Source organism: Psychromarinibacter halotolerans (assembly GCF_029168315.1).
Lineage (GTDB): Bacteria > Pseudomonadota > Alphaproteobacteria > Rhodobacterales > Rhodobacteraceae > Psychromarinibacter > Psychromarinibacter halotolerans.
Genome location: NZ_JARGYD010000002.1, coordinates 279,715 through 727,235, shown reverse-complemented (window position 1 = coordinate 727,235; position 447,521 = coordinate 279,715). Strand labels below are relative to the sequence as shown.

General features: G+C 65.0%; 437 protein-coding genes, 2 tRNA genes, 1 pseudogene and 2 riboswitches (1 of these 442 running past the window's edge). Of the genes and pseudogenes, 227 read left to right on the top strand and 213 right to left on the bottom strand.

Going from position 1 to position 447,521, the window contains the following annotated elements; all coding sequences use genetic code 11:
* Positions 1-1,312, bottom strand: partial view of a TldD/PmbA family protein gene (locus P1K30_RS08475; RefSeq protein ID WP_275632259.1) — the 5' portion only. It extends 35 nt beyond the left edge of the window; the window shows 1,312 of its 1,347 coding nt (coding positions 1-1,312); the start codon lies at positions 1,310-1,312; its stop codon lies beyond the left edge, outside the window.
* 133 nt (positions 1,313-1,445) lie between these two features.
* Here P1K30_RS08475 and P1K30_RS08470 point away from each other — a divergent pair, with 133 nt between their 5' ends.
* Positions 1,446-2,126: a hypothetical protein gene (locus tag P1K30_RS08470; protein WP_275632258.1), complete on the top strand. Its 681-nt coding sequence runs from the start codon at positions 1,446-1,448 to the stop codon at positions 2,124-2,126.
* A 4-nt stretch (positions 2,127-2,130) separates the two neighbouring features.
* Here P1K30_RS08470 and pyrF read toward each other — a convergent pair whose 3' ends face one another.
* The 3 genes from pyrF to P1K30_RS08455 are packed head-to-tail and all read right to left on the bottom strand — an operon-like array spanning position 2,131 to position 3,330.
* A complete protein-coding gene (gene pyrF / locus P1K30_RS08465; protein ID WP_275632257.1) occupies positions 2,131-2,856 on the bottom strand; it encodes an orotidine-5'-phosphate decarboxylase in 726 nt (241 codons plus the stop codon).
* A 53-nt stretch (positions 2,857-2,909) separates the two neighbouring features.
* Entirely contained in the window at positions 2,910-3,149 is a 240-nt protein-coding gene (locus P1K30_RS08460; protein WP_275632256.1) for a hypothetical protein, read from the bottom strand.
* Positions 3,136-3,330, bottom strand: coding sequence for a hypothetical protein (locus tag P1K30_RS08455; RefSeq protein ID WP_275632255.1), 195 nt, complete (start codon positions 3,328-3,330; stop codon positions 3,136-3,138). The genes P1K30_RS08460 and P1K30_RS08455 overlap by 14 nt, the downstream gene beginning before the upstream one ends.
* 225 nt (positions 3,331-3,555) lie before the next feature.
* Here P1K30_RS08455 and clpB point away from each other — a divergent pair, with 225 nt between their 5' ends.
* The 4 genes from clpB (at position 3,556) to lpxK (ending at position 8,860) form a co-directional block, all read left to right on the top strand.
* Positions 3,556-6,171 carry an ATP-dependent chaperone ClpB gene (gene clpB, locus P1K30_RS08450; protein WP_275632254.1) on the top strand — a complete coding sequence of 872 codons (2,616 nt, stop codon included), beginning with the start codon at positions 3,556-3,558 and terminating at the stop codon, positions 6,169-6,171.
* Positions 6,172-6,315: 144 nt separating this feature from the next.
* Positions 6,316-6,561, top strand: a complete 246-nt coding sequence (locus P1K30_RS08445) for a DUF4170 domain-containing protein (protein WP_275632253.1) — start codon at positions 6,316-6,318, stop codon at positions 6,559-6,561.
* 11 nt (positions 6,562-6,572) lie between these two features.
* The gene (locus P1K30_RS08440) at positions 6,573-7,862 is read left to right on the top strand and encodes a 3-deoxy-D-manno-octulosonic acid transferase (protein ID WP_275632252.1); all 1,290 of its coding nucleotides are present in this window, start codon (positions 6,573-6,575) and stop codon (positions 7,860-7,862) included.
* The gene (lpxK, locus tag P1K30_RS08435; RefSeq protein ID WP_275632251.1) at positions 7,862-8,860 is read left to right on the top strand and encodes a tetraacyldisaccharide 4'-kinase; all 999 of its coding nucleotides are present in this window, start codon (positions 7,862-7,864) and stop codon (positions 8,858-8,860) included. Before P1K30_RS08440 ends, lpxK begins: the two co-directional genes overlap by 1 nt.
* Here lpxK and P1K30_RS08430 read toward each other — a convergent pair.
* Positions 8,835-10,913 carry a lytic transglycosylase domain-containing protein gene (locus P1K30_RS08430; RefSeq protein ID WP_275632250.1) on the bottom strand — a complete coding sequence of 693 codons (2,079 nt, stop codon included), beginning with the start codon at positions 10,911-10,913 and terminating at the stop codon, positions 8,835-8,837. The two genes, lpxK and P1K30_RS08430, sit on opposite strands and share 26 nt — an antisense overlap.
* 273 nt (positions 10,914-11,186) lie before the next feature.
* Between P1K30_RS08430 and dapA the strand changes: the two genes are divergently transcribed.
* Positions 11,187-12,065 (top strand): 4-hydroxy-tetrahydrodipicolinate synthase, encoded by an 879-nt coding sequence (gene dapA / locus P1K30_RS08425; RefSeq protein ID WP_275632249.1) that lies wholly within the window; start codon positions 11,187-11,189, stop codon positions 12,063-12,065.
* Positions 12,066-12,082: 17 nt separating this feature from the next.
* On the opposite strand, the gene P1K30_RS08420 is transcribed toward dapA, so the two are convergent.
* Positions 12,083-12,580 carry a potassium channel family protein gene (locus P1K30_RS08420; protein ID WP_275632248.1) on the bottom strand — a complete coding sequence of 166 codons (498 nt, stop codon included), beginning with the start codon at positions 12,578-12,580 and terminating at the stop codon, positions 12,083-12,085.
* An 84-nt stretch (positions 12,581-12,664) separates the two neighbouring features.
* On the opposite strand from P1K30_RS08420, the gene smpB reads away from it, so the two are divergent.
* The 5 genes from smpB to P1K30_RS08395 all read left to right on the top strand — a co-directional run bounded on the left by smpB (position 12,665) and on the right by P1K30_RS08395 (position 16,691).
* Positions 12,665-13,141 carry an SsrA-binding protein SmpB gene (smpB, locus tag P1K30_RS08415; RefSeq protein ID WP_275632247.1) on the top strand — a complete coding sequence of 159 codons (477 nt, stop codon included), beginning with the start codon at positions 12,665-12,667 and terminating at the stop codon, positions 13,139-13,141.
* Positions 13,142-13,206: 65 nt separating this feature from the next.
* Positions 13,207-14,061, top strand: coding sequence for a 3-mercaptopyruvate sulfurtransferase (sseA, locus tag P1K30_RS08410; RefSeq protein WP_275632246.1), 855 nt, complete (start codon positions 13,207-13,209; stop codon positions 14,059-14,061).
* 4 nt (positions 14,062-14,065) lie between these two features.
* The gene (locus P1K30_RS08405; protein ID WP_275632245.1) at positions 14,066-15,253 is read left to right on the top strand and encodes an amino acid aminotransferase; all 1,188 of its coding nucleotides are present in this window, start codon (positions 14,066-14,068) and stop codon (positions 15,251-15,253) included.
* Between the two features lie 130 nt (positions 15,254-15,383).
* Positions 15,384-16,280, top strand: coding sequence for an MBL fold metallo-hydrolase (locus P1K30_RS08400; RefSeq protein ID WP_275632244.1), 897 nt, complete (start codon positions 15,384-15,386; stop codon positions 16,278-16,280).
* Between the two features lie 24 nt (positions 16,281-16,304).
* Positions 16,305-16,691 (top strand): rhodanese-like domain-containing protein, encoded by a 387-nt coding sequence (locus tag P1K30_RS08395; protein WP_275632243.1) that lies wholly within the window; start codon positions 16,305-16,307, stop codon positions 16,689-16,691.
* 100 nt (positions 16,692-16,791) lie between these two features.
* Here P1K30_RS08395 and P1K30_RS08390 read toward each other — a convergent pair whose 3' ends face one another.
* Positions 16,792-18,135 carry an ammonium transporter gene (locus P1K30_RS08390; protein WP_275632242.1) on the bottom strand — a complete coding sequence of 448 codons (1,344 nt, stop codon included), beginning with the start codon at positions 18,133-18,135 and terminating at the stop codon, positions 16,792-16,794.
* Positions 18,136-18,161: 26 nt separating this feature from the next.
* Positions 18,162-18,500, bottom strand: a complete 339-nt coding sequence (locus P1K30_RS08385) for a P-II family nitrogen regulator (RefSeq protein ID WP_275632241.1) — start codon at positions 18,498-18,500, stop codon at positions 18,162-18,164.
* A 270-nt stretch (positions 18,501-18,770) separates the two neighbouring features.
* Here P1K30_RS08385 and P1K30_RS08380 point away from each other — a divergent pair, with 270 nt between their 5' ends.
* On the top strand, positions 18,771-20,993 hold the full coding sequence (locus tag P1K30_RS08380; RefSeq protein WP_275632240.1) for a transglycosylase domain-containing protein: 2,223 nt from the start codon (positions 18,771-18,773) through the stop codon (positions 20,991-20,993).
* Positions 20,994-21,056: 63 nt separating this feature from the next.
* Here P1K30_RS08380 and P1K30_RS08375 read toward each other — a convergent pair whose 3' ends face one another.
* Positions 21,057-21,650 carry an MlaC/ttg2D family ABC transporter substrate-binding protein gene (locus tag P1K30_RS08375; protein WP_275632239.1) on the bottom strand — a complete coding sequence of 198 codons (594 nt, stop codon included), beginning with the start codon at positions 21,648-21,650 and terminating at the stop codon, positions 21,057-21,059.
* 1 nt (position 21,651) lies between these two features.
* Positions 21,652-22,578, bottom strand: a complete 927-nt coding sequence (locus tag P1K30_RS08370; RefSeq protein WP_275632238.1) for an MlaA family lipoprotein — start codon at positions 22,576-22,578, stop codon at positions 21,652-21,654.
* Between P1K30_RS08370 and P1K30_RS08365 the strand changes: the two genes are divergently transcribed.
* The 8 genes from P1K30_RS08365 (at position 22,555) to P1K30_RS08330 (ending at position 30,711) form a co-directional block, all read left to right on the top strand.
* Positions 22,555-24,291, top strand: coding sequence for a type I secretion system permease/ATPase (locus P1K30_RS08365; protein WP_275632237.1), 1,737 nt, complete (start codon positions 22,555-22,557; stop codon positions 24,289-24,291). The two genes, P1K30_RS08370 and P1K30_RS08365, sit on opposite strands and share 24 nt — an antisense overlap.
* Positions 24,288-25,649, top strand: coding sequence for an HlyD family type I secretion periplasmic adaptor subunit (locus tag P1K30_RS08360; RefSeq protein WP_275632236.1), 1,362 nt, complete (start codon positions 24,288-24,290; stop codon positions 25,647-25,649). The genes P1K30_RS08365 and P1K30_RS08360 overlap by 4 nt, the downstream gene beginning before the upstream one ends.
* Before the next feature lie 151 nt (positions 25,650-25,800).
* On the top strand, positions 25,801-26,265 hold the full coding sequence (locus tag P1K30_RS08355; RefSeq protein WP_275632235.1) for a RidA family protein: 465 nt from the start codon (positions 25,801-25,803) through the stop codon (positions 26,263-26,265).
* Positions 26,262-27,041, top strand: coding sequence for a glycerophosphodiester phosphodiesterase family protein (locus tag P1K30_RS08350; RefSeq protein ID WP_275632234.1), 780 nt, complete (start codon positions 26,262-26,264; stop codon positions 27,039-27,041). The genes P1K30_RS08355 and P1K30_RS08350 overlap by 4 nt, the downstream gene beginning before the upstream one ends.
* 59 nt (positions 27,042-27,100) lie before the next feature.
* Positions 27,101-28,288 (top strand): GNAT family N-acetyltransferase, encoded by a 1,188-nt coding sequence (locus P1K30_RS08345; RefSeq protein ID WP_275632233.1) that lies wholly within the window; start codon positions 27,101-27,103, stop codon positions 28,286-28,288.
* Entirely contained in the window at positions 28,285-28,578 is a 294-nt protein-coding gene (locus tag P1K30_RS08340; RefSeq protein WP_275632232.1) for a 4a-hydroxytetrahydrobiopterin dehydratase, read from the top strand. The genes P1K30_RS08345 and P1K30_RS08340 overlap by 4 nt, the downstream gene beginning before the upstream one ends.
* On the top strand, positions 28,575-29,462 hold the full coding sequence (locus P1K30_RS08335) for a mechanosensitive ion channel family protein (RefSeq protein WP_275632231.1): 888 nt from the start codon (positions 28,575-28,577) through the stop codon (positions 29,460-29,462). Before P1K30_RS08340 ends, P1K30_RS08335 begins: the two co-directional genes overlap by 4 nt.
* 82 nt (positions 29,463-29,544) lie before the next feature.
* Complete coding sequence (locus tag P1K30_RS08330; RefSeq protein ID WP_275632230.1) at positions 29,545-30,711, top strand: benzoate/H(+) symporter BenE family transporter; 1,167 nt, start codon at positions 29,545-29,547, stop codon at positions 30,709-30,711.
* Between the two features lie 86 nt (positions 30,712-30,797).
* Here P1K30_RS08330 and P1K30_RS08325 read toward each other — a convergent pair whose 3' ends face one another.
* From P1K30_RS08325 to P1K30_RS08315, 3 genes are all read right to left on the bottom strand, one after another.
* Positions 30,798-32,069, bottom strand: coding sequence for a bifunctional folylpolyglutamate synthase/dihydrofolate synthase (locus P1K30_RS08325; protein WP_275632229.1), 1,272 nt, complete (start codon positions 32,067-32,069; stop codon positions 30,798-30,800).
* Complete coding sequence (gene accD, locus P1K30_RS08320; protein WP_275632228.1) at positions 32,066-33,031, bottom strand: acetyl-CoA carboxylase, carboxyltransferase subunit beta; 966 nt, start codon at positions 33,029-33,031, stop codon at positions 32,066-32,068. Before accD ends, P1K30_RS08325 begins: the two co-directional genes overlap by 4 nt.
* A gap of 75 nt (positions 33,032-33,106) precedes the next feature.
* A complete protein-coding gene (locus P1K30_RS08315; protein WP_275632227.1) occupies positions 33,107-33,985 on the bottom strand; it encodes a CPBP family intramembrane glutamic endopeptidase in 879 nt (292 codons plus the stop codon).
* Between the two features lie 95 nt (positions 33,986-34,080).
* Between P1K30_RS08315 and P1K30_RS08310 the strand changes: the two genes are divergently transcribed.
* From P1K30_RS08310 to P1K30_RS08300, 3 genes are all read left to right on the top strand, one after another.
* Positions 34,081-34,749: a hypothetical protein gene (locus P1K30_RS08310; RefSeq protein ID WP_275632226.1), complete on the top strand. Its 669-nt coding sequence runs from the start codon at positions 34,081-34,083 to the stop codon at positions 34,747-34,749.
* A gap of 126 nt (positions 34,750-34,875) precedes the next feature.
* Positions 34,876-35,646, top strand: a complete 771-nt coding sequence (locus P1K30_RS08305; RefSeq protein ID WP_275632225.1) for a DUF6478 family protein — start codon at positions 34,876-34,878, stop codon at positions 35,644-35,646.
* A gap of 13 nt (positions 35,647-35,659) precedes the next feature.
* Complete coding sequence (locus tag P1K30_RS08300; protein WP_275632224.1) at positions 35,660-36,040, top strand: hypothetical protein; 381 nt, start codon at positions 35,660-35,662, stop codon at positions 36,038-36,040.
* 25 nt (positions 36,041-36,065) lie between these two features.
* Here P1K30_RS08300 and P1K30_RS08295 read toward each other — a convergent pair whose 3' ends face one another.
* Positions 36,066-36,458 (bottom strand): VanZ family protein, encoded by a 393-nt coding sequence (locus P1K30_RS08295; protein WP_275632223.1) that lies wholly within the window; start codon positions 36,456-36,458, stop codon positions 36,066-36,068.
* Positions 36,459-36,769: 311 nt separating this feature from the next.
* Between P1K30_RS08295 and P1K30_RS08290 the strand changes: the two genes are divergently transcribed.
* Positions 36,770-37,675 (top strand): LysR family transcriptional regulator, encoded by a 906-nt coding sequence (locus P1K30_RS08290; protein ID WP_275632222.1) that lies wholly within the window; start codon positions 36,770-36,772, stop codon positions 37,673-37,675.
* Between the two features lie 30 nt (positions 37,676-37,705).
* On the opposite strand, the gene P1K30_RS08285 is transcribed toward P1K30_RS08290, so the two are convergent.
* The 4 genes from P1K30_RS08285 to P1K30_RS08270 all read right to left on the bottom strand — a co-directional run bounded on the left by P1K30_RS08285 (position 37,706) and on the right by P1K30_RS08270 (position 40,691).
* Positions 37,706-38,644, bottom strand: coding sequence for an OmpA family protein (locus tag P1K30_RS08285; protein WP_275632221.1), 939 nt, complete (start codon positions 38,642-38,644; stop codon positions 37,706-37,708).
* Positions 38,641-39,174, bottom strand: a complete 534-nt coding sequence (locus tag P1K30_RS08280; protein WP_275632220.1) for a peroxidase-related enzyme — start codon at positions 39,172-39,174, stop codon at positions 38,641-38,643. Before P1K30_RS08280 ends, P1K30_RS08285 begins: the two co-directional genes overlap by 4 nt.
* Positions 39,175-39,243: 69 nt before the next feature.
* Positions 39,244-39,963: a GNAT family N-acetyltransferase gene (locus tag P1K30_RS08275; protein ID WP_275632219.1), complete on the bottom strand. Its 720-nt coding sequence runs from the start codon at positions 39,961-39,963 to the stop codon at positions 39,244-39,246.
* The gene (locus P1K30_RS08270; protein ID WP_275632218.1) at positions 39,960-40,691 is read right to left on the bottom strand and encodes a competence/damage-inducible protein A; all 732 of its coding nucleotides are present in this window, start codon (positions 40,689-40,691) and stop codon (positions 39,960-39,962) included. The genes P1K30_RS08275 and P1K30_RS08270 overlap by 4 nt, the downstream gene beginning before the upstream one ends.
* A gap of 57 nt (positions 40,692-40,748) precedes the next feature.
* Here P1K30_RS08270 and sfsA point away from each other — a divergent pair, with 57 nt between their 5' ends.
* Positions 40,749-41,462, top strand: a complete 714-nt coding sequence (sfsA, locus tag P1K30_RS08265) for a DNA/RNA nuclease SfsA (RefSeq protein ID WP_275632217.1) — start codon at positions 40,749-40,751, stop codon at positions 41,460-41,462.
* Here sfsA and P1K30_RS08260 read toward each other — a convergent pair.
* On the bottom strand, positions 41,446-42,072 hold the full coding sequence (locus P1K30_RS08260) for a hypothetical protein (protein ID WP_275632216.1): 627 nt from the start codon (positions 42,070-42,072) through the stop codon (positions 41,446-41,448). The two genes, sfsA and P1K30_RS08260, sit on opposite strands and share 17 nt — an antisense overlap.
* A 160-nt stretch (positions 42,073-42,232) precedes the next feature.
* On the opposite strand from P1K30_RS08260, the gene map reads away from it, so the two are divergent.
* Positions 42,233-43,024, top strand: a complete 792-nt coding sequence (map, locus tag P1K30_RS08255; protein WP_379561993.1) for a type I methionyl aminopeptidase — start codon at positions 42,233-42,235, stop codon at positions 43,022-43,024.
* Here map and P1K30_RS24040 read toward each other — a convergent pair.
* Positions 42,978-43,802: an SDR family NAD(P)-dependent oxidoreductase gene (locus P1K30_RS24040; protein WP_449314315.1), complete on the bottom strand. Its 825-nt coding sequence runs from the start codon at positions 43,800-43,802 to the stop codon at positions 42,978-42,980. The genes map and P1K30_RS24040 overlap by 47 nt on opposite strands.
* 105 nt (positions 43,803-43,907) lie before the next feature.
* On the opposite strand from P1K30_RS24040, the gene P1K30_RS08240 reads away from it, so the two are divergent.
* Positions 43,908-44,798 carry a LysR family transcriptional regulator gene (locus P1K30_RS08240; RefSeq protein ID WP_275632214.1) on the top strand — a complete coding sequence of 297 codons (891 nt, stop codon included), beginning with the start codon at positions 43,908-43,910 and terminating at the stop codon, positions 44,796-44,798.
* 11 nt (positions 44,799-44,809) lie between these two features.
* Here the strand turns inward: P1K30_RS08240 and P1K30_RS08235 are convergent, their stop codons facing one another.
* The 4 genes from P1K30_RS08235 to P1K30_RS08220 all read right to left on the bottom strand — a co-directional run bounded on the left by P1K30_RS08235 (position 44,810) and on the right by P1K30_RS08220 (position 47,615).
* The gene (locus P1K30_RS08235; RefSeq protein ID WP_275632213.1) at positions 44,810-45,019 is read right to left on the bottom strand and encodes a hypothetical protein; all 210 of its coding nucleotides are present in this window, start codon (positions 45,017-45,019) and stop codon (positions 44,810-44,812) included.
* Positions 45,020-45,159: 140 nt separating this feature from the next.
* The gene (locus P1K30_RS08230) at positions 45,160-45,807 is read right to left on the bottom strand and encodes an HAD family hydrolase (protein WP_275632212.1); all 648 of its coding nucleotides are present in this window, start codon (positions 45,805-45,807) and stop codon (positions 45,160-45,162) included.
* A gap of 34 nt (positions 45,808-45,841) precedes the next feature.
* The gene (gene rsmD, locus P1K30_RS08225) at positions 45,842-46,408 is read right to left on the bottom strand and encodes a 16S rRNA (guanine(966)-N(2))-methyltransferase RsmD (RefSeq protein WP_275632211.1); all 567 of its coding nucleotides are present in this window, start codon (positions 46,406-46,408) and stop codon (positions 45,842-45,844) included.
* 1 nt (position 46,409) lies between these two features.
* The gene (locus P1K30_RS08220) at positions 46,410-47,615 is read right to left on the bottom strand and encodes an NAD(P)/FAD-dependent oxidoreductase (protein WP_275632210.1); all 1,206 of its coding nucleotides are present in this window, start codon (positions 47,613-47,615) and stop codon (positions 46,410-46,412) included.
* A gap of 83 nt (positions 47,616-47,698) precedes the next feature.
* Between P1K30_RS08220 and P1K30_RS08215 the strand changes: the two genes are divergently transcribed.
* Positions 47,699-48,190 (top strand): peroxiredoxin, encoded by a 492-nt coding sequence (locus P1K30_RS08215; protein ID WP_275632209.1) that lies wholly within the window; start codon positions 47,699-47,701, stop codon positions 48,188-48,190.
* Between the two features lie 130 nt (positions 48,191-48,320).
* Positions 48,321-49,031: an NYN domain-containing protein gene (locus P1K30_RS08210; RefSeq protein ID WP_275632208.1), complete on the top strand. Its 711-nt coding sequence runs from the start codon at positions 48,321-48,323 to the stop codon at positions 49,029-49,031.
* Here P1K30_RS08210 and P1K30_RS08205 read toward each other — a convergent pair.
* On the bottom strand, positions 49,028-49,648 hold the full coding sequence (locus P1K30_RS08205; protein WP_275632207.1) for a TetR/AcrR family transcriptional regulator: 621 nt from the start codon (positions 49,646-49,648) through the stop codon (positions 49,028-49,030). The genes P1K30_RS08210 and P1K30_RS08205 overlap by 4 nt on opposite strands.
* Positions 49,649-49,793: 145 nt before the next feature.
* On the opposite strand from P1K30_RS08205, the gene mbfA reads away from it, so the two are divergent.
* From mbfA to P1K30_RS08170, 7 genes are all read left to right on the top strand, one after another.
* On the top strand, positions 49,794-50,768 hold the full coding sequence (mbfA, locus tag P1K30_RS08200) for an iron exporter MbfA (protein WP_275632292.1): 975 nt from the start codon (positions 49,794-49,796) through the stop codon (positions 50,766-50,768).
* Positions 50,769-50,842: 74 nt separating this feature from the next.
* A complete protein-coding gene (locus P1K30_RS08195) occupies positions 50,843-51,781 on the top strand; it encodes an AEC family transporter (protein WP_275632206.1) in 939 nt (312 codons plus the stop codon).
* A gap of 42 nt (positions 51,782-51,823) precedes the next feature.
* Entirely contained in the window at positions 51,824-52,654 is an 831-nt protein-coding gene (fghA, locus tag P1K30_RS08190) for an S-formylglutathione hydrolase (RefSeq protein WP_275632205.1), read from the top strand.
* Positions 52,655-53,554, top strand: coding sequence for a glycosyltransferase family 2 protein (locus tag P1K30_RS08185; RefSeq protein WP_275632204.1), 900 nt, complete (start codon positions 52,655-52,657; stop codon positions 53,552-53,554).
* The gene (locus P1K30_RS08180; protein ID WP_275632203.1) at positions 53,554-53,991 is read left to right on the top strand and encodes a YaiI/YqxD family protein; all 438 of its coding nucleotides are present in this window, start codon (positions 53,554-53,556) and stop codon (positions 53,989-53,991) included. Before P1K30_RS08185 ends, P1K30_RS08180 begins: the two co-directional genes overlap by 1 nt.
* 57 nt (positions 53,992-54,048) lie before the next feature.
* Positions 54,049-54,675, top strand: coding sequence for an HAD family hydrolase (locus P1K30_RS08175; protein WP_275632202.1), 627 nt, complete (start codon positions 54,049-54,051; stop codon positions 54,673-54,675).
* Positions 54,672-55,589, top strand: coding sequence for an ornithine cyclodeaminase family protein (locus P1K30_RS08170; RefSeq protein WP_275632201.1), 918 nt, complete (start codon positions 54,672-54,674; stop codon positions 55,587-55,589). Before P1K30_RS08175 ends, P1K30_RS08170 begins: the two co-directional genes overlap by 4 nt.
* Here the strand turns inward: P1K30_RS08170 and P1K30_RS08165 are convergent, their stop codons facing one another.
* On the bottom strand, positions 55,590-56,846 hold the full coding sequence (locus tag P1K30_RS08165; protein WP_275632200.1) for an MFS transporter: 1,257 nt from the start codon (positions 56,844-56,846) through the stop codon (positions 55,590-55,592). It abuts the gene before it with no gap.
* Positions 56,847-56,964: 118 nt separating this feature from the next.
* Here P1K30_RS08165 and zapE point away from each other — a divergent pair, with 118 nt between their 5' ends.
* Together zapE and thpR are read left to right on the top strand one after the other, a co-directional pair.
* Positions 56,965-58,050, top strand: coding sequence for a cell division protein ZapE (gene zapE, locus P1K30_RS08160; RefSeq protein WP_275632199.1), 1,086 nt, complete (start codon positions 56,965-56,967; stop codon positions 58,048-58,050).
* Positions 58,050-58,589, top strand: coding sequence for an RNA 2',3'-cyclic phosphodiesterase (thpR, locus tag P1K30_RS08155; protein ID WP_275632198.1), 540 nt, complete (start codon positions 58,050-58,052; stop codon positions 58,587-58,589). The genes zapE and thpR overlap by 1 nt, the downstream gene beginning before the upstream one ends.
* Before the next feature lie 152 nt (positions 58,590-58,741).
* On the opposite strand, the gene P1K30_RS08150 is transcribed toward thpR, so the two are convergent.
* Both P1K30_RS08150 and P1K30_RS08145 read right to left on the bottom strand, forming a co-directional pair.
* Positions 58,742-59,236, bottom strand: a complete 495-nt coding sequence (locus P1K30_RS08150) for a GNAT family N-acetyltransferase (protein WP_275632197.1) — start codon at positions 59,234-59,236, stop codon at positions 58,742-58,744.
* A 37-nt stretch (positions 59,237-59,273) separates the two neighbouring features.
* Entirely contained in the window at positions 59,274-60,404 is a 1,131-nt protein-coding gene (locus P1K30_RS08145) for an S-(hydroxymethyl)glutathione dehydrogenase/class III alcohol dehydrogenase (RefSeq protein WP_275632196.1), read from the bottom strand.
* An 81-nt stretch (positions 60,405-60,485) separates the two neighbouring features.
* Here P1K30_RS08145 and P1K30_RS08140 point away from each other — a divergent pair, with 81 nt between their 5' ends.
* A complete protein-coding gene (locus P1K30_RS08140) occupies positions 60,486-60,776 on the top strand; it encodes an I78 family peptidase inhibitor (protein WP_275632195.1) in 291 nt (96 codons plus the stop codon).
* A 49-nt stretch (positions 60,777-60,825) separates the two neighbouring features.
* Here the strand turns inward: P1K30_RS08140 and P1K30_RS08135 are convergent, their stop codons facing one another.
* The gene (locus P1K30_RS08135) at positions 60,826-61,266 is read right to left on the bottom strand and encodes a c-type cytochrome (protein ID WP_275632194.1); all 441 of its coding nucleotides are present in this window, start codon (positions 61,264-61,266) and stop codon (positions 60,826-60,828) included.
* A 183-nt stretch (positions 61,267-61,449) separates the two neighbouring features.
* Here P1K30_RS08135 and P1K30_RS08130 point away from each other — a divergent pair, with 183 nt between their 5' ends.
* On the top strand, positions 61,450-63,105 hold the full coding sequence (locus tag P1K30_RS08130) for a Y-family DNA polymerase (protein ID WP_275632193.1): 1,656 nt from the start codon (positions 61,450-61,452) through the stop codon (positions 63,103-63,105).
* A gap of 12 nt (positions 63,106-63,117) precedes the next feature.
* On the opposite strand, the gene P1K30_RS08125 is transcribed toward P1K30_RS08130, so the two are convergent.
* From P1K30_RS08125 to P1K30_RS08110, 4 genes are all read right to left on the bottom strand, one after another.
* Complete coding sequence (locus P1K30_RS08125) at positions 63,118-63,465, bottom strand: DUF2794 domain-containing protein (RefSeq protein WP_275632192.1); 348 nt, start codon at positions 63,463-63,465, stop codon at positions 63,118-63,120.
* A gap of 357 nt (positions 63,466-63,822) precedes the next feature.
* Positions 63,823-64,653: a C40 family peptidase gene (locus tag P1K30_RS08120; RefSeq protein WP_275632191.1), complete on the bottom strand. Its 831-nt coding sequence runs from the start codon at positions 64,651-64,653 to the stop codon at positions 63,823-63,825.
* Positions 64,650-66,035: a leucyl aminopeptidase family protein gene (locus P1K30_RS08115; RefSeq protein WP_275632190.1), complete on the bottom strand. Its 1,386-nt coding sequence runs from the start codon at positions 66,033-66,035 to the stop codon at positions 64,650-64,652. The genes P1K30_RS08120 and P1K30_RS08115 overlap by 4 nt, the downstream gene beginning before the upstream one ends.
* Before the next feature lie 67 nt (positions 66,036-66,102).
* On the bottom strand, positions 66,103-66,366 hold the full coding sequence (locus tag P1K30_RS08110) for a hypothetical protein (RefSeq protein ID WP_275632189.1): 264 nt from the start codon (positions 66,364-66,366) through the stop codon (positions 66,103-66,105).
* A 262-nt stretch (positions 66,367-66,628) separates the two neighbouring features.
* On the opposite strand from P1K30_RS08110, the gene P1K30_RS08105 reads away from it, so the two are divergent.
* From P1K30_RS08105 to ubiB, 3 genes are all read left to right on the top strand, one after another.
* The gene (locus P1K30_RS08105) at positions 66,629-67,279 is read left to right on the top strand and encodes a carbonic anhydrase (RefSeq protein ID WP_275632188.1); all 651 of its coding nucleotides are present in this window, start codon (positions 66,629-66,631) and stop codon (positions 67,277-67,279) included.
* Positions 67,280-67,366: 87 nt separating this feature from the next.
* Positions 67,367-68,110: a bifunctional demethylmenaquinone methyltransferase/2-methoxy-6-polyprenyl-1,4-benzoquinol methylase UbiE gene (ubiE, locus tag P1K30_RS08100; RefSeq protein WP_275632187.1), complete on the top strand. Its 744-nt coding sequence runs from the start codon at positions 67,367-67,369 to the stop codon at positions 68,108-68,110.
* A gap of 3 nt (positions 68,111-68,113) precedes the next feature.
* Positions 68,114-69,643, top strand: coding sequence for a 2-polyprenylphenol 6-hydroxylase (gene ubiB, locus P1K30_RS08095; RefSeq protein WP_275632186.1), 1,530 nt, complete (start codon positions 68,114-68,116; stop codon positions 69,641-69,643).
* An 8-nt stretch (positions 69,644-69,651) separates the two neighbouring features.
* On the opposite strand, the gene P1K30_RS08090 is transcribed toward ubiB, so the two are convergent.
* Entirely contained in the window at positions 69,652-70,326 is a 675-nt protein-coding gene (locus P1K30_RS08090) for a flagellar hook capping FlgD N-terminal domain-containing protein (RefSeq protein WP_275632185.1), read from the bottom strand.
* Positions 70,327-70,339: 13 nt separating this feature from the next.
* The gene (locus P1K30_RS08085) at positions 70,340-72,133 is read right to left on the bottom strand and encodes a flagellar hook-length control protein FliK (RefSeq protein ID WP_275632184.1); all 1,794 of its coding nucleotides are present in this window, start codon (positions 72,131-72,133) and stop codon (positions 70,340-70,342) included.
* Positions 72,134-72,268: 135 nt separating this feature from the next.
* Here P1K30_RS08085 and P1K30_RS08080 point away from each other — a divergent pair, with 135 nt between their 5' ends.
* On the top strand, positions 72,269-72,565 hold the full coding sequence (locus P1K30_RS08080; RefSeq protein WP_275632183.1) for a rod-binding protein: 297 nt from the start codon (positions 72,269-72,271) through the stop codon (positions 72,563-72,565).
* The gene (locus tag P1K30_RS08075) at positions 72,552-72,902 is read left to right on the top strand and encodes a hypothetical protein (RefSeq protein ID WP_275632182.1); all 351 of its coding nucleotides are present in this window, start codon (positions 72,552-72,554) and stop codon (positions 72,900-72,902) included. The genes P1K30_RS08080 and P1K30_RS08075 overlap by 14 nt, the downstream gene beginning before the upstream one ends.
* 224 nt (positions 72,903-73,126) lie before the next feature.
* Here the strand turns inward: P1K30_RS08075 and P1K30_RS08070 are convergent.
* Both P1K30_RS08070 and P1K30_RS08065 read right to left on the bottom strand, forming a co-directional pair.
* Positions 73,127-73,252 (bottom strand): annotated as a pseudogene (locus tag P1K30_RS08070) (chemotaxis protein MotB); the annotation flags it as partial.
* Positions 73,253-73,378: 126 nt separating this feature from the next.
* Positions 73,379-74,956: a GMC family oxidoreductase gene (locus P1K30_RS08065; RefSeq protein WP_275632291.1), complete on the bottom strand. Its 1,578-nt coding sequence runs from the start codon at positions 74,954-74,956 to the stop codon at positions 73,379-73,381.
* A gap of 179 nt (positions 74,957-75,135) precedes the next feature.
* Between P1K30_RS08065 and P1K30_RS08060 the strand changes: the two genes are divergently transcribed.
* The 3 genes from P1K30_RS08060 to P1K30_RS08050 all read left to right on the top strand — a co-directional run bounded on the left by P1K30_RS08060 (position 75,136) and on the right by P1K30_RS08050 (position 77,871).
* Positions 75,136-76,068: a VOC family protein gene (locus tag P1K30_RS08060; protein WP_275632181.1), complete on the top strand. Its 933-nt coding sequence runs from the start codon at positions 75,136-75,138 to the stop codon at positions 76,066-76,068.
* Positions 76,069-76,071: 3 nt separating this feature from the next.
* Positions 76,072-76,695 carry an alpha/beta hydrolase gene (locus tag P1K30_RS08055; protein WP_275632180.1) on the top strand — a complete coding sequence of 208 codons (624 nt, stop codon included), beginning with the start codon at positions 76,072-76,074 and terminating at the stop codon, positions 76,693-76,695.
* Positions 76,696-76,815: 120 nt separating this feature from the next.
* The gene (locus P1K30_RS08050) at positions 76,816-77,871 is read left to right on the top strand and encodes a LacI family DNA-binding transcriptional regulator (protein ID WP_275632179.1); all 1,056 of its coding nucleotides are present in this window, start codon (positions 76,816-76,818) and stop codon (positions 77,869-77,871) included.
* 310 nt (positions 77,872-78,181) lie between these two features.
* Here P1K30_RS08050 and P1K30_RS08045 read toward each other — a convergent pair whose 3' ends face one another.
* A complete protein-coding gene (locus P1K30_RS08045; RefSeq protein ID WP_275632178.1) occupies positions 78,182-78,667 on the bottom strand; it encodes a hypothetical protein in 486 nt (161 codons plus the stop codon).
* Here P1K30_RS08045 and P1K30_RS08040 point away from each other — a divergent pair.
* From P1K30_RS08040 to P1K30_RS07990, 11 genes are all read left to right on the top strand, one after another.
* Positions 78,660-78,845: a hypothetical protein gene (locus P1K30_RS08040; RefSeq protein WP_275632177.1), complete on the top strand. Its 186-nt coding sequence runs from the start codon at positions 78,660-78,662 to the stop codon at positions 78,843-78,845. The genes P1K30_RS08045 and P1K30_RS08040 overlap by 8 nt on opposite strands.
* Before the next feature lie 72 nt (positions 78,846-78,917).
* Positions 78,918-79,121, top strand: coding sequence for a hypothetical protein (locus P1K30_RS08035; RefSeq protein WP_275632176.1), 204 nt, complete (start codon positions 78,918-78,920; stop codon positions 79,119-79,121).
* 279 nt (positions 79,122-79,400) lie between these two features.
* Positions 79,401-80,252 carry a bifunctional DNA-formamidopyrimidine glycosylase/DNA-(apurinic or apyrimidinic site) lyase gene (mutM, locus tag P1K30_RS08030; protein WP_275632175.1) on the top strand — a complete coding sequence of 284 codons (852 nt, stop codon included), beginning with the start codon at positions 79,401-79,403 and terminating at the stop codon, positions 80,250-80,252.
* A 62-nt stretch (positions 80,253-80,314) separates the two neighbouring features.
* Complete coding sequence (locus P1K30_RS08025; protein ID WP_275632174.1) at positions 80,315-81,091, top strand: enoyl-CoA hydratase; 777 nt, start codon at positions 80,315-80,317, stop codon at positions 81,089-81,091.
* 11 nt (positions 81,092-81,102) lie between these two features.
* Positions 81,103-81,390, top strand: a complete 288-nt coding sequence (locus P1K30_RS08020; RefSeq protein ID WP_275632173.1) for a putative quinol monooxygenase — start codon at positions 81,103-81,105, stop codon at positions 81,388-81,390.
* A 257-nt stretch (positions 81,391-81,647) separates the two neighbouring features.
* Positions 81,648-81,911, top strand: coding sequence for a 30S ribosomal protein S20 (gene rpsT / locus P1K30_RS08015; protein WP_275632172.1), 264 nt, complete (start codon positions 81,648-81,650; stop codon positions 81,909-81,911).
* A 674-nt stretch (positions 81,912-82,585) separates the two neighbouring features.
* Entirely contained in the window at positions 82,586-83,953 is a 1,368-nt protein-coding gene (gene dnaA / locus P1K30_RS08010; RefSeq protein WP_275632171.1) for a chromosomal replication initiator protein DnaA, read from the top strand.
* 117 nt (positions 83,954-84,070) lie between these two features.
* Positions 84,071-85,189, top strand: coding sequence for a DNA polymerase III subunit beta (dnaN, locus tag P1K30_RS08005; protein ID WP_275632170.1), 1,119 nt, complete (start codon positions 84,071-84,073; stop codon positions 85,187-85,189).
* A gap of 57 nt (positions 85,190-85,246) precedes the next feature.
* A complete protein-coding gene (recF, locus tag P1K30_RS08000; protein WP_275632169.1) occupies positions 85,247-86,350 on the top strand; it encodes a DNA replication/repair protein RecF in 1,104 nt (367 codons plus the stop codon).
* On the top strand, positions 86,347-86,877 hold the full coding sequence (locus tag P1K30_RS07995) for a DUF1697 domain-containing protein (RefSeq protein ID WP_275632168.1): 531 nt from the start codon (positions 86,347-86,349) through the stop codon (positions 86,875-86,877). Before recF ends, P1K30_RS07995 begins: the two co-directional genes overlap by 4 nt.
* Positions 86,874-87,494, top strand: coding sequence for a LysE family translocator (locus P1K30_RS07990; RefSeq protein ID WP_275632167.1), 621 nt, complete (start codon positions 86,874-86,876; stop codon positions 87,492-87,494). The genes P1K30_RS07995 and P1K30_RS07990 overlap by 4 nt, the downstream gene beginning before the upstream one ends.
* Positions 87,495-87,500: 6 nt before the next feature.
* Here the strand turns inward: P1K30_RS07990 and P1K30_RS07985 are convergent, their stop codons facing one another.
* On the bottom strand, positions 87,501-87,824 hold the full coding sequence (locus tag P1K30_RS07985; RefSeq protein ID WP_275632166.1) for a hypothetical protein: 324 nt from the start codon (positions 87,822-87,824) through the stop codon (positions 87,501-87,503).
* A gap of 175 nt (positions 87,825-87,999) precedes the next feature.
* Here P1K30_RS07985 and gyrB point away from each other — a divergent pair, with 175 nt between their 5' ends.
* Positions 88,000-90,417: a DNA topoisomerase (ATP-hydrolyzing) subunit B gene (gene gyrB, locus P1K30_RS07980; protein WP_275632165.1), complete on the top strand. Its 2,418-nt coding sequence runs from the start codon at positions 88,000-88,002 to the stop codon at positions 90,415-90,417.
* Positions 90,418-90,472: 55 nt separating this feature from the next.
* Here the strand turns inward: gyrB and P1K30_RS07975 are convergent, their stop codons facing one another.
* The 9 genes from P1K30_RS07975 to P1K30_RS07935 form a co-directional block, all read right to left on the bottom strand.
* Positions 90,473-90,976 (bottom strand): anthrone oxygenase family protein, encoded by a 504-nt coding sequence (locus P1K30_RS07975; protein ID WP_275632164.1) that lies wholly within the window; start codon positions 90,974-90,976, stop codon positions 90,473-90,475.
* A 60-nt stretch (positions 90,977-91,036) separates the two neighbouring features.
* Positions 91,037-91,465: a DUF4345 domain-containing protein gene (locus tag P1K30_RS07970; protein ID WP_275632163.1), complete on the bottom strand. Its 429-nt coding sequence runs from the start codon at positions 91,463-91,465 to the stop codon at positions 91,037-91,039.
* A 25-nt stretch (positions 91,466-91,490) separates the two neighbouring features.
* Positions 91,491-92,318, bottom strand: coding sequence for an NAD(P)H-binding protein (locus P1K30_RS07965; protein WP_275632162.1), 828 nt, complete (start codon positions 92,316-92,318; stop codon positions 91,491-91,493).
* Between the two features lie 108 nt (positions 92,319-92,426).
* Entirely contained in the window at positions 92,427-93,431 is a 1,005-nt protein-coding gene (locus tag P1K30_RS07960; protein WP_275632161.1) for an AraC family transcriptional regulator, read from the bottom strand.
* A gap of 60 nt (positions 93,432-93,491) precedes the next feature.
* The gene (locus tag P1K30_RS07955; protein ID WP_275632160.1) at positions 93,492-94,337 is read right to left on the bottom strand and encodes an SDR family oxidoreductase; all 846 of its coding nucleotides are present in this window, start codon (positions 94,335-94,337) and stop codon (positions 93,492-93,494) included.
* Positions 94,338-94,353: 16 nt separating this feature from the next.
* Positions 94,354-94,722 (bottom strand): hypothetical protein, encoded by a 369-nt coding sequence (locus P1K30_RS07950; protein ID WP_275632159.1) that lies wholly within the window; start codon positions 94,720-94,722, stop codon positions 94,354-94,356.
* A gap of 197 nt (positions 94,723-94,919) precedes the next feature.
* Entirely contained in the window at positions 94,920-95,285 is a 366-nt protein-coding gene (locus P1K30_RS07945) for a glycine zipper family protein (protein WP_275632158.1), read from the bottom strand.
* Between the two features lie 98 nt (positions 95,286-95,383).
* Positions 95,384-96,400, bottom strand: a complete 1,017-nt coding sequence (locus P1K30_RS07940; protein ID WP_275632157.1) for an AraC family transcriptional regulator — start codon at positions 96,398-96,400, stop codon at positions 95,384-95,386.
* A gap of 220 nt (positions 96,401-96,620) precedes the next feature.
* Positions 96,621-97,709, bottom strand: coding sequence for an alpha/beta hydrolase (locus P1K30_RS07935; protein WP_275632156.1), 1,089 nt, complete (start codon positions 97,707-97,709; stop codon positions 96,621-96,623).
* Positions 97,710-97,939: 230 nt separating this feature from the next.
* Here P1K30_RS07935 and P1K30_RS07930 point away from each other — a divergent pair, with 230 nt between their 5' ends.
* Both P1K30_RS07930 and P1K30_RS07925 read left to right on the top strand, forming a co-directional pair.
* Positions 97,940-99,136: an MFS transporter gene (locus P1K30_RS07930; protein WP_275632155.1), complete on the top strand. Its 1,197-nt coding sequence runs from the start codon at positions 97,940-97,942 to the stop codon at positions 99,134-99,136.
* Between the two features lie 3 nt (positions 99,137-99,139).
* Positions 99,140-99,589 carry a cyclophilin-like fold protein gene (locus tag P1K30_RS07925; protein ID WP_275632154.1) on the top strand — a complete coding sequence of 150 codons (450 nt, stop codon included), beginning with the start codon at positions 99,140-99,142 and terminating at the stop codon, positions 99,587-99,589.
* 74 nt (positions 99,590-99,663) lie between these two features.
* On the opposite strand, the gene P1K30_RS07920 is transcribed toward P1K30_RS07925, so the two are convergent.
* Genes P1K30_RS07920 through P1K30_RS07885 form a run of 8 tightly spaced genes read right to left on the bottom strand, consistent with a single transcriptional unit; the run spans position 99,664 to position 108,040 of the window.
* On the bottom strand, positions 99,664-100,959 hold the full coding sequence (locus P1K30_RS07920) for a TRAP transporter large permease (protein WP_275632153.1): 1,296 nt from the start codon (positions 100,957-100,959) through the stop codon (positions 99,664-99,666).
* Positions 100,956-101,444 (bottom strand): TRAP transporter small permease, encoded by a 489-nt coding sequence (locus P1K30_RS07915; RefSeq protein WP_275632152.1) that lies wholly within the window; start codon positions 101,442-101,444, stop codon positions 100,956-100,958. Before P1K30_RS07915 ends, P1K30_RS07920 begins: the two co-directional genes overlap by 4 nt.
* Before the next feature lie 49 nt (positions 101,445-101,493).
* Positions 101,494-102,489 carry a TRAP transporter substrate-binding protein gene (locus P1K30_RS07910; protein WP_275632151.1) on the bottom strand — a complete coding sequence of 332 codons (996 nt, stop codon included), beginning with the start codon at positions 102,487-102,489 and terminating at the stop codon, positions 101,494-101,496.
* A gap of 20 nt (positions 102,490-102,509) precedes the next feature.
* Positions 102,510-103,694, bottom strand: coding sequence for a CaiB/BaiF CoA transferase family protein (locus tag P1K30_RS07905; protein WP_275632150.1), 1,185 nt, complete (start codon positions 103,692-103,694; stop codon positions 102,510-102,512).
* Complete coding sequence (locus tag P1K30_RS07900) at positions 103,691-104,677, bottom strand: CoA transferase (RefSeq protein ID WP_275632149.1); 987 nt, start codon at positions 104,675-104,677, stop codon at positions 103,691-103,693. The genes P1K30_RS07905 and P1K30_RS07900 overlap by 4 nt, the downstream gene beginning before the upstream one ends.
* Positions 104,674-105,777 (bottom strand): CaiB/BaiF CoA transferase family protein, encoded by a 1,104-nt coding sequence (locus tag P1K30_RS07895; protein WP_275632148.1) that lies wholly within the window; start codon positions 105,775-105,777, stop codon positions 104,674-104,676. Before P1K30_RS07895 ends, P1K30_RS07900 begins: the two co-directional genes overlap by 4 nt.
* Complete coding sequence (locus tag P1K30_RS07890; protein WP_275632147.1) at positions 105,777-107,021, bottom strand: 2-hydroxyacyl-CoA dehydratase family protein; 1,245 nt, start codon at positions 107,019-107,021, stop codon at positions 105,777-105,779. The genes P1K30_RS07895 and P1K30_RS07890 overlap by 1 nt, the downstream gene beginning before the upstream one ends.
* Complete coding sequence (locus P1K30_RS07885; protein ID WP_275632146.1) at positions 107,018-108,040, bottom strand: 2-hydroxyacyl-CoA dehydratase family protein; 1,023 nt, start codon at positions 108,038-108,040, stop codon at positions 107,018-107,020. Before P1K30_RS07885 ends, P1K30_RS07890 begins: the two co-directional genes overlap by 4 nt.
* A gap of 193 nt (positions 108,041-108,233) precedes the next feature.
* On the opposite strand from P1K30_RS07885, the gene P1K30_RS07880 reads away from it, so the two are divergent.
* Positions 108,234-108,704 carry a MarR family winged helix-turn-helix transcriptional regulator gene (locus tag P1K30_RS07880; RefSeq protein ID WP_275632145.1) on the top strand — a complete coding sequence of 157 codons (471 nt, stop codon included), beginning with the start codon at positions 108,234-108,236 and terminating at the stop codon, positions 108,702-108,704.
* 105 nt (positions 108,705-108,809) lie between these two features.
* Entirely contained in the window at positions 108,810-109,967 is a 1,158-nt protein-coding gene (locus P1K30_RS07875) for a CaiB/BaiF CoA transferase family protein (protein ID WP_275632144.1), read from the top strand.
* On the opposite strand, the gene P1K30_RS07870 is transcribed toward P1K30_RS07875, so the two are convergent.
* Complete coding sequence (locus tag P1K30_RS07870; RefSeq protein WP_275632143.1) at positions 109,964-110,635, bottom strand: GntR family transcriptional regulator; 672 nt, start codon at positions 110,633-110,635, stop codon at positions 109,964-109,966. The genes P1K30_RS07875 and P1K30_RS07870 overlap by 4 nt on opposite strands.
* Before the next feature lie 196 nt (positions 110,636-110,831).
* Between P1K30_RS07870 and P1K30_RS07865 the strand changes: the two genes are divergently transcribed.
* The 9 genes from P1K30_RS07865 to P1K30_RS07825 all read left to right on the top strand — a co-directional run bounded on the left by P1K30_RS07865 (position 110,832) and on the right by P1K30_RS07825 (position 121,239).
* Positions 110,832-112,337 carry an ABC transporter substrate-binding protein gene (locus P1K30_RS07865; protein WP_275632142.1) on the top strand — a complete coding sequence of 502 codons (1,506 nt, stop codon included), beginning with the start codon at positions 110,832-110,834 and terminating at the stop codon, positions 112,335-112,337.
* Between the two features lie 76 nt (positions 112,338-112,413).
* Positions 112,414-113,337 (top strand): ABC transporter permease, encoded by a 924-nt coding sequence (locus P1K30_RS07860; protein WP_275632141.1) that lies wholly within the window; start codon positions 112,414-112,416, stop codon positions 113,335-113,337.
* Entirely contained in the window at positions 113,337-114,155 is an 819-nt protein-coding gene (locus P1K30_RS07855) for an ABC transporter permease (protein WP_275632140.1), read from the top strand. The genes P1K30_RS07860 and P1K30_RS07855 overlap by 1 nt, the downstream gene beginning before the upstream one ends.
* Complete coding sequence (locus P1K30_RS07850; protein WP_275632139.1) at positions 114,152-115,117, top strand: ABC transporter ATP-binding protein; 966 nt, start codon at positions 114,152-114,154, stop codon at positions 115,115-115,117. The genes P1K30_RS07855 and P1K30_RS07850 overlap by 4 nt, the downstream gene beginning before the upstream one ends.
* Complete coding sequence (locus P1K30_RS07845; RefSeq protein WP_275632138.1) at positions 115,114-116,058, top strand: oligopeptide/dipeptide ABC transporter ATP-binding protein; 945 nt, start codon at positions 115,114-115,116, stop codon at positions 116,056-116,058. Before P1K30_RS07850 ends, P1K30_RS07845 begins: the two co-directional genes overlap by 4 nt.
* Positions 116,055-117,170 (top strand): CapA family protein, encoded by a 1,116-nt coding sequence (locus tag P1K30_RS07840; RefSeq protein WP_275632137.1) that lies wholly within the window; start codon positions 116,055-116,057, stop codon positions 117,168-117,170. The genes P1K30_RS07845 and P1K30_RS07840 overlap by 4 nt, the downstream gene beginning before the upstream one ends.
* Positions 117,167-118,495, top strand: a complete 1,329-nt coding sequence (locus P1K30_RS07835; protein WP_275632136.1) for an MmgE/PrpD family protein — start codon at positions 117,167-117,169, stop codon at positions 118,493-118,495. The genes P1K30_RS07840 and P1K30_RS07835 overlap by 4 nt, the downstream gene beginning before the upstream one ends.
* Positions 118,496-118,512: 17 nt before the next feature.
* On the top strand, positions 118,513-119,736 hold the full coding sequence (locus tag P1K30_RS07830) for a cytochrome P450 (protein ID WP_275632135.1): 1,224 nt from the start codon (positions 118,513-118,515) through the stop codon (positions 119,734-119,736).
* A gap of 105 nt (positions 119,737-119,841) precedes the next feature.
* On the top strand, positions 119,842-121,239 hold the full coding sequence (locus tag P1K30_RS07825; protein ID WP_275632134.1) for a methyl-accepting chemotaxis protein: 1,398 nt from the start codon (positions 119,842-119,844) through the stop codon (positions 121,237-121,239).
* Between the two features lie 9 nt (positions 121,240-121,248).
* Here the strand turns inward: P1K30_RS07825 and P1K30_RS07820 are convergent, their stop codons facing one another.
* The gene (locus tag P1K30_RS07820; protein WP_275632133.1) at positions 121,249-121,971 is read right to left on the bottom strand and encodes a GntR family transcriptional regulator; all 723 of its coding nucleotides are present in this window, start codon (positions 121,969-121,971) and stop codon (positions 121,249-121,251) included.
* 173 nt (positions 121,972-122,144) lie between these two features.
* On the opposite strand from P1K30_RS07820, the gene P1K30_RS07815 reads away from it, so the two are divergent.
* The 12 genes from P1K30_RS07815 to P1K30_RS07755 all read left to right on the top strand — a co-directional run bounded on the left by P1K30_RS07815 (position 122,145) and on the right by P1K30_RS07755 (position 136,358).
* Positions 122,145-123,176 carry a TRAP transporter substrate-binding protein gene (locus tag P1K30_RS07815; protein ID WP_275632132.1) on the top strand — a complete coding sequence of 344 codons (1,032 nt, stop codon included), beginning with the start codon at positions 122,145-122,147 and terminating at the stop codon, positions 123,174-123,176.
* A gap of 162 nt (positions 123,177-123,338) precedes the next feature.
* Positions 123,339-125,417: a TRAP transporter large permease subunit gene (locus P1K30_RS23930; protein ID WP_338052351.1), complete on the top strand. Its 2,079-nt coding sequence runs from the start codon at positions 123,339-123,341 to the stop codon at positions 125,415-125,417.
* Between the two features lie 10 nt (positions 125,418-125,427).
* The gene (locus P1K30_RS07800; protein ID WP_275632131.1) at positions 125,428-125,550 is read left to right on the top strand and encodes a dihydroxy-acid dehydratase; all 123 of its coding nucleotides are present in this window, start codon (positions 125,428-125,430) and stop codon (positions 125,548-125,550) included.
* Positions 125,551-125,559: 9 nt separating this feature from the next.
* On the top strand, positions 125,560-127,305 hold the full coding sequence (gene araD, locus P1K30_RS07795) for an L-arabinonate dehydratase (RefSeq protein WP_275632130.1): 1,746 nt from the start codon (positions 125,560-125,562) through the stop codon (positions 127,303-127,305).
* Positions 127,305-128,510, top strand: coding sequence for an L-talarate/galactarate dehydratase (locus P1K30_RS07790; RefSeq protein WP_275632129.1), 1,206 nt, complete (start codon positions 127,305-127,307; stop codon positions 128,508-128,510). The genes araD and P1K30_RS07790 overlap by 1 nt, the downstream gene beginning before the upstream one ends.
* Entirely contained in the window at positions 128,507-129,394 is an 888-nt protein-coding gene (locus P1K30_RS07785) for a phytanoyl-CoA dioxygenase family protein (protein WP_275632128.1), read from the top strand. The genes P1K30_RS07790 and P1K30_RS07785 overlap by 4 nt, the downstream gene beginning before the upstream one ends.
* On the top strand, positions 129,391-130,302 hold the full coding sequence (locus P1K30_RS07780; protein ID WP_275632127.1) for a dihydrodipicolinate synthase family protein: 912 nt from the start codon (positions 129,391-129,393) through the stop codon (positions 130,300-130,302). The genes P1K30_RS07785 and P1K30_RS07780 overlap by 4 nt, the downstream gene beginning before the upstream one ends.
* Positions 130,303-130,310: 8 nt before the next feature.
* Positions 130,311-131,030, top strand: coding sequence for a ribonuclease activity regulator RraA (locus tag P1K30_RS07775; RefSeq protein WP_275632126.1), 720 nt, complete (start codon positions 130,311-130,313; stop codon positions 131,028-131,030).
* Positions 131,031-131,135: 105 nt separating this feature from the next.
* Positions 131,136-132,674 carry a UxaA family hydrolase gene (locus tag P1K30_RS07770; protein WP_275632125.1) on the top strand — a complete coding sequence of 513 codons (1,539 nt, stop codon included), beginning with the start codon at positions 131,136-131,138 and terminating at the stop codon, positions 132,672-132,674.
* A 73-nt stretch (positions 132,675-132,747) separates the two neighbouring features.
* The gene (locus tag P1K30_RS07765) at positions 132,748-133,854 is read left to right on the top strand and encodes a fumarylacetoacetate hydrolase family protein (RefSeq protein WP_275632124.1); all 1,107 of its coding nucleotides are present in this window, start codon (positions 132,748-132,750) and stop codon (positions 133,852-133,854) included.
* Positions 133,855-133,857: 3 nt separating this feature from the next.
* Positions 133,858-135,372: an aldehyde dehydrogenase (NADP(+)) gene (locus tag P1K30_RS07760; RefSeq protein WP_275632123.1), complete on the top strand. Its 1,515-nt coding sequence runs from the start codon at positions 133,858-133,860 to the stop codon at positions 135,370-135,372.
* Positions 135,373-135,452: 80 nt separating this feature from the next.
* The gene (locus tag P1K30_RS07755) at positions 135,453-136,358 is read left to right on the top strand and encodes a 5-dehydro-4-deoxyglucarate dehydratase (RefSeq protein WP_275632122.1); all 906 of its coding nucleotides are present in this window, start codon (positions 135,453-135,455) and stop codon (positions 136,356-136,358) included.
* Positions 136,359-136,465: 107 nt separating this feature from the next.
* On the opposite strand, the gene P1K30_RS07750 is transcribed toward P1K30_RS07755, so the two are convergent.
* On the bottom strand, positions 136,466-138,652 hold the full coding sequence (locus P1K30_RS07750) for an ATP-binding protein (RefSeq protein ID WP_275632121.1): 2,187 nt from the start codon (positions 138,650-138,652) through the stop codon (positions 136,466-136,468).
* Positions 138,653-138,811: 159 nt separating this feature from the next.
* On the opposite strand from P1K30_RS07750, the gene P1K30_RS07745 reads away from it, so the two are divergent.
* Positions 138,812-144,247, top strand: coding sequence for an alpha-2-macroglobulin family protein (locus P1K30_RS07745; RefSeq protein ID WP_275632120.1), 5,436 nt, complete (start codon positions 138,812-138,814; stop codon positions 144,245-144,247).
* Complete coding sequence (pbpC, locus tag P1K30_RS07740; RefSeq protein ID WP_275632119.1) at positions 144,244-146,286, top strand: penicillin-binding protein 1C; 2,043 nt, start codon at positions 144,244-144,246, stop codon at positions 146,284-146,286. Before P1K30_RS07745 ends, pbpC begins: the two co-directional genes overlap by 4 nt.
* A gap of 158 nt (positions 146,287-146,444) precedes the next feature.
* Here the strand turns inward: pbpC and P1K30_RS07735 are convergent, their stop codons facing one another.
* Together P1K30_RS07735 and P1K30_RS07730 are read right to left on the bottom strand one after the other, a co-directional pair.
* A complete protein-coding gene (locus tag P1K30_RS07735; protein WP_275632118.1) occupies positions 146,445-147,620 on the bottom strand; it encodes an acetyl-CoA C-acyltransferase family protein in 1,176 nt (391 codons plus the stop codon).
* 40 nt (positions 147,621-147,660) lie between these two features.
* A complete protein-coding gene (locus tag P1K30_RS07730; protein ID WP_275632117.1) occupies positions 147,661-148,104 on the bottom strand; it encodes a MarR family winged helix-turn-helix transcriptional regulator in 444 nt (147 codons plus the stop codon).
* A 143-nt stretch (positions 148,105-148,247) separates the two neighbouring features.
* Here P1K30_RS07730 and hmgA point away from each other — a divergent pair, with 143 nt between their 5' ends.
* Positions 148,248-149,609 (top strand): homogentisate 1,2-dioxygenase, encoded by a 1,362-nt coding sequence (hmgA, locus tag P1K30_RS07725; RefSeq protein ID WP_379560042.1) that lies wholly within the window; start codon positions 148,248-148,250, stop codon positions 149,607-149,609.
* A 134-nt stretch (positions 149,610-149,743) separates the two neighbouring features.
* Positions 149,744-151,012 carry a fumarylacetoacetase gene (fahA, locus tag P1K30_RS07720; protein WP_275632116.1) on the top strand — a complete coding sequence of 423 codons (1,269 nt, stop codon included), beginning with the start codon at positions 149,744-149,746 and terminating at the stop codon, positions 151,010-151,012.
* Positions 151,013-151,107: 95 nt separating this feature from the next.
* Here the strand turns inward: fahA and P1K30_RS07715 are convergent, their stop codons facing one another.
* The gene (locus P1K30_RS07715; protein WP_275632115.1) at positions 151,108-151,668 is read right to left on the bottom strand and encodes a DUF2585 family protein; all 561 of its coding nucleotides are present in this window, start codon (positions 151,666-151,668) and stop codon (positions 151,108-151,110) included.
* A 55-nt stretch (positions 151,669-151,723) separates the two neighbouring features.
* On the opposite strand from P1K30_RS07715, the gene P1K30_RS07710 reads away from it, so the two are divergent.
* The 5 genes from P1K30_RS07710 to P1K30_RS07690 are packed head-to-tail and all read left to right on the top strand — an operon-like array spanning position 151,724 to position 155,078.
* On the top strand, positions 151,724-152,674 hold the full coding sequence (locus P1K30_RS07710) for an MBL fold metallo-hydrolase (RefSeq protein WP_275632114.1): 951 nt from the start codon (positions 151,724-151,726) through the stop codon (positions 152,672-152,674).
* Between the two features lie 6 nt (positions 152,675-152,680).
* Positions 152,681-153,196, top strand: coding sequence for a DinB family protein (locus tag P1K30_RS07705; protein ID WP_275632113.1), 516 nt, complete (start codon positions 152,681-152,683; stop codon positions 153,194-153,196).
* A gap of 4 nt (positions 153,197-153,200) precedes the next feature.
* The gene (locus P1K30_RS07700) at positions 153,201-153,353 is read left to right on the top strand and encodes a hypothetical protein (protein WP_275632112.1); all 153 of its coding nucleotides are present in this window, start codon (positions 153,201-153,203) and stop codon (positions 153,351-153,353) included.
* The gene (locus P1K30_RS07695) at positions 153,343-154,893 is read left to right on the top strand and encodes an FAD-dependent oxidoreductase (protein ID WP_275632111.1); all 1,551 of its coding nucleotides are present in this window, start codon (positions 153,343-153,345) and stop codon (positions 154,891-154,893) included. The genes P1K30_RS07700 and P1K30_RS07695 overlap by 11 nt, the downstream gene beginning before the upstream one ends.
* On the top strand, positions 154,890-155,078 hold the full coding sequence (locus tag P1K30_RS07690) for a DUF2783 domain-containing protein (RefSeq protein ID WP_275632110.1): 189 nt from the start codon (positions 154,890-154,892) through the stop codon (positions 155,076-155,078). Before P1K30_RS07695 ends, P1K30_RS07690 begins: the two co-directional genes overlap by 4 nt.
* 79 nt (positions 155,079-155,157) lie before the next feature.
* Here P1K30_RS07690 and P1K30_RS07685 read toward each other — a convergent pair whose 3' ends face one another.
* The 5 genes from P1K30_RS07685 to pip form a co-directional block, all read right to left on the bottom strand.
* The gene (locus tag P1K30_RS07685) at positions 155,158-156,702 is read right to left on the bottom strand and encodes an ABC transporter substrate-binding protein (protein WP_275632109.1); all 1,545 of its coding nucleotides are present in this window, start codon (positions 156,700-156,702) and stop codon (positions 155,158-155,160) included.
* A 72-nt stretch (positions 156,703-156,774) separates the two neighbouring features.
* Positions 156,775-158,430, bottom strand: a complete 1,656-nt coding sequence (locus P1K30_RS07680; RefSeq protein ID WP_275632108.1) for an ABC transporter ATP-binding protein — start codon at positions 158,428-158,430, stop codon at positions 156,775-156,777.
* Positions 158,427-159,611, bottom strand: a complete 1,185-nt coding sequence (locus P1K30_RS07675; RefSeq protein WP_275632107.1) for an ABC transporter permease — start codon at positions 159,609-159,611, stop codon at positions 158,427-158,429. The genes P1K30_RS07680 and P1K30_RS07675 overlap by 4 nt, the downstream gene beginning before the upstream one ends.
* On the bottom strand, positions 159,608-160,612 hold the full coding sequence (locus tag P1K30_RS07670) for an ABC transporter permease (RefSeq protein WP_275632106.1): 1,005 nt from the start codon (positions 160,610-160,612) through the stop codon (positions 159,608-159,610). The genes P1K30_RS07675 and P1K30_RS07670 overlap by 4 nt, the downstream gene beginning before the upstream one ends.
* An 85-nt stretch (positions 160,613-160,697) precedes the next feature.
* A complete protein-coding gene (pip, locus tag P1K30_RS07665) occupies positions 160,698-161,693 on the bottom strand; it encodes a prolyl aminopeptidase (protein ID WP_275632105.1) in 996 nt (331 codons plus the stop codon).
* A gap of 68 nt (positions 161,694-161,761) precedes the next feature.
* Here pip and ubiG point away from each other — a divergent pair, with 68 nt between their 5' ends.
* Positions 161,762-162,514 (top strand): bifunctional 2-polyprenyl-6-hydroxyphenol methylase/3-demethylubiquinol 3-O-methyltransferase UbiG, encoded by a 753-nt coding sequence (gene ubiG, locus P1K30_RS07660; RefSeq protein WP_275632104.1) that lies wholly within the window; start codon positions 161,762-161,764, stop codon positions 162,512-162,514.
* A gap of 6 nt (positions 162,515-162,520) precedes the next feature.
* Here ubiG and P1K30_RS07655 read toward each other — a convergent pair whose 3' ends face one another.
* The 4 genes from P1K30_RS07655 to P1K30_RS07640 are packed head-to-tail and all read right to left on the bottom strand — an operon-like array spanning position 162,521 to position 164,813.
* Positions 162,521-162,967 carry a MarR family winged helix-turn-helix transcriptional regulator gene (locus P1K30_RS07655; protein ID WP_275632103.1) on the bottom strand — a complete coding sequence of 149 codons (447 nt, stop codon included), beginning with the start codon at positions 162,965-162,967 and terminating at the stop codon, positions 162,521-162,523.
* On the bottom strand, positions 162,964-163,797 hold the full coding sequence (locus P1K30_RS07650; RefSeq protein ID WP_275632102.1) for a carbon-nitrogen hydrolase family protein: 834 nt from the start codon (positions 163,795-163,797) through the stop codon (positions 162,964-162,966). The genes P1K30_RS07655 and P1K30_RS07650 overlap by 4 nt, the downstream gene beginning before the upstream one ends.
* On the bottom strand, positions 163,797-164,054 hold the full coding sequence (grxC, locus tag P1K30_RS07645) for a glutaredoxin 3 (protein WP_275632101.1): 258 nt from the start codon (positions 164,052-164,054) through the stop codon (positions 163,797-163,799). The genes P1K30_RS07650 and grxC overlap by 1 nt, the downstream gene beginning before the upstream one ends.
* 36 nt (positions 164,055-164,090) lie before the next feature.
* The gene (locus P1K30_RS07640; RefSeq protein WP_275632100.1) at positions 164,091-164,813 is read right to left on the bottom strand and encodes a ComF family protein; all 723 of its coding nucleotides are present in this window, start codon (positions 164,811-164,813) and stop codon (positions 164,091-164,093) included.
* Between the two features lie 40 nt (positions 164,814-164,853).
* Between P1K30_RS07640 and P1K30_RS07635 the strand changes: the two genes are divergently transcribed.
* On the top strand, positions 164,854-165,693 hold the full coding sequence (locus P1K30_RS07635; protein ID WP_275632099.1) for a methyltransferase domain-containing protein: 840 nt from the start codon (positions 164,854-164,856) through the stop codon (positions 165,691-165,693).
* Positions 165,694-165,746: 53 nt separating this feature from the next.
* On the top strand, positions 165,747-166,811 hold the full coding sequence (gene hemH / locus P1K30_RS07630) for a ferrochelatase (protein ID WP_275632098.1): 1,065 nt from the start codon (positions 165,747-165,749) through the stop codon (positions 166,809-166,811).
* 63 nt (positions 166,812-166,874) lie between these two features.
* On the opposite strand, the gene P1K30_RS07625 is transcribed toward hemH, so the two are convergent.
* Both P1K30_RS07625 and P1K30_RS07620 read right to left on the bottom strand, forming a co-directional pair.
* Positions 166,875-167,060, bottom strand: coding sequence for a hypothetical protein (locus tag P1K30_RS07625; protein WP_275632097.1), 186 nt, complete (start codon positions 167,058-167,060; stop codon positions 166,875-166,877).
* Between the two features lie 145 nt (positions 167,061-167,205).
* Positions 167,206-167,805, bottom strand: coding sequence for a L,D-transpeptidase (locus P1K30_RS07620; RefSeq protein WP_275632096.1), 600 nt, complete (start codon positions 167,803-167,805; stop codon positions 167,206-167,208).
* 164 nt (positions 167,806-167,969) lie between these two features.
* Between P1K30_RS07620 and dalA the strand changes: the two genes are divergently transcribed.
* Entirely contained in the window at positions 167,970-168,572 is a 603-nt protein-coding gene (gene dalA, locus P1K30_RS07615; protein ID WP_275632095.1) for a divisome-associated lipoprotein DalA, read from the top strand.
* Between the two features lie 61 nt (positions 168,573-168,633).
* On the opposite strand, the gene P1K30_RS07610 is transcribed toward dalA, so the two are convergent.
* The 8 genes from P1K30_RS07610 to hslO form a co-directional block, all read right to left on the bottom strand.
* Entirely contained in the window at positions 168,634-169,125 is a 492-nt protein-coding gene (locus P1K30_RS07610; protein WP_275632094.1) for a L,D-transpeptidase family protein, read from the bottom strand.
* A gap of 66 nt (positions 169,126-169,191) precedes the next feature.
* Positions 169,192-169,968, bottom strand: coding sequence for an ion transporter (locus tag P1K30_RS07605; protein ID WP_275632093.1), 777 nt, complete (start codon positions 169,966-169,968; stop codon positions 169,192-169,194).
* 48 nt (positions 169,969-170,016) lie between these two features.
* Positions 170,017-171,240 (bottom strand): class I SAM-dependent RNA methyltransferase, encoded by a 1,224-nt coding sequence (locus P1K30_RS07600; RefSeq protein ID WP_275632092.1) that lies wholly within the window; start codon positions 171,238-171,240, stop codon positions 170,017-170,019.
* Positions 171,237-173,087, bottom strand: a complete 1,851-nt coding sequence (locus P1K30_RS07595) for an ABC transporter ATP-binding protein (protein WP_275632091.1) — start codon at positions 173,085-173,087, stop codon at positions 171,237-171,239. The genes P1K30_RS07600 and P1K30_RS07595 overlap by 4 nt, the downstream gene beginning before the upstream one ends.
* Entirely contained in the window at positions 173,084-174,928 is a 1,845-nt protein-coding gene (locus tag P1K30_RS07590; protein ID WP_275632090.1) for an ABC transporter ATP-binding protein, read from the bottom strand. The genes P1K30_RS07595 and P1K30_RS07590 overlap by 4 nt, the downstream gene beginning before the upstream one ends.
* Before the next feature lie 88 nt (positions 174,929-175,016).
* Positions 175,017-176,168 carry a CCA tRNA nucleotidyltransferase gene (locus P1K30_RS07585; RefSeq protein WP_275632288.1) on the bottom strand — a complete coding sequence of 384 codons (1,152 nt, stop codon included), beginning with the start codon at positions 176,166-176,168 and terminating at the stop codon, positions 175,017-175,019.
* On the bottom strand, positions 176,168-176,776 hold the full coding sequence (locus P1K30_RS07580) for a CoA pyrophosphatase (RefSeq protein WP_379560055.1): 609 nt from the start codon (positions 176,774-176,776) through the stop codon (positions 176,168-176,170). Before P1K30_RS07580 ends, P1K30_RS07585 begins: the two co-directional genes overlap by 1 nt.
* Entirely contained in the window at positions 176,763-177,761 is a 999-nt protein-coding gene (hslO, locus tag P1K30_RS07575) for an Hsp33 family molecular chaperone HslO (protein ID WP_275632089.1), read from the bottom strand. The genes P1K30_RS07580 and hslO overlap by 14 nt, the downstream gene beginning before the upstream one ends.
* A 76-nt stretch (positions 177,762-177,837) precedes the next feature.
* On the opposite strand from hslO, the gene P1K30_RS07570 reads away from it, so the two are divergent.
* Positions 177,838-178,272: an NUDIX hydrolase gene (locus P1K30_RS07570; RefSeq protein ID WP_275632088.1), complete on the top strand. Its 435-nt coding sequence runs from the start codon at positions 177,838-177,840 to the stop codon at positions 178,270-178,272.
* On the opposite strand, the gene P1K30_RS07565 is transcribed toward P1K30_RS07570, so the two are convergent.
* Positions 178,269-179,510, bottom strand: a complete 1,242-nt coding sequence (locus P1K30_RS07565) for a PP2C family protein-serine/threonine phosphatase (RefSeq protein ID WP_275632087.1) — start codon at positions 179,508-179,510, stop codon at positions 178,269-178,271. The two genes, P1K30_RS07570 and P1K30_RS07565, sit on opposite strands and share 4 nt — an antisense overlap.
* A 171-nt stretch (positions 179,511-179,681) precedes the next feature.
* Here P1K30_RS07565 and P1K30_RS07560 point away from each other — a divergent pair, with 171 nt between their 5' ends.
* Entirely contained in the window at positions 179,682-180,002 is a 321-nt protein-coding gene (locus P1K30_RS07560; protein ID WP_275632086.1) for an Hpt domain-containing protein, read from the top strand.
* Between the two features lie 6 nt (positions 180,003-180,008).
* Here P1K30_RS07560 and P1K30_RS07555 read toward each other — a convergent pair whose 3' ends face one another.
* Entirely contained in the window at positions 180,009-180,434 is a 426-nt protein-coding gene (locus P1K30_RS07555) for an acyl-CoA thioesterase (RefSeq protein ID WP_275632085.1), read from the bottom strand.
* A 123-nt stretch (positions 180,435-180,557) separates the two neighbouring features.
* On the opposite strand from P1K30_RS07555, the gene P1K30_RS07550 reads away from it, so the two are divergent.
* Positions 180,558-181,784 (top strand): argininosuccinate synthase, encoded by a 1,227-nt coding sequence (locus tag P1K30_RS07550; RefSeq protein WP_275632084.1) that lies wholly within the window; start codon positions 180,558-180,560, stop codon positions 181,782-181,784.
* Positions 181,785-181,794: 10 nt separating this feature from the next.
* Positions 181,795-182,568 (top strand): sulfotransferase family protein, encoded by a 774-nt coding sequence (locus tag P1K30_RS07545; RefSeq protein ID WP_275632083.1) that lies wholly within the window; start codon positions 181,795-181,797, stop codon positions 182,566-182,568.
* A 51-nt stretch (positions 182,569-182,619) separates the two neighbouring features.
* On the opposite strand, the gene P1K30_RS07540 is transcribed toward P1K30_RS07545, so the two are convergent.
* The 4 genes from P1K30_RS07540 to P1K30_RS07525 form a co-directional block, all read right to left on the bottom strand.
* Positions 182,620-183,033 carry a DUF7282 domain-containing protein gene (locus tag P1K30_RS07540; RefSeq protein WP_275632082.1) on the bottom strand — a complete coding sequence of 138 codons (414 nt, stop codon included), beginning with the start codon at positions 183,031-183,033 and terminating at the stop codon, positions 182,620-182,622.
* Positions 183,034-183,110: 77 nt separating this feature from the next.
* On the bottom strand, positions 183,111-183,839 hold the full coding sequence (locus P1K30_RS07535; RefSeq protein ID WP_275632081.1) for a sulfotransferase-like domain-containing protein: 729 nt from the start codon (positions 183,837-183,839) through the stop codon (positions 183,111-183,113).
* Entirely contained in the window at positions 183,839-184,747 is a 909-nt protein-coding gene (locus tag P1K30_RS07530; RefSeq protein ID WP_275632080.1) for a D-amino acid aminotransferase, read from the bottom strand. The genes P1K30_RS07535 and P1K30_RS07530 overlap by 1 nt, the downstream gene beginning before the upstream one ends.
* A gap of 51 nt (positions 184,748-184,798) precedes the next feature.
* Positions 184,799-187,054, bottom strand: a complete 2,256-nt coding sequence (locus P1K30_RS07525) for an NADP-dependent malic enzyme (protein ID WP_275632079.1) — start codon at positions 187,052-187,054, stop codon at positions 184,799-184,801.
* Positions 187,055-187,210: 156 nt separating this feature from the next.
* Between P1K30_RS07525 and mutS the strand changes: the two genes are divergently transcribed.
* Positions 187,211-189,835: a DNA mismatch repair protein MutS gene (gene mutS / locus P1K30_RS07520; protein WP_275632286.1), complete on the top strand. Its 2,625-nt coding sequence runs from the start codon at positions 187,211-187,213 to the stop codon at positions 189,833-189,835.
* 84 nt (positions 189,836-189,919) lie between these two features.
* On the opposite strand, the gene P1K30_RS07515 is transcribed toward mutS, so the two are convergent.
* Both P1K30_RS07515 and hrcA read right to left on the bottom strand, forming a co-directional pair.
* The gene (locus tag P1K30_RS07515) at positions 189,920-190,486 is read right to left on the bottom strand and encodes a nucleotide exchange factor GrpE (RefSeq protein ID WP_275632078.1); all 567 of its coding nucleotides are present in this window, start codon (positions 190,484-190,486) and stop codon (positions 189,920-189,922) included.
* 10 nt (positions 190,487-190,496) lie between these two features.
* Positions 190,497-191,561: a heat-inducible transcriptional repressor HrcA gene (gene hrcA, locus P1K30_RS07510; protein WP_275632285.1), complete on the bottom strand. Its 1,065-nt coding sequence runs from the start codon at positions 191,559-191,561 to the stop codon at positions 190,497-190,499.
* Between the two features lie 118 nt (positions 191,562-191,679).
* Between hrcA and rph the strand changes: the two genes are divergently transcribed.
* The 3 genes from rph to hemW are packed head-to-tail and all read left to right on the top strand — an operon-like array spanning position 191,680 to position 194,139.
* Entirely contained in the window at positions 191,680-192,390 is a 711-nt protein-coding gene (gene rph, locus P1K30_RS07505; RefSeq protein WP_275632077.1) for a ribonuclease PH, read from the top strand.
* Positions 192,390-192,998 carry an RdgB/HAM1 family non-canonical purine NTP pyrophosphatase gene (rdgB, locus tag P1K30_RS07500; protein ID WP_275632076.1) on the top strand — a complete coding sequence of 203 codons (609 nt, stop codon included), beginning with the start codon at positions 192,390-192,392 and terminating at the stop codon, positions 192,996-192,998. The genes rph and rdgB overlap by 1 nt, the downstream gene beginning before the upstream one ends.
* Positions 192,991-194,139, top strand: coding sequence for a radical SAM family heme chaperone HemW (hemW, locus tag P1K30_RS07495; RefSeq protein ID WP_275632075.1), 1,149 nt, complete (start codon positions 192,991-192,993; stop codon positions 194,137-194,139). The genes rdgB and hemW overlap by 8 nt, the downstream gene beginning before the upstream one ends.
* A gap of 66 nt (positions 194,140-194,205) precedes the next feature.
* On the opposite strand, the gene P1K30_RS07490 is transcribed toward hemW, so the two are convergent.
* The 7 genes from P1K30_RS07490 to hemJ all read right to left on the bottom strand — a co-directional run bounded on the left by P1K30_RS07490 (position 194,206) and on the right by hemJ (position 201,612).
* A complete protein-coding gene (locus P1K30_RS07490; protein WP_275632074.1) occupies positions 194,206-195,099 on the bottom strand; it encodes a ParB/RepB/Spo0J family partition protein in 894 nt (297 codons plus the stop codon).
* An 11-nt stretch (positions 195,100-195,110) separates the two neighbouring features.
* Positions 195,111-195,920 carry a ParA family protein gene (locus tag P1K30_RS07485; RefSeq protein WP_275632073.1) on the bottom strand — a complete coding sequence of 270 codons (810 nt, stop codon included), beginning with the start codon at positions 195,918-195,920 and terminating at the stop codon, positions 195,111-195,113.
* Positions 195,913-196,539 carry a 16S rRNA (guanine(527)-N(7))-methyltransferase RsmG gene (gene rsmG, locus P1K30_RS07480; RefSeq protein WP_275632072.1) on the bottom strand — a complete coding sequence of 209 codons (627 nt, stop codon included), beginning with the start codon at positions 196,537-196,539 and terminating at the stop codon, positions 195,913-195,915. Before rsmG ends, P1K30_RS07485 begins: the two co-directional genes overlap by 8 nt.
* Complete coding sequence (mnmG, locus tag P1K30_RS07475) at positions 196,536-198,404, bottom strand: tRNA uridine-5-carboxymethylaminomethyl(34) synthesis enzyme MnmG (RefSeq protein WP_275632071.1); 1,869 nt, start codon at positions 198,402-198,404, stop codon at positions 196,536-196,538. The genes rsmG and mnmG overlap by 4 nt, the downstream gene beginning before the upstream one ends.
* A 12-nt stretch (positions 198,405-198,416) precedes the next feature.
* On the bottom strand, positions 198,417-199,694 hold the full coding sequence (gene mnmE / locus P1K30_RS07470) for a tRNA uridine-5-carboxymethylaminomethyl(34) synthesis GTPase MnmE (RefSeq protein WP_275632070.1): 1,278 nt from the start codon (positions 199,692-199,694) through the stop codon (positions 198,417-198,419).
* A gap of 31 nt (positions 199,695-199,725) precedes the next feature.
* On the bottom strand, positions 199,726-200,997 hold the full coding sequence (rho, locus tag P1K30_RS07465; RefSeq protein ID WP_275632069.1) for a transcription termination factor Rho: 1,272 nt from the start codon (positions 200,995-200,997) through the stop codon (positions 199,726-199,728).
* A gap of 162 nt (positions 200,998-201,159) precedes the next feature.
* On the bottom strand, positions 201,160-201,612 hold the full coding sequence (gene hemJ / locus P1K30_RS07460) for a protoporphyrinogen oxidase HemJ (RefSeq protein WP_275632068.1): 453 nt from the start codon (positions 201,610-201,612) through the stop codon (positions 201,160-201,162).
* A gap of 409 nt (positions 201,613-202,021) precedes the next feature.
* Here hemJ and P1K30_RS07455 point away from each other — a divergent pair, with 409 nt between their 5' ends.
* From P1K30_RS07455 to dnaQ, 4 genes are read left to right on the top strand one after another with little or no spacing between them, the layout of a single operon-like run.
* The gene (locus P1K30_RS07455; protein WP_275632067.1) at positions 202,022-202,621 is read left to right on the top strand and encodes a Maf family protein; all 600 of its coding nucleotides are present in this window, start codon (positions 202,022-202,024) and stop codon (positions 202,619-202,621) included.
* The gene (locus tag P1K30_RS07450) at positions 202,618-203,454 is read left to right on the top strand and encodes a shikimate dehydrogenase (protein ID WP_275632066.1); all 837 of its coding nucleotides are present in this window, start codon (positions 202,618-202,620) and stop codon (positions 203,452-203,454) included. The genes P1K30_RS07455 and P1K30_RS07450 overlap by 4 nt, the downstream gene beginning before the upstream one ends.
* Positions 203,451-204,044, top strand: a complete 594-nt coding sequence (coaE, locus tag P1K30_RS07445; RefSeq protein WP_275632065.1) for a dephospho-CoA kinase — start codon at positions 203,451-203,453, stop codon at positions 204,042-204,044. The genes P1K30_RS07450 and coaE overlap by 4 nt, the downstream gene beginning before the upstream one ends.
* Entirely contained in the window at positions 204,037-204,732 is a 696-nt protein-coding gene (gene dnaQ / locus P1K30_RS07440; RefSeq protein ID WP_275632064.1) for a DNA polymerase III subunit epsilon, read from the top strand. The genes coaE and dnaQ overlap by 8 nt, the downstream gene beginning before the upstream one ends.
* 66 nt (positions 204,733-204,798) lie before the next feature.
* On the opposite strand, the gene secB is transcribed toward dnaQ, so the two are convergent.
* The gene (secB, locus tag P1K30_RS07435) at positions 204,799-205,332 is read right to left on the bottom strand and encodes a protein-export chaperone SecB (RefSeq protein ID WP_275632063.1); all 534 of its coding nucleotides are present in this window, start codon (positions 205,330-205,332) and stop codon (positions 204,799-204,801) included.
* Positions 205,333-205,394: 62 nt separating this feature from the next.
* A complete protein-coding gene (locus tag P1K30_RS07430) occupies positions 205,395-205,898 on the bottom strand; it encodes an FxsA family protein (protein ID WP_275632062.1) in 504 nt (167 codons plus the stop codon).
* 134 nt (positions 205,899-206,032) lie between these two features.
* Here P1K30_RS07430 and P1K30_RS07425 point away from each other — a divergent pair, with 134 nt between their 5' ends.
* From P1K30_RS07425 to P1K30_RS07415, 3 genes are read left to right on the top strand one after another with little or no spacing between them, the layout of a single operon-like run.
* Complete coding sequence (locus P1K30_RS07425) at positions 206,033-206,692, top strand: Tim44/TimA family putative adaptor protein (protein WP_275632061.1); 660 nt, start codon at positions 206,033-206,035, stop codon at positions 206,690-206,692.
* On the top strand, positions 206,689-207,729 hold the full coding sequence (gene mltA / locus P1K30_RS07420) for a murein transglycosylase A (protein ID WP_275632060.1): 1,041 nt from the start codon (positions 206,689-206,691) through the stop codon (positions 207,727-207,729). The genes P1K30_RS07425 and mltA overlap by 4 nt, the downstream gene beginning before the upstream one ends.
* Positions 207,726-208,334, top strand: coding sequence for a Smr/MutS family protein (locus P1K30_RS07415; RefSeq protein ID WP_275632059.1), 609 nt, complete (start codon positions 207,726-207,728; stop codon positions 208,332-208,334). Before mltA ends, P1K30_RS07415 begins: the two co-directional genes overlap by 4 nt.
* Here P1K30_RS07415 and P1K30_RS07410 read toward each other — a convergent pair.
* The 3 genes from P1K30_RS07410 to hslU all read right to left on the bottom strand — a co-directional run bounded on the left by P1K30_RS07410 (position 208,317) and on the right by hslU (position 212,088).
* Complete coding sequence (locus P1K30_RS07410) at positions 208,317-209,540, bottom strand: MFS transporter (RefSeq protein ID WP_275632058.1); 1,224 nt, start codon at positions 209,538-209,540, stop codon at positions 208,317-208,319. The two genes, P1K30_RS07415 and P1K30_RS07410, sit on opposite strands and share 18 nt — an antisense overlap.
* A 43-nt stretch (positions 209,541-209,583) precedes the next feature.
* Positions 209,584-210,678: an alpha/beta hydrolase gene (locus P1K30_RS07405; RefSeq protein WP_275632057.1), complete on the bottom strand. Its 1,095-nt coding sequence runs from the start codon at positions 210,676-210,678 to the stop codon at positions 209,584-209,586.
* Between the two features lie 102 nt (positions 210,679-210,780).
* Positions 210,781-212,088, bottom strand: coding sequence for an ATP-dependent protease ATPase subunit HslU (gene hslU, locus P1K30_RS07400; RefSeq protein ID WP_275632056.1), 1,308 nt, complete (start codon positions 212,086-212,088; stop codon positions 210,781-210,783).
* A 189-nt stretch (positions 212,089-212,277) separates the two neighbouring features.
* Between hslU and P1K30_RS07395 the strand changes: the two genes are divergently transcribed.
* Positions 212,278-214,752 carry an NAD-dependent epimerase/dehydratase family protein gene (locus P1K30_RS07395; protein WP_275632055.1) on the top strand — a complete coding sequence of 825 codons (2,475 nt, stop codon included), beginning with the start codon at positions 212,278-212,280 and terminating at the stop codon, positions 214,750-214,752.
* Between the two features lie 101 nt (positions 214,753-214,853).
* Here P1K30_RS07395 and hslV read toward each other — a convergent pair whose 3' ends face one another.
* From hslV to P1K30_RS07355, 8 genes are all read right to left on the bottom strand, one after another.
* Positions 214,854-215,411 carry an ATP-dependent protease subunit HslV gene (gene hslV, locus P1K30_RS07390; protein ID WP_275632054.1) on the bottom strand — a complete coding sequence of 186 codons (558 nt, stop codon included), beginning with the start codon at positions 215,409-215,411 and terminating at the stop codon, positions 214,854-214,856.
* Positions 215,412-215,522: 111 nt separating this feature from the next.
* Positions 215,523-215,843, bottom strand: a complete 321-nt coding sequence (gene trxA, locus P1K30_RS07385; protein WP_275632053.1) for a thioredoxin — start codon at positions 215,841-215,843, stop codon at positions 215,523-215,525.
* Positions 215,844-215,904: 61 nt separating this feature from the next.
* The gene (addA, locus tag P1K30_RS07380) at positions 215,905-219,279 is read right to left on the bottom strand and encodes a double-strand break repair helicase AddA (protein WP_275632052.1); all 3,375 of its coding nucleotides are present in this window, start codon (positions 219,277-219,279) and stop codon (positions 215,905-215,907) included.
* Positions 219,276-222,230, bottom strand: coding sequence for a double-strand break repair protein AddB (addB, locus tag P1K30_RS07375; protein WP_275632051.1), 2,955 nt, complete (start codon positions 222,228-222,230; stop codon positions 219,276-219,278). The genes addA and addB overlap by 4 nt, the downstream gene beginning before the upstream one ends.
* Positions 222,223-222,909 carry a nucleotidyltransferase family protein gene (locus P1K30_RS07370; protein WP_275632050.1) on the bottom strand — a complete coding sequence of 229 codons (687 nt, stop codon included), beginning with the start codon at positions 222,907-222,909 and terminating at the stop codon, positions 222,223-222,225. Before P1K30_RS07370 ends, addB begins: the two co-directional genes overlap by 8 nt.
* Entirely contained in the window at positions 222,896-223,900 is a 1,005-nt protein-coding gene (locus tag P1K30_RS07365) for an aminoglycoside phosphotransferase family protein (protein ID WP_275632049.1), read from the bottom strand. The genes P1K30_RS07370 and P1K30_RS07365 overlap by 14 nt, the downstream gene beginning before the upstream one ends.
* On the bottom strand, positions 223,893-224,378 hold the full coding sequence (gene tsaE, locus P1K30_RS07360; protein ID WP_275632048.1) for a tRNA (adenosine(37)-N6)-threonylcarbamoyltransferase complex ATPase subunit type 1 TsaE: 486 nt from the start codon (positions 224,376-224,378) through the stop codon (positions 223,893-223,895). The genes P1K30_RS07365 and tsaE overlap by 8 nt, the downstream gene beginning before the upstream one ends.
* 46 nt (positions 224,379-224,424) lie before the next feature.
* Positions 224,425-224,952, bottom strand: coding sequence for an invasion associated locus B family protein (locus tag P1K30_RS07355; RefSeq protein WP_275632047.1), 528 nt, complete (start codon positions 224,950-224,952; stop codon positions 224,425-224,427).
* 176 nt (positions 224,953-225,128) lie between these two features.
* Here P1K30_RS07355 and P1K30_RS07350 point away from each other — a divergent pair, with 176 nt between their 5' ends.
* A complete protein-coding gene (locus tag P1K30_RS07350; protein WP_275632284.1) occupies positions 225,129-226,124 on the top strand; it encodes an asparaginase in 996 nt (331 codons plus the stop codon).
* Positions 226,125-226,126: 2 nt separating this feature from the next.
* Here P1K30_RS07350 and serB read toward each other — a convergent pair whose 3' ends face one another.
* The gene (serB, locus tag P1K30_RS07345; RefSeq protein ID WP_275632046.1) at positions 226,127-226,999 is read right to left on the bottom strand and encodes a phosphoserine phosphatase SerB; all 873 of its coding nucleotides are present in this window, start codon (positions 226,997-226,999) and stop codon (positions 226,127-226,129) included.
* Positions 227,000-227,063: 64 nt separating this feature from the next.
* Positions 227,064-227,531: a GrpB family protein gene (locus P1K30_RS07340; protein ID WP_275632045.1), complete on the bottom strand. Its 468-nt coding sequence runs from the start codon at positions 227,529-227,531 to the stop codon at positions 227,064-227,066.
* A 240-nt stretch (positions 227,532-227,771) separates the two neighbouring features.
* Here P1K30_RS07340 and P1K30_RS07335 point away from each other — a divergent pair, with 240 nt between their 5' ends.
* The 7 genes from P1K30_RS07335 (at position 227,772) to infB (ending at position 236,943) form a co-directional block, all read left to right on the top strand.
* The gene (locus P1K30_RS07335; protein ID WP_275632044.1) at positions 227,772-228,917 is read left to right on the top strand and encodes a phosphoserine transaminase; all 1,146 of its coding nucleotides are present in this window, start codon (positions 227,772-227,774) and stop codon (positions 228,915-228,917) included.
* Positions 228,918-229,050: 133 nt separating this feature from the next.
* Entirely contained in the window at positions 229,051-230,646 is a 1,596-nt protein-coding gene (serA, locus tag P1K30_RS07330; RefSeq protein ID WP_275632043.1) for a phosphoglycerate dehydrogenase, read from the top strand.
* Positions 230,646-231,383, top strand: coding sequence for a metallophosphoesterase family protein (locus P1K30_RS07325; RefSeq protein ID WP_275632042.1), 738 nt, complete (start codon positions 230,646-230,648; stop codon positions 231,381-231,383). The genes serA and P1K30_RS07325 overlap by 1 nt, the downstream gene beginning before the upstream one ends.
* A gap of 142 nt (positions 231,384-231,525) precedes the next feature.
* Positions 231,526-232,110, top strand: coding sequence for a ribosome maturation factor RimP (gene rimP / locus P1K30_RS07320; RefSeq protein ID WP_275632041.1), 585 nt, complete (start codon positions 231,526-231,528; stop codon positions 232,108-232,110).
* Positions 232,111-232,116: 6 nt separating this feature from the next.
* Positions 232,117-233,766, top strand: coding sequence for a transcription termination factor NusA (nusA, locus tag P1K30_RS07315; RefSeq protein ID WP_275632040.1), 1,650 nt, complete (start codon positions 232,117-232,119; stop codon positions 233,764-233,766).
* A gap of 22 nt (positions 233,767-233,788) precedes the next feature.
* Complete coding sequence (locus P1K30_RS07310) at positions 233,789-234,427, top strand: RNA-binding protein (RefSeq protein ID WP_275632039.1); 639 nt, start codon at positions 233,789-233,791, stop codon at positions 234,425-234,427.
* Positions 234,424-236,943, top strand: coding sequence for a translation initiation factor IF-2 (gene infB, locus P1K30_RS07305; protein ID WP_275632038.1), 2,520 nt, complete (start codon positions 234,424-234,426; stop codon positions 236,941-236,943). Before P1K30_RS07310 ends, infB begins: the two co-directional genes overlap by 4 nt.
* Before the next feature lie 130 nt (positions 236,944-237,073).
* Here the strand turns inward: infB and P1K30_RS07300 are convergent, their stop codons facing one another.
* The gene (locus P1K30_RS07300; RefSeq protein ID WP_275632037.1) at positions 237,074-238,900 is read right to left on the bottom strand and encodes a hypothetical protein; all 1,827 of its coding nucleotides are present in this window, start codon (positions 238,898-238,900) and stop codon (positions 237,074-237,076) included.
* A gap of 597 nt (positions 238,901-239,497) precedes the next feature.
* Between P1K30_RS07300 and P1K30_RS07295 the strand changes: the two genes are divergently transcribed.
* Positions 239,498-240,193: a hypothetical protein gene (locus P1K30_RS07295; protein ID WP_275632036.1), complete on the top strand. Its 696-nt coding sequence runs from the start codon at positions 239,498-239,500 to the stop codon at positions 240,191-240,193.
* Between the two features lie 8 nt (positions 240,194-240,201).
* On the opposite strand, the gene P1K30_RS07290 is transcribed toward P1K30_RS07295, so the two are convergent.
* The 5 genes from P1K30_RS07290 to P1K30_RS07270 are packed head-to-tail and all read right to left on the bottom strand — an operon-like array spanning position 240,202 to position 243,673.
* A complete protein-coding gene (locus tag P1K30_RS07290; protein WP_275632035.1) occupies positions 240,202-240,804 on the bottom strand; it encodes a YcbK family protein in 603 nt (200 codons plus the stop codon).
* Between the two features lie 33 nt (positions 240,805-240,837).
* Positions 240,838-241,494 (bottom strand): flagellar hook assembly protein FlgD, encoded by a 657-nt coding sequence (locus P1K30_RS07285; RefSeq protein WP_275632034.1) that lies wholly within the window; start codon positions 241,492-241,494, stop codon positions 240,838-240,840.
* A 10-nt stretch (positions 241,495-241,504) separates the two neighbouring features.
* Positions 241,505-242,833: a hypothetical protein gene (locus P1K30_RS07280; RefSeq protein WP_275632033.1), complete on the bottom strand. Its 1,329-nt coding sequence runs from the start codon at positions 242,831-242,833 to the stop codon at positions 241,505-241,507.
* Positions 242,833-243,528 carry a sigma factor gene (locus tag P1K30_RS07275; RefSeq protein WP_275632032.1) on the bottom strand — a complete coding sequence of 232 codons (696 nt, stop codon included), beginning with the start codon at positions 243,526-243,528 and terminating at the stop codon, positions 242,833-242,835. The genes P1K30_RS07280 and P1K30_RS07275 overlap by 1 nt, the downstream gene beginning before the upstream one ends.
* The gene (locus tag P1K30_RS07270; protein ID WP_275632031.1) at positions 243,521-243,673 is read right to left on the bottom strand and encodes a hypothetical protein; all 153 of its coding nucleotides are present in this window, start codon (positions 243,671-243,673) and stop codon (positions 243,521-243,523) included. The genes P1K30_RS07275 and P1K30_RS07270 overlap by 8 nt, the downstream gene beginning before the upstream one ends.
* 113 nt (positions 243,674-243,786) lie before the next feature.
* Between P1K30_RS07270 and P1K30_RS07265 the strand changes: the two genes are divergently transcribed.
* Positions 243,787-244,704, top strand: a complete 918-nt coding sequence (locus P1K30_RS07265; protein ID WP_275632030.1) for a flagellar motor protein MotB — start codon at positions 243,787-243,789, stop codon at positions 244,702-244,704.
* Positions 244,705-244,849: 145 nt separating this feature from the next.
* On the opposite strand, the gene P1K30_RS07260 is transcribed toward P1K30_RS07265, so the two are convergent.
* The 5 genes from P1K30_RS07260 to P1K30_RS07240 form a co-directional block, all read right to left on the bottom strand.
* On the bottom strand, positions 244,850-245,299 hold the full coding sequence (locus P1K30_RS07260; RefSeq protein WP_275632029.1) for a hypothetical protein: 450 nt from the start codon (positions 245,297-245,299) through the stop codon (positions 244,850-244,852).
* A gap of 6 nt (positions 245,300-245,305) precedes the next feature.
* Positions 245,306-246,073, bottom strand: coding sequence for a flagellar basal body L-ring protein FlgH (gene flgH / locus P1K30_RS07255; RefSeq protein WP_275632028.1), 768 nt, complete (start codon positions 246,071-246,073; stop codon positions 245,306-245,308).
* 71 nt (positions 246,074-246,144) lie between these two features.
* The gene (gene flgA, locus P1K30_RS07250; RefSeq protein ID WP_275632027.1) at positions 246,145-246,834 is read right to left on the bottom strand and encodes a flagellar basal body P-ring formation chaperone FlgA; all 690 of its coding nucleotides are present in this window, start codon (positions 246,832-246,834) and stop codon (positions 246,145-246,147) included.
* Positions 246,835-246,839: 5 nt separating this feature from the next.
* Positions 246,840-247,622 carry a flagellar basal-body rod protein FlgG gene (gene flgG / locus P1K30_RS07245; protein WP_275632026.1) on the bottom strand — a complete coding sequence of 261 codons (783 nt, stop codon included), beginning with the start codon at positions 247,620-247,622 and terminating at the stop codon, positions 246,840-246,842.
* Positions 247,623-247,667: 45 nt separating this feature from the next.
* Positions 247,668-248,408, bottom strand: a complete 741-nt coding sequence (locus P1K30_RS07240; protein ID WP_275632025.1) for a flagellar hook-basal body complex protein — start codon at positions 248,406-248,408, stop codon at positions 247,668-247,670.
* Positions 248,409-248,687: 279 nt separating this feature from the next.
* Between P1K30_RS07240 and P1K30_RS07235 the strand changes: the two genes are divergently transcribed.
* From P1K30_RS07235 to P1K30_RS07220, 4 genes are read left to right on the top strand one after another with little or no spacing between them, the layout of a single operon-like run.
* A complete protein-coding gene (locus P1K30_RS07235; RefSeq protein WP_275632024.1) occupies positions 248,688-250,331 on the top strand; it encodes a hypothetical protein in 1,644 nt (547 codons plus the stop codon).
* Positions 250,332-250,382: 51 nt separating this feature from the next.
* Entirely contained in the window at positions 250,383-251,672 is a 1,290-nt protein-coding gene (locus tag P1K30_RS07230) for a flagellar hook protein FlgE (RefSeq protein ID WP_275632023.1), read from the top strand.
* 12 nt (positions 251,673-251,684) lie between these two features.
* Positions 251,685-253,085 carry a flagellar hook-associated protein FlgK gene (gene flgK, locus P1K30_RS07225; RefSeq protein ID WP_275632022.1) on the top strand — a complete coding sequence of 467 codons (1,401 nt, stop codon included), beginning with the start codon at positions 251,685-251,687 and terminating at the stop codon, positions 253,083-253,085.
* A gap of 14 nt (positions 253,086-253,099) precedes the next feature.
* Positions 253,100-254,002 (top strand): flagellin, encoded by a 903-nt coding sequence (locus P1K30_RS07220; protein WP_275632021.1) that lies wholly within the window; start codon positions 253,100-253,102, stop codon positions 254,000-254,002.
* A 92-nt stretch (positions 254,003-254,094) separates the two neighbouring features.
* Here the strand turns inward: P1K30_RS07220 and P1K30_RS07215 are convergent, their stop codons facing one another.
* Positions 254,095-255,114, bottom strand: a complete 1,020-nt coding sequence (locus P1K30_RS07215; RefSeq protein WP_275632020.1) for a hypothetical protein — start codon at positions 255,112-255,114, stop codon at positions 254,095-254,097.
* Between the two features lie 131 nt (positions 255,115-255,245).
* Between P1K30_RS07215 and motA the strand changes: the two genes are divergently transcribed.
* Both motA and P1K30_RS07205 read left to right on the top strand, forming a co-directional pair.
* Complete coding sequence (motA, locus tag P1K30_RS07210) at positions 255,246-256,118, top strand: flagellar motor stator protein MotA (protein WP_275632019.1); 873 nt, start codon at positions 255,246-255,248, stop codon at positions 256,116-256,118.
* Positions 256,115-256,537: a flagellar FliJ family protein gene (locus tag P1K30_RS07205; RefSeq protein ID WP_275632018.1), complete on the top strand. Its 423-nt coding sequence runs from the start codon at positions 256,115-256,117 to the stop codon at positions 256,535-256,537. The genes motA and P1K30_RS07205 overlap by 4 nt, the downstream gene beginning before the upstream one ends.
* A 13-nt stretch (positions 256,538-256,550) precedes the next feature.
* Here the strand turns inward: P1K30_RS07205 and P1K30_RS07200 are convergent, their stop codons facing one another.
* On the bottom strand, positions 256,551-257,918 hold the full coding sequence (locus tag P1K30_RS07200) for a FliI/YscN family ATPase (RefSeq protein WP_275632017.1): 1,368 nt from the start codon (positions 257,916-257,918) through the stop codon (positions 256,551-256,553).
* A 71-nt stretch (positions 257,919-257,989) separates the two neighbouring features.
* On the opposite strand from P1K30_RS07200, the gene P1K30_RS07195 reads away from it, so the two are divergent.
* From P1K30_RS07195 to P1K30_RS07160, 8 genes are read left to right on the top strand one after another with little or no spacing between them, the layout of a single operon-like run.
* Positions 257,990-258,328: a flagellar basal body rod protein FlgB gene (locus P1K30_RS07195; RefSeq protein ID WP_275632016.1), complete on the top strand. Its 339-nt coding sequence runs from the start codon at positions 257,990-257,992 to the stop codon at positions 258,326-258,328.
* A gap of 10 nt (positions 258,329-258,338) precedes the next feature.
* Complete coding sequence (gene flgC / locus P1K30_RS07190) at positions 258,339-258,746, top strand: flagellar basal body rod protein FlgC (RefSeq protein ID WP_275632015.1); 408 nt, start codon at positions 258,339-258,341, stop codon at positions 258,744-258,746.
* Positions 258,747-258,762: 16 nt separating this feature from the next.
* Positions 258,763-259,074, top strand: coding sequence for a flagellar hook-basal body complex protein FliE (fliE, locus tag P1K30_RS07185; protein WP_275632014.1), 312 nt, complete (start codon positions 258,763-258,765; stop codon positions 259,072-259,074).
* A gap of 1 nt (position 259,075) precedes the next feature.
* Positions 259,076-259,345 carry a flagellar biosynthetic protein FliQ gene (locus P1K30_RS07180; RefSeq protein WP_275632013.1) on the top strand — a complete coding sequence of 90 codons (270 nt, stop codon included), beginning with the start codon at positions 259,076-259,078 and terminating at the stop codon, positions 259,343-259,345.
* A gap of 14 nt (positions 259,346-259,359) precedes the next feature.
* Complete coding sequence (locus P1K30_RS07175; RefSeq protein ID WP_275632012.1) at positions 259,360-259,962, top strand: hypothetical protein; 603 nt, start codon at positions 259,360-259,362, stop codon at positions 259,960-259,962.
* Between the two features lie 3 nt (positions 259,963-259,965).
* Positions 259,966-262,065: a flagellar biosynthesis protein FlhA gene (gene flhA / locus P1K30_RS07170; protein WP_275632011.1), complete on the top strand. Its 2,100-nt coding sequence runs from the start codon at positions 259,966-259,968 to the stop codon at positions 262,063-262,065.
* A gap of 3 nt (positions 262,066-262,068) precedes the next feature.
* Positions 262,069-262,830 (top strand): flagellar biosynthetic protein FliR, encoded by a 762-nt coding sequence (locus tag P1K30_RS07165; protein WP_275632010.1) that lies wholly within the window; start codon positions 262,069-262,071, stop codon positions 262,828-262,830.
* 3 nt (positions 262,831-262,833) lie between these two features.
* Positions 262,834-263,970, top strand: a complete 1,137-nt coding sequence (locus tag P1K30_RS07160; protein ID WP_275632009.1) for an EscU/YscU/HrcU family type III secretion system export apparatus switch protein — start codon at positions 262,834-262,836, stop codon at positions 263,968-263,970.
* A gap of 88 nt (positions 263,971-264,058) precedes the next feature.
* Here the strand turns inward: P1K30_RS07160 and P1K30_RS07155 are convergent, their stop codons facing one another.
* From P1K30_RS07155 to P1K30_RS07140, 4 genes are all read right to left on the bottom strand, one after another.
* Positions 264,059-264,697, bottom strand: a complete 639-nt coding sequence (locus P1K30_RS07155; protein WP_275632008.1) for a MotE family protein — start codon at positions 264,695-264,697, stop codon at positions 264,059-264,061.
* On the bottom strand, positions 264,697-265,104 hold the full coding sequence (locus P1K30_RS07150) for a hypothetical protein (protein ID WP_275632007.1): 408 nt from the start codon (positions 265,102-265,104) through the stop codon (positions 264,697-264,699). The genes P1K30_RS07155 and P1K30_RS07150 overlap by 1 nt, the downstream gene beginning before the upstream one ends.
* A complete protein-coding gene (locus tag P1K30_RS07145) occupies positions 265,101-266,066 on the bottom strand; it encodes a flagellar motor switch protein FliM (protein WP_275632006.1) in 966 nt (321 codons plus the stop codon). Before P1K30_RS07145 ends, P1K30_RS07150 begins: the two co-directional genes overlap by 4 nt.
* Positions 266,067-266,129: 63 nt before the next feature.
* Positions 266,130-266,642 carry a flagellar basal body-associated FliL family protein gene (locus P1K30_RS07140; protein WP_275632005.1) on the bottom strand — a complete coding sequence of 171 codons (513 nt, stop codon included), beginning with the start codon at positions 266,640-266,642 and terminating at the stop codon, positions 266,130-266,132.
* Positions 266,643-266,812: 170 nt separating this feature from the next.
* Here P1K30_RS07140 and fliF point away from each other — a divergent pair, with 170 nt between their 5' ends.
* From fliF to P1K30_RS07115, 5 genes are read left to right on the top strand one after another with little or no spacing between them, the layout of a single operon-like run.
* Positions 266,813-268,465 carry a flagellar basal-body MS-ring/collar protein FliF gene (gene fliF / locus P1K30_RS07135; RefSeq protein ID WP_275632004.1) on the top strand — a complete coding sequence of 551 codons (1,653 nt, stop codon included), beginning with the start codon at positions 266,813-266,815 and terminating at the stop codon, positions 268,463-268,465.
* Positions 268,466-268,468: 3 nt separating this feature from the next.
* On the top strand, positions 268,469-269,122 hold the full coding sequence (locus P1K30_RS07130) for a FliH/SctL family protein (RefSeq protein ID WP_275632003.1): 654 nt from the start codon (positions 268,469-268,471) through the stop codon (positions 269,120-269,122).
* The gene (locus P1K30_RS07125; RefSeq protein WP_275632002.1) at positions 269,119-269,451 is read left to right on the top strand and encodes a FliM/FliN family flagellar motor switch protein; all 333 of its coding nucleotides are present in this window, start codon (positions 269,119-269,121) and stop codon (positions 269,449-269,451) included. Before P1K30_RS07130 ends, P1K30_RS07125 begins: the two co-directional genes overlap by 4 nt.
* Positions 269,451-270,314 carry a flagellar type III secretion system pore protein FliP gene (gene fliP, locus P1K30_RS07120; protein WP_275632001.1) on the top strand — a complete coding sequence of 288 codons (864 nt, stop codon included), beginning with the start codon at positions 269,451-269,453 and terminating at the stop codon, positions 270,312-270,314. Before P1K30_RS07125 ends, fliP begins: the two co-directional genes overlap by 1 nt.
* A 4-nt stretch (positions 270,315-270,318) precedes the next feature.
* The gene (locus tag P1K30_RS07115) at positions 270,319-271,365 is read left to right on the top strand and encodes a flagellar motor switch protein FliG (protein ID WP_275632000.1); all 1,047 of its coding nucleotides are present in this window, start codon (positions 270,319-270,321) and stop codon (positions 271,363-271,365) included.
* A 68-nt stretch (positions 271,366-271,433) separates the two neighbouring features.
* Here P1K30_RS07115 and P1K30_RS07110 read toward each other — a convergent pair whose 3' ends face one another.
* The 7 genes from P1K30_RS07110 to P1K30_RS07080 all read right to left on the bottom strand — a co-directional run bounded on the left by P1K30_RS07110 (position 271,434) and on the right by P1K30_RS07080 (position 276,141).
* Positions 271,434-272,240, bottom strand: coding sequence for a DUF1217 domain-containing protein (locus P1K30_RS07110; RefSeq protein ID WP_275631999.1), 807 nt, complete (start codon positions 272,238-272,240; stop codon positions 271,434-271,436).
* On the bottom strand, positions 272,237-272,665 hold the full coding sequence (locus P1K30_RS07105) for a flagellar biosynthesis repressor FlbT (RefSeq protein ID WP_275631998.1): 429 nt from the start codon (positions 272,663-272,665) through the stop codon (positions 272,237-272,239). The genes P1K30_RS07110 and P1K30_RS07105 overlap by 4 nt, the downstream gene beginning before the upstream one ends.
* Positions 272,665-273,060, bottom strand: coding sequence for a flagellar biosynthesis regulator FlaF (locus tag P1K30_RS07100; RefSeq protein WP_275631997.1), 396 nt, complete (start codon positions 273,058-273,060; stop codon positions 272,665-272,667). Before P1K30_RS07100 ends, P1K30_RS07105 begins: the two co-directional genes overlap by 1 nt.
* 121 nt (positions 273,061-273,181) lie before the next feature.
* The gene (locus P1K30_RS07095) at positions 273,182-274,123 is read right to left on the bottom strand and encodes a flagellin (protein ID WP_275631996.1); all 942 of its coding nucleotides are present in this window, start codon (positions 274,121-274,123) and stop codon (positions 273,182-273,184) included.
* Positions 274,124-274,247: 124 nt separating this feature from the next.
* Positions 274,248-274,763: a hypothetical protein gene (locus P1K30_RS07090; RefSeq protein WP_275631995.1), complete on the bottom strand. Its 516-nt coding sequence runs from the start codon at positions 274,761-274,763 to the stop codon at positions 274,248-274,250.
* The gene (locus P1K30_RS07085; protein ID WP_275631994.1) at positions 274,760-275,041 is read right to left on the bottom strand and encodes a rod-binding protein; all 282 of its coding nucleotides are present in this window, start codon (positions 275,039-275,041) and stop codon (positions 274,760-274,762) included. Before P1K30_RS07085 ends, P1K30_RS07090 begins: the two co-directional genes overlap by 4 nt.
* Entirely contained in the window at positions 275,041-276,141 is a 1,101-nt protein-coding gene (locus P1K30_RS07080) for a flagellar basal body P-ring protein FlgI (protein ID WP_275631993.1), read from the bottom strand. Before P1K30_RS07080 ends, P1K30_RS07085 begins: the two co-directional genes overlap by 1 nt.
* Positions 276,142-276,333: 192 nt before the next feature.
* On the opposite strand from P1K30_RS07080, the gene P1K30_RS07075 reads away from it, so the two are divergent.
* Positions 276,334-277,038 carry a winged helix-turn-helix domain-containing protein gene (locus tag P1K30_RS07075; RefSeq protein WP_275631992.1) on the top strand — a complete coding sequence of 235 codons (705 nt, stop codon included), beginning with the start codon at positions 276,334-276,336 and terminating at the stop codon, positions 277,036-277,038.
* 9 nt (positions 277,039-277,047) lie between these two features.
* Here P1K30_RS07075 and P1K30_RS07070 read toward each other — a convergent pair whose 3' ends face one another.
* From P1K30_RS07070 to P1K30_RS07050, 5 genes are all read right to left on the bottom strand, one after another.
* A complete protein-coding gene (locus P1K30_RS07070; protein ID WP_275631991.1) occupies positions 277,048-277,572 on the bottom strand; it encodes a PAS domain-containing protein in 525 nt (174 codons plus the stop codon).
* Positions 277,573-277,812: 240 nt separating this feature from the next.
* Positions 277,813-278,460 carry an autoinducer binding domain-containing protein gene (locus tag P1K30_RS07065; RefSeq protein WP_275631990.1) on the bottom strand — a complete coding sequence of 216 codons (648 nt, stop codon included), beginning with the start codon at positions 278,458-278,460 and terminating at the stop codon, positions 277,813-277,815.
* 680 nt (positions 278,461-279,140) lie between these two features.
* Positions 279,141-279,548, bottom strand: a complete 408-nt coding sequence (gene mutT, locus P1K30_RS07060; protein WP_275631989.1) for an 8-oxo-dGTP diphosphatase MutT — start codon at positions 279,546-279,548, stop codon at positions 279,141-279,143.
* Positions 279,545-280,882: a bifunctional glutamate N-acetyltransferase/amino-acid acetyltransferase ArgJ gene (argJ, locus tag P1K30_RS07055; protein ID WP_275631988.1), complete on the bottom strand. Its 1,338-nt coding sequence runs from the start codon at positions 280,880-280,882 to the stop codon at positions 279,545-279,547. The genes mutT and argJ overlap by 4 nt, the downstream gene beginning before the upstream one ends.
* Positions 280,883-280,897: 15 nt before the next feature.
* Positions 280,898-281,764, bottom strand: a complete 867-nt coding sequence (locus P1K30_RS07050; RefSeq protein WP_275631987.1) for a peptidylprolyl isomerase — start codon at positions 281,762-281,764, stop codon at positions 280,898-280,900.
* A 184-nt stretch (positions 281,765-281,948) separates the two neighbouring features.
* Here P1K30_RS07050 and secA point away from each other — a divergent pair, with 184 nt between their 5' ends.
* The 3 genes from secA to P1K30_RS07035 all read left to right on the top strand — a co-directional run bounded on the left by secA (position 281,949) and on the right by P1K30_RS07035 (position 287,763).
* Positions 281,949-284,711 carry a preprotein translocase subunit SecA gene (gene secA, locus P1K30_RS07045; RefSeq protein WP_275631986.1) on the top strand — a complete coding sequence of 921 codons (2,763 nt, stop codon included), beginning with the start codon at positions 281,949-281,951 and terminating at the stop codon, positions 284,709-284,711.
* Between the two features lie 173 nt (positions 284,712-284,884).
* Positions 284,885-286,177, top strand: coding sequence for a hypothetical protein (locus tag P1K30_RS07040; RefSeq protein ID WP_275631985.1), 1,293 nt, complete (start codon positions 284,885-284,887; stop codon positions 286,175-286,177).
* Between the two features lie 20 nt (positions 286,178-286,197).
* Positions 286,198-287,763, top strand: coding sequence for a phosphate ABC transporter substrate-binding/OmpA family protein (locus tag P1K30_RS07035; RefSeq protein WP_275631984.1), 1,566 nt, complete (start codon positions 286,198-286,200; stop codon positions 287,761-287,763).
* Here P1K30_RS07035 and radC read toward each other — a convergent pair.
* The gene (gene radC / locus P1K30_RS07030) at positions 287,754-288,503 is read right to left on the bottom strand and encodes a RadC family protein (protein ID WP_379560107.1); all 750 of its coding nucleotides are present in this window, start codon (positions 288,501-288,503) and stop codon (positions 287,754-287,756) included. The genes P1K30_RS07035 and radC overlap by 10 nt on opposite strands.
* A gap of 167 nt (positions 288,504-288,670) precedes the next feature.
* Between radC and P1K30_RS07025 the strand changes: the two genes are divergently transcribed.
* On the top strand, positions 288,671-289,423 hold the full coding sequence (locus P1K30_RS07025; protein ID WP_275631982.1) for an SDR family oxidoreductase: 753 nt from the start codon (positions 288,671-288,673) through the stop codon (positions 289,421-289,423).
* Here P1K30_RS07025 and P1K30_RS07020 read toward each other — a convergent pair.
* The 3 genes from P1K30_RS07020 to dnaK form a co-directional block, all read right to left on the bottom strand.
* Positions 289,420-290,031 (bottom strand): DedA family protein, encoded by a 612-nt coding sequence (locus P1K30_RS07020; protein WP_275631981.1) that lies wholly within the window; start codon positions 290,029-290,031, stop codon positions 289,420-289,422. The genes P1K30_RS07025 and P1K30_RS07020 overlap by 4 nt on opposite strands.
* Positions 290,032-290,105: 74 nt before the next feature.
* Positions 290,106-291,257, bottom strand: a complete 1,152-nt coding sequence (gene dnaJ, locus P1K30_RS07015; RefSeq protein ID WP_275631980.1) for a molecular chaperone DnaJ — start codon at positions 291,255-291,257, stop codon at positions 290,106-290,108.
* 72 nt (positions 291,258-291,329) lie between these two features.
* Positions 291,330-293,252: a molecular chaperone DnaK gene (dnaK, locus tag P1K30_RS07010; protein ID WP_275631979.1), complete on the bottom strand. Its 1,923-nt coding sequence runs from the start codon at positions 293,250-293,252 to the stop codon at positions 291,330-291,332.
* A gap of 189 nt (positions 293,253-293,441) precedes the next feature.
* Here dnaK and P1K30_RS07005 point away from each other — a divergent pair, with 189 nt between their 5' ends.
* Entirely contained in the window at positions 293,442-294,050 is a 609-nt protein-coding gene (locus tag P1K30_RS07005) for an alpha-ketoglutarate-dependent dioxygenase AlkB family protein (RefSeq protein ID WP_275631978.1), read from the top strand.
* 24 nt (positions 294,051-294,074) lie between these two features.
* Here P1K30_RS07005 and P1K30_RS07000 read toward each other — a convergent pair whose 3' ends face one another.
* Positions 294,075-294,632, bottom strand: coding sequence for a hypothetical protein (locus tag P1K30_RS07000; protein ID WP_275631977.1), 558 nt, complete (start codon positions 294,630-294,632; stop codon positions 294,075-294,077).
* A 97-nt stretch (positions 294,633-294,729) separates the two neighbouring features.
* On the bottom strand, positions 294,730-295,551 hold the full coding sequence (locus P1K30_RS06995; RefSeq protein ID WP_275631976.1) for an ABC transporter permease: 822 nt from the start codon (positions 295,549-295,551) through the stop codon (positions 294,730-294,732).
* A 143-nt stretch (positions 295,552-295,694) separates the two neighbouring features.
* Here P1K30_RS06995 and cysQ point away from each other — a divergent pair, with 143 nt between their 5' ends.
* The 9 genes from cysQ to P1K30_RS06950 all read left to right on the top strand — a co-directional run bounded on the left by cysQ (position 295,695) and on the right by P1K30_RS06950 (position 306,026).
* A complete protein-coding gene (gene cysQ, locus P1K30_RS06990) occupies positions 295,695-296,495 on the top strand; it encodes a 3'(2'),5'-bisphosphate nucleotidase CysQ (protein ID WP_275631975.1) in 801 nt (266 codons plus the stop codon).
* Positions 296,492-297,292, top strand: coding sequence for a 3-deoxy-manno-octulosonate cytidylyltransferase (locus tag P1K30_RS06985; protein ID WP_275631974.1), 801 nt, complete (start codon positions 296,492-296,494; stop codon positions 297,290-297,292). Before cysQ ends, P1K30_RS06985 begins: the two co-directional genes overlap by 4 nt.
* On the top strand, positions 297,289-298,521 hold the full coding sequence (locus tag P1K30_RS06980) for a glycosyltransferase (RefSeq protein ID WP_275631973.1): 1,233 nt from the start codon (positions 297,289-297,291) through the stop codon (positions 298,519-298,521). Before P1K30_RS06985 ends, P1K30_RS06980 begins: the two co-directional genes overlap by 4 nt.
* Before the next feature lie 134 nt (positions 298,522-298,655).
* Positions 298,656-299,552: a UTP--glucose-1-phosphate uridylyltransferase gene (locus P1K30_RS06975; protein ID WP_275631972.1), complete on the top strand. Its 897-nt coding sequence runs from the start codon at positions 298,656-298,658 to the stop codon at positions 299,550-299,552.
* Between the two features lie 21 nt (positions 299,553-299,573).
* The gene (galE, locus tag P1K30_RS06970) at positions 299,574-300,557 is read left to right on the top strand and encodes a UDP-glucose 4-epimerase GalE (protein WP_275631971.1); all 984 of its coding nucleotides are present in this window, start codon (positions 299,574-299,576) and stop codon (positions 300,555-300,557) included.
* A 67-nt stretch (positions 300,558-300,624) separates the two neighbouring features.
* Positions 300,625-301,839 (top strand): glycosyltransferase family 4 protein, encoded by a 1,215-nt coding sequence (locus P1K30_RS06965; protein WP_275631970.1) that lies wholly within the window; start codon positions 300,625-300,627, stop codon positions 301,837-301,839.
* A 56-nt stretch (positions 301,840-301,895) separates the two neighbouring features.
* On the top strand, positions 301,896-302,894 hold the full coding sequence (locus P1K30_RS06960) for a glycosyltransferase family 2 protein (protein WP_275631969.1): 999 nt from the start codon (positions 301,896-301,898) through the stop codon (positions 302,892-302,894).
* The gene (locus tag P1K30_RS06955; RefSeq protein ID WP_275631968.1) at positions 302,891-304,591 is read left to right on the top strand and encodes a DUF5927 domain-containing protein; all 1,701 of its coding nucleotides are present in this window, start codon (positions 302,891-302,893) and stop codon (positions 304,589-304,591) included. Before P1K30_RS06960 ends, P1K30_RS06955 begins: the two co-directional genes overlap by 4 nt.
* Before the next feature lie 4 nt (positions 304,592-304,595).
* Positions 304,596-306,026, top strand: a complete 1,431-nt coding sequence (locus P1K30_RS06950) for a sulfotransferase domain-containing protein (RefSeq protein ID WP_275631967.1) — start codon at positions 304,596-304,598, stop codon at positions 306,024-306,026.
* A gap of 16 nt (positions 306,027-306,042) precedes the next feature.
* On the opposite strand, the gene P1K30_RS06945 is transcribed toward P1K30_RS06950, so the two are convergent.
* From P1K30_RS06945 to P1K30_RS06865, 17 genes are all read right to left on the bottom strand, one after another.
* Complete coding sequence (locus tag P1K30_RS06945; protein WP_275631966.1) at positions 306,043-306,507, bottom strand: PTS sugar transporter subunit IIA; 465 nt, start codon at positions 306,505-306,507, stop codon at positions 306,043-306,045.
* A 44-nt stretch (positions 306,508-306,551) separates the two neighbouring features.
* Positions 306,552-307,127, bottom strand: coding sequence for a ribosome hibernation-promoting factor, HPF/YfiA family (hpf, locus tag P1K30_RS06940; RefSeq protein WP_275631965.1), 576 nt, complete (start codon positions 307,125-307,127; stop codon positions 306,552-306,554).
* 267 nt (positions 307,128-307,394) lie between these two features.
* Positions 307,395-308,156: an LPS export ABC transporter ATP-binding protein gene (gene lptB, locus P1K30_RS06935; protein ID WP_275631964.1), complete on the bottom strand. Its 762-nt coding sequence runs from the start codon at positions 308,154-308,156 to the stop codon at positions 307,395-307,397.
* Positions 308,156-308,659 (bottom strand): lipopolysaccharide transport periplasmic protein LptA, encoded by a 504-nt coding sequence (gene lptA / locus P1K30_RS06930; protein ID WP_275631963.1) that lies wholly within the window; start codon positions 308,657-308,659, stop codon positions 308,156-308,158. The genes lptB and lptA overlap by 1 nt, the downstream gene beginning before the upstream one ends.
* Before the next feature lie 7 nt (positions 308,660-308,666).
* A complete protein-coding gene (gene lptC / locus P1K30_RS06925; protein WP_275631962.1) occupies positions 308,667-309,275 on the bottom strand; it encodes an LPS export ABC transporter periplasmic protein LptC in 609 nt (202 codons plus the stop codon).
* Positions 309,276-309,278: 3 nt separating this feature from the next.
* Positions 309,279-310,238 (bottom strand): KpsF/GutQ family sugar-phosphate isomerase, encoded by a 960-nt coding sequence (locus P1K30_RS06920; RefSeq protein WP_275631961.1) that lies wholly within the window; start codon positions 310,236-310,238, stop codon positions 309,279-309,281.
* Between the two features lie 21 nt (positions 310,239-310,259).
* The gene (locus tag P1K30_RS06915; protein WP_275631960.1) at positions 310,260-310,871 is read right to left on the bottom strand and encodes a ribonuclease D; all 612 of its coding nucleotides are present in this window, start codon (positions 310,869-310,871) and stop codon (positions 310,260-310,262) included.
* Positions 310,872-311,089: 218 nt separating this feature from the next.
* Positions 311,090-311,863, bottom strand: a complete 774-nt coding sequence (locus tag P1K30_RS06910) for an SDR family oxidoreductase (protein WP_275631959.1) — start codon at positions 311,861-311,863, stop codon at positions 311,090-311,092.
* 66 nt (positions 311,864-311,929) lie between these two features.
* Positions 311,930-312,325, bottom strand: coding sequence for a Cu(I)-responsive transcriptional regulator (gene cueR / locus P1K30_RS06905; protein ID WP_275631958.1), 396 nt, complete (start codon positions 312,323-312,325; stop codon positions 311,930-311,932).
* On the bottom strand, positions 312,322-314,760 hold the full coding sequence (locus P1K30_RS06900) for a heavy metal translocating P-type ATPase (RefSeq protein ID WP_275631957.1): 2,439 nt from the start codon (positions 314,758-314,760) through the stop codon (positions 312,322-312,324). The genes cueR and P1K30_RS06900 overlap by 4 nt, the downstream gene beginning before the upstream one ends.
* 86 nt (positions 314,761-314,846) lie before the next feature.
* The gene (locus tag P1K30_RS06895) at positions 314,847-315,311 is read right to left on the bottom strand and encodes a c-type cytochrome (RefSeq protein ID WP_275631956.1); all 465 of its coding nucleotides are present in this window, start codon (positions 315,309-315,311) and stop codon (positions 314,847-314,849) included.
* Between the two features lie 120 nt (positions 315,312-315,431).
* Positions 315,432-316,547, bottom strand: coding sequence for a 5-methyltetrahydropteroyltriglutamate--homocysteine S-methyltransferase (locus tag P1K30_RS06890; protein ID WP_275631955.1), 1,116 nt, complete (start codon positions 316,545-316,547; stop codon positions 315,432-315,434).
* A 113-nt stretch (positions 316,548-316,660) separates the two neighbouring features.
* On the bottom strand, positions 316,661-318,019 hold the full coding sequence (locus P1K30_RS06885; RefSeq protein ID WP_275631954.1) for a TRAP transporter large permease: 1,359 nt from the start codon (positions 318,017-318,019) through the stop codon (positions 316,661-316,663).
* A gap of 6 nt (positions 318,020-318,025) precedes the next feature.
* Positions 318,026-318,535 (bottom strand): TRAP transporter small permease, encoded by a 510-nt coding sequence (locus P1K30_RS06880; RefSeq protein WP_275631953.1) that lies wholly within the window; start codon positions 318,533-318,535, stop codon positions 318,026-318,028.
* The gene (locus P1K30_RS06875; protein ID WP_275631952.1) at positions 318,535-319,575 is read right to left on the bottom strand and encodes a TRAP transporter substrate-binding protein; all 1,041 of its coding nucleotides are present in this window, start codon (positions 319,573-319,575) and stop codon (positions 318,535-318,537) included. The genes P1K30_RS06880 and P1K30_RS06875 overlap by 1 nt, the downstream gene beginning before the upstream one ends.
* Before the next feature lie 26 nt (positions 319,576-319,601).
* Positions 319,602-320,357 (bottom strand): GntR family transcriptional regulator, encoded by a 756-nt coding sequence (locus P1K30_RS06870; RefSeq protein WP_275631951.1) that lies wholly within the window; start codon positions 320,355-320,357, stop codon positions 319,602-319,604.
* A 180-nt stretch (positions 320,358-320,537) separates the two neighbouring features.
* Entirely contained in the window at positions 320,538-321,392 is an 855-nt protein-coding gene (locus tag P1K30_RS06865) for a formate/nitrite transporter family protein (RefSeq protein ID WP_275631950.1), read from the bottom strand.
* A 171-nt stretch (positions 321,393-321,563) separates the two neighbouring features.
* Here P1K30_RS06865 and P1K30_RS06860 point away from each other — a divergent pair, with 171 nt between their 5' ends.
* Positions 321,564-322,259, top strand: a complete 696-nt coding sequence (locus tag P1K30_RS06860; protein ID WP_275631949.1) for a fumarylacetoacetate hydrolase family protein — start codon at positions 321,564-321,566, stop codon at positions 322,257-322,259.
* Positions 322,260-322,278: 19 nt separating this feature from the next.
* Here the strand turns inward: P1K30_RS06860 and pncB are convergent, their stop codons facing one another.
* Both pncB and pncA read right to left on the bottom strand, forming a co-directional pair.
* Positions 322,279-323,571: a nicotinate phosphoribosyltransferase gene (pncB, locus tag P1K30_RS06855; protein WP_275631948.1), complete on the bottom strand. Its 1,293-nt coding sequence runs from the start codon at positions 323,569-323,571 to the stop codon at positions 322,279-322,281.
* Between the two features lie 106 nt (positions 323,572-323,677).
* On the bottom strand, positions 323,678-324,274 hold the full coding sequence (gene pncA / locus P1K30_RS06850) for a bifunctional nicotinamidase/pyrazinamidase (protein ID WP_275631947.1): 597 nt from the start codon (positions 324,272-324,274) through the stop codon (positions 323,678-323,680).
* A gap of 165 nt (positions 324,275-324,439) precedes the next feature.
* Between pncA and trhO the strand changes: the two genes are divergently transcribed.
* Positions 324,440-325,357: an oxygen-dependent tRNA uridine(34) hydroxylase TrhO gene (trhO, locus tag P1K30_RS06845; protein ID WP_275631946.1), complete on the top strand. Its 918-nt coding sequence runs from the start codon at positions 324,440-324,442 to the stop codon at positions 325,355-325,357.
* A 10-nt stretch (positions 325,358-325,367) separates the two neighbouring features.
* Here the strand turns inward: trhO and yaaA are convergent, their stop codons facing one another.
* The 3 genes from yaaA to P1K30_RS06830 all read right to left on the bottom strand — a co-directional run bounded on the left by yaaA (position 325,368) and on the right by P1K30_RS06830 (position 328,626).
* The gene (yaaA, locus tag P1K30_RS06840; RefSeq protein WP_275631945.1) at positions 325,368-326,159 is read right to left on the bottom strand and encodes a peroxide stress protein YaaA; all 792 of its coding nucleotides are present in this window, start codon (positions 326,157-326,159) and stop codon (positions 325,368-325,370) included.
* A gap of 59 nt (positions 326,160-326,218) precedes the next feature.
* Positions 326,219-328,258, bottom strand: coding sequence for a DNA helicase RecQ (recQ, locus tag P1K30_RS06835; RefSeq protein WP_275631944.1), 2,040 nt, complete (start codon positions 328,256-328,258; stop codon positions 326,219-326,221).
* A gap of 83 nt (positions 328,259-328,341) precedes the next feature.
* On the bottom strand, positions 328,342-328,626 hold the full coding sequence (locus P1K30_RS06830; RefSeq protein WP_275631943.1) for a YggT family protein: 285 nt from the start codon (positions 328,624-328,626) through the stop codon (positions 328,342-328,344).
* Between the two features lie 172 nt (positions 328,627-328,798).
* Between P1K30_RS06830 and P1K30_RS06825 the strand changes: the two genes are divergently transcribed.
* The 5 genes from P1K30_RS06825 to arfB all read left to right on the top strand — a co-directional run bounded on the left by P1K30_RS06825 (position 328,799) and on the right by arfB (position 333,503).
* On the top strand, positions 328,799-330,196 hold the full coding sequence (locus tag P1K30_RS06825) for an MFS transporter (protein ID WP_275631942.1): 1,398 nt from the start codon (positions 328,799-328,801) through the stop codon (positions 330,194-330,196).
* 65 nt (positions 330,197-330,261) lie between these two features.
* Positions 330,262-331,092: a penicillin-insensitive murein endopeptidase gene (gene mepA / locus P1K30_RS06820; RefSeq protein ID WP_379561998.1), complete on the top strand. Its 831-nt coding sequence runs from the start codon at positions 330,262-330,264 to the stop codon at positions 331,090-331,092.
* Positions 331,065-331,985 carry an esterase-like activity of phytase family protein gene (locus tag P1K30_RS06815; protein ID WP_275631940.1) on the top strand — a complete coding sequence of 307 codons (921 nt, stop codon included), beginning with the start codon at positions 331,065-331,067 and terminating at the stop codon, positions 331,983-331,985. The genes mepA and P1K30_RS06815 overlap by 28 nt, the downstream gene beginning before the upstream one ends.
* Positions 331,986-332,048: 63 nt before the next feature.
* Positions 332,049-332,684, top strand: coding sequence for a queuosine precursor transporter (locus P1K30_RS06810; RefSeq protein WP_275631939.1), 636 nt, complete (start codon positions 332,049-332,051; stop codon positions 332,682-332,684).
* A gap of 396 nt (positions 332,685-333,080) precedes the next feature.
* The gene (gene arfB / locus P1K30_RS06805) at positions 333,081-333,503 is read left to right on the top strand and encodes an alternative ribosome rescue aminoacyl-tRNA hydrolase ArfB (RefSeq protein ID WP_275631938.1); all 423 of its coding nucleotides are present in this window, start codon (positions 333,081-333,083) and stop codon (positions 333,501-333,503) included.
* Positions 333,504-333,516: 13 nt separating this feature from the next.
* On the opposite strand, the gene P1K30_RS06800 is transcribed toward arfB, so the two are convergent.
* Positions 333,517-333,945, bottom strand: coding sequence for a PEP-CTERM sorting domain-containing protein (locus P1K30_RS06800; protein WP_275631937.1), 429 nt, complete (start codon positions 333,943-333,945; stop codon positions 333,517-333,519).
* A 537-nt stretch (positions 333,946-334,482) separates the two neighbouring features.
* Positions 334,483-334,569 (bottom strand) — tRNA-Leu (locus tag P1K30_RS06795).
* Between the two features lie 139 nt (positions 334,570-334,708).
* Here P1K30_RS06795 and P1K30_RS06790 point away from each other — a divergent pair.
* Positions 334,709-335,689 (top strand): complex I NDUFA9 subunit family protein, encoded by a 981-nt coding sequence (locus P1K30_RS06790; RefSeq protein WP_275631936.1) that lies wholly within the window; start codon positions 334,709-334,711, stop codon positions 335,687-335,689.
* A gap of 9 nt (positions 335,690-335,698) precedes the next feature.
* On the opposite strand, the gene P1K30_RS06785 is transcribed toward P1K30_RS06790, so the two are convergent.
* Positions 335,699-336,502 (bottom strand): undecaprenyl-diphosphate phosphatase, encoded by an 804-nt coding sequence (locus P1K30_RS06785; RefSeq protein WP_275631935.1) that lies wholly within the window; start codon positions 336,500-336,502, stop codon positions 335,699-335,701.
* 220 nt (positions 336,503-336,722) lie between these two features.
* Here P1K30_RS06785 and P1K30_RS06780 point away from each other — a divergent pair, with 220 nt between their 5' ends.
* The 8 genes from P1K30_RS06780 to P1K30_RS06745 all read left to right on the top strand — a co-directional run bounded on the left by P1K30_RS06780 (position 336,723) and on the right by P1K30_RS06745 (position 347,336).
* A complete protein-coding gene (locus P1K30_RS06780) occupies positions 336,723-338,156 on the top strand; it encodes an NAD(P)-dependent oxidoreductase (RefSeq protein WP_275631934.1) in 1,434 nt (477 codons plus the stop codon).
* Positions 338,157-338,227: 71 nt separating this feature from the next.
* A complete protein-coding gene (locus P1K30_RS06775) occupies positions 338,228-338,680 on the top strand; it encodes a GFA family protein (protein WP_275631933.1) in 453 nt (150 codons plus the stop codon).
* A 116-nt stretch (positions 338,681-338,796) separates the two neighbouring features.
* Positions 338,797-343,335 carry a glutamate synthase large subunit gene (gene gltB, locus P1K30_RS06770; RefSeq protein ID WP_275631932.1) on the top strand — a complete coding sequence of 1,513 codons (4,539 nt, stop codon included), beginning with the start codon at positions 338,797-338,799 and terminating at the stop codon, positions 343,333-343,335.
* 147 nt (positions 343,336-343,482) lie between these two features.
* Entirely contained in the window at positions 343,483-344,199 is a 717-nt protein-coding gene (gene mtgA / locus P1K30_RS06765) for a monofunctional biosynthetic peptidoglycan transglycosylase (protein WP_275631931.1), read from the top strand.
* A gap of 56 nt (positions 344,200-344,255) precedes the next feature.
* On the top strand, positions 344,256-344,921 hold the full coding sequence (fzlA, locus tag P1K30_RS06760) for an FtsZ-binding protein FzlA (RefSeq protein WP_275631930.1): 666 nt from the start codon (positions 344,256-344,258) through the stop codon (positions 344,919-344,921).
* Between the two features lie 81 nt (positions 344,922-345,002).
* Positions 345,003-346,046, top strand: a complete 1,044-nt coding sequence (queG, locus tag P1K30_RS06755; RefSeq protein ID WP_275631929.1) for a tRNA epoxyqueuosine(34) reductase QueG — start codon at positions 345,003-345,005, stop codon at positions 346,044-346,046.
* A gap of 77 nt (positions 346,047-346,123) precedes the next feature.
* On the top strand, positions 346,124-346,321 hold the full coding sequence (locus P1K30_RS06750; RefSeq protein WP_275631928.1) for a hypothetical protein: 198 nt from the start codon (positions 346,124-346,126) through the stop codon (positions 346,319-346,321).
* A 100-nt stretch (positions 346,322-346,421) separates the two neighbouring features.
* The gene (locus tag P1K30_RS06745; RefSeq protein ID WP_275631927.1) at positions 346,422-347,336 is read left to right on the top strand and encodes a DMT family transporter; all 915 of its coding nucleotides are present in this window, start codon (positions 346,422-346,424) and stop codon (positions 347,334-347,336) included.
* Positions 347,337-347,345: 9 nt separating this feature from the next.
* On the opposite strand, the gene P1K30_RS06740 is transcribed toward P1K30_RS06745, so the two are convergent.
* The 3 genes from P1K30_RS06740 to P1K30_RS06730 form a co-directional block, all read right to left on the bottom strand.
* Positions 347,346-348,329: a hypothetical protein gene (locus P1K30_RS06740; RefSeq protein ID WP_275631926.1), complete on the bottom strand. Its 984-nt coding sequence runs from the start codon at positions 348,327-348,329 to the stop codon at positions 347,346-347,348.
* Positions 348,326-349,426: a hypothetical protein gene (locus P1K30_RS06735; protein WP_275631925.1), complete on the bottom strand. Its 1,101-nt coding sequence runs from the start codon at positions 349,424-349,426 to the stop codon at positions 348,326-348,328. Before P1K30_RS06735 ends, P1K30_RS06740 begins: the two co-directional genes overlap by 4 nt.
* A 216-nt stretch (positions 349,427-349,642) precedes the next feature.
* Complete coding sequence (locus P1K30_RS06730; RefSeq protein ID WP_275631924.1) at positions 349,643-350,512, bottom strand: branched-chain amino acid aminotransferase; 870 nt, start codon at positions 350,510-350,512, stop codon at positions 349,643-349,645.
* A gap of 170 nt (positions 350,513-350,682) precedes the next feature.
* Between P1K30_RS06730 and P1K30_RS06725 the strand changes: the two genes are divergently transcribed.
* The 3 genes from P1K30_RS06725 (at position 350,683) to P1K30_RS06715 (ending at position 353,063) form a co-directional block, all read left to right on the top strand.
* Positions 350,683-351,195 (top strand): MarR family winged helix-turn-helix transcriptional regulator, encoded by a 513-nt coding sequence (locus tag P1K30_RS06725; RefSeq protein ID WP_275631923.1) that lies wholly within the window; start codon positions 350,683-350,685, stop codon positions 351,193-351,195.
* Positions 351,192-351,896 (top strand): response regulator, encoded by a 705-nt coding sequence (locus P1K30_RS06720; protein ID WP_275631922.1) that lies wholly within the window; start codon positions 351,192-351,194, stop codon positions 351,894-351,896. The genes P1K30_RS06725 and P1K30_RS06720 overlap by 4 nt, the downstream gene beginning before the upstream one ends.
* Before the next feature lie 273 nt (positions 351,897-352,169).
* Positions 352,170-353,063 (top strand): Hint domain-containing protein, encoded by an 894-nt coding sequence (locus P1K30_RS06715; protein WP_275631921.1) that lies wholly within the window; start codon positions 352,170-352,172, stop codon positions 353,061-353,063.
* Positions 353,064-353,109: 46 nt separating this feature from the next.
* On the opposite strand, the gene sthA is transcribed toward P1K30_RS06715, so the two are convergent.
* Positions 353,110-354,513 carry a Si-specific NAD(P)(+) transhydrogenase gene (sthA, locus tag P1K30_RS06710; RefSeq protein ID WP_275631920.1) on the bottom strand — a complete coding sequence of 468 codons (1,404 nt, stop codon included), beginning with the start codon at positions 354,511-354,513 and terminating at the stop codon, positions 353,110-353,112.
* A 126-nt stretch (positions 354,514-354,639) separates the two neighbouring features.
* Positions 354,640-355,191, bottom strand: coding sequence for a hypothetical protein (locus P1K30_RS06705; protein ID WP_275631919.1), 552 nt, complete (start codon positions 355,189-355,191; stop codon positions 354,640-354,642).
* A 30-nt stretch (positions 355,192-355,221) separates the two neighbouring features.
* Between P1K30_RS06705 and P1K30_RS06700 the strand changes: the two genes are divergently transcribed.
* The 4 genes from P1K30_RS06700 to dxs are packed head-to-tail and all read left to right on the top strand — an operon-like array spanning position 355,222 to position 359,219.
* The gene (locus tag P1K30_RS06700; protein WP_275631918.1) at positions 355,222-356,157 is read left to right on the top strand and encodes a histone deacetylase family protein; all 936 of its coding nucleotides are present in this window, start codon (positions 355,222-355,224) and stop codon (positions 356,155-356,157) included.
* On the top strand, positions 356,154-356,396 hold the full coding sequence (locus P1K30_RS06695) for an exodeoxyribonuclease VII small subunit (protein WP_275631917.1): 243 nt from the start codon (positions 356,154-356,156) through the stop codon (positions 356,394-356,396). Before P1K30_RS06700 ends, P1K30_RS06695 begins: the two co-directional genes overlap by 4 nt.
* Positions 356,393-357,262, top strand: a complete 870-nt coding sequence (locus P1K30_RS06690) for a polyprenyl synthetase family protein (protein WP_338052347.1) — start codon at positions 356,393-356,395, stop codon at positions 357,260-357,262. Before P1K30_RS06695 ends, P1K30_RS06690 begins: the two co-directional genes overlap by 4 nt.
* 28 nt (positions 357,263-357,290) lie before the next feature.
* Complete coding sequence (dxs, locus tag P1K30_RS06685) at positions 357,291-359,219, top strand: 1-deoxy-D-xylulose-5-phosphate synthase (protein WP_275631916.1); 1,929 nt, start codon at positions 357,291-357,293, stop codon at positions 359,217-359,219.
* 142 nt (positions 359,220-359,361) lie between these two features.
* On the opposite strand, the gene P1K30_RS06680 is transcribed toward dxs, so the two are convergent.
* Positions 359,362-360,228 (bottom strand): SDR family oxidoreductase, encoded by an 867-nt coding sequence (locus P1K30_RS06680; protein ID WP_275631915.1) that lies wholly within the window; start codon positions 360,226-360,228, stop codon positions 359,362-359,364.
* Positions 360,225-360,977 carry a class II aldolase and adducin N-terminal domain-containing protein gene (locus tag P1K30_RS06675; RefSeq protein ID WP_275631914.1) on the bottom strand — a complete coding sequence of 251 codons (753 nt, stop codon included), beginning with the start codon at positions 360,975-360,977 and terminating at the stop codon, positions 360,225-360,227. The genes P1K30_RS06680 and P1K30_RS06675 overlap by 4 nt, the downstream gene beginning before the upstream one ends.
* Before the next feature lie 219 nt (positions 360,978-361,196).
* On the opposite strand from P1K30_RS06675, the gene P1K30_RS06670 reads away from it, so the two are divergent.
* Positions 361,197-362,768: an ABC-F family ATP-binding cassette domain-containing protein gene (locus P1K30_RS06670; RefSeq protein WP_275631913.1), complete on the top strand. Its 1,572-nt coding sequence runs from the start codon at positions 361,197-361,199 to the stop codon at positions 362,766-362,768.
* 91 nt (positions 362,769-362,859) lie between these two features.
* Here P1K30_RS06670 and P1K30_RS06665 read toward each other — a convergent pair whose 3' ends face one another.
* The 5 genes from P1K30_RS06665 to P1K30_RS06645 all read right to left on the bottom strand — a co-directional run bounded on the left by P1K30_RS06665 (position 362,860) and on the right by P1K30_RS06645 (position 368,820).
* Entirely contained in the window at positions 362,860-363,147 is a 288-nt protein-coding gene (locus tag P1K30_RS06665; protein WP_275631912.1) for an HU family DNA-binding protein, read from the bottom strand.
* Between the two features lie 135 nt (positions 363,148-363,282).
* On the bottom strand, positions 363,283-364,743 hold the full coding sequence (locus P1K30_RS06660; protein ID WP_275631911.1) for an AMP nucleosidase: 1,461 nt from the start codon (positions 364,741-364,743) through the stop codon (positions 363,283-363,285).
* A 17-nt stretch (positions 364,744-364,760) separates the two neighbouring features.
* A complete protein-coding gene (gene ade, locus P1K30_RS06655) occupies positions 364,761-366,578 on the bottom strand; it encodes an adenine deaminase (RefSeq protein WP_275631910.1) in 1,818 nt (605 codons plus the stop codon).
* A gap of 136 nt (positions 366,579-366,714) precedes the next feature.
* Entirely contained in the window at positions 366,715-368,157 is a 1,443-nt protein-coding gene (gene cls, locus P1K30_RS06650) for a cardiolipin synthase (RefSeq protein ID WP_275631909.1), read from the bottom strand.
* Between the two features lie 42 nt (positions 368,158-368,199).
* Positions 368,200-368,820, bottom strand: a complete 621-nt coding sequence (locus tag P1K30_RS06645) for a glutathione S-transferase family protein (protein WP_275631908.1) — start codon at positions 368,818-368,820, stop codon at positions 368,200-368,202.
* Between the two features lie 73 nt (positions 368,821-368,893).
* On the opposite strand from P1K30_RS06645, the gene P1K30_RS06640 reads away from it, so the two are divergent.
* The 3 genes from P1K30_RS06640 to P1K30_RS06630 all read left to right on the top strand — a co-directional run bounded on the left by P1K30_RS06640 (position 368,894) and on the right by P1K30_RS06630 (position 372,502).
* Positions 368,894-369,583, top strand: a complete 690-nt coding sequence (locus P1K30_RS06640) for a helix-turn-helix transcriptional regulator (RefSeq protein WP_275631907.1) — start codon at positions 368,894-368,896, stop codon at positions 369,581-369,583.
* Positions 369,580-370,452, top strand: a complete 873-nt coding sequence (locus P1K30_RS06635; RefSeq protein WP_275631906.1) for a DMT family transporter — start codon at positions 369,580-369,582, stop codon at positions 370,450-370,452. The genes P1K30_RS06640 and P1K30_RS06635 overlap by 4 nt, the downstream gene beginning before the upstream one ends.
* Before the next feature lie 112 nt (positions 370,453-370,564).
* Positions 370,565-372,502 (top strand): PBP1A family penicillin-binding protein, encoded by a 1,938-nt coding sequence (locus P1K30_RS06630; protein ID WP_275631905.1) that lies wholly within the window; start codon positions 370,565-370,567, stop codon positions 372,500-372,502.
* Here P1K30_RS06630 and P1K30_RS06625 read toward each other — a convergent pair whose 3' ends face one another.
* From P1K30_RS06625 to P1K30_RS06615, 3 genes are all read right to left on the bottom strand, one after another.
* Positions 372,503-373,447, bottom strand: a complete 945-nt coding sequence (locus tag P1K30_RS06625) for an AEC family transporter (RefSeq protein WP_275631904.1) — start codon at positions 373,445-373,447, stop codon at positions 372,503-372,505. It lies immediately after the preceding gene.
* Positions 373,448-374,551, bottom strand: coding sequence for a chorismate synthase (gene aroC, locus P1K30_RS06620; RefSeq protein ID WP_275631903.1), 1,104 nt, complete (start codon positions 374,549-374,551; stop codon positions 373,448-373,450).
* A 136-nt stretch (positions 374,552-374,687) separates the two neighbouring features.
* Positions 374,688-375,869 carry an MFS transporter gene (locus P1K30_RS06615; protein ID WP_275631902.1) on the bottom strand — a complete coding sequence of 394 codons (1,182 nt, stop codon included), beginning with the start codon at positions 375,867-375,869 and terminating at the stop codon, positions 374,688-374,690.
* A 214-nt stretch (positions 375,870-376,083) separates the two neighbouring features.
* Positions 376,084-376,182, top strand: a riboswitch (TPP riboswitch).
* 37 nt (positions 376,183-376,219) lie between these two features.
* Between P1K30_RS06615 and thiB the strand changes: the two genes are divergently transcribed.
* Genes thiB through P1K30_RS06600 form a run of 3 tightly spaced genes read left to right on the top strand, consistent with a single transcriptional unit; the run spans position 376,220 to position 379,447 of the window.
* A complete protein-coding gene (thiB, locus tag P1K30_RS06610; RefSeq protein WP_275631901.1) occupies positions 376,220-377,209 on the top strand; it encodes a thiamine ABC transporter substrate binding subunit in 990 nt (329 codons plus the stop codon).
* Complete coding sequence (locus P1K30_RS06605) at positions 377,185-378,762, top strand: thiamine/thiamine pyrophosphate ABC transporter permease ThiP (RefSeq protein WP_275631900.1); 1,578 nt, start codon at positions 377,185-377,187, stop codon at positions 378,760-378,762. The genes thiB and P1K30_RS06605 overlap by 25 nt, the downstream gene beginning before the upstream one ends.
* On the top strand, positions 378,749-379,447 hold the full coding sequence (locus tag P1K30_RS06600; protein WP_275631899.1) for a thiamine ABC transporter ATP-binding protein: 699 nt from the start codon (positions 378,749-378,751) through the stop codon (positions 379,445-379,447). Before P1K30_RS06605 ends, P1K30_RS06600 begins: the two co-directional genes overlap by 14 nt.
* Before the next feature lie 255 nt (positions 379,448-379,702).
* On the opposite strand, the gene P1K30_RS06595 is transcribed toward P1K30_RS06600, so the two are convergent.
* Genes P1K30_RS06595 through petA form a run of 3 tightly spaced genes read right to left on the bottom strand, consistent with a single transcriptional unit; the run spans position 379,703 to position 382,497 of the window.
* Entirely contained in the window at positions 379,703-380,575 is an 873-nt protein-coding gene (locus P1K30_RS06595; RefSeq protein ID WP_275631898.1) for a cytochrome c1, read from the bottom strand.
* An 8-nt stretch (positions 380,576-380,583) separates the two neighbouring features.
* Positions 380,584-381,921 (bottom strand): cytochrome b, encoded by a 1,338-nt coding sequence (gene petB, locus P1K30_RS06590; RefSeq protein ID WP_275631897.1) that lies wholly within the window; start codon positions 381,919-381,921, stop codon positions 380,584-380,586.
* Between the two features lie 12 nt (positions 381,922-381,933).
* Positions 381,934-382,497: a ubiquinol-cytochrome c reductase iron-sulfur subunit gene (gene petA / locus P1K30_RS06585; RefSeq protein ID WP_275631896.1), complete on the bottom strand. Its 564-nt coding sequence runs from the start codon at positions 382,495-382,497 to the stop codon at positions 381,934-381,936.
* 320 nt (positions 382,498-382,817) lie between these two features.
* On the opposite strand from petA, the gene P1K30_RS06580 reads away from it, so the two are divergent.
* Positions 382,818-383,501, top strand: coding sequence for an outer membrane protein (locus P1K30_RS06580; protein ID WP_275631895.1), 684 nt, complete (start codon positions 382,818-382,820; stop codon positions 383,499-383,501).
* A 137-nt stretch (positions 383,502-383,638) separates the two neighbouring features.
* Here P1K30_RS06580 and P1K30_RS06575 read toward each other — a convergent pair whose 3' ends face one another.
* The 5 genes from P1K30_RS06575 to dapF form a co-directional block, all read right to left on the bottom strand.
* Positions 383,639-384,244, bottom strand: a complete 606-nt coding sequence (locus P1K30_RS06575) for a glutathione S-transferase (protein ID WP_338052346.1) — start codon at positions 384,242-384,244, stop codon at positions 383,639-383,641.
* A 112-nt stretch (positions 384,245-384,356) separates the two neighbouring features.
* Positions 384,357-384,761 carry a c-type cytochrome gene (locus tag P1K30_RS06570; RefSeq protein ID WP_275631894.1) on the bottom strand — a complete coding sequence of 135 codons (405 nt, stop codon included), beginning with the start codon at positions 384,759-384,761 and terminating at the stop codon, positions 384,357-384,359.
* 110 nt (positions 384,762-384,871) lie between these two features.
* The gene (locus tag P1K30_RS06565; RefSeq protein ID WP_275631893.1) at positions 384,872-385,495 is read right to left on the bottom strand and encodes an FMN-binding negative transcriptional regulator; all 624 of its coding nucleotides are present in this window, start codon (positions 385,493-385,495) and stop codon (positions 384,872-384,874) included.
* Positions 385,495-386,757 (bottom strand): tRNA (N(6)-L-threonylcarbamoyladenosine(37)-C(2))-methylthiotransferase MtaB, encoded by a 1,263-nt coding sequence (mtaB, locus tag P1K30_RS06560; RefSeq protein WP_275631892.1) that lies wholly within the window; start codon positions 386,755-386,757, stop codon positions 385,495-385,497. The genes P1K30_RS06565 and mtaB overlap by 1 nt, the downstream gene beginning before the upstream one ends.
* Positions 386,758-387,594, bottom strand: coding sequence for a diaminopimelate epimerase (gene dapF, locus P1K30_RS06555; RefSeq protein ID WP_275631891.1), 837 nt, complete (start codon positions 387,592-387,594; stop codon positions 386,758-386,760).
* A 108-nt stretch (positions 387,595-387,702) separates the two neighbouring features.
* Between dapF and P1K30_RS06550 the strand changes: the two genes are divergently transcribed.
* A tRNA-Lys gene (locus P1K30_RS06550) sits at positions 387,703-387,778 on the top strand.
* Positions 387,779-388,246: 468 nt separating this feature from the next.
* On the opposite strand, the gene P1K30_RS06545 is transcribed toward P1K30_RS06550, so the two are convergent.
* Together P1K30_RS06545 and P1K30_RS06540 are read right to left on the bottom strand one after the other, a co-directional pair.
* Positions 388,247-389,191, bottom strand: a complete 945-nt coding sequence (locus P1K30_RS06545; protein WP_275631890.1) for a sensor histidine kinase — start codon at positions 389,189-389,191, stop codon at positions 388,247-388,249.
* 111 nt (positions 389,192-389,302) lie between these two features.
* Positions 389,303-390,043, bottom strand: a complete 741-nt coding sequence (locus tag P1K30_RS06540) for a Crp/Fnr family transcriptional regulator (RefSeq protein ID WP_275631889.1) — start codon at positions 390,041-390,043, stop codon at positions 389,303-389,305.
* A gap of 267 nt (positions 390,044-390,310) precedes the next feature.
* Between P1K30_RS06540 and P1K30_RS06535 the strand changes: the two genes are divergently transcribed.
* From P1K30_RS06535 to P1K30_RS06525, 3 genes are all read left to right on the top strand, one after another.
* Positions 390,311-391,936: an FAD/NAD(P)-binding protein gene (locus P1K30_RS06535; protein ID WP_275631888.1), complete on the top strand. Its 1,626-nt coding sequence runs from the start codon at positions 390,311-390,313 to the stop codon at positions 391,934-391,936.
* Positions 391,937-392,233: 297 nt separating this feature from the next.
* Complete coding sequence (locus tag P1K30_RS06530; RefSeq protein WP_275631887.1) at positions 392,234-393,157, top strand: TAXI family TRAP transporter solute-binding subunit; 924 nt, start codon at positions 392,234-392,236, stop codon at positions 393,155-393,157.
* Positions 393,158-393,248: 91 nt separating this feature from the next.
* The gene (locus P1K30_RS06525; RefSeq protein ID WP_275631886.1) at positions 393,249-395,168 is read left to right on the top strand and encodes a TRAP transporter permease; all 1,920 of its coding nucleotides are present in this window, start codon (positions 393,249-393,251) and stop codon (positions 395,166-395,168) included.
* 10 nt (positions 395,169-395,178) lie between these two features.
* Here the strand turns inward: P1K30_RS06525 and P1K30_RS06520 are convergent, their stop codons facing one another.
* Entirely contained in the window at positions 395,179-395,976 is a 798-nt protein-coding gene (locus P1K30_RS06520) for an IclR family transcriptional regulator (RefSeq protein ID WP_275631885.1), read from the bottom strand.
* 276 nt (positions 395,977-396,252) lie between these two features.
* Between P1K30_RS06520 and P1K30_RS06515 the strand changes: the two genes are divergently transcribed.
* From P1K30_RS06515 to nrdF, 24 genes are all read left to right on the top strand, one after another.
* Complete coding sequence (locus tag P1K30_RS06515) at positions 396,253-397,158, top strand: dihydrodipicolinate synthase family protein (RefSeq protein ID WP_275631884.1); 906 nt, start codon at positions 396,253-396,255, stop codon at positions 397,156-397,158.
* A 90-nt stretch (positions 397,159-397,248) separates the two neighbouring features.
* Entirely contained in the window at positions 397,249-398,220 is a 972-nt protein-coding gene (locus P1K30_RS06510) for a dihydroxyacetone kinase subunit DhaK (protein WP_275631883.1), read from the top strand.
* Between the two features lie 4 nt (positions 398,221-398,224).
* The gene (locus tag P1K30_RS06505; protein WP_275631882.1) at positions 398,225-398,845 is read left to right on the top strand and encodes a DAK2 domain-containing protein; all 621 of its coding nucleotides are present in this window, start codon (positions 398,225-398,227) and stop codon (positions 398,843-398,845) included.
* Positions 398,838-400,253: an FAD-binding oxidoreductase gene (locus P1K30_RS06500; protein WP_275631881.1), complete on the top strand. Its 1,416-nt coding sequence runs from the start codon at positions 398,838-398,840 to the stop codon at positions 400,251-400,253. The genes P1K30_RS06505 and P1K30_RS06500 overlap by 8 nt, the downstream gene beginning before the upstream one ends.
* Before the next feature lie 90 nt (positions 400,254-400,343).
* A complete protein-coding gene (locus tag P1K30_RS06495) occupies positions 400,344-401,366 on the top strand; it encodes a TRAP transporter substrate-binding protein (RefSeq protein WP_275631880.1) in 1,023 nt (340 codons plus the stop codon).
* 115 nt (positions 401,367-401,481) lie between these two features.
* Entirely contained in the window at positions 401,482-401,952 is a 471-nt protein-coding gene (locus P1K30_RS06490; protein ID WP_275631879.1) for a TRAP transporter small permease, read from the top strand.
* Positions 401,949-403,238, top strand: coding sequence for a TRAP transporter large permease (locus tag P1K30_RS06485; protein ID WP_275631878.1), 1,290 nt, complete (start codon positions 401,949-401,951; stop codon positions 403,236-403,238). The genes P1K30_RS06490 and P1K30_RS06485 overlap by 4 nt, the downstream gene beginning before the upstream one ends.
* Before the next feature lie 337 nt (positions 403,239-403,575).
* Complete coding sequence (locus P1K30_RS06480; protein WP_275631877.1) at positions 403,576-405,768, top strand: TonB-dependent hemoglobin/transferrin/lactoferrin family receptor; 2,193 nt, start codon at positions 403,576-403,578, stop codon at positions 405,766-405,768.
* Between the two features lie 106 nt (positions 405,769-405,874).
* Positions 405,875-407,596, top strand: coding sequence for an ABC transporter ATP-binding protein/permease (locus tag P1K30_RS06475; RefSeq protein WP_275631876.1), 1,722 nt, complete (start codon positions 405,875-405,877; stop codon positions 407,594-407,596).
* Positions 407,593-408,294 carry a ChuX/HutX family heme-like substrate-binding protein gene (locus P1K30_RS06470; protein WP_275631875.1) on the top strand — a complete coding sequence of 234 codons (702 nt, stop codon included), beginning with the start codon at positions 407,593-407,595 and terminating at the stop codon, positions 408,292-408,294. Before P1K30_RS06475 ends, P1K30_RS06470 begins: the two co-directional genes overlap by 4 nt.
* Positions 408,291-409,076: a ChaN family lipoprotein gene (locus P1K30_RS06465; protein WP_275631874.1), complete on the top strand. Its 786-nt coding sequence runs from the start codon at positions 408,291-408,293 to the stop codon at positions 409,074-409,076. Before P1K30_RS06470 ends, P1K30_RS06465 begins: the two co-directional genes overlap by 4 nt.
* A gap of 146 nt (positions 409,077-409,222) precedes the next feature.
* Complete coding sequence (locus P1K30_RS06460; RefSeq protein WP_275631873.1) at positions 409,223-409,861, top strand: paraquat-inducible protein A; 639 nt, start codon at positions 409,223-409,225, stop codon at positions 409,859-409,861.
* Positions 409,831-410,463: a paraquat-inducible protein A gene (locus P1K30_RS06455; protein ID WP_275632281.1), complete on the top strand. Its 633-nt coding sequence runs from the start codon at positions 409,831-409,833 to the stop codon at positions 410,461-410,463. The genes P1K30_RS06460 and P1K30_RS06455 overlap by 31 nt, the downstream gene beginning before the upstream one ends.
* Positions 410,460-412,325 (top strand): PqiB family protein, encoded by a 1,866-nt coding sequence (locus tag P1K30_RS06450; protein WP_275631872.1) that lies wholly within the window; start codon positions 410,460-410,462, stop codon positions 412,323-412,325. Before P1K30_RS06455 ends, P1K30_RS06450 begins: the two co-directional genes overlap by 4 nt.
* A 1-nt stretch (position 412,326) precedes the next feature.
* Positions 412,327-412,944, top strand: coding sequence for a PqiC family protein (locus P1K30_RS06445; RefSeq protein WP_275631871.1), 618 nt, complete (start codon positions 412,327-412,329; stop codon positions 412,942-412,944).
* Positions 412,945-413,089: 145 nt separating this feature from the next.
* Positions 413,090-413,992, top strand: coding sequence for a metal ABC transporter substrate-binding protein (locus P1K30_RS06440; protein ID WP_275631870.1), 903 nt, complete (start codon positions 413,090-413,092; stop codon positions 413,990-413,992).
* Between the two features lie 98 nt (positions 413,993-414,090).
* Positions 414,091-414,996: a manganese/iron ABC transporter ATP-binding protein gene (locus tag P1K30_RS06435; RefSeq protein ID WP_275631869.1), complete on the top strand. Its 906-nt coding sequence runs from the start codon at positions 414,091-414,093 to the stop codon at positions 414,994-414,996.
* On the top strand, positions 414,996-415,886 hold the full coding sequence (locus P1K30_RS06430; RefSeq protein ID WP_275631868.1) for a metal ABC transporter permease: 891 nt from the start codon (positions 414,996-414,998) through the stop codon (positions 415,884-415,886). The genes P1K30_RS06435 and P1K30_RS06430 overlap by 1 nt, the downstream gene beginning before the upstream one ends.
* Positions 415,883-416,734, top strand: coding sequence for a metal ABC transporter permease (locus P1K30_RS06425; RefSeq protein WP_275631867.1), 852 nt, complete (start codon positions 415,883-415,885; stop codon positions 416,732-416,734). The genes P1K30_RS06430 and P1K30_RS06425 overlap by 4 nt, the downstream gene beginning before the upstream one ends.
* Positions 416,735-416,848: 114 nt before the next feature.
* Positions 416,849-417,042: riboswitch (cobalamin riboswitch) on the top strand.
* A gap of 98 nt (positions 417,043-417,140) precedes the next feature.
* Positions 417,141-417,362 carry a glutaredoxin-like protein NrdH gene (nrdH, locus tag P1K30_RS06420; RefSeq protein ID WP_275631866.1) on the top strand — a complete coding sequence of 74 codons (222 nt, stop codon included), beginning with the start codon at positions 417,141-417,143 and terminating at the stop codon, positions 417,360-417,362.
* Between the two features lie 4 nt (positions 417,363-417,366).
* Entirely contained in the window at positions 417,367-417,780 is a 414-nt protein-coding gene (nrdI, locus tag P1K30_RS06415; RefSeq protein ID WP_275631865.1) for a class Ib ribonucleoside-diphosphate reductase assembly flavoprotein NrdI, read from the top strand.
* Between the two features lie 53 nt (positions 417,781-417,833).
* Positions 417,834-418,934 carry a 5-methyltetrahydropteroyltriglutamate--homocysteine S-methyltransferase gene (locus P1K30_RS06410; RefSeq protein ID WP_275631864.1) on the top strand — a complete coding sequence of 367 codons (1,101 nt, stop codon included), beginning with the start codon at positions 417,834-417,836 and terminating at the stop codon, positions 418,932-418,934.
* Between the two features lie 56 nt (positions 418,935-418,990).
* The gene (gene nrdE, locus P1K30_RS06405) at positions 418,991-421,123 is read left to right on the top strand and encodes a class 1b ribonucleoside-diphosphate reductase subunit alpha (RefSeq protein WP_275631863.1); all 2,133 of its coding nucleotides are present in this window, start codon (positions 418,991-418,993) and stop codon (positions 421,121-421,123) included.
* 101 nt (positions 421,124-421,224) lie between these two features.
* The gene (gene nrdF / locus P1K30_RS06400; RefSeq protein ID WP_275631862.1) at positions 421,225-422,202 is read left to right on the top strand and encodes a class 1b ribonucleoside-diphosphate reductase subunit beta; all 978 of its coding nucleotides are present in this window, start codon (positions 421,225-421,227) and stop codon (positions 422,200-422,202) included.
* 117 nt (positions 422,203-422,319) lie between these two features.
* On the opposite strand, the gene P1K30_RS06395 is transcribed toward nrdF, so the two are convergent.
* The 3 genes from P1K30_RS06395 to P1K30_RS06385 form a co-directional block, all read right to left on the bottom strand.
* Positions 422,320-423,024, bottom strand: coding sequence for a sugar transferase (locus P1K30_RS06395; protein ID WP_275631861.1), 705 nt, complete (start codon positions 423,022-423,024; stop codon positions 422,320-422,322).
* Positions 423,025-423,837: 813 nt separating this feature from the next.
* Positions 423,838-424,467: a UPF0149 family protein gene (locus P1K30_RS06390; RefSeq protein ID WP_275631860.1), complete on the bottom strand. Its 630-nt coding sequence runs from the start codon at positions 424,465-424,467 to the stop codon at positions 423,838-423,840.
* Between the two features lie 145 nt (positions 424,468-424,612).
* A complete protein-coding gene (locus tag P1K30_RS06385; protein WP_275631859.1) occupies positions 424,613-425,044 on the bottom strand; it encodes an Lrp/AsnC family transcriptional regulator in 432 nt (143 codons plus the stop codon).
* 117 nt (positions 425,045-425,161) lie between these two features.
* Between P1K30_RS06385 and rocF the strand changes: the two genes are divergently transcribed.
* Positions 425,162-426,085 carry an arginase gene (gene rocF / locus P1K30_RS06380; protein WP_275631858.1) on the top strand — a complete coding sequence of 308 codons (924 nt, stop codon included), beginning with the start codon at positions 425,162-425,164 and terminating at the stop codon, positions 426,083-426,085.
* A 1-nt stretch (position 426,086) separates the two neighbouring features.
* On the top strand, positions 426,087-427,139 hold the full coding sequence (locus tag P1K30_RS06375; protein ID WP_275631857.1) for an ornithine cyclodeaminase: 1,053 nt from the start codon (positions 426,087-426,089) through the stop codon (positions 427,137-427,139).
* Here the strand turns inward: P1K30_RS06375 and P1K30_RS06370 are convergent.
* Positions 427,136-429,754, bottom strand: a complete 2,619-nt coding sequence (locus P1K30_RS06370; RefSeq protein ID WP_379560166.1) for a CheR family methyltransferase — start codon at positions 429,752-429,754, stop codon at positions 427,136-427,138. The genes P1K30_RS06375 and P1K30_RS06370 overlap by 4 nt on opposite strands.
* Positions 429,755-429,787: 33 nt before the next feature.
* Here P1K30_RS06370 and P1K30_RS06365 point away from each other — a divergent pair, with 33 nt between their 5' ends.
* Together P1K30_RS06365 and P1K30_RS06360 are read left to right on the top strand one after the other, a co-directional pair.
* The gene (locus tag P1K30_RS06365) at positions 429,788-430,150 is read left to right on the top strand and encodes a response regulator (protein WP_275631855.1); all 363 of its coding nucleotides are present in this window, start codon (positions 429,788-429,790) and stop codon (positions 430,148-430,150) included.
* Between the two features lie 42 nt (positions 430,151-430,192).
* Positions 430,193-432,484: an ATP-binding response regulator gene (locus tag P1K30_RS06360; protein WP_275631854.1), complete on the top strand. Its 2,292-nt coding sequence runs from the start codon at positions 430,193-430,195 to the stop codon at positions 432,482-432,484.
* Here the strand turns inward: P1K30_RS06360 and P1K30_RS06355 are convergent.
* From P1K30_RS06355 to P1K30_RS06335, 5 genes are all read right to left on the bottom strand, one after another.
* On the bottom strand, positions 432,478-434,247 hold the full coding sequence (locus tag P1K30_RS06355; RefSeq protein ID WP_275631853.1) for a putative bifunctional diguanylate cyclase/phosphodiesterase: 1,770 nt from the start codon (positions 434,245-434,247) through the stop codon (positions 432,478-432,480). The two genes, P1K30_RS06360 and P1K30_RS06355, sit on opposite strands and share 7 nt — an antisense overlap.
* A 230-nt stretch (positions 434,248-434,477) precedes the next feature.
* Positions 434,478-435,581, bottom strand: a complete 1,104-nt coding sequence (gene modC, locus P1K30_RS06350; protein ID WP_275631852.1) for a molybdenum ABC transporter ATP-binding protein — start codon at positions 435,579-435,581, stop codon at positions 434,478-434,480.
* Complete coding sequence (gene modB, locus P1K30_RS06345; RefSeq protein ID WP_275631851.1) at positions 435,578-436,270, bottom strand: molybdate ABC transporter permease subunit; 693 nt, start codon at positions 436,268-436,270, stop codon at positions 435,578-435,580. The genes modC and modB overlap by 4 nt, the downstream gene beginning before the upstream one ends.
* A gap of 7 nt (positions 436,271-436,277) precedes the next feature.
* Complete coding sequence (modA, locus tag P1K30_RS06340; RefSeq protein ID WP_275631850.1) at positions 436,278-437,036, bottom strand: molybdate ABC transporter substrate-binding protein; 759 nt, start codon at positions 437,034-437,036, stop codon at positions 436,278-436,280.
* Between the two features lie 65 nt (positions 437,037-437,101).
* Entirely contained in the window at positions 437,102-437,473 is a 372-nt protein-coding gene (locus P1K30_RS06335) for a winged helix-turn-helix domain-containing protein (RefSeq protein WP_275631849.1), read from the bottom strand.
* A 163-nt stretch (positions 437,474-437,636) separates the two neighbouring features.
* Between P1K30_RS06335 and P1K30_RS06330 the strand changes: the two genes are divergently transcribed.
* A complete protein-coding gene (locus P1K30_RS06330; protein WP_275631848.1) occupies positions 437,637-438,800 on the top strand; it encodes a PRC-barrel domain-containing protein in 1,164 nt (387 codons plus the stop codon).
* A gap of 172 nt (positions 438,801-438,972) precedes the next feature.
* On the opposite strand, the gene P1K30_RS06325 is transcribed toward P1K30_RS06330, so the two are convergent.
* Genes P1K30_RS06325 through P1K30_RS06310 form a run of 4 tightly spaced genes read right to left on the bottom strand, consistent with a single transcriptional unit; the run spans position 438,973 to position 443,023 of the window.
* Positions 438,973-440,529, bottom strand: coding sequence for a phospholipase D family protein (locus P1K30_RS06325; RefSeq protein ID WP_275631847.1), 1,557 nt, complete (start codon positions 440,527-440,529; stop codon positions 438,973-438,975).
* Positions 440,530-440,557: 28 nt separating this feature from the next.
* Positions 440,558-442,306, bottom strand: coding sequence for a sensor histidine kinase (locus tag P1K30_RS06320; RefSeq protein WP_275631846.1), 1,749 nt, complete (start codon positions 442,304-442,306; stop codon positions 440,558-440,560).
* On the bottom strand, positions 442,303-442,881 hold the full coding sequence (locus P1K30_RS06315; RefSeq protein WP_275631845.1) for an RNA polymerase sigma factor: 579 nt from the start codon (positions 442,879-442,881) through the stop codon (positions 442,303-442,305). Before P1K30_RS06315 ends, P1K30_RS06320 begins: the two co-directional genes overlap by 4 nt.
* Positions 442,871-443,023, bottom strand: coding sequence for a NepR family anti-sigma factor (locus P1K30_RS06310; protein ID WP_275631844.1), 153 nt, complete (start codon positions 443,021-443,023; stop codon positions 442,871-442,873). The genes P1K30_RS06315 and P1K30_RS06310 overlap by 11 nt, the downstream gene beginning before the upstream one ends.
* A gap of 123 nt (positions 443,024-443,146) precedes the next feature.
* Between P1K30_RS06310 and P1K30_RS06305 the strand changes: the two genes are divergently transcribed.
* Entirely contained in the window at positions 443,147-443,956 is an 810-nt protein-coding gene (locus P1K30_RS06305) for a response regulator (protein WP_275631843.1), read from the top strand.
* A gap of 112 nt (positions 443,957-444,068) precedes the next feature.
* Here the strand turns inward: P1K30_RS06305 and P1K30_RS06300 are convergent, their stop codons facing one another.
* Positions 444,069-444,242: a DUF1328 domain-containing protein gene (locus P1K30_RS06300; protein WP_275631842.1), complete on the bottom strand. Its 174-nt coding sequence runs from the start codon at positions 444,240-444,242 to the stop codon at positions 444,069-444,071.
* A 171-nt stretch (positions 444,243-444,413) separates the two neighbouring features.
* Here P1K30_RS06300 and P1K30_RS06295 point away from each other — a divergent pair, with 171 nt between their 5' ends.
* The 3 genes from P1K30_RS06295 (at position 444,414) to P1K30_RS06285 (ending at position 445,712) form a co-directional block, all read left to right on the top strand.
* Positions 444,414-444,779 carry an ElaB/YgaM/YqjD family protein gene (locus P1K30_RS06295; protein ID WP_275631841.1) on the top strand — a complete coding sequence of 122 codons (366 nt, stop codon included), beginning with the start codon at positions 444,414-444,416 and terminating at the stop codon, positions 444,777-444,779.
* A 35-nt stretch (positions 444,780-444,814) separates the two neighbouring features.
* Positions 444,815-445,126 (top strand): hypothetical protein, encoded by a 312-nt coding sequence (locus P1K30_RS06290; RefSeq protein WP_275631840.1) that lies wholly within the window; start codon positions 444,815-444,817, stop codon positions 445,124-445,126.
* Between the two features lie 139 nt (positions 445,127-445,265).
* Positions 445,266-445,712: a PRC-barrel domain-containing protein gene (locus P1K30_RS06285; RefSeq protein ID WP_275631839.1), complete on the top strand. Its 447-nt coding sequence runs from the start codon at positions 445,266-445,268 to the stop codon at positions 445,710-445,712.
* On the opposite strand, the gene P1K30_RS06280 is transcribed toward P1K30_RS06285, so the two are convergent.
* Complete coding sequence (locus P1K30_RS06280; RefSeq protein WP_275631838.1) at positions 445,713-446,879, bottom strand: AI-2E family transporter; 1,167 nt, start codon at positions 446,877-446,879, stop codon at positions 445,713-445,715.
* Positions 446,872-447,063: a PLD nuclease N-terminal domain-containing protein gene (locus P1K30_RS06275; RefSeq protein WP_275631837.1), complete on the bottom strand. Its 192-nt coding sequence runs from the start codon at positions 447,061-447,063 to the stop codon at positions 446,872-446,874. Before P1K30_RS06275 ends, P1K30_RS06280 begins: the two co-directional genes overlap by 8 nt.
* A gap of 192 nt (positions 447,064-447,255) precedes the next feature.
* On the opposite strand from P1K30_RS06275, the gene P1K30_RS06270 reads away from it, so the two are divergent.
* Positions 447,256-447,459 (top strand): hypothetical protein, encoded by a 204-nt coding sequence (locus tag P1K30_RS06270; RefSeq protein ID WP_275631836.1) that lies wholly within the window; start codon positions 447,256-447,258, stop codon positions 447,457-447,459.
* Positions 447,460-447,521 lie beyond the last annotated feature (62 nt).

Genomic DNA, 447,521 nt, shown 5'->3' with positions numbered 1-447,521 from the left:
GCGAGGGCACACGATAGCTGCGATGCGCCCGGGCGTCGTTCGCCGGGGTGATCCGCATCAGCATGTCCCGAAGGTTGCCGGCCAGCGTGCATTCGTTCACGGGATAGGCAATCTCGCCGTTCTCGATCCAGAAGCCGGACGCGCCACGGGAATAGTCGCCCGTCGTCGGATTGATCGAACTGCCAAGCAGCGACGTCACCATCAGCCCGGTGCCCATCTCGGCCATCAGCTCGGCGCGGCTTTTCGGCCCCGCGGTCAACTCGATGTTGAACACACCGGGCGACGGCGGGCTGCTGGTGCCCCGTGTCGCGTTGGCGGTGCTGGGCAGGCCAAGCTTGCGACCTGTCGCCAGATCAAGCGCCCAGCCGTGCAGATGGCCCGCATCGACGATTTTGCGCTGCGCCGTCGCCAGCCCTTCGGCATCGAACGGGCGCGACGCGGCCGCGCGCGGGCGATGCGGATCCTCGGTGATCGACAGCCAGTCGGGCAGAACCTGCTGGCCCATCGCATCGCGCAGCCAGCTTGCACCGCGCGCGACGGCGGTCCCGTTGATCGCGGACAGCAGGTGGCCGATCAGCCCGGACGAAATGCGTTCATCGTACAGCACCGGAAACGCGCCGGTCTTCGGGCGCCGCATCCCCGCCAACGCAGCCGCGCGCTCACCGGCAAGGCGACCGATCTCTTCCGGGGCGGGCATGTCGGCGGCGTGCAGGCGGCCCTCGAACGCGTGGTCGCGCTCCATCCCGGTGCCGGTGCCGGTGATCGCGGTGCAGGACACACCGTGGCTGGTGCGGGCATAGCCGCCCGCGAACCCGTTGGTCGCTGCCAGATGATGCGCCCGGCGGCCATAGCCCGCGCTGGCGCCATCGCTTTGGCTGACGCCGGACACGGCGACAGCGGCGGCTTCGGCGGCGCGGGCGCGGTCCTCAAGCGTCTGCGGATCGGGTTCATCGGACGGATCGTCAAGGTCCAGCGCGGCAACGTCCCAGTCGCGGGCAAGCTGCTCGGGGTCGGCAAGGCCGGCGGTCGGGTCTTCGGGCGCTTCCTTTGCCATCGCCACGGCGCGTTCGGCCATCTGCGCGATGGTCTGGTCCGACGTGTCAGAGGCCGAAACGCTGGCCTGCCGCCGCCCGATCAGGACGCGCAGCCCGATGTCGGTGCCCTCGGACCGCTCTGCCTGTTCCAGCTTTCCGCCCCGGACGTCGATGTTGATCGAGGTGCCCTCAACCGCGATGGCATCGGCAGTCTCGGCCCCGGCCTTGCGGGCGGCGTCAAGCAGGCGTTCGGTCAGGGAAGCGAGACGGTCGGACATGCGCAGGGACTTTCGTGAATTGAAACCTCACCCCACCTAGTCCCGCCCGCGCGCGCCTGCAAGGCGGGCGACCCCTTGCACCAACCCATCCGCTGTGCCCTTCTTCCGGCATTCGGCGAAAGGGAAAGCGGCAATGGTGCGTCTGGTCGGTGTGATCCTTGCAGTGTTCTGGGCCGTCGCGGTGGCGGCGCAGCCAATGCGGGTGCCCCCCGTGGACGAGGCACCGAACGACCCGGAGTTCGCCGCGTTCCGGCGGGCGTTCCTTGATGCGGTCATCGCGCGGGACATCGACGCAATCCTGTCGATGACCGACGAGACCGTACAGCTAAGCTTCGGCCTCGACAGCGGACACGATACCTTCGTGCAGATGATGACCGTACCAGAGGAAACGCTGGCCGAAGAGTACCGCCACGAGGCACCGGCCCTGCGCGAGGCTTATTGGGCCGCGCTAGAGACCACATTGCGGCTGGGCGGCGCATTCGAGCAGGGCGGCACCGAGTTCATCGCGCCCTACCTGTTCACCTTGGAGCTTCCCGGCGTCGACGATCCGTTTGCCGTCTATTGGATCCTTGGCGAAAGCGTCCCACTGCGAAACCGCCCGATCCGCTGGGCCGCAGAACTTGCGCGGCTGAACTGGGACGTCGTCACGCGTGTCGAAGGCGGAGAAGGCAGTGGCTTTTACGCGGTCGAGACCAGCGACGGCATGCGCGGCTTCGTGGATGCCGACGACGCGCGGGCGCTGGTGGATTACCGGGCGATCTTCTCGAAGCAGTCCGGCGCGTGGAAACTGCTCTTCTTCCTCGCCGGAGACTGACGCCTTAGGGCAGTTCTGCCACGATCGCCTGCGCGGCGGCACGGGGATCCTGCGCGGTCCAGATCGGGCGCCCGACCACGATATGATCCGCCCCGTCGCCAATGGCGCTGGCCGGCGTCGCGATGCGTTTCTGGTCGCCCGAGTCGGCGCCCGCAGGCCGCACGCCGGGGGTCACGATCAGTTTGCCGGTGGAATTGCCCAGCGCACGGATGGCCGCAGCCTCGTGCGGCGAGGCGATGACCCCGTCCGCCCCGGCATCGAACGCCCGACCTGCACGGTCCAGCACGATGTCCGCAATGTCGCCCGCGCGGTACTGCGCGTCATCAAGATCGCCCCGGTCGTAAGAAGTCAGAACCGTAACGGCGAGGATCTTCATGTCCGATCCCGAAGCCCCCTGCTTGGCCGCCGCGACCACCGCCGGGTCGCCCTGCACCGTCAGGAAATCCAGATCGAACTGCGCCAGTCCGCGCACTGCGGCTTCCACGGTCGCCGAAATGTCGAACAGCTTCATGTCGAGAAAGATGCGCTTGCCGTGCTCTCGCTTCAGCTCGTTGGCCAGCGCCAGCCCGCCGCCGGTCAGCATCCCAAGCCCGATCTTGTAGAACGACACCGCGTCGCCGATGCGGCCTGTCAGTTGCAGCCCCTCCAGCGCGTTCGGCACGTCTAGGGCCGCGATCAGGCGGTCGTCGGCGGCCGGGTGCAGGTCGTCCTTGGGCATGGGCAGGGACATGGCGGTCTCCATTTCGTGGGGTCGCGCCTATGTCCCCGTTTGAAGTCCTTGCGTCAAGCGTGGTTTGGCCCGGGCCGCCGCGGCGCATCCATCCGCATCGCAAGCCGCTGAGCGTCGGCGGCAAGGCGTTCCTCAACCGGGGTCGTGCCCTTCAACGGCTGGCTCGTGCGCAGCCGGATGCGGCGCGCCGGATGTCCGGCCTGTGTCTTGACGATCAGCGCGACGGCGGCCTCGACCCTGTCGAAGTCCGCGTCGTAATGCATGTCGGTCACGCGGGTCTCAAAGATCTGCATCGGGCCGCTCCTGTTTCTGCTGCACTTTGGCCGCAGCGATCAACGCGCGGCTGATGCGCCGGTGGCCCCACGCGGGGTGTCCGGGCGCGGAAATGCGCAGCGGTCGGTGTCCGGTCTTGGGGAAAAGATGAACCTGACCGATGAAACGGCGGGTTGTCGGGTCGAAGATTACGTCGTCCACGCCTGCGATGGCTGTCATGGGACTGCTCCTTCTGGTGGCCCGTGTGGGCCGTGCTACTAAATATACGCTTCAGCCCCGTCCGAAGTTCCGACAGCCTTGCACAAATCGCACATCCTCCTGTCTTGAAACCGTATTCGGCAACGCCCAAATCCTTATCGAGGCCCGAGGGGGGACGCGCCGATGACGGGCGTTTCCGACAATGGGTGCTTTAAGAAGGAGAGTGCGATGAACTTGGAGAAGTTCACGGAGCGGTCGCGCGGCTTCCTACAAGCTGCACAGACGATCGCCATGCGGGAAAACCATCAGGCGCTGGTTCCCGAACATCTGTTGAAGGCGCTGATGGATGACGATCAGGGGCTTGCCGCCAACCTGATCAAACGTGCGGGCGGTTCGCCCGAGCGCGTGGTCGAGGCGCTGGAAGGCGCAATCGCCAAGCTGCCGCAAGTCAGCGGCTCGGGCGGCCAGACCTACATGGATCGCCAGACCGCCAAGGTTCTGGACGAAGCCGAGAAGATCGCCACCAAGGCGGGTGACAGTTTCGTTCCGGTGGAACGGCTGCTGACCGCGCTTGCGGTGGTGAAATCCAAAGCCAAGGACGCGCTGGACGCCGGCGCTGTCAATGCAATGGCGCTGAACAGCGCGATCAACGACCTGCGGAAGGGACGGACTGCCGACTCGGCAAGCGCCGAGGAAGGCTATGACGCCCTGAAGAAATACGCCCGCGACCTGACGGAGGCCGCGCGCGAGGGCAAGATCGACCCGATCATCGGCCGCGACGAGGAAATCCGCCGTGCCATGCAGGTGCTGTCGCGCCGGACCAAGAACAACCCGGTGCTGATCGGTGACCCGGGCGTCGGTAAAACCGCCATCGCCGAAGGGCTTGCCCTGCGGATCGTGAACGGCGACGTGCCGGAATCCCTGCGCAACAAAAAGCTGATGGCGCTGGACATGGGCGCGTTGATCGCCGGTGCGAAGTACCGGGGCGAGTTCGAAGAGCGTCTGAAAGCGATCCTGAAAGAGATCGAGGCCGCTGCGGGCGAGATCATCCTGTTCATCGACGAAATGCACACGCTGGTCGGCGCGGGCAAGACGGATGGCGCGATGGACGCGGCCAACCTGATCAAGCCGGCTTTGGCGCGGGGTGAACTGCACTGCGTCGGCGCGACCACGCTGGACGAGTATCGCAAGTACGTCGAAAAAGACGCGGCCTTGGCACGCCGGTTCCAGCCAGTGATGGTCGACGAGCCGACGGTCGAGGACACGGTGTCGATCCTGCGGGGCATCAAGGAAAAGTACGAACTGCACCACGGCGTGCGGATCTCGGACTCGGCCCTTGTCGCCGCCGCGACGCTGTCGCACCGCTATATCACCGACCGGTTCCTGCCGGACAAAGCCATCGACCTTGTCGACGAGGCCGCCAGCCGCCTACGGATGGAGGTCGACTCGAAACCCGAAGAGCTTGACCAACTGGACCGTCAGATCCTGCAAATGCAGATCGAAGCGGAAGCCCTGAAGAAAGAGGACGACAAGGGATCGAAGGACCGGCTTGAAAAGCTGGAACTGGAACTTGCCGGGCTTCAGGAGAAATCCGCCGAGCTGACGGCCAAATGGCAGTCCGAGCGGGACAAGCTGGAATCGGCACGCGACCTCAAAGAACAGCTGGACCGCGCGCGGATCGAGCTGGAAACGGCCAAGCGGCAGGGCAACCTGCAGCGCGCGGGCGAACTGTCCTATGGCGTGATCCCGCAGCTCGAAAAGCAGTTGGACGCCGCCGAGGACGCCGAAGACGAGGTCATGGTCGAAGAGGCCGTGCGCCCCGAGCAGATCGCGCAGGTCGTCGAGCGTTGGACGGGGATTCCCACGTCCAAGATGCTGGAAGGCGAGCGCGAAAAGCTGCTGCACATGGAGGACGAGCTTGGCAAACGGGTGATCGGCCAAAGAGCCGCCGTGACTGCCGTGTCCAACGCCGTGCGGCGCGCTCGTGCCGGTCTGCAGGACGAGAACCGCCCGCTGGGGTCGTTCCTGTTCCTCGGCCCGACCGGCGTCGGTAAGACGGAACTGACCAAGGCGCTGGCCGAGTATCTGTTCGACGACGACAAGGCGATGGTCCGCATCGACATGTCCGAGTTCATGGAGAAACACTCGGTCTCTCGTCTGATCGGCGCGCCTCCGGGCTATGTCGGCTATGACGAGGGCGGTGTCCTGACCGAAGCCGTGCGGCGCCGGCCTTATCAGGTCGTGCTGTTCGACGAGGTCGAAAAGGCGCACCCCGAAGTGTTCAACGTGCTGCTTCAGGTTTTGGACGACGGTGTCCTGACCGACGGGCAGGGTCACACGGTGGACTTCAAGCAGACGCTGATCGTGCTGACCTCGAACCTTGGGTCGCAGGCGCTGTCGCAACTGCCCGAAGGGTCCGACGCGGTGCAGGCGAAGCGGGACGTGATGGATGCCGTGCGGACGCACTTCCGGCCCGAGTTCCTGAACCGTCTCGACGACATGGTCGTGTTCGACCGCCTGACGCGGGCCGACATGGACGGCATCGTCGACATCCAGCTTGCCCGCCTGAAAAAGCGGCTGGCCCAGCGCAATATCGCGCTGGAACTGGACGACGCGGCGGTGACGTGGCTGGCCGACGAAGGCTATGACCCGGTCTATGGCGCGCGCCCGCTGAAGCGGGTGATCCAGCGCAGCCTGCAAGACAGGCTGGCCGAGATGCTGCTGGCCGGCGACGTGAAGGACGGCGACACGATCGCCGTCAGCTCCGGCGCGGACGGGCTGATCGTGGGCGACCGCGTGGCCCGTTCGAACCGGCAGACGCCGGACGACGCGGTCATCCACTGATCGCCCAACGCGACGCACAAGGGGGCCCCGCTGGCAACGGCGGGGCCCTTTCCGTTTGCACGACGGCCCTGTTCCGGACCAATCGCCCTTTCCCCCCGCCCACAGCTTGACTAGGTTGCCGCTGCAATCGGGAAGGAAAACAGCATGACCCAACGCCTGCACCTCGTCTTCGGCGGCGAACTCGTCGATCCGTCCAAGACCGTCTTTTCCAATGTCGACGAAATCGACATCGTCGGGATCTTCCCGAACTACGCCACCGCCTACGACGCGTGGAAATCGGCGGCCCAGCGCACCGTGGACAACGCCCACATGCGCTATTTCATCGCCCACCTGCACCGCCTGCGCGACGAGGAAGCCGAGGCCTCCTCGACCGAGGAACTCGACAGCTAGGGCGCTGCCGCATGGCCAATTCGCTTTCCCTCAAGCTGTATCTGGCCACCCGAGCGCGGTCCCGCCGGGCCGCGCGCAAGCCCGCCGCGACGCGGAACGGCGCAGATGCCGCCCGCGTCATGGCCGGCGAACGCAACGGCGAGGCGTCGGCGCCTCGTCCCGACGGCCCGCTGCTGTGGATTCACACCGGGCAGGACAGTCACGCGCTGGCCGCCCGTGAACTTGCCCACCGGCTTCGGACCGAACGGGCCGAGTTGAACATCTTGTTCACCACGACAGCCGAAAAGCGGCTCGACAGCACGCCGGACGCCCTGTCGCAGCTTGCCCCCACCGACGCCCTTTCCCCCGTCCGCCGGTTCCTCGATCACTGGCAACCGTCTCTGACGCTTTGGACCGAACCGGACGTGCGTCCGGCGCTGGTGACCCAGACCGCCAAGCGCGACATCCCCATGTTCTTCGTCGACGCACACACCGCCCCGTCGGAACCGCACGGCTGGCGGTTCTGGCCGTCCTTGTCCGGCTCGCTTCTAGCGGACTTCCGCAATGTGATCACGGGCGACCGGGTCAAGGCCGGCTCTTTGCGCCGTCTGGGCGCCGACCCGGCGAAAACCGAGGTCATCGGCTATCTCGAGGAAGGCACCGCCGCCCTGCCCTGCAATCAGGCGGAACGCGATGCGCTGGCCGAGGAACTGCAAGGCCGGCCCGTCTGGCTGGCGGTGCGCGCCGCCGACGATGAACTGGAACCTGTGCTAGACGCCCACCGTCAGGCGCTGCGCAGAACGCACCGTCTGTTATTGATCCTTGTCCCGGAAGAAAATGGCCATCACGACGGCCCCGACGCAGGGGCCGAATTGCAGGCCGCGTTGCAGGACCAGGGATTCGTGACCGCCCTTCGGTCCGCCGGTGACGAACCCGAGGCAGAGACGCAGATCTACATCGCCGACAGCATCGAGGAACTGGGCCTTTGGTATCGATTGGCCGCGGTGTCGTTCCTTGGCCAGTCGCTTGAGGCATCGGGCGGCGTGAACCCGTTCGAGCCCGCCGCGCTGGGCTCTGCGATCATCCACGGCCCGAACGTCCGCAGCTTCCGGCGCGCCTATGGTCGGCTTGCCTCGGCGGGCGCGACCCGGATGGTGCGGAACCCCGCCCAGCTGTACGAGGCGCTGGAAGAACTGCTGCAGCCCGACGTCGCCGCGATGATGGCGCACGAAGCGTGGAAGGTCTGCACCTCGGGGGCCGAGGTGACCGACCGGGCGATGGACCTTGTCCTTGCCGAGCTCGACGCGATCGAGGACCGCTGATGCGACCGCCGCGTTTCTGGTCGGCGCCGCCAACGCGCCCCGGCTGGCAGGCCCGTGCGCTGGCCCCGCTTGCCGCGCTGTACGCAAACGCCACCGCCCGCCGGGTCGCCGCCGAGGGGCATCGCGCCCGAGTTCCGGTAATCTGCGTCGGCAACATCAACGCGGGCGGCACCGGAAAGACGCCCACGGTGATCGCGCTGCTGTCCCGACTGCAGGCGCAGGGCGTCGAAACGCATGTCGTCAGCCGCGGCTACGGCGGGACGGAACAGGGCCCGCTCAGGGTGGACGAACGTCGGCACACGGCAGCCGTCACCGGGGACGAGCCGCTGCTGATCTCGGCCTTCGGTCCGGTCTGGGTCGCCAAGGACCGTGCCGCCGGGGTCCGCGCCGCCGAGGACGCGGGCGCGCAAGCGATCCTGCTGGACGATGGGTTCCAGTCGCCGGCCGTGCAGCGGGACCTGTCGCTGGTGGTGGTCGACGCGCGTGCCGGCTTCGGCAACGGCCGCGTCATCCCCGCAGGCCCGCTGCGCGAACCGGTGGGCACCGGACTTGCCCGCGCGGACGCCCTGCTGTCGATCGGGGACGACCGCGCGCAAGCCCGTTTCGCCGCGACTTGGGGCGACCGCATCCGTCTGCCGCATCTGACTGGCGCGCTGCACCCGCTGCAGACCGGCATGGACTGGCAGGATCTCGACGTGCTCGCCTTCGCGGGCATCGGTCACCCCGAGAAGTTCTTCGCCACCCTGCGCGGCCTTGGCGCCAACCTGCGCCGGGCGGAACCGCTGGGCGACCACCAGCCGCTGACAGAGCCGTTGATGACCCGGCTAGAGAATGAGGCCGCCCTGCTGGGCGCGCAGCTTGTGACGACGGAAAAGGACGCCGTGCGCCTGCCGAAAAGCTTCCGGCAGAAGGTGCTGACCGTTCCCGTGCGGCTGGAACTGAACGACTGGGCGCCTCTCGACGCCCTTGTCGCTAACGTGCTTTCAAAATCTCGGTAAGCCCGATGGGGCCGCCCGACTCGCCCGTCAGCCGCGCGCGGTAGACGGGCACGCTTTCGGTGACCCGCATCACGTAGTCGCGCGTCTCGCGGAACGGGATGTGCTCCACCCAATCCACCGGATCCATGCCCGGATCGCGCGGATCGCCGTACTGCTGCACCCACCGCCGGGGCCGACCCGGTCCGGCGTTGTAACCTGCGGCGACCAGCGCGTAGTTCGGCCCGAACTCTTCGATCAGCGTCGCCAGATAGGCGCTGCCCAGCGTGGCGTTGTAGACCCCGTCCGTGGTCAGCCGCGACAGGACGTAAGGCATGTCCAGCTGTCCCGACACCAGCTTCGCGGTGCCCGGCATAAGCTGCATCAGGCCACGCGCGCCGGCGGGGCTGACCGCGGCCACGTTGAACTCGCTTTCGCGACGCGCGATCGACAGCGCCAGCGCCTCTTCCACCGGAAGATCGATGCCCAACCCGGCCAGCGGGAAATAGGCACGCGGCGCGACGACGCCCTCGCTTGCGGCCTGCTTTGCGACCCGCACCGTCACGAAGGTGTCGCCCAGCGACATCGTGGCGTCCGTCAGCGCGACAAGGTCCGCCGCCGGAACGATCTCGGCCAGATGCGCCAGAAAGCGGATGGCTTCCCACTGTTCGCCAGCGTCGTTCCACAATCCCGCCGCCCGCCACACCGACGAGGTCGCGAACTCGGCCTGCCGCCAGTCGGGTTCGGGGCCGTCGGCGACCAGCGCGGGGTCGATGCCCATGCCGGCCTTCTCGGCAGCCAGCAGCCCGTAGAACGTCGTCTGGTGCACGCCGCCCTTGCGGTATTCCACCTGCGCCGCCTCGGCATCGCCCATCGCGTCCAGCGCACGGCCTTCCCAGTAGTTGCCCCGGCTTAGCGAGATCGGGGTCTCGACCGATGCGGTGAACCGCCGGAAATGGGTCAGCGCCGTCGCGGGATCGTCGAGATAGCGAAGCGCGATATAGCCGGACAGCCACTCGAGGTCGGAATAGGAATACTCGCCGCTGTCGGCGGGGATGTAGTGATGGCTGGCCAGCGTGTAAGCCCGCGCGGCGTCGCCGTCGCGCATCGCCTGCCGTGCAAGGATGCGGCGCCAGTTGCCCCACGCAGCCGGACGGCCAAGCGCCTCGGCCGAGGTGCTGACCTCGATCATCAGGTCGGCGGCATCGTCGCGCCGGCCCTTTTCCAGTCGCCAGGTGAACCTGTCATAGGCCAGCCCGCCATTGCCCTGCAGCGCGGACGGCACCTTGCCGATCAGCGTGTCGACCCCGGCGGCCTCGCGTTGCAGCGCCTCGCGCGCATCGGCCAGCGCATCCCATGCCGCACCGACGCGGCCCTTTGCCCTTGCGACGCCGTCACGGTCCTGTTCCCACAGCAGAAAGTCGATCCGATCCTCGTGCGCGTCGCTCAGCGTATCGGCATAGAACCGCAGAAAGTCTTCCTCGTCCCGCGCGCTCATCTCCAGCCCGCGCCATGCCCGCAGCGCCTCGGCCCGTGCGTCACCGCCCCGGCCCAGCGCGTCCAGTGCCCGCACAAGGCGGAACGCACCCCGCCCGGTCTGCGGCGGCTGCGGCCCGAAGAACGCGACCACCTGCTCGGGGTCCGCACCTTCGGGGATCTCCGATTCGCCACGACGGCGCAGCAGCGCGAGGCCCGGCCAGTCGGGGTTCCGCTCAAGGAACGACAGATAGTCCGCGAACGTCCCCTCGCCCGACCGCAGCCGCTGCCATTCGATCAGGTCGACCGCCACCGGATCAGCCGCTGCGGCGGCCAGCTTCAGCGCAAGGTCCCAGTCCCGACGCGCGGCAGCCGCCTGCGCGACACGGAACTCGTGCCCGGTCATCAGGTCGTCGGGACGCAGCGGCGGCAGCCGGTCGGTCAGCGCCACGGCAAGGTCCGACACGTCCTCGGCGGCCACCGTTTCCTCGGGGACGGTGTCATCCGACGGCTCTTCCATCTGTTCCGCTTCGGTGACTTCCGTGGCGTTTTCCTCTGCGGTGGGCACGTCCGCCCCGGTGCCCGGGACATCGGCTGACACTCCTTCGGCCGTCGGACGCGGCGCTGGCCGCATGTCCGTCTGTGCCGCAACCGGCACCCCCGAAAGGCAGAACGCCGCCAAGCTGGCGGCCCACAGTCGACGTTGCATGATTTCGTACCCTTGACGCTTTCGCGGCCAGAAGGTAGCGGGCCGCGGGCTGTAGTGAAACACACAAACTTGGCAACGCGACGCCAAGGCACTAGGGTCCGCGCAATTTTGCGGCCGGTCCGACCATCGGACCGCACCCGAGGAACACAGGAAAGGATGCGCATCATGATCAAGGGATCTCTCCCCGCACTGGTGACGCCGTTCGCAAAGGACGGCTCGGTGGATCTCGATGCGCTCAAACGGCTTGTCGAGTGGCAGATCGAGCAGGGCAGCCACGGGCTGGTGCCGGTCGGGACCACGGGCGAAAGCCCCACCCTCACCCACTCGGAACACGAGATGGTGGTGGAAGAGGTCGTCAAAGCCGCCGCTGGCCGCGTGCCGGTCGTTGCCGGTGCCGGGTCGAACAACACCGAGGAAGCGATCCGTTTCATGCGGCACGCGGAATCGGTCGGCGCGGATGCCGCTCTGGTGGTGACGCCGTACTACAACAAGCCGACTCAGCGCGGCCTGTACGAACACTTCCGCGCGGTGCACGACTGCTGCGACCTGCCGATCATCATCTACAACATTCCCGGCCGCTCGGCGGTGGACATGTCGCCCGACACGATGGGTGAACTGTCGAAGCTGCCGCGCATCGTCGGCGTGAAGGACGCGACCGGCGACCTTGCGCGCGTGTCGTGGCAGCGGATCACCTGCGGCCCCGATTTCGTGCAGGTCTCGGGCGAGGACGCCACCGCCCACGGCTTCAACGCCCAAGGCGGCATCGGCTGCATTTCGGTCACGGCGAACGTGGCACCGAAGCTGTGCGCCGAACTGCAGGAAGCCTGCCTTGCCGGCGACTATGCGACCGCGCTGACGATTCAGGACCGGCTGATGCCGCTGCACAAGGCGATCTTCACCGAACCGGGCCTGTGCGGCGCCAAGTTCGGCCTGTCGGTTCTGGGCATGTGCAACGACAGCGTGCGGTCGCCGCTGGTCGACCTGACCGACGGCACCAAGCAGATGATGCGCGACGCGATGGTCCACGCGGGCCTTATCAACTGATCAGACCGACCTGACGGTCAGTCCTCGGGCCGGTCCTTGTGGGCCGGCCTTGCGCTTTCTGCGGCCATCCTGTCGTGCCGACGGCGGGCCATCAACGTCTGGGCCGACCGCACCTTCCGCACCAGATCCACGAAAGCGCCGGTCAGCAGCGCCGCCATGAACAGGCCGTTGATCGCCAGCATTCCCGACAGGATCGCCCATTCCGGCGGCAGCACCACGTCGCCGAACCCCACCGTGGTGAAGGCGACCAGCGCGAAATACATCGCCTCGTCCAGCGTCGCGAACAGGTCGAGGTGCAGCAGCAAAAGCGACCAGACCCAGCACGACATCAGGATCAGCGTCAGCAGCCAGATCACCGACAGGCCGACCTGAAGCAACAGCCAGCCGGGGCCATGCCGTGCCGCCTCGTCCGGCGTCGCGCGGGCGGCCAGCCAATCCAGCAGCGGAAGCGCCGCCAGACCCAGCAGGGTCGTGACAAGGATAAGTACGGTTCCGTACAGGATCTCCAGCAACATGGCCCCTATTCCTTTGTCGGTAAGCCCTTGGTCGGGTGCCTACCACTGGACTTGACCGCAACAACACCCTATCTCCTGTCCGCTATGGCAAAGCCGAAGGAAAATACCAACTACAAGGTCGTCGCCGAGAACCGGCGCGCGCGGTTCGACTATGCGATCGAGGACGATCTCGAGGTCGGCCTCGTGCTGGAAGGGTCCGAGGTGAAATCGCTGCGCGAGGGGTCCGCCAACATCGCGGAAAGCTACGCCGAGGTCAGCGATGGGGAGCTGTGGCTGGTGAACAGCTACATCGCGCCCTACGCCCAGGCGAAGACCTTCGGGCACGACGAACGCCGCCGCCGCAAGCTGCTGGCGTCGAAGAAGGAACTGTCCCGGCTCTGGAACGAGACCCAGCGCAAGGGCATGACCGTCGTCCCGCTGGTGCTGTACTTCAACCACCGCGGCATCGCGAAGATGAAGGTGGGCATCGCCAAGGGTAAGAAGGTCGCCGACAAGCGCGAAACCGCGGCCAAGCGCGACTGGAACCGCCAGAAGCAGCGTCTCCTGAAGGAACACAACTAGGCCCGCCCTTGCCAGTGCCGCGTCGCGGGGCTAGGCAAGCGGGGTCCGTGTCCAGGGAGCGAGAAATGGCGACCGACGATCCGAAAACGCTGGTGTCCACCGACTGGCTGGCGGCTCACCTCAACGATCCAGACCTGCGTGTGCTGGACGCGTCGTGGTATCTGCCGGACATGGGCCGCGACGGGAAGGCCGAATATGCCAAGGCGCATATTCCCGGCGCCCGCTACTTCGACATCGACGAGATTTCCGACCATCGGTCCTCGCTGCCGCACATGGTGCCGCCGACCGAGAAGTTCATCAGCCGGATGCGCGCTATGGGCGTCGGCGACGGTCATCAGGTCGTGGTCTACGACGGCGCAGGCCTGTTTTCGGCCCCGCGCGTGTGGTGGCTGCTGCGGCTGATGGGCAAGACCGACGTGGCCGTTCTGGACGGCGGCCTGCCCAAGTGGGTCGCCGACGGCCACCCGACCGAGGATCTGCCCCCCGTCATGCGCGACCGTCACATCACGGTCACGTTCCAGAACCATCTGGTGCGCGACGTGACGCAGGTGGCCGCGGCCTCGAAGCTGATGGATCACGAGATCCTCGATGCCCGCGGCCCGGCCCGGTTCCGGGGCGAAGTGCCGGAACCCCGCGCGGGCCTGCGGTCGGGTCATATCCCGAACGCGAAAAACGTCCACTATGCCACCTTGATGAACGAGGATGGCACGATGAGGGATCCCGACGCGCTGCGCGACGTGTTCGCTGCCGCCGGCGTGGATCTTGCGAAACCTGTCATCAGCTCCTGCGGATCGGGCGTGACCGCCGCCATCATCGACCTGGCGCTGGAACGCATCGGACACGACCGCCACGCCGTCTACGATGGCTCGTGGTCCGAATGGGGCATGTATGGCGACCTGAAGGTCGAAACCGGAGAATGATTCCATGCTGAAAGAGCTTCAACCGCAGCCCAAGGACAAGATCCTGATGCTGATGGAGATGTTCAAGGCGGACCCGCGCGAGCAGAAGGTCGACCTTGGCGTCGGCGTCTACAAGGACGCGAATGGCGTGACGCCCGTGATGCGCGCCATCAAGGCCGCCGAGAAACAGCTTTGGGAAACCGAGACCACCAAGTCCTACACCGGCCTTGCCGGTGATCCGGCCTTCGCCGCTGGAATGCGCGAACTGGTGCTGGGCGATGCGGTCCCCGCCGACCGTGTGGCCGCGGCGGCAACCCCCGGCGGCACCGGTGCCGTCCGGCAGGCGTTCGACCTTGTGCGGATGGCCAACCCCGACGTGACCGTCTGGGTGTCGGCCCCGACGTGGCCGAACCACGTCTCGATCCTGAAGCACATGGGCATCCCGACGCGCGAATACCGTTACTTCGACGACGAGACCTGCGCCGTCGACTTTGACGGCATGGTCGCGGACCTCGACGGGCTGAAGGCGGGCGATGTCGTGCTGCTGCACGGCTGCTGCCACAACCCGACCGGCGCCAACCTGACCCTGCCCGAGTTCAAGAAGGTCGCCGAGATCCTGAACGCCAAGGGCGCGATCCCGATGATCGACATCGCCTACCAAGGCTTTGGCGACGGGCTGGAGGCGGACGCCGCCGGTGTGCGCCACGTCGTGTCCGCCTGCCCCGAGTCGCTGGTGGCCGCGAGCTGTTCCAAGAACTTCGGCATCTACCGCGAACGCGCGGGCGTTCTGATGGCGATTCAGGAAGACGCCGCGAAGACCGCCGTTGCGCAGGGCACGCTGAACCACCTGAACCGCCAGAACTTCTCGTTCCCGCCGGACCACGGCGCGCGGCTGGTGGGCATGATCCTTGCCGACGACGCGCTGAAGGCCGACTGGATGGCCGAGCTGGAAGAGATGCGCCTTGGGATGCTGAAGCTGCGCGAGCAGCTGGCCGAGGAACTGCGCAAGCTGACCGGGTCCGACCGCTTCGGCTTCATCGCGCAGCACCGCGGCATGTTCAGCCGCCTTGGCCTGACGCCCGAGCAGGTCGAGAAGATGCGCGAAGATCACGGCATCTACATGGTCGGCGACAGCCGCTTCAACGTGGCTGGCCTGAACGAAAAGACCGTGCCGCTGCTGGCCAAGGCCATCGCTGCCGTCGACAAGGTCTGAAGACAGGCGGCCCGATCTTCCAGCAGATCGTGCGCGGCAGGAATTTCTGATGGTTCCTGCCGCACCCTGCCCTTTACATATTCTATTTGAAGAATACGTACTCCTCCAACACTGATACGGAGGACTACCGATGTTCACACGAGAAAGCCCGTCGACGGGGCCGAACTCGCCCCGCGTGGTCGGTTTCTACGAAAAGGCCTCTGGCAGCGTGCAGTACGTTGCCATCGACGATGCCACCAAAAAGGCCGCGCTGATCGACGTCGTGCTCGATTTCGACCCCGCGCATGGCCGCACCCGCACCGACAGCGCCGCAGAGATCCTGGACTTCGTGAAGGCCGAAGGGCTGACCGTCGAGTGGATTCTCGACACGCACCCCCACGCCGATCACATGATGGCGTCCGCGTGGCTCAAAGAGCAGACAGGCGCCCCCGCCGCCATCGGCGAAAAGGTCCGCGACATCGCGAAGCTGTGGGAAGGTATTTATCATACCCCCGGCGCGTTCGATCCGGACCGCGACTTTGACCGCCTGTTCGCCGATGGCGACAGTTTCACGCTGGGAAACCTGTCCGTGAAGGTGATGCTGTCCCCCGGACACACGCTGGGCTCGATCACCTATGTGATCGGCGATGCGGCCTTCGTCCACGACACCTTTATGCACGTCGACAGCGGCACCTCGCGTGCCGACTTCCCCGGCGGCTCGTCGGCCGAACTGTACGATTCGCTGATAGCGATCCTGTCGCTGCCCGACGAGACCCGCCTGTTCATCGGCCACGATTATCCGCCGGTCGGTGACCGCGAGGACCCGGCATGGGAAGCGACCGTGGCCGACCACCGGGCGAACAACACCCATGTCGGCGGCGGCACGTCGAAGGCCGAGTATTGCAAGCTGCGCGACGACCGCGACGCGACGCTGGACCTGCCAGATCGGATGCTGTTCGCGCTTCAGGTCAACCTGCGTGGCGGGCGGCTTCCGCCGGCCGAGGCGGACGGTAATTCGTACTTCAAGATCCCCGCGAACTCGTTCTGATCCAACTTTCGAAAGGACCCAAAGATGAAAACCGAAACCGTTGACGGCGGCACCATCGAGACTTGGACGCCGCAAGAGGTCTGGGACGCATACTCGCGGGGCAAGATCGCCCTGATCGACGTGCGGACGCCTCAGGAATACATGCTGGAACACGTCGAAGGCGCGCTGCTTCTGCCGATGCCCTTCTTCGATTCGGAAAAGCTGCCGTCGCAGGAAGGCAAACGACTGGTGCTGTACTGTGGATCCAGCGCGCGGTCTGGCCGAATTGCATCGGCCTGTGCGGCGAAGGGCCTTGCGCCGGTCACCCACATGGAAGGCGGATTCGCCGCGTGGAAACAGGCGGGTTTGCCTTACATGGGCACCGACATGGCCTCCGGCGCACCGAAGCGGGTTCCCGGCAAACAGGACTGACGACCAGCCTTGGTCCGGCCCGCGCGGTTTGGCTCCGCCGCAAAGAAAAAGCCCGGGCGCGAACGCCCGGGCAGTCGTCTCAGACTGACAGGAAGGGAAGTCAGCCTTTCGAGAACTCGGGGTATGCTTCCATACCCAGCTCAGCCATATCGAGACCGTTGATCTCGTCTTCCTCGCTCACCCGGATGCCGACGATGGCTTTCAGGATGAACCAGACGACCAGGCTGACCACGAAGGTGAACACACCGTAGGCGATGATGCCGGTCAGCTGCGTGCCGAGGCTGGCTTCGCCGTAGAAGATCACCGCGATGGTGCCCCAGATACCGGCGCACAGGTGAACCGGGATGGCGCCGACGACATCGTCGATCTTCAGCTTGTCCAGCATCGGGACGGCGAAGACCACGATGATACCGCCGACAGCACCGATCCACAGCGAGCCGAACAGGGTCGGGGCCAGCGGTTCGGCCGTGATGGACACCAGACCGGCCAGAGCGCCGTTCAGGACCATCGTCAGGTCGACCTTCTTGTACATCACCTGCGTCAGGATCAGCGCCGCGACGGCACCGGCTGCAGCAGCCATGTTGGTGTTCGCGAAGATCCGCGACACGTCGGACACGTCACCGACGGTGCCCATTGCCAGCTGCGAACCGCCGTTGAAGCCGAACCAGCCGAGCCACAGGATGAACGTGCCGAGCGTGGCCAGAGCCAGGTTCGAACCGGGCATCGGGTGGACTTGGCCGCTGCTGGTGTATTTGCCGATACGCGGGCCAAGGACGATGGCGCCTGCCAGAGCCGCCCAGCCGCCGACCGAGTGCACGACCGTCGAGCCGGCGAAGTCGGAGAAGCCCATTTCAGACAGCCAGCCGCCGCCCCACTGCCACGAGCCCGAGATCGGGTACATGACGCCGGTCAGGATGATGACGAAGAACAGGAAGGGCCACAGCTTGATACGTTCGGCCAGAGCGCCCGACACGATCGAGGCGGTGGCGGCAACGAACACCAGCTGGAAGAAGAAGTCCGAACCGATCGACGCATAGTCCAGCGCCGCATCGGCGGCATCGACGCCAACCGGATCCAGCACGGTGGTGCTGAAGAACGGACCGACCCAGCCAGCCATGATCCAGCCGTCGCCCGGGTACATCAGGTTGAAGCCGATCAGCCAGTACATGATAGCCGCGAACGAGTAGAGAGCGATGTTCTTGGTCATCTGCATCGCGACGTTCTTCGAGCGGACAAGGCCGCCTTCGAGCATCGCAAAGCCAGCGGCCATGAAGAACACCAGGAAGCCGCCCATCATGAACAGCAGGGTGGTCATGATGTAGGGGCCGATTTCGTCGAAGCCCGGCGCGACCGCCTCTACGGCTTCTTCGGCCTCTTGGGCGAAGCCCAGCACCGGCAGCGCGATCAGCGCAGCGGCGATGGGAAGAGTCTTGTTAAGTTGCATGTTCGTAATTCCCCTCTGTGCGGCGCTCAGAGCGCGTCCTCGTTGGTTTCGCCCGTGCGCACGCGGATCGCGCTGGCCACGTCGAGAACAAAGATCTTGCCGTCGCCGATTTTGTCGGTCTTGGCGGTGGACTGGATCGTTTCAACGACCTGGTCGGCCATCGAGGCCGGGACCACGATCTCTAGCTTCACCTTCGGCACGAAGTTCACGGCGTATTCGGCGCCGCGGTAGATTTCGGTATGACCCGACTGCGAGCCGAAGCCCTTGATTTCAGTTACCATCATGCCGCGCACGCCGATGGCGGTGAGCGCTTCGCGCACCTCCTCCAGCTTGAACGGCTTGATTGCTGCAATGATGAGTTTCACTGTCTTCACCCTTCCGATTGGCAGGTTGACCCTGCAAGGATTCCACGCCGCTCACAAAGCGGTGCACGGGCTGGTGATACAATCCGAAGCGCCAGAATTAACGACGTCTAAACAGGCGTGTTGCACATTTTTTGCACGTTTTTCAGAAATTGCCCTAAAAATGTGCGCTTAAAAAACACGTTCCTTTGACGCCGCGGCGTCTCCACATCTGCCGCTATCGCAGCTATTCTGCGCAAAACAACGACAATCGAGTAGCAGTAGACCAATCTGATGAGCGGGAACGGACGCAAGACGCCGCCCCTCGTGGCCGACAAGCGGACACGGGCGGCCGCGAAGCCGACGAAGGGCCGGACTCCGACCCGAGGGAAGGTTTCCAAGCGCGGCAAGGCAAAGCCCACCAAGCGAACCGGACGGCGCGGTGGCGGCGGCGGTCGCGGCGGAATCCTCGGGTTCTTCCGGTCGATCTTTCGCTGGATATTTCGTCTTCTGTTCAAGGCCTTCGCGGCTGGGGCGACGGTGGTCGTGCTGATCGTCGGGATCGCGACCTACTACTTCTATTCCACGCTACCGCCGCTCGAAGACCTGCTGGACGGGCGCACCCGTGGTTCGGTCACGATGCTGGATCGCTACGGCGAGGTTTTCGCGTGGCGCGGCGACCAGTTCGGCGGCCAAGTCACCGCCGAAACGGTGGCTCCGGTGCTGAAGAACGCCGTCGTCGCGACAGAGGACAAGCGGTTCTACCGCCACCTCGGCGTCAGCCCACGCGGCATCGCCAGCGCCATCGCGATCAACCTGCGCGAAGGCCGCAGCCCGCTTTCCGGTCACGGCGGCAGCACGATCACCCAGCAGGTCGCGAAACTGCTGTGCCTTGGCGTGCCCTTCGACAGAGACACGTGGGAGACCGAGGCCGAGTACGAGACCGACTGTCGGCGCGGCACGCTGTGGCGCAAGATCAAGGAAATGCCATACGCCTTCGCGCTGGAGGCAAAGTACTCGAAAGACGAGATTCTGACCGTCTACCTGAACCGCACCTATATGGGTGGCGGCGCTTACGGCTTCGAAGCCGCATCGCAGCGGTACTTCGGCAAGGGCGCCGCACAGGTGAACGCGTCCGAGGCGGCGATGCTCGCGGGGCTTCTGACGGCCCCCAGCCGCTATGCGCCGACCTCGAACCTCGAACGCTCGCAGGAACGGGCCAGCGTGGTTCTGCGCCTGATGCATGAACAGGGCTACCTGACGGATGCCGAGTTTGCGCATTCCTCCGGCGCGCCCGCGATGCTGTCGGCAGCGGCCGAGGCGCGTGCGGGCGGATACTTCGCCGACTGGGTGATGGATTCGGGCCCGGGCTTCCTGACCCGCGAGACCACCGAAGACGTTGTGATCCGCACCACCTTCGACCAGCGCATCCAGACCGCTGCCGAAACCGGCCTGAGCGCGGTCTTCGACGCGAAGGTGAAGGAAGGGTCAGAAGCGCAGGCGGCCATCGTGATCATGTCGGCGGACGGCGCCGTTCGCGCCGTGGTGGGCGGCCGCAAATTCACGGGCATCTCGGGCCAGTTCAACCGCGCCATCATGGCCAAGCGACAGTCCGGGTCCGCGTTCAAACCCTTCGTCTACGCCACCGCGCTGGATCTGGGCTACCGGTTCGACGATTACGTGCTGGACGCTCCTCTGACGATCAACGTGCCCGGATCGGGCCCTTGGTCGCCGCGCAACTACACCCGCGAGTTCTATGGCGAGGTCACCCTGACCGAGGCGCTGGCCCGGTCCCTGAACACCGCAGCGGTGCGGCTGTCCGAGGCGGTCGGTCGCGACAACGTGCGCCACGTCGCCGAGGACTTCGGCATTGTCTCCGACCTTGCCGTGGGCCCGGCGCTGGCGCTTGGCACGTCCGAGGTCAGCCTGCTGGAGATCACCGGCGCCTATGCCGGCATCCTGAACGGCGGCAGCTCGGTGAAACCCTACGGCCTGATCGACCTGCGGCTGGTCGGCGACGACGCCCCGCTGATGGACCAGTCCGGCGGGCTGGGCGAACGCGTGATTTCGGAACAGGCGGCGCGGCAGCTGATCTACATGATGACCAAGGTCATCGAATTCGGGTCCGGCGGTCGCGCACAGCTTCCGGGGCGCGAGGTTGCGGGCAAGACAGGCACGACGCAGGCCAACCGCGACGCATGGTTCATCGGGTTCACCGCGGATTATGTCGCGGGCGTCTGGATGGGCTACGACGACAACACGCCGCTGTCGGGCGTCACCGGCGGCGGACTGCCCGCAGAGATCTGGGGCGAGGTTATGGGACGCGTCCACGAAGGACTGCCCGCACAGCCGCTTCCGATGATCGACCCGACGACGCTTCCGCCGCGCACGCCGCCGCCGGGGCAGGTTCAGAACCCGCCGCCGGGGCAGCCCAACAACGGCAACGGCGGCGACACGATGGCCGACAGAATCATCAACGACGTCCTCGACTCGATCTTCGGCACACCGAACCGCTAACGAAAAAGGCCCGCCAAACGGCGGGCCTTTCTGTATCCAATGTCCGGCAGATCTGCTTAGCCGTCAGCCGCCGGCTTGAAGCGCCGCTGTCACCTGCCCCACGTCGCCGCGATAGCGGTCCAGCAGTGCGCCGATCTCTTCCCGCTCGGTCAGCAGCATCGAAATGCCCTCGACGTCGAGGTTGAAGAACAGCGGCCGACCGGTGCGGTCCGACACGTAAAAGGTCACGTTGAACGGCGCCTGACCGGGCAGGTCGGCGGTGGCGCGAACCTCGACCCAGTTCTTCACGGCGTTGGCGCTGCGCACATTCACCGTGCCGCCCTGAAACTCGCGGAACCGGCGTCCGTATTTGGCCGTCAGATAGCGGCTGAACGCACTGGAGAACGCCGAACGTTCCGCAGCGGACGCGCCGCGTGCCGCCGGGCCCAACGCGTAGGCCGCGATATAGGACTGGTCGGCGTAGCGGTTGAAGATGTTCTGAAACTGCGAAATCAGCTGCGCCTCTGACCCGCCTCCGGCGATCGCGCGGTTGATGTCGGCAACGGCTTGGTCAACCAGCCCCTGCGCCGCGCCGGTCGAAAGGGCGAAAGCCCGACCGGAGAAGAGCGGCAGTGCGGCCAGCCCAGCAACGATGGAACGTCGTGTGATCTGAACCATACTAGAATCCTTCGGTATCAAGCGCGAAGGGATCAATTTCCTCCGCCTCTACGGTCTGACCTAGCTGGAATCTGCGATTTTGCAAATAAAGCAAACGTGTCGCGGCATAGCTGTCGGCGCTGGTTTGCAGCAGTTCGTTGATCTCGTCGCCATATTCCGCCAGCTCGGTGAAGCCCTGAACGATGCCGGCGGACGACACGACGTATTTCTCGGGCGCGGCGACCGCATAGCCCACCGGGTTCAGGAAGAAATCGACCACAGTCCCCGCCGTATCGCGCGAGGTCGACGGGCCAAGCAGCGGCAATTCGACATAAGCGCCTTCCGCAGCCCCCCAGGTGTGCAAAGTTTCGCCGAAGTCGGTCGGCCGTTCCGGCAGGCCCCAAGCGGTGGCGGGATCGAACAGCCCGGCGATGCCGAATGTCGTGTTGATCAGGAACCGCATCCCGTTGTGCGCCGCATCTTCGGCATTCGCCTGCAGGATGTCGTTCACCACCAGACGAGGGCTGTCGAGGTTGCCCGCGAAATTGCCCAAGGTCTTGAGGAAAAAGCCCTTCTTGCGGGGAGGCGCCCCCTCGGGACGGGGCTTTGTAAAGATGCCGGCAACGCCCTTGTTGAACTCGTGAACCGCGCGGTTCTGCGTTTCATAGGGATCGTTGATCGTCTCGGTGATCTCGGGCGCAGCACATGCCTGAACAAGGACCGTGGCGGCAAGAACCGTGGCTAAACGCAGGGAAAGCATGGTTTTCATGGCGAATTCCGGTACAACATGAACTCGTTTTGCAGGTCGTTTACACATAGTACAAGACGACAACCGGGACAGATGATAAAGACCCGCTGCATTGTGATGTGACCAATTGGCGACAACGCCATATGGCGACGAAAAAAACATAGGTAAGATCAGAAAATGCGGCAAGGCGATCCCGATCAAGGCCTGAAGGAACTGCGCGCGGCTCGGGCGGAAAACCGCCCGCTTTTCATATTCGTGGGCGTCTTCAGCTTTTTCGTCAACCTGCTGATGCTGACCGGCCCCCTGTTCATGCTTCAGGTCTATGACCGAGTGCTTGGCAGCCGGTCCGAGGCAACGCTGCTGGCGCTGTTCCTTGTGATGGCGTTCCTGTTCCTGATGATGGGCCTGCTGGACTTTGTCCGCGGTCGCGTGCTGGCCCGGATCGGCGCCCGCTTCCAAGCCAAGCTGGACCGCCGGGTGTTCGAAGCCGTCGTGCGCAAGGCGTCCCTGACCCACGGCCCGAACCAATCCGCCGGCGCCCTGCGCGACCTAGAAGCGGTGCAGCGCCTGCTAGCATCGCCCGTCTTCGCGGCCCTGTTCGACATTCCGTGGGCGCCGGTGTTCCTTGCCGGGATCGCCCTGTTCCACCCGTGGCTGGGCGCGCTGGCGGTCGGCGGCGGCGCGATCTTGATCTTCATCACGATCCTCAACCAGGTCCGCACGAAAGAACCGGTCCAAAGCAGCAACATGGCAACCGCGCAGGCCGAGCATATGGCCGAACAGATCCGGTCCGAGGCGGAATTGATCCGCGCGCTGGGGATGCAAAGCAGCGCATTCAGCCGCTGGAACATCGCGCGTGAGAAATCGCTGAACGAAGGTCTGCTTTCCAGCGACCGCACCGGCGGGTATTCGGTGCTGTCCAAGACGTTCCGCCTGTTCCTACAATCCGCCATGCTGGGCCTTGGCGCCTATCTGGTCCTGACCGAAGGTCTGACGCCCGGCGCGATGATCGCCTCGTCGATCCTGATGGGCCGGGCGCTTGCCCCTCTCGATCTGGCAATCGGCCAATGGCCGTCGATCCAGCGCGCGATGAAGGGCTGGCGCACGCTCAGCGAGCTTCTGAACGAGATCCCGCAAGAGCGTCCGCGCACCCCCCTGCCCGCCCCGGCCGCGAAACTGACGGCGGACCAGCTGACCGTGGTACCGCCGGGCGAACAGCTGGCAACGCTGCGCCTTGTGAATTTCACGCTGGAACCCGGTCAGGCGATGGGTGTTATCGGCCCGTCCGGGTCCGGCAAGTCCACCTTGGCGCGCGCGATCACCGGCGTGTGGCGTCCCGCTGGCGGCAAGATCCGTCTGGATGGCGCGTCGCTGGACAACTACGACCCGGACGTTCTGGGCAGCTACATCGGTTACCTGCCCCAGCGCGTTCAGCTGTTCGACGGCACCATCACCGACAACATCGCCCGCCTCAGCCTGTCCCCGGACCCTGAGGCGGTCGTCGTCGCGGCGAAACGGGCAGCGGCGCACGAGATGATCCTGAAGCTGCCCGACGGCTATGACACCCGCGTCAGCGCCGGTGGCGGTCGCCTGTCGGGCGGGCAGATCCAGCGTATCGGCCTTGCACGTGCGATGTACGGCGAACCCAAGGTGCTGGTGCTGGACGAGCCGAACTCGAACCTCGACAACGAGGGGTCCGTCGCGCTGAACCAAGCGATCCGCGCGATCAAGGCGGACAAGCGGTCGGTGATCATCATGGCCCACCGCCCCGCCGCTATCGAGGAATGCGATACGCTTCTGGTGCTGGACGGCGGCACTCGCCGCGCCTTTGGGCCGCGCGATTCGGTGATGAAGGAAGTCCTGCAGAACTACAGGCAGGTCGTGCAGAACGCAGGACCGGGAGGCACGGTATGAGCCAGACAAAAATCCAGATCGGCGGCGCGCCGTCCGGCGGCGGAAGCGGCGGCGGCAACAAGGGCGGGCCGATCTCGGCCAAGCGGTATCTATGGCTGGGCGCCTTGATCCTGCTTGTTCTGGTCGGCGGGTTCGGCGGCTGGGCCGTGTTCTCGCAACTGGCGGGCGCCGTGGTCGTGGGCGGTCAGGTCGAGGTCGATCAGAACCGGCAGGTGGTCCAGCACCCCGACGGCGGCGTCGTCGCCGAGATTGCGGTGGACGAAGGCGATTTCGTCGAAGCGGGCGACATCCTTCTGCAACTTGACCCGACACTTCTGCGGTCGGAACTGGCCATCGTCGAAAGCCAGCTTTTCGAACTGATGGCGCGTCGCGGGCGGCTGGATGCCGAACGGGACGAGGCGGAAGAGATCGTGTTCGACGAGGAACTTGTCGCGATCGCCGAGAACCGCCCCGAGGTTCAGGAACTGATCGACGGTCAGAGAAACCTGTTCGAAGCGCGCCGCGAGACGATGGCCCGCGAGATCGAGACCCTCGAGAAACGCCGCCGTCAGATCGAAACCCAGATCACCGGGATCGAATCGCAGCAGACTTCGATGGAACGGCAACTGGGCCTGATCACGGTCGAGCTTGATAACCAGCGCGGCCTGCTTGAAAGCGGCCTGACGCAGACGGCCACGGTGCTGAACCTTGAACGCGAACACGCCGACCTGACGGGCCGTCAGGGCGAGATGGTCGCGGAACAGGGCCTTGCGCAGGAACGCATCACCGAGATCGAGCTGGAAATCCTCAAGCTGGGCACGGGTCGCCGCGAAGAGGCGATCACCCAGCTGCGCGACCTGCAGTTTCGCGAACTGGAACTGGCGGAACAGCGGCGGTCGCTGCTGGAACGTCTGTCGCGGCTGGACATCCGCGCGCCGGTGTCGGGCATCGTCTATGGCAAGACCGTGTACACGCCCCGGTCGGTGATCCGCCCGGCCGACCCGGTCATGTACCTGATCCCGCAGGACCGGCCGCTGATCATCGCGGTGCGCGTCTCTCCGACCGACATCGACAAGGTGTACCCGGGTCAGGACGTGCGGATCCGGTTCTCGGCCTTCGACAGCCGCACCACCCCCGAACTGACCGGCGTGGTGACGCTTTTGTCCGCCGACTCCTTCGTCGATGAGAACGCAGGCGTCGCCTATTACCGGGCCGAGATTCAGCTGCCCGAGGACGAACTGGGCAAACTGCCCGAGACGCTGCAACTGATCCCCGGCATGCCGGTCGAGGCGTTCCTTCGGACCGAGGATCGCAGCCCGATGAACTATTTCGTGCAGCCGCTGGCGACCTACTTCGCCCGCGCCTTCCGCGAAAGCTGACAGCCCGGCGGGGCCCGGCAAGACCCGCGCGGCGCCCTGCCGCGCGGTCAGCCGATCTTACTGAACGAATTCGACCCGGGCGGCGCGTCGGGCGTTTCCATCGGCGCCGCGCATGGACTAGGTTGCGCGTGAATCCAGACAGGAGCGCCCGATGACCGGAAAGATCGAAACCCGCCTTGCAGAGCTTGGGGTCACGCTGCCCGACGCCCCCGCCCCCGCCGCCAACTACGTGCCGTGGGCGGTCGATGGCGACACGGTCTGGGTCTCTGGCCAGATCTCTGCCGGGCCGGACGGCATGATCACCGGCAAGCTTGGCGAAGATCTTGACGTCACCGCAGGCGCCGCCGCGGCGCGCGCTTGTGCGATCAGCCTGCTGGCGCAGGTCAAGGTCGCGCTCGGCGGCGATCTCGACCGGCTGGACCGCGTGCTGAAGCTGACCGGCTTCGTGAACTCGACGCCGGACTTCATCGACCAACCCAAGGTCATCAACGGCGCGTCTGACTTCCTTGTCGAGGTGCTGGGCGACAGCGGCCGTCACACCCGCTCGGCGGTGTCCGCCGCCTCGCTGCCGCTGGGTGTCGCGGTCGAGATCGAAGGCATCTTCAAGATCCGATGACCCGGTCCCCGTCCCTTCCGCCGGCCTTCCTGCGCGCGCCCATCGCCCACCGTGGCCTGCACGACGCGGACCAAGGTGTCCCCGAGAATTCGCGCGCGGCCTTCACGGCCGCCATCGCGGGCGGCTACGGGATCGAACTGGACCTGCAGATGTCGTCGGACGGCACGGCGATGGTGTTCCACGATTACGACCTGTCCCGCCTGACCGGCGCCGATGGCAAACTGCGCGACCGCACCGCCGCGGAGCTGTCGCGCATCCAACTGCTGACCAATGGCGAAGGCATCCCTACGCTGGCAGAGGTTCTGACCCTTGTCGCAGGGCGCGCGCCCCTGCTGATCGAAATCAAGGATCAGGACGGCGCGATGGGTCCCGACACCGGCCAGCTAGAGGCCGCGACGGCGCGTGACCTTCAGGGCTATCAGGGTCCGGTCGCACTGATGTCGTTCAACCCGCACGCGGTCGCGGCGGTTGCCACGGCGGCGCCGGACATTCCGCGCGGCCTGACGACCTGCGCTTACGATCCCGCCGACTGGCCCGAACTGACGGTCGAGACCTGCGAACACCTTCGGGCCATCCCGGACTATGATCGCACCGGATCAAGCTTCATCAGTCATCAGGGCAACGACCTTCGCAACCCCCGCGTGGCCGAGCTGAAGGCGGGCGGTGCGGCCATCCTGTGCTGGACGATCCGCAGCCCCGAACAAGAGGCCACCGCCCGCACCGTCGCCGACAACGTGACCTTCGAAGGCTATGCCGCAAAATCGTCAGGGGCCTGACCGCCCTTGACGCTGCGCCGCGGCGGCCCAATTCTAGGGACAATCGCGGACAGGACTTTATGCGCGAAACCCGCATCGACATCGACTTGCACGGAAGCCTCGCCGAGATCCCGGCAGAGGACTGGGACGCCTGTGCCTGCCCCGAGGCGGCGGACGGCGGACGCCCCGACGACCCGTTCACCACCCACCGCTTCCTGCTGGCGCTGGAAAGATCCGGCTCGGTCGGGCCCGGCACCGGCTGGCAGCCGCGCCACGTCACCGCGAAGATGGACGGCGAAACCATCGCCTGCGCGCCGATGTACGCCAAGGGCCACAGCCAGGGCGAATACATCTTCGACCATTCGTGGGCGCATGCCTATGAAAACGCGGGCGGCCGGTACTATCCCAAGCTGCAGATCGCGGTTCCCTTCACCCCCGCCACCGGCCGCCGCCTGCTGACCCGGCCGGGGCTGGAAGAGATGGGCCAGTCCGCCCTGATCCAAGGCGCGGTGCAGCTTGCGTCCGAGAACCGGCTGTCGTCGGTCCACGTCACCTTCTGCACCGAGGCCGAGGCCAAGGCCGGCGACGAGATGGGGCTGATGCACCGCCTGTCGGACCAGTTTCACTGGCTGAACCACGACTACGCGGATTTCGACGCCTTCCTTGCCGACCTGTCCTCGCGCAAGCGCAAAAACATCCGCAAGGAACGGCAACAGGCGCAGAACTTCGGCGGCGAGATCATCGCGCTGACGGGCGACGCCATCGAGCCCGAGCATTGGGATGCCTTCTGGCGGTTCTATCAGGACACCGGCAGCCGCAAGTGGGGCTCGCCCTATCTGACGCGCGATTTCTTCCACGAGGCGCAAGAGACGCTGCGGGACGACATCCTGCTGGTCTTGGCTGTGCGCGAGGGCCGCTATGTCGCCGGGGCGCTGAACTTCATAGGGCGCAAGACCCTGTACGGACGGTACTGGGGCTGCACCGAGCATCACCCCTGCCTGCACTTCGAACTGTGCTACTATCAGGCCATCGACTACGCCATCGCCAACGGGCTTTCCCGGGTCGAGGCGGGCGCGCAGGGCGAACACAAATTGGCCCGAGGTTACCTGCCCACACAGTGTCATTCTTTGCATTGGATCGCGGATGAGGGTTTCCGTCGCGCCGTTGCGGAATATCTCGACGCTGAACGGGCCGCCGTCGACAACGAGATCGAGGTGCTGACAAGCTACGGCCCGTTCCGACAAGAGAACCGCGAGGAACAGGAATGACCGACAAACTGACCGAAACCGAGCGCGCGGAACAGCTTGCGCCCCTGCTGGCCGCGGGATGGACCGAGGCCGAGGACCGCGATGCCATTTCCAAGACCTTCGAGTTCAAGAATTTCGTCGAGGCGTTCGGCTTCATGACGCGCGCCGCGCTGTGGGCCGAGAAGCTGAACCACCACCCCGAGTGGTTCAACGTCTACAAGACGGTCGAGGTGACGCTGTCCACCCATGACGCGGGTGGCCTGTCGGCACTGGATATCAAGATGGCAAGCAAAATGGACGAACTGGCATGAACCTCGACAGCTTCCTAAGCCTTCAGATCTCTGAAGGCGTGACCGTTGGCGACGTTCTGACCGTCGACTTCCTTGCATCCGTGCTGGGCAACGTGGTGTCGGCTGTCGTCATCCTGCTGCTGGGCTTCGTGATCGGCGGCTGGGCCGCGCGACGGATTCGCAAGCTGGGCGAGCGGCACGAGAAACTGGACGGCATGCTGTTCAACTTCCTCGGTTCGATCGCGCGCTACGCGATTCTCGGGATCACGGTGATCTTCGTCTTGAACCGGTTCGGGCTTGAAACCACGTCGCTGGTGGCCGCCCTTGGTGCCGCCGGTCTGGCCATCGGCCTTGCGCTGCAAGGCACCCTGTCGAACGTCGCGGCGGGCGTGATGATCATCCTGTTCCGCCCGATCAAGGTCGGCGATTTCGTCGAGATCGCGGACGAGATGGGCACCGTGAAGGACGTGTCGCTGAACTATACAGAGCTTGCGTCGCTGTCGAACACACAGGTCATCATCCCGAACGCGCAAGTCTGGGGCAACACGATTGAGAACTACTCGGTCTATCCCACCCGGCGGGCGGAATGGACGTTCGGTGTGTCTTACGACGCGGACCTGAAGCTGACGGAAAAGACCATCCTCGACACGATCATGGCCGATCCGCGCGCCAAGTCCGACCCCGAGCCGTTCATTCAGGTGAACAACCTCGGCGACAGCTCGGTCGATTTCCTTGTGCGGGTGTGGGTCGATGCGGGCGATAACTTCGCCTTCCAGACCGACATGAAGCGCAAGGTCAAAGAAGCACTGGACGACGCCGGTATCGAGATCCCGTATCCCTACCGCACCGTGGTCATGGCGGGTGGCGAAGCCCCGGCGGATGCGCAGGGGTCAAGCGCCGCATAGCAGCTGCCACGGCGGCCGCCTTTCCTCTGTCCGACTGTCGGTCTAGGAAGCCGGGGCAATACACTCCGGACAGGTTCCTTCCTTGCCCCGCACGCTTCCGCCGTTCCAAACCGTCACCACAGGCTTCGTCGTCGCCGTCGTCGGCTTCTTCAGCTCATTCCCGATCCTGTTGCAGGGCATCCGTGCGATGGGCGCAGACGATGCGCAGGCCGCGTCGGGCTTGATGTTCGCCGCATTGGCGATGGGGCTGGCGGGGCTGGTCCTTAGCTTCGTCAGCCGCATCCCGGCCAGCGTCGCATGGTCGACGCCCGGCGCGGCGCTGCTGGCATCCACCGTGGTGCCCGAGGGGGGCTTCGCGGTGGCGGTCGGCGCATTCCTGTTCGCGGGAGTCCTGACGTTGGTGGCGGGGCTGTATCGCCCACTGGGGCGGCTGACCACGTCGATCCCGGCGCCGCTGGCGCAGGCGATGCTGGCGGGCGTGTTGCTGGGCCTGTGCCTTGCGCCGTTCCGTGCGCTGGCCGAGGTTCCGCTGACCGCGCTGCCGATCCTTGTCACATGGTTCGTCGTCAGCCGGTGCAACCGCACCTTCGCGGTCCCCGCAGCGGTGCTGGTGGCCTTCGCGCTGACCGTGATCGAACAGGGCTACACCGTGCCATTGCCGGACAGCCTGCTGACCGTTCCGCAGTTCGTTATGCCGCAGTTCGAGCTATCCGCCCTACTAAGCATCGGCGTTCCGCTGTTCATCGTGACGATGGCCGCGCAGAACATTCCCGGCATCGCGGTGCTGCGCAGCTTCGGCTACGACCCTTCGGCCCCGCGCCTTTTGTCCGGCACCGCTATTGCCAGCATCCTGTCGGCCCCCTTCGGCGCGCCGCAGACCTGCGTGGCGGCGATCACGGCGGCGATGTGCAGCGATGCGGATTCGCACCCGGACCCGGCCCAACGCTGGTGGTCGGCGGTGATGGCCGGGCTGTTCTATTGCCTGTTCGGCCTGTTCGCCGCGGCGATCACCACGCTGGCCGCCGCCGCCCCACATCTGGCGGTCGAAACGCTGGCAGGCGTCGCGCTGCTGGGCGTCTTCGCCCACTCTGCCGGGGGCGCGCTGGAAAAACCCGAGACCCGCGAAGCCGCCGCGGTGACGTTCCTTGTCACCGCGTCCGGCATCACGATCATCGGGCTAAGCGCCGCGGTCTGGGGCCTGCTGCTGGGCGGCCTTGTGCACGTGGCCACGCGGCTAAAGCGCCGCTGATCACGCCCGCGTCGCCCGCGCGGCGAAACATCCCTGCTGGGTCGGATCTCTCCGGGCGATCCGCTTCCTGCGCAAAAGGCAGCGCCTCAGCCGTTTTCGGCCAGCACGGTCCCGGCAAGGTACAGCGACCCGCAGATCAGGATGCGCGCGCCGGGCTCTAGCCGGGCGACCTCTTGCACCGCGTCCAGCACCGAATGCGCCTGCTCTGCCTCAAGCCCGGCCCGGCGCGCGGCCACGGCAGTTTCGGCGGCGGTCAGCGTGGCGCTGACACCATCGATGCTGACGGCGCGCAGCCCCTGCGCCAGATGCGCCATCGGGTGCAGATACCCCACCGGGTCCTTGGTGTTCAGCATCCCGCAGATCAGCCACAGCGGCTTTGGCGGCAGCTCTGCCAGCGTGCGCGCAAGCGTCTCGCCCGCCGCCGGGTTGTGACCGCCATCCAGCCAAAGCTCGGCCCCGGGCGCCGCTTCAACCAGGGGACCGCGCCGCAAACGCTGCATCCGGGCAGGCCACTCTGCATTCAGCAGCGCCGGTTCATACGCGCCTTCGCCCAGCCCAAGGTGGCGCAGCGCCATCAGGACCATGCCCGCGTTATCGACCTGATGGTGCCCCAGCAGCTTCGGCAGCGGCAGATCCAGCAGACCGTCCTCGTCCTGGAACACCAGCCGCCCGTGCTCGGTGGTGACGTGCCAGTGCTGACCGTGGATCAAAAGCGGAGCACCGACCTTCGCCGCCTGCCGCTCGATCACTTCCAGCGCCTCGTCCGCCTGCCGCCCCACCACGCAGGGCACGCCGGGCTTCAGGATGCCCGCCTTTTCGAAAGCGATCTCGGCCAGCGTTTCGCCAAGGTAGCTTTGGTGATCCATCGAGATCGGCGTGATCACGCACAGCGCGGGATCGACCACGTTGGTCGCGTCCAGCCGACCGCCAAGCCCAACCTCCATCAGCGTGAACTCCGCCGGGGTTCGCGCGAAGGCCAGCAGCGCCGCGCAGGTGGTGATCTCGAAATAGGTGATCGACTCGCCGCCGTTCGCCGCCTCGCACTCGTCCAGCACGTCGGTCAGCGCCGCTTCCGAAATCAGCTCTCCGGCCAGCCGGATGCGTTCGTGGAAGCGCACGAGATGCGGCGAGGTATAGGCATGGGCGCGCAGCCCGACGCCCTCGATCCCGGCGCGCAGCATGGCTTGGGTCGACCCCTTGCCATTCGTTCCGGCGACGTGGATCACGGGCGGCAGGCTGTCCTGCGGATCGCCAAGCGCGTGCAGCAGCCGCCACACCCGATCCAGCGTTAGGTCGATGATCTTCGGGTGCAGCGACATCATCCGTTCAAGGATGACGTCCGATGTCTGGGTGGTCACTCGGTCTTGGCCTCCGCGGCCGCCTCCGCTGCGGGCGCGACCGTCTCCTCCGGCTTCGGTTCTGCAAGCCCTGCCGTTCCATCCGGCGCGGGCAAGTCGCCGCGGACCGCGGGGCCAAGCCCCATCAGCATCCGGACGATGGTGATCAGCTCGTCGCGCATGTCCTTGCGGTGCGTCACGCGGTCAAGCATCCCGTGGTCCAGCAGGTATTCCGCACGCTGGAAGCCCTCGGGCAATTTCTCGCGGATGGTCTGCTCGATCACGCGGGGGCCCGCGAAGCAGATCAGCGCGTTCGGCTCGGCGATGTGCACGTCGCCCAGCATGGCATAGGACGCGGTGACGCCGCCGGTCGTCGGGTGCGTCAGCACCACGATATACGGCAGCCCGGCCTCTTTCAGCATCTCGACCGCGACCGTGGTGCGCGGCATCTGCATCAGCGACAGGATGCCTTCCTGCATCCGCGCGCCCCCGGCGGCCGAAAACAGGATCAGCGGCTGCTTCGCCTCGACCGCCCGTTCGGCGGCGGCGATGATGGCGTTGCCGACATACATCCCCATCGACCCGGCCATGAAGCTGAAGTCCTGCGCGGCACAGACCACGGGCGTGCGCCCGATCTCGCCCTGCGCGACAAGCATCGCCTCTTTCTCGCCGGTCTCGCGCTGCGCGGCGCGCATCCGTTCGGGATACCGTTTCTGGTCGCGGAATTGCAGCGGGTCGGTCAGCGGCTCCGGCACCGAAACCTCGGTGAACACACCGCCGTCGAACAGCGCCTCGAAGCGGGCGCGCGGCGTGATGTTCATGTGGTGGTCGCAGTTGGTGCAGACGTTCAGGTTGTCCGTCACCTCGCGGTGGAACAGCATCGTTCCGCACTCGGGGCACTTCGTCCAAAGGTTCTCGGGCGTCTCGCGGCGCGAGAACAGCGAGTTGATCTTGGGGCGGACGTAGTTCGAGATCCAGTTCATCGGGTGCCCTTGAGTGGCTATCGGGTCATCATTCCGGTCATGGCGTCAGATAGTCGGCGTCGCGACGAAATGCAATCAACGCGCAAGGAACCGCCGGGCAAGCCGCCACGCGACAAGCAGCGCGACGCAGTCGAACACCACCTGCCAGCCGCTGGTCCCCGGCAGAAAGGGCGTGCCGAACAGCGACAACCCGCTGATGTTGCCCTCGGTCGACAGGATCAGGATGGCGCCGGCGTTGTTGGTGAAATGCATCCCCCACGCGGCGCCCAGCGTGCCGGTGCGCGCGGTCAGGTCGGTGGCGATCAGCCCGAAGATGGTCGTCGCAAGCACAAGGTGCCATGTCTCTGTGCCCATCGCCGGATCGCTGTGCAGCAGGCCAAAGCCCACGGCGGGCACCACGCCCCAGATCAACGGGCTGCGGAACCGGGCCGCAAGCTGCTGCACGATATAGCCCCGGAACACGAGCTCTTCGGCGCCGGTCTGCAGCAGGACACCGGCCAGCCCCAGCGGCAGCAGCACCGCCCACTGGCCGAAAGCCACGTTGGGCGTCACGTCGTAAGCCAGCGCCCAGAAGACCAGCGCGCCCGCCTGCACCGCCGCCGTCGCAAGGGCAACCCGGCCAAAGTCGCGCGCGGCTTGGCGCAGCGGCCCGATCAGCGTTGCGATCCGACGCTGGTGCAGCACGGGCGCCAACAGCATCGGCGCCGCCGCCATCGCGATGAAGCTGCCCAGCAAAACCAGCGTTCCGAACGGTCGTTCCGAGCGGGTCGCGACATCGACCAGCCAAGAGGTCGACGCAACGCCCATCGCCGATCCAAGCAGGCTGAAATACAGCACCAGCCCGCCCGCATAGACGCCAAGCCCCAGGACAAGCCCGAGGATCAGCCGCCAAAGCTCGGGCCGCGCCCGCGCAGGTGCGACGTAGTCTTCGAAGGCTGTGCTGTCTGCTGGCATGGTCCCCCCGCGCCCGGGGACCGCGCGGGCCGCTTGTTTCGGGCGTTCCGATTTCCTATCCCGGTCGGTACCGCATTTGCAACGGGAGCCGGCACATGCCCACGACCTCGACACGGCTGCACCGCCTGATCGCCGGGCTGGCGCTTGTTTCGCTTACCGCCTGCGGTGGCGGAGCGGGACTGGCGAACCTTACGGACGGTCTGGGCGCAGGCCTGTCGCGTACCCCGCCAAAGTCGGTCGACGTGGCGCGCGGCGCGGTCACCGTCAGCGGGCCGCAAGGATATTGCGTCGACCGCGCCGGAAGCCGGTTGCGGGCGGAAACCCCGTTCGTGCTGCTGGGCGCCTGCGCCTCGATCGCGCGGGACCGCAGCGCCGGACGGCCGTTGCAGCAGGGTCTTTTGACGGTCGCGGTGTCGCCACCGGACGGCGGGCCCGGTTTCGCCGCGACGCTGCCGCAGCTTGAAACCTTTCTGTCGTCGCCCGCCGGGCGCGCGGCGCTGGCCCGCGACGGGCTTGATACCTCGGTCGAGGTGCTGGAGACCCGGCGCGAGGGCGAGGCCTTGCTGATCCGTCTGCGCGACACCAGCGCCACCGCGCTGCCCGGCACCGAAGCGACCTATTGGCGCGGCCTGTTCGAGGTGAACGGACACCTTGTGACCGCGTCGGTCATGAGTTTCGCGAACCAGCCGATGGCGCCGGACCTTGCGGTCGCGACGCTGCGCGGGGTGATCGCAGAGACCCGGCGCGCCTCTGTCGCGGGCTGAAATGCAGCAATCCCGATCGTTTCCCGCGCTTTGCGGGTCGTCGGCCTTTTTCTTGGCCGGATTATCTGTTTCTAAACAGGGAACAACCAAGACTTCCGCTCTGCGGCTGAGACGAAGGCGAACGGTTTGGGCAGGATCACCGACACCATACGGCACCAGGCCGCGCTGCGGCGGTGGACCCGCGCGGCGCGTCGGGCCGAGTCGGTGGATCTTGGCACCTTGCGTGACATGCGGGCCCGTGCGCGGGAACTGCGGCGGCGGCTGAACAAGGTGCTGTACATCGCCGAGGAACGGCTGACGCTGCCGCTGATCGGGTCTGACGCGATCCAGAAACCGCTTCATTGCGACTGGTGGTATCGCCCCGAACTGTGGCGCGGGCAGGTGCAGCCGCCGGGCCTTGTCGCGGTCGACAGCAAGACCGAGTACGGCGAAGAGGTTAAGGTGTTCCACGACTGCCGCGTCAGCGAACTGACCCTTCGGCAGGTCCGCAACACCCGCGAAAGCGACCTTGCCCCGTTCGGCCTGCGGATGGACGTGTTCCGGTTCGACGGATCGTTCCTGTCTTTGGTCGTGGAATTGCCCGAAGACTCGGTGCAGGGGCTGGAACGGCGGCACATCGTGCGGATGACCACCGTGGTCGAGGCAGAGAAACCGCTGGAGATCTTCGCGCGGCTGAACATCAAGAACGGCCCGAACGTCGAACAGATCGTCCGCGAACTGCCGATCACCGCGACCGAAGCGGACGAGGTGAACGTCGAGTTCGACCTTGCCTACACCAAGATGAACGAAAAGCGGGTCGAGCGTATGTGGCTGGACCTGATCTTCGAGGGCGCGCAGATGAACCAGATCCTTTTGCGCGATCTTGCCCTGACCCGTCGGCCGCGGGCCGAGATATGAAGGGATCCGCTCGATGACAGAGCTTTCGCTGATCAAGACGCGCATTCAGGCGGGCATCTGGGAAGGCATCCTGACCGGTGCCGCGCCGGATGGCGGCGTGCCAGATCTTCGAGTCACCCATCTGGGCAAATTGTTGAACACCGTTGCGGTCTCGCCCGACCCCGGCACGCAGGGGCAGTGGGCGGTCAAGATCGCCATTCCGCCGGAACTTCTGTCCGACGGGGTGCAGACATTCCTGATTCAGGATGGCGCGACCGGAGAAACGCTGAACAGCTTCAACGTGGTCACCGGCGAACCGCTGGGCGACGACATCCGCGGAGAGCTGGACCTGCTGAGGGCCGAGTTGGACATGCTGAAACGGGCGTTTCGGCGTCACTGCAACGAAACGATGTGATCCCGGCGTCCGCTTGGGCGTGTGTTCAGGCGGGCAGGTCGGCCTTGGACTGCCGCTCCAGAAGGGCACGGGCAGAACAGACCAGCGTCGCCGCGACGATCACGCCGGCCAGACCGGCGACGAAGTCGATCGTCGAGGCCTCTCGGCCCGGCACCAGCAACTGCGCGTATTCGATCAGGTTCGCGCTGGACACCAGCGCCAGCACCACGCTTGCCACCCCAAGGATGTCAATCAGCGCCACGGTCAGCCCCGCGAACACAAGCCCATAGATCAGCGGCATCGTGTCGGCTGGCATGTGCATGTCCGCAGCGAAGCTGCCCAGCGCGATCAGCCCCCAGACGCCGACCAGCACGACCGGGTAGATCGCAAGGCTGACAAGCAGGGATTTCAGGATCTCGATCAGGCGACTGCGGAACATGGCAACCTCTTGCAAAACCGTGACCTACTATATGCCGTGTTAATTGGGCTTTAGTTTGACGGCCCCCTGCATCCTGCCCAATTTTCGCCACAGGAAACGCTGTGTGCTAAATTCTGCAATAAACGTAATCCCTTGTTCATCAATCCACGCTTAACCATACAGGCCGTTTCGCGCGGTTGGTGAATGTGTTTCCCCGCCTCGGACGATCCGCGGCATCACCAAGATATTGTCCGGCCCGGTTCCTAATCTCGCCTGAATTGACCCGGATAACCGATGTCAGAGGGGCCCGATGGGAAAACACGAGTGAGTTTATGGACAGATTGACGGAAATGGAGGCCTTCGCGACGGTCGTGGACCAGGGTGGGTTCACAGATGCCGCCAAGAAGATGGGGATCTCTAAGTCTGCAGTGTCGAAACACGTTTCGTCCCTGGAGGCGCGCCTTGGGGCGCGGCTTCTGAACCGGACGACCCGACGCGTCAGCCCGACCGAGATCGGCCTTGCCTATTACGACCGCGCCCGCCGGGTGCTGAACGACGCCGGAGAAGCGGACGCGCTGGTGACGTCGATGCAGTCGGCCCCGTCCGGCCTGCTTCGGATCAGCGTCGCCACCGATTTCGGCGTGAATCACCTGTCGCCGGTGCTGGGAGAGTTCCTGTCGGACTTCCCGGACGTGACGGTGAACATGGTTCTCAACAACCGTTTCGTGGAACTGATCTCGGAAGGCTTCGACATGGCCGTGCGCATCGGCGAGCTGGAAGACAGCACGCTGCGCGCCCGCAAGCTGACCGAGACGACGAAACGCATGATCGGCGCGCCGTCGTATTTCCAGAAATACGGGCGTCCGATGAAGATCGACGACCTGAACGAACACAAGCTGCTGCACTATTCCAGCCAGTCCTCGGGCAACGTCTGGCGCCTGACCGCGCCGTCGGGCGAGAAACGTCAGGTCCGGACCGCCGGGTGGCTGTCGGTGAACGACGGGCAGTCGCTGCTGAACGCGGCCATCTCGGGGCTTGGCATCGCCTATCTGCCCAGCTTCCTCTATGCCGACGCGCTGCGTCAGGGCCTGGTGGAAGAGGCCATTCCGGAACTTCCGGTGGAAACGCAGGGCATCTACGCGGTGTACCCGCCGGGCCGCTTCACGCAGCCCAAAGTGCGCGCGTTCATTGATTTCCTTGTCCATCATTTTGCGGACAAGGGACCGGAAAACTGGTAAACCAATAACAACCCTTCAGGTGCACACTTCTTACTGGGTCGAGGTCATTACGACTTCGACCCTTCTGTTTTGCGTGCGCCCCTCGGGCGTCAGGTTGCTGGAGCGCGGCGCAAGAAAGCCCACGCCATCGGCAGCCAACTGGGCGGCATCGACGCCGTAGACCGACACAAGGTGTTCCATCACTGCGGTCGCGCGGCGGCGCGAGACGTTGATGTTCACCTGCAGCGACCCTTCCGCATCCGTGTGCCCAACCAGCGTGACCCGGCGTTCCGGGTTGGCCTTGAGATAGGCGGCAAGGCTGTCAAGCGATGCGAACTCACCCGCGCCTAACTCCGTCGAGCCGGGGCGGAACGCCAGATCCAGCAGGGTCGCATGACCGTTGGTTTCCAACTGCTCCACCAGCGGCCCCGACGTGTCGGACACGACCGGCGAGGTCGGTGCCGGGGTCTTGGTGGATGCGGTGAAGCCCGGCGTGCGGTCCGGCGGCCCGATACGGGTGATCTGGACGAAACCGGTGTTGCTGCTGCGGCTAACGACAACGCTGACATAGCCGTCCCCCTCGGGGCCCTCGGCCGCGAGATAGCGGAAATCGCCAAGGTTCACGTGCATATCCGGCTCTGGCAGCAGGTCGATCTCGTACCGGAAATCGAAACCGCCGCAGTCGCGGGTGTCGCATTCGTAGATCGGGGAAAAACCCGCGTCGATCAGCTGGTCGCGCAGCGACGCGAGGATCTGCATCGTGGTCAGCGAACCGTCGCCCACCACCCATGCCGTCTGTTCCAGCGCACCCTCGGCGGTGATGCCGTCGATATCGCCCGCGGCATAGGGACCGTTCGGCAGGAACAGGCTGTCCTCTGCCGCGGTCCGCCGCGCCTGAAGCTCGGCCTCGCCCGGGAACCGAAGCGTTTCGGCAAGCGCGGGGCCTGCGGCGCTGATCGCCAGCGCGGATATGGCGGCGGTCCACGTCACCGGAACGACCCGTGATAATCTTCGTTCGGGACCATCCCGATACCCGAGGCGACGCGGTTCGTCATGTTGTAGAAGGCGGCGACACTGGCGATGTCGAAGATGTCCCGATCCGTGAATCCCACGTCGCGCAGGGTCTGCCGGTCAGAGTCTTCGGTCTTGTGGCTTTCCGTCGTCAGCTTTTCCGCGAACAGCAGCATCGCACGTTGCCGGTCGTCCAGCTTCGCCGTGCGCCAGTTGAACGCCATCCGCTCGCCCAGCACCGGATCGCCAGATACACGACGAACCTCGGCACCGTGGACGACAAGGCAATACCAGCACTTGTTGATCGAGCTGACGACTACCGCGATCATCTCGCGTTCCAGCTTGGACAGGCCGCTGTCGCCAAGCATCAGGTCGTTGTACATCGCGGTAAACGCGTTGAGCTTGTCGATGTCGAAGGCGTAGGCCTTCAGGACATTCGGCACCATGCCAAGCTTGTCCTGACAGACGTCGAAATACTTTCGCGTCGCGTCGGGAAGCGGATCGACCATAGGAAGGTCAAGCGCATGAATTTGCTCGTCGGACTGTGCCACTTCTGCTCCGTAACCCGTGTCCCGGGCTTATTTTATTCGGTAGTGGTAGTATCCGACAACCGTCATGCCGAGTGAAGAATACAGAGCATTTGCCGAGACATTTGAGCGGGTTACCGCTAGTGCAAGTGTGGTCGCACCATGATTTTGTGCCCAGATCGCGGCAGCCCTCATCATGTTGCGCGCGACGCCCAGTCGCCGAAGCGCCGGAACCACCTCTAGCGCGTGGATCATCGCGACTTTCCCGTCACAGGCAACAAAGGCAGAGGCCGCCGGTTGATCCTGGATTCGGCCCAAAAGCCCGGTTTTTGGGCAATTCACACGTTCCATAACCGCCAGCCGCTCCGGTCCGATCCCGCCGGATTTCCAGATTTCGGCCATGATCGCCAGCGGCGGCCACGCCGGCATGGCCGACACCGGGGGCAGCGGTTCGTCTGTCAGCCGAGCCACGTCGACCGCGTACAGCGCCACCGGGTCCTTCACCGCATAGCCCTGCGCCTCCAGCATCTCGTCCAGCGCATCATCGCAGTCGCGGATCATGAACAGGGACTGCTGGCCAAGGTCTTCCATCGCCGCCTCGGCCACCGCGAGATCCGCAAGCGAGACCGCATCGACGGCCGTCGCGGCGGACACCCGGCTGCCGCCGCCCTGCCCGTCGCGGATCATCCACGGCCCGACGCGGAACGCCCGCACCGGGGACCACGTCGCCTCGACGACGGGGTACAGATCGGCGCCGGACGGAAGCGTCACAGCGCGGTGCCGCCGAACGCCGCCACCAATTGGGCCGCCGCCGCCTCGACGGCGTCGGCATCCTGCCCGCGCACGACAAGATTGGTGCCGTACTTGCCATCGCGGCTGAACGGATAGGATCCGAACGACAACTCGGGGTTGGCCTTGGCCAGCGCGGACAGTTCGGCAGCGACGTCGCCTTCGCCCCGGTCCACCCGCACACTGCGCGACACCACTGGTGCGCCGCCGGTCAGGGTCGGCAGAATGGTCTCTACCATCGCGTTAAAGATCGTCGGCACACCCGCCATCACATGCACGTTGCCCAGCGTGAACCCCGGCGCGGCGGACACGGGGTTATCGATCAGTGTCGCGCCGTCGGGAATCCGCGCCATCCGCAGGCGGGCCTCGTTCATCTCGGTCCCGCTGCGGTCGTAATGCGCCTGCAGGATCGCCCGCGCGTCGTCCCGCACGTCGATGGATGCCCCGAAAGCATCCGCGATCGCGTCGGCGGTGATGTCGTCATGCGTCGGCCCGATTCCGCCCGAAGTGAACACCGTGTCATAGGCCTTGGACAGCGCCTGTACCGCGGCGACGATGGCCGCGTGATCGTCCGACACGAACCGGACCTCGCGCAGGTCGATCCCGGCTTCGGTCAGCTGGATCGCAAGGTGGTTCGAGTTCGCGTCGCGGGTGCGGCCCGACAGGATCTCGTCCCCGATGACAAGCATGGCGGCGGTGGGATTGGGCATGGCGGGTTCTCTCGGATTCGTGTGGCGGAATTCGTTTTACCGTGTAAGTCGGTTCCCATGCAGTTCGCCACCCCTCTCGTCCCCGCCCGCCTGATCCGCCGCTACAAACGGTTCCTCGCCGACGTGCGGCTGGAGGACGAAACAGAGGTGACCGCGCACTGCCCCAACCCCGGAAGTATGATGGGGCTGGCGGACCCCGGGATGCGGATCTGGCTAGAGCCGAACGACGACCCGAAGAAGAAGCTGAAGTACGGCTGGCGTCTGGTGGAGCACGAAACCGGCGATTTCACCGGAATAGACACTGCAGTGCCGAACCGGATGCTGAAGGACGCGCTGATCGCCCGCGCGGTGCCGGGGCTTGCCGCCTATGATCAGGTGCGCCCCGAAGTGAAGTACGGCGAGAAAAGCCGCGTCGATTTCCTGTTGTCCGCCAACGGGCTGCCCGACGCCTATGTCGAGGTGAAGTCGGTGACCCTGCTGCGCCAGCCCGGCGTCGCAGAGTTTCCCGACGCAAAGACCACGCGCGGCGCGCGGCACATGGCGGAACTGGCGGCGATGGTGGCCGAGGGGCACCGCGCCTACGTGCTGTTCCTTGTCCAACGGACCGATGCGCAAGAGGTCCGCATCGCCCACGACATCGACCCGGCCTATGGGCAGGCCCTGCGCGATGCCGAAACGGCGGGTGTCGGCATCCTCGCCCATGCCTGCGGCATCACCCCAAAGGGCGTCACGCTGGGGCCGGAACTGCCGGTGTCTACTCTGGTGCCGTGACCGAAATCGACGGGTCGTATTCGAACCGGACTTCGTGCCGCGCCATGTCCGTGCCCTCGGTCCACGAGTTCACGAACTCGGTCATCTCCATCCGCATCATCAACCCGGTGTCCGGGTCGACCCACGCATCGGTAAGCCCGCCATAGAACATGCCGGTCGCGTCCTTGTCGGTCTGCGTCCGCCAGGTGTAGTGCAGCAGGCCGTCTTCCGTGCCGTGGCAGGCGGTGTCGGTCAGGTTGGCCCGGTTCTGCGCCAACGCCGCGCGCATCTGCTCTTCGCGGCCTTCGGGGAACTGGTAATCGACGCCGGTCCACGGACCGTCCAGCGACGGGCCGTTCCACAGGTCCCGGTCGATCGCCATCGTAAAGTGGTTCTCTGCCGCGACCCCGGCGATCGTCTTCAGCGGCCCGTCGAACAGCGCCTCGTTCAGGCGGGTCGGATTGCCGTCGGTGTCGTATTCCTGCGTGAACTGGTGCAGCGGCGGGCGGGCGAACGGGTCCATCGCACCGCCGTCGTCGAACAGTGCGGCAATCTCTTCAAGGCAGGGATCGGCAACGGCGGGCGCGGCCAGAAGCAGGGCGGCAAGACAGGCTGAAACGGCTTTGATCATGAACGGATTCCGGAATGCAGATGAACAATAGACCATGCCTAGCACGGGTCGCCGGACACGCAAACGCGGCCCGCCTCTGGTTTTGCGGGCCCGGCTGGATTATGTAGCGGGACAGTATCAAGGAATGAGGCACGGCGTGGACGACAACAGCCGCGGCAGGATGACCAAGGACGGCATCCGCATTTACGAACCCGGTGACTTCGCCGGAATGCACGCGGCCGGCAAGGTCGCGGCGCAGATTCTGGACGACATCGCCCCGATGATCGAAGTCGGACGCACCACCGCCGAGATCGACGCAGAGATCACGCGTCTGGTCGGCGTGTACGAGTCGACCTCGGCCACGATCGGCTACAAAGGGTACGAGCACGCCAGCTGCATCAGCGTGAACCACGTCGTCTGCCACGGGATTCCCAGCGACAAGAAGCTGAAGGATGGCGACATCCTGAACATCGACGTCACCGTGATCGTTGACGGCTGGTACGGCGACACCAGCCGCATGTACGTCGCGGGCAAGCTGCCCCGGAAGGCGGAACGCCTGATCGAGGTCACGCACGACTCGCTGATGATCGGCATCGAAGCGGTGAAGCCCGGCAACACCTTCGGCGACATCGGCCACGCCATCCAGACCTACGTGGAATCGAACCGCATGTCGGTGGTCCGCGATTTCTGCGGCCACGGCCTTGGCCGCGTTTTCCACGCGCCGCCGAACGTCCTGCACTATGGCCGCCCCGGCACCGGCCCGGTGCTGGAGGAAGGCATGTTCTTCACCATCGAACCGATGGTGAACCTTGGCCGCCCCGAGACCAAGGTGCTGGGCGATGACTGGACGGCGGTGACACGCGACAAAAGCCTGTCGGCGCAGTTCGAACATTCGGTGGGCGTCACGGCGGACGGGGTCGAGATCTTCACGCTGTCGCCGGGTGGCCTGTTCCACCCGACCTACCAGCAATAGCCAAGGCCCGCCGCGTTTCAGCGCCGGCCATGCCCCGCACGGTCAGACAACGCCGCCATTGGCGCGCAGCGTCTGGCCGTTGATCCACCCACCGTCTTCGCTGATCAAAAACCGGACCACCCTTGCGATGTCTGCCGGTTCTCCCAGTCGGCCAAGCGGGATCATGCTGCGGATCCGGTCCACGGTCTCTTCGCTTTTGCCGTCCATGAACAGGTCGGTGGCAACCGGGCCGGGCGCCACGGCATTCACGGTGATGCCACGCGGCCCCAATTTCCTTCGACAGGATCTTCGTCACAGCCTCGATCCCCGCCTTGGTTGCGGCATAGGCGGCATAGCCGGGCTGGTACAGGCCGACGACGCTGGACGACAGGTTCACGATCCGGCCTCCGTCCGGCATCCGCCGCGCCGCTTCCCGCATCAGCCGGAACGGCCCAGCAAGGTTGGTGGCGATATGCGCGTCCAGCGACGCGTCATCTGTCTCTAAAATGCGATTCAGAGACATAACACCCGCGTTGTTCACAAGCGCGCCCGCCGGTCCCAGCGCCGCCTCGGCGTCATCGAACAACGCCGTCGCACCGGCCGCTTGTGACAAGTCCGCTTGCACCGCAACGGCGCGTCCGCCAGCGGCGTTGATGTCTGACACAACCGCCTCGGCGGCCGTGGCGTTCCGGGCAAAGTTCACCGCGACGGCCCATCCGTCTGCGGCAAGGGTACGGGCGATCTCCGCGCCGATCCCCCGAGAGGCGCCTGTCACGATTGCTGTGCGGGTAGTGGTCATTGTCTGCATCCTTCTTGGCATGATGCAGCCGATGTAAACGGCGTCGACCGGCAAACAATCGCACGCGATTTGACATGACAATTCGCGGTCAGCTAATAATCTTCGATGGACCGGATCGACAGGATGCAACTCTTTGCCCGGATCGTCGAAGGCGGAAGCTTCGTCAAAGCCGCGGCCGAGCTTGGGATGGCGCGGTCCACCGCCACGCAGGCGATCAAGGCACTGGAACAGGAACTGGGCGTCCGCCTGCTGGCCCGGACCACCCGCCACGTCAGCCCCACACCGGACGGCGAGGAATATCACGCCCGTGTCCGTGCCATCCTGTCCGAGATCGAGGCCGCCCACAGCGCGTTCAGCGCGGACAGTCCGTCCGGCCATCTTCGGATCGACGCGCCGGGCCTGCTGACACGCACGTTCATCGTCCCGCGCCTGCCCGCCTTCCTGACCCGCCATCCGCGGATCACGGTCCAGTTCGGTCAAGGCGAGCGGCTGGTCGATCTGGTGCGCGAAGGCGTCGACTGCGCCCTGCGCGCGGGCGAGCCCGAGGACAGCAGCCTGATGATGCGGCGCCTTGGCGAACTGCCAGAGATCACTTGCGCCAGCCCCGCCTATATTCAAACCCACGGAATGCCGAAAAGCATCGACGCGCTGGACGGGCACCGGATGGTCGGGTTCGTGTCGTCGCGCACCGGCAAGGTGATGCCGCTGGAGTTCGTCCAGAACGGCCGGGTCCAGACCCGTACCCTGCCCGTCGCGGTGTCGTCGGACAGCGCCGACACCACCGCCGATCTGGCGCGCATGGGCTTCGGCCTGATTCAGGCACCGCGCTATCGCTTTGCGCAGGAACTGGCGCAGGGCGACCTTGTCGAGGTGCTGCCCGACGTGCCCCCAGCGCCAATGCCGCTGAACGTGCTGCACCCGCAGGACAGGCAGGTGTCCCGGCGGCTGGCGGTGTTCCTTGACTGGCTGAAAGAGGTCTTTGCGGACCTGCCCTGACGACACCGCAGCTATCGCTTTCGGGGCGGCATCGGGTCTGCGCGGGTCAGGTTCCAATAGCCGTCGGGCCAATGCTCTTCACTGTGCGCGGGCTCGACCACGACACCGCCGAACCGTGCCTCGTGCACCAGCACCGGGCGACCCAGCAAAAGACAGACCGCACCCCGGCATTCCGTCCGCGCGTCTTCTCCGACCCGCCACCACGCAAAGCCGCCCGACATGGCGGTATTGCCGAAACCCAGCGCGCGCCCAGCCCCGTCTGTGACACGCTCACGGCAGTCGTTGCAGACATGCCAAGGATAACGAAGAAACGCGCGCTGCGGGGCGCCACAGGCCGGGCAGAAATGCTCGGCCTGCCCGGTCACAGTCCCAGCAGCCCGGGAAGATCGGCCATCCGGTGAAACGGCTCTGCCCCCACCGCCTTCAGCCGCGCCCCGTCGTTGTGTTCAGCGAAGCCCATCGTCCGCATCCCGGCGCGCACCCCCGCGGTGCATCCCGTGGCGCTGTCGTCGACGACGGCACAGGCTTCGGGCGCGATACCGGCGTCGCGGGCGGGTTTCAGGTACAACTCGGGATCGGGCTTGGCCACGCCCAGCGCATGGGCCGAGTACAGCGCATCCTTCAGCCGCGCATGAAGCGCCGGGTGGCTGCCCAGCGTGATCGACATCTTGCGAAGCGACCCGTTCGATCCGACGGCATAAGGAATCCCCGCCGCGTCCAGTTGGTCCAACACCTCTTCGATGCCCTCGATCAGCGGCGTGCCCTTGGCGAGTTCGGCGTACATCTGTTCATAGAACCAATCGACCCAGTCATCGGGCAGGTCGGCCCCCAGCGCGCGCGCGTTCTCGAACACGGTCGCCATCGTGCCGCCGACGAAGATCTCTTCGATGCGCTCCAGCGTCAGGTCGAGCCCCCGGGCGGCGAGATCCTCGCGCAGCAGGCGGTTGGTGATCGGCTCGCTGTCCACCAGAACACCGTCGCAGTCGAAGATTACCAGGGAAGGGCGCATGAGATGCCTGTCGGTTGGGAATTGAATGAAAGCGTCAGTCTTTCGACCGTTCCAGAAACGTCACGTGTGTATCACCGTACCGCCGGGTGTCGAGCAGGTCGAAACCCTCCGGCGCCGCCTGTGGCGCGCTTTCCTCCCAGACTATCAGGGCGCCGGGCGCGATCCAGCCGCCTGCCACAGCGGCGGCCAGCGCCCGTGCGCCAAGATCCTTGCCATAGGGCGGGTCAAGAAACACCAGCGTCGCCGCGTCGCCCGCGACCGGACCAAGGCGTGTCGCGTCGCGCTTGATCTGGGTGGTGCGGTCAGAGCTTCGGGTCAGCCCGATGTTTTCGCGGATCAGCGACCGAGCCTTGCCGCCATCGTCGACAAAGGTGACATGCGCCGCGCCGCGCGACAGGGCTTCCAGCCCAAGCGCGCCGGTTCCGGCGAACAGGTCCAGCACGACGGCGTCCTCGATCGGGTCACCGAAATGCCCGCCCGACAGCACGTTGAACAAGGATTCGCGGACGCGGTCGGTGGTGGGACGCAAGTGCGCGCCCGCGTCCCCCTTGCCGACAGAGGCCAGACGCAGGCCGCGCATGGTCCCCGCGATGATCCGCATGTCAGGCCTTCAACAGAGTCTTCAGCTCGGTTTCGGGGTTGGCGATCGCCTCGGGGTCGGGGTTCTTGCCCATCTCCAGCAGGCGCTTGCCCACCATGTAGCTGCGCGCGTCGTTCATCGAGTCAACGGCAAGGAACTGGTCGCCCTTGAAGTACCAGAACGACGTCGCCCAGCCCGAACCGCGCGTGACGATCCGGTCGTACCCGGTCGACAGGCCCGCGATCTGCAGCTTGCAATCGTACTGGTCGGACCAGAACCACGGATAGGGCACGTATTCCTTGCCCGCGCCCAGCATGTTTTCGGCCACGCATTCCGCCTGGTCGATGGCGTTCTGCACCGATTCCAGCCGGATGCGCCCGCCCTTGTAGGGGAACGACGCGCAATCGCCGGCGGACCAGATATCCTCGTCCGAGGTGCGGCCCTGCGCGTCGGTGCGGATGCCGTTCTCGATCACCAGTTCGCAGGCTTCGGCCAGCGCGATGGCCGGTGCGATGCCGATCCCCACGATCACCACGTCCACCGGCAGTTCCTCGCCATGGCTGAGAACTGCGCCAGTGACGTGATCGCCGCCGACCAGCTTCTGCAGGCCGGTGCCTTCGCGGATGTCGACGCCCTTCTCGGTGTGCAGCGCACGGAAATAGTCCGACGTCTCGGGCGAGGCGACGCGCTGCAGGATGCGGTCGGCCATCTCGACCACGGTGACCTCCATGCCCGACTTGCGGGCAACGGCGGCCGCCTCGAGCCCGATGTACCCACCGCCCACGACCAGCGCGCGTTTGCCTTCGCGGAACAGCGGTTCCATCGCGTCGACGTCGGCAAGGGTGCGGACGGTGAACACGCCCGGTAGGTCGCCGCCAATCGCGGCGGGCAGCTTGCGCGGGATCGATCCGGTGGTCAGGGCCAGCTTGTCATAGGGAATGCGACGGTCGCCAAGGATCACTTCCTTGCCGCCCCGGTCGATCATGTCGACAGGCTGGCCGGTGATCACTTCGATGTTGTTTTCCTGATAGAAACTGGCAGGCCGCAGGTACAACCGTTCCTGCCCCACATCGCCCATCAGATAGGCCTTCGACAGCGGCGGGCGTTCGTAAGGAAGCGCGGGTTCCTCGCCGATCAGGGTGATCTTACCCTCGAACCCCAGCTTGCGCAGCTTCGCCACCAGCGACGCACCGGCCTGCCCGGCCCCGATCACAACGATATCGTCCATCCATCTTCTCCCGGAACTGTCGCTTGCCGGCACATTCCTATATCTTCGGCCAGACGAATGGCAATCAGGGAAGGATGCCGAGAATGGCACTCGAAGTGGGCGACACGTTTCCGGGCGGAACGGTCCTGACATTGGACGCAGACGGGCGACCGACCCCAGTCGAACTGGGAGAGAAGCTTGAAGGCCGCAAGGTGGTGATCTTCGCGCTGCCCGGTGCGTTTACCGGCGTGTGCTCGACCGCGCACATGCCAAGCTTCGTGCGCACCGCCGACGACATTCGCGGCAAGGGCGTGGACGAGGTGATCTGCCTGTCGGTGAACGACCCGTTCACCCTGTCGGCGTGGGGCACCCAGCTGGGCGCCGACGATGCCGAGATCTCCATGCTGGCCGACGCCGGCGGCGAGGTGACAAAGGCGCTGGGGCAGGATTTCACCGCCCCCCCCGCCGGGCTGTACGGCCGGTCCAAGCGGTATGTCTGCGTCGTCGAGAACGGCAAGATCACCCACGTCGGCGCCGAGCCGAACCCGGGCGAATGCCAGATCTCGTCCGGTGAAGCGGTGCTCGAGGCACTGTAATCCCGACATCCCACCGAAGGTGTGCGGCGCGCCGCGTCGCGCACCTTTCCCACCGACCGCGCCGCCCTTCCCATCGGGCCGGTGCTGTGTCATGGGTCCGCCGATGGTGCAGACCCAAAAGGAGGCCCAAATGGCCGACCGCGACCGCCCGCTCTATGCCGTCCTGATCGACGCCGACAACATCCCCGCGAAGTTCGCTGCGCCGATCCTGAAGGAAATCACCACCTTCGGCGAACCCGCGCTGCGCCGGGTGTATGGCGACTGGTCGTCGGGCCGCCTGTCGGCTTGGGCCAAGGAAGTTCGCACGCTGGGCATGGTCGCGCATCAGGAAACCGCCAACACCGTGGGCAAGAACGCCAGCGACATCGGTCTGGTGATCGACGCGATGGACATCCTGCACACGGGACGGTTCGACGGGTTCGTTCTGGTGTCGTCGGACAGTGACTTTACCGCGCTGGCAAACCGGATTCGCGAACAGGGTCTGGACGTGATCGGCATCGGCGAGGGCAAGGCCCCTGAAAGCCTGCGCAACGTCTGCAACCGCTTCGTGCTGATCGAGAACATCATGGACGAGCCGGAGCCCGAGAAGGGCGCGCCGCCCGCCCCGGGCAAGCAGCAGCCGACACAGGCGATCCCGCTGATCCTGCGCGCCATGGACAAGATCCAGCAGGACGACGAATGGTATGCGCTGGGGCAGATCGGCCAGTACATCACCGCCGACAACCCGGACTTCGACACCCGGACCTATGGCAAGCGCAAGCTGTCGGACCTTGTCGAGGGGCTGAAACGCTTCGAGACCCGGAAGACCGGCAACCAGCTTCAGGTGCGGCGGCTCGACTAGCGGCGACCGTAACGGGCCAGAAACATCTCGACCGCGCCGCGGATCACCCGGCTGACCTCGTCTTGGGTGAACTCTTCGCGGATACCCATCACCCATTCGATGTGCAGCCCGGCCTTGCACAGTTCGATGAACTGCTCGGCTGCGAAGGCGACGTCGTCGATCTCAAGCTCGCCAGCGTCGATGCGGTCGCCAAGATAACTGACCAGCGCATTGCGCGCCTGCGTCGGACCCGAGGCGAAGAACGCGCGTCCCAGCTCAGGGAAGCGTTCGGCCTCGGACACGGCGATGCGGTAAGTCTGGCGCCCGAACTCGGACAGGAAAAAGCCGGTCATCTCGGTGGCCGCTTCGTACAGAACGTCGCTGGCCGGTCCCGCCATCTGGATGCGCGCGATCGCGGCCTCGGCCTGTCGCTGGCATTCGCGCTGCGCCACTTCCATGAACAGGCGCCGCTTGTCGGGAAAGTAGCTGTACAGCGTCGCCTTCGACACTTGTGCGGCGCGCGCGATGTCGTCGACGCTCGCCCCTTCGAAGCCTGCGCTCAGGAAGATTTCGCGGGCGCCCTCGACCACTTGGTCGAACTTGCGTCCCTGCTTGATGGCACCCGTCCCGGCGGTCATGTCTTCCCCGTACAGTGGCTTTCCCGAACATAAACCGGACGGTTCAGTTCGGGCAACAACGACCGCGGGGAACGGCGGCCTGCTGCCTCTTGCATATGGCGCGGAAGTGCCTACCTTAGAATCATTCTAATTCATGGGTGCAGTCATGTTTCCAGCCTTTGGTCGCCGCCGGTTCCGCGATCTGTCCGAGCAAGAGATCCTTGCGCTTGCGATTTCGTCGGAAGAGGACGACGCGCGCATCTACCGCCAGTACGCCGAACGGCTGCGGGCCGAGTTCCCGGCAAGCGCCGCCGTGTTCGACGGCATGGCGGACGAGGAAGATGGCCACCGCCGTAGGCTGATCGACCTGCATCGCACGCGCTTCGGCGACGTGATCCCGCTGATCCGGCGCGAGCATGTCGCGGGCTATTACGCCCGGCGGCCCGTCTGGCTGGTCGAAAACCTGCCGATCGAACGCATCCGTGACGAGGCCGAGGCGATGGAACGGCAGGCCGAACAGTTCTATCGCACCGCAGCCGCCCGCGTGCAGGACGCCGAGACACGCAGCCTGCTTGGCGATCTTGCCGCCGCCGAGGCGCAGCACGAGAAACGCGCCGACGAACTCGTCGCCGAGCATCTGGACGGCGACACCCGCGACGAGGAAAGCCGCGCCTCGCACCGGCAATTCGTGCTGACTTGGGTGCAGCCGGGGCTGGCCGGGTTGATGGACGGGTCGGTCTCGACCCTTGCGCCGATCTTCGCGACGGCCTTCGCAACACAGGATACGTGGACGACATTCCTTGTCGGTCTTGCCGCCTCTGTTGGCGCGGGCATCTCGATGGGCTTCACCGAAGCGGCGTCCGACGACGGCGAACTGTCGGGCCGAGGCTCGCCGCTGAAGCGCGGGATCGCCGCCGGTGTGATGACCACGCTGGGCGGTCTGGGCCACGCGTTGCCCTACCTGATTCCGCATTTCTGGACCGCCACCATCGTCGCCACCATCGTCGTCTTCGTCGAATTGTGGGCCATCGCATGGATTCAGAAACGGTACATGCAGACACCGTTTCTGCGCGCGGCGTTTCAGGTGGTGCTGGGCGGCGCGCTGGTCTTCGCGGCAGGGGTGCTGATCGGCAGCGGCTAGGCGGCGAAGGGCTGGGTTCGCAAAAACGGTCCAGCCCCATTCCGGCCGAACGGACAAGCTGCTAATGCGGGTTCATGGTCGAGATTTTCCTGAAGACGTTACCCTTCTTCCTGCTGATCGGCGTCGGATACGCCGCAGCGGCTTCGAAGTTCTTTTCCGAGGCCGCGGCGAACGCGCTGACCCGGTTCGTCTTCTTTTTCGCCCTGTCCGCGATGCTGTTCCGCTTCTCCGCCAACCTCAGCTTCGGCGAGGTTTTCGACGGGCGGTTCATGCTGGTCTACCTTGCCGCGACCGGGGCCGCCTATGCGGTGTTCACCGCGGTGGCGATGTGGCGCAAGGTGCCTGTCGCGGAAGCGGCAGTCGAGGCGCAGTGCGCCGCGATCGGCAACATCGGCTTTCTTGGCATCCCGATGCTGGCGCTGCTGATGGGAGACGCGGCGGTCGGCTACATCATGATGATGCTGGCTGTGGACCTTGGCGTGTTCGGATCCCTGATCGTGATCCTGATCACCGGCAGCCGGGAACGGTTGTCGCCCCGCGTGTTCCGGACGGTGGCCGTTGGGCTTGTCAGCAACCCGATGCTGGTGTCGATCTTCGCGGGCTTCAGCGTCTCGGCGCTGGAAATCTCGATACCGACCCCGGCGAATGAATTCCTGACGCTGTTGGGCAACGCCGCGACGCCCGGCGCTCTGTTCGCCATTGGCGCCTCGCTGGCCAGCAAGTCGGCCGAACGCCTTTCGGTCGCCGCGTGGTTGTCCTTTGGCAAACTGGTGATCCACCCGGCCTTCGTGGCGCTGGCCGCCATCGTGATCTGGCCGGTCGAGCCCTATGCCGCCGCCGTCATGATCGCCTCGGCCGCGCTGCCGACGGCGGGCAATATCTACATGGTCGCGCAGTATTACGGGGTCGCGCCGCACCGCGTGTCGGCGACGATCCTGATCTCGACCGCCGCGTCCATCGTCACCGTTTCGCTTGTCCTTGCGTGGCTTGCCCAATTCACCGCCTTCCAGTAGCCAGACCGCAACCAAAAAGGCAGCAGCCAAGCGGAGAGTCCTATGGAAACGAAATCTGAAAACGCCTGCTTCGGAGGCGTGCAGGGTGTCTATACCCACACTGCCACCAGCACCTCCTGCGACATGACCTTCGGGCTGTTCCTGCCGCCGCAGGCGAAGGACGGCGACGTTCCGGTGTTGTGGTATCTGTCGGGCCTGACCTGCACCCACGAGAACGCGATGACCAAAGCGGGCGCGCAGGCGTGGGCCGCCGAGGCCGGCATCGCGCTGGTGTTCCCCGACACCTCGCCGCGCGGCGAAGGCGTGGCGGATGACGACGCATACGACCTTGGTCAGGGCGCGGGGTTCTACGTGAACGCCACGCAGGCGCCGTGGGACCCGCATTTCCGCATGTGGGACTACATCACCGACGAACTGCCGCAGCTTCTGTTCGGGGAATTCCCGCTGGACCCCGACCGTCAGGGCATCACCGGCCACTCGATGGGCGGCCACGGCGCGCTGACGATGGCGATGCGGCTGAAGGGCCGGTTCCGCTCGGTGTCCGCCTTCTCGCCAATCTGCAACCCGACGCAAAGCGACTGGGGCCAGAAGCAGCTGACGGCGTATCTTGGCGAAGACAGCGGCCAGTGGGCGGCGCATGACGCCAGCCTGCTGATGGCCGAAACCGGTTTTGACGGTCCGATGCTGATCGACACCGGCACCAAGGACCAGTTCCTTGACCTGCTGAAACCCGAAGCGCTGGCCTCCGCCATTGCAACCAAGCGGCAGCAGGCGGTGTTCCGGATGCAACCGGGCTATGACCACAGCTATTTCTTCGTATCGACCTTCATGGCCGACCACGTCGCGTTCCACGCCGAAGAACTGCTGGGCTGAATGGGGATCCGGGCGGACATCCACGCCGCCTGGGCCCGCTTTGCCGACGCGCGCGAACGGCATCCGCGCCACACGCTGTTCAAGCACCCGCTGCCCGCCTTTCCCCTGCCGGAACGGCGGGCGGTAACCGACCACCCGCAGGTCGCCATCGTCACCCCCTGCAAGGATGCCGAGGCCAGCCTGCCCGCCTATGCCGCGCTCGTCGATGCGCTGGAGTATCCGAAGGACCGGCTGCACTGGATCGTGCTGGAAAGCGACTCGACCGACGGGACCGAGGCCGCCGCCCGCGCCATGCTGGCTGCCGCGCGGGGCTATGCCTCGACCCAGTTCATCAAGCACGATATCGGCGCCAGCCATGCCCGCGCGACACGTACAGAAAAGAGTGTGCAACGCGCCCGTCGCGCCGCCATCGCCGCCTGCCGCAACCGCCTGCTGGCCGCAGCGATGGACACGCCCGCCGCCTTCGTCCTGTGCATCGACGCCGACATGGCGGTGATCCCGCCCGACGCCCTGCGCCGCGCGCTGGACTGGAATGCGCCGATCCTTGCGGCGAACTGTCTGCGGCACGGCGACGACACGGTGTTCGACCGCAACTCGTTCCGCTACACCCGCGCGCCCAGCGACCGGTCGGTCCGGCGTTTCCTGCGCGACGGGCTGTACCAGCCGCCCACCGGCTTCTTTCGCTACTCGCCCGCGCCCGGCTGCGGGATCCAGCCGCTGTCCTGCGTCGGCGGCACCTTCCTGCTGATCCGCCGCGACGTGATCGCCGGCGGTGCGGATTTCCCCGAAACCCCCTATCAGCTGCATATCGAGACCGAGGCGCTGGCCCTGAAAGCCGCCGACCTTGGCTTTGGCTGTTTCATGGACGCGGACCTGATCGTCCGCCACGGACCCCACTGATGATTTATGTCGACGCGGATGCCTGCCCGGTAAAGCAGGAGATCGAGAAGGTGGCGACCCGCCACCGCGAACCCGTCGTCCAGGTGGCGAATGGCGGGCTTCGCCCGTCTCAAAACCCCTTGATAGAGACGGTATTCGTCCCCGAAGGCCCCGACGTCGCCGACATGTGGATCGCCGACCGCGCCACCGCTGGCGACATCGTGGTGACGTCGGATATCCCGTTGGCCGCCCGCTGCGTCGCGGCTGGGGCGATGGTGTTGAAGCCCAATGGCGAACAGCTGACCGCGACCAACATCGGCAACGCGCTGGCCATGCGCGACCTGATGACCGACCTGCGCGCCGCGGACCCGTTCCGTCAGGGATCCGGCAAGGGATTCAGAAAGGCCGACCGGTCCCGCTTTCTTCAGGCACTGGAAGACGCGCTGCGGCGCCGCTGACCTTTCCAACCCGTTCGCCGCCCGCTACCACTTGGACGCGTGAACACGGAGGGCGTCATGGCAGGCATCGAAGCGGTCGTTTTCGATTTCGGAAACGTGCTGATCAAGTGGAATCCCGAGGCATGGTACGATGCCCGGATCGGCCGCGAGGCGCGCGAAAAGCTGTTCGCCGAGGTTCCGCTGGAAGAGATGAACCTGCGGTCCGACCGGGGCGAGCATCTGGCCGACCTTGTCGCCGAGACCGCCGCGCAATACCCGGCGCACGCCGACAACATCCGCGCGTGGTACGACAACTGGATCGAGATGGCGCAGCCCGATATCCCGCACAGCGCCGTGCTGCTGCGCGCGCTGCGGGCCAAGGGCATCCCGACCTTCGCCTTATCGAACTTCGGCATCCCGACGCTGGCGCTGGCCGATGCCGCCTATCCCGTGCTGACCGAATTCGACCGCCGCTTCATCTCGGGTGAATTGCGCACCATCAAGCCCGAGCCCGAGATCTACGCCCATGTCGAGGCCGGCACCGGCCTCGCGCCCGAGGCACTGTTGTTCGCCGACGACCGGCCCGAGAACATCGACGCCGCCCGCGCCCGGGGCTGGCAGGTCCACCTGTTCGAGGAACCGCAGGGTTTCGCCGACCGGCTGGTGGCCGAAGGCCTTCTGACCCCGGAAGAAGCGGCGGCATGACGGTTCCCGTCATCCCCTTCGCCGAGGCAGAGGCCCGCATGAGCTGGCACGCCCTGACCGAGGCCCTTGTCGCCGGTCACGCCCTGCCGAAGGCCACGCTGGACGACACGTTCCTTTATCGCGGCGATGACACCCTGCTAAGCCGCAGCGCGTGGATCAGCGGGCTGGGGATCGCGGTGAAATCCGCCACGATCTTTCCGGGCAACAAGGCGGCGGGGCTGGGCACGGTAAACGGTGGCGTGTCGCTGTACGCGGACACCGACGGCCTGCTGCAGGCGATTATCGACTTCCACCTTGTGACCAAGTGGAAGACGGCGGGCGACAGCCTGCTGGGCGCGCTGAAACTCGCCCGTCCGGACAGCCGGACGATCCTGATCGTCGGCGCGGGCACGGTGGGCCGCAGCCTGCGCGAGGCCTATGGCGCAGGCTTCCCCGACGCGCGCTTTATCGTCTGGAACCGAAGCCCTGCGGGGGCCGAAGCCCTCGCGGCGGACTACCCCGACACGCAGGCGGTCACGGACCTTCCCGCCGCCGTTGCCCAGGCCGACATCGTGACTTGCGCCACGATGTCCACCGAACCGCTTCTGAAGGGCGACTGGCTGCGCCCCGGCCAGCACATCGACCTGATCGGCGCCTATCGCCCCGACATGCGCGAGGCCGACGACGCGGTGATGCAGCGCGGGCGGATCTTCGTCGACAGCCGCGACACCACGCTGGGCCATATTGGCGAACTAAAGGCCCCATTGGCCGACGGGGTGATCACCCCGGAAGACATCGTCGCGGATTACTACGACCTCGGCTCGGGCCGTTTCGCGCGGGGGGCCGACGACGAGATCACCGTGTTCAAGAACGGCGGGGGCGCGCACCTGGACCTTATGACCAGCCGCTACATCCTCGACGCCTGGACCGCCTGATCAGGCGGCCAGCGCCGGTTTGCGCAGGGCAAGAGGCTCTTCCTTCACGGGCAGGTGCACGATGGCGCTGAACGCCCCGATGCCGACACCGATCCACCAGACGGCGGTATAGTCGCCATAGGCGTCGTACATCCGCCCCCCCAGCCAAACGCCAAGGAACGACCCGATCTGGTGGCTGAGAAACACGATCCCGTACAGGGTGCCCATGTAGCGCAGCCCATAGATCTGCGCGACCAAACCGCTGGTCAGCGGCACCGTCGCCAGCCAAAGCGCGCCCATCACCACAGAGAAAACGATCACCGTAACCGGGGTGATCGGCAGCAGGATGAACAGGCCCGCCGCAACGGTGCGGCCCGCGTAGACCATCGCCAGCAGGTACTTCTTGGGGAACCGGTTGCCCAGCCACCCCGCAGTCAGCGTGCCCACGATATTCGCCAGACCGATGACCGAGATCGCGACCGCGCCCAGCGCCGAGGTCGACGCGACCCCGACCGAGGCCAGAACGCCGGACGGGTCGATCGCGGCGCACATCTCGGTGATCATCGCGGGGAAATGCGCCGTGATGAAGCCAAGCTGATAGCCGCAGGAGAAGAAGCCAAGGAAGATCAGGACATAGCTTGGATCGCGCAGGGCCCGGCCCAGGATCTGACCCAGCGTTTCGTCCGTTGTCGATGCTCCGGTCGATGCCACCGGGGCACGCATCATCGGCAGGCACACCATGACGGCGATGATCGCGGCGGCGAAAACGACGAAGACCGATTGCCACGGCATGAAGGTCATCAGCCACTCTGCCACCGGCGCGCCCACCACCTGCCCGGCGGAGCCCGCCGCGGTAACGATCGCCAGCGACATGGACCGGTTCTCGGGACTGGCGGCGCGCCCCACCACGGCCAGCAGCACGCCAAAGCCCGTACCGGCGATCCCGAAGCCCACAAGAACCTCCAGCCCCCAATGCTGCGCCGGGGTGACGGCCAGCGACGACAGCACAAGCCCCGCCGCGTACATCACAGCCCCCAGCAGCAGCGCGCGCCTGTCGCCGAACCGTTCGGCGAAGGCGGCGAACAGCGGCTGACCAAAGCCCCATGCAAGGTTCTGGATCGCGATCGCCATCGAGAAATCCGCCCGCATCCAGCCGAACTCTTCGGCCACGGGGATCTGGAACACCCCGAAACTCGCCCGGATCGCGAAGTTGACGATGATGATGATACAGCCGCCGATTAGGATCGGGGTCAAAAGCGGGGTGCGGGTGGTACTCATGGGGCAGGCCTTTGTCGGGTCGCGCGAAACTCCGCCCATTTCACGGGGGCGTCAAATCGTAATTCGTGCTCCGGCGCATCATCTTTCCTTATGCTTCACCGCGGTCTATGGGTGCGCAATGGGCGAGAACCTGATCGACATATACGACGCCCGTGTGCAGGCGGGTGACATCAAGGCAGATCCGGCGCAACACGCCGTTCTGCCCGTGCTTGAACGTATCCGCGCGCATTTCGCCACGGCACCAGCGCCCCGGAAAGGGCTGCGCGGCCTGTTCTCGAAGCCGCCCGAACCGCCGAAGGGCCTGTACCTGTGGGGCGGCGTCGGACGCGGCAAATCGATGGTGATGGACCTGTTCTTCAACTCGGTCCCGATCCAGGCGAAACGGCGGGTCCACTTCCACGCTTTCATGCAGGAAATCCAGTCGGGCATTCACGAAGCCCGCAGCACCGGGGTCGAGGACGCGCTGCGCCCGGTGGCCGAGAAGGTCGCGGACGAGGCGCGGCTTTTGTGCTTCGACGAGATGCAGATCACCGACATCGCCGACGCGATGATCGTGGGGCGGCTGTTCGAGATCCTGTTCGCCCGTGGCACCGTCGTCGTGACGACGTCGAACCGCGTGCCGGACGACCTGTACAAGGACGGCCTGAACCGGGCACTGTTCCTGCCTTTCATCGACCTGATCAAACAGCGGATGGAAGTCCACCACCTTCAGTCGCCGAACGACTATCGGCAGGATCGCCTGTCGGGATCGCCGGTCTACTTCCACCCCGCGAACGCCAAGGCACGCGCCGAGATCGACCGCCTGTGGCAGGATCTCACCGGCGGCGAATGGGAACCGCTGACGCTGACGGTCAAAGGGCGGCAGGTCGTGCTGCCCGGCTATGCCAACGGCGTCGCGCGGGCCGAGTTCTGGGAACTTTGCGGCCGGATGCTCGGACCCGCGGACTATCTCGCGGTGGCCGAAGCGGTGCGCGTGCTGATCCTGGAAGACATCCCGCGCCTTGGCCGCTCGAATTTCAACGAGGCAAAGCGGTTCGTTACGCTGATCGACGCGCTCTACGAAGCGAAGGTGCGCCTGATCGCCAGCGCCGCCGATACGCCGGAACAGCTTTACATCGAGGGCGAAGGCGTCTTCGAATTCGAACGGACCGCCAGCCGCCTGCGCGAGATGCAGTCGGCCGACTGGGCGGCAGGAGAGGACTGATGCGGGCCTTCGTCGCCATCGACCTTCCAGAGATCGTTCGCGACGTCCTCGAGGACCTTCAGGAACGCATCCCCACCGGGCGCCTGCTGGACCCGGACACGCTGCACCTGACGCTGGCCTTCCTGGACGAACAGCCGCAGGACCTGCTGGAACAGCTGCACGACGACCTGTCCTCGATCCGCGCGCTTCCGTTCGAGGTCCAGCTGCGCGGCCTCGGCACCTTCGGAAGCCGCGCGCCCCGGGTGGTCTGGGCAGGAATCGAGACGCAACCGGCGCTGACCGCGCTGCACGAAAAGGTCCGTGGCGCCGCCCGGCTTGCCGGGATCGAACTGCGCCGCGAACGCTATCGCCCCCACGTGACGCTCGCGCGCCTGCCCGACCGGCTGGAACCGGGCGAACTGGAAAAGCTGCGCAATTTCCTCGAACGCTGGCAGAACTTCCCCTGCCCGCCATTCGAGGTTTCGACCTTCACCCTGTTCCAGTCGATCCTGACTCCGGACGGCGCGATCCACGACCCTTTGGCGGAATACCCGCTTTAGGCCCCGCCTGCGGCGCCTGTCGAAGCGAGGGGCCAGCCCCTCGCGCTCCCCGGGATATTTCTGGACAGAAGAAGCAGAAGGGATCCCGCCTCTTCTTCTCTTTCGAAATACCTCGGGGGGAAGCGCGCGCAGCGCGCGGGGGGCAGCGCCCCCTAGCCGGTCAAATCCCTGAACATGACCAGAGCGTCGACATAGCCCTGTTCGGGATGCAGGAACGCCTTTGGCAGGCGACCGACCACGTCGAAGCCCGCGCGCTGCCAAGTGTCGACGGCGCGGGTGTTGCTGGCGAGGACGAAGTTGAACTGCATCGCGCGATAGCCAAGCGCGACCGCCCGGTCCAACGAATGGGTCAGCATCGCCCGGGCGATGCCCCGTCCGCGCGCGGACGGAGACGTGGCGAAGCCGCAGTTGCAGACATGCGCACCGCCGCCCGGCTGGTTGGTTTTCAGGTAATAGGTCCCAAGGACCTCACCCCCAGCCTCGGCCACGAAGCAGTGGTTCGCGGTCCAGTACGCCAGCGCGTCAGGCTCGGATATGTCGGGGTCCACCGCGTAGGTGTCCCCCGCCCGAAAGATCGGGCGGAGGATGTTCCAGACCGCGGCCGCGTCGGCGGCCGCGAAAGGGCGTATTTCGACAACGTCGCTCATCGCCGTAGGGTGCGGTTTCAACCGCACCGCCCCGGACTTAATAAAGCACGACCGACCGGATCGATTCCCCGGCGTGCATCAGGTCGAACCCCTTGTTGATGTCATCCAGCGGCATAGTGTGGGTGATCATCGGGTCGATCTCGATCTTGCCGTCCATGTACCAGTCGACGATTTTCGGCACATCGGTGCGGCCTTTGGCGCCGCCGAACGCGGTGCCCTTCCAGACGCGGCCAGTCACCAGCTGGAACGGGCGGGTCGAGATTTCGGCCCCGGCCGCCGCCACGCCGATGACGATCGATTCACCCCAGCCGCGGTGCGCGCATTCCAGCGCCTGCCGCATCACGGTGGTGTTGCCGGTGCAGTCGAAGGTGTAGTCGGCGCCGCCGATCAGGTCGCCCCGGCGTTTCGTGAGGTTCACGATGTAGGGAACGATATCCTCGCCGATCTCCTTCGGGTTCACGAAGTGGGTCATGCCGAACCGTTCGGCCATTTCCTTCTTCGCCGGGTTCAGGTCGACGCCGATGATCATGTCTGCGCCTGCCAGACGCAGACCCTGGATCACGTTCAGGCCGATGCCGCCAAGGCCGAAGACCACTGCGGTGGACCCGATTTCGACCTTCGCCGTGTTGATCACCGCGCCGATGCCGGTGGTCACGCCGCAGCCGATGTAGCAGATCTTTTCGAACGGCGCGTCCTCGCGCACCTTCGCCACAGCGATCTCGGGCAGGACGGTGTGGTTCGAGAAGGTCGAGCAGCCCATGTAGTGCAGGATCGGGTCGCCATCGAGCGTGGTGAAACGCGAGGTTCCGTCCGGCATCAGGCCTTGCCCTTGGGTCGAGCGGATCGAGGTGCAAAGGTTGGTCTTGCCCGACGTGCAGGAATAGCACTCGCGGCATTCCGGCGTGTACAGCGGGATCACGTGGTCGCCCGGCTTCAGCGAGGTGACGCCCGGGCCGACCTCGACAACGACGCCGGCGCCTTCGTGGCCGAGGATCGCAGGGAACAGGCCCTCGGGGTCGGCCCCCGACAGGGTGAATTCGTCGGTGTGACAGATGCCCGTGGCCTTGATTTCGATGAGAACCTCACCGGCCTTCGGACCATCAAGGTTGACGTCCATGATTTCGAGCGGTTTGCCTGCGGCGACGGCGACAGCTGCGCGGGTTTTCATCGGCGGTCTCCAAGAGTTAAACTTGGCCGAAACCCTTAGCGAATGTCGCGTGGTTTGCAACCTTTGCCGCGAGGTGACGAGATGATGAGACTGGTAATGATTTGCGCGTGCTGCACGGCCATCGCCGGCTGCGATCGGGTGTTCGAACCGCCGGCGCCCCGGCCGCCCGCGCCAGTGGAACCCGATGCCTGCGGAACCGGGCAGTATCGGTCCTATATCGGCGAACCGGCCTCGGTGTTGCAGGACATCGTGTTCGTCACGCCGATGCGGGTGGTGCCGTACAACGGCATGGTAACGATGGATCACAACCCGGCACGGATCAACTTTAACCTCGACCCCGAGGGACGGATCCTGACGGTCACCTGCGGCTAAACGCAGGGATCACCGGCGGCAGGCATGTGCCCGCCGCCGGGACACAAGATTACTCGCGATATTCGCGGTGGCACGCCATGCAGGTCGGGCCGATCGCCTGCATCGCGGCGCCGATGTCCTCGACCGAGGCGATCGAGCCAGAGGCATTGGTCGCCGCGGTTTCCAGATCGCCGGCCTTGGCGGTGAAATCGTCCCAGTTTTCCCAGATCGCCGGAAGGGCTTCGGACTCCGGGTCGGTTTCCTGCGGTTCGAACAGGGTGGGGATCGTCGCGGCCTCTGCGGCAACCGCATCGATGGCGGCGTTGGCGGCAGCGGCATCGAAGTCGGTCGTGCCTTTTGCCATGTCGCCCAGCGTCTTCAGGCTCATGCCGATGGTCGACATCGAGTCCATGCGCGCCTTGACGGCCTCGTTTTCGACGGCGGAATGGGCAATTGCCGCGGTCAGGGAAAGGACGGCGGCGGCGCCGACGATGCGAATTGAGGTCTTCATGATGACTGGCTCTCCAATGGCTTGCTGCAATGCAGCCTAAAGGGCTTTCGTGACGCCGCAATCAATCTTGTCATAAAATACCCGTGAACAGCCGTGCGGTCCCCGCCTGTTCGCGGCGGCTCGACTCTGCGGGGCGACTCGGCGTATGGTGAGAACATATCAAGAACATATGCGCTGCCCGCCATGCCGATCCGCCGTATCCTGTCGCTGTGGTTTCCCCGGCTTGCCGCCGAGCGTTTTCTGCGCGCGGGGGCAAGTTATCTTGACGCGCCCTTCGCCGTGGTGGGCGACCGCAACAACGCGCAGGTGCTGGTGTCGCTGTCGGCGCGCGCCTCGGCCGAGGGGCTGCGCGCGGGTCAGCCGCTGCGCGACGCGCAGGCGATGTGCCCCGGCCTGATCACCCGGCTGGCGAACACCCATGCCGACGCCGCCTTCCTGTCGGCGTTGCGGCGGTGGGCTGGCAAGTTCTCTCCGTGGGTGGCCGAAGAGCCGCCCGAGGGGCTGATCATCGACCTGACCGGCTGCGCCCATCTGTTCGGGGGTGAGGCCGAACTGGTCAGTCAGGCAGAGCTGGACTGTTCCGACCTTGGGCTGACGGTGCAGTCCGGTATCGCCGACACGGTGGGCGCGGCCTGGGCGCTGGCGCGCTATGCCGGGCGGGCGCCGGGCGCGGTGCGGTCGGGCGACGCCATCGACCAAGAGGCTCCGGCCACCCGCGCCCGCGCGGCCAAGCGGCGCAACTGGGAACGCGGCGGCCCGCCTCCGCCCCGCCACGGGGTCGAGGCGCGCGGCGGCCGCATCGCGGCAGAGGGCCAGACCCGCACCGCGCTGGCAACGCTGCCGGTTGCCGCGCTGCGGGTCGACCCGGACACCGCAGCAAGCCTGTCGAAGCTGGGCCTGCGCACCATCGGCGACCTGATCGGCGTGCCCCGCGCCTCGCTGGCGCGGCGGTTCGGGCAGCCGCTGGTGCTGCGGCTGGATCAGGCGATGGGGCACACCCCCGAATCCGTGTCCCCCGCCCGCCCCATGTTCAGCTTTGCCGTCCGGCTGACCCTGCCCGACCCGATCGGGCTGGACGAGGACGTGATGGCCGCGATCGACCGCCTGCTGCCAGAGCTGGAAAAACGGCTGGTCGAGAAGGGACGCGGCGCGCGGCGGCTGCGGCTGCAGCTGTTTCGCGCCGACAACACGATGCAGACCATCGAGATCGGCATGGCGCGGCCCTCGGCCAGCCCCGACCGCATCCGCCCGCTGCTCATCCTGAAGCTGGACGAGATCGACGCGGGCTACGGCATCGACTGCATCCGGATCGAGGCGCATGTGACCGAGCCCGTCCACGCCCGCCAGCACCGCGGCCACATGGACGCGGCCGCCGAGGCGGTCGCGCGGCTGAACTCTGACATGCGGCTGGACGACCTGATCGGGCGGCTTGGTGCGCGGATCGGATTGGAACGGATCAGCCGCGCGCACCCCGCCGACAGCCATATTCCCGAAAAGACTTCGCACCGGGTTGCCGCCGCGTGGTCCGAACCGGCGAAGAACTGGCCACTGCCGCCGACGCCGCGTCCGCTGGTCATGTGGCGGCCCGAGCCCGTCAGCGCGCCGGACACGCCGCGCCCCCCTGCCGACTTCCGCTGGCGCGGGCGAAGCCTGCAGGCCACCGCGGTTTCAGGGCCAGAGCGGATCGCACCGGAATGGTGGCTGGACGAACCGGAATGGCGGACCGGGGTCCGCGACTACTGGCAGGTTACGGCGGACACGGGGGAACGGCTGTGGATGTACTATGCCCACGGCGGCGCTCTGTCGGCGGGATGGTTCTGTCAGGGGCGGTTCGCATGACCGCCCGCCGGATCATTCCACCACACGGATCAGCTTGCGCTCTAGCACGCGCAGGACCGTCTTCAGGTCATGCCCGCGCTTGAGAATCTGCCCGTCCATCCCGATCACCGAATACTGCCCCTGTTTCAGGCGCAGGCGCGGATGCTTTTCGATACGGTACATGGGGCGTTCCGCTGTGCGTCGGAAAACCGAGAACACGGCACAGTCACGAAGGGCGGAGATCCCGTAGTCCCGCCATTCACCGGCGGCGACCATCCGGCCATACAGCCCGAGGATCATGCCAAGCTCTTTGCGGTCGAACGAAACCTGTTCCGGAATCCGGCGTGACGCGGGAAACGGGGTCGGCGTCTGGATCGTCATACAGAACAGATTGAGGGCACGGCCCGCTTAAATCAAGCGTTTCGATGCCCTTCCCCGAAGTCCGTTTACAACCTGCGGGTACGGGCGCCCACTTCCCGCCGCAAAAAGACCCTGCGACGGGCACCCTCGCACCATTCCGCTGCCGACATGCCACGCGATAACAAAGTTGTCGCGAGCGGGAACGATCGCGGGGCAGGTTCATAGCCCCCACACCACCGGCTCCGGGAACGTCCCGCTCGCTTCGACCCCCCAAAAAAGTTTGGTTATCAGACGCATCCCGCCCCGGATGCGTCGCGTCCGGTCGGCGGCGTTCAGAAGATCAAGGTCCGTGCAAAGCCGCCCGCGGGCGTTTGCGCGCTATCCCAGACGCCTGCGATGGGTCACCGGCCCGTCGCCCTGCGCCTCGATCCGGCGGATTGCCTTGTCCAGCGGTTCATAGGCCACGGCCATGTGATGCGCGTTCGCGTGCAGCATGACATCCGCGTCGACCATGATCGCGACGTGCCCTTTCCAGAACAGCAGATCGCCCCTTTGCAGCGGCGCACCTTCCGGGATCTCATTGCCAAGAGCTTCCTGCTGGTCGCTGTCGGCGGGCGCGGCGATCCCCGCGGCCAGCAACGCCCCCTGCACAAGGCCCGAACAGTCGATCCCGCGCGCCGTGTTGCCGCCCCACAGGTAGGGCGCGCCGAACATCAGCTGCGCCGCCGTCACCGGGTCGGCAAAGCGTTTGTCGATCGGCCAGAGATGCGGCTTGGGGATATAGTGACCGTCCGCCGTCTCGAAGAACTTCGGCTGGTGGGTGACGACGCAGACCTGCGCCCCGAACGGCAGGTCCATCACCTGCGGCACCTTCATGTCCGGCTCGGGGTAGGCCTGCGAACCGGGCACCGCGACCCAGTGCGTCGGCGCCGCGCCCGCCGGTCCAAGGTCGCCCTCGGCCACATAGCCGACATAGCCATCCTTGCCGGCCTGCACGAAGGCGAAGCCCTGATACCGCTCGTAGACCGTCACCGCGTCGCCTAGCAGAAGCTGCCGGTCGCGCCGCCCGCCGGGGCTGCGCCACAGGTCGGACGTGGCCACCGCGATGCGCGCGGGCGTGCCCTCGACGAAAGCGTCGGCCTCGACCTGCCCTTGCAGATGCGCCGCAGCGACGCGGCCGTTGGACGCAAGCAGGCGGCGGTCGGTCACAGGCCCAGCACCCCGGGCAGCGCCTGAAGGATCGCGCGCGCGCCCTGCCCGACGCCGCCCTTCGGCCGAGCGGGGGCAGGCGACGGCTGCCAGCCGTAGATGTCGAAATGCGCGTATCGCGGTGTTTCGGTGACGAACCGGCGCAGGAATAGCGCGGCGGTGATCGACCCGGCAAAGCCACCCTTCGGCGCGTTGTCCAGATCGGCGATGCCCGGCTCGATCATCTCTTCGTAAGGCTGGTGATACGGCATCTCCCACACCGGGTCCGCGATGGCGTTGCCCGCCGCCCGGATCGCCGCGGCCAGCGCGGGGTCCGTGGCGTAGAACGGCGCGATGTCGGGGCCGACCGCCACGCGCGCCGCGCCGGTCAGGGTCGCCATCGAGATCAGCAGATCCGACGGCGTCTCGTCCGCCAGCGCCAGCGCATCGGCCAGCACCAGCCGTCCTTCGGCGTCGGTGTTGTTGATCTCGACCGTCAGACCCTTGCGCGAGGTCAGGATGTCCTGCGGACGGAAGGCGTTGCCGGCGATGTTGTTCTCGACCGCCGGAACAAGCACCCGCAACTGCACCGGCAGTTTCAGAGTGGCGATCATACTGGCCAGACCCAGCACCGTCGCCGCGCCGCCCATGTCCTTTTTCATCAGCCCCATCGACGCGCCGGGCTTGATGTTCAACCCGCCGGTGTCGAAACAGACACCCTTGCCCACCAGCGTCACCGTCGGCCCCTCGGTCCCCCAGCGCATGTCGATCAGGCGCGGCGCAGAGGCGGCGGCGCGGCCGACCGCGTGGATCATCGGGAAATTGTCGTCCAGCAGCGCGCCGCCCGTGGTCACCTGAATTTCCGCACCGATGTCCGACGCAAGGTCGCGCGCCGCTTCTTCCAGCGCATCGGGCCCCATGTCGGCGGCGGGCGTGTTGATCAGGTCGCGCGTCAGGGCCTCGCCGCCGGCGATGGCCTCTAGCCGATCCGCATCGACGCCGTCCGGCGCAACCAGCGCCGCGCCTTCCGGGGCAGTCGCCCGATAGCGGCCGAAGCGATAGCGCGACAGCAGCCAGCCCAGCGCGTTCTCGTCCCGGTGGCCCGGTTCCAGTTCGGTCACCAGACGATAGGTGGCGTCCGGCAAAACCGCCTGCGCCCGCGCCAGGGCGAACCGGCCCCGCGCACGGTCAGCCGCCGTTCCGAAGCCCACCGCAGCGGCGTCGATCCCGCCATCCTCTGCCGGGATCACCAGAACCTTGCCCAGCGACCCGTCGAAGCCATTCGCCTGCGCCCACTGGCGCACCCGTTCGGGCTGCGCCGCGGTCCAGCCCTCGACGTCGTCCTTGGGGACGACGTGCAGGGGGATGGCGTCGGGGCTGTCGGAAGCGAAGCGGAGAGACATAGGGGCGGACCTTCATTTCATGGATCGCCCAGACCCTAGCCGTTCCGCCTGTGGCGACAAGCCCCCTTCAGACCACCGGCACCTGCGCATCCCAAACCGCGCAAAGCGAGCCTTCGCCAAGCCGCTGAAGCCGCTCGACGATCGCGGCAAGCGCGGCCTCGTCCCCGGCAGAGCACAGCGCGATCACGTCGCCCGCGACGGTCCGGACCTGCGGCATGCCAAGCCGATCCGCCGTGCCCTGCAACGCCAGTGCGCGCATCCGCAACGCGCGCCGATCACCCATCTCCCACGCCACGCGGGCCTCTTGCAGCAGCAGGGCAAGATCCTCCATCGCGATGCCCAGCGCGATTTCTCCATGCTCTGGCCCAAGCCTGCGCCAGAACCGTTAAAGCCTCTCGAATTCCAGCCCCACGACCTCGGCCGGTCGCAGTTTGCTTACCCGCATTGCCTTCTACCCCGGTGGAATGCCCGCTCACCCACCGGCTTTCTGCATGATGCGACTCAAGATTTCGTTGATCCGGTTTTGAATTCCCGCTCGAATTTCGTGAAAATGCAGCCTAGGACGACAGTGAACGCCAGCTGCGGAGAATGCGATGAAAGAGGCAAAGCCCCTGCCAGCCTATCTGGCCACCCGCTATCAAGGGTGGAAGGCCACGACATATTCCGAAAACAAGGCGTGGTACCGCCGCCTTGCAGAGGAAGGTCAGCGGCCGCGCGCGATGATCATCTCGTGCTGCGACAGCCGCGTCCACGTCACCGCGATCTTCGAAGCGGATCAGGGCGAATTCTTCATTCACCGCAACATCGCCAACCTCGTGCCGCCGCACAAACCCGACGGCCAGCAGCACGGCACGTCTGCGGCGCTGGAATACGCGGTGACCGCGCTGAAGGTCGCGAACATCGTGATCATGGGCCATTCCAGCTGCGGTGGCGTCCAAGGCTGCCACGACATGTGCTCGGGCGAGGCGCCGGAACTGGAAAAGGAATCCTCCTTCGTCGGCCGCTGGATGGACATCCTGCGCCCGGGTTACGAGAAGGTGAAGGATATCGATGACCGCACCGAACGGCTGCGCGCATTGGAACAGCAGGCGATCCTGACCAGCCTTGAGAACCTGATGACCTTCCCCTTCGTGGTCGAGGCCGTCGAGTCCGAGAAGCTGTCGCTGCACGGCGTCTGGAACGACATCGCGAATGGCGAGTTGCTTTGCTACGACCCCAAGACCGAAACCTTCGTTCCCGTCTGATCCGAACCCACCTGCGACCTCATCGGCATTTGTGTCCCGCCGCGATGGGCTATATCGGAACGTGACAGGGCAAACCGAGCGGATGAGATGACGGAAAAGACGACGCATTTCGGCAACCAGACCATTCCCGAAGAGGAAAAGGCCGGGCGTGTGCACGGCGTGTTCACGTCGGTCGCGTCGAAGTACGACGTGATGAACGACGTCATGTCGGTCGGCATCCACCGCGCGTGGAAAGACGCGATGATGGACTGGCTGGCGCCGCGCGACGGCCAGCGCCTGCTGGACGTTGCGGGCGGCACCGGCGACATCGCGTTCCGGTTCCTTGGCCGCGCCCCTGGGGCAAGCGCCGTGGTCTGCGACCTGACCGAGGGGATGCTGACCGCCGGTCGCACCCGCGCCGAAGCCGAGAAGATGGCCGACCGTCTGGACTGGGTCGTCGGTGACGCGATGGCACTGCCGTTCGAGTCGAACAGCTTCGACGTCTATACGATCAGCTTCGGCATCCGGAACGTGACCCGGCCGCAGGATGCGCTGGCCGAGGCCTATCGCGTTTTGAAGCCCGGCGGACGGCTGATGGTTCTGGAATTCTCGCAGCTTCCCAACCCGGGCATGCAGAAACTGTACGACCTGTATTCGTTCAACGTGATCCCGCGCATGGGCCAGATCATCGCGAACGATCGCGACAGCTATCAGTATCTTGTCGAATCGATCCGCAAGTTCCCCGACCAGGAAACCTTTGCCGCCATGATCCGGGATGCGGGTTTCGGTCAGGTTAAATATCGCAACCTGACGATGGGCGTCGCCGCGCTGCATTCCGGCTGGAAGATCTAAGCCTTGCGCGGACCTCACAACATTTGGCGGCTGATCCGGACCGGCGCAACGATGGAGCGCACCGGCGCGATGGGCGTGGTGCTGGACGCGATGGATGCGCCGCCCATGCTGCGGGCCGCGGCGCGTATTCTTGGCTGGCCGTTCAAATGGCTTGGCTACAGCGGCGATCCGGCCATGCCGCCGGTCACCCGCGCGCTGACCGCGCTGGGTCCCGCCTACATCAAGTTCGGTCAGATCCTGTCGACCCGGCCCGACGTGGTCGGCGCCGATCTCGCGAAGCAGCTGCAGGTGCTGCAGGACAAGCTGCCGCCCTTTCCCGTGGCCATCGCCAAAAGGACGATCGAGGCAGAGCTTCAGCATCCCATCGAAGAGATCTTTTCCGAGTTTTCCCAGCCTGTCGCCGCTGCATCGATCGCACAGGTGCACCGCGCCCGGCTGGCCGATGACGGGCGCGAAGTCGCGGTGAAGGTGCTGCGGCCCGGGATCGAACGCGCGTTCCGCAAGGATGTCGACGCCTTCTATTTCGCCGCCGACATGATCGAGCTTCTGTCGCCGGCGTCGCGTCGGCTGCGCCCGCGCGACGTGATCGAGCATTTCGAAGGCGTCGTTCTGGGCGAGCTTGACCTGCGCATGGAGACCTCGGCCGCGGCCGAATACGCCGCGAACACCGCCGGCGACGAAGGTTTCCGGGTGCCGCAGGTGGAATGGTTCCTGTCCGGCCGCCGCGCGATGGCGCTGGGCTGGGCCGAGGGCATCGCGCTGAACGACCTCGACGCGATCGATGCCGCAGGACACGACCGCCGCGCACTGGCCGAGCGGGTGCTGCAGCTGTTCCTGCGCCACGCGCTGCGGGACGGCTATTTTCACGGCGACATGCATCAGGGCAACCTGAAGGTCGCGCCGAACGGCGATCTCATCGCGCTCGATTTCGGGATCATGGGCTCGATCGACGAGTACACCCGCCGGGTCTACGCCGAGATTTTGTTCGGGTTCATCCGCAAGGATTACCGGCGGGTCGCAGAGGTCCATTTCGAAGCGGGCTACGTGCCCGCCGACCAAGATGTCGACGCCTTCGCCCGCGCGCTGCGGTCCGTGGGGGAACCCATCTTCGACCTAGACGCGTCGCGCATGTCGATGGGGCGACTTCTGAACCACCTGTTCGAAGTGACCGAGCGGTTCGGCATGGAAACGCGGACCGAACTGATCCTGCTGCAGCGGACGATGGTCGTGGTCGAGGGCGTCGCGCGCTCGCTTGATCCGCACATGAACATCTGGCGCGTGGCGCAGCCGGTGGTCGAGGATTACATCAAGCAGAACGTCGGCCCCCGCGCGGTTCTGAACGACCTGTCCAAGACACTTGGCGTCCTGTCGCGTGTCGGGCCGCGCCTGCCAGAGATGGTCGAGGCCGCCCTGTCCGACCGAAAGACAGATCCGCATCGGCCGACCCGCCCGACCCGCTGGCAGGCTTTGCTTTACGCCGGTTTCGGAGGTTTTCTGGTGGCGCTTGGCGTCTGGATTGGCACCCTGATCTGACCGTCGGATCATGGCTGCCGCAGGCCAGTGACCTCATCAACCGGCACTTCGATTCCCCCTGCCGTCACCAGCACGGTCTTGTCGGCATCGCCGCGCGCTTCTAGGACACGGGTGTAGACCTGCGCGGTTTCGACCGCTTCCAGCCCGTCCTCCGACCAGCTTTCGACCGTGAAGCCATAGCGGCCCTCGGGGAACGGAAGCCCGCTGGCAGTGGTGCCGTCCCACTCGACCAACCGGGGGTCGGTCGGGATCGCGACGCGCTGCACCTCTATTCCGTTGCCATCGCGCACGACAAGAAACGCTTCTGTCGCTGTGGGATCAGGCTCGGTCGCGATGTTGATCGCGGAGCCATCGAAATACGCGTCAACCGGCGCCCGCGCGTCTTTCCCGATCCAGTCGGCGTAGGGGCCGATGCCGGAAAGCCCCATCTGCGACTGAAGCTGCCCCAGCAGTTTGTTGGTATATACCGCCTGCTCCACGCCGGAAAACGTTGCCAGCTGCACCGCGAAATCCTCGGCTTTCACTGGGTTCAGCGGATCCTGATTTTCCATCTGGACCGTGAGCATCTTAAGAAACGTCTCGAAGTCGGACGCGATGGTGGGTTCGTCCGATGTGCGTTCGGGCGTCGGGTCGCCGGACAGGGTCGCGGCAACCGGAGACGTCTGCGTCTGCGTGATCTCCATCTTCGGGTCCTTTCTAAAGCCGAATATCCATCCGGTCGCCAAGCAAAAGCCTTACCGGGCTGGGGCCGTCGGGCTCTGCGACCTCAAACAAACCGTCGCCGGCGGTGCCGCTCGCAAAGCCCTGACCACCATTCGATGACGCCCCCTCGCCGCTGAACCGGAAAGAGACATCGCGATACCCAAGCTGGCGGAACTCCTGTGCGAGCGTCTCGATATGACGGCGCAAAAGGTCGGCGGTTTCCATGCGTTCGATGGTCAGCGAGACCTGCATCGTCCCGTCACCGCCCGCCATCGACATGCGGACGCGGCCTAATTCCGCGGGTTCCAGCACCAGTTCCACCGGCCTGTCCGGGTTGCCGCGCATCGCATCCATCAGTTGCACGGCAATCTGACGGGGCAGCGCGGGATCGCTCACGATCGCGCGCGCTGGCGGCGTCGATCCGGCGCGATCCGCTGACGACGTGATACCGGACATTTCGGGCGATGGCCCTTCCCCGATGACAGAGGTGAACCCACGCTCCGCCTCGCGCGATACCGCGTTTGCCACGGGCGTACTTGCCGGTGGCGCGATGGGCATCGCCGTCATCAGGGCCGGGGCCGAAACTGCTGTTGCGGGTGCGGACTCGGTGCGCGGCGCGTCCGGGACGGCCGCAGCACGACCCGTGCGGCGCCCGGCAGTCGTATCGGCAGACTTCACCTGCGGTTGCGGCATCAGTTGGCCTGCCGGCAGACCCGACTCGGAAAACGGTGTGGAGGGGTTTGCCCTGCCATCCGACGGTCGCTCTGTATCCGCGAAGCCGGGGGCAGCAGCCGCCGGGGGGCGGTCGCCGGAAAGTCCGGGCGGCACTGCCACCGGCATTTCGACGGACCGCTCGGACTTACCTCGCGATTCACTGGCGACGCCCGGGCGTTCCGCCTGTCGGGCGGCACCTTGTGCATCCGGCAGCAGCATGCGGGTGTCGAGCCGCGCGCCGGCCGGAACTTCACGCTGCGACCGGTCTGCCCGGGCTTCTGCACGGCCGACGGACCAAGGCATATCCTGTCTTGTCCCGCCAACAGGGGACGTCTTGCGACTGTCCAATCGCGCCGCCGTCGCACCCGCAATCGACAGACCCGGCGGGCCCTCTGCCGGTGTGTTCGCTGGGCCAGAAACCACCGACCCGTCTGCTGCGCGCACCCCTCTGGTACCCGTATCACCATCCGCCGCCGCGTTCTGGTGTGCCACTGCGAGCATTGATTGCGTCTGCGGTGCGCCCTCAGGGCTGGAAACATTGGCTTCGATTAGACCTCTGACGGCCTTGAGGTCAGCAACCGGGTCCATGCCCGAGCCGGTGGCAGGATCAGTCAGACCCGGACCAGATGCCCGAAGAGCACCAGCCGTGGAATCTACCCCGCTTTCCCGTTTGGCCGCCGCCGACACTCGCGGCTTAGATTCTTCGATGGCAGAGATGGCGTCAGGGTCCGGAATTGGGTCGGTCGACGCCTGTCCAACAGGTAACGTGGCGACCAGCACCTGTGCAGCCGAGTCTTCCTCGACAATAGGGCCCGCCTCTTCCGCGTTCACTTTCAAGCCATCGCGTGCGGCCTTGGGCGCGGCTTTCCGCGTCGGTTCGGATGACGGCGTCTCTTCCGGGTTTTGACCGCTGCCATTGCTCCCACGGTCCGCGACCGCCGAACCCGAATGGCTGTCCGAATCTCCGGAAAGGAATGCCGAGAATGGTCGCTCTGACGACGCTTTCGCGGATTTTTCGCCGACCATTGGCGCACTGCCGCCCCTTGCCGGCGCGGAGTTCGTGATATCGGTCATTGGTATCGGCTGCATCATCTGCCCCGGGTGTTCTGCCTCGGCCCACTGGGCGCTTATCCCGCATATTGATTACCGGATGTTTACCGGTGGCAGGGCATACACGCCGAAACTAGCTCGAATTGAAGGAACCACGGGATGCAAGGCATCGAAGGCCCTCCAGTCCAACCCGTCATACGGCCCGCTTCTCAGAATGAGTCAGACATTCGCCTGCGCGACGCCGCGCGCGCGTTAGAGGCGACGTTCCTTGCGGAAATGCTCAAGGCCGCGCGGTTCGGCGAGGCCCGCGATGCCTTCGGCGGCGGCGTGGGAGAGGACCAATTCAGCTCGTTCCTGGTCCAAGCGCAGGCACAGGAAATGGTGGCCGCCGGCGGCATCGGGCTGGCCGAATCCTTATTCGAGTCGCTCAAGGAACAGCGTGATGGCCCTGTTTGATAGCGGCAGCTGCACCCGCACGATGAAACAGCTGCTTGCGCGGGAACGGGCGGCGGTTCTGCGCGGCGATTTCCGGGCCCTGGAAAAAATCGCCAATGAAAAGGAACGTCTGGTGGCGCGGCTGGGTCAGTCGAGGCCCGACCCCGAGGACATCGCGGATTTGCGCCGGATGTCGGATCGGAACGGCGCGCTGCTGGAGGCGGCCCGCCAAGGTCTATCCGACGCCCGCCGCAAGCTCGAGGCGCTGAACACACCGCTGGAACTGCATACCTACGACTCTGCCGGCCGGCGGACGACACTGTTCGCCCACCCCAAAGCACTGACAAGGCGAGAATAAACTCCATTGTCCGCGCCAACCAGCGCCGAGCCCGGAACGTGTTGTTAATAATAAGTTTTATCGAAAACGCCTGAAGCGGACGCAGGAAATTCACATTCTATTACCGATTTCATCCGAGAAACGGCGTCGCACCCGACGGGGTGGCGCGTGGCCCGAACACCATCACGCAACAGTCAGAACGACATCGGAACCGCCCCGACGGGGCGCAATCGAAGATCCGGCGCGAAAATCTGCGTCGTTCGAAGAAGGAACATCTCAATCGCGACCTTCCACGCCCCACCGTGGTGCCCGCCGCCGCCGACGACCTTCTTCCTTTTGATGATGACGGGCGCGTTTCCGTTCCCGCTCATCCATCCACCTCGTACACGCGCCCCCGCATCGGCTTAGCAAAGGGTCATGAACGTGGCCTTAACCGGGCCGGTTTCCGGACACCCAACGGCGAATACCGCGGTTTTCTTGGTAAATTCCGACCCGCGTCAGGACAGGATCATCGCGGCCGCTTTCTCGGCGATCATGATCGTGGGCGCATTGGTGTTTCCGCTTGTGATCGTCGGCATCACGCTGGCGTCCGCGACGCGAAGACCGTCGATGCCGCGCACCCGCAATTCGGCGTCCAGTGGCGCCGCATCGTCGGCCCCCATGCGCACGGTGCCGACGGGATGGAAGATCGTCGTGCCGATGTCGCCCGCCGCGCGGGCAAGATCCGCGTCGGTTTCGAAGTTGGTACCCGGCTTGAACTCGACCGGATCGTAGCCCGCGAAGGCTGGCTGCCCGACGATGCGCCGCGTCAGCCGGATCGAGGCGGCGGCGACCTGCCTGTCACGCTCGGCCGCAAGATAGTTCGGCCGGATCTCGGGCGCGGCGGTCGGATCGGGGGACACGATGCGCACATGACCCCGGCTTTCGGGCCGCAGGTTGCAGACGCTGGCCGTGATGGCATCGAAGGCATGCAGGGGTTCGCCGAACGCGTCCAGCGACAGGGGCTGAACGTGGTATTCAAGGTCGGCGGTGGCCACGTCGGGCCCAGACTTGGCAAAGGCCCCAAGCTGCGACGGGGCCATCGACATCGGGCCAGAGCGGAACAGGGCATATTCGGCGGCGATCTTGGCCTTGCCGAATAGCGTGGCCGACATGGTGTTCAGCGTCTTGGCGTTCGACACCTTGTAGGAACACCGCAGCTGCAGGTGATCCTGCAGGTTCTCTCCGACACTTGGCACCTCGTGCACCACGTCGATCCCGTGCTCTTGCAACAGCCCGCCGGGGCCGATGCCCGACAGCTGCAGGATCTGCGGCGACCCGATGGCCCCCGCGGCAAGCACGACCTCGCGCCGCGCGCGAACCTCTCGCAACTCGCCGTTCTGCCGAAACTCGACTCCCGCAGCGCGGCGTCCGTCGAACAGCACGCGGGTCACTTGGGCCCCGGTCTCGACACGCAGCCCGCCGCGCCCCTCGACCGGACGCAGGAACGCCTTGGCGGTGTTCCAACGCCACCCGCGCCGCTGGTTCACCTTGAAATAGCCGACACCCTCGTTGTCGCCGGTGTTGAAATCGTCGGTGCGCGGCAGGCCCGCCTGTTCGGCGGCGGCCATGAAATCGTCAAGGATCTTCCAGCTTAGCCGCTGTTCCTCGACCCGCCATTCGCCGCCGGCGCCGTGCAGATCGCTTTCGCCGTCGAAATAATCCTCGGACTTCCGGAACCACGGAAGCACGTCATCCCAGCCCCAGCCCGGCAGTCCAAGCTGGCGCCAATGATCATAGTCGGCGGCCTGCCCGCGCATGTAGATCATGCCATTGATCGACGAACAGCCACCAAGGATGCGCCCGCGCGGGTACAGAAGGGACCGCCCGTTCAGGCCCTTTTCCTCGGCGGTGCGAAAGCCCCAATCGGTGCGCGGATTGCCGATGCAATAAAGATAGCCAACGGGAATATGCACCCAGTGATAGCTATCGCGGCCCCCGGCTTCGAGCAGTGTGACGCTGCCCTTCTCGCTTAGCCGGTTCGCCAGAACGCATCCGGCAGACCCGGCCCCGACGACGACAAAGTCGGCCTCCATCCCCATTCGCACACCCTCCCCAAGGTTTTCTTCACATTTGTGCGACGGCGCACAGAGTCCCTGCCCGTACGCTTCTTTTCTCGCGATCATAAATGACGACATTCCAGATCGAAGCACAACGCACCGGCTGTCGGTGCGTCAAACCAAAGCACCGGACAGACGGTGCAAGGAGAGCGACCATGCTGACGCAAATCAACGGGCTGCACCACGTTACCTCGATTGCCAGTGGTGCTCAGGCCAACAACGACTTCTTCACGAAGGATCTCGGCCTGCGCCGGGTCAAGAAGACCGTCAACTTCGACGCACCCGAGGTGTATCACCTTTACTATGGGGACGAGGTCGGCACGCCCGGCTCGGTCATGACCTATTTCCCGTTCCCGCACGCCGCCCGGGGCCGTCCGGGGCTCGGCGAGGTCGGCACCACTGTCTTCGCGGTCCCGAAAGGCACGCTGGCCTACTGGCAGGACAGGTTCCAGACATTCGGCACGCCGGGTCTGGAGCGGTCGTCCAGCTTCGGCGAAGAGCGCCTGCACTTCACCGGACCGGACGGCGACGCCTTCGCGCTGGTCGAAACCGAGGACGGTCGCGCCCCGTGGTCCGGCAACGGCGTCCCGTCTGACGAGGCGATCCGGGGCTTCCACTCGGCGCACCTGCGCGTCAGCGACGGCGGTGCGACCGAAGAGCTGCTGCGGTTCATGGGATACGAGGAAGATGACCGCGACGGCGACACCGTCCGCCTGCGCATTCCGAACGGCAACGGCGCCGATGTCATCGACCTGCAAACCCTGAAGGGCGCGAACTATGCCAAACAGGGCGCGGGGTCGGTTCACCATCTGGCGTTCAGCGTCGACACCCGCGAGACGCAGCTTGAAGTCCGCAAGGCGCTGTCCGACACGGGCTATGGCGTCACGCCGGTCATCGACAGGGATTACTTCTGGGCGATCTACTTCCGGTCCCCCGGCGGCGTCCTGTTCGAGGTGGCCACTAACGAACCCGGTTTCGACCGGGACGAGGACACCGCCCATCTGGGCGAGGCCCTGCAACTGCCGAACCAGCACGCCCACCTGCGGAAGGTGCTGGAAGAGAAGTACCTTGAACCGATCGAGGATTGAGCCATGAGCTACGTATATAAGGAAACGAAGGGGGCCGACGGCGGCCCCCTGCTGTTCACCTTCCACGGCACCGGCGGTGACGAATCCCAGTTCCACGGGCTGGGCGAACAGATCCTGCCCGATGCCCATGTCGTGTCGCCGCGCGGGGACGTGTCCGAGAACGGCGCGAACCGTTATTTCCGGCGCACCGGGGAAGGCGTCTATGACATGCCCGACCTCGCCGCGCGGACGCAGGCGATGGCCGGGTTCGTGCGCGGCTTTCCGACCGGCGACCGTCCGGTGATCGGGCTGGGCTATTCGAACGGGGCGAATATCCTTGCCTCGGTCGCGATGGCGGAGCCCGGCCTGTTCACCGACATCGTCCTGATGCACCCGCTGATCCCGTGGGTGCCGGACCCGGTGCCCGCCCTGAAGGGGGTGAACGTGCTGATCACCGCCGGGCGGCGCGATCCGATCTGCTCGCCCGCCGGCACCGACTTTCTGGCGGACTGGTTCCGTGAACAGGGCGCCGACACGACGCTGTACTGGCACGAGAGCGGGCACGAGATTCCGCAGGCCGAGATCCAGACAGCGGCGGAATTCGTGCAGTCCGCCGAAAACAGATGGCGCCGACTGCATAGTCTCTGAGCGCGCCGCCCGCTGCCCGGGCAACCGGGCGGCGTTTTTGCCGCTGCGGACGCCGCGCCGCGGCGTAACCCTTACCTTCCGCGGCGTCCCGGTCTAAGCCTTCGGGCGGGGAGAAGGGTCATGAACCCGCGTGAGACTTCACGCGGGTCGCTTGCGCAGGACGTGTTGATGGGAAAACGCGCGACGATCCGCGATGTGGCGGAAAAGGCCGGAGTGTCGAAATCCACCGTTTCGCTGGTTCTTCATGACTCGCCGTTGGTGCGGGCCGAAACCAAGGCGGCCGTCGAAACCGCGATCCGCGAGCTTCACTACGTCCGCAACCGCGCCGCCGCCGCGCTGCGCAGTTCCAACACCGGACGCATTGGCATCGTCGTCAACGACCTGCGGGTTCCCTTCGTCACCGAATTCGTCGCCGCCGCCCAGCGCGCCCTGATGGATCGCGGCATGGCGGCCCTGATCGCGGATTCCTCTGAGGACCCGGATACCGAGGATCGCGCCGTGCGCCTTGCGCTGGAACAGGACATTGCCGGCCTGCTTATCGCGCCCTGCCGCAGTTCCGAGGCCCCGGTGTTCAGCACCATCCTCGCGACCGGCATCCCGACCATGCAGGTTCTGCGGCAAGGCGACAGCCGTGTCGCGCAGCTTCCGTTCCATTCCATCGACTACGCCATCGGCAGCCACCTAGCCGCACAGCACCTGCTGGACCAAGGCCTGACCGAGATTGCCTTCGTCGGTGGCTACGCCGGTCACCAGATCTCGCGCGAGCGGGCCTCGGGCTATCGCGACATCATGCAGGTCCACGGACGCAGGGCGCTGGTTCTGCAAGGCGGGTCGGACCGCACCTATGGCCGCGAGGCGATGGCGCTGATCGCGCGCGACCATCCGGACGTGCAGGCGGCGATCTGCATCAATGACAGCGTGGCGCTGGGCATGTCTTCTGCCGCGATGGCCGCAGGGCGGACCGTCGGGCGCGATTTCTGGATCGTCGGCTTCGACGACATCCCGGAATGCGCGCAGGCCGAACCGTCGATCACGTCGGTCCGCTGCGATGTCGACGCCGTCGCGCGGGCGTCGGTCACGGCGCTTCTGGACTGGATCGATAACGGGGTCCCCCCGGAAGAGCTGGTCCGGCATCCGGTGAAGCTGCAGGTGCGCGACTCAAGCAAGGTCGGCTGACCCTGTCCTGCACCGCGTCCGAGTCGGTTCGTGGCCGGACGCGGGCAGCATCCGCCGCAAACTCGGCGCAATTGAATTGTGGCACACACCCTCTGGTTGATCCCAGCTGACTCCGGCCCTGTCGAAATCGTTCAAACCTTAACGGTCGGATGATCCGGTTTTCCGGGGCCTCCGGGCCTCGCTTGTCCTGTTCAGGACCACCGCTTGGCCCAAACCGGGCAGACGATTCTTATTTCTGCCACCCGATTCTGTCGAAATGCCTCATTTGGACCTGTCTTTTTAGGTAGTGTTTTCAGCCCTTTGTCGCGCGTTAACCAATAATCGCCATGTTTGGCCCCAATTTTTTCAAAATACCGAACGGCTTCAAACACGGTTCGGACGCCAAAAAAGGCCAGAACCGCCTGTTATCAGGTATTTTTGGGGCTTTGCACATTCTCGCCTTATTTCCCGTCGATTTGCGCCACGATTCACAGGTGATTTCAATCTCGGGATGTACGAACTGAGGACAAGGAACAAGCCGATGACTGCCAAGATAGTCACTGCTCTGCAGACGGAAGCCGCAAGGATGCGCAAGCGCATCCTGGACGCCGACTGCGACTCCAAGGGCGGCGCTGCCGATCTTCCGCCCGTGTCCAACAATCTTATCGACACCCTGTTCGATGCCGAATGCGGGCACCGGCAGGAGAAACGGTACCCAAGCGCCGCCTAACGAACGACCAAGACCAAAAAACACTACCAAACAAACCAAAACAAAATCCGAACGAAAACCCGAACGAATGGAGGTCACAATGCACACGAACATCGTCTCCTACCCGAAGAACCTTACTTTCCACGCCGCGAACGACGACCGCCCCTCCGGCCCTGCCGGCAACGTGGTGTCGATCAAGCGGATGCGCCAAAGCGAGCGGGTGATCCGCACCGTCCGCGGCGTTTTCTACAAGACCGGAGCAACCGGCGCTGCCCGGGCGGCCTGACCCACCGCCCACACGACCCCTAAATACCCCCATCAAAAATAATCAAAACAGACTCACGAACGGAGAAACAAAATGGAAAAGTCCCTGCTTCAGAAAGCCCGTGAAGGCCGCATCGCAGCTCTGGCCACCCTGGCTTCCACCAAAGTGGACAACATCTTCCTGATCGAGGACAAGCGCGCCAGCCAGCCGCGCAAAGCCCCGGCCCTGACTTTCGCGTCGGCACGTTCCGCGGCCCCCGCCAACGTCGTCTTCGCACCGGAGCGTCGGGCGGCCTGACCAACCGCCTGCCCCAGCCTGAACGAACGGGTTTCTCTCTCACCCGAAGTCTCACCCCGTCCGTTCGGCGCAATACGCAAGCGCAAGTTTCCCTGCGCTTCCCCCAACAACCGCCCCGCACCCCCGCGGGGCGGTTCGTTTTTTTTGAACGCATAGGTCTATCCCTGATCACCGGACGTCCGGGATGGAAAGCAGGTCCGGGTTCTGCGATACGTGGCAGGCCGAAAAACGCTGGAGCGTCGGCTGAAGAAGCAGATCGAACTGAATCGAAGGCACTGAATGCCCGAACTCCCCGAAGTCGAGACTGTCCGCCGCGGTCTGTTGCCGGTGGTGGAAGGGTTCGTCATCGACAGCGCCGACGTCCGGCGCCCCGACCTGCGCTGGCCCTTCCCCGACCGGATGGCCGACCGGCTTGCCGGGCAGACCGTCACCGCGCTGCGCCGTCGGTCGAAATATATCCTTGCCGACCTGTCTTCGGGTGAAACGCTGATCGTCCACCTTGGCATGTCGGGGCGGATGCTGATCTCGGGGCGGATGCCAGGCGCCTTCGTCCACGACCACGCGCCGACCGAAAAGCACGATCACGTCGTGCTTGAAATGAGCTCTGGCGCACGGATCACCTTCAACGACGCGCGCCGCTTCGGCGCGATGGACCTTTGGCCCACCGCGACGCTTCAGGATCACTGGCTGCTAAAGCCGCTGGGTCCCGAACCGCTGGGCAACACCTTCCACGAAGATTACCTTGCCGAACGGCTTAAAGGACGGAACACGCCGATCAAATCGGCACTGCTGGACCAGAATGTCGTTGCGGGACTTGGCAACATTTATGTTTGCGAGGCGCTTTTTCGGGCACAGATCGCACCACGCCGCAAGGCGGGCCGCATCTCGGACAAGCGCATCCGCTCGCTGGTCCCGATCATCCGGGACGTGCTGACGGACGCCATCGCCGCGGGCGGCTCCAGCCTGCGCGATTACCGCCAAGCCAGCGGGGAACTTGGATATTTTCAGCACACCTTCCGCGTCTACGGCCGCGAGGGCCAGCCCTGCACGACACCCGGCTGTAACGGTACGGTTGCACGAATCACGCAGTCCGGCAGATCCACCTTCTTCTGCCCCAACTGCCAAACGTGACTTGAACCGCGCCCGTGGATGGGTATGGAGTCGGTCGGACGGTAACAGCCAAAGGCATCCAAATGGCCTTCAAGACGATCATCGTCGAAATTGACGACCACGTCGCAGTCATCAAGCTCAATCGACCGGACGCACTGAACGCTCTCAATTCGGAATTGATGGGCGAGCTTGCGACCGCGCTGCGCGAGGCAGAGGCCAACGAAAAGGTCCGCTGCACCATCATCACCGGGTCCGAGAAGGCGTTCGCCGCCGGCGCGGACATCAAGGAGATGTCCGAGAAGACCTTCGTCGAGGTCTATCTTGAGAACATGTTCGGGAACGAAGCGGAAAGCATCGCGCGCGCCCGCAAGCCGGTGATCGCCGCCGTGTCGGGCTATGCGCTGGGCGGCGGCTGCGAACTGGCGATGATGTGCGACTTCATCATCGCGGCGGACACCGCCAAGTTCGGCCAGCCCGAGATCAACCTTGGCGTCATCGCCGGGATCGGCGGCACGCAACGGATGACCCGCGCCATCGGCAAGGCCAAGGCGATGGACATGCACCTGACGGGGCGGTTCATGGATGCCGAAGAGGCCGAACGCTCAGGCCTTGTCAGCCGCATCGTCCCGGCCAAGAAGCTGATGGAAGAGGCTATGGCAGCGGCGCACAAGATTTCCGAGAAATCCGCGCTGTCGACGCGGGCGGCGAAAGAAGCCGTCAACCGCGCGTTCGAGACGACGCTGGCCGAGGGTCTGCTGTTCGAACGGCGTCTGTTCTTCTCGCTGTTCGCGACAGAGGACCAGAAGGAAGGCATGTCCGCCTTCCTTGATAAGCGCGAACCGCAGTTCCGCGACAAGTAGCCGGTGCGGCGGTGTTCGGACTGATCGGGAAGATCACCGCCGAGTCCGGGCGCCGCGCCGAACTGGCTGCGTACCTGCACGACGGCTCGCGCGATTTGCCCGGCTGCCTTTCCTACGTGGTTGCACTGGATTCGCAGGACCCGGACGTGATCTGGGTCACCGAGGTCTGGGAAGACGCCGAAGCGCACAAGGCGTCGCTGCGCCTGCCGTCGGTGCAGAAGGCAATCACGAAGGGCCGACCGCTGATCGCGGGGTTCGAGACGGTGGCCACCACCGATCCCCTTCCCGGACTTCGTTGAAGTAACCGGATTTTCCTCGGAATACTGGCAGGCACGGTATTATGGCGCATCGTGCCCTGCGGTGCCCGGGATCGTCAGCGCGTCCCACCGGCCCGGCGGCAGGACGATTTCGGCTTCACAAACCGCGACTCCTCGCTTATAGGCCACGGCTTACATGCGCGTGAGGCCCGCCTGGCCGGATTGAGTCGGTTCCTGAAACCCGACCCGGGTCTTGCTGCGCTATTGGTATGTACTGAACCCGAGGAAGGGAAACCGACATGGCGAATTCGCCCCAGTCCAAGAAGCGCGCCCGTCAGAACGAGCGCCGTTATGCCGTCAACAAGGCCCGTCGCTCGCGCATCCGCACCTACCTGCGCAAGGTCGAGGAAGCGATCGCGTCCGGCGACAAGGATGCCGCCGCCACCGCGCTGCAGGCTGCCCAGCCCGAGCTGATGCGGGGCGTCACCAAAGGCGTTCTCCACAAGAACACGGTTGCCCGCAAAATCTCGCGTTTGAACTCGCGCGTGAAATCGCTGGGCTAAGCCCTGCGTGAAGATGATTCTGTGGGGCCCTGTTTTTTAAGGGCTTTTCTGCAGCGCCGCACGACTCACAGACAAATCGAACAAAGGCCCGCGACCGTCGCGGGCCTTTGTTGTTTCCGACCTGTGATGATTCCGCACCGCTTGGCCAAAGGGGAAAAGGATTCTTCCGGACGCAACCCAATAAAGCGGGAAAACCGGCCCGACGACTCATTGCGCATGCCACATTTCGCGGGCTAGCTTGCCCGAGCGATTCACGCAAAAAACAACCTGGGGGGACATGGGGTCGAAGAGCCAAAGCGTCCGAACTCTGCAATTCGGATGCGCACCTGATGTGGGGCGACAACAGGACAAGGCTTGAAGGAAACCGATGCACGGCGCTGCCAAATGCCGTGACGGGGGCCTGACGGGAAACCGCCGCTGACGCGACGTTTCTCACGATCTCGATGTTCCAAGACAACTGGTGCCTTCGGGCAGACTGGCGGCGGGCATATGCCCGGCGGGCTGTCTGTTCTGTGGCGCCGCCGGATCGGACGGACCGAGCTGTGGCACGCAGGGCAATCGCCCTGCGCAGCCGGTCTGTTTTCCAAGGCGGTTTGCGGCGAAACGCAATCAAGGTTCCGGGGCCTCATAGGGGTTTCGGGTGGGACAGAACTGAGGTGCGGGTCAAAAATAAGATGAACGAAGAGTTGTGGACGAAGATCAGGAACGAACTGGCGGATGTCGTGGGCAAGGACAACTTCCGGAACTGGATCGAGCCGATTGAATTCGGGACATTGAATGAGGGCGAAGCCGTATTCTACGTGCCGACGAACTTCATCGGTGACTGGGTCACGCGGAACTTCAGCGACCTGATCATGATGCGGCTCAAGGCTGCCGGCGTGCCGGTATCCCGCATGAAATTCACGCTTGCGCCGGCCTCCCGCCCGCAAGCCCCCCGCGTTCCCGCAAAAGCCGCCGCCGCGACCCGCACCGCCGCCGTGGCCACCACGACCGAGGACGAGCTTCCCGGCGCGCCGCTGGATCCGCGGTTCACCTTCGACCGTTTTGTCGTCGGCAAGCCGAACGAGCTGGCCCACGCCGCCGCGCGCCGCGTGGCCGAGGGCAACGAGGTGTCGTTCAACCCGCTGTTCCTGTACGGCGGCGTCGGTCTGGGCAAAACGCACCTGATGCACGCCATCGCGCACGAGTTGCAGAACCGCGAAGACGGCCTGCGCGTCGTGTACCTGTCGGCGGAACAGTTCATGTACCGTTTCGTGCAGGCGCTGCGCGACAAGCAGATGATGGACTTCAAACAGCTGTTCCGCTCGGTCGACGTTCTGATGGTCGACGACGTCCAGTTCATCGCCGGCAAGGACAGCACGCAGGAAGAGTTCTTCCACACGTTCAACGCGCTGGTGGACCAGAACAAGCAGATCGTGATCTCGGCCGACCGTGCCCCGAACGAGATCAAGGACATGGAAGACCGCATCACCAGCCGCCTGCAGTGCGGTCTGGTCGTCGACCTGCACCCGACCGACTATGAACTGCGCCTTGGCATCCTTCAGCAGAAGGTCGAACAGCAGCGCATGCAGTATCCCGGTCTGGTCATCGCCGACGGCGTGCTGGAATTCCTTGCGCACCGCATCTCGAACAATGTCCGCGTGCTGGAAGGCGCGCTGATGCGCCTGTTCGCCTTCGCGACGCTGGTCGGCCGCGAGATCACGCTGGACCTGACGCAGGAATGTCTTGCAGATATCCTGCGCGCCTCGGACCGCAAGATCACCATCGAAGAGATCCAGCGCAAGGTCAGCGAGCATTACAACATCCGCCTGTCCGACCTGATCGGCCCCCGCCGCCTTCGCGCGCTGGCGCGGCCCCGTCAGGTGGCGATGTACCTGTCCAAGCAGCTGACCTCGCGGTCGCTGCCGGAAATCGGCCGCCGTTTCGGCAACCGCGATCACACCACGATCATGCACGGCGTGCGGAAGATCGAAGAGCTGATGATGAACGACAGTCAGCTGGCCGACGACATCGAACTGCTGCGGCGGGCTCTGGAAGCCTGAGACACGCCCCGGGTGGGGCTTGACGCTGCAGCCAAAGGGACTCACTGTCCGCAAAAAGCACTTGAGCCGGGGCGAGATCCGAGTAGGGTTCTCGCCCCGACAGCATGAGGGATGACGATGAAAGTCAGCATCGAACGCGGCACGCTTCTGAAGGCCGTAGGTCAGGCGCAGTCCGTCGTTGAACGGCGCAACACGATCCCGATCCTGGCGAACGTGCTGATTGAAGCCGAGGGCGACGGCGTCACCTTCCGCGCCACCGACCTGGACATCGAGGTGGTCGACAAGATCCCCGCGATGGTCGAACGCGCGGGCGCCACGACGGTCAGCGCCGTCACCCTGCACGAGATCGTCCGCAAGCTGCCGGACGGGGCGATGGTCCAGCTGGTGGACGATGGCGCCTCGGGGCGGCTGGAGGTGATCGCGGGCCGGTCGAACTTTAACCTCGCGACGCTGCCGAAAGAAGACTTCCCGGTGATGGCGTCGTCCGAGTACCAGTCGAACTTCTCGGCCCCGGCACCGGTGCTGCGGCGTCTTTTCGACAAGTCGAAATTCGCGATCTCGACCGAGGAAACGCGGTATTACCTGAACGGCGTCTACATGCACGTCGCCGAGGCCGAGGGCGGACAGGTCCTGCGCTGCGTCGCGACCGACGGCCACCGGCTGGCCCGGATCGATGCCGATCTTCCGGCAGGTGCCGAGGACATGCCTGGCGTCATCGTGCCTCGCAAGACGGTGGGCGAACTGCGCAAGCTGCTGGACGACGACGACATGAAGATCGCGGTGTCGGTGTCCGAGACGAAGATCCGCTTCGCCACGCCCGAGATCACCCTGACCTCGAAGGTCATCGACGGCACGTTCCCCGACTATTCGCGCGTCATCCCCGCGGGCAACACCCGTAAGCTGGAAGTCGACGCGCAGGAATTCGCGAAGGCCGTCGACCGGGTCGCGACCGTGTCGTCCGAGCGGTCGCGCGCCGTGAAGCTGCAGCTGGACGAGGACCGGCTGGTACTGTCGGTGAACGCACCCGACAGCGGCGCCGCCGAGGAAGAGCTGGCCGTGGCCTATGGCGACGAGAAGCTGGAGATCGGGTTCAACGCGAAGTACCTGCTGGAAATCGCCAGTCAGGTGGACCGCGAGAACGCCGTGTTCCTGTTCAATTCCGCCGGCGACCCGACCCTGATGCGCGAGGGCAACGACCTGAGCGCGGTCTATGTCGTCATGCCGATGCGCGTGTAAGCCCCCTGCGGGGGCTGCCGCTGGCAGAGGTATTTTTCAAGAGAAGAAGATGGGGTCATGCCCGGTCTCGCACTGACGGAGCTGACGCTGTCGCACTTCCGCTCGCACCGCCGGGCAGTGCTGGCGCTTGACGGGCGGCCTGTGGCGATTCACGGGCCGAACGGCGCGGGCAAGACCAACCTGTTAGAGGCCGTATCGCTGTTTTCGCCCGGACGCGGGCTGCGGCGGTCCAGCGCCGAAGAGATGTCGCGCCAGCCCGAAGGGTTGGGGTGGAAGGTCTCGGGCGTGCTGCAAAGCCTGTATCAAGTGCACGAGGTGGCGACCTCGTGGGAGCCGGCGGGCGCGCGCATGGTGCAGATCGACGGCAAGGGCGCGACGCAGGTGGCGCTGGGGCGGATCGCGCGGATGATCTGGCTGGTGCCGTCGATGGACCGGCTGTGGATCGAGGGCGCCGATGGACGACGGCGGTTCCTGGACCGGATCGCGATGAGCTTCGAGCCGTCCCACGCCGAGGCGACGCTGACCTATGAGAAAGCGATGCGCGAACGCAACCGGCTGCTGAAGGATCAGGTGCGGGACGCGCACTGGTATGCGGCGCTGGAGCGGCAGATGGCCGAGGCGGGCGCCGCGATCCAGACGAACCGGCGCGATGCGCTGGACCGGATCGCGGGCGCGCAGGCCGGGGCAGAGACGGCCTTTCCCACCGCGGACCTGACGCTGGGCGCCGCCGACGACAGCGAGACGCCGGGGGACGCCGAAAGCTTTGCCGCCGCGCTGGCCGCCGGGCGTTCGCGCGACCTGTATGCCGGACGCACGCTGATCGGGCCGCACCGGGCCGATCTGGACGCCGTCTATGCCGCCAAAGGGGTCCCCGCGCGCCAGTGTTCGACCGGCGAGCAGAAGGCGCTGCTGATCTCGCTGATCCTCGCCAATGCCCGCGCGCTGGCGCAGGATTTCGGCGCGCCGCCCATCGTTCTGCTGGACGAGGTCGCGGCGCATCTGGACGCGGGCCGCCGCGCCGCGCTTTATGACGAGATCTGTGCCCTTGGCGCGCAGGCGTGGATGACGGGGACCGGTCCGGAGTTGTTCGCGGAGCTGGGCGACCGGGCGCAGGTCGTGGGCGTCACCGAAACCGGCGGCGCATCGGAGGTCGGGACATGAGCGAGGTGTCGGTCGTGCTTCTGCGCGGGATCAATGTCGGCGGGCGGAACAGCCTGCCGATGGCCGAACTGCGTGCCATGCTGGAGGGTCTGGGGGCCGAGGATTGCCGGACCTACATCCAAAGCGGCAACGCCGTTGTGCGGGGCGGTGTCGAGGCTGAAACGCTGTCGGATGCCATCGCGGCCGCCAAGGGATTTCGCCCGCATGTGCTGGTCCTGCACCTGGACACCTATCGGGAGGTGCTGGACGCCTGCCCGTTCGCGGCGCAGGGACAGGCCGACGGCAAATCGGTGCACGTCTACTTCGCCGATGGCACGCCGCAGGAGCCTGATGCGCAGACCCGCGCCCTTGCCACCGGGACCGAGACGCTGGCGGTGAGGCAGGGGGCGGCGTACCTGCATGCGCCCGACGGCATCGGCCGGTCGAAGCTGGCCGCGAAACTGGACAAGGCGCTGACTGTCCCGGTCACCGCCCGCAACTGGACCACCGCGCAAGCCATCCGCGCGCTGGCCGAGGACATCGCATGACCATCACCGCTGTCGAACTGGGGCTGTACGCCCTTGGCCTTGCCGTCCTGTTCCTGACCCCCGGCCCCGTGTGGCTTGCGATGACGGCGCGGGCGCTGTCCGGTGGGTTTCACGCCGCGTGGCCGCTGGCGCTGGGCGTGGTGGTGGGCGACGTGGTCTGGCCGCTGCTGGCGGTGCTGGGCGTGACGTGGCTGGTGTCGGTCTTCTCGGGGTTCCTGCTGTTCCTGAAATGGGTGGCCACGGCGTTCTTTCTTGGCATGGGGTTCATGATCCTGAAGAACGCGGACAAATCGATTTCGGCCGACAGCCGCCTGACACGGCCCGGCGCATGGGCCGGGTTTGTGGCGGGCGTCGCCGTGATCCTTGGGAACCCGAAGGCGATCCTGTTCTACATGGGCATGTTGCCGGGGTTCTTCGACCTTCGGACGCTGACGGTGCCGGACATCGTGGCGATCTGCGCCCTCTCGGCGGCGATCCCGCTGCTGGGCAACCTTGTCGTGGCCGCCTCTGTCGGGCAGATCCGCAAGCTTTTGGCGTCGCCGCAGGCGGTGCGTCGGACGAACATCATCGCGGGCAGCCTGCTGATCGTCGTCGGCCTGATCATTCCCTTCACCTGAGCGGCATCAGGCCGGGGCCGCGAATTCTTCGGTCTTGCCGACCTCGTTGTCCGCGATCAGCGTCATCTGAAGCCGCTGCACCCGCGGTTCGCTGCCATAGGCGTCACGGACTGACTGCCGCCACGCCGCGTCGTGCCATCGGTCGGCGGCAGCCGGGTCGGACCATTGGTACACCGCGCCAGCCGTGTTGGCCTCGGGGTCGTAGAAGAAGCTCTTGCGCACCAGTTCCGGCACCGCCCGCCACTTGGGCGCGACCTTGCGGGCCCCCTCCATCACCTCGTCCCGGGTCATTCCCGGACGCAGGTCGAACGTCACGATTTCCATAAGCATGGGCCATCCTCCTTGCCGTCGCCGCACGCGGGAAGACTAGGCCGGTAGGCACAGGCGCGGCAACCGCGACCCGCCGGTGCAAACCCCGGTTGCGAATACCAAATATTGTGTATCCGGCGTGACATTTCCCCCATGAACGCGTATAAAATCGGCAACAAGAACAAGGGATCCACGCATGGCCGAAGCAGCCCGGCAGCCTGAAGAGTATGGCGCCGATTCGATCAAAGTTCTCAAAGGCTTGGAAGCCGTCCGCAAACGCCCCGGCATGTATATCGGGGATACGGACGACGGGTCCGGCCTGCACCACATGGTCTACGAGGTCGTCGACAACGGCATCGACGAGGCTTTGGCCGGTCATGCCGACCGCGTGACGGTCACGATCCACGAGGATTCCAGCGTCTCTGTCACCGACAACGGTCGTGGCATCCCTGTCGACATGCACCCCGAGGAAGGCGTGTCGGCGGCCGAGGTCATCATGACCCAGCTGCACGCCGGCGGTAAGTTCGACCAGAACTCGTACAAGGTGTCCGGCGGTCTGCACGGGGTCGGCGTCTCGGTCGTGAACGCGCTGTCCGACTGGCTGGAGCTGACGATCTGGCGCAACGGCAAGGAACACACCGCCCGGTTCGAAACGGGCGACACCGTGCGCCACCTTGAGGTCGTCGGCGACGCCGAGGGGCAGAAGGGCACGCGCGTCCGCTTTCTGGCGTCGACCGATACCTTCTCGAACCTCGAATACAGCTTCAAGACGCTGGAAAACCGCCTGCGGGAACTGGCGTTCCTGAACTCGGGCGTGCGGATCATCCTGCGCGACGAACGCCCGGCCGAGCCGCTGGAAACCGACCTTCACTATGAGGGCGGGGTGAAGGAATTCGTCCGCTATCTCGACCGCAGCAAGACGCCGCTGTTCGAAGAACCCATATTTGTCACGGGCGAGCGCGAAGGCATCACCGTCGAAGTCGCGATGTGGTGGAACGACAGCTACAACGAGATGGTGCTGCCCTTCACCAACAACATCCCGCAGCGCGACGGCGGCACCCACCTTGCCGGGTTCCGCGGTGCGCTGACCCGGACGATCAACCTGTACGCCGGGTCGTCGGGCATCGTGAAGAAAGAGAAGGTCAACCTGTCGGGTGACGACGCCCGCGAGGGGCTGACTTGCGTCCTGTCGGTGAAGGTGCCCGATCCCAAGTTCTCGTCGCAGACCAAGGACAAGCTGGTCAGCTCCGAGGTACGCCCGGCGGTCGAGGGCCTGATGAACGAGAAGCTGGCCGAGTGGTTCGAAGAGAACCCGCAGCAGGCCAAGATGATCGTCGGCAAGATCGTCGAAGCGGCTCTTGCGCGCGAAGCCGCCCGCAAGGCGCGCGAGATGACGCGCAAGAAGACCACGAACGACGTGTCTTACCTTGCCGGCAAGCTGAAGGAATGTTCCGACAAGGACCCGCGCAACCGCGAACTGTTCCTCGTCGAGGGTGACTCGGCCGGTGGTTCCGCGCAGACCGGTCGCGACCGGCGCACGCAAGCGATCCTGCCGCTGCGGGGCAAGATCCTGAACGTGGAGCGCGCGCGGTTCGACCGGATGCTGGGCAGCCAAGAGATCGGCAACCTTGTGATGGCGCTGGGCACCGGGATCGGGCGCGACGAGTTCGACATCGAGAAGCTGCGTTACCACAAGGTCGTCATCATGACCGACGCCGACGTCGACGGCGCACACATCCGCACGCTGCTGCTGACGTTCTTCTTCCGCCAGATGCCCGAATTGATCGAAGGCGGGTATCTCTATATCGCGCAGCCGCCGCTGTACAAAGTCAGCCGCGGCAAGTCCGAGGTGTACCTGAAAGACGTGCCCTCGCTGGAAGACTACCTGATCCAGCAGGGCCTTGAAGGCGCGGTGCTGCGGCTGAACACCGGCGAGGAAATCGCCGGCAACGACCTGTACCGCGTGGTCGAAGCGGCGCGCCAGTTCAAGCGCGTGCTCGATGCCTTCCCGACGCATTACCAGCGCTATGTGCTGGAACAGGCGGCGATCGCGGGCGCGTTCGATGCGGGCAAGGCGGATGCCGACCTGCAGTCGGTAGCCGACACCGTGGCCCAGCGGCTGGATCTTGTCGCAGAGGAATACGAACGCGGCTGGCAGGGCCGGATCACGCAGGACCACGGCATTCGCCTGTCGCGCATCGTGCGCGGTGTCGAAGAGATCCGCACCCTCGACGGCGCCATCCTGCGCTCGGGCGAGGCGCGGCGCCTGTCCGAAGTATCGGCCGAGTCGCGCACGGTTTACACCAACCCCTCGGATCTGGTCCGCGGCCCGCGCAGTCAGCGCATCTATGGCCCGGTCGACCTGCTGGACGCGATGCTGGAAGAAGGCGAACGCGGCCTGACACTGCAGCGCTACAAGGGTCTGGGCGAGATGAACCCCGATCAGCTTTGGGAAACCACGCTGGACCCCGAAGCACGCACCCTGCTGCAGGTGAAGATCGAGGACGTGGCAGAGGCCGACGACATCTTCACCAAGCTGATGGGCGACGTGGTGGAACCCCGCCGCGAGTTCATCCAGCAGAACGCGCTTAGCGTCGAAAACCTCGATTTCTGAGGCATCGCGAGGCGCCCGGATCACCGGGCGCCCGCTTCGCCATCGTCGCCGACCGCTACGCGGGCCAGGCCGGTGACAGCGACGTCAGCGCCACCAGCAGCAACGCCGCCGCCACACCGCAGGCGATTGTCCGGACCGTGTTCCAGAACGTCCAGCGCGGAACATAGGTGCCCGACCAATAGGTGCGGGTCGCCTCTTGCGACAAGTCCATGCCCGCCAATGCCTCGTTCATCGGGACGTTGAAGACCACGGTGACGCCGAAACAGCCGACAAGATAGACCAGCCCCGCAGCGGCGGCGAGCGTCGCGACCGGCCCGTTCATCCAGAAGCCGGAATAAACGGCCAGCGCCAGCGACACCGCGGCAAGGCCAAGGAACAGGGTCATGAACACCCAGCGGAATACCTCGCGGTTGATGGCTTGCATCGCCTCGGCGCCGCCGTGGCCGCTGGTCACCGACAAGGCGCGCATGATGAAGTCTGAAAAGGCAAGAAACACGCCGCCGACCAGCGCATAGGCAAGCACGGCGATATGGGCGAAATAGAACAGCAACGGGGACATGGTCGGAACTCCTTGGATGGGGGCGGCAGCAGGGGGCCGGCCCTCGCCGCCGCGACTGGGTCAGGTGGTGGTCCGCGCGGCCGAAAGGCCGGCCGCAGGGGTCCACAGGCGTTTCCGGAAGACCGCGAGGCACAGGGCGGCAATTGCCAATTCGACCGCAAGTGCGCCCAGCACGCTGCCCGACGGCATCCCGTCTGCGACAAGCCCGACCAACCGCCCGACCGGGAAAGCGATGAAGACGGTCAGCGCCGCCGCGATGGACACAGGCAAGATCGCCGGTCGGCGGAGGCCCAGCAGCATCAGCAGGCCGAACCCCGCAAGCCCGGCACCGGGCGCGCGCAGCTCGCTCAGCAGGTTGGCGTCCCGGCCCAGCAGGATGCCGTAGCTGGCGTAGAACGCATGCGGCGCAAACAGGATGAAGGCGCCGATGATCAGGGCGACAAGGCCCGCAAGACCCAACGCAATCGTCTCTAATACAGTGGCTTTCATGTCATGATCCTTTCAACTGCGGGTGTCAGGCAGCGCGCGACCACGCGCCGGAACGGGCCGCCGTTTGGGCAAATTCCGCAAAGTCGCGGGGCGCGCGGCCAAGTGCCCGCATCACGCCGTCCGTGGTCGAGGCATTGCGCCCGTCCAGCGTTTCCCGCGCGATGGCGGTGAAGACGTCAGCAACGAAGGGGCCGCCCGCTTCGGCGATGGTCGCGTGGAAATCGTCGAAGCTGATCGGGATATTCCGGATCTCGCGCCCCGTTGCCCGCGACAGGTCAGCCGCCATGTCGGCGAAGGTCATCAGCCGCGGGCCGGTCACCTCGTACAGCTCGCCGGCGTGGCCCGGTTCGGTCAGCGCGGCGACGGCAACATCGGCGATGTCGTCGATATCGATGATCGGCTCGGCCACGTCACCACCGGGCATCGGAAGAACGCCGGCCAGAACCGGATCGCGCAGATACCCTTCCGAGAAGTTCTGAGCGAACCATGCGGCCCGGACGATGGTGAAATCGACGCCCGAGTTGCGCACCACCTCTTCGCCCAGACGGGCGTGGTGTTCGCCGCGGCCCGACAGCAGCACAAGACGTTCCACATCCGCATCGCGGGCCGTCTCGCACAGGGACTCGAGCTTTTCCACCGCACCGGGGAAGGCAAGGTCGGGGAAATAGGTGACATAGGCCGCGCGGGCCCCACGCAGCGCCGGGGCCCACGTCTCGGGGGCCTCCCAGTCGAACGGCGTCGCGGAACTGCGCGAGCCACGGCGCACGGGGTGGCCAAGCGCCTCTAGGCGGGTGGCGACGCGGCGACCGGTCTTCCCGGTGGCGCCGATGACAAGGATCGGTCGGTCTTTCATGGGGTGTCTCCCTGGCTGAAGTAACGATGGCCGGGGAATAGGCGCTGGTTGGGCACGCGGTATTGACCGGCGACGCCAGCCTTTTGACAGTCGCCGCCAACGCGCCCGTCAGCGGTGGGACATGTCCTTGCGATAGGACGCAGGGGTCGTGCCGACCCACCTTTTGAAGGCGCGGGTGAAGGCGCTTTGTTCCGAAAACCCGGTTAGGAACGCGATTTCCGCCAGCGAATGGGTCTCGTCCCGCAGCAGGCCCTCGGCAAGATCGCGGCGGGTGTCTTCGGTCAGTCCTTGGAAGGTCAGCCCGTGCTCGGACAGGCGCCGGTGGAACGACCGCGCGCTTAGCCCAAGGCCACGGGCAATCTCGGCCATCTTCGGCGCCCCCTCGCTTAGCGCCTGCGCGATGGCGGCCTTGGCTTGCGTCACAAGCGCGGGCGCCCGGGTGATCTCGGACAGTTCCGCGTCCAGATGCGCGGCGAGATACTGCGAAATCCCCTCGTCCCCAAGGATGTTGGGCCGCGCCAACGTTTCGTCTGCGAACAGGATCGCATCCAGATCCGCGCCGAACCGCACCGGGCAGCCGAACCAGTCCTCGTGCGCGGCGACCGTGCGAGGGGCGGGGTGGCGGACCCGCACCTCCAGGGGCGACAAGGGCTCTGGGCAGACCTGCCGGGCCAGCGACACAGCGCTTGCAAGGGTCGCCTCGTTCGACAGCCGCATCCCCAGACGCCGATCTCCGGTGCGGTGCAAGATGAACAAGGTGCCCGCGCTGTCCGGGCGCAGTTCGTATTCGACCACACTGGTCCACAGCCGCGCATAGCGTTCCACCCGCGCGAACGAGGCCCCAAGCGTCGTCGCCGCCTTGAAGGCCAGCCCCAGCGCGCCGTATTCGTCAAGCCGCATCGAGGCGCCGGTGCGCACGGGCAGGTCGGTCGCGTCGATCTGATCCGCGATCCGTTCAAGCATGTCATAGTACCGCTCGGCGGGGATCATCTGCTTGGCGTCCCATGCGCCATCGGGATCGATCCCGACATCGGCCAGAATAGCCGCCGCGTCGATGCCGCCGCCCGCCGCAGAGACAACCTTCCGCGCGAAAAGCGACGTCACATACCCCATGCCCCGCAGTCTAGGGCACCTGCGCCAAGCCGCCAATGGCGGGATAAAGCCGTATGACCGTCAGGTTTCCGCCCCCCGGGCAAGGGCCGCGAAGTGATCGGCCAGCCGCCGGGTTCCGAACCGGGGCGCGACCATGTCCAGCCCAAGGGCTGTCAGGAAGAACCGGGCCGGACCGCTTAGCCGGCGCGGCAGGATCGGAAGCACGCCAAGCGCGGCGCGACGCAGGGCATCCGGCAGGTAGGTAATGCGCGGCTCGGTCCCAAGGGCAGCGAACGCCGCGCGGGCAATCTCGTCCTGCGTCATCACGTCAGGTCCACCGATCTCGGCCCAGCCGAGCCCCGCGTCGGTCGCGTCCGCGACAGCCGCCGCCAGATCCGCGCCGTGTATGGGGTTAAGCCGCTTCGACCCGTCGCCGAACAGCCAAACGCGCCCGCTGCGCGCCATCGCGAGGATGTCGCCCATGTCCGAGAAATAACCAGTCGGCGCGATGACCGTGGCCGGCAGGTCAGAGAACCGAAGCGTCTCTACAAAGGCGGACTTGGCATCGACCAGCGGGACGCCGGTCATCGCGTCGGCGTTCAGGACATGTACATAGGCGAACCGACCGACCCCCGCAGTCTCTGCTTCGCGCAGTAGGTTCAGGTTCGCCTGAAAGTCGACCTCGCGATAGCCAAGCCCGTCAGCCTGCCGCGTGATCCCAAGCGCCGAGACGACAAGGTCGACGCCGTCCATGACCCCGGTCAGCGTCCCGGGCCGGGTGGCCTCGGCCTCGATCAACAGGTCGGCCAGCCCTTCGGCGCGGGACGTGTCGCGCACCAGTGCGGTGACGTGATGCCCCCGCCTTGCGTATTCGGCGCAAAGATAGCGCCCCAGATAGCCGGTCGCGCCGGCAACGAGAACGTTCATGGATCGTCTCCAGTCTTCACAAGACACCGACGCCCAGCGCGGCAATGGCCATAAGCGCAAGAACCGGCGTCCAAAGCAGGCGCTCTGGGCGCGATGGGCTGGCGGCATCGGCGGCAAGCGACAGCAGCGTCACCGCAACCGCCGGCCAGAAGAACGGCGCCAATGGCACGGCACCGATGCCCGCCCGGGCAAGAACCGCCACGGCCATCACCGCCAGCAGCGCAGCCTGAACAAGGGCCAGCGCCCGCCACGCGGGCGGCAGGCGTCCGGGAAAGCGGCCCCCGACCGTCAGCCGGCCAAGCGGCGCGCCTGCGGCGACCGCCAGATGCATCATCACCGGCAAAGCGGCCAACCCGACATAGGCGAATGCAAAAAGCTTGGTCATCGGTCCCCCATTACCACGATTTCAGGCGCGCCGGACGCGACCGGCGCGGTCCCCGGGGCCGACCCTCGGGCAGACCAAGATCGCCCCACAGATGGCGGGGCGGGTACGGGTACGCGCATCGCCGTATCGGGCGGGCCCCTGTCAGCAGACGGTACAGCCCCGTCATGCGGGCACGAACATATTGCATGGCTGCCCCCTTAACCGACGATGGCATGGCCGCGCCCACGCAGGCAGTTCAACACGATTTCCGCGCGCTTTTCGCTTGCCCCGGTCACCCCCGTCGCCGCACCCGCAAGCGCGCCGATCACGGCCCCGCCCAGCGCGTCGCCATCCTCGTCGATCGCGCCTAGCACGCCGCCCGCCCCCGCGCCCAGCGCGGCGGCGGCCATCGTTTCGTGGTCAAGCTGCGACTGGCTTCGCGCAAGGGCGCGGCAGGCGGCAAGGTCGCTTTCGTACCGTGCGTTCGGCGGGCCATCCAGAATCGGCTCTACGTTCGCTCCGGAATTGGCGCAGGCCCCCAGCAAGGCGGTCAGGGCCAGCGGCGCGATCAGCATCGGTTTCATCGTGTTCTCCTTCGACTGTCATCAATGTCGAAGGGGCGTTTAGCCGTCCGCGCCGCACCGCGGCATGACCGCAGGGATCAACGGCATGACCTACGGTATCATTCGTTCTGTCCCAGCCAGACCGTCGGGCTGGATCCGGTCCAGCGCCGGAACGCCCGCACGAAGGCCGAAGCTTCCGAGAACCCCAGAAGATAGGCCGTTTCACCGACCGAGACCTTGCGCGTGCTGAGGTAATCCATCGCCATCCGGCGGCGCAGGTCGTCGTGGACTTGCGCGAAGGTGACGCCTTCGTCCTTCAGGCGCCGGTACAGCGTCTGCCGGCTCATGCCGAGATCACGCGCGATGCGGTCCATCGACAGCGACCCCTCGTGCAGATCCGCAAGCATCCGGGTCTCGACGTCCGACCGGACCGTGTCGTTGGTCGCGAGATCCTCAAGCAACGCGTCCGCGTGGCGGGTAAAGATCCCGAACACATAGTCCTTGCCGCCGTCGAACGCCTCATCAAGCCACACCGGATTGATGCGCAGCGCGTTGCGCTTGGCGCGGAACGTGACCGGGACGCGGAAGAGTTCAGGATAGCGGTTGGCGTGCGGCGGCGGCGCATAGGTGACTTCCAGCGCCTGCTCGAACGGATATTCAGGGGCAGAGCGCCGAAATTCCGAGATGAACCGTGCGAACCCCGACTCGGTTGCCATCCAGTTGCCGTCGCTCGGGCGGTGATCGACGACCCAGACCGCGTTACCTTCGCGCTGGATCTCGAACCGCCCGCGCCCGCCGGGGATCGGCACGTCGGCCATAAGCCGGGCGTATCGGTTCAACTGGTCAAGGCTGTGCGGAAAAGACGTCGAGGCATGGACGATCTGGCCGACGATCGACATCGTCTCTAGCCGAGTTTCCAGAACATGACGCAGAAGAAGCGAGGTATCGCCCGTCGCCTTGATCCCGGCGGCGATGAGGGTGTGGTAAGACGCGACGGGGACGCGCATGTCCTGATCCGCAAGGTCGTCTTCGGTCAGCCCCGCCGCCGCCAGCAGCCTGTCCCGAGGCGCCCCCTCGGCCTCCGCATAGTCCAGGAACGCGCTTGCGAAACCGGCGGCCATCGTCTGATCGGACATGCGGCGGTCTCCCTTCGCCAAGAACGTGCTGCGCCGGATCACACGGCCAAGACGCGCGCGCAGAATGTTCCGGGAGATGCAAAAAGGACAACCCTTTTGGCAGCTTGCGGGACAGGCGGGCTTTCGTTTGCGACTGGAAAGCACGCATCGCCCGACCGCTGACAGGCACGAAAAGGGGCGCCGCCCTGCAGGCCGCGCCCCTTCCCGTCTTGCGATCGTATCAGGCGAGATTCTGGTTGAAGAACGACTCGAGCCGGTCGAAGGGAATGATGTCGACCTGATCGTAAAGATCGACGTGATCGGCACCGTCGATGATCATCAGTTCCTTCGGCTCGGCGGCGGCGGCCACCGCGTCCTCGCTGAAGTAACGCGAATGCGCCTCGGACCCGGCGATCACCAGCATCGGGCGCGGGCTGATCTCGTCGATGTAGGTCAGAAGCGGCATGTTCATGAAGGACAGCGGGCTGGTGACCGTCCAGCCATCGTTCGAGTTCACCGACCGCGGGTGATAGCCGCGCTCCGGGTCCTTGTAATAGGCGTGGTACATCTGGATCACCGGGTCATCGATGCCATCAAGGCTGTCCGGCAGGCCACCGGCCAGCGCGGGGCTTTCGCTTGACGCGTCTTCCCAGCGTTGACGGCTCATCGCGGCAAGGTTCTCGGCGCGTTGCTCGTCGGTCAGGCTGTCGTAATAGCCTTTCGCCATCACACGGGACATGTCGTACATGCTGGTGGTCGCCACCGCTTTCACCCGCTTGTCAGCCGCCACCGCGTTCAGGGCCATGCCACCGAAACCGCAGATGCCGATGATCCCCAGCCGTTCGCGATCCACTGCGTCGTGCAGGCCGAGAAAGTCGATCGCGGCCATGAAATCTTCGGTGTTGATGTCCGGCGACGCGACCGAGCGCGGCTGACCGCCGCTTTCACCGACAAAGGACGGGTCGAAGGCAAGGGTCACAAAGCCGCGTTCCGCCATGATCTGCGCATAAAGCCCGGCGGCCTGTTCCTTGACCGCGCCGAAGGGTCCGGCCACCGCCAGCGCCGGCAAGGGACCGTCGGCCTGCCCTGCGGGCATGTAAAGATCGCCGACCAGCGTGATGCCATAGCGGTTGGTGAATTCGACCTTCGAATGGTCGACCGCATCGCTTTGCGGAAAGGTCTTGTCCCATTCGCTGCCTTGGGCCCGCAGCGGGTTGCCGAAAGACGCGGCCGCGACCGAGGCGGCGCCAACGCCCGCCATCTTAAGAAGGTTGCGGCGCCCCGTGTCGGTAACGCCGGTTTCGGGGGTGTCTTGCGAAGTGTCGCTCATCTTAGATCCCTGTGGTTGCAATATCCCTGTTGAAAATGGGGCCTGATAGCGGGCGGATAAGACCATGAAAGCCGGATGTAGCGATGAGCGGTTTTCATGAATGACAGTCACGCAAGGGCAGTGCTTTGATCCATTTGGCGCATAACTGCATCCCGGATTCCCGCATAATCAACGGCCCTTCGAAGCGGTAAACCGGCGGAAGACACCCAGTCAGACCGCCGGAGCCGACCGTGACAGATACCCCCTTTGACCAGACCGACGCAGCCGAGCACGGCGCATGGGGGGCGGTGCTGTCGATGTCGCTATGCGTGGCGATGCTGATCGCGGCTGAATTCATGCCGGTCAGCCTGCTGACCCCGATGGCCGTGGGGTTGGGCGCCAGCACCGGGCAGACCGGACAGGCGATCTCGATCAGCGGACTGTTCGCGGTGGCGACCAGCCTTGCGATTACCACGGTCGCGGGGCGCATCAACCGGAAGACGGTGCTGGTCGTGCTGACGGCGCTTATGCTGATTTCGCTGGTGGTGGTCGCACTGGCCCCGTCCTTTGCCGTGCTGATGGCGGGACGCGCCCTGTTGGGGATCTGCGTCGGCGGGTTCTGGTCGCTGGCCACTTCGATCCTGATGCGGCTGGTGCCGGACCGCGACGTGCCGCGCGCGCTTGGGCTGATGTATGGCGGGCAGGCCATCGCTGCAGCCTTCGCCGCGCCGCTGGGCAGCTATCTGGGCGACATCGTCGGCTGGCGCGGCGTGTTCTGGGCGCTGACGCCGGTGGTGGCGGTGAACCTTGTCTGGCATCTTGTGGCGCTGCCATCGCTGCCGGTCGAGACGCGGCAAAGCCTTGCCACCTTCGGCACTCTGCTGCGGCGGCGGTATTTCCGGCGCGGACTGGTGGCGATCACGTTCACATGGGGGTCCGCCTTCACCATGTTCACCTACCTGCGGCCATTCCTTGAACAGGTCACCGGCGTGGGCGTCGATGTGCTGTCCGTGCTGCTGCTGGTGCTGGGCGCCGCCGGGTTCGTCGGCTCTTCGCTGTCGGGCCGCATGGTCGGTGGCCGGGTCGAACGGATGCTCTGCCTGCCCGCGCTGGTGATGGGCGGCTGCACCGCCGCGCTGTTGATCGCCGGGGGATCGGTGCTTGCGGCAGGCGTGCTGCTGGCGATCTGGGGCGCGATGAACACCGCGATGTCGGTGATCTGGATGAGCTGGATGTCCCGCAACGTCGACGACCTGCCAGAAGCGGCGGGCGGGCTGATGGTTGCGGTGATTCAGGCGTCGATCCTGCTGGGCGGCGTCATCGGCGGCTTCCTTCTGGACCTTGTCTCGATCCGGGCCACCTTTGGCGGAAGCGTCCTTCTGGCCATCGTGGCGCTGGCGATCACCGGCACCGGCCGCCGCCTTCTGAAACCGAACCTGGAGAACTGACCAATGACACGCCCCCTTCGTCCGACCCGCCGCGCCGTATTGGCCGGTGCCGCGACCGCCCTTCTGGTGCCCGCTGCGGCGCGCGCGCAATCCAGCACGGGGGCCATGCGGATGCGGGTCGCCTTCGACGATCAGCAAGTGACGTACCAGCTGTTCGACAATCCGACGGTGCGCGACCTGATCTCGATGCTGCCCGCCGAGCTGGAGATTCAGGATTTCTCGAACAACGAAAAGATCGTGCACCTGCCGCGCCGTCTGGACGAGGGCGGCTTCGAAGCCTTCGACGACGAGACGCCGGGCGATCTGTGCTACTTCCTCGGCTGGGGCAACCTTGCGCTGTTCCACGACAATTACACCTTCCGCGACGACCTGATCCGGCTGGGCCATATCGAGGGCGAGGTGACGCCGCTGCTGCACAAGGGCACCTATCCCGTCCGGATCGAGATGGTCTAAGGTCCGGGCACGCGCCGTGCGAGCCTAATCCAGCCTCAGACGGCTCAGCCGCCGCTACAGCGAACTTGGGCAGGTCACAGCGACGGAAGCCACAGCACAAGGATCGGGAACGCCAGCAACAGTGCCACGTGCAGGACATCCGCCAGCACGAAAGGTCCCGTCCCGCGGAATATCGTGGTCAGGGGAATGTCGCGGGCCACGCCGCTAAGGACATAGACGTTCATGCCCACCGGCGGGGTGATCAGCGCGATCTCGGTCATGCGCACGACCAGCACCCCGAACAGCACCGCGTCATAGCCAAGCCCCGTCACCAGCGGAAAGAACAGCGGCACCGTCAGCGTCATCATCGCCGAGGCATCAAGGATCATCCCAAGGAACAGGTACAGGGCCAGGATGATCAGCAGCACCGCCAGCGGCGGCAGGTCCACCGCGCTGACCCAGCCGACAAGGTTCAGCGGGATCGTCGTGACGGTGACGAAGGCGTTGAACACCAGCGCCCCGAACAGGATGCCGAAGATCATCCCGGTGGTGCGCAGCGTGTCATAGACGGCGGTGCGCAGGGCGGGCAGGCTTAGCTTGCCGCGCCAGCCCGCGATCACAAGGGCACCGAACGCCCCCATCGCGCCCGCCTCGGTCGGGGTAAACCAGCCCCACAGGATGCCGCCCATGACGAAACAGAACAGGACGATCACGTCGCCGGTCTTGCGGAAGCCGCGCAGGCGGTCGCCCCAGCCATAGCGCGGGCCAGCCGGGCCGGCTTTCGGGTCAAGGCCGCAGCGGATCGCGATCACCGCCATGTAGAACAGCGCCAGCAGCACGCCGGGGATGATCCCGGCGGCGAACATGTCGCCGATCGAGGTCTCGGTCAGGATACCGTAGATGATGAACATACCCGAGGGCGGGATCAGGCTGCCGATGGTTCCGCCCGCCGCGACCGACCCGGACGCCAGCGACAGGGAATAGTTGTGGCGGCGCATCTCTGGCAGGGCCACCAGCCCCATCGTGGCCGTGGTCGCCAGCGAAGAGGCGTTGACCGACGCGAACCCAGCGGACGCCCCGACGGTCGCCATCGCCAGCCCGCCCTTACGGTGGCCCAGCATGCGCGCCGCGAAATCGTACAGGTCCTGCCCGATGCCGCTGGCGAACAGCACATGCGCCATGAACAGGAACAGCGGCACCGTGCCGATGGCATAGTTGGTGGCAAGATCGAAGGCGATGACGCCGACCTTGATGATCGCGGCGTGAAAGCTGATCAGAAGACCGAAGCCCACGACGCCCACCAGCCCCATCGCGAACCCGATAGGCATACCGAAGGCGATGAAAAGGAACATCGCGGCGATGCCGATGACGCCGGCCAGAACGGGGGTCATTTGCCCACCTTCCGGCCCGCGATGAACTGCGCGCCGCGCAGCACGCAGACCGCGATCATCAGGCAGATTGCCGCCACCATCAGCCAGCGGAACGGCGCGACGGGGATGTCCAGCAGCGGCGTCACCTCGCCCTGCCGACCGCGGCGCAGCGCCTCTTCGATGGCGGCATAGGCGACAAAGCCCCAGAACACCGTGCCCGCCAGCAGCATCAGTCCCTGCGACAGGCCCGAGATACGCGGGCGAAAGGTCTGCACCAGCAGGTCGACCTTGGTATGGGCACCGTCCCACGCGGCGAACGCCAGCGCGAGTGTCACCGTCGGGATCAGCAACAACTCGGCCAGAACGTAGGTGCCGGGAAAGGCGATGCCGATGGCGCGGAAGACCACCGTGACCACCGTCAGGCCCATCAGCGCCAACAGCGACAGAACGCCGAACGCCGCCGCGCCACGCACCACCCGGCCAAGCAGTGTTTCAATGCCCGTCATCGCTTCCTCCCGGTTGGTCGGGGGGCGCACCGTCGCGCCCCCCGGGGTCTTACTCGGCGTATGCCGCGCGGATGCGCTCCAGCACCTCGGTGCCGGGCTTGCCCATCGCGTCAAGCTCTTCGGCCACCGGCTTCAGCGCCGGTGCGAAGGCCTCGGAGTACTCGGCCACCACCTCGGGCGCGACGGCGTTGAACATCACCCCCTGCTCTTCGCCATAAGCGCGCCCGGCATCCTCGGCCTCTTGCGACAGTTCCAGCGTGCGCAGGCTCAGCCACTCGGTGTTGTCGTCGAAGATCTTCTGGATTTCCTCAGGCAGCGAGGCCCAGACATCGCCGTTGATCCCGCGCGACGGGTAGGCGCCGCGCGAATGCGGCAGTTCCGAGTAGTAGTTCACCACCTCGGCGAAGCTAAGCGATTTCAGCGCCTCGTAAGGGGCGATGACCCCGTCTACGACACCCTTTTCCAGCGACGGATAGGTTTCCGTCATCGGCATCGTGACACCCTCGGCGCCGAAGGCCGCAAGCGGTCCGATGAAGTCCACCGCCGCGCGGATGCGCAGACCTTTCAGATCGTCCAGCGTCTCGATCGGGGTTTCCCGGGTCAGGACGTGCATCGGCGTGCCGACGTTGTAGCCGACGACATGCACCCCATCGAGTTCCTCGTTGAAGACCGGATACGACTCGACAAGGTCCATGTAGACGTCCAGCACCTTCGCCGGGTCGGTGTAGCCGTAGAACATGCCCGGAACGAGCCGGTTCATGTCATAGCCCGACCGTGCGTAGATCGGCGCGATATAAGCCATGTCGGCGACGCCCGCCGACAGTTCGTCGACCCCCTCGCGCGAGGTGATCAGCGTGCGGCCCCAGTAAGGCGTGATGTCGACCCGGCCGCCGGACTGTTCCTCGATCCGGGCGATCCACTCGGCATCGGCGGCGCCGTAGGGGTGCGTCTCGGTGTAGGGCGAGGCATAGGTCAGGTTGAAATCCGCCGCCCATGCGGGCAGCGCGGTAAGGCAAAGCGTGATGATTGCCGTAGTTCTGAACATGGTTCTTCCTCCCTTTGATACTATGTGAACGCCGGGGTTGATGGCCCGGTCTGGTGCGCGCTCAGCGCGTTTATCTCGGGTTGCGTCAGGCCAAGGTCGCCAAGGACCTCGGCCGTGTGCGTTCCGGGCAGCACGGCGGGATGCGGGCTTTGGAACGCCCCCAGCCGCACAGGCGGACCGGCCTGTATCAGCGCGCCGCCCGGCGCATCCACCGCGATCACCATGCCGCGTTCGCGCAGGTGCGGTTCCTGCAGGGCCGCCGCCAGATCGTTGACGGGGGCGAACTGCGTGCCCGCCTGCTCTAGATGCGCCAGCCAATGCGCGCGCGGTTGCGTGGCAAAGATGGCGGCAAGGCCGTTCCGGATCTCATCGCGCTTGCCGGGGTCCATCTGCCAGTCGGCATAGTCTGGCCGGCCCATTGCGGTACAGAACGCCGCCCAATAGCGCGGCTCCATATCGGTCGTGACCAGCCATTCGCCATCGGCACAGCGCCACAGCCCCATGTCGGCGCGCCGGGTGCCGCGTGGCGGGATCTGTGCCGGATCTTCGTACCGGGCGATCAGGTTGGCCAGCAGAACCAGCGAACAGTCCGTCATAGAGACGTCGACATGTTGTCCCTGCCCCGTCGCGCGTGCCTGCATCACGGCGGCCAGCGTGGCAAACGCCGCATGTGCGCCGGTGGCGATGTCGGCGGCGGCAAATCCCGGCAGGCCGGGGGCGTCCGGGTCTTCGCCGGTGCGCGACAGCACGCCCGACAGCGCCAGCGCCACGGGATCATGCCCCGGCTTGTCGCGCAGCGGTCCGGTCTGACCGCACAGGGTCAGCGAACTGTAAACAAGCGCCGGATTCCCGTCAGACAGATGTCCGTATCCCAGTGACAGCTTGTCCAGCACGCCGGGGCGGTAATCCTCGACCACGACGTCTACCGTCGCGGCCAGACGGCGCAGCACGGCTTGAGCCTCCGGATCGCCAAGGTCGAGGCAGATCGACTTCTTCCCGCGCGCCAGCATATCGCGGGCGCGTTGCCGGGCGCGGCCAGCCTCGTCCAGCTTGTCCCAGCCGAAGACCTTCGCCTGCTTGGCCAGTTCGCGCGGGTGTTCTACCCGGATCACCTCGGCCCCCTGATCTGCCAGCAGCCACGTGCAGTAGGGCCCGGGCAACAGCCGCGAGAAATCCAGCACGCGAAGTCCGGCCAGCGCGCTCATGCGGCGTTCCCTTCATGCACGGCGAACAACGGCCCCGGAACGCCATCGGCGTCGAACATCCCGCGCGCCCGCATCTGCGGGCTGTCGGGTACCTCGGACAGCTTGATGATCGGCGACAGGCCCCAGCCATGTTCCAGCGACCAGTCGGCAAGGGTCTGGCGATCATGCCCGGCAAAGAACGCGGCGACCACCGCCTGCCAGCGTTCGATGATCTCTTGGTCCGTGTCCGCGACAAGGATGTCGTCCCAGTCAATGTCGGCCAGTTCCCCGGCAGCACCCTCGGCCTGCATCACGCGGACAAGGGCGCGCATCATGCCGGGGTTGTCGATCATGGACCACGTCACGAAGCCATCGGCACAGGGCCAGATCTGCCGCACGCCGGACTTGCCGCGCACCAGCATGTTGCCTTGCCGGGTGCCGATCCGGCCGGTGTGTTCGTACATCACCGCTTCGCGGTAATTGGCCAGCGCCGCGCATTGCAGGGTCGACATGGTGATGCGCTGTCCCTTGCCGGTCAGACGCCGCGCCCGCAGACCCATCAGGGCCGCCGTCGCCGCCTGAATGCCGGTCAGCGCATAGGCCTGTTCGCCCGGCAGCCGCAGCGGCGGGCGGTCGGGCTGGCCGATGACATGCATCAGCCCCGACTGCGCCATCAGCGTCAGGTCGGTCGCGGGGCGGTCGCTGTCAGGAAAGCCCGTCACGACAACGTGGATCAGCCGGTCATGCGCCGAAGCTAGCGCGTCGACCCCGTCGCGCGGGTCGGTGCGCCGGTCGTCCAGCAGGATGTCGGCCCCTTGCAGCAGGTCGGCCAGCGGCGCATCGCTGCGCACCATCCCCTTGTGCCATGCCTTTTCCCGCGCCCCGGTCAGGGTCGCGGCATCGGCAAGGATCACCTCTGCCCCCAGCCGCGCCAGCATCGAGCCGCCGAAATCCACCATGTGATCGGCCAGCACCACCGCCTTGATCCCATCGAGCAGCTTCATGCCAGCGCCCCCTCTGCCATTAGTTCGGAAACCTCGGCCTCGGTCAGCCCGATCTCGGCGAACACCGCCGCGTTGTCCGCCCCAAGGCACGGGGAGGGGCCGACATAGCCGGGCGTGTCGGACAGGGCGTAGGGCGGCGCGGGCATCCGGGCGGTGCCGATCACCGGGTGATCCACCGCCACGAAATGCCCTGCCTCGGCCAGCGCCGGGTGCTCGGACAGGCCCTTGCCGTCCAGCACCGCCGCCGCCGGAACACCACGCGCGACCAGTGCCTGTTCCAGCGCGAAGACATCCCAGCCGGAACTGTCATCGCCCATCACATCGGCCAGCGCGGCGCGGTGCGCGTCATTTTCGCAGGCGATCGCGATCCACTTGCCGTCCTTGCAGGGAAACACCCCGTGCGGGTGCATCACGGGATCGTCGTTCGCGGGTTTCTCGGTCGGCATCTCGGCAAAGAGATCGCCCGCGACCTGAACCATCGCCTCGATCTGGCTGACATCGACCCACGTGCCCTGCCCCGTCCGGTCGCGATGCTCCAGCGCCGACAGGACGGCCACGGTCAGCATCATCGGCGCGACCACGTCGCCGTAAGCGAAGGGCGGCATGTGGGGTTCCGTCCCCGGCCAGCCGGTCATGTCGCAATGGCCCGACCACGCGGCGGCAGAGTTGCCATAGCCGCGAAACCCGGCCATCGGCCCGGTCCGGCCCGCGACGGACACGCTGGCAAGGATAATGCCGGGGCGGATGTCCTGCAGCGTCTGCCAATCCAGCCCGATCCGGTCCATGTAGCCGGGGCCGAAATTCTCGACCACCACGTCGGCCCATGCCACCAGCTGCTTGGCCACCTCGACCCCACGCGGATCGCCGAGGTTGATCGTCACGCTTTGCTTCGACGTGTTGGTCTGCGCGAAGAAGACCGAGGCATCGTGGTTCCGCCGGTCGCCCCCGGCAAAGGGCGGCGAGCGGCGTCCAAGGTCCAGCCGCCGCGCGCTTTCGATCTTCACCACCCGCGCGCCGTTGTCGGCCAGATCCTTGGTGGCGCGCGGCCCGGCGCCCACCCACGAGAAATCCGCGATCTTCAGTCCGTCGAGCGCGCCCATCACCCTGCCTCCTGTTCCAGCGCCGCACGCACGCGCGCTTCCATCGTTTCGCGGTCCCAATCGCGCGGGTCGACCATGTCGGAATGGATCTCGACCACCCGCACGCCCGCGGCGCGCAGCGCCTCGCGCGCGAAATAGGACCCGTACCCGGAAAAGCGGTCGTGTTCCGGCACCAGCAGAACCGCGACGTCGATGCGCCAGCGCTTCGCTTCCTTGACCATCCACGCGTTGACCCAGGGCGGCTGGTGCAGCTGTTCGTTCATCGCCGCCACCCGTGCCGCCAGCGCCCGCAACGGGTCACCGTGGTCAGCGCGAATATAGCCGTCGGCGGCGAAGGGCAGGTACATCGACCAGCAGAACACCGCGCCATGCGACTCTTCGAAGGCGCGATAGAACGACGTGTCGAACCACAGCCCCGCGCCGATCCACATCATGCGGGTGCGTTCGTCCTCGCAGACCGCCTCGCCCCGCTCGATCCGTCCCGCGACCTCGTCGCGGAACGCCTTGACGTGCGACAGGGCCCAGTCGCTGCCCCGGTGCCACTGCGGGATCATCACGTTCGGCATCTGCTCGCCGATGCCCACGGGACACTTGTCTGCCCCTGCGATCATGTCCGCAACGTCGTCGAGAATGCGTTCCTGCTCGTCGATCCGGGCCATGTAGGCGGCGAATGCGGCATGGTCGAAATCGCGCCCGGTCAGCCGTTCCAGCGCCGCGATCAGCACCTGCATCTCGGCCACCATCAGGTCCAGTCGGGCGGTGCCGTACAGCCCTTCCCAGTCGCTGCGGGCACGCGTCCACCAGTCCGGCGCAGGGTCGGGCGTGGCCGGGGCGGACAGCAGGTGCAGTTCCGCCCCGGTCAGATCCGCCCAATGCTGGAACAGGCGCGGATGCTCGTCCGAACTGGCGCGGGCGCACAGGATCGCTGGCGCCGGCAGGCCGCCCCACGGCTGCCGGTCGAAATCTCCCTGCATCTGCGCGATCAGCGGCAGGCTGGAATAGCGCGGCAGGTGGGCGTGAAAGCCCAGATCCTCCATCCGGTCGAAGTAGTCGGGCGCCAACTGCTTGGCCGCGATGACAGCCGACCACCACTGGTTGGTGACCATCGGCACATCCATGAAATGAAACAGCTCGTGCGGCGTGTCGGCGTTGACGAAAGCGAAGGGCGCGCCGTCGGTGATCTGCCCGCGCAGACCCTTCAGCCAGTCACGCTGATAGCTGGTGGCGGCTTGGGCGCAGCTCATGACAGAGCCTCCGATATGCGGGCGCGGGCGCGGTCCTGCCATGCCGCGTCGGGGCGGAACGGGCGAAATCCAAGGTCGAGAAACCGCGCGCCCTGCGCCTTGGCCGCCGCGCGCAGGCCGGGCAGCTCCCAGCCGAAACTGTCGTCATTCGCGTCGACGCTGGCGATCACCAGATCCGCGCCTTGGATGCCCGCGTGCAGCGCCTGCGTATACCGCCCCGGCGGCGCCGCGCGGGGGGAAAGCGGGTCAAGCGCGATGTCACCCAGCCGGTCGCCGCTGTCCGGTTGCACGGCAACGCGGCCATAGTCCTGAAGATCGGCGATGACCTGCCCTTGCCCCGCGCACAGGTCGTGCAGCACGGGAATATCGCAGGCGGTGCCGACAAGGGCGATCTTCGGCCCCGGCTGTTGTGCAAGGTCGGACAGCAAGGCGACGTGCGCATCCGGCGCAATCCAGCGACCGGCGTTGCGCGCGACAAAGGCGTCGGGCCCGCCGACTGGCAACCCGCGCAGGGCATTGACGCGGCGCGTTTCGGCGGCGACCGCGTCCGACAGGCGGCCCGCATCAAGCGCCGTGCCAAGCGCTTCGGACAGGTGACGTGTCAGACGGTCAAGCTCGGTTGCGTTGAACGCGGCGGCCGGGGCGCTGTCGGTGTGCAGCAGGTTCCACAGGTACAGGCGCGGGCCACGGTCGGGCAGATGGCCCAGCCGGCGCAGTTCCAGCGCGTATTGATAGGCCGCCAGCGCGGCGACATCGTCACGCGCGAAGATCAGCGTGGCGAAATCATCGAACGCCCCCGCCGCGAAACGGTGCAGAAAGCGGGTCGCGAAGGGATCAAGGAAGGGTTCCGCCACCGTATCGACGATGGCAGAGCGCGGGCCGTCCACGCTGTCGGACAGCGGCGGCGCCTTGACGTCCAGCGGCATCCCGCCCAGCGCGAAGACCAGCGCACGCGGCACACCTTCGCCGAACAGGCCAACCGGACCGTCCGGCCCGGACCGCGCCCCATCGGCGCGCATGGCGAATGCCTGCTGCAAGTCTGAATGCACTGGCACCGCGCCCTCCCCTGCGACTATGCCCGTTGGCTGCCGCGTCCGTCAGACGGCGCAGCTTAGTTCATCTTGGAAACTTTATTGGGCGCCTGTCAATCCCCATGTTTGACAATCCACCGGGTGCCGCTTAGCGAAAGTGAGCCAGCATGGACAAAACCCGATGACCTCTGCCGACACCGACGACAGCACGCCCCACTTGGGTCACCTGAAAGAGGATCTCTCTTTCGTGTCGCGGATCTTGCGCGCGCGCATCGCGTCCAGCAACGAATCGTTCTTCGCCGACCATCAGGTCGCGGGGGGCGAGGTCGCGGTGCTGAACCTGATCGGCATCAACCCCGGGCTGGCGCAGAAAGAGCTTGCACAGTTGGTTGTATTGCGCAAATCCGCGCTGACGAAGCTTGTGAACGAGCTGGAGAAAAGCGGCCTGATCGAGCGCCGCAAGGAAGGCACGGACAAGCGGCTGAACGCGCTTTACCTGACGGACGAGGGACAGGCGCGACTGGCACGGCTGCGCCCCGACATGGCGCGGCTTCAGGCCGAGATCCTTGCCCCGCTGTCCGCCGCGGAACGGGCCATCCTGTTCGAACTGTTGTGGCGCCTGATCGACGAAACCGAGACGCCGATCCTGTAAAGGCCCCGGCGGCGGTCTTGACAGACCCCGATATTCAGTTTCATTTTGAAACCAGTTTATGTCCACCGTTCCAACGTCTGAGGGGTGGACCGGGGAGGAACACAGATGGCAAAACCGCTCGACGGCATCCGGATTGCCGACTTCAGTCACGTGATCGCCGGGCCGCTTGCGACGCAGTTCCTTAACCTGCTGGGGGCCCAGGTCATCAAGGTCGAGCCGCCCGCGGGCGACCCGATGCGCTATTACACGCAAGACCCGGATCGGCGCGGCATGGCCGAGCCCTTCGTCGGGGCCAACGCGGGCAAGCGGTCCATCGTGCTGGATCTGAAGACCGATGAAGGCCGCGCCGCCGCCCGCGATCTGGTCGCCACGGCGGACGTCTTCGTCGAGAATTTCCGCCCCGGTGTCGCCGACCGCCTTGGGCTGGGCGCGGACCGGCTGACCGCTGCGCATCCCGGCCTGATCTACTGCTCTGTCTCTGGCTTTGGCCAAGACGGGCCGTTGCGTGACTATCCCGCCATCGACCAAGTGATCCAAAGCATGTCCGGCCTGATGCTTTTGTCGGGACACGAAGGCGAACCGGCGGAACGCATCGGCTTTCCGCTGGTCGACACCTATTCGGCCCTGCTTGCGGCCTTCGCGATCCTGTCGGCGGTGCTACAGCGCGAACGCGATCCGGATCGTCGCGGGCAGGTCATCGACGTGTCGATGCTGGATGCGACGATGGTGATGATGAGCTCGGTCGTGGTGCCGATGATGCTGTCGCAACAGGCTCCGGTCCGGGCCGGAAACCGTGGGTTTTCCGGCGCGCCCACGGCGGACACGTTCCAGACTGCGGATGGAGAGATCACCATCGGCGCCGTGCAGCAGGTACAGGTGGCGCGGCTGTTCCGGACGCTGGGCTGTTCCGAGCTGCTGGAAGACGACCGCTTTGCGACGCCCGAAGCGCGGATGGCCCATGACACCAACCTGCGGGCGCTTTTGCTGGACCGCTTCGCGACGCGCGGGGCCGACGATTGGGAAAAGGCGCTGGCGGAAGCCGGAGTTCCGGCAGGCAAGGTGCGCCCGCTGGGCGAGGCGCTGACGATGGATCAGCTGCAGGACCGCGACCTGTTCCTTGATCTGCCGGACGGTCACCGCGTGCTGAACGCGGGTTTCCGGTTTCAGCGTGATGGGCCTGGCGTCGACCAGTGCGCCCCGAAGCTGGGCGCGGACACGGAAGACGTCTTAAGCCGCATTCGGCGGACGACCGGGGCGCACTAGTCGAAGATCTCGTCCGGAAGCGCGGCGGTGTGGGCGTTGCCCGACCGGATGTGGCTGCGCATCGCCGCTTCGGCGACATCCGGCGCGCCTGCAAGGATGGCGTAGGTGACGAACCTGTGCCCCTCGTTCGACTGGCGCAACTGTTCCAGCGCGAAAAGCTGTGGCAGCCGCAAGCCAAGGTACGGGACCCGCACGCGTTCGATCAGGTCGGCGACGTGGGCGTTGTCCGCCAGCGTTTCGATCAGCGTGTGATAGGTGCGGTTTTCGCGACTGTAGGTCTCAAGATCCTGCGCCGCTTCGGCGGCATCCATCCGGTCCTGTACCGCGCGCAACGCATCGCGCTGGTCCTCTGTCAGGGTGCGTTCTGCCGCAAGCCGCGCGGCAAGGCTTTCCAGTACCTCGCGGGCGCGCCCCATGTCCAGCAGCTCGGCGCGGCTGTACCGGCGCACCAACACGCCCCGGTTGGCGTGAGAGACAAGATGCCCTTCGCCCACCAGAATGCGAAAGGCCTCGCGAATGCGGCCGCGCCCGACGCCGTACTCTTCCGCCAGCTCGGTCTCGATCAGCCGCACACCGGGCCGCAATGCGCCGGAAAAGATGCGCGTCTTAAGCGCGGCAGTGATGACTTCGGTGCTGGGTGCGGCGCCCGGCGGATCGGCGGTTTGCATGGGTGTCCTTCTGCTTTGTCGACAAACTGGCCCGTTTTCAGCCTGCAACGCAAGAATCAGAAAAGAATTGTTGACAGAAATACGGTTTCCAATGGAAACTTTATTCGGAGGACCGTCATGCATCCAAAGGGAGGATACGATGCACCGACCCCGATTCAGCCGATTGGCGCGACCGATTTTATGCGCGGCGGTGGCCTTGGCGGCCCCTGTCGCGGCACAGGCGCAGGACGACACGCTGGTGATCGCCCTGCCGACCTTTTCCGAACAAACGATGACACCGTGGAGCGGGTCCGGTCAGCGCAAGACCTACCTCGACACCGTCTACGAATACCTTGTGTACCTCGACGCAGACGGCAACACACAGCCCGGTCTGGCCGAAAGCTGGACGATCGAGGATGACGGCACCAAGTGGACCTTCACCCTGCGCGAAGGCGTGCCGTTTTCCGATGAAAGCTGCGGCGATGTCACGGCAGCGGACGTAAAGTATTCCATCGAGCGGTTGATCGACGAAGACAGCCGGGCGGGGCCGTCCTCGACCATGCGGCGGGTGATCGACACGGTCGAGGCGCCGGACGACCGGACCGTGGTGGTGAACCTCAAGGCGCCGGATTTCCTGCTGGATTCCGGTTACTTCGGCGAAGCGCAGCAGTTGGGCATCGTCTGCAAAAGCTATATCGAGGCGCAAGGCGACGCCGCCGACACGGCACCGCCGGTTGGCACCGGGGCCTACGTGCTGGAAAGCAGCGTGGACGGGTCCGAGATCGTGATGACACGGCGCGCGGGCGACCATTGGCGTGTCTCGCCGGAATGGGGCACGATCAGCTTTCGCGCGGTGCCGGAAGAAGCCACCCGCGTGGCCATGCTGCGCGCCGGCGAAGCGGACATCGCGCCGGTCAGTTTCGACAGCATCGACGGGCTGAAGGACGCGGGCATCGGCATCGTGTCCGCCGAACGGACGTGGTCGCCGGTGATCCGTCTGGGCGGCGTCGTGCAGACGGACGAGGCGCGGTTCAACGCCGATCTGCCGTGGGCGGATCGGCGCGTGCGGCAGGCGATGAACTATGCCATCGACAAGCAGGCGATCATCGACGAGCTGTTCGCGGGCCAAGGCATCGTCGCCAACGGCGACACGCCGGTCGCGGCGTGGGACAGCGTGCCGCCCTACCCCTACGATCCCGAAAAGGCGCGCGAACTGCTGACCGAAGCCGGCTATCCCGACGGGTTCGACATGACGCTCAAGACCTTCACCACCACGCCGGGCGCGGAACTGCCGCTGATGGCCGAGGCCGCGGCGCTGTACCTTGCGGATGTGGGGATCAACGTCACCATCGAACCCGGCGACTGGCCGTCGATCCGGTCGGAATGGACAAGCGGCGGCAAGCTGGATTTCGCGATGACCCACCGGGGGTTCCCCTTCGCCAATCCCGAAAACGGGGTCGAGGCGGGATTCTCGACCCGGTCGCTGTTCGCATCCTTCACCTCGGACGAGTTGGAGGAAAAGCTGGCGTCGCTTGCCGCCGAGACCGACCGCGACACCCGCCGCGAGAAGCTGACCGACATCGGCCAGTACATCCGCGACGAGGCCGGGGCGATCTTCATGGTGCTGGCGAACGAGCCCTATGGCGTCGGCGCGGACGTCGGGGATTGGTCGATCGACACGTCCTACGTCTACAACTTCGATCAGGTCGGCAAGGCCGAGTGACCGCGACCCGGGCGGGGCGCCGCTGTGCGGCCCGCCCTTTATCGTTGGCCCCTACCGTTGAATTGAAAGATCCCGCATGACCAAGCTGATCCTGGGCCGTCTGGCAGAGGCGCTTGCCGCGCTTTTGCTGATGAGCCTTGTCATCTTCATCCTCAGCCGGGTGACCGGCGACCCGGTGGCTTTGCTGCTGGGCGACGGCGCGACGGCCGAGGATCGCGACCAGCTGATCGCGCAGCTCCAGCTGGATCGCCCGTTGTGGCGGCAGTACCTGTCGTTCCTTGGCAATGCGGTGTCGGGCGATTTCGGCCAGTCCGTCGCCGCCGGGCGGCGCGATGCGCTGGAACTGGTGCTGGACCGCCTGCCCGCCTCGCTGTCGCTGGCGGGTGTGGCGCTGGGATTTACCTTGGTCCTTGGCATCGTGATGGGCGTGCTGGCGGCGATCACGCGGGGCGGCGCCGTGGACGTGATCCTGCGCATGGTGGCCCTGCTTGGCCAGTCGGTCCCAGCGTTCTGGCTAGGGATCGTGCTGATCTACGTGGTGTCGGTGAACTGGGGCCTGCTGCCGACGTCGGGTTATGGCACGGCGGCCCATTACGTGCTGCCCGCGCTGACGCTGGGCATCTTCACGCTGGCCGCGGTGCTGCGGCTGGTGCGCGCCTCGATGCTGGACGCGCTGGCCTCGGAATACGTCAAGCTGGCCCGGATCAAGGGCCTGCCCGAGGCGACCGTGATCCTGAAACACGCGCTGTCCAACAGCCTGATCCCGGTGGTGACCTTCATGGGCGCGTTCTTCGCCACCATGATTACCGGCGCGGTGGTGGTCGAGACGGTATTCGCATGGCCGGGCATCGGGCGGCTGGCCTACGAAAGTATTGTGTCGCGTGATTTCCCGGTGATCCAGACCGTGGTGCTGGTGATCACCGCGTGCTTCATCCTCGCCAATTTCTGCGTCGATATGCTGTACCTCGCCATCGACCCGCGCATGAGGGACCGGGGCTGATGCAGCGTTTCACCTTCCGCGCCGCGCTAGTCCTGCTGGTCTTCTTCGTGCTGACCGCGCTGGTCGGGCCCTATCTGATCGAACACGATCCGCTGAAAGGCAGCCTGCGTGCGCGGCTTGATCCGCCGGGAACGCCCGGACATCCGCTGGGCACCGACCGGCTGGGCCGCGACATGCTGGCCCGCATCGTCGAAGGCGCACGGATTTCCCTGACCGTCTGCGCCGTCGTCATCGCCATCGCGGGCAGCATCGGCACCGCAGTGGGTACCCTGTCGGGCTATGTCGGCGGCTGGCTGGACCGGGTGCTGATGCGGCTGGTGGACCTTGCCCTGTCGCTGCCCGTGATCCTGCTGGCGCTGCTGATCGGCGCCGTGTCTGGCCCGTCCTTCGGGAACATCGTTCTGGTGATTTCGCTGGTGCTTTGGTCGCAATACGCCCGCATGGCGCGGGGCGAGACGTTGCGGGTCAAGACCGAGGACTATGTCGACCTCGCCCGGACGTCGGGCCTGACCCATGTGCAGATCATCGCGCGGCACATCCTGCCGAACATCGCCCCGGCGCTGATCGTGGTGGCGACGCTGCAGGTGGGCGTGGTGATCGTGCTGGAATCCTCGCTGTCCTTCCTTGGCGTGGGCGTGCCGCCGCCGAACCCCTCGTGGGGGTCGATGGTGGCCGAGGGGCGCAGCTATGTCGTCACCGCGTGGTGGGTGTCGCTGTTCCCGGGCATCGCGATCCTGCTGGTCGTCATGGCCGTCAACATCGTCGGCGACGCGCTGACCGACCGCATCAATCCCGGCCTGAGGGGGCGCACCGCATGAGCCTGCTGTCGATCCGCAACCTGTCGGTCCGCCTTGGCCCCGGCGGCAGCGCGCCCGCCATCCTGGACGACGTGTCACTGGACGTCCGCCCCGGCGAGACGCTGGGGCTGGTGGGCGAAAGCGGGTCCGGCAAGTCGACGCTGGGCATGTCGGTCCTGCGCCTGACGCCGCCGTTGCTGGCCGAAGGAACGACCGGCCGGATCCTGTGGGATGGCGATGACGTGCTGCGGATGCGCCCACGCCAGTTGCGCGGGCTGCGGGGCGGCGAAATCTCGATGATCCTGCAGGACCCGATGGCGTCTTTGAACCCCGTCTTTTCCATCGGTGCCCAGCTGAAAGAGGCGCTGCACCGCGCCGGGCGCGACGACTTGCAAGCCACCGCCGAGGCCGCGCTGGCCGAAGTCAACATCCCCTCGCCCGCTGACCGGCTGCGCAGCTATCCGCACCAAATGTCCGGTGGAATGCGCCAACGAGTCGTGTCCGCCATCGGTCTGGCGCAAGAACCGCGCCTGATCATCTGCGACGAACCGACGACCGCTTTGGATGCGACGATCCAGTTCCAGTTTCTTGAACTGCTGCGCGCGCTTCAGGCGGCGCATCACATGGCGATGCTGTTCATCACCCATGATTTCGGCGTGGTCGCCCGCATCTGCGACCGCGTGGCGGTCATGTACGCGGGCCGCATCGTTGAAACGGGCCCGGTGCGCGAGATCTTCGCGAACCCGCGCCACCCCTACACCCGCGCATTGCTGGCCGCGGTGCCGTCAACCGCCACGGCGCCCGACCGGCTTCCGGTGATCGAGGGCGCGCCGCCCTCGGTCGGCAATCGCCCCGGCGGCTGTGCCTTCCATCCGCGCTGCCCGCTGGCGACCACGGCCTGCCAAAAGACGCCCGCGACCGAAACCCTTGCCCCCGGACATGACGTCGCCTGCTGGCACGCCCGACAAGAGGCCGTAGCATGACCGCGATCCTGTCCACCCATGCGCTGGGCCGCACGTTCCGGACCAAAGGCGGCCCCCTGCACGCGCTGACAGAGGTCACGATAGACTGCTTGCCGGGCCGGTCGCTGGGCGTGGTCGGAGAGTCGGGCTGCGGCAAGACGACCCTGAACCGGCTGATCCTGATGCTCGACAGCCCGACAGCGGGAGAGGTCCGCTTCAAGGGCAAGCCCCTGTCCGCGCTAGGCCGCGCCGAACGCCGCGCCTTTCGCCGGGCCGTGCAGCCGGTGTTCCAGAACCCCTATTCCTCGCTCAACCCGCGTCTGCGGGTGCGTCGGATCATCCGCGAACCGCTGGCGGCGAACACCGACCTTGGCCGTGCGCAGATCGACGCCCGGGTCGACGAGGTGCTTGAAGCGGTCGGCCTTTCGGCGCGCGACGGCGACCGGCTGCCGGCCGAGTTCTCTGGCGGGCAAAGGCAGCGCATCGCCATAGCGCGGGCGCTGGCGTCGAAACCCGAACTGATGCTTTTGGACGAACCGGTGTCGTCGCAGGACATCTCGATCCGGGCGCAGATCCTGAACACGTTGAAGGACCTGCGCGACGAATACGGGCTGGGCACGCTGTTCGTCAGCCATGACCTCGCGACCGTCCGGTTCATGTGCGACGAGGTGGTTGTGATCTACCTTGGCCGCATCGTCGAACGCGGCCCGGCGGCACAGATCTGCACCGCGCCGCGACACCCCTACACGCAGGCTCTGCTGGCGGCGACGCTTCCCGCCGACCCGGATGCGCAGGGCGTGGCCGTGCCGCCGAAGGGGGAAATCCCCTCGCCGCTGTCGCCTCCGCCGGGTTGCGCCTATCACACGCGCTGCCCCTTCGCGCGCGACATCTGCAAGGCACAACGCCCCGAGGCGCGGGACGGCGTCGCCTGTCACATGGTCCACGACGGGGGCTGGTCATGACCTGTCGCTTCATCGCCGTGGGCGACGTCGCGCCCGACCGGGACGACCCGGCCAGCATCTTTGCCCATGTTAGGGACCGAATCCGCGCCGCCGATCTTGGCTATTGCCAGCTAGAGGTGAACCTGACGACCCGTGGTCAGCGCGTGCCGCAGGCTCGTCATACCGTGCGCGGAAAGCCCGAGATCGCCGATGCGCTGGTCGGGACCGGGCTGAGCATCGTGTCCTTCGCCGGAAACCACACGATGGACTGGGGCCCCGAGGGGATGTTCGACACGCTTGCCAATCTGGACCGCGCAGGCGCGCGCCATATGGGGGCCGGGGCGAACATCATGCAGGCCCGCGCCCCGGTGATCGAACAACACGGCGGCGTCACCGTGGGGTTTCTGGCGGTCAATTCGATCCTGCCCCAGAACTACTGGGCGGATGACGACAAGCCCGGCTGCGCACCGATGCGGGGCCACACCGTCTATGAGCAGATCGAACACGACCAGCCCGGCACGCCCGCGCGCGTCCACACCTTCCCGCATCGCGAAGACCTTGCCGCGCTGACAGGCTCGATCCGGGCGCTGAAGGATCGGGTCGACGTGGTGATCCTGTCGCATCACGCGGGCATCCACTTCGTTCCGGCGGTGATCCCCGACTATCAGCGCGACGTTGGCCGCGCCGCGATCGACGCGGGGGCCGACATGGTGCTGGGCTGTCACGCGCACATCCTCAAGGGGATGGAGTTCCACAACGGCAAGCCGATCGTTCATTCGCTGGCCAACTTCGCTCTGGATCTCTGGATGACGCCGGAACACGCGGCGGGGCGTGGATTTCGCGAGATTCAGTCTCTGTCACCGGGGTGGGAGCCGGATTTCACCTCTTCTTATAATTTCCCGCCGGACTCGCGCATGAGCATCGCCGTCGAGGCCACGCTGACGTCTGGTGGCGTGGCGGATCTGACGCTGCTTCCGGTCTGGATCGACCGGGACTCTGCCCCCCGCTTCGTGTCGGCCTCCGAACCAGAGTTCGACCGCATCCTGTCGTATCTGCGCGAGATCACCGAGACCGCGGGCCTGCCCATGCGCTATCGCGCGGATGGCGACACGATCCGGCCCGATCCAGCATGACCGTAACGCTGGATATCGCCGCACGGTCGCGGGCCGTGTCGTGGGACGCCCTTGCGCCCAGCGCACAGCACGCGGCGCGGCTGTGTCTGGCGGATGGGCTGGCCGTGATGCTTGGCGCCCTGCGGCTTGAACCTGCGGTCCAGCCGTTCCAGACGCAGGCGCGGCTGTACGGGCACGGCCCCGCGCCGCTGCTGGCGGGGGGAACCGCCCCGGCCCCGGCCGCCGCGCTGGCCAATGGCGCGCTGGCCCATGCGCTGGATTTCGAGGACACCTTCGACCGCGCCGGCCTCCATGTGAACGCGGCGGTGATCCCGACCGTTTTGGCGCTGGGGCCGGACAAGCCGCTGGCAGAGGTGCTTCGCGCCTTGATCCTTGGCGCCGATCTTGCCTGCCGCATCGGGTTGTCGCTGACGCGCGATCCGGCGACGCGCGGCTGGTATCACCCGCCGATGATCGGCGCCTTCGGTGCGGCGTTCGCCGGCACGCTGCTTCTGGGTCTGGATGACGAACGGACCGTTACTGCACTGTCTCTAACACAGGCGCAATTCGCCCTGAGCGATGCCTTGAAACGCAGCCCCGCAAGCGATCTGCGCGCCGTCCGCGACGGGTTCGCCGCGCGCGCCGCGACCGAGGCGGTGATGCTGGCGCAGGCCGGGGTCACCGGCACGACCGACCCGGTGGCGGAAGACGGTGGCCTTGTTCACATGATGACCGGTGCCGCGCCCGACCCCGCACCCTTCGCGGACGTTGGAAACCCGGTGCTGGCGACGGACGTAACGCTAAAGCCGTGGCCCTGCTGCCGGGGGACCCATCGCGCCATCGCGCTGGCGTTGGACCTGCGGGCGCAGGGCGTCGCCCCGGCGGACCTGCACGATGTGGCCTTCGACGTGGCCCCGCCGGACGACATGCTGTTCTCGCCACGGGCCGACCGCATCCGCCCCACGACGGCCATCGCGGCGAAGTTCTCGATCCCGTTCTGCTTTGCCTCGGCGATCTTGCACGGGGCGCCGGGGCTGCTGGCATTCGACGATGCCGCCCGGCAGGACCCCGACAGGCTGGCGCTGGCACAGCGGGCCTGCCTTGCAAGCTGCGCACCGGGCACGACCCCGACTGCGCGGCTGACATGGGCAAACGGCACGCAAGACGTCAGGCCGCTGCCCGACCCGCCCGAGATGCGCGCCGGGGATACGCCCTTTGCCCGGCTCACGCCGAAATTCACCGACTGCGTCGGGCGCTCTGGTGCGCTCGACATGCTGCTTTCCCTAGAAACCGCCGATCCCGCGCTGCCTGTCGCCACGTTGCTGGCCGGCCTCGCACCGGCCTGATTCCGAAAGGCACCGCCATGCGTCCGATGGACATCCGCCCCCAGCCCCGCAACACCGAATCCTTTTCCAAGGACCACGACTTCGACGCGGGGACCGACGATTTCGACGCGGTTCACGCGCTGTTCGGCGACCTGCGGTCGCGTTGCCCGGTCGCGCATTCCAACGACCTTGGCGGCTTCTGGCTGTTCACCCGGTACGAGGACGTGGAAAGCGCGATCTCTGATCCCACGCGCTATACCACCGCCGTGCAGAACGTGGTGCCGCGCGTCGCCACGACCGGGCGGCGGCCGCCGCTGCATCTGGACCCGCCGGATCACACGCCCTATCGCCGGGCCCTGACACCGCTGTTCCGGCGCGAACGGATGGCGTTTTGGGAAACCGCGATCCGCAAGATGGCCGAGGGGCTGTTCCAACCGCTGGCGGCGCAAGGCAGCTTCGACGTGTGTCGTGATTTCGGCTATCCGCTGCCTGCGATGGTGCTGGCCGAGTTCTTCGGCATTTCCGCCGAAACCGCCGACACGATCCGCCGGATCGGCAACGACTTTACCCTTGCGCTGGAAACGATGGATCTTGATCTGATCCAGCAGACCTCGCTGGTGCTGTACAAGGCCGCCGCCGAACTGATCGCCGACCGCAAGGACACCCCGCGCGATCCCGGCAGCGACCCGGTCAGCGCCATGCTGGAGATGCGGGTGAACGGCGAACCGCTGCCCGACGACGGCATCCTTGGCACGGTGCGGCAGCTTCTGGTGGTGGGAATCATCGCCCCGACGACCTTCATCGGGTCGATGGCGCTGCATTTCGAACGCCACCCCGAACACCTTGCCCTGCTGCGCGCGGAACCTGACAAGATCCCGGCCGCCGTGGACGAACTGCTGCGGCTGTATACGCCCTATCGCGGGTTCGCCCGCACCCCGGTCGACGATGTCACCGTCTGCGGGCGGACCATCCGGCGGGATGAACCGGTGGCATTGGCCTTCACCGCTGCGAACCGCGACCCCGAGGTGTTCCGCGATCCCGATACCTTCCGCCTGGACCGCAAGGACGAGCCGCCGCACCTTGCCTTTGGCCGTGGACCGCACATGTGCGCCGGGCGTGGCATCGCGCTGGTGATGATCACCGCGGCGCTGGAGCAGTTCGTGCAGAACGTCACCGCGTTCAAGATCACGGGCCCGGTCCCGATGACCACATGGCCGGAATACGGCCCCCTAAGCGTGCCCGTCACGATCTCTGGCACGTAGGGCCGTCGGGCACATTGCCCCGGCGGGCGCTCGTTTCGTTTCGGCTTTACCGAATCCTAATGCGCAACTGGCATCAGCATCCCGAAGCAACTGCCGGAGATGCTGATGTCCGTTTCGATCAGGGACGTTGTTAAGCCTTGGGGTGACGCCGACCGCCGGGTCGGCGAGCAGGTGCATGACCTTGTTTTGCCGCGGCTTAGGGACATTCTTTTAAGCGCCTATCGGCAAGTGGACGCGTCGATGCCCGCCGTGCCCGATGACCTGTACGCGGCTGAAAAGGCCAAGTTCGGGTTCATCGCGCGGGGCGATTTCTCGGACGACTATTTCGCGCTTCAGTCGCAACTGGCCGAAAACATCGCGTCGATGACCGACTATGCCACCTATCTGCGGGGCTATGCGGTCTATTGCGGCAAGATGGTCGCGGAACTGCTGGATGCCAGCCAGGACGAAACAGCGGAAAACCGGAACCGCATGGCCGAAAGCGCCATCGCCTCGGTCTTCGCCGATCTTACGGTGACGATGGGCGAATATTTCCGCAAGGAAGCGGAAGAGGACGCGCGCGCCCGTGCGGTCCTGGGAAAGGCGCTGAACGCGCTGGCCGACCGGGATCTGACCTATCGCGTGGGTGACGATGCGCCCGCCAAGATCGCCGACGCGCGCGCCGACTTCAACGCCGCGACCGAAAGCCTTGAAAGCACCATGACCGGAATCGCCGGCAGTACCGAGGAAGTGTCGGGCAGCGTGTCGGAGATTGCGCGCGCCATCTCGGAACTTGCCGACCGGACAGAGGAACAGGCCCGGATGCTGGAACAGACGGTGTCGTCCGTCGATCAGGTCAGCGACGCCATGCGGACCAACGCCGACACCGCCCGCCGCGCCAACGGCGCCGCCGCCGAGGCGACGACGCTGGTGGGCCGCTCGGGCGAGGTTATGGCGCAAGCGAACACGGCGATGGGGGCGATTTCCAACAGTTCGCGCGAGATCGAGAAGATCGTGTCGGTGATCGACGAGATTTCGATGCAGACCAACCTGCTTGCGCTGAACGCCGCGGTCGAAGCCGCGCGCGCCGGCGATGCCGGGTCCGGCTTTGCCGTCGTCGCGCAAGAGGTCCGGCAGCTTGCCCAGCGCACCGCCGAAAACGCGCGCAACATTCGCGACCTGATCGAGACAAGCTCGGATCACGTCGGCCGCGGCGAGAAGGTCCTGAAAGAGGTCGGCGTAACGCTCGACAGCACCTCTGAACGGGTGAAAGAGATCAACGGCCTGATGGCCGACATCGCCAACCGGACCGAAACGCAGGCCACGGCCTTCGGACGGATCAACGAATCCGTCACCAACATCGAGACGCTGACACAGCGCAACGCTGCAATGGCAGAGGAAACGCACGCCGCAGTCGTCGGGCTGGACGGAAGCTCTGCCCGGCTTGGCGAAATGGTGGGACAGTTCCGCCTGTCGGATGCCACGTGGCCCGATGAAGGCGACATGAAAGCGAAGGCCGGCTGACCAGCCGCCTTACGCGGTGCCGCTTTCGAAATAGTCGGGAAGCTCGTCGCGCAGGGTTTCGATCCGCCGGATCGTCGCCCCCAGATGGCCCCGCATCGCGGCGGCCGCCAGTTCGGGATTGCCGGACGCGATCCCTTCGACCACCGCCAGATGGCCGTGGATGATCTCTGACATCTTGCCCTTGCGCGGAAGTTCCAGCCGCTGGCACCGGCTTAGGTGCCCCAGCCGCCGCGCCAGCATCGCGTGAAGCGCGGGCACGCCGACCGTCTCGAACAATGTCAGGTGAAACGCCCGGTCGAGTTCGTTGAACAGCAGCATTTGCGACGGGTCGTCCTGAAGCGCCTCTTGCATCCGGACGAAACTGCGCGCGCGTTTCAACGCAGCCATGTCGCCCTTCTCGGCCATGCGGCGGGCGACTTCCGTTTCGATGGCGACCCGCAGGAAGTGAATCTCTTTCAGTTGCGCCTCGTCGATCCGGGCGACAACGGTCTTGGACTGCGGAAAGATCCGGACAAGGCCGTCTTCTTCCAGCCGCTGCAGCGCCTCACGCACCGGGGTCTGGCTGACGCCGTACTCTTGCGCCAGCTCGCTACGGCCAAGTGTGGCGTCGGGGACAAGCTGCATGTCGATGATCCGGGCGCGCAGGCTTTCATAGACCCTGTCAGCGGCAGTTCCCCCACCGTCGACCCGAGCCGCCCCGCCTCGCAACAATCCCTCGGCAGACAAGTCCATGCCGTCCCTCTTCGCACCTTGACCGCGACACGCATCCGCCCGTGCGGCTGCCCCATATCATAGGTGAGGAAGCCAGTTGCTTCAACTAGGTGACTAATATATTAGTTGGCCTGTTCGCCACCGGCAGAGGAGAGACCGGCGCCGAACACACCGAGCGTAACGGGAGGAACAGAATGAACATCAAGGCATTGGGATCGGCAGTCGCGGCTGTCGCCTTACTTGGAATCACCGGCTTTGCCGCCGACGCGGCGGACCGGACCCTGAAGATCCAGACCTCGTCTAACGCCAGCCACGCGTCGCTGGCCTATCTCAACGAGGAATGGGTCCCCAAGCTGGAGGAAATGACCGGCGGCACGCTCACGGTCGAGCTTCTTCCGGTGGATGCGGTCGTTCCGCGCCGCGAAACCGCCGAAGCGATCAGCGTCGGCATTCTGGACGGCGACCTGACGTCGATCAACTATTTCGCCGGTGTCGACCCGGCCTTCGCACTGATGGGCGACCTGATCGCGGGCTATGACAGCGCCGACCAGATCCAAGCCTTCTGTGCGCAGGGCGGCGGCAAGGAGATGCTGCAAAAACTGTTCGACGAGCATTTCGAGGGCGTTCACGTCGTGGGCTGCGGCGCCTACGCGCGCGAAGCTTTCGTCTCTAAGGTGCCGGTTCGCGGCGTCGGCGACCTTGCCGGGCTGAAGATCCGTTCGCCCGAAGGGCTGGCCGCCGACGTGTTCAAGCGGGCGGGCGCCGCACCGGTGTCGATGTCGGGTTCGGAAACCTACGGCGCGCTTGAGAAGGGCGTGATCGACGCCGCCGACAACTCGGCCTACGCCAACAACGACGCCAACGGGATGCACAAGATCGCCAAGTACCCGATCTTCCCGGGCATCCACTCGACCCCGATCCTGCAGTTCACCGTGTCGGAAATGGTCTGGGACGAACTGACCCCGGCCGAGCAGGTCGCTCTCGAGACGTGGTACCTTGCCGCCTACAACGGCCTGCGCCAGTACTTCGACCGCCTCGACCGCCAGCTGGTTGCCCGCGACAAGGCCGCCGGAGAGCTGGAAGTCATCGACTGGCCGCAGGAAGAGCGCGACGCGCTGCGCAAGATCGCGCAAGAAGCGTGGTCGGATTTCGCCGCCCAGTCCGATCTGGCGAAGGAAGTGTACGACGCGCACATCTCGTTCATGGAAGAGGCCGGCCTGCTGTAAGGCCGCCCACACCGCGCCCGGACCCACCGGGCGCGGCACCCACCGGCCAGGATGAGGCCGGGCAACAAGCACCGACCCGGACCACCGGGCAAGGGAAATCCAGAACAGACAGGAGGCGGCCGCAGGTTCCGAACCGCGCCGCTTGGGGGAGAAGGGCCAGCCATGAGCCGCGAATACGAAGAGCGCCTGCAGCACGCACCGTTGGAGGTGGCGGGTGACGATCCGACCCACGAGGAAGACAGTCTTTCCCGTGCCGATTACACGCCGGTCGATCACGTCAGCCACCTGATGGGGATCATGATCTCGGTCTTCTACATGGCCGCCGCGCTGGCCACGCTTTACGAGGTCTTTTCGCGCTATCTTCTGAACGCCCCGACCTACTGGGCCTTCGAAACCGTGATGATGCTGTGCGCCGCGGCTTGGATGCTGTCGTCGGGCTACATCACGATGAAACAGCGCCACATCGGCATCACCGTCTTCCACAACATCGCGTCGGACAACACCCGCTGGTGGCTGGACCTGTTCGCGATGGTCGTCGGCATCATCGCGCTTTACATGCTGCTGACCGACGCCGCGATCCGCGCCTATGTTTCCGTCGAACGGCTGGAAAAATCGGGTTCGGCGTTCAACTCGCCGCTGCCGATGATGCTGAAATCGCTGATGGTCACGGGGGCGTTCCTGTACCTTGCGCAGCTGATGGTGAACCTGCACCGCCACTTCACCTCGCCCATTGCGCGGCTGGCGGTGAAAGCGGTTGCCGTCTACTTCGTCGTCTACTTCGTCTCCGCCTTCCTGTCCGAAGCCTTCGATGTGTCTCTGGCACAGATGATTTCGGGCTTCTTTTCGGATATCGGCAAGGCGATGGATCCCTCCGCCGCGCTGAACATGCGCGAGATGGATCTGGGCACCGTGTCGATCATCATGGTGATCCTGCTGATCGCGCTGATGATGACCGGCATGCCGCTGGGCATCGTCACGCTGATCGTGTCGGTCATCATGGCGATCGGCTTTTTCGGGCCGCGCGGGCTGTTCCTTGTGTCGTCGAACGCGGCAGGCCTGCTGGAACACTACACGCTGGTCGCGGTGCCGTTCTTCGTGCTGATGGCCTCGATCCTTGAACGCGCCGGCATCGCCGAGGACCTGTTCGACGCGATGTCGATCTTCGCGGGCAACCTGCGCGGCGGCGTCGCGGTGCAGACCACGGTGGTCGCCGTGATCCTTGCCGCCATGTCGGGTGTCATGGGCGGCGAGATCGTGATGCTGGGCCTTGTCGCCCTGCCGCAGATGTTCCGCCTTGGGTACGACCGTAAACTGACCATCGGCCTGATCTGCGCCAGCGGCGCGCTGGCCACGCTGATCCCGCCGTCGATCATCATGATCGTCTACGGTCTGTCGGCCGAGGTCGGCATCGGCGACCTGTTCATGGCCGGCGCCACGCCGGGGATCATGCTGGCGGTCTTCTATGCCAGCTATGTGCTGATCCGGGTCAACCTGAACCACAGCCTTGCCCCCACCGCGGCCGAGGTGGCCCAGATGACGGGCAACAAGGAACAGAAGCTGTCCAAGGACCGTCTGACCGCCGTCATCCTGTGCATCATCCTGATCGGTGCGGTGATGGGGTCGATCTATGGCGGTGTCGCGTCTGTGACCGAAGCCGCAGCGGTGGGCTGTATCGGCAGCCTGTTCGTCGCCGCCGTCCGCAACCAGTTCAAGTGGGAGGTCCTGAGCGCCGCCCTGATCGGTTCGATGACCACGGTCGGCACGATCATCTGGCTGGTGCTGGGCGCGGTCAGCTTCATCGGGATCTTCAACCTTGTCGGCGGCGGCGACTTCATGCGGTCGCTGTTCCTTGACCTTGGCCTGTCCGCGATGGGGACGATCCTTGTGATGATGCTGATCCTGATGGTGCTGGGTACCTTCATGGAATGGATCGCCATCGTGTTCATCACCGTGCCGGTCTTCGCCCCCGTGGTGATGACCCTTGCACCGGAACTCGGCCTGACCGAGGATCAGGCAAAGATCTGGTTCGGCATTCTGTTCGTGATGAACATCCAGATCTACTTCCTGTCGCCGCCCTTCGGTCCCGCGTGTTTCTGGCTGAAGTCCGTGGCCCCCAAGGACGTGACGCTGCAAGAGATCTTCCTTGCCGTCCTGCCCTTCATCGCCCTGCAGATCACCGGCCTGATCCTGGTGATGCTGTTCCCGCAGATCGCCCTGTGGCTGCCTGAACTTTTGAATTGAGGAGACTGAGATGATCGGAAGAGACAGCCGCGACGACATCGACGGATACGGCAAATGGCCGTGGATTGCCGGCCTGATCCTGACTGCGGTCCTGATCTACACCATGCATCACTTCGCCACGCCGATTTCCTGAGGAAATACCATGAAAGACGACAAGACCGGCAAACGGTACGAAGACCTGCGGTCCGCCCGCTTCTTTGCCGCAAACGACTTCAGAAGTTTCGGGCATCGGTCGCGGGCCATGCAGATGGGGCTGGGCCACGAAGACTGGGAAGGCAAACCCGTCATCGGGATCATCAACACATGGTCCGAGGCACAGCCGTGCCACATGCACTTCAAGGATCGGGTCGAATGGGTAAAGCGCGGCATCCTGCAGGCAGGCGGCCTGCCGATGGAACTGCCGGTGCATTCGCATTCGGAACAGTTCCTGAAACCGACCTCGATGCTGTACCGCAACATGGGCGCGATGGAGGTCGAAGAGACCCTGCGCGCACACCCCTGCGACGGCGCCGTCCTGATGGGGGGCTGCGACAAGTCCACGCCCGCCCTGATCATGGGGGCGATCAGCTGGGGATTTCCGTTCCTTTTCCTGCCCGCCGGTCCGATGCTGCGCGGGAACTACGCGGGCAAGGTGCTTGGGTCCGGCTCTGACGCGTTCAAGTACTGGGACGAACTGCGCGCGGGCACGATCACCGACGAGGAATGGAAAGGCATCGAGGGCGGCATCGCGCGGTCCGACGGCCATTGCATGACGATGGGCACCGCGTCGACCATGACCGCGATCGCGGAAGGCTTCGGCCTTTGTCTGCCCGGCGCGTCGTCGATCCCGGCGAACGACGTCAACCACAAGCGCATGTCCGCCGCCTGTGGCCGCCGCGCGGTGGAAATGGTCTGGGAAGACCTGACGCCCGCCAAGATCGTCACAAAACAGGCCGCCGAGAACGCGACCACCGTCGCGATGGCGACTGGCTGTTCCACCAACGCCGTGATCCACCTGATCGCGATGGCGCGCCGTGCGGGGATCGACTGGGGCCTGCCCGACTTCGACCGGCTCAGTCGCGAGGTTCCGGTGATCGCCAACGTCCGTCCGTCCGGCAAGGAATACCTGATGGAGGATTTCTTCTATGCGGGCGGTCTGCGCGCGCTGATGAAGGAACTTGGCGACAAGCTGGACCTGTCCGCGATCACCGTCACCGGCAAGACGATGGGCGAAGGGCTGGAAGGCGCGGTGAACTACAACCCCGACGTCATCCGCCCGCTGTCGAACCCGGTCTATGCCGAGGGCTCGCTGGCGCTGCTGAAGGGCAACCTTGCCCCCGACGGCGCGGTGATCAAGCCCGCCGCCTGCGATCCGAAGTTCCACAAGCACAGCGGCCCCGCCATCGTCGCGGACTCGTACCCCGAGCTGAAGAAGATCATCGACGATCCCGATTACGACATGACCCCCGACCACGTCCTGATCCTGCGCAACGCGGGTCCGCAGGGCGGTCCGGGGATGCCGGAATGGGGCATGATCCCGATGCCCAAGGCGCTGCTGAAGCACGGGCACCGCGACATGGTCCGCCTGTCCGATGCGCGCATGTCCGGTACCAGCTTTGGCGCCTGCATCCTGCACGTCGCGCCCGAAGCCTATATCGGCGGCCCGCTTGCGTTGGTGAAGACCGGCGACATCATCGAACTGGACGTGCCGAACCGGTCTTTGAACGTGAAGATCAGCGACGAGGAAATGGCAGAGCGCCGCGCCGCTTGGGTGGCGCCGGAACCGCGCTATGAACGCGGCTATGGCTGGATGTTCAGCAAGCACGTCGAACAGGCCGACAAGGGCTGCGACTTCGACTTCCTGAAGACCGAGTTCGGCAAGCCCGTCGACGAACCGGTGATCTTCTGATGGCCCTTGATCTGTCCACACGCCGTATTGCGGCCCGGCAACCCTTTGGCGGCGTGCCGAAGGGCAAGGCCAGTCAGGACGCGATCAAGGGGATGACCCTGTCGCACATCGTTCTGCCGCTGGAAAACCCGCTGTCGGACGCCAAGGTTCTGACCGGACGCCAGTCTGCGCTGGCCGCGGTCGACATTATCTCGTGCGAGATGGTGTCCGAGAACGGCCATCGCGGGATGGGCTTCGCCTATACCCTTCGGGCTGGCGGGTCGGGCATGTTCGCGCTGGCCTGCGAGATCGCCGACCGGATCATGGGGCACGACCCCAACGACATCGGCCGTCTCTGGGAACTGCTGCGCTGGCAGACCAACTCGTTGGGTCAGGGCGGCATGTCGTACCAGACCATCGGCGCGTTCGACACGGCGCTGTGGGACATGAAGGCCAAGGTCGCGGGCCTGCCTCTGGCCAAGCTGCTGGGCGCGCACCGCGACACCCTGAGGATCTACAACAGTCAGGGCCAGTACCTTCAGGCGTCGATCGACGAGATGAAGGCCGCCGCCGACCGCTCGCTGACGCTGGGCATCGGCGGGATCAAGATGAAGGTCGGCCAGCCGGACGGGCAGGAGGACCTCAAGCGGATCATGGCGATGCGCGACCACCTGCCGGACGACATCGCTTTCATGATCGACGCTAACCAGCAATGGGACCGCGCCTATGCGCTGCAGTTCGGCAAGATCGTCGACGAGGTCGGGCTGGCGTTCATCGAGGAACCGCTGGACGCACTGGACATCGAAGGCCACGCCGAACTGGCCCGCAACCTTTCGACGCCCATCGCGACGGGCGAGATGCTGACCTCGCCGACCGAGGCGATCCAGCTGGTGCAGAAGGGCGGCTGCGACATCAGTCAGGTCGACGCGCTGCGGATCGGCGGCGTGACCCCGTTCCTCAAGGCAATGGCAATGGCCGAGGCGCACCGCGTCCAGATCGCGCCGCACTGGTTGATGGAACTGCACGTCCACCTTGCCGCCGCCTTCCCGGAAGAGGCGTGGATCGAGCATTTCCACTGGTTAGAGCCGCTTTTTGACGAACGTCTGGAGATCGCAGACGGCCGCGTGGCGGTGCCGGACCGGCCGGGGCTTGGCCTGACCCTGTCCGACAAGGCGCGCGACTGGACCGTCGCGACGCAGGACATCGGCGAACGGGGACGCGCATGACCGAGGTTCTGACCGGCGCACAGAAGGCATTCTACGAGGAACAGGGATACCTGATCCTCGAGAACCGTGTACCGGTCCCCATCCTTGATCGCATCCGGCAAGAGATCGCCCGGTTTACCGAGGTCGCGCGCGGCATGACCGCGTCGGACGACAAGATCGACCTTGAAGACAGCCACACCCCCGACGATCCGCGCATCCGGCGGGTAAAGCTACCGCACACGCAGTCCGAGGTGGTGAACGACCTGCTTCGGTCCGATCACATCCTTGCGCCGGTCCGCGACCTGATCGGCCCCGACGTGCGGATGCAGACCACGAAGCTGAACATGAAATCGGCGGGCTACGGCGCGGCGGTGGAATGGCATCAGGACTGGGCCTTCTACCCCTACACCAACGACGACGTTCTGGCCGTTGGCGTCATCATCGACGACATGACAGAGGCGAACGGCCCGCTGATGGTGCTTCCCGGCACCCATCGCGGCCCGGTGCTGGACCACCACCACAACGGCTACTTCGCCGGTGCGGTCGACCTTGAGGCGGAAGGCATCGACATGGCCGACGCGGTGCCGCTGATGGGCCCCGCCGGGTCGATCTCGATCCACCACGGGCGCATCCTGCACGGATCGGCCCTGAATACGTCGACGCAGGATCGCCGGATCATCTTCTACGAGATGATGGCCGCGGACGCCTTCCCGATCTTCGGGCAGAACACCTTCCCGGCGTCGCTGGAAGAGTTCGACGCGCGAATGCTGTGCGGCACATCCACACTTGAACCGCGCATGGCGGAGGTGCCGGTGCGCATCCCCAAGCCCCTGCCACCGACCAGCGGTTCGATCTACGAAATCCAGAAAGCCATGGGCAAACGATCCTTCGAGGTACTGAAATGACCGACCTGACAACCGCGCTGACCGGGATTTCCGGCATCCTTGCCACCCCGTACGACGCCGACGGCAACATCGCCCCCGCCAAGCAGGCGCCGATCGTCGAACGCGCGCTGAAGGCTGGCGTGCACATCCTGACCGCGAACGGCAACACCGGCGAGTTCTATTCGCTGACCACCGACGAGGCGATCGAGATGGTCACCGCCGCCGCCGGTCACATCGGCGGGCGTTGCCCGCTGGTGGCCGGGGTCGGCCGCGCGCTGCCCGACGCCTGCCGCCTGGCCAAGGCATCCGCCGCCGCTGGCGCCTCGGCGCTAATGATCCACCAGCCGCCCGACCCCTTCGTCGCCCCGCGCGGCGTGGTCGACTACGTCAAGGCGGTGTCCGAGGCGGGGAACAACCTGCCGATGGTGCTGTACCTACGCAACGACGGCATCGGCACCGACGCCATCGCCGCGCTGTGCTCGGTTCCCGGCGTTGTCGGCGTGAAATGGGCCACCCCCAACCCGATGAAGCTGAAGGCCGCGATGGAAGCCTCGCCCGATGACATCATCTGGGTCGGCGGCCTTGCCGAGGTCTGGGCGCCCACGTTCTACGCCGTCGGCGCGCGCGGCTTCACCTCTGGCCTGATCAACGTCTGGCCGGAACGGTCGGTCGCAATCAGCCAGGCGCTGGAAGGCGGCGACTATGCCAAGGCCCGCGACCTGATCGCCGGGATGCAGGTGTTCGAGGACATCCGCGCCGAGGAACAGGGCGGCGCCAACGTGCCCGGCGTCAAGGCGGCGCTGGCGATGATGGGCGAGGATTGCGGCGGCGTGCGCCCGCCGGCGGCATGGCCGCTGTCGGACGATCAGACGTCGCGGCTGAAGGCATTCATGGATGACGCGGGTCTGTTGTCCCGCAAGGCAAGCTGAGGAAGACAATGACCGACGTGAAACCCGAAACGCTGGACAAGCTGAAGACCGTCAGCGTGGCGACCCTGTGCACGGCGCTGTTCAAGCGGGGCCTGCGCAATCAGGTGGTTCAGGACGTGCGCCCGGTGAAGGCCAAGGGCGAGAACATGGTGGGCCCCGCGTTCACCCTGCGCTACATGCCCGCCCGCGAGGACCGCAACACGCTGGCAGAGTTCCGCAACCCCGAGCACCCGCAGCGCAAGGCGATCGAAGACTGCCCGCCGGGCCATGTGTTCGTGATGGACAGCCGCCAAGACGCCTACGCCGCGTCCGCCGGTGACATCCTGATCACCCGCCTGATGGTGCGCGGCGGCGCCGGAGTCGTCACTGATGGCGGGTTCAGGGACGCGATGCGCATCGGCGAGCTGGAAATGCCCGCCTATCACAACCGCCCCTCGAGCCCGACCAACCTGACCATCAACGAGGCGATCGACATCAACGTCCCGATCGGCTGCGGCGGCGCGCCGGTGTTCCCCGGCGACATCGTGGTGGGCGACGACGACAGCGTCGTCATCATCCCGGCGCACATGGCCGACGAGATTGCCGACGAAGCGGTAGAGATGACCGCCTACGAGGATTTCGTGGTCGAGCAGGTAAAGGGCGGCGCGACCATCATCGGCCTGTACCCGGCGACAAAGGACGAAAACCTTCAGAAGTTCGCGGAGTGGCGCAAGGCGAACGGACGCTAGGCCGCCCCCACCCCGGGGTCACCCGGGACACTCTCATGCCCATGCAGAAAGCCCCGGTTCACGCCGGGGCGCACTGCGACCGGACCGCCCCTGTTAGGACGAACCATGACGATCGACACGCAGATAAGAAACCCTGTCATCCGGCTTGATCCGGCGGACAATGTGGCCGTCGCGCGCGAGGACATCGCGGCCGGTACAGAGATCCCGTCCGAAGGGATCAAGACCAACCACGACATCCCGATGGGTCACAAGGTGGCCACCCACGCCATCGCCAAGGGCGACCCCGTTCGAAAGTACGACACCACCATCGGCTTCGCGGGCGAGGACATCGTGCCCGGCGACTGGCTGCATACCCACAACGTGCTGATGGACGACTTCCAGAAGGATTATCGCTACGCGCAGGACTACGTGGCCGCGGAACTGCTGCCACCCGAACAGCGCGCGACCTTCATGGGCTATCCCCGTGCCGATGGCCGGTACGGCACGCGCAACATGATCGGCATCTTCATCACCGTGAACTGCGCCGCCACGGTGGCCCGCAAGATCAGCCGCTATTTCGACGAGGAACGTCTGGCAGACTATCCCAACGTGGATGGCGTCGTCGCGTTCATCCATGAACAGGGCTGCGGCATGGAACAGACGGGCGAACCGCTGGACCTGCTGCGTCGTACCCTTGCCGGTTACATCCGTCATCCGAACACCGCCGGGGCGCTGGTGTGTTCGCTGGGCTGCGAACGCAACAACCTCAGCAAGTTCATGGAGGCCGAAAGCCTTGCCACCGGCAAGATGCTGCGGACCGTCACGATGCAGCAGATCGGCGGCACCATGAATGCCGTCGAAGAAGGCAAAGCCGTCATCCGCGAGATGCTGGAAGAGGCAAACAAGATCGAGCGGGAAACCGCCAGCGCCGAACACATCATGATCGGCCTGCAGTGCGGCGGGTCCGACGGCTTTTCCGGCATGTCGGCCAACCCGGCGCTGGGCAAGGCGGTCGACATCCTGGTGCGGAACGGCGGCACCGCGATCCTGTCCGAGACGTCCGAGCTGTACGGGATCGAGCACACCCTGACCTCGCGCGCGAAGTCCGAGACCGTGGGGCGGCAGTTCATCGACCGCATCAACTGGTGGCTGGAATACAACAAGGGCCGCGACACCCAGATCAACGGCACCGTTAGCCCCGGCAACCAGGCGGGCGGACTGGCGAACGTGATCGAGAAATCGCTGGGCGGCTCGAAGAAGGGCGGGTCGACCGGCATCAACGCGGTCTACGAATACGCCTATCCAGTGACTGAAAAAGGCCTTGTCCTGATGGACACCCCCGGTTTCGACCCGGTGTCCGCGACAGGACAGATCGCCGGCGGCGCCAACATGATCTGCTTCACCACCGGACGCGGGTCCTGCTTTGGCAGCTACCCGTCGCCGACCATCAAGCTGGCCTCGAACTCGACGATGTACACCCGGATGCACGGCGACATGGACATCAACTGCGGCAAGGTGATCGACGGCGAAAAGACGCTGGACGAGATGGGAGAAGAGATCTTCGAGAAGATCCTGGCCGTCGCCAGCGGGGAGCAGTCCAAATCCGAGCTGCTGGGCGTCGGCGAGGAAGAGTTCGCCCCGTGGCAGATCGGGGTGCTGTCGTGAAACGACTCTGTGACGTCGCCTTGCAGACACCACCGCTATTTGAAAGGGTCCGCGCGCAATGCGGAGGAACGCGATGGAACTGAATGAGAAAGAACGGCAGGGCCTTTGGCTTGGCCGGGCCCAGCTGGACGTCGGCCCCGCCGTCGTCACGCTGCGCGACGGGCGGCTGATCGACATCACGTCGAAGCAGGCGCCGACCGTGCGCGACATCATGGAGATGGACGACCCCGCCGCCTATGTGCGGGGCGCTTCGGGCACCGACGTCGGCGCGCTGGGCGAGGTCGCCATGCTGGCGCCCTGCGACCTGCAGGCGATCAAGGCCTGCGGCGTGACCTTCGCCCAGTCGATGGTCGAACGCGTGATCGAGGAACAGGCTGCAGGCGACCCGGACAAGGCCGCCGAGATCCGCACGCGCGTGTCCGAGATCATCGGCGACAGCCTTGACCAGATCGAAGCCGGATCGCCCAAGGCCGCCAAGGTCAAGCAAGAGCTGATCGAGCTTGGCATGTGGTCGCAATACCTCGAAGTCGGCATCGGCCCGGACGCCGAGGTGTTTTCCAAGGCGCAGACGCTGTCGTCGGTCGGCACCGGCGCGGACGTGGGCCTGCACCCGATGTCGAACTGGAACAACCCCGAGCCCGAGATCGTGCTTGCCGTGAACTCGCGCGGGAACATCCTTGGCGCGACGTTGGGCAACGACGTGAACCTGCGCGACGTGGAAGGCCGCTCGGCACTGCTGCTGTCGAAGGCGAAAGACAACAACGCGTCCTGCGCGATCGGGCCGATGATCCGGCTGTTCGACGACACCTTCAGCCTTGATGACGTCCGCAACGCCGAACTGGACCTGACGGTCGAGGGCGAGGACGGCTTCGTCCTGAACGGCCGCTCGCTGATGTCCAAGATCAGCCGCGACCCGACCGACCTTGTGAAACAGACGGTCGGACGCCACCATCAGTACCCTGACGGGTTCATGCTGTTCCTCGGCACGCTGTTCGCGCCGACCGAGGACCGCGACGAACCGGGACAGGGTTTCACCCACCATATCGGGGACCGTGTGACCATCGCCAGCGATGGGCTCGGCGCCCTTACCAACACCGTCCGGCTTTCCACGGAATGCCCGGAATGGACCTTCGGACTGGCCGCGCTGATGCGCAATCTGGCCGGCCGCAACCTGCTGTAGGAGATGACGATGACATTGACAGGAAAACACCTTATCGCCGGCGACTGGGTCATGGGCGACGCCACGTTCACAAGCGAACCCTCGTCGGGCGAAGCGAACACCTTCTCGGTCGGCACCCCCGCCCACGTCAACGCCGCCTGTGAAGCCGCCGAGGAAGCGTTCTGGGAATACGGCTATTCCACGCGTGAAACCCGCGCCAAGTTCCTGAACGCCATCGCGGACGAGATCGAGGCCCGCGCCGAAGCGATCACCAAGATCGGCGTCGAGGAATCGGGCCTGCCCGAAGGCCGCCTGAACGGGGAACGCGGCCGCACCACCGGCCAGCTGCGCCTGTTCGCGGACCACATCCTGAAGGGCGACTATCTGGACAAGCGCCATGACGAGGCGCTGCCCGACCGTCAGCCCCTGCCCCGCCCCGACCTGAAAATGGTGCAGCGCCCGATCGGCCCCGTCGCCGTGTTCGGCGCGTCGAACTTCCCGCTGGCCTTCTCGACCGCCGGTGGCGACACCGCCGCCGCGCTGGCCGCCGGTTGCCCCGTCGTGGTCAAAGGCCACTCGGCCCACCCCGGCACCGGCGAGATCGTCGCACAGGCCATCGACGCGGCGATCAAGTCCTGCGGCCTGCATCCGGGCGTGTTCAGCCTGATCCAGGGCGGCAAGCGCGACGTCGGCACCACGCTGGTACAGCACCCGCTGATCCGCGCCGTGGGTTTCACCGGCTCGCTGGGCGGTGGCCGCGCGCTGTTCGACCTGTGCGCCCAGCGCCCCGACCCGATCCCGTTCTTCGGCGAGCTTGGTTCGGTCAACCCGATGTTCATCCTGCCCGAGGCCGTCAAGGCGCGCGGCAAGGCCATCGGTGAAGGCTGGGCCGGGTCGCTGACGATGGGCGCTGGCCAATTCTGCACCAACCCCGGCATCGCCGTGGTTCAGGAAGGTCCCGAAGGCGACGCCTTCGTTTCGGCCGCTGCCGAGGCCCTGAAGGGTGTCGCCACCCAGTGCATGCTGACCGACGGCATCGCCGACGCCTATCGCAACGGCAAGTCGCGCTTTGACGGCCGCAACGCGGTGGAACCGGTGCTGGTCACCGACAGCGAGGGCCGCAACGCCAGCCCGAACCTGTACCAGACCCGCGTCGATGCCTACCTGCAAGACCACGCGCTGGGCGAAGAGGTCTTCGGCCCGCTTGGTCTTGTGGTCCGCGTGGACGGCCCCGACGACATGGAAAAGCTGGCGCGCGGCTTCGAAGGTCAGCTGACCGCGACCCTGCACATGGATGACGGCGACACCGCGCTGGGCGCGCGCCTGATGCCGGTGCTGGAACGCAAGGCGGGCCGCATTCTGGTCAACGGCTTCCCGACCGGCGTGGAAGTCTGCGACGCGATGGTTCACGGCGGACCCTACCCAGCGTCGACCAACTTTGGCGCGACCTCGGTCGGCACGCTGTCGATCCGGCGTTTCCTGCGTCCGGTCTGCTACCAGAACATGCCTGACGATCTGCTGCCCGGCGATCTGAAGTAACGACCAACAGGCCCGCCCCGACACCGGGGCGGGCTTTTCTTTGCCCAAATAGAAAACGTCTCTAACAAACGGAAAAACTCATGAAATCGCCCAACGAGCTGAAGGACATCATCCGCGCTGGCCTGCTGTCCTTCCCTGTCACGCCCTTCGATTCGAACGACGAGTTCAACCCGTCCGCTTTCCGCGCCCACATGGAATGGTTGTCGGAATACCCGGTGGCGGGCCTGATCGTGGCAGGCGGCACGGGCGAGATGTTCTCGCTGACCCCGTCCGAGATCGTTGACGTGGTGAAGACCGCGAAAGAATCCCAGCCGAACGCGCCGATCCTTGCCGGGTGCGGCTATGGCACCAAGCTGGCCTGCGATCTGGCCCAGTCGATCGAGGCCGCCGGCGGCGACGGTATTCTGCTGCTACCCCATTATCTGATCGGCGCGCCGCAGGACGGGATCGAGGCGCATATCCGCGCCGTCTGCAAATCGACGAACATGGGCGTCATCGTCTACAACCGCGGCGCGTCGGTCTGCTCGGCCGAAACGCTGAAGCGGCTGGTCGACGATTGCCCGAACCTTATCGGCTTCAAGGATGGCACCGGCGACATCGACACGGTGAAGCGGATCACCGTGGGGCTTGGCGACCGGCTGTCCTACATCGGCGGGATGCCGACGCACGAACTTTTCGCCCACGCCTTCCGCGGCGCCGGGGTGCACACCTATTCGTCGGCCGTGTTCAACTTCGTCCCCGAAACGGCGCTGAAGTTCCACAAGGCGTTTCAGTCGGGCGACGATGCGACCTGCGAACAGATGCTGCGCGACTTCTACTATCCCTTCGCCAAGATCCGCGACCGCAAGACCGGCTATGCGGTGTCGGCGATCAAGGCGGGCGTCAAGCTGCGCGGGTTCGACACCGGCCCGGTCCGCACACCGCTGATGTCGCTGACCGACGAAGAGATGGACATGATGAAAGACCTGATCGAAGGCCACGGCTGACCCCGGACCGGGCGCGCCCGGCATCCGGCCCCCAACGCCCCGCGGCACGCTGCGGGGCGTTCGCGTTTCTGGACATCATTGCGCGGCGTGCGGTTCCAAAACAGGCTCTAAACCGCGGATTTCAGGTCTTCACCAAGCGGCGGAAGACAGGTATCGGGGCAGAATTCGTCCAGATAGCCCAGCACGGTGTCCTTCTTCAAAGGCTTGGTCATGTACCTGTCCAGCCCGCAGGCAAGGATTTCCTCTTCGTCTCCGGCCATCGCGTGCGCCGTCATCGCCACCACGGGCGCGCGGTTCAGGCCCAGCGCAGCTTCATGCTCGCGGATCATGCGGGTGGCCTGCCGACCGTCGACCTCTGGCATGGAGATATCCATGAACACGACGTCGGGGGGATCCTCGATATACGCGTCGACCGCCTGCTGCCCGTTCTCGACAAAGCGCAGGTCGATGTCGGCGGATTGCACCAGCTTTGAAAACACCAGCCGGTTGGTTCGGTTGTCCTCTGCCGCCAGCACGCGCATCCGCCGCAGCGACAGCGGCGTAAAGGCACTGTCTGCAGCGCGCTGCGGACGGGGCGCGGGGCGCGCGGACAGGGCCCGCACCACATCCTGCCGCCGCAGCGGCTTGGGCAGCGCGCCATCGAAATCCGGTCCCGGCCCGGCGCCGGATTGTGTGGCCCCAGCGGACAGAAGATAGATCGGCCCGGTGAACCCGTCGCGCCGCAGATCGGCCGCGACCTTGCGCGCGTCGGACCCGCGCAGATCCTCGTCCAGCAGCACGACATCCCCTTGCCCGGGACCGGCGGCGACAAGGTCTGCGCCGGTTTCGCAGGGCACGGTGCGCACCCGCTGCGCCGCAAGCTGCCGCCGCAGGATGTCGCGTGCGTCGGGGTTCGGGTCGGCGAACAGCACCCGGTCCAGCCAGACCGGTGGGCCGGGCAGCGCACCGGGCGCGTCGTCGGCAAGGTCAAGTTGCAGATAGCACCCGAAACTGGACCCCTCGCCCACGACGGAATCGACCCAGATCTGGCCCCCCATCATCTCGACCAGCCGCTTGGTGATCGCCAATCCAAGCCCCGTGCCTTCGAACCGGCGGTTGCGGTCGTCATCGACCTGATTGAATTCGCCGAAGATATGCTCGGCCAGGTCGGGCGCGATGCCGATCCCGGTATCCTCGACCGTGACGTGCACCCGCTGCGCCCCTGTACCGCCATCCGGCAGGCACGACACGCGGATCATCACATGCCCGGCTTCGGTGAACTTGACCGCGTTGCCGACAAGGTTCGTCAGGATCTGGCGCACCCGCCCGGGATCGCCCATGAACCATGTCGGCATGAAGGTGTCGTAGTCGACCAGCAACGACAGCTGCTTGGTCCCGACCGACGGCCGCAGCAGCGTCACGACCTCGTAGACCGCGGCCTCTAGGTCGAAGGGTTCGGGGTGCAGGGTCAGGCGGTCTGCTTCGATCTTGGAATAGTCGAGAACGTCGTTGATCAGCACCAGCAGCGCCTCTCCGGAAGAGCGTATCGTCTCGACATAGAGACGCTGTTCCTCGTCCAACGGCGAGTCTGCCAACAGCTGGGCCATGCCGACGACGCCGTTCATCGGCGTCCGTATCTCGTGGCTCATGTTGGCAAGGAAGGCGGACTTGGCGCGGTTCGCGGCCTCTGCCTTGTGGCGGGCCTGCTTCAGCTTTGCCTCGTTCCGGATGGTCGAGGTGATGTTCAGCGCCAGCGACACGGTATCGCCGCCCTCGGTCCGCCGGTCGACCAGCCGGATGAAGACGTTGTTCCAGAACCGGACGACCCGCGGCGGGATCGTCGGAGACTGCCAGCGCCACAGCATATCCTCGATCCAGTCGTCGCGGCTGGCGTCGTCGGTATCGACAAGCCCTTCCTCTGCCGCGATGCGCAGAAGGTCGGGATAAGAGATCCCGGGCGCCACGCAATCCAGCCCATCGAACGGGGTCAGAAAAGCCGAGTTGGCGGCGACCATGATCCCGCCCCCGTCGAACACGGCAAACCCGTCCTGAATCGTCTCGATCGATTCCCACAGGCGCCGCTCTGCGATCATCATCGCGCCGCGCGCTGTCTCAAGCTCGGTCCGGACGGCGTCGGTTTCCTGCCGCAGGACCTTCGTTTCCTCGCGTTTTTCGACGACTTCCTCGGACAGCGTGCGGGCATGCGCCGACAGCTTGCGGTTCGCCTCGAACAGTTCGTCCTGCTTCACCTTCAGAAGACGTTCCGCCGCAAGCCGGGCCCGACGCTCGCGGACAAGGTCGTCTGAAGTCGTCATATTTCCAGCATCCGGTCCGCCCCGTGCCACAGTTCGGTCTGCCCTCATGATGACCAATTCTTGATGAAAAGGTTGTTAACGCCCCCGCGAATCCGTTGCCTGCGCCGTCACGCCCATGCGACGGTCGCGCCAAGGATTTTAGAAGGTGAGGAGCATGTTATGCGTTTCGGTCCTATTTTGGCCGTGGTCCCCCTGTTGCTTGCGACCATCGCCCACGCAGACAGCCCGATCCCCGAACGCCGGCTTAGCCTGATCCGCGACACCGACTTTCCGGGCGGTGACATCCGCACGATCTTCGACAGCACCCTGAACGCCTGCGAGACCGCCTGCCTGTCCGACGACAGCTGCGTCGCCTTCACCTACAACGGTCGATCGCGCGCCTGTTTCCCGAAATCCGAGGTCGGCGAGACATCGGTGTTCGAAGGCGCGTTCTCGGGCCGGGTGCTGGTCACGCCCGCCGCGACGCTGGCACTGGGCGAGACCCGCGCGGCAGAACTGGACGTCCTGACCGACAGTGACCTTTCCGACGCCCGCGATCTTGCGCTGGACCTGACGAACACGCATGTCCCGAACGACTGGACCGTCGAAGACCTGCTGCAATCGGCGGCCGAGGCGCGGGCCAACGGCAACATCGTTTCTGCCTACCGCTTCACCGGCGCGGCCACCGTTCTTAGCGACGCGCCCGACCACTGGACGGAATATGCGCTGCTGGCGCTGGCGATCGAAACCGAGAAGTCCAGCGAACGGCGTACCTATCGCAACCGTGCCCTGTCCGCCGCGATCAACGCCTACCTGCGCGCCGACACGCCGCCGGTGCAGCACAACGCGCTTCTGGTGCTGGCCGAGGCGCTGAAGGCCAAGGGCCGAGGGCGCGACATGATCCCGGTGCTGCGGCTGGCGCAGGATGTCACGCCCCGCACCGACACCGCCGAACTGCTGGACGACGCCATCGCCAGGTACGGCTTCCGTGTCGTCGAACATGACGTCGAAAGCGACAGCGCCCGTCCGCGCGTCTGTGCCGAGTTCTCCGAGGATCTCGTGCAGGCGGGCGTCGATTACTCGACATACGTGCAGCTTCCGTCCGCCGGGATGATCGTCGAACCCGACCAGCGCCGCCTGTGCATCGAGGGTGTCGAGCATGGCGAACGCTATCAGGTCACCTTCCGCGAAGGGCTGCCCGCCGCCACCGGCGAAGAGCTTGCGGCGAACGTCACGCTGAACCTGTACGTTCGCGACCGGTCGCCTGCCGTCCGCTTCCCGGGCCGCGCGTATATCCTGCCCGCGACCGGAGAGGTGAACATCCCGGTCGAAACGGTGAACCTGTCCGACCTTGAACTGACCCTGCGCCGGGTCAGCGAACGGTCCGTTCTGCGCGCGATCCAAGAGGGCTGGTTCGGTCGCCCGCTGTCGCCGTGGTCGGACGAGCAATTCGCGGACACCGTGGCCTCGACCGTCTGGACCGGCACCGGCGAGGTCGGGACCGAACTGAACACCGATGTCACCACCCGTCTGCCGCTGACCGAGGTCATCGGCGATCTCGATCCCGGCATCTACGCGCTGAAGGCCGCGATCCCCGGCGCCGATCCCTACGACGCGGCGGCGGCGACCCAGTGGTTCGTAGTCTCTGACCTTGGTCTTGCCACCATGCAGGGCGTCGACGGCTTGCACGTCTTCACCCGGTCCTTCGCCACCGCCGACGCCACTGAGGGGGTCGAACTGACGCTTCTGTCCCGTGCCAACGCCGAACTGGGCAGCGTCACCACCGACGCGCAGGGCTATGCGATGTTCGCGCCCGGCCTGATGAACGGCACCGGCGGCGCGACGCCCGCGATGGTGCTGGCACGCGCGGGCGACGACCTGACGTTTCTGTCGCTGACCGACCCCGAGTTCGACCTCAGCGACCGTGGCGTCGAAGGGCGCGAGCCCGCGGGCGCCGTCGATGCCTTTCTGACCACCGACCGCGGCGCCTATCGCGCGGGCGAGACGATCAACGCCACCGTTCTGGTGCGCGATGCGCAGGCACAGGCGATCGAGGGGCTGCCGCTGGTCGCCGTCCTGATGCGGCCCGACGGTGTCGAATACGCCCGCGCCCTGTCGTCCGACCCGGTCGCGGGCGGCCACGTCTTCAGCTTCTCCACCTCGGGCGAGGCGCCGCGCGGCGCGTGGCGGCTGGACATCCACGGCGACCCCGACCTGCCCGCCATCGCCTCGGCCCGCGTTCTGGTGGAAGACTTCCTGCCGGAACGCATCGACTTCGACCTGTCGCTGCCCGACGCACCGCTGGTGCCGGGCGAAGATGCGCCACTGACGGTGCAGGCCGATTACCTGTTCGGCGCTCCGGCAGGGGATCTGGCCATCGAAGGCGACCTGATGCTGCGCTCCACCCGGACGCTCGACACCTTCCCGGGCTATGAATTCGGTCGCTACGACACAGAGATCCCGACCGAGGCGTGGTATTTCCCCGCCGACCTGCGCACGGATGCGTCCGGCGCGGCAAGCGTCGCGCTGGAGCTGCCGGAGCTGGTCCCGAACTTCCGCCCGATGCAGGCCGACGTGACCGTGCGCATCGCCGAAGGCTCGGGCCGCCCGGTGGAACGCACCCTGTCGCACGCGGTGGTCCCGACCGGCCCGGTGATCGGCATCAAGCCCAACTTCGACGGCACCCTGTCCGAGAACACCGACGCCTCTTTCGCAGTGATCGCGCTGGACGAAAGCCAGACCCGCACCGCGGTGGACGTCCACTGGACCGTCAGCAAGGTCGAGACCCGGTATCAGTGGTACAGCTACGACGGCTACTGGGACTGGGAGCCCGTCACCCGCCGCTCGATCGTGGCCGAGGGCGACGTCACGCTGGGCGACGCCCCCGCCACCATCACCGCGCCGGTCGAATGGGGCCGGTACGAGATCCGGGTCGAGGCGACCGGCACCGACTATGTCGCCGCGTCGTCCGAGTTCTACGCGGGCTGGTACGGCGGCGCCGACGCATCCGCCACGCCGGACCTTCTGGAACTGTCGCTGGACGCCGAAAGCTATCGCCCCGGCGACACCGCCACGCTGCGGGTCGTGCCGCGTTCCCCGGGCAAGGGGGTGATCACCGTCGTCTCGAACCGGCTGATCGACATGCAGGCGGTCGACCTGTCCGAGGGCGAGAACACCTTCGATCTGCCCGTCACCGATGACTGGGGCGCGGGCGCCTACGTGACCGTCTCGGCGATCCGCCCGATGGATGTCGACGCTGGCCGCAACCCGGCCCGCGCGCTGGGTGTCGCCCATGCCGCCGTCGATCCCGGCCCGCACAAGCTGAACGTTGCCTTCGACATGCCGACCGAGGCCGATCCGCGCGGCACGATGGACGTCGCCGTCAAGGTCGACGGCGTGACCGAAGGCGAGGACGCCTATGTCACCATCGCCGCCGTCGACGTGGGCATCCTGAACCTGACGGGCTTCGACGCACCGGACGCAAGCGGTCACTATTTCGGGCAAAGAAAGCTGGGAATGGGCCTGCGCGATGTCTACGGACGCCTGATCGACGGTATGGCCGGCAGCATGGGCAACGTCCGCTCGGGCGGTGACTTCAACGCCGTGTCCGGCAGCACCGCGCCGCCCCCGACCGAGGATCTGGTCGCCTTCTTCACCGGCCCGCTTAAGGTCGATGCCGACGGCGTGGCCCGGACGGAATTCGAACTGCCATCCTTCAACGGTACCGTCCGGCTGATGGCCGTCGCCTGGTCGCCGGCCGGCGTGGGCGAGGCGCAGCAGGACGTGCTGGTCCGCGATCCCGTGGTGGTCACCGCCAGCTTGCCCCGCTTCATGGCGCCCGGAGACACGTCGCGCCTGCTGCTGGAAATCGTCCACGCCAGCGGCCCGGCTGGCCGCGTCGGACTGGACGTCGCGCCGCACGGTCTGCGCCTGAACCGCGCCGTGCCCTCGGGTTTTGACATCGAACAGGACGGCAAGGTCGTGCTGACCCTTCCGGTGACCGCCGACGCCACCGGGGTGCACAGCATCGACGTCACGCTGACCACGCCCGGCGGCAAGGTTCTGACCAGAACGCTGACCCTGCCAGTGCAGGTGAACGACCCCGAGATCACCCAGACCTCGCGGTTCGAACTGGCGGCAGGCGATACCTTCACCTTCGACAGGGACGTGTTCACCGGCTTCCGCGCTGGCACCGCATCGGCCACGCTGGCCGCCGGTCCGATCGCGCGGATGGACGCGCCGGGCCTGCTGGCCGCGCTGGACCGCTATCCCTACGGCTGCACCGAACAGACCACCAGCCGCGCGCTTCCGTTGCTGTATATGAACGCCGTGGCACAGGCGATGGGGCTGGACGAACGCCACGCGCTGGACGAACGCATCCGGCAGGCCATCGCCAGCGTCCTGACCCGGCAAGCCCCGAACGGCGCCTTCGGCCTGTGGCGCGCGGATTCGGGCGACTTCTGGCTGGACGCCTATGTCACCGACTTCCTGTCGCGCGCAAAGGCCGCCGGTCACACGGTGCCGGACATTGCCTTCCGCAACGCGCTCGACAACCTTCGCAACCGCGTGAACTACGCCCCCGATTTCGACGACGGCGGCGAAGACGTGGCCTATGCCCTGTACGTTCTGGCCCGCGAAGGTGCGGCGTCCATCGGGGACCTGCGCTATTACGCCGACGTGAAATCCGCCGCCTTCGGCTCGCCGCTGGCCGTGGCGCAGGTGGGGGCCGCGCTGGCTGCGTACGGCGACCCGACCCGCGCCGACCGCATGTTCGGCCTTGCGGCGCGGATGATCGCGGACGAAACGCCGGAACAACACGTCTGGCGCGCTGACTACGGCACCAACCTGCGGGATCGCGCCGCCGTCCTGACCCTTGCGGTCGAGGCGGGCAGCAGCGCGGTGGACGCCGACGCCATGCTGGACAGCATCGCCCCCGTCGCCACCGACCGACACCTGTCGACGCAGGAACAGGTCTGGTCGCTGCTGGCCACCCACGCGGTGCTGGACACCAACGCGCTTGGCAACCTGACCCTGAACGGCGCCGCGCTGGACGGCCCGCTGGTGCGCGTGATCGAGGACGACACCGCCCTTGCCCCGCTTGCGGTGAAGAACGAAGGCACCGACGCCACTACTATCACCCTGACCACCTTCGGCGTTCCCAACGTCCCCGCCCCGGCTTCGGGCAAAGGCTATTCCATCTCGCGCCGGTACTTCGACATGGACGGGGCGCCCGTGGACCCCGCCGAGGTCGCGCAGGGCACCCGGCTTGTCGCGGTGCTGACGGTCACCCCCCATGCCGAGGCAGAGGCGCGGCTGATCGTCGACGACCCGCTGCCCGCCGGGTTCGAGATCGATAACCCGAACCTGATGCGCGGCGGCGACGTGCAGGCGCTGAACTGGCTGGAACTGGAAGAGGACGTGCGCACCACCGAGTTCCGGCAGGACCGCTTCTTTGCCGCCATCGACTGGTTCACCGAAGAACCTTTCCGCCTTGGCTATATCGTGCGCGCGGTGTCGCCGGGCAGCTTCCACCACCCCGCCGCCTCGGTCGAGGACATGTACCGCCCCGAATACCGCGCCCACGGCGACGCGGGCCGCGTGACCGTCACCGAATGAGACGCGCCGCTCCCTTCGTCCTTGCGCTCGCGCTGTTCGCGGCGGCGCTGGGGCGGGACGGCTTTGACCGCTGGGTCGACACCACGGTGCTGCCGCCGCTGGTCGTGGAAACCTCGGTCGAGATGCTGGACCGCAACGGCACGCTGCTGCGCGCCTATACCGTGGCCGACGGGCGCTGGCGGCTGGATGTGTCGCTGGACGGGGTCGATCCCCGCTATCTCGACATGCTGATCGCCTACGAGGACAAGCGGTTCTACCGTCACCACGGCGTCGATCCAGTGGCGATGCTGCGCGCCGTCGGGCAGGCCCTGCGCAACGGGCGGATCATCTCGGGCGGGTCCACCCTGACGATGCAGGTCGCACGGCTGCTGGAAAACGGCCCCACCGGCGAATGGCACGGCAAGCTGCGCCAACTGCGCCTTGCACTGGCGCTGGAACGTCACCTGACCAAGCAGCAAATCCTTGCGCTGTACGTCAACCGCGCGCCCTTCGGCGGCAACCTCGAAGGCGTCCGCGCCGCCACCTTCGCCTATTTCGGCAAGGAACCCCGTCGTCTGACCCCGGCCGAGGCCGCGTTGATGGTGGCGTTGCCGCAATCGCCCGAACGTCGCCGCCCCGACCGCTATCACGGCGCGGCCCACGACGCCCGCGACCGTGTGCTGGCCCGTATGGTCGGCGACGGCGTCCTGACCGACGACACCCGCCGCGCCGCGATGACCGAACCGGTGCCCGACCGCCGCATCGACTTTCCCCGCCTTGCCGCGCACCTGACCGATCGGCTGCGGTCCGAAGATCCGTCGGCCCAGATCCACCGGCTGACGCTGGAGGCCGCGCTGCAGGCAAGGCTGGAAACGCTGGCCGAACGCGCCGCGCACGAGGCTGGCCGCCGCCAGTCTATCGCCATCATGGTCGCGGACCATACGACCGGGGAAATCCTCGCCTCGGTCGGGTCCGCCGGCTATGCCGACGACGACCGCGAGGGTTTCGTCGACATGACCCGCGCGATGCGCTCGCCCGGCTCGACGCTAAAGCCGCTGATCTACGGGCTGGCCTTCGATCGCGGGCTGGCGCACCCGGAAACGCTGATCGAGGATCGGCCAACCGCCTTCGCGGGGTACACGCCGCAGAATTTCGACGGCGCCTTCCGGGGCACCATCCGCATTCGCGACGCGCTGGCGTTGTCGCTGAACATCCCGGTGGTCAAGCTGCTGGACGCGCTTGGGCCCGCCCGCCTGCTGGTCCACCTGCGCCGCGCCGGAACCGCCACAGAATTTCCCGGCACCAACCCCGGCCTTGCCGTCGCGCTGGGCGGCATCGGGGTCAGCCTGGACGGCCTGATCCGCCTTTACGCCAGCCTCGCGCATGGCGGCGCCGCAGTGCCGATTCATGTCCGACAGGACGCCGACCTGCCGGCCAGGCCGCGCAAGGTCCTGTCACCCGAAAGCGCGTGGATGGTGGCCGACATCCTGTCCGACATCCCGCCACCCCCCGGCGCCGCCCGCAACGGGCTCGCCTACAAGACCGGCACCAGCTATGGCCACCGCGACGCGTGGGCGCTGGGCTTCGACGGCACCCATGTCGCGGGCGTCTGGATGGGCCGTCCCGACGGCACCCCGGTTCCCGGCGCCTTCGGCGGAGAGGTCGCGGCCCCCATCCTGTTCGAGACCTTCGCGCTTCTGAAATCCCGGCTCGACCGGCTTCCCGCACCGCCGCCGTCGACCCTGATCGTCGGGCACGCGGGTCTGCCCGATCCGCTGAAACACTTCCGCCCGCGCGACGCCGCCTTTGCCGACGATCCGGATGCACCGACCGTCGCCTTTCCGCCGGACGGCGCGATCCTCGAAACCTCCGACCACCTGCTGACGGTCAAGGTCCGCGACGGGGCCCCGCCATTCACATGGCTGGCCGACGGCCGCCCGGTGCTGACCCGCAGCCACGACCGCAACGCGGTGATCGAGCTTTCGGGCCCCGGGTTCGTCACCCTCTCGGTGATCGACGCCAAGGGCCGCGCGGCCAGAACCACGGTCCAACTCGACTGATCTCGCGCCTGCCTGCTTCTTCTCTTTAAAAATACCTTGGGGGGCCCCCCGGGGGGCAAAGCCCCCCGATCTGAATCACTTGGGGCAAAGCCCCCCGATCTTGAATCATTTGGGGCAAAGCCCCCCCATTTGAATCATTCGGGGCGACGCCCCCGGGGTCAAACCCGCTCCAGCGCCAGCGCGATGCCCTGACCGCCGCCGATGCACATGGTGACCAGCGCGCGCTTGCCGCCGATCCGCTCCAGCTCGTACAGCGCCTTTACCGTAATGATCGCGCCGGTCGCGCCGACCGGGTGGCCCAGCGCGATGGCACCGCCGTTCGGATTGACCTTCGCCGGGTCGAACCCCAGTTCCTTCGACACCGCCAAAGCCTGCGCCGCGAACGCCTCGTTCGATTCGATCACGTCGAAATCCGACGCCGACAGGCCCGTCTTCTCTAACAGCGCACGCACGGCGGGGACCGGACCGATGCCCATCACCTCGGGCCGGACGCCCGCGTGGGCATAGCCAGTGATCCGTGCCCGCGCCGTCAGCCCCACCGCCTGCGCGGCGTCGGCCCGCGCCAAGACCAGCGCCGCCGCACCGTCGTTGATGCCCGACGCATTGCCCGCCGTCACGGTGCCGTCCTTCTGGAACGCGGCCCGCAGCCCGGCCAGCTTCTCGGCGCTGGTGGCCTTCGGATGCTCGTCGGTGTCGAACGGCACCATGTCGCGCTTTACCTTCACCTCGATCGGAACGATCTGGTCCCTAAACAGGCCTTCCGAGATCGCTTTGGCCGCCCGCTCTTGGCTTTGCAGCGCGAAGGCGTCCTGTTGTTCGCGGGTGATCCCGTGCTCGGCCGCGACATTTTCGGCGGTGACGCCCATGTGGCCGGTGCCGAACGGACAGTTCAGCGCGCCCAGCATCATGTCCTGCGCGCCAAAGTCGCCCATCTTCTGACCCCAGCGCACCTGCGGCACGATATAGGGCGACCGGCTCATGCTTTCGGCGCCGCCCGCCAGCCCGAAATCGGCGTCGCCCAGCGCCAGCGCCTGCACCACCGACACGATGGCCTGCGCGCCAGATCCGCACAGCCGGTTCACGTTCATCGCGGGGGTGGTGTCAGGAATGCCCGCCTCGATCGCGGCGGCGCGGGACAGGTACATGTCGCGCGGTTCGGTGTTGATCACGTGGCCATAGGCGACGTGGCCGATCTGCCCCGGCTCGACCCCGGCGCGGGTCATCGCCTCGCGCGCGACGGTCGCGCCCAGCTGGATCGGCGGCGTCCCGGCCAGCGATCCGCCGAAGGTGCCGATAGCGGTCCGTGCGCCGCCCAGAATAACGATGTCGTCCATAGTGTCCTCCCCCGGCCCTTGGCTAAGTCGTCTGGGCCTGTCAGTCGTCCGGCGTTTCACCCGGATCGTGCAACAAGGCACGCATTCCGGCAAGAAAAGCCGCTGCGTCATCGCCAAGCTGCGCCATCGCCCGCTGCTGGAAGGCGTCCGCGATCGGGGTCATCTCGGCCATCAGCGCGCGTCCCTTGTCGGTCAGCGCCAGCGACACCAGCCGCCGGTCCTGCGCGTTGGCGGTCTTGGTCACGTATCCCGCCGCCTCCAACCGCGCGGCCGCTCGGCTGACCTTGGATTTCTCAAGCTCGGCCCGCAGGTGGATGTCCCGTACCGACACCTCGTTGGCTTGGCTCAGATGCGCGATCACCCGCCATTCGGCCCGGCTGATTCCGAACCGGCTGCGGTAATGCTGCGCAAAGTCGCGGCTGACCCGCTCGGACAGAACGGCCAACTGGTACGGCAGGAATTCTCCAAGGTCGAAATCGTTCATTTTCAACGTCCTCTGTCCGCCGCCCCGGTCCGGGCGCGGGCGTCACCGCATCTTGTCTTGACATCGTTGCAATTGCAACGATAGATCTTCGGGCAAGCTTCGGGTGGTGCCGGTCACCGCCCGCCATGCTGTCGGAGGAGCACATGAACAAGCAAGCGACCCCCCGCGAGATGCAGCGCGCCGCCACCACCGTCGGCACGCACGAGGGCTATATGCCCGGCTTTGGCAACGACTTCGAAACAGAGGCGCTGCCCGGCGCCTTGCCGCAGGGCATGAACAGCCCGCAGAAGTGCGAATACGGTCTCTACGGGGAACAATTGTCCGGCACGGCCTTTACCGCGCCCAGCCACCAGAACGAGCGTACATGGTGCTATCGCATCCGCCCGTCGGTGAAGCATTCGCACCGCTACGAACGGATCGACGTGCCGTACTGGAAGTCCGCGCCGCATGTGGTCGAGGACGTCACCTCGCTGGGCCAGTACCGCTGGGACCCGGTACCGACGACCGACGAACCGCTGACGTGGATCACCGGGATGCGGACGATGACCACCGCCGGCGATGTGAACACACAGGTCGGCATGGCGTCGCACATCTATCTGGTGACCGAGTCGATGGTCGACGACTATTTCTATTCCGCCGACAGCGAACTGCTGATCGTGCCGCAGGACGGCAAGCTTCGGTTCTACACCGAACTTGGAGTCATCGACCTTGAACCCAAGGAAATCGCCATCATCCCGCGCGGCCTGCTGTACCGGGTCGAGCTGCTGGACGGCCCAGCGCGGGGTTTCGTGTGCGAGAACTACGGCCAGAAGTTCGACCTGCCCGGCCGCGGTCCGATCGGCGCGAACTGCATGGCGAACCGCCGCGACTTCAAGACGCCGGTCGCCGCCTATGAAGACCGCGAGGAACCGTCGACCGTGACGGTGAAATGGTGCGGCCAGTTCCACGTCACGAAGATCGGTCATTCGCCGCTGGACGTGGTCGCATGGCACGGCAACTACGCCCCGGTGAAATACGACCTGCGCACCTATTGCCCGGTCGGCGCGGTGCTGTTCGATCATCCCGACCCGTCGATCTTTACCGTGCTGACCGCGCCGTCGGGCGTCGAGGGCACGGCGAACATCGACTTCGTCCTGTTCCGCGAACGCTGGATGGTGGCGGAAGATACCTTCCGCCCGCCGTGGTACCACAAGAACATCATGTCCGAGCTGATGGGCAACATCTATGGCCAGTACGATGCCAAGCCGCAGGGCTTCGTCCCCGGCGGCATGAGCCTGCACAACATGATGCTGCCGCACGGCCCCGACCGGAACGCCTTTGAAGGCGCGTCGAACGCGGACCTGCAGGCCGAGAAGCTGGACAACACGATGTCCTTCATGTTCGAGACCCGCTTCCCGCAGCACCTGACCGCTTTCGCGGGGAAAGAGGCGCCGCTGCAGGACGATTACATCGACTGCTGGACCTCGCTTGAGAAGAAGTTCGACGGAACGCCGGGCAGGAAATAGGCCTGTTCAGAGACTGAAATGACCTACCTGATCGTCCTTGGGGTCCTGATCGCCATCGCCGCCTTCGTCAGTCTTGGCGCACGGCAGGCGGCGGACCCTTGGGACGAACTGGACGACGAAGACTGAGGACCTGAATGCTCAAGACATCATGGGTCGCTTCGGCCAACAGCGCCGAAACCGACTTTCCGCTGAACAACCTGCCGTATGGCGTCTTCTCTGTCGGGGATGCCGACCTGCGCTGTGGCGTGGCGATCGGCGACCGGATCATTGACGCCACGGGTCTGGAAGCCGCCGGCATCCTGCGCGCCGATCCCGACGCCGACGTGCTGGACGCGCCGTACTGGAACGACTTCATGGCGCTGGGGCCGAAGGTCTGGGCCGCCTACCGCGCCAAGCTGCAAGACCTGCTGGCCGAGGGTGCCTCCGAAGAGGTGCAGGACCAGCTGACCACCTATTCCGTCCCGATGTCCGAGGCGACGCTGCATCTGCCGTTCAAGGTCGCCGAGTACACCGACTTTTATGCCGGCAAGCATCACGCCACCAACGTCGGCACCATGTTCCGCGGCGCCGAGAACGCGCTGCCGCCGAACTGGCTGTCGATCCCCATCGGCTACAACGGGCGCGCGTCGTCCGTGGTGGTCAGCGGCACCGACGTTCGCCGCCCGTGGGGCCAGCTAAAGGGCCCGGACATGGACCTGCCGGTCTTCGCCCCCTGCAAGCGGTTCGATATCGAGCTGGAAATGGGCGCCATCGTCGGGATGCCCTCGGACGGGCCGGTGACGGTGCAGGAAGCCGACGACATGATCTTCGGCTACGTGCTGCTGAACGACTGGTCGGCGCGCGACATTCAGGCATGGGAATACCAGCCGCTGGGCCCGTTTCAGGCCAAGGCGACGGCCACGTCCCTGTCGCCCTGGATCGTCACAAAGGCCGCGCTGGAACCCTTCCGCTGCTCTACGCCGCACCGCGAGCGCGTGCTGCTGCCGTACCTCGAAGAGCCGGGTCCGATGCTGTACGACATCCCGCTTTCGGTCTCTATCCTGCCGGAAAACGCCGAGAAGCCCGAGGTTCTGGCGCGCACCAACTACCGCGAGATGTACTATTCCGCCGCTCAGCAACTGGCGCACCACACCACGGCGGGATCGCCGATGAACGTGGGTGACCTGCTGGGGTCCGGCACGATCTCGGGTCCGTCGAAGGACGAACGCGGGTCGCTGCTGGAAATGAGCTGGGGCGGAAAGGAACCGCTGACGCTGGCGGACGGCAGCACCCGCAGCTTCATCGAGGACGGCGACACCCTGACCTTGTCGGGCGCGGCACAGGGCGACGGCTATCGCGTAGGCTTCGGCGATTGCGCTGGCACGGTCATCCCGGCGCTGGACGACCCCTACAAGAGGGGCTGATGCAGCGGGCGGCGATACACCCCGTCCCGGCGCCAAGCCGGGGCCCTTCGCCCACCGCGGCGCGTCCTCGGGTCAGACCCGGGGCGCACCGGGTGTCATCCGCCCTGCTGCCATTGCAGCACGCTGTCCAGCGGCCAGACCAGCATCAGCACGTTCAGCGCAAGACCGTCGCGGATCAGCGTCATGGTCAGCGCCTCGAACCCGATCACCACGGCCACGCTGGCCCAGACCGGCACACGGCGCGCCAACCAGAAGCCCAGCGCCATCGCCGCGATGTCGACCATCGCGTTGATCACCGCGTCGCCGTTGTAATCGAAGGACACCGTGTAGTCGCGATAGCGCGAAATCACCCACTCGGTGTTCTCGACCACCTCCCACGCGCACTCGACGGCCATCGCGATCAGGAACCGCCAGCCTACCGGCATCCACCGCGCCACCAGCCACAGCGCCGCGTAGAACAGCAGCCCGTGCAACAGGTGGCTGGGGGTGTACCAGTCGGTCAGGTGCTGGCTGCTTTGCTCGGTCGGGGTGTTGCCGCCCCAGATCAGCACGTCGCCACAAGGGCAGATCAGGTTCCGGCCCATCAGGATCATCACAAGGCCCGCGGCCACGGCAAGGCCAAGTGCCAACAGGTAAGGCGTGCGGCTGTACGTCATAGAACCCACTCAAGTTAAGGACGCTTCGGCGTCCATGAATACGAAAGGACAACGCATGGCAAAGGCCTTTGCATCACAGGGCGACATGGCGGAGAAAACCGTCAGCTTCACCGAGATCGGCGACGGGCTGTATGCCTTCACCGCCGAGGGCGACCCGAACTCGGGCGTCATCATCGGCGACGACTCGGTGATGATCGTCGAGGCGCAGGCCACCCCGCGCCTTGCCAACAAGGTGATCGAGTGCGTGCGCTCGGTGACCGACAAGCCGATTACCCATCTGGTGATGACGCACTACCATGCCGTCCGCGTGCTGGGGGCCTCGGCCTTCAATGCGCCGCAGGTCATCATGTCGGAAAAGGCCCGGTCGATGGTCGTCGAACGCGGGCAGGAAGACTGGGACAGCGAGTTCGCGCGCTTCCCCCGCCTGTTCCAAGGCCACGAAGAGATCCCCGGCCTGACGTGGCCCACCACCACCTTCAACGGGCGCATGAGCGTGTACCTCGGCAACCGCCGCGTCGACATCATGCAGTTGGGCCGCGCCCATACCGCGGGTGACGCGGTGGTCTACGTGCCGGACCAGAACGTCATGTTCACCGGCGATATCGTGGAATACAAATCCGCCTGCTATTGCGGCGACGGCCATTTCCACGACTGGCCCGACACCATCGAGAACATCCGCGCATGGGAACTGGACGCGATCGCACCGGGCCGGGGCGATGCGCTGATCGGCCCGGACATGGTCAACGCCGCGCTCGATTCCACCACCGATTTCGTCAAGTCGACCTACGCCCCGGTAGCCAAGGTCGCGCTGCGTGGCGGGTCGCTGAAAGAGGCATGGGACGCCGTGCGCGCCGAGTGCGATCCGAAGTTCAAGGACTACGCGATCTACGAACATTGCCTGCCCTTCAACGTCGCCCGCGCCTATGACGAGGCCCGCGACATCGACACGCCCCGCATCTGGACCGCCGAGCGCGACGCCGAGATGTGGGAAATGCTGCAGGGCTGAAGACAGATGGAACCCTTCCGCACGATGGCGCTGAACAACGCATGGGCCAACGCGACGCTTTACGCCGCGCTGCCCGCCCTGCCCAAGGGTGCGTTCACGGCGCCGCGGCCGGGGTTCTTTCCGTCCCTGTCGAAGACGCTGAACCACATCTACGAGGTGGATCTGTACTACATTGACGCGCTGGAAGAAGGCGGGCGGGGTCGGTCGGTCTATGACCGGACCGAGGTCACCGACCCGCACGACCTTGGCGCGCTTCAGGCCGATGCAGACCTGCGGCTGGCCCAGTACTGCGCCGCGTTGATGCCCGAGGATCTGGATCGCCGGGTGCGCACCGAACGCGGCCACGATCCCAACGTGACCGAGAAGATCGGCGCGCTGTTGCTGCACTTGTTTCAGCACCAGATCCACCACCGCGGGCAGGCGCATGTCCAGCTGCAAGAGGCCGGTATCTCACCGCCGCAGCTGGATGACTTTCATCTCGAAGACGGTCGCGTGCCCTCGGCACGGGCCTATTTCGAATGATCCGATGACTGGCCTTCGGATCCGAAAACCTACCCTTGGCGATCCGCGCGCCCAGGTTCTGCGCTTTCTGCGGCTTGTCGCCGTGTTCTACGCCGCCGGGCACGTCTTGCCCGGCATGCTGATCTGGCTGATCGGGAGGACAGCCCATGCCCTATGATTATCAACCGTTCGAATACACCGCACCGCCCGGCCTGACGGCCCCCGAACCGCGCCACAAGGTCGTTATCGTGGGCGCCGGCCCGATTGGCGTGGCGATGGCGCTGGAACTGGCCAACCACGGCATCCCCTCCGTCGTGCTGGATGACAACAACGTGGTGTCGGTGGGCAGCCGCGCGATCTGCTGGTCGAAGCGCAGCCTTGAAATCCTCGACCGGCTGGGTGTTGGGGAAAAGTCGGTGGAAAAGGGTGTCACATGGAAGGTCGGTCGGACCTTTCACCGCGACGCAGAGGTGTTCAACTTCGACCTGCTGCCCGAAGCGGGTCACAAGATGCCGGCATTCGTGAACCTTCAGCAATATTATGTCGAAGAGTATCTTGTGCAGGCCGCGCTGGCCAATCCGCTGGTCGATCTTCGGTTCAAGAACAAGGTCGTGACGGTCCATCAGGACGCCGACGAAGCCCGTGTGGATATCGAGACGCCGGACGGTCTGTATTCGCTGTCTTGCGCGTACCTGATCGCCTGCGACGGCGCCCGGTCCCCGGTGCGCCACATGATGGGGCTGGAATTCGACGGAGAGCTGTTCGAAGAACGGTTCCTGATCGCCGACATCGAAATGACGGCCGACACGCCGTCGGAACGCTGGTTCTGGTTCGAACCCACCTTCCATCCCGGCCAGTCCGCTCTGCTGCACAAGCAGCCCGACAACATCTATCGGATCGACCTTCAGCTTGGCTGGGACACCGACCCCGAGGAAGAGAAGACGCCGGAAAAGGTCATCCCCCGGATCGAAAAGGTCGTAGGCCATTCCGATTTCCGGCTGGACTGGGTCAGCGTCTACACCTTCCAGTGCCGCCGGCTTCAAAGCTTCGTCCATGACCGGGTGCTGTTCGTGGGCGACAGCGCGCATGTCGTGTCGCCCTTCGGCGCGCGGGGCGGAAATGGCGGGTTGCAGGACGTCGACAACCTTGGCTGGAAGCTGGCCGCCGTGCTGAACGGACAGGCGGAAACGTCCCTGTTAGAGACTTATGATGCCGAACGCACCTACGGGTCGGACGAGAACATCCGCAACTCGACCCGGTCCACCCGGTTCATGACGCCAGCCGACGGCGCCGAACGGCTGTTCCGCGATCAGGTTCTGGCGCTGGCGTCCAAAGCGCCGTTCGCGCGGGGCTGGGTGAACTCTGGCCGGTTGTCGGTGCCTTGCGTGTACCCCGATTGCGGGCCCGACGCGCCGGGGCTTCCAGCCGTGTCACGCCCGGGCGCGGTGGCGCCGGATGCGCCGCTAGACAACGGCTGGCTGCTAAGCGCGCTTGGCGGCAAGGTCACGGTGCTGGCGCTTGGCTGCAAGACAGCGGACGTGCCGGGGGCCGAGACGCTATCGGTGCCAGTGACCGACACGATCCGGGCGCGGTATCTTGGGGACGCCGCACAGGCCGTGTACCTTATCCGGCCCGACCAAGTGGTCGCCGCGCGTTGGAAAACGCCGGATGCAGGCACGATTTCTGCCGCAATAGAGACGATTTGGAGGGGGAAATGACAGCCTTGATCGACACGCCGAACCTGACGGATCACGACGGGTTCTACGAAGAGCTTCTTGCCGCGCACAAGGGTCTGGCCGAGGCGGACAGCCACGCGCTGAACGCGCAGTTGGTGCTGATCCTTGCCAATCATATCGGCGACCGGCGGGTTCTGAGCGAGGCGATCGCGCTGGCAAAGCGCTAGGGGACTTCGCGCGCCGTACAAAATGAAAGGGCCCGGCGCTTTCGCACCGGGCCCGTTTCGTTTCGGGGTCAGGCCGCTATCAGGCCATCCACCAGCGTTCCGCCACGCGGCCGTTGTCGACCTTGTAGACGTTGCCGATGGTGCCAGAGTTGGCGATCTTCGACGACTTGGCGCCCACGAAGTTGGCGAACATCGGGATCATCGCGCCGCCCTCGTCGTGCACGATCTGCTGCATCTCGTGGTAGATGTCGCGGCGCTTGTCGCTGTCGAACTCGACACGGCCCTGCAGCAGCAGTTCCATGAACCGTTCGTTTTCGAAGTGGGTGTCGTTCCACGGCACACCGGTCGCGTAGGCGGACGAGAACATCAGGTCCTCGGTCGCGCGACCGGCCCAATAGCAGGCGCACCACGGCTTTTTCAGCCAGACATTCGACCAGTAACCGTCCGCCGGTTCCTGCACGAGGTTGATGTTGATGCCCGCGGCCTGCGCCGACGCTTGCATCAGCTGGGCGGCGTCGGTCGCGCCGGTGAAGGCGGCGTTCGACACGCTCAGATCCACGGAAAGCCCGTCAAGGCCAGCTTCCTTGAGGTAGAACTTGGCCTTGTCCGGATCGTAGGAGTGCTGCTCCATATCCGCGAAGTAGTACTGGTTCGCCGGACCGATCGGGCTGTCGTTGCCGACGCTACCGTGACCAAGAAGGATCTTGTCGACCATTTCCTGACGGTTGACGATGTGCTTCAGCGCCATGCGGACGTTGTTATCGTCGAACGGGGCGACGTCGGTCAGCATCGGGAAGGTGAACTGCTGGTTGCCCGTGACCTCGAAGATGTCGGTCATCGGGTTCGCTTCAAGCAGCGTTTCCGTCTTGAAGTCGATGTCGGTGATCACGTCGACCTGACCGGTCAGCAGGGCGTTCATCCGTGCCGTGATGTCGTTGATCGCGATGATCTCGACCGAGTCGAACCAGCCTTCCTTGCCGTCCTTGTAGTGGCTGTCGACGCGGGTGCCGACAAAGCGCACGCCCGGATCGAAGCTTTCCACCTGGTACAGACCGGTGCCGATGCCCTTGGAGATGGCCTCGTCGATCTGGCCCGCCGGGTAGATCAGCAGGTGATAGTCGGCCAGCAGGTACGGGAAGTCGGCGTTGCCGTCCGACAGGATGAACTGCACCTGATGGTCGGTGACCTTCTTCATCTCGGCGATGGCTTCGACGATCGGCTTGGCGGCCGATTTCACGCCTTCGCCAAGGTGCATCTGCAGCGATTCGATCACGTCGTCCGCGCCGAAGGGCTTGCCGTTGTGGAAAGTCACGCCCTGACGCAGGTTGAAGGTCCAGGTCTTCGCATCGGACGAGGTTTCCCAGCTTTCAGCCAGTTCGCCCTCAAGCGAGCCATCCGCGGCGACCACGGTCAGCGAGTCGAAAACGGCGCCCTGTGCAGCCGAGATCATGAAGATGTCGGAATGCGTGCGGCTGTCCCAGCTGTCCGAGGTGTTGGCCCCGTTCAGGCCCATCCGCAAGCGTCCGCCTCGGCTGGCCTGTGCCTTCAGCGGCAGGCCGGTCGCGGCGAGGACACCGGCAGCAGCACCAGTCCGCAGCAGTCCGCGTCTCGTGAAACGTGTCATGTTGAAACTCCCTCTCTGTTTTTGCCTCGCGCCGCATGGCCGATTGATCGGCCCCTTGGTGGCGCGACTTTGTTACATCTTGTCGACAGCCGCATCGCCGATGTTCTCGACGCCGCGCTCTGCCAGCAGGTTCGTCAGCCAATCCGGGTCCATCTCGGGCACCGAGCTTAGCAGCAGATCGGTGTAGGGATGGTGCGGCGGCTTGAACATGTCGTCCTTGGGTCCGTGTTCTACCACGTAGCCGTCCTTCATCACCACCACTTCGTCCGCGATACCTTTCACGGTGGCGAGATCGTGGGTGATGAACATGTAGCTTAGTCCCAGTTCATCCTGCAGCCGCGCCAGCAGTTTCAGAATGCCCTCCGCGACCAACTGGTCCAGCGCGCTGGTGACCTCGTCGCAGATGATGAACTCGGGTTCCGCCGCCAGCGCGCGGGCGATGCCGATACGCTGTTTCTGGCCACCCGACAGTTCGGACGGCAGGCGGTGGATGTACTGATCGGGCTCTAGCTCGATCTCGTTCAGCAGCTCGCGCACGCGCTCGCGCTTCTTGCGGCCGTTGAGACCCATGTAGAACTCGACCGGGCGCCCGATGATCTCGCCGATAGGCTTGCGCGGGTTCAGCGCGGTATCCGCCATCTGGTAGATCATCTGCGCCTGCCGCAGCTGGTTGCGGTCGCGCTTGCGATAATCGGCGGGCAGCGGTTCGCCCCGGTATTCGATCACGCCGTCGGTCTGCGGCAGCAGGCCGGTGATCACCCGCGCGGTCGTCGACTTGCCGGACCCGGATTCCCCCACAACGGCCACCGTGCGGCCCGCGTGGATGTCGAAGCTGACGTCGTGTAGGACCGGCATCTTGCCATAGGCGGCGGTGATGTTCTGCACCGAGATCACAGGGGTCGCGTCCACTGCCGGCGCCGGCTTGGCGGGGCGCTGAAAGCTGCGCACGGCCCACAGGCTTTTGGTGTAATCCTCTTTCGGCGAACTGAGCATCTCGCGCGTTTCGGCTGTCTCGACCTCGTCGCCCTTCAGCAGAACCTTGATGCGATCCGCCATCTGCGCCACGACCGCAAGATCGTGGGTGATGTAGATCGCCGCCGTGTCGAACTGTTCCACGATGTCGCGGATCGAGGCCAGAACCTCGATCTGGGTGGTCACGTCCAGTGCGGTCGTCGGCTCGTCGAAGATGATCAGGTCGGGACGGCAGGACATCGCCATCGCCGTCATCGCGCGCTGCAACTGTCCGCCGGACACTTGGTGCGGGTAACGGAACCCGATCTCGTCCGGGTTCGGCAGGCGCAGGCGGCGATACAGCTCGATCCCGTCGGCGGTTGCCTCGGCCTTGGAGGACACGTTGTGCTGCACCGGCGCTTCGGTGTGCTGGTCGATCAGCTTGTGCGCCGGGTTGAAGCTGGCGGCGGCGGACTGCGCGACATAGGCGATGCGCTTGCCCAGAAGCGCGCGCTTCTTCGCGGCAGAGGCGGTGGTCAGCTCGACGCCGTCGAATTTGACCGAGCCCTTCGAAATGCGCACGCCGTCGCGGGTATAGCCCATGCTGGCAAGGCCCAGCGTCGACTTGCCCGCGCCGGATTCACCGATCAGGCCCAGCACCTCGCCCTTGCGCAGGGTCAGGTCCACGCCGTTGATGATCGGGTTCCACTCTTCGTCCGAGCGGCCCTCGATCCACAGGTCGCGGATCTCGACAAGGGTGTCTCTGGAGTCGTTCATTCCTTCAGCCCCGACGATCTTTGCAGCATCCAGTCGACAACGAAGTTCACCGCCACGGTCAGCAGGGCGATCGCACCCGCCGCCATAAGCGGCAGGGCGGCGGCCAGCGGCGAGAAGGCGGCAAAGTTGATGAACTGCGCAAGGTCACGCACCATTGTGCCCCAGTCGGCCAGCGGCGGCTGGATGCCCACGCCAAGGAACGACAGGGACGCGATCGTCAGGAACACGAAGCAGAACCGCAGCCCAAATTCGGCCAGCAGCGGCGCATAGGCGTTGGGCAGGATCTCGCGGAAGATCAGGTATCCCAGACCCTCGCCGCGCAGCTTCGCGGCCTCGATATAGTCCATGACAACGATGTTGATGCCCACCGCGCGGGCCAGACGGAACACGCGGGTGGAATCGATGACCGCGATGATGATGATCATGTAGAAGGTCAGCTGCCAGCTTTGCGTCCCGGCCCACGCACTGGCGATGGTCATCAGCAGCAGGGCGAAGATCAGCGACGGAATGGCCATCAGCACGTCGACGGCCCGCGACACAAGCTGGTCCAGCCAGCCGCCCAGCGTCGCGGCAAGAAAGCCCAGCGTCCCGCCAAGCAGGAACGCAAGACACGTCGTCGCGAAGGCGATGCCGACCGTGTTCTGCGCGCCGTAGATCAGGCGGGACAGCAGGTCGCGCCCGATCTGGTCGGTGCCCAGCGGATGCGCCGGGTCTGTGCCGGGAAGCGCATTGGCGGCGGCGAAGACCTGTTCCTGTCCGTAGGGCGCGATGAACTGCGCGAAGATCGCAAGAACGGCGTAGACGATGATCGTCAGGATACCGAAGCTGGCCGTCAGGGGCATGGACCGGAACAGCTTGCGCGTGCCCGAGGTCCCGACAAGGCGCCCCGCCGCGCGGAACAGCCACGCCACGATGGCGGCGACGATCAGGAACTCGACCGCGAAGACGAAGAAGAAGTACGGGGCAGCCGCGGTCTCGTCCATGATGAACCGCGCCATGACGAAGGTGTAGACCGCCCATGCCAGAAGGGCGGCGCCCAGCACGAAGCCGAAGGCCACGCCATAGCTCATATCCCTGAAATAGGGACGGTTTCCGGTCACGGTCTGCCCGGCAAGGCGGAACACGAACGCACCCGCCGCGATGGCAATCAGCGCGACGACAATCCAGATCCAGACGCTCATTTCGGATGCCTCAGGCGCGGGTTCGAGATGATCGAGAGCACATCCGCCAACAGGTTAAGAAGGATATAGGCCCCCGCGAAGATCAGGCAGCACGCCTGCACCACGGGAATGTCACGGATCTTCACGCTGTCCACGAACAGCTGGCCGATGCCCGGATAGACGAAGACGACCTCGACCACGACGACGCCGGTGATCAGGTAGGCAAGGTTCAAGGCGATCACGTTGATGATCGGCGCCAGCGCGTTCGGCAGCGCGTGCTTCACGATCACCCGCATCGGCGACAGACCTTTCAGCCGCGCCATCTCGATATAGGGCGACGCAAGCAGGTTGATGATCGCCGCGCGCGTCATCCGCATCATCTGCGCGGTCACCATCAGGGTCAGTGTCAGCGCGGGCAGCAGCGTCCGCGTCAACCGCTCGCTGAAGGCCATGTCGGCATAGATGTTCGACAGCGACGGCAGGACCGGGTTCAGCACCGCAAGGAACAGGATCAGCACGTAGGCCAGGAAGAACTCGGGGCTGGACACCGCGCTGAGCGCGCCGACGTTCGCGACCTTGTCGAAGGCCGAGTTGCGGAACAGCGCCGCAAGGATACCCAGTGTCAAAGACAGCGGCACCGCGATCACCGCGGTCACGCAGGCAAGAAACATGGTGTTCTGGAACCGGGGCGCGATCTGTTGAAGAACCGTCACCGGCCCGGACCCGCTTTCGGCGCTGGTGCCGACGAAGCTGGCGAAGTTGGCCTGCGCGAAGCTGATGCCGAGATTGCCGGTCACCATGTCGCCAAGCCACGTGAAGTATCGGGTGATGGCGGGCTGATCGAGACCAAGGTCCCTTCGGATGGCTTCGACCGCCTCGGGGGTGGCCGATTGGCCAAGGATGGCTTGCGCAAAGTCACCGGGCAGGGAATTGACCGCGACGAAGATCACGATCGAGACCACCAGAAGCGTAAGCAGACCCAGAAACAGCCGTTGAATTACAATCTTCAGAACGGGGTGCAAAACGCCCTGTGTCCTTATTCTGTTTTTGTTGACTGGCAGGTTAACAAAAAGGGGGCTTATGTAAACCCTTGCGTTACCGCGAACATCAGGCCGCGGTTTCGCGGATACCGGGTTCGCGCCGCAGGCGGTCCATGATCGACACAAGCTCGGCACTGATGCCCGGTTCGGACAGCGCGTGGCCCGCGTGACCGATCATCCGGATCTCGGACCCCGGCCACGCCTTGTGCAGCGCATAGGCAGAGTACGGCGGACAGATCATGTCGTATCGACCCTGCACGATGAATCCGGGGATACCGTCAAGCCGACCCACGTTGTTCAGGATCTGGCCATCCTGTTCAAGGAAGCCCGCGTTGGTGAAATAGTGGTTCTCCAGCCGGGCGAAGGCGCGGGCATAATCGGCGGGGCTGTCGCCGCCCATTCCGCCGCTGTCGATCGACGCCAGCGCGTTTTCCCACGATGTCCACGTCCGCGCGAACCGGGTTTCTTCGGCAAGGTCGCCGCCGAACAGACGCCGGTGATACGCCGCGATCAGGTCGTCACGCTCTTCCGGCGGCACAAGGCCCGCGAACCTGTCCCACAGTTCGGGGAAGAATTTGCCGGCGCCGCCGCCATAGAACCATGACAGTTCGGCTTGGGTCATCAGGAAGACCCCGCGCAGCACCAGCGCGCTGGCGCGTTCGGGATGGGTTTCCGAATAGATTAGCGACAGCGTCGCGCCCCACGAGCCGCCGAAGACAACCCAGCGTTCGATGCCCAGCGCCTCGCGGATCGCCTCGATGTCGCGGACAAGGTGCCATGTCGTGTTATCCTCGACCGAGGCATGAGGCCGCGACCGGCCACAGCCGCGCTGGTCGAACAGGATCACACGATAGGTTTCGGGATCGAAATAGCGCCGCATCGCCGGGCTGCACCCGCCGCCGGGCCCGCCGTGCAGCACGATCACCGGAACGCCGGACGGGTTGCCGCACTGTTCCACGTAGATCTTGTGCCCCTCACCGACTTCCATCATGCGCTGATCGAAGGGATCGAGGGGCGGGTACAAATGTTGGTTACCCTTTCGCTGGGTCGCGACCTTGTCCATACGTCTCCTATATAGTTTGGAAAACGGCCCTGCCATAAGGCAATTTCGTGAAATCCGAGGTTAAGACCATGAGTACCGCAACGTCGACAGTCGATCCGAGCGAAGTCGCCAAGTTCGAGGCGATGGCCGCCGAGTGGTGGGACACGCAGGGCAAGTTCAAGCCGCTGCACATGATGAACCCCTGCCGGCTGGGATATATCACCTCGCAGATCGCGGCCGAGTTCGGCCGGGACCTGTCCGCGAAGGCGCCGTTCGAGGGGCTGCGCATCCTTGATATCGGCTGCGGCGGCGGGCTGCTGTCGGAACCGATGGCGCGGCTGGGCGCGGACGTGGTCGGCGCCGACGCCGCCGAACGCAACATTCCCGTCGCCCGCATTCACGCGGAACAGTCGGGGCTGGATATCGACTATCGCCACACCACCGCCGAGGCTCTGGCCGACGCCGGAGAGCAATTCGACGCGGTGCTGAACATGGAAGTGGTGGAACATGTCGCCGACCCGCTGTCCTATCTGACGGCGTGCCGCACGCTGCTAAAGCCCGGCGGGCTGATGGTCTGTTCGACGATCAACCGGAACCCGAAAAGCTATATGATGGCGATCATCGGGGCGGAACACATCATGCGCTGGCTGCCGAAGGGCACTCATGACTGGAGCAAGTTCATCACCCCGGACGAGCTGTTCGACCTGCTGCGCGGTGCCGGGCTGGACCCGGTCGATCGCAAGGGGTTCGTGTTCAACCCGCTGGGCTGGTCTTGGTCGATCTCGGACAAGGACCTGTCGGTGAACTACGTCACCGCCAGCGTCAAACCCGCCGGGGAATAAGGCGCCTTAATCCTCTTCATCCAGCCGCAGCCGGATCGCCCGAAGGACGGGAAGCGCCGCGCGCACCTTGTCGGACCCGATATCCTCGACCATGCCCGACACGGCGTCGGCGATCACCTGAAACGCCTCGTCGCAGGCCCGGCGTCCGGCGGGGCTGATCGCGACGAACTTGCGCCGCGCATCGTCCCAGTCGGGACGGATGTGAACATAGCCCGCCCACGCCAGCTTGTTCACCGTGTTCGTCATCGCCCCGCGGGTGACGTGAAACACGCGGGCCAGCTGGCCGGGCGTCTTTTCCTCGCGGGATTTCGACAGGTGGTTCAGCACCGAAAAGTGGCTAAGCTCCATCCCCTTCGGCAGCACGCGCGCCAGTTTCACCCGTGCCATCTGGTCGGCCATGAAGATCTCGCTGAACAGCGCGACCGATAGGTTATCCTGTGCGTTGTCGTTCATGTCGGCGGCCCGAAGTCGCGGTCGTGCTGCAGCGACGGCACCTTGCCCCGCGCGTCATCGACCTGCGCAAGGTCGACATCGACATAGCCGATGCCCGGCGCGTCGCCGCCATCGTACAGAACTTCGCCCCACGGGGACACCGCCAGCGAATGGCCCCATGTCCGCCGCGCCTTGCCTTCGGTCGCCGGGTGGCTACCGCACTGCGCCGCCGCCAGAACGTAGGCGCCGCATTCGATGGCCCGCGCGCGCAGCAGGCCTTCCCAGTGCGCCGCGCCGGTCACCGGCGAAAACGCCGACGGCGCCAGCAGGATCTGCGCCCCGGCCTGCGAAAGCTGCCGGTACAGAGACGGAAATCGCATGTCGTAGCACACCGTCAGGCCGATTGCGCCGATGTCGGTCCGTGCCAGCACCGCCCGGTCGCCGGGGCGGTAGCCTGCGGATTCGCGATAGCTTTCGGTGTCAGAGATCACCACGTCGAACATGTGGATCTTGTCATACCACGCCGCGATGCGTCCGTCCGGTGCGATCAGGAAGGACCTGTTGGCAAACCGCCCGTCCGGGTCGTCTGTCTTCAGCGCAAGCGACCCGATGTTCAGCCAGACGCCAAGCTCTGCCGCAAGGTCGCGCAGCGCGGCCAGCGTCGCATCGTCGTCCTGCCGCTGCAGCACGTTCTGCTGCCGCGCGCGGCTGGCAGAGACGCAGTTGGTCACCTCGGGGGTCAGCACCAGCCCGGCGCCCTCGGACGCCGCCGTGCGCACATCCTTCAATGTCGAAACAAGATTGGCCCCGGGATCGTCCGAGGCCGTCATCTGGATCAGCGCGACACGCACTAGCCTTTCAGCAGCGGATCAAGCTTGCCCGCCCGGTCCAATGCCATCAGGTCATCGCAGCCGCCGACATGGATGTCGCCCACGAAAATCTGCGGCACGGTGTAACCGCCGTTCGCACGCTTCATCATCTGCTGCCGCTTGTCGGAATCGCCGGAAACGTCGATCTCGGTGAAATCGACGCCCTTCGTGCTGAGAAGACGCTTGGCCATCATGCAGAAACCGCATGTGGGTGTGGTGTAAATCTCGACAGTCTGCATGGATCCCGTTTCCTGCTTTGGGGCGACTATAGGGATCTAGGCATCCTTCGCAACGCGTGCCGGTGCCAAGACACAGACCGATTGTGCACCTGCGGCAAATGACGCCTTTGTTGCTGCGGAAAGCGTCGCGCCAGAGGTCAGAACGTCGTCGATGAGCAGGACAGGGCGGCCCGCCAGCCGGTGTTCAGCGGTCGGCGCGGGCTGGATCGCGCCGGACAGGTTGCTGAACCGGGCCTCCACGCTCATCCCGTCCTGAATCCGTGTGCCGCGCACCCGGCGCAGCAGACCGGGCAGATAGGCGTGGCGCGTCCGCGAGGCGACCGCCTGCGCCAGCATGGCGGCTTGATTATAGCGCCGTTTCACCAGCCGGGTGTAATGCGCGGGCACCGGGACGATGACCGCGTCCGGCAACAGGCAAGGGCTTGCGACCGCCTCAAGCCACCGGCTTGCCGGACGGACAAGGTCCAGCCGGTCACCATGCTTCAACGCCAGAACCAACCGGCGCCCGTTGTCGCGATACACCAATGCCGACCGCCCCCGCAGCCACGGGCGTTCGATCCGCATGCAGTCGTCGCACGTCACCACCGACCCGTCGGACTCTCCCGGTAGCGGCACGCCGCACAGGTCGCAGACCAGACCGGTGATGAACGGCGTTTCCCGCCAGCAGGCGCCGCACAGGTTGAACGCATCCTCGACCAGCGCCCCGCAGCTGACACACTGCGGCGGATAGGCAAGACGAAGAAGGCTTTGCATTCCCACGGCACACTCCTAGATAAGCGGCCTGATCCGGGGGACCCGCATGACCACCGACCTGACCGACCGATCCGCACTGATCCGTTCCCGCGAAAGGGCCGCCGCCGGCGATCCCGCCCTGTTCCTGCAGCAGGACGCGGCCGACGACATTCAGGAAAGGCTGGAACTGGTTAACAGGACGTTTACGTCACCTGCCGTCGTCACCCCCTGGCCCGACCTTTGGCGCGCGCGCCTGCCCGGGGCGAAGGTGATCGCGGACGAAGAGGTGCTGGCGCTGGACGAAGGCGCGCACGACCTCGTGATCCATTCCTTGTCGCTGCATTGGGCGAACGACCCGGTGGGCCAACTGGTTCAGGCCCGCCGCGCTCTGAAACCCGACGGCCTGTTCCTTGGCGCCCTGTTCGGTGGCCGCACCCTGCACGAGTTGCGCGCCGCGCTGGCCGAGGCAGAAGCATCCGTCAGCGGCGGGCTGTCGCCGCGCGTCCTTCCGATGGGAGAGATCCGCGACGTCGGTGCCCTGATGCAGCGCGCGGGTTTCGCGCTTCCGGTGGCGGACAACCTTGCCCGCAGCGTCACCTATGCCGATCCGCTGCGCCTGATGCTGGACCTGCGCGCGATGGGCGAAGCGAACGTGATGCAGGCCCGAGCAAAAGGCTTTACCCGGCGCGCGGTGCTGTTGGACGCCGCCCGGCGCTATGCCGAGGCCTATGCGACGCCGGACGGCCGCGTTTCCGCAACGTTCGAGACGATATTTCTGACCGGCTGGGCCCCCGACGCAAGCCAGCCGCAGCCGCTGCGCCCCGGCTCTGCCGCGCACCGGTTGGCCGACGCGCTGGACACGGCCGAGGTTCCGCTGGACGATCCTGCGACGCCTCGGCGCAATTGACCTCACGGCTCCCGTCTCTATCTGCCGGGGGAAAGAACAAGGGAAACGGGACGATGAAAGACGACACCTTCGGCGCGGTGCGCCCCGAACACGCGCCCACGGACCACCCCGCGATTGTGCCCGAGAAGGTGGGTGTCCTGCTGGCGAACCTCGGCACGCCGGATGGCTACGACTATTGGTCGATGCGGCGCTACCTGAACGAGTTCCTCTCGGACCAGCGCGTCATCGACTATCCCAAGTGGAAATGGCAGCCGATCCTGCAAACGGTCGTGCTGGGCAAGCGGCCTTTCACCTCGGGCGCGGCGTACAAGACGATCTGGAACGAGGACGCGGGCGAAAGCCCCCTGATGACGATCACCAAGCAGCAGGCCGCCGGGATCACCGCCGAGATGAAGGCGCGGTTCGGCGACAACGTCGTGGTCGATTACTGCATGCGCTACGGCAACCCGTCGACGGAATCGCGTCTGCAGGCGCTGCTGGACCAAGGCTGCCGCCGCATCCTGTTCTTCCCGCTGTACCCGCAATACGCGGGCGCCACGACGGCCACCGCGAACGACCAGTTCTTTCGCGCGCTGATGAAGCAGAAATGGCAGCCCGCCTCGCGGACGGTGCCGCCCTATTTCGACCGCCCCGACTATATCGAGGCGCTGGCCGGCTCTGTCACGCGTGCCTATGCCGCGCTGGATCATGAACCCGACGTGCTGGTGGCGTCCTATCACGGTCTGCCGAAGCGCTATCTGACCGAGGAAGGCGACCCCTACCATTGCCAGTGCCAGAAGACGACGCGGCTGCTGCGTGAGAGACTTGGCTGGGACAAGGCCAAGGCGATCACCACGTTCCAGTCGCGGTTCGGGCCCGAGGAATGGCTTCAGCCCTACACTGTGGGAGAGGTCGCGCGGCTGGCAGAATCCGGCAAGAAGCGCATCGCGGTGATTGCGCCCGCGTTTTCGGCCGATTGCATCGAGACGCTGGAAGAGATCAACGAAGAGATCAGGGAAAGCTTCGAACACGCCGGTGGCGAAAGCTTTACCTACATTCCCTGTCTGAACGACGACGCGGCGCATATCGCGGCGCTGTCGAACGTCATCGCCGAGAACCTTGGCGGTTGGGTCGGCTGAGAAACGTAAAAAGGCGGTGGAGAACCACCGCCTTTTACTTAAACCGTTCGGTTTGAACCGAAATCAGTTCGAAGCCGCGGCAGCGATGACAAGCAGAGCCATCAGCGGAACCAGCAGGCCGGCGTTCGAGGACGAAGCAGCTTCCTCGACGACGATTTCGGGCTCGACAACAACGACTTCGCCGTAGGAACCGGCGGAAGCGGTCGACGCAGCGGCTGCGAAGGCAGCGGCGAGTGCGACTTTTTTCATTTCACAATCCTCCAGGATTTTGGATCTGGCTACGATATGGATACACGTGGAACGTATACTGTACCCCGCATTTCCGTCTAAGCACCAATGGTTAAGCAAGGCAAACCCATAGCGCCGCGCCGTCATCCGAAGCCGTGTCGTATCGTCAAATAAGCAACACTTGGGAGCCGACTTTGGCCAAGCCGAACAGCTCTTCGATGTGCTCGTTGTAAAGGCCGATGCAGCCGTTGGAGGATTTCCGACCGATCTTGCGCGTGTCGTGGGTGCCATGAATTCGGTAATATGTCCACGACAGATACAGCGCGAACGGACCCAGCGGATTGTCCGGGGCGCCGCCTTCCACAACCGCGGGCCATTCCGGGTTGCGCTTGCGCATGTTGGGCGTCGGGCGCCACGTCGGTTTAACCACCTTCTGCACCACGCTGGTGCGGCCAAGGCGGGTCAGCTCGTCGCTCAGCGGGACCGAGGTCGGGTACAGCTTGTAGATCGACTGGTCCTCGGACCAGTAGTGCAGTGCGCGCGACTTGGTGTCGACCAGGATCGCCCCGTTGCGGGTGTTGCTGAAGTAGGGACGCCAATCCAGCGACCGGAAAACGGAAATGTTCCGGCTGCTGGCGGTGCTGACGGCCGTCTCGTACTGGGTGGTGCTTTGCGCGATGGCCGGTGCGGCAAGCCCCGTAAGCGCGGCGGCGCCGGTGCCCAGAAACAGGCGACGATCGAGATTACGTTTCGAATTTGATGCCATGACGCATCTCCAATTCATCTATGTTGCTGCGGCCGCATCATATGGCTACAAAGCCGCAATCGCAATTCTAACGAGCGTAAGCACGCCCTTATGCGGAGGTTCGATTTGATCACTCCGCACCGGCGAGCTAGTTGGTTCGTGTGCCAATTCTAGGGGTGCTCACAATGATCCGTCCAATTCTTTCGCTGCTGACCTGCGTGGTGCTGCTGGCTGCCTGTGGCGGCCCGGCCATACAAACAAACGCCAATGGCGAGAGAATCTACAGTCTGTCGAACGGCAACCAGGGGCCTGTGCAGCTTCGGATGCTCGATTCGGTCAACGCCCTCCGCAGCGCGAACGGCCTGCGTCCGCTGCAGCTGGATTCGTCGCTGAACGCCGCTGCGCTTACACATTCGCGTGATATGTCGCGCCAAGGTCGGCCGTGGCACTTCGGCGCCGACGGCTCTTCCCCGGTCGAGCGCGTGGTCGACGCCGGCTATACCAAGCGGATGCTGGGCGAGAACATCTCGGAGACCTACGAGACCGAGACAGAGACGCTGGCCGCATGGATGCAAGATCCGCTGACCCGCGGCACCGTCATGGCCCCCGAGGGCGAGGACATGGGCTTTGCCTTCCAGCAGGATGCCAACGGCAAGATCTGGTACACGCTCGTCGTCGGTGGCGGGCCCGTTCTGTCGGTCCTGTCCCCGGCCCCGCGCGCCAACACGGCACCGCCTGCGCCAGCACCCACGGTGCCGGTGCCGACGACAGAGACACCCGGCGTCTAAGAAAAACGAAACCCGGCCGCATCCGCAGCCGGGTTTTTTCGTGCCGGATTTCGTCCCTGTTTCAGGGATAAATGTCGATCACCGTTCCATCGCCGACCATCGCGTAGATCTTTTCCATCTCGCGCTTCTTCACGGCGATACAACCCGCGGTCCAGTCAAGGTTCTTGCGCTGGTCGCGGTTCACCTCGCCATGAATGAAGATGTCACCGCCGGGACTGCGCCCGTTCTTGGCGGCAAAGGCGATGTCATCGGGGTTCGGATACGAGATCCCCAAAGACAGGTGGAACTTGCTGTTGGGGTTGCGGCGGTCGATGTAATACCGCCCCTCGGGCGTCTTGCCGTCGCCCTCGAACTGCTTGTGGCCGGCGGGCGCGAAGCCAAGGTCGATGTCATGCGTTGCCAGCACAGAGTCGTGGTGCAGCAGGTACATCTTCCGCTCGCCCTTGTAGACGACGATTCGCGTAACCTCCGGCCCGTTATAGGTCCGGAACTTTGAACAGGCGCCCAGCGCCAACAGGATGCAAAGCGCCAGAACGACGCGGGTGTTTCTCATGAGACTGCCTCTTGGTGTTTTTTGGTTAAGATACCAAGAATCGCACACACCGAGAATAGCGAAGTCTCAGCCCTCGCGGTCGTCCAATTTCTTTTCGATCGCCGCCAGCCGCGCCAAAACCTCGTCGCGGTAGGTCCCGGTGGCCGCTTGGTCTTCCTCGTGGTGGGCGTCCTGCATCGAGTTCACGATCAGACCGACGATCAGGTTCGCGACCGTGAAGGTGGTCACGATGATGAACGGCACGAAGAAGATCCACGCCTGCGGATAGATATCCATCACCGGGCGCACGATCCCCATCGACCAGCTTTCCAGCGTCATGATCTGGAACAGCGAATAGCCCGACCGCCCCAGCGTGCCGAACCATTCGGGAAAGGCGTCACCGAACAGCTTCGTCGACATCACCGCGCCGATGTAGAAGATCAGGCCCATCAGGAAGAACACCGAGGCCATGCCCGGAAGCGCGGTCAGAAAGCCTTCGATCACGCGACGCAGGCGCGGCACGCCGGACACCACGCGCAGAACCCGAAGGATCCGCAGCGCCCGCAGCACCGACAACGTCTGCGCGCCCGGCACCAAAGAGATCCCGACAATCACGAAATCGAACAGGTTCCAGCCATTGCGGAAGAAGCGCGGGCCATGGGCGAAGATCTTCAGCACCAACTCGACCACGAAGATCGCAAGGCAGGCCCGGTCCAGCGCCACGACCAGCCCGCCAACACGGGACATGACCGGATCATAGGTCTCTAGCCCAAGGATGATGGCGTTGAACACGATCACGCCGGTGATGAAGTTGCGCACGTCATCCCGCGCGAGCCAACCCGCAAGCCGTTGCCGAACCGTCATGTAATCCTCTTGCCCTGTCCCTGCGTGCCCTGCCCCGTGCGCGATATGCTATCTGGCGAAGCGCGCGGCAAGCTCGACATGGGTAGACCAGCGGAACTGGTCAACGACCCGCAGCCAGTCCAGACGGTAACCGCCCGCGATCAGAACCGCCGCATCGCGCGCGAAGGTGACCGGATTGCATGACACGGCACCGATCACCGGCACGGAACTGGCGGCAATCTCTTCGGTCTGCGCCTCGGCGCCCGCGCGGGGCGGGTCGATCACGATCGCGTCATAGGTGGCCAGCTCGCTGCGCAGCAGCGGCCGACGGTACAGGTCGCGGGTTTCCGTCGTGACGCGTTTCAGGCCGGAACTGTGCCGCCACGCGGTGTCCAGCGCCTTCAGCATCTCTGCCCCACTTTCGACGGCATGAACCTCGGCCCCTTTCGCAAGCGGCAGGGAAAAGGTGCCGCAGCCCGCGAACAGGTCGACGACCCGTTTTGCCCCGCCCACCGCGTCGCGCACGGCGGCCAGCAGCGCGGCCTCGCCGTGCCGGGTGGCCTGAAGAAAGGCGCCGGGGGGCGGAACAGTCTCTATTCCATCGAAACTTTGCGCGGGGGGACGCCGTTGCACGACGGTTTCGCTGTCCCAGCCAAGCCGGGCAAGATCGTGCTGCTCTGCGAAAGCGGCAAGCTCGATCCGGAACGGACCGTCCAGTTCGCGCCCGCCCGTCACGGACACGTCCGCCCCGGCGGCGGACCATGTCACGGTCATCGACAACTCGCCCCGACGCGATACGCCGGTCTTCGTCAGCTCTTCCAGCATCGGCAACTGCGCCGCGATCTCGGGCAGGACCAGTTGGCAGTCCGGCACCTCGACGACGGTATCGGACGCCCGCGCATGGAAGCCGACAAGCGCGCCCTTCTTGGTGCGCCGCCCGGACAGAACCGCGCGCCGCCGCGACTGCGCCGGAGAGGTCGCGACACCCAGCACCGGCGCCTCGATCCCATGCGCGGCAAGCGCCGAGGTCACAAGCCCGGCCTTCCACTGTTCGACGAACCCGTCGGCGGCATGTTGCAGCGCGCAGCCGCCGCAGGACCGGAAATGACGGCACGGCGCCTTCACCCGGTCGGCAGAGGGCGTGACGATACGCGGCGCGGCCATGCGGTCGCCCGTTACCTCGCCCTCGACGACTTCACCCGGCAGGGTCAGCGGGACGAACACCGCGGTTCCATCACTGCCCCGCGCGATGCCATCGCCACGGTGCCCCAGTCGTTCGATCGTCAGTGTCACTCGGCCGCCTCGGAGAATCCCATGAAGCCGCCAGATTGCCGCTTCCAGTACCGCGCGTACAGACCATCCCGCTCCAGCAATTCGCGGTGCGTGCCGATCTCGGCGATCTCGCCCGCATCCAGCACCACGATCCGGTCCATCTGGGCGATGGTGGACAGCCGGTGCGCAATAGCCAGCACGGTCTTGCCCTTCATCACCTCGTCCAGCGCCTCTTGAATCTCGGCCTCGACCTCGCTGTCCAGCGCGCTGGTCGCTTCGTCCAGCACAAGGATCGGCGCGTCCTTCAGGATGGCGCGGGCCAGCGCGATACGCTGCCGCTGCCCGCCCGACAGCTTCACCCCGCGCTCGCCAAGATGCGCGTCATAGCCGGTGCGTCCCTTGAAATCCGCGAGTTCGAGAATGAAATCATGCGCCCGCGCCCGTTTGGCGGCGGCGATCATCTGGTCCTCTGTCGCGTCGGGACGGCCGTACATGATGTTGTCTCGGGCCGAGCGGTTGAACATCGCGGTTTCTTGCGTGACCATCCCGATCTGTTGCCGCAGGCTTTCCTGCGTCACCTCGCGCACATCGGTGCCACCCACCCGAACCGCGCCACCTTCGGCGTCGTACAGCCGCATCAACAACGCGACCAGCGTCGATTTCCCGGCCCCCGACGCACCGACGATGGCCAACTTTTCGCCCTGATGGATGGTCAGGTCGATGTTTTGCACGCCACCGCTGCGCTGACCGTAAGCGAAGTTCACGTTATCGAACGAGATCACCGGCGGCCCTTCGATCGCGGCGGCGTCCGGCGCATCGGCCAGTTCGTGCGGCGGCGTGAGGGTGTTCATCCCATCCTCGATCTCGCCGACATGGGCGTACATCATCAGCATCGCGTTGCTGATCCACCCGGTCATTTGCGCCAGCCGGATCGACACCGCGCCCGTCGCGGTGATGTCGCCTGCCGTCGCCGCGCCGTTCGACCACAAGACCAGCGTCACCCCGACCAGCAGCACAGGCAGACAGCCCGACAACGTCATCAGCATCAGCCGGAAGCTGGCCGTGACGGTGCCAAAGCCGAAGGCGGCCAGCCGGAACCGCCGCATCTCTTCCAGCGCGGCGCGATCCTCGTGCGACTGGTGGGCGAACAGCTTCACCGTCTTTATGTTGGTGATCGTATCCACAACCTGACCGGACACCATCGCACGGGCAGCGGCGCGCGCCCGCGACCGTTCGCGAATGCGCGGCAGAAAATAGCGGATAAGCCCGGCATAGGCACACATCCAAACCGCCAGAAGCAGCGCCAGTTCCCAGCCGATGAACAGCATCAGCACGATGGACCCCACGACCGAGGCAAGGCCGAAAACGACCGCGCCCAGCATGTCGGTCACCACGTCGGTCACCGCACGCGCGGTCTGCATCTGCTTCTGCGCGATCCGCCCGGCAAAGTCGTTGTCGAAGAACGTCACCGACTGACCCAGCGTGTAGCGGTGCAGCCGCGACAGCACGAGGTTGTTGATGTTGGGCCCGATGGACAGGGACGCCAGCGCCGAGTTCGCGCCGAACACCAGCGGGCGCAGCACGACGAAGAAACAGGCCGCGCCGATCAGCATCCACAGGTTGGTGCCGAAGAAACCATCCGGCGATCCGCCGACGGCCGCGTCCACCACCGCGCCAAGGATGACAGCGGTCATGACCTCAAGCGTGCCCGAGGTGACAGACACAAGCGCGGCCAGCCCGATGGCTTTCCACGCGCCGTCCAGCAGCCAGCCCATGAACGCCATCAGCGTGCGTGGCGGCGCGCCGCGGGCGTCACGCTCGGCGTCGATCAGCCCCGCAAACCACCCAAGTATCGCCTGCCTGTTCATTCGGCCGCCTGTTCCGTTCCGATGAACCCGCCCGATTGCCGGTCCCAGAAGTTGGCATATAGGCCCTTCGCCGCCAAAAGCTCGGCATGGGTGCCGTCCTCGACGATGCGCCCGTCGTCCAGAACAAGGATGCGATCCAATTGGGCGATAGTGGACAGACGGTGGGCGATCGCGATCACGGTCTTGCCCTCCATCATCCCGTACAACGTCTGCTGAATCGCGGCTTCGACCTCGCTGTCCAGCGCCGATGTGGCTTCGTCCAGCACAAGGATCGGCGCGTCCTTCAGGATCACACGCGCAAGCGCGATACGCTGGCGCTGGCCACCCGACAGCTTCACGCCCCGTTCGCCGACGTGCACGTCATAGCCCTGCCGCCCATCCGGATCGACAAGGTCACCGATGAAACCGTCCGCCTCGGCGCGCTGCGCCGCCTCGATCATCTGGGCTTCGGTGGCATCGGGGCGGCCGTACAGGATGTTCTCGCGGATCGAGCGGTGCAGCAGCGAACTGTCCTGCTGAACCATGCCGATCTCTGTCCGAAGACTTTCCTGCGTCACGGCAGTCACGTCGTGGCCGTCGATGGTGATCTTGCCGTTCTCGGGGTCATAGAACCGCAACAGAAGCTTCACCAAGGTCGACTTTCCCGCGCCAGAACGCCCGATCAGGCCGATCTTCTCGCCCGGCTTCACGGTCAGTGACACCCGATCCAGCCCGCCCGCACCGCGACCATAGTGGTGCGACACGCCGTCGAACCGGATCTCTCCGGCATCGACCGTCAGCACCTTGGCGTCATCGGCATCGGTCAGGGTGATCGGCTGGGCAATCGTCTCCATACCTTCCGCGACCACGCCGAGCGACCGGAAGAACGTGGACAGCGCCCACATGATCCAGCCGGTCATCGCGTTCAGCCGCAGGGTCAGCGCCGTTGCCGCCGCCACGATCCCCACAGACGCGGACCCGTTCATCCAAAGCACGAAGGCCCAGCCGACGACCCCGACGATCAGCAGCCCGTTCAGGAACACCAGCGCGACGTCCATGATCGTGTACAGCCGCATCTCTGCGGCGAAGGTCGTCCGCGCCTCTTCGATGGCCTCTTTGGCGTAATCGAGTTCGCTGTCGTGATGCGCGAACAGCTTGACCGAATGGATGTTGCTGTAACTGTCCACGACGCGGCCCGTAACCTTGCTGCGCGCATCGGACGCGGCCTTGGACGCGGGGCCCACGCGTTTCATCGTCCACCGTACCAGCAGACCGTACAGCATGAACCAACCAAGCAGCGGGATCACCAGCCGCACGTCCGCCCCCCACAGCAGGACAGCGGCGCCGATAAGGTAGGCCAGTGCGAAGGTGATCGCGTCGAACACCTGAAATATCGCCTCTCCGGCAGACATCGGCGTTTGCATGATCCGGTTCGCGATGCGCCCGGCAAAGTCGTTCTCGAACCAGCCGACCGACTGGCGCATCACCTGACTGTGCGCGCGCCAGCGGACCAGCGTGCCAAAGTTCGGCAGGATCGCGTTGTTCAGCAGCAGCACGTCCAGCATCTGAATCGCGGGCCGGATCAGCAGGATGAACAGCGCGGCAAGGATGAATTCCAGACCATAGCTGTCCCAGACCTGCGTCGCGTCCCCTTCGGTCAGCAGGTCGACGATGCGCCCCATGTACGAGATCAGCCCGACCTCGACGGCGGCCACCACCAAAGACATCAGGCCAGCGGCCCAGAACACGCGGCGGAACGGCTGCGCGTAGGTCAGCAGGAACGGCAGCAACTTGCGCGGCGGCGTGTCGGTTTGCGGATAAGGACCATAGGGGTCCACGAGATTTTCGAAATAGCGGAACATGAAAACGGCCTTTGGGGGCATCGTCCGGGGACAGGCACGCAGCTATAGCCCCCGCCAGCCGCCTTGGGAACCTTCGGCGATTGCGAAGTTATCGTGACAACAGCGCCGCGCGGTCCAGCGTAAACCCCGAGTCGATCCAGTCCCGTTCCAGCGCCCGCAGGCGTTTGCCGATGGCGGGCCCATGACAATCGGCCGGCAGATCTTTGGCCGAGACCGGGAATTCGGCGCTGGCCCCGTCCTGCACACGCGCTGGCGTGTCGGTGGGCAAAGGCGTTTCGGTCAGGGCGGCGCGCAGCAGCAGGGCGTTCAGTGCCTCGTCCGCGCCCAGCCGATAGCCAAGCTCGCCCGGTCCCATCACCCCCGTCGCCGCATCGCGCAGCGCCTCTAGCCGCCGGGTGTCTTTTTTCGACAGACGCAACAGATCGCCCTGCCCTTCCCCGCCCAATACCGCCAGCCGACGCAACCCGTCGGGCGCAACGCCAAGGCGCTGCTCGAAATCGACCAAAAGCGGCAACCACCTGGCATCGGCACCGGGCAGCACACGCGTCAGGCATCCTGCCTGCTGCATCGCCGCGGTGGACGGCGCAGGGTCCGGCGCGGTCAGAAGCTTCAGCATCTCGGCCCCGACGCGTTCCTTTGAAAGCGTCTCTAATCCCGCGTTCAGGGACGCACAGGCGGCATATCCGTCCGCGTCAAGACCCCCCTGTGGGTCGCCGTACCACGCGTGGAATCGAAAGAACCGCAGGATGCGCAGGTAGTCCTCGCGGATGCGGGCTTCGGGGTCTTCAATGAACCGGACGCGGCGGGCCAGAAGGTCGGGCAGCCCGTTCAGCGGATCGACGACAGTACCGTCCGGTTGGGCATACAGCGCGTTCATCGTCAGGTCCCGCCGCAGGGCGTCTTCTTCGATCCGATCGGTGAAGGCGACGACCGCGCGGCGACCGTCAGTTTCAACATCGCGCCGGAAGGTGGTGACTTCGTGGGGCAGACCCTTGGACACCACGGTGATCGTCCCGTGCTCGATGCCGGTCGGAACGGCCTTCAGCCCCGCTTCGGTCGCCAGACGGATCACGTCCTCGGGCACCGCGTCGGTCGAGATATCCATGTCGCCAACGGGTTCGTCCAACAGCGCATTCCGCACGCAGCCGCCGACGAACAGCGCCTGATGGCCCGCGTCGGTCAGGGCGCGGCAGACGGCCTGCGTGCGCGGATCGGTGATCCAGTCGCCGGACACCCGCATCACGCCAGCCGTTCGGCCAGCACGCGCAGCATCCGCGCGGTGGCGCCCCAGATGTAATACGGCCCGTAGGGCACCACGAAGAACGACCGCGACCGGCCCTGCCAGCGCCGCGACTGGATCTGGTATCGCGTGGGATCACTCACGTGGGCGAACGGAACGCGGAACACTTCCTCGACCTCGCCCGGTTCTGGAACCTCGGTGAACTCGGCACGAACGCGGGCCAGCACTGGCGTCACGTTGAAACTCGTCACCGTTTCATGCGCGGGAAGCGTGCCCAGAACCTCGACGTTGGCGGGGTCCAGCCCGATTTCCTCGTGCGCCTCGCGCAGGGCGGCACCGACCGGGCCATCGTCACCGGGATCGACCTTGCCGCCCGGAAACGCGATCTGCCCCGGATGATGCTTCAACGCCGAGGACCGCTTGGTCAGGATCAGTTCGGGTCCGCGCGGGGTGTCGATGACCGGAACCAGAACGCCCGCAGGACGCAGCTTGATGCCCTGCGGACGGAATTCCGGATTCAGGTCGAAGTCCGACGATTCGCCCGCCGCGCCGTCGCCCTGGTCACAGGCGGCCGCGCGCAGGCGGGCAAAGACGTCAGGTGTCGTCACCCGGCGCCTCCTCGGCCTCGAAGCCCAGCGTCTTCGGGTCGAACTCGTAATGCGCGCCGCAGAACTGGCAGTCGGCGGTCACGATCCCGTCGTCGGTGGTCATGTGACCGATGTCCTTGGCCGAATAGATCGACAGGCTTTGACGCACACGGTCGGCGGAACAGGTACAGCCGAACTTCACCGGCTGCGGATCGAACACGCGGGGGCGTTCCTCGTGGAACAGCCGCACCAGAAGATCCGGCGTGTCGACCTGCGGGCCGATCAGCTCGAACTCCTCGACGGTGTCCAGCAGCAGGTTGGCACGGTTCCAGTTCTCTTCCTCGTCGCCATCCATGATGTCGTTGGCGTTCAGAAGACCGTCTTCGCCAGACCCGCCGCCCGTGGCATAGGGGGATGCTTCGGGCATAACCTGAAGCATCACACCGCCGGCGCGCCAGCGGATCCCTTGCCGGGGCTCTTGCGATTCACCGAAGCCCAGCGAGAACCGGGTGGGCAGCTGTTCGGACTGCGCAAAATACGTCTCTGCACACGAACTTAGAGACCCGCCTGCGATCGGCGTGATGCCCTGATACGGCACCATCCCGGACCCTTGGTCGATCAGGATGGCAAAGTAGCCCTTGCCGATCTGGGGAAAGCCGTCACCCGTAGGGTCAAGGCGATCCTCGTCATAGCTGGCATAGGCACGAATGCGGGCAGGCTCGCCTTCTTTCGAGGGGCCGTAATAGTCGGTTGCGATCAGGCGGGCGGGACCGTCGCCGCGCACCTGAAGCGACAGCTTCCAGCGCAGTTTGATGGTCTGGCCGATCAGGGCGGTCAGCAGCGCCATCTCGGCCACCAGCGCCTCGATGGCGGGCGGATAGTCGTGTTGCGCCAGAACCTCGTCCAGCACCCCGTCAAGCCGAGCGACCCGGCCGCGGATGTCCGAGCGGTCGAGTTGGAAGGGCAGGATGGTATCATCCCAGGCGATTTGCGATCCAATGGTCATGGGGTTTCCTTGCGGCTCGCTTTGGCATACCGCGTCCATATAGGTACAGCAACAGAACACAAAAGGCAGGGCAGCTATGATCCGGAGATATGGCGAGCCGGTAAAAGGCGGTGTCCGGTACAGAAAACGCCCCGGCGTCTATGCTTTGCTGCCGCTGAACGGCGCGGTGCTGCTGACCCATCAGGCCGAGCCGATCCCGGAATTCCAACTGCCCGGCGGTGGCATCGACCCCGGAGAGTCCCCGATCACCGCGCTGCACCGCGAGGTGTTCGAGGAAACCGGCTGGCGCATCGCGTCGCCGCTGCACATCGGGACCTATCGGCGGTTCACCTACATGCCGGAATACGACCTGTGGGCCGAGAAGATCTGCCATATCTTCACCGCCCGCCCCGTCCGCCGGTACGGCCCGCCGTCCGAGCCGGGGCACACCGCGATCTGGGCCGACGCCGAGGCCGCGATCGAGCTGTTGACCAACGACGGCGACCGGGCTTTCGCGGAACGGCTGCTTTAGGGCTCGCCGAAGTCCATCAGAACACCGGACAGGTCGTCGGGAAACTCGGTTCCGCCCGAGTGGGCCGAAAGATCTTCCAGCAGGCGCGACAGAAAACTTTCGCCGCGCGCGAACCGGTGGCGGTTCAGGATGCCGACCAATCCCTGTTCTTCCAGCATGTCGCCGCCGGCCGAGGGGCATTCGGTGATGCCGTCCGACCCGAAGAACAGCCTGTCGCCGGGATAAAGCTGAATCTCGACATCGGTGAAACTTGCGCCGGGCAGCAATCCGACCGGCAGGCCGCCGGTTCCCACAATCTCGAAGCTGCCGTTGGCGCGATGGACCAGCGGATGCGGATGCCCGGCCTGTGTCAGCACCACCCGCCCCGTCGCCGGTTCAACCCGGGCCAGCAACAGTGTCAGATACTGTTCCGTCCCCATCTGGTTCAGCACGGTTTCATTCAGGCGGCGCGCGGTTTCGGACGGGGCCCGCATGACCGGCTGCTTCTGCGCGTCGGTGGTGATCGCGATGTTGCGCCCCGGCACGCTGCCCGAGAACTGCGATGCAAGCTGGGCGGTCATCAGGGCCGAGGCGATGCCATGCCCCGACACGTCCAGCGCATAAACGCCGATCTCATGCTCGTTCACCTCGAACAGGCCGACAAGATCGCCGCCGATCCGCCCAGCCGGACGCAACAGTAGCGACACGTCAAGGCCGGGAAAGCTGCGGTGCCGTTCGCGGACTAGGGATTGCTGCAACTTCTGCGCCTCGACAAGGTCGCGGTCGATCACCGCGTGCAGCTGCCGCATTTCCTGCAACGTCGCGGTCAGCGCCCCCTCCATCGCAAGAATGCGCTGCCCGGCCCGCACCCGCGCGCGAAGCTCTGTCGCGTTCACCGGCTTGGTCAGGAAATCATCGGCGCCGGCGTCCAGCCCGGCGGCAACCTCGTGCTTTTCGTCCTTCGACGTCAGAAGGATGAAATATCCGTACCGGTCGCCGCGAAGCGCGCGGAAGGCGCTGCACAGTTCCAGCCCATCCATCCCCGGCATGACCCAGTCGCTGACGATCAGGTCGGGCTGTTCGAACTGGCAGACGGCAAGCGCGACTTCGCCGGAAGAGGCTTCCAGCACGCGGTGGCCCATCTTGCGCAGATACGTCTTCAGCAACAGCCGCTGCGCGCGGCTGTCGTCGACGATCAGCACGGTCTGCGGCGCGTTGGCGTCCGCACCACCGCCAGGGATCAGGCTTTGAACATTCAAACCGGCGCGGCCTTCGGGGTTGTCTCGGACGAACCCTTAACCTCCGTGTGCTTAACACGATGATAAACTTAGAGTTTTAGTTAATTGCCGCGTCTCTTTACCGGCTGATTATCGGTTTTACGCTAGGCTGCGCGCGACGCATCGGCACGAACGCCGGGATGGGTACGGGCGATGATCGACTGGACACGCGTGGAAGAATTGAAATCGGAAATCGGCGCCGACGCCTTCATAGAGGTGGCGGACCTGTTCCTTGAGGAAACCGACGAGGTTGTCGTTACCCTCGACACCCCGGCCCCCGACAGCGTGGTGCGTGAAAGGCTTCACTTTCTGAAAGGCAGCGCGCTGAACCTTGGCTTTCAGGAAATGGCCGATCTGTGCAGCCGGGGCGAACGGCTTGCGGCGGCGGGCCAGTCCGCCGACGTCGATACCGCGCAGATCGTCTCTGTCTATGCGGAATCGAAGTCGCTGTTCTTGGCCCACCGCCCCGGATAGGCGGCGTCAGGACACCACTTCGTGCATCGCCAGACGGGACCGCACGTCGGGCGGGATCTCGGCCGAAGACCGGGTCGTCGGGTCGAAGAACACCTCGACCAGATCATAGGTCGCGTGCAGGTCGCCGGTGTCCGCGTGGAACATGCGCAGGTGGAACGTCACGCTTTTGCCGCCGATCCGCGACACCGCGCCATCGATGCGGATCAGATCGCCCGCGACCAGTTCCTTGATGAACTTCGTGGTCGCCGTGCCGGACACCGTATGCACCCCGTGTTCGGCCTGCATCCTGGAATAGGGCAGACCCAGCATCGTCCACATATGATACACGGCATCGTCGAAGAACGGCGCGTAGTGCCGGACATTCATGTGCCCGAAGTGATCGTGGTGCCAAGGGTGAACCACCCCGCGAAACAGTTCCAGCCGGTCGGCCACGGCAATCTCCTTTTATCTGCGGGCCAAGCCAACCACCCCCGTCGCGCCATCGCAACCCCACACACCTTGCCGCCCGCTCACGCGCGCGTTAAACGGCGCAGACACCAGAAAACGGAGCACTTGATGTCCGACGCGCCCAAGAAAGTCGTGCTCGCCTACTCCGGCGGCCTCGACACCTCGATCATCCTGAAATGGCTGCAGACCGAATACGGCTGCGAGGTGGTGACATTCACCGCCGATCTCGGCCAAGGGGAAGAGCTTGAGCCGGCGCGACAAAAGGCCGAGATGCTGGGCATCAAGCCCGAGAACATCCACATCGAAGACGTGCGCGAGGAATTCGTGCGGGATTTCGTGTTCCCGATGTTCCGGGCCAACGCGCTGTACGAAGGGCTGTACCTGCTGGGCACCTCGATCGCGCGGCCGCTGATTTCCAAGCACCTCGTCGACATCGCCGAGAAGACCGGCGCCGACGCCGTGGCGCATGGCGCGACGGGCAAGGGCAACGACCAGGTCCGGTTCGAACTGTGCGCCTATGCGCTGAACCCCGACATCAAGGTCATCGCGCCGTGGCGCGAATGGGACCTGTCGTCGCGGACCAAGCTGCTGGAATTCGCCGAACAGAACCAGATTCCGATCGCCAAGGACAAGCGCGGCGAAGCGCCGTTCTCGGTCGATGCGAACCTCCTGCACACCTCGTCCGAGGGTCGCGTGCTGGAAGATCCGGCGGTCGATGCGCCCGACTACGTCTATCAGCGCACCGTGAACCCCGAGGATGCCCCGAACGAGCCCGAGTTCATCGAGGTCGGTTTCGAAAAGGGCGACGCCGTGTCGATCAACGGCGAGGCGATGTCGCCCGCCACGATCCTGACCAAGCTGAATGAGCTGGGCGGCAAGCACGGCATCGGCCGTCTTGACCTTGTCGAGGGCCGGTTCGTCGGCATGAAGTCCCGTGGCATCTACGAAACGCCCGGTGGCACCATCCTTCTGGAAGCGCACCGTGGCATCGAGCAGATCACGCTCGACCGCGGCGCGGCGCACCTGAAGGACGAGCTGATGCCGAAATACGCCGAGCTGATCTACAACGGCTTCTGGTTCTCGCCCGAGCGCGAGATGCTGCAGGCGCTGATCGACAAGTCGCAAGAGCATGTCACCGGCACCGTCCGGCTGAAGCTGTACAAGGGTCTTGCCCGGACCGTTGGCCGCTGGTCGGAACACTCGCTGTATTCCGAGGCGCACGTCACCTTCGAAGACGACGCCGGCGCCTACGACCAGAAGGACGCGGCGGGCTTCATCAAGCTGAACGCGCTGCGTCTGAAGCTTCTCGCCATGCGGGACCGCCGCCTGAAATAGGACGCGCGTCATGACCCTGGCTCAGTACGACATCGGTCTTCTGAACGGGGTCGACCGGGCCGTTAAGGGGGCAGTCAACGTCGCCTGCCCCTTTTACCGCCGCTATCCCTATCGCGGCGGTCTTTGGATCAGCGAAGTCGATATGCGCGTGGCGATCGACCCTGCGCGCCGCTTCCTGTACAACCGACTGCCAAAGAACGCGAATTCCACGGTCACCTCGGTCCTGCGGAACGCGGTGGGCGGGTCCGCGTCGCAGAAGGCAGCGAAACACGCGTTTACGCGGCCGTCGCGGCTAAGCCGGGCGCAGGTCGACGCGCTGGACAGCTATTTCAAGTTCGTCATCGTCCGCGATCCTTACACGCGCACGCTGTCCGCTTATCTCGACAAGATCGTAAACCGCCGCCGTCAGGCGAAACGACCGCTGCGGCTGGTCGGCAAACGGTACGGCACCGACACGCCCAGCTTCGAACAGTTCTGCGAGTATCTTGCCTGGACCGGGCTGTACGACGACAACCACTGGGCGCCTCAGGTTGACGGGCTGGTTCTTCCGTTCGCGCAATTCGACCACGTCGGGCGGTTCGAACAGCTGGGGACCGAGCTGAATTTCGTCTCTGAACGGCTGTTTGGCGTCGCCTACAACGATCCGCGACAGTACGGCCCGGCAAGCACGCGCGCCGCCGAACTGGTGGATCGCCACTATACGGCGAAGGCCCGGTCTATCGTGGCAAAGCTGTATCGGAAGGATTTCGAGACCTTCGGTTACGACACCGAATCCCGCACATAAAAAGGCCCGGCCGCCCAAAGGCGACCGGGCCAATCACTGGAATAAGCCGGCTTATTCCGCGGTCACGACCTTCATGACTAGGTCGCCGTCGACGCGGACGGGGCCGTCTTCGCTGGCGCCCAGCGAGTATTCGAAGATGCCCGTCTGCATGCCGCCGTCTTCGCCGTGCAGCATCAGCATCAGCATGTCACCCGAGGCGACCTCTTCGGTCAGGATCGCGGTGACGTCGGTGTTTTCGCCCATTTTCAGCGGGGCATGACCGACGACCGGGCCCGGCTTCATTTCGCTGTCGGTGCGGTGCACCACCAGCCAGCCGTTGGCCGGAGCCATGATCGACGATGCGGTCACGGTGCCGCCGGAAACATCCTGATCCATGCCGTCGACCATCGGGGTCATGTCGGACTGGGCGAAGGCGGTGCCGGCGACAAAGGTCAGGGCAAGCGTGGATGCGATGAAACGTTTCATAGGTAAAATCTCCCTTGTTACACACAGAACGGGGCCATCCCCGTTGCATGCAGTCACGAAGAGATTTGCGGGCAGTTTCAGGTGATAACGTATTCGTGAGCCACGGCACGCATCGGTTCGTAATAGGTCATCGCCTCTTCCACGATCCCGGCGTACTTCGCCGGCAGGGCGGGCAGCGGTCCTTCAGCGCCCGCGAACCCTGTTGAATCGTGCACCGCGCCGTACCACACCGGCGCCCAGACACCGTCTTCGGGACGTCCGCCCTTTGACCACGACAGCATGGCAGGATCGAAATCCAGCCCCAGCGCGGCACAAAGTTTGCGCAGCGCGGCCTCGGGATCTTCGCGAATGTCGTGGCTATCGATCACGATCGGCGTCTGCCCGAAGGACTTCGCCAATTCGTACAGCTCGAACTGCTGGCGAAATCCGATCTCGTCCAGTGTCAGGTCTTCCAGCTTGGCGCTGAAACTGGCAACCACCCGCGCGGGATGACGGATCAGAAACACGTTGGTCACATCGCGCAGCCAATCCCGGTCGATGCCGGGCAGCATGTGCTGGGTCATGTGCTTCTGATAGAAATGCGCCTTGCTGTCCGGCACCGGCCCACGCAGGCGCGCGATGACCTTGTCGGGGTCCGGTTCGCCCGCCGCGATCACCTGATCCCCCATCGGGTGGGTGATGCCGGTGCGGGTCAGATAGGCGGAATAATACGGCTCATCCCACGCGAAACAGTCACTACGCTGGGCAAAAGAGTACATCATGGCAGTCGACAGGTTCCGGGGGCCGGACCACATGGCGATGTGCATCACGCGGCCTCCCGCGCGACCAGATCCTTGTACAACCCTCGCAGCCGTTCGGTGACCGGACCCATCTGCCCGCTGCCGATCACGCGACCATCGACCTCTCCGACCGGGGTCTGCGCGCCGAAAGTCCCGGTCAGGAACGCCTCGTCCGCGCCATAGGTGTCGACCAGCGAATAGTTTCGCTCGAACACCGGAATGTCGTTGGCATAGCACAGGTCGATCACCTTCTGCCGGGTGATCCCGTTCATGCAGTAATCGCCGGTCGAGGTCCAAACAGCCCCCTTCCGCACGATGAAGAAGTTGCAGGCTTTCGTGGTATTCACGAAGCCATTCACGTCCAGCATCAGTCCTTCGTCGGCGCCGGCTTTCTCGGCGGCGATGCAGGCAAGGATACAGTTCAGCTTGGAATGCGAATTCAGCTTGGGATCCTGGCTCATCGGCAGGCCGCGGATATGCGGCACGGTGGCAAGCCTGATGGGGCGCGGGATCGACGGCTTTGAATGTTCCATGATGATCGTCACCGTCGGCCCGCTGCGCGACAGCGACGGATGCTGGAACGGGCGCACCTTGGTGCCCCGCGTCACCATCAGCCGCGCGTGGGCGTCGGTGGTCATACCGTTGGCATTTTGCGTCTCTAACAAGGCGTTCCGGACAGCGTCGCGATCCATCCCGATATCAAGATCGATGGCCTTCGCCGCCTCGAACAGCCGGTCCAGGTGGTCGTCCATGAAGGCCCAATGGCCATCGTACAACCGCAGCCCTTCCCACACGCCGTCGCCCAGCATGAAACCGCTGTCATAAACGCTGACGACCGCCTCGGCCTTCGGGACACAGCGCCCGTTCAGCCAGATCAGGATCTTCTCGTTCCGGGCGTCTTCTTCGGCCTGGTGGGTCGTTACATGGTCGGTCATCGCGGTCTCCTTCCGGCGCAGGCTAGGCCCGCGCCGGGGGAAGTCCAAGACCTAGCCGACCTCTGCCGCAGCGAAGATCGCCATGTTCAGAATGTCGTTCACCGTCGACTGCGTCTGGCAGATCTGGATCGGCCGCCCGACCCCGGCAAGGATCGGCCCGATCACGGTCGCGCCCGCCATTTCCTGCATCAGCTTGACCGAGATCGAGGCCGAGTGCCGCGCCGGAACGACAAGGATGTTCGCCGGACCGGTCAGACGCTGGAACGGATAATTCGCCTGCGCGCGCGGGTTCAGCGCCACGTCGACGGTCATCTCTCCCTCGTATTCGAAATCGACGCCACGACGGTCCAGAACCTCGGCGGCAACGTGCATCTTCTCGGCGCGCTCGGACACGGGATACCCGAAGGTCGAGAAACTGACGAACGCGACGCGCGGTTCCAGCCCCAGCCCACGCGCCACGGCGGCGGCACGTTCGGCGATGGTCGCAAGATCCTCTTCGTCGGGCCATTCATGAACCAGCGTATCGGCGATAAACACGATCCGCCCGCGATGCAGCAACGCCGTGACACCGACCGCGTCGTCCTTCTCGGACACGTCGAAGACGTGGTTGATCAGCTGCAGCACGTGCGCCGACTTCCGCGTCGCGCCGGTGATCATTCCGTCGGCATGGCCATGCGCCACCATCAGCGATGCAAAGACGTGCCGGTCCCGTGCCGCAAGACGGTGGATGTCCTGCTGGTCCATCCCGGCGCGTTGCAGGCGTTTGTACAGAAAGTCCTTGTAGGTCTCGAGATGCTGGGTGTTCGCCGCGTTCACCACGCGGATTTCGCGCACGGCGTCGGCCAGCCCCTCGGCCTCTAGCTTTTCCTTAACATCCTGTTCGCGCCCGACCACCAGCGCACGGCCGAACCCGTTCCGCTGATAGGACACGGCGGCGCGCAGCACGCGGGGATCGTCACCCTCGGCGAACACCATCGTCGCCTGCGCCGCCCGCGCGCGGGTGTTGATCCCGTTCAGGATCGAGGCCGTCGGGTCCATCCGTTCCAGCAGCGTCTGCCGGTAGGCTTCAAGATCCGTGATTTCTTTCCGGGCCACGCCGGTCTTCATCCCGGCCTCTGCCACGGCGGGCGGAACGACATGGATCAGGCGCGGGTCGAACGGCGTCGGGATAATGTAGTCACGCCCGAAGTTCAGCCGCCGCCCGTAGGCCAGCGCCACCTCGTCCGGCACTTCCATCCGCGCAAGTTCGGCCAGCGCCTCGGCACAGGCGATCTTCATCTCGTCGTTGATCGCGCGGGCGTGGATATCCAGCGCGCCACGGAACAGGTACGGGAAGCCCAGAACGTTGTTCACCTGGTTCGGGTAATCGGACCGCCCGGTCGCCACGATCGCGTCGGGCCGCACCTCGTGCGCCTCTTCGGGGGTGATCTCGGGGTCGGGGTTGGCCATCGCGAAGATCACGGGCTTGTCGGCCATGCCCTGCACCATCTCTTGCGTGACGGCACCCTTGGCCGACACGCCAAGGAACACGTCCGCGCCCTGCATCGCCTCTTCCAGCGTGCGCAGTTCGGTCTTGATCGCGTGGGCCGACTTCCACTGGTTCATCCCCTCGGTCCGGCCTTGGTAGATGACGCCCTTGGTGTCGCAGATGATGCAATTTTCATGCTGCGCGCCCATGCTTTTCAGCAGCTCTAGACAGGCGATCCCCGCCGCCCCCGCGCCGTTCAGCACGATCTTCACGTCTTCGATTTTCTTGCCGCTAAGGTGCAGCGCGTTGATCAGACCGGCGGCACAGATCACGGCGGTGCCGTGCTGGTCGTCGTGGAACACGGGGATATCGCATTCCTCTTTCAGGCGCTGTTCGATGATGAAGCACTCGGGCGCCTTGATGTCCTCAAGGTTGATGCCCCCGAAGGTCGGCGCCATCAGCTTGACCGCGTTGCAGAAGGCATCGACGTCCTCGGTGTCCAGCTCGATGTCGATCGAGTTGACGTCGGCGAACCGCTTGAACAGCACCGCCTTGCCTTCCATCACCGGTTTGGACGCCAGCGCACCAAGGTTGCCCAACCCCAGAACGGCCGTCCCGTTCGAGATCACGGCAACCATGTTGCCCTTGTTGGTATAGTCATAGGCGGTGCCCGGATCCTCGGCGATCACTTCGCAGGGAACGGCGACGCCCGGCGAATAGGCCAGAGACAGGTCGCGCTGCGTCGCCATCGGAACCGTGGCGTGGATCGCCAGCTTGCCCGGTGTGGGTTCAAGGTGAAAAGTCAGCGCATCCTGCCGGGTGTGCTTCTGCATCGCCATCGGGCGGATCCTCCATCTGCGGGCTTCCGTGTTAGCGTCCAACACCGCAGCACTCAACAGAAGATCGAATTGCGGCGACCGGGGGCTGTTTGTAAGGTCCGCGAAACCACGACCCGGGGGACAGACGTGACCGCAGCACCAGCCGCGATGACGCCGATGATGGCGCAGTATCTCGACATCAAGGCGCAATATCCGGATGCGCTTTTGTTCTACCGCATGGGCGACTTCTACGAGATGTTCTTCGATGACGCGGCCAACGCGGCCGCGGCGCTGGACATCGCGCTGACCAAGCGCGGCAAACACAACGGCGACGACATCCCGATGTGCGGCGTGCCGGTCCATGCCGCCGAAGGCTATCTGCTGACGCTGATCCGCAAAGGCTTCCGCGTGGCCGTCTGCGAACAGCTGGAAGACCCCGCCGAAGCCAAGAAACGCGGCTCTAAATCGGTGGTAAAGCGGGATGTGGTGCGGCTTGTCACCCCCGGCACCCTGACCGAAGAGTCGCTGCTGGAAGCGCGCCGCCACAACTTTCTTGCCGCTTTCGCCGAGGTCCGGGACGAAGGCGCGCTGGCATGGGTCGATATCTCGACCGGCGCTTTCCGCGTGATGCCCTGCACCCGGTCGCGCCTGTCGCCGGAACTGGCCCGGATCGCCCCGCGCGAGGTTGTGCTGTCCGAAGCGACCGAGGTCGAGCTGGAAGGCCTTGTCACCGATCTTGGCGCCGTCACCACACCGCTGTCGCGCGCCAGCTTCGACAGCACCGGTGGAGAGAAACGCCTGACCGCGCTGTTTCAGGTCGGCTCGCTGGATGCCTACGGCAGCTTCACCCGGGCCGAGACGGCGGCGATGGGCGCCATCGTCGATTATCTCGACATCACGCAGAAGGGGAACCTGCCCCTGCTGCGCCCGCCCGTGCGCGAGGCCGCCAGCCAATCGGTGCAGATCGACGCCGCGACGCGCCGCAACCTTGAACTGACGCATTCGCTGTCGGGCGGCCGCGATGGGTCTTTGCTACATGCCATCGACCGCACCGTGACCTCGGGCGGCGCGCGCCTGCTGGAACGCCGCCTGTCCAGCCCGTCGCGCGTGCTTGATACCATTGCCGCCCGTCACCGGGCCGTCGCCGCGTTGGCCGACGACAGCCGCCTGTCCGACGCGCTGCGCGACGATCTGCGCAAGGTCCCCGACGTCGACCGCGCCCTGTCCCGCCTTGCGCTCGACCGCGCCGGCCCGCGCGACCTTGCGTCGATCCGCAACGCGCTGACCCAAGCCATCGCCGTCGCGGGGAAACTGTCCGGGCGTGATCTGCCCGACCTGCTGACCGGCGCCGCGGGGGACCTTGTGGGCCACGACGACCTGCTCGACCTGCTGGATCAGGCGCTGGTGGCTGAACCACCGCTTCTGGTCCGCGATGGTGGCTTCATCGCGGAAGGCCACGACCCGGAACTCGACGAAGCCCGCACCCTGCGCGACGAGGGGCGCGGGGTCATCGCCGCAATGCAGGCCGATTACGCGAAAGACACCGGCATCTCCTCGCTGAAGGTCAAGCACAACAATGTGCTGGGCTACTTCATCGAATGCACGGCCACCCACGCCGAAAAGATGCTGAACCCGCCGCTGTCAGAACGCTTCATCCACCGCCAGACCACCGCCAACGCGGTACGCTTCACGACGGTGGACCTCAGCGAGATGGAAACGAAGATCCTGAACGCGTCCTCCCGCGCCGCAGAGATTGAAAAACGTCTCTATGAAGGGCTTCGGTCTCGAATTCTTGACGAGTCTGCCCGCCTTGGTACCCTTGCCCGCGCCGTGGCAGAGATCGACTTGGCCGCCGCCCTTGCCGACCTTGCCCGGGCCGAGGATTGGTGCCGCCCCACGGTGGACGACAGCCGCGCCTTCGCCATCGACGGCGGCCGCCACCCGGTCGTGGAACGCGCCCTGCGCGCACAAGGCGGCGCCCCGTTCATCGCGAACGACTGCGACCTGTCGGGCGGCGACGACCAAAGCGCCGTCTGGCTGCTGACTGGCCCTAACATGGCCGGTAAGTCGACCTTCCTGCGGCAGAACGCCCTGATTGCCCTGCTGGCGCAAATGGGCAGCTTCGTGCCCGCGCGCTCCGCCCACATCGGCCTTGTGTCGCAACTGTTCAGCCGCGTCGGCGCGTCGGACGACCTTGCGCGGGGGCGGTCGACCTTCATGGTCGAAATGGTGGAAACTGCCGCGATCCTGAACCAGGCCGACGACCGCGCGCTGGTCATCCTGGACGAGATCGGCCGCGGCACGGCAACCTACGACGGCTTGTCCATAGCCTGGGCGACGCTGGAACACCTGCACGACGTGAACCGCTGCCGGGCCCTGTTCGCAACCCACTACCATGAACTCACGCAACTGGCCGACCGCCTGTCCGGGGTCGAGAACGCCACGGTCGCGGTCAAGGAATGGGACGGCGACGTGATTTTCCTGCACGAAGTCCGCCGTGGTGCCGCCGACCGCAGCTATGGCGTTCAGGTCGCCCGTCTCGCGGGTCTTCCCGCCAGCGTCGTCGACCGCGCGCGCGACGTGCTGTCCCAACTCGAGGAAGGCGCCCGGCAAGGCAAGTCGGGCTCAAAGATGCTGCTCGACGACTTGCCGCTGTTCTCCGCCGCACCGCCGCCTGCCGCCCCAAAACCGACAGGCCCGTCGCCGCTTGAAGAAAAGCTCGCCGGAATCCTTCCCGACGAGCTGTCGCCCCGCGAGGCGCTGGACATTCTCTACGACCTCAAATCCCTGGCGAAATCCTAAGTCCTTCTTCGGACTACAAATATCCCGGGGGGAGGCCGCAGGCCGGGGGGCAGAGCCCCCCTAGGACGCCAGTTAGGATGCCAGTTAAGACGCCGGAGTCGACGACACGCCGACCTGCGCCGGGCGCAGCAGGCGATCGTGGATCATGAACCCGACCTGGCTGACCTGAATGATCTCGCCCTGCTTGGTGCCCGGAACCGGGGCCTCAAACATCGCCTGATGCTGCTGCGGGTCGAACTTGTCGCCCACCTGCGGCTCGACGATCTCGATGCCGTGCTTCTTGAACACGTTCAGCAGCTCGCGCATCGTCAGTTCGATGCCTTCGATCAGGGCCTTCTTGCCTTCGCGCACTTCCTCGTCCGCCGCATCCAGCGCGCGGGACAGGTTGTCGTACACGGGCAGCATGTCGCGGGCCAGCTTCGACCCGCCATAGTTCTCGGCCTCGCGCCGGTCACGGTCTGCGCGCTTGCGCATGTTCTCGGCATCGGCCAGCGCCCGCATGAAACGGTCGCGCATGTCGTCGCGCTCGGCCCGCAGCTGCTCGATCTCGTCGGCAGCCGCCAGTTCGGCTTCGGTCGGGTCTTCCGCCGCCAGCTCGTCCAGCGTGCTCAGGTCGACATCGGGCATCTCGTCGCGGTTCTGCTCTGCCATCTCAATCCTCTCAGCCTTGGTCGGAAATCAGTCGTCCGACCAGTTGCGCCGTGTAGTCCACGATCGGCACAATACGTCCATAGTTCAGTCGCGTCGGGCCGATCACACCAACGGCGCCGATGATCTTTCGGTCAGCGTTCATATAAGGAGAGACAACCAAAGAGGAACCCGAAAGTGAGAAAAGCTTGTTCTCCGAACCGATAAAAATGCGCACACCCTCGCCTTCATCGGTCAGTTCCAGAAACTCGGCGATGTCGCGCTTGCGCTCCAGGTCGTCGAACAGGTTCCGGATCCTTTCCAGCCCTTCGGCCTCTTGTTCCAGCCCCAGCAGATTCGCCCGGCCCCGGACGATCAGCCGTTCATAGCGGTCGCCCTCGTTCTCCCAGATGGCGGCGCCGTTCTCTACGAAATCGCGGGCAAGATCGTTCAGTTCCTGCCGCCGCTTTTTCACCTCGGCCTCGAAGCTTTCGCGCAATTCCGACACCGTCCGCCCCTCGGCGATGGCGTTCAGAAAATTCGCGGCCTCGCGCAAGGACGACGGCGTCTGCCCCATCGGCGGATGAAACACCCGGTTCTCGACATGCCCGTCGGCAAAGACCAGAACCACCAACGCCCGGTCCGGCGACAACGACACGAACTCGACATGCTTGATCGCCGCTTCGTGCTTTGGCGCCAGCACAAGGCTTGCACCAGCCGTCAGCCCCGACAGCGCCGATCCGACCCGGTCCAGCATCGACCCGACATCGCGCGAATTCGCGCCCAGCGTGGCGTCGATCTTCTCGCGGTCGGTGGCATCCAGTTCGGACACCTCCAGCAGACCGTCGACGAACATCCGCAGTCCGCGCTGCGTCGGGATGCGTCCGGCGGACACATGCGGGCTGTCCAGCAGCCCCATGTATTCCAGATCCTGCATCACGTTCCGGATCGTCGCGGCGGATACTTTCTCGGACAGCGTACGCGTCAACGTCCGCGACCCGACGGGTTCGCCGCTTTCCAGATAGCCTTCGACAACGCGCCGGAAAACTTCCCGGCTGCGCGCGTTCAGCTCTGTCAGGATTTTCGATGTGTCCGTCATCTCGGTCATCTGCGAAAGCCCTCGGTATTAAAAGGCATTGGCCACCAGCGTCAATCATGCTTGCGTCCCGCCTTGGGCCGCAGGTAAGCATCCCGCAACCGGATAGGAAGGACCCCGAATGCGACCCTCTGGCCGCGCGCTCGATCAAATGCGCGAGATTTCCATCGAAACCGACTTCACCCGCCACGCGGAAGGCTCGTGCCTGATCAAGTGCGGTGAAACCCACGTACTGTGCACCGCCTCGCTTGAGGAGCGCGTGCCGCCGTTCCTGAAAAACTCCGGCCTCGGCTGGGTCACCGCCGAGTACGGCATGCTGCCCCGCGCCACCAACACCCGGATGCGCCGCGAGGCGAAGAACGGCCAGTCCGGCCGCACGCAAGAGATCCAGCGCCTGATCGGCCGGGCCCTGCGGGCCGGTGTCGATCGCGTTGCCTTGGGCGAACGCCAGATCACCGTCGACTGCGACGTGATTCAGGCCGATGGCGGCACCCGCTGCGCCTCGATCACCGGCGGCTGGATCGCGCTGCGTCTTGCGGTCAACAAGCTGATGAAGGCCGGCGACATCATCACCGACCCGCTGGTCGACCCGGTCGCCGCCGTGTCCTGCGGCATCTACGCCGGCCAGCCGGTGCTGGACCTCGACTACCCGGAAGACAGCGAAGCGGGCGTCGACGGCAACTTCGTCCTGACCGGCTCGGGCCGCATGGTCGAGGTTCAGATGTCCGCCGAAGGCGCAACCTTCTCGACGGACGAGATGTCGGAACTGCTTGGCCTTGCCCAGAAGGGCGTCGGCGAGCTGGTGGCGGCCCAGAAGGCTGCGGTGTCCTGATGCGGCGCTTCGACGGCGACAAGCTGGTCATCGCCTCGCACAACGCGGGCAAAATCCGCGAGATCCGGGCGCTGCTGGAACCCTTCGGGGTCTCGGTCGCCTCGGCCGCCGACTACGGGCTCGAAGAACCCGCCGAGACCGAAGACACCTTTGCCGGAAACGCCCGTATCAAGGCGCATTTCGCGGCAAAGGGCACCGGTCTTCCGGCACTGAGCGATGACAGCGGCATCACCGTCGACGCCTTGGGCGGCCAGCCCGGTGTTTATACAGCCGACTGGGCCGAAACCCCGAACGGCCGCGATTTTCCGATGGCGATGACCAAGGTCTGGACCATGCTGGAAGACCGAGACGCCGAGACGCCGCGCACCGCCGCCTTCAATTGCACGCTTTGCCTCGCGTGGCCGGATGGCCATGACGAGATCTTCGAGGGCAAGGTCACGGGTCAGGTCGTCTGGCCGATGCGCGGGGCGCAGGGCTTCGGGTTCGACCCGATCTTCCTGCCCGACGGCGAATCCGAGACCTTCGGAGAAATGGACCCGAAGAAAAAGCACGAGATGTCGCACCGCGCCGACGCCTTCGCCAAACTGGTTGCGGGCTGCTTTGCCTGAAAACTGGCAGGCTGGCGGCTTCGGGCTGTACGTGCACTGGCCATTCTGCCAGTCGAAATGCCCCTACTGCGACTTCAATTCCCACGTCGCCGCGCACATAGATCAGGCTCGGTGGCGTGACGCCTACCTGACAGACCTCGCCCGTTCCGCCGCCGAAACACCCGACCGCGTGCTGTCGACCGTCTTCTTCGGTGGTGGCACGCCCAGCCTGATGGACCCCGAAACCGTCGGCGCGATCCTCGAAGCCATCGGCAAACACTGGACGCTGGCCAACGATCTTGAAGTCACGCTTGAAGCCAACCCCGGCTCGGTCGAGGCAGGCCGTTTCCGCGCTTACCGCGATGCCGGGGTGAACCGGGTGTCGATGGGGGTTCAGGCGCTGAACGACACCGACCTGAAGGCCCTTGGCCGCCTGCATTCCGTCGCCGAGGCCCGCGCCGCCTTTGACGTTGCGCGCTCGACCTTCGATCGCGTCAGCTTTGACCTGATCTACGCCCGGCAGAACCAGACCCTCGACGCGTGGCGCGCGGAACTCACCGAAGCCCTGTCCATGAGCCTCGACCATCTGTCGCTGTATCAACTGACGATCGAGGACGGCACAGCCTTCGGCGCGCGGTACGAACGCGGCTTGCTGCGTGGGCTTCCCGACGACGACAGCGCCGCAGACATGTACTTCGCGACACAGGACATCGCCGAAGCGCACGGCCTGCCCGCTTACGAAATCTCCAACCATGCCCGCCCCGGCGCCGAATCCCGGCACAACAAGGTCTATTGGCACTCCGGCGACTGGATCGGCGTTGGCCCGGGTGCGCACGGCCGCCTTAGCCTTGACGGTATACGCATCGCGACCGACACGCCGCTTGCGCCTGGAAAATGGTTGGAGCTTGTGGAAGCAAAGGGCAGCGGAGAACAGTCGCGCAGTCACGTCCCTACCGAAGAACAGGCCACAGAATACCTCATGATGGGTCTAAGGCTGTCCGAAGGCATAGATCTGGTACGTTACCGCGCCATTGGCGGTACACTTCCCGATCTGACGAACCTGACCGACCTTGGTCTGATCGAACAGGAAAACGACACCCTCCGAATCACCCGCGAAGGTCGCCCCCTGCTTAACGCCATATTGCGAGAGCTGATCCCCTAGCTTCTTCTGTCTGGAAATATCCCGGGGGAAAGCCCGCAGGGCTTGGGGGCAGAGCCCCCGTCCCGCTTACCGCCCGCGCGACAGCACCTGGCAAAGCTCGTCCAGTTCCTCAAGCGTCGCATACTCGATGGTGACGCGACCCGCCTCGCCGCCCGGCTTGTGGTCGATCCGGGTCTTCATCCCGATCGCCGCGGACAGATCGGATTCCAGCGCGCGCGTGTCCGCGTCCTTTTCCGAACTGGACGGCGCGCTATCGCGTTTCGGCGCCGGTGGCTCGGCGGCCTTCTTCGCCAGCTTCTCGGTTTCGCGCACCGAAAGCCCCTTGGCCACCACCTGCCGCGCCAGTTCCAGCGGGTTGTCGGTGGTGATCAGCGCCCGCGCATGACCGGCGGACAGCGTGCCGTCCGACAGCATGTCCTGCACCTCGATCGGCAGGTTCAGCAACCGCATCGAGTTCGCGATATGGCTGCGGCTTTTCCCCAGCGCCTCGGCGATCTTTTCCTGCGTATGGCCGAACCGCTCCATCAGCTGACGATAGCCCGCGGCTTCTTCCACGGGGTCCAGATCGGCACGCTGGATGTTCTCGATGATCGCGACTTCCAGCACTTCGGTATCGTTGTACTGGCGCACGATGGCCGGAACCTCGTGCAACCGCGCGATCTGCGAGGCGCGCCAGCGGCGTTCGCCCGCGACGATCTCGTACATTCCGTCCTCGACGGCACGCAGGATCAGCGGCTGGATCACCCCGCGTTCCTCGATGGATTTCGCCAGTTCGTGCAGCTGGTCCTCGGTGAATTTGCGGCGCGGCTGGTCCGGGTTCGGGCGGATCTGTTCGATCGGGATCATCCGCTCGGCCGCCGGCGCCTTCGCCGTTCCGTCCGTCGCGGTCGTCGTCGGTGGCACATCCGCCATCAGCGCCGACAATCCGCGGCCCAGGCCTCTCGCCTTTTTCTCTGCCATGACGTTACCCCTTATTTCGCGGTGGCTTTGTGCCGGGACACCAATTCTTGTGCCAGCGCCCGATAGGCGTGGCTCCCTTTCGAGGACGGATCGTAATCCAGCACCGGGATTGCGAATGACGGCGCCTCGCTGACCCGCACGTTTCGCGGAACCACGGTGTTGAAGACAAGCTCGCCAAGGTTCGTCCGCGCATCGCTTTCGACCTGTTGCGACAGGTTGTTCCGCCCGTCGTACATCGTCAGCACGACGCCTTCGATCCGCAGATCGGGGTTCGCGGACCCACGCACCTCGCGGATCGTCAGCATCAACTGCGACAGCCCTTCCAGCGCGAAGAATTCCGACTGCAACGGCACAAGGACCGAATGCGCCGCAACCATTGCGTTGACGGTCAGCAGGCTCAGCGACGGAGGGCAATCGATCAGGATGTAATCCAGATTGTAGCGGTCGATCGCCGGCTGCCGCAAAGCGTCATGCAGCAGGAACGACCGCTTTTCGTTCGCCACCATCTCGATATCGGCCGAGCTTAGGTCGGTTGTCGCCGGTGCGATCCAGAACCCATCGATATCTGTCGGCAGGATCACGTCTTCCAACTCGGAATCTTCAAGCAGAAGGTCATAGGTCGTGTGCGTCCGCTCGTCGGGCTCGATCCCCAAACCCGTCGACGCGTTGCCCTGCGGATCAAGATCCACCAGCAATACGTTGTAACCGTCGTCCACCAGCGCGGCGCCTAGGTTGATAGCCGTGGTGGTCTTTCCGACGCCGCCCTTCTGGTTGGCGATGGCGATGATTTTGGGGGTCTTGGGGCGAATGGCGTCAAGCACGCGAGATGTCTCCGACAACGAGAATCGCAGATCCGGGATGGGTGGGGCTCGGCCTGTTGTCGACCGAGAACCGGAAGGTTTCAAGCGCCTCGTCGACCTCTTGCCGCCAGGTCTCCCCTTTCAGGAAAACGCCGCGTCCTTCGGGTGACAGGTGCCGTTCGCAATGGCCCAGCAGCAGCTTCAACGGCGACAATGCGCGTGCGGACACAAAGTCGGCGTTCTGCGGCGGCGTATCCTCGATCCGGCGCGACAGCACGCCCATCGGGATCTGCAGCTGCGTTGCCAGCGTTCTTAGGAAAGACGCTTTGCGCACGTCGGACTCGATACAGGTCACCTGAAGCTCGGGCGCCAGTTCTGCCGCAAGGATCGCAACGACCGCACCGGGGAAGCCGCCGCCGCTGCCCATGTCCACCCAACGGCCGGATTTCGGGTTTGCAGCGGTATAGGCCGCAGCGGAATCAAGGAAATGACGGTCCCACAGGTCATCCAGCGTGGATTTCGCGACAAGATTGATTGTCGGGTTCCACTTGCGGATCAGCGCGGCGTAGGTGTCGAGGCGGTCCAATGTTTCACGTGAAACATCGACATGCGCTTTCAGCGCCGATTCCCCGGCGCTCATGCTGATTTCTTGCGGTCAGCCTGCCGCAGTTTTGCAAGGATCAGCGTCAACGCCGCTGGAGTCATGCCTTCCACCCTGCCCGCCTGGGCGATGGTTTCGGGGCGCACGCGCTGAAGCTTTGCCGACAGTTCGTTCGACAACCCTTGCATCCCTTCGTAAACGAAACTTGCGGGAATATGGGTTTCCTCGTCCCGACGCATTGCCTCAACGTCCTGCGCTTGCCGCGCAACGTAGTTGGCATACAGCGCATCACGGGAAATCTGTTCACGGATCTCTGGCGTGATCGCATCGACATCGTCGCTCAGACCGTCAAGCTGGTCGAAACTGATGTCCGGGAAGGCCAAAAGCTCGAACCCGTTGCGGCGCCGGCCGTCTTGCCCAACTGGCATACCGTGTTCAGCCGCCTCGCGCGGCGACAGCGACAGCGCTTCTAGCGCCGCTTTGCCCGCCTCAAGCGCCTCGCGCTTCTGTTCGAAGGCCTCGCGACGCGTTTCGCCGACGCAGCCGATGTCGATCCCCAAGGGCGTCAGACGCTGGTCAGCATTGTCCGCACGCAAAGAAAGACGGAACTCGGCCCGCGAAGTGAACATCCGATAGGGTTCCGACACGCCGCGCGTCACAAGATCGTCGATCATCACGCCGATATACGACTTGTCGCGGGTCAGGATCACCGAATCCTCGCCGTGCACAGACCGCGCCGCGTTCAAACCGGCCACAAGGCCTTGCGCCGCCGCCTCTTCGTACCCGGTGGTGCCGTTGATCTGCCCCGCAAGGAACAGGCCCGGCACATCCATCAGTTCCAGCGAAGACCGCAGCGCGCGCGGATCGACGTAATCGTATTCGATGGCATAGCCCGGCTGCAGGATCTTCGCCTGCTCAAGGCCCTTGATCGAGTGAACGTACTCTTCCTGCACTTCGACGGGCAACGAGGTGGAAATCCCGTTCGGATACACAGTCGGATCATCCACACCTTCCGGTTCAAGGAAGATCTGGTGAGAGTCCTTGTCTGCGAACCGCACGACCTTGTCTTCGATCGAGGGACAATACCGCGGGCCGACGCCCTCGATATGACCGCCGTACATCGCCGAACGGTCCAGGTTCGCGCGGATGACCTCGTGCGTGTGTGCGTTGGTATGCGTGATGCCGCAGGACACCTGCGGCGCGACCAGCGTCTTCGACAGGAACGAGAACATCACCGGGTCATCATCGCCGGGCTGGGATTCGAGCCCGTCCCAGTTGATCGTCCGCCCATCAAGGCGCGGTGGTGTGCCGGTTTTCAGACGCCCGAGGGGAAGACCAAAGGAATCGATACGCTCTGCCAATTTGACCGACGGCTTGTCCCCCATGCGGCCACCGGGACGGGACACGTCGCCGATATGGATGACGCCGCGCAGGAAAGTGCCAGTGGTCAGAATAACCGCGCCAGTGCGCATCTCTGACCCGTCGGCCATCACAAGCCCGCAGACGCGGCCGCCGTCCATCAGAAGATCGGTGGCCTCGCCGTACACCAAATCAAGGTTCGGCGCGGCATCGACGGCGGTATGGATCGCGGCGCGGTACAGTTTGCGGTCGGCTTGCGCGCGCGGGCCTTGCACCGCAGGGCCTTTGCGGCGGTTCAAAAGGCGGAACTGGATGCCCGCCTGATCCGCTGCCCACCCCATAACGCCATCCATCGCGTCGATCTCGCGGACAAGGTGACCCTTACCCAAGCCGCCGATCGCCGGGTTGCAGGACATGACGCCGATCCCGTCGCGGGTCAGCGAAATCAAAGCCGTGCGCGCACCCATCCGGGCCGAGGCCAATGCCGCCTCGACACCCGCATGTCCTCCGCCGATCACGGCCACATCGAAATCAGAATGTTTCACGTGAAACACTCCTCACTTTCCCAGACAAAAACTCGCGAAGATCTCGTCGAGTATATGTTCAACATCAACGCGCCCGACAAGAGCGTCCAACGCAGCAATCCCGCGCCGCAACGCTTCGGCCGCCAGTTCGGATCGCTCGATGCCATAGCGAAGCTCTTGCCCCGCCAGATCCATGAACCCGATAGCTTCTTTCAGCGCAACCCTGTGCCGTTCGCGGATCGCGACCCCGACGCCAGAAGCCCGCTTTTCCAGTATCCCCGCGATTCGGTCAACCAGCGCATCGACCCCCTGCCCGGTCTTCCCCGACACGTCACCATCCTGCGCGTCCGCCTTGCCGGTCAGAACGATGTCGTCCGCTTCAACCGGCAACAGCGGCTGCTCCTCGCGCGAGGCCAGAAGAAAGACGCGCAGGTCCGCCTTGCCCGCACGTTTGCGGGCAAGCTCGATCCCCAGCGTTTCGACCACGTCGTCGCTGTCCCGCAGACCGGCCGTGTCAAGCACGGTCACCGGAAGTCCGCGCAGGTCCATCCGTACCTCTATCACGTCGCGGGTCGTTCCCGCGATCTCCGAGGTGATCGCCGCCTCGCGCCCCGCAAGTCGGTTCAGCAGCGTGGACTTGCCCGCATTGGCAGGTCCAACAATGGCCACCTCGAACCCGTCGCGAACGCGTTCCGCCACCTCGGCGCCGGCGGCTTCCGTATCCAGCTCGGCGCGGACGCCAGCCAGCAAACTGCCGACTTCGGGCGTGACGTCCTCTGGCACTTCTTCGTCAGCGAAATCGATGGTCGCTTCCAACAGCGCGGCCGCGCGGATCAGGCGCACCCGCCAGCTTTCGACCTTGGCGCCCAGCGCACCGGAAAACACGCGCATCGCCTGAACACGCTGCGCTTCGGTCTCGGCCTCGATCAGGTCGCCCAGCCCTTCGACCTCGGCAAGGTCCAGCCGCTCGTTCACCAATGCACGCCGTGTGAATTCGCCCGGGTCAGCCAACCGCAACCCAATGTCCGACAGCCGACGCTGAACGGCAGCGACGATGGCTGGGCTTCCGTGTAAATGAAACTCTGCGACAGCCTCGCCGGTAAAGCTGTGGCCTTCGTCGAAGACCAAGACCAGCGCCTGGTCGATCAGGGCGCCATCCGCATCGCGCACGGGACGCACCGAGGACACCCGCGCCGCAGGTACGCCGCCGCATAGCTGACGGACGGCATCATGCGCATCCGGACCAGAGACCCGAATAACGGCAACGCCCGCTTTTCCGCGGGCGCTGGCAAGGGCATAAATCGTGTCCATTACGAACAACTCATTGTTTTAGAACAACAAGTTAGGTGTTCATCGAATCGAAGAACTCGCCGTTGCTCTTGGTCTGCTTCAGCTTGGACAGCAGGAACTCGATCGCGTCCGTGGTGCCCATCGGGTTCAGGATGCGGCGCAGGACATAGGTCTTTTGCAGATCCTTGCTGTCGACCAGCAGATCCTCTTTCCGGGTGCCGGATTTGAGGATGTCCATCGCCGGGTACACGCGCTTGTCGGCGACCTTGCGGTCCAGCACGATTTCCGAGTTACCCGTACCCTTGAACTCTTCGAAGATGACTTCGTCCATCCGGCTGCCGGTGTCGATCAGCGCGGTGGCGATGATGGTCAGCGAGCCGCCTTCCTCGATGTTCCGCGCGGCGCCGAAGAACCGCTTGGGGCGTTGCAGGGCATTCGCGTCGACACCGCCGGTCAGCACCTTGCCCGACGACGGGACGACGGTGTTGAACGCACGGCCCAGACGGGTGATCGAGTCCAGCAGGATGACGACGTCGCGCTTGTGCTCGACAAGGCGCTTGGCCTTCTCGATCACCATGTCCGACACGGCGACGTGACGGGTTGCGGGTTCGTCGAAGGTCGACGAGATGACCTCGCCCTTCACGGACCGCTGCATGTCGGTGACTTCCTCGGGGCGTTCGTCGATCAGCAGGACGATCAGATAGCACTCGGGGTGGTTCGCCTCGATCGAGTGGGCGATGTTCTGCAGCAGAACGGTTTTACCCGTCCGCGGCGGCGCCACGATCAGCGAACGCTGACCCTTCCCGATCGGTGCGACAAGGTCGATGATGCGGGCCGAGCGATCCTTGATGGTGGGATCTTCGATCTCCATCTTCAGGCGCTCGTCGGGATACAGCGGCGTCAGGTTGTCGAAGGCGACCTTGTGGCGCGCCTTTTCCGGGTCTTCGAAGTTGATCGTCTCGACCGTCGTCAGCGCGAAGTAGCGTTCGTTTTCGGACGGGCCACGGATCACGCCGCTGACGGTATCGCCGGTCCGCAGCGAATACTGGCGGATCATGTCGGGCGACACGTAGATATCATCGGGACCCGGCAGATAGTTCGCCTCGGGCGAGCGCAAGAAGCCGAACCCGTCCTGCAGAACCTCCAGCACGCCGTCGCCACCGATTTCCCAGCCCTCTTCCGCCTGTTCGCGGAGGATCTGGAACATCATGTCGCCTTTGCGCATGGTCGAGGCGTTCTCGATCTCCAGCTCTTCCGCCATGGACAGCAGGTCCTTGGGGCTTTTCGCCTTGAGATCGGACAGATTCAGTCGTTCAACATTCATCGGGATACATCCATAGGACCGGCCTGAAGCGGCACGCGGTCATATTCGGGTCGGGAAATTCGGACAGCCGGACGGCTGCGATGGCGGACAAATAAGCGTCCGGACCTTCCGAGTCAATCTGTTCCGGGTCGAACCGCGCCCAAGCCCCCTAAGAAGGCAGCATCAGAACCGCACGATGACCGAGATGACGATGACGATCATCAGAAGCGTCGGAAGCTCGTTCATCATCCGATAGGTGCGACCGGCGCGGGTGTTGGTGCCCTTTTCAAAGTCCTTGCGCCGGTATCCCAGCCAGTGATGGAACCACGTCATCGCAAGAACCGAAGCCGCCTTGGTCCACGGCCAGACGTCGCCCCAGTAGACAACCCCCGGGGTGAAGACGAGCATCAGACCGAACACCCATGTCGCGATCATCGCCGGGTTCATGATCGCTCGAAGCAGCCGGCGTTCCATGACCTGGAACATTTCATCGGTCTTGCCGCCCTGTTCTACCTGTTCGACGTGATAGACGTACAGCCTTGGCAGATAAAACAACCCTGCCATCCACGCGATGACCGAGATGACATGCAGGCTTTTCGTCCAAGGATAGAACGAAGACAGGAAATCCTGGATCATGGGTGGGTCCCTTTCCGCGATCTCCTCTCTCTTAAATAAATATATAAGAAAGAAAAGTTGATGATTATGTAGGGGCTGTGGGCAATGTGGATTAACGATTTTTCCGGCGCCTTATCCCCTGCGGAAAACTTTCGGACGTTCACGTCGCAACGATTGTGGATCGTCTAAAAATGTCATTGTTTTCAAATGTTTAATCATTTAATTCCGCAAGGTCAAATTGTGGAAAACAGCCTGCATAAATTTCTGGTTTCTTGGATTTTCACAGCGCGGGAACATTAATTTTCCAGCCGGGATAAAAGGTTGAGGAATGTCGGAGGACTCGCGATCCATCCCGTGACAGGTCGTCATGGCCCTGTTACCCAGACGTCGTCCCCTGAACCACACAGACTTCATCCACAGACTTGCCCTCATGACCCATCCGATCGTTCTTGCGTCGGGCTCTGAAATCCGGGCCGACCTGCTGCGCAACGCCGGTGTCCCGTTCACCGTGGATCGCATCCGCGTGGACGAAGAGATGATCCGCGAGGCCATGCTGGCCGAAGGCGCGACCCCGCGCGAGATTGCCGATGCGCTGGCCGAGGCCAAAGCCCGCCGGGGCAGCGCACGCAATCCCGGCGCGCTGGTGATCGGCTGCGATCAGGTGCTGGATTTCGAGGGCACCGTGATATCGAAGCCCGCAACGTCAGAGGATGTTCGCGCCCAGCTGGCCGCGCTGAACGGAAAACGTCATGCGCTGTTGTCCGCCGCGGTCATTTATCTTGATGGCCAGCCCCAGTGGCGCAACATCGGCATGGTGCGGATGCAGATGCGCCAGTGTTCCGACGCTTGGCTTGACGACTATGTATCGCGCAACTGGGACAGCATCCGGCATTCCGTGGGGGGATACAAACTCGAGGAAGAGGGCGCCCGGCTGTTCAATCGCGTCGAAGGTGATTATTTCACCGTACTTGGACTGCCCCTTCTGGAACTGCTGGGGTATCTGACGCTCAGGGAGGCCCTGCCTGGATGACTGAACTTCCTAGAATTCCGCTGGCCGGTGTCATCGGGTCGCCGGTTGCGCATAGCCGGTCGCCCGTGCTGCACCAGCACTGGCTGAAACGATACGGCCTTGCCGGCCATTTCATCCCGATGGACATCGCCCACGCCGATCTGGCCGAGGCGATCCGCCTTCTGCCGCGGCTGGGGTTCGTCGGCGTGAACGTGACGATCCCGCACAAGGAACTGATGCTGTCTTTGGCCGACCTTGTGACCGACCGCGCTGCGCTGATCGGGGCAGCGAACACGCTGATCTTCCGGCAAGACGGCAAGATCCACGCTGACAACACGGACGGTTACGGTTTTATCGAGAACCTGCGCCAGAACGCACCGCACTGGGCCCCGACCAGCGGCCCGGCCGCCGTTATCGGTGCGGGCGGTGCGGCCCGCGCCGTCGTCGCCTCGCTGATCGAAGCGGGCGTGCCCGAGATCCGGCTGACCAACCGCTCGCGGTCGCGGGCGGATGCGTTGCGCAGCGATCTTGGCAACAAGATCACCGTTTACGAATGGGTTCAGGCCGGGAACATCCTTGAAGACGCGGTCACCGTGGTGAACACGACGTCTTTGGGGATGGTCGGCAAGCCCGAGTTCCGCGTGCCGCTGGACGGTCTGTCGCCGAACGCGGTTGTGAACGACCTTGTCTACACGCCGCTGGAAACCGGCTTTCTTCGGCAGGCCGCCGCAATGGGGTGCACCACGGTCGACGGGCTGGGGATGCTGCTGCATCAGGCCGCGCCCGCGTTCGAACGGTTCTTTGGCGTGCGCCCCGAGGTCGACGAGGACCTGCGGCAGGCCGTTCTGGGGTGACCCGGCCCTTCGTCATCGGTTTGACCGGTTCGATCGGGATGGGAAAATCCACGACCGCCCGGATGTTCGCGGACGAAGGTGTGCCGGTCTGGGACGCCGACGCGGCGGTTCACCGGCTGTACGCGAAGGGCGGCGCGGCTGTGGATCCGATGCGGGGCATCCGGCCGCAGGCTGTCGTTGGCGGCGAAGTTGACCGGTCAGAGCTGAAACGCTGGATAGCGTCGGACCCCGACGCGCTGAAGCGGATCGAATCTGTGGTTCATCCGCTGGTGGCCGCGGATCGCGAGGCTTTCCTTGCCGAAACGGATGCGCCGATCGTGCTGCTGGATATCCCGCTGCTGTTCGAAAACGGCGCGGCCGGTGTCGATGTGACGGTCGTCGTCTCGGCCCCCGAAGACATGCAACGCGAACGGGTTCTTGCGCGCGGCACAATGACCGAAGCGCAGTTCGAGGCGATCCGCGCCAAGCAGATGCCCGATGCGGAAAAGCGGGCGCGGGCGGACTATGTGATCCAGACGCTGACCCTTGAAGACGCGCGGGCGCAGGTGCAATCCTGCCTACAGGACATCAGGAGACGGGCCGATGCGTGAAATCGTGATGGATACGGAAACCACCGGGTTCGAGCCTGAATCCGGCGACCGGATCGTCGAAATCGGCGGTGTCGAGCTGTGGAACCACATGCCGACGGGCCGTACCTATCACCAGTACATCAACCCCGAACGCGACATGCCCGAAGAAGCGTTTCAGGTGCATGGGCTGTCCGAAGAATTCCTGTCCGACAAGCCCAAGTTCGCCGAGATCGGGGATGCCTTCGTTGAATTCGTCGGTGATGCGAAACTGGTGATCCACAACGCGACCTTCGACATGAAGTTCATCAACGCCGAACTGCGCTGGATGGGCCGCCCTACCCTGCCCGACAGTCAGGCGCTGGATACGCTGGCGATCGCGCGGAAAAAGTTTCCCGGCTCGCCCGCCTCGCTGGATGCTTTGTGCCGTCGCTTTGGCATCGACAACTCGTCCCGGACCCTGCACGGCGCGCTTCTTGACTCGGAAATTCTGGCCGAGGTGTATCTTGAACTGATCGGCGGGCGGCAGCCCGGGCTGGTTTTGGACACGTCCGGTGCTTCGGGTGGGACCGGCGGCGGCAACGACTGGCGTCCAAGGCCGCGCCCCGAACCCCTGCCCCCGCGTATTCACGCCGAAGAGGCCGAGGCGCACGCGAAATTCGTCGAAGCCTTGGGCGAAGGCAGTGTTTGGGCGAAGTACGCGGCGAAGTAAGCGCGCACTGCAAAAAGAAAGGCGCGCTTGAAAGCGCGCCCTACTCGGTCATTCATATCGCTTGGATCAGGACAGCTTCTGATCGGCTTCCGCCGCTGCGGCCTGCTGCTGCATCCGCTGCGCAATCTGCTGGCGATAGATCGCGACGAAGTCGACGTTGTCCAGGTTCACCGGCGGGAAGCCCCCGTCGCGGGTCATGTCGGACACGATGCGGCGCGCGAACGGGAACAGCATCCGCGGGCATTCGATCATCAGGAACGGGTGCATCTGTTCGTCCGGCACGTTGTCGATGTGGAACAGGCCTGCATAGTCCAGCTCCATCACGAACAGCGTGTCGTCGGTGCCTTCGTTCTTCGACGTCACAGTGTACTTGGTCGAAACCTCGTACTGCCCTTCAGTCGGGCGGCGTTTCGCGTCCAGACCGACCTGAACCGAAATCTGCGGCTTCACGTCGCCCGAAAGACCCTTTTGCGAAAGGATATTCTCGAACGAAAGGTCGCGGATGAATTGGGCCAGGATCCGCATCTGCGGTGCCTTGGGCTGGGCTTGTGCGGCGTCGCCATTAGTGGCCGGCGCCGTTGTTTCGCCATTCTCGGCCATGATTTTCTCCCCTCGGATCAAAATTCTGTTGGGAAGGCGTTTACCAGCAAGCCGTCATGGCCTCAATGCCGAGTCCAGCCCGAGTCGCCCGGCTTGCCACTGCCCTGCGGCGGCGTGACGTCGGTGTAATCGCCGTCGATGACGTTGCCGCGCGGGCCGGAGGACCGTCCGGCGCCCGGGCCGTTGGTGGTGTGCGCGCTGCGCGTCTCAAAATGCTGCACTTTCACCCGCTTGCGGATGTAGTCAAAAACGACCGACCGCACGCCCGGAACCAGCAGCAGGAAACCCACCGCATCCGTGAAGAAACCCGGCGTCAGAAGCATCGCACCCGAGAACAGGATCATCGCGCCATGCGCCAAAGGCTCTGACGGGTCATCGAGTTCGTTGAACGATCTCTTGACGTTGGACAGCGCCATCGCCCCCTGCTGGCGCACCAACCAAGTGCCGATGATCGCGGTCACCACGACGACGGTCAGTGTCGGCCACAGACCGATCAGCCCGCCCACCTGGATGAACAGCGCGATCTCGATCAGGGGAACCGCGACGAAAAGCGCGAAAAGCCACATGATATCCTCGTGTAACGACTTTCTCCTGCGGTGGACTTGCTGACCACCAGTGCTTACATATGTGCGGCAAGTGGCAAATGCCACCAAGAGCACCCCGAAAGCGCGTCTTCATAGCGCCGTCAGAAAGAGGTACGATGAGCTCCGCGATCATTCAGTTGTTGGTTCTGGCCGGTATTGCGGTCTTTCTAATCCTGCGCCTGCGCAACGTGCTTGGAACCCGCGAAGGGTTCGAAAAGCCGCGCGTTCAGGCGCCTGAACAGCAGCGCCGCGAAGCCCCCGAGTTCGAGGTGATCGAAGGCGGCCCTGACCGCGATATCATCGACCACGTCGAAGACGGCTCTGACGACGCGCACGCGCTCGCCGCGATGAAGATGATCGAGCCCGGGTTCTCGGTCACCGAATTCCTGCAAGGCGCGCGCGGCGCGTACGAGATGATCCTGATGGCGTTCGAGAAGGGCGAGATCGACGATATCGCCGGCTTCCTTGGCGACGATGTTCACCAGACCTTCGTCGACGTGATTGGCACGCGCGAAGATCAGGGCCTGACGATCGAGGCGAATTTCATCGGCGTGCGTGAAACCAGCCTGGTGAACGCCGCGTTCGACCGCGACACTCAGGAAGCCGAAATCACTGTCCGCTTCGTGGGCGAGCTGACCTCTGCCGTTCGCAACAAGGCGGGCGAGATCATCGAAGGCGATCCGAACCAGATCAAGCGCCAGCGCGACACCTGGACCTTCGCGCGGGTGATGGGGTCGAACGACCCGAACTGGAAACTGGTCGCGACCGGGGAATGATCCGCGGTGTCCTGGCATTCGCACTCGGCGCGGTTCTGACCGTGTCGGGTCCCGCCGGGGCGCAGGAGGATACCACCTACACCGTTCTGTCCTTTGACGAGCTGAAAGGATGGGAATTCGACGACCACGCCGCCGCGCTAGAGGTGTTCCAGGAAACCTGCACCGACATGCGCGACCCGGACTGGCTGTCGCTGTGCGCGCTGGCCACGAACCAGAAGAACGCCCGCACCTTCTTTGAACTGTTCTTCCGCCCCGTCCTGATCGAGGATGGCGAACCCGCGCTGTTCACCGGCTATTTCGAGCCAGAGCTGAACGGCTCGCGCGAGAAGACGGACACATACCGCTATCCCCTGTACCGCAAGCCCGACGATCTGAACGGCCAGCTGTACTATACCCGCCGCCAGATCGAGGAAGACGGCATCCTTGACGGCAAGGGGCTGGAAATCGCATGGGTCGACGACCCTGTCGCGTTGTTTTTCCTGCACGTTCAAGGCTCTGGCCGGGTGAAGTTCGAGGACGGAAGCTATCTTCGCGTCGGATACGCCGACAAGAACGGCCACGAATACAAGTCCGTCGGTCAGGAACTGGTCCGGCGCGGGATCTACAACGTGCACCAAGTCTCTGCACAGGTGATTTCCAACTGGGTCCGGCGCCACCCCGATGCGGGGCGCGAGCTGTTGTGGCACAACCCGTCCTTCGTGTTCTTCCGCGAGGTGACGCAGGTTCCGCCGGAACGCGGGCCGCTGGGGGCAATGAACCGGTCGATCACCGCTTTGCGGTCGATTGCGGTCGATCCGTCCATCGTGAAGCTTGGCTCTCCGGTCTGGATCGAAAAGGCCGGGGCCACGCCGATGCGCCGCCTGATGATCGCGCAGGACACCGGGTCCGCCATCAAGGGCGCGCAACGCGCCGATATCTTCTTCGGCACCGGCACACGCGCGGGCATCACCGCTGGCAAGGCGCGTGATCCGGGACGGATGGTCGTGCTGATGCCGATCCAGCGCGCCTATGCCCTGATTCCCGAGGGCCGCGGATGACCAAACGACGCCCGCGCTCGCTATCCGCGGACGAAGAAGCTCTTTGGGAACGGATCGCGAAACAGACCGATCCGCTGAACCCCAAGCGCAAGGCGACCCCCGCCAAGACCCCTTCGACTCCCAAAGCTCAGCCCAAACCGGACCCGAAGCGGAACGGCACCCCTGTGCCGCCGTTCCGGCTGGGCGAGAAACGGACAGACACCACGCCGCGCCACGACTTTGCGCCCTCCATCGGCGAAAGCCTGTCTTCGGCCCCGATCCACATGGACCGGAAGAAGCACACGCGCATGACGCGCGGCAAGTTGAAGCCCGAAGGCAAGATCGACCTGCACGGCATGACGCTGGCGCAGGCGCATCCGGCGCTGACCCGGTTCCTGTTCGACAGCCATGCGCGGGACCGGCGGCTGGTTCTGGTCATCACCGGCAAGGGTCGCGACCGCGACGACGACGGCCCGATCCCGCAGCGTCGCGGCGTCCTGAAGCATCAGGTTCCGCACTGGCTTCAGTCGGCGCCGCTGAACACGGTCGTTCTTCAGGTGTCAGAGGCGCACCTGAAACATGGTGGCACCGGCGCCTATTACGTCTATCTACGCCGCCGCCGGTAACGCCTGCCGCGCACGGTTCACCGCGAACCAGACGATGACGGACGTGACGATCAGATAGGCCGCGATGCCCCACATCTGCGCCGGGAACGGGATGCCAAGGTCGATCAGCCAACCGGTCAGACCCGGCCCGATGGCAGAGCCCAACACCATGATCGCCGTCACCGCCGACTTGATCGCCCCGATATGGCGCGAGCCGTAGAATTCGGCGCTGAAGCCCGTGACGATGGGGTTCTGCGAACCCTGCATGATGCCGAACAGGATCAACGGCGCGATCATCCAGATCGGCTGAGCCACCAGCGGCGTCAGCACAAAGCATCCGGCCAGCGGCAGTTGGTAGAACGGCAGCAGCCGCCCTGCCCCGACGCGATCCATCAGCCAGCCCGTCCCGAACAGCGAGACGATGGCAGTGACGGTATAGAACGGAAACATCGCGACCAGTTCGACGTGAGCCCAGCCCTTTACCTCGGCAAGGTGGACCTGCTGGAAGAAAAACGCCGTCCCAAAGGCCGGTGGTCCAAGAAGCGCAGGCACCAGAAGCCAGAACAACGGATGGCGCAGCGCCTCGGCCCGGGTCCAGTAACGGCCACCCATGCCCGGCGAAGGATCCTCGGCCGCGATGGACTGTGGCGTGCGTTCCAGTTTCAGAAGGTGGCGGATCAGCGGGATCGCGGCCAGTGGCAGCAATGCCGCGACGACCCACAGCCAGCGCCAGTCGATCACACCCATCATCGCAACGAAGGTGACGGGCAGGATCGCCTCGCCCACGGAAAAGCCCAGCGCCGCCAACGCCACCGCCCGGCCCCGCGTGGCGACGAACCAGCGCGCCATCGCGACATAGGCGATGTGCGACATCATCCCCTGTCCAAGGAATCGCAGCAGAAAAATGGTCAGCGCCAGCGTCGCGACGACCGGCGATAATGCCATCGCCAGACACGCCAGCACCAAAAGCCCCAGCATCCACGGCCCCAGCGCCCGGACCCGGAACCTGTCGGTCAGCGTGCCCGCCCACAGCATGACCCCGGCGCTTGCCATCGTCGACACCGCATAGATCGCACCCCACGCCCCGTGGCTTAGCCCATAGTCCGCGCGGATTTCTCCCGCGAAGATCGAGATGAAAAAAGTCTGACCGAAACTAGAGCATAAGGTCAGGATGGCGCCCGCGGACAGGAACGGCGCGTTCTGACGCAAGAATGAAAGCAATCCCATGCCGCATTGGTTTCAGCCGGTGCGGCAAAAGGGAAGATGCAAACTACTCGACCAGTTCGGTGACCGGAGACAGGATGATCTCTGTCGCGTTGCGAACGGTCAGGATCGTGCCCGGCAACAGCCCCGTTCGACCGCTGCTGTCGCCCGAGAACGCCTGTTCGAAATCCGACACCCGCGAAAACAGATCGATCAGCAGCGGCGAGGTGGCTGCCGTGAAATGCCCGCTGCCCTTGGAAAAGCTGGTGACGTCGATCAGCGTCACATCCAGATCCGACACCGCGTTCGCATCCGCTGTCCCCAGCCTGTTTTCCTGCCCCGTTAGGCGGGCGGACAGGTTCAGGGCCCGGTCGCGTTTCGACACGAAGATCCCGAACGGTTGCGGCAGAGTCTGAAGCCGGCGAGCTTGCGACCGGAACACGTCGACGTCGATGTCAGGAGACATCAGGACAACGCCGGAAATATCCCGTGCCACCGATCCTGGCCGGGCGATGTCGCGCTGGCGCAGGGTCTCCATCACCAGTTGCGAACCCATCGAATGCGCGACGATCACCACGGTCTGCGCGCCAGCCTGCCGAACCTCGGTGATCAGGCGGTCCAGCCCGTCCCGGGCGAACAATGCGCTGTCCCGATCATAGGCATAGCCGAACAGCTTGCCCGCGCTGGGCCACGAATAATGAACCGGCACGGCAGTGATGCCGAAATCGGCGGACAGCTGCGCCAGACGCAGGACACCTTCGTCGAAGGTGTTGTTGAAGCCGTGGACGTAAATGATCGCCTCGCGCGTGCCGCCGGGCACCGCCGCCAGCGCCGCGCCAAGATCGGACCGGAACGCACCGGCGCTGTCATACACGCGGCGGCCCTTGGCAAGGTACTGGGTTTCGGGGTCGATCTCGTCGGTGGCGAAAGGAACATCGCCCAGTTGCCGCTTGGGCGGCACGGTGATGTCGAAGCGCAGATAATAGGGGTCTTCCGAACGCGCGCCCTTGAAGCGGCCAGCGTCCACCGCGCGGGTCGTGGCGACGAAAAGCGACCGCGACGGAAGCTCTGTCACGCCGGGGGCAGAGGTGAACACGATCTGCGCCCGCGGCGCGCAGCCGGCGGCAAGAAGGAAGATGATCAGAACCGCGAACCGCCGCATGGCCGGGACTCCACCAAGGGTCTTGTCCCTCTTACCGCGCGACGGTCCCGTTGCACAGTGCGCGGCCGCACGCGGCCTTATCGGGCCGCGGACCCTTGCCGATCACAGCACGTAGCGGCTCATGTCGACAGACCGGGTCAGTTCGCCAAGGTTCTTATCGACGAAGGCGGCATCCACGGTCACGGTATCGCCGGTGCGGTCGGGCGCGGTGAAGGACAGTTCCTCGAACACGCGTTCCATCACGGTATAGAGACGCCGCGCGCCGATATTCTCGACCGACTGGTTCACGTCCGCCGCGATCTTCGCAAGCGCCGCGATGCCGTCGTCGGTGAAGCTGACTGTCACCTCTTCGGTGCCCATCAGCGCGGTGTACTGGCGGGTCAGCGCATTGTCGGTTTCGGTCAGGATGCGCACGAAGTCTTCTTCGGTCAGCGCCCGCAGTTCCACCCGGATCGGCAGACGGCCCTGAAGTTCCGGCAGCAGGTCAGACGGTTTGGCGATGTGGAAGGCGCCCGACGCGATGAACAGGATATGGTCCGTTTTCACCGGGCCGTGCTTGGTCGACACGGTCGTCCCTTCGATCAACGGCAGCAGGTCGCGCTGCACGCCCTCGCGGCTGACGTCGCCGCCCCGGGCTTCCTGCCGGGCGCAAACCTTGTCGATCTCGTCAAGGAACACGATGCCGTTCTGTTCTACCGCTTCCAGCGCGGCCTGCTTCACGGCCTCGTCGTCCAGGAGCTTGTCGGCCTCTTCGCCGATCAGGATCTCATAGCTTTCGGCCACGGTCAGCTTTTTGCGGACTGTGCGTCCGCCAAAGGCTTTGCCGAAGATGTCGCCGATGTTCATCCCGCCCATGTTCATGCCCGGCTGTCCCGGGATCTCGAACTGGCCCATCGGGTTCGAGGTGTCGGCGATGTCCAGTTCGATCACCGTGTCGTCCAGTTCGCCACGCTTCAGCTTGCCGCGGAACATCTCGCGCGTTTGCTCGCGGGCATTCTCACCGGCGATCGCTTCGATCACGCGATCCTCGGCCTGCTGGTGGGCGGCGGCTTTCACGTCCTCGCGCATGTAGTCGCGGACCTGAACCATCGCGGTGTCCATCAGGTCGCGGATGATCTGTTCCACGTCCCGGCCGACATACCCGACCTCGGTGAACTTGGTCGCCTCGACCTTGATGAACGGCGCGCGGGCCAGCTTCGCCAGCCGGCGGCTGATCTCGGTCTTGCCGACGCCGGTGGGGCCGATCATCAGGATATTCTTCGGATAGACCTCGTCCCGCAGCTCGTCCGACAGCTGCTTGCGCCGCCAGCGGTTGCGCAGCGCCACGGCCACGGCGCGCTTGGCGTCCTTCTGGCCGATGATGAAGCGGTCGAGCTCGCTGACGATCTCGCGGGGGGTCAGGTCGGTCATGCTGTGTCCTTTTTCCGTCTTCGGGCATCTAGGTCATGCCGGGCGGCAATCCAAGGGGCGGCGGTGCCGCGAGGATACGCGCTGGCGGGTCACAGGCGGAAAAACCCTGGTCATATGCCAGTTTGCATGGAACCTGCCCGCGCCCCGGCTGCTTGACCCTTGGACACGCGGGTTCTGCAGGAGACGACGATGGGCGAGCCGACGACGAAACCCCTGGTGCTGATGACCGGGGCCGGGGGCAATATCGGCAAGCGGCTGTGCCGCGCGTTGGAACAAGATTACCGCATCGTCGGCTTCGACCGGAAATACGACGGCGACGAAGTCTGCGAGATCATCGAGGCCGACCTGACCGACGACAGTTCGATGGCGCTTGCGGTGCAGAAGCTGCGCAAGGAACACGGCGACCGCATCGCCTCGGTGATCCACCTTGCGGCCTATTTCGATTTCTCGGGCAAGGACCGCCCGCTGTACGAAGAGGTGAACGTCCAAGGGTCGCGCCGCCTTCTGGAGCACCTTGCGGATTTTCACGTCGAACAGCTGGTCTATTCCGGCACCATGCTGGTCCACCGGGCGGGCACGCCGGGCGAAACCATCACCGAGGACGCGCCGATCGAACCCGGCTGGGCCTATCCGCAATCCAAGGCGCGCGCGGAAACTGCGATCCGCAAGGCCGCCGGTGACGAAACCAAGCTGGCGTTCCTGCATCTTGCCGGCCTGTACGACGAGGAAACCGCCGTCCCGACCCTGTCGCACCAGATCGCGCGGGTCTACGAGCGCGGGCTGAAATCCCGGTTCTACGCGGGCGACCCCAACGCCGGGCAGGCGTTCATCCACATCGAGGACATGACCGACGCCATCAAACGCGCGGTCGACCGGCGCGGCGACCTTGCCCCGGACGAAACGATCCTTGTCGGCGAGCCGCACGCGATGTCCTACAACGCGCTGCAGCACCGGCTGGGCAACCTGATCCACGGCGAGCGCAAGTGGTACACGCTGAACATGCCCAAGCCCTTCGCCAAGACCGCCGCGTGGGTCGAGACGGAAAGCGAACCGCTGGTGCCCGATGCGCTGGATGAGGGCGAAAAGCCCTTTATCAGACCCTTCATGATCGATCTGTCCAGCGATCACTATGCCCTCGACATCGCGAAGGCGCAGACCCTTCTGGGATGGACCCCAAAGCACCGGATCGAGGACAATCTCGAAGGCCTCGTCGCCAAGCTGAAGGCCGATCCGCTGGCGTGGTTCCACGACAACGGCATCACCCCGCCGGTGTGGATGCGATCGGCAGAGGCGCGGGGCTGCGACCCCGAAGACATCCGCAAGACCCACGAAGGCGACTATCGCGCCCGCCACCGTGCCGGGCTGTGGGCGCCGTGGGCGAACATGGGGCTTGGCGTGTGGATACTGTTTTCACCGCCGCTGCTTGGCTACGACTCGCTGGGGATGACGATCAGCGACGTGCTGTCCGGCTTTGCGCTGCTGGCTGCTGCGTTCCTGTCGCTGTCGTGGCGGATGAACATGGCGCGCTGGGCCTGCGCGGTGATCGGCATCTGGATCCTGTTCGCGCCGCTGGTGTTCTGGACCGAAAGCGGCGCGGCCTACCTGAACTCGACGCTCGTGGGGATGCTGGTGACCGCCTTCGCCCTTGCCGTCGGGCCACCGCCCGGCGTGTCACCGATGGCGGCGCAGACCGGGCCGACGATCCCGAAGGGCTGGGATTACTCGCCGTCCGACTGGTTCCAGCGGCTGCCGGTGATCCTGCTGGCGGTCGTCGGCCTGATCGCGTCGCGCTACATGACGGCCTATCAGCTTGGCGCCATCGACGCCGTGTGGGATCCGTTCTTCAGCGGCACCGTCCCGGGCAAGAACGGGACCGAGGACATCATCACCTCTTCCGTGTCCGAAGCGTGGCCGATCCCCGACGCCGGCCTTGGCGCCCTGACCTACGCGCTGGAAATCGTGGTGGGCGTGATCGGCTCGTCCCGGCGCTGGCGCACGATGCCGTGGCTGGTGGCGCTGTTCGGTATCATGATCATCCCGCTGGGCGCGGTGTCGATCTTCTTCATCATCATCCAGCCGATCCTGATCGGCACCTATTGCACGATCTGCCTGATCGCGGCGGCGGCGATGCTGTTCCAGATCCCGTATTCCATCGACGAGGTCATCGCGACCTACCAGTTCCTGAAACGCCGCCACAAGGCGGGCCAGCCGTGGATGAAAGTGTTCTTCACGGGCGACACGGACGAAGGCCCGGACGAAAAGATCGTGGACGATTTCGAACGCGGCCCGGGCGCCATCGTGGCCGAGATGGTCGTCGGCGGCATGACCTATCCGTGGAGCCTCTGGGCCTCGATGGCGCTGGGCGTGGTCCTGATGCTGTCGCCCATCGTGATCACGTGGGACAACGGCATGGCGGGCGTGAACCACGTCGTCGGCGCTCTGGTGCTGACCTTCACGGTCACGGCGTTGGCGATCGCGGCCCGCGCGGTGCGGTTCATGAATGCGCTCTTGGGCGTGGTGCTGATGTTCGCCCCGTTCATGACCGGCGCCAGCCTGTGGCTGATGGGCTTCAGCTTCCTGATGGGCGCGGCACTGATCGCTTTGTCGATCCCCAAGGGCAACGTGGATCAGAACTATGACGACTGGAACCGCCTCATCGTCTGAGCCAGCAAACGAAACAGGGCGGCCCGAACCGGAACCGCCCTGTCTTCTTCTCTTCCGAAATACCTCGGGGGAGTCTCCGAAGGAGACGGGGGCAGCGCCCCCTACTTCCGGATCGTCTCGACCGTCAGGTTGCCGTTGGTGAACACGCAGATGTCCGACGCGATCGCCATCGACTTCCGCGCGACCTCTTCCGCCGACAGGTCGGTTTCCATCAGCGCCCGCCCGGCGGCGAGCGCATAGTTGCCGCCCGACCCGATGGCGGTCACGTCATGTTCGGGTTCCAGCACGTCGCCCGCACCGGTGATGACGTACAGCTCTGCGCCGTCCGACACGATCAGCATCGCTTCCAGCTTTTGCAGGTACTTGTCGGTGCGCCAGTCCTTCGCCAGTTCGACCGCGGCGCGCTGCAATTGGCCGGGCGTCGCTTCCAGCTTGGCCTCCAGCCGTTCCAGCAGCGCGAAGGCGTCTGCCGTCGATCCCGCGAAGCCGGCCACGATATCATACCCGCCGGGCGACAGCCGCCGCACCTTGCGGGCGGTGCCCTTGATCACGGTATTGCCAAGGCTCACCTGCCCGTCGCCCGCGATCACCACCTCGCCGCCCTTCTTGACGCCGATGATGGTCGTGCCGTGCCAGCCCGGAAACTCGTTCTCCGCCATGAAGGCCTCCTTCTTCGTTGGCCCTGATATGGAACCCGTCCGGGGGATGGGCAACCCCGCCAAAGCAAAGGGCGCCCGAAGGCGCCCTCGCGTCTCGTCGGATCAAGCCGATCAGACGGCGTCGTCGATCCAGCCTTTCAGCGCGGCCTTCGGCGCGGCGCCGGTCTTGTTCGACACCACTTGGCCGTCCTTGAACAGGAACAGCGCGGGGATGCCGCGAACGCCCAGCTGGGCGGGCATCGACGGGTTCTCGTCGACGTTCACTTTGGCGATCTTGATCTTGCCGGCATACTCGTCCGACAGCTCTTCAAGCGCCGGGCCGATCTGCTTGCAGGGGCCGCACCACTCGGCCCAGAAATCCACCACGACGGGGACGTCGGAGTTGACGACTTCGGTTTCGAAAGTGTCGTCGGTGACAGCTACGGTGGCCATGAGTATGTCTCCTTGGCATCAATTCGGTCGAACGGGAACGTAAGTAGCGCGCTGCGAAGGGTCAAGATGTTGGCCAGTTTTGCAAGGCAGCCCTCACGATGTCGTGGGGCAATGGCATCAGACTTGGGCCGGTTGTCCAGAGAATTGCCGTTTCCACCACACGATCCGGATAGATCTGCCGCAGGGCAAGGTCATAGGCCGCCATCTGCCGCAACACGCCCAGCGGCACGTCTTCGGGGCGATCCGGGACGATGCGGTTGGTCTTGAAGTCCACCGCCAGCACGCGGTCCGGGCCGACCGACAGCTTGTCGATGGTGCCGTGGATGCGGGTGTCGCCAAGGTCCGGAAGGCTCGCGGACAAGTCGACCTCGGACAACACGTCCGGTTCGAACAGAAACGCCAGCGAGCCGTCTGCAAGGATACGCCCGACGTCGGCAAGGATCATCTCGACCTCGCCCGGCGCGGGTGTCTCGGTGCCCTGTTCCAGCAACTGCCGCCCGATCCTGTCGCGGTCTGCTTCGGGAAACAGCGGCAGGTGTTCCAACAGCAGGTGCGCCATCCGCCCTCGACGCAGCGCTGTTTCAAGATCACCCTCGTCGGGTTCGGCGCCGATGACCTTGGCGCCGCCAAGGTTGCTGGGCGACAGGGTCTTCACCGCAGACGGCACGGGCAGGTGCCGGTCGATCCAGTCGGGCAGGGCGGGCGGCTCTGCAACGTCGGTCCGCGCCTCGACCAGCGCGCCCATGTCCCAGTTTCCATGCGTCGCGCGCAGACCTTCGCCAACCGGCGTGTCCAGTTTCACGGGACCCATGCCTGCCACCGCCTGCCCGATGAGGCCGTGCCAGCAATCGTCCGCATCGCCCGTGTCGCCCGCCGCCGCGACGATCAGCCAAGTCTCGGCGCGGGTGATCGCCACGTACAAAAGCCGCAGCGTCTCGGCCTCTTGCGCGGTCTTCTTGGCATCCAGCGCGTCCTTCATCACCTCGGGCTGCTTGCCGGCGCGCGTCTTCCAGACCGTTTCGCCCCCCTCCAGCGTCACCAACTCGTCGCGCATCGGGGACCGGCGCTTGTTGGTGTCGGGCAGGATCACGATGGGCGCTTCCAGCCCTTTGGATCCATGAACCGTCATCACCCGGATCTGATCGCCCGCCGTGTCCATCTGGCGTTTGACCTCGACATCGTCGGTTTCCAGCCACGTCAGAAAGCCGGTCAGGCTGGGCACTTCCATCCGCTCGTAAGCCAGCGCCTGATTCAGCAGGGAATCGATGCCGTCTTCCGCCTCGGACCCCAGCCGCGCCAGCAGCTTCCGCCGTCCGTCATGCCGGGACAGGATGCGTTCGATCAGGTCGTAGGGCCGCAGGAAATCCGTCTGGTCGCGCAGGTCGTCCAGGATCTCCATGGTCGCGGGCCACTCGGCGCCGCGGTCGCGCAGCGCGTTCCACAGGTAGGCCCGCCCGCGCCCGGCGGCGAGGCGGAACAATTCATCCTCGGACCAGCCGAACAGCGGCGACCGCAGGGCTGCGGCCAGCGACAGGTCGTCTTCCGGCGTGGCAAGAAAGGACAGCACGGCGGCAAGATCCTTCACCGCCAGTTCGCCGCCCAGCTTCAGCCGGTCGGCTCCGGCCACCGGCAACCCTTCCGCCTTGCAGGCACGGATCAGTTCGGAAAACAGCGTGGACCGGCGGCGGACGAGGATCAGGAAATCCCCGGCCCGCACCCGCCGACGCGTTCCGTTCGGCAGCGGAATCGTCTCTGATGCGATGGTTTCACGGATATTTCGCGCGATGGCGTGGGCAAGGACGACGTCGTGATGGTTCTCGGCCAGCGTGTCGACGGGATCGTACCAGTGCGCCGGATCTTGCTTTTCCGCGACCGGCACGGCGGGCCAAAGGTCGACGCGGCCGGGCAGGTCGGCGTGGAACGCGCGGTGCCGCGCGTCCATCTCCATCCGCGCGGCAGGCACTTCGGTGAACAGGGTGTCGACCAGCCGCAGGATCGCGGCGGACGATCGGAACGAGAATTCCAGTTCGCGCCGTTGCAGCGGATGCCCGACACCTTCCAGACGTTCGCGGAAGTGGTCCCGCATCCGGTCGAATTCCTCGGGGTCCGCGCCCTGAAAGGAATAGATCGATTGCTTTTTATCGCCGACGACGAAGATCGTGCGCAGTTTGTCGTCCCGCGCACCCACGCCGGACGTGAACTCTTGCGCCAGCTTCTCGATCACCTGCCACTGCACCGGGCTGGTGTCCTGCGCCTCGTCCACAAGGATGTGGTCCAGCCCGCCGTCCAACCGGTACAGCACCCAGTCGGCGACGACCGGGTCGGACAGAAGGTGACGTGTTTTCAAGATCAGGTCATCGAAGTCCAGCCAGCCATGCGCCAGCTTTCGCGCCTCGTAAGCCGGAAGGAACGCCGCCGAAAAGCGGTGCAGCGCGTCGGCGCGTTCGACCGCCTGCAAAGCGATTAAAAGCGGGCGGGCGTCCTGCACCCGTTCCATCAGCGCGTCGAGGTCGTCGGCCAGCGCGCCCATCGCGGCCTTGCAGTCCTTGGTCGGGAACCTGTCGGTTTTCGCGCCGAACGGCGCTTTCGCCTTCTCGCCATACAGGAACCGTTCGAAACAAGCCTCTAACAAGGCTATGTTCGGCACGTTCCAGTTCAGTACCGCCAGCTTTTCAGCGTCCTTCTGGTCATTCGACTTGGTGCTTTCGCGCAACCGCTGGATGACGCTGGTCATCAGGTCCGCCTCGTTGCCGTCGAACACGTCGTCCAACAGACCCTCTGGCGTCAGGTTGGCGGGGCAGTCGAACAGCCGCATCACCTCGGCGCGGTCCAAGGGATGCGCCAGGCTTTCTTGCCGCCCGACGATAGCCTGCGTCAGACCGTCCAGATCCTCGCCAGAATACAGCGCGGCGACGGCATCGACGGCATCCACCTGCGGACCCGTCGCCATCGCCTCGACCACGTCCTGCCGCAACCGCTGGGCCGAACGGTCGTCCATCTCGACAAAGGAGGGCGACACTCCGGCCTCTAGCGGAAACCGCCGCAGCAATGAGGCGCAGAACGAGTGGATCGTCTGAATGCGCAGCCCGCCCGGCGTTTCGATGGCGCGGGCGAACAGGCGGCGCGCCTCGGCCAGCCGGTCCGGAGACGTGACGTCGGTCGCGCCCATCCGGTGCAGTTCCTGCGCCAGCGCGCCGTCGGGTTTCAGCGCCCAGTCGCCCAACCGCTTGAACAGCCGGTTCTGCATCTCGGACGCGGCGGCCTTGGTGTAGGTCAGACACAGGATGTTCTGCGGCGGCACTTTGTTCAGCAACAGCCGCGCCACCCGGTCGGTCAGCACGCGGGTCTTGCCGGACCCGGCGTTGGCGGACAGCCATGTCGCCATGTCCGGATCGGCGGCACGGTTCTGGCTGAGCGTTGCTTCGTCCAGCGTCATTCGCCCACCTCCTGCCGTGGGGCCTCGTCGCTTTCGTCCCACTCTCCGAACCGGGCAAGGTGGTCATAGGGCATTTCGTTGCGCTGCTTGTCCACCGCACGGCGGGACACATAGCCCCGATCCCGAGAGCGATAGGCCGTGATCAGCCGCACGAAGCCCTCGTAGATCTCGGCGGTCTCGCCCGCGCTCCAGGCCCGGCTTTCCACCTTGGGGGTCGACCCGAGCCCGATATAGCTGATCTCTCCCACCTCGGCGGCGGGCAGGTCGGCGATTGCGCCGCGCTCGGCCATCACGGCGGCAAGGCCAAGCTGCTTGTCGAAATTGTCCTGCACCGCCTTGGTGGGCGGATTGCCGGTCTTGTAGTCGTAGATCGCCAGCCGCCCGTCAGGCAAACGATCGACGCGGTCGATCTTGCCCTTCAGCAGCAGATCCAGATGCGGAAGCTCCAACCCACCCTTGTGTTCCAGCGCGGCGACCTCGCGGGTGGATTGGCGTTCCGCTTCGGTGGACAGGAACCAATCGGCAAAGCGTGCCACCCGCGCGCGCCACATGCGCTGGGCAGCGGGCCAGGGCGCGTGTTCTTCAAGAACCGCGTCGGTCAACTCGAACAGCCGCGCGCGGGCGGCGTCCAGATCGTCCACGGGACCCGAAGCGATGAAGCGGTCCAGCAGTTCGTGCAGGACGGTGCCGCGCAGGGGGGCGTCCGGTTGCTGCCGCAGCGGGTCCAGCCGGCTCAGCCCCAGCACCCGGCGGGCATAGACCGCATAGGGGTCGCGGATCAGCGTCTGGATCTCGGTGATCGACAGCTCTTTCGGGCGGGCGTCGACCGGCGGGCTGGGTGCGGGGCGCCGCGCAGGCGGGTTGGCGGCGATCATCTCGGGCGTGGGGGCGTCCAGCCGTTCGGCCAAAGCCAGCCAATGGTTTCCCCGGCCCCGCATTTCGGCCAGCGCGGCCGCGCTTTCGTCGCTGAGCCCCGCCATCAGGTTGATCAGCCGGTTCAGCCAACGCGACGGCACGGTTTGCGCCTCGGCATCGCGGACGGCGCGTGTGATCACTACCTCGGGCGCGGCGGCGGCCTGCTGGAAATCATGCGCGGCAAGTCCGATGCGGCGTTCTGGCAGCAACAGTCCGGCCTGATGCCGCATGGTGCGGTTCAGCCACGGATCGGGGCGCGCGGCCTCGGGCCAGACGCCTTCGTTCAGGCCGCCCAGCACAACGACATCGGCGCCCTGCACACGGGCTTCCAGCGTGCCCCAGATCATGATGCCGGGATGGGTGCCCGTGGCTTCGCGCACCTCGCCCCGCTGCAAAACGGCCAGGAACAGAGACTGATAATCGCGTGGCGTCAGTCGCCCGCCGTGGCTGGCCTCTTGCCGCAACGCTTCGACCCAGCGCAGGGCTTCGCCCCCGGCTTCCTTCAGCCACAACTCGCCCGACCCTTCGCCCAAGGGTCCGGCGGCAAGCCGTTCCGACAGGGCGATGTGCGCGTCCAGATGGTCGGTCAGTGTGCGGGTGCCGATGTCTTCCAGACCCGCGATGCAGCCCGCCAGCCACGTGGCCCAAGCGATGCGCGACTCGTCGCCCTTCGCCGCCCAGTCCAACAGATCGGCGGCGGTCGGGAAGGGCGGGCCCCAGCGGCGCAGCTTCAGTTCCAGTTCGCGGGTGTGCAACAGGTGCGGGCCACGCTGATCGGACCCCGAGTTCGTCAGCGGATGCTTCAGCAGGGTCAGCAGCGCCTCGGAGGTCAACTTTTCCCCCACCAGCGCCGCGACATGGCGCAGGAAACGGCCCGGCGCGGTCAGCGGCAGCGGTCGTCCGGCGCTGTCGTCGGGGGTGATGCCCCAGCGATCAAGCGCGGCGGTGACCTGTCGCGACAGAACCCGGTCCGGCGTGATCAGGGCCGCGGTCTTGCCCCGTTCGGCCGCGTCCCGCAGCACAAGCGCGATCGCCCCTGCCTCGGCCCGCGACGACTGCGCCTCGATCATCGTGACGTCGGCGGTGGCCTCGGGCATCACACCGGCCAGCCCCTGTCCCTCGTTCATCCACTGGTCGGTGACGGGCGCGGGACGCAGCGCCAGCGACAAAAGCCGGTTGCGCGGCGGGTTCGGGGCGCTGCCCGGCTGCCAGTCGCGCACATCGGAATGATGGCTTTCCATGTCCGCCAGCAGCTTCGAGAACCGGAACTGCGGGTGATCTTCGGACGCCAGCGCATCGTCCAGCATGTCCCAGACCGGCGATGGCAGGTCGAAGTCGAAGCCCGGCAGGATCAGCGCGCCTTGGGGCAGCGCAGCGACCGCGCGCATGAAGGTCGCGGTGGCGCCGCGTGACCCGGTCGACCCGGCGACGATCACGGGATGTGCGGGCGGGGTGTTGGCCCAGCGCCGGACGGTGGCATCGACCACGCGCCTTTGCCGTGCCTCGGCATCCGGCGCGTCGTGATCGTCGCGCAGGAATTCCTCGACCAGCGTGACGAAGGACAGGCTGCGCTGCCAGTGCCCGGACTGGTCCGCGACGTCCAGCGATGCAATGCGGTCGGGCGGAACGCCTTCGCCCTGCATCTCGTCCATCAGCGCGGCAAGGCTGTCGGCAAGGTCGAACAGCGATGCGCGCGGGGCAAGGTCGGGCTGCCGTTCCAGCAGCGCGGCGACAAGCTGGGTCAGTTCCAGTCGGCGTCGCAGCGGCGGCACGGCAGGCGGGATGTCGGCAAAGGCGGCTTCGGTCGCAAGGTCGGTGACCAGACGGATGCGGGGCAGCAGGCGGGCCGGGCCGTTGTCGAACAGCTCTTTCATGCGCCGCTGCATCCGGCGGGTGTTTACGAAGATCTCGGCCCGGGCCAGTGCTTCGGGCGGCTGACCGGCGGTGCGGGCCAGAAGACCTTCGACGACCGCGCGGGGAAAGTCGGCACCGGGCGGCAAGCCAAAGATGCGGGGGCCGGAAGAGGGGTCAAACATGGGCATCGCTCAGCATCGTCTCGGCCAACGAGATCGCTTCGGGATAGCCGACATCGCACCAGCCACCGGCGTGGGCAATGCCGAACAGCGCGTTGTCGTGCAACATCTGCTTCCAGATGGCGTGCATGCTGAAAACAGTCTCTGTACAGGCACGAAACGGGTCTGTCTTCACGATCTGAAGGCCGGAATAGACCAAGCCGGGACCGTAGGTTAGCCGACCTTCACTGTCCGGGATGAAGTCGCCCCGACCCTTGTGGCCCACAGCGGACTCGCGCGGGATCAGCATCATCAGGCCGTCCATACGCTTTGGGTCCCACGCATCCAGAAGCGCGGCGACAGGATTCGGCCCGGTCCAGACGGCATCGGTGTTCAGCGTCAGCACCGCGTCGCCGGACAGCAAGGGAAGCGCCGCCTTCAGCCCACCGCCCGTATCAAGGATCGTCGCTTCGTGGCTTTCGAGCACGTTGGCGGCTGCCAGATGCTCGGCCATGCGGGCCGCGTGATAGTGCGTGTTGGCGACGACCGTGCCAACGCCAGTGTCGCGCACCAGCGCAAGCGCGTGGTCGAACAGCGGCCGCCCCGCGACCCTGACCAAGGGCTTCGGCAGCGTGTCGGTCAGAGGCCGCATCCGGGTGCCGAACCCGGCGGCGAACAGAAGGGCGGCGTCAGGCTGCGGCATCGGGCTTCAGCCGGTCAAGACGGTCCGGTTCCGGCACGACCTGCAACACGGCGGTGCGCAGATCCTCCAACCCGGGCGTGGCAAGGCAGGTCATCAGGTGGCGCCAGACGCGGGGGATGAAGGCGACGTATTGCGGCTTGCCGAAATGCAGCGACAGGCGGCCGAACACGCCAAGAATGCGCAGATGGCGCTGGGCGCCGATGGCGGCATAGGCGGCCCGAAAGCGGTCGGGGTCGTCCCCGGTCAGCGCGACGTAGTGCGCGACGATCTCGTTCTCTAGGGTGGGCGACAGGTCGCGGCGGGCGTCCTGCAGAAGCGAGACCATGTCATACGCGGGATGCGCGGCCACCGCGTCTTGGAAATCAAGCAGGCCGACACGGGCAGTGCCGCCGCGCTCGGGCAGCCAAAGCAAATTCTCGGCGTGGCAGTCGCGCAGGCAGAACACACGGACGTTGCCGATGGTGTGCTGCAAAACAGTCTCGAACACGGTGAAAAGCGCCTGTTGATCCGATTGCGTCACTGTCGACCCAAGCGGGCGGGCATACCAGTCGAACGCAGGCTCGATCAGCCTGGCCATGTGCTGCGCGGTGAATGTTGGCAGATCGTCCGGCACGGGCAGATCGCGAAGGATGGCCAGCATCTCGGCGGCAGCGCGGTAAAGCTCGGTTTCCCGCGTGGGGTCCTGTTCGACCAGCCGCGCGAACAGCGCGTCGCCTAGGTCCTCTAGCAGAAGGAACCCGTCCACCTCGTCCGCCGCGAAGACGTCGGGCGCGGACAATCCGTGCGCCGCCAGAAGACCGGCGATCCGCACGAAGGGGCGCACGTCCTGTCCCTGATCCGCTGGCGCGTCCATCAGAACGGCGGTGCGGTCGCACGCCACCAGCCGTTCGTACCGACGGGCCGAGGCATCGCCGGCCAGCGGCGTGCGTATGGCGTCGCCCCATCCCGCGCGTTCAAGGAACGCGGTGCAGCGGGCCGCCCGGTCAGACATCGGCCATGTCCGGCACGATGGTCTGCCAGCGGGCGTCTGTGCTGGACAGCCGCGCAATCCGCTCGCCCTCGCGCGGGGTCATCTCAAGCGACAGGGTCAACGCGCCGGCGGGTATCATGTCGTCCAGCCGGTCGGGCCATTCGACAAGGCAGATCGCGTCGGTAAAGGCATCTTCCAACCCAAGTTCGGCAACCTCGTCCGGGCCCGTCAGGCGATACAGGTCGCTGTGCCAGATCTCTGTCGCGCCGTCGGAATACACCTGAACCAGCGTGAACGTGGGCGACGGCACGTCCTCGGCCCGCCCTGCCGCGGCAAGCCGCGACTGGATCAGGGACCGCGCGAAATGGGTTTTCCCGGCGCCAAGCCCGCCCTGAAGCAGGATCACGTCGCCGGGACCAAGGCGCGCGGCAAGCGCCGCGGCAAAGGCCGCGGTGCGTGCTTCGGATGGAAAGGTCAGCGTCTGCTCGAAGGCCGTCATGCCGCCACTGTGGCCAAGCCGGACGGCCGCCGCAAGCGCGTCAGCGTCAGTTGCTGCAGCGTTGCGCCGCCTCGTCGACTGCCGCGGTGAACCCGAACAGCGAGAACGTATCCTCGGTCTGCGTGCCACGCGACGACCGCGCGGTCAGCACAGCTTCGGCACCGCCCTTCATCGCCTCGACGATGCGACCGTCCTCGGCCGGGTCTTTCGCCCAAGCCATCTCGCCGCGCGTGAACAGCTCGAAGCTGTCGTCGCCGATCTGAAGCGTGACGGTCGAGCCTTCCGCGAAGGGATAGCCGCCGGTGAAGGACACCTGACCCGCCACGTTCGAGTTCGGGATGTACGACACGAACAGCAGGATGTCGCCGCGCCGCACTGCGACCACGCGACCGTCCCGGGTGTTCACCGTTTCCTTGGGGCTGGATACGCTCCAGCACTGCGCCGGATCCTGAGCTTCGAACACGCTCCAGTCCGTGTGGGCTGCCACACGGTTACGGGATTCCTGTGCATCGACACTCAGCGGCGTCATCAAAATCGCGGCGCACAGCGCGCCGAGACCAAGACATGATTGCATTCGTCTCACAGCCTCCAGCCGTTTCTTGCTGCCTCTCGCTGCCGCCGGCAGTCCGTCTCGCGTGACCTTCGTTGGCGGGCATGCGATAATCAATCAACTGGCAGGACGATAACGGAAAACTGCTGATCAGCGAAAGGGCTGGCAGCGGAAAATCGCGCAGGCTTGAAGGAAAAATGATGAAACACGCAGAAGCCTTGGTCGAAGTCTGGCGCGGCGACTTGCTGGAATCGGTGCATGCCGGGCACGCGGTGGTCTGTGATTCCACCGGCGCGATCGTTGAAGCGTGGGGCGATCCGGACAAGATCATCTATCCCCGGTCCTCGGCCAAGATGATCCAGGGTCTGCCGTTGATGGACAGCGGCGCGGCCGATGCGGCGGGCTTGGGGACCGAACATCTGGCGCTGGCCTGCGCATCGCACGAAGGCGCGCCGGAACATACAGAGCGGGTCGAACGCTGGCTGTCGGACATGGGCATGACCGATGCCGACCTGCGCTGCGGCCCCGAGTTCCCCCGCGACGAGGAAACCGGCCACGCGATGATCCGGGCGCATGGACAGCCCTGCCAGTGGCACAACAACTGTTCCGGTAAGCATTCCGGCTTTCTGACGCTGACCCGCCATCTGCGTGCCGGTCCCGAGTATGTCGAGATCGACCACCCGGTGCAGCAGGCCGCGCTTGAAGCGTTCGAGGATGTCACCGGGATGACGTCGCCCTGCTACGGGATCGACGGCTGCGCGGCGCCGAACTTCGCGACGTCCGTTCACGGGCTGGCCCGCGCGATGGCGCGGTTCGCGGCGGCGGGGCAGGGTGGCGGCGTGCGCGACGCGTCGATGGCGCGGCTGCGGGATGCGATGATCGCCCACCCCAGCCTTGTTGCGGGCGAGGGCCGGGCCTGTACCGAGTTGATGCAGGCGCTGGGCGGACGGGGTGCCTTGAAAACGGGGGCGGAAGGCGTTTTCGTCGGCATTCTGCCGCAGCAGGGCCTGGGGCTTGCGCTGAAGATCGCCGATGGTGCGACGCGGGCAAGCGAGTGTGCGCTTGCCGCGATTCTCGTCCGGCTTGGGGTGCTTGACCCGACCCATCCCGCCGCGATCAAGCGGATAAACCCGCCGATCCCCAACCGTCGCGGCATGACCACCGGAGAGATCCGGCCAGCCGCCGCGCTGGCCTGAGGTCAGTCGGTCACGAAGGCGTCGCGCGCGTATCCCTGAAGGAACAGCAAAGCGGTCAGATCGCCGTGGTTGATGCGAAGGTCGCACTGCGCCTGAACCGCCGGTTTCGCGTGCAGCGCGACGCCGGTTCCGGCAAGCGACAGCATCCCAAGGTCGTTGGCGCCGTCGCCGACCGCCAGCACATCGGCTTCGGAAATCCCAAGCTGCGCGGCGCGGTCTTTCAGCGACTCGACCTTGGCATCCCGGCCAAGGATCGGTTCCGCCACGGTTCCAGCCAGCACGTCGCCATCGACATGCAGGGTGTTGGCGCGGTGTGCGTCCATCCCCAACGCGTCGGCAACCTGTGCGGCGAAGGCGGTGAACCCGCCCGAGACCAGCATCGCGAAGGCGCCGTTCGCTTTCATCGTCGCCACCAGCGTGCGGCCCCCGGGCATATAGGTGATCCGTTCGGACAGGACCTTGTCGATGATCGAAACCGGCAGGCCCTTCAGCAGGGCGACCCGTTCCTTCAGCGCGCCTTCGAATTCCAGTTCGCCATTCATCGCGCGGGCGGTGATGTCGGCCACCTGCGCGCCCACACCGGCCTCGGCCGCGAGTTCGTCGATGCATTCCTGCTGGATCAGGGTCGAATCCATGTCCGCCAACAGCATCTTCCGGCGCAGGTTCCCCGCGGGTTGGACCAACAGATCGACACCCTGCTGCTGAAAGCTGTCCCAAACGTCCCACCGATTCGCGGGAACCTCGGGCATGTCGAAGCAGGCGGCCTCTGACGACGACAGGACGCGGATCTCTCCGCCGCCCCATGCATTGCGAAGCGCGCTGACGGCGGCGCCGTCCAGCTTGCCGGGCGCGGAAATAAGGGTAACGGTCTGCATGGCGACGCCTCCGGTTCGGGAACGCGCGCCATTAATCACGGGGCGGGGCGACAACCAAGCCCCTTTAGTGAAGGTTGGCCTCCAGAAGCACCCGGCGGATGAACTGCGTTTTCTCGGCGGCGTAAGAGTTGCTGCGCCGGGCCAGCCCGTGTTTCAGGGCAGCGTAAGCGTCGGCCAGACGTTGGTCGCGGCGCAGGACGTCACGGAACGCGACCTGATCATGCATTTCAGGGTCGTCGGGCCGATACAAAAGAAGCGTGTGGGTGCACACGTCGCCGTCGCGCGTGCGGGCAAACCGCCGCCCCGAGGCGTACCCGTAATCAACATAGCCCAACGAAACGACCGCCTGCGCGGCAACCTCTTGGTCGCACTCGGGCACGGATACGGCGATGTCGATGACAGGACGTGCCATCAGGCCCGGCACCGCGGTGCTTCCGATATGTTCGATCTCGAGCCGATGTGCGGCGAACGTGTCGCGCAGCATGTCGTGTTCGGTGCGGAACAGCGCGGGCCAGTCATCGCTGTAGGGCACGTGACGCACTGAGGACCGGTTAAGGCCAATCGTCTTGTTCTGTGGCTCGATCACGTTCAATCCACCATGCGCGTTGCGCATTCTTCCCGCGCCCATTGCGCGGTGTCGGCACGTTTACCTAACGCAAGTTTCGCAATTGTGAAACACATGCGGGCTTGTCGGCACGTGGTCGCCGATGTAAGTGCGGCGGTGGGACACCCCTCCCCAACGAGGGGCGTATATCTGGAAGGATATCCATTGATGGATACGAAACACCCGGCAACGCGGCCGGCCAACCCGCGTTTTTCTTCTGGCCCCTGTGCCAAGATCCCCCACTTTGAATTGAATATGCTGACGGACGCCGCGCTGGGCCGTTCGCATCGCGCCAAGGTCGGCAAGGAAAAGCTGAAGGCCGCGATCGAGACCACGCGCGAGATCCTCGGCATTCCCGCTGACTACAAGATCGGCATCGTCCCCGCGTCCGACACCGGCGCCGTCGAGATGGCGATGTGGTCCATGCTGGGCGCTCGCAAGGCGACGATGGTCGCATGGGAAAGCTTCGGCGCCGGCTGGGTGACCGACGTGGTCAAGCAGCTGAAGATCGACGCCGAGGTGAAGACCGCCGACTACGGCCAGATCGTCGACTTCGCCGAGATCGACTTTGACACCGACGTCGTCTTTACCTGGAACGGCACCACCTCGGGCGTGCGCGTTCCGAACGGCGACGCGATCCCCGCCGACCGCGAGGGTCTGACGATCTGCGACGCCACCAGCGCCGCCTTCGCGCAGGACCTGCCGTGGGATAAGCTGGATGTGACCACCTTCTCTTGGCAGAAGGTCATGGGTGGCGAAGCCGCGCACGGGATGCTGATCCTGTCGCCGCGTGCTGTCGAGCGTCTGGAAACCTACACCCCCGCTTGGCCGCTTCCGAAAATCTTCCGCCTGACCAAGGGCGGCAAGCTGATCGACGGCATCTTCGTCGGCGAAACGATCAACACCCCCTCTATGCTGGCGGTCGAGGATTACCTTGTCGCGTTGGAGTGGGCGAAGAAGATCGGCGGCCTGCCCAAGCTGATGGAACGTGCGGACACCAACGCCAAGGTTCTTTGGGACTTCTGCGACCGTCACGACTGGCTGGCCAACCTGGCCGAGGATCCGGCGACCCGTTCGAACACCAGCGTTTGTCTGAAGTTCACCGACGACCGCATCAAGGACGGCGCGGTCTTCGCCAAGGCGGTCGCCAAGAAGTTGGAAGACTACAACGCGGCCTATGACATTGGCGCCTATCGCGACGCCCCCGCCGGTCTTCGGATCTGGTGCGGCGCCACGATCGAGTCGGCGGATATCGAGAAGCTGACGCTGTGGCTGAAGTGGGCCTTCGAAGCCTGCATCGAAGCTCAGGACTGATCTGCGGGATGGGGTGAAATCCCATCCTACGTGTCCGGCTTCGGGCCGGGACCGCGCTTTGACTTCCAAGATTAAAACAGCCCCGGGTTCGATCCGGGGCGCGTTACCTCATCTCATCAAAGGACCACTTGAAATGGCTCCCAAGGTACTCGTCTCCGACAAGCTTTCGGAAACCGCCGTTCAGATCTTCCGCGATCGCGGCATCGACGTCGACTTCATGCCGGACCTCGGCAAGGACAAGGACAAGCTGGCAGAAGTCATCGGCCAGTATGACGGTCTTGCCATCCGGTCGGCCACCAAGGTCACCGAAAAGCTGCTGGAACACGCCGACAACCTGAAGGTCGTGGGCCGCGCCGGCATCGGCACCGACAACGTCGACAAGGACGCCGCGTCCCGCAAGGGCGTGATCGTCATGAACACGCCGTTTGGCAACATGATCACCACCGCCGAGCATGCCATCGCGATGATGTTCGCGGTTGCGCGGCAGATCCCCGAGGCCAGCGCCTCGACCCACGCCGGCAAGTGGGAGAAGTCGAAATTCATGGGCGTCGAGCTGACCGGCAAGACGCTGGGCGTCATCGGCGCCGGCAACATCGGCGGCATCGTCTGCGACCGCGCCCGTGGCCTGAAGATGAAGGTCATCGCCTACGATCCCTTCCTCGGCCAGGAGAAGGCCGACAAGATGGGCGTCGAGAAGGTCGAGCTGGAAGAGCTGCTGAAGCGGTCCGACTTCATCACGCTGCACGTTCCGCTGACCGACCAGACCCGCAAGATCCTGTCGAAGGAAAACCTTGAGAAGACCAAGAAAGGCGTGCGCATCATCAACTGTGCCCGTGGCGGACTGGTCGACGAGGAAGCCCTTGCCGAGCTGCTGAAATCCGGCCACGTCGCCGGCGCGGCCTTCGACGTCTTCGCGGAAGAGCCCGCGACCGAGAACGTGCTGTTCAACCTGCCCAACGTGGTCTGCACCCCGCACCTCGGCGCGTCGACCACCGAAGCGCAAGAGAATGTGGCGCTGCAGGTGGCCGAGCAGATGTCGAACTATCTGCTGACCGGCGCCGTGGAGAACGCGCTGAACATGCCGTCGGTGACCGCCGAGGAAGCCAAGGTCATGGGCCCGTGGATCAAGCTGGCCAGCCATCTTGGCGGGTTCGCCGGGCAACTGACCGACGAACCGATCGAGGCGATCAACATCCTGTTCGACGGCAACGCCGCTGAACTGAACGTCGCCGCGCTGACCACCGCCGTTCTGGCGGGGATCATGAAGCAGACGAACCCGGATGCGAACATGGTATCGGCCCCGGTCGTGGCCAAGGAACGCGGCATCGACATCGCCACCACGACGCAAACCAAGTCGGGCATCTTCGACGGCTACATGAAGCTGACGGTGGTGACGCCGACGCGGGAACGCTCGATCGCGGGCACCGTGTTCAGCGACGGCAAGCCGCGTTTCATCCAGATCAAGGGCATCAACATCGACGCCGAGGTGGGCGAGCACATGCTGTACACCACCAACAAGGACGTTCCGGGCATCATCGGGACGCTGGGTGGCACGCTGGGGTCCAACGGGGTGAACATCGCGAACTTTACCCTTGGCCGGTCGCATCAGGGCAAGGACGCCATCGCGCTTCTGTACCTTGACGATCAGCCGCCCGCCGATGTGCTGCAAAAGCTGAAGGACACCGGCCTGTTCCTGCAGGTCCGTCCGCTTCAGTTCGACGTGGCCTGATGCGGTTCTACGCCATCGGTGACATTCACGGGCAGCGCGAGAAACTTCGCGCTGCCCATTCCCTTGTCCGGGCCGACCGTGTGTCCACCGGCGACACCGATGCGCCGCTGATCCACCTTGGCGACCACACCGATCGCGGGCCGGATTCGCGCGGGGTGATCGACGACCTGATTGCCGGTATGGCGGCGGGGCAGCCGTGGCAGTCGATCCGTGGCAACCACGACCAGATGTTTCTGGATTTCCTGTCCGTCCCCGACGCCGACGATCCGCGTTTCGGCCGGGCAGACTGGTGGCTGCAGCCAAACCTTGGCGGCCCGCAGACCCTTGCGTCCTATGGCGTCGATGTCCCCGAGGATTACGATTTCTTCGATGTGCAGGCCCGTGCCCGCGTCGCGGTGCCCGAGGCACATGTAAGCTTTCTTGATCGGCTTCCGCTGTATGCAGAGATGGATCACTTTCTGTGTGTCCACGCAGGCATCCGCCCCGGCATCCCGCTGGAGAAGCAAGAAAAGGAAGACCTGATCTGGATTCGCGACGATTTCCTGTGGGACGAACGCGACCACCCGAAACCCGTCGTCCACGGCCACACCGCCGTGCAAGAGCCCGAAAACCACCGCAACCGCGTCAATCTGGATACCGGTGCGGGCTATGGCCGCAAGTTGACGGCGGCGGTGTTCGAGGGCAGCGACGTCTGTATCCTGACCGAGGATGGCAGGGTTCCGCTGCCCCCGCTGTGACGCGGGACGGCGTTCCCCCTTGCAGACTCGGGCCTCCTTGCGTATATGCCCATCAACAGCGGCGTTTCGGCCTCCACCCCCGAAGCTCCACCGGACAAGTGTGAACGGGCCGCGCGCCCGTTTTTTCGTATCTGGACCCCGAATGTCTGACCTAGTTGCAAAAGCCCCTATCGACCGCCGCCTGGCCGAGATCCTGACCCCGATCATCGAGGGGATGGGGTTCGAACTGGTGCGCGTGCGCCTGATGGGCGGCCAGACCAAGACCGTGCAGGTCATGGCCCAGCGGCCCGACGGCGCCATCGACGTGGATGAATGCGCCGACATCTCGAACGCGATCAGCGCGGTTCTGGATGTCGAGGACCCGATCGACGACAACTATACGCTGGAAGTGTCCAGCCCCGGCATCGACCGGCCGCTGACCCGGCTTAAGGATTTCGATCAGTGGGAAGGGTACGAGGCCCGGATCGAGACCACCGAACTGATCGACGGCCGCCGCCGCTTCAAGGGCAACCTTGCGGGCACCGAAGGCGACGAGGTTCTGATCACCATCGAACAACACGGTGAAGACGTCACCATCGGGCTGAAATTCGACTGGCTGAGCGATGCGAAGCTGGTTCTGACAGACGACCTGATCCGCGAGATGCTGAAGCAGCGCAAAGAAGCCGGCATCGTGGACGAAAGCAAATTCGACGAGATCGAGACCGATAGCGGGTCCGAAGAGGAGTAAGAAGACATGGCCATTACTTCCGCCAACCAGCTTGAGCTGCTGCAGACCGCAGAGGCCGTCGCGCGCGAGAAGATGATCGACCCCGGCCTTGTGGTCGAGGCGATGGAAGAGTCTCTCGCCCGTGCCGCCAAGTCGCGCTACGGCTCGGAGATGGACATCCGCGTGTCGATTGACCGGAAGACCGGCAAGGCGACCTTCACCCGCGTCCGTACCGTCGTCGAAGACGAGGAACTGGAAAACTACCAGGCCGAGCTGACCGTCGAACAGGCGAAGCAGTACATGGAAAACCCGCAGGTCGGCGACATGCTGACCGACGAGGTTCCGCCGGTGGAAATGGGCCGGATCGCCGCGCAGTCGGCCAAGCAGGTCATCCTGCAGAAGGTCCGCGAAGCCGAGCGTGACCGCCAGTACGACGAGTTCAAGGACCGCGCCGGCACCATCATCAACGGCATCGTCAAGCGCGAGGAATACGGCAACGTCATCGTCGACGTGGGCCGGGGCGAAGCCATCCTGCGCCGGAACGAGAAGATCGGTCGCGAAAGCTATCGCCCGAACGACCGCATCCGCTGCTACATCAAGGATGTCCGCCGCGAACCGCGCGGGCCGCAGATCTTCCTGTCGCGCACCGCGCCGGAATTCATGGCCGAGCTGTTCAAGATGGAAGTGCCCGAGATCTACGACGGCATCATCGAGATCAAGGCCGTGGCCCGTGACCCGGGGTCGCGCGCGAAGATCGCCGTGATCAGCTATGACAACTCGATCGACCCCGTCGGCGCCTGTGTCGGTATGCGCGGCTCGCGCGTGCAGGCCGTGGTGAACGAACTGCAGGGCGAGAAGATCGACATCATCCCGTGGAACGAAGACCAGCCGACCTTCCTGGTGAACGCGCTGCAACCCGCCGAGGTGACCAAGGTCGTCCTGGACGAGGAAGCCGAGCGCATCGAGGTCGTCGTGCCCGAGGAACAGCTGTCGCTGGCCATTGGCCGTCGCGGCCAGAACGTGCGTCTTGCGTCGCAGCTGACCAACCTTGATATCGACATCATGACCGAGGCCGAGGAATCCGCCCGTCGTCAGGCCGAGTTCGAGGAACGGACCAAGCTGTTCGTCGATACGCTGGATCTGGACGAGTTCTTCGCCCAGCTGCTGGTTTCGGAAGGCTTCACCAACCTCGAAGAGGTCGCCTATGTCGAGCTGGACGAACTGACCGTCATCGACGGCGTCGACGACGACACGGCGAACGAGCTTCAGGCCCGCGCCCGCGACTTCATCGACGAACAGAACCGCAAGGCGCTGGAACACGCCCGCGAACTGGGCGTCGAGGACAGCCTTGTGAACTTCGAGGGCCTGACCCCGCAGATGGTCGAGGCGCTGGCGTTGGACGACGTCAAGACGCTGGAAGATTTCGCGACCTGCGCCGACTGGGAACTGGCCGGTGGCTGGACCACCGAGAACGGCGAGCGCAAGAAAGACGACGGGATTCTCGAAAAATTCGAGGTTTCGCTTGAAGAAGCGCAGGACATGGTGATGACCGCGCGTATTCAACTGGGCTGGGTCGACCCCGCCGAACTGGAAGCCGACGAGGAAGAGCTGGACGTCGATGCCGAGGAAGACGGCGAGACCGAAGGCGAAGAAACCGCACAGGAGGCCGGGGCCTGATCTCAGGCCTCGGGTGGCGCGGATGGCTCGCGGTGGCCAACCGAAAGACCGGGATGCAGGGCCCGAACGGCGCTGCATCGTAACCGGAGAGGGTCAGCCCAAATATGGGCTGATCCGTTTTGTCGTGGGACCCGACGGACAAATTGTCCCCGATGTCCTTGAAAAACTGCCCGGAAGAGGTATCTGGGTAAAGTCTGACAGGTCCGCCCTGGATCAAGCCGTGAAGAAACGGCTGTTTGCCCGGGCCGCCAGACAGGCAGTTACCGTTCCGGATTCGCTGGCCGACGAGGTCGAACGCCAGATCACCCAGCGGGTGATCGACCTGATCGCGATGGCGCGCAAAGCCGGTCGGGCCGTAGCGGGCTATGAGAAGGTCAAAAGCTGGCTCGACACCGGAGAGGCCCACGTGCTGATCCAGGCGACCGACGGATCGGAACGCGGCAAGAGCAAGTTGAAGGCGCCGGATGGCGAAGACTCCTTTGTGGGCGAGCTTTCGGCGCAGGAATTGGGTTTGGCATTCGGGCGCGAACATGTGATACATGGCGCGCTTGCGACTGGCGGACTCACGAGACGTGTAGTAGAGGAAGCCGCGCGGCTCTCTGGCCTGCGCAGGACGAACGGGGGTAACGATGCCTCCGGAAAGGATTTGAAGACGCGATGAGCGATACTGACGGCAAGAAACCTCTTGGTCTGCGTAGTGGCCCTCGTTCCGGCAACGTGAAGCAGAGCTTCAGCCACGGACGGACCAAGAACGTGGTGGTGGAAACGAAACGCAAGCGCGTTGTCGTGCCGAAGCCCGGTGCCGCAGGCAAATCGTCGGGTGGCGGCAAGGACGGGGGCGATCCCTCGCGCCGTCCCGCCGGTATTTCGGATGCGGAACTTGAACGCCGCATGAAGGCGCTTGCCGCCGCGAAGGCCCGCGAGGCCGACGAGGCGAAGCAGCGTGAAGAAGACGAGCGGCAGCGCGCTGAAGAGCGCGAGCGCCGCCGTGCCGAAATCGAGGCCAAAGAGCGCGAAGAGCGCGAGCGCGAGGAAGCCGCCAAGCGCAAGGCCGAGGAAGACGAACGCCGCCAGCGTGAAGCTGAGGAAGCCAAGGCGAAAGCCGCGGCTGACCGTGCGAAGCCTGCCAAGACCGAAAAGGCCGCTGCGCCCGCCCCCGATCCCGCGGGCGAGGAAGCGCGTGCCGCGAAGGGCCCCAGCGGCCCCCGCAAACCCGACCGCGAGCGGACTGAAAACCGCGATCGCCCGGCGAAGCGTGGCCGCGACGACGGCAACCGCCGGTCCGGCAAGCTGACCCTGAATCAGGCGCTGTCCGGTGGCGAAGGCGGCCGGCAGAAATCGCTCGCCGCGATGAAGCGCAAGCAAGAGCGTGCGCGTCAAAAGGCGATGGGCGGTGGCGACAGCCGCGAAAAGGTTGTGCGTGACGTGCAGGTTCCCGAGACCATCGTGGTGTCGGAGCTGGCCAACCGTATGGCCGAACGCGTCGCCGACGTGGTGAAGGCCCTGATGCAGAACGGCATGATGGTCACCCAGAACCAGTCGATCGACGCCGACACGGCGGAATTGATCGTCGAGGAATTCGGCCACAAGGTCGTCCGCGTGTCGGATGCCGACGTGGAACAGGTGATCGACACCGTCGAGGACAAGGCCGAAGACCTCAAGCCGCGCCCGCCGGTTATCACGATCATGGGCCACGTCGACCACGGCAAAACCTCGCTGCTGGACGCGATCCGCGAAACCAACGTGACCGGTGGCGAAGCCGGCGGCATCACGCAGCACATCGGCGCCTATCAGGTGAAGACGAAGGCCGGCACCGTGCTGACCTTCCTCGACACGCCGGGCCACGCTGCCTTTACCTCGATGCGGGCCCGCGGTGCGGACGTCACGGACATCGTGGTTCTGGTCGTGGCGGCCGATGACGCGGTCATGCCGCAGACGATCGAGGCCATCAACCACGCGAAAGCGGCTGGTGTTCCGATGATCGTCGCGATCAACAAGACCGACCTGCCCGCCGCGAACCCGACCAAGGTTCGGACCGATCTGCTTCAGCACGAAGTGGTGGTCGAACAGATGTCGGGTGACGTGCAGGACGTCGAAGTGTCCGCGCACACCGGCAAGGGTCTGGACGAACTGCTGGAAGCCATCGCGCTTCAGGCCGAGATCCTTGAGATCAACGCCAACCCCGACCGCGCCGCCCAAGGTGCCGTGATCGAGGCGCAGCTTGACGTGGGCCGTGGTCCTGTCGCCACCGTTCTGGTTCAGAACGGCACGCTGAAGCAGGGCGACATCTTCGTCGTAGGCGAACAGTGGGGCAAGGTGCGCGCGCTGATCAACGACAAGGGCGAACGCGTCAAGGAAGCCGGTCCGTCGGTTCCGGTCGAGGTACTTGGCCTTAACGGCACGCCCGAGGCGGGCGACGTTCTGAACGTCGTCGAGACCGAGGCGCAGGCCCGCGAGATCGCCGAATACCGCGAGGACGCCGCGAAGGAAAAACGCGCTGCTGCCGGTGCCGCGACCACGCTCGATCAGCTTCTGGCGAAAGCCAAGGAAGATCAGAACGTGGCCGAGCTTCCGATCCTGGTGAAGGCCGACGTGCAGGGCTCTGCCGAGGCCATCGTTCAGGCGATGGAGAAGATCGGCAACGACGAGGTCCGGGTCCGGGTTCTGCACTATGGTGTGGGCGCGATCACGGAAACCGACGTGGGTCTTGCCGAAGCATCCGGCTCGCCGGTTATCGGCTTCAACGTCCGTGCGAACGCACCGGCGCGGAACGCCGCGAACCAGAAGGGCGTCGAGATCCGGTACTACAGCGTGATCTACGACCTTGTGGACGACGTGAAGAAAGCGGCCTCTGGCCTGCTGGGCGCCGAGATCCGCGAGAACTTCATCGGCTACGCGCAGATCAAAGAGGTCTTCAAGGTCTCGAAGGTCGGCAACGTCGCTGGCTGTCTGGTCACCGAAGGTGTGGCGCGCCGCTCTGCCGGTGTCCGCCTGCTGCGCGACGACGTGGTGATCCACGAAGGCACGCTGAAAACGCTGAAGCGCTTCAAGGACGAAGTCGCCGAGGTTCAGTCGGGTCAGGAATGCGGCATGGCGTTCGAGAACTACGAAGACATTCGCCCGGGCGATGTCATCGAGATCTTCGAGCGCGAGGAAGTCGAACGCTCGCTGGCGTAAGACAACCGCGTCTGGAATTACAAAACGGGCCGAGGGAAACCTCGGCCCGTTTTGCGTTTGCGGAGTTGCCGGCAAAGAAAAAGGGGCGGATGAACCGCCCCTTGTGACTGTGTGACCGTGGTTGCTGGGATCAGACCAGCTTCAGTTGCTTCTTCTTCGTCGACGACTGCTGTTGCGACTTCCATTCGCGGAAGGCGTCCCAGTGCTCGATCAGCATGGTCAGCGTTTCGCCGCGCGACAGGCCGCCACGACGGCCTTTGGCGATGTTGCGCAGCGACAGGATCGGATTGTCCTTGTCGAGGTTCGCGCCGTACTCGATCCCGTCAAGGAACTCTTCGCCCATCGCGGCATGTTCGCGCATCACCCGATAGATGAAGTAGGTCATCACGCCGGACGATCCGATCTCGGTCATGCCGCGACGGCGCGAGCGGGCGAACCCTTTCGAGATATCGGGGTGCCGTTCCAGCGTCGCGAGGATCTCGGTCGCCGAGGGGCTGTTGCCGCTGCCGGTCAGGGGCAAGTTGTTGTCCTCTTTCCACTGCAGCTTGGCGGCGGCGGCCAGAACCCGATCGTCGACGCGGTTGCCGGCCCGGCGCACGGTGCGCTTGGCGTGGGTGTCGAAGGTCGCGAATGCCTCTTCCGGGATGCCGGTGGCAATCGGAACCTCGATCGGCGCGTCCGCCGCGATGATGGCATGCAGACGGTGCTGGCCGTTCAGCAGGCGCGGCGTGTCGTCGTTGGCGGCAGCCATCGGATCGCCGGTAAAGCAGATCGGCTGCGCGTTCAGCATCCAGTTGCCGTTGAGGATGTCACGCTTGATCACGTCGATATGGTTCTTCTGGACCTTCCGGTTGCCAGAGTTGAACTGCATCCATTCGCGCGCCAGTTCGGGCGTCACAGTCATCATGCGCACCCGCTCGCGGCCTTCGTCGGCTTGGGCGCCTTTCAGGATCTCTTCATCGGTCTGGCCGCCGAACGCGTCGGTGGCCTGCGACGTATCGAACCGGCCTTCGCGCAGGCCGGGGTACCCGTCGACCAGCGGCAGGCCAAGGTTGGCGGGCGCCTGTTCACGTAGCGCGGCACGCGACACGGGCTGGCCATTCTCGTCCAGCGGGGTCGTGCCGTAATCTTCCTTCCACGCGTAGTGCTGCGTGATCTTGCGGCCGCTGACGTGATCGTTGAACGCAAGGATCGACAGCGCCAGCGCGTTGTCGACGGGCAGGGGCAGGCCGTTCTGTTCCAGCACGCTGACCTGCATGCAGAACATGCCAGCGGGCGTATCCAGCCCGGACGTACGGTCAGGGCCGATCTCGCGCAGGAAGGTCAGCAATTCGGCGCGCAGCCCGGCGCGGATGGCCATGTAGGCCAGCACGGGGCGTGCGGTGGAATGCAGGCGGCTGCCGCGGGTGGTTTCGGCGATGTCGCAGGCGTCTTCCAGCTCGGGGTTGGCGGACAGCACGCGGTCATAACGCGACCAGCTGATCGGCAGGTTCTCGCGGCCAAGGCTGCCGTTCTCGATCCGGATCAGCTTGGACATGGTGCGGACCACCTTGCCCGCGTTGCGGACGCCGCGGCTTTCCAGCACGCCTTGGTACGACCGGCGGCGATGCTGGTCGATGGTGTGCAGCGTGTCGGCCCGGACGTTCCGGGCGACGATGGTCTGGAACGGGACCCCGGCCTTGATGCAGGCGTTCAGACGCTGGATGCCGTCGATGACGCGACCGGCCTCGTCCAGGATGATCGGCTGGCCGTTCAGGATCCACGCGCCGTTTGTCATCGCCTGCGCGTAGGTCGAGATGGCCTTTTTGTCTTCGGCGGGGTTCACAGCCGATTCAAGCAGGCGCGAGGCGCGCTCGGGCGTGATCTCTTCGACGTCGAAGGTCAGGCGTGCGGCTTCTTTCGTCGTCGGGGCGGCGGCGCGGTGGTCGGCGCCTGCGGTGCCTTTTACCATTTTCATGCCGTCGCCCTTTCGATCTTGCCAGCCGCGTGCGGCTGCGTGGAATGAAGCCCTTCGGGCGCGCCGGGCCGGACCGTAGCGGTCTGGTGCGACGGGCGCCGCTTTGGGATGTGGGTATTCCGGATCATCGCGTTCAGTACCATTGAAAACTCATACCAAGATATTCGCATATGATGCAGCAACGTGCCGCCTACATTCAATGTGTATTTCGCAAATCGCTTTGTCGCAAGCCCGATTTTCGCCTTAATTGAGATTTTCGCGAACCTCCGCCCAGGTCACATGGGCCACCTGTTGAATAAGGAACGACCTTAAACATGAGAATTCCTTGCACGAATTAACGAGTCGGCGGTTTTTCGCCAATCCAGATACAACCCGGGGTTTCAGGACGGATCATCCTGAACGGGAAACGACATAAATTCAGATCCGCCCGCAAATCATTCGATCAATTGGTCTGTGGGACCACATTCGAGACACAATCAGATGCAGTATCTGATTTTATCCACGAAACTGTGATCAATGCGCCAAGCAGGGGATAAAATTCGAAGACCGCCTTCCGATACTCGTTTCCGGATTAAGCATGCCATGCGAGTATCGAGGGTGGAGACACACTTTAAAAGCGAATCCGGGCAAAGCCACGCGAAGCTGATACCGGGTTCCTCAAAGACCGAGATGACAGTGAAATATACACAGACGGAAGAACTCCGCACCGCACGCATTTTTGCGATTAACTGGGGGCAAGCACCTTCGATCGCAAAACTTCAGCCCGAGGATCTCGGTGCTGCTCGGCTTATGAAGGTGGGAATTCACATTCGGGAATTCTGCCAGCCGTTGTCCAATTTCCTGAACCGCGGGCTTCCGGTCGGGCAGGTCCCGCTTCCGGCGATCGACCTGACTTTCCTTGCCCTTGATGCGCTGGCCGAAGCGGACGCGCGGCGCGACGGCCCCGGGTGGAAGCCCGTTTCCGGCCGCGTCACCGTCGCCGAGGGCACCGGGGCGCTGTACCGCCGGGGCGTTTGGCTGGAAAGCGGCGATGGCCGGATTCTTGACTTGAACCGCGCTGACGCCGCGGATGGCGTTCGCGTCGCCAAGGCGCAACGCAGCCTGATTTCGGAATACCGGGCGGAATCCACGCTGTCGGTCCGCAAGACCAGCGTGCTTCTGGACATCTGGCGGGGCACGGCGCCGGGCTATGCGGACTTCGCAAGCCAGGACGACATGCAGCGCGCCTATGCGAGAATGAAACGTAACGTCGCTGATATCATGGTGCTCGGGTCGGTACGGGCCGCCAGCTAACGCAGGCTTTACCCGAACCAAACCCTTTGATCGCCAGAGTCGATGTGCACGAACCGCCCGCGATAGTGTCCGGTACCGCCGATCTGTAGCCACTGCGCATACTCGGCCACATTCGCAACGTCGCCGCCTTTCACCACGAAGTCGATCGCGCGCGCCCGCGTGTGGAACGAGTTGACCGCCGCACCGTACCCTTCGGCGCGCAGCAGATCGTTCGTTTTCCGGCTGCGATAGCCAGAGTTCACCTGAATCTCTCCGCTCAGCCCGTCCCGCCGGGCCGCCGTACGCATGGCGGCAAGCGCCCAGTATAGCCGCACGTCCATCTGCACGACCTGCTTCTGACGCCAGTCCCGCAGCAGATAGTTTATGATTTGCAGGCCCTTCAGGTCATACCCGGCGGTGCCGAAGAACAGGACGCGTTGGCGTTCGTCGGTATTGGGATTGTAGAGATCCAGATAGGGCTCGATGAACGGCACCAGCTTGTCCAGCCGACTGTCGGTGCGCACGGGCGGCGGAATATCCAGCCCGGCGGCGAAGGCCGGGATGCCGGGCAAAAGCCCGCAGGCCGCGGTTGCGGCAACCTTTCCGATGAAGCTACGCCGTGTGACATTCATTTTTCGCATCCTTGTGCGCGCGAAAGCCCTCGCTTACTCGATCTTCACGATATCGCCGCTGCGGGCCATCGTACCGCCGGCAAGGTTCAGGAACTGCTGGCCGCCGACGTAAGAGACCGAGTCGACGGTGTCGCGGACAAAGGTGTTGTACCCGCCCGTGGCATCCTCGGCGGTCAGCGACACGCGATAGGTCCCGGCGGGGGCGGGCTGTCCATAGGCATCCAGCCCATCCCAGACCACCTCGTTGATGACCCCGGTCGTGGTCGGCAGCTGTTCGATGGTGCGGACCACGTTGCCGCTGGCATCGGTGATCACCGCACCAACGGTGCTGGCCGTACCTTCCAGTTCGTAGCCGAAGGCAACTGGCATCCCGACCGCGTGCAGGTTGATCGTATCCGCCGGAACCGAGACCGTGCGGCCGATCAGCGAGGCCTCGGACATCGAGGCGGTCAACGCAAGGCTCGACCGCAGCTGTTCAAGCTGGGCGTTCATGTTCACCGACTGCTCGACCTGCGTCAGCGTTGCGATCTGCGACACGAACTGCGTGGCGTCCATCGGTTCCAACGGGTCCTGGTTCTGGATCTGGGCGACCAGCAGGCCAAGGAAGGTTTCGTAATCCTGTCCAAGCTGGGACAGCGAGGTTTCCGACGTCGCGGTGACGTTCGCGGCAGTGACGGAGCTGATGCTCATTTGGGTGTCCTCATGTCAGGATGTCGAGCCCGCCGGACACCTGTTTCGGCGCGGCGGGGGTGTCGGGTTCGGCAAGGTCGTCGCCGGTGTCTTCGGCAAGGTGTTCGGTCGGACCGTCCGCAGTATCGCCGGGTGTGTCCTGACCGTTCTGGCCGGCACCGGGCTGGAACAGGTCCATCGAAAGCGATCCCTGCGCGCCGGTGCCCTGAAACAGGTGGGACAGCGCGCCGCGTTCGTTCCGCATCGCGTCCAGCACCAGCGGGTTCTGCACCCGCATGTCCACGTCCAACCGACCGTCCTTCGTGCGCTCGACCGAGATCTCGACGATCCCCATGCCGTGCGGCTTCAGGCGGATCGTCGTGGTGCCCGGTTCGGTGGGCAGTTGCGCAACCTGGTCGACGACCTTCTGCACGATCGGCGATTTCGGCTGCGGCGCGGGCTGCGATTGCTCGGCGGCGGGCTGCGGCAGCGCCTGCGCCACGGCGGCGCGAAGCTGCGCGGCGGACATGGGCTGCGTCTGATCGGCGGCCTGCGATGTCGTCTGAAGCTGCGCCGTTGGCGTGCTGATGCGCGGGGCAGGGGTTTCCGCGGTTTCGCCGCCATCCCGGCCCGCGTTGGTGACGAGATCGGCGAAGGTCGTTTCCGCCCGTGCCGCCGAGGCTTTGCTTTGCGCGGGCTCGGCAGCGGCGGTGGTGATCTGAACCACCTGCGTCGTATCCGGCGCGCGCGTGGTGGGCGCGGGCGCGGCGGGCTTATCGGCCGTGGCGCGCAGGGGGGCGGCGTCCGGCAGATCCGGCTCTGCCACGGAAAGCTCGGCGTCGCCGGTTTCCGGCGCGGCCTGTCCGACGGCAAGCGTCGGGGTTTCGGAATTCACCGGGGCGGGCGCGGCTGCGGTCTGCATCGGGGCGGGGGTGTCGGCCGGTTGCGGCAGAACCTCTGGCGCAGGGTCGCGCGCCATATCCTGCCCGGCACTGAGGGCGTCTTCCTGCGCCTGTCCCGGTCGGGACCGGAATTCACCGGACAAATCTTTGTCGGCCCCGACCGGGCTGCTCGCCTCAAGTCCGTCTTCGCTCCGGACCTCGGTGGCTTCGCCGTCCTCTACCGACCCGTCTTCTGCAGAGGCCTGCGTGCCGTTCTCGTCTGTCTCGACCTGCGGTTCGTCGCTGGGCTGTTCCGTGCCATCCGCCGCCTTGGCGGATTTCGCCGTCGGTTTCTCGGCCGCCGGTTCTGCACCAAGCAGTTTGCCGAACCCGTCCGCGTCCGCGCTTTCGCCCGAACGGCCGCCAACGGCGCCCTTCGGCGGCGCACTGGGGGAAAGGGTCGAAAGGGAAATGTCCATCAGGTCCCCGAATTCATGAAATCGGCGGTGACACCGCGGCGAAGCAGGAAGGTCCGCATCCGCATCAGTGCGCGCTGTTCAGTTTTTCGCATTTTGCTTGCCGAGCTGTCAAGCGCGCCGTGGCCTGTTGCCGCGTCCTGATCGGCAGACAGCCTGTCACGGATCACCTGCGCTTCTGCCTCGGTCAGCGACGCCAGCGCCAGTTCAAGCAGGTCGTGCATCGCGCCGTCTGTCTCGCGCTGAACCAGCCCGGTTTCGGCGGCGGCAAGGGGCGAGACCAGTTCGTCCTGCACGTCTGCGATGTCCGCCGACCGCATAGAGGCGCGAACCAGCGCGGCTTCGTGTTCCACCAAGCGGCCACAGCGCGCGTCGCGGGCCTTGCGATCCGGGATACTGACAGACCGCGCAAGGAACGCGGCTTCGCGCGTCATGGCGGACCGGACATAGCGTGCGGCATAGGCAAAGAAGGGAATACCCGGTTGCGGGATGTAGTTGGGCACACAGCGGATCATCGCCTCTACCCCGGCGGACACCAGATCGTTCTGGTCCTGCGCGTCGCGGGTACGGCGGCGCGCCATCGCCCGGATGACCGGAAGGTTGTCATCGACCACCTGCCGCAACCCTTCGTCGGCTAGCCCGGCCCAAGCCGGCGCATCCGCCCCGGTCGAGTTCTGGATCGTAGAGCTGTCAAGCATCTGCATCCCCGAAACAATCGGCGCCAACGGGCAGGATGGTCCAAGGTTCCGGGTGGCGCTTGCCCATGTGCCCGAGTCTTTGGCTGAGCAGGCTTTTGGCATTTGCCACCAAGATCACCTTTATTTTCCTGATTCCGCGGCTCATGCGTTAATAATTGCCAAGTTTTGCTTTTTTCGCAAGTTCGTCGTGCTAAGGTTGAGGAAGTCGTCACGATTGAGTCCGGCCGCGTCGGTCCGAACCCGGAAAGTCTGAGTAACATGTACCTGAAGAATGAACCGCACGTCGTCATCAAGCGCCCCAAGAAGGTGACCAAGGGCCATCACGGCGGCAACTGGAAGGTTGCCTATGCCGATTTCATGACGGCCCTGATGGCGTTCTTCCTGTTGCTTTGGATTCTGTCCGGATCGGACGAGGAACAGCTGCGCGGCCTTGCCGAGTATTTCACGCCGTCCGAGGTGCCGCTGGTCGAGATCAGCGGTCTGGGCGTTGTGATCGACGCGATGAAGGCCCCGGAAAGCGAGCCTGCGCCTGATGCCGAATCCATGCCGAAAGGGCCGGACGAGGAAGGTCAGCAGAAGGCCGATGTGTCCGAGACGCGGACCGGGGCGGTGAACCCGTGGCTGGAGCTGGACAACGGATCGACCGAAGAGCCCCGCGTGCCCGAGCCGACGACGATGCTGTCGGATCAGTTGGCAGACGCGCTGGACCAGATCCAAGAGACCTTCGCGGAAAAAATGGAACTGGCGGAACTGGCGCAGAACCTTCAGGTGACGGTGCTTGATGATGGCATGACCGTCGAGATCGTCGACCTTGGCGAGCATCCGATGTTCCCCACCGGCAGTGCCGATCCCAGCGAGGAACTGCGCCTGATCCTGGCCGAGGTCGTGCCCGCGATCGTGGATCTGCCGCTGGATATCACCATTACGGGTCACACGGACGCGCATCCGTTCCGCGATGGCACCGAGTACGGCAACTGGGAGTTGTCCGCCGACCGCGCCAACGCGACGCGGCGCCTGCTGTTGGAAGAGGGCGTGGCGGTCGGGCGGATCAAAAGCGTAACCGGCATGGCGGCGATGGACCCGCTGGTGGTCGACGATCCCACGGACGCCCGCAATCGCCGGGTCACCATCGCGCTGCGCGTGCCCGGCAATGCCGAGATCCCGGAATCCAACTGACCCATCGAACTGAGCCAGCGAGTCAACCGACCGGACTGATACGCGCCGCGCACCAGTCACGCGTTGCCCGGGCCCGCATTGTGCGGCCCGGGTAAATCTTTGCGTCAATGTATATAGAGGTGGGCGCGCCGCCTGTGCGATCCGGTCAGATGCCGGTCGCGAACAGGGCGGCGTCTTCCAGTTCGATGGTCTCGAACCCGTGGCCGGGGGCGATTGTGCTGACCGCGCTGGCCATCGCGGGGATGACCTTGGGGCTTTGACGCACGATCGGCATCGCCCCCGCAGTCGTGGCCAGCATCAACGCGGCATCGCGCAGCGCCTTGCCGTCGACGTCGGACCCGTCGTTCCGGACCGCGACGCGTGCGTTGAAGGTCATCGTGCCGCGACCGGGAATGTTCACTGTGATCGCTTCCAGCAGGATCGAGGTGGTCGGAACCTCTCGATCCGGCGCGGGGGTGGGGAACAAGGTCCGGCCCGCGGACTGGCCAAGGGCAAAGCCGCCCCCGGCACAGGCCAGCAACAGCACACCAACGACCGCAGTGCGCTTGGTCGGACGTCGCAGAAGCCCGGATGTCTTATCGTCTGGACGGCTCATCGTGGATCAGTACGGCAGCACAACGTCCAGCATATCCTCGCCATAGCGGGGGGTCTGGACCCGGGTCAGCTGGCCCTTGCCGCCATAGCTGATCCGCGCTTCGGCGATCTTCTCGTAAGGAATGGCGTTGGTCATGTCGACGTCGACCGGGCGGATGATGCCCGCGACCCGCAGTTCCCGCAGTTCGCTGTTCACCTTCACCTCTTGCCGGCCGGCAATCACGAGGTTGCCGTTGTCCAGACGCCGGATGATCATCACGGCGACCTTCAGCTTGATCTTCTCGTTCCGGGCGATGCTGCCCGCACCGCGCGAATTGCTTTGCCCGGACAGGTCGATCAACGAGCCCGACGGCAGGTCGTCTGCGTTGATGCCCGGCAGGATCGCGTCCAGCTTGCTTTCGTAGCCAAGGAAGGTCGACCCGTCGATCTCGTTGCCGGACGACCGCGACCGGCGGGATTCGTTTTCAAGCTCGGCCTCGTCGTCGATGTCGATGGTCACCGTCAGGATGTCACCGACCCGCGACGCGCGATGGTCGCCGAAGAACCCGGTCGAGCCGGTGCGCCACAGCGAGGTCGCCTCGGCCCTGGACGGCATCCGCACGGGTTCCGGTTCCGGCTGCGGCACGTAGACCGTGTTCACCTCGGGCATCGTGGTCTCGTCCAGCGTGATCGAGGTCAGCTCGGGGTCGCGGTGTTCCTTGTAGGCGGCACAGGCGCTCAGCGTAAACGCGGCCAGCGTCAGGGTCATGGCGGGTTTGGGGGATTTCATACGCATGAGATTCTCTCAATTTTTCGCAGTACTTGCGGACGCAGTTGAAGGGCGGGACCCCGGTTTCGGGACTATTTTCATTGAACGGCCACCTGCACGACGCCTTCGCCGATGACGGTGGCGGACAGCGTGACATGGGACCCAAGGTTCACAACGCGCACGTCGTCGCCGCGTGCGCCGTCTTCCAGCGCCTTGCCGGGCGCGCTTAGGTCCAGACCGCCGTTCGACAGGATGATGGTCACCTTCTCGCCTCGCGTGACGACGCGCGGCTCTGAAATCGACCCGGCCAGGATCGGTCGGTCCTGCAACAGCACGCGGCGCGATTCCATGCCGAGGATGTCCTCGGGATGCCGCACCGCACCGGCGGGCATCGCGACCGCGTTCATATGAACAAGGCGGAAGTCCTGTTCCGTCAGCTTCGTACCGGCCGGGATACGACGGCGCGGCACGTAGGTCGGCACCGTCACCATCGCCTGTCCCCGGAAGGTCAGGGTCAGGCCGTCGACGCCGATGACACGGGCGGCGAACAGGCCGGACCGTGGATCGAAGCTGAAATCCTCCAGCCGCAGCGCGGTTTCCGGCAAGCCTTCGGGCAGACGCAGTTCGATCTTTCCGTCAGCCGGAATCTCGCGTTCGTCCGAGGACAGCAGTTCCTCTTCCACAAGAACCGAAACGGGCGCGCCCTCGACGATGTCGGTGACGGCCAGCGCGGGACTGGCGGCGAACAGGGCCAGCGCGGCAAGGGCGGTTCGAAGACGCAGCGCCATCATGATCAGCGGATCTGGTTGGCGGTCTGCATCATCTCGTCCGCGGCCTTCAGGGCCTTGGCGCCCATTTCATAGGTGCGCTGGGCGGTGATCAGATCGGTCATTTGCTTGATCGGGTCGACGTTCGACCCTTCGAGAAAGCCCTGCCGCACGATGCCGACCGCTTCCTCGCCGGGGTTACCGATGAAAGGTTCGCCAGAGGCCACGGTTTCCAGCAGCAGGTTGTTCCCGATGGGCTTCAGGCCGGCGTCGTTGATGAAGGTCGCAAGCGTCAGCTGCCCGATCTCTTCCGGCTCGATGGCGTCCGGCGTGTAGGCCAGCACAAGGCCGTCGGGCGTGATCTCGACGTCGGTGGTGTTCTCGGGGACCACCATCGCGGGTTCGATCAGGTTGCCGTCCAGCGTGACGATCTCGCCCTCGGGGGACAGCATCAGGCTGCCGGCGCGGGTGTAGGCTTCGGTCCCGTCGGGACGGGTGACGATCAGATAGCCGTCGCCCTCGATCGCAAGGTCCAGCTGGTTGTCGGTTTGCAGCATCCCGCCTTGCGTGTTCAGCCGAACGACGCCAGCGGCCTGCACGCCAAGCCCGATGTCCACGCCGACAGGGCGCACCGTGCCGTCGGGGTTCGCGGCGCCTTCGCGCTGCATGGTCTGGTAGATCAGGTCCTGAAACACCGCGCGCCCGACCTTGAAGCCGGTCGTGTTCGCGTTGGCGATGTTGTTGGCGATGACGTCCACGTTGACCTGTTGGGCCTGCATTCCGGTGGCGGCGATACCAAGGGTCTTCATCAATCTCTCCTTTATACTTTTTCGCAAATCATGAAGCGAAAAGCATCATTCGGGGGCCAGCCGTCCAAGCGTCGTCTTGCGAAGCTCGTCGGTGGCGGACGCAAGGTTCATGGCGCTTTCGTACTGGCGCTGAAATTCGATCAGCCGCGTCATCTCGCGGATCGGGTTCACGTTCGACTGTTCGACGAAGCCCTGCGCCATGTTGGGGTCCAGCACCGGCATCAGGTCGACGGCACCGTCGCGCGGGGCCATCATAGAGCCGCCAAGCTGGTGCCAGTTGCCGACGTCATTCGCCGCGAATACACCGATCCGCGCGATCCGTTCGCCGGCCTCGTCGGTGATCGTGCCATCGCGGCCGATCTCGATATTGCCGGATCCGGGCGGGATGTTGATCGGCGCGCCGCCCTCGTCCAGCACGAAATCACCCGCGACGGTAACCAGATCCCCCTGCGGAGACAGGGTAAAACTGCCGCCACGGCCCAGCGCGGTCTGGCCATTGGCGGTCATGAACCCGAACCAGCCATCCCCGACCAGTGCAACGTCCAGTGGATTCGAGGTCTGCAAAAGCGCGCCTTCCGACAGGTCGGCATAGGTGCCCCGGTCGATGGCATAGGCCATGTCCCGCATGTCGGTCTTCGAGTCGGTCTGGTAGATCATGCTTTCGAAAACCGAGTTCGAGGCACGGAAGCCATAGGTGTTGGCGTTCGCGATGTTGTTCGCGGTCACGTCCGTTGCGCGCTGCAGCATCGCCGCCCGTGAAATCGCGAGGTATCCGATATTGTCCATATCTGTCCCGTCCTGCCGGCTGTCCCATCCGGTCCTTTGCAACGGCTGGTTGATTTGTGTTGATCAAAGCCGATGACGTGGACTATACATGATCTTGATTTTTCGCATAGCCCTGAAATGCGAAAAACTGAACATCGACCTGCGAAGGCATGGAATACCGTGACGAAGATCGGCCTATCCCTTGTTTCACTGCGCGCACGCTGCCTTCTCGGCGGTGTGGCCCTGATGTCGGCAACACTGGTCTGCGGACCGGCACACGCGGAATCGACCGATTCGCCTTTGCCGCTTTTCGCGGGGCCCGCCGTCACACGATCCGGCGGCACCGACTTCTCTGCCGCCCGCGCGGCATCCGAACAGGCCTTTGTCGATGCGCTTCCCGGGGCCCGCGCCCGTGCCGCCTTGGATCACGCGCAGTTCCTCATCTCGTGGATGATGCTGCCCGAGGCGCTATCCTATGTCGATTTCGCCGCCAACGCGCTGGAGGCGAGAGGAGAGCTGGCCGACCGTATTCAGGCCTATCGCGCGATGCTGGCGCTGCTGTCGCAGCCCGGGATGCAGCCAGAGACCGTGGCGTTCCCGGACAGCTGGCAGAACGACCTTGTCTGGCCGATCGTGGCCGAGATCCACAACGGCGCAGAGGTCGACGCAAGCCGCATCCTTCAGGCGCTTGTCGCGCACGAGCGCCACAGCGGTCCGGTGGTGGCGCGGATCGTGCCGATCCTGTTCGATGCCGCGCTTAGCGTAAGCGACTATCGACTGGCGCGCGACGTGCTGGACGTGGCGCGGGTGCGCACCGATTTGCCCGGCAGCCCGCGCATGTTGCTGATGCGGGGCCGCCTTGCGCAGGCTGAAGGTGATCGGCAGACCGCGTTCGACCTGTACGCCTGGGCTGCCGAATCGCGTGACCGGGCCGCCGCCGAGGCACGATTGGCGCTGGCCGACCTTGCGCTGGAAGACCCCGGCCAGTCGATCCGGGAACACGTGCGCGACCTGCTGGTCGACGGCATCCGCCAATGGCGCGGCGACGATCTTGCGCTGGCGCTGCTGACCCGGCTTGCGCAGGTGGCCGAGGAATTGGGCGACCTTGAAACCGCGATCATCACGATGTCCTTCATCGAAGAGGACCACCCCGGCACGCGCGAGGCGGATCTGGCCGCCGAACGGATCGCGGTGATCCTGACGCACCTGTCCGACGCGATCGGAAGCGATGCGCTGCCGCTGGGCCGCACGCTGCCCATCGTGCGCCACATCGAACCCTACATGAGCCGCCACGTCGAACGCGCCGTGGTGCGCGGTGCGCTGGCCGCGCAGTTCGACCGCGAGGGCCTGACGCTGGCCGCACAGGCAGAGTATGCCGATATCTGGGACAGCCTGCTGGCGCCCGACCGCCGTGCGCTGCCGCCTGCGCTGCTGGACCGGCTGGTTCTGGAACAGTCGAAACGCCTGATGCGCGAAAGCAATCCGGCCGCCGCAGTGTCGATCATTGCGCAGCGTCCGGTGCAGATGGATGCGTCTCTTGATCCCGAATTTGCGAAAATTGAAATGGTTGTGACCGGCAGTCTTGAACGGATCACCGCCACGGCTCCGGGCGTGTCGCTTGAAGTCGCGCGCGAGGCGCTTGCCCGCGACATGGACACCCTTGCGTTGACCGAGTTCCAGCGCGCGGGAATCCTGCCGTTGGTGGACGGGATCAACGCCGCGCGGCTGGCCGCCGAGCTGGGTGATGCCGACTCCGCAGCCTTTATGCGGGTGCTGCCAGAGGAACGCCGAGAGCTGCTGCTGCGGCTTGCGGCGGCGCGTGTGGCGAAAGCGCCTGTCGTCTCGCCGCTGTCGGTCGAGTCGGCACAGAACACGCTGGAACAGGCGGGCGACACGCTTAGCGCGGTCACCGACCTGATGAACGCTGAAGACACGGGACAGTAAGAAACCGGCAGACCGAGGTCCGCCAGAACGAGCCGAAAGGGAAAGACAGAAATGGCCATTCAGAATGCAATGCAGGCCGGCGTCGCGGGTCTCAGGACGAACTCCCAGGCGGTTGGCCGGATCTCGGAGAACATCGCGAACTCGGGCACCATCGGGTACAAACGCAGCTTCACCCAGATGGTGACGCAGGTCGTGGGCGACTCGGCCTCGGTGCGCGGCGTCGACCGGACGGACATCGAGCGCGGCGGCGCCATCATCGGCACCAGCTCTGCCACCGATCTTGCCATCGACGGCGACGGGTTCTTCGTGGTGATGAAGGATCCGCTGAACACCGACGAATCCAACTTCTTTCTTACCCGTGCCGGGTCTTTCGAGGTCGACAAGGACGGGTACATGGTGAACTCGGCCGGGTACTACCTTGCCGGTTACGGTTACGACGACGATGGCAGCATCGCCGGGGTCGACCGCAACGGGTTCGGGTCGCTGGACGCGGTAAACACCAAGATCGCGTCGCTGACCGCCGAGCCGTCGACCGAAAGCACGATTGCGGGCAACCTGCCGTCCAGCCTGACCGGCACCGGCGTCGCGCAGGACCCGTTCATTTCCAGCATGACCTACTACAACGCGCTGGGCGCGCAGGAGGGTCTGACCTTCAGCTGGACGCCGTCGGACACGGTGGACAACCTGTGGAGCATGGAAGTCACCGGCGATGACGGCACGGTCTATGGAACCGTCGACGTCACCTTCGCCGACTCGGGGCCGACCGCCGGGTCGCCGCTGACCTATGTCGGCACGCCCGACGCGGGTCTGGTCGCGCCTGCCGCCTTCGCGGTGGACGCCGACGGCAACATGACCCTGACGATCGACAACGCCGCCGTCCCGCAGGTGCTGGACATCGCGCTGGGCGGGGTCGGAACCTATGACGGCATCACCCAGTTCGACGGCGACTATGAACCGCAGCGGATCACTGTCGATGGCACGTCGACCGCGGCGCTGGAAAAGACCGAGATCGACGAGCAGGGCAACCTTGTCGGCGTGTTCGAGAATGGCAAGCGGCTGTCGCTGTACCAGATCCCGGTCGCCACGGTGGACGCGCCCGCCGGTCTGGAGGCAGAGACCGGCAACGCCTATTCGCTGACGCTGGCTTCAGGCAGCACGGTGATGAACGTGGCGGGGTCCGGCGCCGGGTCGATCCAATCCGGCGCGACCGAGGCGTCCAACGTCGACATCGCGCAGGAAATGACCGACCTGATCCAGGTCCAGCGCGCGTATTCGTCGAACGCGAAGATCATCAGCACCTCGGACGAGATGCTGCAGGAAATCAACAACCTGAAACGCTGAGGCTGACCTGCAATGTCGCTTACCCAAGCCCTGAACGTCGCGCGGTCCGGCCTGACCGTGACCGCGCTGCAGACCGACCTTGTGTCGCGCAATATCGCGAACTCGACCACCGAAGGGTTCGCGCGCAAGTCGGCGGATCTGGTCACGTCGAAATACGGCAGCGTCTCGGCGTCTTCGGTGGACCGCAGCGTCAGCACGATGTTGCAACGGCTGGACCGCGAGAACGAATCGAAGCTGACCCGGCAGTCCACGATCTCGGACGGTCTGCGGGCCTTCACCGATTTTCTGGGCCAGCCCAGCGACGAGGTTTCGCCCGCCGCCAAGATTGCCGGACTGCACGATGCGGTGGTGACGCTGGCCGGGATGCCCAGCGAGGAAGCCGCGCAGATTCAGGTCGTGACGGTCGCCAAGCAGGTTGCCGAGAACCTCAACGACCTGTCAGCGAACCTGACGGACATCCGGCAAGAGGTTGAACGCAACATCCGCTACGATGTCGTGGCCGTGAACGAGGCGCTTCAAAGCGTCGCGTCCTACAACCAGAAGATCCTGCAGGCAGAGACCGGTTCGGCGGTGCAGGCGGAATACATGGACCACATGGACCGCCTGCTGGACGAGGTGTCCGGCTATATGGACATCCAGACCGTCAACACCGAGGACGGGACGATCAACCTGTACACCGGCGGCGGGACCGAGCTGGTCGTCGGCACGCGGACCAAGGCCGTCACGTATGACGCGGTGGCGGGCACGCTGGCCGCGGGTGGCATCGAGATCACGCCCGGCGGACCGGCGCGTGGCATTTCCCAAGGCAGCCTGAGCGGGCTGTTCGACCTGAAACTGAACCGCTTGCCAGAAATCGGCGCACAGCTGGATGCGCTGGCGGGCAGCCTCGTTTCCAGCATGGAGGCGGCGAACCCCTTCGGGACCACAGGCACCGGCCTATTCACCGATGCGGGCGCGGTGTTCGACCCGGCGGCGATCGACGGGCTTGCCGGGCGCATCCGTGTGAACGCCGAAGCCGACAACACCGTCGGCGGCGACCCGGCCCTGCTGCAAAGCGGCGGCATCGCCACGACGCCGGCGGGTGATTCATCCTTCATCGACGGAATGCTGACCGCCTTCACCCAGCCCGTCACGGTCGGCACCGCCGGGCTTGGTGCGGGCCTGACCCTGATCGACTTCGCGCCGACGATGGTCACCTACCAGCAATCCGCGCGCGCAGGCGCAGAGGCGGACACGCTGGCGACCCAGACCGCAGGCGAGACGATCTCTGCCTCGCGCGAGAATTACGAGGGCGTCAGCATCGATGACGAGATGCAGAAGCTTCTGGTGATCGAACAAAGCTATGCCGCCAACGCCCGCGTCATGACGTCGGTGAATGAAATGCTCGACACGCTCATGCGGGCGTTCGGATAAGAGGGACAGTCAGAATGCCTACCATCTCTACCATTTCGACCTCGCAGCAGTCGCTGGACATGCGGCTGGTCATCGCCCGCAACAACGCCGAGAAGGCGAAGCTGGCGCAAGAGGCCGCGTCGGGCGTCAAACAGGACGTCTATGCCGACAACCCCGGCGCCGCGACCAAGGCGATGCAGATCCGCACCCGCATGTCGGCCACGGAATCCTACAAGACGTCGAACGAACTACTGGCCGGCAAGCTGGAAAACATGTCCGACTCGCTGTCCGAGATCAGCCGCGCCGCGCGCGAGTTTCAGGACATGTCGCTGGCGGGCGGCCTGACCTCGCAGAACCGGGACGAATACCGCCAGCAGGCCGAGATCACGTTGCAGGGCATGGTGTCGATGCTGAACACCACCTACGGCGGCGAGTTCCTGTTCTCGGGCCTTGCCACCGACACCGCCCCGGTCGAGATCGACGGCACCGGGAACGCGGTCAACTACCTTGGCGACGTGACCGGCAACCTGTCGATGAAAATCGACGACACGACCCAGATGAATTACGGCATCCGCGCCGACGATCCGGCGTTTCAGGACGTGTTCGACGCGCTTGAGATCGTGCTGACCACCAATCTTGCGGCGCTGGACGATGCCGGGTTCGAAGCGATGCGCGACACGGTGACCACGCTGATGAACGACGGCCTGACCAAGCTGACGTCGCTGAACGCGCGGCTTGGCAACAACCAGGCGGTGCTGGATCAGAAGATCGACGACCAGTATTCGAAGCTGGGCATCTACAACGCGGCCGTATCGGACATCGAAACCGCGGAACCCGAGGAAACCGCGCTTCGTCTGAATCAGGTGATGAACCAGCTGGAAGTCAGCTATCAGATCACCGCCCGCATTTCTGGAATGACCCTGCTCGACTACCTGTGACAAGCGTCGGCAGGATGTGAAAACGCCCCGCGGTCTGCGGGGCGTTTTCTTGTTTTAGAGAGAGAGAGAGAGAGAGAAACTTGAAGCGGGCGCTAGCGGAACATCTCGGACCGCAGCGCCTCGACCGGGGTGGTCGCATGGGCCACGGATTCGAACCGCTCCATCACGAACAGCGCGGTCACGGCCAGCGATGCCGCGACGAAGGCGGTGATGCCCAGCGCGGCGGCCAGTCGGCTGCGTGGACGGGGGGCCTTTGACGGGGTCGCGGTGTAGGAAACCTGAAGCATGTCATCGACCATCGACACGATGGGCCGCGTGCTGCTGCGGCGCCGCGCGATCGGGGCGGGAACAAGCCCGGCGGGCAGTTCCACGCACGACGCAAGCTTGTTGTCCACGACGCAGGAATAGGCGGGCAGCGCGAATCCGGTTCGGTCCCAGCGCACCAAAAGTTCGTCGGGATTGCAGGCGATCCGGGGGCCATCGGTATCGAACCTCAACACCACCTCGCCCGAGGCTTTCGTCTCTAGCGTTGCCGTTTCCAAAAGCGGCAGGGTCGGGTCCGACGGCGAGTAATAGTGATACCCGAGGAAAGCATAGGTCTGGGTCGACTCTTGCGGCGGCTGTTCCTGTGCAAGCTCGGCCTCGGCGGGCTGCGCGGGATCCGGAAGATCGGCGGGCTCTGCGGCGACAGGCTGCACGGGGCTTTGCATCAGGCGCGCGGCAACCGGGGCCGGGGTATAGTCCATCCCCATGTCCTGCGCGAACCGCACGTTGATCGCCAGCGTCTCTGCGTCTTCCAGCAGTTGTTCGTCCTCGGCGATCCGATCCTCGAGAAGACGCAGCAGGTCGCGGTCGAAAGAGAACGCGTGACGGCCATAGCGGTCCTCGGCGTTGACCGAATGGATTCCGTAATCCGTCAGATCGCCGGTCTGCTGCTCGATCCGGTCCAGCACGGCGGTGGACGATTCGTTTTCGTGGAACGGATGGATCTGTTGCGGGACCCCGTCGGCGACGACGAACGCCAGCCCGATATCGTCCGGCCAGTCGGAATTCGCTATGAATTCGGACCGTGCGAACAGTCTTACGAACGATCCAGTCAGGCGTTGTGTCATCCCAGGCCTCCGAGCCATAGAGCAGCTATGCGAAAAAGTATAAAAATTTGCGAAGAATCGCAACTCCCACTTTTGCGAAAAAATGTATTGATGTAGGGTGATCGAGAAATGGAGATTTCGGAGAGTTCACCATGATGATCCCCTTGGGGCTGCTTGTCGTAATGGGGCTGGTGTTCGGCGGCTTCACCCTGTCGGGCGGCAAGTTCGACGTGCTGCTTCACGCCCTTCCGTTCGAAGGCATGATGATCGCCGGTGCGTCCATCGGCGCGCTGATCATCGCAAGCGATATGTCCCGCCTGAAGCTGACGCTTGGCGGGTTGAAACGTGCGATGGCCGGGCCGCGCTGGAAGGCGGCGGACTACAGCGACCTTCTGCTGCTGCTGTACGAATTGACGCGGCTTCAGCGAAACTCGACCCCGGTCGAGATGGAACAGCACATCGAAAGCCCGGAAGATTCCGACATCTTCACGAAGTACCCGCGAATCATGAAGGACAAGTCGACGGTCAACCTGATCGCCGACAGCTTTCGCATGGTCATGCTGAACTTCGACAACCCGCATCAGATGGAAGACGTGATCGAAAAGCGAATCGAGACGACGTTGGAAGAACGCATGATTGCAGGCCATTCGCTGACCGTCATGGCCGACGGCCTGCCTGCCATCGGCATCGTCGCGGCCGTTCTTGGCGTGATCAAGACGATGTCGTCGGTCGATCAACCGCCCGAAATCCTTGGCGTGATGATCGGCGGCGCGCTGGTCGGCACCTTCCTTGGCGTGTTCCTTGCCTATTGCGTGGTCCAGCCCATCGCGGAACGGGCCCGGTCGATCGAAGAACTGGATTACAGTTTTTCCAAGGTGATCCGCGACACGTTGGTCGCGATGACCCAGCAGCACCCGCCCAACATCTGCGTCGAGATCGGTCGCGGGAACATTCCCGAACGTCTGCGCCCCAGCTTCGACCAGATCGACGAACAACAGCGCAACATCTCGCGGGCCGCGGCATGACGCGGCGCGACAAGACCTACGCGCTGCTTGCCCGCCTGCATAATCAGCAGATGGAGGCTCAGGCAGGCCAACTGGTGTCGCTCCAGGGCACTGCCGCGCAGCTAGAGGCCGAACGCGCCGCGCTGGAGGAAAGCCGCCGCGCCGGGGCTTCGGTCACGATGATCGAGGCAATGCCCTATCGCGGCCAGTTCCTGATGACAGTGCGTCGCGAGAATCTGCGAATTTCGAATCAGTTGAACGACATCGAGAAACGGATCGAGGCGCAGCGCGACAAGGTGCTGGAATGCTACCGCGACGCACGGTCCGCAGAGCTTCTGGGTGAAGAGGCGCGCACAGTCGCCCAGTTCACGGCGCAAGAAGCCGCGCAGGCCGAGGCCGATGAGATGGTGCTTTTGCGCCGGATCGCGGGCAACGGCTAGCCGCCCGCGCGCTTCAGGCGGGCTGCGGCACCTGCTGCGGCAGGTCCACGTCGACGCCCGCCTCTGCCAGCAAACCATACATCGTGGCGAAGGCTTCCTCGCTGGTGTGCGGGTCCCGCTTGCCTTGGCTGAGGAACCCGTAAGCCAGCTTGGCGAACCGGATCGCCGCGTCGGTGTCCCGGTCGGTGCCGTGGCGGTACGCGCCAATGCGGGCAAGGTCCTCGATATCCGAGTGCCGGGCCAGCGCACGGCGGGCCGCGTTCATAATCGCCTGTTCCAGCTGGATGTGGCAGTCGGGCAGCGCCCGCGACACCGAACGGCCGATGTCGATCGCCGGAAAACGTCCTGATTCCGCGATCTTGCGGTCCAGCACGATATGCCCGTCCAGAATACCGCGCACCGTGTCGGCAATCGGTTCCGACATGTTGTCGCCGTCGACCAGCACCGTGTACAGCGCGGTGATATCACCGCTTTTCGAATTGGCAGAGCCGGGACCAGAACGTTCTAGCAGGCGCGGAAGCTCGGTGAACACCGTGGGGGTATAGCCGCGCGTGGCGGGCGGTTCGCCGGCGGCAAGGCCGATCTCGCGCTGGGCGGTGGCGAAACGGGTGACGCTGTCGATCATCAGCAGCACCTGCTTGCCCTGATCGCGGTAGTATTCTGCAATCGCGGTCGCGGTATAGGCGGCCTGACGTCGTACCAGCGGCGGCTGGTCCGAGGTCGCGACGACGACGGCGGACCGGGCCATGCCCTCGGGGCCAAGATCGCGGGTGATGAAATCCTGCACCTCGCGCCCGCGTTCCCCGACAAGGCCCATGACGATGACGTCGGCGTTGGTCTGCCGCGCCAGCATCGCCATCAGGGTCGATTTGCCGACGCCGGACCCCGCGAAGATCCCAAGCCGCTGCCCGCGGCAGATCGGGGTGAACAGATCGATGGAGCGGATGCCGGTTTCCAGCTTCTCGCCCATCACGCGGCGGTCGAACGCGTCGGGCGGCGCGCTGCGCAGCGGATAGGCGCAGGGGCCGTCGGGCAGTTCGATGCCATCCAGCGGATCGCCGAACGCATCCACGACACGGCCCACCCATTCAGGGCCCGGAAAGATATCGGCGGCGCCCGCGCGCAGGTCGACCTTGTCGCCGCGCCCGATCCCGTCCCATGTGCCGAACGGCAGCAGGCGCACGCCTTCCGGGCTGGTCGCGACCACCTCGGCGGGGATTCGGCCAGCGACGCAGGCGCGGTCTCCGATTTTCGCACTTTCGCCCAAACCGGACGCCACAAGCCCCAGACCGCCCACAGTTGTGACCTTTCCGGACACGATTGGGCCCGGAAGCTTGCGCATTGCGCTGCGCAGTTGCGAAAATTTTTGTGGTCGGTCCATGCTCGGGCTTCCAATTCCGCGAAACTTCCGTAGTATAACAACGTAAGATTGAGTTTTTCGCAAGGTGAATCATGGATAATGCTTCGACTTCCTGGCTGCGGACCGCCAGCCAGAAGATGAGCTGGCTTGCCGAGCGGCAGAAGGTCATCTCGGAAAACATCGCGAATGCCGACACCCCCAGCTATACCGCGCGGGATGTCGAGGACTTCGGAGACTTTCTGACCCGCCCCGCCGGGCGTTCGGTCGAGATTCGAAATGCGAAAAGTGAATGGGGCACCTCGTTCGACGGCAACGGGGTCGTGCTGGAGGAACAGTCGATCCTCGCGGCCGAGACCTCGGGCCAGTACCGCCTTGCGTCACGCCTGTACGGCAAGGCGCACCAGATGATCGCCACGGTCAACGGCAAGTAAGGATCCCAAGATGGACAACCTCAGCGCAGTTTCCCGCACCGCCGGCTCGGCCCTTCAAGCCCAGTCCGAACGCCTGCGGATCATTTCCGAGAACATGGCGAACGCCGATTCGACCGGCCTGCCGGGCACCGATCCGTATCGCCGCAAGGTCGTCACCTTTTCCGAGATGCTGGACCGCGACAGCGGCGCGCACATGGTTCGGGTGTCGTCCGTGTCGGAAGATCCGGCGCCGATGCGGCTGCACTATGACCCGTCGCACCCGTCGGCGAACGAAGAAGGCTTCGTCGCGCGGTCGAACGTCGAGCCGCTGGTCGAGATGGTGAACATGCGCGAGGCCGCGCGCAGCTACGAGGCGAACCTGAACATGCTGTCAGCCGGTCGCGACATGCGCCGGATGATGATCGACATTCTCGGCTGATCGAAAGGCTGACACGATGGATTCCCTGACTTCCGCCGGCGCGCTGCGCGCCTACAAGGCCGCGCAATCCGCGGCAATCGGTGAAACCGCGGGCGAGTTCTCGACCGACGGGCCCAGCTTTTCCGACGTGCTGGAACGCACCGCCCGCGACACCATCGCAACGGTCCGCGACGGCGACCGCGCCGCAATCGCCGGTCTGAAAGGCGAGATTTCGACCCAGCAGGTGGTCGAGGCGACGATGGCGATGGAAGCCGCAATCGACACTGCGGTGGCGGTTAGGGACAAGGTCGTCTCGGCCTATCAGGAAGTTCTGAGGATGGCCGTCTGACATGGGCGCAGAGGACATCCACCAGATCATTACCGATACGATCTGGACGATCCTCATAGCCTCGGGGCCCGCGCTGGCGGTTGCGATGATTGTCGGGCTGGCCATCGCGCTGTTTCAGGCGCTGACCTCGGTGCAGGAGATCACGCTGACCTTCGTGCCGAAGGTGGCCGCAATCTTCGTCGCCATCGCCCTGTCGCTGCCGCTTATGTACACCGCGCTGACCGCGCTGTCCGACCAGTCTTTCGACCTTATCATCAGCAACGGCAGGTGATGGATATGCGAAAAATGATTCTTTCATCCCTGCTCCTCGGTTTGCCTGCAACGGCGGGCGCTCAGGGCTTCGGCGGGCTCTACAGCTTCCCCGACGCCACGGCGTCCGAAACACCGTCCGTATCGGCGCCCGTACAGGCGGAACCGGTGCAGCCGCACCTGACAGAGATTCCGGCGCTGGACGGTCCCTATGGCTATCAACTGCCCAGCCTCGAAGAGCTTGCCCGGATGGACGGCAATGCCGAGATGCCTGCGGGGCCGCCGTCGGCGCCGCCCCCCACCAGCGTGGCGCCGCCCAGCGCCACCGTGCCGCCGAGCTATGTCACCGGCCCGGACACCGCGTCGGCCCCGCCCCAGACGACGCGGGTGTTCCACCCGCTGCACGCGCCGGTCCGGATCAACGGGGCAGGGCGACCGTTCACCCGTACTTTCACCCGCCCCACGCCCGCGCCAACACCCGCACCGAAGCCAATTCCCGCCGACACCCCAGTAGAGACCGCCGTGGCGCCGCCCGCCCCGGTGATGTCGGCCAATCCCTTCGCGCTTGGCAAACCCGAGCCGCTGATTCCCGGCTACACCCTCAATCCAGACCGCAGCGGTTTGCTGCAGGAGCCCTGACACATGGCACAAGCCGCTCGGCAGAAGCCGACAGCCGTCACCCCGCTTTCTCAGCGGCTGGATCTTATGACCCGCAACCGCGACGTGGTCTTCGCGCTGGCGATCTGCGCCGTGCTTGCGATCCTGTTCGTGCCGTTGCCGGCCGTGCTGCTGGACATCGGCCTTGCCCTGTCGATGGCGGTGTCGGTTCTTGTGCTGATGGTCGCGCTGTGGGTCCGGCAGCCGCTGGAGTTCAGCAGCTTCCCGACGCTTCTGCTGGTCGTCACCATGATGCGGCTGTCGCTGAACGTCGCCTCGTCGCGGCTGATCCTGTCGGATGGCCAGACCGGCACCGACGCGGCGGGCAATGTCATCCAAGGCATCGCGGATTTCGTGATCGGCGGCGACTATGTGATCGGCACCGTGATGTTCATCATCCTTGTCGCGATCAACTTCATCGTCATCACCAAGGGCTCGACCCGCATCGCCGAGGTGTCGGCGCGTTTCTCGCTGGACGCGATGCCGGGCAAGCAGATGGCTATCGACGCCGACCTTGGCGCAGGCATGATCGACGAGCACGAGGCGCGACGCCGCCGCAAGACCGTCGAGGATGAAAGCAGCTTCTTCGGCGCGATGGACGGTGCCGCCAAGTTCGTGCGGGGCGATGCCGTCGCGGGCATCATCATCACGCTGATCAACGTGGTCGGCGGCATCCTGATCGGCATCGCCCGGCACGGGATGGGCGTGGCGGATGCGATGCACAACTTCACCGTCCTGACCATCGGCGACGGGCTTGTCACCCAGATCCCCGCGCTGATCGTGTCGATCGCGGCGGGCATCATCGTCACCAAGGGCTCGAACGAGGGCGCCGCGAACGAGGCTGTGACGTCTCAGTTGTCGGCCAGCCCCAAGGCGATCTTCGTGGCGGCCGGTCTGGTGTTCGTTATGGGCCTGCTTCCGGGCTTTCCGTTCCTGCTGTTCACCGCCGTCGCCGCCGTTCTGGCCGGGATCGGTGTCTATTCGCGCGATGCGCAGAAGGCCGAGGAACGCAAAGCGGTCGAGGAACAGGTGCAGGCCGAGAAGAAGAAAACCGAAGAACCGGCCGATACGGGCGGTGTAGACACTGTTTTGCTGGAAATGGGCCGCAGCCTGATCGTGATGCTGAACAAGGACGATGCCGCGCTGCCGGGCAAGATCAAAAGCCTGCGCGACATGTTCCAGACGGAATACGGGTTCGCCTTGCCGCCGGTGCGGATCAAGGACGGCGACTTCGACAACGCCAAGGCGTATCGCGTGCTTGTGCAGGGCGTCGAGGTCGCGACGGGAGAGCTTCGCCCCAGCGGACGGCTTGTGATCGACCCGGCGGGCGAGGCGACGATGCTGGTGGGCGAACGCGTGAAAGAGCCGACCTTCGGGCTGAACGCCGTCTGGATCGAGAACGGCGCCGCCGCCGCAGCCGAGGCGGCAGGCTTCACCGTGGTCGACCCCGAAAGCGTGATCGTCACCCACATGACCGAGGCGCTGAAGGAAAACCTGCCCGAGATGATGACCTATGGCGCGGCGCGGGCGCAGATGAACACGCTGGATCCGGCCTATCGCAAGCTGATTCAGGATCTGAACTGCCCGTCGCCGGTGATCCTGCTGCGCAACGTGTTGCGCAAGCTGCTGGCGGAACGGATCTCGATCCGAAACATGTCGCTGATTGCGGAATCCATCGCCGAGGCTTCGGTGATCTCGACCAACGCCTCGTTGGTGGCCGAGCATGTGCGCAAGGCGTTGTCGGCGCAGATCTGCAAGTCGCTGGAAGGCGACGACGGCTTCATCCAGTCGGTGACGCTGGGCGGGACGTGGGAACAGGAATTCGCCAGCGCGGTGAAGGTGCAGGGCGACGATACCCTGTGCACCATGCCCCCGGCCAAGGTGCAGGAATTCGGCCGCGCCGCCCGCGCGGTGCTTCAGGGCTATGCCGCCAAGGACGAATGGCCCGCGCTGGTGGTCAGCCCCGAGTACCGGCCGGTGATCCGGTCGATGCTGGAACGCGTCGCGCCGATGACGCCGATCCTGTCGTTCTCGGAAATCCACTGGAAGACCAAGATGAAGACCGTCGCCACGATCGGAGACTGACGGATGGGTGGCGGCATCCTTGCGCAGCTGGCCGAGCAGTGGATCTATGCCGTCGCGCTGATCTTCGCGCGGATCGGCACGGCGACGATCCTGCTGCCTGGGTTCGGCGATCAAAGCGTGCCGCCGCGCGCCAAGATCACCTGCGGTCTGGCGCTGGCCATCGGTTTGATGCCCGCGCTGCCGGAACCGCAGGTGCCCGACAACACCAGCCTGTTGTTCCTGATGATCGGGATCGAGGCGACGATCGGCGCCTTCATCGGGCTGGGCGCGCGGGCGTTGATGGCGGCACTGCACATCCTTGGCGCGCAGGTCGGCTTTGCCTCGGGGCTTAGCAATTCGTTGACCCCGAACCAGGCGAACGCCGAAAGCGCGTCGGCCATCGCAAGCCTGCTGACGATGGGCGCGATTGCCGCGATCTTCCTCAGCAACACGCACCACGTCATCCTGATGGGGCTGATGCGGTCCTACGCGATCCTGCCGCCGGGCCAGATCATGCCGGGCGACCTGGCACAGCAGATTGCGCGGCTGGGCGGCGCGGCCTTCTACATCGCCGCTGCGGTCGGGGCGCCGTTTTACGTTCTTAGCCTGCTGCTGAACCTTGGCATGGGTCTGGCGAACCGGGTGATGCCCGCGATGCAGGTGTTCTTCGTCGCTGCGCCAGGCCTGATCGTCGCGGGGCTGCTGTTGCTGGCCTTCGCGGTGCCGGCGATCCTGACCTACCACAACGCCGAACTGGCGAACTGGTTCGAGACCTTGGTGCGCTAGACGATGTCGCAGACCGATACCGATGACAGCTCGAAGACCGAAGAGCCGACAGAGCGAAAGCTTCGAAAAGCCCGCGACAAGGGGGATGTCGCGACCTCGAAAGAGGTGGGCCATCTGTTCATCTACGGTGGGCTGCTGGCCTTCGTGGGATTGTACCTGCCGCTGAAGATCGCGACCGGTGCCAGTTCGCTGGGGGCCTTGTTCGACATCGCGGGTGCCGTGGACATCGGCACGGGGCAGGCCGGGCTGGACGACCTGCGCGGCATCCTTGCGCCGCAGGTGTTCCAGGTCGGTAGCATCGTCGCCGGGTCGCTGGGCATCCTGCTGGTGGCCGCGATTGTCTCGGGCGCGTTGCAGGGGCCGTTCGTCGTGTCGAAGCAACGGATCACGCCCAAGCTTGAAAAGATTTCTCCGGCCAAGGGCATCAAGCGGATCGCGTCGGCCAACAACCTTGTCGAATTCGCCAAGAGCTTCGTGAAGCTGATGCTGTTCGGTGCGTTGGCGTCGTGGGTGTCATGGTCGGCGATCCGCACGCTGCTTCCGGGTACGATCATGCTTCCGGAATTCCTGCCGGGGATGATCGGGCAGAACGCGGTGCAGTTGCTAGCGTGGATCGTGCTGTTGATGATCCCGATCACCGGCGCCGACATCGCGTGGAAACGTTACAGCCATCACAAGAAACAGCGCATGACGCTGAAAGAACTGCGCGACGAGCACAAGGATTCCGAAGGCGACCCGCAGATCAAGGGCAAGCGGGATCAGCTGCGTCGCGCGCGGGCGCGGCAGCGAATGCAGCAGGCCGTGCCCACGGCGACGCTGGTCGTCACTAACCCGACGCATTTTGCCGTTGCGCTGCGATACGACAGGGGCCGCGATGCCGCCCCGGTCTGCGTCGCGAAAGGCACCGACCAGATCGCGGGCCGCATCCGCCACCTCGCGCACGAGAACGAAATCCCCGTGATCGAAAGCCGGGCGCTGGCCCGCGCGCTGCACGCCACTTGTGAAATCGACCACCCGATCCCCAAGGCGCACTGGGCCGAGGTGGCAGAGCTGGTCGCCTTCGTCTTCGACCTGCGCAACAAGATCCGCCGCCAGCTTCCGACGGGCGCCAGCTTGCGGCGGCAGGAGGACGAGGAATAGCGGCCCGCCGAGGGACGCGATGCGGCAAAGGAAAAAGCCGGGCCATCGTGGATGGTCCGGCTTTCCCTGTCCCTCGGTGCGTGACCCGCTAGTCGAGCCTTATGTTCACGAGGTTCTGGTCGCCCGGCAGTCGCGAGCGTTCCAGTATGATCTTCGAGATCGCGCGGGCGCGGACGGGTTGCATCAGCGCAAGGATCGGGCCCGAATTGCGCGGCTGCATCGCCGCCAGCACCAGAACCGAAACCTCGATGTCGGCCTCGTTCATGATCGCGGCGGCCTGCACCGGCTTCATGGCCTTGTAGATCTCGACAAGGCGACCGACGTCGGAGGTGTTCTCGCGGTCGGCGCGTTCCAGAAGGTGTTCCAGCTCTGCCTTCAGCGCAGCCAGTTCGGCGTGCTTCGCGTCCAGCGCGCTTTTGGCGAACAGGATCTCTGCTTCTTTCTGTTCCAGCTTTTCGCGCCAGTCCTCCAGCGCGTCGCGCTCTGCCTGAAGGGCAACCAGCAGCTCGGGCAGGACATCGACCGTTTCGGTTTCCGTCTCTTCGGACGCGGTCTCGGGCGCTTCGGCGACGCAGTCCTCTGCGCCGTCCTCGCAGGGGGGCGTGGGATCGGACGCCGCAAAGGCGGGCGGCGCCAGCAGCGAGGCAACCGGCGCGACGACCGATGCGCCTTTGACGGCAGCCAGCCCGGCAAGGCCAAGGACGGCGACGGTCATGATCCGGGCCATCAGACGGCCTCCTTCACGAACTTGCGGTAGAACACCGCCGACAGGTCTTCCTCTGCCGGTTCGGGCACGGCATCCGCAGCGGGTTCGGGCGTGGTTTCGGCCACCCGTTCGCGGCGGAACTCGATCACGGGGTCGGCGACCGGTTCGGACGCGGGGGCCACGACGGGTTCGGCGCGCTTCGTTTCCATCTGCGCGTTGAAGGCCGCCATGCTGTCACGATGCGCGCGGATCGCGTTCTCATAAGTCTCGAACATGGGGCCAGCCTCGACCAGCGCCGCGCGCAGACGGTCGATCCGGCGGTTCAGCCGCACGATATAAACGCCGACCGCGACCAGCAGTACAACGATGGCTACGTCGACGATGGCGCCGGTGTCCAGCAGGCCGGTATTCAGGATCTCTGCGATCATTCCGTTGCCTCCTGCGTGGTCTTGTCGGTCTCGGCCGACTCAGGGTCTTCCGCGGCCTCTGTTTCTTCCTCTGCCAGGTCCTCGGCATTCACCTCGCGCTCGACGCGGAACCCGAAGCGGCCGCCCTTGCGCTGGCCGGCATAGCCGAAGAACACCGGGATGCCTTCGCACATCAGCGAGATTTCCTTGTCGTCGGCGATACCAAGGTCGATCGTCGTCCCCGGCTCCCACGCAAGGATGTCCAGCAGCGGCACCTCAAGCTGGTGCACGCGGGCGGTGACCTTGACCGACGAGCCGTTGATGTTGCTCAGGATATGCTCGCGCCACGACAGGTCGCCGCCCAGCTTCTCGCCAAGGAACATTTTCGACAGCTTGTCCTGCGCCGGTTCCAGCGTGGCCATCGGAATGATGACCATGATGGCGCCGCTGCAGTCGCCGATGGTCACGGACATCCGGGCGACGGCGCAGGGGGTCTTGCCGCCCTGAAGCGCGGGCATCTGCTGCGGGACCTCCATCGTGTCGACGATGAAGGTCGCCTCTGTCAGCCGCGATACGTTGTCGGACAGTTCGTCAAGGATCAGGTCGATCAGATCCCGCGAGATCTGGCGTTCGATGACCGAAGCGGCCCGCTTTGGGGCGGTGCCGGGACGGGGGCGCCCGCCAAGTTGGGTTTCAAGCGCCGAGAAGATCATCTCGCTGTCCAGGACCACGGCCATCGTGCCGCCCCACGACCGGGCTTCGACCGCCGCGCAGATCCCGAACTTGTCCACGTCCGCCACGACGTCTTCCCACGCCATGTACTCGACCGACGAAAAGCCGATGTCGCACAGGAACGCGGCCTTGGTCTTGAAGGTCGATACCAGCGACACCGCCATGCGTGAAAAGATGATGTCCAGCATCGGCAATTGCGTGATGCCGGCGGACGCCTGCGAGATCAGCTCTTCCTCGACCGTGCGGGTCATGCCATGCGGTTGGGCCGATTGGGGCGATTGGGATGTGGTGGCTTCCATGTCGGTGTCCCCGGATTACTGGACCACGAAGTCCTGAAACAGGACCTCGGAAACGGTTTGGTCAGACAGGCTTGCGGTGGCGCGGCGTTTCAGTTCGCCGCGGACAAGGCTCATGCCCGCGCTGCCGGTCACGTCGCGTACCGAAAGCTGCGACAGGTATTCGATGAAGACGTCGCGCAGAACCGCGACCGTGTCCGAGTTGCTGGTCGGGGCATCGTGCGACCCCGAGTCTTCCGATCCAAGGTCAAGAACGACGACCGGATTCACCAGCAGGTGGCGGGTGTCCGTCGTCTCGCCGGTTTGCAGGACCAGCGTGATGCGGCCGACGTCGATCTGAACGTGATGCGATTCTGCAACTTCCGGCGTATGATTTTTCGCATCATCGGCCTCGGACGCCGCATTCAGGCCCATGTTCGTCCATGCCAGGACGCCCGCACCGGCGCCGCCCAGGAACGACACCAAAACCAGAATCACCAGAAGTTTGATCTTTGGGCCGCTTTTCTTGGGGGCCGGAGCCTCGTCAGCCATGAATGAATCCTCAGACGTCAATTTTTCGCATTCATGCTAGCCGACCTTCCATTCAAAGGGAAGAACACAGTCGCCCGAAGTTTGCGAAAAATTTTCTTGTGAGTCGCGAGGCAAGCATCTACGGTCGTCTTAAATTCGCAAATTTCCATACCCGGTAAGTCGGCAAGCAAGTGAACGAACTCATCGAGAACCTGAAGGGGCTGGGCCGCCGGCGTCTTATGCTGATGGGGCTGACAGCGGTCGGCCTGGTCCTTGCGCTTGTCGTCGGGCTGTCGGTCGCGATGTCGCCGAAGTACCGGCCGCTTGCGATGGACATTCCCGCCTCTGACGCATCGCGCATGATGACCGAGCTAGAGCAGGCGGGTTTCTCGCCGCGCATCTCGGCCGATGGCACCATGCTTAGCCTGCCGGAAGACGAGGTCGCCCGCGCCCGCATGGCACTGGCCGAGGCCGGACTGCCCGCCGAGGGCAACGCGGGCTGGGAACTGTTCGACCAGAACTCTGGTCTGGGGATGAACAGCTTTCTGCAACAGATCAACCGCCTGCGCGCGCTTGAAGGCGAACTGGCCCGGTCGATCGAGACCATCGACAACGTCGATACCGCGCGGGTCCACCTTGTGCTGCCGGACCGCGAGACGTTCTCGCAGGAACGGCCGGAACCCTCGGCCTCGGTCGTTATCCACACCCGACGCACCGCACCGCTGGAACGCAGTCAGGCGCTGGCCATCCGCAGCCTTGTCGCCGCCGCCGTGCCGCGCCTGTCGCCGGACCGGATCACCATCCTTGACGGCGCCGGGCAGGCGATCCTCAGCGAAGAGGATCTGTCCGAGGGGAACGGCCTGAACTCGGCCCGTGCCGAGATCGAAGAACGGCTGCGCCAGAACGTCGAAAGCATCCTTGCCGCCCACGTTGGCACCGGCAACGTCCGGGTGCGCGTGACCGCCGATCTCGACACCTCGCGCGAGGTTGTCGTTCAGGAAAGCTTCGACCCCGACCAGCAGGTGCCGCGGTCCATCGTTTCGGTGACCGAGCAGAACGACAGCGCCGACAGTTCCAGCAGCACCGTCGACGTGGCCAACAACCTGCCCGGCATCGACAACGGCGGCGGCGGCGTTGGCCGGTCCGAGACGAACACGTCCAGCCGGGACGAATCGGTGTTCGAGATCGGCAACACCCGGTCCGAGCTGATCCGCGAGCCCGGCGCCATAACCCGGCTGTCCGTTGCGGTCGTCGTGAACGGCACATGGGACGAGAACGGCGCCTATACCCCCCGTACCCCCGAAGATCTGGAACGGCTGACGGCGCTGGTGCACTCGGCCGCCGGGATCGACGAGGAACGCGGCGACGTCGTCACCGTCGAGAACCTGAGCTTCGTCGCCGGTGATCCCACCGCGACAGCCCGCGAGCGCAGCGGTTTCATGGACGTGGTCGCGATGAACTTCGGCGCCATCGTCCGTGCCCTTGCCGCCGTGGTCGTCGTGGCGCTGCTGCTGTTCTTCGGGGTGCGCCCGCTGATGCGGTCGTTCGCGGCCTCGACCGAAGCCGCCGCGGAAGGCGATGCGACCGCCGATGCCGTGGCCATCGAGACCCCCGACGCCGAAACGCCCGCTGCCGCAGGCACGCCCGGCGCCCCCGGCGAACAGCCGCGGCCCAAGCCGATGGCAGAGCCTGTTATCGTCGAGGAAGAGGAAGAATTCGTTTCGCTTGCCTCGGTCTCGGGCAATGTCATGCGTCGGCACATCGACGAACTGACCAAGCTGATCGAGGTCGAGCCCGAAGGCTCGCTGCGGATCATCCGCAGCTGGATCAACCAGAAGAGCTGATAGATGGCGAGCAAGAGCATCCTCAGCCCCCCGGATTTCGACGTGGAAGACCGCGTCGAGGCAGAGCGCGCGCAGGTGAGGGCCACCAGTTTCACCCGGGCCGAGATGGACGCGGCCATTGCCAGCGCCGTCGAAGCCGCGCGGGCCGAGGCCTATGCCGAAGGCTACACCGCCGGCGAAACCGCGATGCGCGACAGCATTGCGCAGAAACAGGCGGCGACGCTGGAAACGCTGCTGCCGCGCATCGACGAGCTTTTGGCCGGTCAGCAGGTGTACTGCGACGGGCTAGAGCTGGAAATGATCGCTTTCATGCGGGACTTTTGCGAAAAACTTTTCCCTGAAATGGTCGGGGAATACGGCCGCGAGCAGTTGGCCACCGAACTGCGCCAGATCGCGCGGCGCGCGCTGGGCAGCCCGTGGCTGGAGGTGAAGGTGCCCGAAGGCTACGGCGCGCTTGCCCGCGAACTGGCCCGCCCCGAAGGCGAGGGCACAGAGCTTCGGGTGACCGAAGACCCCGATCTTCTGGCCTGCGCGGTCAGCGCAAACTGGCAGAACGGTCGTTCCGCCTATGACTTCGACGCCCTGTGCGGGGACATCCTTTCGCTGTTCAGGGCCCCCAATCTCTCGTTCAACAGACAGCCGGGAAATGTGACATGACGGACGATTCCAATAGCCTCCTCAAGGACATCGCCGCAGAGGAAATCAAGAAGGCCGACGTGCAAAGCAACGGGCAGGGCGTCAATGCCATGCTGAACGTGTCGCTGTCGGTGCAGGTCGTTCTGGGCGAGGCCCGGATGCCGGTGTCGCAGCTTCTGTCGCTGTCGCGCGGGTCCGTGGTCGAGCTGGACCGCCGCATCGGACAGCCGCTGGACGTGATGATCAACGACCGGCTGGTGGCGCGCGGCGACCTTGTGAAGGTCGGCGAAGACGGCCTGGGCATCACCCTGACCGAGATCGTCAAAGACTACGTGATGGGCACGCACTGATGCCCACGGGCACCCTTCTGCGCGGTCCGGGCCGGTTCGCCCTTGCCGCCCTGCTTGCGGGTCTCATCCTTGTGGCTGGCGCCGCGACGGCATGGGCCCAGCAATCGGGGCTGGGGGAACTGATCGGCGGGCTGTCAGAGGTGCTCGACCCCGAAGGTGAGGGCAGCGGAGAGCTGTCCGGCCGCCTGATACAGATGTTCGGCCTGCTGACCCTGCTGTCTATCGCGCCGGGCCTGCTGATCGTGATGACCTCGTTCACCCGGTTCGTCGTCGTCCTGTCGATCATGCGCATGGCGCTGGGCCTGAACCAGTCGCCGCCGAACATGGTGATCACCTCGCTGGCGCTGTTCCTGACGTTCTACGTCATGCAGCCGGTGCTTCAGGACAGCTGGGACAACGGTCTTGCGCCGCTGATCGACGGCGCCATCACCGAGGAACAGGCTGTCGAACGCATCGCCGAGCCGTTTCATGCCTTCATGGCGAACAACACCCGCGACAAGGATCTGGCCCTGTTTCAGGGGTTTGCCGCGCAGGCCGACGCCGTCGTGCCCGACGAGACCGTCGAGGGCGTGACCGAAGGCGGCGTTGACGCGCTTCCCGAGGACCGCACCCAGATCGCGTGGTCGGTTCTGGTGCCCGCCTTCATGATTTCCGAACTTCAGCGCGCCTTCACCATCGGGTTCCTGATCTTCGTCCCCTTCCTTGCCATCGACCTGATCGTGTCCGCGATCCTGATGGGGGCCGGCATGATGATGCTGTCGCCGGTCATGATTTCGCTGCCTTTCAAGGTCATCTTCTTCGTCGCGATCGACGGCTGGTACCGTCTCGCGGGGTCCCTGATCCAATCCTACGCCGGAGGATAGTCTCGTGAACGCACTCAATCCCCACGCCACCAGTTTCCCGCTGCAGCTTGCCGCGGAAGAGATCCCGCTGACCGGGGTCGAAAAGGCGGCTGTCCTGTTCCTGTGCATCGGCGAGGAACGCGGATCGGTGATGATGAAGAAGATGGCGCGGTCCGAGATTCAGGCCGTGATCCAGGCGATGTCTCGGCTGGGCACGATCCCGGCCAGCACGGTCGAGAATGTGATCCGCGAATTCTCGCGGACCGTGTCTGGCGGCGCCGGTGTCGAAGGGTCGGTTCAGATCGCCGAGCGGATGCTGTCGGGCTTCATGTCCGACGACGCGATTTCCGACATCATGGGCGACCTGCGCGCGCCCACCCACGGCCAGAACGTCTGGGACGCCTTCGCGGCGGTGAACGAGCAGACCATCGCCAACTGGCTGATGGGCGAACACGACCAGACCGTCGCCGCGATCCTGTCGCGGATGAAACCCACCGTATCGGCCCGCGTCCTGCCGTTGTTCGGGGCCGAGCGCATGGCCGAGATCGCGACGCGGATGATCGGCCTTGGCACCCTGTCGCGGCATGTCATCGACAACCTCGAACAGGTCATCGTCAGCGATTTCCTCAGCGCGGCGACCCGCAAGTCGACGGTCGATCCGCAGCAGCGGATGGCGGACATGTTCAACAAGATGGACGGCAGCGTGTTCGAAAGCCTGTCCAGCGATCTGGAAGACCGCGTACCGCAGGAACTGGACCAGATCCGCAAGAAGATGTTCACCTTCGACGACATGGTGAAGCTGGAAAGCGCATCGCTTCAGCGGATCATGCGGATGGCAGAGGGCAACACGCTGGCGCTGGCCCTGCGCGGCGCAAAGTCCGAGATCCGCAGCGCCTTCATGTCGGCCCTGACCCAGCGGATGCGCGAGATGCTGGAAATGGAGATGAAGGAAATGGGCCCGGTCCGCGCGCGCGAAAGCCGCGAGGCGCAGGCGACGCTGATCGACATCACCAACGACCTTGTTCGGCAGGACATCATCCGTCTGCCCAGCACCGAAGACGAGATGGTCTGAGCCAGACCGCAGAACGCAAAAAAGCCGCGGCCCGAATAATCGCGCCGCGGCCTTTTAGTGTCTGTTATTCAGCGGGTGCCGTAGCCCGAGAACCCTTGGATCGAGTCGATGTCGATCGTCACCATGTTGTAAGAATTGCCCTGCGACAGCAGGGTGACGGCTGCGTTCTCGGTGGTTTGGCTTTGCGTCACGGCGGCGAAGGCGGAAAACTGGCGGATCAGCTTTTCCTGAACCTCGGGGTCTTGCAGATCCTCGATGTCCATCCGCTTTTCCAGCATCTTCTTCAGGGAATCGACGCTGGCGTTAGCAGAGCTTTCGGGCATCCCGAACGCCGTCATGATGAACTCTTTCATCTCGGTGTCCGCCAGCACCTTGTACCAGCTGGTCAGGCCGGACACCTTCTGCTCGAACGCAAGCGCCGTGCCGACGCTTTCGTTCACGTCGGACTGCGTGTCGATCAGCCGTTGCTCGGTGTAGCGTTCCACCATCTCCTCGACCCAGTCGGGGTCAGTGAAATTGGCGTCGGCGGTGCCGTCGGCGTTGAAGCCCAGTTCTTCGTTGGCCAGCGTGTACTTGTCGTCGGTCAGGCGGTTGATCAGCGACTTGTCGTCGTCCGGATCGGCTGTGAAGATCTCTTTCATCATGGCCTTGGCATAGATCTCTTTCTCCATGCCGAAGGATTTCATGACGAAGCTGAAGACCTCGTAATCGTTCACAAGGTCCTCGACGGTTTCCATGCCGCCGATCCGCTCCCGAAACGCGTCGATCTCGCGCTTGGCCATCGGGTCGCGCTGCACGTCGGCTTCGAACATCTCGCGGTTCTCGCGGACCAGCGTGATGCCGACGAAGGGGGACAGACCGGCGGTCGAGATCATGCGTGCGATTCCTTCGGGGTATCGGCAAGCCCGGCTGAGATCGCCAGAAGCTTGTCTTCGTAACGGATAACGGGGCCAAGGACGCGGTACGCGCCGTACAGGTTGTCCTGCTCGACGTGGCTGCGGACGCGGTCCAGAACCTTGCCGTGGCTTTTCTGCATGACCTGCATCAGCTCGGTGATCCCGTCGTGAATGCGCGGCAGGATCTCGCCCCGCGATTCACGGCTGACCATCGCGACCTGGATCAGCTGGCACAACCGGCGCACGGGGGTCTGGGCCTTGTCCTCGGCAAGGATCTCTTCGCCGCGCAGGACGTCGGACCGGTTCTCGACCTCGACGAACATCTGGCCCTTGCCCGCGTTGCGCAGCACGGCGCCGTTGATGACGATGCGGTCTCCGGTTTTGACTTTGAGAATCAGGCCCATTACGCGGCCTCGACGGTGTGGCCCTGAAGGGCCGCGATGATCGGCTTGTTGACGGCGATCAGGGATTCGATGGTGCCGCGGCCGTTCATGATCTGGCCGCTTTGGCGTTCGACGAAACCGGCCAGCGACAGAAGTCCGGCGCGGGTTTCGGCGGGAAGCGCGTTGCCCGGCGTCAGCAGGTCGGCTTTGAAGCCAAGCCAAAGGCGGACATTGTCGTGGACGGCCGACCGCAGCGGACCGGCAAGGATGCCAAGACGGGACGGGCCTTCGGCGGCGGCGTCATACTCGGCTTGGTGCGCGTCAAGGCGCGACGTGATCTGGGTCAGGACCCGGCGCTCCATCGCGCGCGGTGTCTCGGTGGTCTTGAGGGATTTCTTATAGGCGTCGAGGCTCATCTGATGTCACCTTCTGGTGCGGGCCCGGGGGCTTGAAAAACGAAGCCCGACCTCGGTCATCCGAGGCCGGGCGATACGCTTCAGCGACTGCTGACAATCATTACGTGAACACTGGCAAGCATTACTGGAACAGGCTCATAACGCTGGACGGACCGCGGTTCGCGATCGCGAGCGACTGAGTGGCCAGCTGCTGCTGGGTCTGAAGCGCCTGAAGACGGGCAGCTTCTTCTTCCATGTCCGCGTCGATCATCGAGGACACGCCGCTGTCGATGTTGTCGACCATCTGGTTCAGGAACTCCTGCTGGCCTTCGATCGAGCTTTCCGCCTGGCCCAGCTGGGTGGCGACATCGGTCACGTCGGTCAGCACCGTCTCGACCGAGGCAAGAGCCCCTGCCAGGAAGGCTTCGCCGGTGGCGACGACTTCGGCGTTGGTGGCAAAGCCCGTTGCGATCGCTTTGAAGTCGCTGACCAGTTCGGCCATGTCGTGCGTCTTCACAACGATGTCGGTGGTGGCGAAAGTGCCGCCAGCACGGGTGATGCCGGTAACCACGTTGCGGTCAACGCCGACAGTTGCGTCGCCGTTGACGCCCCGGGTCAGTGCGCCGGTCGCACCGTCGATGGCAGAGCCGGCCACCGAGCCCGCAGCGTAAGAGCCGGCACCCAGCATGTCGTCGCCGTTGAAGGTCGACTGGCTGAGCGTCGTTTCCATCTGTTTGACCAGTTCATTCAGGTCGTTTTCGATTTCGCCTTGGCCGCCGGTGGCGCCCTGAGCGAATGCGACCTTATCGATGAACTGCTGAGCCAGGTCTTGGATCGTCTCGGCGCCGAGGCGGGCCGTGGCGACCGAGTTCTTGGTCAGGGTCAGACCTTCGTTGATCGACGCATAGGACGAGCTATCGCCTTTCATCGTCTCGGAGATCTGGAAGTAGGCCGCGTTGTCCTTGGCCGAGCCAACTTTCAGGCCGGTCGAAATGCGGTCCTGAGTGGTGGCGAGGTTGTTGTTCACCGACCGCAGGGCCTGAAGGGCGTTCATCGCGGAGGTGTTGGTGATGATGGAAGTCATGGGGGCTAGTTCCTTTTGCTTTCTTGCTGCACGTCCCTCCTTCTGGCGGGACGGTCGGGTCTTCGCCCGACATCAAGGGAAAGCGGCAGGAAGGTTTCCGAAAGGTTTCCGTTTTCGCAAATTTCTAAAAATCTTTCTCGAAGCCCTTTTTGACCGGTTTCGGCGCCACGTCGCCGCGCAGCTGACCGGTCTTGTCGTAGACGCCCTTCAGGCTTTGACGCGTGCGAAGGTGTTCGACTTCGGCCAGAATCGTGCGCGAGGCATCCGCCATGCCGCGCAGAAGCCGTTCGTTGGTTTCCAGCTGATCGGCCAGGTCCCGAATCAGTTTTCGCAACTGGCCCACAGCAGGGACGTCGACGGACAGGAAGGGTTCGACCGCAGGCTGCCGCCGTTCCAGCGTTTCCAGAAGCCGTGCCTTCTCATCGAAATACGACGCCACCCGATCGACGTCGCGATCTTCCAGCGCGCCGTTCTCTTTGCGCAGGAAATCCAGCGTCGACGACAGGATCTTTTCGAACTCGGCGATGTTGCCTTCGTCTTCGTCGGTCAGCCCGGCGCCCTCTTCGCCGTCACGGGCCTTGCGTTCGCCGAGCCGCATACCAAGCCGCGACAGGGCGGACGTCTTCGGAACGCCGATCATTCCATGTATTCCTTCAACTGCGCCGCGACAGAGCGGGCGATACCAACGCCGCCGGCTTCCGCGACTTCGCGTGCGAAGGCTTTGGTCAGCTGGCTGCGGAACATCTCTTCGCCGAAGCCGCCGGCGGGCGCGGGGATCGCGTCTTCCATCATCGTGGAAAAGGCGATCTCAAGGAACGAGGCCTCGAAATCCATCGCGGCCTCTTCGATGCTTGTCGGCTGGTTCGCGGGGTGCGGGCCGGACAGCGGATGCAGAATGGGCTTGGACTCGATATCCATCAGATGATCTCCAGATCTGCGTGAAGGGCACCCGCGGCCTTGATGGCCTGCAGGATCGAAATGATTTCCTGTGCACCGATGCCGATGGCGTTCAGCCCGTCCACCAGCTCGCGCAGGCTGACCTGCCCGCCGACGACGGCGAAGCCAGAGTCGCGCTCGTAGACTTCGATGTCCGTCTGCGGGACGATCACCGTCTCGCCGATGCTGAACGGTTCCGGCTGGCTGACCTGGGCGCTTTCGCTGATGCTGACGGTCAGACCGCCTTGGCTGATCGCGACCTCGTCGATCCGCACGTCGGCCCCGATTACGATGGTGCCGGACTTTGCGTCGATCACCACCTTCGCGGGGGTATCGGGTTCGACTTGCAGGTTCTCGATCGTCGAAAGCGCCTCCATCACGTCGCCCTTCTCGATCACGCGCACCTCGACCGTGCCGGGATCAAGCGGCTCGGCGCGGGCGATGCCGACATGGGCGTTGATCGCCTCGGCAATGCGCGACGCGGTGGTGAAGTCGGGATTTCGCAAAGCCAGCCGAATGCTGGTCATCCGCCGCAGGTCGAAATCGATCTCTTGTTCGACGGTCGCGCCGTTCTCGATCCGCGCCACGGTAGGCACGCCACGCGTCAGGTCGGCGGCGGCGCCTTCGAAACTGAAGCCGCCCACGGCAACGGGCCCCTGTCCGACGGCATAGATCTGCCCGTCGGCGCCCGACAATGGCGTCACCAGAAGCGTTCCGCCCCGCAACGAGGTGGCATCGCCTAGCGACGACACCTCGATGTCGATCTCGCTGCCGCGCCGCGCGTAGGGCGGTAGTTTCGCCGTGACCATCACCGCGGCGGTGTTCTTGGTGTTCAGCCCTTCGCCCGTCAGGTTGCCGACGCCCAGCCGCGACAACATGCCCTCGATGGATTTGCGCGTGAACGGAGAGTTCCTCATGCTGTCGCCGGTGCCATCAAGGCCGACGACAAGGCCGTAACCGATCAGCTGGTTCGACCGCACGCCTTCGAAGTTCACGATGTCCTTGAGACGAACCTGCGCCTGCGCGGCGGCCGCCGGCAGGACGACGGCAAGCGTCAGGGCAAGAAGAACGCGTTTAAGCATCGCAAGGCATCCAATCTGAAACCCGCGCGGGCGGGAATTTACGTTATTCGCATATCCACCAAACGGTGGCCGTGGCCTGTTCCTGCGCCGCTTCGTGAAATTCCTTATCCGAATGGAAGGTTTTTCGTTGAACCGGCTAACGACGGCAATGTACCCTACTTTTAGTTTTTCGCAAGTTTCTCGGGAGCACCCATGCGGGTAATTTTGCATGATTACGACCACGCCCGCGCAGAAGGGCTGTTTTCTGCCCTGCCGCGCCAAGGACTTACGGTCGAAGATCTGCCCAAGGCGGCAATCGAATCAGGGATGGCCGGGCTGGACGAAGGCGCCGCCGTTCTGCTTCCGGTGCTTCTGGGGCTGATGCCCGAACGCGACGCCGCCGGACAGGTGCGCCGGATGCGCGCCGCTGGAGTGGCGAATCCCCTGTTGGTGCTACAGGACGACCTGGACCCCGACGAGGTTGCGCGAATTCTGGATGCCGGTGCGGACGACGTTGTCGGCGCACCCTTCGCGGCGGTCGAGATCGCGGCGCGGCTGCGGTCGGTGACGCGCCGCCATCACGGATTGCGGTCGCAAGAGGTCCGGTCCGGTGCGCTGACGGTCTACCTAGACGGACGGCACCCCGAATTCGACGGCCACCCGATCCGGCTGTCGTCGAGCGAGAACACGATCCTTCGGATTCTTGCGCTGAACTCTGGGAAGGTCGTTCGCCGCGACGCGCTGTTCGATGCGCTGTACGCGCTGGCGGACTATCAACCGTATATGAAGGCGCTGGACGTCCACATCTGCAAGCTTCGCAAGAAGATCGAGGCGCATTCCGGCGACGGCGCCAGCATGATCCGGACCTACACCGGCAAAGGCTATGCCCTGGAAGGAGAAGCGCCAGTCGCGGGCTGAACGCCCGCGTCAGGCAAAGGCGCGTTCGGCAGGGGTGTCGGACGCGGGTGCGGCAAAGCCCTGAAGCATCGGGAAGCCGCCAACGGTGCCGGACAGGCGCAACGTCTCGCCGTCACGCATCCGAAGACGCATGCTGGTCCACGTCACGCGGCGACCGTCGTGAAGCGCGGTCATGAACGACGTGATGCGCGTCTGATCGTCCGGGTGATAGTGACCGCGCAACGTGATCGGCGTTCCGGCAGGGCAGGCCCGCAGCACGAACGCGTCCAGCGTTTCGGTTTCGGCCTCGATCCCGAAGTCTTCCAGCAGATAGCCGGTGACGTCGAAGCCGGTGACGGTCAGTGTCACCATGTCTGTCCCATGGGCGGTGAACCGCAGCGCGTCGTCGGCGCCTGTCGTCAGACCAAGGTCACCAAGGATCGTGGACAGCGACCGGGCAGCGTGCCGGTGCAGGGGACCGATGTGAAGGATGCCTTCCCCAGTCGCGGCATCAAGGTCCGAATGGCGAGAGAGTGTCAGATCGGCAAGCTGCATTGGACAGCAATCCTTCTTCATTCAGGAAACACAGCATTCAAGACGCTGTAGTTCCTCGTGTAACCGGGAAGGTATTGATCCGGACGGACAGCCGCCGTTTCTAATGTAGATATTAAAGTGTTTCCCAGCGTCTCTGACCGGAGACACTTGATCGTTACCCGGCGGAATCCTGCCCAGCTACTGATATTTTGATCGTTTTACCCAATAGGGGACCGGTGCCTTGAAGAAGCCTCAAACTGCCTAAACTAGGCTATGAGAAAGCGCGATCGACACCACATGTGTGGCGTTTCGCGCCCCAATCTTCCTGCGAATGCGCTCGATCCGTTTCTTCACGGTGTCTCGAGTCGTGTGCATCTGCTTGGCGATCTCGTCCTGAGAATATCCAAGCGCAAGGGTCTGGATCGTCGCGATATCCACGTCCGTCAGGCCCAGCCGCCCGTCATGGACCGCGACGATATGGTCGAGGATCTCGGCAACCCGCGCGATCTCGTCGTCCGTCAATTCACGGTCGGGGCGCGACACGGCAAGAAGGCACTTCTTGTTTCGAAGATGCTTGCTGCGCGTCACCGCGACCGCGCCGTAGGCCAAGCCGAAGTCTTTCGCGCGCCGCATGACATAGTCGGCAGTGACGCGCTGTACCGTGTCCAGTCCGCTCCAGCGTGTCGTGCCGGTATTCACCATGCCCCAAAGAACCACGGGATCCAGCACGACAAGGTTGTTGGTGTCGTAATGGTCGCGCCAAGCTTCGGGGTAGGTGCTGTAGACGAACTTGGTCTTCCAGACGTGCGCATGAAGGACAAGGCAATAGCCCGACGGTGCAATGGCAGAGAGTTCCTTGTCGCACGCCTCGTAGTCCGGGATGATTTCGAAGGGATTGTCTTCGAACATGTGACACGTTCCTCGGTCGCACCGCTGCCTCAGCAAGCGTTACCAGTGGCGGACCGCGCCGCACTCTTCCTGATGGCACACGAACTTCCCCGCCTTTGGTTAACGGCGAGAGGCCGTGCTTGCCGTCTCAACGACAAGTTGTGGTAGCATCCTGAGGTTGTCAATGGTTACGCTAAGTCCTTTATGGCGTTCACTAAGTGCCGGACCTTCGTTGTGCTTTCGTGATGCAATACTGATCTGGGGTTGCACGGCGCGTTTTTGATGAACGCGTTCGTTACGTCGTAAAGACCTGCGGGCCAGCGTGGATGCCCGAAAAGCAAAAGGGGAAGGCAAAGCCCTCCCCTTTTTAATTTCCGCGAGTGAAGTCCGTTTAGCGGATCACGCCGCCAGTGCGTCGACCGGGCTTCCCGAAAAGATCTTGTCGCCGACCCGAACGGAAATCTGTCCGTTCGGCAGAACGCCGACAAAGAAGCCCTGAACCGATACGCAACTTCCGATTACGATTGTCCGAAGCATGCTCACCATCCCCTGTGTCATCCTACCGACACATTAAGTGATCCCTGTTTTCAAATCACTAACAAAGTGAGCAAAAAAATCAGACTTTTGCGCTCAAATTACGCAGATAAAGCAGAAATCGGCGGTTTCTGGGCTGAAATTTGTCAACAATAGGGTGAAGTTGTCTAAAGCCAATCACGCAGAATCGGAATCAGCGGAACGTCCGCTGGGGGCATCGGATACTCGCGCAGGTTGTGCGCCGCGACCCATTTCAGGGCCTGACCCTCGCGCGATTGCGGAATGCCCTGCCATTTTCGGCAAGCAAACAAAGGCATTAGCAAGTGAAATGTCTCGTACGCGTGGCTGGCGAAGGTCAGCGGCGCAAGGCAGCTTTCCCACGTATCGATGCCAAGTTCTTCCTGAAGCTCGCGAATCAGGGCCGTTTCCGGGGATTCCCCCGGTTCCACCTTGCCGCCGGGAAATTCCCAAAGCCCGGCCATCGACTTGCCCTCGGGGCGCTGGGCCAAAAGCACGCGGCCGTCCGCATCAATCAGCGCGACGGCCGATACCAGTACGATCTTGCTGTCGCTCATGAACGATAGTCGGCGTTGATCGAGATGTAGGCGTGGGTCAGGTCGCAGGTCCACACGGTGGCGGCGCCATCGCCCAGCCCCATGTCGATGCCGATGATCAGGTCGGACTGCTTCATGTAAGTCGCGCCCGCCTCTTCCTTGTAGTCTGGGTCGACCCAACCGTCGCGGGCGACCTGAGTGTCGCCGAACCGGATCGCCAGCTTGTCGCGGTCGGCCTGCGCGCCGGACTTGCCGATCGCCATGACGATGCGGCCCCAGTTCGGGTCTTCGCCGGCAAGGGCGGTCTTGACCAGCGGCGAGTTCGCGATCGCCATGCCCGCCGTCTTGGCGTCGGCATCGTCGGCGGCGCCGGTCACCCGGATCTCGACGAACTTCGTCGCGCCTTCGCCGTCGCGGACGACCTGATGCGCAAGGTCCAGCATGACGCCCGACAGCGCCTCGCGGAACGGGGCGATGCCGTCGCCCGTGATCTCGACGCCCGAAGCGCCTGTTGCGGCCAGCAGCAGCGTGTCCGAGGTCGAGGTGTCGCTGTCCACGGTGATGCAGTTGAAGCTGCGATCCGTCAGTTGCGACAGCATTCCCTGCAGATCCGCCTGCGCGATCTTCGCGTCGGTGAAGATATAGACCAACATGGTCGCCATGTCGGGCGCGATCATGCCCGACCCCTTGGCGATGCCAGCGATCTTGACCGGCTTGCCGTCGATCTTGACCGTCGCCGAGGCGCCCTTGGGATAGGTGTCGGTGGTCATGATCGCCCGCGCCGCGGCGGCGATGCCATCGGCGGACAGGCCGGCTTTCAGGTCTTCGATCTTGGCGATGATCCGGTCATGCGGCAACGGTTCGCCGATCACGCCGGTAGACGAGGTGAACACGCGGTGTTCCGGCACGCCCACGATGCGCGACACGCCGGACACCAGTTCCCGCACCGACGCCATGCCGTGGCTGCCGGTGAAGGCGTTGGCGTTGCCCGAGTTCACCACGATGGCGGCACCGCCGTCGGCGCTGCCCCCGATTTTGTCCTGACAGTCCAGTACAGGCGCCGATCGCGTGGCCGAGCGCGTGAACACGCCGGCGATCTCGGACCCCGGCGCAAGTTCTGCCAGCATCACGTCGGTCCGGCCCGCATAGCGTACCCCTGCCGCGACAGTGGCAAAGCGCACGCCGGCGATTTCCGGCAGGTTCGGAAACCCGCCAACCGGGGCAAGAGGCGAGACGGGAAGCGGCTTCTTCGTCCGCGGTTCGGCCTCGGGCGTTGCGCCCGAGGTCTCTAGATGCGCCCGAAGCTCTTTTAGCTTCTGCTTGAGCTTGCGGATCTTTTTCTTCTTCCCGGCCATTGCCCCAGGACCTTCTTATTCAGTGACGAGAGTGGTGTCTTTAAGCACGGCGGGGTCGATCCCCGACAGGTCCGGGCGCTCGATCTCGGCGGCTTCGACAAGTTCTTCGATCTCTTCGCGCAAGCGGGTTTCCCACAGCTCGGCCTGGATGGTGTCGCGCACCTCGTCCAGCGCTGGGGCTTCCGGCAGACGGGTCTCGTTCAGCGTGATGACATGCCAGCCGAACTGCGTCTGCACCGGCTCGGACACATCGCCGACTTCCAGCGCCATCACGGCCTCTTCGAATTCGGGCACCATCATGCCAGCGCCAAACCAGCCAAGGTTGCCGCCGTTCGGGCCGGTCGGGCCGGTCGAGTTCTCTTTCGCCAGTTCGGCGAAGTCGGCGCCGCCGTTCAGTTCCTCGACCAGTGCGGCTGCTTCTTCCTCCGTCGCGACAAGAATGTGGCTGGCGTTGAATTCCTTCACCGGCTCGAAGTCGGCGTATTTCGACGCATAGGCAGCCTCGAGATCCTCGTCGCTGATCTCGATCGCTTCGGCGATTTCCGTGACCTTCGTGCTGGCCAGGATCGCGCTTTCCTCGTTCTCGATCGCCAGTTCGGCGGCGCGGTTCGGCTCGGTCACCGATCCGCCCACGGCGCGTTGCTGGATCAGACGTTCAAGCAGACCCTCGAAAATAACGTCATCGGGCAGCGACTTGTTCTGGTCGGACAGGGCTTCGCGCATGATGATCATGTGGCCGATCGTGATATCGGTGCCGCCGACGGTGGCGACAACGGTGTCAGCGGTGACCTCCGCTGGCGTCTCGGCATCCTGTGCGACAACGGGGGCCGCAAGGCTCAGCGCAATCGCTGCCGAGGCCAGGAGGGTCTTCGAATAAGCCATAAGGTGATCCTTTTTGAACTTGGCCGCGAAAGCTCGCGACGTTGACACCATACCAACCGGCCCTTACATCGCCAAAAGGCGCGCAGGACCGCTTTCTCACCGCATTTCCTATGGGTTCGGGAGAGGGCGGGCAAGCACTCCTCTTACACGTTGGTTTGAAAACAGGCTTCCAGGCGGAGTAGACATGCTGGGTATCGGAACAATCGCCAAGAAGGTCTTTGGCACGCCAAATGACCGCAAAGTAAAGGCGACCCGACCGATCGTCGAAAAGATCAACGCTCTGGAACCCGAGTTCGAGGCGCTGTCCGACGACGGCCTTATCGAAAAGACGGCAGAGCTTGTCGAACGGGTCGCGGGCGGCGAAAGCCTGGACAAGATCCTGCCGGAAGCCTTCGCGAACTGTCGCGAAGCCGCCAAGCGCGCACTTGGGCTTCGGGCCTTCGACGTGCAGCTGATGGGCGGGATCTTCCTGCATCAGGGCAACATCGCCGAAATGAAGACGGGCGAAGGCAAAACGCTGGTCGCCACCTTCCCGGCCTATCTGAACGCTCTGACGAAGCGCGGCGTGCATGTCGTCACCGTGAACGACTATCTCGCCAAGCGCGACTCTGAGTGGATGAGCAAGGTTTACAACGCGCTGGGCATGACCTGCGGCGTCGTTTATCCGCAGCAGCCCGAAGGTGAAAAGAAAGAGGCGTACGCCTGCGACATCACCTATGCCACCAACAACGAGCTTGGCTTCGACTACCTGCGCGACAACATGAAATCCGAGCTGTCGGACATGAACCAGCGCGACCACTACTTCGCCATCGTGGACGAGGTCGACTCGATCCTGATCGACGAAGCGCGGACGCCGCTGATCATCTCCGGCCCGTCGCAGGACCGGTCCGAGCTGTACATGACCATCGACAAGGTGATCCCGGAACTGACCGAGGAACACTACAACATCGATGAAAAGTCGCGGAACGTGACCTACACCGAGGAAGGCAACGAATTCCTCGAACAGCGTCTGCACGCCGCGGGCATCCTGCCCGAGGAACACACGCTGTATGACCCGGAATCGACCACGATCGTCCACCACGTGAACCAGGGTCTGCGGGCCCACAAGCTGTTCACGAAGGACAAGGATTACATCGTCCGCAACGGCGAGATCGTGCTGATCGACGAGTTCACCGGCCGCATGATGTCCGGGCGCCGCCTGTCGGACGGTCTGCATCAGGCGATCGAGGCGAAGGAAGGCTGCAAAATCCAGCCCGAGAACGTCACCTTGGCGTCGGTCACCTTCCAGAACTATTTCCGCCTTTACGACAAGCTGTCCGGCATGACCGGCACCGCGTCGACCGAGGCCGAGGAATTCGCCGAGATCTACAAGCTGGGCGTGGTCGAGGTTCCGACCAACCTGCCCATCGCGCGGAAGGACGAACACGACGCCGTCTACCGCACCGCGAAGGAAAAATTCGAAGCCATCGTCGAGGAAATCAAAGCCGCGCACGAGGCCGGGCAACCCGTCCTTGTCGGCACCACCTCGATCGAAAAGTCGGAGTTCCTGTCGCAGCTTCTGACGTCCGCGAAGATCCCGCACAACGTCCTGAACGCCCGCCAGCACGAGCAAGAGGCGCAGATCGTCGCTGACGCCGGCAAGCTGGGTGCGGTGACCATCGCGACGAACATGGCCGGTCGCGGCACCGACATCAAACTGGGCGGCAACTTCGAATTCCAGGTGATGGAGGCCATCGCCGCCAGCCCGGACCGCGACCCCGAAGAGATCCGGCAAGAGTTAGAGACCAGCCACGCCGCCGCCGAAGAGGCGGTGAAGAAGGCGGGCGGTCTGTTCGTCCTTGCCACCGAGCGTCACGAAAGCCGCCGCATCGACAACCAGCTGCGCGGTCGGTCCGGCCGTCAGGGCGACCCGGGCCGGTCGGCGTTCTTCCTGTCGCTGGAAGACGACCTGATGCGCATCTTCGGGTCCGAGCGTCTGGACAACATGCTGAAAAAGCTGGGGATGAAGGAAGGCGAGGCCATCGTTCACCCTTGGGTCAACAAGTCGCTTGAGCGGGCGCAGGCGAAGGTCGAAGGCCGCAACTTCGACATCCGCAAGCAGCTATTGAAGTTCGACGACGTGATGAACGACCAGCGGAAGGCCATCTTCGGCCAGCGCCGCGAGATCATGGAAGCCGAAGATCTGCACGAGATCGTGCAGGACATGCGGCATCAGGTGGTCGACGATCTGGTCGACGAATACATCCCGCCGAAGACCTACTCGGACCAGTGGGACACCGAGGGGCTGTATGCCGCCGCGTTGGAAAAACTGGGCGTGAACGAAAAGGTCATCGCTTGGGGTGAAGAGGAAGGCGTGGATTCCGAGGTGTTCAAGGAACGCCTTGCCGCCGCCTCGGACGAGCTGATGGCGTCGAAAGCCGCCCAATTCGGCCCGGAGAACATGCGCTCGATCGAAAAGCAGATCCTGCTGCAGACCATCGACGGCAAGTGGCGCGAGCACCTGCTGACGCTGGAACACCTGCGGTCGGTTGTCGGCTTCCGGGGCTATGCGCAGCGCGACCCGCTGAACGAATACAAAACGGAATCCTTCGAACTGTTCCACGGGATGCTGGACTCGCTGCGCACCGAGGTGACCCAGAAGCTGTCGCAGATCCGCCCGCTCAGCGAGGAAGAGCGCGAGCAGATGATGAAGGACATCATGGCGCAGCAGCAGTCGCTGCAGAAGGCCGCCGAGTCCGCGACAGCCAAGCAGCCAGAGCCTGTCGGCGCTGGTGATACTGCCGCCGCCCCGACCGAGACTCCGGCAGCCCCGGCGGGCGCGGAACCTGTCGCGCAGCTTGAAGGGTTCGACGAGAACGACCCCTCGACCTGGGGCAATCCGGGGCGCAATGCCCTGTGTCCCTGTGGGTCCGGGAAGAAGTTCAAGCACTGCCACGGCGCGCTTTGATCTGACGCGCCAGGCGCATGGACGCTTGGTTATCCACAGGTTGCCGAGGTCGGGCTCCGGCCACGGCAACCTGTTTTTGTTTCCGAATTACAACACAATTTAGGCTCTTCGCCTTACTGTTTCCTCATTTCTGTGCCACTTATCCACAAAATTGATTGGGCAGGGGCGGCACCATGCAGTTGGCATTCTTACAGAAGTACCGGAAGTACCTGACAAACGGCGCGACCGTCGCCGCCGTCTTGGTCACCGCGCACCTGATGCAGCGGAACGGCGACGCCAACGCCCGCGACAGCATCCCTGACCCCGAAATTGCCGCCGACATTACGGTCGACACCGCAGCCGAGCCGATGGTCGCAGGCGTCCTGCCCGCGCCAACGCCCGAGTCAGCACCGGAACCAACCCCCGAGCCGGCTGTGATCGTGGCCGATGCGGACGATACCTCGGAAGGTCTGCTGCCCGTTGCCGAAACGGCGGAATCGGAACCGGCGGATGCGCCGTCCAAGCTGGAAATTCTCGCCGAGCTTGACGCCGAAGACCCCGCTGACGCCGACGTCACTCCCCCGGACGTTGTTGACCTTGCAAGCCTCGACGCGCTGCCGGACGGCGATACGCCCGAAGCCGTGGTGGTCGAGATCCCGGAAATGCCCTCTGACAGCGCGATCCCCGAACCGCTGGAACTGAAACAGCCCACGCCCTTGGACCGGATGCCCCCGGTTCAGGAAGCCGCGCCCGAGGATCTGCCCGCCGACCCGATCAGCCCGGCCGGTCATAACGAGTACGGCCTTGCCTGCGACGTGATCCTGTCGGCGTCCGCCCGTCCCGCCGGGATGGTGCACCTGATGCTGGTCGCGCCCTGCGCCGCAGAAGAACGGCTGACCGTCCGCCACGAGGGGCTGATCTTCTCGGACCAGACCGACGCGCTGGGCACCTACGCGGTCGATGTTCCCGCGCTGGACATGGATGCGACCTTCTCGGTCACGCTGGCCAGCGGCGCGGTTGCTGAAACGGCCGTTGATGTGCCCGCCGCCCTGCGCAACGAACGTGTCGTGCTGCAGTACAACGGCGACAACGGGCTTCAGATCCACGCGCTGGAATTCGGTGCCGACTATGGCGATGCGGGCCACATCTGGTCGGGAAATCCCGGCTCGGTCGAGGTCGCGACGCGGACCGGCGGCGGGTTCCTGACGTTGCTGGGCGACCGGTCGCAGCCCGATGCGTTCCTGGCCGAGGTCTACTCGCTGCCCGAGGATGCGCGCGGACAGGACGGCGTGGTCCGCCTGAGCGTCGAGGCCGAAGTGACCGCCACCAACTGCGACCACGACATCGCGGGCCAGACGATCCAGCGCACCGCCGCCGGTGGAATGCGCCCTGTGTCCCTGACGCTATCGATGCCGAACTGCGACGCCACCGGAGAGTTTCTGGTGTTGAAAAACCTCCTTCGAGACCTGAAGATCGCCGCATACTGAGGCAGTCGCGGTAATCGGACATGAGCTATCGACGTGCGGCAGTCCTTGCCGCACTGTTTCTATGGAGTCTTGGCGGTGCCGCACGCGCCGATGACGTTACCCTGACGTCCCGCGATGGCAGCGTCGAGGTGACCGGCGACCTGCTGGGGTATGACGGCGAATTCTACCGCGTAGACACTGTTTACGGCGTCCTGACGCTCGATGGCAGCGGCGTGGTCTGCGAAGGTCCGGGCTGTCCCGACCTGACGGCCTTCGTCGCGCGGTTCACCTTCTCTGGCGCTCGCACGATGGGCGAGGTTCTGATGCCTTCGCTGGTCGAAGCCTTCGCCGCGCGCTCGGGCTATGGCGTCGAACGGCGCATCGTGGACGACACCCATTTCGATTATGTTCTGACCGACCTTGGCACCGGCGCCTTGGCCGCCGAGATCGGGTTTCGCGTGACTTCGACGGAAGAAGGCTTTGCCGACCTTCTGGCGAACGAAACGGACCTTGTCCTGTCCACCCGCCCCGCGAACGAGACAGAGATCACGCTGGCGCAAGAGGCCGGGTTGGGCGACCTGTCGGACCCGCGCCGCAGCCGCATCCTTGCGCTGGATGCGATGGCCGTGATCGTGTCGGCGGACAACCCGATGAAGGGTCTGACGCTGGACCAGATCGCCCGCATCTTCGCCGGAGAACTGACCAACTGGTCGGCGCTGGGCGGACCCGACGCGCCGATCTTCGTGCACATGCGCGGCGAACGCTCGGGCCTGTCGCAGGCGTTCGCCGACCGGCTGCTGACCCCGCGCGACCTGTCGCCCGCGGCGGCCACGATCCGCCACACCGACAACGCCGCGCTGGCCGATGCCGTCGCTGGTGATCCGCTGGCCATTGGTGTCGCGCCCTATTCCCAGACCGGCAACGCGCAGGTGCTGGAGCTGTATGGCAAATGCGGCATGGTCTCTGTCCTCGACGACCTGACGGTCAAGACCGAGGATTATCCCCTGACGCTGCCCCTGTTCCTGTACACCCCGGTGCGCCGGATGCCGCTTTTGACGCGCGAGTTCCTCGCCTTCGTCCGTTCCCCCGCCGCGCAGCTTGTCGTCGCGCGCTCGGGCTTCGTCGATCTGCGTCTGTACAACGTGCCGGTGGCCGAGCAGGGGCTGCGGCTGGTGAACGCCATAGCCGAGGCCGGGGACGAAGTGCCGCTGGAGGAATTGCAGCGGTTGGTGATGGCGATGGACGGGACCGAACGGCTGACGCTTGGGTTCCGGTTCGAGCCGGGCGGCGCGCAGCTTGACCCGCAGTCGCGGTCGAACGTCGAGATCCTTGCCCAGCAGATCGAATCCGGGGCGTTCGACGACCGCCCGCTGATCTTTGTTGGCTTCTCTGACAGCGAAGGACCGGCCGACGGCAACGTGCGCCTTGCCACGCGGCGGGCGGAAGGGGTGCGCGATGCCGTGCTGAAGGCCGCGCCGACCGCCGACCGCGACCGGCTTACGATCTCGGTCGAGGGCTTCGGAGAGGCGATGCCGATGGCATGCGACGACGAGGAATGGGGGCGGCAGGTCAACCGCCGGGTCGAGGTCTGGACGGCTCAAAGATAGCCTTCGGCGCGAAAGCTAAGCTCGGCCGATTTGCCGACGATCAGGTGGTCGTGCAGGGTCAGCCCCAGCGCCTGCGCCGCAGCCTCGATCTGGCGGGTCATGTCGATGTCCTGCTGCGACGGGCTGGGATCGCCGGACGGGTGGTTGTGCACAAGGATCAGCGCGCTGGCATTCAGCTCCAGCGCGCGCTTCACCACCTCTCGCGGGTAGACGGGGACGTGATCGACGGTGCCCTGCGCCTGCGCCTCGTCCGCGATCAGCACGTTCTTGCGGTCAAGGTACAGCACGCGGAACTGTTCCGTTTCCCGGTGCGCCATCGTGGTGTGACAATAGTCCAGAACCGCGTCCCAACTGGAAATGACGGGCCGCTGCAGCACCTTCGACCGCGCCAGCCGGTGCGCCGCCGCTTCGACCAGTTTCAGTTCCCGCACCACCGCGTCGCCAACGCCGCTGACGGCGGTCAGTCGGGCAGGATCGGCGGACAGCACGCGGTTGAAGTCGCCGAAGGTGTCGATCAGTTGCCGCGCCAGCGGTTTGACGTCCTGCCGTTCGATGGCGCGGAACAGGATCAGTTCCAACAATTCATAATCCGGCATCGCCGCTGCGCCGCCCTCCATGAACCGGGCGCGCAGGCGTTTGCGGTGGTCCTTGATGTATGACGGCAGCCGCCCGGGCCGCACGGGTGTTTCCGGGGCCTCATCCTCGGCACCGGCGAACAAGGGCAGGGGGGCTTCGGCCATGTCGTTGCTCATGACCGCAGCGTTGCCTCGCTTCGGTTAATGGCAGGTTAAGGTGCGCGATCCGTTTCCTGCGCATCCGGGCCACCGTCGTCCGCATGGCGCAGGAAACGGATCGCCCGGCGGGGTCATGCCCGGCACAGAAGGTCCATCAACCACGGAGCCTTCCCATGACCCTATCCAACAAGACCGTTATCGTCACCGGCGCCTCCTCGGGCATTGGCGCGGCATGTGCTCGTCTCTTTGCGCGCGAAGGCGCGAACGTCGTCATCGGCGCGCGCCGGGAAACCCGCCTGCGCGACATCGCCGCCGAGATCGCCGCCAGCGGTGGCAACGTCGCCCATCTTGCGGGCGACGTCCGCGACGAAGCTTTCGCCCATGCGCTGGTGGACCTTGCCATGGACCGTTTCGGCGCCCTTCACGGCGCGCTGAACAACGCTGGCATCACCGGCCCGGCGCTGCCAATCCCCAAGCTTTCGGTCGAGGACTGGAACGCGGTGATGGAAACGAACCTGACAAGCGCCTTCTACGGTGCCCGGCATCAGGTTCCTGCGATCCTCGAAAGCGGTGGTGGCTCGGTTGTATTCACGTCGTCCTTCGTCGGGCAGACCGTCGGCCTGCCGGGCATGGGCGCCTATGCAGCCGCCAAGGCAGGGTTGGTCGGGCTGGCGCAGGTTCTGGCTGTCGAGCACGGCGCGCAGGGTCTGCGAGCGAACACGCTGATGCCGGGCGGCACACTGACCGAGATGGCCGGCGACGATGCAGGCTTTCACGAGTTCGTCCGGGGCTTGCATGCGCTGAAACGGATGGCTGCGCCGGAAGAGATCGCGGAAGCCGCTCTGTTCCTGATCTCGGATCGCGGGTCTTTCGTCACCGGCACGTCGCTATACGCCGACGGCGGCAATTCGGTCTGCAAGACCTAGTCCCGCTTCGCCTGCCGCCGGTCGAAGGTGGCGACCCGCCAGACGTAGACCGCGATCAGCCCGATGACGACGCCGGTCGAAACCGGGTCGAGCCACGCCGCGACAAGGTCATAGCCGCTTTCCAGCCAGTACCCCAGCATCGCCAGCAGGGTGGTCCATAAGAAGCTGCCGATGGCGCTGAGCAACAGGAACCGGCCCTGCGACATCCGTTCGATCCCGGCAGGTACCGAGATCAGCGTTCGGATCGCGGGGATCAGCCGCCCGATAATCACGGCGCGGCCTTCGTGGCGGCTGAACCAGTCGCCGGCGCGGTCAAGTTCCTCGGGTGCGATCGAAAGCCAGCGGCCGTGGCGTTCGGTCAGGCGACGCAGGCGACTTTTGCCATAGGTCCGACCGATCCAGTACCACATCCATGCGCCTGCAAGGGTGCCGACCGTGCCCCAGAAGATCACGATGGGCAACGACATGTCGCCCCGCGCCGCGTTGAACCCGGCCAGCGGCATGATCAGTTCAGAGGGGATCGGCGGGAACACGTTCTCGAGGAACATCAAAAGCCCCACGCCAAAGCCGCCCATCGCGTCGATTATGCCAGTGATCCAATCGAACAAGTGTTTCTCCCGAAAACAAAATCGCCCCGGGGATCAACCCGGGGCGACGTTTCGCTGTTCCGTTCGACGCAAGGTCAGCTTTTCATGCTGTCCCAAAAGCTTTTCACCTTGGTGAAGAAGCTCGAGGACTCGGGGTTGTTGTCCTCGCCCAGTTTCTCGAACTCTTTCAAAAGCTCTTTCTGGCGCGAGGTCAGGTTCACCGGCGTCTCGACGGCCAGTTCGATGAACATATCGCCGACGCCACCGCCGCGCAGCGCGGGCATACCCTTGCCGCGCAGACGCATTTGGCGACCCGATTGCGACCCCGCCGGGATCTTCACCCGGCTGCGGCCACCGTCTATCGTCGGAACCTCGATGTCACCGCCCAGCGCGGCGGCCGTCATCGACACCGGGACAAGGCAGAACAGGCTTTGTCCGTCGCGTTGGAACAGCGCGTGCTCTTCCACCTCGATGAAGATGTACAGATCGCCCGTCGGCCCGCCGCGCAGACCCGCCTCGCCTTCGCCGGCAAGACGGATGCGGGTGCCGGTTTCGACTCCCGCCGGGATGTTGACCGACAGCGAACGGTCTTTCTCGACCCGGCCGGACCCGCCGCAGGCACGGCAGGGGTTCTTGATGATCTGGCCGATGCCGCCGCAGGTCGGACAGGTCCGTTCCACGGTGAAAAAGCCCTGCTGCGCGCGGACCTTGCCCATGCCCGAACAGGTCGGACAGGCTGTGGGTTCGGCGCCACCTTCGGCCCCGGTGCCGGTGCAGGTCGAACACTGCACAGAGGTCGGGACCTTGATGGTCTTTTGCAGGCCCTGATGCGCCTCTTCGAGCGTGACGCGCAGGTTGTACCGCAGGTCAGAGCCGCGCGTGGCGCGCTGACGTCCGCCCGCACCGCCGCCGCGGCCGCCCATGAAGTCGCCGAACAGATCGTCGAACACATCCGAGAAGGCGCTGGCGAAGTCGCCCTGCCCGGCACCGCCGCCGGGACGAGGCCCGCCACCCATGCCGCCATCGAAAGCCGCGTGACCGAAGCGGTCATAGGCTGCTTTCTTCTGCGGATCCTTCAGGGCGTCGTACGCCTCGTTCACTTCTTTGAACTGGGACTCGGCATCCGGATTGTCGTGGTTACGGTCGGGGTGAAGTTCCTTGGCCTTCTTGCGATAGGCTTTCTTCAGCTCTTCAGCCGTCGCACCCTTCTGGACGCCGAGAACATCGTAAAAGTCACGTTTTGCCATTTAGATGTTCTCTCCTAACGCAAAGACCGGCCCCGGTTTTGTCGAGGCCGGTCCAAGCGCATCTGGCGACGCTTACGAAGCGCGCTTGTTGTCGTCGAGGTCCTCGAAGTCCGCATCGACGATGTCGTCGTCGACGCCGCGCGGCTCTTCGCCTTCATCGGAACCGGCGTCACCGCCTTCGGCCTTCGCTTGCTCGGCCTTGTAGATGGCCTCGCCCAGCTTCATCGCGGCCTCGGTGACGTTCTGGATGCCGCCTTTGATCTTGCCGGCATCTTCCGTCTCAAGCTGTTCCTTGAGGTTGGCGATGGCCAGTTCGATGGCTTCGATCGTGGTCGGATCCACCTTGTCCGAATGCTCTTCCATCGACTTCTCGGTCGAGTGGATAAGGCTTTCGGCCTGGTTCTTGGCTTCGACCAGCTCGCGGCGACCTTTGTCCGCCTCGGCATTCGCCTCGGCGTCGCGGACCATGTTCTCGATCTCGTCGTCCGACAGACCGCCCGACGCCTGGATCGTGATCTTCTGCTCTTTGTTGGTGCCTTTGTCCTTGGCACCGACGTGGACGATGCCGTTGGCATCGATGTCGAAGGTCACCTCGATCTGGGGCAGGCCACGCGGAGCGGGCGGGATGTCTTCAAGGTTGAACTGACCCAGAAGCTTGTTGTCCGCCGCCATTTCCCGTTCGCCTTGGAACACGCGGATGGTCACCGCGTTCTGGTTGTCCTCGGCGGTCGAGAAGATCTGCGACTTCTTGGTCGGGATCGTGGTGTTGCGGTCGATCAGGCGGGTGAACACGCCACCCAGCGTCTCGATGCCCAGCGACAGCGGGGTCACGTCCAGCAGCACGACGTCTTTCACGTCACCCTGCAGCACGCCGGCCTGAATGGCGGCACCCATCGCGACGACCTCGTCCGGGTTCACGCCCTTGTGGGGCTCTTTCCCGAAGAACTTGGTCACTTCCTCGATGACTTTCGGCATCCGGGTCTGACCGCCGACCAGCACGACCTCGTCGATGTCCGACGTTGTCAGACCGGCATCTTTCAGCGCGGCTTGGCACGGCTTGATCGAGTTCTTGATCAGGTCGTTGACAAGGCTTTCCAGCTTGGCGCGGGTCAGCTTCATGACCATGTGCAGCGGCGCACCGTCCGAGCCCATCGAGATGAACGGCTGGTTGATCTCGGTCTGGCTGGCGGAGGACAGTTCGATCTTGGCCTTCTCGGCAGCTTCCTTCAGACGCTGCAGGGCCATCTTGTCCTTGGTCAGATCGACGCCGTTCTCTTTTTTGAACTCCTCGGCGAGGTAGTTCACGATGCGCATGTCGAAGTCTTCACCGCCCAGGAACGTGTCGCCGTTCGTGGACTTCACCTCGAACAGGCCGTCGTCGATTTCCAGAATGGTGATGTCGAACGTACCGCCGCCAAGGTCGTAGACGGCGATCGTCTTCGACTCTTTCTTGTCGAGGCCATAGGCCAGCGCGGCCGCGGTCGGCTCGTTGATGATGCGCAGCACTTCGAGACCGGCGATCTTGCCGGCGTCTTTCGTGGCCTGACGCTGTTGGTCGTTGAAGTACGCGGGAACGGTGATGACCGCCTGCGTCACTTCCTCGCCAAGATAGTTCTCGGCGGTTTCTTTCATTTTCCCAAGGATGAAGGCAGAGATCTGCGACGGCGAGTAGTTCTCGCCCTTCACCTGGACCCACGCGTCGCCGTTGCCGCCGTCAACGATGTTGTACGGTACGAGATTTTTGTCTTTCTCGACTTCGGCGTCGCTTACGCGGCGGCCCACAAGGCGCTTGACCGCGAAGACGGTGTTGGTGGGGTTCGTGACAGCCTGCCGTTTGGCGGACTGACCGACAAGGCGCTCGTCGTCGGTGAAACCGACAATGGACGGCGTCGTCCGTGCGCCTTCGGCGTTTTCGATCACTCGGGGTTGCGAACCGTCCATGATGGCGACGCAGCTGTTGGTCGTCCCGAGGTCGATACCGATGACTTTAGCCATGCTCAAGATCCTCTCTTTCGGCGATGTTGCGGGGCTCGGCCCTATGAGGCACCGTGCCCCTATCCCATGAATTGCAAAGAGTGTTTGGCCTACCCGTTGCGGCTTCTCGGCGTATATAGGGAGGGGGGAAATACGCTGCAAGCGAGTCCGCCGCTTTAAAATGACGGTTTTTGACAGTTACGTGATGAAGTGACCGATACACCGCTGACAGTTCGGGGATTCAGGATTTTCAAGGGGTTTCTCGACGGCCCCGCGCAATCCGGCATGGCGACGGACATCCGCCGCGTGGTGGCTGCCGCACCGCTGTTTTCGCCCATGACGCCCTATGGAAAACCGATGTCGGTTCGCATGACCTCTGCCGGCAAATACGGCTGGTTCTCGGACCGGAAAGGATACCGGTACGTGCCGCAGCATCCGTCCGGCGTGGCATGGCCCGCGATCCCCGAAAGCGTGCTGGATTTGTGGCGCAAAGTGACGGGGCTGGAGCGCCAGCCGGACTGCTGCTTGGTCAATTTCTACCCGCCCGGCGCGCGCATGGGGATGCATCAGGACAAGGACGAGGCCGACTTTTCGTTCCCCGTCGTGTCGATCTCTTTGGGCGATGACGGGCTGTTCCGGATCGGCAACGACAGCCGTGGCGGCAAGACGGAATCCATCTGGCTTGGGTCCGGCGATGTCGTGGTGATGGGGGACGCGGCGCGGCTGACCTATCACGGCGTCGATCGCATCCGGCCGGGGACCTCTACTCTGCTGGACGCGGAAGGGCGGCTGAACCTGACACTTCGCGTCGTCGACTGAACCCAACGACCGATTTGCACGCGGTCAGGGACTGTGCGGTCCTTGCCGCTTCGATATATCGGCGGACAGGCTAAGACGGATCGTTTCCAGCGCGGTGTTTCGACACTCGCCACACACGGTGAAGGGCCCGGACATCCGCATGTGCTGGCCGGTGCGATACGGGTCGACCCACGTATCGCCGATCTTGTAGCGGCAACAGACAGAGCAGCGGGCCGAACTTTCCTGTCCATCATGAGAGCTGAACTGCGGCGGGTCCGGCGCGGCGATCCGTTGCAGCAGCCGGTGCGATACCCCAACCTCGTCCGGCCCGGTGCTGCAAACCGACATGCGATAGTACCGTTCTTCGTCGGGCATGTCGCATCGGTAAGCGATGTGCAGCGGAACATCGTGCCCACGCGACCAGTGGAAAAGCGCCTCGAGATACTCGCGCGTGTCCCGTCCGGACACGAAGTCCCACAGACGCCGCCCGATCACGCTGGCCGAGGTCAGCCGCGTCGCGCCGTTGCGCGTCGTGCTTTCATCCCAGTTCCGGCAGACCCAGGTGATGCGGGAACTCCGGTCGATACGGTATTCCGTGAACATCGCCCATCTCCCGAGGGCCAACCCGAATAACAGAGACTGTATTCCCCGCCCAGCGCGCCCGTAAACGTGTAGCTTGGATGCAGGAAAAGGCGCGCGGTTACTTGCCGGCGCCCCAGCTACGGGATGCGTGTTTGCGTGTATAGAACTCGCCCATCATGCCGATCATGATCAGGACCAGCGACAGGATGATCGGATAGGTCACGCTGCTGTAGTGCGGGTTGTAGTTCAGGAAAACGAACCCCCGCGCCTGATCGATGCAGTGAAACAGCGGGTTCCAGTCGAACATCGCCAGCATGTAGGTCGGCATCGTGTTGGCGACGAACATCTTGCCCGACGCCACCATGTTGGCGCGGGTATAGATCTGCGACCCGATGTTCACGAAGTTCGGCGCCCACGGCTTCATCGCCAGAAACACCAGCCCCACGGCGCACCCCGAGAACCACGACAACAGCACCATGCCGTAAGCGGCGACGGGATGCAGGATGTCGATGCGGGTAAAGGCAACGTGGTAGACGAACAGCACCACCACCAGCGCAAGCGTCTGGATGTACAGCGTCCCGATCGCCGCCGACGCGATGGCGATGGTCGTGTTCATCGGCCCATGCTGCATCATCGGGGATGTGGGCCCTTCGGACCCCAGAACCGCGCTGACCGCCTTGTTGTGGGTCAGGAACAGGAAGATCCCCGACATGATATACAGCAGGAAATCGCCCCGGATCGCGTTGCCACGCAGGCCGAGGATGGCGAACATCACCCAAAACACCGCGACCAAGATCACCGTCTGCATGATCGACATCAGCAGGCCGACCACCGCGTTGCCGTGGCTTTTGCGGATGTTGCGGACGGTGGCGTGATAGATCAGCTCGACAATGGCGATCGCCGACTGAAGCGTCGTCTGCCTTGGTCGCTGCTGGAACATCCCGGCCTTCCGCTGCCTGCCTGACGGCGCTTTCCCGGTCATTTTTGCAGGGAATTGTTGCCGTTCCGTTGTTGGAGAAGCATAAGAGGCGCCGAGTTGTTTATCAATCGCAAGCTGCCGGCAGTGCAGCGAAGGAGAGGCCCTTGGACTTCGACAAGCTCGTACCCCTGATCCGGCGCCTGGCGCTTGAGGCCGGGGATGCCATCCTCGAGATCTACCATTCCGACGACTTCGAGGTGCGGTCGAAATCCGACGAAAGCCCGGTCACCGAGGCGGACGAAAAAGCCGACGCGCTGATCTCGGCCGGGCTGCGCGCGGCGTTTCCCGACGTGGCGCTGGTGACGGAAGAACAGGCGGCGTCGCACGGACAGAACGTTTCGACCTTCCTGATCGTCGACCCGCTAGACGGCACCAAGGAATTCGTCCAGCGCCGGGGCGATTTCACCGTCAATATCGCCTTCGTCGAAGACGGCGTGCCGGTGCGGGGCGTCGTCTATGCCCCCGCGAAAGAGCGGCTGTTCTACACCCTCGCCGACGGCACCACCGTGGAAGAAACCGGCGCGTTCGACAAGGAAACGCCGGGTCCGGTGACGCCGCTGAACGTCTCTAACCCGGACAATTCGGCCCTGATGGTCGTCGCCTCGAAGTCGCACCGCGATCAGGCGACCGACGATTACATCGGCAAGTACGGCGTGAAGGACATGACCTCGGCTGGCTCGTCGCTGAAGTTCTGCCTTGTCGCCACCGGCGAGGCCGACCTGTACCCGCGTCTGGGCCGCACGATGGAATGGGACACCGCCGCTGGCGACGCCGTTCTGCGCGGCGCGGGCGGCAAGGTGGTGCGGTTCGACGACCACAGCGTGTTCACCTACGGCAAGGACGGTTTCGCCAACCCGTTCTTCATTGCTTACGCTCCCGGCGTCGACCTGAAGGCGGCTGAATGAAGGTCCTGATCGTCATCCCCGCGCGCTATCCCTCGACGCGCTACCCCGGCAAGCCGCTGGTCGGCCTGCGCGGCGCCACGGGTCAGTCCCGCAGCCTGATCCAGCGGACGTGGGAAGCCGGCATGGCGGTCAAAAGCGCGGACCGCGTGGTCGTGGCCACCGATGACGACCGCGTGCGCGAAGCCGCCGAGGGCTTTGGCGCCGAGGTGGTGCTGACGTCCGACAAGGCGCGCAATGGCACCGAACGCTGTTCCGAGGCGCTGTCGGTGCTGGGCGGTGGCTACGACATCATCGTGAACCTGCAGGGCGACGCGCCGCTGACGCCGCCTTGGTTCATCGAAGAGCTGGTCAGCCAGCTCGACAAGCATCCCACGGCCGAGGTCGCGACTCCGGTTCTGCGGTGCGATGGCCGCGCGCTGAAGGATTTCCTGTCCGACCGCAAGGAAGGCCGCGTCGGTGGCACCACCGCCGTGTTCACGCGCGACCGCCGGGCGCTGTACTTCTCGAAAGAGGTCATCCCCTACACGTCCGAAGACTACGGCGATGACGATCCGACCCCTGTGTTCCACCACGTCGGTGTCTATGCCTACAAGCCGTCCGCGCTGGCGTCCTATCCGCTGCTGAAGATGGGTCCGCTGGAACAGCTTGAAGGGCTGGAACAGCTTCGGTTCCTTGAACACGAACACCCGATGCTGTGCGTTCAGGTCGAGGCGCGCGGTCACAAGTTCTGGGAGTTGAACAACCCCAGCGACGTCGCGCGGATCGAGGCCATGCTGAAGGCGATGGGCGTGGAATGACGGCGACGGCGAGTGTCATCGTCGTCAGCCGCAACCGTCCCGATTTCCTGACTCGCTGCCTGACCGGCATCGAACAGCTGTCTCATCCCGCGTTCGAGGTCATCGTCGTCGCCGATTCCGTCGGGCTGTCCGCCCTTCGCGACGCCGGGTTTGGCCAACGTGTCGTCATGGCAGAATTCGACACGCCCAATATCTCCGCCGCGCGCAACGTCGGGCTTGGCCTTGCGGCCGGAGACCTTGTTGCCTTCATCGACGATGACGCGGTGCCGGAACCGACGTGGCTGGATCACCTGACCGCTGCGTTTTCGGACCCCACCGTCATGGCCGCTGGCGGGTACGTCATCGGGCGCAATGGCATCACCTTCCAGCAGCTTGGGCGGCGGGTGGACCGGACCGGCGCGCACGCGCCGCTGCCGCTGTCTGGAACCGCGCCACAGGTTTTTGCCGGATCTCCGGGGCAGGGGATCAAGACGGAAGGCACAAACTGCGCCTTCCGCGCCGAGGTGCTGCGCCGGATCGGCGGTTTCGATCCGTCCTACCGTTTCTATCTCGACGAGACCGACGTGAACCTGCGCCTTGCTGCGCTGGGTCATCGCACCGCGATCGTTCCGCTGGCTCAGGTTCACCACGGCGTCGCGCCCTCGGCCTATCGCCGGGCCGACCGGATGCCGCGCAGCCTGACCGAAATCGGTGCCAGCCAGATGGTGTTCCTGCGCCGCCACGCGCCGGACCTTGCCCATGATCCGGTGCTGGACGAAATGCGCCGCGACCAGCGCGCCCGACTGCTGCGGCACATGGTGGCCGGAACCTGCGAGCCGCGCGACGTGGCCCGGCTGCTGAAGACGCTTGAAGCGGGCTTTGCCGAGGGTCGCGCCAGACCGTTGCCTGTGCTTTCGCCGCTTCCGCATCCCACGCGCGCTTTCACAGCGCTCGCGCCGCGAACACGCTTTACCGAGACCAGAACGCTGTCGGGCCGACCGTGGTCCGCCGCCGCCCGTCGCCGTGCCGCGATGGAATCGGTCCGCGACGGCGCGCGGACGACTCTGTACCTGTTCGGGCTTACGACTCTACGTCATCGTGTGCGTTTCCGCGATGAGGGATTTTGGGAACAGTCCGGTGGATTGTTCGGAAAATCGAAACGGTCCGATCCCAACTTTCGACCAATAAATTTCACGAATCGCCTGCAGAGAGAGCGTGATCGAACCGCTGATGTTCGGATTGTGGCCTGATGCTGGCATTTTTTTGCGGACGCGCGTCATTTTCCGCTTTGGCGCTCGAAATCCGGCGTTGCCGCGCCATCATGTGCCAAGACATCCCGGCACACCCGTGCTAGGCAACCACTACAACAATTCGAGGTGAGGTTATGTCTCGCAAAGTAACCAAGGCCGTATTTCCGGTCGCAGGCATGGGGACCCGCTTTCTCCCCGCGACGAAATCGATTCCCAAGGAAATCATGACGTTGGTGGACCGCCCGCTGATCCAATATGCGATCGACGAGGCCCGGGCCGCCGGCATCAAAGAGTTCATCTTCGTAACCTCGCGCGGCAAGAACGCGCTTGAGGATTACTTCGACCACGCGCCCGAGCTCGAGTCCTCGCTGAAGAAGAAGGGCAAGACCGACCTTCTGGACGTGCTGGAAACGACCAACATGGATTCCGGCGCCATCGCCTATGTCCGGCAGCACAAGGCGCTGGGCCTTGGCCACGCCGTGTGGTGCGCCAACCGCCTGATCGCGCCCGACGAGCCCTTCGCGGTTCTGCTGCCCGATGACGTCATCGCCGCCGAGAAGCCCTGTCTTCAGCAGATGACCGAAGCCTACGAGGAAACCGGTGGCTGCATGGTCGCCGCGATGGAGGTTCCGCCCGAGAAGGCGAAAGCCTACGGCGTGCTGGACGTTCAGGAAGATATGGGCTCGATGGTCAAGGTGAAGGGCATGGTCGAGAAGCCCGAAGACGGCAAAGCGCCGTCGAACCTTGCTGTGATCGGCCGCTACATCCTGAACAACAAGGTTCTGAACAACCTGTCGATGAAGCAGAAGGGTGCTGGCGGCGAGATCCAGCTGACCGATGCCATCGCGGCGCAGATCGATTCCGATCCGGGCGTCTATGGCTACCGCTTCCGCGGCCAGCGGTTCGACTGCGGGTCCAAGGCCGGTTTCCTGCAGGCCACCGTCGCCTTCGGCCTTGCCCGGGACGAGCTGAAGGACGAATTCGGCGAGTACCTGAAGCACATGGTCGCCCTGCCCAAGGCAGCCCAGTAAACCAAAGACGGACACCGCCCGATGAAGCATGTTCTTGTCACGGGCGGTGCCGGCTATATCGGCTCTCATGCCTGCAAGGCGCTGGCCGCCGCTGGCTATGTACCCGTCACGTTCGACAATCTCTGTACCGGCTGGTCGGACGCCGTGAAGTTCGGCCCGCTGGAACAGGGCGACCTGACAGACCGCGCCGCGCTGGATCGAGTCTTCGCCCAGTATCAACCCATCGCCGTCATGCACTTCGCCGCCCTCAGCCAGGTCGGCGAGTCCATGCGCGAGCCGGGGATGTACTGGCGTAACAACGTCCTGGGCTCGCTGACGCTGGTCGAGGCCGCAGTCGCCGCCGGGTGTCTTGATTTCGTGTTCTCATCGACTTGCGCCACCTATGGCGATCAGGACGGCGTGTTGCTGGACGAGACGACGCCGCAGCACCCGATCAACGCCTATGGCGCCTCGAAGCGCGCGGTCGAGGATATCCTTGCCAACTTCGGCGAAAGCCACGGTTTGCGTTCGGTGATCTTCCGTTACTTCAACGTCGCGGGTGCCGACCCCGACGGCGAGGTGGGCGAGTTCCACCAGCCCGAAACCCACCTGATCCCGCTGATGCTGGATGCCATCGACGGCAAGCGTCCCGCGCTGACCGTGTTCGGCACCGATTACGACACGCCCGACGGAACCTGTGTCAGAGACTATGTGCACGTCATGGATCTGGTCGATGCCCACGTTTCGGGTCTGAAATGGCTGGAAGACGGCAAGGGATCGCGCGTGTTCAACCTTGGCACCGGCTCGGGGTTTTCCGTGCTGGAGGTGATCGACCACAGCCGCGAGGTGACCAACCGGGACGTGCCCTATGAAACCGGCGACCGGCGTCCCGGCGACTGCGTAAAGCTGGTGTCGGGCAGCACCCGCGCCAAGGCCGAACTGGGCTGGACGCCGCACCGTTCGACGCTGAAAACCATGATCACCGATGCATGGCGTTGGCACCAGAACGGCCATTACGACAAGTAGCCTGCGCGGCATTCCCGGACCGGTGCCGCTGCGCTAGGCTTTCGCATCGCCATCCGAAGTAGCCGCCATGCCGCCGCCCGCCCGCTGTCTTGACCTGACCAGACTTGTATCCCGACAGGGGCGCGGCCCGCTGACCGGCATCGACCGGGTCGAACTGGCCTATCTGCGCCACCTGCTGCGCGCGCCACAGCCGCTGTATGCGTTGGTCCGAACGCGGTTCGGGTTTCTGCTGCTGGATGAAGACGGCGCGCGGGCTGCGCTGGACCGGTTCGAGGGGCGCGCGCAATGGGGCAAGTCTGATCTGCTGGGCCGACTGTCGCTGCGGGCCCACCCGATGAAGCGTCGGGCCGAAGCCGACCTGCGCCGCCGGGCCGTTGCCCGCTGTCGGCACGGTGCGCTGGGGCGGGCGCTGCTGGCAGAGCTGCCGCCGGGCACAGTCTATTTCAACACCGGGCATTCCAATCTTGCCGATGACACGTTGGCGGCATGGCGGGCGCTGCCCGATGCGCGGATTGCCGTGCTGATACATGACACGATCCCGCTGGACCATCCGCAGTTCCAGCGTCCCGGCACCGTCTTCAGCTTCCGCGAAAAACTGGCCCGCACCGCCGCCCATGCCGACGTGGTGATCTGCACGGCAGAGGCGACGAAGGCCGATGTAGCACGCTGGATGGCGGCGCTGGGCGGTGCGCCGCGAACGCTGGTCGCGCCCTTGGGGATCGACGCCGCCCGGCCGGATCCGGCGCATATCCCGGCGGACCTGTCCCTAACCAAGCCGTTCTTCGTCGCGCTGGGCACGATCGAGCCGCGCAAGAACCACGCTCTGCTGCTGGATGTCTGGGACGCGCTTGGCCCGGACGCGCCCTATCTTCTGATCGCGGGACGCCGTGGCTGGCGGAGTGAACAAGTGTTCAGTCGGCTGGACAAGATTGCCGCGGTGAACGGTCGTGTCATAGAACGGCCGGACCTTGACGACGCCGCGGTCGCTGCGCTGCTAAAACAGTCCAATGGCTTGCTTTTCCCAAGTATGGCAGAGGGTTACGGCCTTCCGCCGCTGGAAGCCGCGGCGTTGGGCGTGCCGGTCGTCTGTAGTGACCTGCCCGTGATCCGCGAGCTGCTTGGGGATAAGGTCGTTTACCTGCCACCCGACGATGTGTATCTGTGGAAAAAAACAGTAATAGAACTGGCAGGGCACGGTCGGGCGGATCACGACAAGGCAGACGCGGCATTGAAGCTTCCCGCATGGGATGCGCATTTCAATCGAATATTAAACGTCTCGTGATACCGGGGATATGATCGGGCCAAGATCCTGTCGGAGGGATTTGAGTGGGCGCCTGGATGTCATATCGACTGCGGCTGCAGCGCAAACGCTGGCGGATCCGCGCGTTCCGTAAACGGCGCGAGCTGTCAGAGGTGGCAAAGCGCACGTCCGACATCCGGCCCGACGACATCGTCGCCTTCACCACGCTTCGCAATGAAAAGGTACGGCTGGAATACTTCCTGAAGTATTACCGCCGGCTTGGCGTCGATCACTTCGTGATGGTCGACAACGGGTCCGACGACGGCAGCCGCGAATACCTGGCCGACCAGCCCGACGTGTCGTTGTGGAGCACCGGCGCCAGCTACAAGCGGTCGCGTTTCGGGGTCGATTGGCTGAACTGGCTGCAATGGCAGTACGGGCACGGCCACTGGTGTCTGACGGTCGATCCGGACGAATTCCTTGTCTATCCGTTCTGCGACACCCGCCCGATCCGCGCGCTGACCGACTGGCTGGACGCGTCGTCGATCCGGTCGTTCTCGGCCATGCTGCTGGATATGTACCCCAAGGGCCCGATCGACGCTTTCCCCTACAACTCGGGGCAGGACCCGTTCGAGATCGCGAACTGGTTCGACAGCGGCAACTACACGACGATGCGCAACCACAGGTTCGGCAACCTCTGGATACAGGGCGGCCCGCGTGCGCGGGCGTTCTTCCCCGATAAACCCGAACGGGCACCCGCGCTGAACAAGATCCCGCTGGTCAAGTGGCACCGGCACTATGCCTACGTCAGCTCGACCCACATGCTGCTGCCGCGCGGGCTGAATGCCGTCTATGACGAGTGGGGCGGCGAGAAGGCGTCAGGCATCCTGCTGCATGCGAAGTTTCTGGACACCTTCAGCCAGAAGTCGGCCGAGGAACTGAAACGCCGGCAGCACTATGCCAACAGCCACGAATACCGCGCCTATCACGACAGGCTGCAGGACAACCCGGACCTGTGGTGCAAGTGGTCCGAACGCTACATCAACTGGCGCCAGCTAGAGATTCTGGGACTGATGTCCAAGGGGAACTGGGCATGACGGTCGGCGTCGTCATGCTGGTCCACAACGCGTTCGACCGTGCCGAACAGGTCGCGCGGCATTGGTCCGCGGGCGGCTGTCCGGTGGTGATCCACGTCGACCGCAAGGTGCCGCAGCCAGCCTACCAAGCGTTCGTGAAGGCGCTGTCGAAGCTGGACAATGTCCGGTTCTCGAAACGGCACCGGTGCGAGTGGGGGACGTGGTCCTTGGTGGCCGCGTCACAGACCGCATCGGAACAGATGCTGGCGGAATTTCCGGACGTGACGCATGTCTACCTTGCCTCGGGGTCTTGCCTGCCGCTGCGCCCGATCGAGGAATTGCAGCGATACCTTGCGGATCGCCCGCACACCAATTTCATCGAGTCCGTCACGACCGAGGACGTGCCGTGGACGGTCGGCGGCCTCAGCCTTGAACGGTTTACCCTTCGGTTTCCGTTCTCTTGGAAGAAGCAGCGCAAGCTGTTCGACAGCTACGTCCGGCTACAGCGCCGGTTCGGCTATCGCCGCCGCGTGCCGCAGGGGCTGGAACCGCACCTTGGCAGCCAGTGGTGGTGCCTGACCCGTCAGACGCTGTCCGCAATTCTGGAAGACCCGGACCGCGCCGTGTACGAGCGATACTTCAAGCGCGTATGGATTCCGGACGAAAGCTATTACCAGACGCTTGTCCGCCTGTATTCGAACATGGTGGAAAGCCGGTCGCTCACGCTGTCCAAGTTCGATTTTCAGGGCAAGCCGCACATCTTCTACGACGACCATCTGCAGCTTTTGCGGCGGTCCAACTGCTTTGTCGCGCGCAAGATCTGGCCCCGGGCGAACCGGCTGTACGATGCGTTCCTTGCCACCGGCGAAGATGCGCCGTCGCTGGCGGAACCCAACCCTGGCAAGATCGACCGTATCTTCGCCAAGGCGGTGGAACGCCGGACGCGGGGACGCGCCGGGCTGTACATGCAGTCGCGCTTTCCCAATCCGGACTGGGAGAACGGCAAGACCTGCGCGCCCTTTTCCGTGTTCGAAGGCTTCGCCGACCTGTTCGACGATTTCGAGGGGTGGCTGGGCAAGATGGTCGGCGCCCGGGTCCACGGGCCGTTGTTCGCGCCGGGGCGGGTGCATTTTTCCTCGCGGCAGCGGATCTATGCGGGCGCGCTATCCGACAGCGCCGCGCTGCGGGATTACAACCCGGTGGCCTTCCTGACCAACCTGATCTGGAACACGCGCGGCGAGCGGCAGTGCTTCCAGTTCGGCCCCCGCGACAATCAGGAACCCGCATGGTTCATGGCGACGGACAGCAACGCGCAGATCTCGGTGATCACCGGGGCGTGGGCGGTGCCGTTGTTCCACTCGAACCTGAACTTCAAGGACATCCGGCGCGAGGCCGCACGCCTTCAGAAGATCGAGGCGGAACACCTGCATGTCCTGCGCTCGCCTCACACCAAGGCACGTGTGCGGATCTGGTCGATGGCGGATTTCGTCGAAAGCCCGATGGAGCCGCTGCAGACCATCATCGACGAAATCGGCGTGCGACACCCGCGCCGCCTGACCGAAGCGCCGCGCATGGTCGACCTGCAGGGCTTTGGCCACTTCCTGCAGAACCTGAAGAACCAAGGGATGCAGCCGCACCTGATGGGCGACTTCCCCGCCAGCGACCGGCAGGGGCAGGCACAGGCCAGTCCGCGCAAACCCTACCTTGTGAAGAAGTGACCCGATGGCGCAGTTCGACTATTTCATCGTGTTCGCCGAAATGCGGACCGGCTCGAACTTTCTTGAAGAGAACATCAACGACTATCCCGGCCTGACCTGCCACGGAGAGCTGTTCAATCCGCATTTCATCGGCAAGGCGGACCGGTTCTCGTACATGGACGTGTCCATGGCCGAGCGCGAAGAAGACCCGCTGCGCCTGCTGACCCGCATCCGCGAGCGGACAGAGGGTCTGGCCGGATTCCGTTTCTTCCACGACCACGACCCGCGCATTCTGTCCCACGCGCTGGCCGACCCGCGCTGCGCCAAGGTGATCCTGACCCGCAACCCGGTCGACAGCTATGTGTCCTACAAGATCGCGCAGGCCACCGGACAGTGGCGGCTGGGCGACATGAAGAAGGCCAAGACCGCGCAGGCCCAGTTCGACACCGAGGATTTCGTCGCCCATGTCGAGCGGTTGCAGGCGTTCCAGCTGACCCTGCTGCACGGGCTACAGACCAGTGGGCAAACGGCGTTCTACATCGCCTACGAGGATCTGCAGGATCTTGACGTGCTCGACGGTCTCGCGCGGTTCCTTGGCGTCGATCATCAGAAACGGCGGACGTCGAAGGCGACCAAGGTGCAAAACCCGCAGCCCCTGCAGGACAAGGTCGCCAACTTTGACGACATGCAGGCGGCGCTGGCGCGGCTGGACAGGTTCGACCTGAATCGCACGCCAAACTTCGAACCGCGCCGCAGCCGCGCGGTGCCGTCTTACGTCGCCGCCGTGAAGGCGCCGCTGATGTACCAGCCGATCCCCAGCGGCCCCGAGGCGCAGGTGCTGCCGTGGCTGGCCGCGCTGGACGGGGCAGAGCCCGAGCAACTGCTGACCGGCTTCTTCCAGAAATCGCTTCGGCAGTGGAAACGGCAGCACAAGGGCCACCGCGTGTTCACCGTGCTGCGCCACCCGGTGCTGCGCCTGCACGCCGCCTTCGCGCGCCATATCCTGCCGGTGGAGGGCCCCCGTGTCTTCCACGAGATCCGCGAGACGCTGCGCACCCACTACGGCGTCCCGTTGCCGAAGGATGGCCCGGGCCGGGATTACGACGCGAAGGCGCAGCACGCTGCCTTCCTTGGCTTTGCTCAGTTCATCGCGGGCAACCTTGGCGGTCAGACCAGCATCCGGGTGGACGAGGCGTGGGCCTCGCAGTTCGAGATCCTGCGCGGCATGGCAGAGGTGCAGCTGCCCGACATGATCCTGCGCGAAGACACCCTGCCCGAGGGTTTGGCCCAGCTTGCGGCACAGGTCGGCCTCGACGCCCCCGCGCCCCCGCCCTTCTTCGACGACGCGCCAGTCCCCCTTGCCGCCTATTACGACGACGAGATCGAGGCTGAAGTGCGCGCGGCCTATCAGCGGGATTACATGATGTACGGGTTTCGCGCCTGGCAGCGGGGCTGAACAGCCCCGTAAGGCGTCAGGCGGCTTCGCTGGTCGGAAGCTCGGTCAGGACCGCGTGCAGGGTCGCGGGGTCCTCGTTCGCGCGCAGCTTGGCGCAGATGTCCGGGTCACGCAGGGTGCGCGACACCAAAGCCAGCGCGCGCAGGTGGTCGACGCCCGATGCGGACGGCGCCAGCAGTGCGAACACCAAGTCGACCGGCTGACGGTCGACGGAATCGAAATCCAACGGCTTCTCGATCCGCAGGAACACGCCACGCACCTGATCCAGACCTTCAAGGCGGGCATGGGGCAAGGCAATGCCGTGCCCCACGCCGGTAGGTCCAAGCGACTCGCGCTCCATCAGGCTTTCGACGGTCCCGGATTGCGGCAGGTGATAGACCGACGCAGCAATCTCGCCCAGTTCATGGAACAGGCGCTTTTTGCTGGTCAGGCTGTTCAAAACCCGAACCGCTTCCGGCTGCAGAATGCTCGAAAGTTCCATGAACCTCTAGATTGCCTGTTGCAGGCCGTCGCGCCGATCCGTCGCTACTTTGCGTTGGCAGGATCGATCCAGCCTATGTTCCCATCATCCCGGCGGTAAACGACGTTGACCCCGGAGTTCCCTTCGTTCTTGAACACCAGCACCGGTGCGCCTGCCAGTTCCATCTGCATCACCGCTTCCCCGACAGAGAGCGAGGGGATCTTCGTCTGCATCTCGGCGACGATGATCGGTTGCAGGCTTTCGGGCTCTTCGCTGTGCTCGTCTTCCGTTGCGGCGAGGATATACGAACTTGCCTCAAATAGTTCAACAGGCTGTGCGCGGTCCTTGTGATGGTCTTTCAACCGGCGCTTGTAACGGCGCAGCTGCTTGTCCATCTTTTCAGCGCACCCCTCGAACGCAGCGTAAATCTCGTTCGCCCGGTCGCTAGCCTGAGCGGTCAGGCCGGTCGAAAGATGCACCACGGTTTCGCAGACGTATTCGTGCCCGCTTTTCGAGAAAATCACCTGCGCGTCGGTCGGTCGCTGCGAATACTTGTCGACGATCGTGCCCAGCTCGTTCTGCACGTGTGTCTGCAGCGCCTCGCCGATGTCGATCTGTTTTCCGGTGATCTGGTAACGCATGGTACCTCCTCGACTAAATGGCCATCAGACCGCACGCGCCAGTCGCGCGCGGTTCCAGATGGCAGGGATGATGTGCGAATTGCATCGTCCGTCGCTTCCGGCGAAGCCGGGCGTCTTCCGTGCGGGGCGCGTAAGCCCCTGCAAGAAGGGGAAATCCTGAGTCACGCATTACATCTATTGGCGCCCGCATCGGCCTTCAAGTCAACAGGCCAGAATGCGCCGAGCGCGGGAAATGCGCGAAATGAACGGACATTTCGACGCATTCGGTCAGGTGATGCGGAAGGATTGGCCAAGGTAGACGCGGCGCACGTTTTCGTCCCGCACGACCTCGTCGGTGGTGCCGCTCATCAGGACCTTGCCGTCGTGCAGGATATAGGCGCGGTCCACGATTTCCAGCGTTTCCCGCACGTTGTGGTCGGTGATCAGCACGCCGATACCGCGCGTTTTCAGGTCGGCCACCAGCCCGCGAATCTCGCCCACGGCGATCGGATCGACCCCTGCGAAAGGCTCGTCCAACAGCAGATACTTCGGATCAGCGGCCAAACATCGCGCGATCTCGACCCGCCGCCGCTCGCCTCCTGATAGAGAAAGGGCGCTGGCGCGGCGGATATGTGTGATCGAGAATTCGGACAGAAGCTCTTCCAGCCGGTCCTGTCTGCGTTTCCGGTTGGGTATCGAAATCTCGAGAATCGCCAGAATGTTGTCTTCGACCGTCAGGCCGCGGAAGATCGAAACTTCCTGCGGAAGATAGCCGATGCCCAGCTTGGCGCGGCGGTACATCGGCAGATAGGTGACGTCGCGCCCGTCGATCAGAACCTGCCCGCCCTCGGGGCTGATCAGGCCCGCGATGGCGTAGAAGCTGGTGGTCTTGCCCGACCCGTTCGGCCCAAGCAGCGCGACAACCTCGCCCCGTCCAAGCTCCAGACTGACGTCGCGGATCACCGTCTTCTTGCGATAGCTTTTGCGCAGGTTCACCACCCGCAGACCGGGCGCACCTTCCGTCACGCTGAACGGGGACACCGAATCCATCAGTTGTTGCCCGGGTTCAGGATCGTCTTCACCCGGCCTTCCATCTGCCCGGCGCCGGACGCCAGATTATAGGTCAGGCGGTCCGACGACAGCGCCGTGGCCCCCTGCGTGACCAGCACGTTCCCCGTCAGCACGATGGTGTCTTCCGACAGCGTATAGACGGCCTCTTCCGCTTCGGCGGCTTCGGTCGGGCCCGCGAAGGTCACACCGCCGAACATGCGGATCACGCGGATTTCGTTCCCGCCCTCGTCACCGGACCCGTATTCCACGACCATCCGCTCGCAGGTCATCACGACGTCGCCCTGCCCGACGATGACACCGCCGGTGAAGGTGGCCGTGCCGCCCTGCTGGTTCAGCGACAGTTCTTCCGAGGTGATCTCGACCGGCTGCGCGCTGTCGTGGTTTTCGACCCCAAGGCGCACCGTGGCCTGACCGAACGCGGGCGCGGCCGCAAGAAGGGTGACCGCCCAGAGGGCTGCAATAAGTCGCTGTGCCGAAATCATCTGGGCCTCATTGTTTCGGATCGTATAGCAGCTTCACGCCACCCTTGAAAACCAGCACGTAAGGGCCCGATCCGTCACCTTCGCTCACCAGTTCGGCATGACCGGCGTCCAGCGTCATGTCCGGCGCGGTCAGAGTCACGGCGCTGTCGGTCCACAAGCGCAAGGCGTCGAAGTCGATGGTCAGGTCGCCGGATTCGAGCGTCAGCCCGTTCGAGGATTCGATCTTCACGTCCCCGGTCATCCCGGCGGTTCGGGCGTCGTTGTCGATCTCTGCGGTGTCCGAAACGACGTCGACCCGGATGCCTTCGGGCAGATCGATGGCGGCGCGCACGTCGCTGCCCGACAGCCGCCCGGTGTTCTGGGGGTCCGGCACCGCCCGGTCGGCCGACAGGCTGAACGCGGCGCCGCCTTCGGTCATGCCGGAAAAGGTCGGCCCGCCGATGCGCGGCTCGTTCATCAACTCGTCGATGTCGATGTCGGAAAACGGGATGTCCTGCGCCGGGTCGATGGTGCGGGCGACAAGGAACAGGGTCGACAGGATCGCCAGCGCCAGAAGCGGCAGCAGCACCTTCAGCCACGATACAATACGGGAATAGGCGTTGTCGTAGGCGCGCATGGCTCAGCCCACGCCCGCACGCAGGCAGTCGTGCAGGTGCAGCAGCCCGACCGCGTTCGGGCTGCCTTCGGGCTCAACCACGAACAACGAGGTGATGCGCGCGCCGTTCATCTCGGCCACAGCCGTTTCGGCCAGCGCATCCGGCGCGATGGTGCGGGGCCCCACCGTCATCACGTCCGACGCGACGTGGTCCAGCAGCCCGGCCATGTGGCGGCGAAGGTCGCCGTCGGTGATGATCCCGGCCAGCGCGCCGTCCGCGTCGGTCACACCGATGACGCCAAAGCCCTTGCGGCTCATCTCGATCAGCGCCTCGCCCATCGCGGTGTCGCCCGCGACAAGCGGCATGTCCGCGTGCATCAGGTCGCGGACCTTCGTCAGCCGTGCGCCCAGCTTGCCGCCCGGGTGGAACTCGCGAAAGTTCTCGGGCGTGAAGCGCCGGTGCTGCATCAGCGCGATGGCCAGCGCGTCGCCCAGCGCAAGCGTCATGGTGGTCGAGGTCGTGGGAACCACGCCGGTCTCGCAGGCTTCCTCGGCGGGTGGCAACACCAGTTGCACGTCGCACTGCCGCATCAGCGTGCTGTCGGCGCGGCTGGCCACGCCGATCAGCGCGATCCCGAACCGGCGGGTATAGGCGATCAGATCGGCCAGTTCCGGCGTTTCGCCCGAGTTCGACAGAACCAGCACGACGTCGCCCCGCGCGATCATGCCAAGGTCGCCGTGGCTGGCCTCGGCCGGGTGCACGAACTGCGCCGGGGTGCCGGTCGACGCGAAGGTCGCGGCGATCTTGCGGGCGACGTGGCCGGACTTGCCCATGCCGGACACGATCACCCGTCCCGGCGCGGTCAGGATCGTCTCGACCGCGTCGGCAAACCCGTCGTCCAGCGCATCGGACAGCAACCGAAGCGCGTCGGCTTCGCGGCCGATCACCCGGCGTCCGGTGCTCAGGAAGGTGGTCTTGTCCATGCGGTGCGGCATCCGCCCTATCTAGTGCGCGAAGATGTCGATTTCAGGCCACCCGGCAAGATCCAGCCGCGCGCGGGTGGGCAGAAAGTCGAAACAGGCCTGCGCCATGTCCATCCGCCCCTCGCGCTCCAGCCGACCGTTCAGCTTCTCGCGCAGGGCATGCAGGTACAGTACGTCCGACGCGGCATAGTCCAGCTGCGCCTTGGTCAACTCGGCCGCGCCCCAGTCGCTCATCTGCTGGTGCTTCGAGATGTCGACGTCCAGCAATTCCTGCAGCAGGTTCTTCAGCCCGTGCCGGTCGGTGTAGGTGCGGATCAGCTTGCTGGCGATCTTGGTGCAATAGACCGGCGCCGCCAGCGCCCCGAAGGCGTTGTACATCGCGGCGATGTCGAAACGGCCGAAATGGAACAGCTTCAGGACGTTCGGATCTTCCAGCATCCGCGCAAGGTTCGGCGCGCTGGTCTGGCCCTTCTCGACCTGCACCAGATGCGCGTCCCCGTCGCCGCTCGACATCTGGACCACGCACAGCCGGTCCCGATGCGGGTTCAGACCCATCGTCTCGCAATCGATGGCCACGACGGGGCCAAGGTCCAGCCCGTCGGGCAGGTCGTTCTGATACAGGTGGTTCGTCATCAATGGCTCCGCGCGTCTCGCTGGCGTTTCGCAAGGCGAATAGGCCTTTCCGAGCGGGCTGTAAACGTGTCGCACATCGCTGCCGCCGCGCGGCGAGGGGCCAGCCCCTCGCGCTCCCCGGGATATTTTCGGACCAAAGAAGCAGATGGCGCTCCCGACTTCTTTGGTCCGGAAATATCCCGGGGGAGTCACGCATGGCGTGACGGGGGCAGAGCCCCCTACAACGATGCCGTGATCCCGCCGTCGACATACAGGACGTGACCGTTGACGAAGCTGGCCGCGTCCGAGGCAAGGAAGATGCAGGCGCCGGTCAGTTCCTCGACCCGGCCCCAGCGCCCGGCGGGCGTGCGCTTCTCCAGCCACGCGCTGAAGTCGGGGTCGGCCACCAGCGCGGCGTTCAGAGGGGTGTCGAAATAGCCCGGCGCGATGGCGTTGCAGGTCAGGCCGTGCCGGGCCCAGTCGGTGGCCATGCCCTTGGTCAGGTTGGCGACCGCGCCCTTGGTCGCCGTGTAGGGTGCGATACCGGGGCGGGCCAGCGCCGACTGGACGCTGGCGATGTTGATGATGCGGCCGCGTCCGCGGGCGATCATATGGCGCGCGGCGGCCTGACCGGCATGGAAGACGCTGGCGACGTTGGTCTGCAGCAGGGCCTCGAACCGGTCGGAAGGGAACTCTTCAAGCGGACCGCGGTGCTGCATTCCTGCGTTGTTCACAAGGATGTCGATGGGTCCGGTGTGGGATTCGAAGCCGTCTATGGCGCGGCGGACCGCGTCGTGGTCGGTGACGTCGAAGGGCAGTTCGTGCGGGGCGTGGCCGTCGTTCCGCAGCGTTTCGGCGGCATCGCCCAGCTTGTTCGGGTCGCGGCCGTTCAGCACGACCTCGGCGCCCGCCTCGGCCAGCCCGCGGGCCAGCGCAAAGCCGATGCCTTGGCTTGATCCAGTGACAAGCGCGCGCTGGCCGGTCAGGTCGAACAGCGCGGTTCCGATCTTCATGATGTCTCCTCCCCGCCCGAAAGGGGCGTTCCCTGCCGGGAAACACACCCCGGAACGGGGCCAAGATCAAGTCTGCGCCGGGCCGCCCAGCCCCTCGAGGATCGGGCAGTCGGGCCGGTCGTCACCGTGGCAGCAGGCCACAAGGTGCGACAGCGTCGCGCGCATCGCCTCGAGATCCGCGATCTTCTGCCCGATCTGGTCAAGGTGGCCTTCGGCGATCCGCTTGACGTCGCCGCTGGCGCGGGCGTCGTCCTCGTACAGCGCCAGCAGGGCGCGGCAGTCTTCGATCGTAAAGCCCAGCGCCCGCGCGCGGCCAAGGAAGATCAGCTTGTGAAGGTCGCGGTCGGCGAAGTCGCGATAGCCGTTGTCGCTGCGGTCCGGGCGCACCAGCCCGATGTCCTCGTAATAGCGGATGGTCTTCGCGGGCAGGCCACTGCGGTCGGCGGCGTCCGAGATGTTCATGCGGTTTCTCCCGGGTTGGCCCGGCGCAGGCGCAGGGCGTTGGACAGGACGAACACGCTGGACAGCGCCATCGCGCCTGCCGCCAGCATCGGCGACAGTTGCAGACCGAAGGCGGGGTACAGCACGCCCGCCGCCACGGGGATCAGCGCCACGTTATAGCCGAAGGCCCACGCAAGATTCTGGTGGATGTTGCGCATCACCGCGCGGGACAGGCCGAAGGCCCGCGCCACGCCGCCGAGGTCACCGGACATCAGGACCACGTCCGCCGTCTCGATGGCGACGTCGGTGCCGGTGCCGATGGCAATGCCCACGTCCGCCGCCGCCAGCGCCGGAGCGTCGTTGATACCGTCGCCGACGAAGGCGAGCTTGGCGCCGTCCTTGCGCAGCGCCTCGACTGCGGCGACCTTGCCGTCGGGCAGCACCTCGGCCACGACCTTGTCGATGCCGACCTCGGCGGCGATCGCCTCGGCGGTGGACTGTGCGTCGCCGGTGATCATCGCGACTTTCAGACCCATGTCGTGCAGCGCGGCGATGGCGGCGCGGCTGGTGGATTTCACCGGGTCAGAGACTGCAACGGCGGCGGCAAGGGTGCCATCGACGGCGACGTACAGTGGCGTCTTGCCGGCGCCTTCGATCACGGCGGCGGTGGTGTCGATGCCCTCGCGCTCCATCAGACGACGTGCGCCGACCGTGACCTTGCGGCCCTCGACGCTGGCTTCCACGCCGTAGCCGGTGATCGAGCGGAACCCCTCGACCGCGGGAAGCTCCAGACCCTTCGCCTCGGCCGCGCGCAGCAGGGCATGCGCGACGGGGTGTTCGGACTGGCCTTCGACGGCGGCGGCAAAGCGCAGCACTTCGTCTTCGGACAGGTCACCGGTCACGACGATGTCGGTCAGTTCGGGCCGGCCCTCGGTCACGGTGCCGGTCTTGTCCAACGCGACGACGCCCACGCCTTGCAGCGCCTGCAGGGCGTCGCCCTTACGGAACAGCACGCCCAGTTCGGCGGCGCGGCCGGTGCCGACCATGATCGAGGTGGGCACGGCAAGACCCATCGCGCAGGGACAGGCGATGATCAGAACCGCGACCGCCACAACGATCGCGTGGCCGCCGCCGGGGCCGAACACCAGCCACGCGGCCAGCGTCAGCAGCGCGGCAGCGATGACGGCGGGGACGAACCACGCGGTGATGCGATCGACGACGCTTTGGATCGGAAGCTTGGCGCCCTGCGCCTGTTCGACCATCGCGACGATACGCGACAGCGTCGTCTCGGCGCCGACATGGGTGGCGCGGAACACCAGCGCCCCGGCGCCGTTGACGGTCCCGCCGGTGACCGCGTCGCCCTCGGTCTTGTGCACGGGAAGGGGTTCGCCGCTGATCATGCTTTCGTCGACATGGCTGTCGCCGGACACGACCGCGCCATCAACAGCGATGCGTTCGCCGGGGCGGACGTGGATCATGTCGCCCTTCACGATCTCGGCGATGGGGCGGTCGATGGTCTTGCCGTCACGCTCGACCCGCGCGGTGTCGGGCTGCAGCGCGATCAGTTTGCGGATCGCCGCGCCGGTGCGGCCCTTGGCGCGGGCTTCAAGCCAACGGCCCAGCAGGATCAGCACCACGATGACGGCGGCGGATTCGAAATAGACGTTGGCGGCCCCTTCGGGCAGCACACCCGGCGCGAAGGTCGCGACGACGGAATACAGATAGGCCGCCGCCGTCCCCAGCGCGACCAGCGAGTTCATCTCGGGCGCGGCGCGCAGCAGGGCGGGGATGCCGATGCGATAGAATTCGCGGCCGGGCCCGACGAGGATGATTGTGGTCAGCGCGAATTGCAGGATGCGGCTGGTCTGCATCCCGATGGTGTTCATCACCAGCTCGTGCATCCCGGGGATGACGTGGCTGCCCATCTCGATCACGAACACCGGCAGGGCCAGAATGGCAGCCAGCAGCGTCGCGCGTTTAAGGCGCGCGGCATCCTCGGCCTTGGTGTGGGCCATGTGGTCGTGGTGCGAATGATCGTCACTAGACCGGAGTTTCGTCTTGTATCCGCTGTCCGACCCATAGCCCGCCAGCGCCTGCGGCGTCACCGCGCCGGGCAGATAGCGCACCAGCGCGGATTCGGTGGCAAGGTTCACGTTGGCCTCGACCACGCCGGGGGCGGCGCGCAGGGCCTTTTCGACCCGGCCGACGCAGGACGCGCAGTGCATCCCGTCGATGTCCAGCGTCACCTCTTCGACCGAGGCGGGGTTCCCCGTCTTGAGCAGGGCGGCAAGGATGTCGTCCGTCGTGGCGGGGTCGTCGAAGCTGACGCGCCCCTGTTCGGTCGCAAGGTTCACGTTCGCTTCGCGCACACCGGGTACGCCGCGCAGCGTCTTCTCGACGCGGCCGACGCATGATGCGCAGTGCATACCTTGGATATTCAGTGTGAGATCGGTCATGGCACCCTGCCGTTTTCTGGTTCGGCTAGGGACATAAGGTTTCCAGTCACTGGAAGGTCAAGGGGCCATTTGCAGAAAGACCTCGATCACTCTATCGACATGCGTTCCGCGTCTGACCGTTCCGTTTGCGCATTCCGGATGCGGCGCGGCCATGTGGATTTGATGAAGGCGAGAATGTCCCAGATCTCGGCCTCGGTCAGCGTCTCTTGGAACGCCGGCATCGCGCTGGGTACGCCTTCGATGCCCATGCGGCGCAAGGACTCCTCGCCGCCCAGAAGCGTGTAGGCGAACAGGTGGATATCACCGTGGTGCCACGTGTGTCCGGTTTCGTCATGGGGCGGGGCGGGCAGGGTGCCGTCTTCCTTGGCGGTGCGCCAGTCGGCGGCTTCGCCTTCAAGATCGGCGCCGTGGCAGCTGGCGCAGTTCTCGGCGTACAGCGTTTCGCCGCGCGCCGGGTCGGCGTCGTCGGGCATCCGGGGCGCTTGCGCATGGCCCGCGAGCGGGGCGCAGATCAGGGCGAGGGTAAAGGTACGAAGAAGTTTGCCGGACATCGGGGCCTCTGGTCGGTGACGGGTCCGACAGGGCGTAAGGGTTCCAGCAGGGGGAAGGTCAACGGGGTTCCGCTGACAAAGGGGTGACCCCCGCCCGGCAGGCAGGGGTCGTGGATGCGATCAGACGCCGCCCCAGATCGCCTCGGCGGTCTTCACGACAAGTTCCAGCTTGCGCTTCTGGTCGTCGGGCGTGATCGAGTTGCCTTCCTCGGTCGAGGCAAAGCCGCACTGGGGTGCGATGCCCAGCTGGTTGATGTCGACGTATTTCGACGCCTCGTCGAACTTGGACTTCAGCCAGTCGATGTCTTCCAGCTCAGCCGACTTGGTGGTGATGAAGCCCGGCAGAACGATCTGGTTGCCCTTGGGCAGCAGCTTCAGCGGCTCTAGCCCGCCAGCGCGGTCGGTGTCGTATTCCATGAAGAAGATGTCGACGCCGGTCGAGAAGATCGACTCGGCCGCAAGGTCATAGGCGCCCTCGGCGGCGTGGGTCGACCGGAAGTTGCCGCGGCACATGTGCATCCCGATGTACATGTCGGACGGACGGTCCTTGATCGCCTCGCGCAGCATCCAAGAATAGCGTTCGATCAGCCAGTCGGGGTCTTGTCCGTTGGCGACCTTTTCGGCGCGGTGCTTGGGATCGCAGAGATAGGCGAAGAAGATGTCGTCCATCTGCAGATAGCGGCAACCGGCCTTATAGAAGGTATCGACGGCCTTCTTGTACGTCGCTGCCAGATCGGCGAACAGCGCCTGCGGGTCTTCCTTGTACTCGGGCACATGGATGTCTTCCGGCGCGGTGCGGAAGTGGCAGCAGGACGGGCCGGGGATCGAGATCTTGGGGACCACCTTGGTGTTCTCGGCGACGAACTTGAAGTGTTCGATCATCGGGTGGTCTTCGGGGAAGTCGAGCTTGCTGGTGATGGTCGGGTAGATCGGGCGCAGCTTGACGCCCGCGAACTGAACGCCTTCATCGCGTTCGTCCAGATCCAGCCCGGTCAGCATACCCATGAAGTCATAGTGCCAGAACGACCGGCGCGCCTCGCCGTCGGTGACGGCCTTCAGCCCCACGTCTTCCTGCATCTTGATCAGTTCGGGGATGGCGGCATCCTCGACCGCCTTCAGCTCGGCCGCGTCGATCGACTTGTTCTGATAGAATTTCTTGCGTGCTTCCACGATGGACGCGGGACGCAGCAGGCTGCCGACGTGGTCTGCGCGGAAGGGTGGTTTAAGATCTGTCATTCAATGGCTCCGTTTCGGTGCGTGCCGGGTGCGGCACAGTCTTTGCACCCGTATTCAGAGACACAGGCGCAAGGGTCCGGCGGCACGCGGATCGCGCGCCGCCGATGATCGTGTCACCAACTGCCGATGATCTGCGGCAGCCACAACGTGACGGCGGGGAACGCGAAAAGGATCGCCACGCGAACCAGTTCCGCTCCGAAGAAGGGCAGTACGCCCTTGAACGTCTCGGTCATCGGGGTGTCCTTCGCCAGCGCCGAGATGACGAACACGTTCATCCCCACGGGTGGCGTGATCAGCCCGAGTTCCACGACGATCAGGGCTAAGATCCCGAACCAGATCTTCAGGTCCTCGGTGGACATGCCGAACCCGGATCCTTCGGCGCCCACGTAGAGACCGCCGTTGATCTCGACCAGAACCGGCCAGAAGAACGGGATCACCAGCAGGATCATCGAAAGCGAGTCCATCAGGCAGCCCAGCAGGATCAGCGCGACCAGCAGGATCGCCATGACCACGAACGGGGCAAGGCCCGATCCGGCGATCCATTCGGCGGTGGCCTGCGGCAGGCCGATCCGCGACATGAAGATCTTCATCAGCTCTGCGCCGATGAGGATCAGGTAGATCATGCCGGTGGTGCCTGCGGTTTCCTTCAGCGAGTCGAAGATCGCCGGCAGATTCAGGCGCCCCTTGGCGGTGCCGTAGATCCAGACCAGCGCCGCGCCGACGGCAGCGGCGGGGGTCGGGTTGAAGAACCCGCCGTAGATGCCGCCAAGCACAAGGCCGAAGATCACGACGACCGGGATCATGCCGATGGTCGCATCGCGCCATTCTTGGAAGTCGACGCCGCTGTGGCGCGGCCCGGCTTCGGGCTTGAACCAGACGTAGATCGCGATGGTCAGGATGAACAACACAACGGCCAGCAGGCCGGGCAGCATCGCGGCTGCGAACATGGTGACGATGTTCGCCTCGACGAGGATCGCGTAGATGATCAGCACGACCGACGGCGGGATCAGGATGCCCAGCACGCCGCCCGCTGCCAGCGATCCGGTCGCCAGCGCGCCCGAATAGTTGTACCGCTTGAGTTCCGGAAGGGCGACCTTGCCCATCGTCGAGGCGGTCGCAAGCGAGGACCCGCACACGGCGCCGAACCCGGCGCAGCCGGCGATCGCGGCCATCGCGGTGCCGCCGCGCATCCAGCCCAGCCACGCATTCGCGCCTCTGAACAGAGCCTGCGACAGGCCCGCGCGGGACGCCAGCGCGCCCATCAGGATGAACATCGGCACGACCGACAGGCTGTAGCCCGAGAACACGCCCCAGCCCAGCGTCTTCAGCTGGTTAAACAGCAGGGCGGGGCCGTTCATGTACATGATGCCGAAGCCGCCCACGAGGATCATCGAATAGCCGATGGGAATCCGGATCGCGATCAGCGCGACAAGGACGACGAGGCTGAGGATGCCCAGAGTAATCGGGTCCATGTAGCGTTACCTTTTGGCCATGTTAGAGACCGAGTCGACGACGGACGCGACGGACGCCAGCACCAGCAGCGCCAGCGAAGGCAGTACCAGCAGATAGCCGTACCAGGTCGGGATCGACAGGATTGCGGTGGTTTCCCCGTAGGTCTGCTTGTCGAGCATGCCATAGTACATGCGCCACAGCAGGATCGCGCCAAAGCCCAGCGCCACAAGCGCGCCAAGCAGCGAGAATAGAGACAGCCAGAACTTCGACGCGCGGGCGGTGAAGATGTCGGCCGACACGTTCAGCCCGGCAATCTGGCAGTAGGGAAGGAAAGAGAAGGCGGCGACGGCGACGCCAACCTCGGTCAGTTCGAAATCGCCGGGGACGGCCGCGTTGAACACGGCGGCCCCGACCACCGAAGCGACGTTCACCGCCACCACGGCCATAAGCACCAGACCGCCCAGGATCGCCCAGCCGGTCGTGATGCGAAGGACGAGGCCGTGAAGCCTCGTCCCGGATGCGTATGCGTCCGCCATTACTTGTCGGTGTTCTCTGCGATGGTTTCTTTAGCCATCTCGACAAGGGCCGCACCGTCCATGCCTTTTGCGGTGACTTCTTCGATCCAGCGGTCCTGCACCGGCTCAAGCGCCGTGATGAACGCGTTGGTCTCTTCCTCGCTCAGCATGATGTGCTCGCGGCCAGAGTCTTCAGCCATCTTGATGCCGAAGTCATCGCCGGCACGCCACACGTTGCCGACCTCGTCCCACCACTCGCGGCCAGAAGCGTCCTTGAACGCGGCCTTGATGTCGTCAGGCAGGCTGTCCCATTTCCCTTGGTTCATCGAAACCTGGAAGGTGGTGGTGCCGAAACGGGTCTCGTTGGCGCCCTCGATGAAGTACTGGATCTGGTCCTGCGCCTTGATCACCGGGATGATTTCCCACGGCAGGAAGGTGGCGTCGACGACCTTCTTCGACAGCGCGGCGGGAACCTCGGGGACCGGCATGGCGATCGGCGAGGCGCCCAGAGCCTCGATGACCCAGCCGCCGGTCCGCGACGGGATGCGGATTTTCAGGCCGGACATGTCCTCGGGCGAACGGATCTCGGTGTCGACCGACATGATCGCCTGACCGGCGTGCACGTGCAGCCACATCACCTCGAGACCTTTGTAGTCGTCGGCGAGGTACTCGTCGAACATGTCGTACATCGCCTTGTTGGCTGCCGAGATGTCGTTCAGGTAGACGCCGGGCAGCTCGAACACCTCGGTGCGCGGGAACTGGCCGGGGGTGTAGCCGTTGACCGTCCAGATGATGTCGACGACGCCGTCACGGGCCTGCTGGACCAGTTCGGGCGGGGTGCCGCCAAGGGTCATCGCGGGGAACATCTCGATCTTCACGCGACCGCCAGAGTTCTCTTCGACCTGTGCGGCCCAAGGTTCCAGCATGGATTTCTGCGCGGGCGACGTGGCCGGCAGCATGTGGTGCAGCTTGAAGGTGTATTCCTGTGCCGCAACCGAACCGGCCATCGCGACCGACACGGCCCCGACCGCAATCGTGGTAAGCAACGTCTTGAGTCTCATGGTAATCCTCCCTTTATGAGACAGAGCTAAACCGCCGGAGTAGCCTCTGCAGCGGCAATCATGGCAAAACCCGGCGCGTTTACAACGGACGCGGGTTCTTCGAACATCACGGCTTCGTAGTCTTCCCAGGCCAGCCGGGCGTGTTCCCGCGCCAGCGCCTCGACCCGGGTTCCTTCGCCATCGCGGACGGCACCGATCATCGCGCGGTGTTGTTCCTGCGCCCGGTGGAACGTGTTGCGGACCTTCGGGGTGTTGTAGCGGTGCGAGGGGAACGCGTCGGGCGACGCGAACGGCAGGCGGATCGCGCGGTGCAATTCCCGTTGCAGCGTGTCCGACCCGGCGACGCGGGAAAGCTCGACGTGGAATTCCTTGTTCAAGCGGGCGTAGTCTTCGAAGACCAGCGTCGTGTCCGTGCTGTTCAGCGCGGTGTCGATCCGGCACAGGATTGTTTCGCAGCGGTCCAGCACCGTCGTGTCGGGTCCGCGCTCGACAGCCAGCCGAAGCACCGTGCCTTCCAGCACGCCGCGCAGTTCGATGGCGTCGCGGGCGTTGTCGCGGGTGAACAGCCGGACGGTGCAACGGCCCGAAGCGGACCGGTACATCAGCCCTTCTTCGACAAGGATCGCCAGCGCCTCGCGGGCCGGGGTGCGGGACACCCCGGTCATCTCGCCGGCGGCGGCTTCAGAGACATGGCAATCCGGCTTCAACTCGCCCGCCAGAATGCGGGCACGCAGCTCGCGTACCGCAAGCTCGACCAGTTGGATTTTGCCAGAATCACCCATTGCCCCTCCCAAAGCTAACGGTCAGGAATGGTTATCCGGTATACTGTTTCCGGTCAAATGAAATGGCTGCGCCTTATGTGGCGCAGCAACTGTATACAGCTTGACCTTCCGTAACGGTCGGATCAGCGGCCGAACTTCGGCGAAAAGATCATCACCTGCGCAAAGTTGCGGCGGTGATGATCAGTCACCGACGTCCGTGGCGTGACCGTTCGGGGCAAGTTCCTCTTTCACCTGTCCCCATGCCAGCGCCGAGAAGATCGCGGTTCCGCCGAAAACGTTCCCGGCAAGGACGGGAATGAAGAAGTTGGTCAGCGCCTCGCCGGGGGTGATTCCACCGGCCAGCAGCACCATCCACATCTCGACAGACCCGACGATGATGTGGGTGAAGTCGCCCGCCGCGATCAGCCAAGTGAAGGCGAAGATCAGCAGAAAACTCTGCTTCTCGGCCTGGGGCAGCATCCAGACGATGGCCGCCACGAGAATCCCCGCCGGAATGGCGCGGGCGAACGCCTCCCACGGTTCGAAGCTCATGGCGTGTTCAGAGATTTCCAGCGCGGCGCTCAGAACCTGATCGGGCAAGGCGCTGGTAAAGGTGAAGAACAGCGCGGCGGCCAAGGCGCCCACCACGTTCGCGGCCAGCACGATAGACCACAATGTCCCCGTGCGGCGGAATTTGAAGCGGGTCGGTTTGGACAGGATGGGAAGGACGGTGGTGATGGTGTTCTCGGTGAACAGCTGCATCTTGCCCATGATCACCACGAGAAACCCGAAGGAATAGCCGAAGTTCTCGATCAGGAAGCGCCCCTGAAACCCGCGCAGTTCGCTTCGCAGGACGGCCTCCGCGATCAGCGAGAAGCTGATCAGAGCCCCGGCGGCCAGCCCGGACCAGATCAACGAGCTTTTCGGACGCTCAAGCTCTTCCTCGCCATCCCGGCGGATCACTTCGTAAATCAGGCGCGGCGCCAGCGGCGTCGCTTCCTCTACGGCAATCTTGTCGGCCTTCTCTTCGGCCAGTTCTTCTTTGTCATCGTTCATGGACCGTGGACCCGTACCTAACAACGAAGGGCGGCGCACGACCGGCACCACCCCTCTCCTGACGCTATAAATAGGCCGAACCCGGCACCGGGCCAGAGCACACGGTTCGGGACTGGTCATTGCCGCGCGTTTGTCAGAGTGTCGGCACGCCGCAACCAAGGAGACCCCGGTATGGCTTTCGTGTTCGATCCCGCCCCCACACCTTCGGCCGCAGTGGCCGGCACCGACGACCGCTTTCCGGTGCGCCGCATCTTCTGCGTGGGGCGCAACTATGCCGAACACGCGCGTGAGATGGGGAACGATCCCGACCGCGAGCCGCCGTTCTTCTTTACCAAGGCCCCGGACTCGGTCGTCGAGGATGGCGCGACCGTGCCCTATCCGCCCGAAACCGAGGACCTGCATTTCGAGGGAGAGTTCATCGTCGCCATCGGCAAGGCCGGCTTCAACGTCTCGGAGGCGGACGCGCTGGATTACGTTTGGGGCTATGGCACCGGCAACGACCTGACCCGCCGCGACCTGCAATGGGCCGCGAAGAAGGCGGGCAGACCGTGGGACTGGTCGAAAGGCTTCGACCGCGCCGCCGTGATCGGCGCGCTGTATCCGGCGACCGAGGTCGGCCACCCGTCGAAAGGCTTCATCCGAACCGAGGTGAATGGAGAGATCCGTCAGGATGCCGACCTGTCCGACATGATCTGGGCGGTGCCCGAGATCATCGCCTATCTCACCCGCTCGATCGAGATCCGCCCCGGCGATCTGATCATGACCGGCACGCCCGCTGGCGTCGGTGCGCTTCAGGTTGGCGACAGCTGCACCGTCAGCATCGAAGGGCTGGGCGCGGTGACCACGAAAATAGGCCCTAAAGCCTAGATCAGGGACGCTTGCGCCGTCAGACGAACACGTCCATCGACTGCTGCTGGCCAACGCCGAACACGCGCTTGTAGCGGTCGATCTCTTCCGCCGGTCCCATCGCCTTGCGCGGGTTGTCCGACAGTTTAACCGTCGGGCGCCCGTCGGCAGAGGTCGCCTTGCAGACCAGCGAGAACGGCGCCAGCGCATCGTCTGGCACCAGACCGCGGAAGTCGTTCGTCAGTAGGGTGCCCCACCCGAAGGACACGCGCACGCGGCCTACGAAACGGGCGTGCAGTTCCTCGATCTTCTGTTCGTCCAGCCCGTCCGAGAAAATCACCAGCTTCTTGCGGGGATCTTCGCCGCGCGATTCCCACCACGCGATGGCCGTCTCTGCACCTTCGGCGGGGTCGCCGGAATCGATGCGGATGCCGGTCCATGTCGCCAGCCAGTCGGGCGCATTCTGCAAGAAGCCCTTGGTGCCGTAGGTGTCGGGAAGGATGATCAGCAGGTTGCCTTCGTGCTCTTCCTGCCAGTCCTCCAGCACGCGGTAGGGCGCGCGGCGCAGGTCCTCGTCGGTGTCGGCCAGCGCGGAATAGACCATCGGCAGTTCGTGGGCGTTGGTGCCCACGGCTTCCAGATCGCGGCGCATGGCGATCAGGCAGTTGGAGGTGCCCGTAAAGCTGTCGCCCAGCCCTTCCAGCATCGCCTGCACGCACCAGTCCTGCCACAAAAAGCTGTGGCGGCGGCGCGTGCCGAAATCGGCGATCTTCAGGCCCTCGATCTTTTGCAGGCGCTCGATCTTTTCCCACAGCTTGGCCATCGCGCGGGCGTACAGCACTTCCAGCTCGAACCGCTTCATCTGCGCCAGAACAGCCCGGCCGCGCAGTTCCATCAGCACCGCAAGCGCCGGGATCTCCCACAGCATGACCTCGGGCCATTTGCCACGGAACGTCAGTTCGTACTGGCCGTCCTTCTTTTCCAGCTCGTAGGGCGGCAGGCGCAGGTTCTCGAACCATTCCATGAAGTCCGGGCGGAACATCTGGCGCTTGCCATAGAACGTGTTACCGCGCAGCCATGTGCTTTCACCACGGGTCAGCGACAGCGACCGGATGTGATCCAACTGCTGGCGCAGCACGTCCTCGTCGATCAACTCGGCCAGCCGGATGTCCTTGCTGCGGTTGATCAGCGAGAACGTGACCTCTGTGTCCGGCTTGTTGCGGAACACGGACTGGCACATGAGAAGTTTGTAGAAATCGGTATCGATCAGCGAACGGACGATCGGGTCGATCTTCCATTTGTGATTGTAGACCCGCGTGGCAATGTCGACCATGTCCGGCTCCCTGTTCGGCATCCCGTTAGAGCAAGCGGGATCATGGTTGTCAAAAACTAGCCCGCCGCCCGCCCGGGGACAGCCCCCAAAGGCAGGCCCTGCGCGGTCAGGCCAGCGTCACGCCCGCGTCGGTCATGCCGTCGCACGCGGTGGCAAGCGACCCGGCATGGTCGATGGCGCGGCACAGATCCAGCCGGACGGTGACGTCGAAGCCCAGCCGCGCGGCATCCACGGCAGAGAAGTTGACGCAGAAATCGGTCGCAAGCCCGACCATCGTCAGTGTCCGGATGCCTCGGGTCCGCAGATAGCCTTCAAGGCCCGTGGGCGTGGTGTGATCATTCTCGAACAAGGCGGAATAGCTGTCGATCGCCGGGTTATAGCCCTTGCGGATGATCAGGTCGGCGCGGTCGGTTTCAAGGTCGGGATGGAATGCGGCGCCGGGGCTGCCTTGGATGCAATGGTCGGGCCACAGGACCTGCGGGCCATAGGGCATCTCGATCAGTTCCATCGGCGCGCGGCCTTCGTGCTGAGATGCGAAGGACGAATGCCCCGCCGGGTGCCAGTCCTGCGTCAGGATCACCGCGTCGAACTCGGTCATCAGGGTGTTGATGCCGGGCACGATCTCGTCGCCGCCCGCCACCGCCAGCGCGCCGCCGGGGCAAAAGTCGTTCTGCACGTCGATGACGATCAGGGCCTTGGTCATGCAAATCTCCGTAATTTCGGCTGCACAGTAGCGATGCCCGGGCAAGAATCAATCAAGGGCAAAGGTCTGAAATCCCTTCTTTTCGGCAGACGGCGGTGATCGTCGCGTCAGGGCGCGGCGGTTTCGCCCCTTGTGCCCGCCCCGCGTCCGCCCTTAATCGGCACCATGCTGATCGTCGCCGCACTGTACAAGTTCACCGTCTTCCCGGACCCCGCCGCCCTGAAACCGGGGCTGGCCAAGCTGTGCTGCTCGCAGGGCGTGCGCGGCTCGCTTCTGCTGGCGCGCGAGGGGATCAACGGCACCATCGCGGGCACGCGCGACGGGATCGATGCGGTGCTGGACCACATCCGTGCCCTTCCCGGCTGTGCCGACCTTGATTGGAAGGAAAGCACGGCGGACGAGATGCCGTTCGGCCGCATGAAGGTGCGGCTGAAGAAAGAGATCGTGACGATGGGCCAGCCCGATGTCGATCCGACGGCGTCGGTCGGGCGGTACGTCGATCCGGCCGAGTGGAACGAACTGATCTCGGCGCCGGACGTCGCGGTCATCGACACGCGCAACGACTACGAGATCGAGATCGGCACCTTCGAAGGCGCCGTCGACCCCGAGACGGCCAGCTTTGGTGAGTTTCCCGCGTGGTGGGAGGCGAACAAGCACCGGTTCCACAACAAGCGGCTGGCGATGTTCTGCACCGGCGGCATCCGGTGCGAGAAGGCGACAAGCTGGCTGGTCGAACAAGGCGTGGACGAGGTCTATCACCTGAAGGGCGGCATCCTGAAATACCTCGAAGAGGTGCCGGAACAGGACAGCAAGTGGCAAGGCGCCTGCTTCGTCTTCGACCAGCGTGTCAGTCTCGAACACGGGCTGCGCGAGGGCGGGCATGTCCTGTGCCACGCCTGCCGCCGCCCGCTGGTGCCCGAGGACACGCAGCGGCCCGAGTACGAGCCGGGAGTGTCTTGCCACAGGTGTCTGGCGGAAATCAGCGACGCGGACCGCGCGCGGTTCCGCGAGCGTCAAAAGCAGATCGCACTGGCCCGCGCCCGCGGCGAAGAACACCTTGGCGCGCGCGATACGTCCGAGTGATTCCGGGTGATCAGGCGGCGCGGTCGGTCGCGTCCGCCTCGGCACGGATGAACACCGGCTGATCCGGCGTGCTGCGGTCGGCGTCGAAGCGGTAACCACCCGTGTCGAAATCGGCCAGCCCCTCGACCCGGTCGATCCGGCGTTCCATCACGAACCGGGCCATCGCGCCGCGCGCCTTCTTGGCGAAGAAGCTGACGATCTTCGGCTCGCCCTTTTTCAGTTCATAGAACGTCGGCGTCACCACCTGCAGCTTCAGCGCCTTGCGGTCGACGGCGCCGAAATATTCCTGACTGGCGCAGTTCACCAGCACGTCGGTCCCGGCCTCTTCGGCGGCGGCGTTCAGGGCCTTGGCGGGCAGGTCGCGCCAATAGTCGTACAGGTTGCCGCCGCGCCGGGTCTTCAGGCGGCTGCCCATTTCCAGCCGGTGCGGCTGGATCGCGTCAAGCGGGCGCAGCAGGCCGTACAGACCGCTGAGGATACGCAGGTGGCGCTGGGCATAGTCCAGCGCATCGGCATCCAGCGTCGCGGCCTCCAGCCCGGTGTAGGTATCGCCGGAATAAAGGAACACCGCAGGCTTGGTCACCTGCGGTTCGGGCGAGGCGGCAAAGTCCCGAAAGCGGTCGCGGTTCAGACGCGCAAGGTCGTCGGACAGGTCCATCAGATCCTTGAGCCCGCCCAGCGACAGCTGCCGCATGTGACCGGCCAGCGTCGCGGCTTCCTTCGCGAACATCGGATCGGTCGCGACGGTCAGGTCCATCGGCGTTTCGTCCAGACGCTTTGCGGGGGAAATGACGGCGAGCATGGCGGATCCTTTCGTTTGAACTGTCTCTATCGCCAGCGTCAGGGCCTTGCAATCGCGGCTCAGGCGTCCTGCAGCACGGTCAGGAAGGCCGGCCCGAAGCGTTCCGCGCGGCGTTCGCCCAGCAGACCTTCCAGCGCGCGCAGGTCGGGCGAGCGCAGCGCTGCAACCTTCGCCAGCAGCGAGGCGGAGCAGCTCATCGGCTTGTCGGTGCCGGCCTCGCCATAGGCAAGCTCTGCCTGCACCTGCAGCAGGCGGTCGTACACCTCGCCCTCGGCCCGGCCAGCAAGCTTCATGCGGGCGGGGTGGACGGGGGCGGCGGCCTCTCCGGCGATGATTTGCAGGAAATCGTTGCCGTAACGGTCCAGCTTCTTTGCGCCCACACCGCTGACGCGGGCCATCTGGTCCAGCGTTTCGGGCCGCGTCTCGGCCATTTCGATCAGGGTGCGGTCGGTAAAGATGACATAGGCGGGCACGCGCGCCTCTTCGGCCAGCGCGCGGCGCTTGGCCTTCAGCGCCGACAACAGCGGCGCGTCTTCCTCGCTGACCAAGGTCTTCACGGCGGGGCGCGTGGTTGCGGTCTGGATCGTATCGCGGCGCAGTTCGATGGAGGCTTCGCCCCGCAGGATCGGGCGCGCGGCTTCGGTCATGCGGAAGGCGCCGTGGCGGGTGGGATCGGGGCGGACAAGGTCGCGCCCCATCATCTGCCGGTACACGGCCTGCCACTGGCCCTTGGACATCTCGCGCCCGACGCCGAAGGTCGGCAGGTCCTGATGGCCGCGCTGGCGCACCTTCTCGGTCTCGTTCCCGGTGAGAATGTCGATCAGGTGCCCCGCGCCGAAACTTTCGCCGGTGCGCAGCATGGCGGACAGCGCCTTGCGCACGGATTCGGTCCCGTCGAACACCTCGGGCGGGGTGTCGCACAGGTCGCAATAGCCACAGCGGTCGGCGGTTTCCCCGAAATAGCCCAGCAGTTGCTGTCGCCGACATTTCAGCGCCTCTGCCAGACCCAGAAGCGCGTTCAGCCGGGCGTGGTCGGCGGCCTTGCGGTCTTCCGGCGCAAGGCTTTCGTCGATCTGGGCGCGGCGCAGGCGGATGTCGTCGGCGCCATACAGCGTCAGCGTCTCGGCAGGGGCGCCGTCGCGACCGGCGCGGCCGATCTCCTGATAATAGGCCTCGATCGACTTGGGCAGGTCGGCGTGGGCGACCCAGCGGATGTCCGGCTTGTCGATGCCCATCCCGAAAGCAACGGTCGCCACGACGATCAGCCCGTCCTCGCGGCTGAACCGGGTTTCGACGGCGCGCCGGGCGTCGGGGTCCATACCGCCGTGATAGTGACAGGCAGTGTGCCCGGCGCCGTTCAGCGCGCTGGATAGGGTTTCCGTCTTGGCGCGGGTGCCGCAATAGACGATGCCCGACTGCCCCTTCCGCGCCCCGGCAAAGGACAGGATCTGCTGCCGGGGGCCGTTCTTGGGCGTGAAGGCAAGGTGGATGTTGGGCCGGTCGAAGCCGCGCAAAAAGCTTTGCGGCGCCTCGCCATCGAACAGGCGCGCGACGATCTCGGTGCGCGTTTCCTCGTCCGCGGTGGCGGTGAAGGCGGCAAGCGGCACATCAAGACTGCGGCGCAGGTCGCCGATGGCAAGGTAGTCGGGGCGGAAATCGTGGCCCCATTGGCTGACGCAGTGCGCCTCGTCCACCGCGATCATCGAGGTGCCGATCCGCCGGAGTAGTGACTGCGTTCCGCCCGAGGCCAGCCGTTCCGGCGCCATATACAGCAGCTTCAACCGCCCTTCGTCGAGGGCGCGGAACACCTCGTCGTTCTCGTCCTGGGTGTTGCCCGAGGTCAGCGCGCCGGCCTCGACCCCCGCTTCGCGCAGCGCGCGGACTTGGTCGCGCATCAGCGCGATCAGCGGAGAGATGACGACAGTCACGCCATCGCGGCACAACGCGGGAAGCTGGTAGCACAGCGACTTGCCGCCGCCGGTGGGCATGATGGCAAGAACATTGCGGCCCTCGGTGACCGCTTGCACGATCTCTGCCTGTCCGGGCCGGAAATCGTCGAATCCGAAAACGGTGCCGAGAAGCTGTGCCGCGCGGTCCATGTGTGTGCCGATTTTTTCTTCAAACTGCTCGTTTCACCAGAAACATCGCAGATGAAAATCGGCTTAACAACCCGGAAGCGGGGTCAGAACGCGTACATGTTGTTCCGAATGATGATCCGCAGGGCATATATCGCGATCAGTGCCACCAGCGGTGCAAGGTCCAGCGGGCGGGTGTCGGGCATGATGCGGCGGATCGGGCCATAGATCGGTTCCAGCAGCCGGTTCAGGCCGATCCAGATCTGGTCGACGATGGGCTGGCGGCGGTTCAGAACCTCGAAGCTCAGAAGCCACGACATGATGATGTGCAGGATCATGATGAACCAGACCACGTCGAGGATCAGAAGCATGATTTGAAAGATCGAGGTCATCTAGGTCCACTCTTTGTGCTCGGGTACGCAGGCTAGTTATGGCTTTCGGGCATATCTGACAAGAACTTCGGTTCCGTTGAAGCGCCGATCATGGGTTGAATTCTTCGGGACTGACCTATTGCGCGTGGTGCGCAATCGCTGTCATATCGCCCCGACAGTGGGGACTGCGAGAATGAAGAACGTCAGTGCGCGCAAGCGGATCTGGGGCTGGATGATGTTCGACTGGGCAAGCCAGCCGTACAACACGCTTCTGCTTACCTTTGTTTTCGGTCCCTATTTCGCCGAGATTACCGCGAACCGCCTGATCGACGGTGGCCTTGCCGAAACGGCGGCCCGCGCCGAGGCGCAGGCGATCTGGGGATACGGGCTGACCATTGCGGGCATCGCTATCGCCATCCTCGCCCCGATCCTTGGCGCGCTGGCCGACAGCCGCGGTCGGCGGCTTCCGTACATCTGGCTGTTCTCGGTTCTGTACGTGATCGGCGCCGCGGGTCTGTGGCTGGCCGACCCGGCGACGTTCAGCATCCCGCTGCTGCTGCTGTTCTTCGGTATCGGCCTTGTGGGGTCCGAGTTTGCGACGATCTTCACCAACGCCATGCTGCCCGACCTTGGCCCGCGCGAGCAGATCGGTGCGATTTCCGGCTCTGGCTGGGCGTGGGGCTATGTCGGCGGGGTGGTCGCGCTGGCCATCATCCTGTTGCTGTTCGCCGAGAACGCGGCGGGCGTGACCTTCATCGGCCTGTCGCCCGCGCTGGGCCTTGATCCCGAGGCGCGGGAAGGAACCCGCTTTGTCGGCCCCTTCGTGGCGGTGTGGTACGTGGTGTTCATGATCCCGTTCTTCCTGTGGGTGCGAGAGACCGGAAAGGTTCTTGGCTTGAAGGGACCCGTCAGCACCGCGCTGCGCGACCTTGTCGGCACCGTGCGCCGGCTGCCGGGCAACCCATCGCTGACCTCGTATCTTGGATCGTCCATGCTGTACCGTGACGCGCTGAACGGCATGTACACCTTTGGCGGCGTCTATGCGCTGGGCGTGCTGGGGTGGACGGTGGTCGACATCGGCGTGTTCGGCATCGTGGCCGCGATCACCGGCGCTGTCTTCGCATGGCTGGGTGGCCGCGCGGACCGCGCATTCGGCCCTAAACCGGTCATCAGGGTCTGTATCGTCGTGCTGCTGCTGGTCGCCATCACCATCGCCACCATCTCGCGCGAGGCGGTGCTGGGCATCGCCATCGCGCCGGGGTCGAGCCTGCCTGACATCGCCTATTATATCTGCGGTGCCCTGATCGGTGCCGCCGGGGGCGCGCTGCAATCCGCCAGCCGCACCATGATGGTCCGGCAGGCCAACCCCGAGCGGATGACCGAAGCCTTCGGCCTGTATGCACTGGCCGGGCGGGCAACCACCTTCGTCGCGCCTGCGCTGATCGCCATCGTCACCGACGTGACAGGCAGTCAGCAACTTGGCGTGACCCCGCTCATTGGCCTTTTTCTGGCGGGACTTGTCCTGCTAGCATGGGTCAAACCGGATGGAGACCGCGCCGAATGGTCCGAAAGCTCGCCCTCGCTGGCCTGATCCTGTCGCTTGCCGCCTGTGGCGGTCGCGTCGACAGTAACGAAGGCAACGCCGCCGACGCCACGATGACATTCGCGGCGGCGAACCTTGACCCGAACGCCATCGCCAAGCGGGTGTTCGGTGCGGCCAAGGTGGCGTCCGCCCAGTCGCCCGCGCCGTTCGGAAGCTACGCCAAGGGCTGCATGGCCGGGGGCGTGCAACTGCCCGAAACGGGTCCGACTTGGCAGGCGATGCGGCTAAGCCGCAACCGCAACTGGGCCCAGCCGGAAACCATTGTCTTCGTCAAGCGCCTGTCCAGTTTTGCCGCCACCCTACCCGGGTGGAAGGGGCTGTACGTCGGCGACATGTCGCAGCCGCGCGGCGGGCCGATGCTGACCGGGCATTCCAGCCACCAGATCGGGCTGGACGCCGACATCTGGATGCTGCCGCCCAGCCGTCTGAACCTGTCGGTGGCGGAACGCGAGAACCTGTCCTCTATCTCGATGCAGCGGAACGCGGGCGCCGCGGTGAACTCCAGCTGGACGCCGCAGCACATGGCGGTGCTGAAGGCCGCCGCCAGTGATCCGGCGGTCGCACGGATCTTCGTGTTCGCGGGGGCGAAGGTGCAGATGTGCAAGGATGCCACCGGCGACCGCGACTGGCTGCGCAAGATCCGCCCGTGGTACGGGCATCACTATCATTTCCACGTCCGCCTGAATTGCCCCAAGGGCGCCAGCGGTTGCGTCGACCAAGCCCCGCCGCCCGCCGGTGATGGCTGTGCCGAGGCGGAACAGTGGGTGCGCAACATCCAGAACCCGCCGCCGCCCGACCCCAACGCGCCGCCGCCCATTCCGAAGCGTGAAACCGTTCTGGCCGATCTGCCCGCTCAATGCGCTTCCGTCATCGCGTCGCAGTAGCCCTTCTGGCTCTGGCGGCGTGCGGTCCCGGCTCGTACGGGCCGACGGGCGCGGCCGAGCTTGTGGGCGAATACACATGGAAAATGCCGCAGGCCGCCTTCGGGGGCTTCTCGGGGCTAGAGGTCTATGACGATGGCGCGTCCTTCGTCACCGTGTCGGACCGCGGCGGCATCGTGCAGGGCAGCCTGACCCGCGACGCACGCGGGACGATCGTCGGGGTCGAGGCCGCACCGGTCTTTATGCTGCGCGACACCGACGGTGCGCCGCTGGGCACCTACATGACCGACGCCGAGGGGCTGGCGATTGCGCCCGACGGGCGGATCTTCGTGTCGTTCGAGAACCGGCACGAGGTCCTGACCTACCGCTTCCCCAGCGAAACGCCCGAGGCCCTGCCGCAGCATCCCGACTTTCCCGGCATGCAGCTGAATTCGTCACTCGAGGCGTTGGCCATCGACGGTGACGGCGCGCTGTACACGATGCCGGAACGATCCGGGCGTCTGACGCGCCCGTTCCCGGTGTATCGCTGGAAAGACGGCGCATGGTCGCAACCGTTCTCGGTGCCCCGGCGCGACAACTATCTTGTCGTCGGCGCCGACATTGGTCCGGACGGCCGGTTTTATCTGCTGGAACGGCACTTTGCCGGTATTTTCGGTTTTCAGACCCGTGTCCGCAGCTTTGCCTTCGACGGCCAGTCGCTGACCGACGAGCGCATAGAGATAGAGACCTCTGCCGGCAAGCACGACAACCTAGAAGGCATCGCCGCGTGGCGGGATGCGAACGGGTTCATCCGCCTGACGATGGTCTCGGACGACAATTTCCGGTTCTTCCAGGTGACAGAGATCGTCGAGTATCGCCTGTCCAACGGGCTTGACGGACCGCGCGCGCGGCGGTAGTGCGCCGCGTCCCCGACGGTCGGGGGCCAAGTCTCCGCTACCTTGTCAAAACGGACCATACACATGACCCGTCTTCTTCCTGGCGTTATCGCCATGGCCATCGTCGTAGTGGCCTCTAACATCCTGGTACAGTTCCTTCTGGGCGACTGGCTGACCTGGGGTGCCTTTACCTATCCCATCGCCTTCCTCGTCACCGACGTGATGAACCGCGTCTATGGCGCGGCCACCGCCCGCAAGGTGGTTGTTGCCGGCTTTGTGGTCGGCGTCGTCTGCTCGATGATCGGCACGCAGATCATGCTGCAGGGCGACGGATACACCTACCCCGCCGTCACGCTGCGTGTTGCGATCGGCTCGGGCCTTGCGTTCCTGACGGCCCAACTGTTGGACGTGGCCGTCTTCGACCGTCTGCGCGAAGGCAACTGGTGGCGCGCGCCGCTGGCGTCGACGCTGGTCGGGTCGTCGGTCGACACCGCGCTGTTCTTCACCATCGCCTTCTCGACCGGGCTGACCTTCATCGAACCCGGCAACGACGTGTCCTGGGCGAACGAGGCGGTGCCGCTTCTGGGCGCTGGCCCGGTCGTGCCGCTGTGGGTGTCGCTGGCCGTCGCCGACTGGGGCGTGAAGCTGGCGCTGGCGCTGATCGCGCTGATCCCGTTCCGGCTGGTGGTATCCGGCCTGATGGGACGCCAGCCTGCATAGCCGCGGGACGCTCTGAAACGGGCTTCGATCAAATTAAGGGCAGATTTGGAACACTTCCCCAAGTGCTGGCGAAAAACGCCAGTGCTTGAGGAAAAGTTTTTGACATACACAAAATCTGTGCAACGCTGACCTTATCGAAACCCAGTGAAAGGAGGTGATCCAGTGTCTAGAGCGATGTTGGAGAGAGGTGTCGGAACAGTCGGAGGGAATTCCGTCTGAGGGCAGCCCCGCAGGGGAATCCTCCTTTCGATTGGGCCGCGGAAGGTCCTAACCGAACTAATCTCCAAAGGACTCGAGGGGCCGCCGCAAGGGCGGCCCTTTTCGTGTCCGCCCTATATTGCCCGAACGGGCACGGCGTTGCTTGACGCGCCGTTCTGCGGCATCAGTTGGCCCACCATGATCAGGATCAACGACTCTATCACCATCGAGGACTGGGAACTGACCGAACAGTTCGTCCGCTCTGGCGGTCCCGGCGGGCAGAACGTCAACAAGGTCGCGACTGCGGTCGAACTGCGGTTCGAGGCGCAGCGGTCGCCGAACCTGCCCGACGCCGTGAAGTCGCGCCTGAAGCGGCTGGCCGGACGGCGCTGGACCACGGATGGCGCCATCGTGCTGAAGGTCGACGAGACGCGGCACCAGTCCCGCAACCGCGAGATCGCCCGCGACCGTCTGGCAGAGTTGATCACCAAGGCGCTGGAACGGCCGCGACGCCGTATTCCCACCCGGCCCACGCTGGGGTCGAAACGCCGCCGTCTGGCGGCGAAGAAGCAGCGCGGCGAAGTGAAGGCGCTGCGCGGCCCGGTCGACCGCGACAGCTGACCCTTCGACTGCGTCAGCGACGGGCCAAAGCCGCGATCTTGCGCCGCCCAAACAGCCCGAACAGCCCGGTGCCAAGCAACACCAGCGACGCAGGCACCGGCACGGCCTCGACCGAGACCTCGGTCAGGTTGAAGTGCTCGCAGTCGTTGTTGAACGTCAAGATGACGCAGTTGGCGCCGGGGTAGCTCGGGTAATCTGGTCCCTTGGTCATGATGTGGATCTCGTCGACACCCTCCAGCCCGACATTGATCGTCTTCGGGCCAAGGCCAGCGGCATAGGCGAGGTCCGCGATCATGGACCCGGCGCGGTAACCGACGATCCGCACGTTCGGGAAGTCGATCCGACCGAATGTCTTGTTCTCGTACTCGGAAAACCAATCGTTTCCATAGTAACCAAAGTATGTTTCGATTCCGTAGACAACGATTTGCGTGACATTGAACATGCCTGCGCGCGAGATCCGAACTGTGTCGGGCTGGTCGAGATGCACGCCCACGTCTGTGGATACAATTGCGTTAACCTCGACTTGGAACCCAGACTGCTGCGTTATGATCGGCGGCCAACCGGTTGGATAGTTTCGAAAGTCGATCGTCGTCGCGTGTGCATAAGTTTGTGAGTAAAAAACCAGTATCAGTGCTGCAAGAATTGCCCTCATGTCTCGCTCCCTCATTGTTGTCTGCCTGCAAGCGGCCTTCAATACTTGCGAGTGTACCAAGAGAGCGGCACCAGTGGTGAATTTTCGCGGTGCAAGATCGGGCTTGCGGGCGCCCAAACGGCAACGCGCGACGCCTGACGTCGAGGGCAATTCGAACCCATGTTGCGAGGCCGATTCAGGTCACGTTCACGTCAGCCGCCGGGGTCACGACGATGCGCGGCGACGCCATCGAAACCAAGCGCGGGTCCCGTCAGGGATGCAGATCGGAAGCCTGAAAACAAGAAAGCCCCCGAGAACCATAAGCCTATGATTCGCAGGGGCTTTCTATGGTGCCCAGGAGAGGACTCGAACCTCCACGTCCATACGGACACTAGCACCTGAAGCTAGCGCGTCTACCAATTCCGCCACCTGGGCAGGTGTCGTGAGAGGCGGATTTATAGAGGGTGTGCGCGGGTGTCAACACGGGATCGTCAGATAAAACGCGACGCAATGCCGGGTTGTTATGCCGAAGCGCCAAGGCTAAGGAAAAACACAGCTAAAGCGGAGGCTGGCCATGTCGAAACTCGTGACAATCTTTGGCGGATCTGGGTTCGTGGGGCGCTATATCGCGCGGCGAATGGCCAAGGAGGGATGGCGGGTGCGCGTTGCCTGCCGCCGGCCCGAGCTTGCGGGATTCGTGCGGCCCTATGGCGTCGTCGGACAGGTCGAGCCGATCCTGTGCAATATTCGCGACGACGCGAGCGTCCGCGCCGCGCTGCACTCTGCCGACGTGGTGGTGAACTGCGTGGGAACCTTCGACGCGAAGGGTAAGAACAATTTCTCTGCGGTTCAGGTCGAGGGCGCCGAGCGGATCGCGCGCCTGTCGCGGGCCGAGGGGATCGACCGCATGGTCCATCTTTCGGCGATCGGCGCCGATGCCGAGGGCGACAGCGCCTATGCGCGGTCCAAGGCCGACGGAGAGGCCGCGGTGCTGGAACACCAGCCGCAGGCCGTGATCTTGCGCCCGTCTGTCATTTTCGGGCCCGAGGATGACTTCTTCAACCGCTTCGGCAAGATGGCCCGGATGGGTCCGGTCCTGCCCGTGGTGGGCGGCGACACGAAGTTCCAGCCGGTCTATGTCGATGATGTCGCGCAGGCGGCGGTGAAGGGCGTTCTGGGACAGGCGGCTCCGGGGATCTACGAACTTGGCGGGCCCGAGGTCGCAAGCTTCTCGGACCTGATGCAGCAGATGCTGGTCATGATCCGGCGCCGCCGGTTGGTGCTGAACCTGCCGTTCTGGGCCGCTAAGCTGATCGCGGGCGTGTCCGGCTTCGGTTCGGCGATGACCGGCGGGCTGGTGAAGGCGCCGCTGACCAGCGACCAGGTGAAGCAGCTGAAGACCGACAATGTCGTCGCGAAAGACGCGAAGGGCTTTGCCGATCTCGGGATCTCTCCGACCTCGATGGAAGCGGTGCTGCCGGAATACCTGTGGGCCTATCGCCCGTCTGGCCAGTACGCCGCGATCAAGGAATCGGCGCGCAACCTGAAGGCCTGAGGTCGTCGCCTAGCTATAGGCGATGACCAGCAGGATGACGCCCAGAACGACGCGATAGATCACGTAGGGCGTGAAGCTGACCGATTTCAGCAGCTTCATCATGAACCACAGCGCGAACAGCGCCGCGCCGAAGGCGAAGACGGCGGCAATCGCCCCGTCCCGCGCGGCGGCGGCGTCTGCGGTGACCGCGACCTCGGCGCCCAGCAGCACGCCGGACGCAAGGATCGTCGGGATCGACATCAGCATCGCCAGCTTCGCGGCGCCGCGCCGGTTATAGCCCAGCCGGCGCGCAGCGGTGATCGTGATCCCCGACCGCGAGGTTCCGGGGATCAGCGCGATGGCTTGCCACAGGCCCATGATCGCGGCGTCGCGGATGTTCCAGAACTCTGCCGGGCGCCGTTCGGGGCTGTATTTGTCCGCCCAGTACAGCACGATCCCGAAGATCAGCATGGTCCAGCCGATCACTGCGGTGGACCGCATCATGTCGTCCAGACCCGTCAGGTTCAGGATCAGACCGACAATCACCACCGGGATCGTCGCAAGGACAAGGCAAAGCGCCAGTCCCGCGCCCGGGAAATTGATGCGGCCGCGCAGAAGATGGGGGATGCCGGCCAGCGTCAGCTTCACGTCCTGCCAGAAATACAGGATCACCGCGCCAAGCGTGCCGACGTGTACGGCCACGTCTATGACCTGTCCTTGGTCCTGGAGTCCGGTAAGATTCGGTAAGAGAATCAGGTGCCCAGAGGAAGAAACCGGAAGAAATTCGGTCAGGCCCTGTATCAATGCAACAAGAAGTATGTGGAGAAGGGGCATGGATTACACGTTCATGATTCGTGAGCTTGAAGCTATCCGCTTGTCCTCCAATTGAAAGGAACAATAAAGGTAAATCGTGCTGACCTAAAAATACGCCGTTCGCGCAGAAATCGACCGTTTCCGCATCCGAACAGCGAAAAAAGGTCAGCTCTTTTGACTTTATTTCCGATCCAACCTCTTTTATAGCACCGCCAACACCTATTCGTGGAGGTCTGCCTAGATGGCGAAACAGATGATGCTGAAGTTCACGTCGGTCGATCGGGACATGCCAGAGAAGCGTGCCCCCGATCTGCGCCGTCAGGACTTTCAGGAAATCTACGCGGAATACGCGCACGAAAAGGCACAGCAGCAGTCGAGCCGGTGCAGCCAATGCGGCGTGCCCTACTGCCAGTCGCACTGCCCGTTGCACAACAACATTCCCGACTGGCTGAAGCTGACGGCCGAGGGCCGCCTGCAGGAAGCCTACGAGGTCTCTCAGGCCACCAACACCTTCCCCGAGATCTGCGGCCGCATCTGCCCGCAGGACCGTCTGTGCGAAGGCAACTGCGTGATCGAACAGTCGGGCCACGGCACCGTCACGATCGGGTCGATCGAGAAGTACATCACCGACACCGCGTGGGAGATGGGTTGGGTCAAGCCGATCAAGCCGGCCGAGGATCGTCCCGAATCCGTCGGCATCATCGGCGCCGGTCCGGGCGGGCTTGCCGCTGCCGACGCGCTGCGCCGTCAGGGCGTTCAGGTCACGGTCTACGACCGCTATGACCGCGCTGGCGGCCTGCTGACCTATGGCATCCCCGGCTTCAAGCTGGAGAAGGACGTGGTCATGGCCCGCGTCGCCCAGCTTGAGGAATCCGGCGTCGAGTTCGTGCTGAACTGCGACGTGGGCGAAGACATCTCGTTCGAAGCGATCCGCGGCAAGCACGACGCGGTCCTGATCGCGACCGGCGTCTACAAAAGCCGTGGCCTTCAGGCCCCCGGCGTTGGCGCGCAGGGCATCGTGCGGGCGATCGACTATCTCACCTGCTCGAACAAGGTCAGCTTCGGCGACGATGTCGAGGAATATAACTCGGGCGAGCTGAACGCCGCGGGCAAGCGTGTTGTCGTGGTCGGCGGTGGCGATACCGCGATGGACTGCGTGCGCACCGCGATCCGGCAGGGCGCCGAAAGCGTGAAGTGTCTCTATCGCCGCGACAGGGCCAACATGCCCGGCTCGCAGCGCGAGGTGGCGAACGCCGAGGAAGAGGGTGTCGAGTTCGTCTGGCTGACGGCGCCGAAGGGCTTCAGCGGCGAGACGGTCGAAGGCGTGATGATCCAGAAGATGCGTCTTGGCGCACCGGATGCGTCCGGCCGCCGCAGCCCCGAAGTGATCGAGGGCGCCGACTATCTGGAAGACGCCGACCTTGTCGTGATGGCGCTGGGCTTCGAACCCGAAGACCTGCCGAAGCTGTGGGGCGTGGATGGGCTGGAAGTGACCCGCTGGGGCACGGTCAAGGCCGACTTCCGCACCCACGCCACGAACCTTGAAGGCGTCTATGCCGTCGGGGACATCGTGCGTGGCGCGTCGCTGGTGGTCTGGGCAATCCGCGACGGGCGCGAAGCGGCGGAGTCGATCCTCGACTTCCTGAACGCGCCGGCGCAGGTCGCAGCCGAGTAATCGGGGCGGATGGTCGCGGGACTTACGCTGGCTGGCCGGTCGCCCTTCGGGGCGGCTGTCCCGTGTGCGGCATGAGCACGCGCGCCGGTGGTTGCGTGTGCGGGGCGGTTCGCTTCGTTGCACGCGATGTTCAGGACAAGGCCGGGATCTGCCATTGCGAGACCTGCCGCCGCTGGACCGGCTCGGCGATGATCGCGGTCACGGTCCCGACGGCGAACATCGACTGGACCGGCACCGCGCACATCCGGCGGGCGCAGACCAGCGGCTGGGCGGAACGCGCGTGGTGCGATGAATGCGGGTCGAACCTGTTCTACCGGATGACGGCGGACGACCAGACGAACACGGAAATGCCGCTTGGGCTGTTCGACGACGCGAACGGCTTTCGGTTGGTGAACGAGATATTCATCGACCACAAACCGGACAGTTATGCCTTCGAAGGCAGCGACCGGACACTGATGACACGCCAGGACTGCATCGCGCGGTTCGGCGCACTGAACACGGGCCCCGAGAATCAGGCAGGGTGAAGCAACCTGCCAGTGTTCGGGACGGACATTGGATCTACAGCCGCACGCGGGGCGCCGCGGGCGGAGCGACCCCACCGGGCAGGCCCGGCGGTGGCAGCCAGTAAGGAGGACGCCAGATGACGACCTATGATGAAGCCTGGGTGGCGCGCGAAGAAGCGCGTCGGGCGTGGATGGCCGAGAACAGCCTGTACCGCGATGATGACGAGAAGTCGTCGTGCGGCGTTGGTCTCGTCGTGTCGGTCGACGGCAAGAAAAGCCGGAAGGTCGTCGAGGCGGGCATCGATGCGCTGAAAGCGATCTGGCACCGTGGCGCTGTCGACGCCGACGGCAAGACCGGCGACGGCGCGGGCATTCACGTTCAGATCCCGCCGGCGTTCTTCTTCGAACAGATCGAGCGGACCGGCCACAAGCCGAAGGAAGACCAGCTGATCGCGGTCGGTCAGGTGTTCCTGCCGCGCACCGACTTCGGGGCGCAGGAGACCTGCCGCACGATCGTCGAGACCGAAGTGCTGCGGATGGGCTATTACATCTACGGCTGGCGCCACGTTCCGGTGGATGTCTCTGTGCTTGGCGAAAAGGCCAACGCCACCCGTCCCGAGATCGAACAGATCCTGATCGCGAACTCGAAGGGCGTCGACGAGGAAACCTTCGAACGCGAACTGTACGTCATCCGTCGCCGGATCGAGAAAGCCTCAGCCGCGGCTGGTGTCGGTCAGCTTTACATCGCGTCGCTGTCGTGCCGGTCGATCATCTACAAGGGCATGATGCTGGCCGAGCAGGTCGCCGAGTTCTACCCGGACCTCAAGGACGACCGTTTCGAAAGCGCCTTCGCGATCTATCACCAGCGGTATTCGACCAACACCTTCCCGCAGTGGTGGCTGGCTCAGCCGTTCCGGATGCTGGCCCACAACGGCGAGATCAACACGATCAAGGGCAACTCCAACTGGATGAAAAGCCACGAGATCCGCATGGCGTCCGGCGCCTTCGGAGATCTGGCCGAGGACATCAAGCCGATCATCCCGCAGGGGTCGTCGGACTCGGCCGCGCTTGATTCCGTGTTCGAGGTGCTGGTGCGGGCCGGTCGGTCGGCGCCGATGGCGAAGACCATGCTGGTGCCCGAAAGCTGGTCGCAGCAGGCGATCGAGCTGCCGCAGGCGTGGCGCGATATGTACAGCTACTGCAACTCGGTGATGGAGCCGTGGGACGGCCCCGCCGCTCTGGCGATGACGGATGGCCGCTGGGTCTGCGCCGGTCTCGACCGGAACGGCCTGCGCCCGATGCGCTATGTCGTGACCGGCGACAACCTTGTGATCGCAGGGTCCGAGGCTGGCATGGTGCCCGTCGACGAAAGCACCGTGATCGAGAAGGGCGCGCTTGGTCCGGGCCAGCTGCTGGCCGTGGACATGCAGGAAGGCAAGCTGTTCCACGATTCCGAGATCAAGGACCGTCTGGCCAACAGCCAGCCGTTCGGCGACTGGGTCGGAAAGATCAACGAGCTTGACGCAGAGCTGTCGCAGGCGACCGAAGCGCCGCTGTACACCGGCGGCGAACTGCGCAAGCGCCAAATCGCTGCGGGCTTCAGCCTTGAAGAGATGGAAACCGTGCTGTCGCCGATGGTCGACGACGGCAAAGAGCTGATCGCGTCGATGGGCGACGACACGCCGTCCGCCGTGCTTTCGGAAAAGTACCGGCCCCTGTCGCACTTCTTCCGTCAGAACTTCAGCCAGGTGACCAACCCGCCGATCGACAGCCTGCGGGAATACCGCGTGATGTCTCTGAAGACGCGGTTCGGGAACCTCAAGAACGTGCTGGACGAGGACAGCAGCCAGACCGAGATCATCGTTCTGGACAGCCCCTTCGTCGCCAACGCGCAGTTCGACATCCTTGTCGAAAACTTCAACGCGCCGATGGTCGAGATCGACTGTACCTTCCCGAAGGACGGTGACGAGAACGCGCTGCGTGCCGAACTGACGCGCATCCGCGCCGAGGCCGAAGACGCCGTGCGTTCCGGCGCCGGCCACCTTGTTCTGAGCGATATGCACCAGAACGAGGACAAGGTCGCGATGCCGATGATCCTTGCGACCAGCGCGGTGCATTCGTGGCTGACCCGCAAGGGCCTGCGGACCTTCTGCTCGCTGAACGTGCGCTCGGCGGAATGCGTCGACCCGCATTACTTTGCCGTGCTGATCGGCTGTGGCGCCACCGTGGTGAACGCCTATCTCGCCGAAGACAGCATCGCCGATCGCATCGAACGCGGCCTGTTCGACATGTCGCTGACCGAGGCGATGTCGAACTATCGCGCCGCCGTGGATGCGGGCCTGCTGAAGATCATGTCCAAGATGGGCATCTCGGTGATCTCGTCCTATCGCGGCGGTCTCAACTTCGAGGCGGTGGGCCTGTCCCGCGCGATGGTGGCCGAGTTCTTCCCGGGGATGCACAGCCGCATCTCGGGCATCGGCGTCTCTGGCATCCAGAAGAAGCTGATCGAAGTGCACAAGGCCGGCTGGATGGGCGGCCGCGACGTGCTGCCGATCGGCGGCTTCTACAAGGCGCGGAAATCGGGCGAGACCCACGCATGGGAAGCGCAGGCGATGCACATGCTGCAGGCCGCCTGCAACCGCGCGTCGTATGAACTGTGGAAGCAGTACTCGAACAAGATGAAGGCGATGCCGCCGATCCATCTGCGCGACCTCTTGGACATCAAGCCGCTGGGCAAGGCGATCCCGCTGGAAGAGGTGGAAAGCATCACCTCGATCCGCAAGCGGTTCGTGACGCCGGGCATGTCGCTGGGCGCGCTGTCGCCCGAGGCGCACAAGACGCTGAACGTCGCGATGAACCGGATCGGCGCCAAGTCGGATTCCGGCGAGGGCGGCGAAGATCCGGCGCATTTCGTGCCGGAACCCAACGGCGACAACCCGTCGGCCAAGATCAAGCAGGTCGCATCGGGCCGCTTTGGCGTCACCGCCGAGTACCTGAACCAGTGCGAAGAGCTTGAGATCAAGGTCGCGCAGGGCGCCAAGCCCGGCGAAGGCGGCCAGCTGCCCGGCATGAAGGTGACCGAGCTAATCGCGCGCCTGCGTCACTCGACGCCCGGCGTGACGCTGATCTCGCCGCCGCCGCACCACGACATCTACTCGATCGAGGACCTCGCGCAGCTGATCTACGACCTCAAGCAGATCAACCCGCGGGCCAAGGTCACGGTGAAGCTGGTGGCGTCCTCGGGCGTCGGCACCATCGCGGCGGGCGTGGCGAAGGCGAAGGCCGACGTCATCCTGATCTCGGGTCACAACGGCGGCACCGGCGCCTCGCCGGCCACGTCCATCAAATACGCGGGTCTGCCGTGGGAGATGGGCCTGACCGAGGCGCATCAGGTCTTGTCGATGAACAACCTGCGCGGCCGCGTCACCCTGCGGACCGACGGCGGTCTGCGGACCGGGCGTGACATCGTCATGGCCGCGATGCTGGGTGCCGAGGAATACGGCATCGGCACCGCCGCGCTGATCGCGATGGGCTGCATCATGGTCCGCCAGTGCCAGTCGAACACCTGTCCGGTGGGCGTCTGCACGCAGGACCCGGCGCTGCGGGACAAGTTCACCGGCAACGCGGACAAGGTGGTGAACCTCATCACCTTCTACGCGCAGGAAGTCCGCGAGATCCTTGCCAAGATCGGGGCCCGGTCGCTGGACGAGGTGATCGGCCGCGCCGACCTGCTAAGCCAGGTCAGCCGGGGTGCCGCGCATCTGGACGATCTGGACCTCAACCCGCTGCTCATCACGGTGGATGGGGCCGAGGACATCAAGTACGACCGGACCCGCCCGCGTAACGTGGTGCCGGACACGCTGGACGCCGAGATCGTCGCGGACGCCGCGCGCTTCCTGGAGGAAGGCGAGAAGATGCAGCTGTCTTATGCCGTGCGGAACACCCACCGCACGATCGGCACCCGCACGTCGAGCCACATCGTGAAGCGGTTCGGCATGCGCAACGACCTGCAGTCGGATCACCTGACGGTGAAGCTGGCGGGGTCCGCCGGTCAGTCGCTGGGCGCCTTCGCGGCGCCGGGCCTGAAGCTGGAAGTCGCGGGCGACGCCAACGACTATGTCGGCAAGGGCCTGTCCGGCGGCACCATCGTGGTGCGGCCGACGATGGCGAGCCCGCTGATCGCGTCCGAGAACACGATCATCGGCAACACGGTGCTGTACGGCGCGACCGATGGCTACCTGTTCGCGGCTGGCCGCGCGGGCGAGCGGTTCGCGGTGCGGAACTCGGGCGCGCAGGTCGTGATCGAGGGCTGCGGCTCGAACGGGTGCGAGTACATGACCGGCGGTGTCGCGGTCATCCTTGGGTCCATCGGTGCCAACTTCGGCGCCGGTATGACCGGTGGCATGGCCTATCTGTACGACCCGGACGGCGTCGCGAAGAACTTCATGAACATGGAGACCCTCGTGACCTGCCCGGTCGAAGGCGAGCATTGGGAAGAGCAGCTTCTGAACCTGATCGGGCGGCACGCCGCCGAAACGATGAGCCAGAAGGCGGAAGATATCCTTCAGCACTGGGAAACCGCGCGCGGACACTTCGTGCAGGTGGTGCCGAGGGAAATGCTGAACAAGCTGAAGCACCCGCTTGGCAACGAGGACGTGCGCGTCCCGGCCGAGTAAGCCCGCCCCGCATCCAGCAAAGACCCCGCCACGAGAGATCGCGGCGGGGTCTTTCATTTTCGGGGGTCGGGACGTGCCCGACACAGGCCGCCGACGTCATCCGCGCGGCGGCTTGACCGGTTCCGCGCCCCGTGCTTTTGGACAGACATGGCAAAGCGCAAACCGGCGGCGAAAAAGAAGAACAAGCCAATCCGGCCAGGCCGTTGGCTTCTGCGCCGTGCCGGGGTCGTCCTTGGGGGGATCGTCGTGCTGCTGGTCGTGATCATCTCGCTTTATGCCTTCGTCAATCCGCCGACGACGCCCTACATCGTCTCGGAAGGTCGGCGCCTTGGCGGTGTCGACCGGGAATGGGTCGACATGGACCAGATCGCGCCGGTGATGGCGCGGTCGGTGGTCGCGGCAGAGGATGCCAACTATTGCCTGCACTGGGGCTTCGACATGTCGGCGATCCGCGCCGCGATCGAAGCGGGCAGCAACCGGGGCGCGTCCACCATCAGCCAGCAGGTCGTGAAGAACGTGTTCCTGTGGCACGGGCGGTCTTGGCTGCGAAAGGCGCTGGAGGCCGGCATCACCCCGGCGGTCGAAGCGGTCTGGTCCAAGCGCCGCCTGCTGGAGATCTACCTGAACATGGTCGAGTTCGACGCGGGCGTCTTCGGGGTCGAGGCTGCCGCGCGTCACTATTTCGGGGTTTCGGCGGCGGATCTGTCGGATCAGCAGGCGGCGTTGCTGGCCGCGATCCTGCCCGATCCCAAGGACAGGTCCGCCTCGAACCCGTCCGCCTTTGTCCAGCGCCGGGCCGCCGCGATCCGGTCCGGGGCCGCGACCATCCGCGCAGATGGGCGGGACGACTGTTTCGAGAGTTGAAATCGGAGCGTTAACACGGCATTCATGCCGGTGCCCCTACCCGGACCGATAGCCCCATGAACCGCCTGTTCCACGTGCCCCTGTCGCCCTTCTGCCGCAAGGTGCGGCTGTCGCTTGCCGAGAAGAAGATCGAGGTCGAGCTGGTCGAGGAACGATACTGGGAGCAAGAGCCCGACTTTTTGCGGCGCAACCCGGCGGGCAAGGTTCCGGTGCTGAAGATGGGCGGGCTGACGCTGGCCGAAAGCGGCCCGATCTGTGAATACATCGAGGAAACCCATCCCGAGCCGCCGCTGATGCCGCGCGATCCCCGTCAGCGGCACGAGGTGCGGCGGCTGGTGATGTGGTTCGACGACAAGTTCCACCACGAGGTCACTTCGAAGCTCTTGTACGAGCGGGTGAACAAGAAGGTGATGGGGCTGGGCTATCCTGAATCGAAGAACGTCAAGATGGGCGCCCAGAAGATCAAGTATCACCTCGACTACATGGAATGGCTGCTGGACCAGCGGCGCTGGCTGGCCGGGGATTCCATGACGCTGGCCGATTTCGCCGCCGCCGCGCACCTGTCTTCGCTGGATTACATCCGCGACGTCGACTGGAACCGGAACGCAAGCGTCAAGGACTGGTACGCCAAGATCAAGTCGCGCCCTGCCTTCCGGTCGATCCTTGCGGATCAGGTCCCGGGCTTTCCGCCGCCGCAGCATTACGCCGATCTCGATTTCTGATAAGGTCGGTCGCGGGGGCTCTGCCCCCGTCGCCCCTTGGGCGACTCCCCCGAGGTATTTGGAAAGAGAAGAAGCGCAGGCGTGTCCCCCGATCTGAAAGCGCGGCTGGTGGCGCAGGCGCGGTCCGAGGGCTTCGCCAAGTGCCGGATCACGACGCCGGACGCGGTGCCCGAGATCGCCGGGCGTCTCGCGGAGTTCGTCGATGCCGGGTACCACGGCCAGATGGCATGGATGGCCGAGCGCATGAACTGGCGCGGCGATCCGGCGGCCCTGTGGCCCGAGGCGCGGTCGATCATCATGCTGGCCGAACCCTACACGCCCGAGACCGATCCGCTGGAGGTTCTCGACCAACCGGATCGTGGCGCGGTGTCGGTCTATGCGCAGGGGCGCGATTATCACGACGTGGTCAAGAAGCGGCTGAAGCGGCTGGGCCGCTGGCTGATCGAGGCCGGTGGCGGCACCCCCGAGATCAAGGTTTTCGTCGACACCGCGCCGGTGATGGAGAAGCCGCTGGGGCAGGCGGCGGGGCTGGGCTGGCAGGGTAAGCACACGAACCTTCTGTCGCGCGATCTGGGCAACTGGTTCTTTCTTGGCGCCATCTTCACCACCGCCGCGTTGCCGCCCGATGCCCCGGAAGCGCAGAAATGCGGATCTTGCACCGCCTGTCTGGACATCTGCCCCACGGATGCCTTCCCGGCGCCGTTCCAGCTGGATGCGCGGCGCTGCATTTCCTACCTGACGATCGAGCACCAGGGGCCGGTTCCGGTGGAATTGCGCGAGCGGATGGGCAACCGGATCTACGGCTGCGACGACTGTCTTGCGATCTGTCCTTGGAACAAGTTCGCGCAGACGGGGCGCGATGCGAAGCTGTCCGCGCGGCCGGATCTTGTGGCGCCCGACCTGGAAACGCTGGTGAACCTGGACGATGCCGGTTTTCGCGAGCGGTTTTCCGGATCGCCGATCAAGCGGATCGGGCGCGACCGCTTCGTGCGCAACGTGTTGTATGCGATCGGGAATTCCGGTCTGCCCCGGTTGATCCCCGCCGCGCGTGGCTTGACCGACGACGCCGACGAGACGGTCCGCGAGGCTGCGCGCTGGGCAATTGAGCGTTTGCACAAAGTTTGAGTTTGCGCCGCGCGGGGTGGTTTTCCTAAGGTCATGAGACCTTACATGATGGGCAAGGCGAAAAGGAGGAGACTCGCATGTCCAGGAAACAACTCGACCACGAACGCATCCAGACGCCGGGCCGTATGAAGGCTTTCACCCGTCTTGACCGCATCCGCGCCGGGGAGGCATCGCACCCGAATATCCGGATGCTGTCGCGCCGCGGCCGCAAGGGGCGCACCGACGCGTCCATCGTGAAGCAGTTCCTGCGGATCGACCGCGGCTATCTGGCCTGACACGCGCCGCGCCCCCGTCCGGGCTGTGACCGGGCGGGTCGCTATGGGCATTTCTGAAGGGGTCTGCTAGCTAAACCGGGATTTGGAAATTCCGGCGCCTATGCAACCCCTTCGCGGCATTCTACTGATGGTCCTGGCAATCTCGTGTTTTGCCGTGATGACCGCTTTCGTGAAAGCCGCGGGCCGTATCCCTGCCGGAGAGACTGTGTTTTTCCGTGCATTCTGCGCGCTTCCCGTCATCGCGATGTGGCTTGCCCTGAAGGGAGAGCTGCCGTCCGGGCTGCGGGTGAATTCGGTGCCCGGGCACCTTGTGCGGGGCATCGCCGGGTCGCTGGCGATGGGGCTTGGGTTTCTTGGGCTGAAGTACATTCCGCTGCCCGAAGCCACCGCGATCCGGTTCATCACGCCGATCCTCATCGTTATCTTCGCGGCGATCTTTCTGCGCGAGCGGGTGCGCATGTTCCGCATCACGGCAGTCGCGGTGGGGCTGGTCGGCGTCAGCATCATCATGTGGCCGCAACTGACCTTCGAAGGCGGCGGGGCGGTCCGGCTGGGCGCGCTGGTCACGCTCGCGTCGGCGGCACTGGCCTCTTGCGCGCAGATCCTGATCAAGGCGATGGCGGGTACCGAGCGGACAGAGGCGATCGTATTCTGGTTCTCGGCCACGGCCAGCCTTCTGGCGTTGACGACGATCCCGTTCGGATGGGTGATGCCGATGGGGATCGAGTGGTTCTGGCTGATCGGGGCAGGGCTGATCGGCGGAGCGGGGCAGATTTTTCTGACATCCAGCTACCGCTTTGCCGACGCGGGGACGCTTGCGCCCTTTACCTATCTTTCGATGATCTGGGCGCTGGTCATCGGCTTTTTCATCTTCGATGAACTGCCGACGGTCGGGATGCTGATCGGGTCCGCGCTGGTGATCGCGGCGGGCGTGGCCATCGTGTTCCGCGAACGGCAGCTTGGGCGCGGTGCCGCGTCCGAAGGCAAGCTGCGCAGCATGATGAAGGACCGCTAGGGCGCGGTCTTATTCGCCCACTTTCTGGAACCGGCTGTTGCCACTGGCGTTCTTGAAGGCGCCGCCGCCATTCAGCACCACGGGCGCAGAGTCTTCGGCCGGACCGGCCGCCACGGCGCCGCCGCCGGTGATGCTATTGAGCAGCCCGGCAAGGCCCGAGGATTCGGAGTCGAGCGCCGCAAGGTCGGCCTCGGCAGCCGGGTCGGACTTGAGCCATGCGAAGGTGGCGGTCGCGTTCACGTACCATGTGCCGTCGCCGTCGGGCACCGGCGTTTCGTTGACCCGGATCGACGTGATCACGCAGCTTCCCACCCGCTGGCGCAGCGCGTCGCAGTAGTCGCGGGCGCGCTGGCGGTAGTCCTCGCGCAGGGCGGCGCGGGCCTCGGGCGCGACGCGCCGGCCGAAGGTGTCGGGATCGTCGAGCGGCACGATCTCGGTCTCGAGCGTGGCGGTGGCGAGGTCGGTGGTGTCGCCGACCGGGTCGGCCGGCAGGAAGCCGACCCTGAGTTCCAGCTTGTGCATCCCCGAGCGGTCGGCGTCGACCTCGGCTCTGGCAAAGCCGCAGCCCTTGGCCATGTCGGCCAGCATGTCGGCGCACAGGTCCATCGCCAGCGCGGGCGCGCGCGCCAGAATGTACAGCGGTTCCATCATGGGTTCGGGGCGCGGCTCGCCGGGCCGAAGCACGTCGTCGACGGGCAGGTGGACGTTCCACGTCACCCGCCGGTGCCGCGTGGGGGTATCGGGGTCGAAGATTGCGTCGGCCTTGCGCCGGTCGCGGTGCCCCTCGATCATCTCGAGGAAGGACAGGCCCATGCTTCCCAGCGGTTCGGGCGGGCCGCTGTCGGCCGGGGTCGCGCCGGGGCCGGAGATACCGGCGATCGACTCGGTGAAGCGCGAGAAACGTTCGTAGGCGCCCAGCGCGTACAGGCTGATGCCCGCGACCGGGATCAGCATGACCAGTCCGATGGCAAGGCCAAGGATCCGCGTGCTCATTGCACCACCTCCGTCGCGGTATCGGCGCTCAGCATCGGCTCGGGCGACAGGGCGGCAAGGTCGCCGCCCGCCGCGTCGGTCAGCAGGCCAATCTGCACGTCCAGCAGGAATGCGTCCCGAACCTGCGGTTCAGAGACGAATATGTAATCCTTCTCGGTCACCAGAACCTCGGCCCCGGCGAGCGGGCGATAGGGGATCGGCGTGTCGGGCACCGGGCCGACAAGCGCGTGCTTGGTGACGTAGAAGCCCACGACGTTGAACTCGGGCAGGCTGTTGAAATGCGTCAGGAACCACGCCGCGTAGTGGTCGTAGGCCGTCCGCGACTCGTCCATGTAGTCCTGTGCCAGAGTTTCCGCGCCGGGTTGGGACGTCATGCCCCAGCTGGGGCGCGGGATGCGGGCGACGCGCGGCACGCAGTCGATGCCGCGGGTCGACAGGAACTGGATGTCGTAATCGCCCCACGGGGGGTTCAGTGCGCCGCCCGGACCGACCACGGCTATGTGCGAGACCTCGACGCCCGGCGCGAGCATCACGTTCCACAGCACGTCGGACATCCAGTGTTGCAGGACAAGGTACTGCGGCGCGCTGGTGTCTGTAACGATCACGTCGATGATCGCCATGCCGTCGCGGTCGGGCACCAACTGCGATTGCGTGACGCTCGTGCCGCCGAACTTGCGTCCCAGCCACGTCATTTGGGCCTTCACCAGCTCGGACGTGTCGAAGGCCAGCAGCCCCGAGGGCCGGTCGCCGAACCCGACGCTGACATTGGCGATCGCCTCGTCCTCGCGCGGGGGGCGCGGGGTGCAGGACGGGTCGAAGGCGGCGATGCGGTAGCTGGCGGGGTACTGGATGTCGCGCGGGTAGTCGGCGACGATGGTGTTCAGATGCAGGATGGAATCGCCGTAGGCCGCGACGCCGTAGTCCTTCGCTTTCCACCCGTAGAAGTCGGCGCTGCGCAACTTGTTCGGGTCGGTCTCGTTCTCGGTATCGTCGCTGGGCGTGGCTGCGGACAGGCCGCCGCCGAAGATCTGGGACGCGATCCCGTCTTCCGCCATCAGGTCGACAACGCCGTCCGAACCGCCGCTTTCTTCTGGCATCAACGACAAGAACACGACTGCGCCGCACATGGCGGCGAATGCCAGGAAGAGCTGGACAGGAGACATGGCCGGCCTTTCGGGTCATGGGCTGTTGTCCCATGGCTAGCCGCGCTTTCGGGCAGCAATCTGACCCGCGCAGCATGATTTAGGGGCGATAGGGCACAACGAAAAAGGGGCGCCCGCGGCGCCCCTTTCCAAAAAACCGTGTCCTGACGCTTACGAGCGGACGAGCTTTTCGTAATCCGTCGCGATCTCTTTCGTCAGTTCACCGACTTCGAAGGTGTAGTCGCCGATCTGGCCGACGGGAGTGACCTCGGCGGCGGTGCCGGTCAGCCAGCACTGCTGGAAGCTTTCCATCTCGCCGGGTTCGATGTGACGCTCGTGGACGGTGATGCCCTTGTCCTTCAGCATGCCGATCACGGTCTGACGGGTCAGGCCGTTCAGGAAGCAGTCGGCCAGAGGGGTGTGAACCTCGCCATCCTTGACGAAGAAGATGTTCGCGCCGGTCGCCTCGGCCACGTAGCCGCGATAGTCCATGAACAGCGAATCCGAGCAGCCCTTGGACTCAGCCACATGCTTGGACGCGGTGCAGATCATGTAAAGGCCCGCAGCCTTCGCGTGGACCGGGATCGTTTCGGGCGACGGACGCTTCCACTTCGAGATGTCCAGCTTCGCGCCCTTGAACTTCGAGTCGCCGTAGTACGCGCCCCATTCCCAGCAGGCCACGGCCATGCGGACGGGGTTCTTGGCCGAGCTGACGCCCATGTCTTCGCCCGCGCCGCGCCATGCGACGGCCCGAACGTAGGCGTCGGTCAGGTTGTTGGCCTTCAGCGTCGCGTATTTCGCTTCCTCGATCTGGTCGACCGTATAGGGGATTTCCATGTCCAGCTCGCGGCCCGAGAAAAGAAGTCGCTCGGAATGCTTGCGGCCAAGGAAGATCTTGCCGTTGTAGCAGCGCTCGCCCTCGAACACCGACGACGCATAGTGAAGGGCATGGGTCAGGACGTGTACGTTCGCGTCGCGCCACGGCACAAGCTTCCCGTCCATCCAAATGTAGCCATCGCGGTCATCATAAGCGCCAGCCATTGTTCTATCCTTCCATTGCGCTGTCGGTTCGGAAATTGCGTGGGATATGTCCGCATCGGACATAAAGTTGCGCAAAATCTGCGATTCGGTACCAGTCGGCTCTTGGAATGTCAACAAGGCTGACATAAAATGCCTAGTCTGAAAGCAGATTGTGAACGACGGACGGATCTATGGCAGAAGGCGGTGGCGCGGCTGCGCCGGGGGGCGAAAGTCTCCTTTTCCTGACGGACGAACAGCTTCGCAAGGCGATCGAGGCGATGTATTTCGCCTATCGCGGCTTTACGGCGGATCCCGACCGCATCCTTGGCGATCTTGAATATGGCCGGGCGCATCACCGGGCGGTCCACTTCATTCATCGCGCGCCGGGGACCACGGTCAACAACCTGCTTCACATCCTTGGCGTGACGAAACAGTCCCTGAACCGGGTTCTGCGCACCCTGATCGAGGACGGGCTGGTCGAAAGCAGGATCGGCGCGCGTGACAAGCGCGAGCGGCACCTGTACCTCACCGAGAAGGGCGAGGCGCTGGAGGCGGAATTGTCGACGGCGCAGAGGGCGCGGATGCGCGACGCCTTCCGGCACGCGGGGCCGGAGGCCGTCGCCGGGTTCCGCACGGTGCTGGAGGCGATGATGGATCCCGAGATGCGGCGACACTTCAACCGGCTGAAAGAGTCCGGCACATGACGGCGCCGGACGCCCATCTGCTGATCGTCGACGATGACGAGCGGATCCGGAACCTTTTGCAGAAATTTCTGATCCGCCACGGCTTTCTCGTGTCCGCCGCGCGCGACGCGGCGCAGGCCCGCCGCCTGCTGTCGGGACTGGAATTCGACATGCTGGTGCTGGACGTCATGATGCCCGGCGAGGATGGCGTATCGCTGACCCGGTCCCTGCGCGAGGCGCTGGCGACGCCGATCCTGCTGCTGACCGCCAAGGGCGAGACAGAGGACAGGATCGCCGGGCTGGAGGCCGGGGCCGACGACTATCTTGCCAAGCCGTTCGAGCCGAAGGAACTGCTGTTGCGGATCAACGCGATCCTGCGGCGCATCCCCTCGGCCCCCACCGAGAATAGCGAGGGGCCGAAATATCTGAAGCTGGGCGAAATCCGGTACGACGTGGACCGGGGCGAGATGTGGCACGGCGACGAGCCGATCCGTCTGACCGCGACAGAGGCGCAGCTTATGAAGATCTTCTCGACCCAGCCGGGAGAGCCGGTCAGCCGCGCTAAGCTGGTCGAGGATCTTGGCCGCGACCGCGGTCAGGCGCAAGAGCGCGCGGTCGACGTCCAGATCACCCGTCTGCGCCGCAAGCTGGAGGCGGATCCAAAGCAGCCGCGCTATTTGCAGACGGTGCGCGGGGCAGGATACATGCTGGCGCCGGATTGACGTCGCCCGCCGGTGATCTGGCAATCGGGATCGAAGTTTAGACCGTCTGGCCGCTGGCAGCGTGGGTCCGCGATTGCCGTTGGCCGGACCAAGCCGAAGTTGCTGTGGCCCGTGGTGTCAAAGGGGGGACTCTTGGTGACGAAACGCCCTCAACCATCGCGCGAATCGCTTTTCAACCCAAGGGTCAATCACGATTTCCTAAGAACATATTAATTTCTTTTCCCTTTCCAAACATTGCGCTAGCTCCACCGCAGAAGCACAAGGAGCACTTAAATGCCTCAGACTTTTTCCGGGTTCTACTCGGGTACTTTCGATGGCACCGATTTCACGGTTTCTGGCGCATACACGAACCTCCCCATCACGTTCGATGACCTCGCCGACGGCACGTTCGACGAAGAAACTGCAGTTGGCGACAATGTCCGCATCGCCAGTTCGGGCGACACCAGCAATGTCTTCAAAGGCACAGTCACCGACCTTGGCGTGGTGATCGAAGTGGAAGGCAACGATTACCTTTTCACTGAAATCCAGTCGGTCGCCGACACCACCGTTCTTACCGTCGACACCACCACGCCCTACACCTACGACGTCACTTGCTTTGCTGCTGGCACGCTGATCGCGACGCCGGACGGCACCTGTGCGGTCGAGGACCTGAAGACCGGCGACATGGTGCGCACGGCGGATGGCCGCGACGTTGCCGTGAAGTGGGTCGGTCACACCACCATCCACAAAACCTTCGCCCCGGCCGAGCGTCTGACCCCGGTCCGGTTCCGTGCCGGTTCGCTGGGCGACAACATTCCCGCGCGCGACCTGACCGTCACCGCCGATCACGCGATGCTGCTGGACGGCGCGCTGTGCAATGCCTCGGCGCTGGTGAACGGGGCCGACATCGACTTCGTGCCGCTGGCCGAGATGGAAGAACGCACCACGTTCTACCACATCGAGCTGGACCGTCAGGAGATCCTGATCGCCGAAGGTGCGGAAACCGAAAGCTACGTCGACCACGTCGCCCGCCGGTCGTTCGACAACTACGGCGAATACCTTGCGCTGTACGGTGACGAGCCGGCGATTGCCGAACTCGACCTGCCGCGCGTTGCGTCGGCCCGTTTGCTGCCGGCCTCGGTGCGTGCGCGTATCGGGCTGGACGGCGCCGAAGTCGCGTTCGCCTAAGATACCCAGACCGGGTGCCTTGAGGGGCGCCCGGTCACTGACCTTATCACTGGCCCGGTTCGGGCTGACCCATCCGGTTCCACGCATCCAGACCCGCGACCTTGTAGGCTTCGGCAAGGGTCGGATAGTTGAACGTGTTCTCGACGAAGAAATCCACACCGCCGCCAAGGTTGATGACCGCCTGTCCGATGTGGATCAGTTCGGTCGCGCCTTCGCCAACGATGTGCGCGCCCAGCAGGCGCCGATCGTCCAGCGCGAAGATCAGCTTCAGGAAACCGGCGTCGACCCCCATGATGTGTCCCCGCGACGTCTCGCGGAAGCGGGCGATGCCGCATTCATATGGCACGCCGGATGCGCGCACCTCGTCCTCTGACTGGCCGACGGTGGAAATCTCGGGGACCGCGTAGATGCCATAAGGAAACGTGGCCGGTGCCGGAGGGGGCGGCATGTCGAAGGCGTGGCAGGCGGCAACACGGCCCTGTTCCATCGAGGTCGAGGCCAGCGACGGAAAGCCGATGATGTCGCCGGCGGCATAGATGTTCGGGGCCGAGGTCTGGAACGTCTTCGGGTCCACCTTGATGCGCCCGCGCTTGTCGGGTTCGACACCGATGGCTGGCAGGTTCAAAGCCTCGACGCTGCCGGACCGGCCCGCGGCGAACAGCAGAACCTCTGACCGGACCTTGCGGCCGTCGGTCAGCGCGACGGTGATGCCGGTATCCGCCTTTTCGATCGTGTCTACGGTGGCGCCCAGCCGGATCACGATGCCCCGGTCGCGCATCTGGTGGATGAAGTCGTCCACGATCTCGGTATCGACGAAGTTCAGGATCGACTCGCGCGATTCAATCAGCGTGACCGGCACGTCGAGCGCCGAGAAGATGGTCGCGTATTCCACCCCGATGACCCCGCCGCCGATCACCGTCATGCTGCGCGGCAGGGCGGGGATTTCAAGGATCGAGTCGCTGTCGAATACGCGCGTGTCGTCGAACGGCACATGATCTGGCCGGAAAGGCCGCGTGCCGGTGGCGATCAGGGCCTTGTCGAAGGTGACGTGCACGGTGTCGCCGTCGTCTTCCGTCAGTTCGACATGGTTCTGGTCGACGAACCGCGCCTCTCCGCTGGCGGACTGGACCATGTTGCGCATGAACTGGTGCTGAAGCACCTCGACCTCGTGATCCAGCGTCTTGTGCAACCGCTGCATCAGGTCGCTGGCCGTGATGTCCTGCTTCACGCGATAGCCCCGGCCATAGAACCCGCGTTCGCGCCAGCCGGACAGGTTCAGCACGGTTTCGCGAAGGGTTTTCGAGGGGATCGTTCCGGTGTGGACGGACACGCCACCCAGACGGCGCCCGCGATCCACCACCAGCACGGATTTCCCAAGCTTGGCGGACTGGACGGCGGCGCGGCGCCCGGCCGGTCCCGAGCCGATCACCAGCATGTCGACGTTTGGCATAAAGTGTCCCCCGCGTTTTCGGTCACGTTGCGGTCTGTATCCGCGTTTTACAACGCGGGGATTATCAACGCGTTGTCACGGGGATGCGTCGCGGTGCGGGTGCACAGAATTTGGGCGGCACGCCCGTTAGGGCGCGATGCAGACCGCAGGAAGCGGCGTGCTGTCGGACCAATCGACCATGGGCACCGCGGCGTAGTCGTGGGTCACTGCGGTGCGGGCGCGGGTCCCGTGCCATGCAAAGCCCTTGCCGTTCAGAAAGTTCAGGTCGCAGCCCCCGAAGGCCGCAAGGTCCAGCGTGTCGTAATATTCATAGGTCAGCCCCGCGACGCGATAGGCCCCGTCGCGGAACGCGATGGTCAGCGTCTGCCGCCACCGCCCGCGGCCGATGCTTTCGTTCAACGAATGCACGCGGATCGACCCGTTCGGCGCCACATCGACCGACGCGATGCGCCCCGGCACGTCCGGGGACTGCACGAAATCATGCGCCGTGATGCGCCCGGTTCCGGTATCCTCGATGATCAGGTCGGCGGTGTCGGCGCCGGGATAGTGCAGCAGCGTGAAACGTTCCCTCAGCCCGTCGCCGTTCAGGTCGGACAAGGCGCCGTCGACCACGTTCTGCGCATCGGCGGGGGCTGCGCAGGCAAGGGCTAGAAGGACGGCGGCAATTCTGGTTTTCATCGGGGGACCACTTTCGCTTGGGGGCACAGCATGGTTACCGCGCTTTTCACGCACGCGTCATCCCTTGATCACGTCACGCCGCCGGGACACCCCGAACGCGTCGCGCGGTACGAGGCCGTGACAGAGGCCCTGTCGGCCGCCCGGTTCGATGCGCTGGATCGGCGCGATGCGCCCGTGGGCGACCGGGCCGAGATCCTGCGCTGTCATCCCGAGGACTACATCGCGGGGATCGAGGCGGCGATACCAGCCAAGGGCCTCCGGTCGCTGGACCCGGATACGCATGTCTCTGCGGGCTCTTTAGAGCCTGCATTGCGCGGCGTGGGCGGCATTTGCGCCGCCGTCGACGCGGTGCTGGCGGGCGAGGCCGGCAATGCCTTCGTCGCCATGCGCCCGCCCGGCCACCACGCCGAAACCGCGCGGTCGATGGGCTTTTGCCTGTTCGGCAACGCGGCCATCGGGGCAAAGCGGGCGCTGGATCACCACGCGCTGACCCGGGTCGCGGTGCTGGATTTCGACGTGCACCACGGCAATGGCACGCAGGATCTGCTGTGGGCGGAACCGCGCGCGTTCTTCGCGTCCAGCCATCAGGTGCCCCTGTACCCCGGCACCGGCGATGCGTCCGAGACCGGGGCGTCCGGCAACGTGATGAACGTGCCGCTGGCGCCGGGAACCGGCGGGGCCGAGATGCGCCGCGCATGGGGCGACATCATCTTGCCCGCCGTCCGCGATTTCGCGCCCGAACTGATCATCATCTCGGCCGGGTTCGATGCCGATGCCGCCGACCCGCTGGCGCAGCTGGAATGGAACACTGACGATTTCGCGTGGGTCACGCAGGCCATCTGCACCGTCGCGGCAGAGGTATGCGGGGGGCGCGTGGTCTCGACTTTGGAAGGGGGATATGATCTTCAGGCGCTGGCCGCCGGGGTGGCGGCGCATGTGGATGGCCTGATGGAGTTTTCGCAGTGACCGACAAGCCCGTTTCCGAGATGAGTTTCGAAGAAGCCATGCGCGAATTGGAAGGCGTGGTCGGCCAGCTGGAATCCGGCGACGTCGAGCTTGAGAAATCCATCGCGCTGTACGAACGCGGCGCGGCGCTGAAGAAGCGGTGCGAAGAAAAGCTGAAGGACGCCGAGGAGAAGGTCGCGGCCATCACACTCGACGAGACCGGCGCGCCGAAGGGGACGGCTCCGTTCGACCCGCAATGAGCTTTGACGACAGGCTGAAAGAGTGCGCGCGGCAGGTGAACGCCTGTCTCGGCACTGTGATGGACGGCTGGGCGGATCTGCCCGTCGTGCATGGAATGCGCTACACGGTCGGCGGCGGAAAGGGCCTGCGCGGTTTTCTTGTGATGGAAACCGCCTCGCTGTTCGGCATCCCCGATGCGCAATCGGTCCACGCCGCCGCCGCGATCGAGGCGCTGCACGCCTACAGCCTTGTTCACGATGACCTGCCCTGCATGGACGACGACGACCTGCGGCGCGGCCAGCCGACCGTTCACGTCAAGTGGGACGAGGCGACCGCCGTGCTGGTGGGGGACGCGCTGCAATCGCTGGCGTTCGAACTGCTGGCCCGCGACGCGCTGGGCGGGGCGGACGTGCGCATCTCGCTGACCGGTACGCTGGCGCGGGCCGCCGGGGCGCGTGGCATGGTGCTGGGACAGGCGCAGGACATCGCCGCCGAGACTGCCGAGACCCCGCTGACGCTGGACCAGATCATCGAGTTGCAGGGCAACAAGACCGGTGCGCTGATCGAATGGTCGTGCGAGGCGGGCGCCATCCTAGGGCAGGCCGACCCCGCGCCGCTGCGACGCTATGCGCGCGCCATCGGCCTTGCTTTCCAGATCGCGGACGACATCTTGGATGTCGAGGGAGATGCCGCCGCCACCGGCAAGCGCGTCGGCAAGGATGCGGACGCCGGGAAGGCCACGTTCGTCTCGCTTCTGGGGCTCGAGGGGGCGAAAGCCCGCGCGAAGGCGTTGATCGAAGACGGCGAGGCCGCGCTTGAACCCTACGGTGCGGCGGCAGAGAACTTGCGGCAGGCGGCCCGTTTCGTTATCGCCCGCCAGAACTAGGCGAGTGGCCCCGGAGGGCCAGTGACTGATGTCGAACCGACCCGAGACCCCGACGCTGGACCGCGTGCACCTGCCTTCGGACCTGAAGGCGCTTAGCGATGCCGAGCTGCACCGCGTCGCCGACGAGTTGCGGCAGGAAACGATCTCGGCCGTGTCCGAGACCGGCGGGCATCTTGGCGCGGGTCTGGGCGTGGTGGAACTGACCGTCGCGATCCATTCGGTGTTCGACACGCCGCGCGACCGGCTGATCTGGGACGTGTCGCACCAGTGCTATCCGCACAAGATCCTGACCGGGCGTCGCGACCGCATCCGCACGCTGCGCCAGAAGGACGGCCTGTCGGGCTTCACCAAACGGTCGGAATCCCCCTACGACCCCTTCGGCGCCGCGCATTCTTCCACCTCGATTTCCGCCGCGCTGGGCTTTGCCGTCGCGCGCGATCTGGGCGGCGCGCCCGAGCCGTCGCTGGGCGACGCCATCGCGGTGATCGGCGACGGCGCGATGAGCGCGGGCATGGCCTATGAGGCGATGAACAATGCGGGCCATCTGGGCAAGCGGCTGTTCGTGATCCTGAACGACAACGAAATGAGCATCGCGCCCCCGGTGGGTGCCATGTCGTCCTATCTGACGCGCCTGTATACCGAAGGGCCGTTCCAGGAGCTGAAGGCCGTCGCCAAGGGCGCGGTGGGCTTCCTGCCCGAACCGTTCCAGGAAGGCGCGCGCCGCGCGAAAGAGATGCTGAAGGGCATGGCCGTGGGCGGTACCCTGTTCGAGGAACTGGGCTTCAGCTACATCGGGCCGATCGACGGCCATGACCTTGACCAGTTGCTGCCGGTGCTGCGGACGGTCAAGGCGCGGTCCACCGGGCCGGTCCTGATCCACGTCATCACCAAGAAGGGCAAGGGCTATGCCCCCGCCGAGGATGCCGCCGACAAGGGGCATGGCGTGTCGACCTTCGACATGGTGACCGGCAAGCAGAAGAAGGCCGTGTCGAACGCGCCGTCCTACACCAAGGTCTTTGCGCAGGCGCTGATGGACGAGGCAGAGCGCGACTCCAAGGTCTGCGCCGTGACCGCCGCGATGCCGGACGGCACCGGGCTGAACCTGTTCGCCGAACGCTTCCCGCGCCGCTGTTTCGACGTCGGTATTGCGGAACAACATGGTGTCACCTTCTCGGCGGCGCTGGCCGCCGGCGGGATGAAACCGTTCTGCGCGATGTACTCGACCTTCCTGCAGCGCGGGTACGATCAGGTGGTGCACGACGTCGCGATCCAGCGGCTGCCGGTGCGCTTCGCCATCGACCGGGCGGGGCTGGTCGGCGCCGACGGCGCGACGCACGCGGGATCTTTCGACATCGCCTTCCTTGCGAACCTGCCGGGCTTCGTGGTGATGGCCGCCGCCGACGAGGCAGAGCTGAAGCACATGGTCGCCACCGCCGTCGCGCATGACGACGGGCCGATCGCCTTCCGCTTCCCTCGTGGCGAAGGCGTGGGCGTCGAGATGCCGGAGCGCGGCGAGGTGCTGGAGATCGGCAAAGGCCGTATCGTCCGCGAGGGCAAGGGCGTCGCCATCCTGTCCTTCGGCACGCGGCTGAAGGAAGTACAGGACGCCGCCGACGCTCTGGCCGCGCGTGGCATCACGCCCACCGTGGCCGACGCCCGCTTCGCCAAACCGCTTGACCGCGATCTGATCCTGAAGCTGGCCGAGGATCATTCGGCGCTGATCACGATCGAGGAAGGCGCCGTCGGTGGCTTCGGCAGCCACGTCGCGCAGCTTCTGGCCGAGGAAGGCGTGTTCGACCGTGGGCTGGCCTATCGTTCGATGGTGCTGCCCGACACGTTCATCGATCAGGCAAGCCCCGCCGCGATGTACGCCGAGGCGAAGATGAACGCGTCGGACATCGAGGCGAAGGTGCTAGAAGTGATGGGCGTCGCGCAGTTGGATACGAAGCGGGCCTGAGGGCTTTCGTCACCAAAGTACCAACCCATGAAATCCGTACCGCCCGGCGGCAACGCCGGGCAGCGCCGACCCGCCCCCCAGGGCGGCGCTATTGCGCCACCCTCGGGTCGGTCGCTGCCCTATCTTCTCTGTAAAGACGTCCCTAATCGGCCTCTTCGAGACGCAGCAGATCCGCAAGACCGGCCCGGTAATCCGGGTACTTCAGGGCGACGCCCAACTCGTCCTTGATCCGGTCGTTCCGCACGCGCTTCGATTCCGCGTAAAAGCTGCGGGCCATCGGTGTCATTTCGGCTGTTTCGAAATCCTCGGCAGGCGGCAGCGGCAGACCCAGCAACTTGGCAGCGTGGCCGATCACGTCCTCGGGCGGCGCCGGGTCGTCGTCGCACAGGTTATAGGCCGCGCCGGGGTTCGGCTGCGCGATGGACGCGGCAAGCACCTGCGCGATGTCCTCGACGTGAATGCGGCTGAACACCTGACCCTTCTTGATGATCCGCCGCGCCGTGCCTGCCCGCACCTTGGCGAACGGCCCGCGCCCGGGCCCGTAGATCCCCGCGAGCCGGAATATGTGCAGCGGCAACCCGGTATCGGCGGCCAGCGCGCGCCACGCCGTTTCCGCCTCCACCCGCATCCGCCCGCGCCGGGTCGACGGGGTCAGCGGCGTGTCCTCGTCCACCCAGCCGCCGTCGTGGTCGCCGTAGACGCCGGTGGTCGACAGGTAGCCCGCCCACTGAAGACGCGGCGCGGCATCCGCCACAAGGTCACGGTGCGCGGCCAGCAGGGGGTCGCCATCCTCACCGGGCGCGGCCGACATCAGCAGGTGCGTGGCGCGGTCGAACGCCGGGGCAAGATCCGCGTCCGGCCAGACCAGCGTTTCGGTCACCTCGTCCGGCCCGGCGGCCTTGTCGGCCGACCGGGTGGTTCCGATGACGGTCCAGCCCTGCGGGATCAGCAGGCGGGCCAGCGCGCGGGCGGAATAGCCGTGGCCGATGGACAGAAGCGTGCCGGTCATGTCGCGTAGTTCGACCCTTCTTCGTCCAGAACCGCGCGCAGTTCCGACAGGTGCCGTTCGTTCTGCTCGGGGTATTGTTCGATCTCGTCGGCGGTCTTGGCCGCGATCTCGTCGGACAGAACCCGCAGTTCCTTGCCGGTCTGAAGCGCCCGCACATAGGTCTCCGCCGCGCGCTCGAAGTAATACAGCCGGGTGAACGTCTCGGCGACGGTCTGGCCGATCACCATGATGCCGTGGTTGCCCATGATCATCACCGATTTCTTCGGGTCCGCGAACAGTTGCGCGCACCGCTCGCCCTCTTCCTCGAAGGCCAGCCCGCCATACTCGGTATCGACGACCTGCCGGTCGAAGAACATCGCGGCGTTCTGGTCCACCGGCGGCAGGATCGAATCCTTCAGGATCGCCAGCACCGTCGCGTGGATCGAGTGGACGTGCATCGCGCACCGCGCATGCGGGCAGTGGCGGTGGATCGCGCCGTGCAGCCCCCACGCGGTGGGATCGGGCGCGTCCGGCCCTTTCAGCGTCTCGGGGTTGTTGGCGTCGATCATCAGCATGTCCGACGCGCGGACGCGGCTGAAATGCTTCTGGTTGGGGTTCATCAGGAATTGCGTGCCATCGTCGTTCACGGCCAGCGAGAAGTGGTTCGCGACGCCCTCGTGCATATTCAGCCGTGCGGTCCAGCGAAAGGCGGCGGCCAGATCGCAACGCTCTGTCCAGTGGTCGATGTTCGGGATGCGGGCGGTGTCCATTGGGTTTCCTTTCCTATTCGGCGCGAACCTACCGGCAGAGGCCGCAAGGCGAAAGGGCACGCCGTCGGGCGGTCCTTTGGGCGGGAACTGCGGGGTTGAAACGGTCCAGCCGGTTGTTTAGGTCAGCGTCGTGCCGCTGGGGCACCCAATGGAGTATGCACGACATGGACAACTACCGCACCGCCGTCGCCCAGCCGAACTGCCTTGCGGAGAAACTCCATGCCGAATTCCATCACTCTTTCCAATCTTTCGTGGTCCACGCCTGACGGACATTCCCTTTTCAACGGCCTGACACTGACGCTTGGCCCGGAACGCACCGGGCTGGTCGGTCGGAACGGTGTGGGGAAAAGCACGCTGCTGCGCCTGATCGCGGCACAGACGCCGCCGTCCGCTGGCACCGTGTCCGTGACCGGGCGCATCGGTGTCCTGCGGCAAGAGGTGCGGCCAACGCCCGGTGAAACCGTGGCCGACCTGTTCGGCGTGTCCGACGCGCTGGTGGTGCTGGCGCGGGCAGAAGAAGGGACAGCAACGGTCGAGGATCTGTCCATCGCCGACTGGACGCTGGAAGACCGGATCGCCGCCGCGTTGGGGCAGGTCGGGCTGGATGCCGATGCCGCGACGCCGCTGGCATCGCTGTCGGGCGGACAGCGGACGCGCGCCGGTTTGGCGGCCTTGATCTTCGACGCCCCGGACATCCTGCTGCTGGACGAGCCGACCAACAACCTTGACCGGGACGGTCGTGCGGCGGTGCTGGACCTGCTTGCGGGCTGGCGCGGCGCGGCGGTGGTGGTCAGCCACGACCGCGACGTGCTGCGTGCGGTGGATGCCATCGTCGAGCTGACCACGCTTGGGGCGACGCGGTATGGCGGCGGGTACGATCTGTACCGCGCGCAAAAGGACCTGGAACTGGCCGCCGCCGCGCATGATATGGCGACGGCAGAACGCCAGCGTGACGAGGTGCGCCGCGCGGCGCAGGCGCGGGCCGAGCGGAAAGCGCGCACCGACAGCGCCGGGCGGCGGCTGCGGGCCAGCGGCAGCCAAGGCAAGATGCTGATGGACAAGGCGAAAGAGCGCAGTGAAGCCTCGGGCGGTGCAAGCGCCCGGCTGGCAGAAGCGCGCCTTACAGACGCCGAGGAGTCTCTGGACAAGGCGCGGTCCCGGATCGAGGTTCTGGAACAGGCGAAGATGGACTTGCCGTCCAGTGGCCTGCCCGCCGGGCGACAGGTGCTGACCGTGACCGATCTGCACGCAGGCTATGGTGCCCCGGTGGTGCGCGCCCTGTCACTGGCCGTCGTCGGGCCCGAACGCATTGCACTGACCGGGCCGAACGGGGTTGGCAAAAGCACGCTTCTCAAGGTTCTGACCGGCGAGTTGCCCGCGATGTCGGGGACGGCGGCGGTTCACGTGCCTTTCGCGTTGCTGGACCAGTCGCTTGGCGTGCTGGATCCCGGGATGTCGGTGCTGGACAACTACCGCGCGCGCAATCCCGGCGACGACGTGAACGCGGCGCGCGCCGTGCTGGCCCGGTTCCTGTTCCGGGGCGATGCCGCCCTTGTTCCGGCCGGTCGGCTGAGCGGTGGCCAGATGCTGCGCGCGGGTCTGGCCTGCGCGTTGGGCGGCAAGCCGCCAGAGCTGTTGATCCTGGACGAGCCGACGAACCATCTGGACCTGGACGCGATCGAGGCCTTGGAGTCCGTGGTGCGCGGGTATGACGGCGCGCTGCTGGTGGTCAGCCACGACCGTCCGTTTTTGGACAACGTGGGGATCACGCGAGAGCTGCGGTTGGGCTAGCGTCCCCCCAAAAAAGAAAAACGCCCGCGGTGGCGGGCGTTTCATATGTGGCGCGAGAGGGCCGGCGAAGCGGCCCTGCCTGCGGCCGGGATCAGCCGTTGACGCTGTCCTTCAGGGCCTTCGCGATGGTCATCTTGACCACCTTGTCGGCTTCCTTCTTGATCTGCTCGCCGGTGGCCGGGTTGCGGACCATGCGCTCGGGGCGCTCGCGGCAATAGATCTTGCCGACGCCCGGCAGGGTCACTGCGCCGCCAGCGGCGACTTCTTTGGTGATCACCGAGGTGATCGCGTCCAGAGCAGCGGTCGCCGATTTCTTGTCGGTGTCCATCTCTTCCGCGAGGGCGGCGACGAGCTGGGTCTTGGTCATAGGTTTGGCCATGTATGGTCTCCTCAAACTTCCCCGTCCTAGCGGGTTCTCGGCAGAATTTATCGGAATATATGGGAGGCGCACAACCTTTTGTGCGCGCTTCCCCCATGTTTTCCTGCATTTTGTGGTACTTTTTTGCCGGTTTTCCTAAAGGAAGGCGGTCTCTTCGAAGCTTCGCAGCTTTCTGGAGTGGATCCGTTCCAGCGGCATTTCGCGTATCAGCTCCATCGCGCGGATGCCGATCAGCAGGTGAGACGCCACCTGAGTGCGGTAGAAATCGGTCGCCATGCCGGGCAGCTTCAGCTCTCCGTGCAGGGGTTTGTCCGACACGCACAGCAGGGTGCCATAGGGAACGCGGAACCGGAAACCGTTCGCGGCGATGGTCGCGCTTTCCATGTCCAGCGCCACCGCGCGGGATTGCGACAGCCGCTGCACCGGGCCCGACTGGTCGCGCAGTTCCCAGTTGCGGTTGTCGATGGTGGCGACGGTGCCGGTGCGCATGATGCGCTTCAACTCGTAGCCTTCCAGCTTTGTCACGTCCTCGACCGCCTGCTCTAGCGAGGTCTGGATTTCCGCCAGCGGCGGGATCGGGGTCCAGACCGGCAGATCGTCGTCCAGAACGTGGTCTTCGCGCAGATAGGCGTGGGCCAGCACAAAGTCGCCCAGCCGCTGCGAATTCCGCAGACCGGCGCAGTGCCCGACCATCAGCCACGCATGCGGGCGCAGCACCGCGATGTGGTCGGTCGCGGTCTTGGCGTTGGACGGGCCGACGCCGATGTTGACCAACGTGATGCCCGCGCTGCCTTCGCGTTTCAGGTGATAGGTCGGCATCTGCGGCAGCTTGGCCGGAACCTCCAGCGGCTGATCGCCTGCCGTGATCTCTTGGTTGCCGGGGCCGACGAACGAGGTGTAGCCGCTGTCGGGGTCGTCCAGCATCCGGCGCGCAACCGTTTCGAACTCTTCGATGTAGAACTGGTAGTTCGTGAACAGAACGTGGTTCTGGAAATGCTCGGGGTCCGTCGCGGTATAGTGCGCCAGCCGTGCCAGCGAATAGTCGATACGCTGGGCGGTGAACGGCGCCAGCGGGGCGGCGCCGTCATAGGGAAAGCCATAGCCGTTGACGATGTCGTCGTTGGTGGTGCCAAGATCCGGCACGTCGAACACATCGCGCAGGCTGAAATCCATCACCCCGTCCTGCGGCACCGTCACGCCGGACGCCCCGTCCATCGCGAAGTGCACCGGGATCGGCGTGGCCGAAGGGCCGACGGCGACTGGCAGGCCGTGGTTCTCGATCAGAAGGCCGATCTGCTGGATCAGGTAATTCCGGAACAGATCGGGCCGGGTGATCGTGGTGACATAGGTGCCGGGTTCCGCGACATGGCCGAAGGACAGGCGGCTGTCGATCTGGGCATAGCTAGAGGTCGTAAACCGGACCTCGGGGTAATAGGCGCGGAACCGGCTTTCGGGCATTCCGCCGCCGATGGTGGCCGAGAACTTGTCGCGCAGGAACAGGACCGAGGCTTGGTAAAGCTCGGTCAGCCGGTCCACGGCGGCGACCGCGTCGTCAAAGCGTTCGGGGCCGGAAAGGTCGGGGGTCTGAACGGGCATCTGTCGGTGGGAAATCGTCACGTGGTGGCCTCGAAAACGTCTGTGGTGGTGAAGGTGGTTACGTCGACCAGCCCCATATCGGAAATGCGCAACTCGGGGATGACAACCAGCGCCAATAGCGAATGCTGCATGTACGCGTTGTTCAGGGTGCAGCCGCAGGCGGACATCGCCTCGACCATCGCCTGCGCGGTGCGGGCGACATCCTCGGCGGGGCTGTCGGACATCAGCCCGGCGATGGGCAGTTCGACCAGCGCGAGTTCCTGTCCGTCCTTCCAGACGGTGACACCGCCGCCGACCTCTGCCAGCCGGTTCGCCGCCTGCGCCATGTTCTCGCGCGAGGTGCCGACCACGATCATGTGGTGGCTGTCATGCGCGACGGTCGACGCGATCGCCATGTCGCCGGTATAGCCAAAGCCCGAAACGAACCCGTTCACCACCTTGCCGGTGGCGCGGTGCCGTTCGACCAGCGCGATCTGGCAGACATCCTGATCCGGATCGCCCTCGACCGTGCCGTCGGTGACCTGCAACTCGGCGGTCAGCGCCTTGGTCGGGGCCTGGTTTTCGACCACGCCGATGACTTTCGCCTTCACACGGTTCGCGCCGTCGGGGGCGGCGACGATGAAGTCGGACGCCACCTTGTCGGCCCCCATGTTGACCGAGGTCCTGGCATGCGATGGCCAGTCCCCGTGCGGGAAGTCGACCGTGACCTTGCCGTCCTGCGCCACAAGTTCGCCGCGAGCGTACACCGCGTCAATCGGCAGCGTCGTCAGATCGGGGGTCAGGATCAGGTCGGCGCGGCGTCCCGGCGCGATCGAGCCTAGTTCCCGCTGAAGCCCGAAATGCGTAGCGGTGTTGATCGTCGCCATCTGGATCGCGATGAGCGGATCGCACCCACACTCGATGGCGTGGCGCACTACGCGGTTCATGTGGCCGTCGTGGACCAACGTGCCGGAATGGCAGTCGTCGGTGCACAGGATGAACCCGCGCGGGTCCAGCCCCTTTTCGGTTACGGCGGTGATCTGCGCCTTTACGTCGTACCACGCCGAGCCCAGCCGCATCATCGCGCCCATGCCCTGCCGGACGCGCATGATCGCGTCGGCCTCTTGCGTGCCTTCGTGGTCGTCGGCGGGGCCGCCTGCGGCATAGGCGTGAAAGTTCGCAAGATCGGGCGAGGCATAGTGCCCGCCCACGGTCTTGCCGGCTTTCTGGGTCTCGGCGATCTCGGCCAGCATCTGCGGGTCGCCGGCGACGACGCCGGGATAGTTCATCATCTCGCCCAGCCCGATGATGCCGGGCCATGTCATCGCCTCTGCGACGTCTTCTGGCCCGATCTCGTAGCCGGTGGTCTCGAGCCCCGGTGCGGATGGGGCGCAGGACGGCATCTGGGTATAGATGTTGACCGGCTGAAGCAGCGCCTCGTCATGCATCAGCCGGACACCTTCCAGCCCCATGACGTTGGCGATCTCGTGCGGGTCGGTGAACATCGTCGTCGTGCCGTGCGGGGTCACCGCGCGGGCGAACTCGGCGGGGGTCAGCATCCCGCTTTCGATGTGCATGTGCGCGTCGCACAGGCCGGGGACAAGATAGCGGCCCTCTGCCTCGATCACGTCGGTCGTATCGCCGATGCAGTGAGAGGCGTCGGGACCGACATAGGCGAACCGGCCATCGGCGATGGCGACCTGCCAGCCGTCGATAATCTCGCGGGTGTGGACATTGACGATCCGGCCACCGCGGATCACGCGGTCGGCAGGCTCGCGACCGGCGGCGACGGCAACCAGTCTTGGTGCGGCCTCGGCCCAGGTCTTAATGTGGGTTTGGGAATCTGATACTTTCATGTGCCGATCATCGTCAGATCGCGGTGTTGCGCAACCCCTGACGCGCTGTCGGCGGGTCCCGGCCAGCGCAATACCTGCGATAAGCGACCGCGGTTCGGCGCACCTTGGCACGCCATCTTCGTCTCTGATGCGCGGATCAGAGAATGGGGCCCATCATGGCGACGGTGTTGTTCCATAGCCGGCGCGGCAGCGTCCAAGCGGCAACGTCTGACGCCGTGATCTCTGTGGACTGGGCGATGTAGCTTTCCTGCCGGGCCACAAGCTCGGCCGTCAGCGCGTGGTCCTGCAGCAGGATGTTGTTCTCGTAGTTCAGTTCAAAGCTCCGCCGGTCGAGGTTGGCCGAGCCGATCATCGCGATCTCGCCGTCCAGCGTCAGCGACTTGGCGTGCAGCAGTCCCGGCGCGTACTCGAAGATCTGGACCCCGGCGGAAAGAAGTTCCGGGTAATAGCTGTGGCTGGCGGCGGCCACGATCCACGAGTCGTTGCGCTCTGGCACGATCATGCGGGTGCGGACGCCCCGATGCGCGGCTGCACACAACGCGGCCTGCATGGATTCCGTCGGGACGTAATACGGGGTGGTCAGGGTCAAGTCGCGCCGCGCGGCGTGCAGCAGGGTCTCGAACATCTCGGGCATGGCGCTGTCGCGCACGGTGGGGCCGCTGCCGTTGACCTGTGCCACGACGGGCCCGTCAAAAGGCTCGGGATCGACGGACAGCAGCGGGTGCAGATCCTCGTCGACATGGGCCATCCAGTCCTGCACGAACAACCATTGGTTCTGCCGTGCGACCGGCCCTTCGAACCGCACCATCAGGTCGACCCAAGGCGCGAACTTCTGTTTCACCCGAAATTCGGGATCGGCGCAGTTCTGGCTGCCGCAATAGGTGATGTGGTTGTCGATCACTACGATCTTGCGGTGATTGCGCAGGTCCACCCGGCCTTTCAGCGTGTGCAGAAGCAGGTTGTCCAGCGGCAGCGCGCGGGCCAGCCGGACACCGGCCTTTTCCATCTCGGCCCAAAGCGGCGACCGGATGATACGGCGCGAACCAAGATCGTCGGCCATCGCGCGCACGGTGACCCCGCGCCGGGCCGCGCGCATCGCCGCCTCGGCCACGCGGGTGCCGGCAGAGTCGCCAAGCCAGATGTAGAACAACAGGTGGACATGATCCGTCGCCGCGTCGATGTCGGCGATCATCGCCTCGGTCGGGGCGCTGCCCTCTCCCAGCAACCGGCCCGTGTTGCCGGTCACGGGGGCATGGCCGCTGATCGACTCGCCAGCGCGGAAGATGTGCCTGTGGCGTGGCGTAACGTGTTCGAAGGCGGAGTCCGGCGCGGGGTCGAACAGCCGGTCCGCCTTGCCCGCCGTCTCGCGGTAGCGTTCCGCGCGGTCGGTGCCGATATTTGTCTCTCCGAACAGCAGATAGGCGACGATCCCGACCACCGGTGCGGTCAGGATCACAAGCACCCACGCCAGCCGCGACGACGGCCCGCGATGGGGCCGTAGAAGCGCGCGCACGATGAACCCGGCCTGCACCAGAACGTGCAGGACAACCAGCCAATAGGGCAATGAGATCACGGGCATTTTTCCCCCATGGCCGCACTGTCGCCGCCGGTCGGGCCAAGGTCAATGCGCGCCGGCGGTCTCGATCAGGCGGGTGTCGAAGGCGATGGCGTTCTTCAGCGCAGGCCGATCGCCGCAACGGGCCACCCAGTCTTGGATATGCGGAACGTCCGGGGTGAAGCCCGCCGCGAACTGGAAGGCCGATGAACAGATTGCGTCCGCTACAGAGTAATCGTCGCCCAACAGGTAGGGCCGATCCTTCAGGGCGTGCGACAGGCGGTCGGTTACCTCGGCCATGCCGCGGAAGGTCGATTGGACCACGGGATGACGGATCTCGGCGAATTCCATCACGATAACGGGTTCCAAGACGTCGCCGTACCACGCCAGCCACGACAGCAGCACGCCCCGGTCGGGCGCGCCAATGGGTCGGCCCAACCCGGCGTCGGGGAACAGTTCGGTCAGGTACAGGGCGATGGCGGTCGATTCCCAGATCACCGCGTCGCCGTGAACCAGCAGGGGCACCTTCCCTTCGGGATGCGGATTGCGGGCGTCGCGGCTGCCGCTGCCGTCCTGACGGGGCACCGAAACCGGGTCGATGGTGACCTTGTCCTGTGCGCCGAGATCCTCGATCAGGGCGACGATGCGGGTCGAGCGGCTGCGGGGGGCGTGGTACAGTGTCAGCATTCCGGGTCTCCTTGGCGGCTTGTGCTGAACGTATTATGGTCCAGCCATCCTGTCAGAATCCGTCAGCAGAGCAATGCCCAGAACCGACCGTCTGTTTCGCCTGCTGGACCTTCTGCGACGGTTGCCGCCGCCGGTGACGGCCATGCGGCTTGCGGCGGAAACGGGCGTGTCGGAACGCACCCTGTATCGCGACATCGACGCGTTGCGCGCGGCGGGCGCGCTGATCGACGGCGAGGCGGGCTATGGATATCGCCTGACCGAGGACCCGGCGCTGCCGCCGCAGATGTTCGACCGGCTAGAGGTCGAGGCGCTGGTGCTGGGATTGGCCGAGGTGCAGGCCAAGGCCGATCCGGCACTGGCCGATGCAGCCGCCGCCGCGATGGACAAGATCGTCGCCCGTTTGCCGGACCGTGTCGCGCAGCAGGCGGCGCATGCGGTGTCGATGGTCCGCCGCTGGGAGACCACCCGCGCGCCAAGGCACCTTGACCTGCTGCGCCGCGCGTCATGGGACGAACTTGCGGTCGACATCACCTATGTCGACGGCGCGGGCAACGAGACAGGGCGGCGGATCTGGCCGCTTGCGACCGTGTTCGTCGACCATGCCCAGATGATCCTTGCGTGGTGCTGTTTGCGGCAGGAGTTTCGCAAGTTCGTCGTGCACCGGATCACGCAGGCATCGGTGACCGGGCACAGCTTTAGGCCGCGCCGCGCATCCCTACTTAGGGACTATCTTGCGCAGATGGGGGCGGAATCGCAGTCATGACGGACCTTCGGAGCATCGTGATGGGCGTGGCCTTCGCGGCGATGTGGGGGTCGGCCTTCAGCTCGGCGCGGATCATCGTGGCCGACGCGCCGCCGCTGACCGCGCTGGCGCTAAGGTTCCTGTGTTCGGGACTGATCGGCGTGGGGATCGGCGCATGGCTGGGCCAGACCATGCGGCTGTCGCGGTCGCAATGGCGTGCGACCGTGGTGCTGGGGATCTGCCAGAACGCGCTTTACCTTGGCCTGACCTTCACCGCGGTTCAGACGATCGAGGCATCGCTGGCCGCGATCATCGCCTCGACCATGCCGCTGCTGGTCGCGCTGGGCGGGCTGCTGGTGTTCGGCGAACGGATTTCGGCGCTGGGGCTGGCTGGGCTGGTGACGGGCATTCTTGGAGTGGCGATCATCATGGGCGCCCGCCTGTCCGGCGGGGTGGACCTTGTCGGCGTCGGTCTGGCGGTCCTTGGGGTCCTGTCGCTGACCGTAGCGACGATGGCCGTGCGCGGCGCGATCTCGGGCGGGAACGTGATAATGATCGTCGGCCTTCAGATGCTGGTGGGCAGCGCGGGGCTGGCGGTGGGGGCGGTGATCCTGGAGGACTGGCAGGTGACGTGGTCGCTGAAGATGGTGCTGGCCTTCTGGTATACCGCGCTGGTGCCGGGGCTGGCGGCGACTTTCGTCTGGTTCTGGCTGGTCAACCGGATCGGGGCGGTGCGCGCGGCGACGTTCCATTTCCTGTCGCCGTTCTTCGGCGTGACCATCGCGGCGCTGCTGTTGGGCGAACGGCCGGGCGTTCTGGACCTTCTGGGGGTCGCGGTGGTGATGCTGGGGATCTGGGCGGTACAGGTGTCGCGGCGGCGCACGGCCTGACGCCTGCCGCGATGCGGACCCGGTCGATGCAGCACAAGTGGCCGATTTTACATGCCGGGGCGGAACCCCGAGCGCTGTTCGCACGTTCACGCTCCAAAGGAGACCGCGCGCGATGGGCGATCAAGGCACGCTGGCCGACCGGACGAAACTCGATTCAGACAGGAAACGACCGCGACGCCGCTGGAAGCTGTGGGTGGGCTTGTTCGCCCTTGTGCTTATGGTTGGCGCAGCCGGAAGCGGCGCGGGCCTGCTGTGGCTGACGAAACTGCCCGATCTCGACGAGATGGAGGCACAGGCCTCTCCGTTCATGCAGACGCAGGACGGCGCCGCGCTTGTGATGGCGGGTGGCACCACCTCGGAGTACGTGCCCTATGCCGAGCTTCCCGAAACCCTCACGCAGGCCGTGATCTCGCTGGAAGATGTCCGGTTCCGCGACCACGGCGGGCTGGACCTGCGGTCGATCGGGCGGGCTTTCGTCTCTAACATGCGGGCGGGTGGCATCGTCGAAGGCGGCAGCACCATCACCCAGCAGTTGGTCAAGATCAGCTATCTGACGCCGGAACGCACCTATACCCGCAAGATCCACGAGGCGCTTTTGGCGCGTGAGATCGAGGCGCGTTATTCCAAGGACGAGATCCTAGAACGCTATCTGAACCGGGTGTACCTGGGAAGCGGCGCGCAGGGCGTTGGGGCCGCGTCGCGGGTGTATTTCGGCAAACCGGTGCAGGACCTGTCGCTGGCCGAAAGCGCGCTTTTGGCGGCGTCGATCCAGATCCCGTCGGTGGTGAACCCCTATGGCGACACCGACCGTCTGCGGCCACGGGCGTTGCAGGCCATCGAGAACATGCAGTGGGTGGGCGACATCAGCGAAGAGGATGCCGACGCCGCCCGGACCGAGATCGAGACGCGGGAATTCAGCCGCAGCGCCCCGGCCTATGGCGGATGGTTCGCGGACTGGGTCGCGGACGAGGCGGAGGAACACGCCGGAGGACGCGCCGCGACGGTGCACACCACGCTGGACCCGGAGCTGCAGATTCAGGCCGAGGCTGCCATCGCCGATGTGCTTGGCGATCGCCCGATGCAGGCGGCACTGGTTGCGCTGCGGCCCGATGGCAGCGTCGCCGCGATGGTCGGCGGACGGGACTATTCCGAAAGTCAGTTCAACCGGGCCGTCAGCGCCGTGCGTCAGCCGGGGTCGACCTTCAAGACCTTCGTCTACCTTGCCGCGCTGGCCGAAGGGGTCACGCCGGACCGCACCATCACCGACCAGCCGATCAATCTGGATGGATACCGCCCCGAGAACTACGGCGGCGGTTTCAGCGGCATCGTCACGATGCGGCAGTCCTTTGTGCGATCGCTGAACGCCGCCACGGTCACGCTTGCGCACTATATCGGGTTCGAAAAACCCGCGCAGGCCGCCCGCGCGTTGGGGATCGAGGCAGAGCTGATGGAAACGCCTTCGCTGGCGCTGGGCGCGTCTGGCGTTACGCTTCTGGACCTGACCGAAGCCTACGCCGCGATTGCGGAAGGCGAAGGCCCGGTCGAGGCTTGGGGGCTGACCTCGATGACCCTGCCGGACGGCACCGAACAGGACATCGCCCATCCCCAGCCCGAAAGCACCGACGAAGCCCGCAGACTGTTGGCCCACGCGCCCGAGATGACGCGGCTGCTGCGGGATGTCGTCACCTCGGGAACCGGCCGCGCGGTGGCGGGCGTGCCGGGCGCGGTCGGCAAGACTGGCACCAGCCAGGAATCCCGCGACGCGCTGTTTGTCGGGTGGGACGACCGCTATACCGTTGGTGTCTGGGTCGGCAACGACGACAACTCTCCGATGGAGGGTGTCACCGGCGGCGGGCTGCCGGCGCAGATCTGGGCCAAATTCCTGACCGGCGCCCCCGCGACCGAAGAACTGTCCCTGAACAGCATATCAGAGACGATTGGCGGGACCTGCAACGTACAAGCCTGCAGTCAGGCGTATCGGTCTTTCCGCGCGTCGGATTGCACGTTCCAGCCCTACGGCAACCGCCCCCGCCAGCTGTGCGAGCAGTGATTAAAGAAGGATGGCCAGCAGCGCGGTGATCGTCACGAAGGATGCGGTCGTCGCCAGCAGCAGTGCGATTGACGCCATACCGTCGTGTCCGAACGGCTGCGCAAGGATGGCGTAGATCGCGACCATCGGCATCGCACAGGTCAGGATCAGCGCAGTTCCCAGATCGGGACCCAGACCCAGCGGCAAAAGTAGCACCACAAGCGCGGCGATGGCCGGATGCAGCAGCAGCTTGCCCGCCGCGACCAGACCGGCCAGCCCCTTGTTGCCCTGCATCGGCAGTCCGAACAGGGTTCCGCCGATCACCACCAGCGCGACGGCGGCCGCCGATCCGGCCACAAGCGACAGGCCCCGGGTCACCGGTTCGGGCAGCGGGATGCCGGACACCGACACCAGCAGCCCCAGCAACAACGCCACGATGAAGGGCCGGGTCAGAACCTGCCACAGGATGCCGCCAAGGATGCGAAAGATACTTTTCCCCTCGGTCGGGCGTGACAGTTCCGCCACCGCCAGCGCCACGGGCAGCGCAAGAAAGTTCTCGACCAGAAAATTCATCGCAAGGATCGAGCCCGCGATGTCCGGGAAGGACAGCAACAGCACGGGATAGCCGACGAAGGCCGAGTTCGGCATCGCCATCCCCAGCGATCCCAGCGCCCGCCGCGCAGGTCCGCCGCCGAAGCTACCGCCAAGGGCCGCCGTCACGACATAGCCGATGGCCATCGTCGTCAGCGTCGCCAGCGCGTAGGCGCCAAGGTAGCCGGGGACGATGATCTGAGACAGGTCGCGCGTGGCAACGGCCGAGAACATCAGCGCGGGCATCGCGATGTTCAGGACGTAAGCGCCCAGCACCCGCATGTCGCCGGGCTTGAACAGCCCGCGCGCGGTGGTCGCGTAGCCGACGGCAATCACCGCGAAGATCGGAAAGGTGATCCCGAGGACGTTCAGCATTCAGCCAATGGGACCACGGACGCCGCCGGTCTGGCCGCGATCCAGAAGGATATGGTCAAGCAGAACGCAGGCCATCATCGCCTCGCCCACCGGGACGGCGCGGATGCCGACGCAGGGGTCGTGGCGGCCCTTGGTGATGATCTCGGTCTCGTTGCCGTCAAGGTCGATGGTCTTGCGGGTGGTCAGGATCGAACTGGTCGGCTTCACCGCGAAGCGCACGACGATCTCTTGTCCGGTCGAAATGCCGCCAAGAATGCCGCCCGCGTGGTTCGAGCTGAACCGGGGCTGGCCGTCGTTGCCCATGTAGATCTCGTCGGCGTTCGCCTCGCCCGTCAGTTCGGCGGCGGCCATGCCTTCGCCGATCTCGACGCCCTTCACCGCGTTGATCGACATCATCGCGGCGGCAAGTTCGGTGTCCAGCTTGCCATAGACCGGCGCGCCCAGCCCCGCGGGAAAGCCGGTGGCGGACACCTCGATCACCGCGCCGACCGAACTGCCCGACTTGCGCAGCGCGTCAAGGTAGCCTGCCCATGTCTCGGCCGCGGTGGCGTCGGGCACCCAGAAGGGGTTGTTGTCGATCTCGGCGGCGTCGAACTTCGCGCGGTCGATTTCATGGGTGCCCATGCGGGTCATGTAGCCGCGGATCTCGGCCCCCGGCAGCAGGGCGCGGATCGCCTCGCGCGCGACACCGCCCGCAGCGACACGGGCGGCGGTTTCGCGGGCAGAGGACCGGCCGCCGCCACGATAGTCGCGAATCCCGTATTTCTGCCAATAGGAGATGTCGGCGTGGCCGGGGCGGAATTTCTGCGCGATGTCGCCGTAGTCCTTCGACCGCTGGTCCGTGTTGCGGATCATCAGCTGGATCGGGGTGCCGGTGGTCTTTCCCTCGAACACGCCGGACAGGATTTCCACCTCGTCGGCCTCGCGCCGCTGGGTGGTGTACTTGTTCTGGCCGGGTTTGCGCCTGTCGAGCCAGTGCTGCAGCATCGACGCCTCGAGCGGGACGCCGGGCGGGCAGCCGTCGACCGTCGCGCCCAGCGCGGGGCCGTGGCTTTCACCCCATGTGGTGACCCGGAACAGGTGTCCGAACGTGTTGAAGCTCATGTGCGTCCCTCCGCGTTAGCGCGGTTTAGACGCGGTACGAAGGGATTGGAAGCCCCCCGCAGGGGGGCAGAAAGGGGGCGCCGCCCCCGTCACGCTGTCGCGTGACTCCCCCGAGGTATTTTCGAAGAGAAGAAGCCTAGGCCCCTGCCAGTTCGCGGCGCGGCGGGCGCAGGCCGAAGAACACCGCCGGAACAATGATCAGCAGGACCACCGCTGTCGCCTCGAACATGATGTCATAGCCGAAGGCGTCGATCAGCGGCTGGCTGACAAGCGGCGAGATGAACTGCCCGAGGAAGATCGCCGTGGTGATCGCGCCGCTGACCGCCCCGCGGTGGTTGGGGGGCGCGACGTCCAGCGCGATGGCGACGAAGTTTGGCATGACCAGCCCGACGCCGGTTCCGACCAGCAGCGCGCCCGCGCAGTAGACCGGCAGCGCGTGCACCGCCTGCAGCACGAAGAACCCGACCGCCATGATCGCGAAGCCCAGTGCGGGAGTGCCGCCGCGGCCCAGCCGCATCCGGATCGGGCCGAAGAACAGCGACGCGACGCCGGCGGCCAGCACGACGCAGGCCATCACCAGCCCGGCCATCTTCGGATCGGTATGGCCGTTGGCGGCAAGGTAGTACGGCATCTGCGTGGGCATCACGTAGAACAGGATGAAGGCCAGCCCGCACAGGAAGATCACGAAGCACAGGACCGCGAACCAGTTGGCTTCTCCGTCGGCAGAGGCGGGACCGTGGTCGGCCGGGGCGCCGCCGTGGGTGTCGGGCAGGGCCTTCCACAGCAGCGGCAGGTACAGCGCGGCCACCGCGTACAGGGCGAAGGGCAGCAGCGCGCCGATGCCCGCAAGCCAGCCGGCAAGGCCGATGAAGATGAAGCCGCCGAAGTTCACCGCCGACATCTGAAGCCCCATGAATCGGCCCCGGTCGGGGCCGGAATAGATGTCGCCCAGCATCGCGGCCTGCGCGGTCATGACGGCCGCGACCGCAAGGCCGAGGATCAGGCGGCTGGCCAGCAGGGCGTACAGGTTGTCCAGCCACAGCCCGGCGCTGCCGGCGAGGGCGAACAGGATCACACCGGCCAGCAGCTGCCGTTTGCGGCCGAACCGGTCGGCGGCCATCCCGGCGAAGGGCGCGGCGATGGCGATCAGCAGCGCGGGGGCGGTGACCAGCAGCCGGGTCAGCAGCCCGGCGTTGGGCGTGTCGGAATACAGCGCCTCGATCCCCGGCAGCGACGGGCTGATCGTCGCGTTGGACATGATCGTGATCGATGCGGCAAGCAGCAGGGCGATCGCGCGCGGGTCGCGGAGGAGATCCATAAGGCGGCTTTCTGTGGTGGGTCGGTCGGACGGGAGGACGCGCGTATTGCATGGCTGCGCGGGCGTTGTCCACGCGAAATACATGACAGCATCATGTAATATATTCGGCCATGCGTCCACCGCATGGCACCGCAACGCCGCGTCATCGTGGCGGGCGCAGGGGGAGCCGGGTGCGACGGGCTGCTTGCCAAGCGGGGCGGCAGGCCCTACGTCAGACGGTACCTCGGGGTGCCCTGTCGGGCTGAGACGCGAATGCGGACCCGTTGAACCTGAACCGGCTCATACCGGCGGAGGGAAGGTGAATGGAACGCCTCCAGCCTGACCCGACCGTCAACACAGGAGGACCAGCCATGAGATTTCCCACCATTGCCGCGCTTGCGGTTCTTGCCCATCCTGCCGTCGCGCAGGACACGCCCGTGCTGCGTGTGCTGACCTATGACAGCTTCGTCACCGAGTGGGGCCCCGGCCCGCAGATCGAGGCCGCGTTCGAGGAAACCTGCGGCTGCGATCTGCAACTGATCGCGTCGGGGGACGGCGCGTCGCTTCTGGCGCGGCTGAAGCTGGAAGGCGACCGGTCGGATGCCGATGTGATCCTTGGGCTGGACACCAACCTGACCGCCGATGCGGCCGCGACGGGGCTGTTCGCCGAGCACGGGGTCGCGACCGATGCGCTGGACCTGCCGGTGGCGTGGGACGATCCGCTGTTCCTGCCCTATGACTGGGGCTACTTCGCCTTTGTCTACGACACGACCCGGCTGGACAGCCCGCCCGCCAGCCTGCGGGCGCTGGCCGACAGCGACCTGACCGTGATCATCCAGGATCCGCGCACCTCGACCCCCGGTCTTGGCTTGCTGATGTGGGCCGAAGCGGCGTTCGGTGACGCGGCCGAAGCGTGGTGGGAGGACCTGTCCGCCAATATCCTGACCGTCACCGCCGGCTGGTCCGAGGCTTACGGGCTGTTTCTGGACGGCGAAGCGGACATGGTGCTGAGCTATACGACGTCGCCGGCCTACCACGTCATCGCGGAAGGCGACGACACCAAGGCCGCAGCGCCGTTCGAAGAAGGGCACTATCTGCAGGTCGAGGTCGCGGGCAAGCTGGCGAACACCGATCAGCCCGAGTTGGCTGACGCGTTCCTTGCCTTCATGCTGTCCGAAGGCTTCCAGTCGGTGATCCCGGAAACCAACTGGATGTACCCGGCGGTGCTGCCCGAAGGCGGGCTGGCCGATGGGTTCGACGGGCTGGTGACGCCGGACACGGCGCTGCTGTACCCGGCGGACGAGGCCGACGCCGTGCGCGAGGCGGCGATGCAGAAGTGGCTGGCCGCGCTGGCCCGGTGAAACACCCGGTGATCCGCCTGTCGGGGGGCGTCGCGGCGGCAATCGTCGCGGCGCTGATCCTTGGCACGCTGGCGGCGGTGGCGCTGCGGTCGGAGGACGCCCCCCGGCTGGGGCCGGCGGACTGGGCGGCGATCCGGTTCACGCTGGTGCAGGCGGTTCTGTCGGCGGTCTTCAGCGTGGCGCTGGCGGTGCCGGTGGCGCGGGCACTGGCCCGGCGGCGGTTCCCGGGACGGACGTTGCTGGTGACGCTTCTGGGCGCGCCGTTCATCCTGCCGACCATCGTGGCGGTGCTGGGTCTGCTGGCGGTGTTCGGCCGCAGCGGCATCCTGAGCACGGCACTGGGCTGGGTCGGGCTGGGGCCGATCCACATTTACGGGCTGCACGGCGTCGTGCTGGCCCACGTCTTCTTCAACATGCCGTTGGCGGTGCGGCTGATCCTGCAGGGATGGCTAGCGATCCCCGCCGAACGCTTCCGGCTGGCGGCCGCGCTGGGCATGGGTCCGCGCGATGTGTTCCGGCGGCTGGAATGGCCGATGCTGCGGGCCGTGGCGCCGGGCGCGCTTTTGGTGATCTTCCTTGTCTGCACCACCAGCTTCGCGGTGGCGTTGACGCTGGGCGGCGGTCCGCGCGGTACGACAGTGGAGCTGGCGATCTATCAGGCGTTCCGGTTCGAGTTCGACCTTGGCCGCGCCGCGATCCTGTCGCTGATCCAGTTCGCGATCTGCGCCGTTGCCGCGCTGGCTGTCTGGAAGGTCAGCCTGCCGTCCGGCCTTGGCGGCGGGCTGGGCCGGGTCGTGGAACGGTGGGGGATCTCGTCGGCGGGCATGCGGTTGCTGGATGCGGCGGCGATCCTGCTGGCCACGCTGTTCCTGCTGACGCCGCTTGCGCTGATCGTGCTGCGGGGCCTGCCGGGCCTTGCCACGCTGCCGTCGTCGGTTGTGCAGGCGACGGTGCGGTCGCTGGCCGTCGCGCTGAGTTCGACCGCGCTGGCGCTGTGGCTGGCCCTGTCGCTGGCGCTGCTGGCGCAGTGGTCGCGGGGATGGGTGCGCGGCGGGGCCGAGGCGTTGGCCTCGCTGGCGATCGCGGTGTCGCCGCTTGTGATCGGCACGGGGCTGTTCCTGCTGGTCTACCCGGTTGCGGACCCGGTGGCGCTGGCGTTGCCGATCACCGCTTTGGTCAACGCGCTGATGAGTCTGCCCTTCGCGTACCGCGCCCTTGCCCCGGCCCTTGCCGAGGTCGAAGCGGTGCGCGGCCCGTTGGCCGACTCGTTGGGTCTGCGGGGATGGGCGCGGATGCGGTACATGGTGCTGCCGGCGCTGGCCCGGCCAGTGGGCTTTGCAGGGGGGCTGGCGGCGGCGCTGTCGATGGGCGACCTTGGCGTGATCGCGCTGTTCGCCGATCCGGGGCAGGTCACGTTGCCGATGCAGCTGTACGCGCTGATGGGCAGTTACCGGATGGAACAGGCGGCGGCGGCGGCGCTGGTGCTGCTGGTGTGCAGCCTTGGGCTGTTCTGGATCTTCGACCGCGGAGGGCGGATGCGTGCTGACGCTTGAGGAACTGGTGTTCGAACAGGGCGATTTCCGGCTGGCGGCGGACTGGTCGGCCGCGCCCGGGCGCATGGTCGCGGTGGTCGGTCCGTCGGGGGCGGGGAAGTCGACGCTGCTGTCGCTGATCGCAGGCTTTCTTGCCCCGACGGCGGGGCGGGTGTTGTGGGACGACCGCGATCTGGCGCCGCTGGACCCCGGCGCGCGGCCACTGTCGATCGTGTTTCAGGACAACAACCTGTTCCCGCATCTGACCGTGGCGCAGAACGTCGGACTGGGCCTGTCGCCGGGGCTGAAGCTGGACCGCGCCGGTTGGTCGCGGGTGGACGAAAGCCTGCGGCGCGTCGGGTTGGACGGACTGGGTGCGCGCAAGCCCGCCGCGCTGTCGGGCGGCCAGCAAAGCCGCGTGGCGCTGGCGCGGGTGTTGCTGCGGTCGCGGCCTTTGATGTTGCTGGACGAGCCCTTCGCCGCGCTGGGCCCCGCGCTGCGGGCCGAGATGCTGGACCTTGTCCGCGAGGTCGCCGCCGAGACGGGCGCGACGGTTCTGATGGTCACCCACGATCCGCGCGACGCACAGCGGCTGGGGGGCGAGACGGTGTTGGTGGCCGAGGGTGTTGCGCAGCCGCCGGAAGACACCGCCGACCTGTTCGCCGCACCGCCGAAGACGCTGCGCGCCTATCTCGGAGAGGCGTGAGGGGGCCCAGCTTTGCCGTTATTTGCAGCGCCCCCGTGCTTCGGCGGTGCCAGTGGCGCGACGTCGAACCTGTCGACCCGACGTTGCGAAGGTTCGAGAGGTGGCAGGGGGCGCTGCCCCCGTCGCACCGAGGGTGCGACCCCCCCGAGGTATTTTTAAAGAGAAGAAGCAGGCAGGGGTTGAAGGTTCGGGGGGCCTGATACGCGAAACGCCCGCCGGTGAGGGCGGGCGTTCCGTTGCGGTGGTCTGACCAGATCACTCGGCGGGCGTGGTGCCGCCCTTTTTGACCGGTTTCCAGATGCGCTTGTTCGTCAGGTACAGCAGCGAGGTCAGCAGGATCAGGAAGATCACGGCGGTGAAGCCGGCCTGCTTGCGCGCCATCATCTTGGGTTCCGCCGTCCACATCAGGAAGGCCGCGACGTCCTGCGCCTCGGCTGCGATGTCGTTGGGGGCGCCGTCCTCGAAATCGACGTCCTCGCCGTACAGCGGCGGGGCCATGCCGATCCAGCCGCCCGGGAAGGCGGTGTTCTCGTACAGGGTCACGCCAGCTTCGACTTTTTCCTCACCGGTGTAGCCGGTCAGAAGCGAGGCGATGTACTCGGCGCCGCCCATGCCGTTGAACAGCTGGCTGAGGCCGGTGCCGTAGGGGCCGTGGAAGCCCGCGCGGCCTTTGGCCATCAGCGACAGGTCGGGCGCGCCGACCGAGGTGTTCGCCGGGAAGTGGTCGGTCGGGGTCGCGGGACGGTAATCGTCGAGCTCGGGGTCGAAGACCTCGTACTGCGCCGCGTAGGCGCGGACCTGATCCTCGGGGAGCCCGACGCCGCCTTCGTCGTGCAGGGTGCGCAGCGGCACGTACTGTAGCCCGTGGCAGGCAGAGCAAACCTCGGTGTAGACTTGGAGGCCGCGCTGCAGCTGGAACTGGTCGTAGGCGCCGAACGGTCCTTCGAACGAGAAGGCGTAGTCCGTCACGTGGCCTTCGGCATGGGCCGCATCGGCGGCATGCTCTTCCTCGGCGGCGTGCGCTTCCTCTTCCCCGTGGTCCTCCTGGGCCCAGCCGGCAAGCGGCGACAGGCCCAGAAGCGCGGCGAGCGCGGCGGCGGAAAGGGTCTTGGCTTGGATCATCTTCATCGCCTTTCTCACTCGGCCGGTTTCACGTCACCCGAGGCGTCTGCCTTGGGATAGTGCGCGGCGAAGTCTTCTTCGATGGTCGCGGGACGCGCCACCGGTTTCTCGATCACGCCGAGCAGGGGCAGGATCACCAGGAAGTAGGCGAACCAGTAGGTGGCCCCGATCAGCGAGATGGTCGAGTAGGGCGGTTCCGCCGGCATCGCGCCCGCCCACATCAGGACGACGAAGTCGATGGCCAGCAGCCAGAACCACCACTTGAACATCGGGCGGTACTTGCCCGAGCGGACCGACGAGGTGTCGAGCCACGGCGCCAGCGCCATGACCGCGATCGCGCCGAACATCGCCAGTACGCCGAAGAACTTGGCGTCGACGATGCCGCCGGTGATCCAGCTTGCGAACATCACCACCCAGACGTCGCCGGTGAAGGCGCGCAGGATCGCGTAGAACGGCAGGAAGTACCATTCGGGCACGATGTGGGCGGGCGTCGCGAGCGGGTTCGCCTCGATGTAGTTGTCGGGGTGGCCCAGGTAGTTGGGCATGAAGCCGACGATCGCGAAGAAGACCACCAGGACCAGCGCCAGGGCGAACAGGTCCTTCAGCACGAAGTAGGGCCAGAACGGCAGCGTGTCCTTCTGCGCCTCGGCCTTCGAGGTGCGGCGGACCTCAACGCCGGTGGGGTTGTTGTTGCCGGTCGAGTGGAAGGCCCAGATGTGCACGATCACCAGCCCCGCGATGACGAAGGGCAGCAGGTAGTGCAGCGAGAAGAAGCGGTTCAGCGTGGCGTTGTCCACGGCGGGTCCGCCCAGCAGCCAGGTCTGGATCGATTCGCCGATGAACGGGATCGCGCCGAACAGGCCGGTGATGACGGTGGCGCCCCAGAACGACATCTGGCCCCACGGCAGCACGTAGCCCATGAAGGCGGTGCCCATCATCAGCAGGTAGATCAGCATGCCGACGATCCACGTGATCTCGCGAGGGGCCTTGTAGGACCCGTAGTAGAGACCGCGGAAGATGTGGAGATAGACGGCGAAGAAGAACAGCGAGGCGCCGTTCATGTGGACGTAGCGGATCATGTGTCCGCCGTTCACGTTGCGCATGATGTGTTCGATCGACGCGAAGGCGTTGTCGACATGCGGGGTATAGTGCATCGCCAGAACGATGCCGGTGCCGATCTGCAGGGCAAGGCAGAAGGCAAGGACGATGCCCCAGATCCACATCCAGTTCAGGTTCTTGGGCGTGGGGATCATCAGGGTGTCATAGACCAGCGCGACGACTTTCAGGCGCTTGTCGAGCCATTTCTCGAAGCCGGACTTCGGCTCGTAATGGTCGTGGGGAATTCCGGACATTCTATTCCTCCCTTATCCGAGCACGATGGTCGTCTCGCCGTCGAAGGCGGCGACCGGGACCGGCAGGTTTTCAGGCGCAGGGCCGCGGCGGATGCGGCCGGCGGCGTCGTAGTGAGAGCCGTGGCAGGGGCAGAACCAGCCGCCGAAGTCACCGGCGCCGTCGCCCAGCGGCACGCAGCCGAGGTGCGTGCACACGCCCATCATGACAAGCCATTTCTCTTCGCCGTCCAGCGCGCGGTTCGCGTCGGTCGCGTCGGCGTCGGCGGCGAGGTTCGCGTTGCGTGCGTTCGAGTCCGGCAGCGACGACACGTCGACCGAGTTCGCGCTTTCGATCTCGTCCGCGGTGCGGTGCCGGATGAAGACCGGCTTGCCGAGCCACTTCACGGTCAGCTGCGTGCCTTCCGCGACGCCGCTGATGTCCACCCGGATCGAGCTGAGCGCCTGGACGTCGGCGGAGGGGTTCATCTGGTTGACGAGCGGCCATACAGCCGCACCGGCCGTCACCACCCCTGCGCCCGCCGTCGCGTAATATAGAAAGTCGCGACGCGTGCCTTCGTGGTCATCTGCGTGGGACACGAGCGTTCTCCATTCCTGAGCCGGCTGGCCGGCCTGCATTATCGATAGAGGCGCGGACGGACCGCACCTGCATGCCTCGCCGTAATAGGCGGAAGCCCTTGACGCGTAAAGCGGGCATTCGCCTATGCCTGGGGCGCGTTGTCGCGGTACCCCGCGAAATCCTGGTGTTTGGCGGCAAAACTGCCCCTCCTGCGCCATATCGCGGAGTTTTGTATCGGAAAGGGTTTGAATTCCGGTGCATGAAGAGTCACATGCACGGCAAACCAAGGGGCGCGACCGTTTCACCGGCCGCGCTGCCGGGACACAGGAGCATCCAGTCCATGAAAGCTGTCGGCAAAATCATCGGTGCGGCCCTTGTCGCCGCGGGTTTCGGTGCGGCGCTTGCGGGCCCGGCCCTGGCCGAGACCGAACTGAGCTTCTACACCGGCTATCAGGCTGCGCCGCACAGCCGCGTCGAGGGCAATGACCCCGGCGGCGTCGGCGATTTCAGCTTTCTGTCGACCTGGGAAGGCCGTCCGTTCGAAATGCCGCCTTACTACGGTTTCCGCGCCACCTACTGGCTGCAGCGGAACCCGAACCTGGGCTTCGGTCTCGATTTCTCGCACAACAAGGTCTACGCGGACGACGAGACGCTGGCGACCAACGGGTTCGACCGGCTGGAGTTCACCGACGGTCTGAACACGATCACGGCGAATGTCTGGTACCGCTGGCCGGGCCAGTGGATGAACGGCCGTCTGACGCCCTATGTCGGCGCCGGGGCCGGTCTGGCGATTCCCCATGTCGACGTCGAGACGGCGGGCGGCAAGACGTTCGAGTACCAGCTGACCGGCGCGGCGGTGCAGGCGGTGGCCGGGATCAAGTACAGCTTCAACGACCGTTGGGCCGTGTTCGGCGAATACAAGGGCACCTACTCGATGAACGAGGCGGACCTTGCCAGCGGCGGCACGCTGAAAACCGACGTGGTGACCAACGCGATCAACATCGGCGTCTCGTTCAGCTTCTGAGGCCCGAGCGGGCCGCGCCGATGTGACGAGCATCGCGTTCGCGGATCCGGATCGGGGAGGGGGCTCTGCCCCCGTCGCTGCGCGACTCCCCCGAGGTATTTTCCAAGAGAAGAAATGGCCCGACCGGGGCCCGGCGCCTAGGCGTCCGGGCGGGTCGCCTGCATCGACGCGCGGGCGGAGAAGGTTTCGTACCAGCCGGCCAGCGCCTCTCGTCCGGTGCGCCATGCGCGGTCGTCGTGGCGGAAATCGAGGTAGCCGAGCGCACAGGCAACAGCGATCTGCCCCATGTCCACCGGCCCGCCGAGGTGGGGCATCCAGCCGTCGTTCAGGGCGTCGAGCGCGCGGGTGACCTTGAACCACTGGCCGTCCACCCATGTCGCCGACCGTTCCTGTTCCGGGCGCCAGCGCGATTCGTAAACCACGAGGATCGCCGCATCCATCAGGCCGTCGGCCAGCGCCTCGAGCGTCAGCACGTCCCAGATGCGGTCCTGCGGGTAAAGGCCGGCGTCGAAACGGGTGTCGAGGTAGCGGCAGATCACGCGGCTGTCGAACATCGGGCCGCCGTCGTCGCGTGCGAGGCAGGGGATCTTGCCCAGCGGGTTTTCGGTGAACGGCGCCTCGTCCGCGACAGGGTTGCCGGTGGTCGGGACCATCGTGACCGATCCGGTCTGGCCGGATTCGTGCAGAAGCACGCGGACCTTGCGGCAGAAAGGCGACGGGGGGCTGTCGAAAAGCTTCATCATGACGGTCGGGGCTCCGGTTGTGGTGACCGACGTCTTAGGGCCGTGGCGACCGACTGTCCAATGGCAGGACGATGGTGTCGCCGGGCCCGGAGTGACGGGCCCGGCGACCGGGTCATTGCTGGATCGATTCGAGGAACATCGCCAGCGAGAGGATCCGGCCTCGGGTTTCGAGGATCGCGCTGTAGTCGCCCGACCCGGACTGGCCGTGCTCGTCGTCGAACACGCTGCCATAGGTTGGCATCGGCCCGCCATGACCACGCAGTCCGGTCCGGCCGTCGATGATATGGATCACCTCGAGCATCGGGTAGGACCCGTCGTTCCGGGCGCTCAGGCCGGTGAGGTCCGGCGCCTTGGTGGTCATCAGGTCGTTGAGCGGACCGTCGCCCATGGCGTCGGTCCCGTGGCAGGTGGCGCAGTACTGTGCGAACAGGGCGCCTCCTACGCCCGCGTCCTGAGCCTGTGCCCCTCCGAACGTGGAGAGTACCGTTAATGAAACAACCAGGATCGTATGCCGCATGGTCTCCTCCCTAGCAGCCGTATCCGCGCGTTTCTGCGATCAAGCCTGCCGGGGCGGGGTGCGCCCTGCTTTGATATAGATCATTTTGAATATATTTAGGTGACGCAGCGTCAGCCCTCTGGAGGTGTGCGCATCGTGGCGGCAAGCTGTGCCGGCTCGTGTCCGATCCCGTCGCGTTCCACTGCGTCGGCGGCCCTTAGGCGGACAGCGTCGTCCTTGTTCTGGCCCAGCTTCCATGTGCTGTCGATCCCGTCGACGTGCAGCACGAAAGGCACGATCATCCGCAGCATCCGGTCCAGCGCGTCGGCCGGCATCTTGTCGGCCAGCCACGCGGGCTTTGGCGCCAAGCGGTCTTCGAAGGCGGCGGACAGACGGTCGAGCATCGGGCGCAGGCTGTCCTGCGGCTGACGCTCTAGCCGCCCGCGCAGATGGACGGCGACGTAGTTCCATGTCGGCACCTGATCGTCGATGCCGTACCAGTCGGGCGAGACATAGCTGTCCGGCCCCTGCACCGCGAGCGTGGCGGGCAGCGCCGTCTTGCAGGCCGCCGTGATCGGGTTCGAGCGGACAAGGTGCAGTTCGGCGGTCGCACCGTCTTCGGACAGGACGAAGGGGATGTGCGACAGCAGCGGCGCGGCGTCGCCGTTCACCGCCAGCGTGCCGAAGCCGCGGTCGCGGGCGAAGGCCACGTTCCGGTCGCGGCCGGTTTTCCGGAAGGCCGGGTTCGGGTGCATCAGCCCGCGATCAGACGCGTGCCGTCGACGCCTGCGATGCGGGTTCGCACGATGCTGCCCTCGACCTGCGGCGCGGCGAAGGTGACTTCGGTGAACTGTTCGGTGCGGCCCATGTGCGGATTTTCCATCAGCACCGCGTGGTCGCATCCGACTCGCGTGGCAAGGTGCCGCGCGACGGCGGCGTCCCCGGCGGCGCGCAGCCGGGCGGCACGGTCCTTGATCGCCTTGCCGTTCACCTGCGGCATCCGCGCGGCGGGGGTGCCGGGGCGGGGCGAGTAGGGAAAGACATGCAGCCACGTCAGGTCGCAGTCCTCGACCAGCTTCAGCGAGTTCTGGAACATCGCCTCTGTCTCGGTCGGGAAGCCGGCGATGATGTCGGCGCCGAAGGTCATGTCGGGCCGCAGGCGGCGCGCCTCTTCGCAGAAGCGGATGGCGTCGTCGCGCAGGTGGCGCCGCTTCATCCGCTTCAGGATCATGTCGTCCCCGGCCTGAAGCGACAGGTGCAGGTGCGGCATCAGCCGGGGTTCCTCGGCAATGGCGCGCATCAGGTTGTCGTCGGCCTCGATGGAATCGATCGAGCTGATCCGCAGCCGCGGCAGGTCCGGCACCAGTTTCAGGATCCGCATCACAAGGTCGCCCAGCCGCGGCGCACCCGGCAGGTCCTGCCCCCACGAGGTCATGTCGACCCCGGTCAGCACTACCTCGTTATAGCCCCGGTCCACCAGCCGCCGGATCTGGTCCACCGCGACGCCCGCGGGAACCGAGCGCGAGTTGCCGCGCCCGAAGGGGATGATGCAGAAGGTGCAGCGGTGATCGCAGCCGTTCTGGATCTGGACGTAGGCCCGGCTTCGCGTGCCGAACCCGTCGATCAGGTGGCCCGCCGTTTCGGTCACCGACATGATGTCGTCGACCTGCACGGGTTCCGTTTGGCCGATCAGGTCGGGCGCCATGTTGGCCCATGTCTGCGGCTGCATCTTCTCGGCGTTGCCGACCACCAAGTCGACCTCGTCCATCGCGGCAAAGCTGTCGGGGTCGGTCTGCGCGGCGCAGCCGGTGACGATGACCTTGGCGTTCGGGTTCTCGCGGCGCAGGCGGCGGATCTCTTGCCGCGCCTTGCGCACGGCCTCGGAGGTCACGGCGCAGGTGTTCACGACGACGGCGTCCTCGACCCCATGCGCGGCGGCAAGGTCTTTCATCGCCTCGGTCTCGTAGGCGTTCAGCCGGCAGCCGAGGGTGGCGAAAACGGGGGCGCGGCGGTCCATCTACAGCGAATCCAGAAAGGCGGCGGTCAGGTGGCCGGTGAAGACATGGGCGGTCGGGCCGGTCATCCAGACCCCGTCGTCGCGCCAGTCGATGTCGATGTCGCCACCATCGAGCGTGATGGTGACGTGGCGCCCGGTCAGCCCGCGCCGCGCCGCGGCCACGGCGGTGGCGCAGGAGGACGAACCCGACGCCAGCGTCACGCCCGCGCCGCGTTCCCACACCCGCATCCGCAGGTGGTCGGGGCCGATGACATGGGCAAATTGGACGTTGGTGCGTTCGGGGAAGAACGGATGGTGTTCGATCTCGGGGCCGCGTGCGGACAGGTCGATCTCTTCCGCGTCGTCCACGAAGAAGGTGCAGTGCGGATTGCCCATGCCGGTGGCCACGGGATGGCCGGGCATCGGCAGGTCCAGCGTGTCCATCTCGGACACCAGCGGGACGTCGGCCCAGTCCAACAGCGGCGCGCCCATGTTCACGCGCGTCAGGCCGTTCCCGGCATTTTCGGCGGCCAGCAGCCCGCGCTCGGTGCGCAGGGTCAGGCTGTCGCGGCCGGTGTCGTCCATCAGGAACCGCGCGATGCAGCGGGTGGCGTTGCCGCAGGCGCCCGCGATCGAGCCATCGGAATTGTAGAATGTCAGCCGGGCGTCCGATCCGTCGTCTGCGTCGATCGCGGCCAGCTGGTCGAATCCGACGCCCATGTGCCGGTCTCCGAGAGCGCGGGCCAAAGCCTCGGACACGGGGGCGCCGCCCGCGCGGCGGTCGATCACCACGAAGTCGTTTCCAAGGCCATGCATCTTCATGAAGGCCAAGCCGTTATGATGTCCATCGTCACGCATGGCGGCGCATATATCCCCGCATCGAATATGAATCCAGAGGTCGTAACGTTAGGGGTGATTTTTGGCCTTGACCGCGTTTGGCCGGTTCCCTAGGTAGGCGCCTCGAGTGGGCCGTTAGCTCAGTTGGTAGAGCAACTGACTTTTAATCAGTGGGTCGCAGGTTCGAATCCTGCACGGCTCACCACTGAACCTCCAGAATCATTTTCGTGAGTTTCGTGCGCCGGGATCGTCGCACGCGGTTTCGCGTGGCCGGGCAGTCACTCGGACGTCATTCCAGCGATGGTCGCCAAGCAGCGATGCGTCGTCCCCGACCTGCGCCGGGCAGAACCCACCATGCTGTACTATCCGCCCATCGATTCGGTTTTCCGTGCTGAAGCGATCCGGGGTGATCGGAGGGCATGAACCCGGACATCCTGAACTTCAGCGGTATGCTGTCCGGGGCGTTCGATCTGTCGATCCTTGGCCCTTACACCGGGTCGGGACCCGGCATCCGAACCCACGTGGACACCTAGAGCGACATCATCGTGTTCGTGGATGCCGACGGCGACGGCGGCGCCGACATGCGCATCGCACTGGATCAGGCGACCGGCGTGACGGAAAGCGATTTCCTGCTGAAGCGACAGCGCCGGCGCATCCTCGCACTCGGGGCGGGTCAGTACCCGTCCAGGGGCAGCTTCATGTCGATGGACAGCCAGCCGTCTTCGACCCGGCGGACCTTTTCTGCCCGCAACTGCATTGCGGCGGCCTGGATCAGGCTGGAGCCGAAGCCCTTTGAGGACTCCGTGTCATAATCCGGCACCCGCTCTCGCCATCCAAGGTGCACGCCATTTTCATACGGCTCCCAATGGATGCGGATGGCGCCGTCCTTCTCTCGCAATGATCCGTATTTTGCCGAGTTGGTCACCCACTCGTGCAGGATCAGAACCAGCGACGTAGCCGCCTTGGCCGGAATCAGAACCTCTTCGCCGGTCATCTCGATCGTCTGGTCGCCGCGTGCGGGCGCTAGGATCTGGTCGATCAGGGCGCGCAGCGGAACCGGCTGGTTCACGTCGGTTTTCAGCATAAGTGAATGCGCGCGGTCCAGCGCAGCCACCCGGCCGCGCAGGTTGTCCACCATCGCAGCCTTATCCGTGCTTTCGCGAGACGCGTTGGAAATCATGGCCGACACAAGAGCGAACAGGTTCTTGATGCGGTGGTTGATCTCGGCCAGGTGCATTTCACGGTCGGCCAAAAGCTTCTGCTCGGTGGTCACGTCGAAGCTGACGCCGATGATCGTATCCCCGTCTTCGGACGCACGGTATCGCGCGACACCGCGCAGCCACCGTTCAGTGCCGGAGGGCAGGTTCATCCGGAATGTCTCGTCGTAGACTTCGCCGTCCTTCGACAAGGCGTCCAGTGCACCGAAGGCGCGCTCTCGGTCCTCTTCCGCGACGCGGGCCATAAGCGCGGTCTGGGACGAGGCTTCGGCTTCCGACACCTCGAACAGATCGCGGCATGCCGAATCAAGGAACAGGGACCGATCTTTGTAGGAGAATTCCCAACGGCCTATCCCAGCGAAGCCGAAGGCATGTTTCAGACGGTCGTCTTCTAAGGGCATCGGGTCGCTGTCCTAAGCGCCGTGGTGGGCGCAATGGTATGACGCAAAGTGCCGGACGAACGTCGCCGGTCACTGTCCCAATGTTAACTTTCATGCTCCGGTGTCAACCGGTCAGGTCAACTTCAGTGGTCCTTGGCCGTAGAGATAGGCGGTGTCGAAGGCGCCGAGTTTCTTCAATGCCTCCTTGTCGAGCACCGTGACCTGCCCGCGAGAGATGTCGACGATCCCGCTTTCGCGCAGCTTCCGCACGACCCGGTTCATGTGGATGCTGGTCGTTCCGCAGGCGTCTGCCAGTTCCTGCTGGGTCAGCGGCAGGAAAAACCCGTTTTCTCCGGCCAGGTCCACGAAATCGAGCCGCTGCCAGATCTCTGCCACAAGATGCGCAAGGCGTCCGTCCGCGCTAAGGTGTTCCAGCTTCATGATCCATTCGCGGTGCATCGCGGCATCGAGAAGGGTCGAATACCACAGCATCCGCGCAAGGTTCGGCTCGGTTTCCAGAACCTCTTGGATGCGGGTGTGGAGGGCATAGCCGATCTGCACCGACCCGATCGACACGATGTCGTGGTCCAGCCGCTTCAGGGCAAAGGCGTGCAGATCGACAAAGTCGCCGGGCACGTGCAGCGCGACGATGTGGCGTTTGTCGCCCTCGCGGATCACGCGGGCAAGGGTGCCTTCGATCAGGATCGTGCTGCGTTCAAGATAGGTACCGCGTTCAAGGATGGTGTGCGGCGCCGTGAAGCGTTCGACATCTTCGACGAGACCCTCCAGCACTGCCTTTTCGCGTTCCGACAGGGCTTCCCGCGACCGGCCCTGCAGGAATCGCCGCGTGTAGGGATAAGCGTCTTCCGTCATCGATATCCTTCTGCACCCTGCCGGGTCTTGCTTCTGAGACGTCTATTCCTAACATATGTTAACATGGCGGCGATCTTCAACGTCCGCTCGTACTATAACGATGCAAGCGCACGCATCGTTCCTGAGGTTTTGTTCCAAGGTGGCCTTCATTCCGCAGGGTCATTGGCGGCAGACGGTTGGCGGTGCCGCACAGGGGGTCTTCCAGCGCCCTAGGTTCGCGTCACGCCCGGGCTATCTGAGGGCTGAGGTATGCGGGAAGGATCGGAAATGAACGCTGGGGACGACAGGCGAATTGCCGTCATCGGGCTTGGCCCGCGGGGCGTTGGTGCGCTTGAGGCGCTGGCGGCCCTTGCCGAAACGCGGGGACTGCGGCTGTCGGTCGATGTGTTCGATCCTTTTCCGGCTCCGGGCGCTGGGCCGAACTTCGATCCCGATGAAAGCCCGCTGTGCCGGTTGAACATACCGATGCGCGACATCGACCTGCGCGCGCCGGACAGTTTGAACGTGCGGCCCTTGGCGGATTGGCTTGATCCGCCCATCGGGCCGGACGACTTTCCGCCCCGGGCGCGGCTGGGCGCGTATATCCAGCATCGACTGGATGCGTTGGACCGGTCGCAGGGCGTCGCGCTGTCCCGGATTGCCGAACATGTCGACGCTGTGCGCCGCGAGGGCGACGGGTGGCTGGTGCAGACCGGCGACCATGCCCACGGCCCCTATGCCGAGGTCCTGCTTGTGCCGGGCCAGCCCAAGACGAAGCCCGATCCGCAACTGGCGGACTGGCAGGCGCATGCGTCGCGGACGGGATGCGCGCTTGCGCAGGTCTATCCGGCGAAGGACCTGCTTCGGAAAGCGGAAGACTGGGCCGGAAGGACGGTCGCGGTGCGCGGGTTTGCCCTGTCGTCTTTCGACGTGCTGCGCGTGCTGACCCAAGGCCTTGGCGGACGGTTCACCAGCACCGGGTATCAGCCGTCCGGCAACGAACCGCGCCGCATCGTGCCCTTTTCCTTGGACGGCCAGCCCCCGTTCCCGAAGCCAGAGACAGAAGAGATCGACGCGCGTTTCGACCCTCTGCCTGATGAAACCACCGTGTTCGAGCAAGCGATCGCGACGGCAGCCTGCGGAACGCCCGAGACAGCGCGCCAGCGGATCAGCGACAGCCTTGTGCCGCCGGTGCACCGCATCCTTGCGGCCAGCAGCGCGAAGACCGGAGCCGACGCCGTGGCCGAGTGGCTGGACACCGAATGGTCGGATCCCGGTTCGCAGGACAGCCAATCCGCGCTCGACACGCTGAACGACGGGATTGCGATGGCCGCTGGCAGCAAGCCGCCGTCGATTGGATATGCCGTCGGGCAGGTCTGGCGCAAATGGCAGGACCAGCTGCGGCAGGGCTATAACCCAGCGGACACCGCGCCGGACACCGCCGCGCTGATCGTGGGGTTCGACGAGGGTCTGAAACGCTATTCCTACGGTCCCCCGGTCGATGCGTGTCGCGAACTGCACGCGCTGATCGAGGCGGGCATCGTCACGACGCGGCTGTCCTGCGACCCCGGCATCGCGCTAGTCGACGCGGGCTGGCGCCTGACGGCGAACGGCGAGGACGTGACCGCCGACGTCATGATCGACGCCGTGTTGCCGTCCCCCGACCCCGCGCAGTTGGTGGACGGGCCGGTGCCGGGGCTGATGGAGGCGGGCTGGCTGACGGCGCCCGAGGACCTTGCCGCCCGCACGGCGGCCGATGGGCGGCTGGTCGACCGCGACGGTCGGCCCGTGCCCGGTCTTTGCCTGCTGGGACGGCTGGCGCTGGGCAGCGTGATTGCCGCCGACAGCCTTCATGACTGCTTCGGCATGGCGTCGCACAGGTGGGCCGAGGGCGTGCTGTCCCGCATCGCCTGAGTCGGGGTCCGGCGCATCGTCCGTGCGGTAACAGGGGTGCCGCGACGACAGTCACCTGCTGGAACCCATGATCCCGCAAGTTGCCGTCGCGTGGGATTCCAGCCGGAAAACCAATGCCGCAGCCGTGTATTTCCCTTCAGAGTCATGGTGTCCGACGGCGGTGGGACTTCGGGGGGTATAGTGAAAACTTAATTTGCGTCCGGCAATTGAATTTGCAGGATTTGCGACCGGATGAACTATTCCCAACGATGCGAAAGCTATCGCTTTTCCGAAACTTCTTTTGGGAGGAGACACCCGATGCTGAAGAAACTTTCCCTTGCCGCCGTCCTGATGGCAACCGCCGTGGTCCCGGCCACCGCGCAAGAGCGCGTGTCGATCGGCACCGGCGGCACCGGCGGCGTGTTCTACGCCATCGGCGCTGGCATGGCTGACCTGCTGAACAACCAGCTCGACAGCGTGACCGCCAACGCCGAGGTCACCGGCGCCTCGATCGAGAACATCCGTCGCGTGTCGGCGGGCGAAATGACCATGGGCTTCTCGTCGGCCTCGGTCCTGTACGAAGCGATGGCCGGCGAAGGTGCCTTCGACGGCGACGCCCAGAACGTGGCCGCCATCGCGTACCTTTACCCGGCGGTGCTGCAGATCGCGGCGACAGAGGCAAGCGGCGCGACGACCGTGGCGGATCTGGCCGATCTCGACATCTCCATCGGCCCTCCGGGCTCGAACTCGTCGATCTTCGCGGAACGCCTTCTGACGCACGAGGATGCCTTCAACATCGGCAACGTCTCGTTCCTCAGCTATGGCGAGGCGACGTCGGCCATCAGCAACGGCCAGCTTGACGGCTCGATCATTCTTGCCGGCACCCCGGCTTCGGCCTTCATCGAACTGTTCACCACCGAAGACGTGACGATGATCCCGGTCGACGCGGCGAACATGGAAGGGCTGATCGCGGATTACCCGTACTACGAGGTCATCGAAGTGGCTGCCGGCACCTACGAGGGTCAGGACGAAGCCATCGCCGCCGTGGGCGATCCGGCGATCCTGTTCACCGCCGCCGACGCCGATCCGGCACTGGTCGAAGAGATCACCCGGACCCTGTTCGACAACCTCGAAACACTCGGCCGCGTCCACCCGGCCGCCGGTCAGATCTCGATGGACCGCGCGACGAACACGCCCATCGACCTGCATCCGGGCGCCGAGGCTTACTTCTCGTCGAAATAAACAACCTGCTTCACGCAGGGGGCGGGGCCGGAAGCGGCCCCGCCCTCGTACGTTCCGGAGAACGTGCGACAGTCAGAGCCAAGAGACCACCATGAGCAACATCACAAGCATCCTGCTGGATGATCACCTGCCGCGTTGGGAACATCGCCTTGCGACAGGTGCCTTCGCCATCCTCGCCATCCTCGTGACCGTGCTGGTCGTGTGGTCGGCGTGGTTCGGAAACATCACCGCGCTTGTGCTGCGCGCCACGTTCTTCTCGCTGATGGTCTCGGCGGGCCTTGTCGCTGTCGCCACCCGCCGCACCTTCGCGCCTTGGCGCGCCGTTCTTTACCTTCTGGCCGTGGCGGTTCTGGTGCCCGGTCCGTACCTGTGGGTGAACTACCTGAACATCGTCCGCTCTGGCGGGATCGCCGGGTCGCTGGACATTACCTTGTTCGTGATCGCCACGGTCTCTGTGCTGATCCTTGCGCGCTATGTGATCGGCTGGGTCATGGTGGCGCTGGGCGTCATCGCGCTGGCCTATGCCTTTTTCGGTGACGTGATCCCCGGCACTTACGGGCACGCGGGCTATTCGCTGGGCCGCGTGACGTCGAACCTGTTCCTGCGCACCGAGGGCCTGTTCGGCCTGCCGATGGGTGTCGCGGTGCAGTACATTTTGCTGTTCTCGCTTCTGGGCGGGCTGCTGCTGCGCACCGGGCTGGGGCAGGTCTTCGTCGACCTCGCCCACGCGCTGACCGGGCGGGTGCAGGGCGGCCCGGCGCTGACCGCCGTGATCTCGTCCACGATGTTCTCGTCGATCAACGGGTCCGCCGTGGCGGGCGTCGTCACCACCGGGACCTTCACGATCCCGCTGATGAAACGCACCGGCTATCGCCCCAAGGTCGCGGGCGCGATCGAGGCCGCCGCGTCTTCTGCCGGTCAGATCATGCCGCCCGTCATGGGCGCGGCTGCCTTCCTGATGGCCGAGCTGACCCAGACCCCCTACGCCACCATCGCCGCCGCCGCGCTTATCCCGGCGCTGATGTACGTCTTCGCGCTGCTGGTCGGCGTGCGGGAAGAGGCGGGCAAGTTCGACCTTGGCCGCGCCGACCCGTCCGACATTCCGCAGTTGAAGGAAGTTCTGCTGAAGCGCGGTCATCTGTTGATCCCGCTGATCGGGCTCGTCGTGTTCCTTGCCGTCGGCTACACGCCGTCTGCCGCGGCCGTGCTGTGCCTGATCGCGACGCTGGTCGTTTCGGTCTTCACGAAGGAAACCCGCATCGGCCCGATCGGTCTGATCGAGGTGATGATGGAAACGGTGCGCAACGTGCTTCCCGTCGTCGCCGCCGTGGCTGTCGCGGGGATGCTGATCGGTGTGCTGACCCTGACCGGCATGGCGCTGAAGATGTCGTCGCTGATCCTCGACGTCGGTGCGGGCAGCCTGTTCCTGACGCTGCTGCTGACGATGGTCGCCAGCTTCGTGCTGGGCCTTGGGATGCCGACCTCGGCGGCTTACCTGCTGCTGGCGATCCTGATCGCCCCGGCGCTGGAAACCTTCGGCCTTCCGGTGATCGCGGCGCATATGTTCATCTTCTACTACGGCCTGCTGTCCGCCATCACACCGCCGGTCGCGCTGGCGGCCTATGCCGGTGCGTCGATTGCCGGGGCAGAACCGAACGAGACGGCGATGGAATCGATCCGCCTTGGCTTTGTGAAGGTCGTGGCGCCGTTCCTGTTCGTCTACGCGCCAGAGCTTCTGCTGATCGGTACGCCGGTGAACATCGTGCTGGCCACGGTCGCGGCCTTCGCCGGGACCTTCGCGGCAGGCACCGCGCTGACGGGCTGGATGATCCGCCCGCTGACGGCGATGCACCGCGCAGGCTTCACGCTGGTCGCGGCGCTGGCGACGGTCACGCTGGTCTGGCCGGTCGGCAACGTTGTCAGCCTGCTGGCAGAGGCGGCAAGCCTTGCCCTGCTTGGCGCGCTGGTGTTCGGCCTGTGGTCGGCGGCCCGGTCGACGCGGGCGGCCTGACGGCAATACCCTAAGGCGCGTCCCCGGCGGCTTCGTCGGGGGCGGCCGGAACCCAGCCGAGCTTTCGCGAGATCGCCTCGGCATGGCTGACCACGTAGGGCGCCAGCCGGTGCTGGTTCGCCTCGGTCATCCGCCGTGCCGGACCGCTGGCAGAGATCGCCGCAAACACGCTTCCAGCGGAATTGCGGATCGGGGCTGACACGCAGCGGACGTTCACCTTGTGCTCTTCGCAGTCCAGCGCGTAGCCGCGCTCGCGGATGTCGGCGAGATCGCGGCGCAGGTCGTCGGGATCGACGATGGTATGCGGCGTGAAACGGTCCTGCCCGGCAGAGATCACGCGGTTGATCGTCGCCTCGTCCTGAAATGCCAGCGTCGCCTTGCCCACCCCGGTGCAGTAGCAGGGCGAGATTTCCATCACGATCATGTCGTTCTGGTCGCCGGTGGGGCCGCCGGTGGCGCGCTCGACGAAGACCATGCGTTCGCCGTCGAAGACGCACAGGTGAACGGATTCGCTCGTCAGGCTGCTCAGCGCCTCGCAATAGGGCCGCGCCTTGCGCTGCAGATCCATGTTGCTAAGCACGGTGGCGCCGAACTGGAACAGGCGGATGCCAAGCCGATATTCGTCCCGCGCGCGTTCCTGTTCCAGAAAGCCGACCTCTTTCAGCGCCAGGATCGACCGGTGCGCCGTCGACCGCGGCAGACCCGTGCGTTCGGCGATCTCGGTGACGGTCAGGGTGCGCTCGGTCGTCGAAAAGCATTCAAGCACCCCGACCAGCTTGCCCAGCGTCTTGACGTTCTTGGTTTCCATCACAAGCCTCCGTACCGGAATGTGGGACAAAATGCTGCAACTGCAAACGCGTTGATCCCATAGATATCCCAAATTGCGGGACGCGCTAAGCCCACGATATAGCATCGAAGAAAGCAAGCATTAAGATTAATAAATTTATTTCGTTATATTTCCGATAGATAAGACGTTTGGCGCCAACGCGGTACCGCATTGTGGGATTGTGTGAGAAATTCCAATTGACGGAATTCCAGATCCAAACCTAGCCTTCATTCCGAAATACGGGAATGGAGGAACCCCATGAGCAAGAAGATCTACGGCATCATCCCGCCGATCGTCACCCCTTTCGACGCGAACGGCGAGATTGACGAAAAGGCGCTGCGCCAGAACGTCCAGTTTGTCCTGACGCGCGGCGTGCACGGCATCTGCTTTGGCGGCAGCACCGGCGAAGGCCACACCCTGACTTCGGACGAGCTGGAGCGCGTCGCCGAGATCTGTGCGGAAGAGGCCAAGGGGCAGGTCCCGGTGATCGCCGGCATCATCACCAACTCGACCCGCGACGCCGCGCACAAGGCGAAGCTGATGACGAAATACGCCATCGACGCGCTGCAGATCACGCCGGTCCACTACGTGTTCAAGCCGGACGAGACCGCGACCTACAACCATTTCAAGACGCTCAGCGAAACCACGGATCTGCCGATCCTGATCTACAACGTGGTGCCGTGGAACTATCTTGCGCCGGATCTTCTGGTGAAGATCATGACCGAGATCCCGAACGTGAAGGGCGTCAAGCAAAGCGCCGGCGACCTGAAGCTGTTCGCCGACCTGATGATCACCGCGCCCGAAGGTTCGCTGATCTTCTCGGCTGTCGACGCGCTGCTGTACCCGTCCTTCGCGATGGGCTCGCACGGGACCATCGCCGCGAACCCGGCCGCCGTTCCGGGCGTCTGCGTGGCGCTTTGGGATGCGGTTCAGGCCGGCAACCACAAGCTGGGCCGCGAGATCCACGAGGCGCTGCTGCGCTTCTGGAACACCATCTCGGCTGACAACCTGCCCGCCAACGTGAAGCACGCGCTGTCGCTTCAGGGCGTCGACTCGGGTCTGCCCCGCGCGCCGATGCCGAAGACCAGCGACGCACAGGCCGCCAAGATCAAGGCCGCGCTGTCGGAGGTGCTGAAGTACGAAAAGGTCGTCGAACCGGCCTGACCGACAAGGGGGCGCGCCCGGAGAAGGACGCGCCCTGACCACCCCTGAAAGATCCGCTTGCGCGTAAGGGAGGACGCAATGGCAAAAGTAATGAACACCGCAGACGCGTACGTGGACGAGCTGCTGGACGGTCTGATCCTGACCGACCCCCGGCTGACACGCGACGGGCGTGCGGTGACCCTGAAAGACGGTGGCCGTGATGGCGTTGCCATCGTGTCCGGCGGCGGCTCGGGGCACTTCCCGCTTTTCGTTGGCTACACCGCGCCCGGTTTCATCGACGGCTGCGCCGTGGGCGACGTGTTCGCCGGACCTTCGGTCGCCTCCTGCGAAGCGACGATCCGCGCGGCGGACAACGGTCAGGGTGTGTTGCTGCTGTACGGCAACTACGGCGGCGACAAGATGAATTTCGACATGGCGGCAGAGATGGTCGATCTGGACGGCATCCGTTGCGAAACGGTGCTGGGGACCGACGACATCGCCAGCGCCGGGCCCGAGGACGCGGCCAAGCGCCGTGGCGTGGCCGGGCTTGTGCTGCTGTACAAGATCGCCGGCGCTGCCGCGGACCGGGGCGACGACCTTGACGCCGTGGCCACCGCCACCCGCGATGCCGCCGCCCACACGCGCAGCATCGGCATGGCGACCTCTGCCTGCATCGTACCGGGATCCGCTGGCCCCTCGTTCGAACTTGCGAAGGGCGAGATGGAACTTGGCATGGGCATCCACGGCGAGCCGGGCATCTGGCGCGACACGCTGCGCAGTGCCGACGACCTTGCCGACGAGATGATCGGGCGTCTGCTGGACGATCCGGTTCCGTCGCCGACGAAGCGGGTGGCGCTGATGCTGAACTCGCTGGGGGCGACGCCGCTGGAGGAACTGCTGATCCTCTATCGCCGCGCGGCTGCCAAGCTGAAAGAGCAAGGGATCGAGGTTGTCCTTCCCGCGGTGGGCCACTTCGCCACCTCGATGGAAATGGGCGGGCTGTCGATGTCGATGATGTACCTCGACGACATGCGCGAGGCGCTGCTGCGCGCGCCGTCCGACTGCCGCTATTGGAAGGTGTGACCCGATGGGCCTGACCGTATCCGCACTGAACGCCGCCATCGGCCGTGCCGCCGACGCCGCCCGCGCCGCCGAGGCCGATCTGAACGCGGCCGACGCGAAGATGGGCGACGGGGACACGGGGTTTACCGTGCGCCGCCTGTTCGACGCGCTGGACGCCGCGAAGCCCGAAGGCAACGACCTTGGCGAGGCTTTCGCCTCGCTGGCGCGGACCTGCTCGGGTGCGACGGGGTCCAGCCTTGGAACGTTGGTCACGGTGGCGATGATGACGCTGGCCAAGCCGCTGAAAGGTACCGAAGACCTGCCGTGGGCCGATCTGTCCGACTACCTTGCAGAGGTGCGCGACCGCATGCTGGCGCGCGGCGGGGCCGAGCTGGGCGACAAGACGATGGTGGACATGCTGGATGCCATCGTCACGGCCACGCGCGGGATCGACGACCCGGCGCGGATGGGACAGGCGGCGATGGACAGCGCGTCCGAGACGCTGACCGCGTTCCGCGACCGTCCGAACCGCATCGGCCGCGCCCGGATGTTCGCCGACCGTACCGTTGGACAGGACGATCCGGGAATGCTGGCGCTGCACCGGCTGCTGGCCGCGACCGTCGCGAAGGAGCCCAGCGATGCCTGACACCCTGACGCAGACCGCAACCGACCGCGCCAGCGCAGAGCTGTCGCAACTGCTGGGCGACCGCCTTGTCACCTCGCGCGGCGACCGCACCCACCACAGCCACGGCGAGGGGCTGCCGGATGCCGGGATGCCCGACTTCGTGGCCTACCCGCAAACCACCGACGAGGTCGCGGCGCTGGCGGCGATCTGTTCGGCGCATGGCATCCCGATGGTGCCTTATGGCGCCGGATCCTCGCTTGAAGGACAGGTGGCGGCGGTGCGCGGCGGCGTCAGCGTCGATCTGACCCGGATGAACCGCGTACTGGACGTGTCGCCCGGTTCTCTGGACTGCCATGTCGAGGCGGGCGTGACCCGGATGCAGCTGAACCGCCACCTGCGCGACAGCGGGCTGTTCTTCCCGCTTGATCCCGGCGCCGATGCCACGCTGGGCGGCATGGCTGCGACGCGGGCCTCTGGCACTAACGCGGTGGGCTACGGCACCATGCGAGAGGTCGTGCTGGGCCTGACCGTGGTCACGCCGGACGGGCGGATCATCCGCACCGGGACGCGGGCCCGCAAATCCGCGACGGGTTACGACCTGACCCGGCTGTATGTCGGGTCCGAGGGTACGCTGGGCTTCATCACCGAACTGCGGCTGCGCCTTGCGGGCCAGCCCGAGGGCGTCGTGTGCGCCGTGTGCCAGTTCCCCACGCTGGAGGCCGCGGTGGGCACTGCCACGCTGGCGCGCCAGATGGACCTGCGCGCGGTGCGGCTGGAACTTCTGGACGAGGTACAGGCCGACGCCTGTATCCGCTATTCCAAGCTGGAAAAGATGCAGCCGCTGCCGACCCTGTTCGTCGAGTTTCACGGCACCCCGCAAGCGGTGCGCGAACAGGCCGGCCTGTTCCGTGAACTGGCCGAGGACAACGGTTCGGTGTCGTGGGACGAGGCTGAAACACTGGAAGAGCGCATGACGCTCTGGACCGCGCGGCACAGCTGCTACGAGGCGTGCATCGCCCTGAAGCCGGGGTCGCGGAACATGGGCACCGATGCCTGCGTCCCGATCGAGCATCTGGCCGAGGTGATCCTTGAAACGCAGGCCGACGTGAAGTCCAGCGGGCTGATCGCCCCCATCGTGGGCCATGTCGGTGACGGCAATTTCCACCTTGGGATCGTGTTCGATCCCGAAGACGCGGACGAACGCGCCCGCGCCGATGCGCTGGCCGACCGGGTCAGCCGCCGGGCGCTTCGGTTCGGCGGCACCTGCTCGGGCGAGCACGGCGTCGGCCTGCACAAGATGCGCTACCTCGCCGAGGAACACGGCGAGGGGCTGGAGATCATGCGCGCCATCAAGGCGGCGCTTGATCCGCTGGGACTGATGAACCCCGGCAAACTCATTCCGGAACGGGCAGAGACGCCCGGCGGATGACCACGGGCGCCACAGGCCGGAGAGGAGCCGGCCGGCGCCGACATACACACCGTTCGGGATAGGACCCGGACCCAAGGGAGGAAGACCAACATGAAACTTGGACTGAAGACGGCATTTCTGGCTTCGACGCTGCTGGTCGCGGCCCCGCTGGCCGCACAAGAGCAACTTAAGGCGACCTGGACCGACCCCGACGATCCGACCACTGCGCCGGTGACGGCCTATATGCACGTCCTCGAGTCGCAGGTCGAACGGAACACCGGCGACGCCTATGACATCGAGCTGTATCCGAACGGCCAGCTGGGCGACCAGCGCGCGATGGTGCAGCAGGTGTCGCGCGGGTCGCTGCATTTCGCGAACATCGCGTCGGGCGTTCTGGCCTCGCTGGGCTATCCGCAGCTTGGCATCGTGGACATGCCGTTCCTGTTCAAAAGCCGGGCGCACTTCAATGCGTCGATGAACCGGGACAACCCGTTCATCGCCAAGCTGATGGACGACGTCGCCGCCGAGACGGGCATCCGCATCATCTCGCTGCATCCCTACGGCTTCCGCAACATGACCACCAAGGACACGGCGGTGGAAACGCCCGAGGACATGGCCGGTCTGCGGATGCGGACGATGGAAGTCGTGCCGCACCAGAAGATGATGGAAGCCCTTGGCGCCACCCCGGTGCCGATCCCGTATCTGGAACTGTACACCTCGCTGCAGACGGGCGTGGTCGACGGGCAGGAAAACCCGCCGTCGAACATCATCTTGCAGCGGTTCTATCAGGTGCAGGGCCACATGACCGAAACGCAGCACGTCATGACGGTGGGCGCCGTGATCACCAACGAAGAATGGTGGCAGGGTCTCAGCGAAGAGGACCGCACGGCGATCCTTGCGGCCGACGCCGAAGCCAGCCTTGCCCATGACGGCATCGGCGCGGTGAACGACCTGCTGGGCGTGCAGACGATCCGCGACGAGGGCGTCGAGGTGCACAGCCTTGGGCCGGACCAGCTTGAAGCCTTCCGCGCCGCCACCATCGAGCCGACGAAGGCTTGGGCGGTCGAGCAGTTCGGCGAAGAGTTCGTGAACGGCTTCTTCGAGCACATGGCGGACTACGACGCCCGGTTCTGACTCTGATCGCACGCCGTCCGCGTCCTGCGCGGGCGGCGTCCATCGTCGCGTAAAAGGGATCAAGATCATGGGGCCGAACGGGCCAATCCGGAGGCTGGACCGGTTCTTCCAGCTATTGTTCAGCAACATCGTCGTGGTGGCGCTTTTGCTTATGGTGATCGTCGTGCTGACCCTCGTCATCGGGCGATCGGCCTTCGGCGTTGCCTTTTTCTGGGGCGAGGAGCTGGCGCGCTACACCATGATCTTCATGGCGTTCATCGGCGGTGCGGTTGCGCTTCGGTCGGACCAGCACCCGCGCCTGACCGTGTTCACGTCGATGCTGCCGACCGGCGTGCAGGTCTGGCTTGAACGGTTCCTTGCCGGCTGTCTTGCGGTCACGCTGGCCGTGCTGCTGTGGCAGGGGCTGGACGTGGCGCTTCACGACGGGCGGATGAAGACCCCCGCGCTGCGCATTCCCTACTTCTGGATCTATCTCGCCGTGCCGCTGGGTGCGGGCGCGATGCTTCTCATGCTGCTGTTCAAGCAGTTCCTGCCCCCTGCCGTCAGCGTCGACGAGCAGGAAGACGTCAAGGAGGTCACCGAATGAACGCCGCCTTCGCCTGGATGCTGGTTTCGTTCGGCTTCCTGACCATCGCCGGCTTCCCGCTGGCCTTCGCGATGATCCTTGCCTGCATCGTGTATTTCGTGCTGGCCGGCGAACCGCTGTACCTTGTGGCGCAGCAGTTCTTCAACGGCATCGACTTCTTCACGATCATGGCGATCCCGTTCTTCATGCTGGCGGGCGAGCTGATGGTCGCCTCTGGCACCGCCAACCGCCTGCTGAAGTTCGCGCAGCTTCTGGTCGGACGCCTGCGCGGCGGCACCGGATACGTGAACATCCTTGCCTCGATGCTGTTCGGCGGCTGTTCGGGGTCGTCCATCGCGGACATCGCCGCGCTGGGCCGGATGCAGACCGAGATGATGACCCGGTCCGGTTTCACGCGCGAGTTCTCGGCGGCACTGACGGTGTCGACGTCGATCAAAGGCGCCATCATCCCGCCGTCGATCCCGATCGTGCTGGTGGGGGCCGTCACCGGCACGTCCATCGGCGGGATGCTGATCGGCGGGCTGGTGCCCGGCCTTCTGGTGGCGATCGCGATGGCCGTTGCGGTGTTCGTCACCACGCGCCGTCAGAACATCGAACGCAGCGGACGCAAGACCGCGCGGGAAGCCGTGCGGATCGTGCTGGCCTCGCTGCCGTTCCTTGCGATGCCGGGCATCATTCTGGGCGGCATCCTGTCGGGTATCTTCACCCCGACCGAGGCCTCGGCGGCCGCGGTGGGCTGGGGCTTTGTGCTGCTGCTGGCAGAGACCAAGTTCAAGCCCGACCCGAAGCTTCTGTGGCGCATTTTCCTGCGGTCGGCCACGTTGTCGGCGGCGGTGCTGCTGCTGACGGGCGCGTCGAACGTGTTCTCTTGGGTGCTGGCTTCGGAACAGGTGCCTGCGCTGGTGGCGCGGACCATCTTCGCGATCACCGAGAATCCGATCCTTGTGCTGCTGATCATCAACGTGTTCCTGCTTTTGTGGGGCCTGTTCATGGACATGCTGCCGGCGATCTTCATCGTGCTGCCGATCCTGATGCCGCTGACCGGCGAACTGGGGATCGACCCGGTGCACTTCGGTGTCTTCGCGACCTTCAACCTTGTGATCGGCCTGATCACGCCGCCTTACGGGACGGCGCTGTTCACCGGCTCTATCGTGCTTGGCATCCCGATCGAGCGAATGGTGAAGCACATGCTGCCGTTCTTCCTTGCGGCCATCGCGGTGCTGCTGCTGATCACCTACGTCCCGGAGACGATCCTGTTTCTCCCGCGGTTGATGGATCTGCTTTGATCCGTCTGCCGGACTGACGCGGGCGGGACGGACGGGCCCAATATCTCCCCTGGCCTGTTCATCCCGCCCGCACTTTTATCCAAGACCACGGGCCGGACAGTCATGTCCGGCCCGTGCCGTTCCGGGCATCCCGGACGGCGAAAAGGATTTCGCCCTCTTACTTGACAAATTTACTTAGGATTGGCAGACGACATCACGGTGTGCCGCTGCTCTTGCCTGGCACCCATCGCCAGCCAGACCGTTCTGAAAGCTAGCACTTCCATCACATTGGAGTTTACTCATGCGCTTGTCTCACAAGTCGCGTGCGGTGCTGCTTGCAAGCACGGCATGCGCAACCTTGTCCTTATCCGGGCCCGCCGTTGCCCAAGAAACGGAAACCGGCGGCGACACCGGGCTGTCCGCGTTCCTTGGGCGGATCACCCTGTTCGCGGACCGCATCGGCCGTTCGCTGATGGACGTCGAAAGCCACATCACCGTTGTCGAGGGCGACGAGATCCGGGACCGGGGTGTCCTGTCGATCGAGGATTTCACCCGCCTGATCCCGGGGATCGAGCCGGTGCGGCAGGTGTCCGCGGCCGATCCGTTCGGTGGCCAGACCGGGTTCGAGATACGGGGCGTGTCGGGCAACCGCGTGCTGACGCTGGTCGACGGCGCGCGGGTGCCGGAACGCATCATCGACGGGTCGCGGGACTATGCGGATTTCAACTTCACCAAGCAGATCGACGTGGTCCGAGGGCCGGCATCCGTGCTGTGGGGCGCGGACGCGTTGGGGGGCGTGGTCGCGGTGGAAACCATCGACGCCGAAGACCTGATCGAACCGGGCCGCACGAACGGCGGGCGGGTCACGCTTGGCTACGAGTCGCTGACCGACGCGACCAACGTCGCCGCGTCCTTCGCGCAGCGGTTCGGCGAAAACGTGACCCTGATGTTCGCCCAGTCGCGCACCACGGACCACGAGATGGAACTGTCCAACGCCCGCGATGACGGCGGCATCTGGGGCTGCACCCGCCCGGTCGAATTTGGCGGCATCACTTGCGGCGAATTCAATCCGTTGGACCGGACGTCGGATCGCACGCTGGTGAAGCTGGGCTGGGACATCACCCCGACCAACACGCTGACCTTCGTCTTCGATCATCTGGATCGCAAAAGCGAAGTCGAAACGCTGTACGCCATCGGTCCGACCTCTTCCGGGGGCTACCTGTTCGAGAACCCGCGCACCCGCGACATTGAACGCACCCGCTATGCGCTGGAATATCAGGGCCAGTTCGGCGGCTTCATCGACGAAGTGAAGGCGACGCTGTCCTATTCTCCGTCGGGCTATGATCAGGTCGCGCTACGGATCGAGGAGATGTCCTCTGGCGACATCCGCCGACAGTACGACTACACCGACTTCCACGAGGATTTTCTTGAACTCGACGTTCAGGCGACGTCGCGGTTCAGCATCGGGGCGTCCGATCACGTCCTGACCTTCGGGTTCGACGGCGACCACACCGCGACCTCGTATTTCCGCAACCGCCGCATCGTCAACGTGACTGCCGGGACCGACACGTCCTCTGTCCCGACAAGCTGGAACTTCGCCGACGGCACGACCACCCGCGCGGACGTCTTCATTCAGGATAACATCACGATGTTGGGCGGGCAGTTGGAGGTCACGCCGGGGCTGCGCTTTGCGACCTACCGCATGGACCCGGAGTTCAACGAGTCCGTCGTCGACCTGCCCGGTTACGAGCTTGAGACGCGGACGGAAGAGCGCATCCTAGCGTCGCTGGGCGCGACATGGCGGTTCAACGACACGTACTCGGCTTGGGCGCATTACGGGCAGGGCTTCAAGATGCCGACCTTCCAGCAGCTGTACACCTCGTCCGGCAGCGCCACCTTCGGGCTTGTCCCCGCGCCCGACCTTGTCCCGGAAGAGGTCGAAAGCTTCGAGATCGGCGTGCGCGGTGAATATGCCGACGGGTTCTGGTCGCTGAACGCCTATCACGCCAGCTATGACAACTTCATCGAAAGCTTCTGGAACATCCCCGGCACCAGTGACTATTCCTACCGGAATCTGTCGTCGGTCGAGACTTGGGGCATCGAGCTGGAGGCCGGCTGGCAGGCAACGGACCAGCTTCAGTTGACCGGCGCCGTCGCATGGCAGGACGGACGGCAGCGGGCCACCGACGGAGCCCCGGAAACCCGCCACGTCGTGCCGCCGCTGTCCGCCGTGATCGGCGCGTCCTACGAGATCCCGCAGTACGGGCTGAACCTGAACATGGACCTGATCATGGTGGGCGAGGCGAAGCCGGAGTCGTCGGCGAACTTCAAGCCGCCCGCCTATGCGGTCGTCGATGTCGGCGCCAGCTGGGAATTTGCCGAGAACGCGATGCTGAACCTGAGCGTCAACAACCTGTTCGACGAACGGTACTTCCTTGCCTCTGCCGCGAATTACAGCGCGACACCCGGGGTCGCGGTCGACACGAACCCGCTGGAACTTCAGACCGGACCGGGGCGAAATGTGTCTCTAACGCTGGACTATAAGTTCTAGACAGCGGCGCCCCGCTGACATCGCACGGTCCGGACGGACGGCGCCCGCGGGCACCGCTGTCCGGGCTGGCGCGGCGGTTGCGGGGCGGCATCGACGCGAGGTTCTGATGCCCAACATTCTCAAACGTATCTGGCGGCTGACGTGGTTGGCCGCCTCGGGTCCGCAGGCGTGGATCGGGCTGGTTCTGTTCGGCACCGTCTTTGCGCTGATCTTCGTCGAGCTTTGGGTCGACGTGCAGATGATCGCGTGGACCGGGCGGTTTTATGATGCCGTCGAACAGATGGACGTCACCGGCGCGGTCCACGAGCTTGGGGTTTTCGCCGTGATCGTCGGCGCGCTGGCCGGGATCAATCTGACGCAGTCCTACCTGCGCGACTGGCTGCGGTTCCGCTGGCGGGCGCGGCTGACGCACAAGACGCTGGATGCGTGGCTGGGCGGGCAGGCCTATTGGCACCTGCGTCCCGGCCTGTCCCCCGACGCCATCGACAACCCGGACCAGCGCGTCGCCGAGGACTGCAACCGCTATGTCGAGCTTCTGCTGCAAGAGACGCTGGACCTGATCGGCCGCATCGTCGGGTTGGTCACCTATATCGCGATCCTGTGGTCGCTGTCCGACTTCGTCCTGCGCTTTAGCCTGCTGGGCGTCGACGTCGCCGTCCCGCGCTATATGGTCTGGCTGGCCTTCGTGTACGTGCTTGTCGCCAGCTTCATCACCCACGGGCTGGGCTATCCGCTGAAATCCATCTTCTTCCGGCAGGAACGGCGCGAGGCTGACTTCCGGCACGCCCTTGTCCAACTGCGCGACAACGCGACAGAGGTCGCGCAGTCCGGCGGTGAAGAGGCCGAACGCCGTCGCCTGTCGCAGCGGTTCGAGGCGATCCGGCAGAACTGGTTCAGGCTGATCGGGCGCGAGTTCATTCTTGGCATCTTCACCCGTCCCTATTGGCAGACCATCCTGCGCGTGCCGCTGTTCTTCGCGCTGCCGGCGTACTTCGCGGGGTCCGTCACCTTTGGCGGGCTGATGCAGCTGTCGTCCACGTTCAGCCGGGTCACGACGTCGCTCAGCTGGTTCATATTCTCGTACCGGGACCTTGCCGAGTTCGCCGCCGTCGCGCATCGCCTGGACGACCTGTTCCGCATGACCGACGGCCCGGAACCGATGCCCGCCGCGCCCTGCGCCATCCAGCGGGCGCCCAGCGGCGACGGCGCGCTGCATGTCCGGGGCTTGCGGTTGGCCACCCCCGACGGGCGCTGGCTGGACGCGGTGCCCGACAGGACCGTGCGCCGCGGCGACCGCGTCTGGCTGGCCGGGGATTCGGGGCAGGGCAAGACGACGCTTCTGGCCGCCGTTTCGGGCCTGTGGCGCTATGGCGAGGGACGGATCGAAACGCCCAAGGGCCGTATGATGGTCCTGCCCCAGCGTCCGCACCTGTTTTCCGACGGGCTGCGCGCCGCCGCCTGCTATCCCGCCGACCCGGACAGCATTGCCGATGACCGCCTGCGCGATGTGCTGGACAGGCTGGGTCTGTCGCACCGGCTTGGCGCGCTGGATGCGGATGGCGAGGCGTCGCTTGAAGGGCTGTCGCTGGGGGAACGTCAGCGGCTGGCGCTGGCGCGGGTGCTGCTGCACCGGCCGGACTGGGTGGTGCTGGACGAGGCGACCTCTTCGCTGGACGCCGCAAGCGAGGCGCACCTGCTGGCGATCCTGCGCCGGGACCTGCCCGACGCCGCGATCCTGTGCGTCGCCCACCGCGAGCCCACGGCACTTGAACCCACGCACATATGGCGCATCGGCGCTGCCTCTCTGGAACAAAGGAAATCGGCATGACGGACATCGAAAAGGGCCGCTGGGCGCTGGGCGGCGCGACACCCGCCGACATCCTCGGACGCCTGCCGCACATGCAGCGCGTGATGGCCGTGCTGAAGGGCAACGGCGCCACCCACGAGCGGATCGGCGCGGTCGGCACGGTAAAGGCCGATGGCGACCGGATCGCGCTGGGCGGCGCCGTTCACACCGCCCGGATCGACGCGGCGCGTCTTGCGGGTGTGACGCTGGATACCAGTTCAGAGATGGGCGGGCAGGTCTATCCGTCGCTGGATTTCACCGACGCCGAGGGCGCGTCAGTTCTCCGTATCGTCGGGATGGACGGTGCCGACGCGGTCGTCGGCGCGCTGGACGGCCTGACGCGGCAGGCGGTCGATGCCGTCCCCCGGACCCGTCCCGCTGGCGATGCGCCCAAGGATTTCAGCGACGACCCCGGGTTGGTCCTGCTGGAACGTCTGCGGGATAAGGGCACCGCCGTCACCATCCGCGCCGCGCATCCGGGCTGCGAACAAAGCTGGCATGGCAGGATCGAGACGGTGAAGCCCGGCATGGGCTTCGCCAACGTGATGACCCCGGATTTCCACCTGCACCTGCGGGCCGGAACCGTGTCCGGCTGGCGGGAAGACGGCGACCGGTTCGTCGCGCTTGGCCCCGACACGGTCGAGACAGGGCTTGTCATCGAACGGGTCGCAGCGGAATGAGCGGCGATTGGTACGCGCCGGGGGCGGGGCCCGTGGCGGACCCCGAGGTTTTGTCGCGGATGCTGAAGGCCGACGTTGTCCTGCTGGGCGAACAGCACGACCGTGCCGACATCCACCGCTGGCAGTTGGACGTCGCGACGGCGCTTCAGGCGCAGCGGCCGGTGGTCATGGGCTATGAGATGTTCCCGGCCCGGCTGGACCCGGTGCTGGCCGACTGGGTCGCGGGCAAGCTGGACGAGGCCGAGTTTCTTGAACGCGCCGAATGGGGCGAGGTCTGGGGCTTTCCACCCGAATTGTACCTGCCCCTGTTCCGGTTCTGCCGCGCGACCGGAACGCCGATGGTCGGGCTGAACTGCCGCCGGGGCCTTGTGCGCGAGGTCGGCAAGGGCGGCTGGGACAGCGTACCCAAGGCGGACCGCGAGGGGCTGACCCCCGCGCGCCCGTCGCCCATGCCCTATCGCCGCTTCATATTCGACCTGACTGGCGGCGGCCCCGCGGGGCGTGGGGTTAGCGGTCCGGAAGATCCGGCGCTGGACCGGTTCTTGCGCGCGCAGGAAGTCTGGGACCGCGCCTTCGCCACGCGGATACGGGCGGCGCGCGCGGCGCATGAGGGTGCGCTGGTGATCGGCGTCATCGGGCGTGGCCATCTGCAATGGGGCGGCGGCGTGTCTTGGCAGCTGGCGGATCTTGGCGACGACAGCGCGTGCGTTGCGGTGACGCAAGACAGCGGCGACCCGCCGCTGGACGCGGGCGCGGCGGATTTCGTGTGCAGGCTGAGCTGACCCCGGCCCCGCCCGCTTTTACAGCAGCCGTTCCCCCGTGCCCCCCCGAACGGGACCCGCTTGCACACCGCGCTAGTTAGACAGCATGATTGCTGGCGATCCCCGCTTAGGCGTGGGGTCGCAACGCGCGAAGGAACGGCCACGACATGCTGGATGGCGACAAGATCTTGATTGACGGGCGGCCCCTGATTGCCTGTCCGCACTGCGATACGCTGCATTTCGAACCGGACATCCCGGACGATCACACCGCTACCTGCATCCGTTGCGGGCGGGTGCTGGCGTCGCCGCGGTCGAACGCGTACCTGCGGGTGATGTCGTTGGCTCTGACGGCGATGATCCTTATGATCGGCGCCGTGTTCTTCCCCTTCATCTCGCTCGATGCCGCTGGGTTGCACAACGCCACCTCGGTGATCGACGCGATCCTTGCCTTCTCGACCGGGCTGATGCTGCCGCTGTCCTTCGCGGTGGCGATGCTGATCGTGCTGATCCCGGTGACCCGCTTCGCCGCGATCATGTACACGGTCTGGCCGCTGGTCCGGAACCGCAGGCCCTTCGCCGGGGCGTCCGCGGCGTTTCGGCTGGCCGAACACCTGCGGCCGTGGTCGATGGCCGAGATTTTCATCGTCGGCGTCTCTGTCGCGCTGGTGAAGGTCGCTGGGCTGGCGACGGTCAGTTTCGGCCCGGCCTTCTGGGCTTTCGCAGGACTGGTGATCGTCACCGTCCTTCAGGACAACGCTATGTGCCGGTACACGATATGGAAATCTCTGGAACAGAACCGCGCTTAGGCACCGCCCGCGGGCAGGGGCTTGTCGCCTGCCAAAGCTGCGGGCTGGTTCACCCTGCCGGAACGGAAGAATGCAGCCGCTGCGGCAGTGCGGTGCGCAGTCGAGACCTTCATTCGCTTCAGCGCGTCTGGGCGTGGCTGATCGCGGGCATCGTTGTTTACATCCCGGCCAACATTTATCCGATGCTGCGGACGTCGACGCTGCTGCACAGGGAAGAAAGCACCATTGTCGGCGGTGCGATCGAGTTGGTGAACCAAGGGTCCTACCTTGTCGCCGGCGTCGTCTTCGTCGCCAGTGTCATGATCCCGATCGGCAAGTTCATCGCCATCGCCTATCTGGCGCTGGGCGTGCGGAAATCGGTTGTGATGAACGCGCATCAGCGGCACAAGCTGTTCGAGGTGGTAGAGTTTATCGGGCGCTGGTCGATGATCGACGTGTTCGTCGTGGCGATCCTGTCCGCCCTTGTCCAGCTTGGATCCGTGGCTATCATCAACCCCGGCATTGCGGCGGTAAGTTTTGCGCTGTCGGTTGCGTTTACGATGTTGTCCGCACAAAGCCTTGATCCGCGGTTGATCTGGGACGCGGACGAGGAGTTTGAATGAGCGATCCGAACGCGGATCCGACACCCGGCGCTGGTCCGGCAGAGGCAAACGTCCGGCGCCGGTCGCGCGGACTGCTGTCCCGCGTATCTTTCATCTGGGCTGTCCCCCTTTTGGCGCTGGCCATTTCCCTTGGCGTGGCGTGGCAAAGCTATTCCGGACGCGGCGTGCTGATCGAGATCGGCTTTGAAAGCGCCTCGGGGATCGGCGCCGACGAGACGGACCTGCGCTATCGCGATGTCGTTGTCGGCAGTGTCGAAGAGGTTTCGTTCTCGGACGACCTGTCAGAGGTCGTGGTCTCGGTCCGGGTGACCCGCGAGATCGTTCCCTACCTCGACGAAGACGCGGAGTTCTGGGTGGTCGAGCCCGAGGTTTCGGTGCGCGGGATCAGCGGCTTGGATACCGTCCTGTCCGGTGTCTACATCGAAGGAACGTGGGACAGCGAGGCGGGCACGGCCCAGACGCGGTTCACCGGGCTGGCAGAGGCGCCGCTGGTCGATCCGACCCGCCCCGGCACGCCCATCGAACTGCGCGCGCGCGACGGCAACTCGATCGCGAACGGCGCGCCGGTGCTGTACAAGGGCATCCGCGTCGGCGAGGTCGAAAGCCCGCAACTTTCGCCGAACGGCGAAGGGGTCGTGATCCGTGCTTTCGTCGAGGCCCCGTATGACCGCCTGCTGTCGACGAACACGCGGTTTTGGGACATTTCGGGCGTATCGGTCACGCTTGGGTCGGGCGGTGTGTCGCTCGACTTCTCTTCGCTGGCCTCGCTGGTCGAGGGCGGCGTCAGCTTCGACACGCTGGTGTCGGGCGGCGACCCCATCGAGCCGGGGCAGGCCTATCAGTTGTTCGGCGACGAAGAGGCGGCGCAGGCCAGCCTTCTGACGGACGGCACCGCGCAGACGCTGGAACTGCTTGCCGTGTTCGACGGCGTGGTCAGCGGCCTGTCCGAAGGCACGGCGGTAAGGTTTCAAGGCGTGCCGGTGGGCGAGGTGACGGGTGTCGCGATGGTTGCCGAGGACGTTGGCGACCGCAAAGTCGTACGCCTGAACGCGACGCTCGCGGTGTCTCCGCCCCGGTTGGGGCTTGGCGAAGGGGCGACGACGGAAGAGGCGTTGTCGCTGCTGGACGATTATGTGGTGCAGGGTCTGCGCGCGCGTCTTGCGTCGGCCAGCCTTTTGTCGAACCAGCTGGTCGTGGAACTGATCGAGGTGCCCGACGCCGATCCCGCGTGGATCGTGAACCGGCAGGGCCGTCCCCCGGAACTTCCGACGGTGGACTCTGACCTTGCGGACCTGAACGCCACGGCGCAGGGCGTGTTCCAGCGGATCAACGAACTGCCGATCGAAGAGGTTTTGGCCTCGGCCGAGCGTATGCTGGATTCGGTCACCAATCTGGTGAACTCCGAAGACACGCGCGCCGTCCTGCCGGGCGTGACCGAGACCTTGGCGGACATCCGTTCGGTCGTGCCCGAGGTCAATGAAACGCTTGATACCGTGCGCGGCGCGGTGCCAAGCCTTGAGGCGACGTTCGCGGAAGCCCGTGCGGTGCTTGCCGAAGCGCGTGAGGTCGTGACCGAGATCCGCGAGGCGGGCATCTCGGAGAAAGTCGAAGAGGCCTTCAACTCGACCGTCAGCGCGGCCGGGTCCGTGGAAGACGCCGCGGCAGGCCTGCCGCCGCTGGTCGCCCGGCTGGATACGCTGGTTCTGCGCGCCGAGGCGACGCTGAGCACGTTCAGCGACAGCTCGCGGCTGGTGACAAGTACCCTTTCGACCCTGCGCAGCATCAGCGAAGCGTCGGAAGCCGTGCGCAACCTTGCGCGGACACTGCAACGCAACCCGAACTCGATCATTCTGGGACGGTGACATGAAGATCAGAGCACTCACGACCCTCATCGCGGCACTTGCTCTTGCCGCCTGTGGCGAGGGCGGGCCGCGTTACCTTGTGGATTCGCCCCCGTCGAACCTGCGGGTGCGCGCGGCGGTTTCGACCCTGCTGGTGCGCACCGTGTCGCTGCCGACCTACGCCGCCGATGAAGAGATCGCGTTTCAGGACAAGAACGGCGTCGTGAAGACGTCGAATTCCGGTCTGTGGGCCGACGATCCGGAACGCGCGACGACGCTGACGGTGACGCGGCATCTAAACGCGATGACCTCGGCCAAGGTCGCGCCGGAACCGTGGCCGCTGCCGGCGCCGCCGGACGGGGTGGTCGACGTGCGGATCGAGAACTTCATCGCCACCAACCAAGGCACCTTCCGGATCTCGGGGCAGTACTTCATCGGGTCCGAGGTGCCGGTGCAGGACGACATCTTCGAAGACCCGGATTACGTGCCCAGATCGCTGCCCGCGCCGCTGCCGGACCGGGTCGGGATCTTCGACATCGCGGTGGCGCTTGCCGGGGACGGGCCCTCGGCCATTGCCGAGGCGCAGGCGGCAGCCCTGACGCGGCTGTCCGAACAGATCGCTCGGGATCTTGTAAGATAATCGAAAAAGGCGTGCAGGCGGGGCTTGCACGCCTTTTTCTTTTGATGGTCCGGGCTAAGTTGCAAGCCGTTCGCAAGTAGATTGACGTTTGCGAATGATTTGCATTAACATCAGATCAAAGATCAGACGCCAACGGGAGAAACCGATGCGCATCCCCCTCTCGACCCTTTCCGCCGCCGCCGCCGTGCTTCTGGCGGGCGCTGCGTCCGCGCAGGACGGCGAGCGACTGAAGGTCGTGACCACCTTCACCGTTTTGGCCGACATGGCGCGGAACGTCGCGGGCGATGCGGCAGAGGTCGTGTCGATCACCAAGCCGGGGGCCGAGATCCACGGATACGAACCCACGCCGCGTGACATAGTGGGCGCCAGCGACGCGGATCTTGTTCTTTGGAACGGCCTGAACCTTGAACTGTGGTTCGAGCAGTTTCTGGCCAACCTTGGCGACGTGCCGTCGGTGACGCTAAGCGAGGGGATCGACCCGATCCCGATCGCCGCAGGCGCGTACGAGGGACAGTCGAACCCCCACGCTTGGATGGGCGTCGAGAACGCGATGATCTACGTCGACAACATCGCCGCCGCCCTGTCGGCCGAGGATCCCGAAAACGCCGAGGCCTATGCGGCCAACGCCGACGCCTATAAGGCCGAGATCCGCGACACGATCGACCCGCTGCGCGAGCGTATCGCGCAGATACCAGAGCGGCAGCGCTGGCTGGTGACCTGCGAAGGCGCGTTCTCGTACCTTGCGCGGGATTTCGGGATGCAAGAGCTGTACCTGTGGCCGATGAACGCCGATCAGGTCGGCACACCGCAACAGGTCCGCGCGGTCATCGACGGCGTGCGACAGAACGAGATCCCGGTCGTGTTCTGCGAAAGTACGGTCAACACCGCGCCGGCGGAACAGGTCGCCCGTGAAACCGGCGCGGACTATGGCGGCGTGCTGTACGTCGACTCGCTGTCCGAAGCGGACGGTGCGGTTCCGACCTATCTCGACCTGCTGCGCGTGACGTCGGAAACCGTCGCGGACGGGTTGGCGCCAGCGGCGGACTGACCCCGGCGCTGGACCGGGACCTGCCCGGCGGCTTTCCGGGCCGTGGGGCGAGGCTATGATTTAAGAGAAACGCAGGCGTGCCTGCCGAAAGGACTTCGATGCTCGACACCACCCCGGCCCCGGCAGAGCGGATCGCGGACGACGGTCCCGGCGGCGGCATCCTTGCGCGGGACGTGACCGTCACCTACCGCAACGGCCATACCGCGCTGCGCCACGCAAGCTTCGAGATCCCGCGCGGCACGGTGACGGCTTTGGTCGGGGTGAACGGGGCTGGGAAATCGACCCTATTCAAGGCGATCATGGGTTTCGTCCCGGCGGCAGCGGGCGAGATCCGGCTGCTGGGCCGCACGGTAAAGCAGGCCCTGCGCGAGAACCTTGTCGCCTATGTGCCGCAAGCGGAAGAGGTCGACTGGGGCTTTCCGGTGCTGGTCGAGGACGTGGTGATGATGGGCCGCTATGGCCACATGGGATTCTTGCGCCGCCCGCGTGCCGCCGACCACGAAGCCGTCGACGCGGCCCTGCGCCGGGTGAACATGCAGGACTTCCGCGACCGCCAGATCGGAGAGCTGTCCGGCGGTCAGCGCAAACGGGTGTTCCTTGCCCGCGCGCTGGCGCAGGAAGGGCAGGTGATCCTGTTGGACGAGCCCTTCACCGGCGTCGACGTGAAGACCGAGGAACAGATCGTCGCCCTGCTGCGCGAGTTGAAGGGCGAGGGGCGGGTGATGCTGGTGTCGACCCACAACCTTGGCTCGGTCCCCGAGTTCTGCGACCGCACCGTGCTGGTGAAGGGAACGGTGCTGGCCTACGGGCCGACCGACACGACCTTTACGCGCGAGAACCTTGAACAGGCGTTCGGCGGGGTGTTGCGGCACTTTACGCTGGGCGGCGCCGACCTGCATGACGATCACCACGACGACCCGCGCGAACTGACGATCTTCACCGACGACGAACGGCCGCTGGTTCACTATGGCGATCGCACGCGCATAAGGGGCGAGGACAGCTGATGGACCTGCTGCTGGTTCCTTTTACCTATGGCTACATGGCCAACGCGATGTGGGTGTCCGCCCTAGTCGGCGGCGTGTGCGCTTTTCTGTCCGCCTATCTGATGCTGAAAGGCTGGTCCCTGATCGGCGACGCGCTGTCCCACTCGGTCGTGCCCGGGGTGGCGGGGGCCTATATCCTTGGCCTGCCCTTCGCGCTGGGCGCCTTCATCGCGGGCGGGCTGGCGGCGGGGGCGATGCTGTTCCTCAGCGACCGCTCGGGTCTGAAGGTCGATGTGATCATCGGTCTGATCTTCACGTCCTTCTTCGGTCTGGGGTTGTTCCTTGTCTCGATCAATCCGATGTCCGTATCGATCCAGACGATCACGATGGGCAACATCCTTGCCATCACCCCCGAGGATACGCTGCAGCTGGCGATCATCGGCGTGGTCTCGCTGGCTATCCTGCTTGCGAAGTGGAAGGACCTGATGGTCACCTTCTTCGACGAGAACCACGCGAAATCCATCGGCCTGCGCCCCGGCTTGCTGAAGGCGGTGTTTTTCGTCCTGCTGTCCGCCGCTGTCGTCGCGGCGATGCAGACCGTCGGCGCGTTCCTTGTGATCGCGATGGTGGTGACGCCGGGCGCGACGGCCTACCTGCTGTGCGACCGCTTCCCGCGTCTGATCCTGACGTCGGTCGCCATCGGCACGCTGACCAGCTTCTTCGGTGCCTACATCAGCTTCTTCTTGGACGGCGCGACCGGCGGCGTGATCGTGACTCTGCAGACCGTGCTGTTCCTTCTGGCCTTCATCCTCGCCCCGAAGCACGGCCTGCTGGCGACCCGCCGTCTGGCCGCAGCGGCGCTTGTATCCGATCCCACCGCGATGCCGGCCAAACCGGAGCCTGCGGAATGAACCTCGACACGCTTCTGCTGCCGTTCCAGTTCCCGTTCATGCAGAACGCCTTTCTGATCGCGGCGATCGTGGCGGTGCCGACGGCATTGCTGTCGTGCTTTCTTGTCCTGAAAGGCTGGGCGCTGATGGGCGACGCGATCAGCCACGCGATTCTTCCGGGTATCGTGCTGGCTTGGATCACCGGCATTCCGTTGATCATCGGCGCGTTCGCGGCGGGGATGACCTGCGCGGTGGCAACCGGCTATCTGTCGGAAAACAGCCGCGTGAAGCAGGACACCATCATGGGCGTCGTGTTCTCGGGCATGTTCGGGGTCGGGCTGATCCTGTACACCTCGATCCACACCAACGAGCATCTGGACCACGTCCTGTACGGCAACATGTTGGGTGTCGGGCCGCAGGATCTGTGGACGGCTGGCCTGATCTCTGCCGGTGTCACGGTTGTGCTGCTGCTGAAGTGGAAAGACCTGCTGCTGCACGCCTTCGATCCGGCGCAGGCGCAGGCAAGCGGGCTTCGCGTGAACCTGCTGCACTATGGCCTGCTGACCATCCTGTCGCTGACCATCGTCGCCACGCTGACCTCGACCGGCCTGATCCTTGCGGTCGGGCTGCTGATCGCGCCGGGCGCCATCGCGTTCCTTCTGGTGCGCAGTTTCGGGCGGATGCTGGTCACCGCCGTCGTCGTCTGCCTTGTCGCGATGCTGGGCGGGGCCTATGCCAGTTTTTTCCTCGACAGCGCCCCGGCACCGACCGTCATCCTGATCTTGTCGTCGATGTTCCTGCTGGCCTTCGTGCGCCGCTTGCTTCTGACCCGCCGCGCGTCCAGGCTGCGGCTAGAGGCCGAAACCTGACCCATCCCAGCGGGCTGCAAGGGGGCGAGTGATTTCTGCCACGGTTCCGGTTTCGGGTCGATTTCCTCGACGTCGTCAGCCTCCTATATGTTGACAGCCCTCGGGCGGCTGGCCCAATATGGTGTTGCTTTTGGTGCCCACGAGGTGACTCGGGGTGAAAAGGGAAACCGGTGCAAATCCGGTACTGCCCCCGCAACTGTAAGCGGCGAGCCAAGGCCCGGAACCACTGGTGTCAGGCAACACCGGGAAGGCGGGCCAAAGCGACCGAGCCGCGGAGTCAGGAGACCTGCCAAAGCGCGAAAAGACGACGACCGCGGCGGAGGGCCCGGATGCGTGGGCAGGCGCAAAGCGCCTGTTTCCGTGTCCCCTTCGGTTCGCATCAACCAGACCTGAAGGGACAGAGCAGATGACCATCACCGTGTATTCGAAACCCGCCTGCGTGCAGTGCACCGCAACCACTCGTGCGCTTGAAGCCCGTGGCCTGGATTTCGCCATCGTCGACCTGACCGAGGACGCCGACGCGATGGAAATGGTGCAGGGTCTTGGCTATCGGCAGGCGCCCGTCGTCGTCGCCGGTGAAGATCACTGGGCCGGCTTCCGTCCCGACATGATCGGTCGGCTGTCCTGAGGACATGACGGGGCTTGTCTACTATTCGTCGCGCTCCGGGAACACGGCGCGGCTGGTCGAACGTCTTGGGCTGCCCGCAGCCCGCGTCCCGATCAGCCCGGCAGATCCCATGCCGGTGGTGGACAAGCCCTTCGTCCTTGTCTGCCCGACCTTCGCCGACGGCGAGGGGCGGGGCGCGGTTCCCAAGCAGGTCATCCGCCTGCTGAACGACCCCGCGACCCGGGCCCTGCTGCGCGGCGTGATCGCGGGCGGCAATCGCAATTTCGGTACGACCTTCGCCCTTGCGGGTGACGTGATCTCGAAAAAGTGCGGCGTACCCGTGCTGTACCGCTTCGAGCTTGCGGGAACCGATACCGATGTCACCCGCATCCGGTCAGGACTTGACCGGATGCGGGACACCCTCTGCTCGGCCGCCTGACGGCGCGGGCACCTCCTCCTCCTCCTATCCGACGCATACCTTCAAGGAACATCATGACAGATCTACGCCCACCGTTTCGTGCCGACCATGTCGGCAGCCTGCTGCGCCCTGCTCCGATCGCCCAAGCCCGCAAGGCCGGCGTCACCGGAGACGAGCTGAAGCAGATCGAGGACCGCGAGATCCCGGCCCTGATCAAGATGCAGGAAGATGTGGGCCTGAAGGTCGTCACCGACGGCGAAGCGCGCCGCGCCTTCTGGCACTATGACTTCATGGATGGCCTGACCGGGCTGGATATCGTCGAGACCGGCGGCGACGCGCTGGGCTTCAAAGGCGCCACCGTCAGCCTTGCGCCGACCATCGACAAGGCGCTGGATTTCCCGGCCGACCACCCGATGCTGGACCACTTCAAATTCGTGGCCGCCAACACCGGCGTTTGCCCCAAGATCTCGATCCCCGGCCCTTCGGCGGTCCACTTCCGCGTGACGCCGGACCACAACCACCACGCGCCCTACGAAGATCAGGACCTGTTCACCGCAGAGATCGCCGCGACCTTCAAAAAGGCCGTGCACGCCTTCTATGACGTCGGCTGCCGTTACCTGCAGCTGGACGATATCTTCTTTGCCTACCTCGGCGACGAGAAGCAGCGCGAGATTCGCCGTTCGATGGGTCAGGACCCGGACTGGATGATCCAGCGTTACGCATGGATGCTGGAAGAGGCGATCAAGGACCGTCCCGACGACATGGTGATCGGCATGCACATGTGCCGCGGCAACTTCCAGTCGACCTTCGTGGCGACCGGCGGCTACGACGCTGCGGCGGACGCGATCTTCAACCAGACCAGCGTCGACGTGTACTTCATGGAGTACGACAGCGAGCGCGCGGGCGGGCTGGAACCGCTGGGTCTGCTGCCCAAGGGCACCAAGCGCGTCATGCCCGGTTTCATCACCACGAAGACCGCCGAACTGGAAAAGGTCGACGACATCAAGCGGCAGCTTGAAGCCGCCTCGAAATTCGTGGACATGGACCAGCTCGGGATCGCGCCGCAGTGTGGATTCGCTTCCACCGAGGAAGGCAACAAGGTCACCGAGGACGATCAGCGCCGCAAGCTGGAACTGGTCGTGAAAGTCGCCCAGGACGTCTGGGGCGAGGCCTGATAGCAAATCGGGCCCGGAGCGATCCGGGCCCGCCTGTTTTTCCACGAGGACCGACCATGCTGGATACCGCCGCGACCGCTTCGCTCGACTACCACGCGCTGAACGCGATGCTGAACCTCTATGACGACGAGGGCCGCATCCAGTTCGAGGCCGACCGGATGGCGGCGCGACAATACTTCCTGCAGCACGTCAACCAGAACACCGTGTTCTTCCACTCGCTGGACGAAAAGCTCGGCTATCTGGTGGAAGAGGGCTATTACGAGCCCGAGGTGCTGGACCAGTATTCCAAGAACTTCCAGCGCGCGATCTGGGACGCGGCCTATGCCCGCAAGTTCCGGTTCCCGACCTTCCTCGGCGCCTTCAAATACTACACTTCGTACACGCTGAAGACGCGTGACGGAAAACGGTACCTAGAACGCTACGAAGACCGCGTGGTGATGAACGCGCTGACGCTGGCGCAGGGTGACGAGGCGCTGGCGATGCGGCTGATGGAAGAGATCCTCGACGGTCGCTTCCAGCCCGCGACGCCGACCTTCCTGAACGCCGGCAAAAAGGCGCGCGGCGAGTTCGTGTCGTGCTTTCTGCTGCGGCTGGAAGACAACATGGAAAGCATCGGGCGCGGCATCAACTCGGCGCTGCAGCTGTCCAAGCGCGGCGGCGGCGTGGCCCTGATGCTGACCAACATCCGTGAGCACGGCGCGCCCATCAAAGGGATCGAGAACCAGTCCTCGGGCGTGATCCCGGTGATGAAGCTGCTGGAGGATTCCTTCAGCTACGCCAACCAACTGGGCGCGCGTCAGGGGGCCGGTGCGGTCTATCTGAATGCGCACCACCCCGACATCCTGCGGTTCCTTGATACCAAGCGCGAGAACGCGGACGAGAAGATCCGGATCAAGACCCTGAGCCTCGGCGTCGTGATCCCCGACGTGACCTTCGAACTGGCGAAGAAGAACGAGGATATGTACCTGTTCTCGCCGCATGACGTCGAAAAGGTCTATGGCGTGCCCTTCTCGGACATCTCGGTCACCGAGAAATACGCCGAAATGGTCGACAACCCGAAGATCCGCAAAAAGAAGATCAACGCCCGCGCGTTCTTCCAGACGATCGCCGAGATCCAGTTCGAAAGCGGCTATCCCTACATCATGTTCGAGGACACCGTGAACAAGGCGAACCCGATCGCGGGCCGCATCGCCATGTCGAACCTGTGTTCCGAGATCCTGCAGGTCAACGAAGCGTCCGAGTTCAACGAGGACCTGTCCTATTCCTCGATGGGCACCGACATCTCGTGCAACCTCGGCTCGATGAACATCGCCCGTGCGATGGACGGCGGCGACCTTGGCGCGTCGGTCGGAACCGCGATCCGCGCGCTTAATGCGGTGTCCGAGATGTCGGCCATCGACTCGGTCCCGTCGATCCGAAAGGGCAACGACGAAAGCCACGCCATCGGGCTGGGGCAGATGAACCTGCACGGCTACCTCGCACGGGAACGCATCCATTACGGGTCCGCCGAGGGTGTCGATTTCACCAACATCTACTTCTGCACCGTGCTGTATCACGCGCTGCGGGCATCGAACGCGCTGGCGAAAGAAAAGGGCAAGAAGTTCAAAGGCTTTGAGACGTCCGCCTATGCGGACGGCAGCTTCTTCGACAAGTACGTCGACGGCACTTGGCAGCCCGAAACGGACCGTGTGGCAGAGCTTTTCGAGAAGGCGGGCATCGCGATCCCGACCAGCGCCGACTGGGCGGACCTGCGGGACGCGGTGAAGACCCACGGGATCTATAACCGCAACCTTCAGGCCGTGCCGCCGACCGGTTCGATCAGCTACATCAACTATGCCACTTCCTCGATCCACCCGATCACGTCGAAGGTCGAGATCCGGAAAGAGGGCAAGATCGGGCGCGTCTATTACCCGGCGCCGTTCATGACGAACGACAACCTCGAATACTACCGCGACGCCTACGAGATCGGGCCCGAGGCGATCATCGACACCTACGCTGCCGCGACCCAGCACGTCGATCAGGGGCTGTCGCTGACGCTGTTCTTCCCCGCCGAGGCCACCACGCGCGACATCAACCGCGCGCAGATCTACGCGTGGAAGAAGGGGATCAAGACGATCTACTACATCCGCCTGCGCCAAGCCGCGCTGGAAGGAACCGAAGTGGAAGGCTGCGTGTCCTGCACGCTGTGATGCTGCGGTGCGCATGAATGCGCACCCTACACGGATCAAGGTGTCGCCACCCGTAGGGTGCGCATTCATGCGCACCTTTTCGCACCCGAAGGATCGAGACGATGAAAGACATGCCCCACGCCCGCCCCGTGCCGCGCGCGATCAACTGGAACCGTCTGCAGGACGACAAGGATCTTGAGATCTGGAACCGCCTGACGGTGAACTTCTGGCTGCCCGAGAAGGTGCCGCTGTCGAACGACATTCAAAGCTGGTCGCAGCTGACCGAGGAAGAGCAGAAGCTGACGATCCGCGTCTTCACCGGCCTGACCCTGCTGGACACGATCCAGAACACCGTGGGCGCGCCGTCGCTGATGCCCGACGCCGTGACGCCGCACGAGGAAGCCGTGCTGACCAACATCGCCTTCATGGAGGCGGTGCACGCGCGGTCCTATTCGTCGGTCTTCTCGACCCTGTGCCAGACCACCGAGGTCGACGAGGCGTTCCGCTGGTCCGCCGAGAACGAGCACCTGCAGGCCAAGTCGCGCCTGATCCTCGACGAGTACGACGCAACCTCGAACCCGCTGAAGAAGAAAATCGCCAGCGTGTTCCTTGAATCGTTCCTGTTCTACTCCGGCTTCTACCTGCCGATGCACTGGTCCAGCCGCGCGCGGCTGACCAACACCGCCGACCTGATCCGGCTGATCATCCGCGACGAGGCGATCCACGGCTATTACATCGGGTACAAGTTCCAGCGCGGCGCCGAACGGCTTTCGGAACAGGAACGGACCGAACTGAAGGATTTCGCCTTCGCGCTGCTGTTCGACCTGTACGATATCGAGGCGCGCTATACCGAGCAGCTGTACGATCCGCTGGGCCTGACCGAGGACGTGAAGCACTTCCTGCACTATAACGCCAACAAGGCGCTGCAGAACCTCGGCTTCGAGGCGCTGTTCCCCGACGAGGCGACCCGCGTGAACCCGGCGATCATGGCGGCGCTGTCGCCCGGATCGGACGAGAACCACGACTTCTTCTCGGGCTCGGGGTCGAGCTATGTCATCGGCAAGACCGTTGCGACCGAGGACGACGACTGGGACTTCTGATCCTGATGTCCTGTCCCTGAAACGAACACAGCGGCCGCCTGGGGGCGACCGCTGCATCCGGGATGAGTCAAACGGGTGCTCACGGGACAGAGAGAGCCGGTTTGACAGGACGACTGGTTACTTGCCGGTGCACTTCATGACGACGCCGGCGGTACGAAGAATGATGTCGAGGTCCACGGCCAGGGACACCTGGCTGTTGTATTCGGTGTCAAAGCGGGCACGACCGGCGAAGCTGCACTCGTTGCGGTCCGAGACCTGCCAAGCGCCGGTGATGCCGGGGCGCAGCGCGTAATAGGCCGTGCCCGGATAGATGTCCTGCTGTTCGACCATCATCGGACGCGGTCCGACGATCGACATGTCACCGGTCAGCACGTTCCACAGTTGCGGCAGTTCGTCCAGCGAGCTGCGGCGCAGGAAGTTGCCGACGCGCGTGATGCGGGGGTCGTTGTCCAGCTTCTGCTTTTCGTTCCATTCGCGACGGGCCTCCGGGTCGGCGGCCAAGTGCGCGGCCAGCTGAGCGTCGGCATCCGTCACCATCGTGCGGATCTTAACCAGCCGGAAGGTCAGGCCGTGCCGACCGACGCGTTGCTGGAAATAGAAGGGATTATGTCCGTCCATCGCAGTCAGCAGTGCGGCGACAGCAACGAGAATCAGTGCGAACGGCGCGACGAGCAGGACGACCATGACGTCGAGCAGACGCTTGCCGAACACGCGGTAAAGGCCGTTCGAGGGCGCGCTGGTGTCGCGTGCCTGGAAGTCGACCGCCGGCCGCACTTCGGTACGTGCGGCCGACTGGCCGGCGTCAGAAAAATGGATCGTCAAAACAGTCACCCCTCGGTGATTACCGCAAGCATTAGCCGTGATTAAAAAGCTCCGATGGATCCAAATGTGCAGCAGCCGGATCCGGCGGAAGGTGTACCCAACACCACTCGTTAACCACGAGGAGGAACATAGTCAGGGTGCTTGCCGAGTAAACAGAACCGAGGTCCGAGAGGTTGGGCAGGATGGCGCTTTGGTCCGGGCCGCTAGCGGTGTGTTGGCGGTAAGGCCTGATTTAAATCATTTAAAAACAATGACTTGAAGAAAAATTAGGCGTTATCGGGAATTATGAAAAAAATTAGGCACACGGGCCGTCCTGTACAAAGGTATAGGGAGATGCGCTTGCGGTAATACGCCAAAAGACGGGACAACCAGAGGTATGTCGGGCAATTGTTTACGGATTAGATATGGTCGCCTGAACTGCGACCCGGCTCGGCCACATTCGTGCCACGGTTGAGGGGGCGAAAGTGATTCCCCCGGCGCTGGACTCTGATAGCGACAGTCGCGGTCATCCGCGGTCCAGACTTCGTCGGTTGCACCGATCGGTATCTCTGGCCGCGTTGGCCAGAGCCGCCGTAAAGAAACCTGTTGCGCCTCCTACGATATAGGCGACCGCAATCCAGAAGATGACGTTCATGTCCCGTCCGTCCATTTCTACTGTCGCTGTCCCACGACAGACGCAGAATGCTTGTCCAGAGCCTATTGGTCATCAAGACTCGCTGAATGGCGGCTATATTTACATTATTGTTGCGAAATAGCACACAGTTATAATTCGGCACCGGACTCTGGCCCCAAGCGCGGGGTGGGCCGTCCGGATCACGAATGGCGCTGTTTGCTGGTCGGGACGAATTGAACGACGGTGCCGGACAGATCTGGATGCCCCTTTACCGGCCGTTCGTCGTTCAGCGCGCGCACGACACCGGACAGTTCGGACGCGACAGTGGTGTTGCGGTCCATCACGGTCAGGCAACCCGGATCGGACCCGGCGGCCAGATTGGAGAGTTCAAGGATCAGGTCCAGTGCCTGACGCACCGGCGTCCGGGCCTGATGCGTGGTCCAATCGTCGGGGCACAGCTGCATCGACAGAAGGAAGCCGCCGGTCCACAGCTCCCACACCGGTTCGCCCGGAACGGGCTCTCGGCTTAGGACGACTTCGTACACCTCGGGGTTGTCCGTCAGCGCCGTAGCGACGCGTTCGTGATGGGCCACCACGGCCTGTGCCGCAGTCCGCTGAAGCTCGGCGCTTTCGAAGGACGGAAGGAAGGCATCGCCCCAGACCCAAGGCAGCCAATCGTGCGACGCGATATCGACCGGGCCGACGGCAAGCCCTGCGACGAACCCGTCCAGCTTGGACAGGGTCATCGCCTCGTTCTCCCACGGGACACGGCGCAACAGTCCCGAGAGACGGTCAAGAACCTCGCTGGAGTGAAGCTGGGTTGGCGCCATGATCAGGGCATTCAGACAATTGAAGTACGAGTGGTGACGCAGGGTAAACTTGGTACACTGCCTGTCGTCAAGAAACCTTTGCGGTTTCGGATTGCAAGTCAGTTTCCGAAAATTTGAACCATTATCGCAAAACTGGAAATTTTGCCTACCCGGCGACATGCGCCAGCAACAGGCAGCTTTCGCTGTTCCGGACGCCCGGAACCTCGCGGATTTCCCGCAGAACGCGGTCGAACGCGGCAAGGCTGTCGAACCGCAATTCGGCCACCAGATCCCAGCTGCCGTTCGTGGCGTAGACGTCCGTCACCGCCGGCATCCGCCGCAGCGCGCGGATCACCGACCGCGACATGCTGCCCTGCAACTCGATCAGCGAGATCGCCCGCATCTCGTCGGTGGTGTCGGCGTCCGTCTCGATGGTGAAGCGCCGGATGCGGCCGTCCGCGATCAGCGCGTCCAGCCGCGCCTTGGCCGTGGTCCGGGAGACGCCGACGCGCAGCGCAAGTTCCGTCACCGACATCCGGGCGTCTTCGCGCAGGGCGGCGATGATGTCTCGGTCGGTGGCGGTCAGCGGTGCGGTCATTGGTCAAACTGCCGTTCAGGTATCCGTATTGATCAATCTAACCATCAAACTGGTCAATTTCACGCGCGAAAATGACAGCGTCCCCAAGCAGACTAAGGACACAGTTAGGAGAGCAAGATGCCGAAAACCGTATTGGTGGGCGCACCGGTTCAGACCGGGGCGGCGCAGCCGGGGTGCCTGATGGGCCCTGCCAGCCTGCGCACGGCCGGGCTGGCGGATGTGCTTTCGGGGTTGGGCTGGACGGTCGAGGATCGCGGCGACGTCGCCATCGCGGACACGGTCCCCGTTCCTTGCGCCAATCCGGCCGTCCGCAATCTGGCGGACACGGCGGCCTGGATCGAAGTGCTGACGACCGCCGCACATGCCGCCGCGCGTGACAGCGACCTTCCGGTGTTCATGGGGGGCGACCATTCGATATCTGCGGGGACCGTCGCCGGTGTCGCGCGGCATGCGTCAGAGACCGGACAAGCCCAGTTCGTCCTGTGGCTTGATGCGCACCCGGATCTGCACACGCTGGACACCACGCAAAGCGGTAACCTGCACGGCACACCCGTCGCCTATTTTTCCGGCCAACCCGGCTTTGATGCGTATCCCCCGCTGACGCATCCGGTGCCCGCCGGGAACCTTTGCATGATGGGAATCAGGTCGGTTGATTCGGCGGAGCACCGGGTGATCGCGGCCGAATGCATCGCCGTTCACGACATGCGCGCCATCGACGAAACCGGCGTGCTGGCCCCGCTTCGCACGTTCCTGGATAAGGTGCGGTCTGCGGGCGGGCGGCTGCACGTCAGCCTTGATGTCGACTTCCTCGACCCCGGTATCGCACCCGCCGTCGGCACCACGGTGCCGGGCGGCGCCACCTTCCGCGAGGCACATCTGATCATGGAAACGCTCGGCGATTCCGGGCTGGTGAACTCGCTGGATCTGGTCGAACTGAACCCCTTCCTTGATGAACGCGGACGCACGGCAAAGTTGTTGTGCGATCTGACGGCCAGCCTGTTCGGCCGCCGCGTTCTGGACCGCATGACACGGAGTTTCTGACATGGTTCCCGAACCCTCCGCGCTGGCCTACGTCCCGTTCGTGTCGGTGCAGAACATGATGCGACTGGTGACCGAAACCGGGGTCGACGCATTCATCGCGCGTCTGGCCGACTATATCGCGGCGGACTTTCGGCGCTGGCCTGAATTCGACAAGACACCGCGCGTCGCCAGCCATTCCACCGACGGCGTGATCGAACTGATGCCAACCGCCGATGCCGAGAATTACGGCTTCAAATACGTCAACGGGCACCCCCGGAACATGCGTGACGGATATCAGACCGTGACCGCGTTCGGGGTGCTGGCATCGGTCGCCACTGGCTATCCGCTGTTGCTGACCGAGATGACCGTGTTGACCGCGTTGCGAACCGCCGCGACCTCGGCCTTGGCGGCAAAATACCTCGCGCCGCCCGAATCACAGGTGATGGCGATGATCGGAAACGGCGCCCAATGCGAGTTTCAGGCGATGGCGTTCCGGTCGATCTGCGGCATCCGGCGTCTGCGCCTGTACGACGTCGACCCCGCCGCCACCCTCAAGGCGGAACGCAACCTGACGGCCGAAGGGTTCGAGGTGGTGACCTGCGCCAGCCCGGAAGAGGTGGTCGAAGGCGCGCAGATCATCACCACCTGTACCGCCGACAAGCAGTTCGCCACGATCCTGACCGACAACATGGTTGGGTCCGGCGTCCATGTGAACGCCATCGGCGGCGATTGTCCCGGCAAGACCGAGCTGCACCGAGACATCCTGCTGCGGTCCGACATTTTCGTCGAATATCCGCCGCAGACCCGGATCGAGGGCGAATGCCAGCAGTTGGACGAGGACCACCCGGTGCAAGAGCTGTGGGAGGTGGTCGCAGGCCTGCGTCCCGGTCGGCGTGACAGGTCGCAGATCACGCTGTTCGACTCGGTCGGTTTCGCGATCGAAGATTTCTCGGCGCTGCGCTGTGTTCGCGACGCGATAGAGGGGACGCCTTATTTCGACCGGCTCGATCTGTTGGCAGACCCGGACGACCCGCGCGACCTGTTCGGCATGCTGCGCCGGTCGAGCGGCGCCTAAAGCAGCGCGGGCCCGCGAAAGATCAGAACGGTGCGGGCCGGCGGGTCCTCGGTGTCGGATACGGGGCGCACGGTGATGAACAGGTCCTTGCCCTCGAACTCGCCCGACAGCATCTTCTGCTCTCTGGTTGTGGCCACCGTGTCGGCGACGGCGCCTAGGTCGGCGAACGGAACCCGTGGCCCGATGACCGTCAGCCTGCGCGCGATGTCCTGGGCTTCCAGTTGGAAGCGCCGCGCGACCAGGGCGCTGTAGCGTTCGATGCGGCGTTCGGCGTCAAGAAAGATGACCCCGACGCCAAGCACGCCCAGCACCAGTTCCGTGCCTTCGTTCAGGTCGGACAGCATCGCGATCTTGCGCTCGTGTTCCGCGCTGACCGAAACGAGTTCCTCGTTGACCGCGTGCAGTTCCTCGTTGGCGCTTTGCAGTTCTTCGTTCGAGGCCTGAAGTTCCTCGTTCGACGCCTGCAACTCCTCGTTCGAGGCCTGAAGTTCCTCGCTGCTGATCTCCAGCCGTTCGGTGACGTGCTGCAGGGTCTCTTCGGTCAGGCGCAGGTCGCGATCCAGCTCTTGAATGCGCAGGCCAAGCAGCGACGTATCCTCGGACCCTGTGTCCGGCGTTGGCGCCGCACCGTCGGCAGCAGGGTCGGGGCCGTCGGTCTGCAGGTCCAGCGAGACAAGGATCAGGTTGCCGCCAGAGGATCGGCCAAGGGATTCGATGCGCACGGTACAGTCCTGCGGAACGTCGGTCCCGCGGTCCAGCAGCACCTTGCGCGTGTAGGGTTCAAGCTGTCCCTGCCGCTGCCGTTCGATCGCGACATTGATCGGAAAATGCAGGTCCGGGTGCACGATGTCCTCGACCGTCCAGTCGGCAAGGTTGTTCATCGTGTCGACGACCGTGGACGCGGCGCCGAACCAGCTCAGGACCCGACCATCGCTGCTGAGAAGGATGGACGACGGGGCATGGCGCTTCAGAAGCGCGTCATAGCCCCGCATCAGCAGATCGCGGTCGCGCAGTTCGGTAACCTCGCGCAGGATCGGAACACGCGCGGGCGCGTCTTCGGGGGCGGTGATCGGGGCACTGGTGCCTGCAGGACGTCCCCGCAGCGGCGCGGCCAGCATCGAGCGGTCGACGACCGTTTGGCCAGAGACCTTCCGGAACAGGCGCCAGCGCGCGTCTTCGACTTCGAATTTGTTGGCGTATTTTCCCAGCGTTTCCGACGGGCCAAGGAACAAGTAGCCGTTCTTCCGAAGCCCGAACAGGAACATAGAGATCACCCGCGCCTGCGGTCCGTCGTTCAGGTAGATCAGCATGTTTCGGCACGACACAAGGTCGAGATGCATGAACGGCGGATCGGACAGGACGTCGTGGACCGAAAAGATGATCTTCTGGCGCAGGTCCGGATCGACGATGCGCTGGTCGCGGTGTTTGCGGAAGTAACGGGACCGCAAGGCGTCCGGCACCTTCTGCAACGCCGCTTCGCTGTAGACCCCGGCAGAGGCGACGTCGATGGACCTGCGGTGCACATCGGTCGCGATGATCCGGAACCGCCGGCTTTGGCCCATCGCGCGCAACGTCTCGGATATCTCGATCCCAATGGTATAGGCCTCTTCGCCGCTCGCGCAGCCGGGCACCCAGATCCGCAGCGGCGTCTCTTCGTGGCTCTTGCGGATAAGGGCGGCAATCGCGGTCTCGCGCAGGACGCGGATCGCGTCCGGGTCGCGATAGAATTCGGTCACGCCGATCAGCAGGTCCTGATACAGCTCGTCCAGCGCGGCGGCACTGTTTGACAGCAGTTCGACGTAGTCTTCGATGGTGGACAGACCGCGAAGTTGCTGCCGTCGTTCGATCCGGCGTTGCACGCTTTCCGGCTTATAGGCCGAAAAGTCGACGTGGTGCTGATCTTCCAGCAGGCGCAGGATCCGCTTCGAGGCGTTGCTGCCGAAATCGCCCCCGTCATCCGCGCCAAGCCGGCCCGTCGCGAAAACCTCGCGCAGCGCGGCCGGCATGTCGGCGGCGTTCATCGCGCTGCTTCCGTTTCCCATCGACAGAACCGACTCTGGCATCGCGCCAAAGGCCGCTTCCGCCGGCGACTGCACCAGCACGACGCCGCCGTTTCGACGCAGCGCACCGGCGCCGCGCGTCCCATCGCTGCCGGACCCTGACAGGATCACGGCGACAGTTCGCTTCGGATCGCGCAGGCTGACCGAATGCAGGAAGGCGTCGATGGGCATATGGGGCAGGGCGTCATCGGGCTGATAGGTCCGGGTGCGGAACGTGTCGCCCTCAATCTCGGCAATGGTGTTCGGCCGGTTCAGAAAGATCGTGTCGGGCTCCAGCACCGCGCCGTCATCGATATGGCGAATCCTCATCGGGGATTTCCGCCCCAGCAGTTCGTCCATCTTGGATCGGTAATCCGGCGACAGGTGCTGAACCACGACGAAACACCACCCCGCCGTGGCGGGCGCAGCTTCGAAAAACCGTTCAAGTGGTTCAAGTCCGCCCGCGGAAGCCCCTATTGATACGAGAGGCAATGTCTCTGGCAGAGACGTCAGAGGAACGTCTTCCTCCAAAAATATATGTCCCCGTTGCAGCTTTGCAGTGATTATTGGTAACACAGTTTAAGCTAGTGGCAATCACGGGAGCTTGCTTTGGCGAGGATTCTTGTTGCAGACGATGATGTCGACTACTTAACGGCCTTCAGTGAAGGGATGGAGGTTCTGGGGCACGATGTTGTTTGCGCCTCAAGTAGTGAAGATGTAAACAGAATACTTTCTGAAACTAAATTTGATGCGATATTCCTTGATGTTGTGATGCCGGGCGGTGGGGCAATATCCTTGGTGCACAGTGTTCGCCAGCACGACAGCGAGGTGCCGGTGATCGTGATCACAGGACGCCCCGAACTGATCAACTCGCCGCTGTTTCGCGATGGTATGCGGCAGGCGCAGGCCAAGCTTCAAAAGACCGCCACGCTTCAGGAACTGGATTCGCTTGTCAGGCGACTGACCGAATGAACGGCCGCGAGTCGCCGCCGTCTGCCGCGGGCGGCGGGGCCGATGCTGACCTCACGCGTTGATACTCATCGCGCCTCGGCGATCTGCGCGGCTGTCGTCGTGGCGACCGCGCTTGTGGTTCTGGTGGTGGGGTGGGGCTTTGATGTGTCCCTCGTGGTCCGCCTGTATCCGAACTTCCCCGCGATGGTGCCGGGGACTGCCATCGCGCTTTTGCTGCTTGGTGTCGCGCATCTTATGGCGCTGCGGGGCGATCACGACTCTGTCCGCGCCGCGCGGGTACTGTACGTCGGGGCTTTTGGCTTCACGCTTGTGAAGCTGGCCCTGCATTTCGAACAGCACGCGCGCCTGCCGGAATCGGCCGACCGAATGGCCTTTGCCACCCTGATCGGGCTGCTGCTGGTGGTGGCCTCGGGGCTGTGCACCACGGCGCGCCGGTCGCTGCCGGAACGATACGGCGCCCTTATCGCGACCACGGGCATCCTTCTGTGCACGGTCGCGTTGGTCCTTTATCTGTACGATCCGGCCTCTGTCGCCAGCATCGCAATCTTCCTTGGCCTTGCGATCCCGACGGCGGTGTCGCTTCTGCTTTTGTTCGTCGCGATCCTGCTGTCCAGCCCGACGGACAACTGGCTTGCGACGCTGACCGCGCAGGGACCGGCGGCCGAGTCCGCGCGGTCGATGCTTCCGCTGGCGCTGAGCGGGCCGATTTTCCTGTGTTATCTTGCGCTTCTGTCCACCGATGTCGGGCTGATCACGCCCACCCTGCGGCTTGGCACGCTGGCCGTCCTGCTGTCTGCGCTGGCCATTGCCGGGGTCGTGCGCAACGCGCGGTTCTACGACGAAGCCCGGCGGCGCGGCGCCGCAGAACAGGCGCGGCTGTCGCGCACCTTCGATGGCCTTTCGGCAGCCGTCTTCGTGGTCGACAGCGAGGGCGCGGTCGTGATGACGAACAAGGCGGCGCGGCAATTGGTGGGCAACGATGCGACGCCCGAAGACTGGCTGCAGTCCGCCGCGTTCCATTCGCTGGACGATCGCAGCCCGATGGAAGGCGCGTTTCACCCGGTGCGGCAGATCCTTGCGGCACGGGGCGGCCACGACCTGTACGCGGGGTGGTTCGGCCCGGGAGGGGCAGAGCGGGCCTTGCGGTTTTCGGCGATGGACCTGCCGGAAGATCGCGTCACCCTGATCGTCGTCAGCGACGAAACGCAAAGCTGGATGTTGCAGGAAACCCTGAACCGTACAGAGCGACTGGATGCCATCGGTCAGTTGTCCGGAGGAATTTCGCACGAGCTGGCCAACATTCTCGGGGTCATCCGCCTGACGAGCGATACGGCGGTGCTTGGCAACGACATGACGGCGATGCGCACGCAACTGGAAGCGATCCGCAAGGCCTGCGACCGTGGCGCGGACCTGATGGACCGGCTGCTGCACCTGTCCCGAGAGCCGACCTATACCGACACGCTCGTCGACGTGACCGAGATTACGCGAAGCGCCCTGCTGCTGGCGCGCGGGTCCATGCTGGAACGAACCGATCTGGTGGCCAAGCTGGACGCCATTCCAGAGCTGTACGTCGCTGTCCCGGGGGCGGACCTGCAAAGTGCGGTGCTGAACCTGCTTTTGAATGCGCGCAACGCAGTGGAAGCCTCTGACAGGCCGGGCCGGGTCGAGGTCGAGATGACGGCGGATGCGGACGAGGTCACGATACGGGTCAGCGACACCGGCATCGGCATGTCGGACGACGTGCAGCGCAAGGCGCGCGAACCGTTCTTCACCACCCGCAGGGCATATGGGGGGTCCGGGCTTGGCCTGTCGATGGTCGACAGCCTTGCGCGCCGGACGGGCGGGCGGCTGGATATCCAATCGGTCCCGGGCAAGGGCACCGTGATCGAGATGGTGTTGCCCCGCGCCACCGGTCCCGGACCGCAGGCGGACGAGGATACCATGATCGACGGGCTGCACGGGATCAGCGTGCTGCTTGTCGAGGATGACCGATCCTTTGCTGACGCTGTGACCAACGCGCTGGAGCTTTTCGGCGTGGTGCCGTTGCTGGCGCATGATGCCGCGCAGGCGATGCAGGTGATGGAGGACCATGGCGCACCGGACATCCTGCTGACCGACATCGGGCTGCCGGGCGGTGTATTCGGCGACGTGCTGGCGGTCGAGGCCGTGGCCCGCTACCCGGGGCTGCGGGTGATCTACATGTCTGGCAATCCGTCCCTTCTGCATCGGTCGGACCGCGACGTGCCGGGTCTGAGGCTGAAGAAACCGATCCACCCGACCGGACTTGCCAACGCGATCCGCCTGACGATGTCCGGGTCTGCGGGCGGTCACTGACCGTCAAGAACAGCCTGACCGAAAGGGCCGAAGGTGCGGCGGGCATGCTGGGCGCTCATCGGTTCCGAGAAGAGATAGCCCTGCCCCTTGCGGCACCCGCTTGCCCGCAGCTTTTCGACCTGCGCCGGAAGCTCGACCCCCTCGGCGATGACGTCAAAGCCGAACTGGTCCGCGATGGTCAGCATCGCGTCCACGATTGCGGCATTGCGCGGGTTCAGGTGAACGTCCCGCACGAAGGACTGGTCGATCTTCAGCAGGTCGATGGGCCAGTCACTAAGGTGCCGCAAACCGCCATACCCCGTCCCGAAGTCATCCAGCGCCACCTTTGCCCCGCGCATGCGCAGCTCTCCCAGCGACCGATAGGCCTGTCCCTTGCGCTCGCCCAGCACCACGCCCTCTGTCACCTCGATGACGATGCTGTTCCAGTCGACGTTGCGGTCGGCCATGTGGGCCTGAAGCTCGAACACGAACTCGGGGTTCATCAGGTCGAACGAGGTCACGTTCAGCGCCAGCGTGGGCCGGTCCCCGGGCGTCGAGGCGGGGAAGGTCGCGGTGTACCAGTCCAGCGCGCGCTGGACGATGCAGCGCGTGAGCGTTTCGGCGCAGGTGTGATCCTTAAGGACGGGCGCGAAAGCCTGCGGCCGCAGAAGGCCGCGCTTGCGTTCGTTCCATCGCGCAAGGGCCTCGTATCCCACGCAGGCCCCGGTATCGAGATCCACGATCGGCTGGAAATAGGGCTGCACCTGCCCGTGGCGCACCGCCCGCAGGAACAACGGCCCCATCGCGCGGGCGTTGAACATATCGTGCTTCTCGGGCGTGAATATGCGGTGCGTGCTGCGGCCAAGATCCTTTGCGGCGTACAGGGCGGTGTCCGCAAGTTCGAACAGAGTGTCAAAGTCCTCTGCCTGCTCGGGGAAGGTCGCGGCGCCCATGCTGACCCGACCGAGGTCCGGCTTGCCCAGAAAGGCCGTGGTCCGTTGCACCGCGCTGCGGCAACGCGACAACAGCGACTCGAGATAGCTGGTGCCTTTCGTGGGCACCGAAACGAAGATGCCGAATTCGTCGCCTCCCAACCGCCCGATGATCGCGGTTTCGGGAAAGGCGGACAGGATAGATTGCGCGATGGCCTGCAGGTACGCATCCCCGAAGCGGTGGCCATACAAGTCGTTGATGCTTTTGAAATGGTCGATGTCGAGGATGATCAACGCCGCGCTTCCTGTGGCGTGGGCAAGGACCTGCTGGACCTTGTCCCGGAACGAGGTCGAATTCTCCAACTTGGTCAGCGGGTCGATCTCTGCCAGCCGGTGCAGCCGCGAGGCTTGCCGGTTCATCGCGACATAGTCCACTTCCAGCGCGACGCGGCGGGTTCCGGCGGACAGCAGGTTTTCGACCAGCGCGCCGATCATCGTGCCCAGCCGGACCTGCCGGGAATCGTCCCAGTCGCCCGGCGCGAAGGTCAGGCCCAGCACGCCAAGATCCTGCGCATCCTCGTCATGCAGCGACATTGCGAACAGCACGACGTCTTCGCCGTCCACGGAAAGCCGCTGCACCGCGCTGCGCTCGGCGCGCGGTTCCAGCCCGGCGCGGCCACCGCCCAGAAGGGACAGTGCGGTTTGCAGGATCAGGTCGTGGCGGCCTTGCTGCGCGTCGGTCTGCGTTGGCGCGGCGGTACCCGGTCCAAGCCGCAGGCTTGTGTCCAAGACCAGCACGCAGTCGCGCGCATCGACGCCCGCAAGCACCGCGTCGCGAACGGTCTTCTGCATTCGGTCGATTTCGGCGGTGACGAAGGTCCGCCTTTCAGCGGCATCCGGATCGCTGGTGTCCGGCTCGCTCGACCCGGGCGGCCGGGATGGCCGGGACGCGGCGGCGCGGCCTTGTCTGTCGTCGATCGCGTCCTGCATCCCGCCTCCGTCCGTGGCTGCGGCAACGTCGCACAGGCCATCAGCACCGAGAGTGGCGCAGACTTTGTTAACAAAAGATTAACGCCATGAGATCAACGCCAGGGGTCCGACAGCACGTCCGCGACATTCGCCTTCGAGATCGACACCGCCTTCAGCAGCGCGAACACGCTGTCACCCGGCGCCAGCCCCAGCGCCTCGACCGAGCGGCGGGTGATGCGCGCCAACAGCATGTTGTCGCCGGCTCGAAGCTGAACCAGCGCGCCCGGCCCGTCCCCAAGGCGGATGCCGGTGATCGTGCAGGGCAGGATATTGAGGGCCGAGATATCCTCGGGCCTACTGCGCGCCAGCATCACGTCATGCGCCGCGATCTGCACCCGGACGCGCGCGCCGTCTGGCTGTCCCACGTCCGGCAGGAACAGGCGAAGCCCGCCCGCATCCAGCTCGCTGATACCGTCCGGGTGGGTGCGCACCACGCGGGTTTCCAGCACGGCCCCGGCGGCCCGCGCGCCCAGCGGTGTCACGGCGGGGTCGCTCAGGACCTCGCCCGCAAGGCCCTGCCGCAGCACCTTGCCATTGTCGATCGCAACCACGGTCGTCGCCAGCCGCGCCACTTCCGAGGCCGAGTGGGTGACGTACAGCATCGGGATCGACAGCTCGTCGCGCAGCCACTCGAAGTAAGGCATCACCTCTGCCTTACGCGCCTCGTCGAGCGAGGACAGCGGCTCGTCCGCAAGGATAAGCCCCGGCGCCGACAGCAGGGCGCGGCCGATCGCGACGCGCTGGCGTTCGCCGCCGGACAGGGTGCCCGGACGGCGGTCGAGCAGCCCCGAGATGCCAAGCAGGCCGATGATCCTGTCCGGGTCCGGCCGCGTGGCGCCCGCCGGTGCAAGGCGGTGGCCATACATCAGGTTGCGGCGCACGGTCATGTGCGGAAACAGGCGCGGTTCCTGAAAGATATAGCCCAGCCGCCGGCGCTGGGGCGGCAGGTGCGTGCCGCTATCCGTGTCGCACAGCACGCGTCCGTCGATGCTGATGTGGGCCTGTTCGGGGCGCAGCAGTCCGGCGACGGCGTTGACGATGGTGGTCTTGCCCGCACCGCTGCGCCCGAACAGGACGGTGATGCCGGGCGGCGCCTGAAAGGCGACGTCCAGCGTGCGTTCGGGAAAGCTGTGCCGCATCCGGACCGACAGGGTCATCCCCCACCCACCCGCCGCGCGACGGCACGGCTGACGTATTCGGACAAAAGCAGCGCCAGCATCGCAACCGCGACCGAGACCGACACCAGCTTTAGCGCGGCATCCTCTTTGCCCGGCACCTGAAGGAAGGCGTAGATCGCGGATGGGATCGTCTGCGTCTGGCCGGGGATGTTGGACACGAAGGTGATCGTCGCGCCGAATTCGCCCATCGCCTTGGCAAAGGCCAGCACCGCACCCGCGACCACACCGGGCAGGATCAGGGGCAGGGTCACGGTGACGAAGATCCGAAGCCGTGACGCCCCCAGCGTAGCAGCGGCCTGTTCAAGCTTGGGGTCCACCGCCTCGACCGACAGGCGGATCGCGCGGACCATCAGCGGAAAGGCCATGATCGCCGCCGCCAGCGCGGCTCCGGTCCAACGGAACGCGAAGGTGATGCCGATGGCGTTTAGGGGCGCCCCCAGCGGTCCGCGCGTGCCGAAGGTCAGAAGCAGCAAATAACCGGTGACGACGGGGGGCAGGATCAGCGGCAGGTGCACCAGCCCGTTCAGAAGCTGCTTGCCCGGAAAGGACCAGCGGGCCAGCGCAAAGGCGCACAGCAGGCCGAACGGCAGGCTGGCCAGCGTCGCCCAAAGAGACACCCGCAGCGACAACGCCACCGCCTGCCATTCCTCGGGGCCCAGCCAGTCCACCGCGCCGCTACTCCAGAACCTCGAAGCCCATGCGTCCGAACACCTCTGCGGCCTTGGCGGATGCGAGGTAGTCAAGGAACGGGCCGTTCAGCGCGTTGTCGCTGCCCGCGACCGCCGCGGCGGGATAGACGATGGCCGGGTGGCTGTCCGCCGGGAAGGTCGCGACGACGGACACGTCGGGCTCGGCGGCGGCGTCGGTGGCGTAGACCACGCCGAAAGGGGCCTCGCCCAAGGCCACCAGCGCCAGCGCGGCACGGACGTTGTCTGTTTGGACGACGTGATCCTCCACGCCGTCCCACAGGCCAAGCGACGTCAGCGCCGCCTTGCCATAAATCCCGGCGGGGACAGCCTCGACCAGCGCCATCGCAAGGCGCCCACCGCTCAGAAGGCCGGGCAGATCGGTGTCCGGCGACAGGTCGACCGGCGCGGCATCGGCACCCGAACCGATCAGGACAAGCGCGTTGCCCAGCAGGGCGCGGCGGCTGTCGCTGTCGATCAGCCCGTCGTTTTCCAGCGCATCCATCCAGTCGAGGTTCGCGGACAGAAACAGATCCGCCGGCGCGCCGTTCTGGATCTGCCGCGCCAGCGCGGACGACCCGGCGAAGGACAGAATGACCTCGTGCCCGGTCTCGGCCCGATAGGTGTCGGCGATCTCGGTCAGCGCGTCGCGCAGGCTTGCGGCGGCGAAGACCAACACGCTATCGGCCATCGCCGGAACCGGCATGGCGATCGCCATGGCCATTAAAAGCCGTCTGACACGTCTCATCCGTTGCCCAACCTTTTCTTGCAGATGCACCAAGGTATCGGGGCGCGGTCGATGGATCGCAAGCGTTATTTCTCCTCGGACATATCGCCCAGCAGATCCGAAAGCGCGGCGATCTCTGCCGCGCCTTCGCGGCACGCGATATCCTCTAGCCGCCGATAGCGGTCCAGAACCTCTTGCCCAAGCTCGGTCAGTTCCGCGCCACCGCCTTTCGTTCCACCCCGCGAGCGTTCGACAAGCGGCGCGCGGAACGTCGCGTTCATCGTTTCGACCAGTGTCCACGCCCGCTTGTAGCTCATCCTCATCTCGCGCCCGGCGGCCGAGATCGAGCCGGTGCGCGCGATCCCGTCCAGCAGATCGGCCTTGCCGGGGCCAAGCATTCCACCGCCCGGAAAAAGCAGGCGAAGGCGCAGGCGGGTGTCGGTGGCATCGCGTGTCATACAAGGAGTCTCGGCGGTCTCGAGGGCGCCTGCAAGCGCGTCAATACTTTCGGTGCCGTAAAAATTCGACTCTGTCTTTTGGAACAAGTTTCCGAGATCGACGTTCAGTTCCCGAAGGCGGTGCGGAAACCGCGCCAGCCAAAAACGTTTAGGGAGACTACTCATGCGTAAGCTTCTCATGACCACCGCCGTCGCAGTTGCGATGGGCGCGCCTGCGATGGCTGCCACTGAAACCGAAGGTTTCGTGACCCAGACCGAAGCCGGCGATTTTTACGGCAGCGAACTGATCGGCAAGCGTCTTTACGTGTCCGAAGCAGAAGTCGACGCCGAAGCCGAATGGACCGAAGAACAGCGTGCCGAATGGGATGATGTTGGCGAGATCAACGACATCATTATTGGCGACGACGGTGAAGTGAAAGCCGTTCTGCTGGACATCGGCGGCTTTCTTGGCATGGGCGAAAAGACCGTTGCTGTGAACATGGACCAGCTGAAGTTCGTGAGCGAAACCGCCGAAGCCGACGATTATTTCATCGTCGTGCAGGGCAGCGAAGCCATGCTGGAAAACGCTCCGGAATTCGACATGGCCGCCGTTTCGCCGAATGGCGCGGTTGACGAAACCATGCCGAACGACGACGTCGCCGCGACCGAGATGGACGAAGACGCGATGACGCCGGGCGACGAGATGGCCGAAGCCGAAGCCACGATGGAAAACGCCGCTGACGAAGCTGGCGAAGAGATGGCCGAAGCGGGCGACGAGATCGAGAACGCCGCCGAGAACGCCGGTGAAGAAGTTGCTGAAGCTGGCAACGCCGTCGAAAACGCGGCCGAGAACGCTGCTGACGAAGCCGGTGAAGAACTGGCCGAAGCTGGCAACGCCATCGAGAACACCGCCGACAACGTCGAAGCTGAAGTTTCGGAAGAAATGGCCGAAGCCGACGCTGAGATGACCGACGAAGAGATGATGGCCGAAGAAGAAATGGCTGCGACCGACGACACCGCGGGCGGCTGGGCCACTCCGGAAGTTGCGCGTGACGGCTACGAGACCGTTCAGTCGATCGACCTGACGGCTGAGATGCTGGAAGGCACCTACGTCTACGGCGCTGACGAAGAGAACGTTGGTGAGATCGCCGACCTCGTGCTGTCCGAAGACGGCCAGATCCAAGCTGCGCTGATCGATGTTGGTGGCTTCCTGGGCATCGGCGAACACCGCATCGAAGTCGACTTCGAAGAACTGCAGGTGCTGCGCGAGCAGGGCGGCAACTCGGTCGAAGTCCACATCTCGGCGACCAAAGACCAACTGGAAGAGCGTCCCGCCTACGACGGCTAATACGTTTCTGAACCAGACAATGGGGCCGCAGCACTGCTGCGGCCCTTTTTCGTGCGCGCATCCTTCGAACAGCGCGCGGCGGCTCACGGGAGGCCGCAGCACAAAGGCGCCACGGGGCCATTAGCCCGGCGCAGTCTAAGGAAGGTCGGAAGGGAAGGGTGGGGTCTGGCTGTCAGACCATCTCTTCGGGCACGCCGGGAAGCGGCAGGGCAGATTCTTCTGCGGCCTTCCGGTCGTAAGGCAGAAGGAACCCGCGCCGCTGTTCGGGCGGGTGCATCGAGTTGTGGTAGATGATCGACCGCCATTCCTCGAACGCGGTCTCAAGCTTCACCGCCGCCTCGGGCGCATCGTCCGGCAACCAGTGCCGGAACAGTGCCTCGCGGATCATGGTGACGTCTTCCGGCTTCCGAAACGCCAGCCCGGCCTCGGTATCCCAGCGCATGGACCGGCCATTGAGGTTGGCCGAGGATACGACGGCCAGCTCGTTGTTGAAGACCGACGCCTTGGCGTGAAGGTAGATGATCGGCGCCCCGTCCAGGCTGGCGCGTTCAGCGTCCATGTCGTCGCCGTTCGTTTTCCGGGGCTGCGCCGGGCTTGCGATCAAAAGCCGCTTGCCGAAGGCGCGCCGTACTTTGCGGATGCACCGTGATTGCAGGAAATCCCCGTACCGGCCATCCAGCTTCGGGCTTTCTTCGAACGCGACTGTTTCGGGTGCCGCGGGCAGGATCAGGATCATCCGCAGCTTCGGATTGTCGCGCGCACGCTTCGCCAGCGCGCGGGCGATCCCGCGGTCGCGGAAGAACTGCGTCTCGATATAGATCAGGCCCTCTGCCTTGGCGGCGGCGCGAAGGTGCGTGTCCGACAGCTCGTGCACCAGCGTCCGGGGCGACAGCGACCACGGCTTTCGATGGCTTTGGTCGCACGACAGCGTGCGCAGCAGCCCGGGCGTCGTCGCGACCTCGTGGTGGCCGGCGGCGGTGTGGTTGTATGTCTCGATATGGCGCCGCGCGGACCGGGCCGTGTCCGGGTCGTCGACCAGAACCTGTACGTCGTGCCAAGTCTCTTGCGCTGGCTGCTCGTGCTGCTTCGTGTCCCAGCGACGCTCGTTCAGGTCCAGCCCGCCGATATACAGCCACCGATCATCGAAGCTTGCCAGCTTCTGGTGATGCGATGCGGGGAAGGCCAGCAGGGGCCGCCCTTTGAACTTGGCGCGCAGATAGGCGACGCCGGGCACGTATTTCAACACGCGCCGCTTGTGCGAAGCTTCCTGCCCGCGATCCTCTTGCACGATCTGCCGCATCTTTCCGGCGACAAGCGGCCAAACGAAAATGCGGGCGATGCGCCCGATCTTCGCGGGGTGGATGTCGGCATGAACGGTCAGCCGACCGGCCGCCTCGGGCGAGACCATCTCGCGCAGGCCGCACAGCACCCGGACGCTGTGCCAGCACAGCATGTGCAACGGCGTTGCCGCGACCGGGTCGAAATCGGAAATGTGCAGTTCGATCCGCACGCCGCGCTCTAGCGCGTCACCCAGAAGATCGATCCACGTGTCGCCGACGGCGCGGCCTTCAGGCGAGCGAAGCTTCGTGCGCGGATCGAAGATGCGGAAGGCCATCGTGATGTTCCGCTCTGCCGCAAGTACGCGCCGCTCGAACTCGGGGAACGCCTCTTCGGCCGTGATCAGGATCTTTGGGCGCGTCCGGTCCGTCTGGAGAGAGGCGTCTTGCATAGCGGCTTGTGTCCCTCTCCGGGTAGGATCAATTCGACCACTCGAGTTCCGAGGGCACATCGGTATCGTCGAAATCGGCTACCGGGAAACGCAACACAGAGCAGAACTGTTCCGGGGTACTTTCGTTCGTCGCGTTCCCTTCCAGCTGATGCGCGAAGGCGGTCACAAGCGCCATGCCCAGCCCGCTGCCCTGCGGCGCGTCGCCCTCGGGCGTATGGGCGGACAGGCTGTTGCAGATCATGACCTCTGCGTCGTCCGTGCCCTCGCGGCGAAGGTGGATGGTCAGCACCGGTTTTTCGCCCTCTGAGGGGGCGCCAAGGTGCTTCAGAGCGTTCGTCAAAAGCTCGGTCACCGCCAGCGACAGCGGCACCGCCTGATCGGGATAGACGACGATGTCGTCGTAGCTTTCCTCGAACGCGATAGAGCTTGCGTCGTCGATGACGCTGCTGACGGTATGGCCGACGATGGCCTTCAGCAGCTCGCCCGCGTGAACGCGTTCGGCTGTCGACGTTTCGTACAGTTCTTGGTGGACGCGGGCGATGCCCATGACCCGCTGGCGAATGTCGGTCAGGGCGCTGCGGACCTCGGGGTCGCGGGCCTTGCGAACCTTCATGTTCAGGATCGACACGATAAGCTGAAGGTTGTTCTTCACCCGGTGGTGCACTTCCTTCAGCAGCACGGTCCGCTGATGGATGGTGTCGTACAGTTCCGCCTCGTCGTGCAGCACGTTCTTGGCCAGCCGCATCCACGTGTCTTCCATATCGCGCAGCTCTCGCGGAGTCGCGGCTTCATACCGGGGCTCGGAGATGCGGCGCGACCGCATGAATTGCAGCATCCGCGCCCGCAGGTTGCGGGTCGGGCGGATCACCATGCGCTGCACGGCGAAGAACGCCACGCCAAGGCACACGAGCCACATGGCGACGGGGAACAGCATGGACGAGGTGACGGACAGCCCTTCGATGAAATCGTTGCGGCTGTGTTCCCAACTGCCCAGTGCATAGACCTGGCCGGGCACGACGGGAATAACGGCGAACACGCGCAACAATCCGTCGCGGGTCTGGTCGATGAAGGCGCCTTCCTTGGCATAGAGCAGGTCGGCAAGGTCATAGTGTTCCGGCAGATGCGGTTCAACGTCGTCCAGCCCGCGGCTGGAGGTCAGGACCTCGGCATCGTTGTTGTAGGTGATCAGGTCCAGAGGCCGGTCGGCGGACAGCTGGTCCAGCGGGCGGAACAGCTTGCCGTGCGGAAGCGACACGATGACATAGCCGTTGTATAGCCCGTCTTCGATCACCGGGACGGCGATCATGACAACCGACGTCCGGCTGACCATCGCGTCGCGCACCACGGTGATGCGGGTGCGCGGATCGTCGGTCATGTCGCGGTAGATCTTGCGGCTGCTGGTGTCCTCACCCTGCCCGTCGGACGCACAGGCAATGGTGCCGTCCAAAGCAATATAGCCGGCGAAGGAGAATCCGTCCGACTGCTCGATGAAGTTGGTCAGTTGATCGCTGCAATTCCAGCCGCCGTCCCGCAGTTGCGGGATCATGGATGCCAGCATGTTGGCCGCGCCGATGCCGGTCCGAATGAACGCAGCCTCAGGCGCTGCCGCTTCCGCGGTCAGCGCCATGAGGTTCGTTTCCGCCTTACGGTCCGCCTGGCTAAGCAGCTGGAACGTGGTTGCGACGGAGATAAGGCCAATGGGAAGCAACGCGAGCGCAAGCAGCGCCGCGATCCTGAACGTCAGCGACTGGCTTGCTTCCCGGATCCTCGTGATCAAGCGATGTTCTTCCTCGGCTGCAAGCTGCCTGTCACGACCGCCAGCGTCGCGCTGTCGGTCATTTCAAGAGCCTCGTCTTCCTGGATACCCAGAAGCTCGACCAGCTTGGCGCGGCCGCGGTTCACGCGGCTCTTAATGGTGCCGATCGCAACCTCGCAGGTGTCCGCGGCTTCTTCGTACGACATCCCCGACGCACCCACCAGGATCAGCGCTTCGCGCTGCTCGACCGGCAGATAAGCGAACACCTTCTCGAAGTCCGCCATCGCAAGGCGTCCGTCATGCTGCGGCTTTTCCGACAGCGTCGCCGCCATCGCGCCGTCGCTGTCCGACACCTCGCGCTTGGACTTGCGAAGGTTGGAATAGAAGGTGTTACGAAGGATGGTGAACAGCCACGCGCGCAGGTTCGTGCCCTCTTTGAACTTGTCGAAGTTCTTCCACGCCTTGACGATGGTGTCCTGCACCAGATCGTCCGCGGCTGCGGAGTCGCGCGTAAGACTGACGGCGAAGGCACGCATCGCTGGCAGGTGTTCCACGACATCGTCACGCGGGTCGCGCGCGGTCTGGTCACTTGTCATCTTGCGTGTCCTGCTCCTTGAGCTGCTGCAGCAGTGCTGCAAAACGATCGGGAACCTCTTCCTTCTCGGTCCGTTGAAAGACCTTACGGAGGTTGTCGTCGATCTGCTGCTCCAGGTGGGTTTGGTCCCGTTCTTGATCCATATTCTTTCCTGTGCCGAGGCTTCGGTTTTGTTCCCTGTCGCATGACTTTTTTCGACTCGGTGCGGAACCAAACGCGCGTTGCCGCGTTCGGTTCCATGAAAAATGCAAAAAACAGGACGGACAATGGCAAAGGACGAAAGCGACTATCTGTCGGTTAAGGTTGCGGGGCTGCTTCCGTATCTGCGGCGGTACGCCCGTGCGCTGACCGGTAGCCAGACGACAGGTGACAGCTATGCCGCCGCAACGCTGGAAGCTCTGCTGGCGGATCGCTCCGTGTTCGATCAGGGATACTCTGACAAGGTTGCCCTTTTTCGCGCGTTCCACATCATTTGGAGCAGCGCCGGCGCCCCGGTCGAGGGCGAGGACGAAGGCATCGCCCAGCGGGCGCAGCGCCACCTGTCCCGCCTGACGAAGAACACGCGCGAGGCCCTTCTGCTGCGCACGGTCGAGGAATTCTCGGTCGAGGAAATCGCAGCGGTGATGGAGCTTGAAGTGTCCGACGTGTCGCACCTGATCGACGTCGCCCGGCGCGAGATGGAAGAGGCGGTCAAAGGCCGCGTCATGGTCATCGAGGACGAAGCGATCATTGCGATGGACCTGCAGGACATCGTCGCCGAGATGGGTCACGCCATCACCGGTGTCGCGCGCACTGCATCCGCTGCGGTGAATTTGGCCGGGAAAGAAAAGCCCGACCTGATCCTGTCGGACATCCAACTGGCCGACGGGTCGTCTGGCATCGATGCCGTGAACGAGATCCTCGCCGCGGCCAGCGATATTCCGGTGATCTTCATCACGGCCTTCCCCGAGCGTTTGCTGACCGGCGAGCGGCCCGAACCGGCCTTCGTCATCACCAAGCCGTACTCGGAGGAGCAGGTGCGCTCTGCCATCAGCCAAGCGATGTTCTTCGCCAGCACAGAGACGCTGCACGCCTGATTTGCGGCAGTGCACCCAGACAAACGAAAAGGCCGCCCGACGCATCGGGCGGCCTTGCTTATAAGGTGGAACGCGGAGCGGTGTTGCCAGCCGCCCCGCGCCCGACTTCATCTTACACTGGCGGCTTGCCTTGGACCGCGCGGGCGATGAGCGCGACCACGAAAAGTACCAGGAAGATGAAGAATAGTATTTGTGCAATCCCGGCCGAAGCCGAAGCGACGCCACCAAAGCCGAAGACAGCTGCGATCAGCGCGATAACCAGGAATGTCAGTGCCCAACCAAGCATGGTGAGACCCTCCTTGAGTTAATGTTCAACACGCCGTCATGACGTGTGATTTGGAATACAAACGCTCTGCCCCCGCGCCGGTTCCCACTTATTTTTATGGCCAATGACGGAACATTCCGAAGAGCAACGCGTTCTTTCTGCAAGCGCACACGCGAATGAAGGAGTCATGTGATGGCCACTGCTGCACCGAAATCGAATGGAACCGGAAAATCGAGCAACGAGGTTGAAGCGGTGTCGAAATCTACCGATGTTGACGAACTGAAAGCGCAGATCGAAATCCTCAAGAAGGACCTTTCCGCATTGACGGGTACGATGAAGGGCATGGGCAAAACCCGTGCCGAGGCGCTGAAGACCGCCGCTTCTGACCAAGCCACCGAGTGGAAACTGCAAGGCGAAGCCGCCGTGGACCATGCCCGCGCGCGTGGCCAGCTGGCCTATAGCCAAGCCGAGCAGTCGATCCGCGAAAACCCCGCGATGGCTGTCGGTATCGCCGCCGGCGTCGGCTTTCTGACCGGCCTTCTGCTGCGCCGCAAATGATGCTGGCAGGCGGACTGAATTACACCGCCCGGACTATGGCCCTGCGCTCTGCGCTGGGCCTTTTCGGTATGGTGATGCTTCTGGTCGGTATCGGCTTTCTGACCGCGGCTGGCTGGATCGCCTTGCGGCTTGTGGCGACGCCGCTTGATGCCGCACTGATCGTTGGCGGCTGCTTTGCCGGGTTTGGCGTGCTGGTCCTTTTGATCGCACGCATCGCCCGTCCGCGCCGTCCGGTTGTCGCGCCCCCCGCGATGACGGCGCAAAGCGCACAGGTTCAGGCGTTCGCGACCATCGCGGCCGCTTTCGTTCAAGGCATCGGGGCCGGTCTGGCCGCGCGCCGCAGGTAATTACTCCAGCCCTTTTGAACATCGATGCCGGCAGGGGGTCTCCCCTGCCGGTTTTTTCGTTCAAGCCTTTGCTCCGCGGAACTTTTTCCGCCGCTTGCGTGTTTTATCCACAACAGGACGAAACAAGAGAGCAGGAAAAATGCTAACACGCGCTTTCATCCTTGCGTCTGCGGTGCTGGTTCAGACCCCCGCCACGACCGACGATTCTTCCGATGCCGAGGTTGTCCCTGCGGCATTCAGCACGACCGTTGCCCCCGATGTTGCCCCGAGTGTCGAGTTCCTGCCGGATACGGCGCTGACCTTCACCGGGCTCGACATTGATGCGCTGATGCGCGCCGCCGTGATCGACGCCAACGACCAAGTGGTCGGTTCCGTCGCAGAGGTCATGGTCAGCGGCACGGGCCGCATAACCGATGCCGTCGTGCGTCTGACCGGCGGGCCGCTGGGGCTGACGGGCGAGCGCGTCGTGATCAGCTTCGACGATCTGCAGGTGGAAGACGCCGGCGGGGACGGTGTCGAGGCCTACATCGTTCATGCAGGCCTCGAAAAAGCGGCGATCGACGCGATGCCGCGCGCGGCGTTCTGATCACGCCGCCTTCGTCTCGTTTGACGCAATGCCGGTGAAGTCGTTGATCACAAGGATCCACACAAGGATGGGGATCGCGACGATGCCGCCGATGGCACCCCAGATGAAGATGCCCAAGACGACCGACAGGAACACCACAAGCGGGTTCAGGGAAAGCTGCTTGCCAACAGCTGTCGGCGTGACGAATTGCGCCTCAATGAAGTTCAGGCCGATGTAGCACGCGGCAGGCAACAGCGCCTGTATACCGTCGAACGATGCGATGCCTGCGTACAGCATGGCGACGAAGAACGCGGCGGGGCCAAGGTACAGAACGAAGTTGCACAGGAAGGCGACCAGCCCCCAGACCGGCGCGCCGGTGACGCCCAGTTGTGTCATCGCACCGAACACGGCAAGCCCGAGTCCCGCGTTGATGACCGCCACGGTCAGAAAGTACCGCGATACGCGCTTTTCTGCCTCTAGCAGCCGTTGAAGCATCAACGAGCGGTCGACGTTCCAAGGAATATGACGGGCGATCCAGCGATAGGTTTCTACCCGCGTCGCAAGGAAGAAAAACAGCGTACCCGCAAAGATCGCGACCTGGGCAAGGATCGAAGGTGCCAGCCATACGACGTCCGTCACCGACGGCACCGGTGCACTTTCGGCGATGTCCTCTTCGTCGGAACTGTCTTCTTCCGCCTCTGGGTCGTCCTCTGGATCGGCCGCGGGGCCGGATTCTGGAACTGGCGTATTGACCTCGGTCATATCCAGCGGTTCTTCGGCGTCCTCATCCTCTTTCCCTTGCATGGCGTCGGCCACCTCTTGGGACATTTCGTCCAGCCCGCTGACCATCTCGCGCAATTCGCGCACGGTGGATTCGACGTCAGCCACGACTTTCGGGGCCTGATCGATCATCCGCATGGCGACCGGCTGAAGCAGGAATATGGACCCACCGATGGCGCACAGGGCGACCACTAGGTTCAGGATCGCACCGAATTTGTGTGGAATGCCGACGCGTTCCCACGACACCGCCAAAGGTGACAGCACGATGCCAGTCACCAGCGCAAGCGTCATCGGCGCCAGAACGGATTCCGCCGACCGGAGGATCACTCCGGTCGCCAGAATGCCGACGGCGCCGGCGGACAGCAGGATGACGGTCGGGAGCCTACGGCTATCCTTCTCGTCAGGCATGCCGCGGGCTGCCGCGCGGGCCGAACAACAGCCAAGCGATGAAGCCCACAAGCGGGAAGATGATCACGGCCAGCGACCAGATCACTTTCTTCGCTGTCGATGCGTCAGAAGACACGATCGAAACCAGCGCGTAGATGTCCAGCGCCAGAAGAATAAGCCCGCCGATTCCGGAAAGCTCGAACATACTTAATTGCCCCATCATGCAACTCCGCGAAATTCCATTTCCCTAGGTAACGCGGGTGGTCGGGCGAAAGTTCCGGTGCTGCAGTGCGGAATTTTGGCTGCGCTCGCCGCAATTGTGCCACTTTTCCAACATCTGAACCTTTACCGAATCGTATCCACGAGTCATAAATTCTTCATGCTTATGGGGAGCGATATGGCAGACACAGCCAGGATGGGGTTGGCGCGTCGGATCAACGATCTGTCCGCCACCGAATTGCACGAATTCGTGCGAAACAGACTGAACTCTCGTGAACTGCACCACATTGTCCGGCAACTGAACGACATCGTTATGTCGAAGGCACCTGGTCAATCCGGCGTGGCGCGCGAGGCGCTCGACAGGCTTGGTTTCGTAGACTGAGCCCGGCACTTGCGCAAAGAAAAGCCGCCGCGCGATGGGGGTCGCGCGGCGGCAATCTTTTT

Bases quoted from the DNA above. Each gene is read 5' to 3' on its own strand.
- P1K30_RS08470 (WP_275632258.1), top strand. From the start codon at position 1,446: ATGGTGCGTCTGGTCGGTGTGATCCTTGCAGTGTTCTGGGCCGTCGCG.
- pyrF (WP_275632257.1), bottom strand. From the start codon at position 2,856: ATGTCCCTGCCCATGCCCAAGGACGACCTGCACCCGGCCGCCGACGAC.
- P1K30_RS08460 (WP_275632256.1), bottom strand. From the start codon at position 3,149: ATGCAGATCTTTGAGACCCGCGTGACCGACATGCATTACGACGCGGAC.
- clpB (WP_275632254.1), top strand. From the start codon at position 3,556: ATGAACTTGGAGAAGTTCACGGAGCGGTCGCGCGGCTTCCTACAAGCT.
- P1K30_RS08445 (WP_275632253.1), top strand. From the start codon at position 6,316: ATGACCCAACGCCTGCACCTCGTCTTCGGCGGCGAACTCGTCGATCCG.
- P1K30_RS08440 (WP_275632252.1), top strand. From the start codon at position 6,573: ATGGCCAATTCGCTTTCCCTCAAGCTGTATCTGGCCACCCGAGCGCGG.
- lpxK (WP_275632251.1), top strand. From the start codon at position 7,862: ATGCGACCGCCGCGTTTCTGGTCGGCGCCGCCAACGCGCCCCGGCTGG.
- dapA (WP_275632249.1), top strand. From the start codon at position 11,187: ATGATCAAGGGATCTCTCCCCGCACTGGTGACGCCGTTCGCAAAGGAC.
- P1K30_RS08420 (WP_275632248.1), bottom strand. From the start codon at position 12,580: ATGTTGCTGGAGATCCTGTACGGAACCGTACTTATCCTTGTCACGACC.
- smpB (WP_275632247.1), top strand. From the start codon at position 12,665: ATGGCAAAGCCGAAGGAAAATACCAACTACAAGGTCGTCGCCGAGAAC.
- sseA (WP_275632246.1), top strand. From the start codon at position 13,207: ATGGCGACCGACGATCCGAAAACGCTGGTGTCCACCGACTGGCTGGCG.
- P1K30_RS08405 (WP_275632245.1), top strand. From the start codon at position 14,066: ATGCTGAAAGAGCTTCAACCGCAGCCCAAGGACAAGATCCTGATGCTG.
- P1K30_RS08400 (WP_275632244.1), top strand. From the start codon at position 15,384: ATGTTCACACGAGAAAGCCCGTCGACGGGGCCGAACTCGCCCCGCGTG.
- P1K30_RS08395 (WP_275632243.1), top strand. From the start codon at position 16,305: ATGAAAACCGAAACCGTTGACGGCGGCACCATCGAGACTTGGACGCCG.
- P1K30_RS08390 (WP_275632242.1), bottom strand. From the start codon at position 18,135: ATGCAACTTAACAAGACTCTTCCCATCGCCGCTGCGCTGATCGCGCTG.
- P1K30_RS08380 (WP_275632240.1), top strand. From the start codon at position 18,771: ATGAGCGGGAACGGACGCAAGACGCCGCCCCTCGTGGCCGACAAGCGG.
- P1K30_RS08375 (WP_275632239.1), bottom strand. From the start codon at position 21,650: ATGGTTCAGATCACACGACGTTCCATCGTTGCTGGGCTGGCCGCACTG.
- P1K30_RS08365 (WP_275632237.1), top strand. From the start codon at position 22,555: ATGCGGCAAGGCGATCCCGATCAAGGCCTGAAGGAACTGCGCGCGGCT.
- P1K30_RS08360 (WP_275632236.1), top strand. From the start codon at position 24,288: ATGAGCCAGACAAAAATCCAGATCGGCGGCGCGCCGTCCGGCGGCGGA.
- P1K30_RS08355 (WP_275632235.1), top strand. From the start codon at position 25,801: ATGACCGGAAAGATCGAAACCCGCCTTGCAGAGCTTGGGGTCACGCTG.
- P1K30_RS08350 (WP_275632234.1), top strand. From the start codon at position 26,262: ATGACCCGGTCCCCGTCCCTTCCGCCGGCCTTCCTGCGCGCGCCCATC.
- P1K30_RS08345 (WP_275632233.1), top strand. From the start codon at position 27,101: ATGCGCGAAACCCGCATCGACATCGACTTGCACGGAAGCCTCGCCGAG.
- P1K30_RS08340 (WP_275632232.1), top strand. From the start codon at position 28,285: ATGACCGACAAACTGACCGAAACCGAGCGCGCGGAACAGCTTGCGCCC.
- P1K30_RS08335 (WP_275632231.1), top strand. From the start codon at position 28,575: ATGAACCTCGACAGCTTCCTAAGCCTTCAGATCTCTGAAGGCGTGACC.
- accD (WP_275632228.1), bottom strand. From the start codon at position 33,031: ATGAACTGGATCTCGAACTACGTCCGCCCCAAGATCAACTCGCTGTTC.
- P1K30_RS08315 (WP_275632227.1), bottom strand. From the start codon at position 33,985: ATGCCAGCAGACAGCACAGCCTTCGAAGACTACGTCGCACCTGCGCGG.
- P1K30_RS08310 (WP_275632226.1), top strand. From the start codon at position 34,081: ATGCCCACGACCTCGACACGGCTGCACCGCCTGATCGCCGGGCTGGCG.
- P1K30_RS08300 (WP_275632224.1), top strand. From the start codon at position 35,660: ATGACAGAGCTTTCGCTGATCAAGACGCGCATTCAGGCGGGCATCTGG.
- P1K30_RS08295 (WP_275632223.1), bottom strand. From the start codon at position 36,458: ATGTTCCGCAGTCGCCTGATCGAGATCCTGAAATCCCTGCTTGTCAGC.
- P1K30_RS08290 (WP_275632222.1), top strand. From the start codon at position 36,770: ATGGACAGATTGACGGAAATGGAGGCCTTCGCGACGGTCGTGGACCAG.
- P1K30_RS08280 (WP_275632220.1), bottom strand. From the start codon at position 39,174: ATGGTCGATCCGCTTCCCGACGCGACGCGAAAGTATTTCGACGTCTGT.
- P1K30_RS08270 (WP_275632218.1), bottom strand. From the start codon at position 40,691: ATGCCCAATCCCACCGCCGCCATGCTTGTCATCGGGGACGAGATCCTG.
- sfsA (WP_275632217.1), top strand. From the start codon at position 40,749: ATGCAGTTCGCCACCCCTCTCGTCCCCGCCCGCCTGATCCGCCGCTAC.
- P1K30_RS08260 (WP_275632216.1), bottom strand. From the start codon at position 42,072: ATGATCAAAGCCGTTTCAGCCTGTCTTGCCGCCCTGCTTCTGGCCGCG.
- map (WP_379561993.1), top strand. From the start codon at position 42,233: ATGACCAAGGACGGCATCCGCATTTACGAACCCGGTGACTTCGCCGGA.
- P1K30_RS24040 (WP_449314315.1), bottom strand. From the start codon at position 43,802: ATGACCACTACCCGCACAGCAATCGTGACAGGCGCCTCTCGGGGGATC.
- P1K30_RS08240 (WP_275632214.1), top strand. From the start codon at position 43,908: ATGGACCGGATCGACAGGATGCAACTCTTTGCCCGGATCGTCGAAGGC.
- P1K30_RS08235 (WP_275632213.1), bottom strand. From the start codon at position 45,019: ATGTCGGGCGGCTTTGCGTGGTGGCGGGTCGGAGAAGACGCGCGGACG.
- P1K30_RS08230 (WP_275632212.1), bottom strand. From the start codon at position 45,807: ATGCGCCCTTCCCTGGTAATCTTCGACTGCGACGGTGTTCTGGTGGAC.
- rsmD (WP_275632211.1), bottom strand. From the start codon at position 46,408: ATGCGGATCATCGCGGGGACCATGCGCGGCCTGCGTCTGGCCTCTGTC.
- P1K30_RS08220 (WP_275632210.1), bottom strand. From the start codon at position 47,615: ATGGACGATATCGTTGTGATCGGGGCCGGGCAGGCCGGTGCGTCGCTG.
- P1K30_RS08215 (WP_275632209.1), top strand. From the start codon at position 47,699: ATGGCACTCGAAGTGGGCGACACGTTTCCGGGCGGAACGGTCCTGACA.
- P1K30_RS08210 (WP_275632208.1), top strand. From the start codon at position 48,321: ATGGCCGACCGCGACCGCCCGCTCTATGCCGTCCTGATCGACGCCGAC.
- P1K30_RS08205 (WP_275632207.1), bottom strand. From the start codon at position 49,648: ATGACCGCCGGGACGGGTGCCATCAAGCAGGGACGCAAGTTCGACCAA.
- mbfA (WP_275632292.1), top strand. From the start codon at position 49,794: ATGTTTCCAGCCTTTGGTCGCCGCCGGTTCCGCGATCTGTCCGAGCAA.
- P1K30_RS08195 (WP_275632206.1), top strand. From the start codon at position 50,843: ATGGTCGAGATTTTCCTGAAGACGTTACCCTTCTTCCTGCTGATCGGC.
- fghA (WP_275632205.1), top strand. From the start codon at position 51,824: ATGGAAACGAAATCTGAAAACGCCTGCTTCGGAGGCGTGCAGGGTGTC.
- P1K30_RS08185 (WP_275632204.1), top strand. From the start codon at position 52,655: ATGGGGATCCGGGCGGACATCCACGCCGCCTGGGCCCGCTTTGCCGAC.
- P1K30_RS08180 (WP_275632203.1), top strand. From the start codon at position 53,554: ATGATTTATGTCGACGCGGATGCCTGCCCGGTAAAGCAGGAGATCGAG.
- P1K30_RS08175 (WP_275632202.1), top strand. From the start codon at position 54,049: ATGGCAGGCATCGAAGCGGTCGTTTTCGATTTCGGAAACGTGCTGATC.
- P1K30_RS08170 (WP_275632201.1), top strand. From the start codon at position 54,672: ATGACGGTTCCCGTCATCCCCTTCGCCGAGGCAGAGGCCCGCATGAGC.
- P1K30_RS08165 (WP_275632200.1), bottom strand. From the start codon at position 56,846: ATGAGTACCACCCGCACCCCGCTTTTGACCCCGATCCTAATCGGCGGC.
- zapE (WP_275632199.1), top strand. From the start codon at position 56,965: ATGGGCGAGAACCTGATCGACATATACGACGCCCGTGTGCAGGCGGGT.
- thpR (WP_275632198.1), top strand. From the start codon at position 58,050: ATGCGGGCCTTCGTCGCCATCGACCTTCCAGAGATCGTTCGCGACGTC.
- P1K30_RS08150 (WP_275632197.1), bottom strand. From the start codon at position 59,236: ATGAGCGACGTTGTCGAAATACGCCCTTTCGCGGCCGCCGACGCGGCC.
- P1K30_RS08145 (WP_275632196.1), bottom strand. From the start codon at position 60,404: ATGAAAACCCGCGCAGCTGTCGCCGTCGCCGCAGGCAAACCGCTCGAA.
- P1K30_RS08140 (WP_275632195.1), top strand. From the start codon at position 60,486: ATGATGAGACTGGTAATGATTTGCGCGTGCTGCACGGCCATCGCCGGC.
- P1K30_RS08135 (WP_275632194.1), bottom strand. From the start codon at position 61,266: ATGAAGACCTCAATTCGCATCGTCGGCGCCGCCGCCGTCCTTTCCCTG.
- P1K30_RS08130 (WP_275632193.1), top strand. From the start codon at position 61,450: ATGCCGATCCGCCGTATCCTGTCGCTGTGGTTTCCCCGGCTTGCCGCC.
- P1K30_RS08125 (WP_275632192.1), bottom strand. From the start codon at position 63,465: ATGACGATCCAGACGCCGACCCCGTTTCCCGCGTCACGCCGGATTCCG.
- P1K30_RS08115 (WP_275632190.1), bottom strand. From the start codon at position 66,035: ATGTCTCTCCGCTTCGCTTCCGACAGCCCCGACGCCATCCCCCTGCAC.
- P1K30_RS08110 (WP_275632189.1), bottom strand. From the start codon at position 66,366: ATGGAGGATCTTGCCCTGCTGCTGCAAGAGGCCCGCGTGGCGTGGGAG.
- P1K30_RS08105 (WP_275632188.1), top strand. From the start codon at position 66,629: ATGAAAGAGGCAAAGCCCCTGCCAGCCTATCTGGCCACCCGCTATCAA.
- ubiE (WP_275632187.1), top strand. From the start codon at position 67,367: ATGACGGAAAAGACGACGCATTTCGGCAACCAGACCATTCCCGAAGAG.
- P1K30_RS08090 (WP_275632185.1), bottom strand. From the start codon at position 70,326: ATGGAGATCACGCAGACGCAGACGTCTCCGGTTGCCGCGACCCTGTCC.
- P1K30_RS08085 (WP_275632184.1), bottom strand. From the start codon at position 72,133: ATGACCGATATCACGAACTCCGCGCCGGCAAGGGGCGGCAGTGCGCCA.
- P1K30_RS08080 (WP_275632183.1), top strand. From the start codon at position 72,269: ATGCAAGGCATCGAAGGCCCTCCAGTCCAACCCGTCATACGGCCCGCT.
- P1K30_RS08075 (WP_275632182.1), top strand. From the start codon at position 72,552: ATGGCCCTGTTTGATAGCGGCAGCTGCACCCGCACGATGAAACAGCTG.
- P1K30_RS08065 (WP_275632291.1), bottom strand. From the start codon at position 74,956: ATGGAGGCCGACTTTGTCGTCGTCGGGGCCGGGTCTGCCGGATGCGTT.
- P1K30_RS08060 (WP_275632181.1), top strand. From the start codon at position 75,136: ATGCTGACGCAAATCAACGGGCTGCACCACGTTACCTCGATTGCCAGT.
- P1K30_RS08055 (WP_275632180.1), top strand. From the start codon at position 76,072: ATGAGCTACGTATATAAGGAAACGAAGGGGGCCGACGGCGGCCCCCTG.
- P1K30_RS08050 (WP_275632179.1), top strand. From the start codon at position 76,816: ATGAACCCGCGTGAGACTTCACGCGGGTCGCTTGCGCAGGACGTGTTG.
- P1K30_RS08040 (WP_275632177.1), top strand. From the start codon at position 78,660: ATGCACACGAACATCGTCTCCTACCCGAAGAACCTTACTTTCCACGCC.
- P1K30_RS08035 (WP_275632176.1), top strand. From the start codon at position 78,918: ATGGAAAAGTCCCTGCTTCAGAAAGCCCGTGAAGGCCGCATCGCAGCT.
- mutM (WP_275632175.1), top strand. From the start codon at position 79,401: ATGCCCGAACTCCCCGAAGTCGAGACTGTCCGCCGCGGTCTGTTGCCG.
- P1K30_RS08025 (WP_275632174.1), top strand. From the start codon at position 80,315: ATGGCCTTCAAGACGATCATCGTCGAAATTGACGACCACGTCGCAGTC.
- rpsT (WP_275632172.1), top strand. From the start codon at position 81,648: ATGGCGAATTCGCCCCAGTCCAAGAAGCGCGCCCGTCAGAACGAGCGC.
- dnaA (WP_275632171.1), top strand. From the start codon at position 82,586: ATGAACGAAGAGTTGTGGACGAAGATCAGGAACGAACTGGCGGATGTC.
- dnaN (WP_275632170.1), top strand. From the start codon at position 84,071: ATGAAAGTCAGCATCGAACGCGGCACGCTTCTGAAGGCCGTAGGTCAG.
- recF (WP_275632169.1), top strand. From the start codon at position 85,247: ATGCCCGGTCTCGCACTGACGGAGCTGACGCTGTCGCACTTCCGCTCG.
- P1K30_RS07995 (WP_275632168.1), top strand. From the start codon at position 86,347: ATGAGCGAGGTGTCGGTCGTGCTTCTGCGCGGGATCAATGTCGGCGGG.
- P1K30_RS07990 (WP_275632167.1), top strand. From the start codon at position 86,874: ATGACCATCACCGCTGTCGAACTGGGGCTGTACGCCCTTGGCCTTGCC.
- P1K30_RS07985 (WP_275632166.1), bottom strand. From the start codon at position 87,824: ATGCTTATGGAAATCGTGACGTTCGACCTGCGTCCGGGAATGACCCGG.
- gyrB (WP_275632165.1), top strand. From the start codon at position 88,000: ATGGCCGAAGCAGCCCGGCAGCCTGAAGAGTATGGCGCCGATTCGATC.
- P1K30_RS07975 (WP_275632164.1), bottom strand. From the start codon at position 90,976: ATGTCCCCGTTGCTGTTCTATTTCGCCCATATCGCCGTGCTTGCCTAT.
- P1K30_RS07970 (WP_275632163.1), bottom strand. From the start codon at position 91,465: ATGAAAGCCACTGTATTAGAGACGATTGCGTTGGGTCTTGCGGGCCTT.
- P1K30_RS07965 (WP_275632162.1), bottom strand. From the start codon at position 92,318: ATGAAAGACCGACCGATCCTTGTCATCGGCGCCACCGGGAAGACCGGT.
- P1K30_RS07960 (WP_275632161.1), bottom strand. From the start codon at position 93,431: ATGGGGTATGTGACGTCGCTTTTCGCGCGGAAGGTTGTCTCTGCGGCG.
- P1K30_RS07955 (WP_275632160.1), bottom strand. From the start codon at position 94,337: ATGAACGTTCTCGTTGCCGGCGCGACCGGCTATCTGGGGCGCTATCTT.
- P1K30_RS07950 (WP_275632159.1), bottom strand. From the start codon at position 94,722: ATGACCAAGCTTTTTGCATTCGCCTATGTCGGGTTGGCCGCTTTGCCG.
- P1K30_RS07945 (WP_275632158.1), bottom strand. From the start codon at position 95,285: ATGAAACCGATGCTGATCGCGCCGCTGGCCCTGACCGCCTTGCTGGGG.
- P1K30_RS07940 (WP_275632157.1), bottom strand. From the start codon at position 96,400: ATGTCCGATCAGACGATGGCCGCCGGTTTCGCAAGCGCGTTCCTGGAC.
- P1K30_RS07935 (WP_275632156.1), bottom strand. From the start codon at position 97,709: ATGAGCGACACTTCGCAAGACACCCCCGAAACCGGCGTTACCGACACG.
- P1K30_RS07925 (WP_275632154.1), top strand. From the start codon at position 99,140: ATGACACGCCCCCTTCGTCCGACCCGCCGCGCCGTATTGGCCGGTGCC.
- P1K30_RS07920 (WP_275632153.1), bottom strand. From the start codon at position 100,959: ATGACCCCCGTTCTGGCCGGCGTCATCGGCATCGCCGCGATGTTCCTT.
- P1K30_RS07915 (WP_275632152.1), bottom strand. From the start codon at position 101,444: ATGACGGGCATTGAAACACTGCTTGGCCGGGTGGTGCGTGGCGCGGCG.
- P1K30_RS07910 (WP_275632151.1), bottom strand. From the start codon at position 102,489: ATGTTCAGAACTACGGCAATCATCACGCTTTGCCTTACCGCGCTGCCC.
- P1K30_RS07905 (WP_275632150.1), bottom strand. From the start codon at position 103,694: ATGAGCGCGCTGGCCGGACTTCGCGTGCTGGATTTCTCGCGGCTGTTG.
- P1K30_RS07900 (WP_275632149.1), bottom strand. From the start codon at position 104,677: ATGAAGCTGCTCGATGGGATCAAGGCGGTGGTGCTGGCCGATCACATG.
- P1K30_RS07895 (WP_275632148.1), bottom strand. From the start codon at position 105,777: ATGGGCGCGCTCGACGGACTGAAGATCGCGGATTTCTCGTGGGTGGGC.
- P1K30_RS07890 (WP_275632147.1), bottom strand. From the start codon at position 107,021: ATGAGCTGCGCCCAAGCCGCCACCAGCTATCAGCGTGACTGGCTGAAG.
- P1K30_RS07885 (WP_275632146.1), bottom strand. From the start codon at position 108,040: ATGCGCGCCGATGGGGCGCGGTCCGGGCCGGACGGTCCGGTTGGCCTG.
- P1K30_RS07880 (WP_275632145.1), top strand. From the start codon at position 108,234: ATGACCTCTGCCGACACCGACGACAGCACGCCCCACTTGGGTCACCTG.
- P1K30_RS07875 (WP_275632144.1), top strand. From the start codon at position 108,810: ATGGCAAAACCGCTCGACGGCATCCGGATTGCCGACTTCAGTCACGTG.
- P1K30_RS07870 (WP_275632143.1), bottom strand. From the start codon at position 110,635: ATGCAAACCGCCGATCCGCCGGGCGCCGCACCCAGCACCGAAGTCATC.
- P1K30_RS07860 (WP_275632141.1), top strand. From the start codon at position 112,414: ATGACCAAGCTGATCCTGGGCCGTCTGGCAGAGGCGCTTGCCGCGCTT.
- P1K30_RS07855 (WP_275632140.1), top strand. From the start codon at position 113,337: ATGCAGCGTTTCACCTTCCGCGCCGCGCTAGTCCTGCTGGTCTTCTTC.
- P1K30_RS07850 (WP_275632139.1), top strand. From the start codon at position 114,152: ATGAGCCTGCTGTCGATCCGCAACCTGTCGGTCCGCCTTGGCCCCGGC.
- P1K30_RS07845 (WP_275632138.1), top strand. From the start codon at position 115,114: ATGACCGCGATCCTGTCCACCCATGCGCTGGGCCGCACGTTCCGGACC.
- P1K30_RS07840 (WP_275632137.1), top strand. From the start codon at position 116,055: ATGACCTGTCGCTTCATCGCCGTGGGCGACGTCGCGCCCGACCGGGAC.
- P1K30_RS07835 (WP_275632136.1), top strand. From the start codon at position 117,167: ATGACCGTAACGCTGGATATCGCCGCACGGTCGCGGGCCGTGTCGTGG.
- P1K30_RS07830 (WP_275632135.1), top strand. From the start codon at position 118,513: ATGCGTCCGATGGACATCCGCCCCCAGCCCCGCAACACCGAATCCTTT.
- P1K30_RS07825 (WP_275632134.1), top strand. From the start codon at position 119,842: ATGTCCGTTTCGATCAGGGACGTTGTTAAGCCTTGGGGTGACGCCGAC.
- P1K30_RS07820 (WP_275632133.1), bottom strand. From the start codon at position 121,971: ATGGACTTGTCTGCCGAGGGATTGTTGCGAGGCGGGGCGGCTCGGGTC.
- P1K30_RS07815 (WP_275632132.1), top strand. From the start codon at position 122,145: ATGAACATCAAGGCATTGGGATCGGCAGTCGCGGCTGTCGCCTTACTT.
- P1K30_RS23930 (WP_338052351.1), top strand. From the start codon at position 123,339: ATGAGCCGCGAATACGAAGAGCGCCTGCAGCACGCACCGTTGGAGGTG.
- P1K30_RS07800 (WP_275632131.1), top strand. From the start codon at position 125,428: ATGATCGGAAGAGACAGCCGCGACGACATCGACGGATACGGCAAATGG.
- araD (WP_275632130.1), top strand. From the start codon at position 125,560: ATGAAAGACGACAAGACCGGCAAACGGTACGAAGACCTGCGGTCCGCC.
- P1K30_RS07790 (WP_275632129.1), top strand. From the start codon at position 127,305: ATGGCCCTTGATCTGTCCACACGCCGTATTGCGGCCCGGCAACCCTTT.
- P1K30_RS07785 (WP_275632128.1), top strand. From the start codon at position 128,507: ATGACCGAGGTTCTGACCGGCGCACAGAAGGCATTCTACGAGGAACAG.
- P1K30_RS07780 (WP_275632127.1), top strand. From the start codon at position 129,391: ATGACCGACCTGACAACCGCGCTGACCGGGATTTCCGGCATCCTTGCC.
- P1K30_RS07775 (WP_275632126.1), top strand. From the start codon at position 130,311: ATGACCGACGTGAAACCCGAAACGCTGGACAAGCTGAAGACCGTCAGC.
- P1K30_RS07770 (WP_275632125.1), top strand. From the start codon at position 131,136: ATGACGATCGACACGCAGATAAGAAACCCTGTCATCCGGCTTGATCCG.
- P1K30_RS07765 (WP_275632124.1), top strand. From the start codon at position 132,748: ATGGAACTGAATGAGAAAGAACGGCAGGGCCTTTGGCTTGGCCGGGCC.
- P1K30_RS07760 (WP_275632123.1), top strand. From the start codon at position 133,858: ATGACGATGACATTGACAGGAAAACACCTTATCGCCGGCGACTGGGTC.
- P1K30_RS07755 (WP_275632122.1), top strand. From the start codon at position 135,453: ATGAAATCGCCCAACGAGCTGAAGGACATCATCCGCGCTGGCCTGCTG.
- P1K30_RS07750 (WP_275632121.1), bottom strand. From the start codon at position 138,652: ATGACGACTTCAGACGACCTTGTCCGCGAGCGTCGGGCCCGGCTTGCG.
- P1K30_RS07745 (WP_275632120.1), top strand. From the start codon at position 138,812: ATGCGTTTCGGTCCTATTTTGGCCGTGGTCCCCCTGTTGCTTGCGACC.
- pbpC (WP_275632119.1), top strand. From the start codon at position 144,244: ATGAGACGCGCCGCTCCCTTCGTCCTTGCGCTCGCGCTGTTCGCGGCG.
- P1K30_RS07735 (WP_275632118.1), bottom strand. From the start codon at position 147,620: ATGGACGACATCGTTATTCTGGGCGGCGCACGGACCGCTATCGGCACC.
- P1K30_RS07730 (WP_275632117.1), bottom strand. From the start codon at position 148,104: ATGAACGATTTCGACCTTGGAGAATTCCTGCCGTACCAGTTGGCCGTT.
- hmgA (WP_379560042.1), top strand. From the start codon at position 148,248: ATGAACAAGCAAGCGACCCCCCGCGAGATGCAGCGCGCCGCCACCACC.
- fahA (WP_275632116.1), top strand. From the start codon at position 149,744: ATGCTCAAGACATCATGGGTCGCTTCGGCCAACAGCGCCGAAACCGAC.
- P1K30_RS07715 (WP_275632115.1), bottom strand. From the start codon at position 151,668: ATGACGTACAGCCGCACGCCTTACCTGTTGGCACTTGGCCTTGCCGTG.
- P1K30_RS07710 (WP_275632114.1), top strand. From the start codon at position 151,724: ATGGCAAAGGCCTTTGCATCACAGGGCGACATGGCGGAGAAAACCGTC.
- P1K30_RS07705 (WP_275632113.1), top strand. From the start codon at position 152,681: ATGGAACCCTTCCGCACGATGGCGCTGAACAACGCATGGGCCAACGCG.
- P1K30_RS07700 (WP_275632112.1), top strand. From the start codon at position 153,201: ATGACTGGCCTTCGGATCCGAAAACCTACCCTTGGCGATCCGCGCGCC.
- P1K30_RS07695 (WP_275632111.1), top strand. From the start codon at position 153,343: ATGCCCTATGATTATCAACCGTTCGAATACACCGCACCGCCCGGCCTG.
- P1K30_RS07690 (WP_275632110.1), top strand. From the start codon at position 154,890: ATGACAGCCTTGATCGACACGCCGAACCTGACGGATCACGACGGGTTC.
- P1K30_RS07685 (WP_275632109.1), bottom strand. From the start codon at position 156,702: ATGACACGTTTCACGAGACGCGGACTGCTGCGGACTGGTGCTGCTGCC.
- P1K30_RS07680 (WP_275632108.1), bottom strand. From the start codon at position 158,430: ATGAACGACTCCAGAGACACCCTTGTCGAGATCCGCGACCTGTGGATC.
- P1K30_RS07675 (WP_275632107.1), bottom strand. From the start codon at position 159,611: ATGAGCGTCTGGATCTGGATTGTCGTCGCGCTGATTGCCATCGCGGCG.
- pip (WP_275632105.1), bottom strand. From the start codon at position 161,693: ATGGACAAGGTCGCGACCCAGCGAAAGGGTAACCAACATTTGTACCCG.
- ubiG (WP_275632104.1), top strand. From the start codon at position 161,762: ATGAGTACCGCAACGTCGACAGTCGATCCGAGCGAAGTCGCCAAGTTC.
- P1K30_RS07655 (WP_275632103.1), bottom strand. From the start codon at position 162,967: ATGAACGACAACGCACAGGATAACCTATCGGTCGCGCTGTTCAGCGAG.
- grxC (WP_275632101.1), bottom strand. From the start codon at position 164,054: ATGCAGACTGTCGAGATTTACACCACACCCACATGCGGTTTCTGCATG.
- P1K30_RS07635 (WP_275632099.1), top strand. From the start codon at position 164,854: ATGACCACCGACCTGACCGACCGATCCGCACTGATCCGTTCCCGCGAA.
- hemH (WP_275632098.1), top strand. From the start codon at position 165,747: ATGAAAGACGACACCTTCGGCGCGGTGCGCCCCGAACACGCGCCCACG.
- P1K30_RS07625 (WP_275632097.1), bottom strand. From the start codon at position 167,060: ATGAAAAAAGTCGCACTCGCCGCTGCCTTCGCAGCCGCTGCGTCGACC.
- P1K30_RS07620 (WP_275632096.1), bottom strand. From the start codon at position 167,805: ATGGCATCAAATTCGAAACGTAATCTCGATCGTCGCCTGTTTCTGGGC.
- dalA (WP_275632095.1), top strand. From the start codon at position 167,970: ATGATCCGTCCAATTCTTTCGCTGCTGACCTGCGTGGTGCTGCTGGCT.
- P1K30_RS07610 (WP_275632094.1), bottom strand. From the start codon at position 169,125: ATGAGAAACACCCGCGTCGTTCTGGCGCTTTGCATCCTGTTGGCGCTG.
- P1K30_RS07605 (WP_275632093.1), bottom strand. From the start codon at position 169,968: ATGACGGTTCGGCAACGGCTTGCGGGTTGGCTCGCGCGGGATGACGTG.
- P1K30_RS07595 (WP_275632091.1), bottom strand. From the start codon at position 173,087: ATGAACAGGCAGGCGATACTTGGGTGGTTTGCGGGGCTGATCGACGCC.
- P1K30_RS07590 (WP_275632090.1), bottom strand. From the start codon at position 174,928: ATGTTCCGCTATTTCGAAAATCTCGTGGACCCCTATGGTCCTTATCCG.
- P1K30_RS07585 (WP_275632288.1), bottom strand. From the start codon at position 176,168: ATGCGGGTGTCCGGCGACTGGATCACCGATCCGCGCACGCAGGCCGTC.
- hslO (WP_275632089.1), bottom strand. From the start codon at position 177,761: ATGACCATTGGATCGCAAATCGCCTGGGATGATACCATCCTGCCCTTC.
- P1K30_RS07570 (WP_275632088.1), top strand. From the start codon at position 177,838: ATGATCCGGAGATATGGCGAGCCGGTAAAAGGCGGTGTCCGGTACAGA.
- P1K30_RS07560 (WP_275632086.1), top strand. From the start codon at position 179,682: ATGATCGACTGGACACGCGTGGAAGAATTGAAATCGGAAATCGGCGCC.
- P1K30_RS07550 (WP_275632084.1), top strand. From the start codon at position 180,558: ATGTCCGACGCGCCCAAGAAAGTCGTGCTCGCCTACTCCGGCGGCCTC.
- P1K30_RS07545 (WP_275632083.1), top strand. From the start codon at position 181,795: ATGACCCTGGCTCAGTACGACATCGGTCTTCTGAACGGGGTCGACCGG.
- P1K30_RS07540 (WP_275632082.1), bottom strand. From the start codon at position 183,033: ATGAAACGTTTCATCGCATCCACGCTTGCCCTGACCTTTGTCGCCGGC.
- P1K30_RS07535 (WP_275632081.1), bottom strand. From the start codon at position 183,839: ATGCACATCGCCATGTGGTCCGGCCCCCGGAACCTGTCGACTGCCATG.
- P1K30_RS07530 (WP_275632080.1), bottom strand. From the start codon at position 184,747: ATGACCGACCATGTAACGACCCACCAGGCCGAAGAAGACGCCCGGAAC.
- P1K30_RS07525 (WP_275632079.1), bottom strand. From the start codon at position 187,054: ATGGCGATGCAGAAGCACACCCGGCAGGATGCGCTGACTTTTCACCTT.
- mutS (WP_275632286.1), top strand. From the start codon at position 187,211: ATGATGGCGCAGTATCTCGACATCAAGGCGCAATATCCGGATGCGCTT.
- P1K30_RS07515 (WP_275632078.1), bottom strand. From the start codon at position 190,486: ATGGCAGAGCAGAACCGCGACGAGATGCCCGATGTCGACCTGAGCACG.
- hrcA (WP_275632285.1), bottom strand. From the start codon at position 191,561: ATGACGGACACATCGAAAATCCTGACAGAGCTGAACGCGCGCAGCCGG.
- rph (WP_275632077.1), top strand. From the start codon at position 191,680: ATGCGACCCTCTGGCCGCGCGCTCGATCAAATGCGCGAGATTTCCATC.
- rdgB (WP_275632076.1), top strand. From the start codon at position 192,390: ATGCGGCGCTTCGACGGCGACAAGCTGGTCATCGCCTCGCACAACGCG.
- P1K30_RS07490 (WP_275632074.1), bottom strand. From the start codon at position 195,099: ATGGCAGAGAAAAAGGCGAGAGGCCTGGGCCGCGGATTGTCGGCGCTG.
- rsmG (WP_275632072.1), bottom strand. From the start codon at position 196,539: ATGAGCGCCGGGGAATCGGCGCTGAAAGCGCATGTCGATGTTTCACGT.
- mnmE (WP_275632070.1), bottom strand. From the start codon at position 199,694: ATGGACACGATTTATGCCCTTGCCAGCGCCCGCGGAAAAGCGGGCGTT.
- rho (WP_275632069.1), bottom strand. From the start codon at position 200,997: ATGAATGTTGAACGACTGAATCTGTCCGATCTCAAGGCGAAAAGCCCC.
- hemJ (WP_275632068.1), bottom strand. From the start codon at position 201,612: ATGATCCAGGATTTCCTGTCTTCGTTCTATCCTTGGACGAAAAGCCTG.
- P1K30_RS07455 (WP_275632067.1), top strand. From the start codon at position 202,022: ATGACCCATCCGATCGTTCTTGCGTCGGGCTCTGAAATCCGGGCCGAC.
- P1K30_RS07450 (WP_275632066.1), top strand. From the start codon at position 202,618: ATGACTGAACTTCCTAGAATTCCGCTGGCCGGTGTCATCGGGTCGCCG.
- dnaQ (WP_275632064.1), top strand. From the start codon at position 204,037: ATGCGTGAAATCGTGATGGATACGGAAACCACCGGGTTCGAGCCTGAA.
- secB (WP_275632063.1), bottom strand. From the start codon at position 205,332: ATGGCCGAGAATGGCGAAACAACGGCGCCGGCCACTAATGGCGACGCC.
- P1K30_RS07430 (WP_275632062.1), bottom strand. From the start codon at position 205,898: ATGTGGCTTTTCGCGCTTTTCGTCGCGGTTCCCCTGATCGAGATCGCG.
- P1K30_RS07425 (WP_275632061.1), top strand. From the start codon at position 206,033: ATGAGCTCCGCGATCATTCAGTTGTTGGTTCTGGCCGGTATTGCGGTC.
- mltA (WP_275632060.1), top strand. From the start codon at position 206,689: ATGATCCGCGGTGTCCTGGCATTCGCACTCGGCGCGGTTCTGACCGTG.
- P1K30_RS07415 (WP_275632059.1), top strand. From the start codon at position 207,726: ATGACCAAACGACGCCCGCGCTCGCTATCCGCGGACGAAGAAGCTCTT.
- P1K30_RS07410 (WP_275632058.1), bottom strand. From the start codon at position 209,540: ATGGGATTGCTTTCATTCTTGCGTCAGAACGCGCCGTTCCTGTCCGCG.
- P1K30_RS07405 (WP_275632057.1), bottom strand. From the start codon at position 210,678: ATGCGGCGGTTCGCGGTTCTGATCATCTTCCTTCTTGCCGCCGGCTGC.
- hslU (WP_275632056.1), bottom strand. From the start codon at position 212,088: ATGACCGACCTGACCCCCCGCGAGATCGTCAGCGAGCTCGACCGCTTC.
- P1K30_RS07395 (WP_275632055.1), top strand. From the start codon at position 212,278: ATGGGCGAGCCGACGACGAAACCCCTGGTGCTGATGACCGGGGCCGGG.
- hslV (WP_275632054.1), bottom strand. From the start codon at position 215,411: ATGGCGGAGAACGAGTTTCCGGGCTGGCACGGCACGACCATCATCGGC.
- trxA (WP_275632053.1), bottom strand. From the start codon at position 215,843: ATGGCCACCGTAGCTGTCACCGACGACACTTTCGAAACCGAAGTCGTC.
- addA (WP_275632052.1), bottom strand. From the start codon at position 219,279: ATGACGCTGGACGAAGCAACGCTCAGCCAGAACCGTGCCGCCGATCCG.
- addB (WP_275632051.1), bottom strand. From the start codon at position 222,230: ATGTTTGACCCCTCTTCCGGCCCCCGCATCTTTGGCTTGCCGCCCGGT.
- P1K30_RS07370 (WP_275632050.1), bottom strand. From the start codon at position 222,909: ATGCCGCAGCCTGACGCCGCCCTTCTGTTCGCCGCCGGGTTCGGCACC.
- P1K30_RS07365 (WP_275632049.1), bottom strand. From the start codon at position 223,900: ATGTCTGACCGGGCGGCCCGCTGCACCGCGTTCCTTGAACGCGCGGGA.
- tsaE (WP_275632048.1), bottom strand. From the start codon at position 224,378: ATGACGGCCTTCGAGCAGACGCTGACCTTTCCATCCGAAGCACGCACC.
- P1K30_RS07355 (WP_275632047.1), bottom strand. From the start codon at position 224,952: ATGCAATCATGTCTTGGTCTCGGCGCGCTGTGCGCCGCGATTTTGATG.
- P1K30_RS07350 (WP_275632284.1), top strand. From the start codon at position 225,129: ATGAAACACGCAGAAGCCTTGGTCGAAGTCTGGCGCGGCGACTTGCTG.
- serB (WP_275632046.1), bottom strand. From the start codon at position 226,999: ATGCAGACCGTTACCCTTATTTCCGCGCCCGGCAAGCTGGACGGCGCC.
- P1K30_RS07335 (WP_275632044.1), top strand. From the start codon at position 227,772: ATGGATACGAAACACCCGGCAACGCGGCCGGCCAACCCGCGTTTTTCT.
- serA (WP_275632043.1), top strand. From the start codon at position 229,051: ATGGCTCCCAAGGTACTCGTCTCCGACAAGCTTTCGGAAACCGCCGTT.
- P1K30_RS07325 (WP_275632042.1), top strand. From the start codon at position 230,646: ATGCGGTTCTACGCCATCGGTGACATTCACGGGCAGCGCGAGAAACTT.
- rimP (WP_275632041.1), top strand. From the start codon at position 231,526: ATGTCTGACCTAGTTGCAAAAGCCCCTATCGACCGCCGCCTGGCCGAG.
- nusA (WP_275632040.1), top strand. From the start codon at position 232,117: ATGGCCATTACTTCCGCCAACCAGCTTGAGCTGCTGCAGACCGCAGAG.
- P1K30_RS07310 (WP_275632039.1), top strand. From the start codon at position 233,789: ATGGCTCGCGGTGGCCAACCGAAAGACCGGGATGCAGGGCCCGAACGG.
- infB (WP_275632038.1), top strand. From the start codon at position 234,424: ATGAGCGATACTGACGGCAAGAAACCTCTTGGTCTGCGTAGTGGCCCT.
- P1K30_RS07300 (WP_275632037.1), bottom strand. From the start codon at position 238,900: ATGAAAATGGTAAAAGGCACCGCAGGCGCCGACCACCGCGCCGCCGCC.
- P1K30_RS07290 (WP_275632035.1), bottom strand. From the start codon at position 240,804: ATGAATGTCACACGGCGTAGCTTCATCGGAAAGGTTGCCGCAACCGCG.
- P1K30_RS07285 (WP_275632034.1), bottom strand. From the start codon at position 241,494: ATGAGCATCAGCTCCGTCACTGCCGCGAACGTCACCGCGACGTCGGAA.
- P1K30_RS07280 (WP_275632033.1), bottom strand. From the start codon at position 242,833: ATGGACATTTCCCTTTCGACCCTTTCCCCCAGTGCGCCGCCGAAGGGC.
- P1K30_RS07275 (WP_275632032.1), bottom strand. From the start codon at position 243,528: ATGCTTGACAGCTCTACGATCCAGAACTCGACCGGGGCGGATGCGCCG.
- P1K30_RS07270 (WP_275632031.1), bottom strand. From the start codon at position 243,673: ATGAGCCGCGGAATCAGGAAAATAAAGGTGATCTTGGTGGCAAATGCC.
- P1K30_RS07265 (WP_275632030.1), top strand. From the start codon at position 243,787: ATGTACCTGAAGAATGAACCGCACGTCGTCATCAAGCGCCCCAAGAAG.
- P1K30_RS07260 (WP_275632029.1), bottom strand. From the start codon at position 245,299: ATGAGCCGTCCAGACGATAAGACATCCGGGCTTCTGCGACGTCCGACC.
- flgH (WP_275632028.1), bottom strand. From the start codon at position 246,073: ATGCGTATGAAATCCCCCAAACCCGCCATGACCCTGACGCTGGCCGCG.
- flgA (WP_275632027.1), bottom strand. From the start codon at position 246,834: ATGGCGCTGCGTCTTCGAACCGCCCTTGCCGCGCTGGCCCTGTTCGCC.
- flgG (WP_275632026.1), bottom strand. From the start codon at position 247,622: ATGAAGACCCTTGGTATCGCCGCCACCGGAATGCAGGCCCAACAGGTC.
- P1K30_RS07240 (WP_275632025.1), bottom strand. From the start codon at position 248,408: ATGGACAATATCGGATACCTCGCGATTTCACGGGCGGCGATGCTGCAG.
- P1K30_RS07230 (WP_275632023.1), top strand. From the start codon at position 250,383: ATGGCCATTCAGAATGCAATGCAGGCCGGCGTCGCGGGTCTCAGGACG.
- flgK (WP_275632022.1), top strand. From the start codon at position 251,685: ATGTCGCTTACCCAAGCCCTGAACGTCGCGCGGTCCGGCCTGACCGTG.
- P1K30_RS07220 (WP_275632021.1), top strand. From the start codon at position 253,100: ATGCCTACCATCTCTACCATTTCGACCTCGCAGCAGTCGCTGGACATG.
- P1K30_RS07215 (WP_275632020.1), bottom strand. From the start codon at position 255,114: ATGACACAACGCCTGACTGGATCGTTCGTAAGACTGTTCGCACGGTCC.
- motA (WP_275632019.1), top strand. From the start codon at position 255,246: ATGATGATCCCCTTGGGGCTGCTTGTCGTAATGGGGCTGGTGTTCGGC.
- P1K30_RS07205 (WP_275632018.1), top strand. From the start codon at position 256,115: ATGACGCGGCGCGACAAGACCTACGCGCTGCTTGCCCGCCTGCATAAT.
- P1K30_RS07200 (WP_275632017.1), bottom strand. From the start codon at position 257,918: ATGGACCGACCACAAAAATTTTCGCAACTGCGCAGCGCAATGCGCAAG.
- P1K30_RS07195 (WP_275632016.1), top strand. From the start codon at position 257,990: ATGGATAATGCTTCGACTTCCTGGCTGCGGACCGCCAGCCAGAAGATG.
- flgC (WP_275632015.1), top strand. From the start codon at position 258,339: ATGGACAACCTCAGCGCAGTTTCCCGCACCGCCGGCTCGGCCCTTCAA.
- fliE (WP_275632014.1), top strand. From the start codon at position 258,763: ATGGATTCCCTGACTTCCGCCGGCGCGCTGCGCGCCTACAAGGCCGCG.
- P1K30_RS07180 (WP_275632013.1), top strand. From the start codon at position 259,076: ATGGGCGCAGAGGACATCCACCAGATCATTACCGATACGATCTGGACG.
- P1K30_RS07175 (WP_275632012.1), top strand. From the start codon at position 259,360: ATGATTCTTTCATCCCTGCTCCTCGGTTTGCCTGCAACGGCGGGCGCT.
- flhA (WP_275632011.1), top strand. From the start codon at position 259,966: ATGGCACAAGCCGCTCGGCAGAAGCCGACAGCCGTCACCCCGCTTTCT.
- P1K30_RS07165 (WP_275632010.1), top strand. From the start codon at position 262,069: ATGGGTGGCGGCATCCTTGCGCAGCTGGCCGAGCAGTGGATCTATGCC.
- P1K30_RS07160 (WP_275632009.1), top strand. From the start codon at position 262,834: ATGTCGCAGACCGATACCGATGACAGCTCGAAGACCGAAGAGCCGACA.
- P1K30_RS07155 (WP_275632008.1), bottom strand. From the start codon at position 264,697: ATGGCCCGGATCATGACCGTCGCCGTCCTTGGCCTTGCCGGGCTGGCT.
- P1K30_RS07150 (WP_275632007.1), bottom strand. From the start codon at position 265,104: ATGATCGCAGAGATCCTGAATACCGGCCTGCTGGACACCGGCGCCATC.
- P1K30_RS07145 (WP_275632006.1), bottom strand. From the start codon at position 266,066: ATGACCCGCACGGTCGAGGAAGAGCTGATCTCGCAGGCGTCCGCCGGC.
- P1K30_RS07140 (WP_275632005.1), bottom strand. From the start codon at position 266,642: ATGGCTGACGAGGCTCCGGCCCCCAAGAAAAGCGGCCCAAAGATCAAA.
- P1K30_RS07130 (WP_275632003.1), top strand. From the start codon at position 268,469: ATGGCGAGCAAGAGCATCCTCAGCCCCCCGGATTTCGACGTGGAAGAC.
- P1K30_RS07125 (WP_275632002.1), top strand. From the start codon at position 269,119: ATGACGGACGATTCCAATAGCCTCCTCAAGGACATCGCCGCAGAGGAA.
- fliP (WP_275632001.1), top strand. From the start codon at position 269,451: ATGCCCACGGGCACCCTTCTGCGCGGTCCGGGCCGGTTCGCCCTTGCC.
- P1K30_RS07110 (WP_275631999.1), bottom strand. From the start codon at position 272,240: ATGATCTCGACCGCCGGTCTGTCCCCCTTCGTCGGCATCACGCTGGTC.
- P1K30_RS07105 (WP_275631998.1), bottom strand. From the start codon at position 272,665: ATGGGCCTGATTCTCAAAGTCAAAACCGGAGACCGCATCGTCATCAAC.
- P1K30_RS07100 (WP_275631997.1), bottom strand. From the start codon at position 273,060: ATGAGCCTCGACGCCTATAAGAAATCCCTCAAGACCACCGAGACACCG.
- P1K30_RS07095 (WP_275631996.1), bottom strand. From the start codon at position 274,123: ATGACTTCCATCATCACCAACACCTCCGCGATGAACGCCCTTCAGGCC.
- P1K30_RS07090 (WP_275631995.1), bottom strand. From the start codon at position 274,763: ATGATCGGCGTTCCGAAGACGTCCGCCCTGTCGCGGCTTGGTATGCGG.
- P1K30_RS07085 (WP_275631994.1), bottom strand. From the start codon at position 275,041: ATGGATATCGAGTCCAAGCCCATTCTGCATCCGCTGTCCGGCCCGCAC.
- P1K30_RS07080 (WP_275631993.1), bottom strand. From the start codon at position 276,141: ATGCTTAAACGCGTTCTTCTTGCCCTGACGCTTGCCGTCGTCCTGCCG.
- P1K30_RS07075 (WP_275631992.1), top strand. From the start codon at position 276,334: ATGCGGGTAATTTTGCATGATTACGACCACGCCCGCGCAGAAGGGCTG.
- P1K30_RS07070 (WP_275631991.1), bottom strand. From the start codon at position 277,572: ATGCAGCTTGCCGATCTGACACTCTCTCGCCATTCGGACCTTGATGCC.
- P1K30_RS07065 (WP_275631990.1), bottom strand. From the start codon at position 278,460: ATGTTCGAAGACAATCCCTTCGAAATCATCCCGGACTACGAGGCGTGC.
- mutT (WP_275631989.1), bottom strand. From the start codon at position 279,548: ATGAGCGACAGCAAGATCGTACTGGTATCGGCCGTCGCGCTGATTGAT.
- argJ (WP_275631988.1), bottom strand. From the start codon at position 280,882: ATGGCCGGGAAGAAGAAAAAGATCCGCAAGCTCAAGCAGAAGCTAAAA.
- P1K30_RS07050 (WP_275631987.1), bottom strand. From the start codon at position 281,764: ATGGCTTATTCGAAGACCCTCCTGGCCTCGGCAGCGATTGCGCTGAGC.
- secA (WP_275631986.1), top strand. From the start codon at position 281,949: ATGCTGGGTATCGGAACAATCGCCAAGAAGGTCTTTGGCACGCCAAAT.
- P1K30_RS07040 (WP_275631985.1), top strand. From the start codon at position 284,885: ATGCAGTTGGCATTCTTACAGAAGTACCGGAAGTACCTGACAAACGGC.
- P1K30_RS07035 (WP_275631984.1), top strand. From the start codon at position 286,198: ATGAGCTATCGACGTGCGGCAGTCCTTGCCGCACTGTTTCTATGGAGT.
- radC (WP_379560107.1), bottom strand. From the start codon at position 288,503: ATGGCCGAAGCCCCCCTGCCCTTGTTCGCCGGTGCCGAGGATGAGGCC.
- P1K30_RS07025 (WP_275631982.1), top strand. From the start codon at position 288,671: ATGACCCTATCCAACAAGACCGTTATCGTCACCGGCGCCTCCTCGGGC.
- dnaJ (WP_275631980.1), bottom strand. From the start codon at position 291,257: ATGGCAAAACGTGACTTTTACGATGTTCTCGGCGTCCAGAAGGGTGCG.
- dnaK (WP_275631979.1), bottom strand. From the start codon at position 293,252: ATGGCTAAAGTCATCGGTATCGACCTCGGGACGACCAACAGCTGCGTC.
- P1K30_RS07000 (WP_275631977.1), bottom strand. From the start codon at position 294,632: ATGTTCACGGAATACCGTATCGACCGGAGTTCCCGCATCACCTGGGTC.
- P1K30_RS06995 (WP_275631976.1), bottom strand. From the start codon at position 295,551: ATGTTCCAGCAGCGACCAAGGCAGACGACGCTTCAGTCGGCGATCGCC.
- P1K30_RS06985 (WP_275631974.1), top strand. From the start codon at position 296,492: ATGAAGGTCCTGATCGTCATCCCCGCGCGCTATCCCTCGACGCGCTAC.
- P1K30_RS06980 (WP_275631973.1), top strand. From the start codon at position 297,289: ATGACGGCGACGGCGAGTGTCATCGTCGTCAGCCGCAACCGTCCCGAT.
- P1K30_RS06975 (WP_275631972.1), top strand. From the start codon at position 298,656: ATGTCTCGCAAAGTAACCAAGGCCGTATTTCCGGTCGCAGGCATGGGG.
- galE (WP_275631971.1), top strand. From the start codon at position 299,574: ATGAAGCATGTTCTTGTCACGGGCGGTGCCGGCTATATCGGCTCTCAT.
- P1K30_RS06965 (WP_275631970.1), top strand. From the start codon at position 300,625: ATGCCGCCGCCCGCCCGCTGTCTTGACCTGACCAGACTTGTATCCCGA.
- P1K30_RS06960 (WP_275631969.1), top strand. From the start codon at position 301,896: ATGTCATATCGACTGCGGCTGCAGCGCAAACGCTGGCGGATCCGCGCG.
- P1K30_RS06955 (WP_275631968.1), top strand. From the start codon at position 302,891: ATGACGGTCGGCGTCGTCATGCTGGTCCACAACGCGTTCGACCGTGCC.
- P1K30_RS06950 (WP_275631967.1), top strand. From the start codon at position 304,596: ATGGCGCAGTTCGACTATTTCATCGTGTTCGCCGAAATGCGGACCGGC.
- P1K30_RS06945 (WP_275631966.1), bottom strand. From the start codon at position 306,507: ATGGAACTTTCGAGCATTCTGCAGCCGGAAGCGGTTCGGGTTTTGAAC.
- hpf (WP_275631965.1), bottom strand. From the start codon at position 307,127: ATGCGTTACCAGATCACCGGAAAACAGATCGACATCGGCGAGGCGCTG.
- lptB (WP_275631964.1), bottom strand. From the start codon at position 308,156: ATGGATTCGGTGTCCCCGTTCAGCGTGACGGAAGGTGCGCCCGGTCTG.
- lptA (WP_275631963.1), bottom strand. From the start codon at position 308,659: ATGATTTCGGCACAGCGACTTATTGCAGCCCTCTGGGCGGTCACCCTT.
- lptC (WP_275631962.1), bottom strand. From the start codon at position 309,275: ATGCGCGCCTACGACAACGCCTATTCCCGTATTGTATCGTGGCTGAAG.
- P1K30_RS06920 (WP_275631961.1), bottom strand. From the start codon at position 310,238: ATGGACAAGACCACCTTCCTGAGCACCGGACGCCGGGTGATCGGCCGC.
- P1K30_RS06915 (WP_275631960.1), bottom strand. From the start codon at position 310,871: ATGACGAACCACCTGTATCAGAACGACCTGCCCGACGGGCTGGACCTT.
- P1K30_RS06910 (WP_275631959.1), bottom strand. From the start codon at position 311,863: ATGAAGATCGGAACCGCGCTGTTCGACCTGACCGGCCAGCGCGCGCTT.
- cueR (WP_275631958.1), bottom strand. From the start codon at position 312,325: ATGAACATCTCGGACGCCGCCGACCGCAGTGGCCTGCCCGCGAAGACC.
- P1K30_RS06900 (WP_275631957.1), bottom strand. From the start codon at position 314,760: ATGACCGATCTCACACTGAATATCCAAGGTATGCACTGCGCATCATGC.
- P1K30_RS06895 (WP_275631956.1), bottom strand. From the start codon at position 315,311: ATGTCCGGCAAACTTCTTCGTACCTTTACCCTCGCCCTGATCTGCGCC.
- P1K30_RS06890 (WP_275631955.1), bottom strand. From the start codon at position 316,547: ATGACAGATCTTAAACCACCCTTCCGCGCAGACCACGTCGGCAGCCTG.
- P1K30_RS06885 (WP_275631954.1), bottom strand. From the start codon at position 318,019: ATGGACCCGATTACTCTGGGCATCCTCAGCCTCGTCGTCCTTGTCGCG.
- P1K30_RS06880 (WP_275631953.1), bottom strand. From the start codon at position 318,535: ATGGCGGACGCATACGCATCCGGGACGAGGCTTCACGGCCTCGTCCTT.
- P1K30_RS06875 (WP_275631952.1), bottom strand. From the start codon at position 319,575: ATGAGACTCAAGACGTTGCTTACCACGATTGCGGTCGGGGCCGTGTCG.
- P1K30_RS06870 (WP_275631951.1), bottom strand. From the start codon at position 320,357: ATGGGTGATTCTGGCAAAATCCAACTGGTCGAGCTTGCGGTACGCGAG.
- P1K30_RS06865 (WP_275631950.1), bottom strand. From the start codon at position 321,392: ATGAACGATGACAAAGAAGAACTGGCCGAAGAGAAGGCCGACAAGATT.
- P1K30_RS06860 (WP_275631949.1), top strand. From the start codon at position 321,564: ATGGCTTTCGTGTTCGATCCCGCCCCCACACCTTCGGCCGCAGTGGCC.
- pncB (WP_275631948.1), bottom strand. From the start codon at position 323,571: ATGGTCGACATTGCCACGCGGGTCTACAATCACAAATGGAAGATCGAC.
- pncA (WP_275631947.1), bottom strand. From the start codon at position 324,274: ATGACCAAGGCCCTGATCGTCATCGACGTGCAGAACGACTTTTGCCCC.
- trhO (WP_275631946.1), top strand. From the start codon at position 324,440: ATGCTGATCGTCGCCGCACTGTACAAGTTCACCGTCTTCCCGGACCCC.
- yaaA (WP_275631945.1), bottom strand. From the start codon at position 326,159: ATGCTCGCCGTCATTTCCCCCGCAAAGCGTCTGGACGAAACGCCGATG.
- recQ (WP_275631944.1), bottom strand. From the start codon at position 328,258: ATGGACCGCGCGGCACAGCTTCTCGGCACCGTTTTCGGATTCGACGAT.
- P1K30_RS06830 (WP_275631943.1), bottom strand. From the start codon at position 328,626: ATGACCTCGATCTTTCAAATCATGCTTCTGATCCTCGACGTGGTCTGG.
- P1K30_RS06825 (WP_275631942.1), top strand. From the start codon at position 328,799: ATGAAGAACGTCAGTGCGCGCAAGCGGATCTGGGGCTGGATGATGTTC.
- mepA (WP_379561998.1), top strand. From the start codon at position 330,262: ATGACATTCGCGGCGGCGAACCTTGACCCGAACGCCATCGCCAAGCGG.
- P1K30_RS06815 (WP_275631940.1), top strand. From the start codon at position 331,065: ATGCGCTTCCGTCATCGCGTCGCAGTAGCCCTTCTGGCTCTGGCGGCG.
- P1K30_RS06810 (WP_275631939.1), top strand. From the start codon at position 332,049: ATGACCCGTCTTCTTCCTGGCGTTATCGCCATGGCCATCGTCGTAGTG.
- arfB (WP_275631938.1), top strand. From the start codon at position 333,081: ATGATCAGGATCAACGACTCTATCACCATCGAGGACTGGGAACTGACC.
- P1K30_RS06800 (WP_275631937.1), bottom strand. From the start codon at position 333,945: ATGTTCAATGTCACGCAAATCGTTGTCTACGGAATCGAAACATACTTT.
- P1K30_RS06790 (WP_275631936.1), top strand. From the start codon at position 334,709: ATGTCGAAACTCGTGACAATCTTTGGCGGATCTGGGTTCGTGGGGCGC.
- P1K30_RS06785 (WP_275631935.1), bottom strand. From the start codon at position 336,502: ATGCCCCTTCTCCACATACTTCTTGTTGCATTGATACAGGGCCTGACC.
- P1K30_RS06780 (WP_275631934.1), top strand. From the start codon at position 336,723: ATGGCGAAACAGATGATGCTGAAGTTCACGTCGGTCGATCGGGACATG.
- P1K30_RS06775 (WP_275631933.1), top strand. From the start codon at position 338,228: ATGAGCACGCGCGCCGGTGGTTGCGTGTGCGGGGCGGTTCGCTTCGTT.
- gltB (WP_275631932.1), top strand. From the start codon at position 338,797: ATGACGACCTATGATGAAGCCTGGGTGGCGCGCGAAGAAGCGCGTCGG.
- mtgA (WP_275631931.1), top strand. From the start codon at position 343,483: ATGGCAAAGCGCAAACCGGCGGCGAAAAAGAAGAACAAGCCAATCCGG.
- fzlA (WP_275631930.1), top strand. From the start codon at position 344,256: ATGAACCGCCTGTTCCACGTGCCCCTGTCGCCCTTCTGCCGCAAGGTG.
- P1K30_RS06750 (WP_275631928.1), top strand. From the start codon at position 346,124: ATGTCCAGGAAACAACTCGACCACGAACGCATCCAGACGCCGGGCCGT.
- P1K30_RS06745 (WP_275631927.1), top strand. From the start codon at position 346,422: ATGCAACCCCTTCGCGGCATTCTACTGATGGTCCTGGCAATCTCGTGT.
- P1K30_RS06740 (WP_275631926.1), bottom strand. From the start codon at position 348,329: ATGAGCACGCGGATCCTTGGCCTTGCCATCGGACTGGTCATGCTGATC.
- P1K30_RS06735 (WP_275631925.1), bottom strand. From the start codon at position 349,426: ATGCCAGAAGAAAGCGGCGGTTCGGACGGCGTTGTCGACCTGATGGCG.
- P1K30_RS06730 (WP_275631924.1), bottom strand. From the start codon at position 350,512: ATGGCTGGCGCTTATGATGACCGCGATGGCTACATTTGGATGGACGGG.
- P1K30_RS06725 (WP_275631923.1), top strand. From the start codon at position 350,683: ATGGCAGAAGGCGGTGGCGCGGCTGCGCCGGGGGGCGAAAGTCTCCTT.
- P1K30_RS06720 (WP_275631922.1), top strand. From the start codon at position 351,192: ATGACGGCGCCGGACGCCCATCTGCTGATCGTCGACGATGACGAGCGG.
- P1K30_RS06715 (WP_275631921.1), top strand. From the start codon at position 352,170: ATGCCTCAGACTTTTTCCGGGTTCTACTCGGGTACTTTCGATGGCACC.
- sthA (WP_275631920.1), bottom strand. From the start codon at position 354,513: ATGCCAAACGTCGACATGCTGGTGATCGGCTCGGGACCGGCCGGGCGC.
- P1K30_RS06705 (WP_275631919.1), bottom strand. From the start codon at position 355,191: ATGAAAACCAGAATTGCCGCCGTCCTTCTAGCCCTTGCCTGCGCAGCC.
- P1K30_RS06700 (WP_275631918.1), top strand. From the start codon at position 355,222: ATGGTTACCGCGCTTTTCACGCACGCGTCATCCCTTGATCACGTCACG.
- P1K30_RS06690 (WP_338052347.1), top strand. From the start codon at position 356,393: ATGAGCTTTGACGACAGGCTGAAAGAGTGCGCGCGGCAGGTGAACGCC.
- dxs (WP_275631916.1), top strand. From the start codon at position 357,291: ATGTCGAACCGACCCGAGACCCCGACGCTGGACCGCGTGCACCTGCCT.
- P1K30_RS06680 (WP_275631915.1), bottom strand. From the start codon at position 360,228: ATGACCGGCACGCTTCTGTCCATCGGCCACGGCTATTCCGCCCGCGCG.
- P1K30_RS06675 (WP_275631914.1), bottom strand. From the start codon at position 360,977: ATGGACACCGCCCGCATCCCGAACATCGACCACTGGACAGAGCGTTGC.
- P1K30_RS06670 (WP_275631913.1), top strand. From the start codon at position 361,197: ATGCCGAATTCCATCACTCTTTCCAATCTTTCGTGGTCCACGCCTGAC.
- P1K30_RS06665 (WP_275631912.1), bottom strand. From the start codon at position 363,147: ATGGCCAAACCTATGACCAAGACCCAGCTCGTCGCCGCCCTCGCGGAA.
- P1K30_RS06660 (WP_275631911.1), bottom strand. From the start codon at position 364,743: ATGCCCGTTCAGACCCCCGACCTTTCCGGCCCCGAACGCTTTGACGAC.
- ade (WP_275631910.1), bottom strand. From the start codon at position 366,578: ATGAAAGTATCAGATTCCCAAACCCACATTAAGACCTGGGCCGAGGCC.
- cls (WP_275631909.1), bottom strand. From the start codon at position 368,157: ATGCCCGTGATCTCATTGCCCTATTGGCTGGTTGTCCTGCACGTTCTG.
- P1K30_RS06645 (WP_275631908.1), bottom strand. From the start codon at position 368,820: ATGCTGACACTGTACCACGCCCCCCGCAGCCGCTCGACCCGCATCGTC.
- P1K30_RS06640 (WP_275631907.1), top strand. From the start codon at position 368,894: ATGCCCAGAACCGACCGTCTGTTTCGCCTGCTGGACCTTCTGCGACGG.
- P1K30_RS06635 (WP_275631906.1), top strand. From the start codon at position 369,580: ATGACGGACCTTCGGAGCATCGTGATGGGCGTGGCCTTCGCGGCGATG.
- P1K30_RS06630 (WP_275631905.1), top strand. From the start codon at position 370,565: ATGGGCGATCAAGGCACGCTGGCCGACCGGACGAAACTCGATTCAGAC.
- P1K30_RS06625 (WP_275631904.1), bottom strand. From the start codon at position 373,447: ATGCTGAACGTCCTCGGGATCACCTTTCCGATCTTCGCGGTGATTGCC.
- aroC (WP_275631903.1), bottom strand. From the start codon at position 374,551: ATGAGCTTCAACACGTTCGGACACCTGTTCCGGGTCACCACATGGGGT.
- P1K30_RS06615 (WP_275631902.1), bottom strand. From the start codon at position 375,869: ATGGATCTCCTCCGCGACCCGCGCGCGATCGCCCTGCTGCTTGCCGCA.
- thiB (WP_275631901.1), top strand. From the start codon at position 376,220: ATGAGATTTCCCACCATTGCCGCGCTTGCGGTTCTTGCCCATCCTGCC.
- P1K30_RS06595 (WP_275631898.1), bottom strand. From the start codon at position 380,575: ATGAAGATGATCCAAGCCAAGACCCTTTCCGCCGCCGCGCTCGCCGCG.
- petB (WP_275631897.1), bottom strand. From the start codon at position 381,921: ATGTCCGGAATTCCCCACGACCATTACGAGCCGAAGTCCGGCTTCGAG.
- P1K30_RS06580 (WP_275631895.1), top strand. From the start codon at position 382,818: ATGAAAGCTGTCGGCAAAATCATCGGTGCGGCCCTTGTCGCCGCGGGT.
- P1K30_RS06575 (WP_338052346.1), bottom strand. From the start codon at position 384,244: ATGATGAAGCTTTTCGACAGCCCCCCGTCGCCTTTCTGCCGCAAGGTC.
- P1K30_RS06570 (WP_275631894.1), bottom strand. From the start codon at position 384,761: ATGCGGCATACGATCCTGGTTGTTTCATTAACGGTACTCTCCACGTTC.
- P1K30_RS06565 (WP_275631893.1), bottom strand. From the start codon at position 385,495: ATGCACCCGAACCCGGCCTTCCGGAAAACCGGCCGCGACCGGAACGTG.
- mtaB (WP_275631892.1), bottom strand. From the start codon at position 386,757: ATGGACCGCCGCGCCCCCGTTTTCGCCACCCTCGGCTGCCGGCTGAAC.
- dapF (WP_275631891.1), bottom strand. From the start codon at position 387,594: ATGCGTGACGATGGACATCATAACGGCTTGGCCTTCATGAAGATGCAT.
- P1K30_RS06545 (WP_275631890.1), bottom strand. From the start codon at position 389,191: ATGCCCTTAGAAGACGACCGTCTGAAACATGCCTTCGGCTTCGCTGGG.
- P1K30_RS06540 (WP_275631889.1), bottom strand. From the start codon at position 390,043: ATGACGGAAGACGCTTATCCCTACACGCGGCGATTCCTGCAGGGCCGG.
- P1K30_RS06535 (WP_275631888.1), top strand. From the start codon at position 390,311: ATGAACGCTGGGGACGACAGGCGAATTGCCGTCATCGGGCTTGGCCCG.
- P1K30_RS06530 (WP_275631887.1), top strand. From the start codon at position 392,234: ATGCTGAAGAAACTTTCCCTTGCCGCCGTCCTGATGGCAACCGCCGTG.
- P1K30_RS06525 (WP_275631886.1), top strand. From the start codon at position 393,249: ATGAGCAACATCACAAGCATCCTGCTGGATGATCACCTGCCGCGTTGG.
- P1K30_RS06520 (WP_275631885.1), bottom strand. From the start codon at position 395,976: ATGGAAACCAAGAACGTCAAGACGCTGGGCAAGCTGGTCGGGGTGCTT.
- P1K30_RS06515 (WP_275631884.1), top strand. From the start codon at position 396,253: ATGAGCAAGAAGATCTACGGCATCATCCCGCCGATCGTCACCCCTTTC.
- P1K30_RS06510 (WP_275631883.1), top strand. From the start codon at position 397,249: ATGAACACCGCAGACGCGTACGTGGACGAGCTGCTGGACGGTCTGATC.
- P1K30_RS06505 (WP_275631882.1), top strand. From the start codon at position 398,225: ATGGGCCTGACCGTATCCGCACTGAACGCCGCCATCGGCCGTGCCGCC.
- P1K30_RS06500 (WP_275631881.1), top strand. From the start codon at position 398,838: ATGCCTGACACCCTGACGCAGACCGCAACCGACCGCGCCAGCGCAGAG.
- P1K30_RS06495 (WP_275631880.1), top strand. From the start codon at position 400,344: ATGAAACTTGGACTGAAGACGGCATTTCTGGCTTCGACGCTGCTGGTC.
- P1K30_RS06485 (WP_275631878.1), top strand. From the start codon at position 401,949: ATGAACGCCGCCTTCGCCTGGATGCTGGTTTCGTTCGGCTTCCTGACC.
- P1K30_RS06475 (WP_275631876.1), top strand. From the start codon at position 405,875: ATGCCCAACATTCTCAAACGTATCTGGCGGCTGACGTGGTTGGCCGCC.
- P1K30_RS06470 (WP_275631875.1), top strand. From the start codon at position 407,593: ATGACGGACATCGAAAAGGGCCGCTGGGCGCTGGGCGGCGCGACACCC.
- P1K30_RS06465 (WP_275631874.1), top strand. From the start codon at position 408,291: ATGAGCGGCGATTGGTACGCGCCGGGGGCGGGGCCCGTGGCGGACCCC.
- P1K30_RS06460 (WP_275631873.1), top strand. From the start codon at position 409,223: ATGCTGGATGGCGACAAGATCTTGATTGACGGGCGGCCCCTGATTGCC.
- P1K30_RS06455 (WP_275632281.1), top strand. From the start codon at position 409,831: ATGGAAATCTCTGGAACAGAACCGCGCTTAGGCACCGCCCGCGGGCAG.
- P1K30_RS06450 (WP_275631872.1), top strand. From the start codon at position 410,460: ATGAGCGATCCGAACGCGGATCCGACACCCGGCGCTGGTCCGGCAGAG.
- P1K30_RS06445 (WP_275631871.1), top strand. From the start codon at position 412,327: ATGAAGATCAGAGCACTCACGACCCTCATCGCGGCACTTGCTCTTGCC.
- P1K30_RS06440 (WP_275631870.1), top strand. From the start codon at position 413,090: ATGCGCATCCCCCTCTCGACCCTTTCCGCCGCCGCCGCCGTGCTTCTG.
- P1K30_RS06435 (WP_275631869.1), top strand. From the start codon at position 414,091: ATGCTCGACACCACCCCGGCCCCGGCAGAGCGGATCGCGGACGACGGT.
- P1K30_RS06430 (WP_275631868.1), top strand. From the start codon at position 414,996: ATGGACCTGCTGCTGGTTCCTTTTACCTATGGCTACATGGCCAACGCG.
- P1K30_RS06425 (WP_275631867.1), top strand. From the start codon at position 415,883: ATGAACCTCGACACGCTTCTGCTGCCGTTCCAGTTCCCGTTCATGCAG.
- nrdH (WP_275631866.1), top strand. From the start codon at position 417,141: ATGACCATCACCGTGTATTCGAAACCCGCCTGCGTGCAGTGCACCGCA.
- nrdI (WP_275631865.1), top strand. From the start codon at position 417,367: ATGACGGGGCTTGTCTACTATTCGTCGCGCTCCGGGAACACGGCGCGG.
- P1K30_RS06410 (WP_275631864.1), top strand. From the start codon at position 417,834: ATGACAGATCTACGCCCACCGTTTCGTGCCGACCATGTCGGCAGCCTG.
- nrdE (WP_275631863.1), top strand. From the start codon at position 418,991: ATGCTGGATACCGCCGCGACCGCTTCGCTCGACTACCACGCGCTGAAC.
- nrdF (WP_275631862.1), top strand. From the start codon at position 421,225: ATGAAAGACATGCCCCACGCCCGCCCCGTGCCGCGCGCGATCAACTGG.
- P1K30_RS06390 (WP_275631860.1), bottom strand. From the start codon at position 424,467: ATGGCGCCAACCCAGCTTCACTCCAGCGAGGTTCTTGACCGTCTCTCG.
- P1K30_RS06385 (WP_275631859.1), bottom strand. From the start codon at position 425,044: ATGACCGCACCGCTGACCGCCACCGACCGAGACATCATCGCCGCCCTG.
- rocF (WP_275631858.1), top strand. From the start codon at position 425,162: ATGCCGAAAACCGTATTGGTGGGCGCACCGGTTCAGACCGGGGCGGCG.
- P1K30_RS06375 (WP_275631857.1), top strand. From the start codon at position 426,087: ATGGTTCCCGAACCCTCCGCGCTGGCCTACGTCCCGTTCGTGTCGGTG.
- P1K30_RS06360 (WP_275631854.1), top strand. From the start codon at position 430,193: ATGCTGACCTCACGCGTTGATACTCATCGCGCCTCGGCGATCTGCGCG.
- P1K30_RS06355 (WP_275631853.1), bottom strand. From the start codon at position 434,247: ATGCAGAAGACCGTTCGCGACGCGGTGCTTGCGGGCGTCGATGCGCGC.
- modC (WP_275631852.1), bottom strand. From the start codon at position 435,581: ATGACCCTGTCGGTCCGGATGCGGCACAGCTTTCCCGAACGCACGCTG.
- modA (WP_275631850.1), bottom strand. From the start codon at position 437,036: ATGAGACGTGTCAGACGGCTTTTAATGGCCATGGCGATCGCCATGCCG.
- P1K30_RS06335 (WP_275631849.1), bottom strand. From the start codon at position 437,473: ATGACACGCGATGCCACCGACACCCGCCTGCGCCTTCGCCTGCTTTTT.
- P1K30_RS06330 (WP_275631848.1), top strand. From the start codon at position 437,637: ATGCGTAAGCTTCTCATGACCACCGCCGTCGCAGTTGCGATGGGCGCG.
- P1K30_RS06325 (WP_275631847.1), bottom strand. From the start codon at position 440,529: ATGCAAGACGCCTCTCTCCAGACGGACCGGACGCGCCCAAAGATCCTG.
- P1K30_RS06315 (WP_275631845.1), bottom strand. From the start codon at position 442,881: ATGACAAGTGACCAGACCGCGCGCGACCCGCGTGACGATGTCGTGGAA.
- P1K30_RS06310 (WP_275631844.1), bottom strand. From the start codon at position 443,023: ATGGATCAAGAACGGGACCAAACCCACCTGGAGCAGCAGATCGACGAC.
- P1K30_RS06305 (WP_275631843.1), top strand. From the start codon at position 443,147: ATGGCAAAGGACGAAAGCGACTATCTGTCGGTTAAGGTTGCGGGGCTG.
- P1K30_RS06300 (WP_275631842.1), bottom strand. From the start codon at position 444,242: ATGCTTGGTTGGGCACTGACATTCCTGGTTATCGCGCTGATCGCAGCT.
- P1K30_RS06295 (WP_275631841.1), top strand. From the start codon at position 444,414: ATGGCCACTGCTGCACCGAAATCGAATGGAACCGGAAAATCGAGCAAC.
- P1K30_RS06290 (WP_275631840.1), top strand. From the start codon at position 444,815: ATGGCCCTGCGCTCTGCGCTGGGCCTTTTCGGTATGGTGATGCTTCTG.
- P1K30_RS06285 (WP_275631839.1), top strand. From the start codon at position 445,266: ATGCTAACACGCGCTTTCATCCTTGCGTCTGCGGTGCTGGTTCAGACC.
- P1K30_RS06280 (WP_275631838.1), bottom strand. From the start codon at position 446,879: ATGCCTGACGAGAAGGATAGCCGTAGGCTCCCGACCGTCATCCTGCTG.
- P1K30_RS06275 (WP_275631837.1), bottom strand. From the start codon at position 447,063: ATGTTCGAGCTTTCCGGAATCGGCGGGCTTATTCTTCTGGCGCTGGAC.
- P1K30_RS06270 (WP_275631836.1), top strand. From the start codon at position 447,256: ATGGCAGACACAGCCAGGATGGGGTTGGCGCGTCGGATCAACGATCTG.